Origin of the sequence: Streptomyces tatrensis (genome assembly GCF_049310065.1) — a bacterium.
Classification (GTDB): domain Bacteria; phylum Actinomycetota; class Actinomycetes; order Streptomycetales; family Streptomycetaceae; genus Streptomyces.
The window spans coordinates 5938238-6399610 of record NZ_JBMDLB010000011.1 but is presented as its reverse complement, the minus strand read 5'-3'; the positions used below and the strand labels follow the sequence as shown (position 1 = coordinate 6399610).

At 71.7% G+C, this 461373-nt stretch carries 400 protein-coding genes, 2 tRNA genes, 7 pseudogenes and 1 riboswitch (2 of these 410 only partly in view); of the genes and pseudogenes, 181 read left to right on the top strand and 228 right to left on the bottom strand.

Going from position 1 to position 461373, the window contains the following annotated elements; genetic code table 11:
• Together ACODT5_RS45170 and ACODT5_RS45165 are read right to left on the bottom strand one after the other, a co-directional pair.
• A protein-coding gene (locus ACODT5_RS45170; protein ID WP_422524685.1) for a penicillin-binding transpeptidase domain-containing protein crosses the window boundary here: on the bottom strand, window positions 1-1192 show its 5' portion. Its footprint begins 269 nt before the window's first position; the window shows 1192 of its 1461 coding nt (coding positions 1-1192); its start codon is at window positions 1190-1192; its stop codon lies off the left edge, out of view.
• Window positions 1189-2559, bottom strand: a complete 1371-nt coding sequence (locus ACODT5_RS45165; RefSeq protein WP_422524684.1) for an FtsW/RodA/SpoVE family cell cycle protein — start codon at window positions 2557-2559, stop codon at window positions 1189-1191. The genes ACODT5_RS45170 and ACODT5_RS45165 overlap by 4 nt, the downstream gene beginning before the upstream one ends.
• A gap of 125 nt (window positions 2560-2684) precedes the next feature.
• On the opposite strand from ACODT5_RS45165, the gene ACODT5_RS45160 reads away from it, so the two are divergent.
• Together ACODT5_RS45160 and ACODT5_RS45155 are read left to right on the top strand one after the other, a co-directional pair.
• Entirely contained in the window at window positions 2685-3074 is a 390-nt protein-coding gene (locus tag ACODT5_RS45160; protein ID WP_385369296.1) for a DUF6325 family protein, read from the top strand.
• A complete protein-coding gene (locus tag ACODT5_RS45155; protein WP_422524683.1) occupies window positions 3074-3490 on the top strand; it encodes an SHOCT domain-containing protein in 417 nt (138 codons plus the stop codon). Before ACODT5_RS45160 ends, ACODT5_RS45155 begins: the two co-directional genes overlap by 1 nt.
• A 14-nt stretch (window positions 3491-3504) precedes the next feature.
• Here the strand turns inward: ACODT5_RS45155 and ACODT5_RS45150 are convergent, their stop codons facing one another.
• Window positions 3505-4317: a hypothetical protein gene (locus ACODT5_RS45150; protein ID WP_422524682.1), complete on the bottom strand. Its 813-nt coding sequence runs from the start codon at window positions 4315-4317 to the stop codon at window positions 3505-3507.
• Between the two features lie 164 nt (window positions 4318-4481).
• Between ACODT5_RS45150 and ACODT5_RS45145 the strand changes: the two genes are divergently transcribed.
• Window positions 4482-5765 (top strand): C40 family peptidase, encoded by a 1284-nt coding sequence (locus ACODT5_RS45145; protein ID WP_422524681.1) that lies wholly within the window; start codon window positions 4482-4484, stop codon window positions 5763-5765.
• On the opposite strand, the gene ACODT5_RS45140 is transcribed toward ACODT5_RS45145, so the two are convergent.
• From ACODT5_RS45140 to ACODT5_RS45120, 5 genes are read right to left on the bottom strand one after another with little or no spacing between them, the layout of a single operon-like run.
• Window positions 5726-6976 carry a styrene monooxygenase/indole monooxygenase family protein gene (locus ACODT5_RS45140; protein WP_422524680.1) on the bottom strand — a complete coding sequence of 417 codons (1251 nt, stop codon included), beginning with the start codon at window positions 6974-6976 and terminating at the stop codon, window positions 5726-5728. The genes ACODT5_RS45145 and ACODT5_RS45140 overlap by 40 nt on opposite strands.
• 11 nt (window positions 6977-6987) lie before the next feature.
• Window positions 6988-7671, bottom strand: a complete 684-nt coding sequence (locus ACODT5_RS45135; protein WP_422524679.1) for a GTP-binding protein — start codon at window positions 7669-7671, stop codon at window positions 6988-6990.
• Window positions 7652-8041: a DUF742 domain-containing protein gene (locus ACODT5_RS45130; protein ID WP_327254930.1), complete on the bottom strand. Its 390-nt coding sequence runs from the start codon at window positions 8039-8041 to the stop codon at window positions 7652-7654. The genes ACODT5_RS45135 and ACODT5_RS45130 overlap by 20 nt, the downstream gene beginning before the upstream one ends.
• Window positions 8038-8529 carry a roadblock/LC7 domain-containing protein gene (locus tag ACODT5_RS45125; protein WP_422524678.1) on the bottom strand — a complete coding sequence of 164 codons (492 nt, stop codon included), beginning with the start codon at window positions 8527-8529 and terminating at the stop codon, window positions 8038-8040. Before ACODT5_RS45125 ends, ACODT5_RS45130 begins: the two co-directional genes overlap by 4 nt.
• Entirely contained in the window at window positions 8526-11432 is a 2907-nt protein-coding gene (locus tag ACODT5_RS45120) for a sensor histidine kinase (protein ID WP_422524677.1), read from the bottom strand. The genes ACODT5_RS45125 and ACODT5_RS45120 overlap by 4 nt, the downstream gene beginning before the upstream one ends.
• Window positions 11433-11848: 416 nt before the next feature.
• Between ACODT5_RS45120 and ACODT5_RS45115 the strand changes: the two genes are divergently transcribed.
• On the top strand, window positions 11849-12622 hold the full coding sequence (locus ACODT5_RS45115) for a protein phosphatase 2C domain-containing protein (protein WP_422524676.1): 774 nt from the start codon (window positions 11849-11851) through the stop codon (window positions 12620-12622).
• 55 nt (window positions 12623-12677) lie between these two features.
• On the opposite strand, the gene ACODT5_RS45110 is transcribed toward ACODT5_RS45115, so the two are convergent.
• The 5 genes from ACODT5_RS45110 to ACODT5_RS45090 form a co-directional block, all read right to left on the bottom strand.
• The gene (locus ACODT5_RS45110) at window positions 12678-13118 is read right to left on the bottom strand and encodes a MarR family winged helix-turn-helix transcriptional regulator (protein WP_243336175.1); all 441 of its coding nucleotides are present in this window, start codon (window positions 13116-13118) and stop codon (window positions 12678-12680) included.
• Between the two features lie 140 nt (window positions 13119-13258).
• The gene (gene lon, locus ACODT5_RS45105; RefSeq protein ID WP_422524675.1) at window positions 13259-15655 is read right to left on the bottom strand and encodes an endopeptidase La; all 2397 of its coding nucleotides are present in this window, start codon (window positions 15653-15655) and stop codon (window positions 13259-13261) included.
• 172 nt (window positions 15656-15827) lie between these two features.
• A complete protein-coding gene (locus ACODT5_RS45100) occupies window positions 15828-16610 on the bottom strand; it encodes a DUF4097 family beta strand repeat-containing protein (protein WP_422524674.1) in 783 nt (260 codons plus the stop codon).
• A 128-nt stretch (window positions 16611-16738) separates the two neighbouring features.
• Window positions 16739-17602 (bottom strand): sulfurtransferase, encoded by an 864-nt coding sequence (locus tag ACODT5_RS45095; protein WP_422524673.1) that lies wholly within the window; start codon window positions 17600-17602, stop codon window positions 16739-16741.
• A gap of 624 nt (window positions 17603-18226) precedes the next feature.
• A complete protein-coding gene (locus ACODT5_RS45090) occupies window positions 18227-19582 on the bottom strand; it encodes a hypothetical protein (protein ID WP_422524672.1) in 1356 nt (451 codons plus the stop codon).
• 185 nt (window positions 19583-19767) lie between these two features.
• Between ACODT5_RS45090 and ACODT5_RS45085 the strand changes: the two genes are divergently transcribed.
• On the top strand, window positions 19768-20412 hold the full coding sequence (locus tag ACODT5_RS45085) for a hypothetical protein (RefSeq protein ID WP_422524671.1): 645 nt from the start codon (window positions 19768-19770) through the stop codon (window positions 20410-20412).
• Window positions 20413-20482: 70 nt separating this feature from the next.
• Here the strand turns inward: ACODT5_RS45085 and ACODT5_RS45080 are convergent, their stop codons facing one another.
• Together ACODT5_RS45080 and ACODT5_RS45075 are read right to left on the bottom strand one after the other, a co-directional pair.
• Window positions 20483-21142: a TetR/AcrR family transcriptional regulator gene (locus ACODT5_RS45080; RefSeq protein WP_422524670.1), complete on the bottom strand. Its 660-nt coding sequence runs from the start codon at window positions 21140-21142 to the stop codon at window positions 20483-20485.
• A 307-nt stretch (window positions 21143-21449) separates the two neighbouring features.
• Entirely contained in the window at window positions 21450-22688 is a 1239-nt protein-coding gene (locus ACODT5_RS45075) for an RNA-guided endonuclease InsQ/TnpB family protein (protein ID WP_422525249.1), read from the bottom strand.
• Between the two features lie 163 nt (window positions 22689-22851).
• Between ACODT5_RS45075 and ACODT5_RS45070 the strand changes: the two genes are divergently transcribed.
• The 4 genes from ACODT5_RS45070 to ACODT5_RS45055 all read left to right on the top strand — a co-directional run bounded on the left by ACODT5_RS45070 (window position 22852) and on the right by ACODT5_RS45055 (window position 31021).
• The gene (locus ACODT5_RS45070) at window positions 22852-24639 is read left to right on the top strand and encodes a glycoside hydrolase family 3 protein (RefSeq protein WP_422524669.1); all 1788 of its coding nucleotides are present in this window, start codon (window positions 22852-22854) and stop codon (window positions 24637-24639) included.
• A 324-nt stretch (window positions 24640-24963) separates the two neighbouring features.
• Window positions 24964-25707 carry a response regulator transcription factor gene (locus ACODT5_RS45065; protein ID WP_422524668.1) on the top strand — a complete coding sequence of 248 codons (744 nt, stop codon included), beginning with the start codon at window positions 24964-24966 and terminating at the stop codon, window positions 25705-25707.
• Window positions 25704-26798 (top strand): HAMP domain-containing sensor histidine kinase, encoded by a 1095-nt coding sequence (locus tag ACODT5_RS45060; protein WP_422524667.1) that lies wholly within the window; start codon window positions 25704-25706, stop codon window positions 26796-26798. The genes ACODT5_RS45065 and ACODT5_RS45060 overlap by 4 nt, the downstream gene beginning before the upstream one ends.
• A 257-nt stretch (window positions 26799-27055) precedes the next feature.
• Entirely contained in the window at window positions 27056-31021 is a 3966-nt protein-coding gene (locus ACODT5_RS45055; RefSeq protein WP_422524666.1) for a multifunctional oxoglutarate decarboxylase/oxoglutarate dehydrogenase thiamine pyrophosphate-binding subunit/dihydrolipoyllysine-residue succinyltransferase subunit, read from the top strand.
• A 270-nt stretch (window positions 31022-31291) separates the two neighbouring features.
• On the opposite strand, the gene ACODT5_RS45050 is transcribed toward ACODT5_RS45055, so the two are convergent.
• Window positions 31292-32518, bottom strand: a complete 1227-nt coding sequence (locus ACODT5_RS45050; protein WP_422524665.1) for an aKG-HExxH-type peptide beta-hydroxylase — start codon at window positions 32516-32518, stop codon at window positions 31292-31294.
• 145 nt (window positions 32519-32663) lie between these two features.
• Between ACODT5_RS45050 and ACODT5_RS45045 the strand changes: the two genes are divergently transcribed.
• Complete coding sequence (locus ACODT5_RS45045) at window positions 32664-32849, top strand: DUF6104 family protein (RefSeq protein WP_422524664.1); 186 nt, start codon at window positions 32664-32666, stop codon at window positions 32847-32849.
• A 113-nt stretch (window positions 32850-32962) separates the two neighbouring features.
• On the opposite strand, the gene sodN is transcribed toward ACODT5_RS45045, so the two are convergent.
• The gene (sodN, locus tag ACODT5_RS45040) at window positions 32963-33358 is read right to left on the bottom strand and encodes a superoxide dismutase, Ni (RefSeq protein ID WP_030709803.1); all 396 of its coding nucleotides are present in this window, start codon (window positions 33356-33358) and stop codon (window positions 32963-32965) included.
• Between the two features lie 271 nt (window positions 33359-33629).
• On the opposite strand from sodN, the gene sodX reads away from it, so the two are divergent.
• Window positions 33630-34019 (top strand): nickel-type superoxide dismutase maturation protease, encoded by a 390-nt coding sequence (sodX, locus tag ACODT5_RS45035; RefSeq protein WP_422525248.1) that lies wholly within the window; start codon window positions 33630-33632, stop codon window positions 34017-34019.
• Here the strand turns inward: sodX and ACODT5_RS45030 are convergent.
• A complete protein-coding gene (locus ACODT5_RS45030; RefSeq protein WP_385369336.1) occupies window positions 33923-34552 on the bottom strand; it encodes a CGNR zinc finger domain-containing protein in 630 nt (209 codons plus the stop codon). The genes sodX and ACODT5_RS45030 overlap by 97 nt on opposite strands.
• 79 nt (window positions 34553-34631) lie before the next feature.
• Here ACODT5_RS45030 and ACODT5_RS45025 point away from each other — a divergent pair, with 79 nt between their 5' ends.
• Window positions 34632-35426, top strand: a complete 795-nt coding sequence (locus ACODT5_RS45025) for a class I SAM-dependent methyltransferase (RefSeq protein ID WP_422524663.1) — start codon at window positions 34632-34634, stop codon at window positions 35424-35426.
• Between the two features lie 82 nt (window positions 35427-35508).
• Here the strand turns inward: ACODT5_RS45025 and ACODT5_RS45020 are convergent, their stop codons facing one another.
• The 3 genes from ACODT5_RS45020 to ACODT5_RS45010 are packed head-to-tail and all read right to left on the bottom strand — an operon-like array spanning window position 35509 to window position 38216.
• Window positions 35509-36276, bottom strand: coding sequence for an amino acid ABC transporter ATP-binding protein (locus ACODT5_RS45020; RefSeq protein WP_422524662.1), 768 nt, complete (start codon window positions 36274-36276; stop codon window positions 35509-35511).
• Window positions 36276-37217, bottom strand: coding sequence for an amino acid ABC transporter permease (locus ACODT5_RS45015; RefSeq protein ID WP_422524661.1), 942 nt, complete (start codon window positions 37215-37217; stop codon window positions 36276-36278). Before ACODT5_RS45015 ends, ACODT5_RS45020 begins: the two co-directional genes overlap by 1 nt.
• Window positions 37218-37256: 39 nt before the next feature.
• Window positions 37257-38216, bottom strand: a complete 960-nt coding sequence (locus ACODT5_RS45010) for an ABC transporter substrate-binding protein (protein ID WP_422524660.1) — start codon at window positions 38214-38216, stop codon at window positions 37257-37259.
• 525 nt (window positions 38217-38741) lie between these two features.
• Here ACODT5_RS45010 and ACODT5_RS45005 point away from each other — a divergent pair.
• The 5 genes from ACODT5_RS45005 (at window position 38742) to ACODT5_RS44985 (ending at window position 43258) form a co-directional block, all read left to right on the top strand.
• Window positions 38742-39944 (top strand): NAD(P)-dependent malic enzyme, encoded by a 1203-nt coding sequence (locus ACODT5_RS45005; RefSeq protein ID WP_389691425.1) that lies wholly within the window; start codon window positions 38742-38744, stop codon window positions 39942-39944.
• A gap of 386 nt (window positions 39945-40330) precedes the next feature.
• Window positions 40331-41293 carry a zinc-binding dehydrogenase gene (locus ACODT5_RS45000; protein WP_422524659.1) on the top strand — a complete coding sequence of 321 codons (963 nt, stop codon included), beginning with the start codon at window positions 40331-40333 and terminating at the stop codon, window positions 41291-41293.
• Between the two features lie 80 nt (window positions 41294-41373).
• Window positions 41374-41583, top strand: a complete 210-nt coding sequence (locus ACODT5_RS44995) for a helix-turn-helix domain-containing protein (protein ID WP_243336126.1) — start codon at window positions 41374-41376, stop codon at window positions 41581-41583.
• Window positions 41583-42095, top strand: coding sequence for a Clp protease N-terminal domain-containing protein (locus ACODT5_RS44990; protein ID WP_422524658.1), 513 nt, complete (start codon window positions 41583-41585; stop codon window positions 42093-42095). Before ACODT5_RS44995 ends, ACODT5_RS44990 begins: the two co-directional genes overlap by 1 nt.
• Before the next feature lie 104 nt (window positions 42096-42199).
• The gene (locus ACODT5_RS44985) at window positions 42200-43258 is read left to right on the top strand and encodes an ALF repeat-containing protein (protein WP_422524657.1); all 1059 of its coding nucleotides are present in this window, start codon (window positions 42200-42202) and stop codon (window positions 43256-43258) included.
• A gap of 82 nt (window positions 43259-43340) precedes the next feature.
• Here ACODT5_RS44985 and ACODT5_RS44980 read toward each other — a convergent pair whose 3' ends face one another.
• Both ACODT5_RS44980 and ACODT5_RS44975 read right to left on the bottom strand, forming a co-directional pair.
• Window positions 43341-44258, bottom strand: a complete 918-nt coding sequence (locus tag ACODT5_RS44980; RefSeq protein WP_422524656.1) for a PadR family transcriptional regulator — start codon at window positions 44256-44258, stop codon at window positions 43341-43343.
• Between the two features lies 1 nt (window position 44259).
• A complete protein-coding gene (locus tag ACODT5_RS44975) occupies window positions 44260-45213 on the bottom strand; it encodes a DUF4097 family beta strand repeat-containing protein (RefSeq protein ID WP_422524655.1) in 954 nt (317 codons plus the stop codon).
• Window positions 45214-45359: 146 nt separating this feature from the next.
• Between ACODT5_RS44975 and ACODT5_RS44970 the strand changes: the two genes are divergently transcribed.
• On the top strand, window positions 45360-46178 hold the full coding sequence (locus tag ACODT5_RS44970; protein WP_422525247.1) for a hypothetical protein: 819 nt from the start codon (window positions 45360-45362) through the stop codon (window positions 46176-46178).
• A gap of 13 nt (window positions 46179-46191) precedes the next feature.
• Here the strand turns inward: ACODT5_RS44970 and ACODT5_RS44965 are convergent, their stop codons facing one another.
• Complete coding sequence (locus tag ACODT5_RS44965; RefSeq protein WP_422524654.1) at window positions 46192-47136, bottom strand: LysR family transcriptional regulator; 945 nt, start codon at window positions 47134-47136, stop codon at window positions 46192-46194.
• A gap of 206 nt (window positions 47137-47342) precedes the next feature.
• Between ACODT5_RS44965 and snpA the strand changes: the two genes are divergently transcribed.
• Entirely contained in the window at window positions 47343-48002 is a 660-nt protein-coding gene (snpA, locus tag ACODT5_RS44960; RefSeq protein WP_422524653.1) for a snapalysin, read from the top strand.
• A gap of 25 nt (window positions 48003-48027) precedes the next feature.
• Here snpA and ACODT5_RS44955 read toward each other — a convergent pair whose 3' ends face one another.
• The 5 genes from ACODT5_RS44955 to ACODT5_RS44935 all read right to left on the bottom strand — a co-directional run bounded on the left by ACODT5_RS44955 (window position 48028) and on the right by ACODT5_RS44935 (window position 52309).
• Window positions 48028-48246, bottom strand: a complete 219-nt coding sequence (locus ACODT5_RS44955) for a hypothetical protein (RefSeq protein WP_422524652.1) — start codon at window positions 48244-48246, stop codon at window positions 48028-48030.
• A gap of 36 nt (window positions 48247-48282) precedes the next feature.
• The gene (locus tag ACODT5_RS44950) at window positions 48283-48867 is read right to left on the bottom strand and encodes a dihydrofolate reductase family protein (RefSeq protein WP_422524651.1); all 585 of its coding nucleotides are present in this window, start codon (window positions 48865-48867) and stop codon (window positions 48283-48285) included.
• Between the two features lie 144 nt (window positions 48868-49011).
• Window positions 49012-49611, bottom strand: coding sequence for a GNAT family N-acetyltransferase (locus ACODT5_RS44945; protein WP_422524650.1), 600 nt, complete (start codon window positions 49609-49611; stop codon window positions 49012-49014).
• A 160-nt stretch (window positions 49612-49771) separates the two neighbouring features.
• Complete coding sequence (locus ACODT5_RS44940; RefSeq protein ID WP_422524649.1) at window positions 49772-50818, bottom strand: family 2 encapsulin nanocompartment cargo protein polyprenyl transferase; 1047 nt, start codon at window positions 50816-50818, stop codon at window positions 49772-49774.
• A gap of 84 nt (window positions 50819-50902) precedes the next feature.
• Window positions 50903-52309, bottom strand: coding sequence for a family 2B encapsulin nanocompartment shell protein (locus tag ACODT5_RS44935; RefSeq protein ID WP_422524648.1), 1407 nt, complete (start codon window positions 52307-52309; stop codon window positions 50903-50905).
• A 224-nt stretch (window positions 52310-52533) separates the two neighbouring features.
• Between ACODT5_RS44935 and ACODT5_RS44930 the strand changes: the two genes are divergently transcribed.
• The 4 genes from ACODT5_RS44930 (at window position 52534) to ACODT5_RS44915 (ending at window position 56019) form a co-directional block, all read left to right on the top strand.
• The gene (locus ACODT5_RS44930; RefSeq protein WP_422524647.1) at window positions 52534-52986 is read left to right on the top strand and encodes an RrF2 family transcriptional regulator; all 453 of its coding nucleotides are present in this window, start codon (window positions 52534-52536) and stop codon (window positions 52984-52986) included.
• Between the two features lie 175 nt (window positions 52987-53161).
• Window positions 53162-54358 (top strand): globin domain-containing protein, encoded by a 1197-nt coding sequence (locus tag ACODT5_RS44925; protein WP_422524646.1) that lies wholly within the window; start codon window positions 53162-53164, stop codon window positions 54356-54358.
• A 92-nt stretch (window positions 54359-54450) separates the two neighbouring features.
• Window positions 54451-55041, top strand: a complete 591-nt coding sequence (locus tag ACODT5_RS44920; protein ID WP_422524645.1) for an N-acetylmuramoyl-L-alanine amidase — start codon at window positions 54451-54453, stop codon at window positions 55039-55041.
• A gap of 75 nt (window positions 55042-55116) precedes the next feature.
• Window positions 55117-56019 (top strand): 1-aminocyclopropane-1-carboxylate deaminase/D-cysteine desulfhydrase, encoded by a 903-nt coding sequence (locus ACODT5_RS44915; RefSeq protein WP_422524644.1) that lies wholly within the window; start codon window positions 55117-55119, stop codon window positions 56017-56019.
• A 297-nt stretch (window positions 56020-56316) separates the two neighbouring features.
• On the opposite strand, the gene ACODT5_RS44910 is transcribed toward ACODT5_RS44915, so the two are convergent.
• Window positions 56317-57894, bottom strand: a complete 1578-nt coding sequence (locus ACODT5_RS44910; protein ID WP_422524643.1) for a Na+/H+ antiporter — start codon at window positions 57892-57894, stop codon at window positions 56317-56319.
• A 62-nt stretch (window positions 57895-57956) separates the two neighbouring features.
• Here ACODT5_RS44910 and ACODT5_RS44905 point away from each other — a divergent pair, with 62 nt between their 5' ends.
• From ACODT5_RS44905 to ACODT5_RS44895, 3 genes are all read left to right on the top strand, one after another.
• Complete coding sequence (locus ACODT5_RS44905) at window positions 57957-58217, top strand: UBP-type zinc finger domain-containing protein (protein ID WP_422524642.1); 261 nt, start codon at window positions 57957-57959, stop codon at window positions 58215-58217.
• A gap of 226 nt (window positions 58218-58443) precedes the next feature.
• Complete coding sequence (locus ACODT5_RS44900; RefSeq protein WP_214949331.1) at window positions 58444-58857, top strand: ATP-binding protein; 414 nt, start codon at window positions 58444-58446, stop codon at window positions 58855-58857.
• Window positions 58854-59927, top strand: a complete 1074-nt coding sequence (locus tag ACODT5_RS44895) for an RNA polymerase sigma factor SigF (RefSeq protein ID WP_422524641.1) — start codon at window positions 58854-58856, stop codon at window positions 59925-59927. The genes ACODT5_RS44900 and ACODT5_RS44895 overlap by 4 nt, the downstream gene beginning before the upstream one ends.
• 41 nt (window positions 59928-59968) lie before the next feature.
• Here the strand turns inward: ACODT5_RS44895 and ACODT5_RS44890 are convergent, their stop codons facing one another.
• Window positions 59969-60406 (bottom strand): hypothetical protein, encoded by a 438-nt coding sequence (locus ACODT5_RS44890; RefSeq protein WP_422524640.1) that lies wholly within the window; start codon window positions 60404-60406, stop codon window positions 59969-59971.
• An 85-nt stretch (window positions 60407-60491) separates the two neighbouring features.
• Between ACODT5_RS44890 and ACODT5_RS44885 the strand changes: the two genes are divergently transcribed.
• Together ACODT5_RS44885 and ACODT5_RS44880 are read left to right on the top strand one after the other, a co-directional pair.
• Entirely contained in the window at window positions 60492-61457 is a 966-nt protein-coding gene (locus tag ACODT5_RS44885) for a diacylglycerol/lipid kinase family protein (RefSeq protein ID WP_422524639.1), read from the top strand.
• A 332-nt stretch (window positions 61458-61789) separates the two neighbouring features.
• Window positions 61790-62047 (top strand): WhiB family transcriptional regulator, encoded by a 258-nt coding sequence (locus ACODT5_RS44880; RefSeq protein ID WP_004937597.1) that lies wholly within the window; start codon window positions 61790-61792, stop codon window positions 62045-62047.
• A gap of 160 nt (window positions 62048-62207) precedes the next feature.
• Here ACODT5_RS44880 and ACODT5_RS44875 read toward each other — a convergent pair whose 3' ends face one another.
• A complete protein-coding gene (locus ACODT5_RS44875) occupies window positions 62208-63677 on the bottom strand; it encodes a sensor histidine kinase (RefSeq protein ID WP_422525246.1) in 1470 nt (489 codons plus the stop codon).
• A gap of 394 nt (window positions 63678-64071) precedes the next feature.
• A complete protein-coding gene (locus ACODT5_RS44870) occupies window positions 64072-64662 on the bottom strand; it encodes a TetR/AcrR family transcriptional regulator (RefSeq protein WP_422524638.1) in 591 nt (196 codons plus the stop codon).
• Window positions 64663-65017: 355 nt separating this feature from the next.
• Between ACODT5_RS44870 and nagB the strand changes: the two genes are divergently transcribed.
• Window positions 65018-65803: a glucosamine-6-phosphate deaminase gene (gene nagB, locus ACODT5_RS44865; RefSeq protein ID WP_422524637.1), complete on the top strand. Its 786-nt coding sequence runs from the start codon at window positions 65018-65020 to the stop codon at window positions 65801-65803.
• A gap of 191 nt (window positions 65804-65994) precedes the next feature.
• Here the strand turns inward: nagB and ACODT5_RS44860 are convergent, their stop codons facing one another.
• The 4 genes from ACODT5_RS44860 to ACODT5_RS44845 all read right to left on the bottom strand — a co-directional run bounded on the left by ACODT5_RS44860 (window position 65995) and on the right by ACODT5_RS44845 (window position 70897).
• On the bottom strand, window positions 65995-67503 hold the full coding sequence (locus tag ACODT5_RS44860; RefSeq protein WP_422524636.1) for a glycoside hydrolase family 3 protein: 1509 nt from the start codon (window positions 67501-67503) through the stop codon (window positions 65995-65997).
• A 6-nt stretch (window positions 67504-67509) separates the two neighbouring features.
• Entirely contained in the window at window positions 67510-68346 is an 837-nt protein-coding gene (locus tag ACODT5_RS44855; RefSeq protein WP_422525245.1) for a carbohydrate ABC transporter permease, read from the bottom strand.
• Window positions 68347-68393: 47 nt separating this feature from the next.
• Window positions 68394-69425, bottom strand: coding sequence for a carbohydrate ABC transporter permease (locus ACODT5_RS44850; protein WP_422524635.1), 1032 nt, complete (start codon window positions 69423-69425; stop codon window positions 68394-68396).
• A 191-nt stretch (window positions 69426-69616) separates the two neighbouring features.
• The gene (locus tag ACODT5_RS44845) at window positions 69617-70897 is read right to left on the bottom strand and encodes an extracellular solute-binding protein (RefSeq protein ID WP_422524634.1); all 1281 of its coding nucleotides are present in this window, start codon (window positions 70895-70897) and stop codon (window positions 69617-69619) included.
• Window positions 70898-71193: 296 nt separating this feature from the next.
• On the opposite strand from ACODT5_RS44845, the gene ACODT5_RS44840 reads away from it, so the two are divergent.
• The 6 genes from ACODT5_RS44840 (at window position 71194) to ACODT5_RS44815 (ending at window position 78901) form a co-directional block, all read left to right on the top strand.
• On the top strand, window positions 71194-71958 hold the full coding sequence (locus tag ACODT5_RS44840) for a GntR family transcriptional regulator (RefSeq protein ID WP_243336098.1): 765 nt from the start codon (window positions 71194-71196) through the stop codon (window positions 71956-71958).
• A gap of 217 nt (window positions 71959-72175) precedes the next feature.
• Window positions 72176-74338, top strand: coding sequence for a carbon starvation CstA family protein (locus ACODT5_RS44835; RefSeq protein WP_422524633.1), 2163 nt, complete (start codon window positions 72176-72178; stop codon window positions 74336-74338).
• Window positions 74335-74532: a CstA-like transporter-associated (seleno)protein gene (locus ACODT5_RS44830; RefSeq protein ID WP_422524632.1), complete on the top strand. Its 198-nt coding sequence runs from the start codon at window positions 74335-74337 to the stop codon at window positions 74530-74532. Before ACODT5_RS44835 ends, ACODT5_RS44830 begins: the two co-directional genes overlap by 4 nt.
• Before the next feature lie 89 nt (window positions 74533-74621).
• Window positions 74622-75119: a GNAT family N-acetyltransferase gene (locus tag ACODT5_RS44825; protein ID WP_422524631.1), complete on the top strand. Its 498-nt coding sequence runs from the start codon at window positions 74622-74624 to the stop codon at window positions 75117-75119.
• Window positions 75120-75196: 77 nt separating this feature from the next.
• A riboswitch (cobalamin riboswitch) is annotated at window positions 75197-75325 on the top strand.
• A gap of 160 nt (window positions 75326-75485) precedes the next feature.
• Window positions 75486-77870: a ribonucleoside-diphosphate reductase subunit alpha gene (locus ACODT5_RS44820; protein WP_422524630.1), complete on the top strand. Its 2385-nt coding sequence runs from the start codon at window positions 75486-75488 to the stop codon at window positions 77868-77870.
• Window positions 77870-78901, top strand: a complete 1032-nt coding sequence (locus tag ACODT5_RS44815) for a ribonucleotide-diphosphate reductase subunit beta (RefSeq protein WP_422524629.1) — start codon at window positions 77870-77872, stop codon at window positions 78899-78901. Before ACODT5_RS44820 ends, ACODT5_RS44815 begins: the two co-directional genes overlap by 1 nt.
• 2160 nt (window positions 78902-81061) lie before the next feature.
• Here ACODT5_RS44815 and ACODT5_RS44810 read toward each other — a convergent pair.
• Window positions 81062-81352 carry a hypothetical protein gene (locus ACODT5_RS44810; protein ID WP_422524628.1) on the bottom strand — a complete coding sequence of 97 codons (291 nt, stop codon included), beginning with the start codon at window positions 81350-81352 and terminating at the stop codon, window positions 81062-81064.
• A 93-nt stretch (window positions 81353-81445) separates the two neighbouring features.
• On the opposite strand from ACODT5_RS44810, the gene ACODT5_RS44805 reads away from it, so the two are divergent.
• Window positions 81446-82426 carry a helix-turn-helix domain-containing protein gene (locus tag ACODT5_RS44805; RefSeq protein WP_422524627.1) on the top strand — a complete coding sequence of 327 codons (981 nt, stop codon included), beginning with the start codon at window positions 81446-81448 and terminating at the stop codon, window positions 82424-82426.
• A 100-nt stretch (window positions 82427-82526) separates the two neighbouring features.
• Here ACODT5_RS44805 and def read toward each other — a convergent pair whose 3' ends face one another.
• From def to ACODT5_RS44765, 8 genes and pseudogenes are all read right to left on the bottom strand, one after another.
• Entirely contained in the window at window positions 82527-83186 is a 660-nt protein-coding gene (gene def / locus ACODT5_RS44800; RefSeq protein ID WP_422524626.1) for a peptide deformylase, read from the bottom strand.
• A 65-nt stretch (window positions 83187-83251) separates the two neighbouring features.
• Complete coding sequence (locus ACODT5_RS44795; RefSeq protein WP_422524625.1) at window positions 83252-84259, bottom strand: tetratricopeptide repeat protein; 1008 nt, start codon at window positions 84257-84259, stop codon at window positions 83252-83254.
• Between the two features lie 117 nt (window positions 84260-84376).
• Complete coding sequence (locus tag ACODT5_RS44790; RefSeq protein WP_422524624.1) at window positions 84377-85636, bottom strand: HD-GYP domain-containing protein; 1260 nt, start codon at window positions 85634-85636, stop codon at window positions 84377-84379.
• 254 nt (window positions 85637-85890) lie between these two features.
• Window positions 85891-87300 (bottom strand): annotated as a pseudogene (locus ACODT5_RS44785) (HD-GYP domain-containing protein); the annotation flags it as partial.
• A 229-nt stretch (window positions 87301-87529) separates the two neighbouring features.
• On the bottom strand, window positions 87530-87868 hold the full coding sequence (rsrA, locus tag ACODT5_RS44780; protein WP_422524623.1) for a mycothiol system anti-sigma-R factor: 339 nt from the start codon (window positions 87866-87868) through the stop codon (window positions 87530-87532).
• On the bottom strand, window positions 87865-88509 hold the full coding sequence (locus tag ACODT5_RS44775; protein WP_008741505.1) for a sigma-70 family RNA polymerase sigma factor: 645 nt from the start codon (window positions 88507-88509) through the stop codon (window positions 87865-87867). Before ACODT5_RS44775 ends, rsrA begins: the two co-directional genes overlap by 4 nt.
• Window positions 88510-88788: 279 nt before the next feature.
• On the bottom strand, window positions 88789-89463 hold the full coding sequence (locus ACODT5_RS44770) for an alpha/beta hydrolase family protein (protein WP_422524622.1): 675 nt from the start codon (window positions 89461-89463) through the stop codon (window positions 88789-88791).
• 88 nt (window positions 89464-89551) lie between these two features.
• Window positions 89552-90367, bottom strand: a complete 816-nt coding sequence (locus tag ACODT5_RS44765; RefSeq protein WP_422524621.1) for an SOS response-associated peptidase — start codon at window positions 90365-90367, stop codon at window positions 89552-89554.
• Window positions 90368-90420: 53 nt separating this feature from the next.
• On the opposite strand from ACODT5_RS44765, the gene ACODT5_RS44760 reads away from it, so the two are divergent.
• From ACODT5_RS44760 to ACODT5_RS44745, 4 genes are all read left to right on the top strand, one after another.
• Window positions 90421-91134, top strand: coding sequence for a M50 family metallopeptidase (locus ACODT5_RS44760; RefSeq protein ID WP_422524620.1), 714 nt, complete (start codon window positions 90421-90423; stop codon window positions 91132-91134).
• A 162-nt stretch (window positions 91135-91296) separates the two neighbouring features.
• Window positions 91297-92658, top strand: coding sequence for a 3-phosphoshikimate 1-carboxyvinyltransferase (aroA, locus tag ACODT5_RS44755; RefSeq protein WP_422524619.1), 1362 nt, complete (start codon window positions 91297-91299; stop codon window positions 92656-92658).
• 8 nt (window positions 92659-92666) lie between these two features.
• Complete coding sequence (gene rsgA / locus ACODT5_RS44750; protein ID WP_422524618.1) at window positions 92667-93677, top strand: ribosome small subunit-dependent GTPase A; 1011 nt, start codon at window positions 92667-92669, stop codon at window positions 93675-93677.
• Between the two features lie 132 nt (window positions 93678-93809).
• Window positions 93810-94133 (top strand): DMT family transporter, encoded by a 324-nt coding sequence (locus ACODT5_RS44745; protein ID WP_112447780.1) that lies wholly within the window; start codon window positions 93810-93812, stop codon window positions 94131-94133.
• Here ACODT5_RS44745 and ACODT5_RS44740 read toward each other — a convergent pair.
• Window positions 94099-94668, bottom strand: a complete 570-nt coding sequence (locus ACODT5_RS44740) for a TetR/AcrR family transcriptional regulator (RefSeq protein ID WP_422524617.1) — start codon at window positions 94666-94668, stop codon at window positions 94099-94101. The genes ACODT5_RS44745 and ACODT5_RS44740 overlap by 35 nt on opposite strands.
• Before the next feature lie 133 nt (window positions 94669-94801).
• On the opposite strand from ACODT5_RS44740, the gene hisN reads away from it, so the two are divergent.
• Together hisN and ACODT5_RS44730 are read left to right on the top strand one after the other, a co-directional pair.
• On the top strand, window positions 94802-95605 hold the full coding sequence (hisN, locus tag ACODT5_RS44735) for a histidinol-phosphatase (protein WP_422524616.1): 804 nt from the start codon (window positions 94802-94804) through the stop codon (window positions 95603-95605).
• Between the two features lie 208 nt (window positions 95606-95813).
• A complete protein-coding gene (locus ACODT5_RS44730; RefSeq protein WP_385376927.1) occupies window positions 95814-96221 on the top strand; it encodes a CBS domain-containing protein in 408 nt (135 codons plus the stop codon).
• Window positions 96222-96291: 70 nt separating this feature from the next.
• Here the strand turns inward: ACODT5_RS44730 and ACODT5_RS44725 are convergent, their stop codons facing one another.
• Entirely contained in the window at window positions 96292-97743 is a 1452-nt protein-coding gene (locus ACODT5_RS44725; RefSeq protein ID WP_422524615.1) for a catalase, read from the bottom strand.
• Between the two features lie 149 nt (window positions 97744-97892).
• On the opposite strand from ACODT5_RS44725, the gene ACODT5_RS44720 reads away from it, so the two are divergent.
• Window positions 97893-98309 carry a Fur family transcriptional regulator gene (locus tag ACODT5_RS44720; protein WP_243336077.1) on the top strand — a complete coding sequence of 139 codons (417 nt, stop codon included), beginning with the start codon at window positions 97893-97895 and terminating at the stop codon, window positions 98307-98309.
• A gap of 119 nt (window positions 98310-98428) precedes the next feature.
• Here the strand turns inward: ACODT5_RS44720 and ACODT5_RS44715 are convergent.
• From ACODT5_RS44715 to ACODT5_RS44700, 4 genes are all read right to left on the bottom strand, one after another.
• A tRNA-Met gene (locus tag ACODT5_RS44715) sits at window positions 98429-98502 on the bottom strand.
• 81 nt (window positions 98503-98583) lie between these two features.
• Entirely contained in the window at window positions 98584-100311 is a 1728-nt protein-coding gene (locus ACODT5_RS44710; RefSeq protein ID WP_422525244.1) for a tetratricopeptide repeat protein, read from the bottom strand.
• 385 nt (window positions 100312-100696) lie between these two features.
• A tRNA-Met gene (locus ACODT5_RS44705) sits at window positions 100697-100770 on the bottom strand.
• Between the two features lie 44 nt (window positions 100771-100814).
• Window positions 100815-103724, bottom strand: a complete 2910-nt coding sequence (locus ACODT5_RS44700) for a UPF0182 family membrane protein (protein WP_422524614.1) — start codon at window positions 103722-103724, stop codon at window positions 100815-100817.
• Between the two features lie 126 nt (window positions 103725-103850).
• On the opposite strand from ACODT5_RS44700, the gene ACODT5_RS44695 reads away from it, so the two are divergent.
• Window positions 103851-104423: a PPA1309 family protein gene (locus ACODT5_RS44695; RefSeq protein ID WP_422524613.1), complete on the top strand. Its 573-nt coding sequence runs from the start codon at window positions 103851-103853 to the stop codon at window positions 104421-104423.
• 57 nt (window positions 104424-104480) lie between these two features.
• Here ACODT5_RS44695 and ACODT5_RS44690 read toward each other — a convergent pair whose 3' ends face one another.
• The 4 genes from ACODT5_RS44690 to ACODT5_RS44675 all read right to left on the bottom strand — a co-directional run bounded on the left by ACODT5_RS44690 (window position 104481) and on the right by ACODT5_RS44675 (window position 107992).
• The gene (locus ACODT5_RS44690; RefSeq protein WP_422524612.1) at window positions 104481-105572 is read right to left on the bottom strand and encodes a YlbL family protein; all 1092 of its coding nucleotides are present in this window, start codon (window positions 105570-105572) and stop codon (window positions 104481-104483) included.
• 70 nt (window positions 105573-105642) lie between these two features.
• A complete protein-coding gene (locus ACODT5_RS44685) occupies window positions 105643-105855 on the bottom strand; it encodes a hypothetical protein (RefSeq protein ID WP_422524611.1) in 213 nt (70 codons plus the stop codon).
• A gap of 220 nt (window positions 105856-106075) precedes the next feature.
• Window positions 106076-106537 (bottom strand): molybdenum cofactor biosynthesis protein MoaE, encoded by a 462-nt coding sequence (locus tag ACODT5_RS44680; protein ID WP_422524610.1) that lies wholly within the window; start codon window positions 106535-106537, stop codon window positions 106076-106078.
• Window positions 106538-106828: 291 nt separating this feature from the next.
• Window positions 106829-107992 carry an SDR family oxidoreductase gene (locus ACODT5_RS44675; RefSeq protein ID WP_422524609.1) on the bottom strand — a complete coding sequence of 388 codons (1164 nt, stop codon included), beginning with the start codon at window positions 107990-107992 and terminating at the stop codon, window positions 106829-106831.
• Between the two features lie 206 nt (window positions 107993-108198).
• On the opposite strand from ACODT5_RS44675, the gene ACODT5_RS44670 reads away from it, so the two are divergent.
• On the top strand, window positions 108199-109602 hold the full coding sequence (locus ACODT5_RS44670; protein WP_422524608.1) for a zinc-dependent metalloprotease: 1404 nt from the start codon (window positions 108199-108201) through the stop codon (window positions 109600-109602).
• On the top strand, window positions 109599-110123 hold the full coding sequence (locus tag ACODT5_RS44665; RefSeq protein WP_422524607.1) for an NUDIX hydrolase: 525 nt from the start codon (window positions 109599-109601) through the stop codon (window positions 110121-110123). Before ACODT5_RS44670 ends, ACODT5_RS44665 begins: the two co-directional genes overlap by 4 nt.
• A 118-nt stretch (window positions 110124-110241) precedes the next feature.
• On the opposite strand, the gene ACODT5_RS44660 is transcribed toward ACODT5_RS44665, so the two are convergent.
• The 4 genes from ACODT5_RS44660 to ACODT5_RS44645 all read right to left on the bottom strand — a co-directional run bounded on the left by ACODT5_RS44660 (window position 110242) and on the right by ACODT5_RS44645 (window position 114131).
• Window positions 110242-110997, bottom strand: a complete 756-nt coding sequence (locus ACODT5_RS44660; RefSeq protein WP_327254854.1) for an AIM24 family protein — start codon at window positions 110995-110997, stop codon at window positions 110242-110244.
• 17 nt (window positions 110998-111014) lie between these two features.
• The gene (locus ACODT5_RS44655) at window positions 111015-111695 is read right to left on the bottom strand and encodes an AIM24 family protein (RefSeq protein WP_422525243.1); all 681 of its coding nucleotides are present in this window, start codon (window positions 111693-111695) and stop codon (window positions 111015-111017) included.
• Between the two features lie 29 nt (window positions 111696-111724).
• Window positions 111725-113371: a TerD family protein gene (locus ACODT5_RS44650; protein ID WP_422524606.1), complete on the bottom strand. Its 1647-nt coding sequence runs from the start codon at window positions 113369-113371 to the stop codon at window positions 111725-111727.
• A 139-nt stretch (window positions 113372-113510) separates the two neighbouring features.
• Entirely contained in the window at window positions 113511-114131 is a 621-nt protein-coding gene (locus ACODT5_RS44645) for a M48 metallopeptidase family protein (protein ID WP_422524605.1), read from the bottom strand.
• A 195-nt stretch (window positions 114132-114326) separates the two neighbouring features.
• Here ACODT5_RS44645 and ACODT5_RS44640 point away from each other — a divergent pair, with 195 nt between their 5' ends.
• On the top strand, window positions 114327-115433 hold the full coding sequence (locus ACODT5_RS44640; RefSeq protein WP_422524604.1) for a TOMM precursor leader peptide-binding protein: 1107 nt from the start codon (window positions 114327-114329) through the stop codon (window positions 115431-115433).
• A 5-nt stretch (window positions 115434-115438) separates the two neighbouring features.
• Here the strand turns inward: ACODT5_RS44640 and ACODT5_RS44635 are convergent, their stop codons facing one another.
• Window positions 115439-118354 (bottom strand): tetratricopeptide repeat protein, encoded by a 2916-nt coding sequence (locus tag ACODT5_RS44635; RefSeq protein WP_422524603.1) that lies wholly within the window; start codon window positions 118352-118354, stop codon window positions 115439-115441.
• A gap of 223 nt (window positions 118355-118577) precedes the next feature.
• On the opposite strand from ACODT5_RS44635, the gene ACODT5_RS44630 reads away from it, so the two are divergent.
• Window positions 118578-119909 carry an ABC1 kinase family protein gene (locus ACODT5_RS44630; protein WP_422524602.1) on the top strand — a complete coding sequence of 444 codons (1332 nt, stop codon included), beginning with the start codon at window positions 118578-118580 and terminating at the stop codon, window positions 119907-119909.
• A 27-nt stretch (window positions 119910-119936) separates the two neighbouring features.
• On the opposite strand, the gene ACODT5_RS44625 is transcribed toward ACODT5_RS44630, so the two are convergent.
• The 5 genes from ACODT5_RS44625 to ACODT5_RS44605 form a co-directional block, all read right to left on the bottom strand.
• The gene (locus tag ACODT5_RS44625) at window positions 119937-120143 is read right to left on the bottom strand and encodes an ADP-ribosylation factor GTPase-activating family protein (RefSeq protein WP_243336061.1); all 207 of its coding nucleotides are present in this window, start codon (window positions 120141-120143) and stop codon (window positions 119937-119939) included.
• A gap of 113 nt (window positions 120144-120256) precedes the next feature.
• Window positions 120257-120589 (bottom strand): hypothetical protein, encoded by a 333-nt coding sequence (locus tag ACODT5_RS44620; protein WP_254384046.1) that lies wholly within the window; start codon window positions 120587-120589, stop codon window positions 120257-120259.
• Window positions 120586-120957, bottom strand: a complete 372-nt coding sequence (locus ACODT5_RS44615; protein ID WP_422524601.1) for a WhiB family transcriptional regulator — start codon at window positions 120955-120957, stop codon at window positions 120586-120588. Before ACODT5_RS44615 ends, ACODT5_RS44620 begins: the two co-directional genes overlap by 4 nt.
• A 168-nt stretch (window positions 120958-121125) precedes the next feature.
• Window positions 121126-121500 (bottom strand): hypothetical protein, encoded by a 375-nt coding sequence (locus tag ACODT5_RS44610; RefSeq protein ID WP_422524600.1) that lies wholly within the window; start codon window positions 121498-121500, stop codon window positions 121126-121128.
• A gap of 168 nt (window positions 121501-121668) precedes the next feature.
• Window positions 121669-123834, bottom strand: a complete 2166-nt coding sequence (locus ACODT5_RS44605) for an ATP-dependent DNA helicase UvrD2 (protein ID WP_422524599.1) — start codon at window positions 123832-123834, stop codon at window positions 121669-121671.
• Between the two features lie 234 nt (window positions 123835-124068).
• On the opposite strand from ACODT5_RS44605, the gene ACODT5_RS44600 reads away from it, so the two are divergent.
• On the top strand, window positions 124069-124329 hold the full coding sequence (locus ACODT5_RS44600; protein ID WP_266904728.1) for a mycoredoxin: 261 nt from the start codon (window positions 124069-124071) through the stop codon (window positions 124327-124329).
• Window positions 124330-124448: 119 nt separating this feature from the next.
• Complete coding sequence (locus ACODT5_RS44595; RefSeq protein WP_422524598.1) at window positions 124449-125351, top strand: aldo/keto reductase; 903 nt, start codon at window positions 124449-124451, stop codon at window positions 125349-125351.
• A 67-nt stretch (window positions 125352-125418) separates the two neighbouring features.
• On the opposite strand, the gene nudC is transcribed toward ACODT5_RS44595, so the two are convergent.
• The 5 genes from nudC to ACODT5_RS44570 all read right to left on the bottom strand — a co-directional run bounded on the left by nudC (window position 125419) and on the right by ACODT5_RS44570 (window position 137289).
• A complete protein-coding gene (nudC, locus tag ACODT5_RS44590; protein ID WP_422524597.1) occupies window positions 125419-126372 on the bottom strand; it encodes an NAD(+) diphosphatase in 954 nt (317 codons plus the stop codon).
• Between the two features lie 114 nt (window positions 126373-126486).
• Window positions 126487-127896: a dipeptidase gene (locus ACODT5_RS44585; protein ID WP_422524596.1), complete on the bottom strand. Its 1410-nt coding sequence runs from the start codon at window positions 127894-127896 to the stop codon at window positions 126487-126489.
• Between the two features lie 10 nt (window positions 127897-127906).
• The gene (locus ACODT5_RS44580; protein WP_422525242.1) at window positions 127907-131866 is read right to left on the bottom strand and encodes a UvrD-helicase domain-containing protein; all 3960 of its coding nucleotides are present in this window, start codon (window positions 131864-131866) and stop codon (window positions 127907-127909) included.
• Window positions 131867-132504: 638 nt separating this feature from the next.
• The gene (locus ACODT5_RS44575; protein ID WP_422525241.1) at window positions 132505-136521 is read right to left on the bottom strand and encodes a UvrD-helicase domain-containing protein; all 4017 of its coding nucleotides are present in this window, start codon (window positions 136519-136521) and stop codon (window positions 132505-132507) included.
• A 420-nt stretch (window positions 136522-136941) separates the two neighbouring features.
• Window positions 136942-137289, bottom strand: coding sequence for an MGMT family protein (locus ACODT5_RS44570; RefSeq protein ID WP_250741795.1), 348 nt, complete (start codon window positions 137287-137289; stop codon window positions 136942-136944).
• Between the two features lie 178 nt (window positions 137290-137467).
• Between ACODT5_RS44570 and ACODT5_RS44565 the strand changes: the two genes are divergently transcribed.
• Window positions 137468-140305 (top strand): lysylphosphatidylglycerol synthase transmembrane domain-containing protein, encoded by a 2838-nt coding sequence (locus ACODT5_RS44565; RefSeq protein ID WP_422524595.1) that lies wholly within the window; start codon window positions 137468-137470, stop codon window positions 140303-140305.
• 98 nt (window positions 140306-140403) lie between these two features.
• Entirely contained in the window at window positions 140404-141273 is an 870-nt protein-coding gene (locus tag ACODT5_RS44560) for a GNAT family N-acetyltransferase (RefSeq protein ID WP_422524594.1), read from the top strand.
• A 44-nt stretch (window positions 141274-141317) separates the two neighbouring features.
• Here the strand turns inward: ACODT5_RS44560 and ACODT5_RS44555 are convergent, their stop codons facing one another.
• The gene (locus ACODT5_RS44555; RefSeq protein WP_422524593.1) at window positions 141318-142058 is read right to left on the bottom strand and encodes a YwiC-like family protein; all 741 of its coding nucleotides are present in this window, start codon (window positions 142056-142058) and stop codon (window positions 141318-141320) included.
• Between the two features lie 232 nt (window positions 142059-142290).
• Between ACODT5_RS44555 and ACODT5_RS44550 the strand changes: the two genes are divergently transcribed.
• Together ACODT5_RS44550 and narH are read left to right on the top strand one after the other, a co-directional pair.
• Window positions 142291-145995, top strand: a complete 3705-nt coding sequence (locus ACODT5_RS44550) for a nitrate reductase subunit alpha (RefSeq protein WP_422524592.1) — start codon at window positions 142291-142293, stop codon at window positions 145993-145995.
• Between the two features lie 2 nt (window positions 145996-145997).
• On the top strand, window positions 145998-147527 hold the full coding sequence (narH, locus tag ACODT5_RS44545; RefSeq protein WP_422524591.1) for a nitrate reductase subunit beta: 1530 nt from the start codon (window positions 145998-146000) through the stop codon (window positions 147525-147527).
• Window positions 147528-147561: 34 nt separating this feature from the next.
• On the opposite strand, the gene ACODT5_RS44540 is transcribed toward narH, so the two are convergent.
• Window positions 147562-148785 carry an RNA-guided endonuclease InsQ/TnpB family protein gene (locus ACODT5_RS44540; protein WP_422525240.1) on the bottom strand — a complete coding sequence of 408 codons (1224 nt, stop codon included), beginning with the start codon at window positions 148783-148785 and terminating at the stop codon, window positions 147562-147564.
• A gap of 164 nt (window positions 148786-148949) precedes the next feature.
• On the opposite strand from ACODT5_RS44540, the gene narJ reads away from it, so the two are divergent.
• Genes narJ through ACODT5_RS44525 form a run of 3 tightly spaced genes read left to right on the top strand, consistent with a single transcriptional unit; the run spans window position 148950 to window position 151611 of the window.
• Window positions 148950-149648, top strand: coding sequence for a nitrate reductase molybdenum cofactor assembly chaperone (narJ, locus tag ACODT5_RS44535; RefSeq protein WP_422524590.1), 699 nt, complete (start codon window positions 148950-148952; stop codon window positions 149646-149648).
• Window positions 149648-150373 carry a respiratory nitrate reductase subunit gamma gene (gene narI / locus ACODT5_RS44530; protein ID WP_422524589.1) on the top strand — a complete coding sequence of 242 codons (726 nt, stop codon included), beginning with the start codon at window positions 149648-149650 and terminating at the stop codon, window positions 150371-150373. Before narJ ends, narI begins: the two co-directional genes overlap by 1 nt.
• Window positions 150370-151611 carry a TIGR04053 family radical SAM/SPASM domain-containing protein gene (locus tag ACODT5_RS44525; RefSeq protein ID WP_422524588.1) on the top strand — a complete coding sequence of 414 codons (1242 nt, stop codon included), beginning with the start codon at window positions 150370-150372 and terminating at the stop codon, window positions 151609-151611. Before narI ends, ACODT5_RS44525 begins: the two co-directional genes overlap by 4 nt.
• A gap of 94 nt (window positions 151612-151705) precedes the next feature.
• On the opposite strand, the gene ACODT5_RS44520 is transcribed toward ACODT5_RS44525, so the two are convergent.
• Window positions 151706-152914: an RNA-guided endonuclease InsQ/TnpB family protein gene (locus tag ACODT5_RS44520; RefSeq protein ID WP_422525239.1), complete on the bottom strand. Its 1209-nt coding sequence runs from the start codon at window positions 152912-152914 to the stop codon at window positions 151706-151708.
• Between the two features lie 147 nt (window positions 152915-153061).
• Between ACODT5_RS44520 and hemG the strand changes: the two genes are divergently transcribed.
• From hemG to ACODT5_RS44490, 6 genes are all read left to right on the top strand, one after another.
• Complete coding sequence (hemG, locus tag ACODT5_RS44515; RefSeq protein WP_422524587.1) at window positions 153062-154444, top strand: protoporphyrinogen oxidase; 1383 nt, start codon at window positions 153062-153064, stop codon at window positions 154442-154444.
• A 178-nt stretch (window positions 154445-154622) separates the two neighbouring features.
• Entirely contained in the window at window positions 154623-155363 is a 741-nt protein-coding gene (gene cseB / locus ACODT5_RS44510; protein WP_422524586.1) for a two-component system response regulator CseB, read from the top strand.
• A gap of 5 nt (window positions 155364-155368) precedes the next feature.
• A complete protein-coding gene (locus tag ACODT5_RS44505; RefSeq protein ID WP_422524585.1) occupies window positions 155369-156622 on the top strand; it encodes a sensor histidine kinase in 1254 nt (417 codons plus the stop codon).
• Window positions 156623-157068: 446 nt separating this feature from the next.
• Window positions 157069-157803 carry an ABC transporter ATP-binding protein gene (locus ACODT5_RS44500; protein ID WP_422525238.1) on the top strand — a complete coding sequence of 245 codons (735 nt, stop codon included), beginning with the start codon at window positions 157069-157071 and terminating at the stop codon, window positions 157801-157803.
• Between the two features lie 102 nt (window positions 157804-157905).
• Window positions 157906-160434 (top strand): ABC transporter permease, encoded by a 2529-nt coding sequence (locus ACODT5_RS44495; RefSeq protein WP_422524584.1) that lies wholly within the window; start codon window positions 157906-157908, stop codon window positions 160432-160434.
• An 86-nt stretch (window positions 160435-160520) separates the two neighbouring features.
• A complete protein-coding gene (locus tag ACODT5_RS44490; protein WP_422524583.1) occupies window positions 160521-162098 on the top strand; it encodes an alpha/beta hydrolase in 1578 nt (525 codons plus the stop codon).
• 75 nt (window positions 162099-162173) lie between these two features.
• Here ACODT5_RS44490 and moeZ read toward each other — a convergent pair whose 3' ends face one another.
• The 9 genes from moeZ to ACODT5_RS44445 form a co-directional block, all read right to left on the bottom strand.
• A complete protein-coding gene (gene moeZ, locus ACODT5_RS44485) occupies window positions 162174-163352 on the bottom strand; it encodes an adenylyltransferase/sulfurtransferase MoeZ (RefSeq protein WP_266904765.1) in 1179 nt (392 codons plus the stop codon).
• 63 nt (window positions 163353-163415) lie between these two features.
• On the bottom strand, window positions 163416-164168 hold the full coding sequence (locus tag ACODT5_RS44480) for a spherulation-specific family 4 protein (RefSeq protein ID WP_422524582.1): 753 nt from the start codon (window positions 164166-164168) through the stop codon (window positions 163416-163418).
• Window positions 164156-165181, bottom strand: coding sequence for an NAD-dependent epimerase/dehydratase (locus tag ACODT5_RS44475; RefSeq protein ID WP_243335987.1), 1026 nt, complete (start codon window positions 165179-165181; stop codon window positions 164156-164158). Before ACODT5_RS44475 ends, ACODT5_RS44480 begins: the two co-directional genes overlap by 13 nt.
• A gap of 108 nt (window positions 165182-165289) precedes the next feature.
• Window positions 165290-166198, bottom strand: coding sequence for a hypothetical protein (locus tag ACODT5_RS44470; protein WP_422524581.1), 909 nt, complete (start codon window positions 166196-166198; stop codon window positions 165290-165292).
• Window positions 166195-168036, bottom strand: coding sequence for a GT4 family glycosyltransferase PelF (gene pelF / locus ACODT5_RS44465; protein ID WP_422525237.1), 1842 nt, complete (start codon window positions 168034-168036; stop codon window positions 166195-166197). Before pelF ends, ACODT5_RS44470 begins: the two co-directional genes overlap by 4 nt.
• Before the next feature lie 186 nt (window positions 168037-168222).
• Entirely contained in the window at window positions 168223-170052 is a 1830-nt protein-coding gene (locus ACODT5_RS44460; RefSeq protein ID WP_422524580.1) for a dipeptide ABC transporter ATP-binding protein, read from the bottom strand.
• A gap of 76 nt (window positions 170053-170128) precedes the next feature.
• Window positions 170129-171109, bottom strand: a complete 981-nt coding sequence (locus tag ACODT5_RS44455) for an ABC transporter permease (protein WP_422524579.1) — start codon at window positions 171107-171109, stop codon at window positions 170129-170131.
• Between the two features lie 32 nt (window positions 171110-171141).
• Window positions 171142-172083 carry an ABC transporter permease gene (locus tag ACODT5_RS44450; protein ID WP_422525236.1) on the bottom strand — a complete coding sequence of 314 codons (942 nt, stop codon included), beginning with the start codon at window positions 172081-172083 and terminating at the stop codon, window positions 171142-171144.
• A gap of 184 nt (window positions 172084-172267) precedes the next feature.
• Complete coding sequence (locus tag ACODT5_RS44445; protein ID WP_422524578.1) at window positions 172268-173548, bottom strand: RNA-guided endonuclease InsQ/TnpB family protein; 1281 nt, start codon at window positions 173546-173548, stop codon at window positions 172268-172270.
• Between ACODT5_RS44445 and tnpA the strand changes: the two genes are divergently transcribed.
• The gene (gene tnpA / locus ACODT5_RS44440; protein ID WP_422524577.1) at window positions 173547-173996 is read left to right on the top strand and encodes an IS200/IS605 family transposase; all 450 of its coding nucleotides are present in this window, start codon (window positions 173547-173549) and stop codon (window positions 173994-173996) included. The two genes, ACODT5_RS44445 and tnpA, sit on opposite strands and share 2 nt — an antisense overlap.
• A gap of 32 nt (window positions 173997-174028) precedes the next feature.
• Here tnpA and ACODT5_RS44435 read toward each other — a convergent pair whose 3' ends face one another.
• On the bottom strand, window positions 174029-175672 hold the full coding sequence (locus tag ACODT5_RS44435) for a DUF3152 domain-containing protein (RefSeq protein WP_422524576.1): 1644 nt from the start codon (window positions 175670-175672) through the stop codon (window positions 174029-174031).
• 3 nt (window positions 175673-175675) lie between these two features.
• Complete coding sequence (locus tag ACODT5_RS44430) at window positions 175676-176698, bottom strand: alpha/beta fold hydrolase (protein WP_422524575.1); 1023 nt, start codon at window positions 176696-176698, stop codon at window positions 175676-175678.
• A gap of 120 nt (window positions 176699-176818) precedes the next feature.
• Here ACODT5_RS44430 and ACODT5_RS44425 point away from each other — a divergent pair, with 120 nt between their 5' ends.
• From ACODT5_RS44425 to ACODT5_RS44410, 4 genes are all read left to right on the top strand, one after another.
• Complete coding sequence (locus ACODT5_RS44425) at window positions 176819-177034, top strand: hypothetical protein (protein ID WP_422524574.1); 216 nt, start codon at window positions 176819-176821, stop codon at window positions 177032-177034.
• A 146-nt stretch (window positions 177035-177180) separates the two neighbouring features.
• Entirely contained in the window at window positions 177181-177819 is a 639-nt protein-coding gene (locus ACODT5_RS44420) for a TetR/AcrR family transcriptional regulator (RefSeq protein WP_266904787.1), read from the top strand.
• 217 nt (window positions 177820-178036) lie between these two features.
• The gene (locus ACODT5_RS44415; RefSeq protein ID WP_250741766.1) at window positions 178037-178264 is read left to right on the top strand and encodes a DUF3107 domain-containing protein; all 228 of its coding nucleotides are present in this window, start codon (window positions 178037-178039) and stop codon (window positions 178262-178264) included.
• A 136-nt stretch (window positions 178265-178400) separates the two neighbouring features.
• On the top strand, window positions 178401-178703 hold the full coding sequence (locus tag ACODT5_RS44410; protein WP_422524573.1) for a hypothetical protein: 303 nt from the start codon (window positions 178401-178403) through the stop codon (window positions 178701-178703).
• Window positions 178704-178855: 152 nt separating this feature from the next.
• On the opposite strand, the gene ACODT5_RS44405 is transcribed toward ACODT5_RS44410, so the two are convergent.
• On the bottom strand, window positions 178856-179614 hold the full coding sequence (locus ACODT5_RS44405) for a ferritin-like fold-containing protein (protein ID WP_422524572.1): 759 nt from the start codon (window positions 179612-179614) through the stop codon (window positions 178856-178858).
• 463 nt (window positions 179615-180077) lie between these two features.
• Between ACODT5_RS44405 and ACODT5_RS44400 the strand changes: the two genes are divergently transcribed.
• The 3 genes from ACODT5_RS44400 (at window position 180078) to ACODT5_RS44390 (ending at window position 183426) form a co-directional block, all read left to right on the top strand.
• Entirely contained in the window at window positions 180078-182186 is a 2109-nt protein-coding gene (locus ACODT5_RS44400) for a DEAD/DEAH box helicase (RefSeq protein ID WP_422524571.1), read from the top strand.
• Between the two features lie 106 nt (window positions 182187-182292).
• Window positions 182293-183180, top strand: a complete 888-nt coding sequence (locus ACODT5_RS44395) for an alpha/beta fold hydrolase (RefSeq protein ID WP_422524570.1) — start codon at window positions 182293-182295, stop codon at window positions 183178-183180.
• Between the two features lie 93 nt (window positions 183181-183273).
• Window positions 183274-183426, top strand: a complete 153-nt coding sequence (locus ACODT5_RS44390; RefSeq protein WP_243335969.1) for a hypothetical protein — start codon at window positions 183274-183276, stop codon at window positions 183424-183426.
• 88 nt (window positions 183427-183514) lie between these two features.
• Here ACODT5_RS44390 and ACODT5_RS44385 read toward each other — a convergent pair whose 3' ends face one another.
• From ACODT5_RS44385 to ACODT5_RS44370, 4 genes are all read right to left on the bottom strand, one after another.
• Window positions 183515-184120 carry a MarC family protein gene (locus tag ACODT5_RS44385; RefSeq protein WP_422524569.1) on the bottom strand — a complete coding sequence of 202 codons (606 nt, stop codon included), beginning with the start codon at window positions 184118-184120 and terminating at the stop codon, window positions 183515-183517.
• A gap of 67 nt (window positions 184121-184187) precedes the next feature.
• Window positions 184188-185054, bottom strand: a complete 867-nt coding sequence (locus ACODT5_RS44380; protein WP_422524568.1) for a PHP domain-containing protein — start codon at window positions 185052-185054, stop codon at window positions 184188-184190.
• 216 nt (window positions 185055-185270) lie between these two features.
• Window positions 185271-185918: a DUF6758 family protein gene (locus ACODT5_RS44375; protein ID WP_422524567.1), complete on the bottom strand. Its 648-nt coding sequence runs from the start codon at window positions 185916-185918 to the stop codon at window positions 185271-185273.
• A gap of 80 nt (window positions 185919-185998) precedes the next feature.
• On the bottom strand, window positions 185999-186583 hold the full coding sequence (locus ACODT5_RS44370; RefSeq protein WP_422524566.1) for a suppressor of fused domain protein: 585 nt from the start codon (window positions 186581-186583) through the stop codon (window positions 185999-186001).
• 417 nt (window positions 186584-187000) lie between these two features.
• Between ACODT5_RS44370 and ACODT5_RS44365 the strand changes: the two genes are divergently transcribed.
• On the top strand, window positions 187001-188125 hold the full coding sequence (locus ACODT5_RS44365; RefSeq protein WP_422524565.1) for a magnesium and cobalt transport protein CorA: 1125 nt from the start codon (window positions 187001-187003) through the stop codon (window positions 188123-188125).
• Between the two features lie 31 nt (window positions 188126-188156).
• Entirely contained in the window at window positions 188157-188672 is a 516-nt protein-coding gene (locus ACODT5_RS44360; RefSeq protein WP_422524564.1) for a hypothetical protein, read from the top strand.
• A gap of 181 nt (window positions 188673-188853) precedes the next feature.
• Here ACODT5_RS44360 and ACODT5_RS44355 read toward each other — a convergent pair whose 3' ends face one another.
• Window positions 188854-189633 (bottom strand): hypothetical protein, encoded by a 780-nt coding sequence (locus tag ACODT5_RS44355; RefSeq protein WP_422524563.1) that lies wholly within the window; start codon window positions 189631-189633, stop codon window positions 188854-188856.
• A gap of 244 nt (window positions 189634-189877) precedes the next feature.
• Between ACODT5_RS44355 and ACODT5_RS44350 the strand changes: the two genes are divergently transcribed.
• The 3 genes from ACODT5_RS44350 (at window position 189878) to ACODT5_RS44340 (ending at window position 193085) form a co-directional block, all read left to right on the top strand.
• On the top strand, window positions 189878-191185 hold the full coding sequence (locus tag ACODT5_RS44350; RefSeq protein ID WP_422524562.1) for a magnesium transporter MgtE N-terminal domain-containing protein: 1308 nt from the start codon (window positions 189878-189880) through the stop codon (window positions 191183-191185).
• 181 nt (window positions 191186-191366) lie between these two features.
• Complete coding sequence (locus ACODT5_RS44345; protein WP_422525235.1) at window positions 191367-191873, top strand: DUF1003 domain-containing protein; 507 nt, start codon at window positions 191367-191369, stop codon at window positions 191871-191873.
• A 96-nt stretch (window positions 191874-191969) separates the two neighbouring features.
• Window positions 191970-193085 carry an Mrp/NBP35 family ATP-binding protein gene (locus ACODT5_RS44340; protein ID WP_422525234.1) on the top strand — a complete coding sequence of 372 codons (1116 nt, stop codon included), beginning with the start codon at window positions 191970-191972 and terminating at the stop codon, window positions 193083-193085.
• Window positions 193086-193162: 77 nt separating this feature from the next.
• Here the strand turns inward: ACODT5_RS44340 and ACODT5_RS44335 are convergent, their stop codons facing one another.
• The 5 genes from ACODT5_RS44335 to sigE form a co-directional block, all read right to left on the bottom strand.
• Window positions 193163-193867, bottom strand: coding sequence for a hypothetical protein (locus tag ACODT5_RS44335; RefSeq protein ID WP_422524561.1), 705 nt, complete (start codon window positions 193865-193867; stop codon window positions 193163-193165).
• Window positions 193868-194001: 134 nt separating this feature from the next.
• Window positions 194002-194448: a sec-independent translocase gene (locus ACODT5_RS44330; protein WP_422525233.1), complete on the bottom strand. Its 447-nt coding sequence runs from the start codon at window positions 194446-194448 to the stop codon at window positions 194002-194004.
• Window positions 194449-194566: 118 nt separating this feature from the next.
• Entirely contained in the window at window positions 194567-196015 is a 1449-nt protein-coding gene (locus ACODT5_RS44325) for a S1C family serine protease (protein WP_422524560.1), read from the bottom strand.
• 212 nt (window positions 196016-196227) lie between these two features.
• Entirely contained in the window at window positions 196228-196929 is a 702-nt protein-coding gene (locus ACODT5_RS44320; RefSeq protein ID WP_422524559.1) for an anti-sigma factor family protein, read from the bottom strand.
• Window positions 196926-197705 carry an RNA polymerase sigma factor SigE gene (gene sigE, locus ACODT5_RS44315; RefSeq protein ID WP_243335949.1) on the bottom strand — a complete coding sequence of 260 codons (780 nt, stop codon included), beginning with the start codon at window positions 197703-197705 and terminating at the stop codon, window positions 196926-196928. Before sigE ends, ACODT5_RS44320 begins: the two co-directional genes overlap by 4 nt.
• Before the next feature lie 143 nt (window positions 197706-197848).
• On the opposite strand from sigE, the gene ACODT5_RS44310 reads away from it, so the two are divergent.
• Window positions 197849-198511, top strand: a complete 663-nt coding sequence (locus ACODT5_RS44310) for an O-methyltransferase (protein ID WP_243335946.1) — start codon at window positions 197849-197851, stop codon at window positions 198509-198511.
• Between the two features lie 20 nt (window positions 198512-198531).
• Here ACODT5_RS44310 and ACODT5_RS44305 read toward each other — a convergent pair whose 3' ends face one another.
• Both ACODT5_RS44305 and ACODT5_RS44300 read right to left on the bottom strand, forming a co-directional pair.
• Window positions 198532-199149: a hypothetical protein gene (locus tag ACODT5_RS44305; protein WP_422524558.1), complete on the bottom strand. Its 618-nt coding sequence runs from the start codon at window positions 199147-199149 to the stop codon at window positions 198532-198534.
• Between the two features lie 120 nt (window positions 199150-199269).
• Complete coding sequence (locus ACODT5_RS44300; protein ID WP_003966491.1) at window positions 199270-199437, bottom strand: DUF3117 domain-containing protein; 168 nt, start codon at window positions 199435-199437, stop codon at window positions 199270-199272.
• A gap of 330 nt (window positions 199438-199767) precedes the next feature.
• Between ACODT5_RS44300 and chcB the strand changes: the two genes are divergently transcribed.
• Window positions 199768-200571 (top strand): 2-cyclohexenylcarbonyl CoA isomerase, encoded by an 804-nt coding sequence (gene chcB, locus ACODT5_RS44295; RefSeq protein ID WP_422524557.1) that lies wholly within the window; start codon window positions 199768-199770, stop codon window positions 200569-200571.
• Between the two features lie 324 nt (window positions 200572-200895).
• Here chcB and ACODT5_RS44290 read toward each other — a convergent pair whose 3' ends face one another.
• Both ACODT5_RS44290 and ACODT5_RS44285 read right to left on the bottom strand, forming a co-directional pair.
• Window positions 200896-201471: a DNA-3-methyladenine glycosylase I gene (locus tag ACODT5_RS44290; protein ID WP_422524556.1), complete on the bottom strand. Its 576-nt coding sequence runs from the start codon at window positions 201469-201471 to the stop codon at window positions 200896-200898.
• On the bottom strand, window positions 201468-201827 hold the full coding sequence (locus tag ACODT5_RS44285; RefSeq protein ID WP_422524555.1) for a DivIVA domain-containing protein: 360 nt from the start codon (window positions 201825-201827) through the stop codon (window positions 201468-201470). The genes ACODT5_RS44290 and ACODT5_RS44285 overlap by 4 nt, the downstream gene beginning before the upstream one ends.
• 76 nt (window positions 201828-201903) lie before the next feature.
• Between ACODT5_RS44285 and folP the strand changes: the two genes are divergently transcribed.
• The gene (folP, locus tag ACODT5_RS44280; protein ID WP_422524554.1) at window positions 201904-202764 is read left to right on the top strand and encodes a dihydropteroate synthase; all 861 of its coding nucleotides are present in this window, start codon (window positions 201904-201906) and stop codon (window positions 202762-202764) included.
• Window positions 202765-203105: 341 nt separating this feature from the next.
• On the opposite strand, the gene ACODT5_RS44275 is transcribed toward folP, so the two are convergent.
• On the bottom strand, window positions 203106-203864 hold the full coding sequence (locus tag ACODT5_RS44275) for an LOG family protein (RefSeq protein WP_388502754.1): 759 nt from the start codon (window positions 203862-203864) through the stop codon (window positions 203106-203108).
• Between the two features lie 64 nt (window positions 203865-203928).
• On the bottom strand, window positions 203929-205008 hold the full coding sequence (gene dapE / locus ACODT5_RS44270; protein WP_422524553.1) for a succinyl-diaminopimelate desuccinylase: 1080 nt from the start codon (window positions 205006-205008) through the stop codon (window positions 203929-203931).
• An 87-nt stretch (window positions 205009-205095) separates the two neighbouring features.
• Here dapE and ACODT5_RS44265 point away from each other — a divergent pair, with 87 nt between their 5' ends.
• Window positions 205096-206076 (top strand): hypothetical protein, encoded by a 981-nt coding sequence (locus tag ACODT5_RS44265; protein ID WP_422524552.1) that lies wholly within the window; start codon window positions 205096-205098, stop codon window positions 206074-206076.
• Between the two features lie 228 nt (window positions 206077-206304).
• On the top strand, window positions 206305-206652 hold the full coding sequence (locus ACODT5_RS44260; protein WP_422524551.1) for an ATP-binding protein: 348 nt from the start codon (window positions 206305-206307) through the stop codon (window positions 206650-206652).
• 115 nt (window positions 206653-206767) lie between these two features.
• Here the strand turns inward: ACODT5_RS44260 and dapC are convergent, their stop codons facing one another.
• A complete protein-coding gene (dapC, locus tag ACODT5_RS44255; RefSeq protein WP_422524550.1) occupies window positions 206768-207868 on the bottom strand; it encodes a succinyldiaminopimelate transaminase in 1101 nt (366 codons plus the stop codon).
• Window positions 207869-207975: 107 nt separating this feature from the next.
• Window positions 207976-208305, bottom strand: coding sequence for a ferredoxin (gene fdxA, locus ACODT5_RS44250; protein WP_030011906.1), 330 nt, complete (start codon window positions 208303-208305; stop codon window positions 207976-207978).
• A gap of 117 nt (window positions 208306-208422) precedes the next feature.
• On the opposite strand from fdxA, the gene ACODT5_RS44245 reads away from it, so the two are divergent.
• Together ACODT5_RS44245 and ACODT5_RS44240 are read left to right on the top strand one after the other, a co-directional pair.
• A complete protein-coding gene (locus ACODT5_RS44245) occupies window positions 208423-209415 on the top strand; it encodes a GNAT family N-acetyltransferase (protein ID WP_422524549.1) in 993 nt (330 codons plus the stop codon).
• On the top strand, window positions 209412-210203 hold the full coding sequence (locus ACODT5_RS44240; protein WP_422524548.1) for a transglutaminase family protein: 792 nt from the start codon (window positions 209412-209414) through the stop codon (window positions 210201-210203). The genes ACODT5_RS44245 and ACODT5_RS44240 overlap by 4 nt, the downstream gene beginning before the upstream one ends.
• Before the next feature lie 220 nt (window positions 210204-210423).
• Here the strand turns inward: ACODT5_RS44240 and ACODT5_RS44235 are convergent, their stop codons facing one another.
• The 17 genes from ACODT5_RS44235 to ACODT5_RS44155 form a co-directional block, all read right to left on the bottom strand.
• Window positions 210424-212475 carry a peptidoglycan binding domain-containing protein gene (locus ACODT5_RS44235; RefSeq protein ID WP_422524547.1) on the bottom strand — a complete coding sequence of 684 codons (2052 nt, stop codon included), beginning with the start codon at window positions 212473-212475 and terminating at the stop codon, window positions 210424-210426.
• Window positions 212476-212712: 237 nt separating this feature from the next.
• The gene (locus ACODT5_RS44230) at window positions 212713-213108 is read right to left on the bottom strand and encodes a DUF6113 family protein (protein WP_422524546.1); all 396 of its coding nucleotides are present in this window, start codon (window positions 213106-213108) and stop codon (window positions 212713-212715) included.
• On the bottom strand, window positions 213105-214013 hold the full coding sequence (gene mshB / locus ACODT5_RS44225) for an N-acetyl-1-D-myo-inositol-2-amino-2-deoxy-alpha-D-glucopyranoside deacetylase (protein ID WP_422524545.1): 909 nt from the start codon (window positions 214011-214013) through the stop codon (window positions 213105-213107). Before mshB ends, ACODT5_RS44230 begins: the two co-directional genes overlap by 4 nt.
• 51 nt (window positions 214014-214064) lie before the next feature.
• Entirely contained in the window at window positions 214065-214259 is a 195-nt protein-coding gene (locus ACODT5_RS44220; protein ID WP_266904827.1) for a hypothetical protein, read from the bottom strand.
• A gap of 358 nt (window positions 214260-214617) precedes the next feature.
• A complete protein-coding gene (locus tag ACODT5_RS44215) occupies window positions 214618-215691 on the bottom strand; it encodes an ABC transporter ATP-binding protein (protein ID WP_422524544.1) in 1074 nt (357 codons plus the stop codon).
• Window positions 215684-216658 (bottom strand): ABC transporter ATP-binding protein, encoded by a 975-nt coding sequence (locus tag ACODT5_RS44210; RefSeq protein WP_422524543.1) that lies wholly within the window; start codon window positions 216656-216658, stop codon window positions 215684-215686. Before ACODT5_RS44210 ends, ACODT5_RS44215 begins: the two co-directional genes overlap by 8 nt.
• A 12-nt stretch (window positions 216659-216670) precedes the next feature.
• Window positions 216671-217687, bottom strand: a complete 1017-nt coding sequence (locus ACODT5_RS44205) for an ABC transporter permease (protein WP_422524542.1) — start codon at window positions 217685-217687, stop codon at window positions 216671-216673.
• The gene (locus tag ACODT5_RS44200) at window positions 217680-218603 is read right to left on the bottom strand and encodes an ABC transporter permease (RefSeq protein ID WP_422524541.1); all 924 of its coding nucleotides are present in this window, start codon (window positions 218601-218603) and stop codon (window positions 217680-217682) included. The genes ACODT5_RS44205 and ACODT5_RS44200 overlap by 8 nt, the downstream gene beginning before the upstream one ends.
• Before the next feature lie 30 nt (window positions 218604-218633).
• On the bottom strand, window positions 218634-220262 hold the full coding sequence (locus ACODT5_RS44195; protein ID WP_422524540.1) for a peptide ABC transporter substrate-binding protein: 1629 nt from the start codon (window positions 220260-220262) through the stop codon (window positions 218634-218636).
• 108 nt (window positions 220263-220370) lie between these two features.
• Window positions 220371-221312 carry a GNAT family N-acetyltransferase gene (locus tag ACODT5_RS44190; RefSeq protein ID WP_422524539.1) on the bottom strand — a complete coding sequence of 314 codons (942 nt, stop codon included), beginning with the start codon at window positions 221310-221312 and terminating at the stop codon, window positions 220371-220373.
• A 160-nt stretch (window positions 221313-221472) separates the two neighbouring features.
• The gene (locus tag ACODT5_RS44185) at window positions 221473-222522 is read right to left on the bottom strand and encodes an ABC transporter ATP-binding protein (RefSeq protein WP_422524538.1); all 1050 of its coding nucleotides are present in this window, start codon (window positions 222520-222522) and stop codon (window positions 221473-221475) included.
• Entirely contained in the window at window positions 222515-223561 is a 1047-nt protein-coding gene (locus ACODT5_RS44180; protein WP_422525232.1) for an ABC transporter ATP-binding protein, read from the bottom strand. Before ACODT5_RS44180 ends, ACODT5_RS44185 begins: the two co-directional genes overlap by 8 nt.
• A gap of 20 nt (window positions 223562-223581) precedes the next feature.
• Window positions 223582-224529 carry an ABC transporter permease gene (locus tag ACODT5_RS44175; RefSeq protein ID WP_422524537.1) on the bottom strand — a complete coding sequence of 316 codons (948 nt, stop codon included), beginning with the start codon at window positions 224527-224529 and terminating at the stop codon, window positions 223582-223584.
• A complete protein-coding gene (locus ACODT5_RS44170) occupies window positions 224522-225454 on the bottom strand; it encodes an ABC transporter permease (RefSeq protein ID WP_422525231.1) in 933 nt (310 codons plus the stop codon). The genes ACODT5_RS44175 and ACODT5_RS44170 overlap by 8 nt, the downstream gene beginning before the upstream one ends.
• 174 nt (window positions 225455-225628) lie before the next feature.
• On the bottom strand, window positions 225629-227266 hold the full coding sequence (locus ACODT5_RS44165; protein WP_422524536.1) for a peptide ABC transporter substrate-binding protein: 1638 nt from the start codon (window positions 227264-227266) through the stop codon (window positions 225629-225631).
• A gap of 440 nt (window positions 227267-227706) precedes the next feature.
• Window positions 227707-229611, bottom strand: coding sequence for a translational GTPase TypA (gene typA / locus ACODT5_RS44160; RefSeq protein ID WP_422524535.1), 1905 nt, complete (start codon window positions 229609-229611; stop codon window positions 227707-227709).
• 318 nt (window positions 229612-229929) lie between these two features.
• On the bottom strand, window positions 229930-232308 hold the full coding sequence (locus ACODT5_RS44155; RefSeq protein ID WP_422524534.1) for an ABC transporter family substrate-binding protein: 2379 nt from the start codon (window positions 232306-232308) through the stop codon (window positions 229930-229932).
• A gap of 361 nt (window positions 232309-232669) precedes the next feature.
• Here ACODT5_RS44155 and ACODT5_RS44150 point away from each other — a divergent pair, with 361 nt between their 5' ends.
• The 7 genes from ACODT5_RS44150 (at window position 232670) to ACODT5_RS44120 (ending at window position 243003) form a co-directional block, all read left to right on the top strand.
• The gene (locus ACODT5_RS44150; RefSeq protein ID WP_422524533.1) at window positions 232670-232891 is read left to right on the top strand and encodes a hypothetical protein; all 222 of its coding nucleotides are present in this window, start codon (window positions 232670-232672) and stop codon (window positions 232889-232891) included.
• Between the two features lie 96 nt (window positions 232892-232987).
• Entirely contained in the window at window positions 232988-233812 is an 825-nt protein-coding gene (locus tag ACODT5_RS44145; protein WP_422524532.1) for a hypothetical protein, read from the top strand.
• Complete coding sequence (locus tag ACODT5_RS44140) at window positions 233812-235749, top strand: fumarate reductase/succinate dehydrogenase flavoprotein subunit (protein WP_422524531.1); 1938 nt, start codon at window positions 233812-233814, stop codon at window positions 235747-235749. Before ACODT5_RS44145 ends, ACODT5_RS44140 begins: the two co-directional genes overlap by 1 nt.
• Window positions 235746-236519, top strand: coding sequence for a succinate dehydrogenase/fumarate reductase iron-sulfur subunit (locus ACODT5_RS44135; RefSeq protein WP_422524530.1), 774 nt, complete (start codon window positions 235746-235748; stop codon window positions 236517-236519). Before ACODT5_RS44140 ends, ACODT5_RS44135 begins: the two co-directional genes overlap by 4 nt.
• A 78-nt stretch (window positions 236520-236597) precedes the next feature.
• Window positions 236598-239864, top strand: a complete 3267-nt coding sequence (locus tag ACODT5_RS44130) for a protein kinase domain-containing protein (RefSeq protein WP_422524529.1) — start codon at window positions 236598-236600, stop codon at window positions 239862-239864.
• Window positions 239865-240041: 177 nt separating this feature from the next.
• Complete coding sequence (locus ACODT5_RS44125; protein WP_422524528.1) at window positions 240042-242195, top strand: TPM domain-containing protein; 2154 nt, start codon at window positions 240042-240044, stop codon at window positions 242193-242195.
• Between the two features lie 79 nt (window positions 242196-242274).
• Complete coding sequence (locus ACODT5_RS44120; protein ID WP_422524527.1) at window positions 242275-243003, top strand: PspA/IM30 family protein; 729 nt, start codon at window positions 242275-242277, stop codon at window positions 243001-243003.
• Between the two features lie 65 nt (window positions 243004-243068).
• Here ACODT5_RS44120 and ACODT5_RS44115 read toward each other — a convergent pair whose 3' ends face one another.
• The 9 genes from ACODT5_RS44115 to ACODT5_RS44075 all read right to left on the bottom strand — a co-directional run bounded on the left by ACODT5_RS44115 (window position 243069) and on the right by ACODT5_RS44075 (window position 254931).
• On the bottom strand, window positions 243069-245669 hold the full coding sequence (locus tag ACODT5_RS44115) for a SpoIIE family protein phosphatase (RefSeq protein ID WP_422525230.1): 2601 nt from the start codon (window positions 245667-245669) through the stop codon (window positions 243069-243071).
• Between the two features lie 185 nt (window positions 245670-245854).
• Entirely contained in the window at window positions 245855-246283 is a 429-nt protein-coding gene (locus ACODT5_RS44110) for an ATP-binding protein (RefSeq protein WP_385370281.1), read from the bottom strand.
• A 165-nt stretch (window positions 246284-246448) separates the two neighbouring features.
• Window positions 246449-246910 (bottom strand): (deoxy)nucleoside triphosphate pyrophosphohydrolase, encoded by a 462-nt coding sequence (locus tag ACODT5_RS44105; RefSeq protein ID WP_422524526.1) that lies wholly within the window; start codon window positions 246908-246910, stop codon window positions 246449-246451.
• A gap of 27 nt (window positions 246911-246937) precedes the next feature.
• Window positions 246938-248521, bottom strand: coding sequence for an RNA-guided endonuclease IscB (gene iscB, locus ACODT5_RS44100; RefSeq protein ID WP_422524525.1), 1584 nt, complete (start codon window positions 248519-248521; stop codon window positions 246938-246940).
• A 181-nt stretch (window positions 248522-248702) separates the two neighbouring features.
• On the bottom strand, window positions 248703-248915 hold the full coding sequence (locus tag ACODT5_RS44095) for an SPOR domain-containing protein (RefSeq protein WP_385370285.1): 213 nt from the start codon (window positions 248913-248915) through the stop codon (window positions 248703-248705).
• A 160-nt stretch (window positions 248916-249075) separates the two neighbouring features.
• On the bottom strand, window positions 249076-250761 hold the full coding sequence (locus tag ACODT5_RS44090; RefSeq protein WP_422524524.1) for a purine-cytosine permease family protein: 1686 nt from the start codon (window positions 250759-250761) through the stop codon (window positions 249076-249078).
• A 448-nt stretch (window positions 250762-251209) separates the two neighbouring features.
• The gene (locus ACODT5_RS44085; protein ID WP_385370288.1) at window positions 251210-251962 is read right to left on the bottom strand and encodes a GntR family transcriptional regulator; all 753 of its coding nucleotides are present in this window, start codon (window positions 251960-251962) and stop codon (window positions 251210-251212) included.
• Window positions 251963-252088: 126 nt separating this feature from the next.
• Complete coding sequence (locus ACODT5_RS44080) at window positions 252089-253237, bottom strand: DUF4190 domain-containing protein (RefSeq protein ID WP_422524523.1); 1149 nt, start codon at window positions 253235-253237, stop codon at window positions 252089-252091.
• A gap of 119 nt (window positions 253238-253356) precedes the next feature.
• On the bottom strand, window positions 253357-254931 hold the full coding sequence (locus ACODT5_RS44075) for a S8 family peptidase (RefSeq protein ID WP_422524522.1): 1575 nt from the start codon (window positions 254929-254931) through the stop codon (window positions 253357-253359).
• A 218-nt stretch (window positions 254932-255149) separates the two neighbouring features.
• Between ACODT5_RS44075 and ACODT5_RS44070 the strand changes: the two genes are divergently transcribed.
• Window positions 255150-256271 carry a pyridoxal-phosphate dependent enzyme gene (locus tag ACODT5_RS44070; RefSeq protein ID WP_422524521.1) on the top strand — a complete coding sequence of 374 codons (1122 nt, stop codon included), beginning with the start codon at window positions 255150-255152 and terminating at the stop codon, window positions 256269-256271.
• 122 nt (window positions 256272-256393) lie between these two features.
• Window positions 256394-257302 (top strand): EamA family transporter, encoded by a 909-nt coding sequence (locus tag ACODT5_RS44065; RefSeq protein ID WP_422524520.1) that lies wholly within the window; start codon window positions 256394-256396, stop codon window positions 257300-257302.
• 63 nt (window positions 257303-257365) lie between these two features.
• Here the strand turns inward: ACODT5_RS44065 and ACODT5_RS44060 are convergent, their stop codons facing one another.
• The 5 genes from ACODT5_RS44060 to ACODT5_RS44040 form a co-directional block, all read right to left on the bottom strand.
• Window positions 257366-258256, bottom strand: coding sequence for a trypsin-like serine peptidase (locus ACODT5_RS44060; RefSeq protein WP_422524519.1), 891 nt, complete (start codon window positions 258254-258256; stop codon window positions 257366-257368).
• The gene (locus tag ACODT5_RS44055) at window positions 258172-259227 is read right to left on the bottom strand and encodes an alpha/beta hydrolase (protein WP_422525229.1); all 1056 of its coding nucleotides are present in this window, start codon (window positions 259225-259227) and stop codon (window positions 258172-258174) included. The genes ACODT5_RS44060 and ACODT5_RS44055 overlap by 85 nt, the downstream gene beginning before the upstream one ends.
• Before the next feature lie 279 nt (window positions 259228-259506).
• Complete coding sequence (locus ACODT5_RS44050; protein WP_422524518.1) at window positions 259507-260742, bottom strand: alpha/beta hydrolase; 1236 nt, start codon at window positions 260740-260742, stop codon at window positions 259507-259509.
• Between the two features lie 210 nt (window positions 260743-260952).
• Window positions 260953-261633 carry a response regulator gene (locus tag ACODT5_RS44045; protein ID WP_422524517.1) on the bottom strand — a complete coding sequence of 227 codons (681 nt, stop codon included), beginning with the start codon at window positions 261631-261633 and terminating at the stop codon, window positions 260953-260955.
• Entirely contained in the window at window positions 261630-262994 is a 1365-nt protein-coding gene (locus ACODT5_RS44040) for a sensor histidine kinase (RefSeq protein ID WP_422524516.1), read from the bottom strand. Before ACODT5_RS44040 ends, ACODT5_RS44045 begins: the two co-directional genes overlap by 4 nt.
• Before the next feature lie 283 nt (window positions 262995-263277).
• On the opposite strand from ACODT5_RS44040, the gene ACODT5_RS44035 reads away from it, so the two are divergent.
• Window positions 263278-265194: an FtsX-like permease family protein gene (locus ACODT5_RS44035; RefSeq protein ID WP_422524515.1), complete on the top strand. Its 1917-nt coding sequence runs from the start codon at window positions 263278-263280 to the stop codon at window positions 265192-265194.
• A gap of 83 nt (window positions 265195-265277) precedes the next feature.
• On the opposite strand, the gene ACODT5_RS44030 is transcribed toward ACODT5_RS44035, so the two are convergent.
• Together ACODT5_RS44030 and ACODT5_RS44025 are read right to left on the bottom strand one after the other, a co-directional pair.
• On the bottom strand, window positions 265278-267419 hold the full coding sequence (locus ACODT5_RS44030) for an MMPL family transporter (RefSeq protein WP_479685671.1): 2142 nt from the start codon (window positions 267417-267419) through the stop codon (window positions 265278-265280).
• Between the two features lie 169 nt (window positions 267420-267588).
• Window positions 267589-267835: pseudogene (locus ACODT5_RS44025) on the bottom strand (hypothetical protein); the annotation flags it as partial.
• Window positions 267836-268062: 227 nt separating this feature from the next.
• Here ACODT5_RS44025 and ACODT5_RS44020 point away from each other — a divergent pair.
• Window positions 268063-269703 carry an IS200/IS605 family accessory protein TnpB-related protein gene (locus ACODT5_RS44020; protein WP_422524514.1) on the top strand — a complete coding sequence of 547 codons (1641 nt, stop codon included), beginning with the start codon at window positions 268063-268065 and terminating at the stop codon, window positions 269701-269703.
• On the opposite strand, the pseudogene ACODT5_RS44015 reads toward ACODT5_RS44020, so the two are convergent.
• Window positions 269703-271877: pseudogene (locus ACODT5_RS44015) on the bottom strand (xanthine dehydrogenase family protein molybdopterin-binding subunit); the annotation flags it as partial. The gene ACODT5_RS44020 and the pseudogene ACODT5_RS44015 sit on opposite strands and share 1 nt — an antisense overlap.
• Before the next feature lie 308 nt (window positions 271878-272185).
• Between ACODT5_RS44015 and ACODT5_RS44010 the strand changes: the two are divergent.
• Both ACODT5_RS44010 and ACODT5_RS44005 read left to right on the top strand, forming a co-directional pair.
• Window positions 272186-273889, top strand: a complete 1704-nt coding sequence (locus ACODT5_RS44010) for a PucR family transcriptional regulator (protein WP_422524513.1) — start codon at window positions 272186-272188, stop codon at window positions 273887-273889.
• A gap of 41 nt (window positions 273890-273930) precedes the next feature.
• Entirely contained in the window at window positions 273931-274512 is a 582-nt protein-coding gene (locus ACODT5_RS44005; protein WP_422524512.1) for a Uma2 family endonuclease, read from the top strand.
• 79 nt (window positions 274513-274591) lie between these two features.
• Here the strand turns inward: ACODT5_RS44005 and ACODT5_RS44000 are convergent, their stop codons facing one another.
• The 5 genes from ACODT5_RS44000 to ACODT5_RS43980 all read right to left on the bottom strand — a co-directional run bounded on the left by ACODT5_RS44000 (window position 274592) and on the right by ACODT5_RS43980 (window position 281631).
• Window positions 274592-275668, bottom strand: coding sequence for a C40 family peptidase (locus ACODT5_RS44000; protein ID WP_422524511.1), 1077 nt, complete (start codon window positions 275666-275668; stop codon window positions 274592-274594).
• A 67-nt stretch (window positions 275669-275735) separates the two neighbouring features.
• The gene (locus tag ACODT5_RS43995) at window positions 275736-276218 is read right to left on the bottom strand and encodes a poly-gamma-glutamate biosynthesis protein PgsC/CapC (RefSeq protein WP_243335815.1); all 483 of its coding nucleotides are present in this window, start codon (window positions 276216-276218) and stop codon (window positions 275736-275738) included.
• Window positions 276215-277990 (bottom strand): poly-gamma-glutamate synthase PgsB, encoded by a 1776-nt coding sequence (gene pgsB, locus ACODT5_RS43990; RefSeq protein WP_422524510.1) that lies wholly within the window; start codon window positions 277988-277990, stop codon window positions 276215-276217. The genes ACODT5_RS43995 and pgsB overlap by 4 nt, the downstream gene beginning before the upstream one ends.
• Before the next feature lie 4 nt (window positions 277991-277994).
• Window positions 277995-280310 (bottom strand): HAMP domain-containing protein, encoded by a 2316-nt coding sequence (locus ACODT5_RS43985; RefSeq protein ID WP_422524509.1) that lies wholly within the window; start codon window positions 280308-280310, stop codon window positions 277995-277997.
• A gap of 91 nt (window positions 280311-280401) precedes the next feature.
• Entirely contained in the window at window positions 280402-281631 is a 1230-nt protein-coding gene (locus tag ACODT5_RS43980) for a CapA family protein (RefSeq protein ID WP_422524508.1), read from the bottom strand.
• A 21-nt stretch (window positions 281632-281652) separates the two neighbouring features.
• On the opposite strand from ACODT5_RS43980, the gene ACODT5_RS43975 reads away from it, so the two are divergent.
• On the top strand, window positions 281653-282621 hold the full coding sequence (locus ACODT5_RS43975; RefSeq protein WP_422524507.1) for a hypothetical protein: 969 nt from the start codon (window positions 281653-281655) through the stop codon (window positions 282619-282621).
• A gap of 90 nt (window positions 282622-282711) precedes the next feature.
• Here ACODT5_RS43975 and ychF read toward each other — a convergent pair whose 3' ends face one another.
• A complete protein-coding gene (gene ychF / locus ACODT5_RS43970; RefSeq protein ID WP_422524506.1) occupies window positions 282712-283800 on the bottom strand; it encodes a redox-regulated ATPase YchF in 1089 nt (362 codons plus the stop codon).
• Window positions 283801-283933: 133 nt separating this feature from the next.
• Here ychF and ACODT5_RS43965 point away from each other — a divergent pair, with 133 nt between their 5' ends.
• Window positions 283934-284419, top strand: coding sequence for a DUF6542 domain-containing protein (locus ACODT5_RS43965; RefSeq protein WP_422524505.1), 486 nt, complete (start codon window positions 283934-283936; stop codon window positions 284417-284419).
• A 51-nt stretch (window positions 284420-284470) separates the two neighbouring features.
• Here ACODT5_RS43965 and ppgK read toward each other — a convergent pair whose 3' ends face one another.
• Both ppgK and ACODT5_RS43955 read right to left on the bottom strand, forming a co-directional pair.
• Window positions 284471-285220, bottom strand: coding sequence for a polyphosphate--glucose phosphotransferase (ppgK, locus tag ACODT5_RS43960; RefSeq protein WP_422524504.1), 750 nt, complete (start codon window positions 285218-285220; stop codon window positions 284471-284473).
• 50 nt (window positions 285221-285270) lie between these two features.
• The gene (locus ACODT5_RS43955; RefSeq protein WP_422524503.1) at window positions 285271-286311 is read right to left on the bottom strand and encodes a 4-hydroxy-3-methylbut-2-enyl diphosphate reductase; all 1041 of its coding nucleotides are present in this window, start codon (window positions 286309-286311) and stop codon (window positions 285271-285273) included.
• A gap of 87 nt (window positions 286312-286398) precedes the next feature.
• On the opposite strand from ACODT5_RS43955, the gene ACODT5_RS43950 reads away from it, so the two are divergent.
• The 4 genes from ACODT5_RS43950 (at window position 286399) to ACODT5_RS43935 (ending at window position 290078) form a co-directional block, all read left to right on the top strand.
• Window positions 286399-287841, top strand: a complete 1443-nt coding sequence (locus ACODT5_RS43950; RefSeq protein WP_422524502.1) for an APC family permease — start codon at window positions 286399-286401, stop codon at window positions 287839-287841.
• A 9-nt stretch (window positions 287842-287850) separates the two neighbouring features.
• A complete protein-coding gene (xseA, locus tag ACODT5_RS43945; protein ID WP_422524501.1) occupies window positions 287851-289071 on the top strand; it encodes an exodeoxyribonuclease VII large subunit in 1221 nt (406 codons plus the stop codon).
• Between the two features lie 88 nt (window positions 289072-289159).
• The gene (locus ACODT5_RS43940; protein WP_327254743.1) at window positions 289160-289387 is read left to right on the top strand and encodes an exodeoxyribonuclease VII small subunit; all 228 of its coding nucleotides are present in this window, start codon (window positions 289160-289162) and stop codon (window positions 289385-289387) included.
• Between the two features lie 100 nt (window positions 289388-289487).
• Complete coding sequence (locus tag ACODT5_RS43935; protein WP_422524500.1) at window positions 289488-290078, top strand: malonic semialdehyde reductase; 591 nt, start codon at window positions 289488-289490, stop codon at window positions 290076-290078.
• Between the two features lie 105 nt (window positions 290079-290183).
• On the opposite strand, the gene ACODT5_RS43930 is transcribed toward ACODT5_RS43935, so the two are convergent.
• Complete coding sequence (locus tag ACODT5_RS43930) at window positions 290184-290702, bottom strand: DUF4245 domain-containing protein (protein ID WP_422525227.1); 519 nt, start codon at window positions 290700-290702, stop codon at window positions 290184-290186.
• 211 nt (window positions 290703-290913) lie between these two features.
• On the opposite strand from ACODT5_RS43930, the gene glpX reads away from it, so the two are divergent.
• Entirely contained in the window at window positions 290914-291945 is a 1032-nt protein-coding gene (glpX, locus tag ACODT5_RS43925; protein WP_243335787.1) for a class II fructose-bisphosphatase, read from the top strand.
• Between the two features lie 103 nt (window positions 291946-292048).
• On the opposite strand, the gene ACODT5_RS43920 is transcribed toward glpX, so the two are convergent.
• The 3 genes from ACODT5_RS43920 to ACODT5_RS43910 form a co-directional block, all read right to left on the bottom strand.
• Window positions 292049-292423 carry a WhiB family transcriptional regulator gene (locus ACODT5_RS43920; protein ID WP_374213444.1) on the bottom strand — a complete coding sequence of 125 codons (375 nt, stop codon included), beginning with the start codon at window positions 292421-292423 and terminating at the stop codon, window positions 292049-292051.
• 181 nt (window positions 292424-292604) lie between these two features.
• Complete coding sequence (locus ACODT5_RS43915; RefSeq protein ID WP_422524499.1) at window positions 292605-293201, bottom strand: TIGR03086 family metal-binding protein; 597 nt, start codon at window positions 293199-293201, stop codon at window positions 292605-292607.
• Between the two features lie 68 nt (window positions 293202-293269).
• Window positions 293270-293950 (bottom strand): DUF1707 SHOCT-like domain-containing protein, encoded by a 681-nt coding sequence (locus ACODT5_RS43910; RefSeq protein WP_422524498.1) that lies wholly within the window; start codon window positions 293948-293950, stop codon window positions 293270-293272.
• A 150-nt stretch (window positions 293951-294100) separates the two neighbouring features.
• Between ACODT5_RS43910 and ACODT5_RS43905 the strand changes: the two genes are divergently transcribed.
• The gene (locus ACODT5_RS43905; RefSeq protein ID WP_422524497.1) at window positions 294101-295771 is read left to right on the top strand and encodes a fumarate hydratase; all 1671 of its coding nucleotides are present in this window, start codon (window positions 294101-294103) and stop codon (window positions 295769-295771) included.
• Between the two features lie 50 nt (window positions 295772-295821).
• On the opposite strand, the gene ACODT5_RS43900 is transcribed toward ACODT5_RS43905, so the two are convergent.
• On the bottom strand, window positions 295822-296064 hold the full coding sequence (locus ACODT5_RS43900) for a DUF7848 domain-containing protein (protein WP_422524496.1): 243 nt from the start codon (window positions 296062-296064) through the stop codon (window positions 295822-295824).
• Window positions 296054-296503 (bottom strand): ATP-binding protein, encoded by a 450-nt coding sequence (locus ACODT5_RS43895; RefSeq protein ID WP_422524495.1) that lies wholly within the window; start codon window positions 296501-296503, stop codon window positions 296054-296056. The genes ACODT5_RS43900 and ACODT5_RS43895 overlap by 11 nt, the downstream gene beginning before the upstream one ends.
• A 271-nt stretch (window positions 296504-296774) precedes the next feature.
• On the opposite strand from ACODT5_RS43895, the gene ACODT5_RS43890 reads away from it, so the two are divergent.
• Entirely contained in the window at window positions 296775-297632 is an 858-nt protein-coding gene (locus tag ACODT5_RS43890; protein WP_422524494.1) for a helix-turn-helix domain-containing protein, read from the top strand.
• Window positions 297629-297835, top strand: a complete 207-nt coding sequence (locus ACODT5_RS43885; protein WP_422524493.1) for a DUF397 domain-containing protein — start codon at window positions 297629-297631, stop codon at window positions 297833-297835. Before ACODT5_RS43890 ends, ACODT5_RS43885 begins: the two co-directional genes overlap by 4 nt.
• Before the next feature lie 45 nt (window positions 297836-297880).
• On the opposite strand, the gene ACODT5_RS43880 is transcribed toward ACODT5_RS43885, so the two are convergent.
• Window positions 297881-298237: a hypothetical protein gene (locus ACODT5_RS43880; protein ID WP_422524492.1), complete on the bottom strand. Its 357-nt coding sequence runs from the start codon at window positions 298235-298237 to the stop codon at window positions 297881-297883.
• Window positions 298238-298310: 73 nt separating this feature from the next.
• Window positions 298311-298694, bottom strand: coding sequence for a hypothetical protein (locus ACODT5_RS43875; protein ID WP_422524491.1), 384 nt, complete (start codon window positions 298692-298694; stop codon window positions 298311-298313).
• Window positions 298695-298806: 112 nt separating this feature from the next.
• On the opposite strand from ACODT5_RS43875, the gene ACODT5_RS43870 reads away from it, so the two are divergent.
• Window positions 298807-299577, top strand: coding sequence for a glycerophosphodiester phosphodiesterase (locus ACODT5_RS43870; RefSeq protein WP_422524490.1), 771 nt, complete (start codon window positions 298807-298809; stop codon window positions 299575-299577).
• 106 nt (window positions 299578-299683) lie between these two features.
• Here ACODT5_RS43870 and ACODT5_RS43865 read toward each other — a convergent pair whose 3' ends face one another.
• On the bottom strand, window positions 299684-301231 hold the full coding sequence (locus ACODT5_RS43865) for a ricin-type beta-trefoil lectin domain protein (protein WP_422524489.1): 1548 nt from the start codon (window positions 301229-301231) through the stop codon (window positions 299684-299686).
• A gap of 107 nt (window positions 301232-301338) precedes the next feature.
• On the opposite strand from ACODT5_RS43865, the gene ACODT5_RS43860 reads away from it, so the two are divergent.
• The 3 genes from ACODT5_RS43860 to ACODT5_RS43850 all read left to right on the top strand — a co-directional run bounded on the left by ACODT5_RS43860 (window position 301339) and on the right by ACODT5_RS43850 (window position 306093).
• Complete coding sequence (locus ACODT5_RS43860; RefSeq protein ID WP_422524488.1) at window positions 301339-302766, top strand: class II fumarate hydratase; 1428 nt, start codon at window positions 301339-301341, stop codon at window positions 302764-302766.
• A gap of 112 nt (window positions 302767-302878) precedes the next feature.
• Window positions 302879-303634, top strand: coding sequence for a cytidylyl-2-hydroxypropylphosphonate hydrolase (fomD, locus tag ACODT5_RS43855; RefSeq protein WP_422524487.1), 756 nt, complete (start codon window positions 302879-302881; stop codon window positions 303632-303634).
• Window positions 303635-303864: 230 nt separating this feature from the next.
• Window positions 303865-306093: a SpoIIE family protein phosphatase gene (locus ACODT5_RS43850; protein WP_422524486.1), complete on the top strand. Its 2229-nt coding sequence runs from the start codon at window positions 303865-303867 to the stop codon at window positions 306091-306093.
• 94 nt (window positions 306094-306187) lie between these two features.
• Here ACODT5_RS43850 and ACODT5_RS43845 read toward each other — a convergent pair whose 3' ends face one another.
• Entirely contained in the window at window positions 306188-308449 is a 2262-nt protein-coding gene (locus ACODT5_RS43845; RefSeq protein WP_422524485.1) for a transglycosylase domain-containing protein, read from the bottom strand.
• 242 nt (window positions 308450-308691) lie between these two features.
• Here ACODT5_RS43845 and ACODT5_RS43840 point away from each other — a divergent pair, with 242 nt between their 5' ends.
• From ACODT5_RS43840 to ACODT5_RS43830, 3 genes are read left to right on the top strand one after another with little or no spacing between them, the layout of a single operon-like run.
• Window positions 308692-309603, top strand: a complete 912-nt coding sequence (locus tag ACODT5_RS43840; RefSeq protein WP_422524484.1) for an SPFH domain-containing protein — start codon at window positions 308692-308694, stop codon at window positions 309601-309603.
• Entirely contained in the window at window positions 309600-309890 is a 291-nt protein-coding gene (locus tag ACODT5_RS43835; protein ID WP_422524483.1) for a type II toxin-antitoxin system antitoxin, read from the top strand. The genes ACODT5_RS43840 and ACODT5_RS43835 overlap by 4 nt, the downstream gene beginning before the upstream one ends.
• Before the next feature lie 60 nt (window positions 309891-309950).
• Complete coding sequence (locus ACODT5_RS43830) at window positions 309951-310856, top strand: peptidylprolyl isomerase (protein ID WP_422524482.1); 906 nt, start codon at window positions 309951-309953, stop codon at window positions 310854-310856.
• 49 nt (window positions 310857-310905) lie between these two features.
• On the opposite strand, the gene ACODT5_RS43825 is transcribed toward ACODT5_RS43830, so the two are convergent.
• Window positions 310906-312417 (bottom strand): DUF2079 domain-containing protein, encoded by a 1512-nt coding sequence (locus ACODT5_RS43825; protein WP_422524481.1) that lies wholly within the window; start codon window positions 312415-312417, stop codon window positions 310906-310908.
• Window positions 312418-312579: 162 nt separating this feature from the next.
• Between ACODT5_RS43825 and ACODT5_RS43820 the strand changes: the two genes are divergently transcribed.
• From ACODT5_RS43820 to ACODT5_RS43810, 3 genes are read left to right on the top strand one after another with little or no spacing between them, the layout of a single operon-like run.
• Window positions 312580-313104 (top strand): PadR family transcriptional regulator, encoded by a 525-nt coding sequence (locus ACODT5_RS43820; RefSeq protein ID WP_254382732.1) that lies wholly within the window; start codon window positions 312580-312582, stop codon window positions 313102-313104.
• Window positions 313101-313787, top strand: a complete 687-nt coding sequence (locus ACODT5_RS43815) for an ABC transporter ATP-binding protein (protein ID WP_422524480.1) — start codon at window positions 313101-313103, stop codon at window positions 313785-313787. Before ACODT5_RS43820 ends, ACODT5_RS43815 begins: the two co-directional genes overlap by 4 nt.
• Window positions 313784-316207 (top strand): ABC transporter permease, encoded by a 2424-nt coding sequence (locus ACODT5_RS43810; protein WP_422524479.1) that lies wholly within the window; start codon window positions 313784-313786, stop codon window positions 316205-316207. Before ACODT5_RS43815 ends, ACODT5_RS43810 begins: the two co-directional genes overlap by 4 nt.
• A 114-nt stretch (window positions 316208-316321) precedes the next feature.
• Here the strand turns inward: ACODT5_RS43810 and ACODT5_RS43805 are convergent, their stop codons facing one another.
• Window positions 316322-317278: a hydrogen peroxide-inducible genes activator gene (locus ACODT5_RS43805; protein ID WP_422524478.1), complete on the bottom strand. Its 957-nt coding sequence runs from the start codon at window positions 317276-317278 to the stop codon at window positions 316322-316324.
• 134 nt (window positions 317279-317412) lie between these two features.
• Here ACODT5_RS43805 and ACODT5_RS43800 point away from each other — a divergent pair, with 134 nt between their 5' ends.
• From ACODT5_RS43800 to ACODT5_RS43790, 3 genes are all read left to right on the top strand, one after another.
• Window positions 317413-317967 carry a peroxiredoxin gene (locus tag ACODT5_RS43800; protein ID WP_385372289.1) on the top strand — a complete coding sequence of 185 codons (555 nt, stop codon included), beginning with the start codon at window positions 317413-317415 and terminating at the stop codon, window positions 317965-317967.
• Between the two features lie 4 nt (window positions 317968-317971).
• Window positions 317972-318511: an alkyl hydroperoxide reductase gene (locus ACODT5_RS43795; protein ID WP_422524477.1), complete on the top strand. Its 540-nt coding sequence runs from the start codon at window positions 317972-317974 to the stop codon at window positions 318509-318511.
• Window positions 318512-318589: 78 nt separating this feature from the next.
• Window positions 318590-319804 (top strand): IS30 family transposase, encoded by a 1215-nt coding sequence (locus tag ACODT5_RS43790; RefSeq protein ID WP_422524476.1) that lies wholly within the window; start codon window positions 318590-318592, stop codon window positions 319802-319804.
• A gap of 101 nt (window positions 319805-319905) precedes the next feature.
• On the opposite strand, the gene ACODT5_RS43785 is transcribed toward ACODT5_RS43790, so the two are convergent.
• The 6 genes from ACODT5_RS43785 to ACODT5_RS43760 form a co-directional block, all read right to left on the bottom strand.
• Window positions 319906-320601, bottom strand: coding sequence for a hypothetical protein (locus ACODT5_RS43785; protein ID WP_422524475.1), 696 nt, complete (start codon window positions 320599-320601; stop codon window positions 319906-319908).
• A 49-nt stretch (window positions 320602-320650) separates the two neighbouring features.
• On the bottom strand, window positions 320651-321415 hold the full coding sequence (locus ACODT5_RS43780) for a hypothetical protein (RefSeq protein WP_422524474.1): 765 nt from the start codon (window positions 321413-321415) through the stop codon (window positions 320651-320653).
• Window positions 321399-322757, bottom strand: coding sequence for an AI-2E family transporter (locus ACODT5_RS43775; protein WP_422524473.1), 1359 nt, complete (start codon window positions 322755-322757; stop codon window positions 321399-321401). Before ACODT5_RS43775 ends, ACODT5_RS43780 begins: the two co-directional genes overlap by 17 nt.
• 147 nt (window positions 322758-322904) lie before the next feature.
• Entirely contained in the window at window positions 322905-323603 is a 699-nt protein-coding gene (locus ACODT5_RS43770; RefSeq protein WP_479685670.1) for an aggregation-promoting factor C-terminal-like domain-containing protein, read from the bottom strand.
• Between the two features lie 437 nt (window positions 323604-324040).
• Window positions 324041-325357 (bottom strand): RNA 5'-3' helicase PhoH2, encoded by a 1317-nt coding sequence (locus tag ACODT5_RS43765; RefSeq protein ID WP_422524472.1) that lies wholly within the window; start codon window positions 325355-325357, stop codon window positions 324041-324043.
• A 415-nt stretch (window positions 325358-325772) separates the two neighbouring features.
• Window positions 325773-326546 (bottom strand): isoprenyl transferase, encoded by a 774-nt coding sequence (locus ACODT5_RS43760; protein ID WP_327254716.1) that lies wholly within the window; start codon window positions 326544-326546, stop codon window positions 325773-325775.
• Between the two features lie 140 nt (window positions 326547-326686).
• Between ACODT5_RS43760 and mgrA the strand changes: the two genes are divergently transcribed.
• Window positions 326687-327724 (top strand): L-glyceraldehyde 3-phosphate reductase, encoded by a 1038-nt coding sequence (mgrA, locus tag ACODT5_RS43755; RefSeq protein WP_422524471.1) that lies wholly within the window; start codon window positions 326687-326689, stop codon window positions 327722-327724.
• A gap of 320 nt (window positions 327725-328044) precedes the next feature.
• Here the strand turns inward: mgrA and ACODT5_RS43750 are convergent, their stop codons facing one another.
• Window positions 328045-329742, bottom strand: a complete 1698-nt coding sequence (locus ACODT5_RS43750) for a hypothetical protein (protein WP_422524470.1) — start codon at window positions 329740-329742, stop codon at window positions 328045-328047.
• Window positions 329743-329863: 121 nt separating this feature from the next.
• Between ACODT5_RS43750 and ACODT5_RS43745 the strand changes: the two genes are divergently transcribed.
• The 5 genes from ACODT5_RS43745 to ACODT5_RS43725 all read left to right on the top strand — a co-directional run bounded on the left by ACODT5_RS43745 (window position 329864) and on the right by ACODT5_RS43725 (window position 335604).
• Window positions 329864-330325, top strand: coding sequence for a DUF192 domain-containing protein (locus tag ACODT5_RS43745; RefSeq protein ID WP_422524469.1), 462 nt, complete (start codon window positions 329864-329866; stop codon window positions 330323-330325).
• A gap of 61 nt (window positions 330326-330386) precedes the next feature.
• The gene (locus tag ACODT5_RS43740; protein WP_422524468.1) at window positions 330387-331004 is read left to right on the top strand and encodes an SMI1/KNR4 family protein; all 618 of its coding nucleotides are present in this window, start codon (window positions 330387-330389) and stop codon (window positions 331002-331004) included.
• A 296-nt stretch (window positions 331005-331300) separates the two neighbouring features.
• The gene (locus ACODT5_RS43735; protein ID WP_422524467.1) at window positions 331301-332614 is read left to right on the top strand and encodes an extracellular solute-binding protein; all 1314 of its coding nucleotides are present in this window, start codon (window positions 331301-331303) and stop codon (window positions 332612-332614) included.
• 586 nt (window positions 332615-333200) lie between these two features.
• Window positions 333201-333479 (top strand): hypothetical protein, encoded by a 279-nt coding sequence (locus tag ACODT5_RS43730; RefSeq protein WP_422524466.1) that lies wholly within the window; start codon window positions 333201-333203, stop codon window positions 333477-333479.
• A 76-nt stretch (window positions 333480-333555) separates the two neighbouring features.
• Entirely contained in the window at window positions 333556-335604 is a 2049-nt protein-coding gene (locus tag ACODT5_RS43725) for a hypothetical protein (RefSeq protein ID WP_422524465.1), read from the top strand.
• A 45-nt stretch (window positions 335605-335649) separates the two neighbouring features.
• On the opposite strand, the gene ACODT5_RS43720 is transcribed toward ACODT5_RS43725, so the two are convergent.
• Both ACODT5_RS43720 and ACODT5_RS43715 read right to left on the bottom strand, forming a co-directional pair.
• Entirely contained in the window at window positions 335650-336279 is a 630-nt protein-coding gene (locus ACODT5_RS43720) for a hypothetical protein (protein WP_422524464.1), read from the bottom strand.
• Window positions 336280-336363: 84 nt separating this feature from the next.
• Complete coding sequence (locus tag ACODT5_RS43715; protein ID WP_422525225.1) at window positions 336364-337191, bottom strand: polysaccharide deacetylase family protein; 828 nt, start codon at window positions 337189-337191, stop codon at window positions 336364-336366.
• Window positions 337192-337605: 414 nt separating this feature from the next.
• Here ACODT5_RS43715 and ACODT5_RS43710 point away from each other — a divergent pair, with 414 nt between their 5' ends.
• Together ACODT5_RS43710 and ACODT5_RS43705 are read left to right on the top strand one after the other, a co-directional pair.
• Complete coding sequence (locus tag ACODT5_RS43710) at window positions 337606-338337, top strand: L,D-transpeptidase (protein WP_422524463.1); 732 nt, start codon at window positions 337606-337608, stop codon at window positions 338335-338337.
• A gap of 240 nt (window positions 338338-338577) precedes the next feature.
• A complete protein-coding gene (locus ACODT5_RS43705) occupies window positions 338578-339192 on the top strand; it encodes a hypothetical protein (protein WP_422524462.1) in 615 nt (204 codons plus the stop codon).
• Between the two features lie 269 nt (window positions 339193-339461).
• On the opposite strand, the gene ACODT5_RS43700 is transcribed toward ACODT5_RS43705, so the two are convergent.
• Entirely contained in the window at window positions 339462-341051 is a 1590-nt protein-coding gene (locus ACODT5_RS43700) for an MDR family MFS transporter (RefSeq protein ID WP_422524461.1), read from the bottom strand.
• A 124-nt stretch (window positions 341052-341175) separates the two neighbouring features.
• Here ACODT5_RS43700 and ACODT5_RS43695 point away from each other — a divergent pair, with 124 nt between their 5' ends.
• Together ACODT5_RS43695 and ACODT5_RS43690 are read left to right on the top strand one after the other, a co-directional pair.
• Entirely contained in the window at window positions 341176-341760 is a 585-nt protein-coding gene (locus tag ACODT5_RS43695; protein WP_422524460.1) for a TetR/AcrR family transcriptional regulator, read from the top strand.
• A 124-nt stretch (window positions 341761-341884) separates the two neighbouring features.
• Window positions 341885-342895 carry an SGNH/GDSL hydrolase family protein gene (locus tag ACODT5_RS43690; protein ID WP_422524459.1) on the top strand — a complete coding sequence of 337 codons (1011 nt, stop codon included), beginning with the start codon at window positions 341885-341887 and terminating at the stop codon, window positions 342893-342895.
• Between the two features lie 18 nt (window positions 342896-342913).
• Here ACODT5_RS43690 and ACODT5_RS43685 read toward each other — a convergent pair whose 3' ends face one another.
• Together ACODT5_RS43685 and ACODT5_RS43680 are read right to left on the bottom strand one after the other, a co-directional pair.
• Entirely contained in the window at window positions 342914-343738 is an 825-nt protein-coding gene (locus ACODT5_RS43685; RefSeq protein ID WP_422524458.1) for an ABC transporter permease, read from the bottom strand.
• The gene (locus tag ACODT5_RS43680) at window positions 343735-344673 is read right to left on the bottom strand and encodes an ATP-binding cassette domain-containing protein (RefSeq protein WP_422524457.1); all 939 of its coding nucleotides are present in this window, start codon (window positions 344671-344673) and stop codon (window positions 343735-343737) included. Before ACODT5_RS43680 ends, ACODT5_RS43685 begins: the two co-directional genes overlap by 4 nt.
• A 121-nt stretch (window positions 344674-344794) precedes the next feature.
• On the opposite strand from ACODT5_RS43680, the gene ACODT5_RS43675 reads away from it, so the two are divergent.
• The gene (locus ACODT5_RS43675) at window positions 344795-345433 is read left to right on the top strand and encodes a PadR family transcriptional regulator (protein WP_422524456.1); all 639 of its coding nucleotides are present in this window, start codon (window positions 344795-344797) and stop codon (window positions 345431-345433) included.
• A 27-nt stretch (window positions 345434-345460) separates the two neighbouring features.
• On the opposite strand, the gene ACODT5_RS43670 is transcribed toward ACODT5_RS43675, so the two are convergent.
• The 4 genes from ACODT5_RS43670 to ACODT5_RS43655 form a co-directional block, all read right to left on the bottom strand.
• A complete protein-coding gene (locus ACODT5_RS43670; protein ID WP_422524455.1) occupies window positions 345461-345922 on the bottom strand; it encodes a hypothetical protein in 462 nt (153 codons plus the stop codon).
• 143 nt (window positions 345923-346065) lie between these two features.
• Complete coding sequence (locus ACODT5_RS43665; RefSeq protein WP_422524454.1) at window positions 346066-346281, bottom strand: DUF6243 family protein; 216 nt, start codon at window positions 346279-346281, stop codon at window positions 346066-346068.
• A 189-nt stretch (window positions 346282-346470) separates the two neighbouring features.
• Window positions 346471-346875, bottom strand: coding sequence for a DnaJ family domain-containing protein (locus tag ACODT5_RS43660; RefSeq protein WP_422524453.1), 405 nt, complete (start codon window positions 346873-346875; stop codon window positions 346471-346473).
• Window positions 346876-346953: 78 nt separating this feature from the next.
• The gene (locus ACODT5_RS43655) at window positions 346954-347412 is read right to left on the bottom strand and encodes a nuclear transport factor 2 family protein (RefSeq protein ID WP_422525224.1); all 459 of its coding nucleotides are present in this window, start codon (window positions 347410-347412) and stop codon (window positions 346954-346956) included.
• Window positions 347413-347522: 110 nt separating this feature from the next.
• On the opposite strand from ACODT5_RS43655, the gene ACODT5_RS43650 reads away from it, so the two are divergent.
• The 9 genes from ACODT5_RS43650 (at window position 347523) to ACODT5_RS43610 (ending at window position 359105) form a co-directional block, all read left to right on the top strand.
• The gene (locus ACODT5_RS43650; protein ID WP_422525223.1) at window positions 347523-348095 is read left to right on the top strand and encodes a TetR/AcrR family transcriptional regulator; all 573 of its coding nucleotides are present in this window, start codon (window positions 347523-347525) and stop codon (window positions 348093-348095) included.
• A gap of 131 nt (window positions 348096-348226) precedes the next feature.
• Complete coding sequence (locus ACODT5_RS43645) at window positions 348227-349789, top strand: SH3 domain-containing protein (RefSeq protein WP_422524452.1); 1563 nt, start codon at window positions 348227-348229, stop codon at window positions 349787-349789.
• 234 nt (window positions 349790-350023) lie between these two features.
• The gene (locus ACODT5_RS43640; protein WP_422524451.1) at window positions 350024-351517 is read left to right on the top strand and encodes an APC family permease; all 1494 of its coding nucleotides are present in this window, start codon (window positions 350024-350026) and stop codon (window positions 351515-351517) included.
• Between the two features lie 82 nt (window positions 351518-351599).
• Window positions 351600-352565 (top strand): hypothetical protein, encoded by a 966-nt coding sequence (locus ACODT5_RS43635; RefSeq protein ID WP_422524450.1) that lies wholly within the window; start codon window positions 351600-351602, stop codon window positions 352563-352565.
• A 165-nt stretch (window positions 352566-352730) separates the two neighbouring features.
• Window positions 352731-353123 (top strand): hypothetical protein, encoded by a 393-nt coding sequence (locus ACODT5_RS43630; protein WP_422524449.1) that lies wholly within the window; start codon window positions 352731-352733, stop codon window positions 353121-353123.
• A 174-nt stretch (window positions 353124-353297) separates the two neighbouring features.
• Window positions 353298-353711, top strand: coding sequence for a YciI family protein (locus ACODT5_RS43625; RefSeq protein WP_385372329.1), 414 nt, complete (start codon window positions 353298-353300; stop codon window positions 353709-353711).
• 7 nt (window positions 353712-353718) lie between these two features.
• On the top strand, window positions 353719-354864 hold the full coding sequence (locus ACODT5_RS43620) for an RNA polymerase sigma factor (RefSeq protein WP_422525222.1): 1146 nt from the start codon (window positions 353719-353721) through the stop codon (window positions 354862-354864).
• A gap of 146 nt (window positions 354865-355010) precedes the next feature.
• Entirely contained in the window at window positions 355011-355898 is an 888-nt protein-coding gene (locus ACODT5_RS43615) for a hypothetical protein (protein WP_422524448.1), read from the top strand.
• Between the two features lie 900 nt (window positions 355899-356798).
• Window positions 356799-359105, top strand: coding sequence for a protein kinase domain-containing protein (locus ACODT5_RS43610; RefSeq protein ID WP_422524447.1), 2307 nt, complete (start codon window positions 356799-356801; stop codon window positions 359103-359105).
• A gap of 83 nt (window positions 359106-359188) precedes the next feature.
• On the opposite strand, the gene ACODT5_RS43605 is transcribed toward ACODT5_RS43610, so the two are convergent.
• The 3 genes from ACODT5_RS43605 to ACODT5_RS43595 form a co-directional block, all read right to left on the bottom strand.
• The gene (locus ACODT5_RS43605; RefSeq protein WP_422524446.1) at window positions 359189-359812 is read right to left on the bottom strand and encodes a peptidase inhibitor family I36 protein; all 624 of its coding nucleotides are present in this window, start codon (window positions 359810-359812) and stop codon (window positions 359189-359191) included.
• 217 nt (window positions 359813-360029) lie between these two features.
• Window positions 360030-360257, bottom strand: a complete 228-nt coding sequence (locus tag ACODT5_RS43600) for a hypothetical protein (RefSeq protein WP_422524445.1) — start codon at window positions 360255-360257, stop codon at window positions 360030-360032.
• A 165-nt stretch (window positions 360258-360422) separates the two neighbouring features.
• A complete protein-coding gene (locus ACODT5_RS43595; RefSeq protein ID WP_422524444.1) occupies window positions 360423-360941 on the bottom strand; it encodes an ATP-binding protein in 519 nt (172 codons plus the stop codon).
• 242 nt (window positions 360942-361183) lie between these two features.
• On the opposite strand from ACODT5_RS43595, the gene ACODT5_RS43590 reads away from it, so the two are divergent.
• Both ACODT5_RS43590 and ACODT5_RS43585 read left to right on the top strand, forming a co-directional pair.
• On the top strand, window positions 361184-362035 hold the full coding sequence (locus tag ACODT5_RS43590; RefSeq protein WP_422524443.1) for a helix-turn-helix domain-containing protein: 852 nt from the start codon (window positions 361184-361186) through the stop codon (window positions 362033-362035).
• A gap of 11 nt (window positions 362036-362046) precedes the next feature.
• Complete coding sequence (locus ACODT5_RS43585; RefSeq protein ID WP_422524442.1) at window positions 362047-362244, top strand: hypothetical protein; 198 nt, start codon at window positions 362047-362049, stop codon at window positions 362242-362244.
• 40 nt (window positions 362245-362284) lie between these two features.
• On the opposite strand, the gene ACODT5_RS43580 is transcribed toward ACODT5_RS43585, so the two are convergent.
• From ACODT5_RS43580 to ACODT5_RS43545, 8 genes are all read right to left on the bottom strand, one after another.
• Window positions 362285-362920 (bottom strand): OmpA family protein, encoded by a 636-nt coding sequence (locus ACODT5_RS43580; protein ID WP_422524441.1) that lies wholly within the window; start codon window positions 362918-362920, stop codon window positions 362285-362287.
• Window positions 362921-362924: 4 nt separating this feature from the next.
• A complete protein-coding gene (locus tag ACODT5_RS43575) occupies window positions 362925-363509 on the bottom strand; it encodes a hypothetical protein (RefSeq protein WP_422524440.1) in 585 nt (194 codons plus the stop codon).
• A 31-nt stretch (window positions 363510-363540) separates the two neighbouring features.
• Window positions 363541-364149, bottom strand: coding sequence for a pilus assembly protein TadG-related protein (locus tag ACODT5_RS43570; RefSeq protein ID WP_422524439.1), 609 nt, complete (start codon window positions 364147-364149; stop codon window positions 363541-363543).
• Between the two features lie 5 nt (window positions 364150-364154).
• Window positions 364155-364355, bottom strand: coding sequence for a Flp family type IVb pilin (locus ACODT5_RS43565; RefSeq protein ID WP_422524438.1), 201 nt, complete (start codon window positions 364353-364355; stop codon window positions 364155-364157).
• Between the two features lie 110 nt (window positions 364356-364465).
• The gene (locus tag ACODT5_RS43560) at window positions 364466-365152 is read right to left on the bottom strand and encodes a response regulator (protein ID WP_422525221.1); all 687 of its coding nucleotides are present in this window, start codon (window positions 365150-365152) and stop codon (window positions 364466-364468) included.
• Complete coding sequence (locus tag ACODT5_RS43555; protein ID WP_422524437.1) at window positions 365152-366390, bottom strand: sensor histidine kinase; 1239 nt, start codon at window positions 366388-366390, stop codon at window positions 365152-365154. The genes ACODT5_RS43560 and ACODT5_RS43555 overlap by 1 nt, the downstream gene beginning before the upstream one ends.
• A 3-nt stretch (window positions 366391-366393) precedes the next feature.
• Window positions 366394-367284 (bottom strand): DUF5936 domain-containing protein, encoded by an 891-nt coding sequence (locus tag ACODT5_RS43550; protein WP_422525220.1) that lies wholly within the window; start codon window positions 367282-367284, stop codon window positions 366394-366396.
• Between the two features lie 20 nt (window positions 367285-367304).
• Window positions 367305-368243, bottom strand: a complete 939-nt coding sequence (locus ACODT5_RS43545; protein WP_422524436.1) for a type II secretion system F family protein — start codon at window positions 368241-368243, stop codon at window positions 367305-367307.
• 143 nt (window positions 368244-368386) lie between these two features.
• Here ACODT5_RS43545 and ACODT5_RS43540 point away from each other — a divergent pair, with 143 nt between their 5' ends.
• Window positions 368387-369610 (top strand): RNA-guided endonuclease InsQ/TnpB family protein, encoded by a 1224-nt coding sequence (locus ACODT5_RS43540; protein WP_422524435.1) that lies wholly within the window; start codon window positions 368387-368389, stop codon window positions 369608-369610.
• A gap of 11 nt (window positions 369611-369621) precedes the next feature.
• On the opposite strand, the gene ACODT5_RS43535 is transcribed toward ACODT5_RS43540, so the two are convergent.
• The 6 genes from ACODT5_RS43535 to ACODT5_RS43510 all read right to left on the bottom strand — a co-directional run bounded on the left by ACODT5_RS43535 (window position 369622) and on the right by ACODT5_RS43510 (window position 374788).
• Window positions 369622-370995: a TadA family conjugal transfer-associated ATPase gene (locus ACODT5_RS43535; protein ID WP_422524434.1), complete on the bottom strand. Its 1374-nt coding sequence runs from the start codon at window positions 370993-370995 to the stop codon at window positions 369622-369624.
• Between the two features lie 7 nt (window positions 370996-371002).
• The gene (locus tag ACODT5_RS43530) at window positions 371003-371380 is read right to left on the bottom strand and encodes a TadE/TadG family type IV pilus assembly protein (RefSeq protein WP_422524433.1); all 378 of its coding nucleotides are present in this window, start codon (window positions 371378-371380) and stop codon (window positions 371003-371005) included.
• A 1-nt stretch (window position 371381) separates the two neighbouring features.
• Complete coding sequence (locus ACODT5_RS43525) at window positions 371382-371717, bottom strand: TadE/TadG family type IV pilus assembly protein (RefSeq protein WP_422524432.1); 336 nt, start codon at window positions 371715-371717, stop codon at window positions 371382-371384.
• Window positions 371718-371786: 69 nt separating this feature from the next.
• Window positions 371787-373103: a CpaE/TadZ family protein gene (locus tag ACODT5_RS43520; RefSeq protein WP_422524431.1), complete on the bottom strand. Its 1317-nt coding sequence runs from the start codon at window positions 373101-373103 to the stop codon at window positions 371787-371789.
• Between the two features lie 7 nt (window positions 373104-373110).
• Complete coding sequence (gene cpaB, locus ACODT5_RS43515) at window positions 373111-373815, bottom strand: Flp pilus assembly protein CpaB (RefSeq protein ID WP_422524430.1); 705 nt, start codon at window positions 373813-373815, stop codon at window positions 373111-373113.
• Between the two features lie 40 nt (window positions 373816-373855).
• On the bottom strand, window positions 373856-374788 hold the full coding sequence (locus ACODT5_RS43510) for a hypothetical protein (RefSeq protein WP_422525219.1): 933 nt from the start codon (window positions 374786-374788) through the stop codon (window positions 373856-373858).
• A gap of 375 nt (window positions 374789-375163) precedes the next feature.
• Here ACODT5_RS43510 and ACODT5_RS43505 point away from each other — a divergent pair, with 375 nt between their 5' ends.
• The 4 genes from ACODT5_RS43505 (at window position 375164) to ACODT5_RS43490 (ending at window position 380037) form a co-directional block, all read left to right on the top strand.
• Window positions 375164-376861, top strand: coding sequence for a chitinase (locus ACODT5_RS43505; RefSeq protein WP_422524429.1), 1698 nt, complete (start codon window positions 375164-375166; stop codon window positions 376859-376861).
• A gap of 118 nt (window positions 376862-376979) precedes the next feature.
• Window positions 376980-378317: a M14 family metallopeptidase gene (locus tag ACODT5_RS43500; protein ID WP_422524428.1), complete on the top strand. Its 1338-nt coding sequence runs from the start codon at window positions 376980-376982 to the stop codon at window positions 378315-378317.
• Between the two features lie 149 nt (window positions 378318-378466).
• Window positions 378467-379318 carry a serine/threonine-protein kinase gene (locus ACODT5_RS43495; RefSeq protein ID WP_422524427.1) on the top strand — a complete coding sequence of 284 codons (852 nt, stop codon included), beginning with the start codon at window positions 378467-378469 and terminating at the stop codon, window positions 379316-379318.
• 170 nt (window positions 379319-379488) lie between these two features.
• The gene (locus ACODT5_RS43490) at window positions 379489-380037 is read left to right on the top strand and encodes a hypothetical protein (RefSeq protein WP_422524426.1); all 549 of its coding nucleotides are present in this window, start codon (window positions 379489-379491) and stop codon (window positions 380035-380037) included.
• 40 nt (window positions 380038-380077) lie between these two features.
• On the opposite strand, the gene ACODT5_RS43485 is transcribed toward ACODT5_RS43490, so the two are convergent.
• The 5 genes from ACODT5_RS43485 to ACODT5_RS43465 form a co-directional block, all read right to left on the bottom strand.
• Entirely contained in the window at window positions 380078-381922 is a 1845-nt protein-coding gene (locus ACODT5_RS43485; protein WP_422524425.1) for a serine/threonine-protein kinase, read from the bottom strand.
• 143 nt (window positions 381923-382065) lie between these two features.
• Window positions 382066-382560, bottom strand: coding sequence for a lamin tail domain-containing protein (locus ACODT5_RS43480; RefSeq protein WP_422524424.1), 495 nt, complete (start codon window positions 382558-382560; stop codon window positions 382066-382068).
• A gap of 151 nt (window positions 382561-382711) precedes the next feature.
• Window positions 382712-383125 carry a RidA family protein gene (locus tag ACODT5_RS43475; protein ID WP_422524423.1) on the bottom strand — a complete coding sequence of 138 codons (414 nt, stop codon included), beginning with the start codon at window positions 383123-383125 and terminating at the stop codon, window positions 382712-382714.
• 62 nt (window positions 383126-383187) lie between these two features.
• Window positions 383188-385287: a zinc ribbon domain-containing protein gene (locus ACODT5_RS43470; protein WP_422524422.1), complete on the bottom strand. Its 2100-nt coding sequence runs from the start codon at window positions 385285-385287 to the stop codon at window positions 383188-383190.
• A gap of 104 nt (window positions 385288-385391) precedes the next feature.
• On the bottom strand, window positions 385392-386144 hold the full coding sequence (locus ACODT5_RS43465) for an IclR family transcriptional regulator (RefSeq protein ID WP_422524421.1): 753 nt from the start codon (window positions 386142-386144) through the stop codon (window positions 385392-385394).
• Between the two features lie 303 nt (window positions 386145-386447).
• Between ACODT5_RS43465 and ACODT5_RS43460 the strand changes: the two genes are divergently transcribed.
• The 4 genes from ACODT5_RS43460 to ACODT5_RS43445 all read left to right on the top strand — a co-directional run bounded on the left by ACODT5_RS43460 (window position 386448) and on the right by ACODT5_RS43445 (window position 390646).
• Window positions 386448-387725 (top strand): amino acid deaminase, encoded by a 1278-nt coding sequence (locus ACODT5_RS43460; protein WP_422524420.1) that lies wholly within the window; start codon window positions 386448-386450, stop codon window positions 387723-387725.
• Between the two features lie 4 nt (window positions 387726-387729).
• Window positions 387730-389316, top strand: a complete 1587-nt coding sequence (locus ACODT5_RS43455) for an N-acyl-D-amino-acid deacylase family protein (protein WP_422524419.1) — start codon at window positions 387730-387732, stop codon at window positions 389314-389316.
• Window positions 389317-389347: 31 nt separating this feature from the next.
• Window positions 389348-390370: a YdcF family protein gene (locus ACODT5_RS43450; protein WP_422524418.1), complete on the top strand. Its 1023-nt coding sequence runs from the start codon at window positions 389348-389350 to the stop codon at window positions 390368-390370.
• Between the two features lie 90 nt (window positions 390371-390460).
• Window positions 390461-390646, top strand: a complete 186-nt coding sequence (locus ACODT5_RS43445) for a hypothetical protein (protein WP_243340661.1) — start codon at window positions 390461-390463, stop codon at window positions 390644-390646.
• Window positions 390647-390710: 64 nt separating this feature from the next.
• Here ACODT5_RS43445 and ACODT5_RS43440 read toward each other — a convergent pair whose 3' ends face one another.
• Window positions 390711-391484, bottom strand: coding sequence for a TetR/AcrR family transcriptional regulator (locus ACODT5_RS43440; protein ID WP_422524417.1), 774 nt, complete (start codon window positions 391482-391484; stop codon window positions 390711-390713).
• A 145-nt stretch (window positions 391485-391629) separates the two neighbouring features.
• Here ACODT5_RS43440 and ACODT5_RS43435 point away from each other — a divergent pair, with 145 nt between their 5' ends.
• The 4 genes from ACODT5_RS43435 to ACODT5_RS43420 all read left to right on the top strand — a co-directional run bounded on the left by ACODT5_RS43435 (window position 391630) and on the right by ACODT5_RS43420 (window position 395866).
• Entirely contained in the window at window positions 391630-392319 is a 690-nt protein-coding gene (locus ACODT5_RS43435; RefSeq protein ID WP_422524416.1) for a DUF4386 domain-containing protein, read from the top strand.
• A gap of 570 nt (window positions 392320-392889) precedes the next feature.
• On the top strand, window positions 392890-394101 hold the full coding sequence (locus ACODT5_RS43430; protein ID WP_422525218.1) for a PTS transporter subunit EIIC: 1212 nt from the start codon (window positions 392890-392892) through the stop codon (window positions 394099-394101).
• Between the two features lie 2 nt (window positions 394102-394103).
• On the top strand, window positions 394104-394364 hold the full coding sequence (locus ACODT5_RS43425; protein WP_422524415.1) for a DUF977 family protein: 261 nt from the start codon (window positions 394104-394106) through the stop codon (window positions 394362-394364).
• Window positions 394365-394654: 290 nt separating this feature from the next.
• Window positions 394655-395866, top strand: coding sequence for a pyridoxal phosphate-dependent aminotransferase (locus tag ACODT5_RS43420; RefSeq protein ID WP_422524414.1), 1212 nt, complete (start codon window positions 394655-394657; stop codon window positions 395864-395866).
• 83 nt (window positions 395867-395949) lie between these two features.
• Here ACODT5_RS43420 and ACODT5_RS43415 read toward each other — a convergent pair whose 3' ends face one another.
• Together ACODT5_RS43415 and ACODT5_RS43410 are read right to left on the bottom strand one after the other, a co-directional pair.
• A complete protein-coding gene (locus ACODT5_RS43415) occupies window positions 395950-396591 on the bottom strand; it encodes a biliverdin-producing heme oxygenase (protein ID WP_422524413.1) in 642 nt (213 codons plus the stop codon).
• A complete protein-coding gene (locus tag ACODT5_RS43410; RefSeq protein WP_422524412.1) occupies window positions 396588-397745 on the bottom strand; it encodes a polyprenyl synthetase family protein in 1158 nt (385 codons plus the stop codon). The genes ACODT5_RS43415 and ACODT5_RS43410 overlap by 4 nt, the downstream gene beginning before the upstream one ends.
• A 271-nt stretch (window positions 397746-398016) precedes the next feature.
• Here ACODT5_RS43410 and ACODT5_RS43405 point away from each other — a divergent pair, with 271 nt between their 5' ends.
• Window positions 398017-398415: an SCO4983 family protein gene (locus tag ACODT5_RS43405; protein WP_422524411.1), complete on the top strand. Its 399-nt coding sequence runs from the start codon at window positions 398017-398019 to the stop codon at window positions 398413-398415.
• A gap of 455 nt (window positions 398416-398870) precedes the next feature.
• Here ACODT5_RS43405 and ACODT5_RS43400 read toward each other — a convergent pair whose 3' ends face one another.
• Window positions 398871-399377 (bottom strand): hypothetical protein, encoded by a 507-nt coding sequence (locus ACODT5_RS43400; RefSeq protein WP_422524410.1) that lies wholly within the window; start codon window positions 399375-399377, stop codon window positions 398871-398873.
• Between the two features lie 143 nt (window positions 399378-399520).
• Here ACODT5_RS43400 and ACODT5_RS43395 point away from each other — a divergent pair, with 143 nt between their 5' ends.
• From ACODT5_RS43395 to ACODT5_RS43380, 4 genes are read left to right on the top strand one after another with little or no spacing between them, the layout of a single operon-like run.
• A complete protein-coding gene (locus tag ACODT5_RS43395; RefSeq protein ID WP_422524409.1) occupies window positions 399521-400600 on the top strand; it encodes a hypothetical protein in 1080 nt (359 codons plus the stop codon).
• Between the two features lie 15 nt (window positions 400601-400615).
• Window positions 400616-401797 carry a toxic anion resistance protein gene (locus ACODT5_RS43390; RefSeq protein ID WP_422524408.1) on the top strand — a complete coding sequence of 394 codons (1182 nt, stop codon included), beginning with the start codon at window positions 400616-400618 and terminating at the stop codon, window positions 401795-401797.
• On the top strand, window positions 401794-403422 hold the full coding sequence (locus tag ACODT5_RS43385; RefSeq protein WP_422524407.1) for a substrate-binding and vWA domain-containing protein: 1629 nt from the start codon (window positions 401794-401796) through the stop codon (window positions 403420-403422). Before ACODT5_RS43390 ends, ACODT5_RS43385 begins: the two co-directional genes overlap by 4 nt.
• A complete protein-coding gene (locus ACODT5_RS43380) occupies window positions 403409-404014 on the top strand; it encodes a hypothetical protein (protein WP_422524406.1) in 606 nt (201 codons plus the stop codon). Before ACODT5_RS43385 ends, ACODT5_RS43380 begins: the two co-directional genes overlap by 14 nt.
• A gap of 84 nt (window positions 404015-404098) precedes the next feature.
• Here the strand turns inward: ACODT5_RS43380 and ACODT5_RS43375 are convergent, their stop codons facing one another.
• Complete coding sequence (locus tag ACODT5_RS43375; RefSeq protein ID WP_422524405.1) at window positions 404099-405940, bottom strand: phosphoenolpyruvate carboxykinase (GTP); 1842 nt, start codon at window positions 405938-405940, stop codon at window positions 404099-404101.
• A 219-nt stretch (window positions 405941-406159) separates the two neighbouring features.
• Here ACODT5_RS43375 and trhA point away from each other — a divergent pair, with 219 nt between their 5' ends.
• Window positions 406160-406846: a PAQR family membrane homeostasis protein TrhA gene (gene trhA, locus ACODT5_RS43370; protein WP_422524404.1), complete on the top strand. Its 687-nt coding sequence runs from the start codon at window positions 406160-406162 to the stop codon at window positions 406844-406846.
• Window positions 406847-406900: 54 nt separating this feature from the next.
• Here trhA and ACODT5_RS43365 read toward each other — a convergent pair whose 3' ends face one another.
• The 5 genes from ACODT5_RS43365 to ACODT5_RS43345 form a co-directional block, all read right to left on the bottom strand.
• A complete protein-coding gene (locus ACODT5_RS43365) occupies window positions 406901-409321 on the bottom strand; it encodes a galactose oxidase family protein (RefSeq protein ID WP_422524403.1) in 2421 nt (806 codons plus the stop codon).
• 22 nt (window positions 409322-409343) lie between these two features.
• Window positions 409344-410519, bottom strand: a complete 1176-nt coding sequence (locus tag ACODT5_RS43360) for a glycosyltransferase (protein ID WP_422524402.1) — start codon at window positions 410517-410519, stop codon at window positions 409344-409346.
• 6 nt (window positions 410520-410525) lie between these two features.
• Entirely contained in the window at window positions 410526-412262 is a 1737-nt protein-coding gene (locus tag ACODT5_RS43355; RefSeq protein WP_422524401.1) for an ArnT family glycosyltransferase, read from the bottom strand.
• Window positions 412259-413563 carry a glycosyltransferase gene (locus tag ACODT5_RS43350; RefSeq protein WP_422524400.1) on the bottom strand — a complete coding sequence of 435 codons (1305 nt, stop codon included), beginning with the start codon at window positions 413561-413563 and terminating at the stop codon, window positions 412259-412261. Before ACODT5_RS43350 ends, ACODT5_RS43355 begins: the two co-directional genes overlap by 4 nt.
• Before the next feature lie 289 nt (window positions 413564-413852).
• A complete protein-coding gene (locus tag ACODT5_RS43345) occupies window positions 413853-415907 on the bottom strand; it encodes a thioredoxin domain-containing protein (protein ID WP_422524399.1) in 2055 nt (684 codons plus the stop codon).
• A gap of 143 nt (window positions 415908-416050) precedes the next feature.
• Here ACODT5_RS43345 and ACODT5_RS43340 point away from each other — a divergent pair, with 143 nt between their 5' ends.
• Window positions 416051-417424, top strand: coding sequence for a restriction system modified-DNA reader domain-containing protein (locus ACODT5_RS43340; RefSeq protein WP_422524398.1), 1374 nt, complete (start codon window positions 416051-416053; stop codon window positions 417422-417424).
• A gap of 31 nt (window positions 417425-417455) precedes the next feature.
• Here ACODT5_RS43340 and ACODT5_RS43335 read toward each other — a convergent pair whose 3' ends face one another.
• A complete protein-coding gene (locus tag ACODT5_RS43335) occupies window positions 417456-418232 on the bottom strand; it encodes a DUF4344 domain-containing metallopeptidase (RefSeq protein ID WP_422524397.1) in 777 nt (258 codons plus the stop codon).
• 125 nt (window positions 418233-418357) lie between these two features.
• Between ACODT5_RS43335 and ACODT5_RS43330 the strand changes: the two genes are divergently transcribed.
• Window positions 418358-421738, top strand: a complete 3381-nt coding sequence (locus ACODT5_RS43330) for a tetratricopeptide repeat protein (RefSeq protein WP_422524396.1) — start codon at window positions 418358-418360, stop codon at window positions 421736-421738.
• A gap of 68 nt (window positions 421739-421806) precedes the next feature.
• On the opposite strand, the gene ACODT5_RS43325 is transcribed toward ACODT5_RS43330, so the two are convergent.
• The gene (locus tag ACODT5_RS43325; RefSeq protein WP_382977232.1) at window positions 421807-422025 is read right to left on the bottom strand and encodes a hypothetical protein; all 219 of its coding nucleotides are present in this window, start codon (window positions 422023-422025) and stop codon (window positions 421807-421809) included.
• A gap of 146 nt (window positions 422026-422171) precedes the next feature.
• Here ACODT5_RS43325 and ACODT5_RS43320 point away from each other — a divergent pair.
• Window positions 422172-423365 (top strand): annotated as a pseudogene (locus tag ACODT5_RS43320) (RNA-guided endonuclease InsQ/TnpB family protein).
• Between the two features lie 19 nt (window positions 423366-423384).
• Here ACODT5_RS43320 and mca read toward each other — a convergent pair.
• Window positions 423385-424266, bottom strand: coding sequence for a mycothiol conjugate amidase Mca (mca, locus tag ACODT5_RS43315; protein ID WP_250751581.1), 882 nt, complete (start codon window positions 424264-424266; stop codon window positions 423385-423387).
• Window positions 424267-424388: 122 nt separating this feature from the next.
• Between mca and ACODT5_RS43310 the strand changes: the two genes are divergently transcribed.
• Both ACODT5_RS43310 and greA read left to right on the top strand, forming a co-directional pair.
• On the top strand, window positions 424389-424802 hold the full coding sequence (locus tag ACODT5_RS43310; RefSeq protein WP_422524395.1) for a DUF4307 domain-containing protein: 414 nt from the start codon (window positions 424389-424391) through the stop codon (window positions 424800-424802).
• A gap of 113 nt (window positions 424803-424915) precedes the next feature.
• The gene (greA, locus tag ACODT5_RS43305; protein ID WP_327304923.1) at window positions 424916-425413 is read left to right on the top strand and encodes a transcription elongation factor GreA; all 498 of its coding nucleotides are present in this window, start codon (window positions 424916-424918) and stop codon (window positions 425411-425413) included.
• A gap of 125 nt (window positions 425414-425538) precedes the next feature.
• Here the strand turns inward: greA and ACODT5_RS43300 are convergent, their stop codons facing one another.
• The 3 genes from ACODT5_RS43300 to ilvA form a co-directional block, all read right to left on the bottom strand.
• Complete coding sequence (locus ACODT5_RS43300; protein WP_422524394.1) at window positions 425539-426390, bottom strand: ABC transporter permease; 852 nt, start codon at window positions 426388-426390, stop codon at window positions 425539-425541.
• Window positions 426387-427418, bottom strand: coding sequence for an ATP-binding cassette domain-containing protein (locus ACODT5_RS43295; RefSeq protein ID WP_422524393.1), 1032 nt, complete (start codon window positions 427416-427418; stop codon window positions 426387-426389). Before ACODT5_RS43295 ends, ACODT5_RS43300 begins: the two co-directional genes overlap by 4 nt.
• Window positions 427419-427581: 163 nt before the next feature.
• On the bottom strand, window positions 427582-428814 hold the full coding sequence (gene ilvA / locus ACODT5_RS43290) for a threonine ammonia-lyase (RefSeq protein ID WP_422524392.1): 1233 nt from the start codon (window positions 428812-428814) through the stop codon (window positions 427582-427584).
• Window positions 428815-429045: 231 nt separating this feature from the next.
• Here ilvA and ACODT5_RS43285 point away from each other — a divergent pair, with 231 nt between their 5' ends.
• The 3 genes from ACODT5_RS43285 to ACODT5_RS43275 all read left to right on the top strand — a co-directional run bounded on the left by ACODT5_RS43285 (window position 429046) and on the right by ACODT5_RS43275 (window position 430582).
• Window positions 429046-429579 (top strand): MarR family winged helix-turn-helix transcriptional regulator, encoded by a 534-nt coding sequence (locus tag ACODT5_RS43285; RefSeq protein WP_422524391.1) that lies wholly within the window; start codon window positions 429046-429048, stop codon window positions 429577-429579.
• Window positions 429580-429800: 221 nt separating this feature from the next.
• Entirely contained in the window at window positions 429801-430343 is a 543-nt protein-coding gene (locus tag ACODT5_RS43280; protein ID WP_422524390.1) for an RNA polymerase, read from the top strand.
• On the top strand, window positions 430340-430582 hold the full coding sequence (locus ACODT5_RS43275) for a hypothetical protein (protein ID WP_385372044.1): 243 nt from the start codon (window positions 430340-430342) through the stop codon (window positions 430580-430582). Before ACODT5_RS43280 ends, ACODT5_RS43275 begins: the two co-directional genes overlap by 4 nt.
• 31 nt (window positions 430583-430613) lie before the next feature.
• Here the strand turns inward: ACODT5_RS43275 and ACODT5_RS43270 are convergent, their stop codons facing one another.
• Window positions 430614-431771, bottom strand: a complete 1158-nt coding sequence (locus ACODT5_RS43270; protein ID WP_422524389.1) for a cystathionine gamma-synthase — start codon at window positions 431769-431771, stop codon at window positions 430614-430616.
• Between the two features lie 175 nt (window positions 431772-431946).
• Here ACODT5_RS43270 and ACODT5_RS43265 point away from each other — a divergent pair, with 175 nt between their 5' ends.
• The 3 genes and pseudogenes from ACODT5_RS43265 to ACODT5_RS43255 all read left to right on the top strand — a co-directional run.
• Window positions 431947-433053 carry a hypothetical protein gene (locus ACODT5_RS43265; protein ID WP_422524388.1) on the top strand — a complete coding sequence of 369 codons (1107 nt, stop codon included), beginning with the start codon at window positions 431947-431949 and terminating at the stop codon, window positions 433051-433053.
• A gap of 67 nt (window positions 433054-433120) precedes the next feature.
• Window positions 433121-433786 carry a peptide-methionine (S)-S-oxide reductase MsrA gene (gene msrA / locus ACODT5_RS43260; RefSeq protein WP_422524387.1) on the top strand — a complete coding sequence of 222 codons (666 nt, stop codon included), beginning with the start codon at window positions 433121-433123 and terminating at the stop codon, window positions 433784-433786.
• 277 nt (window positions 433787-434063) lie between these two features.
• Window positions 434064-435525: pseudogene (locus ACODT5_RS43255) on the top strand (IS200/IS605 family accessory protein TnpB-related protein); the annotation flags it as partial.
• Between the two features lie 23 nt (window positions 435526-435548).
• On the opposite strand, the pseudogene ACODT5_RS43250 reads toward ACODT5_RS43255, so the two are convergent.
• Together ACODT5_RS43250 and ACODT5_RS43245 are read right to left on the bottom strand one after the other, a co-directional pair.
• Window positions 435549-435848 (bottom strand): annotated as a pseudogene (locus tag ACODT5_RS43250) (sulfatase-like hydrolase/transferase); the annotation flags it as partial.
• A gap of 213 nt (window positions 435849-436061) precedes the next feature.
• On the bottom strand, window positions 436062-437108 hold the full coding sequence (locus ACODT5_RS43245; protein ID WP_422524386.1) for an NAD(P)-dependent alcohol dehydrogenase: 1047 nt from the start codon (window positions 437106-437108) through the stop codon (window positions 436062-436064).
• Window positions 437109-437367: 259 nt separating this feature from the next.
• Here ACODT5_RS43245 and ACODT5_RS43240 point away from each other — a divergent pair, with 259 nt between their 5' ends.
• A complete protein-coding gene (locus tag ACODT5_RS43240; RefSeq protein WP_422524385.1) occupies window positions 437368-438282 on the top strand; it encodes a helix-turn-helix transcriptional regulator in 915 nt (304 codons plus the stop codon).
• Window positions 438283-438313: 31 nt separating this feature from the next.
• Here ACODT5_RS43240 and ACODT5_RS43235 read toward each other — a convergent pair whose 3' ends face one another.
• The 5 genes and pseudogenes from ACODT5_RS43235 to ACODT5_RS43215 form a co-directional block, all read right to left on the bottom strand.
• Window positions 438314-439342, bottom strand: coding sequence for a GNAT family N-acetyltransferase (locus ACODT5_RS43235; RefSeq protein WP_422524384.1), 1029 nt, complete (start codon window positions 439340-439342; stop codon window positions 438314-438316).
• Between the two features lie 34 nt (window positions 439343-439376).
• Window positions 439377-440003, bottom strand: a complete 627-nt coding sequence (locus ACODT5_RS43230; protein WP_422525217.1) for an ABC transporter ATP-binding protein — start codon at window positions 440001-440003, stop codon at window positions 439377-439379.
• Window positions 440004-440069: 66 nt separating this feature from the next.
• Window positions 440070-441157: pseudogene (locus ACODT5_RS43225) on the bottom strand (RNA-guided endonuclease InsQ/TnpB family protein).
• Between the two features lie 287 nt (window positions 441158-441444).
• A complete protein-coding gene (locus ACODT5_RS43220) occupies window positions 441445-442722 on the bottom strand; it encodes a L,D-transpeptidase (protein ID WP_422524383.1) in 1278 nt (425 codons plus the stop codon).
• A 116-nt stretch (window positions 442723-442838) separates the two neighbouring features.
• Window positions 442839-443141: a hypothetical protein gene (locus ACODT5_RS43215; RefSeq protein WP_422524382.1), complete on the bottom strand. Its 303-nt coding sequence runs from the start codon at window positions 443139-443141 to the stop codon at window positions 442839-442841.
• A gap of 146 nt (window positions 443142-443287) precedes the next feature.
• On the opposite strand from ACODT5_RS43215, the gene ACODT5_RS43210 reads away from it, so the two are divergent.
• A complete protein-coding gene (locus tag ACODT5_RS43210; RefSeq protein WP_422524381.1) occupies window positions 443288-443578 on the top strand; it encodes a hypothetical protein in 291 nt (96 codons plus the stop codon).
• Between the two features lie 91 nt (window positions 443579-443669).
• Here the strand turns inward: ACODT5_RS43210 and hutH are convergent, their stop codons facing one another.
• The 5 genes from hutH to ACODT5_RS43185 all read right to left on the bottom strand — a co-directional run bounded on the left by hutH (window position 443670) and on the right by ACODT5_RS43185 (window position 450327).
• Window positions 443670-445211 (bottom strand): histidine ammonia-lyase, encoded by a 1542-nt coding sequence (gene hutH / locus ACODT5_RS43205; RefSeq protein ID WP_422525216.1) that lies wholly within the window; start codon window positions 445209-445211, stop codon window positions 443670-443672.
• 889 nt (window positions 445212-446100) lie between these two features.
• Window positions 446101-447219, bottom strand: a complete 1119-nt coding sequence (locus ACODT5_RS43200) for a GGDEF domain-containing protein (protein ID WP_422524380.1) — start codon at window positions 447217-447219, stop codon at window positions 446101-446103.
• A gap of 88 nt (window positions 447220-447307) precedes the next feature.
• On the bottom strand, window positions 447308-448090 hold the full coding sequence (locus tag ACODT5_RS43195; RefSeq protein ID WP_385374693.1) for an enoyl-CoA hydratase/isomerase family protein: 783 nt from the start codon (window positions 448088-448090) through the stop codon (window positions 447308-447310).
• A 25-nt stretch (window positions 448091-448115) separates the two neighbouring features.
• Window positions 448116-449312 (bottom strand): adenylate/guanylate cyclase domain-containing protein, encoded by a 1197-nt coding sequence (locus tag ACODT5_RS43190; RefSeq protein WP_422524379.1) that lies wholly within the window; start codon window positions 449310-449312, stop codon window positions 448116-448118.
• 136 nt (window positions 449313-449448) lie between these two features.
• The gene (locus ACODT5_RS43185) at window positions 449449-450327 is read right to left on the bottom strand and encodes a biotin--[acetyl-CoA-carboxylase] ligase (protein ID WP_422524378.1); all 879 of its coding nucleotides are present in this window, start codon (window positions 450325-450327) and stop codon (window positions 449449-449451) included.
• Window positions 450328-450458: 131 nt separating this feature from the next.
• Here ACODT5_RS43185 and ACODT5_RS43180 point away from each other — a divergent pair, with 131 nt between their 5' ends.
• From ACODT5_RS43180 to ACODT5_RS43165, 4 genes are all read left to right on the top strand, one after another.
• Window positions 450459-452054: an acyl-CoA carboxylase subunit beta gene (locus ACODT5_RS43180; RefSeq protein WP_422524377.1), complete on the top strand. Its 1596-nt coding sequence runs from the start codon at window positions 450459-450461 to the stop codon at window positions 452052-452054.
• 19 nt (window positions 452055-452073) lie between these two features.
• Entirely contained in the window at window positions 452074-452283 is a 210-nt protein-coding gene (locus ACODT5_RS43175; RefSeq protein ID WP_422524376.1) for an acyl-CoA carboxylase epsilon subunit, read from the top strand.
• Between the two features lie 93 nt (window positions 452284-452376).
• Window positions 452377-452511 carry a morphogenic membrane protein MmpB gene (gene mmpB / locus ACODT5_RS43170; protein WP_422524375.1) on the top strand — a complete coding sequence of 45 codons (135 nt, stop codon included), beginning with the start codon at window positions 452377-452379 and terminating at the stop codon, window positions 452509-452511.
• Window positions 452512-452550: 39 nt separating this feature from the next.
• Window positions 452551-453159, top strand: coding sequence for a Maf family protein (locus ACODT5_RS43165; RefSeq protein WP_422524374.1), 609 nt, complete (start codon window positions 452551-452553; stop codon window positions 453157-453159).
• On the opposite strand, the gene ACODT5_RS43160 is transcribed toward ACODT5_RS43165, so the two are convergent.
• Window positions 453140-453700, bottom strand: coding sequence for a hypothetical protein (locus tag ACODT5_RS43160; protein WP_422524373.1), 561 nt, complete (start codon window positions 453698-453700; stop codon window positions 453140-453142). The genes ACODT5_RS43165 and ACODT5_RS43160 overlap by 20 nt on opposite strands.
• A gap of 441 nt (window positions 453701-454141) precedes the next feature.
• Here ACODT5_RS43160 and ACODT5_RS43155 point away from each other — a divergent pair, with 441 nt between their 5' ends.
• Window positions 454142-455896, top strand: coding sequence for an acetyl/propionyl/methylcrotonyl-CoA carboxylase subunit alpha (locus ACODT5_RS43155; RefSeq protein ID WP_422524372.1), 1755 nt, complete (start codon window positions 454142-454144; stop codon window positions 455894-455896).
• Between the two features lie 264 nt (window positions 455897-456160).
• Here ACODT5_RS43155 and ACODT5_RS43150 read toward each other — a convergent pair whose 3' ends face one another.
• Together ACODT5_RS43150 and ACODT5_RS43145 are read right to left on the bottom strand one after the other, a co-directional pair.
• Complete coding sequence (locus tag ACODT5_RS43150) at window positions 456161-457108, bottom strand: DeoR/GlpR family DNA-binding transcription regulator (RefSeq protein ID WP_422524371.1); 948 nt, start codon at window positions 457106-457108, stop codon at window positions 456161-456163.
• A gap of 175 nt (window positions 457109-457283) precedes the next feature.
• On the bottom strand, window positions 457284-458723 hold the full coding sequence (locus ACODT5_RS43145; RefSeq protein WP_422524370.1) for an NAD(P)H-quinone dehydrogenase: 1440 nt from the start codon (window positions 458721-458723) through the stop codon (window positions 457284-457286).
• A gap of 198 nt (window positions 458724-458921) precedes the next feature.
• On the opposite strand from ACODT5_RS43145, the gene ACODT5_RS43140 reads away from it, so the two are divergent.
• The 3 genes from ACODT5_RS43140 to ACODT5_RS43130 all read left to right on the top strand — a co-directional run.
• Window positions 458922-459359, top strand: coding sequence for a gamma-glutamylcyclotransferase family protein (locus ACODT5_RS43140; RefSeq protein ID WP_112449900.1), 438 nt, complete (start codon window positions 458922-458924; stop codon window positions 459357-459359).
• A gap of 236 nt (window positions 459360-459595) precedes the next feature.
• A complete protein-coding gene (locus ACODT5_RS43135; protein ID WP_266905195.1) occupies window positions 459596-460402 on the top strand; it encodes a purine-nucleoside phosphorylase in 807 nt (268 codons plus the stop codon).
• A gap of 70 nt (window positions 460403-460472) precedes the next feature.
• On the top strand, window positions 460473-461373 hold the 5' portion of the coding sequence (locus tag ACODT5_RS43130; protein WP_422525215.1) for a phospho-sugar mutase. Its footprint extends 749 nt past the window's final position; 901 of the gene's 1650 nt are visible here — the first part of the coding sequence; the start codon lies at window positions 460473-460475; its stop codon lies off the right edge, out of view.

Below are 461373 nucleotides of genomic sequence, written 5' to 3'. Positions count from 1 at the left end.
CCTTCACCATCAGCTCCTGCATCCGCATCGCGGTCAGCGGGGTCATGGCCCGGCCGAGGCTGCGCCGGTCGGCGCGGCGGACCGGGTCGCCGTCGTCCTGGGTCGTGCGGTCCACCAGGTAGGGGGCCTTGAGCTCGCCGCCGTTGGCCACGGCCGCCGCCACCATCGCCATCTGCAGCGGGGTGGCCTTGGTGTTGAACTGCCCGATCGAGGACAGGGCCAGCTGGTCGGGACTCATGTCGGTGTCGAAGTTGGACCGCGACACCCAGGCCGGCACGCGCAGCCCCGCGTCGTTGAAGCCGAACCGCCGCGCCGCCTCCGTCATCCCGCGCAGCCCGACCTGTACGCCGATCTTCGCCATCACCGTGTTGCACGACCACTGGATCGCGTCCGCCATCGAGGCGTCGGCGCAGCCCGTGCCCGCGTTCGGCAGCAGGGTGCTGGTGCCGGGCAGCGGGTACGGGTCCGGGGTCTCGGTCGGCGCGTCCACGTCGGAGACCACGCCCGCGTCGAGGGCGGCGGCGGCCGTCACGATCTTGAACGTGGAGCCGGGCGGGTACGTCTCGCGCAGCGCGCGGTTGAGCATCGGCTTGGCGGGGTCCGCATTCAGCTTCTCCCAGGCCTCCTTGACCTTCGGCCCCGTGCCGGAGAGCACGGCGGGGTCGTAGGAGGGGCTGCTGACCAGCGCGAGGATCTTGCCCGTGGCCGGCTCCACGGCGGCGACCGCGCCGCGCTTGCCCGCGAGCCCGGCGTACGCGGCCAGCTGCATGTTCGCCCGGATGGTGGTGACGGCGTCGCCGCCGCCGGGGCGGCCGCGCGAGAGCTCGTACCAGAGCGGGAAGGCCGAGAGCCCGGGGTCGGTGCCGGAGAGGACCGGGTCCTCGGCGCGCTCCAGGAAGCTGGTCCCGTAGGTCTGGGAGGCGAAGCCGGTGACGGGCGCGTAGAGCGGACCGTTCTTGTACGTGCGCTCGTAGCGCAGCAGTTGGCGGCTGTCCCGGGAGCCGGTGACGGGACGGCCGTCGACGGTGATGTCCCCGCGCGGTTCGGCGTACCGCTCGATGGCGGGGCGTTTGTTGGCCGGGTTCGCGCCGTAGCCCGCGGACTCCCAGACCTGTACGCGGCCGACGTTGACCAGCAGGGCGACGAGCAGCAGGGCGCAGAAGTACGCGCACCAGCGGATGTAGCGGATCACGCTTCGGCCTCCTCGGCCGGTCCGGGCCTGCGGGCGCTGTCGCTGAGCCGGACCAGGAGGGCGACGATGATCCAGTTGGTGACCACGGAGGAGCCGCCCTGGGCGAGGAAGGGCATGGCCATGCCGGTCAGCGGGATCAGGCCGGTGACTCCGCCGGCGATGACGAACACCTGGAGCGCGACGATCGAGGCGAGTCCGGTGGCGAGGAGCCGGCCGAAGGGGTCGCGCAGCGCCAGCCCGGCGCGGAATCCGCGGGCGACGAGGAGCCCGTAGAGGAGCAGGATCGCGGTGAGGCCGACGAGGCCGAGCTCCTCCCCGGCGGTGGCGAGGATGAAGTCCGATTTGGCGGCGAAGCCGATGAGGAAGGACTGGCCGTGGCCGAGCCCGGCGCCGAGCAGTCCACCGGCTCCGAAGGCGAAGAGGGACTGGGCGAGCTGGCCGGGGCCGTCGCCGCGCTCGATGGAGGCGAAAGGATTCAGCCAGTCGTCCACGCGGCTGTTCACGTGCGGCTCGAGCGTCCCGACGGCGTACGCGCCCGCGGCCGCGAGCAGCAGCCCGATGGCGATCCAGCCGATCCGGCCGGTGGCCGTGAACAGCATGATCACGAAGAGGCCGAAGAAGAGCAGCGAGGTCCCGAGGTCGCGCTCCAGGACGAGCACGCCGACGGAGAGCAGCCAGATGGCGAGGATCGGGCCGAGCACCCGGCCCGGCAGCAGCTTCAGCTTCCAGAAGAGGGTGCGGCCGGTGAGGGCCAGGGCGGTGCGGTTCGCCGCGAGGTAGGAGGCGAAGAACACGGCGAGCAGGATCTTGGCGAACTCCCCCGGCTGGAAGGAGAGCCCGGCGAACCGGATCCAGATGTGCGCCCCGTTCACGGCCGGGAAGAAGACGGGCACCAGCATCAGCACGAGCGCCGCGGCGACGGACAGGTACGCGTACTTCTGCAGCACCCGGTGGTCGCGCAGCAGCCCGACCACGAGCACGAAGAGCACCAGCCCGAGGGCGGACCAGCGCAGTTGCTCACCGGCGGTGGCGTTCGCGGGGGTGGTGGCGTCGAGGCGCTGGATGAGGACCAGGCCGAGGCCGTTGAGCAGGAAGGCGATCGGGAGCAGCAGCGGGTCGGCGTACGGGGCGCACAGGCGGACGGCGAGGTGGGCGACGAGCGCGGCCACGGCGAGGCCGGCGGCGTAGTGCGCGGCGGGCGCGGGGATGTGGCCGGTGGTGGCGATCCCCACGTAGAGGTGGCCGAGGACGGAGATCAGCACGGCGCCGAAGAGCAGCGACAGCTCGACTCCGCGACGCATGGGCGCACGGGCGTCGGGTGGCGGTGGCGGGGCGGGTTCCGTCACCTTCGCCGTCAGAGCGGTCATACGGGGAAACGTAGCAAGGAGCCGGGCCGTATGTCCGCTTATGTCATAGTGTGCCGAAGAGTCGTCAGAACTGGTCGGAATTGAAGTAGCGGATCAGCTCGTCAGCGGATCAGGAGCCTCCTCCCATGGGACCTGCGGAGTTCATCGTCCTGGCCTTTCCGGAAGAACAGCTGCGCGTCGCGGCGGTCGAGGCGGTGATGGGGCTGCGTAAGGCCGGGGTCGTGCGGCTGATCGACGGGCTGGTGGCCACCAAGACGGCGTCCGGCGCCGTGCTGTCGGCGGAGTTCGACGAGTTCGTCGAACTCCGGGGGCTGCTCGCCCACCGGGAGGCGGCCCCGCTGATCGGTCCGGAGGACGTCAGGGAATCGGCCGAACTGATGGACCGCGGCAGCTGCGCGCTCCTCCTGGTCGTCGAACACGTCTGGGCCGAGGACGCCGCCATCGCCGTCCGCGCCGCGGGCGGCCGGATCGCGGGAGCGGTCCGGCTCCCGGCGGACCGGCTGGGGGTGGCCTGATGTTCATCCGCCCCATCGGCTCCGTGGTGAACCCCTCCCAGCGTCCCTCGGGCCACCCCCTGCTGCGCGGGATCCTGGCGCGCGGGGCCTACGTCTGGGACACGGACCAGCACCCGGCGGCGCCGGTCGCGCACCCCGGCGCGGCCCCGACGCCGGACCGGACCGGGGCCCCCGGCGCGGCCCCGACCCCGAGCCCGCAGCCCGGCCCGACCCCCTCGCCACCGGCGGCACCCGCCGACCGCCGGGAGCCCGCGGCCTCCCACCCGGCCCCGCACCCCGGACCGGAGGCTCCGGGACCGGCCTCCCCCGGGGCCGACCTGACCGACCGCCTGACCCGGCTGGCCGCCCTGGCCCGCGAGGGCCTGCTCACCCCGGAGGAGTTCTCGGCGGCCAAGGCCCGGCTGCTGCGCGACTGACGGCGGGACCCGGGTCAGCTACCGGTGGGCGCTTCGAAGGTCTCGACCGGGCCGAACTCGCCGACGGTGACCTCGTTGCCGGCCGCCATGCCCTGCACGTCCATCCGCTGCTCGAAGCGGAGCGTGCGGCCCTGGGCGTCGATCCACTGGTCGCAGTCGAAGCCCGTGACGCCCTTCGCCTTCATCGACCGGTGTACGCGCGGATCGACCGAGGCGATCTGATCGAGGTCGAGGCGCCCGGCGAGGTGGTGGGCGGGGATCCCGCCCTGGTCCTCCACGCCCTTCTTCGCCGAAGGACCGGTGGCGAGCAGGAGCTTCGCGTATCCCGTGTAGCTCGCCTGGTTGTCCGCGGATGCCGGCATCTTGACCCAGGCGTCGCCCGCCTTGAGACGGTCGCGGATGTAGGTGCCGTCCGCCGTCATGACGCTCTCCATCCAGAAGGCCTGCGCGGCCGGGACCCCGGCCGTGGAGCGGGTCTCCACCCGGCCGGTGAACAGGGTTTCGAAGTTGGCCCGGCCCGTGGTCGTGACGACGTCCTTCCCGGCGAGCTGAGTGGACGCCTTCATCGTCGCCGCATAGGGCGTCCGCCCGGCCTCCGCGAGGGCCTTCTCCAGGTCGAACGCCCCGGCCGCAGTGGGCGCGGCGGAAGCCGGGGTGGATGCGGACCCGGATGCGGATGCGGATGCGGATGCGGACACCGTGGCCGGTGCGGACACCGTGGCGGACGCGGCACCCTTGGAGCCCCCGCAGCCGGACAGAGCGGTGAGGGCGACCGCGGCGGCGGCGAGGGTGAGCAGCGGGTTACGACGCGCATTAAAGGTGATCATCGCCAGGCAGCATCCCATGCGGACGCCTCTCGCTCGAACTGGTTTCCGTCTCGCCGGCCGACTCCCCCCGACCCGCCAACCGGGTGACCCCGGCCCGGCCGGCCGCACCGTTGGGCGATTTGTCATACCGCGCGTGGCAGCATCGGCCGCCAGGAGGTGACCCCATGTCACGACGACGCCGACGTCGGCTGCTTCGCGCCGCCTGCCTCGCCGCAGCCCTCGTCACGGTGGGCCCGCTCCCCGCCGCCCACGCCGAGCCGCCCGCCGCACCCGCGGCCCCGGAGGTTCCCGCCGCCCCGGAGGCACCGGAGACACCGGACGCACCCGGGGCACCGGCGGCCCCGGACGCCCCCGCAACACCCGATGCCCTCGCGGCCCCCGCCGCACCCGCCGAACCCGTCGGCGCCCTCCTCACCCGTCTGCAGGGCCTCTACCAGCGCGCCGAGCAGGCCACCGAGGCCTACAACGCCGCCGAGACCGCCCTCACCGCACGGCAGCGCGAGGAGAGCCGGCTCAGCACCGAGCTCGGCAGGGCCCGTACCGCTGTCACCGACGCCCAGGCCACCACGGGCCGGCTGGCGCGCGAGCAGTACAAGGGGGCCCGCGGATTCTCCCCGTACGCCCGGATGCTGTTCGCCGGGGACCCCCAAGGGGCGCTGGAGCAGCGCCGGGTCGCCGCGCGCGAGGGGGCCCGGCGGGCCGCCGCGCTGGAGCGGCTCACCCGGGGCGAGAAGCAGGCGGACACCCTCGCCACCGCCGCCCGCAAGGCCCTGGACTCCGAGCTGAAGCTGGCCGCCGAGACCAAGCAGCGCAAGGAGGAGGCCGCCAAGCAGCTGGGGGACGTCGAGCGGATGCTGGCCTCGCTCAGCCCCGCCCAGCTCACCGAGCTGGAGACGCGCGAGGCCGAGGACACCGCCACCGCGCAGCGGGAGCTGATCGGTTCGGGGAAGCTGGGCAGCGGGGGCGCGCCCCCGCTCCGCACCCCCACGGCGGCCGGCGGCACGGCCCTCACGTACGCGGCCGCCCAGATCGGGAAGCCGTACGTCTGGGGCGCCGAGGGGCCGGCCTCCTTCGACTGTTCCGGACTGACCTCGCAGGCCTGGGCGCACGCGGGCCGCGAGATCCCCCGGACCAGTCAGGAGCAGTGGGCCCGGCTGCCCCGGGTGCCGCTCGACGAACTGCGCCCCGGCGACCTGGTGGTGTACTTCCCGACCGCCACCCACGTGGCCCTGTACGTCGGCGACGGCAAGGTCATCCAGGCGCCCCGGCCGGGCGCGAAGGTGAAGGTCTCGCCGATCGCCGCGAACCCGCTGCTCGGCGCGGTGCGGCCGGACCCCGACGGGGCGCCGCTGACCGCCTTCAGCCCGCCGCCGCTGTCCGGGGACGCGACGGCGGGGGACGACACGGGTTACTCGGAGACCGAGGCGCCCGCGACCTCCGCCAGGTAGTCCGCCGCGTCCTCGGGGTCGTAGAAGTACGCGTCGAAGTCGGCCGGGTTGTCGAAGCCGTTGGCGAAACGGTCCGCCACCGGCTGGAGCTGCCCGGCCGCGCCGATCAGGTTCAGCACGTGCTCCGGCGGGACGCCGAGCATGGCGTTCGTCCACTGGGTGGTGGGCTTGCCGCTGGTGAACCAGTACTTGTCGAAGGTCGCCTTCATCCACGCCTCGTCGAACGGGTTGTCCCCGTGCATGAGGATCGAGGAGAGGTACGAGGCCGCGCACTTGGCGGCGGAGTTCGAACCCTGCCCGGTGATCGGGTCGTTGGCGACGACCACGTCCGCCACGCCCAGCACCAGCCCGCCGCCGGGCAGCCGGCCGACAGGGTTGCGTACGACGGGGGCGTACCGCCCGGCGAGCGTGGCCCCCGCGTCCGTCAGCTCCACCTTCGTCGCCCGCGCGTACTCCCAGGGAACGAACTTCTCCATCAGGTCCAGCGTCAGCGCGAGGTGGTCCGCCGGGTCCTTCACGCCGCCGAAGGCGTCCACCGGTCCGCCCGGGACGCCCTCCCAGAACAGGATGTCGGCCCGCCCGGAGGTGGTCAGCGTCGGGATCACGAAGAGCTCGCCGACGCCCGGGACCAGGTTGCAGCGCACCGCGTCCGTCTCCGGGTGCTCGGGGCGCGGAGCCAGCCCGTGCACGTACGACACGGCGAGCGCGCGCTGCGGGGCGTCGTACGGGGAGCGGGCCGCGTCCCGGCCGAACAGCGAGACCAGCTCGCCCTTGCCGGCCGCGACCAGCACCAGGTCGTACGTGCGGGCGAAGAAGTCCAGGTCGGAGACGGACGCCCCGTGGACGACCAGCTGGCCGCCGCGCTGCGCGAAGGTGTCGAGCCAGCCGGCCATCTTCACGCGCTGGTCGACGGACTGGGCGAAGCCCTTCAGCTTGCCGAGCCAGTCGATGGCGCGGCTGCTGTCGGGGGCGGAGACCGAGACGCCCAGGCCCCCGATCTTCGGCGCCTGCTGCTCCCAGAAGTTGAGCTGGAGGTCCCGCTCGTGCTGGAGCGCCGTGTCGAACATGCACTGGGTGGACATGACCCGCCCGGTGCGGATCTCGTCCGCCGTCCGGTTGGACATGAGGGTGACCTCGTACCCCTTCGCCTGAAGTCCGAGGGCGAGCTGGAGACCGGACTGGCCGGCGCCGACGACGAGTATCTTGCGCATCTGCACGTTCTCTATTCGGGGGTCGAGTCGAGGGCGTGGCCCACGAGGGTCATCAGGGATTCCAGTACCGTGACCCGGCGCCGCGCGTCCATGATCACGACGGGTACGCGTGCCGGTATGGTCAGCGCCTCCCGCACGTCCTCCGGTGCGTACGAAGGCGTGCCCTCGAAGTGGTTCACGGCCACGGCGTACGGCAGCCCGCAGCTCTCGAAGTAGTCGAGCGCCGGGAAGCAGTCGCGCAGCCGCCGCGTGTCCGCGAGGACGATCCCGCCGACGGCGCCGCGCACCAGGTCGTCCCACATGAACCAGAAGCGTTCCTGGCCGGGGGTCCCGTACACGTACAGGACGAGGTCGTCGTCGAGCGTGACGCGGCCGAAGTCCATGGCGACGGTGGTGGTGTGCTTGTCCGGGGTCGAGGACAGGTCGTCGGTCGGAGCGGCGGCCTCGGTCATCACGGCCTCGGTGCGCAGCGGCCGGATCTCGGAGACGGAACCGACGAACGTGGTCTTGCCCACCCCGAAACCGCCCGCCACCAGCACCTTCACGGCGACGGGCGCGCGCGAGCGGTCGTACTGCCAGGGCTGTACGGGGTCGTCCGGATTCAGCTCCGGGTCCGTGCCCGCGGCCCGGTCCGGGTCCGGGTTCGATTTCGTGTTCGGGGAGAAGAGGTCGGTTTCAGAGACGGCGGAGCCCACTGAGCACCCTTTCGAGCAGAGCGCGGTCGGGACGGCCGCTGCCGTGCCCGGTCCCGTAGACACGGATCCTGCCCTGGTCGGCGAGGTCGCTGACCAGGACGCGGACCACGCCGAGCGGCAGCTTCAGCAGTGCGGCGATCTCGGCGATCGTCCGCATGCGGCGGCAGACCTCGACGATCGCCGGCATCTCCGGCATCCGGTCGGCCTTGCGCGGCTCGGACACCTTGGTGTCGAGGGCCGCGACGAAGGTCTCGACGTGCAGGATCTGCGTGAAGCGGGTGCGGCCGCCCGTAAGGGAGTACGGACGTACGCGGGCGGGACGGCGATCGGCGCCGCGTATCGGCAGCCGGTCGGAGGCCGGACTCCTCACGGGGTGTTCTCCATCGACTTGCGCAGCTCACTGCGGACTTCGGGGGTCAGGACGTGGCCGGCGCGGCCCACGAACAAGGCCATGTGGTACGCGACGACGCTCATGTCGCAGTCGGGCGTGGCGTGCACGCCGAGGAGCGAGCCGTCGCTGATGGCCATGACGAACACGGAACCGTGCTCCATGGCCACCATCGTCTGCTTGACCGAGCCGCCGTCCATCAGGGCGGCGGCGCCCGTGGTGAGCGAGCCGAGGCCGGAGACGATGGTCGCGAGATCGGCGGACGCGCCGCGGGGCCCGCTGGGGCGGGTGGGTGCGGAGGGCGCGGCCGGTGTGTCGGGTGCGACCGGATCGGAGGACAGCAGCAGGAGCCCGTCCGAGGACACGACGGCCACCGAGTTGACCCCGGGAACCTCCTCGACGAGGTCGGTCAGCAGCCACTGAAGGTTGCGTGCCTGGGTGCTCAGTCCGTACGTACTGGACGCGTTCATGTGCGTGCCTCCTGTGCGGTGTCCCCCCGGTCGGTCTGCCCCTGGTCCTGCGGCGGGTCCTGCGGCTCGTCCTGACCGGGAGCGTGCGCGAGCTCGGCCTCCACGACGCGGCGCCCGTCCTGGGCACCCCGGTAGAACCCGCCGAGACGGCGGCGCAGCTCCTCGGCGTCCACCCGGCCCGGCGCGGGGCGCACCTCGTCCCCGCGCCCGGCGGCGACCACGCGGGGGCTCCGCTTGGGGAGCCCCTTGTCGGTGAGGAGTTCCTCCGGCCCGGTCCCCTTCGGGGCCGGGTCACCGGCGGGCGCCCCGGCCTGCGGCGGTACGCGGAACACCTGCTCGGCGGGCACCTCGACCGGTGCCGGGACCCGGAACACCTGCTCCGTGGGCGGCAGCTGCCCGGCCGGAGGCGCGAACGCCGCCGGAGCGGGCTCCGGAGCCACCCGGGCGGGCTGCTCGGCGGCGGAGGCCTGCGCGGTCTCGTGCGCGGGCTCCGGCTCGGGGAAGGACTCGGGGGCAGCGGCCGGGCCGGCGGCCGCGGCCGGCTCCGCGAAGAACTTCGGCTCCAGGTAGGGCTCCGGGGCCGGCTCCGCCCCGGACTCCGGGGCCGCGTAGGGCTCCGGGGACGCTTCGAGGGCGGGCTCCGGCAGGGCCGGGGCCGTCCGGGTGTCGGGCTTGGGGGCCTCGGGCGTCGAGCTCCCGGGCGTGGGGGCGGCAGGGCCCCGTACGCGCGAGGGGAGGGTGTTCTCGTTGGCCTCCGCGATCACACCGGGCAGGTGCAGCGCGGGTGCGCCCGGTGCGCCCAGGGTGTGGACCGGGGACGCCGGCGGGGTGGCGGGCAGCAGCGCCGCCGGTACGACGACCAGCGCCTCCGTACCGCCGTGCCGCAGGGTGCGCAGCTCGGCGCCGACCCCGTGCCGGGTGGCGAGCCGCCCGGCCACGTACAGGCCGAGGCCCAGGCCGTGCTCCGACTCGGGCTCCTCGTCGTACGCGTCCGGCGCGGACAGCCGCTCGTTCAGCGTGGCCAGCCGGTCCCCGGTGATCCCGATGCCCTCGTCGACGACGGACAGCACCACGTCGCCGGAGTCCTGCAGCCATCCGGACACCTTCACCTTGGCGTCGGGCGGCGAGAAGGTCGTGGCGTTCTCCAGCAGCTCGGCCAGTACGTGCGAGATGTCGTCGGCGGCGTGCCCGGCGACCTGCGTGTACGAGGGCAGCACCCCGAGGTCGACGCGCTCGTAGCGCTCGATCTCGCTGACCGCCGCCCGCATCACGTCGACCAGCGGCACCGGCAGACCCTGCCCGTGGCCGTGTTCCTGGCCGGCGAGGACGAGCAGGTTCTCGTTGTGGCGGCGCATCACGGTCGCCAGGTGGTCGAGCTTGAAGAGGGTGGAGAGGCGGTCCGGATCCGGCTCCTCGGACTCCAGCTCCTCGATGACGGCGAGTTGGCGCTCGACGAGCCCCAGGGTCCGCAGGGACAGCGATACGGACGTGGTCGACATGATGCGGCGGTGCTCTTCCAGCCCCGCCCGCAGCTGCGCGAGCTCCGTCTCCAGCGCCTCCCGGCCGGCCGAGAGCGCCTCGTTGCGGCCGATGAGGCGGGTCCGGTCGGCGTCGAGGCCGGCGATCCGGGTGTGCAGGGAGACCGTCTGGTCGCGCACCGCGTTGAGGTGGCGCACGACCTCGGCGAACTCGTCGTTGCGGCCCGTGAACCGGACCGGCTGCACCGAGCCCTCCGGCGTCGCCAGCCGTGCCGCGCCGCGCCGCAGGACCGACAGCGGGCGGGTCAGGGAGCGTGCGACGGCGGTGGAGATGCCGAGGGTGAGGAGGAACAGCACGCCGAGGAAGGCGAGCTTGATCTCCAGCGCGGTCACGTCGTCGTCGCGCAGCGCGGCGAGCGCGGTGGCGCGCTGGCCGGCGAGGGTGGCCTCGACCGAGCGCATCCGGTCGACGCGGGCGGTGAGGGCCGGTCCGACGGTGCCGGGGTCGAGCCTGCGGTCGGCGGCCGAGAGGGAGGGCCGGTCGGTGAGCCGGTCGAGGTAGTCGTCGGCCGTCTTGACCTCGGGTCCGGTGACGGTGGCGGCGAGGCTCTGGCGGACGTCGGGCCGTGCGGCCCGCGCGAAGTCGTCGAGCGCGCCCTGCTCCCGTACGCGCGCCCGCTGGGCGGCGGCGGCGAGTTCGTCCACGTAGGCGCTGCCCGGCTGCCGGTCGCTGCCCGGCACGGACAGGGCGGCGAGCAGCAGTCCGCGGGTGGCGGAGGCCTGCTCCGCGGCCTGGCCGAGGGGGCCCAGCGGGCGGGTGGTGACGAGGGCGTCCGCGGCGCGCGGCGGGGTCAGCTCGGCGAGCCGGCTGCTCGGCGCGAGGAGCTCGGCGATGACTCCGGAGTAGGCCTGGTGGGCGGTGAGGGCGCTGTCCTTGCCCTCGATGGACTCGGTGCGGACGGCGCCGACCCGGCCGAGGGCCTGGGCCAGCTCCTCGTCGGCGTCGGCCTGGACCTCGGCGAGCTGGCGGTCGGTGCCCGCGGCGCGTGCCTGGACCGCGGCGGCCTGCTTGCCCCGGACGCCGCCGGGGCGGCCCTTGGCCACGTACGCGGTGACGGCGTCGCGCTCGTCTCCGAGCAGGTGGGCGAGGGTGAGGGTCTGCCGGCTCCGGTCGGCGAGGGTGACCAGCTCCTGGGAGTCCTTCAGGTCCGCGGAGGCGGACAGGACGGCGGGCGCTCCCGCCGCGAGGACGGCGAGCCCGGCCACGGCGACCCCGATGACCAGCCTGCGGCGCACGCGGACGCGGCGCCCCGCGGGAGCGGTCGCGGAGACCGGGCCGTCGGGGGCTCGTCGGACGGGTGCGGTGCCGTCGGGTGCGGTGCCGTTCGCGACGGTGCCGTTCTTCCGAGGCCGCTTCTTCTGCACCGGTGCTCGCAATCCTGTTTACGTGTGCTGCTCGTGCTCGTTGCCTGTCGGGGCCGGGGTGACGGCCGGTCACCGCAGACGGTCACCCGCCTCCGTTGTACCGCCGTGCCGTACCGCCGCACCGCTTCAGACCCTCGCAGTGAGTTGGGAAGAGGGCCGCACATCGCCCGCCCGGCCACACGAAGGAGTGAACAGCACGGAAGAGTGGGCGACCAACTCGGCGATCGGCTGTCAGAGCCCCGCCGCGGACGGGTGGTTGAAAGATCGATGCGGCTTTTGGCAGGATGCCCGCCCACATGACGCGGGTCACCCTGCCGACGCCGGGGGCCCCTTGACGCCCCACCCGCCCCGCTTTGGTACGGACCTTCCCGGACCCCGCCCGCCCTCGCGGAGCCCCGCGCGGGCAGAATGTCCGTATGCGCATCGATCTCTCCTCGGCCCCCGGCAACCCGGAACGCCCCAACGAGGACTGGCTGTCGGCCGCGATCCCCGCCTCGGGCGGCGGCGTCCTGGTCGCCCTCGACGGGGTCACCCCGCCTCCGGGCGAGGTCGGATGCGCGCACGGAGTGCCGTGGTTCGCGGCCCGGCTGGGCGGCCGATTGACCGAACTGTCCGGATCGCGCCGGGACATGCCCCTCGACCGGGTCCTGGCGGAGGCCATCCGCGCCACCGCGGACGCCCATCGCGACACGTGTGACCTTTCTCACGTCCGGACGCCGCAGGCCACGGTGGTCGTGGTCCGCTGGGACGGGTCCTGGGTCGAACACCTGGTGCTCTCGGATTCCGTACTCCTCCTCGAAGCGCCCGGTGGCGAGGTGCGCGCGGTCCTCGACGACCGGCTGGACCGGATCCCGCGCGAGCAGCTGCGTACGCACGCCTCCGCCGACCTGCTGCGCAACGCGGAGGGCGGTTTCTTCACCGCCGCCGCGGACCCGGAGGTGGCGGCCCGGGCGGTGACCGGGCGGACGCCGCGCGCGCGGGTGCGGGCGGTGGCGGCGCTCACGGACGGGGCCAGCCGGTGGACGGACACGTTCGGGGAGGGCGACTGGGCCGAATGCCTGGCCGTGCTGCGCAAGGAGGGCGCGCAGTCGCTGATCGACCGGGTGCGCACTGTGGAGTCGGACCCGCGCCGGGCGCACCGGCGCGGCAAGCGCCACGACGACGCGTCGGCGGCGTACGCGGAGCTGTAGGGGCCGGAGGAGCCGGGGGCCGGCACATCGCCCCGCCGGGCGACCCCTGGTGCTGCTACTCCCCGCCCGCGTTCAACTGGTTCAGGAGCCGGGCCAGTTCCGCCACTTCTCCGCGGTCCCAGTCCGCGAGCTTGCGCATGTACTGCTCGCGCCGGGCGCCCCGGACCCGCAGGAAGCGTTCCCGGCCCTCCTCGGTGAGCCCGACCAGGAAGGCCCGCCCGTCGGCCGGGTCCGGCTCGCGGGCCAGCAGGCCCAGTACCTCCAGGGCCCGCAGCTGCCGGCTCATCGTGGCCTTGCCGACCCCGAAGTACGCGGCGAGCTCGGTCGCCCGCTGGCGGCCGGCCGCCTCCAGCCGCACGAGGAGCCCGTACGCGGCCGGTTCCAGCTCCGGGTGCAGCTCGCGCGCCATCTCCCCCGAGGAGGCGCGGGCCCGTCGGAGGAAGACGGACAGCTCCCGCTCCAGGGCAAGGAACTCCTGGTCTTCGGTCCCGTGCAAGGCCCGCTCCTTCTCTGGTGTGTGGCCCACCAGTATTTCGCAGCGGGTACGCCGGGGACCCGGGGCCCCGCCGGAGCGGGGGACCCCGGGCCCCTGGTACGTGACCTCTGGTACGTGACCTCTGGTACGTGACCTTCCGATCAGGCCGCGGCGGTCACCGGGACCTCGTCCGCGGCCAGGGCCAGCTCCAGAACCTGCCGTACGTCCGTCACCGGATGCACCGACAGCCCTGCCAGCACCTCGGCGGGAACGTCGTCCAGATCGGCCTCGTTCCGCTTCGGGATGATGACGGTGGTCAGCCCGGCCCGGTGCGCGGCCAGCAGCTTCTGCTTGACCCCGCCGATCGGCAGCACCCGCCCGGTCAGCGAGACCTCGCCGGTCATGGCCACGTCCGTGCGGACCTGCCGGCCCGACAGCAGCGAGGCCAGCGCCGTCGTCATCGTGATGCCCGCGCTCGGACCGTCCTTGGGCACCGCGCCGGCCGGGAAGTGGATGTGCACGCCCCGGTCCTTCAGGTCGGCGACGGGGAGTTCCAGCTCGGCACCGTGCGAGCGCAGGAAGCTGAGCGCGATCTGCGCCGACTCCTTCATCACGTCCCCGAGCTGGCCCGTCAGCGTGAGCCCGGCCCCGCCCGTCTCCGGATCGGCCAGCGAGGCCTCGACGAACAGGACGTCGCCGCCCGCCCCGGTCACGGCGAGGCCGGTGGCCACGCCCGGTACCGCGGTGCGCCGCTCGGCCGGGTCCTGCGCGGACTCCGGTACGTGGTGCGGCCGCCCGATGAGCGCCCGCAGGTCGTCGGCGCCGATCCGCAGCGGCAGCTCCCGCTCCCCCAGTTCGTGCTGGGAGGCCACCTTGCGCAGCAGCCGGGCGAGGGAGCGCTCCAGGGTGCGCACGCCCGCCTCGCGGGTGTACTCCCCGGCCAGCTTGCGCAGCGCGTCCTCCTCCAGGACCACTTCCTCCGCGGCCAGGCCGGCGCGCTCCAGCTGCCGGGGCAGCAGGTGGTCGCGGGCGATGACGACCTTCTCGTCCTCGGTGTAGCCGTCGAGGCGGACCAGCTCCATCCGGTCGGCCAGGGCCTCGGGGATGGCCTCCAGCACGTTCGCGGTGGCGAGGAACACCACGTCGCTCAGGTCCAGTTCCACCTCCAGGTAGTGGTCCCGGAAGGTGTGGTTCTGGGCGGGGTCGAGGACTTCGAGCAGTGCGGCCGCCGGGTCTCCGCGGAAGTCGGAGCCGACCTTGTCGATCTCGTCGAGCAGGACGACCGGGTTCATCGACCCGGCCTCCTTGATCGCCCGTACGATCCGGCCGGGCAGTGCGCCCACGTACGTACGCCGGTGCCCGCGGATCTCCGCCTCGTCGCGGACTCCGCCGAGGGCCACGCGGACGAACTCGCGCCCCATGGCGTGGGCCACGGACTCCCCGAGGGAGGTCTTTCCGACGCCGGGAGGGCCTACCAGGGCCAGCACGGCCCCGCCCCTGCGCCCGCCGACGACGCCCATCCCGCGCTCGGAGCGGCGCTTGCGCACCGCCAGGTACTCGGTGATCCGGTCCTTCACGTCGCTCAGTCCGGCGTGCTCCGCGTCCAGGACGGCGCGGGCTCCCCGGATGTCGTACTCGTCCTCGGTCCGCTCGTTCCAGGGCAGTTCGAGCACGGTGTCCAGCCAGGTGCGGATCCAGGACCCCTCCGGGGACTGGTCGCTGGAGCGCTCCAGCTTGTCGACCTCCTTGAGGGCGGCTTCCCGTACCTTCTCGGGCAGGTCGGCGGCCTCGACGCGGGCGCGGTAGTCGTCGGACTCCTCGCCCTCCTTTTCTCCGCTGAGCTCGCGCAGTTCCTTGCGCACGGCGTCGAGCTGCCGCTTGAGCAGGAACTCGCGCTGGACCTTGTCGACGCCGTCCTGGACGTCCTTGGCGATGGACTCGGCGACGTCCTGCTCGGCGAGGTGGTCGCTGAGGGCCTTGACCGCGAGCCGCAGCCGGGCGACGGGGTCGGCCGTCTCCAGGAGCTCCACCTTCTGCTCGACGGTCAGGAACGGGGAGTAGCCGGAGTTGTCCGCGAGGGCCCCGACCCCCTCGATCTGCTGCACCCGGTCCACGACCTGCCAGGCGCCGCGCTTCTTGAGCCAGCTCGTGGCGAGCGCCTTGTACTCCTTGACGAGCTCGGTGACGGCCCCGGGCAGCGGATCGGGAACGCCCTCGTCGACGCTCTCGCCCTCGACCCAGAGCGCGGCCCCGGGCCCGGTCGTCCCGGCCCCGATACGGACCCGGCCGCGCCCCCTGATCAGCGCCCCGGGGTCCCCGTCGGACAGCCGCCCCACCTGCTCGACGGTCCCGAGCACGCCGGTGGCGGCGTACTTCCCGTCGATGCGCGGCACGAGCAGCACCTTCGGCTTGTCCCCCGCGGCGGCGGCCTGAGCGGCCTCGACGGCACCCCGCACTTCTGCGTCGGACAGGTCCAGCGGAACGACCATCCCAGGCAGTACGACCTCGTCGTCGAGCGGCAGTACGGGCAGGGTGAGCGTTACGGACGTCGAAGCCATGATCTTCCCTCCGGCAGTGAAGTTGAGCTATGCCGACTCAATGCATGTGCGCCCCCTGGTGTTCCCCAACACCCGTTCGCCGGGGGCGAACAGGGGCGGGAGGGCCTCGGCCAGGCGGTGACATCGCCGGAAATACCCAGGTCAGGCCCCGGACGGACAGACGGGAAGCGGCTCAGGCCGCCGAGATGACGATGTCGCCCGACGAGGTCCGTACGGCGAGGCGGGCGGTCGCGGACGGGTCCGCGGGGACGCCGATCTCCCGCTCGCCGGAGTCGGTGGAGACGTCGAGGGCGTAGGGGGCCCGCGCCACGGGGACCTTCACCTCGGCGTCGCCCGAGCTGGTTTCCACGGCGACCGAGGCCGGCGCCTTCGTGAAGGCCAGGCGGACGTCGCCGGAGGCGGAGCGGGCGTCCGCGTCCGTCCCGGACAGTTCCCCGGCGGTGATCGAGCCCGAGGACGTACGGACCTTCAGCGGGCCGGCGATCCGGTCCGCCCGGACCGGGCCGGCGGAGGTCGTGAGGTCCGCGGCGGCCACCCCCGCCACCGTGACGCGGCCGCTGCTGCTCTCGGCCCGGACCGTCGCGGAGGCCGGTACCTCCAGGCGGTAGTCGACGGAGCAGCGGCCGGAGCAGTCGCCGTTGGTGAGGGTCAGGACGCCGCCGGCGATCCGCTGGGCGGGCGCGGGCACGGTGTCGCCGTAGTACCGGACGGTGCGGCGGACCGTCACGCCCGGACCGGATCCGGCGACCACCTCGATGGATCCGCTGCCGGTGTCCGACACCTCGACCGCCGTGACGGTCTCGGCCACCGTGGCATCGGCGCTCGCCGTCTTCTCCGGTCCGCGCCGGGAGGCGAGCGAGTCGAAGGAGCAGCCGGTGAGCAGCAGCCCCGCGGCGAGGGCTGCGGCGGTGTACGCGGCGGTGACGGTGGCCTTGGCGCTGCGCTTCGTTGTCATGTTTCGATCGTGCCCGTGCGTCGCCGCGGGGGGCATGGGGCCGGTGCCCGGATCCGGGGTGGGGCTAACCCCCGCCGGGGCGGCGGGATTCGGGCGGCCCGGGCAGGATCCGGAAGGGAAGGGGCGGCCTAACTCCCCTGCACGACCGGCCGGTCCGGGTTGGACATGCCCCACTCGCTCCAGGAGCCGTCGTACACGGCGAGTTCCCCGTACCCGGCGAGGTCAGCGCCGAGGGCGAGCACGCAGGCCGTGACCCCGGAACCGCAACTGAAGTACAGCCGCTCCCGCTCGCCCGCGGCCGCCCCGAAGGCGGTACGGAGTTCGACTGCGGGGCGCATCAGGCCGTCGGGGCGCTGCAGTTCGCCGAAGGGGAGGCTGACCGCGCCCGCCATGTGGCCGCCGCGCAGGCCCGGCCGGGGTTCGGGGGCGGTGCCGGCGAAGCGTTCGCGGGTCCGGGCGTCGAGCACCGCGGCGGCCGGATCGGCCAGGGCCGCCGAGACGGTGGCCGCGTCCACCAGCAGCCCGGCGCGGGTCCGTGCCGTGAAGGAGCCGCGCGGGCCCCCGTACCCCGGCCGGCGCTCCTCCACCGGCAGCCCGGCGGCGAGCCACGCGGGCAGCCCGCCGTCGAGGACGGCGACCCGGTCGAAGCCCATGGCGCGCAGCATCCACCAGGCGCGGGCGCTGGAGTAGATCCCGGCGCCGTCGTACGCGACGACCGTGCTGGTGTCGTCGACGCCGAGGGCGCGCATCGCCTCGGCGAAGGCGGCGGGGCCGGGCATGGTGTGCGGGGCGGCGGCGGTGTGGTCGGACAGCGCGCCGTCGAGGTCGAAGGGACGGGCCCCCGGAATCCGCCGGCCCGTGTCGCGGTACGCCCCGACGGAGGCGTCGAAGACGACGAGCCCGGGCATGCCGATGCGCTCCGCGAGCCAGTCGCCACCGACGAGGGAGCCGGGCGGAGTGAGGGAACGGGGATGGGAGTGAACTGCGTCCAAGGGGCACCTCCGGCAGAAGTAGGCGACCCCCGACGAGGTCGGCGGCCCGCCGCCCATCCTCGGGTACGCCGTGCACGTGGCAGACGAGTGGGCCCGACCCGGCCCTGCCGAGCCCGAACCCAACCCAGCCCGGCCGGATCCAGAACCCAGCCCCGCCGGCGTTCAAGGCACGGGGCCGGGGGGCGAAGCCCCAAGGCTTCCGGGCCTGGGGGCGCAGCCCCGAACCTCCCGGGTCCAGGGGCCCAGCCCCGAACCTCCCGGGCCCGGGGGCGCAGCCCCAAGGCTCCCGGATCCGGGGCGCAGCCCCGGGTCTTCCGGATCCAGGGGCGCAGTCCCGGTCTTTCAGGTCCGGGCCGGCCCGGGGAACGGTGGAAGGGCGGGTAGGGGACACCGAACAGCGGGCCGGGAAGGGGCCCCGGTCCGGGAACGGGTCCGGTCCGTGTCCAGGTCCCGGTCCCCGTCCGCGTCCGCGTCCGCGTCCGCGTCAGGGTCCGGGGGCAACTCCCGGTCCGGGAACGGGTCCGCGCCGGGCAGCCGGGCGGCGGACAGGAGGCGCACGCGAGGGGCCGGGGAGCGGACGGCGGCCGGGCCGGGAGCGGAGCCGCAGCCGCAGCCGCGCCGGGGCTACGGGCAGTTGCCCGGTCGGGCGAAGAGGGCCACGCGGGCGCCGCGGACGTCCGTCACGGAGCACAGGTCGAAGGAGGAGACCAGCGTCTGGCGTTTCACCGCCTCGGCCGGGTAGCCGTCCACCGGCTGCCCCACCGGGTCGAGCAGGGCGACCACCCGGTCGACGGCCGGGTCCAGCAGGGCCGCCTGGATCTCCTCCGGAGTCCGCTCCACGCCCTGGAGGCTCCGCGAAGCCGCCGGGGTGCGGGACAGGGCGAGGTCGCGGAGGGATCCGTAGGTGTCCGGCGAGGACAGCAGCCATTCGCGCCGCCGCGAGGGGAGGAACAGCACCGCGTCGCCCGGGCGCGCGAGCGCGCCGACGGCCGCCGCGACGGCCCGCGCGTCGTCCTTGCGGCTCTCGGGGGTACGCAGCCACGCGGACCAGAATCCGACCGGGACGAGCAGGGCTCCGACCAGCGGCCACACCCACCAGCCCCGCGCCGTGGCGAGCCGGGCGCCCACGAGGAGGGCGAGGCCGGCGAGGGCGTAGAGGACGTACCGGTCCACGTACCAGGGGTGCACCAGCGAGATCGCGAGCAACAGCCCGGGGGGCACCAGCGCCAGCGGCAGGGCGACCCGTACGAGTTCCCGCGCGGCTCCCCGGGCCAGGAGCAGCGAGGCGGCCGCGAGGACCCCGTACGCCGCCCAGTCCTGCCAGCTCGGCCGCCCGAGCCAGCCCAGCTGCTGCTGCGCCTGCCGCGCGCTGACCAGGGCGAGCGGCAGCAGCGCGACCACCACGGCCCCGGCGGCGAGCCGCCAGCCGCGGGAGCGCCGGGCGGCGAACGCGTGCGCGGGCAGCGCCAGTACGGCGAACTCGTGCAGCCAGCACCCCAGCACGAGCACGACGGCGTAGGCGACCCAGCGCTCGCGCAGCATCAGGTACGTGGCCCAGACGACGGCCGCGGCGACGAGCGCGTACGAGCGCCCCTCCTGGGCGTACATCTGCACGGGCGGCAACAACGCGTACCCGACCCCGGCCAACAACGCGACCCGCCCGGGCCGATCGGACCGGCCGGGGCCGCCTGCACCGGGATCCTGCCCCCTGGCCCCGCCGCGCAGTGCCGTGGTCGTCAGGTGGTGGGCCACCGCGGCCACGCCCGACGCGGCGAGGGCGGTGGCGGCCACCGAGGGGAGGCGCAGGGTCCAGAGGCCCCAGAGGCCGGAGTCGGGGGCGGTGGTGCCCGTTGCCGCGAAGACCGCGTGCATCAGCAGGTAGTAGAGGCCGTGTACGGCGTCGACCTGGCCGAGCAGTTCCCAGAGCTGTCCGAGCGGCCGGTGCGCGACCTGCCACGTGACGGACTCGTCGCGCCACATGGAGCCGCCCCGCGCCAGGCCCCAGAGGCCGAGCGCGAGGGCGGTGAGCGGCGGCAGCCAGCGCCAAGGGGCGAAGCGGCGGATGTCGGCCTCCGGGTGCTATCCGTGCGGGTGGTGCTGACTCCATACTCGGGGTTCGAGCCGGATACCTGCGGGGGTGGGGCGTGCGAGCACGTGGTGGGCGAGTGGGCTTGGCGACGGCGGCCGTGGCGCTGGCCGTGGTGGCGGGCTTGGGCGGTTGCTCCTCCGGCGGATCGAACGAGGGTGCCGCCTCACCGCCACCGAACGCGAGCACGGGGACCGGTACCGGCCCCGCCGCGAGCGGCGCCCCGTCCGGCACGGCGACGGGCGACGCCCCGGGGACGCCGTCCCCCGGTCAGAGCGCCGGCCAGAGCCCGGCCCCGGGCACCGGCACGACCGGTCCCGCCCCGCGGCCCGCGCCCAGCACCTCCGCTCCCGCGCCCGCGCCCAGCGCCTCGGCGCCCACCTCCGGTGACACCCTCGTCGCGGTGACCCGCAGCGGCGGCATCACCGGAAGGATCCACACCTTGATCATCAAGGGTGACGGATCGTTCCTCCGGCTCAACGCGAAGGCCGAGACGGTGGACCGCGGCAAGCTCTCGGCTGCCGCCCTCACGAAACTGCGCACCGCGCTCCGGGAGGCGGACTTCCCGCGCCTGCCGCGGGTCTCGTTCCCCGACCAGCCGGCCGCCGACGCGTTCACGTACGCCTTCCGGCACGGCGGCTACGAGGTCGCCGCCGCCCAGACCACGCTGCCGCGCCCCCTGACAGGGGTGCTGAGCGCCCTGCCGCCCTTCGAGCCGCGCTGAAACGCGCAGCCCGCACAGGACCAGCGGACCAGGCACCACCCCCAGCCGCCCCACCGCCCCTACCGCCCCGTCACAGCCCCGTCCCCGCCACCGTGATCTCCCGTAGCCGCCGGTCCAGGTACCCGCGCAGCAGGACCGCCATGTCCACGCCCTGCGGGTCCAGCACCCACTGGATCTGGAACCCGTCCATCACCGCGATGGTCTCGCGGCCGACGGCCTCGCAGTCCGTGTCCGGCCGGACCTCGCCGCGCGCCACGCCCGCCCGGAGCAGGTCGACGCTGTAGCCGAGGACCCGGTCGTAGCGCTGCCGGAAGTAGGCGTGCGCGGGGTGGCCCGGGTTCCCGGACTCGCCGACCAGCGTGTTGTACATCCGTACGAGACCCGGCCGGCGGGCGTTGTCCTCGGCGAGGGCGACCACGGCGGCGAAGTGCACGGCGACCGAGGCGACCTCCTCGGCGGACCCGGCGAAGAGCCGCTCGACGTCGTGCTGCTCGCTCTGCGCCAGGACGGACAGCAGCAGGTCCTCCTTGCCGCGGAAGTGGTGCAGCAGCCCGCCCTGGGTGATCCCGCAGTCGTTGGCGATCCGGGCGAGCGAGGAGGCGTGGAAGCCCCACTGCGCGAAGTGCTCGACGGCGGTGTCGAGGATCTTCTGGCGACGGGCGTCGCCCACCGCGTAGCCGCCCCGGGCGGCCGCCGCCTTGGGGGCCGTTCGGCCCTTGTCCTGTGCCATGCGGACCACCCTAAACCCGACCGTTTCCGGCCATCCCGAGGGAGTGATCCAGGTCACTCCACGAAAACCTAGTGGGTGCATGGTTTTCACGCCTACGGTGAAACCGCCCGGTCGGCGACGAGGCCGACGCGGAGACGTTGGAGCCCCCATGCCGCTCACGCAGGACCCCGGAAGCGCACTTCCTCGTCGGCGGCATCGCGGCGGCCGTCGGCGCCGCGCTCGTCCAGCTGATCCGCTCGGTCAGTTGAATGCTCCCCGGCCTGAGGGGGAGGGGTCTCTCCTTCAGGTATCCGTGGGGATTTTCGGCTCAAGCTGCCTGACGAACCGGCGGTTCGTCGGGTCTTCCACTCTCGGCGCCGACCGGGTTCAGACCTGCCCGGATGAGCATCACGCGTGCGGAGTTCTTGTCCCGTGGGGACTGGGTTCCGCATGCGGTGCAGGTGTAGGTGCGTACCCCCAGCGGCAGTGCGTGCTTGGCTCTCGCTTCGCAGTGCGCGCAGTCCATCGTGGTGTACGCGGGGTGTACCAGGTGCACGGTCCGGCCGTGCTTGCGGCCCATCTCAATCAAGGCTGTCTTGGTGGCGCCGATGGCGGCGTCAGCGGACTTCCTCGCCATGCTGGATTTGGCGAGGAACCTGGGGCGGAAGTCCTCGACGGCCAGGGCGTCGTAGTCGCGGACCACGCGCTTGGCCCATTTTCGGCCGGTGTCCTGCCGCTGCCGGGCGACCTTCTTGTGCAGCTTCGCGGCTTGTCGCCGGGCCTGTTGATAGCCCGTGGACTGCTTCTTGCCCTTCGGGGCACGGCGGCGGGCCATCATTCGCTGGTATCGGGCCAGCCTCACAGCAGCCTTCTGGCCGTGCTCCAGGTGCGGGAGGTCATGGGCGTCGCTGGTGGTGGTCGCGGTCTCGGCCACGCCCCAGTCGATGCCGATCACCGCACCAGTAGCGGGCAGAGGTTCGGCCTGCATGGGAACGACGAACGAGCAGTACCAATGGCCGAGACCGTCCCGGTAGACCCGAACCGACGACGGATCGGCGGGGAGATCTCGCGACCACACCACCGTGAGGACGATCCCGCCCGCCAGATGCAGGCGTCCGTCCTTCAACCGGAAGCCGCGCTTCGTGTAGTTGAGGCTCGGATCCGTATCGCGTTTCTTCTTCCAGCGGGGCATTCCGGCCCGCTGCCGCATCGGCAGCCGGTCCTTGATGTCCTTCTGCGCCTTCGCCCGGGACTTCCCGAAATCCCGAATCAACTGCTGCTGCGGAACACTCGCCCCTTCCCGCAGCCACAGCGTCTGGGTACGGGCCTCGGTCAGCATCCGGTCGAGCTGCGCCGGACCACAGGTCCGCTTTTCCGCGCCCTCCGGGCGTGCCCGGTTCACGGCGTGGACCTGCTTCGACTTGTTCACGCACTCGTTCCAGACCCACCTGCACCGGTCCCACTCCGCCACCAGCAAGGCAAGAACCGTCGACGACGCACGGAGCCGAAAGGTGAACCGGGCACACCCGGTCCCCTCCGCTGTCGCTGCTCCAGATGTCGTCACCACGCCAACGTAGAGCCACAGCCCGCATCGTTCCCCGAAACCCCAACGCCTCCCTCGAATGAGTGATCGCCGAGCCTCGGCTCCTGCCGACGGCCCGGCAATCCAGGGATTCCACACCCGCTTCCATGCGACCTCCCGCGCAACCACCCCTCCCAGGAGCCCTGCCATGAACGCCACCCCGAGCACCCCCACCGGCCCCGCCACCCCCCTCCCCTACCGGGACGCCGCCCTCCCCGTCGACGACCGCGTCGAGGACCTGCTCTCCCGCATGACGCTGGAGGAGAAGGCCGGCCAGCTCTTCCACTCCATGCTGATGATGAACCCGGACGGCACCCCGGTCACCGAGACCGACGGCTCGATCCTCCCCTTCACCACCCCCGAGCTGATCGAGGGCCGCTCCCTCACCCACTTCAACCTCCTCGGCAGCTACGGCGCCCGCGAGATGGCGACCTGGCAGAACGCCGTCCAGGAGATGGCCGCCGGCACCCGCCTCGGCATCCCGGTGACCCTGTCCACCGACCCCCGGCACTCCTTCACCGACAACGTCGGCGCCTCCTTCAACGCCGGCGCCTTCTCCGCCTGGCCCGAGGCGATCGGCCTCGCCGCGATCGGCGACCCGGAGCTGGTCTTCGAGTTCGCCGACATCATGCGGCGCGAGTACCTCTCCGTCGGCTTCCGCGTCGCCCTGCACCCGCAGATCGACCTGGCCACGGAGCCGCGCTGGGCCCGCCAGTCGGGCACCTTCGGCTCGGACGCGAAGCTGACCGGCGAGCTCGTCCAGGCCTACGTACGGGGCCTGCAGGGCGAGACCCTCGGCGCGGCCTCGGTCTCCGCGATGGTCAAGCACTTCCCCGGCGGCGGCCCGCAGAAGGACGGCGAGGACCCGCACTTCGCGCACGGCAAGGAGCAGATCTACCCGGGCGGGATGCGCGAGCACCACCTGGAGCCGTTCAAGGCGGCCATCGCGGCCGGCTGCTCGCAGATGATGCCGTACTACGGCCAGCCCATCGGCACCGACTGGGAAGAGGTCGGCTTCGGCTTCAACAAGGGCGTCGTCACGGGCCTGCTCCGCGAGGAGCTCGGCTTCCAGGGCATCGTGTGCACCGACTGGGGCCTGATCACGGACTCGGTGATCTTCGGCGAGCCGCACCCGGCCCGCGCCTGGGGCCTGGAGCACCTGAGCACCGCCGAGCGCGCGGCCCGCTCGCTGGAGGCTGGTTCCGACCAGTTCGGCGGCGAGCAGTGCCCCGAGGTCATCGTGGAGCTGGTCCGCTCGGGCCGGGTCCCCGAGGCCCGGATCGATGACTCCGTACGCCGGCTGCTGCGCGAGAAGTTCGTCCTCGGCCTGTTCGAGAACCCGTACGTGGACCCGGACGCGGCGGCCGAGACCGTCGGCCGCGCCGACTTCGCGGCGGCCGGCGCCGCGGCCCAGCGGCGCTCCCTGACGGTGCTCACCAACACCGGGCGGACCCTGCCGGTCTCCGGCCGGCCGAAGCTGTACGTCAAGGACGTGGACGCGGACGTCGCGGCGGCGTACGGGGACGTCGTGTCCGACCCGGCCGAGGCGGACCTGGCGGTGCTGCGGCTGCGCACCCCGCACGAGCCGCGCACGAACGTCTTCGAGTCCTTCTTCCACTCGGGTTCGCTGGCCTTCCCCGAGCCGGAGCTCACCGAGATCCTGTCCCTGCTGGACGCCGTCCCGACCCTGGTCTGCATCAACCTGGAGCGGGCGGCGGTGATCCCCGAGATCGCGGAGCGGGCGGCCGCGCTGATCGCGGACTACGGGGCGTCCGACGCGGCCCTCCTGGACGTGGCCTTCGGCCGGGCCGCGTCCGGGGGGCGCCTGCCCTTCGAGCTCCCGCGCTCGATGGCGGCCGTCGCGGCCTCCCGGCCCGACGTCCCGAACGACACCGTCGACCCGGTCTTCCCGCACGGCCACGGTCTGGCCCTGTAGCCCTGTAGCCCTGCGGGGCCAGTCCCCTCCCCACCCTTCCCCGTTCCCGGGGCTCCGCCCTGACCCGTCGCTCCCGGGCTGCGCCCGAACCCCCGGGGCTCCGCCCCGGACCCCGCGCCCCGAACGCCGGCGAGCTGGACATTCCAGCCCGCCGGCGTTCTCGTGCGGGCCGGCGCCGGCCAAATCCAGCCCGTCGGCGTTTGAACCGCAGGTCCGGGGGCAGAGGCACCGGCGACGAGCCCGCCCAGCGAACCCGTCATAGCCGGAGCCCAGCCGCTCCTCTACGCTGCACCCCTACCACGCGGGATCCTTCAGGGGCGGGACATGGAACAGACGCACACCACCACCCACAACGGCGCCGCGGCCACCCCCGGCGCACAGCGCCGGGTACTCGTCGTCGAGGACGACCACACCATCGCGGAGGCCATCGCGGCCCGGCTGCGCGCCGAGGGCTTCCAGGTCCAGACGGCCGCGGACGGGCCGGCGGCCGTGGCCGCGGCCGAGGGCTGGCTGCCGGAGCTGCTGGTCCTGGACGTCATGCTGCCGGGCTTCGACGGCCTGGAGGTCTGCCGCCGGGTCCAGGCGCAGCGGCCCGTTCCGGTGCTGATGCTCACCGCCCGGGACGACGAGACCGACATGCTCGTCGGCCTCGGGGTCGGCGCCGACGACTACATGACGAAGCCCTTCTCGATGCGCGAGCTCGCCGCGCGGGTCCACGTACTGCTGCGGCGGGTGGAGCGGGCCAACGTGGCCGCGCACGCCCCGCGCGGGGCCACCCTGCGCCTGGGCGATCTGGAGATCGACCACGCGCAGCGCCGGGTCCGGGTGCACACCGAGGACGTGCACCTGACGCCGACGGAGTTCGACCTGCTGGTGTGCCTGGCCGGGACCCCGCGGGCGGTGCTCTCGCGGGAGCAGCTCCTCGCCGAGGTGTGGGACTGGGCCGACGCGTCCGGGACCCGTACGGTCGACAGCCACATCAAGGCGCTGCGCCGGAAGATCGGCGCCGAGCGGATCCGTACGGTCCACGGCGTCGGGTACGCCCTGGAGACCCCGGCGCAGCCGTGAGCGGCCACCGGCCGCCGGGGCAGCGGCCGCCCGGGGGGCTGCGGCCCTTCTCCCCGTTCTCGATCAAGACCAAGCTGGGCACGCTCGTGGTGGTGTCGGTCTTCATCACCACGGGTCTGCTGATGGTGGCCCTGCGCACGGCCACCGAGGTGCGCTTCATCACGGTGTTCTCGGTGATCGCCTCGATGCTGATCACCCAGTTCGTGGCGCACAGCCTGACGGCTCCGCTGGACGACATGACCACCGTGGCCCGTGCGATATCCCACGGGGACTACACGCGCCGGGTGCGCGGGGCGGGCCGCCGCGACGAGCTGGGCGACCTGGCCTCCACCATCAATCTGATGGCGGACGACCTGGAGGCGGTGGACCGGCACCGCAAGGAGCTCGTCGCCAACGTCTCGCACGAGCTGCGCACCCCGATCGCGGCCCTGCGGGCGGTACTGGAGAACGTGGTCGACGGGGTCTCCGCCGCCGATCCGGAGACCATGCGCACGGCCCTGAAGCAGACCGAGCGGCTGGGCCGGCTCGTCGAGACCCTGCTGGACCTCTCCCGCGTCGACAACGGGGTGGTGCCGCTGCGGGCCCGCCGCTTCGAGGTGTGGCCGTACCTGTCGGGGGTGCTGAAGGAGTCGGGCCTGGCGGCGGCCGGCCGGCCGGGGCTGTCCTCCGGCTCGGGCGGGCACACCCGCAACGACGTCCACCTCCACCTGGACGTGTCCCCGCCGGACCTGACCGCGTACGCGGACGCCGAGCGGCTGCACCAGGTGGTGGCGAACCTGATCGACAACGCGGTCAAGCACAGCCCCCCGCACGGCCGGGTCACGGTGCACGCCCGGGCGGGCGACGCGCCCGGGGGCCTGGTGCTCGAAGTGCGGGACGAAGGTCCCGGCATTCCGGAGGCGGAGCGCCACCGGGTCTTCGAGCGGTTCAACCGGGGCAGCGCGAGGGGCGGCGACGGCGGCACGGGACTGGGCCTGGCCATCGCCCGCTGGGCGGTCGGCCTGCACGGAGGGCACATCGGAGTGGCCGAATCCTCACGGGGCTGCCGGATCCTCGTCACGCTTCCGGGCAGCTCGCAGGCGCCGGGTTGACGTAGGGTTCGAGTGGGAAGGACATGATCTCGGCCACATGCGCCGGGGTCCGTCAGGGGTGCGAAGCCAGGGGGCCGCAACCGCGGTGCCTCCTGCCCGAACCGCGTTTGTTTCCCGCCATTCCAGGTGGTGAAACCCGCCGTTCGATGTGACCTACGCGACGTAAGTCCCGCCCGGTCTGCATCTCACGGCCCGGGAGGCGTAGCCTTTATTCCCGCTGTCCATACCTTGTGAAGCGGAAGAGGGCGGTTGCCGCCGTGTCGCCACAGTCCCCCAGTAACTCGAGCACCACGACCGAAGCAGGAGGGAGCGGGAAGAACCCCGCCCCAGGCTTCGGCGCGAATGAGTGGCTCGTCGACGAGATCTATCAGCAGTACCTCCAGGACCCGAACTCGGTCGACCGGGCCTGGTGGGACTTCTTCGCCGACTACAAGCCGGGTGGCGCTGTCGCTCCGGTGAAGGCGGACAAGCCCACGGACCGGCCCGTTCCCCCCGCCGCGACGACGACGGACGGCGCCTCCGCACAGGCCGCCGCCCCCGTCACCGCCACGGCTCCGCAGGCTTCCGACGCCGCCGCCACAGGGACGGCGAGCCTCACGCCCGCCACCCCCGCCGCAGCGCCGACGACGCCCGCGTCAGCACCTGCCCCTGTACCTGCCACCCCCTCTGGTGCCCCTGCTGTGACTGTCACCTCCCAGGCCCCGGCCGCCGCCGCACCGGCTGCCGCAGCCCCTCAGGCCCCGGCTCCCGCCGCCGCCCCCGCCTCCGTAGCCCCCCAGAAGCCCGGTGCAAGCACCGGCTCCACTGGAGCGGCTGGCGCCGCGCCCACCATCTCCACCGAGGCCCCTGCCGGCCCCGAACTGGTGACGCTCCGCGGCCCGGCGGCTGCCGTGGTCAAGAACATGAACGCTTCCCTGGAAGTGCCGACGGCCACGTCCGTCCGCGCCGTCCCGGTGAAGCTGCTGTTCGACAACCGCATCGTCATCAACAACCACCTGAAGCGCGCCCGGGGCGGGAAGATCTCCTTCACCCACCTCATCGGGTACGCGATGGTGCAGGCCATCAAGGCCATGCCGTCGATGAACTACTCCTTCGCGGAGAAGGACGGCAAGCCGACCCTGGTCAAGCCGGAGCACATCAACTTCGGCCTCGCGATCGACCTGGTGAAGCCCAACGGCGACCGCCAGCTCGTCGTCGCCGGCATCAAGAAGGCCGAGACCCTCAACTTCTTCGAGTTCTGGCAGGCCTACGAGGACATCGTCCGCCGGGCCCGCATCGGCAAGCTGACGATGGACGACTTCACCGGGGTGACGGTCTCCCTCACCAACCCCGGCGGCCTGGGCACCGTCCACTCCGTGCCCCGCCTGATGCCCGGACAGTCGGTCATCATGGGCGTCGGCTCCATGGACTACCCCGCGGAGTTCCAGGGCACCTCGCAGGACACCCTGAACAAGCTGGGCATCTCCAAGGTCATGACCCTGACCTCGACCTACGACCACCGGGTCATCCAGGGCGCGGCCTCCGGCGAGTTCCTGCGCATCGTCGCGAACATGCTGCTCGGCGAGAGCGGCTTCTACGACGACGTCTTCGAGGCGCTGCGCATCCCGTACGAGCCGGTCCGCTGGCTCCGGGACATCGACGCCTCGCACGACGACGACGTCACGAAGGCCGCCCGCGTCTTCGAGCTGATCCACTCCTACCGGGTCCGCGGCCACGTCATGGCCGACACCGACCCGCTGGAGTACAAGCAGCGCAAGCACCCCGACCTCGACATCACCGAGCACGGCCTCACCCTGTGGGACCTGGAGCGCGAGTTCGCGGTCGGCGGCTTCTCCGGCAAGTCGATGATGAAGCTCCGCGACATCCTCGGCGTGCTGCGCGACTCGTACTGCCGCACCACCGGCGTCGAGTTCATGCACATCCAGGACCCGAAGCAGCGCCGCTGGATCCAGGACCGCATCGAGCGTCCGCACACCAAGCCGGAGCGCGAGGAGCAGCTGCGCATCCTGCGCCGGCTGAACGCCGCGGAGGCCTTCGAGACCTTCCTGCAGACGAAGTACGTCGGCCAGAAGCGCTTCTCCCTGGAGGGCGGCGAGTCCGTCATCCCGCTGCTCGACGCCGTCATCGACTCGGCCGCCGAGGCCCGCCTCGAAGAGGTCGCGATCGGCATGGCCCACCGCGGCCGCCTGAACGTCCTCGCGAACATCGTCGGCAAGTCGTACGCGCAGATCTTCCGCGAGTTCGAGGGCAACCTCGACCCGAAGTCCATGCACGGCTCCGGCGACGTCAAGTACCACCTGGGCGCCAACGGCACCTTCACGGGCCTGGACGGGGAGCAGATCAAGGTCTCGCTCGTCGCCAACCCCTCGCACCTGGAGGCGGTGGACCCGGTCCTGGAGGGCGTGGTCCGCGCCAAGCAGGACATCATCAACAAGGGCGGCACGGACTTCACGGTCCTGCCCGTCGCCCTGCACGGCGACGCGGCCTTCGCGGGCCAGGGCGTCGTCGCCGAGACGCTGAACATGTCGCAGCTGCGCGGCTACCGCACCGGCGGCACCGTGCACGTGGTCATCAACAACCAGGTCGGCTTCACCGCCGCCCCGGAGTCCTCGCGTTCCTCGATGTACGCGACCGACGTGGCCCGCATGATCGAGGCGCCGATCTTCCACGTGAACGGCGACGACCCGGAGGCCGTGGTCCGCATCGCGCGCCTGGCCTTCGAGTTCCGCCAGGCGTTCAACAAGGACGTGGTCATCGACCTCATCTGCTACCGCCGCCGCGGTCACAACGAGTCGGACAACCCGGCCTTCACCCAGCCGCTGATGTACGACCTGATCGACAAGAAGCGCTCGGTGCGCAAGCTGTACACCGAGTCCCTCATCGGTCGCGGCGACATCACCCTGGAAGAGGCCGAGCAGGCGCTCCAGGACTTCCAGGGCCAGCTGGAGAAGGTCTTCGCGGAGGTCCGCGAGGCCGCCACGCAGCCCGCGCTCGCCCCGGTGGCGCCCGCGCAGGTCGCCCAGGAGTTCCCGGTCTTCGTGAACACCGCGATCTCCCAGGAGGTCGTCAAGCGGATCGCCGAGGCCCAGGTCAACATCCCGGACACGGTCACCGTCCACCCGCGTCTGCTGCCGCAGCTGCAGCGCCGCGCGGCGATGATCGACGACGGCACCATCGACTGGGGCATGGGCGAGACCCTGGCCTTCGGCTCGCTGCTGATGGAGGGCACCCCGGTCCGGCTGTCCGGCCAGGACTCCCGCCGCGGCACCTTCGGCCAGCGCCACGCGGTCCTGATCGACCGGGAGACGGGCGAGGACTACACCCCGCTGCTCTACCTGTCGGACGAGCAGGCCCGCTACAACGTCTACGACTCGCTGCTCTCCGAGTACGCGGCCATGGGCTTCGAGTACGGCTACTCGCTGGCCCGCCCGGACGCGCTGGTCCTCTGGGAGGCCCAGTTCGGCGACTTCGTCAACGGCGCGCAGACCGTCGTCGACGAGTTCATCTCCTCGGCCGAGCAGAAGTGGGGCCAGACGTCCGGCGTCACGCTCCTCCTCCCGCACGGGTACGAGGGCCAGGGCCCGGACCACTCCTCCGCCCGCCCGGAGCGCTTCCTGCAGATGTGCGCGCAGGACAACATGACGGTCGCGATGCCCACGCTCCCGTCGAACTACTTCCACCTCCTGCGGTGGCAGGTCCACAACCCGCACCACAAGCCGCTCATCGTCTTCACCCCGAAGTCGATGCTGCGTCTGAAGGCGGCGGCCTCGAAGGCGGAGGAGTTCACGACCGGTGCGTTCCGTCCGGTCATCGGCGACTCCACCGTGGACCCCAACGCCGTCCGCAAGGTCGTCTTCTGCGCGGGCAAGGTCTACTACGACCTGGAGGCCGAGCGCGAGAAGCGCGGGATCACCGACACGGCGATCATCCGCATCGAGCGTCTCTACCCCCTCCCGGGCGCGGAACTCCAGGCGGAGATCGCCAAGTTCCCGAACGCGGCGAAGTACATCTGGGCCCAGGAGGAGCCGGCGAACCAGGGCGCGTGGCCCTTCATCGCGCTCAACCTGATCGACCACCTCGACCTGGCGGTCGGCGCGGACGTCCCGGCCGGCGAGCGCCTGCGCCGCATCTCCCGCCCGCACGGCTCGTCCCCGGCGGTCGGCTCGGCCAAGCGCCACCAGGCGGAGCAGCAGCTCCTCCTGAACGAGGTCTTCGAGGCCTAAGCACTGCGCTTGCTCGAACGGTGGAAGGCCCGGCTCCCTCGAATACCCGAGGGAGCCGGGCCTTCCGGCTGTCCACCGGCCCGCTCCTGGGGCTCCGCCCCAGACCCCGCGCCTCAAACGCCGGCGGGGCTGGATATATCCAGCCCCGCCGGCGTTTGAGGCGATCTTTTCAGCCCCGCCGGCGTTTGAGGCGCGGGTCCGGGCAGCGCCCGGGGAACGGTGGAAGGGCGGGTAGGGGACCTCGCCCCGCGCAGCGGCAGCCCCGAGGCGTCAGCCGGACGCGTACGGGGCCAGGTTCGGGTGCGCCGCGCACCACGCGGCCCGGTCGTGCTCCACCGCCGCGCGGGCCACCGCGTACCGGGACCCCGGCGCCGGCACCCCGTCCATCCCCCGCTCCGCGACAGCCATCGCCCCGACGAACACCCGCCCCGCGGCGGTGAGTTCCGGGCAGGCGTCCAGGACGGGCAGCACCGCCGCCACCTGAGCCCGCACCCGCGCGTGCTGCGCCCAGGCCCCCCTGGCCCCGTAGAGCGCCGCGCGCTGCCAGTAGCCCGCCAGCCCGAGATGCGCGTACGCGCCCCGCAGGAGCCCCTCCAGCGGCCGTGGATCGGCCCGCCAGGGCGCCCAGTACCGTGCCGAGCCGTCGGCGGTGTGCAGCGGGAGCGCCTCCGCGAGGGCCGCCAGCTTCCCCTGCTGCACCTCGAACACCAGGGTCGCGGCCAGCGCGGGCGGCGGCTGCGCCCGCGCCAGGACGGAACCCGCCGCCGCGGGCATGGTCCCGCCGTAGGACCGGGAGCTGCCGGACAGCGGGACCACGCAGCGCAGCAGCAGCCCGGCCTCCTCCGCGCGGGCGGTGTCGTAGCGCCGCAGCAGCGTGAGGGCTCCGGACCACTGGGTGTCCCAGCGCTTGTGCCCCTTGGGGGTGAGCCGGCGGGCGGCGGGCACCGTGCCCGGGGCGCGGTACGGGTCCAGGTCGTCCAGGGCGGTCCGCCCGTCGGGCAGCGCGTGCAGGGCCAGCGCCTCCGGGTTGGCCGGGTCCCAGGAGCCCTCGGTCAGGGCGAGCGGCCCCGGCCGGTCCGGGCGCAGCAGTCCGAGGGTGGGCAGGGCGAGGCGTCCGTGCGCGGGCCGCAGCGTGATCTTGAAGCCGATCCCGGCGCGCAGCGCGGCGGCGGCGGCGAGCGCCCCGAGGTGTCCGAGGTCGGCGGGCGGCCCGTGCCGCGTGCGCAGCCGGCGCAGCGTCTCCTCGGCCCACACCCCGGTGGCCGGATAGTGCACCACGTCGGCCACCGCACCGGGGTTCCGGCGCCCGGCCTCCTCCAGCAGGGCCCAGCGCTCGGCCGCCTCCCCGGTACGGGCGCCGGGCAGTCGCGCGAGCTCCCGCAGCAGCCGCAGCCGCCGGGCCCGCCGTACGCCGCAGACCAGCGCGGTCCCTTCGGCGGACGGCTCGGTGGAACCGAGCGCCCGCAGCACGTCGTCGCTCGGCTCGGGGTGATCCATGCATACCTCCCGCCGCGGACCCTCCATCCCTGCCCTGGAGAGGGGCTCCGTGAACGGCGGAAAGCGGTCAGGTCCGGCCGCGGCGGGCCGACGGATTATCCTGACGGGACACACCCGAACACCCGACCACCGCACGGAGCCCGACTTGTACTTCACCGATCGCGGCATCGAGGAGCTGGAGAAGCGGCGCGGCGAGGAGGAGGTCACCTTCGAGTGGCTCGCCGAGCAGCTGCGCGCCTTCGTCGACCTGAACCCGGACTTCGAGGTCCCGGTGGAACGCCTCGCGACCTGGCTGGCCCGCTTGGACGACGAGGACGACGAGGACGAGTAGGACGCTCCGCCCGCGCAGGACGCGCGGCACGACGAAGGGGCCCGACCGCACGTGCGGTCGGGCCCCTTCGTCATCGTCCCGCGGGACAAGGCCGATCAGGCTGGTGAGCCGGATCAGGCGGCCTTGGTCTCCCAGAAGATGCGGTCGATCTCGGCGATGAGCTCCAGCGCCTTGGCGCCGGTCGCCGGGTCGTTCGACGCCTTGGCGGCCGAGAGGGCCTTCAGGGTGTCGTTGACCAGGGTGTGCAGCTGCGGGTACTTCTCAAAGTGCGGCGGCTTGAAGTAGTCGCTCCACAGCACGGAAACGTGGTGCTTCGCGAGCTCGGCGCGCTGCTCCTTGATGGTGATGGCGCGCGCGCGGAAGTCGGCGTCGTCGTTGGCCTGGTACTTCTCCTGCACGGCCTTGACGGACTCGGCCTCGATGCGGGCCTGGGCAGGGTCGTACACGCCGCACGGAAGATCGCAGTGGGCGGAGACCTTCGCCTTGGGGGCGAAGAGGCGGGAAAGCATGGAGTTTGTCCTCCTCGTGATCGTCTTCTCAAAGGGGAGATTACTCCGTGAGAAAGACGATTTCGCGGGCGCCCCCGTGGGGTTGGGACAAAAGTCCAGGGGTGTGCCCGGGCCGGTGACCGAATGTACGGAAGAGTGCGGCAGCATGCGGGGTGGCACGAACAGTGGACGAGGACGGTCAAGGAGATCACGGATGGCGGGGAGCACGCGCTCGCGCGGCCGGACGCGGGAGTGGGAATCGCCCTTGAAGCAGATCGGCACCGTGGAGGTGATGGGCCCCTCGATGGCGCCGACCCTGGAGAACGGGGACCAGGTGCTGGTCCGCTACGGGGCCCCCGTGCGGCCGGGTCACGTGGTGGTGCTGCGCCACCCGTTCCAGCAGGACCTGCTGGTCGTCAAGCGGGCGGTGGAGCGGCGCCCGGGCGGCTGGTGGGTGCTGGGCGACAACCCGTACAACGAGACGGGCGACAGCACGGACTACGGGGCGGTCCCCGACGAGCTCGTGCTGGCGACCGCGGTGGTCCGCTTCCGGCCGCGCCCCCGGCCGGAGCACGCGCGGGAGGGTCAGCGCTCGCTGAGGGCGTGGCTCTCCTGGGCTTCCTCGGCGCTGCGCCCGCTGCGGGCGGACTCCTCGGCCTCCAGGCGCTTGCGGGCGCGGTAGGCGGCGACGTTGGCGCGCGTGGCGCACCGGTCGGAGCAGTACCGCCGGGAGCGGTTGGTGGAGGTGTCGAGGTAGGCGTTGCGGCAGGGCGGGGCCTGGCAGAGGCCGAGCCGGTCCGGGCCGTGCTCGGTGAGGTGGAAGGCCAGCCCGAAGCACGCGATCGCGGCGTAGCCGGCGGAGGCGTTGGAGGGGTGGTCGGCCAGGTGGATGTGCCAGTTCGGGCCGCCGTGCTCACCGATCGTCTCGTGCCCGGAGACCTGGGGGCTGACCGGGAACTCCATGAGCAGGGAGTTCAGCAGGTCGACGGCGAGGACGTGGTCTCCGCCGTCGGCGGCCTCGAAGACAGTGCGCAGCCGGCCGCGGACGTTGCGGAAGCGGGTGACGTCACCGTCCGTGACCCGGCGGGCCATCTGCACGCTGGCCCCGAAGAGGGCGCGGACGGCGTCCACGGAGGTCAGCGAGTCCTTGTTGCGGGCCGGCTCCTCGGTGTTGACCAGGCGCACGGCGTAGTCCGAGTAATGGGCCAGTTCCACTTGTAGTCCTTACGGCTGCGGATTAGTGTCTCCGGTAACGGCTGAGACATGTTCGAGGGTATTACGCATGGAGGCATTCGTGGCGGATACAGCACGCTCCGATACGGCAGCACGTTCCGGTACGGCAGCACCGTCCGACTGGCAGGCCTGGCAGGACAGCTGGGACCGGCAGCAGGAGTGGTACATGCCGGACCGCGAGGAGCGGTTCCGGGTGATGCTGGACATGGTGGAGGCGCTGGTCGGCACCGCCCCCCGGGTGCTCGATCTCGCGTGCGGTACGGGAAGTATCACGGACCGCGTCCTCAAGCGGTTCCCGCAATCCACCAGTACGGGAGTCGATCTCGACCCCGCCCTGTTGACGATCGCCCGGGGCCACTTCGCGGGCGACCCCCGCGTCACCTTCGTGACCGCCGACCTCAAGGACCCCGAGTGGCGCTCGGCCCTCCCCCACGGCTCCTTCGACGCGATCCTGACGGCCACCGCCCTGCACTGGCTGCCCAGTGAGGACCTCGCCGTCCTCTACGGGCAGCTCCCGTCCCTGCTGCGCACCGGCGGGGTGTTCATGAACGCCGACCACATGCCCGACCCCGCCACCCCGCGGATCAACGCCGCCGAGCGCGCCCACCGGCACGGCGGCATGGACCGGGCGAAGGAGGCCGGGGCGCTGGACTGGCGCGAGTGGTGGGAGCTCGCGGCCGCCGACCCGGCGCTCGCCGAGCCGACGAAGGCCCGCTACGAGATCTACGGCGAGCACGCCGACGGGGACACCCCGCCGGAGTCCTGGCACGCGGCCACGCTGCGCGGCGCCGGCTTCGCGGAGGCCCGTACGGTCTGGCGCTCGCCCTCCGACGGGCTGGTGCTGGCCCTGAAGTAGGCCGGGGCCGGCGCGGGCCGGTCATGCGTGAGGGGCGGTACGGATTCCCGTACCGCCCCTCACGCGTGGAACGCCGCCGCCCTTACAGGACCTTCGAGAGGAAGGCCTTCGTGCGGTCGTGCTGCGGGTTGCCCAGGACCTCGCGCGGGTGGCCGGATTCGACCACGACGCCGCCGTCCATGAAGACGAGGTTGTCCCCGACCTCGCGGGCGAAGCCCATCTCGTGCGTGACCACGATCATGGTCATGCCCGACTCGGCCAGGTCCCGCATGACGTCGAGGACGTCACCGACGAGCTCCGGGTCGAGAGCCGAGGTGGGCTCGTCGAAGAGCATCAGCTTCGGCTCCATCGCCAGCGCCCGGGCGATCGCCACGCGCTGCTGCTGGCCACCCGAAAGCTGGGTCGGGTAGTTGCCGCCCTTGTCGCCCAGGCCCACCCGGTCCAGGAGCTTGACGGCGCGCGCCCGCGCGACCGACTTGCTCTCGCCCTTGACCATGACGGGGGCTTCCATGACGTTCTCTATGGCCGTCATGTGCGGGAAGAGGTTGAAGCGCTGGAAGACCATGCCGATGTCCCGGCGCTGCGCCGCGACCTCGCTGTCCTTCAGCTCGTAGAGCTTGTCGCCCTTCTGCCGGTAGCCCACCAGGCGGCCGTCGACGTACAGCTTTCCGGCGTTGATCTGCTCCAGGTGGTTGATGCACCGCAGGAACGTCGACTTGCCGGAGCCGGACGGGCCGACCAGGCAGAACACCTCACGAGGGGCGACCTCCAGGTCGATGCCCTTGAGGATGTGCGCGGGTCCGTAGGACTTGTGGACGCCTTCGGCCTTCACCATGGCAGTCGAAGTCATCAGGCCACCGCCTTGCGGTTCGAGAAGCGGGAGAGGTTCGCCTTGATCTTCTGCAGCGGGGTGTCCGGCAGGGATCGCAGCGAGCCGCGCGCGTAGCGGCGCTCCAGGTAGTACTGGCCGACGCTGAACACACTGGTCAGGACGAGGTACCAGATCGACGCGACGAAGAACATCTCCATCACCGCGAACGAGGTCGACGCGATGTCCTGGGCCGCGCGCAGCAGCTCGGGATACTGCACGGCGACCACCAGCGAGGAGGTCTTCAGCATGTTGATGAACTCGTTGCCCGACGGCGGCACGATCACCCGCATCGCCTGCGGCAGCACGATCCGGCGCATGGTCTGCGTCCGGGTCATGCCCAGCGCGTGCGAGGCCTCGCTCTGGCCCTCGTCGACCGACTGGATGCCGGCACGGACGATCTCCGCCATGTACGCGCCCTCGTTCAGGCCGAGCCCGAGGAGGGCGGCCAGGAACGGGGTCATGACCTGGGTCATCTCGTCCTTGTAGAACCCCAGGTTCAGCACCGGGAAGATCAGCGCGAGGTTGAACCAGATCAGGAGCTGCACGTACACCGGGGTGCCGCGGAAGAACCAGATGTAGAACCAGGCGATGGTGCTGGTCACCGGGTTCTTCGAGAGCCGCATCACCGCGAACAGGACACCGAGCACCAGGCCCAGCGCCATCGAGGCGACGCTGATCCAGATGGTGTTGAACATGCCCCGGATGATGGTCGGGTCGAACAGCTTCTCCGGCACGGTCGCCCAGCGGACGTTGCCCTGCGAGAACGCGATGGCGAGCATCGCGACCAGGCCGATGACGACCAGGGCGCTGACCCAGCGGCCGTAGTGACGGACCGGAATGGCCTTGATCGCCTCGGGGGGGATGGCCCCGGCCGGCGGGGTGTCCGCCGGGCCCGGGACCTTGTCGAGCTTGTCAGTCACAGTGACTGCCCTTCAGTGTGCTGCGGTGGTGCGCGGAGATCAGGAGCCTGCGTTGATCTTGGCCTCGGTCACGGCACCGGAGCCCGCGTTCCACTTGTCCAGGGCTGCCTTGTACGAGCCGTCCTTGATGATCGCGTCGAGGGCGGCCTTGAGCGCGTCGCGCAGCTCGGCGTTCTTCTTGTCCACGGCGATGCCGAAGAGACCGGCGTCGGTCGGGTTGGCGATGGCCTCGAAGTCGTTGCCGCCACCGGCGGTCTGCGCGATGTACGCGGCGACCGGGGAGTCGTTGAGGTCGGCCACGGCGCCGCCGGCCTTCACGCGGGTCTGGGCCTCGGCGTCGGTCGGGAAGGCCTCGATGGAGATCTCGCCCTTGCCGGCCGTCTTGCACTTCTCGGACTGGTCCTTGGCGGACTGCTCGTACGTGGTGCCGCGCTGGACGGCGACCTTCTTGCCGCAGAGGTCGTCGAGGGTCTTGATCCCGTCCGGGTTGCCCTTCTTGACCAGGATGCCGGTCGAGGCGCTGAAGTAGTCGACGAAGTCGACGCCCGCACCGGTCTTGGCGCCCTTGTCGTCCAGGCCCTCCTGACGGGCCTTGGTGTCGGTGAGCGAGGACATGACCACGTCGCTGCGGCCCGTCTGCATGCTGCCGATCAGGGTGTCGAAGGTGCCCGACTCGAACTTGAAGGTGACGCCCAGCTGCTTGCCGAGCGCCTCCGCGATGCCCGGGTCGACGCCGACGATCTTGCCGCCCTCGGTGAACTCCATCGGCGCGTACGTGGCGTCCGTGCCGACCTTGATGACGCCCGCGTCCTGGATCTTCTTCGGCAGCTTGGCGAACAGCGGGGCGGCGTTCGCCTTGCCCGACGGCGTCGCGGTGGAAGCCTTGTCCGTCTGGTCTCCACAGCCGGTGAGGATCAGGGCGCCGGCGACCGCGATCGCGCCGACCGCGGCGATCCGGGACCGGGCGGCGGTCGTACGGCGGGTGGTGCTTGCGGTCATGAGCTGGTTCCTCCGGCAGGTGGAAAGCATCGAAAAGCGGTCGGGCACGCCCCATCGAGTGTCGCGACCTTGTGTGATTAGGGGCATCTTGCCATTCGGACTGAGTCATTCAGGCAGCCCGTCAGGTCAAAATCGGATAACGGCAGCCGCTTCGTACCCAACAGGACTGCGGACAAGGCCCCTCAGAGCCGCACGAACGGCCGTGACCTGGGCCTTTTGCCGCACTTTTTGCGGCGCGTCTCGCCCATCGGACACAGAGGTTTGGACTTTTCGCCAAAACCGTGACAAGAGGCTTATGGTCGAGCGGGAATCGACTCGTCTGGGTGAGTGTTCTTCGGGTAGAACAGATCCTTACACCCCTCATCCGGGGCTCAGGGCGCGCGTGCGGCGCGCCCGCGCGTACGAACCTCCCCTTCGCGGAGACGGGCCTATCAACCGTCGCCGTGAAGACGGACGCGGTGCCCGCCCACCCCTTAACCAGGAGTGGCCACCCTCAACGATTCAAAGACATAAGGGGTTAAGACAGTGGCAGCGGAGATCGTCAATCCTCGCAGCGACAGCGTGACGGACAACAACCCGGATGCGGTGTTCGCGCTGCACCGGGGCGGCAAGATGGCCATCGTGGCCACCGTGCCGGTCCACAACAAGGACGACCTGTCCCTGGCGTACACGCCCGGCGTTGCGAAGGTCTGCAGCGCCATTGCCGAGCAGCCCGAGCTCGTGAACGAGTACACCTGGAAGTCCAACGTGGTCGCCGTCGTCACCGACGGTACGGCCGTGCTCGGACTCGGTGACATCGGGCCCGAGGCCTCCCTCCCCGTGATGGAGGGCAAGGCCATTCTCTTCAAGCAGTTCGGTGGCGTCGACGCGGTTCCGATCGCGCTCGCCACCAAGGACACGGACGAGATCATCGAGACCGTGATCCGCCTCGCGCCGTCCTTCGGAGGGGTGAACCTCGAGGACATCTCGGCGCCCCGCTGCTTCGAGATCGAGCGCCGCCTCCAGGAGGCGCTGGACATCCCGATCTTCCACGACGACCAGCACGGCACGGCCATCGTGACGCTGGCCGCCATGCGCAACGCCGCGAAGCTGACGGGTCGCACCCTCGCCGACCTGCGCGCCGTGATCTCGGGCGCCGGCGCCGCGGGCATCGCGATCGCCAAGATCCTCGTGGACGCGGGCATCGGCGACGTCTGCGTCACCGACCGCAAGGGCGTCGTCTCCGCCGACCGCTCCGACCTGACGGACGTCAAGGCGGAGATCGCGGGCCTGACGAACAAGACCGGCCAGACCGGTTCCCTGGAGAGCGCCCTCGCGGGCGCGGACGTCTTCATCGGCGTCTCCGGCGGTACGGTCCCCGAGGCCGCGGTGGCGACGATGGCGAAGGACTGCTTCGTCTTCGCCATGGCCAACCCGAACCCGGAGGTCCACCCCGACGTCGCGCACAAGTACGCGGCGGTCGTGGCCACGGGCCGCTCGGACTTCCCGAACCAGATCAACAACGTGCTGGCGTTCCCCGGCATCTTCGCGGGCGCGCTGAAGGTCCGCGCGACCCGGATCACCGAGGGCATGAAGATCGCCGCCGCCGACGCCATCGCCGGCGTCGTGGGTGACGAGCTCGCCGCCGACTACGTGATCCCCTCGCCGTTCGACACCCGCGTCGCCGAGGCCGTCACGGCCGCGGTCGCCGCGGCGGCGAAGGCCGACGGCGTGGCCCGCCTGGCGTAAACGCTGCACCGGCTGTACGAAGTGGGGCCCGACCGAACCATTCGGCCGGGCCCCCCTTCGCGTTTCCACCCCGACGTCCACGCGTGGGCCGACACCGGCCACATCCAGCCCCGCCCCGGGGACACACCCAGCCCCGCCGGCGTTTGAGGCGACCCTTCCAGCCCCGCCGGCGTTTGAGGCGCGGGTCTGGGCGGAGCCCAGGGAACGGTGGAAGGGTGGGTAGGGGACAGCCCCGCAGGGCCCGGCTCCCCCACGGGGTCAGCGGCGGGCCGCTCCGTAGGGCCACCCGGCCAGGGGCGCAGGCCGGATCACCGGAAGCCGGGCCGACCGGGCCGGGCCGGGGGCGGCCCTGGATCCCCGGGCTACCGCCCGGTAGCCTCGCGGCCATGTTCGCTGCCTACGCTGCCCGAATCGACCGTGACCAGCCCCTGAACGGCCTCGTGCTGGGCGACCGCCCCGCCCCCGAGGCCCGCCCCGGCTGGGTGACCGTGAACGTCAAGGCCGCCTCCCTCAACCACCACGACCTGTGGTCGCTACGCGGGGTCGGCCTCGCCGAAGACAAGCTCCCCATGATCCTCGGCTGTGACGCCGCCGGGATCGACCAGGACGGCAACGAGGTCGTCCTGCACTCCGTGATCGGCCAGACCGGCCACGGGGTCGGCCCCGACGAGCCCCGCTCGATCCTGACCGAGCGCTACCAGGGCACCTTCGCCGAGCAGGTCACCGTCCCCGCGTGGAACGTCCTGCGCAAGCCCGCCGAGCTCTCCTTCGAACAGGCCGCCTGCCTGCCCACCGCCTGGCTCACCGCGTACCGGATGCTCTTCACCAACGCAGGCGTCCGCCCCGGCGACTCCGTCCTGGTCCAGGGCGCGGGCGGCGGGGTCGCCACCGCCGCCATCGTCCTCGGCAAGGCCGCCGGCCTGCGGGTCTTCGCGACCAGCCGGGACGAGGCCAAGCGCAAGCGCGCCGTCGAACTGGGCGCCGTGGAGGCCTACGAGCCCGGCGCGCGGCTCCCCCAGCGGGTCGACGCCGTCATCGAGACCGTCGGCGCCGCCACCTGGTCGCACTCGGTCAAGTCCCTGCGTCCCGGCGGCACCCTGGTGATCTCCGGCGCCACCAGCGGGGACCGCCCGGCGCACGCCGAGCTGACCCGGATCTTCTTCCTGGAGCTCAAGGTGGTCGGGTCGACGATGGGCTCGAAGGACGAGCTGGAGGACCTGCTGTCCTTCTGCGCGGCGACCGGGGTGCGCCCCGTGATCGACGAGACGCTGCCGCTGGACCGGGCCCGCGAGGGCTTCGCGAAGCTGGAGTCGGGCGACCTCTTCGGCAAGATCGTCCTCACCGTCTAGCCGCGGGAGCCTCCGACGCCACCGCTGCCGATGTCAATGTGGGTTGACACCCTCCCGTGCGTCAACCTACATTGACATCCATGACGGAAGCTACCGATCTGGCCGAGCGCGCCGGCGACCGCGATCCCCGCGTGGGCCTGCGCGCCGTGGCCGCCCTCCGACGACTGCTGGAGCAGCTGGAGGCCGTACAAGTACGCGGGGCCCGCGCGCAGGGCTGGTCCTGGCAGGAGATCGCGGCCGAGCTGGGCGTCAGCCGGCAGGCCGTACACAAGAAGCACGGGAGGCTCTGATGTTCGAACGCTTCACCCGGGACGCCCGCTCCGCCGTGACGGGCGCGGTCGCCGAGGCCGAGCGGACCGGGGCCCAGCGCGTCGGCGAGGAGCACCTGCTCCTCTCGCTGCTGGCCCTGGGCGCGCTCGACCCCCTGGGCCTCGACCGGACCGCGATCTGCGACGACCTGGCGGCGGCCCGCCGCCGGGGCGGGATGTCCAAGGCCGACGAGGAAGCCCTCGCGGGCCTCGGCATCGACCTCACGGAGATCGTCTCCCGCATCGAGGAGACCCACGGCGAGGGCGCCCTGTCGGCCCCGGCCCCCCGGAGCCGCTCCGGCCGCACCCGCTTCACCCCGGGCGCCAAGAAGGTCCTGGAGCAGTCCCTGCGCATCGCCCTGGGCCGCAAGGACCGGCACATCTCCACGCTCCACCTGCTCCTCTCCCTGCTCTCCCGCCCCGGCACGCCCGCCGAGGTCCTCGCGGACCACGGGGTCACCTATGCGGGAGCCGAGACGGCCCTGGCGGGCTGAGAAGCGGGTCACACTCCCCCACGTTCTTCGATGCGGCGTACAACCATCTGTGCGGTCCACCAGTCATGCACTGCGAAAGAACGTTCTCCACTGGGGGTTTTGCCGTGAAATTGTCCCGGATCGCCGCGGCGGTCACCGTTGCCGCGCTGGCCCCGGCCGTGCTCCTGTCGTCCCCGGCCTTCGCCACCGGCGGAGAATCCACCGTGCCCGCCGGTCCTACGGCTCCCACCGCGCCCGACCAGCCTGCGGAGGTGCAGCCGCCGGTGGTCCAGCCCCCGGCCGAGCAGCCGGACGAGAGCCAGGCCGAGAAGGACCGCAAGACGATCCTCGCGATCATCGCCGACCCGATGGCCAGCGGGCACATGAAGGAAGCGGGCCTCAAGGCCATCGCCGACGGCCCTGCGGCCATGCGCAAGTTCATCGAGACCGACCAGCACTCGATCCGCCTCGACGACTACCGGATCCTGATCCTCCGTCTCCTGGACGGCGCCGGCCCCGGCCTGAAGGAAGGCATCAACGCGGTCCTCAGCGACCACGGCTCGAACCTGGCGAAGCTGCGCCACTTCTACGAGGTCACCCAGCACGAGCTGCGCGACGACGACAACAAGGTCGCCATCTCCAGGCTGATCAACGGCGCCGGCCCCGGCCTGAAGGAAGGCGCCAAGAAGGCGCTCAAGGGCACTCCCGCCGACCGCGTCGAGTTCCTGAAGACGGGCCAGCACCAGCTGCGCGACCAGGACAACCGGGTCGCGATCGCACAGATCATCGACGGCGGCGGCCCCGAACTGGTCAAGGCGGGCCGTGCGGCGCTCGACGGCACGCCCGCCGACCGCGTCGAGTTCCTGAAGACGGGCCAGCACGAGGCACGCGCCAAGGACAAGAAGGCCCAGGAGGACAAGGACAAGGAGGAGGGGAAGCAGCCGGACCAGGTCACCCCGACCCCGACCCCCACTCCCACTCCCGCCCCCGGGTCTTCCGGCGCCGGGACCGGGACCGGTTCCGGGAACTCCGCCGTCACCCCCCAGGGCGGCGGCAGCGGCCCCCTCGCCGCGACCGGCGCCGGTGACACCGGCTGGATCGTGGGCGGTGCGGGCACCGCGCTCGTCGCCGGCGCGGGCCTCCTGCTCGCCACGCGGATGCGGCGCGCCGCCTCCGAGCGCTGACCCGGATCCTCGCCCCGACCGTACGGGGGTCGGTCGCGGCGAGGATCCGAAGGCGACGGCAGAGGCGGCCCAGGCCGACGGCCTAGCCCTGCGAGCCGAGGGCCGAGGCGATGCGGGTGGCCGCCTCCGCCAGGTGGGTACGGGCCTGCGCCAGCTGGTCGTCGCCCATGCCCCGGTCGCGGGCCGCGTCGCGGATGTCGTCGCGGAAGCGGTCCAGCAGCCGGTCCAGGTCACGGGCCGGGTCCCCCGTCGTCGGTACGTCCCGCGCCCAGTCCGGGTCGGGAGCCGACGCCGGGGCGGCCGACGGAGCCGCCGACGGTGCGCCGGGCGCGGTGGACGGCGCCGTCGGGCCGGAGCCGCCGAGCCAGGCTCCCGCCAGGCTGCCCAGGACCCCGCCCGACTTCGCGAACTGCTCCTGCAGCTGGCCGGCGATCCGCTGGACCTCCTCACGGGCCCGCTCCTGCGCCTCCTTGGCCTGCCGGCGTGCCTGCTGGGCCTCTTCGCGGGCCCGGCGGCTCTCGTCCTTCGCCCGGCGCGCCTGTTCCTTCCACTCGGCCTTGGCCTTGCGGAACTCCTCCTTGGCCGCCGTCCAGGACTCGTCCTCCACCTGCGTGGCCGACGCGCTGGCCGCGGCCCGCAGTTCGCGCCGCAGGTCGCCCGCCGCGCCGCTCACGTCGGCGCGGATCTCGGCGGCCAGCTCGGAGACCGAGTCGCGGATCTCCAGCTCCAGGTCGGCCAGTTCGCCGCCGCGGTCGGCCAGTTCGGCGCGGCCCGCGTCGGTGATCGAGTACACCTTGCGCCCGCCTTCGGTCGCGTGCGTGACCAGGCCCTCGGTCTCCAGCTTGGCCAGGCGCGGGTACACCGTGCCCGCGGAGGGCGCGTACAGCCCCTGGAAACGCTCCTCCAGCAGCCGGATCACCTCGTACCCGTGGCGCGGGGCCTCGTCGAGCAGCTTGAGGAGGTAGAGCCGGAGTCGGCCGTGGGCGAAGACGGGCGGCATGTCAGAGCACCTTCTTGTCGAGCGCGAGCGGGGCGGCCGGAGCACCGGCCGGGTCGGCGGCCGGGCGGCGCAGCAGGGCGATGGAGCCGGAAACGGTGGTGGCGCGCAGGGTGCCGGTGCCGGCGCCCAGGGTGCCCGTGATCCGCTTGGCTCCCATCTGGCCCGAGACCCGCAGGTCCTCAAAGGCGTTGGAGACGCCGCCGGTGGCGGTGTTGGCCTCGACCCGGGCGTCCGCCGGGTGCGGGAGGCGGATGGCGACCTGCCCGGAAACGGAGTTGAGGGAGATGTCGACCGGCCGGGGCTCGGGGCGGTCGTCGAGGGCGAGGTCGATCAGCATGTCGCCGCTGACCGAGTCGGCCCGTACGTTGCCCGCGGCGCCGTCGACGACCGTCAGGCCGCCGGACACGGAGTGGAATCCGAGCTCGCCGGTCACGGACTGGGCCTCGACCCCGCCGGAGACGGTGTGCGTCTTGACCCGGCCGGACAGGCCGACGAGCGTGGTGTCGCCGGAGACCCCGTGGACGTCGGTGCCGCCGTCGATGCCGGAGACGAAGACGGTGGCGCTGACGGTGGCCAGCTGCACCCGGGTGGCGGCCGGGACCGTGAGGGTCACGGTCGCGCTGCGCTCCCAGGCCTTGCGGCCGGAGTCGGAGGCGGACCAGGCCTTCCAGGGCTTGCTCTCGAACCACTGCTTGAGCCCCTGGGAACCGTTCCACGGGAGGTCCTCGTAGGAGACGGTGAGGGTCCCGCCCTCCTGCACCACGTGCAGGGGCGGCCCGTCCACCTCGGAGACCTCCAGGCGGGCCGGGCCCTCGTCGGCGGCGACCACGTTGACCGTGCCGCCGGACATCCGGACGCGGACCTCGGTCACCGGCTCCTCGAAGGCGAGCTTCTGCGGCTCGGCGACCGACCATACCTTCGGCGGATTCTGCGGATTCCGCGCTGCCTCTGCCATGGTGCTGATCCTCCTCGGCGTACACGCACGCAACATATCGCGTCTTCTGACTAACACGATATATCGCGGTTGCGGGAAGTCAAGCGCGTCAGGATGATCCAAAATCATCACTTTGGGCCGATTTGGCTTAGCGTGTGGGCATGTCGATCTCCCAGACCACGGCGGGCGGACTCCTGCTCTGCCGCGCCGAGCCCCTCGCCGCCCGACCCGCCGCGCACATCCTGCGCGAACGCCTGCTGCTGGCCCCCGCCGGCGAATGGAGCGTGCTGGTACCCGAGGCCAAGCCCTGGCTCGGCGGCGCGGAGTCCGTGGCCGAAGTCCTGGCGGGCTGGGGCGCGGCGGTCGCGCTGAGCTCCAACTGGCCGGTGCTGAGCCTGTGGTGGGAGGAGGGCCGGACCGGCTTCGTCCTCTCCTCCGGATTCCGCCGGTCCGCGAGCTACGAGTGGGACGCCGACGGCCGTCCGCACAGCGATCCGGACGCCCCGAACGCGGACGCCATGCGGACGCTGGCGGCCCGGCTCGGACTGGACCCGGTCCTGGACCTGGAGGAACTGGAGCGCCTCACCCGCCCCGACGAGGCGGCGGACGGCGAGTCCCGGCTGCTCGGCGTCATCGCCCTGCTGGCCCGGGCGGGGCTGGCGCTGCCGGCGGGCCTGAACCCCGGCGAACCGGCCGACCGGCTGCGGGAGGCGGCCCGGGTCGCGCCGGCGGCGGAGCGGGTGGAGTGGGCGGGCTGGCGCGACACGGTGCGGGCGGAGCTCGCGGTGGTCGAGGACAGCCCCCTGGGCCCGTGGCTCCGCGGCCCCAAGGCGCGCCTGGCGGGCGCCGCCCAACTGGCCGCCGGAGCCCCCCTGATGGTGTGGGCGGCCCGCCGCCGCAGCCCGGGCTGGCTGGCCGCGGGGACCGTCCTGGTGACCCACGGCGCGGCCGCCCTGGCCTACGACCGGGCCCGCCGCCGCGTGTAGAGCACCTTCCCCCCTACGCCGCCAGCAGCGGGCTCGCGTTGCGGCGCAGCCAGGCGCGGTAGGGCGGAGTCCCCAGCGCCGCTTCGCGGTAGGCCGCGCGGAGGTCCTCGTACACCCCCTCGGACACCTGCGCGTGCACCCCGGGGCGGGTCGCGAGGAGGAGGCGTACGGCGAGCGGGTCGCCCGAGAGCGGCCGGATCGCCATGTCCTCGCGCGGTCCGGAGGTGGGCTGGCAGGGGGCGACGGCCTCGCCGGAGACGATCAGCGAGGCGGCCGTGTGGTAATCGGCGTGCAGCAGGGGCGGGTCGAGGCCGGCGCCCGCGAGGACCCGGCGCAGGCCGTCCCACTCCCCGTCCACCGACGGGTCCACGGTCCACCGGTCGGCGGCGAGGTCGCGCAGCTCCACCACGGAGCGGGCCGCCGCCGGATGGTCCCGGGACATGGACACGAACTGCGGCTCCCGCTCCATCAGGACCCGTAACTCCAGCCCGGGGGGCACCCGCAGCGGGCTGCCCTCGACCTCGTGCACGAAGGCCACGTCGAGCCGGCCCGCGGCCGTCATCCGCAGCAGCGCGTTGGCGGACACGTCGACCATCAGGTCGGTCTCCGTGTCGGGCAGCCGCCGGTGCAGCCGCCGCAGCCAGCCGGGCAGGGCGCGGCTGGCCGTGGAGCCGATCCGCAGCCGGGGCCCCTGGGACAGCGCCCGGGCCTCCGCGACGAGGGCGGCCATCTCGGCCAGGAGCGGCCGCGCCCGCCCGAGTATGGTGCGCCCGAAGGGAGTCGGCCGGCATCCGGTGCGCTCGCGCAGGAACAGCTCCCCGTCCAGGGCGCGTTCGATGCGCCGAAGCTGGGTCGTCAGGGAGGGCTGGCTCACGCCGAGCTGCCGGGCGGCCTTGTGCAGGCTGCCGGCGTCGGCGATGGCGCACAGGGCGCGCAGGTGCCTGACCTCAAGCTCCATGCCCCGAGAGTAGGCCGGGGCGAGCCGACCGCACCAGTAACCGGTATCCCCTCGAATCCCGCCATTCTCTTGGGAGTCGGGCTTCCGAAATCCCCCCGATAGCCCGGCGCTATCGGGGTCTGACATCATCCGCCGGCCACTCCCGCTCCCGCAGACTCCGGTACCGAACGACCCCCCACCGCACCGGATGAGCAGGAGTCCCCCACATGCGCCACTCCCGCAAGACCACCCTGTCCGCAGTCGGCCTCGGCATCGCCGCCGTCCTCGGCGCCGTCGTTCCGGGCACGACCGCCACGGCCTCGGCCGGCGCCGGCAGCCCGAGCACGTACGCCGCGTACGAGCAGTCGAAGGAGAACCAGGCCGCCAACCGCGCCTTCTTCGAGGCCGTGCAGCGCTCGGTGGCCCAGCAGCGCGCCGCGACCCCGGGCCTGGCGGCCGTGACCGTCACCTACAACACCCGCAACGCGCCGAGCTTCCGCACCCAGATAGCGCGCTCCACGCAGATCTGGAACAGCTCGGTGACCAACGTCAAGCTGCAGGAGGTGTCCTCGGGCGGGAACTTCGCGTACTACGAGGGCAACGACTCGCGCGGTTCGTACGCGAGCACGAACGGCCACGGCCAGGGCTACATCTTCCTGGACTACCGGCAGAACCAGCAGTACAACTCCACCCGCGTGACCTCGCACGAGACCGGTCACGTGCTCGGCCTGCCGGACCACTACTCGGGCCCGTGCAGCGAGCTGATGTCCGGCGGCGGCCCCGGCACCTCCTGCCAGAACGCCACCCCGAACTCCACCGAGCGCTCGCGCGTCAACCAGCTGTGGGCGAACGGCCTCGTCGCGTCCGGTCTGGACGCGAAGGGCTAGGACCCCTCGGGCCTGCCCCCTCGGGCTAGGCCTCCTCGGGCCGGCCCCCCTCGGGCTCGTACGCCGTGCACTCCGGGTTCCTGCAGGGACCCGGAGTCCATGTCGGGACGAAGATCCCCAGGGACTTGCGCCGTCCGACCATCGTGTCGACGGAGCTCCCGCAGGCCGGGCACGACTGCTGGTCGTGTCCGGCCCGCGGGGCGACCGTCCCGTGCCTCTGCTGTTCCCGCTGTTCACCGGCCATACCTCCACGGTAGGCCGGTTTCGCCGCTTCGGCGGGTCAGCGCCGGGCCGCGTACGAGGTGACGACCTGGCCGCCGCCGAGGGACCGGACCCCGGTCAGCTCCAGCGGCCGCGCCCCGAACCCGGCGCGCGACATCGGCATGCCGGTGCCGACGAAGACCGGGTACGTCTTGACGACGAACTCGTCGATCTCCTCGATCAGCTGCCCCGCGAGGTCCGCCCCGCCGCACAGCCAGATGCCGAGCCCGTCCTCGGTCTTCAGCCCGCGCACCTTCTCCACCAGATCCCCGTCGATCAGCCGCACCGCCGGGTCCGGCGTGGTGGTGAGCGAGCGCGAGACCACGTACTGCTCGCGCATGTGCCCGTACGGGCTGGTCAGGCCCACCTTGAGGCCGGGCTCGTACGTACCGCGCCCCATGAGCACGGTGTCGAAGTGCTTGGGTTCGGCGCCCTCGATCCCCAGCTGGGCGCGCCCCGGGGTGGAGATGGTCTCCGGGTACTCGGCCTTGAGGAAGTCGATGAACTCACCGTCGAGGTGGCTGTAGATGAAATCGGCATCGCCGTCCGGGGCTCCGATGAAGCCGTCGACCGAGGCGGCGATGAAGTACGTGAGCTTGCGCAAGCGATTCTCTTCCGTCCGACAGTGCACCCCCATCGAGGCACGTCGATCAAAGTACTTCAGGTGAAGTGGTCTCGCAAGGGGGAATCCACCGGCGACGGACGGCGCCGGCGACTCGGGGACCGGGATCGGGGATCGGGGATCGGATCACTGCGGCTTGCGCCACATCGGCCACATCAGCGGCCCGTCCGGCAGCCGCACCGCCTCGCCCGTGAACTCCCAGCCCAGCCGCTCGTACAGCCCCTTGCTGCGCTCGCTGCTCGCCTCCAGGTACGCCGGCACCCCCTCGCGGTCGCAGCGCTCCAGCACCGGCCGGATCAGCTCCGTGCCCAGCCCCTCGCCCTGCCGCCCCGGGGCGACCGCGATCATCAGCAGGTACTCGTGCTCCTCCGCCATCGGGTGCACCGCGCCCGTGAGCCGGCCCACCAGCTCGCACCGCTCGTTGTCCGGGTCGGCCACGGCCCGCATCTTCGCCGGGACCTCGTCCTCGACGTGCTCGGCGTCCGGATCGCCCGCCGGGATCCGCAGCCACAGCGCCGCCGCCGAACCGTCCACCGCGTAGTCGATCCGCCCCTCGGCCAGGGCCACGTCCACGAAGACGCCCAGGAACTTCCCGTGCACCGCGGCCCGGTGCTCCGGGTCCGGGAACACCCAGCTGCTCACCGGATCGCTGCGGAAGGCCTCGTCGAGCAGCCGCGCCACGGCGTCCCGGTCCGATCGACCGGCTTGACGTATCTCCAGCCCCATGGGTCACACCCTTCACTTCACTCACGCGTCAACAACCGTGAGTGATCCTAGAGTTGACCCACCGACGCAGAAAGGCCCGTTCCGGCACCGTGCGGTGCCGGAACAGGCCTCCCGGGGTCCCCCCTCGCGCCCCCCCCTCGCGCCCCCTCGCCCTACGTGGTCACTTCGTGCGCCGCGTCACGAACTCCGCCAGCGCCAGCAGTCCGCCCGCCGCCCCCAGGTCCGGAACGGCCCGCGACAGTTGCTGCACCGCCCGCCCCATCCGGTCGGCGGCGTGGGCCTGCGCCCAGTCCCGCCCGCCGGCCCGCTCCACCGCCGCGGCGGCCCTGCCCACGTCGTCCCCGGTCATGGGACCCGCGTACAGCGCTGCCAGCTCCTCCCCCGCCGTGGTGCCCGAGGTGAGGGCGGCCACGACCGGGAGGGACTTCTTGCGGGCCAGCAGATCGGCCCCGGCGGGCTTTCCGGTGTGGCTGGGGTCCCCCCAGATGCCGATCAGGTCGTCGATGAGCTGGAACGCCAGCCCGGCCTCCCGGCCGAAGGCGTCCATGGCGTCGACCTCGTCCGGACCGGCCCCCGCGTACAGCGCGCCGAGCGCGCACGCGCAGCCCAGCAGGGCCCCGGTCTTGGCCGTCGCCATGGTCAGGCACTCGTCGAGCGAGACGCTGCGGCGCTGTTCGAAGGCGCAGTCCGCCTGCTGGCCCGCGCACAGCTCGACGATGCAGGCGGCGAGCCTCGCCGAGGCGGCCGCCGAGGCCGGATGCGGGTCCTCGGCGAGCAGCCGCAGCGCGAGCGCCATCATGGCGTCGCCCGTGATGATCGCGTCCGAGGTGCCGAAGACCGTCCAGGCCGTCGGCCGGCCGCGCCTGCGCACGTCCTTGTCGATGACGTCGTCGTGCAGCAGCGTGAAGTTGTGCGCCAGCTCCACGGCCACGGCCGGCCGTACGGCCTCCCCGGCCGCCCCGTCCCCGCGCAGGGCCTGCGCGGCGGCGAGCACCAGGGCGGGCCGGATGGCCTTGCCGGTGCTGCCCGCCGCCGGGGTGCCGTCCTCGTGCTCCCAGCCGAAGTGGTACATCGCCACGTTCCGCATCGAGCCGGGCAGGCTCTCGACGGTGCGGCGCAGTTCCGGGTTGACCGTTTCTCTCGTCCGCTCCAGCAGGACGGCGGCTTCCTGCCCCTCGCTGGTGGTGATCGCCTCAGTGGTCGACATGGCGTGTGCGCTCCGTCCCGTCCTGTCCCGTCCTGCCTCGTGCCCTTCGCTGCGGAGCCGGCACCGGAGCCGGCTCCGGCCGGGTCAGCGCCAGCGGGCGATCTCGACGTTCTCCAGGACGCCGAGCGCGTCCGGCACCAGCACCGCGGCGGAGAAGTAGGTGGTGACCAGGTACGAGATGATCGCCTGCTCGCTGATCCCCATGAACCGCACCGAGGTGCTCGGCTCGATCTCGTCCGGGATGCCGGGCTGGTGCAGGCCGATCACGCCCGACTCGTCCTCGCCGGTGCGCATGCAGAGGATGGAGGTCGTACGGGCGTCGCTGATCGGGATCTTGTTGGACGGGAACATCGGGACCCCGCGCCAGGCCGGCACCCGGTGCCCGCCGATCTCGACCGACTCCGGGTAGAGCCCGCGCTTGTTGCACTCGCGCCCGAAGGCGGCGATGGCCTTGGGGTGGGCCAGGAAGAACTTGGAGCCGCGCCGCATGCTGAGCAGCTGGTCCATGTCGTCGGGGCTGGGCGCGCCGTCGTGGGACTGGATGCGCTGGTCGTAGTCGGCGTTGTGCAGGAGGCCGAAGTCGCGGTTGTTGAGCATCTCGTGCTCCTGGCGCTCGCGCAGCGCCTCGACCGTGAGCCGCAGCTGCTGCTCGGTCTGGTTCATCGGCTGGTTGTACAGGTCGGCGACGCGGGTGTGGACGCGCAGGACCGTTTGTGCAATGGAGAGTTCGTACTCGCGCGGGCGGGCCTCGTAGTCCACGAAGGTGCCCGGCAGTACGGCCTCGCCCTGGTGGCCGGCGGAGAGGTCGATCGCGGCCTCGCCGTACTTGTTGGTGCGCTGCTCCGGCAGGGCCCGTACGGAGTCCACGTGCGCCCGCAGCGAGTCGACCCGGTCGGCGAGGATCTGGAAGTCCTGGCGGGAGAGGACCAGCACGGTGCCGGAGGTGGCGGCGCGGGCGGTGTACTCCCAGATGGCCTCCTCGTCGACGAGGGAGTCCTCGCCGAAGAAGGCCCCGTCGGCGACGGTCTGCAGGACGGCGTCGTCACCGTAGGGACCGGGGCCGATCTGGTCGATGCGCCCGTGGGCGAGCAGGAACACCTTGTCGGCGGGGCTGCCGAAGGAGGTGAGCTCCTGGCCCGGCTCGAAGTCGATCTGGTGGCAGCGCGCGGCCAGTTCGGCCAGCGCGTCGGGGTCGTCGTAGTCGCGCAGCACGGGGAGCTCCCCCAGCTCCGCCGGAATCACCTGCACCTGCGTGCCGGTCTTGATGAACTCCACGATGCCGTTGCCGACCGAGTAGCTCAGCCGCCGGTTGACCCGGTACGTACCGCCCTGGACGGACACCCAGGGGAGCATCTTCAGGAGCCACCGCGAGGTGATCTCCTGCATCTGCGGCGCGGACTTGGTCGTGGTTGCCAAGTTCCGCGCGGCCGATGTTCCCAGACTGCGCTGCGGTGCCTGGGTCTCGGATTCGGAACCTGCCTGGACCGACATGTTTTCCCCTTCGATCACTCCATGAATCTGCGGGAGGAGCCTGTCAGCACGGACCGTGGTGGGACCATTACACAAAAGGGTGGGACTACTCCGTTCGTGGCTGGGCACTCTCTTCACTTCAACTCCCGCCCCATGGGGCACTTGGACCCCACCCGTTTCAGCCACCCGCGCGGGGGCCCGCCGCTAAATTTGCACGGAGGATGCAAGTTTTCTACGCTGGACCCATGCGGCTGACCCGATTCACCGACCTCGCCCTGCGCGTCCTGATGCGCCTGGCCGTCGCGGAGGCGGACCTCCCGACCACCCGCGACGTGGCGGCGACCATGGAGGTCCCGTACACCCACACCGCGAAAGTGGTCGCCAAGCTGCAGCATCTCGGTCTGGTCGAGGCCCGTCGCGGACGCGGCGGCGGCCTCACCCTGACCCCCGCCGGGCGCGCCGCCTCGGTGGGCGGGGTGGTCCGCGAACTGGAGGGCGCCGGCGACGTCGTCGACTGCGACGGCACCGTCCCGTGCCCGCTGCGCAGCGCCTGCGTACTGCGCGGGGCGCTGCGCCGGGCCCAGGAGGCCTTCTTCGCCTCCCTGGACCCGCTGACGGTGAACGACCTGGTGGCAGCCCCGACCGGTCCGCTCCTGCTGGGCATTTCGGGCGGATCGCCGGGGGCCGGAAGACCCTGACGACAAAGGCCGGATGGCCGGTTCACACCGCCACTGGGCCCGCATAGCCTGATCGACACAGCCCCTTCGAACACAAGTCCGCACCGCAGCGGACGCTTACGACCCGCAAATCATCTCCACAAATACGCATCTCATATTCCACTTCTGCGCTCCACCCCGACCCGAGGAGTCACCGATGCTTTCCGAGAAGTCGACCGCGACCGTACGAGCCACCCTGCCCGCCGTCGGCGCGGCCATCGGCGAGATCACGGAGCTCTTCTACGGGAAGCTCTTCGCGGCCCACCCCGAACTGATCCGCGACCTCTTCAACCGCGGCAACCAGAACGCCGGCCTCCAGAAGCAGGCCCTCGCCGGCTCCATAGCCGCCTTCGCCACCCACCTCGTCGCCCACCCCGAGGCCCGCCCCGACGTGATGCTGAACCGCATCGCCCACAAGCACGCCTCACTCGGCGTCACCCGCGAGCAGTACCCCGTCGTCCACAAGCACCTCTTCGAGGCGATCGTGGAGATCCTCGGCGAGGCCGTCACCCCCGAGGTCGCCGAGGCCTGGGATGAGGTCTACTGGCTCATGGCGAACGCCCTCATCACCATCGAGGAGCGCCTCTACGCCGAGCAGCAGGTCCTCGCCGGAGACGTCTGGCGCGACTGGACGGTCGCCGCCCGCGCCGAGGAGACCGCGGACTGCACCACCTTCCACCTCACCCCGGCCGACGGCGCCCCCGCGCCCGGCTTCAAGCCCGGCCAGTACGTCTCCGTCCAGGTCGAACTCCCCGACGGCGCCCGCCAGATCCGCCAGTACAGCCTCTCCAGCGCCCCCGGCTCCCCGGTCCGCTCGATCACCGTCAAGCGGGTCCACGGCCCGGCCGCCGCCGGCCCCGACGGCGAGGTCTCCAACCACCTGCACGCCCACGTCCGCACCGGCGACACCCTGCGCGTCTCGACCCCGTACGGCGACCTGGTCCTCCAGGACTCCGCCTCGCCCGTGGTCCTCGCCTCGGCCGGCATCGGCTGCACCCCGATGCTCTCGATGCTGGAACACCTCACCGACACCGCGCACACGGCCCCCGTCACCGTCCTGCACGCCGACCGCTCCCCCGCCGACCACGCCCTGCGCGCCGGCCACCGGGACCTGACCGGCAAGCTCGCCGACGCCTCGGCGCACTTCTGGTACGAGTCCGGCGCCGAACCCGGCGACCACGAGGGCCTCCTCGACCTCGCCGCCGTCCCGGTCGCCCCCGGCACCAAGGCCTACCTCTGCGGCCCCCTCCCCTTCATGCGGGCGACGCGCGAGCAGCTCATCGCCAAGGGCGTGGCGCCCGCCGACATCCACTACGAAGTCTTCGGCCCCGACCTGTGGCTCGCCTCTGCGTGAACCGTGCGCCGGGTGCGCGCCCTTGCGACGGAACGACCGCCTCCACTAAACGTTGAGTAATCGCTCGACTACTCACAGCCAAGGAGGCGGTCATGTCCGCACCCCTGTCCGCGGACCGGTTCCTGAGGGCCCTGCGGGCCGAAGGCCTCACCGTCGTCGAAGTGGGCAACTGGCGCACCCACAACCGCAACCACAAGGGCCCCTGGGGCCCGGTGCACGGGGTGATGCTCCACCACACCGTCACGCACGGGACCCCGTACACCGTCCAGCTCTGCCGCGACGGCCACGCGGACCTCCCCGGCCCGCTCTGCCACGGCGTGATCACCAAGGACGGCGGGGTCCACCTGGTCGGCCACGGCCGCGCCAACCACGCCGGAGCGGGCGACTCCGGCGTCCTGGCGGCGGTGATCGCCGAGAAGCGCCTCCCGCCCGACCAGCACGCGAACACCGACGGCAACCGCCACTTCTACGGCTTCGAGTGCGAAAACCTCGGCGACGGCGAGGACCCCTGGCCGGCCGCCCAACTCGACGCCATGGCCCGCGCTTCGGCCGCCCTGTGCCGCGCCCACGGCTGGACCGCCCGCTCGGTCGTCGGCCACCTCGAATGGCGCCCGGGCAAGATCGACCCGAAGGGCTTCACGATGGCCTCCATGCGCACGCGCGTCGAGGAGCGCCTGAAGTAGCCGCCGGTGCGGCCGTCCGGAGCAGACCCGCTCTGACGTGCGACGCAGCGGGTGGATGCGGCACACAATGGGCGGGTGGAACATCCAGTCGACCCCGCCCCCGACCCCGAGCCGGTCCTGCGCCCCCGGCCGGCCTCGCCGTTGCGGGAGGTCCGCGACGAGCGGTTCGCCGCGCACGGCGTGCGGCTGCTGCTCAAGCGGGACGATCTGGTGCACCCGGAGCTGCCCGGCAACAAGTGGCGCAAGCTCGCGCCGAATCTCCGGGCGGCCGTCGCGGGCGGGTACCCGGAGCTCGTGACCTTCGGCGGGGCCTACTCCAACCACCTGCGGGCCACCGCCGCGGCCGGCCGGCTGCTGGGGCTGGCGACCGTCGGGATCGTACGGGGGGACGAGCTCGCGGGGCGGCCGCTGAACGACTCGCTGGCCCGGTGCGCGGCGGACGGCATGCGGCTGCACTTCGTGACCCGGTCGGCCTACCGCGACAAGGCCGGGCTCCCCGCACTGGCGGGCGCCGAGGGGGCCTACGTGATCCCCGAGGGCGGCAGCAACGCGCTCGCCCTGCACGGCTGCGCCGAGCTGGGCCGCGAGCTGAGCGGCGCCTGCGACGTGGCCGCCGTGGCCTGCGGGACCGGCGGCACGCTGGCCGGGCTGGCGGCGGGACTCGGCGCGGGACAGCGGGCGCTGGGGGTCCCGGTGGTCGGGGGCGGCTTCCTGGAGGCGGAGATACGTTCCCTCCAGACGGCCGCGTTCGGCGGTCCGGCGGGCGACTGGTCGCTGGCCGAGGGCTACGCCCACGGCGGCTACGCCCGCGTCCCCGCCGAGCTGGCGCGGTTCGCGGCGGACTTCGAGTCCCGCCACGGCCTGCCGGTGGAGCGGATCTACGTGGCGAAGCTCCTGTGGGCCCTGCTCGCCCTGACCCGCGCGGGCGCCTTCCCCGACGGCACCACCCTGGCCGCGGTGGTCACGGGCCGGCCGTAGCCCGTGGCCCGTAGCCATGGCCCGCAAGCCGCAGCCCGCGCGGGCGGCAGCCGGGCCTAGGGCCTGTCGTCACACTCCCGTCGTCGCCCGAAGGGCGGCCGCGCGGCGTCTGGTGCGTGCTCTCGGCGTGCCGGGCGGAAGCCCGCGTACTGGACCGTACTTGGCTTTCGCCCGGTGCCGCGAGAGCGCGTGCCAGGCGTCGCGCGGCAGACGGGAGTTTGACGACAGGCCCTAGGACCCTCACGGCCCGGCCGGCGGCACCCCGCGTGCCCGTCGGCCAGGGGCCCGGCCCCGCCCTCAGCCCGCTTCCTCCCGGTACGCCGCGGCCTCCTCCAGGTCCAGGCGGCGCAGCAGGGCCCGGAGCATTTCGTCGTCGATGCGGCGGGCGTCGCGCAGGGAGACGAAGACCTCGCGTTCCGCCGCGATCATCTCCCCCGCCAGGCGGCGGTAGACGTCGTCCGCGGACTCGCCCGTCACCGCGTTGACCTCCCCCAGCCGCTCCCACACCGCGTTGCGCCGCCGCTCCAGCACCGTGCGCAGCCGCTCCGCGAGCGGGGGCGGGAGGGCGTTCGAGGGGGAGGCCAGGAGTTCCGTCAGGCGGTCCTCCGCCGCCTGCGAGGCCTCGCTCTGGGCCTGGGCCTCCGCCAGGGTCTCGGCGTGGGCGTCCTTGGCCGGCAGCCGCAGCAGCCGGATCAGCGGCGGCAGGGTCAGGCCCTGGACCACCAGCGTGCCGATCACGGTGGTGAAGGTCAGGAAGAGGATCAGGTTCCGGTGCGGCACGTCCTGCGGTACGGAGAAGGCGATCGCCAGCGAGACCACGCCCCGCATGCCGGCCCATCCCACGACGACCGGCGCCTTCCAGGTCGTCTCCGGCTCGCGCGCCCGGATCCGCGCCGAGAGCCTCGGCAGGAACGTCGCCGGGAAGACCCAGGCGAAGCGGGCCGCCACCACGACGAGGAACACGACCACCGCGTAGCCCGCCGCGGCCGCGCCCTCGTACTCCCCCAGCCCCTTCAGCACCACCGGCAGCTGGAGCCCGATCAGCGCGAAGACCACGGATTCGAGGATGAAGGCGACCATCTTCCAGACCGCCTCCTCCTGGAGCCGGGTCGCGAAGTCGACCTGCCAGTTGCGGTGCCCGAGGTACAGCGCGACCACCACGACCGCCAGCACTCCCGAGGCGTGCACCCGCTCGGCGGCCGCGTAGGCCACGAAGGGGATCAGCAGCGACAGGGTGTTCTGCAGGAGCGGCTCGCGCAGCTTCGTGCGCAGGATGTGGATCGGGACCATCAGCAGCAGGCCGACCGCGACTCCGCCGACCGAGGCCAGCAAGAACTCCTGGATCCCGTCCGTCCACCCGGCGCTCGCCCCGACCGCCGCCGCCAGCGCGACCTTGAACGCGGTGATCGCTGTCGCGTCGTTGACCAGGGACTCACCCTGGAGGATGGTCGTGATCCGGTTCGGCAGCCCGAGCTTGCGGGCGATGGCCGTCGCCGCGACCGCGTCGGGCGGGGCGATCACCGCCCCCAGCACCAGCGCCACCGGCAGCGAGAGCCCCGGCACCAGCAGGTACGCCGCGTACCCGACGACGAGGGTCGCGAAGAGCACGTACCCCACCGAGAGCAGCGCCACGGGCCGGATGTTCGCCCGCAGGTCCAGGTACGAGCTGTCCACCGCGGCCGTGTAGAGCAGCGGCGGGAGCAGCAGGGGCAGCACGATGTGCGGGTCCAGCCCGTACTCGGGCACGCCCGGCACGTAGGCCGCGGCCAGTCCGGCGGCGACCAGCAGCAGGGGCGCGGGCACCGGGGTGCGCCGGGCCAGCCCCGCGACGACCGCGCAGCCGGCGACCAGCGCCACCAGCGGCAATACCTCCATCGAAGATCACCCTCGCTCGAGTCATGCCGTCCCGGCGCCCGCACCTCAGTACGCTGGCCATCATGAGCGAGTGCACCCACGTTCCCGAACTGCCGCGCCCCGAACCGGCCCCGCTTGCCCAGACCTGCCCCGAATGTCTGGTGCTCGGCAGCCATCCGGTCCAGCTCCGTTTGTGCCTGGGGTGCGGGCACGTCGGCTGCTGCGACTCCTCCCCCCACCGGCACGCCACGGCGCACCACCGGGAGACCGGACATCCGGTGATGCGCAGCTTCGAACCGGGTGAGACCTGGCGCTGGTGTTTTGTCGACGGTTCGATCGTCTGAGGCGGGGTAGGTCAACCCTCCGCCGGTTCCCCTGATTTGGACCCGCAGACCCCTAGCCACTGTGCGTCCCCATGGGCTTACCATCAGTCACTGGTCGCAGGCACGGCCCTCGGGCCAGCTATGTTCGACGGGGATCTGCACCCTCCGACAGGGGTGCCGCGACACGATCGCCCGGATCGCGATAGCGTCACCGGCGAACAGAGCTCGTACCACCTTGGAGGTGAGGGTGTCCCAGATCGCAGGCGAGCCCGGGACCCAGGACTTCGTGGAAGTCCGGCTGCCCGCTGCGGGTGCCTACCTGTCTGTGCTGCGGACGGCCACGGCCGGCCTCGCAGCACGTTTGGACTTCACCCTCGACGAGATCGAGGACCTCCGCATCGCGGTGGACGAGGCCTGCGCGATCCTGCTCCAGCAGGCCGTGCCCGGCTCCGTCCTCAGCTGCGTCTTCCGGTTGGTCGACGACTCGCTGGAGGTGACCGTCTCCGCCCCGACCACCGACGGCCGGGCACCGGAGCGCGACACGTTCGCGTGGACGGTCCTCTCGGCGCTCGCCGGGAAGGTCGAGGCCACGGTCGAGGAGAACAAGACGGTGAGCATCAGCCTCTACAAACAGCGCGGCGCGGGACCAGGCCCGGCGTGAGCGGCGGGGAGGTCCCGGTGCGGGGCGGGGATCGGCCCCGGGTAGGACACGAGGTCGACGGTGGCATTCCGGAGCAGCAGCACGCCCGGCCGCACCCGGCTGACACGGATGCGGAAAACGGCTTTTTGGACTCGGCGGAGCGACGGGCGGGCCCTGTGAGCGAGAACCAGCACGACCAAACACTGCCGGTCCAGCCACCGGGGGCCGCTGCCACGGCCCCGCCGGTGGCCCCGGCCGCGGACACACCACTGGCCGCGGAGGCCGCCGAAGTCCTGCGGGCTCCGGTGTTCACGGCGCCGGCGCCGCTGCCGGATCCGCGCGACCGCAGCGGCGCGCGGGCCCTGTTCATCGAGCTCCGGGCGCTGCCCGACGGCTCGCCGGAGAAGGCGGAGCTGCGCAACCGGCTCGTACGGATGCACCTGCCGCTGGTCGAGCACCTGGCCCGGCGCTTCCGCAACCGCGGCGAGCCGCTGGACGACCTGACCCAGGTCGCCACCATCGGTCTGATCAAGTCGGTGGACCGCTTCGACCCGGACCGCGGGGTCGAGTTCTCCACGTACGCCACGCCCACGGTGGTCGGCGAGATCAAGCGCCACTTCCGCGACAAGGGCTGGGCGGTACGGGTTCCCAGGCGCCTGCAGGAGCTGCGGCTCTCGCTGACCACGGCGACGGCGGAACTGTCCCAGCAGCACGGCCGCTCCCCCACGGTGCACGAACTGGCCGAACGGCTGGGGATCTCCGAGGAGGAGGTGCTGGAGGGGCTGGAATCGGCCAACGCCTACAGCACGCTCTCGCTGGACGTCCCGGACACCGACGACGAGTCGCCGGCGGTCGCGGACACCCTGGGCTCGGAGGACGAGGCGCTGGAGGGCGTCGAGTACCGCGAGTCCCTCAAGCCGCTGCTCGAAGGACTGCCGCCGCGGGAGAAGCGGATCCTGCTGCTGCGGTTCTTCGGCAACATGACCCAGTCGCAGATCGCCCAGGAGGTCGGCATCTCCCAGATGCACGTCTCCCGGCTGCTGGCCCGCACCCTGGCCCAGCTCCGCGAGAAGCTCCTGGTCGAGGAGTAGAAGAGGAGCACAGGAGCCGGGAGAAGAGCCGGCCGTACGGGCTATCGGGCCTGTTCCGCGGGCCCGATGCCCAGTGCTTCGGTGGCCTTCTGGTTCACCAGGAGGGCGGGGACGGCCACGGCGGCCAGGGCCAGTGCCACGGCGGCGAGCTTCATCCCCCCTCCCGCGGTCCACAGCATCCAGGCGACCGGCAGCGACATCAGCTGGGTGATCAGTGCCGGGCCGCGGCTCCAGCGGCGGCCCAGGAAGAGCCCGCGCGCCGCGACCAGCGGCAGCGCGGCCAGGACGAGCAGGGTGACCCCGCCGGTCAGGGCCTGCACGGGGTCGGCGCCCCCGGCCACGCCCATGTACAGATCGGCGACGCCGGGCCCGGCCAGGGCCAGCCCTTCCAGCGCGGTGAGCGCGGCGGCCGCTTTCAGCCTGCGGGGCAGCGGTACGGGGGCGGCGGCGGACACGGTGGGGCTGGGCTTCTTACTCACCCCAGCAGGGTAGCCGCGCCCCTCCCGCACCCGGAGGGGACGGCCAGTATGGGCGGCGCCGGAAGGGGTCGGTAGGCTGACGCCCATGCGTGCACTCCTCGTGGCCAACCCAGCAGCGACGACGACCAGTGCGCGCACGCGCGACGTCCTGACCCACGCGCTCGCCAGCGAGATGAAGCTGGAGGCGGTCACCACCGAATACCGCGGCCACGCCCGGGACCTGGCCCGCAGGGCGGCCGAGACCGGCATGGACCTGGTGGTGGCCCTGGGCGGTGACGGCACCGTCAACGAAGTGGTCAACGGGCTGCTGCACGAGGGCCCCGATCCGGACAGGCTGCCCGGGCTCGCGGTGGTCCCCGGCGGCTCCACCAATGTCTTCGCCCGCGCGCTCGGCCTGCCCAACGACGCGGTCGAGGCGACCGGCGCCCTGCTGGACGCGCTGCGGGAGCGGCGCGAGCGGACGGTCGGCCTGGGGCTCGCGGCCGGCACCCCGGGTACGGAGGACGAGTCCGTTCCGGCGCGCTGGTTCACCTTCTGCGCGGGCTTCGGCTTCGACGCGGGTGTGGTGGGCCGCGTCGAGCAGCAGCGGGAACGGGGCAAGCGTTCGACCCATGCCCTGTACGTGCGACAGCTGATGCGCCAGTTCTGGGAAGAGCCCAACCGCCGGCACGGCACGGTGACACTGGAGCGCCCCGGCGCGGATCCGGTGACGGACCTGGTGCTGTCGATAGTGTGCAACACGTCACCCTGGACATATCTGGGCAACCGACCGCTTTACGCCTCCCCGGAGGCGTCGTTCGATACTGCGCTTGACGTATTGGCACTGGATCGTTTGTCAACTCCGGCTGTCGCTCGCTACGCGACACAGCTCCTGACCTCGACTCCTGAGCGTGGTCCGCACGGCAAGCACGCGGTGTCTCTGCACGATCTGACGGACTTCACCTTGCATTCCAAGGCGCCGCTTCCGTTCCAGATGGACGGAGACCACCTCGGCCTGCGCACCAGCGTTCGGTTCACAGGCGTACGCCGTGCACTGCGTGTGATTGTGTGAGCGGAAGGGCCTAAAGGCCTTTCACTCGAACGTTTACACGCCGGTCCACCCCTAGGAAGTAGGGCTGTGACCTAGTAGACACCGACGAATCAAAAAAAACTTTCCGGAAGGGGTTGTATCCCCGTCCGAGGTTTGCGAATCTCTACATGGCGATCGGGACAGCCCGCAGAACCCGGCACCCACACAGACCGCCAGAACCCCTCCACGAATCTCCGGCAGCCCAGGGCGAGTTTTTCCCCAAACTGGGCGGTCTCCCTTCCCTCACGAAGGGATTCGTGAAAGCGTTCACATTCACAAGCAACCTGCCCGCAATACAAGGAGATGGAGCAGCCATGGACTGGCGTCACAACGCCGTTTGCCGCGAGGAAGACCCGGAACTCTTCTTCCCCATCGGCAACACCGGTCCTGCGCTGCTGCAGATCGAGGAAGCCAAGGCCGTCTGCCGCCGTTGCCCCGTCATGGAGCAGTGCCTGCAGTGGGCGCTCGAGTCCGGTCAGGACTCCGGTGTCTGGGGCGGTCTCAGCGAGGACGAGCGCCGCGCAATGAAGCGCCGCGCCGCTCGCAATCGGGCGCGCAACGCAACCGCCTGACATCGACTTTCGAGCCTCGAGCCGCAGCGCGTAGTACCCATATAAGCGCTTCGTAACGTGCTCTTGAACCCCGTACCGAAAACCATTCGGTACGGGGTTCAGTGCTGTCCGGACCCCTTTCGAGGCCCTTGGCGTCACCCTGAGTGACCGGGGCGGCGCGTTACTTCTGCGGGCTCGCCGGTATGTCGAGGACGACCTTGGTGCCGCGCGGCTCGGACGCCACCATGTCGAAGGTGCCGCCGAGTTCGCCCTCCACCAGGGTCCGTACGATCTGCAGCCCGAGGTTGCCGGCCCGCTGCGGGTCGAAGCCCTCGGGCAGACCGCAGCCGTCGTCGACCACGGAGATCAGCAGCCGGGCGTCGTCGCGGCCGCTGCCCGAGCGGGCGGCCGACACCTCCACGGTGCCGCCCTCGCCCTGGGTGAAGGCGTGCTCCAGGGCGTTCTGGAGGATCTCCGTCAGCACCATCGACAGCGGGGTGGCGACCTCCGCGTCCAGGATTCCGAAGCGGCCGGTGCGCCGGCAGTCGACCTTGCCCGGGGAGATCTCGGAGACCATCGCGATCACGCGGTCGGCGATCTCGTCGAACTCGACCCGCTCGTCCAGGTTCTGAGAAAGCGTCTCGTGCACGATCGCGATCGAACCGACGCGGCGGACGGCTTCGTTCAGCGCCTCGCGCCCCTGCGGCGAATCCATCCGGCGGGCCTGCAGCCGCAAGAGCGCGGCCACGGTCTGGAGGTTGTTCTTGACCCGGTGGTGGATCTCCCGAATGGTCGCGTCCTTGGTGATCAATTCACGTTCGCGACGGCGCAGTTCCGTGACGTCGCGGCACAGGACCAACGACCCGATCCGGGTGCCCTTGGGCTTGAGCGGGATGGCCCGCAGCTGGATGACCCCGCCGCTGCCCTCGGCCTCGGTCTCGCGCGGGGCCCAGCCGCTGGCGAGTTTGACCAGGGCCTCGTCCACCGGGCCGCGGGAGGGCGCGAGTTCGGAGGTGATGGTGCCCAGGTGCTGGCCGACCAGGTCGGAGGCGAGGCCGAGCCGGTGGTAGGCGGAGAGCGCGTTCGGGGACGCGTACGTCACCACGCCCTCGGCGTCGAGCCGGATCAGGCCGTCGCCGACGCGCGGGGAGGCGTCCATGTCGACCTGCTGGCCGGGGAACGGGAAGGAGCCCGCCGCGATCATCTGGGCCAGGTCGGAGGCGGACTGGAGGTAGGTGAGCTCCAGCCGGCTGGGTGTACGCACAGTGAGCAGGTTGGTATTGCGTGCGATCACTCCGAGGACCCGGCCCTCACGGCGGACGGGGATCGACTCGACGCGGACCGGCACCTCCTCGCGCCACTCCGGGTCCCCCTCGCGCACGATGCGGCCCTCGTCGAGCGCGGCGTCGAGCAGCGGGCGCCGGCCGCGCGGGACCAGGTGGCCGACCATGTCGTCCTGGTACGAGGTGGGGCCGGTGTTCGGGCGCATCTGCGCGACCGAGACGTACCGGCTGCCGTCGAGGGTGGGAACCCACAGGACGAGGTCGGCGAAGGAGAGGTCGGAGAGCAGCTGCCACTCCGAGACCAGCAGGTGGAGCCACTCCAGGTCGGTTTCACTGAGAGCGGTGTGCTGGCGTACGAGGTCGTTCATGGAGGGCACGTGGCGAGCGTACCCCGGGTACGGGCCATGACTTTCCTCAGCGCGATACTCCGGAGTATCCAGGAGACCCCGCTTCCGCGTAGGGTTGGAGGAAGTGACGGGAACAAGGGTCGCGTCATTGGATGGACAGAACAGATTGGTCTAGTCCACAATTGCATCAAAGCTTCCGCCCTCCCCGCACAGGAGGACGGATCGAGGTAAGCCGCGCGCTCTGCCCTGACCGCGCGTCACCTCCCACCGGCTGTCGGGCACCGCACACCCGTCGGCCGTAAGTACTCCGGGCTACGGTGCCGGGCGGGCTGAGGGTCCCGTTCGGCACCGTGGCCCAGAGGAACGTGTGCCCAGGGGTGACGCACCCCCCTCCACCGCGGCCTACTACGGCCTACTACGGCCAGGCCCGCATGGCGAGCTCCGCCACCGCCTCCAGCTCCTCCCGCCCCGCGCCGTCGCGCGACTGCTGGGACATCCCCTGCAGCACCGCTCCGGCGTAGCGCGCCAGCGCCCGGGTGTCCGTACCGGCCGGCAGCTCTCCCGCGGCGACATCGGCCCGGATCCGGCTCTCGAACGCCGCCAGGTTGGCCTCGCGCCTCGCCCGCAGCGCCTCGGCCACCTCACCCGAGGTCGTGTTGATCGCCGCGCTGATCACCATGCAGCCCCGCGGATGGGCGGGGTCGGTGTAGACCTCCGCCGCCTCGCGCAGGATGCGGCCCAGCGCCGCGCCGGCGGTGGGCTCCTCGGCGAGGGCCGCGGCCGCGAAGTCCCCGTAGCGGCCTCCGTAGACCACCACGACCTCGTCGAAGAGCTTGCGCTTGTCGCCGAACGCCGCGTAGAGGCTCGGGGCGCTGATTCCGAGCGAGGCGGTCAGGTCGGAGATCGACGTCGCCTCGTAGCCGCGCTCCCAGAAGGCGAACATCGCCTTGTCGAGGGCCGCGTCGCGGTCGAAGGAGCGGGGCCTGCCGCGCTGTCCGGTCACCATGAGGTCATTCTATAGCGGGCGTTATGGAATCTGACGGCCCGCGTACCCGGCGCAGCGGGGGCCCGGGAGGCCGTAGGCGCCACCGGGGCGGCCGGAGGCCGCACCTCCGCCCCAGGGGGCGGAGGTGCGCGTCGAGGGCGGCACAGGGGCCCCGGGCGGCGTACGCGACCTGTCCGCAGGCCATCGAGGGTGTCGGTACGGCCGCAGCCTCCCGCTCACGCGGCGGGCCCGGCCCGGGAGGCCGGAGCGGTGGATCCGGCCCACCATGGAGTGTGCGAAGACCCGGGCAACGGGGCCTCGCCTCTGCTAGATTGGTCTATACCACAACGTCACACTCCAGATCGGCAGGCCCCGCGTGGAAGTTGTCATCGTCCCGGACGCCAAGGCAGGCGGCGAGCTCATCGCGGAGGCCATGGCCGCCCTGGTCCGCCGCAAGCCCGACGCCCTGCTCGGCGTGGCGACCGGCTCTACCCCGCTGCCCATCTACGAGGCGCTCGCCGCCAAGGTGAAGGCCGGACTGGTCGACGCCTCCAAGGCCCGCGTCTGCCAGCTCGACGAGTACGTCGGCCTGCCGGCCGGACACCCGGAGTCCTACCGCGCCGTCGTCCTGCGCGAGGTCGTGGAGCCGCTGGGCCTGTCCGAGGCCTCCTTCATGGGCCCGGACGGCTCGGCCGAGGACATCGTCGGCGCCTGCGACGCCTACGACCGCGCCCTCGCCGAGGCCGGCGGCGTGGACCTGCAGATCCTCGGCATCGGCACGGACGGGCACATCGGCTTCAACGAGCCCTGCTCCTCCCTCGCCTCCCGCACCCGCATCAAGACGCTGACGGAGCAGACCCGCGTGGACAACGCGCGCTTCTTCGACAACGACATAGAGCAGGTGCCCCACCACGTCATCACCCAGGGCATCGGCACCATCCTCGACGCCCACCACCTTGTCCTGCTGGCCACCGGCGAGGGCAAGGCCGAAGCCGTCGCGCAGACCGTCGAGGGCCCGCTGTCCGCCCTCGTACCGGCCTCCGCGCTCCAGTTGCACCGCCACGCCACGGTGATCGTGGACGAGGCCGCCGCGTCCAAGCTGAAGCTCGCGGACTACTTCCGCCACACCTACGCCAACAAGCCCGCTTGGCAGGGTCTGTAGGCGGTACCGGCAAGCGAGGAAGGGCCGGGCTCCCCGCAGGGGGTGCCCGGCCCTTCTCTTGCTCGCGGCGCGAAAATGCCGGCGGGGCTGGAGAAATCCAGCCCCGCCCGGGGGCCCCTCCCAGCGGTAGCTGGGGGAGCTTGAGGCGCGGGGTCCGGGGCGGAGCCCCGGCAGCCGGGCCGCAGGAGCAGCTACACCCCGGCGATGATCTCGGCGGCAGCCCTGCCGCAGACCCGGGCCGCCCCGTGCGTCGCGATGTGCAGCGCACCCCGCGGCTCGGCCCGCGGCAGGCCCATCTCGACCACGATCGTCTCCGGCCGCGCCGCGACGAGCGCGTCCAGGGCCTCGGTCATCCAGGCGTGCCGGTGCGCGTCGCGGACCACCGCGACGACGGTGCGGTTCCCCGCGGCGGCCAGGACGTCGTCGGCCGTCGACCCCTCCGGGTACACGCCCGCCTCGGTGCCCGGGATCAGCGCGGACACTTCCCCGGCCACCCCCCACGGGGTCTCGTCGCCGACCGCGAAGTTCGCCACCGGGGTGAGCGTGGCGATGTACGGGGCGTTCACCGGGGAGGCCGCCTTGGGCGAACCCGTGACGGCCACCGCGCGGCGGGCCGCCGCCAGTCCGATGCCGGGCGCGCTGCTCCCCTCCGGCCGCGCGCCCTGACGGACCTGACGGGTCCACTCGGCCAGCGACCGGACCCGGGCGGCGGCCTCGGCGAGCCGCTCCTCCGGGAGCGCGCCCTCGCGGACGGCCGCGACGAGCGCGTCGCGCAGGCGGAGCACGGTGCCCTCGTCGGCGAGCCCGCCGCCGACGCAGATGGCGTCGGCGCCGGCCGCGATGGCCAGCACCGATCCGCGCTCGATGCCGTACGTCCCGGCGATGGCCTTCATCTCCATGCCGTCGGTGACGATGAGGCCCTCGTAGCCGAGCTCCTTGCGCAGCAGACCGGTCAGGATCTGCGGGCTGAGGGTGGCCGGGCGGGTCGGGTCCAGGGCGGGCACCAGGATGTGGGCGCTCATGACGGCCTTGGTGCCGGCCTCGATGGCGGCCCGGAACGGTACGAGTTCCCGCGCGGCCAGGGTCTCGAGGTCCACGTCGATGCGCGGCAGCGCGTGGTGCGAGTCGACGTTGGTGTCGCCGTGGCCCGGGAAGTGCTTGGTGCAGGCGGCGACGCCGGCGGCCTGGAGGCCCTCGACGTACGCGGCGGTGTGCCGGGCGGCGAGGTGGGTGTCGGCGCCGAAGGACCGTACGCCGATGACCGGGTTGTCCGGGTTGGAGTTCACGTCCGCGGACGGGGCCCAGTTGAGGTTGACCCCGCACTCGGCGAGCCTGCGGCCCAGCTCGCGGGCGACGTCGCGGGTCAGGTCCACGTCGTCCACGGCGCCGAGGGCCAGGTTGCCGGGGAAGGAGGAGCCGCCCCGGACCTCCAGGCGGGTGACGTCACCGCCCTCCTCGTCGATGGCGACGAGGACGTCGTCCCGCTCCCTGCGCAGCTGCGCGGTCAGCGCGGCGAGCTGCTCGGGCGAGGTGATGTTGCGGCCGAAGAGGCCGACGGCGGTGAGGCCTTCGGCGACCTGGCGGAGCAGCCAGGCGGGGGCCGTGGTGCCCTCGAAGCCGGGCTGGAGGACCGCCAGGGCATCCCGGGTCAGGCCGTCATTTGAATCAGGCGCAGTTGTGCGGTGCGCAAGGACAGTCATGGGCCGTTATCCCTTCACGGCGCCGGCGGTCATGCCGCCGACGGCCTTGCGCTGGAGGAAGACGAAGATGAGCAGCACCGGGACCGCGAAGAGCGAGGAAGCGGCCATGGTGGCGCCCCAGTCGTTGCCGAAGGCCGTCTGGAACTGGGTCAGCCACAGCGGCAGGGTCTGCGCGGTCTTCTCCTTGTGCAGGATCAGGACCATCGCGAACTCGTTCCAGGCCGTGATGAAGCCGAAGAGCGAGGTGGACATCAGGCCGGGGGCCAGCAGCGGGAAGATCACCTTGCGGAAGGCCTGGCCGCGGGTGCAGCCGTCGATCTGGGCGGCTTCCTCCAGGGTCACCGGGACCGCGGCGATGAAGCCGCGCAGGGTCCAGATGGTGAAGGGGAGGACCATCACGAAGTAGATCGCGGTCAGCACGCCGAGGTTGTTCAGCATCTCGGCGTCGCGGACGATCATGTACATCGCGATGACCATGACCTCCCAGGGCGCCATCTGGGCCAGCATCACGGCGAGCACGAGGCCCTTGCGGCCCTTGAACTTCATCCGGGCGATGGCGAAGCTCGCGGCGAGGGCGACGAGCAGGGCCAGCGCGACGGCTCCGACGGTGACGATCAGGCTGTTCGTGACGTAGGTCCAGAACAGGTCGACGCCGGTGGCCTTGGTGAAGTTGTCCAGGGTCGGGGTGAAGATGAAGACGGGGTCCTTGGAGAGGATCTCGCTGGACGGCTTGAGCGCCGAGGAGAACATCCAGTAGACGGGGAAGATGAAGAGGAGGGCCAGGAGCAGGGCGCCGATGTTCTTGGCGATCGCACCGGGACGGACCGGCCTGCGGTTGCGCACCTGTGCGGGCCTCGCGGACGGTGCGGGCTTCGGGGCGGTGGTGGTGGTCACTGCTCCTCCTCCTGCTTCAGGATCAGACGGAAGTAGAAGGACATGACGATCACGAGCATCAGGATCGTCAGGACGGAGATCGCCGCGGCCAGGCCGTAGTGGAACTGGCTCTGGCCTTCCACGTAGGCGAAGACGGGCAGGATCTCGGAGCCGCGGTCGGGGCCGCCGGCCTTCATCGCGTACACCTGGGTGAAGGCCTTGAAGACCCAGATCACCTCGAGGAACGTGGTGACGAGGAAGAACGACTTCAGGTTCGGGAAGACGACCTTCCAGAAGGTCTGCCAGCCGTTGGCGCCGTCCATCCGGGCCGCCTCGTACAGCTCGCCGCTGACGGTGGTCAGACCGGCGTACATGTTGAGGGCGACGAAGGGGATCGAGCCCCAGACCACCAGGACCGTCACGATCATGAGGGTGGCGAAGCCGGTCTCGAACCAGTTGTGCTGGTCGTAGCCGGAGAAGCCGAGCGTGCGCATCAGCCAGTTCATGACGCCGAACTGCTCGTCGAACAGCCACTGGAAGACGGTCACGGAGGCGACGATCGGCATGGCCCAGGCCATCACCAGCGCCATCGACAGGACCAGGCGCATCCATGTGCCGAGCTTGTTCAGCAGGATGCCGATGAGGCTGCCGATGATCATGATCAGCGCGACGTTGGCCGCGGTGAACGCGAAGCTTCGGGCCACCACGGTCCAGAACTGCGAGTCGCCCAGCAGCTGGGTGTAGTTGTCCAGGCCGGTGAACGGCGACTTCCGCTGGATGAACTCGATCTTGTCGACCTTCTGGAACGACAGGATGATGTTCTTGATCAGCGGATACAGCAGCAGGCCCGCCATGCTGAGCACGGCCGGCCCGACCAGGAGGTAGGGCCACCACCCTGCAGGGAGCGACTTTCTGCTCTTTCCGCTCCCGCGAGGAGACGTGGACGTTTCCTTGGCACCGGCGGGCGGCGGCGTCTCGGCCACCCCTGCGGACTTCTGTGGTGCGTCCTGTGGAGCGGAGGTCGCCGCTCCCTGGGAGTGCACGGTCATGTCTGGCTTCCTCGCGGTTGACTGTGGCGGCCCGCACCCGCTTCCCCGCTCGGAGCAGGCGGCGCTTACTTCTGTCAATGCGCGACCGGGGGTGCGGCGGACGCTCAGGGCGCCCGCCGCACCCCCCGGTGCGATCACTACTGGTACTGCGGGTACTGCGGGTACTGCGGTACTTCAGGTGGTGCCGGGTGCTACTTGTTGATGCGGTTCGCGATCTCCGCGTCGGCGTCCGCGCCGGCCTTGGCCGGGTCGGTGCCGTTCAGGACCTTGGTCATGAAGTCCTTGACCGGGTTCGGCTCGGTCTCGACGTTCGCCCAGCCCGCGGTCACCGGGGTGATCTTGCCGTTGGCGCCGGCCTTGGCCATGGCCTCGGCGAAGGAGCCCGCCGGCGGGGCGAAGTTCGCGCCCACCTGGTTCGGGAGCAGCGCGCCCTTGGTCTCGGCGGCGTACTTGGTCATCTGGTCCTTGCCTGCGGCGAGGGCCAGCCACTCCTTGGCGAGCTCCTTGTTCTTGGAGCGCTCGGCGATCGCCAGGTTCGAGCCGCCGAGGAACACGGTGCCCGTCTTGTCGGCGGTCTTGCCGGGGATCGGGAAGTAACCGAAGTCGGCTTCCTTGCCCGCGTCCTTCAGCGCCTTCTCCGCGCCGCCGGCCTCCCAGCCGAGACCGATCCAGGACGAGACGCCGCCCTTGGGAACGATGTCGGTGGACTGCTGCGGGGTCGCCTCGTCCTTGTCCTTCGGGGCGGTGGAGAAGGACTGGAGCTTCTTGTAGAACTCCATCGCGGAAGCGGCCTGGGGGGTGGCGAGGCCACCCTTCCACTTGGCGCCGTCCTTGGTGGCGAGGTCGCCGCCCTCGTCCCAGATGAAGCCCGCGAGGACGTACCAGCTCTGACCGGGCAGGTAGATCGGCTGCGACTTCGGGTCGGCCGCCTTCAGCTTCTCCAGACCGGCGACCCACTCGTCGCGGGTGGTCGGCGGGGTGACGCCGGCCTTCGCGTAGGCCTTCTTGTCGTAGATGACGACACGGTTGGCCGCGTACCACGGAGCCGAGTAGAGCTTGCCGTCCATCTCGGCCGAAGCCAGCATGCCCGCCGCCCAGGCGTCCGCGCCGAGCTTCGCCTTGTCCTTCGTCAGCTCGGCGAGGCCACCGGTGACCGCGTAACCCGCGGTCTGGGTGTTGCCGAGCTCCAGGACGTCCGGCGGGGTGTCCTCGGAGAGGGCCGTCGTGACCTTCTCCTGGATGCCCTTCCACTGCTGCGTCTCGACCTTGACCGTGACGCCGGGGTGCTTGGCCGAGAACTCGGCGTTGACCGCGTCGATCCAGGTCTTCGGCGCGGAGCCGTCCATCACCCAGACGGTGATCTCCTTGGGGCCCGCGTCGGCCTTGGCCTTGTCGTCGCCGCCGTTACCGCACGCCGCGAGTCCGGCCATCATGCCCACGACACTGACCGCCACGATGAGCTTGCGCTTCACGCCACCCTCCTCAGGGATGCTGCCTGCAACTTCCCTTGCCCGCCGCGGTGACTCAAAAAGCACCAAGTACTGCCCGTGGGGCCGGGATCCGATCCATATTGGTGTAGACCAGTAGCTGGAGCTTGGCCTAGACCTTTAGGGGTGTCAAGGGTCTAATGAGCGGGTGATCGGTCCGTTATCGGACCGACACCTGGGGGAGGGAGGAGGCCTGCCCTCCCTCCCGTGTCACGATGTGACCGCACATATCGGAGGAGCCGGTGACGGCAACGAAACTGGAGTCGGGAAGGCGGGCGGCGATGGCCACCGAAGGGGCGATCACGGAGCCGGACAGCGGGGCGGCCACCCGCACGGCACGCGTGCCCAAGTACTACCGGCTCAAGCGCCACTTGCTCGATATGACCGAAACCCTTCCACCGGGTACACCAGTGCCGCCCGAGCGCACGCTGGCGGCCGAGTTCGACACCTCCCGCACCACGGTGCGGCAGGCCCTCCAGGAGCTCGTCGTCGAGGGCCGGCTGGAACGGATCCAGGGCAAGGGGACCTTCGTCGCCAAGCCGAAGGTCTCCCAGCCGCTCCAACTCTCCTCGTACACAGAGGACATGAGGGCCCAGGGACTGGAACCCACCTCCCAGCTCCTGGACATCGGCTACGTGACGGCCGACGACACCCTCGCCGGTCTCCTCAAGATCGCCACCGGTGGCCGGGTCCTGCGCATCGAACGCCTCCGCCTGGCCAGCGGAGAGCCGATGGCCATCGAGACCACGCACCTGTCGGCCAAGCGCTTCCCCGCGCTGCGCCGTTCGCTGGTCAAGTACACCTCCCTCTACACCGCCCTCGCCGAGGTGTACGACGTGCGCCTCGCCGAAGCGGAGGAGACCATCGAGACCTCGCTGGCCACCCCGCGGGAGGCCGGACTGCTCGGCACCGACGTCGGACTGCCGATGCTGCTGCTTTCCCGCCATTCGCTGGACACCGACGGAGAGCCCGTCGAGTGGGTGCGTTCCGTATACCGCGGCGATCGTTACAAGTTCGTCGCCCGACTCCAGCGCCCCGCCGTCTGATTTCGTAGTTGACTCTCGTTCCGCTATGCGGACGGGGGGTTACGTCCAGCGGGCGGCCCCCCGTAGATTCCCTGCGCCACAACGCAGATGATCAACGAGGGGACGACGGATCATGACGGAACCAGGACCGGAAGCAACACAGCCAGAAGAAGCACGGTCTGTACGGGACGCGGCGAGTCCGGGCACCACGCCGGGCTCGCCTTCTCCATCGGGGGCCATGTCCCCCAAGTCCGTGGCCGTGTGGGTGCTCGTCGGGCTCGTGGGGGCCATCGGCTGGGGCGTGCTGGCGCTCTCGCGCGGCGAGGAGATCTCGGCCGCCTGGCTGCTCGCCGCGGCCCTGGGTTCGTACGCGATCGGCTACCGCTTCTACGCGCGCTTCATCGCGAACCGCGTCCTGAAGGTGGACAAGACCCGCGCCACCCCCGCCGAACGCCTTGACAACGGTGTCGACTTCCACCCGACCGACCGGCGGGTGCTTTTCGGCCACCACTTCGCCGCCATCGCCGGCGCCGGACCGCTCGTCGGTCCCGTACTCGCCTCACAGATGGGCTACCTGCCCGGCACTATCTGGATCGTCGTCGGCGTGATCTTCGCGGGCGCCGTCCAGGACATGGTCACGCTCTTCTTCTCCACCCGTCGCAACGGCCGTTCGCTCGGCCAGATGGCCCGGGACGAGATCGGCCCGGTCGGCGGCGCCGCCGCACTGGTCGGCGTCTTCGCCATCATGATCATCCTGCTGGCCGTGCTGGCCCTGGTCATCGTCAACGCGCTGGCGCACTCCCCGTGGGGCGTCTTCTCCATCGGCATGACCATCCCGATCGCCCTCTTCATGGGCTTCTACCTGCGCGTCCTGCGCCCGGGCAAGGTCACCGAGGTCTCCGCCGTCGGTGTCGCGCTCCTGCTGCTCGCCATCGTCGCGGGCGGCTGGGTCGCCGAGTCCTCGCTGGCGGACACCTTCACCCTGGAGAAGGAGACGCTGGTCATCTGGATGGTCGCCTACGGCTTCGTGGCGTCCGTCCTGCCGGTGTGGATGCTGCTCGCCCCGCGCGACTACCTCTCCACCTTCATGAAGGTGGGCACCATCGGGCTGCTGGCCGTGGGCGTGGTCATCGCCATGCCGACGCTGAAGATGCCGGCGGTCACCGAGTTCGCCTCGCGCGGCGACGGCCCGGTCTTCGCCGGCTCGATGTTCCCCTTCGTCTTCATCACCATCGCCTGCGGAGCCCTCTCCGGCTTCCACTCCCTGGTCTCCTCGGGCACCACCCCGAAGATGATCCAGAAGGAGACCCAGGTCCGGGTCATCGGCTACGGCGCCATGCTGACCGAGTCCTTCGTCGCGATCATGGCGATCATCGCGGCCTGCATCATCGACCCCGGCCTCTACTTCGCCATCAACTCCCCCGGCGGCGTGGTCGGCGCCACCGTCGAGACGGCCTCGCAGGCCGTGACGAACTTCGGCTTCGCCATCTCCCCCGAGGCCCTCGCGCAGGCCGCGAAGGACGTGGAGGAGACCAGCCTGCTGTCCCGTACGGGCGGCGCGCCGACCTTCGCACTCGGAATGTCGGAGATCTTCTCGGCCGTCATCGGCGGCACCGCGATGAAGGCGTTCTGGTACCACTTCGCGATCATGTTCGAGGCCCTGTTCATCCTGACCACGGTCGACGCGGGCACCCGCGTGGGCCGGTTCATGCTCCAGGACACCCTCGGCAACGTGCACAAGTCCTTCAAGGACGTCAGCTGGAAGCCGGGCGTCTGGTTCGCCAGCGCGGTGGTCGTCGGCGGCTGGGGCTACTTCCTCTGGGTCGGCGTCAAGGACCCGCTGGGCGGCATCAACCAGCTCTTCCCGCTGTTCGGCATCGCGAACCAGCTCCTCGCAGCGGTCGCCCTGTCCGTCTGCACCACCCTGCTGATCAAGTCCGGCCGGCTCAAGTGGGCCTGGGTGACGGGCGTTCCGCTGGCCTGGGACCTGGCCGTCACGCTCACCGCCAGCTACCAGAAGATCTTCTCCGACAACCCGAAGATCGGCTTCTTCGCGCAGCGGGACGTCTACCAGGACGGCATCGACGCGGGCAAGGTCCTCAAGCCCGCCAAGAACATGGACGAGATGCACACCGTGGTCACCAACGCCACGGTGGACGGCGTCCTGTCGGTCTTCTTCGCCCTGCTGATCATCGTCGTGCTCGTGGACGCGGCCCGGACCTGCTTCAAGGCCATCCGCAAGCCCGAGTCGGTCACCCTGGTCGAGTTCCCGTGGACCGAGTCCAAGATCGTCGCCCCGGCCGGGCTCATCCCGACCGCCGAGGAGCGCGCGGAGCTCGCCGCGGCCGGCCTCGACTCGGGCGGGGGCCGCGTACAGGACCCGGTGCGGGAACCGGCGTGACCCGCCTGCGCCACCTGCTGGGCCGGGCCCGGTACTTCGTGAGGGAGTTCTCGGGCGAGGCGGCCTACGACCGCTACGTCGCCCACGCCCGTACGCACGACCCCGACGCCGAGGTCCAGTCGCGCCGGGCCTTCGAGCGGGCCCGTACGGACGCCCGCGAGGGAGATCCGCGCGAAGGGTTCCGCTGCTGCTGAACCCGTAGGACCCCAGGGGCCGCCGCGTCCGCCGTCCACCCGACGGAACGCGGCGGCCCCCCGCCTTGCCCTGGCGCACACTCGGAGCCATGGACATCATCATCAGGACGGCGACGGCCGCCGAATACGAAGAGCTCGGCGAGATCACCGCACGGGCCTACCTCGACGACGGACTCCTGGACTTCTCCGAGGACGACCCCTACCTGAGCCGGCTGCGCGATGTCGCCGGCCGCGCCCCCGACGCCGAAGTGATCGTCGCCGCGTACGAGCACACGCTGCTCGGCGGTGTGACCTTCGCCCCTCCCGGCAGCCCGCTGTGCGACATCGCGGGCCCCGGCGAGGCGGAGTTCCGGATGCTGGCCGTCTCCCCGGCGGCGCGCGGACGCGGCGCGGGCGAGGCCCTCGTACGGGCCTGCGTGAGCCGCGCCCGGGAGCTGGAGGGCGTGAGCCACCTGGTGCTGTCGACCACGGAGAAGATGCTCGGGGCACACCGGATCTACGACCGGCTGGGCTTCGTACGGACGCCGGATCGGGACTGGTACCCGGTTCCCGGCCTCCCCCTGCTCACCTACCGCCTGGAGCTGTAGTCGCGGACCGTCGCCCGGACCGTCTCGCGGAGCGACACAACATGTGGGGGCCAACGCAAGGACCGGCCCCCACATGTATGCTCGTGCTCGCTGTCGCCGCAGGGGAATCCGGTGAGAATCCGGAACTGTCCCGCAACGGTATGAAATGCACCGACCTGTTCGGTGCATCCGCAAGTCCGAGGACCTGTCGACAGTGCGCCCGGCTCGACCGAACCGGGTGCAGACACGTCCGGGCCTCGCGGTTGGGCCGGTGGACGCCACGTGGCGCACGCGCACTGCCCTGCCAGGCACGCGCTCCCCCACGTGCGCCCCCTCGCGCCCCGCACCAACGGTGTTCCCGGAGCCGAGCGAGGGAGAGCTCCCCCCGTGACCATCGCGCCTTCCGCACCGCGCGCCGAGTCCGACCCGTCCGCCTATGAGGGTCCGGGGGCCGCGCTCCTGCGCACGCTCACCGAGCTGACCGCCGACCTGCCCGACACCGACCCCGGCAAGGTCGCCGCCGCCGCGCTGCGCGGCCGCAGCGCCGCCGCCGACGAGGCGGAGCTCCGTACGCTCGCCACCGAGGGGGCCGCCGGGCTGATCTCCGAGGACCCGGCGTACTCCCGCCTCGCCGCCCGCCTGCTGACGCTGGCCGTGCGCGACGAGGCCGCCGGCCAGGGCGCCACCACCTTCTCCGGCTCCGTGGAGGTGGGCCACCGCGAGGGGCTCATCGCCGACCGCACCGCCGACTTCGTACGCCTGCACGCGAAGCGGCTCGACGCGCTGGTCGAGCACGCGCTCGCCGAGGGCGCCGACGACCGCTTCGGCTTCTTCGGCCTGCGCACCCTGCACAGCCGCTACCTGCTGCGGCACCCGATCACCCGCCAGGTCATCGAGACCCCGCAGTTCTTCATGCTGCGCGTGGCCTGCGGCCTCGCCGAAAACGAGAGCGTCCAGGCCGTCGAGGAAGTGGCCTCGCTCTACCGGCTGATGAGCCGCCTCGACTACCTGCCCTCCTCCCCCACCCTCTTCAACTCCGGCACCCGGCACCCGCAGATGTCCTCCTGCTACCTGCTGGACTCCCCGCTGGACGAGCTCGACTCGATCTACGACCGCTACCACCAGATCGCGCGCCTCTCCAAGCACGCCGGCGGCATCGGCCTCTCGTACTCCCGCATCCGCGCCCGCGGTTCGCTGATCCGCGGCACGAACGGCCACTCCAACGGCATCGTGCCGTTCCTGAAGACCCTCGACGCCTCCGTCGCCGCCGTGAACCAGGGCGGCCGCCGCAAGGGCGCCGCCGCCGTCTACCTGGAGACCTGGCACGCGGACATCGAGGAGTTCCTGGAGCTCCGCGACAACACCGGCGAGGACCAGCGCCGCACGCACAACCTGAACCTGGCCCACTGGGTGCCGGACGAGTTCATGCGCCGCGTGAACGCCGACGCCGACTGGTCGCTGTTCTCCCCGGCCGACGTCCCCGAGCTGGTCGACCTGTGGGGCGACGCGTTCGACGCCGCCTACCGCAAGGCCGAGGAGTCGGGCCTGGCCCGCAAGTCCATGCCCGCCCGCGACCTGTACGGCCGGATGATGCGCACCCTCGCGCAGACCGGCCAGGGCTGGATGACCTTCAAGGACGCCTCCAACCGCACGGCGAACCAGACCGCCGAGCCGGGCACCGTCGTCCACTCCTCGAACCTCTGCACCGAGATCATCGAGGTCACCAACGACGGCGAGACGGCCGTCTGCAACCTGGGCTCGGTCAACCTCGGCGCGTTCGTCGTGGACGGGGAGATCGACTGGGAGCGCCTGGACGAGACCGTCCGCACCGCGGTCACCTTCCTCGACCGCGTCGTCGACATCAACTTCTACCCGACCGAGCAGGCCGGCCGCTCCAACGCCCGCTGGCGCCCGGTGGGCCTGGGCGCCATGGGCCTCCAGGACGTCTTCTTCCAGCTGAAGCTGCCCTTCGACTCCCCCGAGGCGAAGGCCCTGTCCACGAAGCTCTCCGAGCGCATCATGCTCGCGGCGTACGAGGCCTCGTGCGACCTGGCCGAGCGCAGCGGCCCGCTCCCCGCGTGGGAGCAGACCCGCACGGCCCGCGGCGTCCTGCACCCCGACCACTACGAGGTCGAGCTGAACTGGCCCGAGCGCTGGGACGCGCTGCGCGCCCGGGTCGCGAAGACCGGCATGCGCAACTCCCTGCTCCTCGCGATCGCCCCGACGGCGACCATCGCCTCCATCGCGGGCGTGTACGAGTGCATCGAGCCGCAGGTCTCCAACCTCTTCAAGCGCGAGACCCTGAGCGGGGAGTTCCTCCAGGTCAACGGCTACCTGGTGCAGGAGCTCAAGCGGCTCGGCGTCTGGGACGCCCAGACCCGCGAGGCGCTGCGCGAGTCCTCCGGCTCGGTCCAGGGCTTCGGCTGGATCCCGGCGGAGGTGCGCGACCTGTACCGCACGGCGTGGGAGATCCCGCAGCGCGGCCTCATCGACATGGCCGCCGCGCGCACCCCCTTCCTGGACCAGTCGCAGTCGCTGAACCTGTTCCTGGAGACGCCCACCATCGGCAAGCTCAGCTCGATGTACGCGTACGCCTGGAAGCAGGGCCTGAAGACCACGTACTACCTGCGGTCCCGCCCCGCGACGAAGATCGCCCGCGCCGCCTCCGGCAGCACGGTCCCGGCGGCCGCCACCCCGCTCCCGCAGGCCGTCGACGCCGACGCGCTGGCCTGCTCCCTTGAAAACCCCGAGTCCTGCGAGGCCTGCCAGTAATGAGCTCCAACCCCACCAAAAACCTCCTGGACCCGGGCTTCGAGCTCACGCTCCGCCCCATGCGCTACCCGGACTTCTACGAGCGCTACCGGGACGCGATCAAGAACACCTGGACCGTCGAGGAGGTCGACCTCCACTCGGACGTCGCGGACCTCGCGAAGCTGACGCCTTCCGAGCAGCACATGATCGGCCGCCTGGTCGCGTTCTTCGCGACGGGCGACTCGATCGTCTCGAACAACCTGGTCCTCACCCTGTACAAGCACATCAACTCCCCGGAGGCGCGCCTGTACCTGTCGCGCCAGCTCTTCGAGGAGGCCGTGCACGTCCAGTTCTATCTGACGCTGCTCGACACCTACCTGCCCGATCCGGACGACCGCGCGGCCGCCTTCGACGCGGTCGAGGAGATCCCGTCGATCCGCGAGAAGGCGCAGTTCTGCTTCCGCTGGATGGCTGCACTCGATGGAGAGGGGGTCGAGAAGATCGACCGCCTGGAAACGGCCGCCGACCGCCGCCGCTTCCTGCTGAACCTGATCTGCTTCGCCGCGTGCATCGAGGGCCTGTTCTTCTACGGGGCGTTCGCGTACGTGTACTGGTTCCGCTCGCGCGGCCTGCTGCACGGCCTGGCTACGGGCACCAACTGGGTGTTCCGGGACGAGAGCGCCCACATGAGCTTCGCCTTCGAGGTGATCGACACCGTCCGCAAGGAGGAGCCGGAGCTCTTCGACGACGCGCTCCAGCAGCAGGTCACCGACATGCTCAGGGAGGCCGTCGAGGCCGAGCTGCAGTTCGGCCACGACCTGTGCGGCGACGGCCTGCCGGGCATGAACACCGAGTCGATGCGCGAGTACCTGGAGTGCGTCGCGGACCAGCGCCTGGTCCGCCTCGGCTTCCCGCCGGTCTACGGCTCGCAGAACCCGTTCTCCTTCATGGAGCTCCAGGGCGTCCAGGAGCTGACGAACTTCTTCGAGCGCCGCCCGTCGGCCTACCAGGTCGCGGTCGAGGGCACGGTCGACCTGGACGAGGACTTCTAAGACTTGATCCGTAAGGCACCAGAGGGTGAGCTGCGAGTTGCAGCCGGGGCGGTGTCCGGGCTTTCCGGCGTGGTCACGCACGGGGCGTGGCTCATCCGGGGTTGCTCGGGACCGCCGTCCGGCGGTTCGGGGAGCAGAGGTTCCACGTTGACGTGGAACTGCCACGCGACCAGCACCCCGAGGGGTGTTCTGGCACGGTGTGGTTGACTCCCGCAGGGCTTCTTCCAGCCCTTCGGAGAAGATGATCTGCGCGTGTCGGGACGCGGTGATGTCCAGGTACGCGGTCTTGGGGTCGTCCACATCGGCGAAGCGGACGAAGGAGGCCAGGGCAGCGGACACCATGTCGCGCTTGCCGACCAGGCCGCACGCGATGCACTTGTGTTCCCGGTCCCGCAGCGACTTGTTGACCCGCTCCCCGCACAGACAGTGCTGAGACAGCGCGGTGGACCATGTGGAGGCCCGTACGAGACGGCCGCCCGCCGCCTGGCATTCGCGCTCAAGGGCTGCTACGAGCAGGCCGGGTGTGGTCTGGGACAGACGTTTGCCCCACAGCCGGTACCAGGTGCGGATGTCGCAGTCCTCCACCACTAGTGTGGGGCCGTGGACGGCGATGATCTCGCGAGCAACGGCGCGGGCGCGGTGGCTGCGGTGTTCGGCGGCGGAGGCAGCGGCTTCGGCCTGGTGGGCGCGCAGCTTCCGGTAACCGCCTGAGATCCGGTCTTGGCGGAACGCCTGCTTGGGCACACCATCCGAGCGTGCGGCGCGGCCACCGCCGGGCACGGTGACAGCCTTGGGCTCCAGGCCCTTGGCCTCGCGCTGCTCCGCACGTCGGGCCTGCTTCTTCGACAGGCCGTACTGCCCGGTGTTCGCCGCCCGGCGGGAACGCTCCAGCGCCCGCGCACGACCGCGCCGCTTCTCCGCTTCCCGCTCCAGAAGCGCCCGCTCCTCCGGACTGAGAGTGATCTCGGTGGAGGCCGGGGCGTCCTTGCCGGGATCGAAGCTTGCGGGCAGGGAGACGACGGAGAGGTTGGAGACGTTGCCGTCCACCCCGCCGGTCCGATCCAGCGCGGCGGCCTGCTCGCGCATGACTCGTACTGCAGGTGCTGTGCAGCCGGAGCCGAGGAGCATCAGGTGCGCCTCGTACACCCAGCCGCCCGGTGCGGACGCCTTCCGGCGGCGCACAAGATCGACCTTGTGCCAGCGGCCGGGGCTGGCGAGGAAGTGTTCGACCCGTGCCCACTGGCCGGGCTGCTGCGGGATTCGCACGGGCAGTACGAGGTCACCCCGGCCGGAGTCGGGGCCGCCCGCGAACACCACGGCGAGCGGGCCCGTGTGATCCCACCAGGTCGCCTTCCGCATACCCGGCTTCCCCGAGGGCGTGGTCTTGCCGGTGGGCATGACGCCGGGCGTCGTGGCCGGTACTGGCATCCGTCGCGGCTGCTGAAGCGTGTGCCGGCCCCCGCCGGCGTGGGCCATGGTGTGGCCGTGGAGCGAGCCGACCAGGCGGAAGGTCTCCCACTTGCGTTCGGAGGTGTGGGAGCGGGCCCGGCCGGGGATACGGGTGAAGTCGTACCACCGGCCCGTCTTCGGACGGCCGTGCCGCTTGCCGGTGGCGTCCGGGAAGAGGTGCCGCTGCACGCCGTTCCACACCTCATCAGCCATGTGCATGGCCAGGGCCTTCGAGGCATGGTGCTTGAGGTGGCCGGACGCTTCGAGGTGCTTGTATGCGCAGCGCTCCAGTGCCTCACGGGACAGGCCGAGGCGCTGCCGGACCACCTTCGCCCCGCGCTCGTCGCGCTCGTGCTTGGCGGCCCAGTAGGCATCGACCTTGGCGCGGGCATCCCGCTGGACGGCCCGCTTGACCGACCACATCGCCCCGAACAGCTTCTCCAGCCGATCCAGGTCGGCGGGGTCGGTGACCGCCAGCGGCAGCACCATCACCGACACGATCCCGCCGTCAGGCTTCCTCCACTTCGGAGCCTTGTTCCTTCCCCGGAACCTGCACGTCTGAGCGGCTCGCACCAATGTCACCCCCGTCGCAGACCATCTGGAAACCAGCACGGTAAGTGAGCGAACGGTGACTCCGAGCGGGCCCAGGCCCTCGGGGCGACGGTGCTGCCGTGCACCGCCGCCTGAGTGTGGGCGGGATCCCGGCCGTCATCACCGCGCTGCTGACCTGGGTCCTATGCACGCCTGCGTCAGCCGTGCCAGCCCCATCGACGCGGACGCTGATCCGCACAAAGACGAGGCCGACGGCCCGGCACCCCGGCTGGAGCGTGACCCTGACGCGGGGTCCGGAGCTCGGATGACCGCGGCCCGGCCAGCCCTGCGCTCGGCGGCCGCGCGGATCTGTTGGTCGATGCGGCGGTCGCGCGTGGCTCCGTAGAGGGCGGGGGCCAGGAGGAGGGCGGCGACGGCGAGGACGGCGAGGTAGTCGAGGAATGTGTTCATGACTCCACTCTCGCCAGGGCGGCCGAAACCCGACAGTGGCAGGACTGTCATGGAAGAGCGAATTACTGCCACACTTGCTGGCACACTGGAGGCATGCTGAAGCCTTCCCCCCTCCGCAACGTGGCCGTGGCCGTGGTGAACGGGGTCACCCCCTTCGAGATGGGCATCTTCTGCGAGGTCTTCGGGGTCGACCGCAGCGCCATGGGCCTGCCGACCTACGATTTCGCCGTCTGCGCGATGGAGGAGAACCCCATCACCGTGGGCGACGGCCACTACCGCCTCACGCTCCCCCACGGACCCGAGCGGCTGGAGGAGGCGGACCTGATCTGCCTGCCCGCCGACCGCGAGGCCCCCACCCGCGTGTACCCGGAGCCCCTCCTGGAGTCCCTGCGGCGGGCCGTGGACCGCGGCGCACGGGTGCTGAGCGTGTGCAGCGGGGCCTTCATGCTGGGCGCGGCCGGGCTGCTGGACGACCGGCGCTGCACCACGCACTGGATGCACGCCCCGGCCCTGGCGCGCCGCTTCCCGCGGGCCCGGGTCGACCCGGACGTGCTCTACGTGGACGAGGGCTCGGTGATCACCTCGGCGGGCACCGCCTCCGGGATCGACGCCTGCCTGCACCTCGTGCGACAGGAGCAGGGCTCCGAGGTGGCCAACACGATCGCCCGGCGGATGGTCGTACCGCCGCACCGCGACGGCGGGCAGGCCCAGTACATCCAGCGTCCGCTGCCGCGCACCTCCTGCGACACGGTCGGCGAGGTGATCGGCTGGATGGCCCGCCACCTGGAGGAGGAGATCACGGTCGAGCAGCTCGCGGAGCGGGCCCACATGTCCGCGCGGACCTTCGCCCGCCGCTTCCTCCAGGAGACGGGGACCACCCCGTACCAGTGGGTGCTGCGCCAGCGGGTCCTGCTGGCGCAGGAGCTGCTGGAGGCCACCGACGAGACGGTGGACGCGATCGCGGGACGCTGCGGGTTCGGCACCGCGGCGGCCCTGCGCCACCACTTCCTGCGGACGCTGAACACCACCCCGAACGCCTTCCGGCGCACCTTCCGGGGCCCGGCCGCGGCCTGACGGGCGACCGGCGGCCCACGCGGACTAGTGCCCCGCCACCCAAGCGAAAGGCGCCCCGCTCCGGTCCGGAGCGGGGCGCCTTTCGCGTACGGGAGCCGGGTTACGCGTTCGGAACGGTCTCGTAGCGCGCGGTGCCCTCTTCCATCTGCCGCAGCGCGTCCTTGCGGTCCCGCTTCGAGAGCCGGTCGATGTACAGGTAGCCGTACAGGTGGTCGGTCTCGTGCTGGAGGCAGCGCGCGAAGTAGCCGGTGCCCCGCACCTTGATCGGGTTGCCCTGCGCGTCCTGGCCGGTCACCTCGGCGTAGTCCGGGCGGGCCAGCGAGGCGTAGGCGGTCGGGACCGACAGGCAGCCCTCGTTCGAGTCGTCCAGGATCCGGGCGCCGGCCGGCAGCTCGACGAGCTTCGGGTTGATCACCACGCCGGTGTGGCGGTTGCCGTCGTCGTCCGGGCAGTCGTAGACGAAGACCTTGGCGTCGACGCCGATCTGGTTCGCGGCGAGGCCCACGCCCTCGGCGGCCTTCTGGCTGGCGAACATGTCGTCGATCAGCTGCGCCAGCTCGTCGCCGAACTCGGTGACGTCCTTGCACTCCCGGTGCAGGACCGGGTTGCCGACCACCGTGATGGGGCGGGCGGTGCCGCGCTCGCGGTGGGCGAGCTCGCGCGCCTCACAGTCCTCGGTGTCCACGACGTACCCGTCGTTCGCCCCGCCGACCGGGCCGACCACACCGACCTCGACAACGTCGTTCTCCTGCTGCGCCATGTCCGCCGTACGCCTTCCGTAATTCCGCCAGTCACCGTTGTGCCGGTACAGACTACGGCCCCGGCTCAGCAGACTTCTTCGAGATCCCGCCACTCCCGGGAGTCCGGACTGTCCGCGACCCAGCCGTCGAGCAGCCCGCGCACCAGGCCGGCGGGCGCCGCGATCCCGCACTCCCGCTCGGGCACCCACAGTGATCCGGAGCCGGTCGTACGGTGCCCCAGCGGGCCGGGGTGGCCCGGTTCGCTGTGGTCGTGCGGGTCCAGCTGCTCGCCGTCGCCCTCGCCGCTCGGCATCGCGCTCTCCGAGCAGGTCCGGCACAGCAGCCGCACCGAGGAGGACCAGTCCTCGGCGGCGAAGCCGGCGTCGGAGGCCAGCTGCTCCAGGGCGTTGCGGTCGGCTTCGGTGGCCGCTTCCAGGAGCACCACCCAGGTCGGCACCGGGGAGGGCGCCCACAGCTCGATCTCGTCGAACACGGGGTACGAGGGCCCGGCCGCGGTGACGCGCTCGCCGTGCGGGACCCCGTCGTGCAGGACGACCTCGCCCCAGCGCCGCCCCGAGGAGGGCAGCGGGATCGACAGGACCTCCATGCGGGCCGGGTCCAGCCGGCGGCCCCAGACCACCTCGGCCTCGCCCTCCGGCGACAGCCGTACGGCCGCGCTCCCGAGCTCCATGCCGACCGGTTCGCCGGTGGCGTGCGGGCCGCCGCCCGCGCCGTGCGGGTCTCCGGGCACCTTCAGCCCGTACGCCTGCCATGCGCGGCGGGCCAGCGGCCAGTCCTGCAGCGCCGTCGCGGCGATGCCCACGTTCCACCAGTCCGGGGCGCCGGTCTCCCGGTCGAGCAGGGCCACGGCGCGCAGCCCGGCGGCCCGCGCCTGCTCCCAGTCGTGGCGGAACTTGTGGAGCAGCGCCAGGTTGAACCAGGACTCGGACAGCCAGGGTTCCAGGTCCGCCGCTCTGGTCAGGAGCGCACCCGCGTCCTCGTACCGACCGTCGCCGATCAGGGTGAACGCGCGGTCGGTGGCCTGCCGCCAAGAAGCGGAGGGCCGATGCCGTACCTTCCCGAAGATCCTCACGATTCCCGCCTGCCGGACACTCTTGCTCGGGACACTCCTGCTGCGAACGTTCCTGCTGGAAACACTCTCACTGGCATCCAACCATGCCCACTCGGACGGCCGCTCATTACCCATGGGTTACCCAGGCGGGACGGGTACGACTCTGGCACGTCCGCCCCGGGCGAGCACCCTGGCGAGACACTCCACGACTTCCGGCTGGTAATCGTGCCCGGTCCCCAGGCGCAGCCGCTCCAGGGCCTCCAATGAGCCGCCCGGGTGACGGGCACCGCCGACGAGGTCGTCGTACGCGTTGACCGCGCGCACGATCCGGGCGGCGACGGGCTGGTCGCGGTACGGGGCCGCCTGCAGCTCCACCACCACCGCGACCTCGGCGGGGACGCCCGTCTGGCGGGCCACCTCCCCGCCGAGCCCGGCGATCCGGCGGGCCTCGGCCTCGGGCAGCTCGGCGGTGGCCCCGGCCGGCACCGGGTCGACGAGGGAGAGCTGCCCGATGTCGTGCATGAGGGCGGCGTACTCCAGCACCCTGAGCTCCCGCTCCGAGAGGCCCAGCTCCCGCCCCACGGCGCAGCTGAGGGCGGCGACCCGGCGGGAGTGGCCGGGCCGGGTGTAGCCGGCGATCTCGGTGGCGCGGGCGAGGGAGGTGATGGTCTGGCGGTAGGTGGTGCGGATGGCGGTGATCCGGTGGAAGGACATCTGGGTCAGGAGCAGCGGCACGCTGAAGACGGGCACCGCCCACAGCCCGGCGACGGCGACGCCGAGGGCCATGACCACGCCCGTGGCGCAGATCGCGGAGCCGATGCCCAGCTGGGCGCGCAGCTCGTCGCGCAGCAGCGGGGCGAACGGCCAGCCGGTGCGGGCCCCGGAGAGGGCGGCGCCGAGGACGGCGTCGCACAGGGCCGTGAGCCCGAGGATGCAGACGAGGAAGAGCACGAGGTACGGGCCCTGGCCGACCCATTGCTCCAGCCGCCCGGAGTTGTAGAGCGGCTGGAAGCAGACGGCGGCGAAGGTGACGGTGAGGACGCGGCGGGCCAGGTGGTCGAGGGCGGGTCCGCGGCCCCGGGCGATGTGCGGGACGATCCCGAGGAGCGCGGCCGCGACGACCACGGCGACGATCTGCAGGACCCCGTGGTGGGTGGAGACTCCGGCGTTCTGCCCGAGCAGGGCGTACGCGAGCGCCCCGGCGGATCCGAGCGGCGCGGGCTGCTGGCGGGCGGCGTCGCCGCTGTCCCGGCGGGCGAGCTCGCCGATGGTGATCAGGGTGCCGAAGGCGAGGGCGATGCCCGGCTCGGTCAGGCCGTTCCACACGGTGTGCCCGAGCGCGGCCACGGTCAGCGCGCCGGCGGCCCCGCGCACGACGGCGACGGCCCAGCCCCTCACGCCGTTGCTCCCGCTGCAGGGGCGGACGGGGACCGGGGCGTTCCCGCCGGGTCCGCTGCCGCCGCCGCGGAGGCGGACGGGGAGCCCGGCGTCCCCGGCCCGTCGTGCCGCCCCGTTCCGGGCCGGCCCGCGGGCACGCTCTCCACCGGGGGTTCCGGCACGCAGTGGCAGGCCTGGGGCGAAGCCCCGGCGGGGGCGGCCTGGGCGGGCAGCCCGGCCAGCACGGAACCGGTGCCGTCCGGCACCCCGCCCGGGGCGCCGCTGGGCACGGCCCGGTCCCCGTCCACCCCTGCAGCGGGAGCAAGGGCCGGGATCACCTGGAGGTCGTCGTCCGAGGTCACCTTCGGATGCCAGCCCTGGCGGCCGATCGCGTCGACCAGCGCCGTCACCATCTCCGGGTCGAACTGGGCCCCCGCGCACCGTTCCAGCTCGGCCAGGGCCACCGGCACCGGCCGGGCCCGGCTGTAGGACCGGGTCGAGGTCATCGCGTCGAAGGCGTCGGCGACCGCCACGACCCGGGCCAGCACCGGGATCTGTTCCCCGGTCAGCCCGTAGGGGTAGCCGGAGCCGTCCACCCGCTCGTGGTGGTGCAGGATCGCCGCCCGTGCCTCGCCCAGGAAGCCGATGCCGCGCACCATCTCGTGTCCGTACTCGGGGTGGAGTTCGATGATCCTGCGCTCTTCGGGGGTCAGCGGTCCGTCCTTGCGCAGCAGTCGGGTCGGGACGCCGAGCTTGCCCACGTCGTGCAGGATCCCGGCGATGCGGACGACTTCGAGGCGTTCCTCGCCCATGCCGAGCTCGCGGGCGATCATCGCCGAGGCCTGTCCGACCCGCTCGCTGTGGCCGCGGGTGTAGCGGTCCTTGATGTCGACGGCCTGGACCAGCGCCCGGATGGTGGCCTGGTGGGCGGCGCGCTCGCGGTGGTACTGGGCGAAGACCCAGCAGGAGATGTACATCGGCAGCATGACGAGCAGCGCGGCCGGCAGTCCGTACGGGCTGCGCCACATGACGGCCATCATCAGTCCGGCGAGGCCGTGCACGCAGTGCGGGGCGAGGGACCGGGTCGCGAGGCCCCGCCAGGCGGTGGCGGCGGGCCGGCGTTCGGCGGCGGCCAGGATGCTGCCGTCGAGGGCGGTCAGCACCAGGCAGAAGGCGACGGCCGCGGCGGCGGCGGGGAACATCACGTACGGGAAGTCGGCGACCCAGGCGGCCGGGTCCGCGGATCCGTCCGGGCCCGGCGGCCCGGTCCCGCCGAAGGAGCCGGTGCCCAGCGCCTCGGGCCCGCCCAGCAGTCCGTAGAGCTGCCCGGCGGTCCAGGCGGCTATGGACTGCTGCGCCCCGTGCCAGACGCGCCGCACCCAGGCGGGCCGTGCCGTGACGGTCCCGGCGAGTCCGCCGGGCAGCGCGACGAGGGCGGCGGCGGCCGGCGGCAGGAGGAACACGGCGGCCAGCACCACCGGGAAGAAGGAGCCGAGGCCCTCGGGCACCCGGCGGCCCATGAGCGGGCAGACCTTGACGAGTTCGCAGCCGAGGTAGAGCACGCAGAGCAGGCCGACGGAGGGCCACGGGGTGGCGGAACCGATGACGGCGGGAGCGGCGCACGCGCAGGCGGCGATGACGGCGCACAGGACGTAGGCACGCGCCATCGGCGGAAGTACCCGCATGGCGCTCTCCTCCCCCTGGGCCGTGCAAGTCAGGTACGAATCAAACCAGTACCCGAATGGGGAGAATAAGTGGGGCCGGGAGCGAGGTGGGCCACATTTTCGCATTGCGCCATGCGGACGCCCCCGGATTACCACCTTCGGGTGAAGGAAGTACCCATCCGGGGGCGGCTGTTCAAGATTGTTCAATCGGGGACTACTTCATCGGCGAGCCCGGCCGGCTTTCGGCTCTTCAGCCCGACGCGGATCCCGGCATCGGCTCGGCGACGGCCGGCTCGGGCGGAGCGGCCGTAATGTCATGGTCCGGCACCGCCTGCCCCGAACGGATGAGCTCGATCCGTCCCATCACCTTCGAGCGCAGGTCGGTCGGCACGTCATCCGATCCGCAACAGCGCTTGACCAGCTTCTTCACGGCCTGTTCCAGGCCGTACTTCTCCAGACAGGGATTGCACTCGCCGAAGTGCGCCTCGAACTTCGTGCAGTCACTGTCGGGCATCTCCTGGTCCAGGAACTCATAAAGATGGTCCAGGACCTCGGAGCACTCCGTCTCGTGCGCATCTCCGCAGCTCATGAGCCCGAGCCTTTCAGGTCGTTCGACTCTCCCGCGCCGGCCGGGACGAGCCCGCGCTCACGGGCGTAGTCCTCAAGCATTCCACGGAGTTGACGGCGGCCACGGTGCAGTCGCGACATGACCGTACCGATGGGTGTACCCATGATGTCCGCGATCTCCTTGTACGCAAAGCCCTCTACGTCGGCAAGATAGACCGCGATGCGGAACTCCTCCGGAATGGCCTGGAGCGCTTCCTTCACGTCGGAATCGGGCAGGTGATCGAGAGCCTGCGACTCGGCGGAACGCAGGCCCGTCGACATGTGCGACTCGGCGCGCGCGAGCTGCCAGTCCTCGATCTCCTCGGCCGCACTGCGCTGGGGTTCGCGCTGCTTCTTGCGGTACGAGTTGATGAAGGTGTTGGTCAGAATGCGGTACAGCCACGCCTTCAGGTTGGTGCCCTCGCGGAACTGGTGGAAGGACGCGTACGCCTTCGCGTACGTCTCCTGGACCAGGTCCTCGGCGTCGGCCGGATTGCGCGTCATGCGCAGGGCGGCCGAGTACATCTGGTCGAGGTAGCCGAGGGCGTCCCTCTCGAAGCGCGCATTGCGCTCCGGGGTCGTCTCCTCCGCGTGGCCTTCGTCGGTCCCGGCGACAGGACCCACCTCCTCCGACTGCGTGGCGACCCCGAAAGCGGACCCGCTCGAATCGGAGAATAGTCGACCATCCCGGTCGCCCGCCGCTCGAACCGTGCCGCGCTTGGGCGCGGGCAGCACTGTCCAGTCCAGGTCAGCGGCCTGCGGACGGTTCTGGCTGATGACCTGGGTCATGCGTTGCCTCTCCTCCGACGTCTTCCCTTACGTACCGACATCCGGGACAACAGAGGGCCGCTGCGTCACATTCCCCGGCGGGGCGCGGGTTTCGGGACCAAAGTCACACCGGCGTCACGCCGGCAGCCTGGCGAGCCACCCGGCCACCGCCCCGGTGATCACCGCGAGGGCCTCCTCCTGGGTGGGACCGGTCCGCTTCGGCACGGCGAAGCCGTGGTCCCCGCCCTCCACTTCCACCAGCTCGTACGAGGCTCCGCGCGCTCCCCGCGCCGGGAACTCCTCCGGCCTCCCGAAGGCGTCGCGGCCGCCCTGCACCACCAGCGCCGGCCGCCCGGCGCCCAGCAGCTCCTCGGCCCGGGACTTCTCCGGCCGGCCCGGCGGGTGCAGCGGGAAGGCCAGCGCGAGCACCCCGGCCGCGCCCAGTTCCGCGGCGGTCCGGCAGGCCACCCGGGCCCCGGCGCTGCGGCCGCCCGCGACGACGGGCAGGCCCGGCTCCGCGAAGGCGGGCCACAGGGCGGTCCAGCCCGCGTCCAGCACCTTGGGCGCGGCGGCCACCTTCTTCCCGGCGACCCGCCAGGGCTGCTCGGCCAGCGCCACGGTGATCCCCAGGGCGGGCAGGGCGGCTGCCAGGGCCTGGAGGTCCCGGGCCTCGATGCCGCCGCCGGCTCCGTGGCCCAGGGCGAGCACCAGGCGGGCCCTGCCCGCCGGGGCCGGGTGCCAGGTGATGCGGGCCTCGCCCGCCGGGGTGTCGACGCTCTCGGTGCGCTCGGCGCGCGTGGTGCTGCTCATGCCCCGATGATGCCGGTCGGAGGCTGCCGTGGAGGGCTGCGCCGGGCCGTCGGAGCGCCGGGGAGCCACGAGGCGGGCGCCGGGTCCGTCAGAAGAGCGTGCCCTCCTCGGGCCCCTCCAGCTCCTCGAGCAGCTCGGGCCCGTTGTTGCGTACGTTGCTCGCGGCCGTGGACACCGGATAGGCGCGCATCAGCCCGCCGGGCGGCGGGGCCAGCAGGGCCTGGAGCTCGTCGGGGTCGGTCCGCGCCGGGTCCAGCCAGGCGTCCCACCGGTCCGGGGTGAGCATCAGCGGCATCCGGGGGTGGATGTCGGCGAGCGAGCGCGGACCCTCGGCGGGGGCGACGCCGAGCGGGCCGGTCTCGGCCTCTGCGGTGATCACCGAGCAGGTCGCCCACCAGGCGCGCGGATGGTCGTCGGGCAGGGTCCGGTCGCGCCAGAACTCGTATATCCCGGCCATGGCGAAGACGGAGCCGTCGCTGGGGAGGACGAAGTAGGGCTGCTTGCGGGTCCGCTTCTTCTTGCCCTCGACCTCGAGCTGCCGCTCGTCGTGGGCGGTGACCCACTCGTAGTAGCCGTCCGCCGGGATGATGCAGCGGCGCTGCGCGAAGGGGCGGCGGAAGGACGGCTTCTCGGCGATGGTCTCGGACCGGGCGTTGATCATCCGGGCGGCGCCGTCGGGGTTCTGCGCCCAGGACGGGACGAGCCCCCATTTCAGGACCCTCAGCTGGCGAACCGGACGCGGGCTCGGAGCGTCTTTCAGTGGACGGTCGAGGACGACGTGGACCTCTTTCGTCGGAGCCACGTTCCAGTCGGGTGCGAGCACCTCCTCGGGCTCCCACCGCTCCACCCCGAAGACCTCGGCCAGCTCCTCCGGCCCACGGCTCGCTGCATACCTTCCGCACATGGCTGCCACACTGCCATGTCACCCGATCGCCACCACAAGGAGTCCGCCACCTCATGAACACCAGCACCGCGGCCGGCCTGTGGGACCGGCTCACCGGCATACAGGCGGCGCCCGACCAGTGGCTGGTGATCGCGACGGGGCTGGTGGCGCTCGCCGCCGTGGGTCCCCGGCCGGTGTGGCGGCTGTCGCGCAACGCGATCACCATCGCGCACGAGGGCGGGCACGGGCTGCTGGCCCTGCTGACGGGCCGCAGCCTGGACGGGATCCGCCTGCACTCGGACACCAGCGGGGTCACCGTCAGCCGCGGCAAGCCCACCGGCCTCGGCATGGTGCTCACCGCCGCCGCCGGGTACACGGCGCCCTCCCTGCTCGGCCTCGGCGGGGCGGCCCTGCTCTCGGCGCACCGGATCACCCTGGTGCTGTGGGCGGCGACCGCCCTGCTGCTGGCGGTGCTGGTGATGATCCGCAACGCGTACGGGCTGCTGACGGTGCTGGCCACCGGCACCACCTTCGTCCTGGTCTCCTGGCTGGCCCCGGCGGACGTGCAGGCGGTCTTCGCGTACGCCGTGGTGTGGTTCCTGCTCCTCGGCGGCGTCCGGCCGGTCTTCGAGCTGGGGGCCAAGCGCCGGGGCGGCGGGGCGCCCGACTCCGACGCGGACCAGCTCGGACGGCTCACCCATGTGCACCCTGTGGTGTGGCTGCTGCTCTTCCACGTGGTGGCGCTGTCCTCGCTCATCGGCGGCGGCCGCTGGCTGCTCGCCCTCTGACCTGCCCCGAGCTGCCCCCGGCCCGCCGCCGCTCACCGCGTGAGTACCCCCTGGGCGCCCCCCGGCCGACCGCGGACCGGCCCGGCCCCGCGGGTGTCCGCCCGCCGAGACTCCCCCGGTGATCAAGATCTGCGGCCATGGGAAGCCACTAAAGTGGTGGCCATGACCGAGACCCCCGCGCTCCACGCCCTCTGGCCCGCTCCGCTCGCCGACACCGCCGTCCAGGCCACCGTCACCGTGCCCGGGTCCAAATCGGTCACCAACCGCGCCCTCGTGCTCGCCGCGCTCGCCTCCGAGCCGGGCTGGGTGCGCCGCCCGCTGCGTTCGCGCGACTCCCAGCTGATGGCCGACGCGCTGCGCGCCATGGGCGTCGGCATCGAGGAGACGGTCTCGTCCAGCTCCGCCGGCGAGGGCCAGGCCGGCGAGGCCTGGCGGGTCATCCCGGCCGCGCTGCACGGCCCGGCCACGGTCGACGTCGGCAACGCGGGCACGGTCATGCGCTTCCTGCCGCCCGTCGCCACCCTCGCCTCCGGCGACATCCGCTTCGACGGCGACCCGCGCTCCTACGAGCGCCCCCTCGGCCAGGTCATCACGGCGCTGCGCACGCTCGGCGCCCGCATCGACGACGACGGCCGCGGGGCGCTCCCGCTGACCGTCCAGGGCGGCGGGGCCCTGGAGGGCGGGGCCGTCGAGATCGACGCCACCAACTCCTCGCAGTTCGTCTCCGCGCTGCTGCTCGCCGCCCCGCGCTTCAACCAGGGCGTCGAGGTCCGGCACGTGGGCACCAACCTGCCGTCCATGCCGCACATCCGGATGACGGTGGAGATGCTGCGCGCGGCGGGCGCGCAGGTCGACACCCCCGAGTCCGGCGGCGAGAAGAACGTCTGGCGGGTCGCTCCCGGCGCCCTGCTCGGCCGCGACCTGGTCGTGGAGCCGGACCTGTCCAACGCACAGCCCTTCATGGCGGCGGCCCTGATCACCGGCGGCACGGTCACCATCCCGGACTGGCCGCGCCGCACCACGCAGCCCGGTGACGCGCTGCGCCGGATCTTCACGGAGATGGGCGGCTCCTGCGAGCTGACCGACGCGGGCCTGGTCTTCACCGGCACCGGCAAGATCCACGGCATCGACGTGGACCTGGGCGAGGTCGGCGAGCTCACCCCGGGCATCGCCGCGGTCGCGGCGCTGGCCGACTCGGAGTCCGTGCTGCGCGGGGTGCAGCACCTGCGGATGCACGAGACGGACCGGCTGGCGGCGCTCACCAAGGAGATCAACGGGCTGGGCGGCGATGTCACGGAGACCGCGGACGGTCTGCGGATCCGGCCGCGCAAGCTGCACGGCGGCACGTTCCACACGTACGACGACCACCGGATGGCCACGGCCGGCGCGGTGATCGGCCTGGCGGTGGAGGGCGTGCTCATCGAGAACGTGGCGACGACCGCGAAGACCCTGCCGGACTTCCCGAAGATGTGGGCGGACATGCTCGCGCGGGCCGAAGCGGCGCCGGCAGGCGTGGGAGCGTAGGGCCCGTCATGCGCAGGTACGGGAAGCACACCGACGAGGACGACATCCGCCAGCGGCCCAACCCCAAGGGCAACCGGCCGCGGACGACCATCCGCCCCAAGCACGAGGACGCGGCCGAGGGCTTCGTCCTGACCGTGGACCGCGGCCGGCTCACCTGTCTGGTCGATGACCGTCCGGTGCACGCGATGAAGGCCCGCGAGCTGGGCCGCAAGGCGGCGGTGGTCGGGGACCGGGTCTGGATCGTCGGTGACCTGTCCGGCAAGAAGGACACCCTCGCCCGCATCGTGCGGATCGAGGCGCGCAAGTCCGTCCTGCGGCGCACGGCCGACGACGACGATCCGTACGAGCGCGTGGTCGTCGCCAATGCCGACCAGCTGGCCATCGTGACGGCGCTGGCCGATCCGGAGCCGCGCCCCCGCATGATCGACCGCTGCCTGGTGGCCGCGTACGACGCCGGGCTCCAGCCGCTGCTGGTGCTCACGAAGTCCGACCTGACCTCCGCGGACAAGATCCTGGAGATCTACTCGACCTTCGGCCTGAACTACGTGGTCACCAACCGCGAGGAGCTGGCGACGGGCGACGCGGCCGACCGGGTGCGCGAGCACCTGAACGGCCGGATCACCGCCTTCGTCGGCCACTCGGGCGTCGGCAAGACCACCCTGGTGAACTCCCTGGTCGCCGAGGGCCGCCAGCGCGCGACCGGCGTGGTCAACTCGGTGACCGGCCGGGGCCGGCACACCACCACCTCGGCGCTCGCGCTGCCGCTGCCGGGCGGGGACGGCTGGGTCGTCGACACCCCGGGCGTACGGTCCTTCGGCCTGCACCACGTGGACCCGTCCCGGGTCGTCCTGGCCTTCCCGGAGCTGGTGCCGGGGACCGAGGGGTGCCCACGCGCGTGCAGCCACGACGAGCCGGACTGCGCGCTCGACAAGTGGGTGGAGGACGGCCACGCGGACCCGGCGCGGCTGTACTCGCTGCGCCGGCTGCTCCAGACGCGGGAGCGCCGCGAGGGCGACTGATCCCCCGGGAGATCGACGGCCGGTCGACCGGCGGGGTTTGCCGTACCCGATGTCTGGTAAATGCATAATCGCACCAAGTGACGCTCGGGCCCGCCCCGTGAGCGCGTCACATGACGCGGGGAGGCGTACGCCATGGCGTGGCTGCTGGTCGTGGTCGCCGGGATCCTGGAAACGGGGTTCGCGGTCTGCCTCAAGCTGTCGCACGGCTTCACCCGGCTGTGGCCGACCATCGCCTTCGCGTGCTTCGCGCTCGGCAGCTTCGGTCTGCTGACGCTGGCCCTGAAGAAGCTGGACGTGGGCCCGGCCTACGCGGTGTGGACCGGCATCGGGGCGGCCGGTACCGCGATCTACGGGATGGTCTTCCTCGGGGACCTGGTCTCCACCCTCAAGCTCGTCTCGATCTCGCTGGTGATCCTCGGCGTCATCGGGCTCCAGCTCTCGGGCTCGTCCCACTGAGCAGCCGGATCAGCCCGGCGCGGCCCGGCCCCGGCGGCTCGGCCGGGGCGATCAGGTAGGACAGCGCGAGCCGCACGGCGAGCTCGCACCGCTGCGCCCCCTCCTGCGCCCCGAACACGGCGTCGGCCCGCTCGCGGACCCCGCGGATCAGCTCGGCGGGCCCCAGCGCGGGCAGCCCCGGCCGGACCCCGCGGCCGGCCGGGACGGGTAAGTTGCCGTTCCAGCACCCGGTCAGCAGGGCCCGCGCGAGGGGGCGCTCCCGGCCCGCGCGCACGGTCCACTCCGCCACCGCCGCCAGCCGCTCGGCCGGGGCTCCCACGGAGGTCAGGGCCCGGTCCACCCCGTCGAGGTACCAGGCCGCGTCGCGCCGGACCAGGGCGTGGCCCAGACCCGTCTTGCCCGCGAACTCGTTGTAGAGGGTCTGCCGCGAGACTCCGGCCGCGGCGGCCACGTCGATCATCCGCACGGCCGGCCACGGGCGCTCCGCGAGCGCCGCTCCCGCCGCTTCGAGCAAGGACTCCCGCGCCGTCGGCACCGTCGCCTCCCCTTCGACGCCTCCGGTCGACGTCTCCGCCAGAGTTGACGGACCGACAGATCCTGTCAAGGGTGCCCGTGCCGCACCGTGGACGCCTTCCGCTTCGCCGCGGCCGCCTCGGTAGGGTTCGGGCATGCCCGAGTATGACGATGACCTGCGCCTTGCCCTCGAACTCGCCGACGCGGCGGACGCCGCCACGATGGAGCGGTTCCGCGCCCTCGACCTGAAGGTCGAGACCAAGCCCGACATGACCCCGGTGAGCGAGGCCGACACCGCCACCGAGGAGATCATCCGGGCCGGGATCTCCGCCGCGCGGCCCGCCGACGCCATCCTGGGCGAGGAGTACGGCCTCAAGGGCGACGGCCCGCGCCGCTGGGTCGTGGACCCGATCGACGGTACGAAGAACTACGTGCGCGGCGTTCCGGTCTGGGCGACGCTGATCTCCCTCACGGAGGAGCAGGCCGACGGCGCCTTCCGCCCGGTCGTCGGCGTGGTGTCCGCGCCCGCGCTGGGCCGCCGCTGGTGGGCGGCGCGCGGCGCGGGCGCCTTCGCGGGCGGCGCGCTCGGCGAGACCACCGCGCTCGGCGTGTCCAAGGTCGCCACCCTCGGCGACGCCTCCTTCGCCTACTCCTCGCTGAGCGGCTGGGAGGAGCAGGGGCGGCTGCCCGGCTTCCTGGACCTGACCCGCGCGTGCTGGCGTACGCGGGGCTACGGCGATTTCTGGCCGTACATGATGGTCGCCGAGGGCTCGCTCGACCTGTGCGCCGAGCCCGAGCTGAACCTGTGGGACATGGCGGCCCTGGCCGTAGTGGTGGAGGAGGCCGGCGGCCGCTTCACCGCTCTGGACGGGGCGGACGGCGTGCACGGCGGCAACGCGGCGGCCTCCAACGGGCTGCTGCACGCGCAGATGCTGGAGCTGCTGCGCCCGCGCGGCTGACGCACGCGGACGGGGCGCGGGCCGCGGTAAACGGTGGCCTGCGCCCGTACGTGCCGAAAGCGCCCCTTACGCGCCTCCTTGCTGGCTTTCCGCGGGCGTGGGAATCTGAGACTCCTCCGCTTGTGCGCTTGTGAAGGACTTCTCTAAGTGCGGTCCTTCGCGCGCACCCCACCCAAGCGGGGGGACTCACCAGGAGGTGGCTCTCTTCATGCTCGTCCGCGACGCCATGAGCACCGTGATCCTCACCCTCGGACCCACTCACACCCTGCGACAGGCAGCCTGCCTGATGTCCGGCCGGCGCGTCGGCGCCGCCGTCGTCCTCGATCCCGACAACAGCGGCATCGGCATCCTGACCGAGCGCGACATCCTCAACTCGATCGGCGCGGGCCACGATCCGGACCGGGAGTCCGTGGGCGCGCACACCACCAACAACGTGGTCTTCTGCACCCCGGACGCCACCGTGCAGGAAGCCGCCGAGGCGATGGCCCACGGCGGATTCCGTCATCTGATCGTCCTGGAGCACGGCGGCCCGGTGGGCATCGTGTCCGTACGCGATGTCATCCGCTGCTGGGCACCGGCGCGGCGCACCTCCGTGCCCGCCTCCGTTCCCGCGTAGGAACGGCCGACGGGCCGGCGCCCCCTCTCGGGGAGCACCGGCCCGTCGGCCTGCTACGGCTAGGCGTCCATCAGGCGCGGAGGGCCTGGACCGCGGCCTCCAGACGCTTGCCGAAGTCACCGTCCGCCTGGCGGAAGTTGTTGATCGCACGCTCGACGATGTCGTCGCGGGAGACCTTGGCGATGAAGCCGGAGAGGTTCTCGACCAGACGGGTCTTCTCGTCCTCCGAGTACAGGCGGTAGAGGTTGCCCGCCTGGACGAAGTCGTTGTCCTCGGAGTGCGAGGGCGCGGCGTGGTTGCCCGTGCCACCGGTGACGGCGGAGGAGACCCACAGCGGACGGTCCGTCTGGTGCGGGCCGCCGAAGCTGTTCGGCTCGTAGTTCTTGGCGCCCGCGTGGCGGCCGTCGTACAGGTAGCCGTCGCGGGAGTTGGTGCGCGCCTCGGTGGCGTGCGGACGGTTCACCGGCAGGTGGTCGGCGTTGATGCCGACGCGGTAGCGGTGGGCGTCGCCGTAGCCGAAGAGACGGCCCTGGAGCATCTTGTCCGGGGACGGACCGATGCCGGGGACGAAGTGCGCCGGGGAGAAGATCGACTGCTCGACCTCGGCGAAGACGTTCTCCGGGTTGCGGTTGAGCTCCAGCTTGCCGATCTCGATCGGCGGGTAGTCCTCGTGCGGCCACACCTTGGTGAGGTCGAACGGGTTGAAGCGGTACTCGGCCGCCTCGGCCGCCGGCATGATCTGGACCTGCACGGTCCAGGACGGGAACTCGCCGCGCTCGATGGACTCGCGCAGGTCGCGCTGGTGCGAGTCGGGGTCCTCGCCGGCGAGCTGGTTGGCCTCGGCCTGGGTGAGGTTCTTGATGCCCTGGTCGGTCTTGAAGTGGTACTTGACCCAGAAGACCTCGCCGGCCTCGTTGTTCCACTGGAACGTGTGCGAGCCGTAGCCGTTCATGTGGCGGTAGGTCGCCGGGATGCCGCGGTCACCAAACAGCCAGGTCACCTGGTGGGTGGACTCGGGCGACAGACCCCAGAAGTCCCAGACGTTGTCCGCCTCCTGCGAGCCCGTGTACGGGTCGCGCTTCTGGGTGTGGATGAAGTCGGGGAACTTGATGGCGTCCTTGATGAAGAACACCGGGGTGTTGTTGCCGACGAGGTCGTAGTTGCCCTCTTCGGTGTAGAACTTCAGGGCCCAGCCGCGGGGGTCGCGGACCGCGTCGGCGCTGCCGAGGTTGCCCGCGACGGTGGAGAACCGCAGGAAGGTCTCGGTCTCCTTGCCGACCTCGGACAGGAACTTCGCCCGGGTCCACTGCGAGACGTCACGGGTCAGCGTGAACGTGCCGTACGCACCGGCGCCACGGGCGTGCACCACGCGCTCCGGGATGCGCTCGCGGTTGAAGTGCGCGAGCTTCTCCAGCAGCAGCTGGTCCTGGACCAGAACGGGTCCGCCGATGCCGGCGGTCTCGCTGTTCTGGTTGTCAGCGACCGGAGCTCCGGCCTCCGTGGTGAGCGGTCCCTGCGTCACGTTGCGCCTCCTGCGTAAATTTGCTGCAAACCTGTCCTGCGCCCTAACGTAACCGATCCTACGATGGACTTTGTCTAAGTCAAGCCGACATCCAAGTCGAAACAGATTCGGGAGTTACACCGAATCCCCTCACTGTTAGGCTGGCGTGCATGAGTGACCTGCTGGAACGACTTCGCGGACGCGGATGGCGCATGACCGCACAGCGGCGCGTCGTGGCCGAGGTGCTCGACGGTGACCACGTTCACCTGACGGCCGACGAGGTGCACGCGCGCGCCGTGGACAGGCTGCCGGAGATCTCCCGGGCGACCGTCTACAACACGCTGGGCGAACTCGTCACCCTGGGCGAGGTCCTGGAAGTCTCCACGGACCGGCGCGCCAAGCGGTACGACCCGAACGCCCACCGCCCCCACCAGCACCTGGTGTGCGCGCAGTGCGGGGCGATCCGCGACGTGCACCCGGCGGGCAACCCGCTGGCCGACCTGCCGGACACCGAGCGCTTCGGCTTCGTGGTGTCGGCGGTCGAGGTCACGTACCGCGGGGTGTGCCCGAACTGCGCGGGAGCCTGACGGGGGCGTAGCGACTGAAGGGGGCCGGGGCTCGATGAGCCCCGGCCCCCTTTGCTGTCTTTGTACGCGAAAACGACTGAAGGCCCGGATCCAGGGGATCCGGGCCTTCGAGCCTTCAGTAGCGGGGACAGGATTTGAACCTGCGACCTCTGGGTTATGAGCCCAGCGAGCTACCGAGCTGCTCCACCCCGCGTCGGTAAACCTGACTCTACGTGAACGGGGACGGCAGATGCAAATCAGTTGGCGGGCCCTACCCGGACGCCTGCCCGGACACCTACGCCGACAGCTCCTCGGCCAGGGCCTCGCGCAGTCGGCCGGCCCGCTCCGAGACCTCGGCCGGGCCCAGCTCCATGGCCCGGACGCACCACTTCTGCCCCTCCGTGAGGTCTCCCTGCCGGGCCGCGAGCAGGCCCAGGCGCAGCGCCGCCCGCCCGTGGCCGGCCACCGCCGCCCGGGTCCACCACAGGGCCGCCTCGGGCTCGTTGCCCTCGCGCGCCAGCAGCAGCCCCAGGTTGAAGGCGCCGTTGCGGGAGCCGGCCTCCGCCGCCTCCCGGTACCACCGCGCGGCGGCCGCCAGCTCGCCCCGCGCGGCGGCCAGCATGCCGACCCGGACCTGGGCACGCCGGTGCCCCAGCTCGGCGGCACGCTCGTACCACTCCTCGCTCTCGGTGCGCGCGGCCCCGCCCAGCGGCTCGCCCAGCGCCACCGGCTCCGGCGGCGGGGCCAGCGACTCCAGCAGCGCGGCCAGCCGGAAGGCTGCCTCCGCGCTGCCTCCGCCGGCCGCGCACCGCAGGTGGCGTTCCGCCGCCCGCTCCTCGCCGTCGCGGACCAGCGCGATGCCGACCTGGAGCGCCGCGTCGGTGTGTCCCGCCGAGGCGGCCCGCTCGTACCACTTCAGGGCCGTCCGGTCCTCGTCGCGGCTGGCGAAGAGGATGCCGAGGTTGAAGGCGGCGTCCACGCTCCCCGCCTCCGCCGCCTTCGAGAACCACGGCTCCGCGCCCTCCGCGTCGCCGCCCTGCAGCAGCAGGATGGCCAGCGCGTTGGCCGCCTCGCGGTGTCCCGCGTACGCGGCGCGCCGGTACCACTGCTCGGCCGGGCCGGTCCGCTCCTGGGCGGCGCAGAGCAGCGCGAGGTTGTACGCCCCGTTCTGGTCGCCCGCGTCCATCGCGGCCCGGTACCACTTCTCGGCCGTCTGGGTCTCGCCGCGCGCGGCGTGCAGTGCGCCCAGCGCGTTCGCGGCGTTGCCGTCCCCGTCCTGCGCGGCCCGCAGCCACCAGGTGGCCGCGTTCTCCTCGTCGCCGGCGTCGCGCAGCAGGAAGCCGAGCGCGCACGCAGCCCGCGGCTCGCCCTGCTTGGCGGAGGTCAGGTACCAGCGGCCGGCCTCCTTCAGCTCCCCGCGCGCCTCCAGGAGCGCGCCCAGGTGCAGCCCGGCGCGGCGGTGCCCGCGCGCGGCGGCCTGCCGGTACCACTGCTCGGCCTCGGCCGGGTCACCCTTCCTCAGGTGCCGGGCCAGCCGGTACGCGGCCTCGCGGTGCCCCTGCTCGGCGGCGGCCCGGAACCAGCGCTCCACGCCCTTGTCCCCGCGGTGCTCCAACAGGTCGGCGAGGCCGTAGGCCCCCAGGGCATGGCCGGATTCCGCCGCCTGGCGCATCCAGTACTCGGCGGCGGGCTCGTCGCCCCGCTCGCGGTAGTAGCGGCCCAGGGCGTGCGCGGCGGGAGCGGATCCGGCCACGGCGGCCACGCGCCACCAGCCGGCGGCCTCCTCGGGGTAGCCGCGCTGGTGCAGCAGTACGCCCAGGTTGTTGGCGGCCGCGCGGTCGCCCTCCCCGGTCGCCCCGCGCAGGTACGGCTCGGCTCCCGCGAGGTCGCCGCGGCGCAGCAGGAGCGCCCCGAGTACGCTCATCGCGCCCGGGTCCCCCTTGTCGGCGGCGACCCGGTGCCGGGCCTCCAGCGCGGCGTCGCCGGCCGCGTCGGTCAGCCCGAAGACCGCGTCGTCGAACATCGCGTCGACCGACACGTCCGGCGTGGTCGGCGCCGTGGCCGTGGTCCGTACTGCCCGCGTGGTCATCGCGGTCCGCACGTCAACGGCCTGAGCCGCCCCATCGGCCTCCGCATCCGATTCGGAGTCCGCCCTCACAAACCGCCCTGTCTCCAGCAGAGTTGACCTGTCCCCCATAAATCCCATCGTCGCATCACCTGCTACCCGCGTACACCTGGTATGTCGCAGTCAGTGAGGTCACTACAGCGTTTTGTCGACATGCCCACAGAGAGACAAGTCAAACACGCTCACACCCCAACTCACCCACCCCAGTGACCCCGAGTCGGCGAAAAACCCGATTGGGCATGACGAAGGCCCGGATCCATCGGATCCGGGCCTTCGTCTTCAGTAGCGGGGACAGGATTTGAACCTGCGACCTCTGGGTTATGAGCCCAGCGAGCTACCGAGCTGCTCCACCCCGCGTCGGTAAACCAACAGTAGCACGACGCGGGGTGGAACCATTACCGCTATCCGCTGGGCGTCGGGGTGGGCGCGGGCGCCGCCACCTTCGCCTCGGCCTCGATGGCCCGCTTCAGCGCGGCCTGCAGATCGCTCTGGGCCTTTCCGTACCCCGCCCAGTCGCCGGCCTTGAGCGCCTTGTCGGCGTCCTCGACCGCCTTCTGCGCATCCGCGAGGGCCGCCTTGACCGTCGGGTCCTGGTTGGTCGGCGGCGGGGTGGTGGTCCCGTCGCCCGGCTGGGTCGGCGGCGGCGTGGTCGCCGACTCGGCACCGAACACCACGTTCAGCGCCTTCTCCAGCGTGTCCTCGAAGGCCGTCTGGTCCCCGTAGGTCACCAGGACCTTCTTCAGCAGCGGGTACTTGAGGCCGCCACCGCGCACGTACACCGGCTCGACGTAGAGCATTCCCTTGTCGAGCGGGACCGTGAGCAGGTTGCCGTACTCCACCTGGGAATCGCCCCGGCTCAGGATGTTGATCTCCTGGGCGATCTCCGGCTTGGAGTTGAATCTCGCCTGGACGAGCTTCGGGCCGTCCACCGGGTTCTGGGTGGGCAGCTTCAGCAACTGGATCTTGCCGTAGTCCGCGGTGGTGGGATCGGCGTTGACCGCCATGAAGGCGCTCAGGTTGTCCCTGCCGTTCGGCGTGAGCGTCGTGGTGAGGGAGAAGGCCTGGTTGGGGTCCTTCTGGCCCGGCATCTTCATGGAGAGGTAGTACGGCGGAACGGCCGTCCCCGCCTTGGTGGTCGGGTCGTCCGGCACCGCCCAGACCTCGCTGCCGCTGAGGAAGGTCTGCGGGTCCGTGACGTGGTAGCGGGTCAGCAGCTCACGCTGGACCTTGAAGAGGTCCTGCGGGTAGCGCAGGTGCTCCATCAGGGTCGGCGAGATCGCCTTCTTCTCCTTCACCGTGCCGGGGAAGGCCTTCATCCACGTCTTGAGGACCGGGTCCTTGGTGTCCCACTGGTACAGCTTCACCGTGCCGTCGTAGGCGTCGACGGTGGCCTTCACGGAGTTCCGGATGTAGTTGACCTGGTTCTCCTGCGCGACCACGGCGCGCTGGGAGTTGGTCAGCGAGTCCGCCGTCGTGTCCCCGAGCTGGGTGCGGGACGCGTAGGGGTAGCCGTTGGTGGTGGTGTAGGCGTCCACGATCCACTGGACCCGGCCGTCGATCACCGCGGGGTACACGGCTCCGTCGATCGTCAGCCACGGGGCGACCGCCTCGACCCGGGCCTTGGGCGTGCGGTTGTAGAGGATCTTCGACTTGTCGTCGATGGCGCCGGAGTAGAGGATCTGCGGCTCGCTGAAGGCCAGGGCGTACGCGGCGCGGTTGACCGGGTTGCCCAGGCTCACCCCGCTGTCCCCCTGGTAGGTGGTCTCCTTCTCGCCCGCGTCGTTGGCGTAGTCGAGCTCCTTCTGCGGTCCGCCGACGATCGAGTACTGCTTCGTCTGCTCGCCGTAGTAGATCCGCTGCTCGTACTCGCCGAGGTTGCCCTGTGCGGGCAGGCCCGACTCGGTGAACAGCGGCTCGCCGTTCGCCGTCACCTCGGTGCCCTTGGCCGCGACCACGCCGTATCCGTGGGTGTAACGGAAGTGGTCGTTGATCCAGTTGTTCTTCGGGATGCCCGCGAGGTTGATCTCACGGAGCCCGATGACCGTGTCCTGGCCCTTGTACCGGTCGACCGCCAGCGTGGCCGGGAAACCGTAGTAGCCCTTGTTCTGCTGGAGCTGCTGGAAGGCCGGGGACACGATGTTCGGGTCGAGCAGGCGGATGCTCGCCGTGGTGTTCGCGTCCTGGCGGAGCTTCTTCTTGTCCGCCGTGGGGTCCGGCAGGCCCGGGTAGTCCGTGACCGAGGCGTCGGCGACCCCGTAGGCGTCGCGCGTCGCCTTGATGTTCTTCTGGACGTACGGGGATTCCTTGGCCTGCTCGTTCGGCTGGACCTGGAACTTCTGCACGATCGCCGGGTACAGCCCGCCGATCAGGATCGCCGAGAGGACCATCAGGCCGAAGCCGATGACCGGGAGCTGCCAGGTGCGGCGCCACAGCGTCGCGAAGAACAGCAGCGCGCAGATCGCGGCGATGGCGACGAGGATCGTCTTGGCCGGCAGGTAGGCGTTGGCGTCGACGTAGCGCAGGCCGGTCCAGTTGTCCGCGGCCTTGAAGTCGCTGGACTTCACGGCGAGGCCGTACCGGTCGAGCCAGTACGCGACCGCCTTGAGCGTGACGAAGAGGCCGAGCAGCACCGACAGATGGCCGGTCGCCGCGGCGGTGGCCCGCGCACCCGGGCTGGTGACGCGCAGTCCCCCGTAGAGGTAGTGCACGACGGCGGCGGCGATGACCGAGAGCACGACGGCGGCGAAGCCGAAGCCGAGCAGGAAGCGGTACCAGGGCAGGTCGAAGGTGTAGAACGACACGTCCAGGTTGAACTGGGGGTCCTTCGTGCCGAAGGGCACCCCGTTCACATACATCAGCCAGGTCTTCCACTGGCCCGCCGCCGAGGCACCCGCGATCAGGCCGACCAGCGCGGAGATGCCGAGCAGCAGCCACCTGCGGTACGGCGCGACGGTCATCCGGTAGCGGTCGAGGCTCTGCTGCTCCAGCGACATCGCGCTGAGCGGCGGCCGCAGCCGGTGGGCCAGCCAGATGTTCAGCCCGACGGCGCCGGACATGAGGAGGCCGAAGACGGCGAAGAGGCCGACCTTGGTCCACAGGGTGGTGGTGAAGACGGTGGAGTAGTCGACGGAGCGGAACCAGAGCCAGTCGGTCCAGAAGCCGGCGAACATGATGAACGCCATGGCCAGGACGGCCAGTACGCCCAAGGTCATCAGAAGAGTCCGGGCGCGCCGGGACGGGCGGCCGACTCTCATCCGTGGCCCGGAGGGGCCTCCGCCGCGGTCCGGCATCTGGAAAGCCAAGGTGCGCACCTCGAAAGTCGCTGTGTGTAAGTGATGCTGAGAGTTTTCAAAGCATGGGCCCCCGATCGTAGAGCCCACTCATGCAACTTACTGAGGCTTTAGTCAGTTCCCGGTATCTGGTGGAAAGGAGGCAGGATGTTGCCCATGTCCAACCTTTCGCCGTCCCCCGGCACCCCTATGGCGGCAAGCCCGCTGACCCGTGCCGTCCTCGAAATCGACGAGTACGCCTCCACCCTCGGCTGGGACAAGCCCGCCCGGCTCTTCGCCCTGGTCGACACGGCCAGGCTGCGCAAGGAGGCGCCGGGCGTCGCCCGCCAGCTCGGCCTCGACCAGGACGACACGGGCAAGAACCAGCTCACCCCGATCGAGCAGGACGAGGTGCCGGCCGGGACCCCGCTGGACAAGTTCCTGGGAACCCTCGCGTGGCCCCCGTCGATCCTCGGCTGCGCGCTGACGGTCGAGCGGCTGATGCTGCCGCCGTCGGCGGAGTCCTCCGTACCGGAGGGGCTCACCGACAAGCAGCTCGCCAAGTGGGTCGCCGGTCACCCGGAGCGCCAGGAGGTGCGGCTGACCGTGGGCGTCCTGCGCGACGGATCGCGGGAGTCGGCCGTACGGCTGCGGGACAAGGACTCGGCGAACGAGGTGCTGACCGGCGCGACGCTGGTGCCGGGGCTCGCCGAGGCGCTGGCCGCGACCTTCCTCGACTAGGTCGTCTCCCGGGTAAGTCGTCTCCCGGGTAAGCCGTTTCTCGGGCGGGGGGAACGGTCAGGGCTTGGCGCTGCACTGCGTCAGCCCGGCCGTGTCCCCCTTGCTGATCTTCTCCAGCGCCTTCACGGCGTCGTCGATGGTGGAGACCTTCACCAGCGTCAGCCCGTCGGGCACGTCGCCCGCGGCGGAGGCGCAGTTCTCGGCGGGCGTCAGGAAGTACTGGGCGCCGGCCTGGCGGGCACCGATGGTCTTCATCTGGATGCCGCCGATCGGGCCGACCTTGCCCGCGTCGTCGATGGTGCCGGTGCCGGCGACGAACTTGCCGCCGGTGAGGTTCTCCGGGGTGAGCTTGTCGACGATGCCGAGCGCGAACATCAGGCCGGCGCTGGGGCCACCGACGTCGGCGAGCTTGATGTCGATGGTGAACGGGAAGGTGTGGTCGGTGCCGGCCCGGATGCCGACGACCGCGTGACCGTCGCCCTCCGCCTTGCCCGCGACGATCGTGACCTTCTTCGTGCCGGTGGGCTCGCGGTGCGCCTTCTCGGCCTCCGCGGCCTCGGGGGCGGGCACGATGGTGAACTCGACGGGCTCGCCGGGCTTGTGCTTGGTGACCAGCTTGGCCACGTCCTCGGGAGCCTTGACAGGTGTCCCGTCCACGGCCTTGATGACGTCTCCGGCGTGCAGCTTGCCCTCGGAGGGGCTTCCCTTGACCACGGAGGCGACGATCACGCGGGCGGCGACCGGGATGCCGAGCTGCTTGAGGGCGGCCACCTTGGCGCTCTCCTGCGACTGGCTGAACTCCTCGGCGTTCTCCTGCGTGGACTCCTGCTCCGTCTTGCCGTCCGGGTACAGGTTCTCGTGCGGCACGACGATGTTGTCGCCCGCCGCCCAGCCGTACACGGCCTCCAGCAGGTTCATGTCGTAGTCCGCGCCGGTGACGCGGACCGTCGTCATGTTCAGGTGCCCGGTGGTCGGGTACGTCTTGTGCCCCGAGATGTTCAGGACGGGCTCGCCGTGCGAGTCCCCGAGCGTGTTCACGGTCGGGCCCGGGCTCATCTCGGAGTACGGGGCCTTCATGAACACTCCCGCGCAGAGCAGCGCGAACAGCATGAGGGTGGAGGCGAGCATCGTCGCAGTGCGGCGTGGCATGGATCGACAGTACGTGACGGCCCTGAAGAGCGGCCCCCGGGGCCGGTCCGTACGGGGGCCCGCCGCGGCGTCAGACGGAGTCGACCGTGTCCTTCTTGCGCTGCGCGTCCGCGCCCGCCTTCACCGCGCCCGGTTCGTTCTGGCCCATGGCCTCACGGAACCGCGCATAGCCCGCGAGCTCGGATATGTCACCGGATGTGCGGTCGCGTGCCGCCCAGCTGCCCCATATCGCCGCTCCGATCGCGGCGAACAGCGGAATCAGCAACCACGCCAAAGACGCCATGGGCGTGTCTCCCTACCCCGAAGTACGTGTTGTTGGTGGCTTCAACGCTGCTGCCCGGGAGGGGGTTACGCAAATCGAGGGCGTGTTGCGCGTCCGAACGGGGCAAACCCCATCTTCCACGACCCCCTCGCACGGCTCGGCGCCGGGGCACCTCAGCAGGCTTCGGCCGGCCGCGCCGGACTCCGTCCGTCGGCTGCCTTCGGACCTGCCGGCCCGCGCCTCAGCAGGCGCCGACCCACTCCTCCGTACCGTCCGCGAAGGTCTGGTGCTTCCAGATCGGGACCTCGTGCTTGAGGTCGTCGATCAGCATCCGGGCGGCCTCGAAGGCCTCGCCGCGGTGCGGGCAGGACACGGCGACGATCACCGCGAGGTCGCCGACGGCCAGGTCGCCGACGCGGTGGACGGCGGCGAGGGCGCGGACCGGGTACTTCTCCACGACGCGCTCGGCGACGCGGCGCATCTCGGCCTCGGCAGAGGGGTGGCAGGAGTAGCCGAGCTGGTCGACGTCCGCCCCGCTGTCGTGGTCGCGCACCGTGCCGACGAAGAGCGTCGTACCGCCCGTCGCATCGTCGCCGACGGCCTGGAAGACCTCGTCGATCGAGAGCGGGGTCTCACGGATTTCGAGCAGCCGGATCGGGTCCGGAGCGGCGTACTCGCCGGGGTGGTCGAAGTGCGGTGCCATACCTTCCATCGTGCCCTAGCCGCCGACCCGGCGGAATAGCAGTTTCACCAGGTCCCCACCGGCCCCCTTGGGAGCCTCCTACAGAAACCGCCTGGTCGCGGCGGCCCGCACGGGCAGCCACCCACAGCCAGCCCGCCGGCGTTCGAGGCGATCTTTCACGCCCGCCGCCTCGCACGGGCAGGCCGACCCCCGCCGAAATCCAGCCCCGCCGGCGTTTGAGGCGCGGGGGTCCGGGGGCGGCGCCCCCGGGAACGGCGCCGCACCGCAGGGCGCGCCCCGACCCCGCCGGGGTCAGATGCCCCGGCGCCGGCGCGCAGCGCGGATCGCGGCGGCGGCACCGAGCAGCGCGACCGTCGCGCCCGCGGCACCGGCGGCCGTGGCGTCCTTGCGCCCCAGTCGGCGCCCGGCCACGGTGTGCCGGCCCGCGACCTCCTGGAGGAGCTCCGCGAGCACCTCCTCGTTGGTCCAGCGCGGCCGCCACCCCGCGGCGTGCAGCCCGCTGACACTGACCACCCACGGGTGCATCGTGTACGCGAGGTCCCCCGCCGGGGACGGGGTGAGGCCGATCCGGTGCAGCCTGGCCGCCGCGCCCAGGGCCACGGCCGACGGGAGCTCCATGCGGCGGATCCCGCTGAGCTCCTCGACCTCCTCCTGCTCCAGCCAGCCCTCGCAGCCGACCGCCAGCTCTCCCTCGACCTTCTCCAGGGCCGCGTACTCCAGCGCGCTGACCAGGTCCTCGACGTGGCAGAACTGCCACGTCGGGCGGGAGCCCGCCACCACCAGCAGGCGCGGGGACTCGAAGTAGCGGGTCAGTGCGGTGTCCGTGCCGCCGACCAGGACCGCCGGGCGGACCACCGTGACGTTCAGGCCGGGGTGCGCGCGCGGCGCCCGGCGGCCCAGCCGCTCGATCTCCAGCAGGTCGCCCACGCCGGTCGCCTCGGCGGTGGCGCGCAGCTCGGCGTCCTCCGAGAGCGGGATGTCGTTGTCCGGCAGGGCCCCGTAGACCATCGCGGACGTGCAGAGCACGACCCGGTGCACCCCGGCCGCCGCGGCGGCGGTGAGCACGGTCTGGGTCCCCCGCACGTTGTACGCCGTACGGGCTGCCGGGTCCGTCTCCAGGTCGAGGTCGAGGGCGAGGTGCACCACGACGTCCGCGCCGCGCAGTTTCTCCGCGATCGCGGGGTCCCGTACGTCCAGGAGGTGCCACTGCGCGTCGGTGCAGTCCCCGCGCCGCTCGTCGATCGCGACGACCTGCTTGACCTCGTCGGACGCGGCCAGCCTGGTCACCAGGGCCGCCCCCACCCCCGAGGCGGCGCCGGTCACGGCGATCACGGGGCCTCGGCGCGCGGAACCGCCCGGGTTTCGCGTCCGGCGAACGCCGTGGGCGTCCTCGCCGTGCTCAGGGCGGTCTTCCGGGCCCTGTTCGTCCAAAGCGTGCGGATCTGGGGAACTCACCAGGCGTCTCCAGCGGTTGTCTTCAGTAGGGACGCGCCGTGACGCGGACCCACCAGTTGATGTCCATCCTGCCGCAGCCCAGGAGCCAGCGGAGCACCGAGCCCGGAAGCGGGTCTGGTGTCTACGCTGGGTGGTGTTGTCGAAGCACTGTTGTCGAACCATTGCCCGCCGGTTCCCGCCGGCGGCCCTACGAGCCGAGGAAACCCGTGAGCGACACCCCATTCGGATTCGGCCTTCCGCCCGAGGAGCCGGACAACGGCGACGAGGGCAAGAAGAAGGGCAACCAGGGCGGTCAGAGCGGCCCGAATCCGTTCGGGTTCGGCACGGGCCTGCCCGGCGGCTCCGGCGGCCCGGGGGACGCGGACAACCCCTTCGCCGCGATGTTCGGCTCCATGAACCCGAACGACCTCGGCGCCGCCTTCCAGCAGCTCGGCCAGATGCTGAGCTACGAGGGCGGCCCGGTCAACTGGGACATGGCCAAGGACATCGCCCGCCAGACCGTGGCCCAGGGCACCGCGGACGGGGTCAAGGACGCCAGCGTGGGCCTCGCCGAGAAGTCGGCGGTCGAGGAGGCCGTGCGCCTCGCCGACCACTGGCTCGACGACGTCACCTCGCTGCCCTCGGGCGCCGCCACCGCCGTGGCGTGGAGCCGCGCCGAATGGGTCGAGGCGACCCTGCCGGTGTGGAAGGAGCTCGTGGACCCGGTCGCCGAGCGCGTCGGCGCGGCCATGGGAGGCGTCCTGCCCGAGGAGATGCAGGCCATGGCGGGCCCGCTGCTCGGGATGATGCGTTCCATGGGCGGGGCCATGTTCGGCCAGCAGATCGGCCAGGCCGTGGGCACCCTCGCGGGCGAGGTCGTGGGCTCGACCGACGTCGGGCTCCCGCTGGGCCCGGCCGGCAAGGCCGCCCTGCTGCCGCTGAACATCGAGAGCTTCGGCAAGGACCTGGGCGTCTCCTCCGACGAGGTACGGCTGTACCTGGCGCTGCGCGAGGCCGCGCACGCGCGGCTCTTCGCGCACGTGCCGTGGCTGCGCTCGCACCTCTTCGGCGCGGTCGAGGGGTACGCGCGGGGCATCAAGGTCGACACCTCGAAGCTGGAGGACGTGGTCGGCCAGCTCGACCCGTCGAACCCGGAGCAGCTTCAGGAAGCACTCCAGGGCGGCATGTTCCAGCCGCAGGACACCCCCGAGCAGAAGGCGGCGCTGGCCCGTCTGGAGACGGCGCTCGCACTGGTCGAGGGCTGGGTGGACGCGGTCGTGCACGAGGCCGCCAAGCCCCGGCTGACCTCGGCCGACGCCATGCGCGAGACCATGCGCCGGCGGCGCGCCTCGGGCGGCCCGGCGGAGCAGACCTTCGCCACGCTGATCGGGCTGGAGCTGCGGCCGCGCCGGCTGCGCGACGCCTCGCGGCTGTGGGCCTCGCTCACCGACGCGCGCGGCGTGGACGGGCGCGACGGGCTGTGGGAGCACCCGGACATGCTGCCGACCGCTTCCGACCTGGACGACCCGGACGGGTTCGTGCACCGCGAACAGCTGGACTTCTCCGAGATCGACAAGATGCTGGGCGAGGCCGCCCAGAAGCGCGAGCAGGACGGCGACGACAAGAAGTGAGCCTGCACGAAGACGCGGTCCTCGTCCTCAAGAGCTACGAGGGCCAGCCCGAACTGCGCGACGTCTACCTGGAGCACTTGGCCGCCCATCCCGACGGGGTCTACAAGCCCTGCCAGGCGGGGCACGTCACCGGCAGCGCGCTGGTGATCGACCCGGAGCACGAGCGCGTCCTGCTGACCCTGCACAAGAAGCTGGGCATGTGGCTCCAGATGGGCGGGCACTGCGAGCAGGGTGACGCCACCCTCGCCGAGGCGGCCATGCGCGAGGCCCGCGAGGAGTCCGGCATCGCCGAGGGGCTGACCCTGGTGCCCGGCGGCCCGGTGCGCCTGGACCGGCACCCGATCCCGGCTCCGTGCAACTGGCACCTGGACGTGCAGTACGCGGTGCTGGCGCCCGCCGGTGCCCTCGAAGCGATCAGCGACGAGTCGCTGGACCTGCGCTGGTTCCCGTACGCCCAGGTGGCGGAGGTGGCCGACACCTCGGTGGTGCGGCTGCTGGAGGCGACGCTCGCGCGGCTCTGAGCCGGCCGGACACGAGGAAGGGGCGGCCCCGCCGATGCGGGGCCGCCCCTTCCGTCCGTCCGTACCCGGATCGGTCCGTGCCCGGATCGGTCCGTACCCGGATCCGTCCGTGCCCGGATCAGTTCCAGGCGTTGTTCTGGTTCTGCGCGTGGGCGCCCTGCTGGCCCATGCCGAACTGGGCGGCCGCGCCCTGGCCGATCTGGGCGTTCTGCGGCGGGAGCGCCTCGCTCGGCTGGACCAGGGCGAAACCGGTGCCGAGGAAGCTCAGCTCCCAGCCCTCGCCGGTGTTGCCGCGGCGCCGCCAGACGCCGGTGGAGTGCGTCTGGGCCTGCATCTGCACGCGCAGCGAGGTGGACCAGGCGACGATGGCGTCCGCGTCGGCGTTGACGTACTTGTCGGGCGTGACCTGCAGCATCAGGGGCTGCCCGGAGGTCATCAGCGCGACCTTGCCGCGGCCGGTGATGTTGAGCTGGTACTTGCCGGAGCCGGAGATCCCGTACTGGCTGTCCACCGCGATGGCCTCGGTGTGCAGGGTGGAGTCCAGGGCCAGCACGTAGCTGCTGTCGACCGTGAGGCCTTCCTGGTCCACGTCCACGACGTGGACGTACTGCGCCAGGTTGGCGAGGTAGACCGTGCCCTGTCCGGAGCAGCGCATCAGGTCGAGGCCCTCGCCGGTGCGGGCGCGGGCATTGCGCTGGGTGGTGCTCTGGTACTCGCCGTCGAAGTCGATGATCCCCTGGTAGGCGACCATCGCGCCCTTGCGGGCGAGGACGTCGTCGGAACCGCTCAGCGAGACCCGCAGCAGCTGCGGGTTCTGGACGGCGTACCGCTCCTGGGACTGCGCTTCTGCGTGGGCGAAAAGTGAGCTCTGCATGGTGTGTCTTCTCCCCCTCAGCCCCGGGCCCGGAGCCGGTCGGTGCTGTCCTCGCTGGGCTGTACGACGACGATGCCCTGGCCGGAGAAGGCCATCTGGTAGGCCTCCCCGCTGCCCCGGCCGAGCATGGACGAGGCCTTGAAGCTGCGCTTGCCCTTGACCTTGAGGTTCGGGGACCAGGCGACGAGCGCGTCGGGGTCGACGTACGTCTCGTCGTCGCCGCGGCCGCAGTCGACCACGATCGGCGTGCCGCGCGAGGTGATCGCGACCCAGCCGGTGCCGGCGACCGACACGTTGAACAGGCCCTGGCCGGCGAACTTGGCCATGCCCTTGACCCGCTCCACGCCCCACTGGAGGTGGGCGTCGAAGGCGAGCAGGTTGGTGCCGTTGACGGAGAGCGAGTCGTTGTTGAGGTTGATCACGACGACGTCCGCGCCGTAGTCGGCGAGGTAGAGCAGGCCGTCGCCGGAGGCCTTCATCAGCGGGGCGCCTTCGCCGGTGAGCCATGCCGAGGCCATCTGGCGGACGGCCGGCGGGTTGGGCTCGTACTGCACGAAGCCCTCGTAGGCGACCATCGATCCGGTGCGCGCGAAGAGGTCCTGGCCGCTCTGCATGGCGACCTTGAGCATCGCGCGGCCGTGGTTCTCCATGCGGGCCGTGACGGGGGTCGGGGCGTAGCCCGCGAGCTGCTGGTTCATTGCGTTCATGGCATTCATGTGGGGCTCCCTCAGACCTCGTACGGCTGGACGACGATGAAGTTGCCGGGAGCGCCGCGGAACTGGAGGTTCACGGTCTCCCCGCTGTGGCCGGGGTAGGCGTTGCGGCGCAGCCGGACCTGACTGGAGATGATCACCTGGGCGGCGGAGGACCACGCGACTATGGCGTTGCTGTCCGCGAAGGTGGTCGGCGTGACGGGCAGGACGACGGGCACGCCGTGCGTCTTGACGATCACCGTGCCGGTGCCCTGGAACTGCATGGTGAACAGGGCGCCGCCCGGGATGCCGTGGCCCTCGATGCGGCGGACCTCGTGCTGGAGCGACTCGTCGAAGGCGAGGACGTTCTCGGCGGAGACGCAGATGCCGTCGCCCTGCAGCTCGATGGCGTGCAGGTGGGCGCCGTCCTCCGCGAGGAAGACCTGGCCGCGGCCGGCGCAGCGCATCAGCTGCATCTCCTGGCCGGTGGCGTTGCCGACGACGCGGCCGGCGAAGCCCGCGCCCTTGTAGCTGAAGTCGACCTTGCCCTGGTAGAGGACCATGCTGCCCTGGCGGGCGAGGACGGCCTGGCCGCCCATGGCCAGGTCGACGCGCATGAGCTGCTGGTTCTGCGGGGTCCAGCGGGCGCCCGTGGGGGCTTCCTTGTACGGCTGGAGGGCGGCGGCGAGTCCGGCACCGGCGGCGGGCACCGCCTGCGCGGGCTGGCCGTAGCCCTGGGGCTGCTGGCCGAAGCCGGGCTGCTGGCCGTACGGGGGCTGCTGCTGGCCCGGGACCTGGCCGTACGAGGGCTGCGGCTGCTGCCCGTACGGCGCGGGGGCCGGGGCGGGCGGCGGGACCTGCCCGTAGGGCGCGGGGGCGGGCGGGGCCAGGGGGGCGCCCATCGGCGCAGCCATGGTGGGGGCCGCGTGGACGGGCTGCTGGTACGGCGCGGGGGCCGGGACCTGTGCCGGGGCAGGGGCCTGCGGCGGGGTTTGGGCAGGCGCTTGGGCCGGCGCGCCGAAGGAGGGCGCCGGGGCCGGGGGCTGCGCCTGGGCGGGAGCGCCGAAGGAGGGCGCCGGGGCGGCGGCCTGCGGGGGCGGGGCGAAGCCGGGCGCCGCGGCCGGGGCCTGCGCCTGCGGTGCGGGCTGCTCCTCCTCGGCGACCTCGCCGCCGAAGTTCTGGAGCAGCGCGGCGAGCCCGCCGTCGAAGCCCTGGCCGACGGCGGCGAAGCGCCACACGTCCTTGAGGTAGAAGTCGCCGATCATCAGCGCGCGCTCGGTGCTGAACTCCGAGCCCGAGAAGGAGTACCGGACGACTTCCTCGCCGCCCGCCACGATGCGGATGTAGCCGGGGCCGATCTGCGACATCTGCCCGGCGCCGTCGATCGAGGCGGCGAAGGAGAGCTTGTGGATGTTGGCCGGAATGCGGTCCAGGGTCACCCGGAAGGATTCCGTGTCGCCGGCCTGCGTGCCGAGCTGCTGGATCGACTCCTCCGGCGACTTCGGCTGGTTGAAGAAGACGAAGTAGCGGTCGTCCGAGAGCTGTTCGTTGACGTCGAGGCCGAAGCAGCTGATGTCGATGGCGAGTCCTGGCCCGGCGATCTGGACACCCACATAAAGGTCTGTGCCCGGTGTCAGATCACTGATTTTGGCCTTGTGACCGCGTTGGAATTCCCTGGCCATACGTAAGACCGTCCCCCATCCCGACTGTGAATGCGTGCCGCTCAGGCTAACGGCAACCTCGGACATCCGGCCAAGTCGGTACCGACCCGGTACATATCACGAGGCGTGACATGACGGGTATATAGCGGACAAACAAGGATCATTCCTCGCGGGCGGCGGGGACTTTCGGAAGGCGTTCGGCGGCGACGACTCCTTCGAGGTACCCGCGCGCCCGCTCGGTGCGCGGGTACGCCTCCAGGAGTTCCCAGAAGCTGGGGCCGTGGCCGGGCACGAGGAGGTGCGCCAGCTCGTGCAGCAGCACGTAGTCGACGACGTACTCCGGCATCCCCTGGATGCGGTGCGAGAGCCGGATGCTGCCTTCGGCCGGGGTGCAGGAGCCCCAGCGGGTGTTCTGATTGGTGACCCAGCGGACCGTGCGGGGGCGGGCGCGGCCACTGAAGTACTGCTCGGACAAACGCTCGGCGCGCTCGGCGAGTTCCGCGTCCCCGAGGGTCCGCTTGCTCTCCTGCGCCGCCAGCTTGTCGAGCATGACGCCCACCCAGCGCTGCTCCTCGGCCTCGGACATCCGGGCAGGGATGAGGACGACCGTACGGTCACCCTCGCGGTAGGCGGATACGGTCCTTCGGCGGCGTGCGCTCCGGCGGACTTCGACGGCGCGCTGCGGTGGATCGGCGGACACGCCATGACGGTACCCGCTCGCCACGGCGGAAGTCCCGCCCCGCCCGGGGTCTGACACGAACCGATGCGCAGTCGGCGGCATGGGCGCACCAAAGAACGCCCACCATTCATTTCATATACCTAATACCCCTCGCCTGTGGACAAACTCATGCAGGTCTTTCGCGGGCCGGGCAATCTTGCGGAAAGCGACGCGGATCCTGCGGACCCGGCAGACCAAAGGGACCGGCCCAGGGGAATGCGGCGCGCGAAACGAACCGTGAATCGAGGGAGGACCGCGATGTATCCGAAGGTGAAGCCGGCGCTGGCACGGGCCTGGCGGGATCTGCAGACGGTGCAATTCGGTGTGACGCCCGCACATGCGGTGGTGCTCGGACCGGTGGACACGGCGACGGGCGCGCTCCTGGAACTGATCGACGGGACGCGGGGCATGGACTTGCTGCGGTCGGAGGGCAAGGGGATGGGTCTCCCGGACGGCCGGGTCGACGAGGTGGTGCGCAGGCTGGCGGTGGCCGGGCTGCTCGACGACGCCACCGCGGGCGGACCCCGCGCCCAGGCGGTGCGGGACCGCCCGGAGACCCTGGAGCGGCTCGGCCCGGACCTGGGGTCGCTGTCCTTGGTCCGCCCCCGGCCGGGCGGGGACTTACAGGGGGTCGCCGCCCGCCGGGTGATACGGGTTCAAGTGCGCGGGAGCGGCCGGGTCGGCGCGGTGATCGCCTCGGTCCTGGCGGGAGCGGGCATCGGCCGGGTCGAGGTGCTCGACGGGGGCCGCGCGCAGCCGGCGGACGTGGCGCCGGGCGGTCTGGGCCCCGGCAGCGTGGGACGGCTGCGCGCCGAGGCCGCGCGGACGGCGGTCCGCGACGCCGCCCCCGGGCGCGGGCCGCGGACCGGGGAGAGCGAGGGACCGGAGCCGGGGCTGGCCCTGGTGGTGGTCGCGCCCCGCGACGGGCTGCAGTCCTGGGCTCCCGATCCACAGACGGCGGCCGACTGGGTCACCACCGGCACCCCTCACCTGTACGCGGGGGTACTGGAGGGGACCGGGCTGGTGGGGCCGCTGGTCCTCCCCGGAGCCACGGCGTGCGCCGGCTGCATGGAGCGCGACCGGATCGACCGGGACCCGGCCTGGCCGCGCATGCTGGTCCAGTGGCGCTCGGCCCACCGCCGCCGGACCGCCGCCGCCTGCGACCTGGGCCTCTCCACCGCCGTGGCCGGCCTGGCCGCGGCCCACGCCCTGTCCTTCCTCGACGGCGAACTCCCCGCCTCCACCGCCACCCGCTGGGAGGCCTCCCTCCCCACCCTCACCTGGCAGTCCACCCCGGTCCACCCGCACCCCGACTGCCCGTGCGCGGCGGCGAGCGTCCCGGCGGGACAGGGGGTGGGGACATGAGGGCCCTACTGGGGAAGCGCGGCGATCCTCTCCTCGACGACCTGGCAGTACCGCGCGATGCGGGGCTCGGCCGAGGGGACCACGGGGACGAGGCTGCGGAGATTGACGATCAGCGCGCGCAGCTGCCCGGGGAGCGGAGCGGCTTCGAGGAACTCCGCGAGGCGCTGATCGGCCCGCTCCCAGTCGCGCAGCAGGCAGTGGGCGAGCAGGAGGCTGTCCGCTTCGAGGGCGTCCTGCGCCCCGGCGTCAGGGGAGCTCCGAAGTTCCACCACGCGCGTCAGGTGGTGGTCACGGTCCGGGTGCCGGAGCGCGGCCCTGACCACCGCCATCTCGTAGTGCGTCCACGCGTCCTCGGGGTCGAGTTCGAGGGAGCGGGCGAGGTCGGCGAGCGCCTCGTCGTAGCAACCGAGCAGCCTGAGGGTCAGACCGCGGGCGGTGCGGGTGGAGGCGCTGGCGGGAAGGAGCTCGACCGCGCGGCCGTAGTCGGCCAGGGCCTCCTCGTAGGAGCCCAACACGCGGCGGTGATCGCCCCTCCTCCTGACGGCCCAGCTGTCCTGCGGGCTGATCGCGTGGACGTGGTCCCAGTCGGCGAGAGCCCGCTCGAAGTCGCCGAGCTGCGACCAGGTCGTCGCGCGCAAGAACAAGGCGAGCGCGTCGTCCGGTTCGTGAGCCAGAGCCCGATCGATGTCGGCCAAGGCCTCCTCGTATCGACCCAGGTCGCGGTGGATGGAAGCACGACTGGTCAGGGCCCATGCGTAGTTGGGAGAGAGTTCGATGGCACGACCGAGGTCGGCGAGCGACTCCTCTCGGCGCCCCATCGACTGAAGGGTCTTCGCCCGGTGTACCAACGTCCACGCGGAGTTGCCGGGTTGGATCGCCGCCGCATGCGAGAGGTCGGCCAGCGCCTCCTCGTGGCGAGCCATCGCGCCATAGGTGATGCCTCGTCCGGTGAGCGCCTGCCGGTGCTCGGGGACGATTCCCACGACGCTGTTGAAATCCTCCACGGCCTCCTCGTACCTGCCGGACAAGTAGTGCAGCATCCCTCGGTTGACCAGGCTCAGAACGTGACCGGGCTTGAGTCCGATGACCCGGGTGTACTCGGCGGCCGCCTCGTCGCGGCTCCCCGCGAGCTCGTAGGTCCGGCCCCTGCCGTAGCGGGGGCGCGTGGCCCGGGGATTCAGGTCGAGCGCTTCGGTGTAGTCGGTCAGGGCCTGTGCGAAGTCCTGGCCGTTGCGGTGGTCCCGGCCGCGCAGGGTCAGGGCCAGGGCCCTGCCTTCGGGAGCGAGGTCGGCTCGGGTCAGGAGGAGGGTCAGGGCGGCGGTGCCCGGGGCCGGCTGGTCCAGGGTCGCGCCGAGGTCCTCGGACCAGCGGGTCAGGGCCGGGGCATCCGTGTCGCGGGCCGCGGCGGCCAGGGCTGCGGTCCAGCGGTGGAGGGTGGTGATGCCGTGGTCGTAGGCGTCGACGAGGTCCCGGAGCAGGGCCGGGAGGGCTGTGCGGGGGTCGGCGCAGAGCCGGTGGTAGGCCTCCTCCAGGCGGAGGCCGCGCCAGGTCTCGTCCGACCACCACCCCTCGGTCGGGGCGGTCGCCTCCTCCAGGTGCGCGCGGCGCCGCCGGAACGCATCGGCCGGCCGGGTGTGGAGCTCCTCCCACCGGACCGGGGACTGCCTGCGCTGCAGGCGCAGCATCGCGCTGCGGACCACCTCGTGGTACCGGCAGTGGCCGGAGCGGTCGGTGACGAAGGGCATCGACCGGAGCCAGCCGAAGAGTTCGGCAGCTTCCTCCTCGACCGCGGCCCGGTACACGTCCTCGTCCAGCTCCTGCGGGAACGCGCAGGCCAGGGCAGCGGCCCGGCGGGCGGGGTCGGGCACCCACTTCAGGAACCGCTCGACGGCGGTGCCGCTCAGGTCCCCGATCTCCTCCACCTCTTCCACCGTGCCCGGCTGTGTCTCGGCCAGGGTGGAGACCAGGACCGGAAGCCGGCCCGACAGGCGCAGGATCACCTCGACGACCCGCTCGTCGGTGACTCCCTTTCCGGTGAGGAGGAGGCGTGCCTCGGGCTCGGTGAAGACCTCCAGCGGCCAGTCGGTGACCAGGTCGTGCCAGTCCTCCCAGGTGCGGGCGGCGAGCTTCGACTGTCCGGCCAGGGTGACCAGGACGTTCGCGGGGAACTCCCCGTAGCGTTCGCTGCCCAGCACGTCGCGCAGCCAGGTGTCCAGCATCGGGCCGGTGCGCTCATAGGTGTCGAAGAAGAGCACGATCCAGGGGTGTTTGCGTGCCACCTCGGCGAGCTCTTCGAGGAACACCGGGGTCAGCATGTCCAGCGGGGAGAGGACCAGTTCGACGTCGCCGTGGTTGCGCAGCCGGGTGCTGAGGAGGGCCTTGACCCGGTCCGCGCCGGCGGCGACCTGGTGGGGGTCGACCACACCGGTGAACGCGCCGGCGCCCGGGATCAGGCCGAGCCCGGCAAGGCCGAGCTGCGAGGCGATCACGCTGGAAGGAGAGGGAGGCGCGGCGCCCGCGGTCACCGGGTCGGGCCCGGTGGCGGCCGCGAGGAGTCCGGCGTCGGCTTCGTGGCGGCGCTGGCGGTAGGTGGCCAGAAGCTTCTCGAAGCCCTTCATGGGCAGGCCGCGCTGGGCGAACTGGGCGCTGACGAGCTCCATCGCCTCGATGGCGTCCGCGACCGACTCGTCCACGTACGCGGTGACCGCCCCGCCTTCGCGGGCGATGGTCTCCAGGTGCCGTACCAGGGTCGACTTGCCGACGCCGCCGGGGCCGCGGATGTGGAAGAGGAACTGCTCCGCTTCCTCCGGGGGCTGTCTGAGGGCGTCCCGGAAGGCGCTGACCTCGCCCTGCCTGCCGATGAAGCCGACGGACCGGCGCCGCCGGATCAGTTCCTGCCTCGAAGGTCCCCGCCCCGCCATCCCCAGCTCCTCCACCGGCATTACGCGGCCCGCTCCACCGCCATGCTGTCCCATGGGTGCGGCCGTCGTCTGCCGACCGGCGGATTGCCCCAGGGTTCCGGGCAGGAGACTCGGGCGGGGTGGGCGCGGAGGGTCATGACAGGATGCCTTTGGCCGGGAAGGCCTTCGGGGGACTCCCCCGAACGCCGCTCGCGGCTCAGCTGTCTGGGAATTGGAGGGGCTCATGTCTGATCTTCCCCGGAAGGCGGTCACCCGTACCGTCAAGCTGGCCGCGCTGCCGCTCGGCATAGCGGGCCGGGCCACTTGGGGGCTCGGCAAGCGGATCGGCGGCAAGTCGGCGGAGATCGTGGCGCGCGAGCTCCAGCAGCGCACCGCCGAGCAGCTGTTCCGTGTACTGGGAGAGCTGAAGGGGGGCGCCATGAAGTTCGGCCAGGCGCTCTCGGTCTTCGAGTCGGCGCTGCCCGAAGAGGTCGCCGGACCGTACCGGGCCGCACTGACGAAGCTGCAGGAGGCGGCCCCGCCGCTGCCCGCGGCCACCGTGCACCAGGTGCTGGCGGAGCGGCTCGGCGCGGACTGGCGTGATCTGTTCGAGGAGTTCGAGGACAAGCCCGCCGCGGCGGCCTCGATCGGGCAGGTGCACCGGGCGGTGTGGCACGACGGTCGTCAGGTGGCGGTCAAGGTCCAGTACCCGGGGGCCGGCGAGGCCCTGCTGTCGGACCTGAAGCAGCTGAGCCGGTTCGCCGGACTGCTGGGGCCGCTGGTCCCGGGCATGGACATCAAGCCCTTGATCAAGGAGCTGCGCGACCGGGTCTCGGAGGAGCTGGACTACGAGCTCGAGGCCGAGGCCCAGCGGACGCACGCGGACGCCTTCGACGGCGACGAGGACGTGGTCGTGCCGGACGTGGTGCACCAGGCCGACCAGGTGCTGGTGACCGAGTGGATCGAGGGGACCCCGCTGTCGGAGGTGATAGCCGACGGCACCCCGGAGGAGCGCGACCGCGCCGGACAGCTGCTGGCCCGCTTCCTCTTCTCCGGCCCCGCGCGCACCGGGCTGCTGCACGCCGATCCGCACCCGGGCAACTTCCGGCTGGTCTCCGCGGCGGACGGCCGGATGCGGCTGGGCGTACTGGACTTCGGGACGGTCGACCGGCTGCCGGGCGGCTGGCCCAAGCCCATAGGCCGGTCGCTGCGGATGGCGCTGGACGCCGATGCCGAGGGGGTCTACGGACACCTGCGCGCGGAGGGGTTCGTGCGCGAGTCCATCGAGCTGGAAGCCGACGCGGTGCTCGACTATCTCAGGCCGATGCTCGAACCGGCCGAGGCCGATGAGTTCACCTTCACGCGGACCTGGCTGCGCGGTCAGGCCGCCCGGATCGCCGACCCCCGCTCCCCCGCGCACCAGTTGGGCCGGCAGATCAACCTGCCGCCCTCCTACCTGCTGATCCACCGGGTGACGCTGAGCACCATCGGGGTGCTGTGCCAGCTCGGCGCCACGGTCCGGCTCCGCGAGGAACTGGACTCCTGGCTGCCGGGGTTCCTGCCCGAAGAGGGCTGAGCCGGGCGCGCGGCCGCGGGTCGGCGCTCACCACCAGGCGGAGTCGAGGCGGCCTTCGATGGCGCGGAGGTTCGCACGCGCGCAGTCGACGCAGAAGTACTGTCTGGTCCCGTTCTCGACGGAGCAGGTCCAGGTGGGCGGGGCGCCGGCCGGGGACTGGGCGCCGCAGCGCGCGCAGACGACGGGCGGGGCCTCGGTTCCCGGCGGTGCCGGGTGGGGAGTCGGCTGGTCCACCTCCAGACGATATCCCCGCGGGGGCCGGCGGGCGGTCCGCAACGCACCGGGGGGACCGGCCCGTTCGGGCCGGTCCCCCCGGTGGTTTCCTCCGAGCCGTCTCCGGCTCCCTCTTAGTGCATGACGGCCATGGCCAGCGCGCGCCGGGCGCGCAGCGAGACGCGCTCGGCTCGACGCTGCATGCGCCGCGCGGCGACCAGGCGCACGGCGCGACGCTCGGCGTCGACCTCGCGCATGCGGTCGTCCATATGGGCACGAGCCATGGCTTCTGGGATGAGTTGCATTTCGCGGGTCCTGTTCTGACGCGAGGTGATCGCGCCGGCGGTGATGAAGTCTGCGGTGGCGGAGCCGTGCGGCTGCTCGCTCGTGGTGGCGTGGGGGGACATGAGGGCCTGCTTCAGGGGGTCGTGCGTGAGGGGGCGGTCGATGGTTCCGTTGGCGGTCATGCCGCGACAACCGGGTTCTTGCGCGGACGGCCACGGGGACGCTTCCGGGCGACGACGACACCCTGGACGAAGAGCTCGCCTCCCCAGACACCCCAGGGCTCGCGGCGCTCCAGCGCACCGGCGAGGCAGGCCTCGACCAGCGGGCAGGTGGCGCAGAGGGACTTCGCGTACTCGACGTCGGCCGGGGACTCGGCGAAGAAGACCTCGGGGTCGTAGGTGCGACAGGCGACGGGGACGCCGAGGTTCTCGATGGCGTCGTCGAGCGCGGTCAGCGCGGTGAGGGGAGTCAAGGTGGAGTCCTCCGGGACTGCGGGCGGGGAGAGGGTCTGGGTCTTCGGTACGGACGGGGCGTGCGCTTCGAGTTGCACGGTGGTTTCTTCCTCGTCTTGTTCGTCTAGTCGTTCCGGCCGGTCGGCCGGGGGCGGCTGGGGTACCTCGCCCCTTCGGTCCGTCGTCCCCTGTTCGGGGACAAACAGAAGGGCCGCGGATCCCTGGTGGGGTTCCGCGGCCCTGAAGGCGCCGGCCTGATCGTCAGATCAGACTGGATCACTCCAGGGTTCGAGCCCGCGGTAGGCCCACATCAGGTGGTGCTGCTTCTTCGTCTGCGTCTTCTGCGCCTTGAATCCGACACTGGCGGCGCCGGCACCGGCTGCGGCCGCAAAGGCATAGGCGCCATGCGCCTGGGCTTCTGCTGCCAGTACTGCCACCGGTGCCTGGGTCGGTCGCTCATTGCGCTCGAGGACCAGCGCGCTCGGCGCGGCGGGCCGGACGGAGCTGTCGGCGCAAATGGCGGACAGACCGGTGACCGGCAGACCGGTACCCGTGAGGGCAAGGAGCGTGGAGGAGCCGAGGGTGCAGGAAGCGGCGACCGAGCGATCGGTCAATTTGGTGGTGGTGATGAAGCTGGTCACTGGTCTCGCCTCCTCTCGGCGTCTCGGGGATCCGGCCCGGAGGCCTCGTCCCATGCGTATTCGGATAAGTACAGCACGGATCAGGGGCTTCGGAGAAGCCACCGTTTCCGTTGCTAAGAACCTATGGGGCTTCGCTGGGCATGTGCAAACTATTTTTCCGACGAGTTTCTACGCGTCGTCAGAATCTTCCGTCCCGGGCTCCCCACCTGCACAGATGGCCAGCACGTCGGCTCCGTACCGCTCCAGCTTCCGGGCGCCCACTCCGGAGATCATCGAGAGCTCTCCCTCCTGCGAGGGCGCGGCCTCCGCGATGGCCATCAGCGTCTTGTCCGTGAAGACGCAGTAGCCGGGCATGCCCTGCTCCTTCGCCTGGACGGCGCGCCAGTCGCGCAGGCGCTCGTAGAGCCCTTCGTCCATGTCCGAAGGGCAGTCCTCGCAGCGCATCAGTTTCAGCTCGCCGGCGTCGGTCAGGGTCTTGCGGCAGACCCGGCACACGGCCGGACCGCGGCGGCCCCGCTTGCGGGCGCCGGGCTCGACCGGGCCGCCCGGCCTGCTTCCCGGCGCCAGGGAGCCCGGCCTCAGGCCGTTCAGGAAGCGGCTGGGCCGCCTTGACCCGCGGCCGCCGGGAGTCCGGGAGAGGGCCCAGGAGAGCGTCAGGTGGTGCCGGGCGCGGGTCACGCCGACGTAGAGCAGCCGGCGCTCCTCCTCGACCTGCTCGTCGGTCTTCGCATAGGTGATCGGGATCATGCCGTCGGTCAGGCCGACGAGGAACACGGCGTCCCACTCCAGGCCCTTCGCCGCGTGCAGCGAGGCGAGGGTGACGCCCTGGACGGTCGGGGCGTGCTGGGCGGCCTTGCGCTCGTCCAGCTCGACCGTCAGGTCGGCCAGGGTCGCGGACGGCCGGCTGCGGGCGAAGTCCTCGGCGAGCCGGACCAGCGCGGCCAGCGATTCCCACTGGTCGCGGACGGCGCCGGAACCGGCGGGCGGTGCGCTGGTCCAGCCGGTGGAGCTGAGCACGGCCCGGACCTGGGAGCCGAGCTCCACCACGTCGTCGAGCAGCCGGTCGTTGCCGCCGGAGCGGGCGGCTCCGCGCAGGGCGAGGATCGCCTTCTGGACCTCGGCGCGCTCGAAGAAGCGCTCGGCTCCGCGCAGCTGGTAGGGGACTCCGGCGTCGGCGAGGGCCTGCTCGTAGACCTCGGACTGGGCGTTGATGCGGTAGAGCACGGCGATCTCGCCCGCCGGGACGCCGGCCGCGACGAGGTCCCGGATCCGGTGGGCGATGCCCTCGGCCTCGGCGGGCTCGTCCGCGTACTCGGCGTAGACCGGGTCGGGGCCGGTCTCGCGCTGGGAGACCAGCTCCAGGCGGTGCTCGGCGGCGCGGCCCTTGGCCTGGGCGAGGAGCCCGTTGGCGAGGTGGACCACCTGGGGGGTGGAGCGGTAGTCGCGGACCAGCTTGACCACGGTGGCCTGCGGGTACTTGGTGCGGAAGTTCAGCAGGTGGTCGGGGGTGGCGCCGGTGAAGGAGTAGATCGTCTGGCTGGCGTCGCCGACCACGCAGAGGGTGTCGCGCTCGCCGAGCCAGAGGTCCAGCAGCCGCTGCTGGAGCGGGCTGACGTCCTGGTACTCGTCGACGACGAAGTGCTGGTACTGGGTGCGGATCTGCTCGGCGATGTCGTGGCGGTCCTGCAGGATGCCGACGGTGAGGAGCAGCACGTCCTCGAAGTCGATCATGCCGCGGTCGCGCTTGAGCTGCTCGTACGTCCCGTAGATCTGGGCGATCTCGGCCAGGTCCCGGGGGGCTTCGCGGCCGGACTTGCGGGCGGCCGCCGGGTAGTCGGCGGGCACCGTCTGGGTGACCTTCGCCCACTCGATCTCGCCGGTGACATCGCGCAGCTCGCCCCGGTCGAGTCGGATGCGGCAGCGCGCGCCCGCCTCGGCGACGAACTGGATCTTGCGCTCCAGCAGCCGGGGCACGTCGCCGCCGACCGCTTTCGGCCAGAAGTACTGGAGCTGGCGCAGGGCTGCGGAGTGGAAGGTCCGTGCCTGCACCCCGCCCGCGCCCAGCTCGCGCAGGCGGCCGCGCATCTCGCCGGCGGCCCGGTTGGTGAACGTGACGGCCAGCACGCTCGCCGGCATCAGCTGGCCGGAGCGGACCCCGTAGGCGATGCGGTGGGTGATCGCCCGGGTCTTGCCCGTACCGGCGCCCGCGAGCACACACACCGGCCCGCGCAGGGTCGTCGCGACCTCGCGCTGCTCCGGGTCCAGGCCCAGGAGCACCGCGTCGGCCGAGTCTGCGCCGGGCGTGAAGGATGAGGAGTGCGTTGCTGATGTCACCCCGCCATGCTGCCAGGTCTCGTGGGGAGGCCGGGAAATCCGTCCACAGGCCGCCCGTGCTCGTCCGACAGGAACATGGTCGTACCGGAGCCCGGTAGGACCGGAGCGGGCTCGTACCGGAGCCCGGTCGTGCCGGAGCGGGGTACGGGCACGCCGGGAATGGTCGCGCGGTCCCGTACGTTCAAGCACCTGGGCCAATCGGACCAACGAGCATCCACGAATGGAGAGCGCAGCATGCAGGACGCGGGAACGGTCACGATGTACAGCACGACCTGGTGCGGCTACTGCCGTCGGCTGAAGAGCCAGATGGACCGGGAAGGCATCGCCTACACCGAGATCAACATCGAGCTCGACCCCGAGTCCGCGGCGTTCGTGGAGAAGGCGAACGGCGGCAACCAGACGGTTCCCACCGTCCTCGTCACCTCCGCCGCCGGCAGCGAGTCGGTCATGACGAACCCGAGCCTGGCCCAGGTCAAGCAGGCCCTCGCCGTCTGACGTGCTGAGCACCACGCACGGAAAGCCCCCGCCGAGGCGGGGGCTTCTGCGTTTCCGGGGCCGGTCCGGTCAGCTGCCCTGTTAGCGTCCCTCCTTGATCAAGGGGGAGGAGACGACACGTGACTACGAACACGTTCCGCATCGGTGGGGATCTGGAAGTGCGCAGGCTCGGATTCGGGGCCATGCGCCTGCCCACGGACCCGGGTCCGGGCCGTGAGGGTGCGCTCGCGGTGGCCCGGCGGGCCGTCGAGCTGGGCGTCACGCTGATCGACACCGCCCACATGTACGGCTGGGGCGCCAACGAGGAGCTGCTGGCCGAGGCGCTGCACCCCTACCCGGACGGGGTCCTCGTCACCACCAAGGTCGGCATCGCCCGGTCCGTCCCGTCGGGCGACTGGACGCAGGACGCGCGGCCGGCCGCGCTGCGCGAGCAGGTCGAGCAGGCGCTGCGCCGGCTGCGCGTGGAGCGGATCGGGCTGCTCCAGCTGCACCGCATCGATCCGCGGACGCCCCTCGCCGACCAGATCGGCACGCTGCGGGACCTGCGGGCCGAGGGCAAGATCGGCCACATCGGGCTGTCAGAGGTCACCGTCGGCGAACTCGAAGCGGCCCGGGAGATCGTCGGCATCGCGAGCGTGCAGAACCGCTACAACCTGCTCGACCGGGAGCACGAGCCCGTGCTCGCGGCGTGTGAGGCGGCGGGCATCGCGTTCCTGCCGTGGGCCACCGTCGCCTGGGGCCGGTCGGGGGCGACCGCCGAGATCGCCGCCGTGGCGGCCGAGGCCGGAGCCACGCCCACGCAGGTCGCGCTCGCCTGGCTCCTCGGGCACTCGCCGGTGGTCCTCCCGATCCCGGGCACGTCCCGGATCGCCCACCTGGAGGAGAACCTCGCCGCGGAGGGCCTCCGGCTGACCGGGACCCAGCGCGCCCGCCTGGACCGCCTGGCCGACCCGCTGTCCGCCCCGCCGGCCGACCCGCCCTCCGACCGGCCGGCCGACCGCGACGGTGGCAGTACAGCCTGACCAGGGACGGGCGAAGGCCCCCGCCGGAGCGGGGGCCTTCGCCGGTGTCCGGGTGGGGCGGGGGGGGTCAGGCGGTCGTGACCGGCTTCGGGAGCGGCTTGCCGTACCAGAGCTCGACCAGGCGGGCCGCGATGGAGATCCCCGCCGGCGGGAGGACCTCGCCGGTCTCGATCGCCGAGCGCAGGTCGTCGCGGGAGAACCAGCGGGCCTCCTGGATCTCGTCGCCGTCGACCTCGATGTCGAAGGTGACGGCGCGCGCCGTGAAGCCCAGCATCAGGCTGTACGGGAACGGCCAGGGCTGGCTGGCGACGTAGTCGACCTCGCCGACCTTGACGCCCGCCTCCTCCCAGACCTCGCGGATGACCGACTGCTCGATCGACTCGCCCGGCTCGACGAACCCCGCGAGGGTGGAGAAGCGGCCCTCGGGCCAGTGCACCTGCCGGCCCAGCAGCGCGCGGTCCTGGTCGTCCGTGACCAGCATGATCACGGCCGGGTCGGTCCGCGGGTAGTGCTCGGCACCGCAGCCCGGGCAGCGGCGGATGTGCCCGGCCGCGGCGACCACCGTGCGCTCGCCGCAGCGGGAGCAGAAGCGGTGCATGCGCTGCCAGTTCTCCAGCGCCACCGCGTGCACCATCAGCCCGGCGTCCCGCGCGGAGAGCAGCATTCCGGCCTCGCGCAGGCCGGCCGGGCGGGCCGACTGGTCCATGCGGCCGGGCAGCGAGTCCTTCTGCAGCGCGAAGTACCGTACGCCGTCCTCGTCGGTCCCCAGGAAGTACCGGTGGGTCTCGGTGACCGGGGCCTCGAAGGCCGGGGTCATCACGATCGCGGTGCCGCCGTCGGGGGTGTCGTCGATCAGGACCTGACCGCCCGAGACGACGAAGACGCGGGTGCTGGGGTGGCTCCACGCCGCGGCGAGCCACGCCTCGTCGAGGCGGTGGTGCGCGGCGCGGTCGATGCCGCTGGGCGCGGCCAGCGAGATCGGGCGCTCGGACTCGGTATGGGTGCTCACAGGTACTTCCAACTCCCCCGGTGGCGGGACACAGGCAGGCTCAGCAGGACGGACGGGTGTGCGGTGGCGTGTGTGACGTTTCGGCCGCGTGCGGCGTGTGGGGCGCGTGTGGCGCGTGCGGCGTCCTCAAGCGGACGCCGGCTTCCAGTGGGCGGCCAGGTCGGCCCAGAGGTAGGCGGCCGTCTCGACGCCCTTGGTGAGCAGGTCGAGCTCGACCTTCTCGTTCGGCGAGTGCCAGCCGTCGGAGGGCACGGAGATCCCGAGGAAGAGGACGGGGGCGTTCAGCACGTCCTGGAGGTCGGCCGCCGGCCCCGAGCCGCCTTCGCGGGTGAAGCGGACCTTCTGGCCGAAGGCCCTGCCCATGGCGCGTACGACCGACTGCAGCGCCGGGTGGTCCAGCGGGGTCAGGCACGGCCGGGTCGGGGCGCCGAAGGTGATGGAATGCTGGATTCCGGCCGGGACGCACTCCGCGAGCCAGGCCGTGAAGGCCGTCTCGACCTCGTACGGGTCCTGCCCCGAGACCAGGCGGAACGACAGCTTCAGGTGCGCCGAGGCGGGCACGATGGTCTTGCCGCCGGGTCCCTGGTAGCCGCCGCCGATGCCGTTGACCTCGGCCGTCGGGCGGGCCCAGACGCGCTCCAGCGTGGAGTAGCCGGCCTCGCCCGAGGCCGCGTACGACTTGGCCGTACGGAGCCACTCGCTCTCGTCGAAGGGGAGCTCGGCGATCAGCGCCCGCTCCGCGTCCGTGAGCTCGGCGATGTTGTCGTAGAAGCCGGGGATCGTGACCCGCTCGTCCGCGTCGTGCAGGGCCGCGACCAGGCGGGCGGCGACGGTGGCCGGATTCGGCACGGCGCCGCCGAAGGCACCCGAGTGGATGTCCTGGTCGGGGCCGAACAGGTCGATCTCGCAGTCGGCGACGCCGCGCATGCCGGTGCAGACGGTGGGCGTGGTCTCGGACCACATGCCGGTGTCGGAGACGATCACGACGTCGGCGGCGAGGCGGGCCGCCTCGCGTTCCACGAGGGCGCGGAAGTGCGGGGAACCGGACTCCTCCTCGCCCTCGATGATCAGCTTGAGGTGCACGGCGGGAGCGGACGCGCCGGTCGCGGCGAGGTGGGCCCGGACGCCGAGGGTGTGGAAGAAGACCTGCCCCTTGTCGTCGGCGGCGCCGCGCCCGTACATCCGGCCGTCCTTGATCACCGGCTCGAACGGGTCGGTGTGCCAGCCGTCGGCGAGGGCGGCGGGCTGCACGTCGTGGTGCCCGTAGACCAGGACGGTGGGGGCCGCGGGGTCCTCGCTCGGCCATTCGGCGAAGACGGCGGGAGCGCCGGCCGTCTCCCAGACCTCGGTGACCAGGAAACCCGTCTCCCCCAGCTTCGCGGCCAGCCAGTCGGCGCTGCGCCGTACGTCGTCCGCGTGCTCGGGCTGGGCCGAGACGGAGGGGATGCGGAGCCAGTCGGCGAGGTCTTCGAGGAAGGCGGCGCGGTGGGTGTCGATGTACGTGCGGACGACGCTGTCCGCCGGGGTGTCGCTCATGGCCACGAGCCTAGCCGCCCGTCCGATGGTCGCTTTCCGTGTCCGTTTTGCCTTGGAGGATCTGCTCAAGACGAGCGCGGTCGGGGAGGTTGCGGGGGCGGATCACGCGGCCGCTGCGGACGTGCAGGAACACGGCCGTGACCTCGGCGAGGGGGGTGTTCGTGGCCTCCGCCCAGGCCAGGCGGTAGACGGCGAGCTGGAGGGGGTCGGCCTCGGTGGTGCGGCCGGTCTTCCAGTCGACGATCTCGTAGCCGCCGTCCTCCTCGTTGCGGTACACGGCGTCGATCCGGCCCCGGATCACCCGGCCGGCAAGCGTCAGCTGGACCGGGACCTCCATGCGGTACGGGGTCCGGTCGGCGTACGCGCTCCGCTCGAAGGCCGCCTTGAGGGAGTCGAGGTCGGCCTCGTCCACGATGTCCTGGTCGGAGCCGTCCCCTCCGGGGGCCGGGGCTCCGGGGAGGTCCGTGAGGGGGTCGAGGACGTCGAGGTGGGGCAGCGGGAGCTCCTCGAAGCGGGACTCCACCCACGCGTGGAACCGGGTGCCCTGGCGGGCGGCGGGCTGCGGGGGCTTGGGCATGGGGCGGGCGAGGTCGCGTACGAAGCCCTGCTCGTCGGAGGCGAGGCGGAGCAGCTGGCTGGCGGAGAGCGCGGAGGGGAGCTCCACGTCGCGGACGGCCTCGCGGGCTCGGCGGAGTTCGCCCTCCAGGGCGTCGAGGTCGCGGTCCCAGGAGGCGATGGCTCTTGCGTCTTCGGGGGTGAGGGGGCCGGTACCGGGTACGGCCACGGGGCCGGGCCACGGGACGGCTGCGCCGGGTGCCGCGGGGCGCGGGCGGGACCTGGGCCCGGCCCGGTCGGCTTCCTCCGGCCACAGGTCGTCGGCGCTGCCGGGCCCGGCGGGGCGGGACCGGGGGTCGGCCCCGAACCCGGTCTCCGGCCACAGGTCGGCGTCGGGCGCCGCCGGGCGCCGCCGGGGCTTGGCAGCGGCCCAGTCGGCGTCCCCGGCCCCGCCCTCGCCCTCGCCCTCGGGCCACAGGTCGTCGTCTACGGCGCCGGGCGCGGTGGGACGCGGGCGGGACGCGGACCACGACGGGTCCGCGTCCTGCGGCCACAGGTCCTCGGCGCCGCCGGGCGCGGCGGGGTACGGGTCGGGGGTCGGGGAGGCTTCTTCCCCCGCCCCGCCCCTTCCCGAAACCGGGGCTTCGCCCCGGACCCCCTGCGGGGTGGCGCCTGCGGCGGCGTGCACGGTTGTGCCGGGGTGGCCTGCGGGCGCGCCGCGGCCCGGGGCCGTGGCGGTCGGTCCGTCCGCCGGGTCCGGCCACGGGGCCGGGGGCTCCTCGTCGTAGGCGGGGTCTTCGCAGTGCGGGGGCCAGAGGTAGGCGTCCTCCGGGGCGGCCTGGGGGGTCTCGCGGGGTGGGTGGAGGTAGGACTCGACCAGGGTGGCGGCTGCTCGGCGGAGGGTGAGGGAGGCGGGGTCCAGGGGGAGGGGCCAGGAGTGGTCCGGGGTGGAGTCCGTGGACAGGGACGGGTTTTCCGCGTCCGGGGCGGGGGCGTCGGCCCAGGCGTCGATCTCGCCGTGGCCCGCGGCGCAGTGGTCGTACAGGGCGGAGAGGAAGGAGGACGGGCCGCGCGGCTTCTTCTGCGACGGGCCCCACCAGTGGCCCGAGGCCAGGATGAGCGAGCGCGGGCGGGTGAAGGTGACGTAGCCGAGGCGGAGTTCCTCGACGGCCTTGTGGGACTTGAGGGCCGCCTTGAAGGCGCGCAGGCCCGGCGAGGTCCATTCCGGGGCGGGCGGGAGGGTCGGGGCGTCCCCGCGCAGGGCGTACGGGAGGACCTTCGCGTACGAGGTCCAGGCCTCCGGGGCCTTCTCCTTCGGGAACGAGCCCGCGGAGAGGTCGGGAACCACCACCACGTCCCACTCCAGGCCCTTGGACTTGTGGGCCGTCAGGACCTTGACCGTGTTCTCGCCGCCCGGGAGGGCGTGGTCCAGGCCCTTCTCGTACTGGGCCGCCGTGCGCAGGAAGGCCAGGAAGGCGAGGAGGGAGGCTTCGCCGTCGAGCGAGGCGAAGCCGGCCGCCACGTCCATGAAGCTCGACAGGGTCTCCCGGCGGCGGGCCGCCAGCGCGTGCGGGGACGAGGCCAGCTCCACGTCGAGGCCGGTCGTCGCCAGGACGCGGTGCAGGACGTCCATCAGCGGGTCCGAGAGGGAACGGCGCAGGTCGCGCAGTTCCTGGGCCAGGTGCGCGAAGCGGACCCTGGCGGCGGCCGAGAAGGGCAGCTGGTCGGGGGCGGACTGGCCCGCGCCGTCCAGGAAGGTTTCCAGGGCGTCTGCCAGCGACACGATCTCCGCCGGGTCCACGCCCTCCACCGCCGCCGCGAGGCGGTCGTCATCGGAGGAAGAGGAGTTGGAGTTGGAGCGGGAGATCAGGGTGCGGGCGCGGCGGCCCAGCAGGGCCAGGTCGCGGGCGCCGATGCGCCAGCGCGGCCCGATGAGGAGCCGGACGAGCGCGGCGTTGGCTCCCGGGTCCTGGAGGACCTCGCAGACGGCGACGAGGTCCGCGACCTCCGGGAGGTGGAGCAGGCCGGACAGGCCGACCACCTCGACCGGAACGTCCCGGTCGACGAGAACCGCCTGGATCCGCGCGAAGTCCCCGCCCGAGCGGCACAGTACGGCGATCTCCCGCGGCTCCGTGCCGGTGCGGACCAGGTGGGCGATGGAGTCGCCGATCCAGTCGAGCTCCTGGGCGTGGGTCTCCAGCAGCGCGCACCGGACCGAGCCGTCGCGCTCCGCGCCGGGGGCGGGGCGCAGGGCCTCGACTCCCTCGTGCATGGCGCGCAGCGGGGCGGCGAGGTCGTTGGCCAGGTCCAGGAGGCGGCCGCCGCTGCGCCGGTTCTCGCTGAGGGAGAAGCGGGTGGCGGGGCTGCCGTCGGCGTACGGGAAGTGCTCGGGGAAGTCGTCGAGGTTGGCCACGGAGGCGCCGCGCCAGCCGTAGATGGCCTGGCAGGGGTCGCCGACGGCGGTCACCGCGTGCCCGGTGCCGCCTCCGAACAGCCCGGACAGCAGCAGTCGCTGGGCGACCGAGGTGTCCTGGTACTCGTCGAGCAGGACGACGCGGAACTCCTCGCGCAGCAGGGCGCCGACCTCGGGCCGGGTGGTGGCGAGCTGCGCGGAGAGGGCTATCTGGTCGCCGAAGTCGAGGAGGTCGCGGGAGTGTTTGGCCGCGCGGTAGCGGGAGACCAGCTCCAGCAGCTCCAGGCGGCCGCGGACCGCCTCGGGCACCTTGCGCAGGTCCTCGTTGCTCAGCTTGACGTCCGCGAGGGCGGAGAGGAGCTCGGTGTCGTACGCGCGCAGGCGCTCCGGCGGTACGAGGTGCTCGGAGAGCTCCCCGTCGAGCGCGAGCAGGTCGCTGACCAGGTCGGGGACGGATTTGGTGAGGGACGGGTAGGGCCCGGGGGCCTCGCGGAGCACGCGGGCGGCGAGCTGGAAGCGGGTGGCGTCGGCGAGCAGCCTGGCGCTGGGCTCCAGGCCGATGCGCAGGCCGTGGTCCTTGAGGAGCTGTCCTGCGAAGGCGTGGTACGTGGAGATGCGCGGCTCCCCGCCCGCGGAGTCGGCCTCGTCCGGGGAGGGGTCCGGATCGCTGATCCCGGCGCGCGCGAGGGCGGTCCGTACGCGCTCGGCGAGCTCGCCGGCGGCCTTGTTGGTGAAGGTCAGGCCGAGGACCTGCTCGGGTGCGACGGCGCCGGTGCCGACCAGCCAGACCACGCGGGCGGCCATGACGGTGGTCTTGCCGGAGCCGGCGCCGGCCACGATGACCTGCGGGGCGGGCGGGGCGGTGACGCAGGCCATCTGTTCGGGCGTGAAGGGGATCCCCAGGAGCTCCTTGAGCTGCTCGGGATCGGTGAGGACCGCGGCTGCCTGCGGCGCTTGTGCGGGCGGAGGGAGCGGCAGGGCCGGAGGGACGGGCGGACGCACGGACACATGAAAAGGCTAGCCGCCCGCTCTGACAGTCCCGCCCGCCCGGACCTGTCGGGCCGCAGGGGCCGGGGCGGGCTGCGTTGCCCCGCCCGGGGTGCCCGCTGCCTCGGGCCAGCGCTGGGCCGAGCTGCGGTGCCGGGCCGGGATGCTCCACCCGGGCTGCCCGCTGGCCCAGGCCTGACCGGGGCCGGGCTGCCGTGCACCACCGGAATGCCCGGCTGTAGTCCCCGGCCGCTATGCCGGGCCGGGGTGCCGGGCCGGGGTGCCGGGCCGGGGTGCCGGGCCGGGGTGCCGGGCCGGGGTGCCCGCTGCCTCGGGCCGGCCCCGGGCCGGGCTGCGGTGCGCCGCCCGAATGCCCGGCCGGGGACCCCGCCCGGGGTGCCCGCTGCCTGGCCCGGGCCCCGCTGCGGGAGCAGGGGCGCCGGAGAGCCTGGCTGCGGTGCCGGGCCGGGGGCAGGGCTGCGGCGCCCCGCCAGGAGGCACAGCCGTGGTGCCCGGCCTCGAATACCGGTTGCCCGCTGCCTCGGGCCGGCCCGGGCCCGGCTGCGGGAGCCGGGGAGCCGGACTGCGGTGCCGGGCCGGGGGCCGGACCGCGATGCCCCGTCGGGTGCCGGCTGCCCCGGCCGGCGCGCCGCCTACTCCACCGTCTGGCGGCCCTCCGGGCGGGCGCTGCATGAGGCGCGGAAGGAGCAGTGGTCGCAGTGCTTGCCCAGGACGGGGGCGAAGCGCTCGTCGAGGACCCGGCCGGCCGCGGTGGCGAGCAGGTCGCCGACCCATTCGCCGGGGGCGCCGCCCTCCAGGGCCTGCTGGGCCTGGATCTTGGGCACGGTGTCGCCGCCGTCGCGCTGGGCGGCGCCCTGGCGCAGCTGTACGAGTTCGGCGCCGCCCGGTGCGGGGCGCAGTCCGTCGAAGACCTCGTCGACGGCGCCCTCGCGCACGGCGAGCTGGTACACGGCGAGCTGCGGGTGGCGTTCGACCTCCTTGGCGGTCGGCGCGGACTTGCCGGTCTTGAAGTCGACGACGTACGCGCGGCCCTGCGCGTCCGCCTCGACCCGGTCCATGGAGCCGCGTACCCGGACGGCGTACTCCCCCGCTTCGAGGGTGACGTCGAAATCGTGCTCGGTGGCCACGGCCGCCCGGCCCCCGCGGTCGGTGGTGTGCCAGCGCAGGAAGCGCTCCAGGGCGGCGCGGGCGTTGTCCTTCTCCTGGCGGGACTTCCAGGGGGCGTCGAAGGCGAGCGAGTCCCAGACGGAGTCCAGGCGTTCCATGAGGACGGCGAGGTCGGCGGGGGTGCGGCCGGAGGCGACCTCGTCGGCGAGGACGTGGACGACGTTGCCGAATCCCTGGGCGGCGGTGGAGGGGGCGTCGGCCTTGACCTCGCGGCCCAGGAACCACTGGAGGGAGCAGGTGTTGGCGAGCTGCTCCAGGGCGGAGCCGGACAGGGCCACGGGGTGGTCCCGGTCGCGCAGCGGGACGCTGCTGCGGGTGGGCTCGTACAGCCCCCACCAGCGCTGCGGGTGCGCGGCGGGGACGAGCGGGCGGTCCTCGTCGTCGGTGAGCACGGCGAGCCGGGCGAGGCGCCGGGCGGCGGCGTCGCGCAGGGCGGGCGAGGCGTCGGGGTCGACGGTGGTGGAGCGGAGTTCCGCGACGAGCGCGGGCACGGCGAGGGGGCGGCGGGGGCGGCCGGTGACGTCCTTGACGGGGACGCCGAGCTCGGTGAGGAGGCGGGAGGGCTGGTCGCCGTCCTCGGCGGGGGCCTTCACGGCGGTGACGACGAGGCGCTCGCGGGCGCGGGTGGCGGCGACGTAGAAGAGGCGGCGCTCCTCGGCGAGGAGCGCGCCGGGGGGCAGGGGTTCGGCGAGGCCGTCGCGGCCGATGCGGTCGGCTTCGAGGAGGGAGCCGCGGCGGCGCAGGTCGGGCCAGAGGCCTTCCTGTACGCCCGCGACGACGACGAGTCCCCACTCCAGGCCCTTGGAGCGGTGCGCGGTCATGAGGCGGACGGCCTCGCGGCGGGTGGCGCGGGGGGTGAGGGTGTCTCCGGCGATGTCCTCGGCTTCGAGCTGTTCGAGGAAGTTGAGGGCGCCGCGGCCGCCGGTACGTTCCTCCGCGCGGGCGGCGGTGTCGAAGAGCGCGCAGACGGCGTCGAGGTCACGGTCGGCGTTGCGGCCGGCGGGGCCGCCGCGGCGGGCGCCGCGCTCGAGGCGCTGCGGCCAGGGGGTGCCGTCCCAGAGGGTCCACAGGACCTCCTCGGCGGTGCCGCCGCCGGCGAGGAGTTCGCGGGCCTTGCGCAGCAGCAGGCCGAGGCGTTGCGCTCCGCGGGCGTAGGCGGGGTCGTGGGCGACGAGCCGCTCGGGCTCCGCGAGGGCTCTGGCGAGGAGTACGTCGGAGGGCGCGGGCGTCTTGACCCCGGCGGCCCGCTCCTCGTCGCGCAGGGCGCGGCCGAGGCGGCGGAGGTCGGCGGCGTCCATCCCGCCGAGCGGTGAGGACAGCAGCACGAGCGCGGCCTCGACCCCGATCCACGCTTCGCCTGCGGCGTCGCTGGGGGTGGGTTCGCCGCCCGTGGCGGGCTCGGCGGCTCCGTCGGGCTGCAGCCCGTCCGGCAGGGTGCCGTCCGCTGCGGCGGGCTCGGCGGCGGAGCCCGTCACGGCCTCGGGGCCGGGCCGGCCGGTGCCGCCTTCGGCGGCGGGGGGAGTTTCCCGCCCGCCCGCCCCGAAGTCGCGAGCGAGCTCGCCCGCACCCGGAGCGTCGGCCGCGCCGGGCACCGACCCGGGGTCGGACGGCCCGGTGCCGCCTTCGGCGGCGGGGGAGGTTTCCCGCCCGCCCGCCCCAGAAGTGCGAGCAGGCTCGCTCACACCGGCGCCTGCGGCGCCGAAAACGGCCCCGACTCCGTCGGGCAGCCCGCCCTCGGCCCCGGCCAGGTCACCGGCGGAGCCGGGCACGGCCTCCGTGCCGGAGGGCTCCGTGCCGGAGGGCTCCGTGCCGGAGGGCTCCGTGCCGGAGGGCTCCGTGCCGTAGGGCTCCGTGCCGGAGGGCTCGCTGCCGGAGGGCTCCGTGCCGCCTTGAGCGGCGAGGAGGGATTCCCGCCCGCCCACCCCGAAGTCGCGGGCAAGCCCGCCTGCCCCGGCGCCTGCGGCGCCGAAAGCCGCCCCGACTCCGACGGGCAGCCCGCCCTCGGCCCCGGCCAAGGCACCGGCAGGGCCGCGCACGGTCTGCCGGCCGGAAGGCTCGGGGCCGGCTTCGGACGAGCCGGGCACGGCCTGCCGGCCGGACAGGCCGGCTTCCGCGGAGGTCGCGGGCACGGCCTGTCGGCCGGAGGGCTCGAGGTCGGCTTCGGCGGGGGCGGCCTGTTGGGCCGGGAGGGCGGGGGTGTTCGGCTCGGGTGTCGTGGGTGGGGTTGCGGATTCTGCGAGGGTGCGGAGGGCCGTGAGGAGGGGGGCTATCGCCGGCTCGTGGCGGAGGGGGGCGTCCGTGCCGTCCGTTTCCGCCGGGACCCCGGCCGCGATCAGGGCGCGGCGCATCTGCGGCAGGGTGCGGCCGCCCGCGCGGACCAGGACGGCCATGTCCTGCCACGGCACGCCGTCCTCCAGGTGGGCCCGGCGCAGGATGTCGGCGATGTTGTCCAGTTCCGCGCCGGCCGTGGGGTAGGTGAACACCTCGACCCGGCCGCCCTCGCGGGTCGAGGCGAGCGCGCGGTGGGCCCGTACCGCCGCCGAGGGCAGGCGCGGCACCTGCATGCGGGTGGTCAGGTGGCGGGTGGCGGTCAGGAGGACCGAGGACGAGCGGCGGGAGGTCGTGAGGGCGCGGACCTGCGCTCCGGGGAAGGAGCTCTCGAAGTCCAGGATGTTGTTGATGTCCGCACCGCGGAAGGCGTAGATCGACTGGTCGGGGTCGCCGAAGGCGGTCAGTCGGCCGGAGGGGCCGGCCAGTGCGCGCAGCAGGCGCAGCTGCGAGGCGTCCGTGTCCTGGTACTCGTCCACGTAGATCACGTCGTAGAGGGAGGAGAGCGAGGGCGTGCGCTCCGCCAGGAGGACCGCGCGGTGGAGGAGTTCCGCGTAGTCCAGGGTGCCCTGGAGGTCCAGTACGTCCAGGTACTCGGCGAGGAAGGCCGCCGCCGCCTTCCAGTCCGGGCGGCCGAGGCGGGACGCGAAGTCGGAGAGGGCGGTGGGGCCCAGGCCCAGCTCGCGGGCGCGGGCGAGCACCGCGCGGACCTCGTCCGCGAAGCCGCGCGTAGTCAGCGCGGCCCGCAGGTCGTCCGGCCAGCGGATCGAGCGGATCCGGCGCTGGCCTTCGAGGAGGGTGCGGACCATGACGTCCTGCTCCGGGCCGGAGAGGAGCCGCAGCGGGTCCGCGAACAGTTCCGCGTCCTGGTGGGAGCGGACCAGTCCGTAACAGAAGGAGTGGAAGGTGGTGGCCTGCGGGGCGCGCGCTCCGCCGAGCCGCAGGGCGGTCCGGTCGCGCAGTTCCACCGCGGCCTTGCGGCTGAAGGTGAGGATCAGGATGCGCGCGGGATCGGTCCCGGACTCCACGCGGGCGGCGACCGCCTCGACCAGCGTGGTCGTCTTTCCGGTGCCCGGTCCGGCCAGGACCAGCAGTGGTCCGCCGGTGTGCTCAACCACCGCCCGCTGCCCTGCGTCCAGCACAGGGGGATCCACCCGCTCCGCACCGGTACGCACCAGGCGGTACGCGTCCGGGGTCCGCGTACGCCGCCGCTCGGAGCGGTGGCCGTCGGAGGAAGAGGTGTTCACGTGGGGTGCCGGTCCTGGTGGGTCTGCCGTTGCGGCGGTCGCTGCCGCAGCGGTTGCTGCTGCTCCTGCGGTGACGTCTCGGGCCGAGGCCGGAGTCGAAGTCGAGGCCGGAGTCGGAGTCGGAGTCGGAGTCGAAGAGGCAACGCTACGGCAAGGCGCGCGGCGGGCGCAGTTTTCCCGGGGCTCCCGTCCGGACGCCGGGCCGCACGCCGGGCCCCGCGCCGGGCTTCGGGCGCGCCCTCACTGCCATCCGGTCCCACGCGTCCCCCTTACGGGGCTTCGCACGTCCCTTCGACCACCCCTCCGGACCGCACATGGCCGAAGCTGTCACATGTGACCTTCGTCCCGCGCTGTGTCCCCGCCGTCCCCGTCCCAGCGTGCCCGCCGCATGTCGAGCCGCGGTTCGCCGTCGCCGGTCAGTCGCAGCGGGGTGGCCTCGGCGCGGTAGTTCTCCAGCGCCCGCCGCTCGCTGCCGGGCAGCGGACGGCCGTCGGCCCGCACCACGCGCCACCAGGGCACGGCTCCGCCGTACAGCGCCATGACGCGGCCCACTTGGCGGGGCCCGCCCTCGCCGAGCCACTCCGCGATGTCGCCGTACGTCATCACCCGGCCGGGCGGAATCCGCTCCGCCGCCTCCAGCACCCGTTCCGCGTACGCCGGCAGCTCTTCGCTCATTCGGCCCATGGTGCCGCACCGGACCGGTACGGGAGCGGCAAGCGCGTGGAAGCCGGTGTTCCGGACCGGCTCGCACCCTGCTGCCCCCCGCGGCCGCCGGTCCATGCCACCATCTTCCGGGCGGTGACGCGTGATACGTGATCAAGAAGAGACGGAAGTGACGGGAAAGGAGCAGGGTGTGAGTCCTCCGGACGGCGCGGCGGCGAACGACGGCGCGCGCCCAGACGAGCGCCCGGACGAACGCCCGCCACAGGGTCCTGAGGGCAGTCGCGAGGACACCCGCGCGGAGCCGACGCCGGCTCCGATCCCTGCCCCGGTCCCGCCCTCGGCCTCGGTCCCGCCCCCGGCCCCGGCCCCGGCCCCCGAGGACGTGGACACCCCGCACGGCCACGCCCCGACGGCCGCCGACCAGGTCGAGGTCGACGAGCCGCTGCTCGCCGCCCGCGTGCACCGCCCCTCCGACCTCGTACGCCTCCTCGTCGGGATCCTCGGCATCGCCCTGGTCCTCGGCATCGCCGCCTTCGCCCACGGCACCACCGCGGGTCTGGAAGCCGACATCAGCAACGGCACGGGCCAGGCGCCCGACATGCTGATCAAGGTCGCCGGGCTGGTGTCCAGCATCGCCGTGCTCCTCGTCCCGGTGGCCTTCGCCATCGAGCGGCTGATCAAGCGCGACGGACTGCGCATCGCCGACGGCGTGCTCGCCGCCGTCCTCGCGCACGGGGTCACCCTCGCCACCGACCTCTGGGTCTCCCAGGCCGCGCCCACGACCATCCAGGAAGCCCTCACCCGTCCCACCATGGCCGACGGGGCCCTCACCGATCCGGTGCACGGCTACCTCGCGCCCGTGATCGCGTACATGACCGCCGTCGGGATGACCCGGCGTCCCCGCTGGCGCGTCGCCCTGTGGGTGGTCCTGCTGCTGGACGCCTTCGCGATGCTGGTCGGCGGCTACACCACCCCCTTCTCGATCATCCTGACCGTGCTGATCGGCTGGAGCGTCGCGTACGGAACCCTGTACGCGGTCGGCTCGCCGAACGTCCGCCCCACCGGGCAGAACCTCCTCGCGGGCCTGCGCCGGGTCGGCTTCCAGCCGGTCAGCGCGATGCGCGCCGAGTCCCCGGAAGGCGGCGACAGCACCGAGGTCAGCGACCGCGGGCGGCGCTACCACGTCACCCTGGAGGACGGCCCGCCGCTCGACGTCACCGTCGTGGACCGGGAGCAGCAGGCCCAGGGCTTCTACTACCGGGTCTGGCGCCGCCTCACGCTGCGCGGGATCACCACCCGGCGCAGTCTGCAGTCCCTGCGCCAGGCGCTGGAGCAGGAGGCGCTGCTCGCGTACGCGGCCATCGCCGCCGGAGCCAACGCGCCCAAGCTCATCGCCACCTCCGAGCTGGGTCCCGACGCCGTGATGCTCGTCTACGAGCACCTGGGCGGCCGGAGCCTGGACCAGCTGGCCGACGAGGAGATCACCGACGAGCTGAGCCGCAACGCCTGGCAGCAGGTACGGGCCCTGCAGTCGCGGCGGATCGCGCACCGGCGGCTGACCGGGGACGCGCTCGTGGTGGATCGTTCCGGCAGCGGCGGCAGCGGCAGCGGTACCGACGGCGGCTCCGCGGCGGGCACCATCACCCTGACCGACCTGCGCGGCGGCGAGATCGCGGCCGGCGACCTCGTGCTGCGCATGGACATCGCGCAGCTGCTCACCACCCTCGGCCTGCGCGTCGGCGCCGAGCGCTCGGTGGCCTCGGCGGTGTCGGTGCTCGGCCCGGACGCGGTGGCGGACTGTCTGCCGCTGCTCCAGCCGATCGCGCTGAGCCGCTCCACGCGGGCGACGCTGCGCAAGCTGGCGCGGGAGCGGGCGGACCGCGAGCGGGAGGCCGTACTGGAGTCCTCGCGGGCGGCGAAGGCCTTGCGCGAGGCGGGCTCCACTTCGCCCGCCACCCGCTCCGCCGTGGAGAAGAAGGCCGAGAAGAAGGCCCTGGACGACGCGCTCGACGGGGCCCGCGAGGAGGATCTGCTGAGCCAGATCCGCCAGCAGGTGCTGCTGATCCGCCCGCAGGCGCCGGTGGAGCCGGCCCGGCTGGAGCGGATCCGGCCGCGCACGCTGGTGTCGTTCATCGCGGGCGCGTTCGGCGCGTACTTCCTGGTCACCCAGATCGCGCACGTCGACTTCGCGACCACCATCGGCGACGCGCAGTGGGGCTGGGTCGGGGTGGCGCTCGCCTTCTCGGCGCTCACCTATTTCGCGGCGGCGATGAGCCTGCTGGGCTTCGTGCCCGAGCGGGTGCCGTTCCTGCGGACCGTACTGGCCCAGGTCGCCGGATCCTTCGTGAAGCTGGTGGCTCCGGCGGCGGTGGGCGGCGTCGCGCTGAACACCCGCTTCCTGCAGCGGGCCGGCATCCGGCCGGGGCTGGCGGTGGCCAGCGTGGGCGCCTCGCAGCTCTTCGGGCTGGCGAGCCACATCCTGCTGTTGCTGTCCTTCGGCTATCTGACGGGGACCGAGAAGACCCCCGAGATGACCCCGTCGAGGACGGTCATCGCCGGTCTGCTGACGGTGGCCGTGCTGGTGCTCGTGGTCACGGCCGTGCCCTTCCTGCGGAAGTTCGTGGCGACCCGGGTACGGGCCCTGTTCGCGGGAGTGGTCCCGCGCATGCTGGACGTGCTCCAGCGGCCGCAGAAACTGCTGACCGGCATCGGCGGGATGCTGCTGCTGACGGGCTGCTTCGTGATGTGCCTGGACGCCTCGATCCGCGCCTTCGGCGGCGGCGAGGCCATCAGCTACGCGAGCATCGCGGTGGTCTTCCTGGCCGGCAACGCCCTGGGCTCGGCCGCTCCGACACCGGGCGGCATCGGAGCGGTGGAGGGCGCGCTGACGCTGGGTCTGGTCGCGGCGGGGCTGGACGGCCAGGTGGCGTTCTCGGCGGTGCTGCTGTTCCGCGTGGTGACGTTCTGGCTGCCGGTGCTGCCGGGATGGATCTCCTTCAACTTCCTGACCCGCAAGGAAGCGATCTGAGCCCCTGCTCCCTGGTCCCCGTAAGTCCAGGAGCGGGTAAGCCCCTGGGCACGGTAAATCCCTGGGGCGCGGCCGTCGCGCATGCCTAGGGTGCCCGGATGAACGCAATGCGGATCGTGGCCGATCGGATCGACCGGGCCGGGTGGCAGGCCGGGTTCGAGGAGCGGGTGCTCGCCGGGTACCGGGACGCGGGCTGCTCCGAGCCGTTGGCCCGGGCCCTGCTGGAACGTGCGGTGAAGGGGATCGACGACTGGACGCTCGCCACGGACGGCACCGGGTGGATCGCGGTCGCGGTGGAGCCGGACAACGGGGCGGCCGTGGGGAGGATCCACGACCTGACGACGGTCCCGGCCGGGCGCGAGTGGGCCGAGCGGTGGTGCGCGGAGCACGGCGCGCGGCGGGTGGAGGTCCGGCTCGCGGGCGGGGCCGGAGCGGAGGCGTTCCCCGGCTACCTCGTACGGGGACAGAACCGAATGCGTGCGGTGGCCGAGCGGCCCGGGCTGCCGTCGGAGCTCGCCGTCCGCCGGCTCACCGAGGAGGAGTTCCCGGCCTGGTACGCCGCTGAGGAGGCCGCGTACATCGCGGACATCGTCCGGGCCGGGGCGCTGACCGCGGAGCAGGCCAGGGCGAAGTCCGACGAGGACTTCGCCCGCTACCTCCCGCAGGGTTACCGCACGCCGGGGCACGCCTTCTACGCGCTGGAGGCCGACGGCCGGGTGGTCGGCACCGGCCACCTGAACCACGGCTTCCTGCCGGGCGTGACCTTCGGCTTCGCGCTGGACGTGTACGAGGAGCACCGCGGCAAGGGCTACGGCCGCGCCGCGATGGCCGTCGGCGAGTGGGCCACCCGGCAGGCCGGCGACGAGGCGCTGATGTTCAACGTCTTCGGCGGCAACGAGGTCGCGATGGGCCTGTACGACTCCACCGGCTTCGGCGTGCTGGACGAGTTCCGCTCGCTGCCGCTCTAGAAGACGGGTGTTCCGGAAGACCGGCGCTCCAGAGGACCGGCGCTCTAGAAGAGCAGCAGCAGCGAAGCCAGCAGTGCCGCCGAGCCCGCGATCTCGACGGCTCCGACCACCGCCACCTTGAGCCCGCGCCCGGGGAGGGCGATCGCGCGGGCCAGGTAAGCCCCGAAGGGGAGGGCCAGCCACGGGGAGAGGCAGGCCGCCAGGGCGGTGGCCGTCGCGTGATAGGTCACCGAACCGCGGTAGTACGTACGGGAGTTCCGCTCCCTGATCATCGTCTTCACGTACGGGACCGTGCCCGCGAAGTACAGCAGGCAGGCGGCCGCCGGCGCCCAGGGCAGGCCGCCCCCGCCGAGGCGCGCCGCCACCAGCAGCATCCCGCACGCCGGGACCACCGCGGCCAGGCCGTTGGCCAGGGCGCGCTCGCGGTTCCGCCACGCGTACCGGGTGTTCACGGCCACGAAGGGCGCCGCCGCCGCGCCCGCGAGCAGCAGCCAGGGGTGGAGCGCCGCGAGCGGGATCCCCGCCAGGCCGGTCGCCGCGCCGAGCACGAAGGCCGGGCGGACGTGCCGCCGCGCCACCTCCGGGCGCCGGGCCGCGACCCGGCGCAGGCGCAGCCACTGCTGGGCGTGGAAGACCGCCGCGTAGCCGAGGAGCCAGGCCGTCAGGAGCAGGGCGTGCTGCCAGCCGGGGCGCGGCGAGAGGAACGTGCCCGCGAGGAAGGGCACCGTGAGCATCGCCCACGCCCCGTGCTGGTCCGGGATCCAGGAGGCCTTCTTCGGCGGCACGTTCTGCGACCTTCCCCGCTAATTGGTATTCGGACTCGTAATTTTCCGGCCGCACAAAGGAGTTGGCCTTCTCCAGCGTGGCATCCACTCGACCTGTGAAAGACCGGAATTAGGTCATGCCCGTACGGGACCTTTGTCATCGGATTCGCCTCCGCGCCGGGCGTAGCGTCGTGTCTGGGTCATCTTGCCCGGACCCCACGCACCGCCTTTTATTCCGGCCTGGAGGGTCGCCTTGAACGAGCGCCACATACGCGACGACCGCGACGGACACCAGGACGCCGCCGAATCGCTGATCAAGGCGGGCAGCTTCTTCAGGAGCGCCGAGGTCTCCGGCGACCTGCGGACCATCCACCACACCGGCGGCCGCGCGGCGGAGGCCTTCTACCGCGACCGGTGGAGCCACGACAAGGTCGTGTACTCCACCCACGGCGTGAACTGCACGGGCTCCTGCCGGTGGAAGGTCTACGTCAAGGACGGGATCATCACCTGGGAGACTCAGTCCACCGACTACCCCTCCGTGGGCCCCGACAGCCCCGAGTACGAGCCCCGCGGCTGCCCGCGCGGCGCCTCGTTCTCCTGGTACTCCTACTCCCCCACCCGGGTGCGCTACCCGTACGTGCGCGGCGCCCTGCTGGAGATGTACCGCGAGGCCAAGGCGCGCCTCGGCGACCCGGTCGAGGCCTGGGCCGACGTCCAGTCCGACCCGGTGCGCAGGCGTACGTACCAGCAGGCGCGCGGCAAGGGCGGGCTGGTGCGGGCGACGTGGAAGGAGGCGACGGAGATCGTCGCCGCCGCGCACGTGCACACGATCAAGGAGCACGGTCCGGACCGGGTCGCCGGCTTCTCGCCGATCCCGGCGATGTCGATGGCCTCGCACGCGGCCGGCGCCCGCTTCCACTCGCTCATCGGCGCGCCGATGCTGTCCTTCTACGACTGGTACGCCGACCTCCCGGTCGCCTCTCCCCAGGTGTTCGGGGACCAGACGGACGTCCCGGAGTCGGGCGACTGGTGGGACGCCGCCTACCTGATGATGTGGGGCTCGAACGTCCCCGTCACGCGCACCCCGGACGCGCACTGGATGGCCGAGGCCCGCTACCGCGGCCAGAAGGTCGTCACCGTTTCCCCGGATTACGCGGACAACACCAAATTCGCCGACGAATGGATGCACCCGCACCCCGGTACGGACGGTGCGCTGGCCCTCGCGATGGGCCATGTCATCCTCAAGGAATTCTTCGTCGAAAAGCAGACCCCCTTCTTCACGGACTACGTCCGCCAGTACACGGACCTGCCTTTCCTTGTTTCCCTCACCGAAACGGAACAGGGTCTGGTTCCCGGCAAGTTCGTCACCGCCGCCGATCTCGGTCAAGACACCGAGAACGCGCAGTGGAAGACCGTGCTGATCGACGACACGACCGGCGAGACGGTCGTCCCGAACGGCACGCTGGGCCACCGCTGGGGCAAGAACGAGAAGCCCGAGTGGAACCTCGAACTCGGCGACACCGTCCCGCGCCTGACCCTCCACGGCACCGCCGAGGAGAGCGTGGAGATCGTCCTCCCCCGCTTCGAGGACGACGAGCAGGGCGTGGACCAGGACGGGAAGCCGCGCGGCACGATCCGCCGCGGTGTGCCCGTACGGCGCCTGGGCGGCAAGCTCGTCACCACCGTCTTCGACCTGATGCTCGCCCAGTACGGGGTCGGCCGCGAGGGCCTGCCCGGCGTGTGGCCCACCGGCTACGAGGACGCGAGCGCCCCGGGCACCCCCGGCTGGCAGGAGTCGCTGACCTCGGTCCCGGCGGCCCAGGCGGCGCGCGTGGCACGGGAGTTCGCGCAGACGGCCGAGCAGTCCAAGGGCCGCTGCATGATCCTGATGGGCGCGGGCACCAACCACTGGTTCCACTCCGAGACCATCTACCGCTCCTTCCTGGCCCTGCTCACCCTCACCGGCTGCCAGGGCCGCAACGGCGGCGGCTGGGGCCACTACGTCGGCCAGGAGAAGTGCCGCCCGGTCACCGGCTGGGCCACGCTGGCCGCCGCCTCCGACTGGTCGCGCCCGCCGCGCCAGATGATCGGCGCGGCCTGGTTCTACCTGCACACCGACCAGTGGCGCTACGACACCCTGCCGGCGGAGGCGCTCGCCTCCCCGCTGGCCAAGGGCGCCTTCGAGGGCATGACGGGCTCGGACTGCCTGGCGGCGAGCACCCGGATGGGCTGGATGCCCTCGTACCCGACCTTCGACCGCAACCCGCTGGAGCTGGGCGAGGCCGAGGACCCCGTCGCGGAGACCGTCCGGCAGCTCAAGAGCGGGGAGCTCGGCTTCGCCGGCGAGGACCCGGACGCGCCGGGCAACTGGCCGCGCGTGCTCAACGTATGGCGGGCCAACCTGCTGGGCTCCAGCTCCAAGGGCAACGAGTACTTCCTGAAGCACCTCCTGGGCACCCACTCCAACCTGCCCGAGGACGGGCCGCGCTGCACGCCGAAGGACGTGACGTACCGGGAGGAGGACGTGGAGGGCAAGCTCGACCTGCTCATGTCCATGGACTTCCGGATGACGTCCACGACGCTGCTGTCCGACGTGGTGTTCCCGGCGGCCACCTGGTACGAGAAGCACGACCTGTCCTCCACGGACATGCACCCCTTCCTGCACGCCTTCACCCCGGCCGTGGACCCGCCGTGGCAGGCGCGCTCGGACTACGACGCCTTCAAGGGGCTGGCCGAGCGCTTCGGCGAGCTGGCCAAGACCCACCTGGGCGTGCGCAAGGACCTGGTCGCCACCGCCCTGCAGCACGACACCCCGGGCGGTGAGATGGCGCAGCCCGGCGGGGTCGCGCTGGACTGGTCGAAGGGCGAGTGCGAGCCCGTACCGGGCCGGACCATGTACAACCTGGCGGTCGTGGAGCGGGACTACGGGGCGGTCGGCGAGAAGTTCGCCGCGCTCGGACCGCTCGTCGACAAGCTGGGCGTCACCACCAAGGCGGTCACCTTCGACGTGGCCGAGGAGGTCGCCTACCTCGGCGCGAAGAACGGCACGGTGCGCGGCGGCGTCGCCGACGGCCGTCCGCGCCTGGAGACCGCCCAGCAGGCCTGCGAGGCGATCCTCTCGCTGTCCGGCACCAGCAACGGCCGCCTGGCCACGCAGGGGTTCGAGACGCTGGAGAAGAAGGTCGGCACCCCGATGGCCCACCTGGCCGCCGAGGCCGAGGGCAAGCGGATCACCTTCGCCGACACCCAGGCCCGCCCGGTCCCGGTGATCACCTCGCCGGAGTGGTCGGGCTCCGAGTCCGGCGGGCGCCGGTACACGGCCTTCACGATCAACACCGAGCACCTCAAGCCCTGGCACACCCTCACCGGCCGCCAGCACTTCTTCATCGATCACGACTGGCTGCACGAGGTCGGGGAGTCCCTCCCCGTCTACAAGCCGCCGCTGAACATGCACACCCTGTACGGGGAGCCCGAGCTCGGCACGGTCGACGAGAAGGCCAAGTCGGTGGCCGTCCGCTACCTGACCCCGCACAACAAGTGGGCGATCCACAGCCAGTACCAGGACAACCTCTACATGATGACCCTGGGCCGCGGCGGCCAGACGGTGTGGATGTCCCCGCAGGACGCCGACGCGATCGGGGTCGCGGACAACGACTGGATCGAGGCGGTCAACCGCAACGGCGTGATCACCGCCCGCGCGATCGTCTCCCACAAGATGCCGCCCGGCACGGTCTACATGAACCACGCGCAGGAGCGCACGGTCGGCGTCCCCAAGACGGAGAAGACCGGCCGCCGCGGCGGCATCCACAACTCGCTGACCCGGGTGATGCTCAAGCCCACCCACCTCATCGGCGGCTATGCCCAGCTGACCTGGGCCTTCAACTACCTCGGCCCGACCGGCAACCAGCGCGACGAGGTGACGGTCATCCGCCGCCGCGACCAGAAGGTGGAGTTCTAATCGTGCGCGTTATGGCCCAAGTAGCCATGGTCATGAACCTCGACAAGTGCATCGGCTGCCACACCTGCTCGGTCACCTGCAAGCAGGCGTGGACCAACCGGCAGGGCACCGAGTACGTCTGGTTCAACAACGTCGAGACCCTCCCCGGCCAGGGTTACCCTCGCCGCTGGGAGGACCAGGAGAAGTGGAAGGGCGGCTGGGAGCGCACCCGCTCCGGCAAGCTCCGCCTCAAGGCGGGCGGCCGCCTCGCCAAGCTGGGCAAGATCTTCGCGAATCCGGACCTGCCGGAGATCGACGACTACTACCAGCCCTGGACCTACGAGTACAAGAACCTCACCGAGGCCCCGGCGGGCGACGACATGCCCACCGCCCGGCCCGTCTCCCAGCTCACCGGCGAGCCCATCGACAAGATCGAGTGGGGTCCGAACTGGGACGACAACCTCGGCGGCGCGCCCACCCACGCCCCGCAGGACCCGATCATCGAGAGGATCCGCGACGAGGTCGGCGAGAAGATCCGCTTCGAGTTCGAGCAGAGCTTCATGTTCTACCTGCCGCGGATCTGCGAGCACTGCCTCAACCCCGCGTGCGTCTCCTCCTGCCCCTCCGGCGCGATGTACAAGCGCGAGGAGGACGGCATCGTCCTGGTCGACCAGGACCAGTGCCGCGGCTGGCGGATGTGCGTGACCGGATGCCCGTACAAGAAGGTGTACTTCAACCACCAGACCGGCAAGGCCGAGAAGTGCACCTTCTGCTTCCCGCGCATCGAGGTCGGCATGCCGACCGTGTGCTCGGAGACGTGCGTGGGCCGGATGCGCTACCTCGGCGTGATGCTCTACGACGCCGACAAGGTGGCCGATGCCGCCGCGGTGGAGGACGAGCACGATCTGTATCCCTCCCAGGTGGAGTGCTTCCTGGACCCCGCGGACCCGGCCGTGATCGCCGCCGCCCGCGCGGCCGGCATCACCGACGAGTGGCTCGACGCGGCCCGCAACTCCCCGGTCTACGACCTGATCGCCACCTACCAGGTCGCCCTCCCGCTCCACCCGGAGTACCGGACGATGCCGATGGTCTGGTACGTGCCCCCGCTCTCCCCCGTCGTCGAGGCGGTCGCCGCCACCGGCAGCGACGGCGAGGACGCCGGCAACCTCTTCGGCGCCATCGAGGCGATGCGCATCCCCGTCGAGTACCTCGCCGCGGTGCTCACCGCCGGCGACACCGTGCCCGTGGAGGCGGTGCTGCGCCGGATGGCCGCGATGCGCGCCTACATGCGCCGCGTCAACCTGGGCGAGGAGCGGGACGAGTCGATCGCGCGGGCCGTCGGGCTGTCCGGCCAGGAGATGGAGGACATGTTCCGGCTCCTCGCCATCGCCAAGATCGAGGACCGCTTCGTGATCCCCAGCGCCGCCCGCGCCGAGGCCGACGCGCTCGCCGACTCACACCCGCTCAACGACACGGACCAGGGCTGCCCCGTCGGCGCCCTGCCCGAACCCCGGGTGATGCTCAATCTCGGTGATACCAGGAGGCGTTCTTGAATCCTCCCCTCCCTGAAGGGAGGGGATTTCTAGCTCACGCTGCCAGGCCAGGCAGCGCCTGGTCTGGTCTTACGCGATCAGCACCAGCCGGGTTGAGACCAGCCCGGACCAGCATCACGCGGGCGGAGTTCTTGTCCCTGGGGGACACGGCTCCGCACGCGGTGCAGGCGTAGGTTCGTTCTGAGAGAGGTAGTGCGTGCTTGGTTCTCGCTCCGCACTGCGCGCAGTCCATCGTGGTGTGCGCGGGGTGTACCAGGAACACGGCCCGGCCGTGCTTACGGCCCATCTCGATCAGGGCCGTCTTGGTCGCGCCGATCGCCGCGTCGGCCGCCTTGCGGGCCATGGTGGACTTGGCGAGAAACTTCGGCTTGAAGTCCTCCACCGCCAGGGCATCATGGTCGGTCACCACACGCTTGGCCCACTTGCGGCCGGCGTCCTGGCGTTGCCGGGCCACCTTCTTGTGCAGCCTCGCGACGTGTTTCCTCGCCGCCTGATAGCCCTTCGAGCCGGGTTTGCCCCTCGGCGGCTTGCGCCGGGCCATCATCCGCTGGTAGCGGGCGAGCCTGACGGCGGCGTTCCTCCCATGCTGGGCGTGGGGAAGGTCGTGAGCGTCGGATGTGGTGGTCGCGGTCTCGCGCACGCCCCAGTCGATACCGACCACACGGCCGGTCTCCGGCAGCGGCCGGGTCTCGGCGGGGACGACGAAGGAGGCGTACCAGGCTCCCGTGCTGTCCTGGTAGACGCGCACGCTGGACGGGTCCTCAGGAAGATTCCGCGACCACACCACCGTCAGGGCGATGCCGCCGGCCAGGTGCAGTTTCCCGTCCTTGATCCGGAAGCCGCGTTTGGTGTAGTTCAGGGACGGCCGCGCTTCCCGCTTCTTCTTGTACTTCGGCATCCCTGCGCGCTGCCGCATCGGCAGCCGTTCCTTGATGTCCTTCTGCGCCTTCGCACGGGACGTCCCGAAATCCCGGATCAACTGCTGCTGCGGCACCGAGGAGCCCTCCCGCAGCCAAGCGTTCGCCTTCCGGGCCTCGGTCAGCATCTTGTCGAGCTGCGCCGGACCACACGTCCGCTTGTCCGGGCCTTCGGACCAGTACTTGTTCGCAAGGTGTGTCTGCCTCGACTTCGCGCAGGACTCGTTCCACACCCAGCGGCACCGGTCCCACTCGCCCGCCAAGGCCGTGCGGGCCGTGGACGACACACGCAGCCGGAAGGTCCACCGGGCATGCCCGGCATCCCCCTCCATCGGCGCCATCGTCATCCCAGCAACCTATCCCCCACCACTGACAACAGGCGAAAGAGCAGGTCAGAACAGATGCGAACCGAACTCCGGCGCTCCACGCCTCCGGCCCAAGGACCCATTCCTCCCCGCCCTAAAGGACGGGGCATCCTGGGAGAAACCAGGTGACCCGGGACCCGATGAGTGGCGATGCGCTGGTACGCCTGGTCGCGGGCTGCGTGCTGCAGTACCCCGGCGACTACTTCCACGACGAACTCCCGCGGCTCCGTGCGGCCCTCGCCGGGGCGCCCGCCGAACCGGCCGCGCTGCTCGGCGCGTTCCTCGACGAGGCCGAGCGGCAGACCCCGATCGAGCTGTGCTCCCAGTACACCTCGACCTTCGACACCCGCAACCGCCGCTGCCTCTACCTCACCTGGTGGGTGGACGGGGACACCCGCCGGCGCGGTCTCTCCCTGGTCCGGCTGAAGCGGATCTACCGGGACTTCGGGCTGGAGTTCGCGGGTGAGGAACTGCCCGACTTCCTCCCGGTGGCCCTGGAGTTCGCCGCCCGCGAGGAGGAGGCCGGCACCCGGCTGCTCCTGGAACACCGGGCGGGGCTGGAGCTGCTGCGCCTGGCGCTCACCGAGTCCGGATCCCCGTACGCCCGGATCCTGGAGGCGGTCTGCGCGACGCTGCCCGGCCCCTCCCCCGAGACCAAGGCGGAGGCCAAGGCCCTCGCGAAGAACGGGCCGCCGCAGGAGCTGGTGGGCGCGGGCTCGGCACTGGAGCCCTTCGGGCCGGGCCTCGACATGCCGGCCGACTTTCCTGGCGTGGTCCCCACCGACCTCCCCTGGCCCACGACGGCCCACTCGACCGCCTCCGAAAGGATGCCCGCCTGATGGACCTCCTCCTGTGGGGCGTACTGCCGTACGTCTCGATCGCCCTGCTCATCGCGGGCACGGTCTGGCGGGCCCGCTTCGACAAGTTCGGCTGGACCACGCACTCCTCGCAGCTGCACGAGTCGCGGCTGCTGCGGATCGGCTCGCCGCTCTTCCACTTCGGCATGCTCTTCGTGGTCGTGGGCCACGTGGTCGGCCTGCTCATCCCGAAGGGCTGGACCGACGCGGTGGGCCTGAGCGACCACGCGTACCACCTGATGGCGCTCTCCACCGGCACCGTCGCGGGGGTCGCGGCCGCCGTGGGCATCGGGATCCTGGTCTACCGGCGCTTCAAGGTTCCGGCCGTGCGCAGGGCGACCCTGCGCAGCGACCACCTGATGTACTCGTTCCTGCTCGGCGCGATGATCCTCGGGCTCACCGCCACCCTGATGAACTCGGCCGGGATGACGGACGGTTACAACTACCGCGACGGCATCTCGGTGTGGTTCCGCAGCCTGTTCACCTTCACCCCGGACTACCAGCTGATGGCGGGCGCCCCGCTCGCCTTCAAGATCCACATCCTGTTCGGCTTCACGCTGTTCGCGCTGATCCCGTACTCGCGCCTGGTGCACATGTTCTCGGTGCCGCTGAAGTACCTGTTCCGGCCGTACGTGGTCTACCGCAAGCGGGACCCGAAGCAGCTCGCCAACCGCCCGAGCAAGCGCGGCTGGGAGCGGGTCTCGTGAACACCCGACCCGATTCCGCGCACGCCCGCCCCGGTCCCGCACATCCCCGCTCCGCCCACACGGTCGTCCGCAGCCCCCGCCACGCGGTCTCCGACCGGCCGTTCATCGTCATCTGGGAGGCCACCCGGGCCTGCCCGCTGGCCTGTCTGCACTGCCGGGCCGAGGCGCAGACCCTGCGCCATCCCGAGGAGCTCGACGGGGCGGACGCCCGCCGGGTGATGGACCAGATCGCCGCCTTCGGCAAGCCCGGCCCGCTCTTCGTGATCACCGGCGGGGACCCCTTCCAGCGCGCCGACCTCACCGACCTGATCGCGTACGGGACCTCGCTCGGCCTGCGCGTCGCGGTCTCCCCGTCGGGTACGCCGACGCTGACCCGGGAGAACCTCGTAGCGGTCCGGGAAGCGGGGGCCATCGCGCTCTCGCTCTCCCTCGACGGTTCCACGGCAGGGCGCCACGACGCCTTCCGGGGCGTGTCCGGGGTCTACGACTGGACGCTGGAGGGCTGGCGGGCCGCCCGGGAGCTCGGGCTCAAGGTGCAGATCAACACCACGGTCACCCGCGACAGCCTGGAGGACCTGGCCGACATCGCGGCGCTGGTCAAGCGCGAGGGCGCGATGCTGTGGTCGGGCTTCGTCCTGGTCCCGACCGGGCGCGGGGAACAACTGGACTCCCTGACCGCCGCCGAGATCGAGGACGTCCTGCACTTCCTGTACGACTGCGGGGCGGTGATGGCCACCAAGACGACGGAGGGCCACCACTTCCGGCGGGTCGTGCTGCAGCGCACGATCCTGGACGCGCTCGGCGAGCGGCCCGCCCTGGGCCCGCTGTACGAACGCCTGACGGCCCGCGCCCGCGAGCTGGGAGTCTTCGACGGGGAGCAGCGGGCCGTGCGCCGGCCGCCCATGGACGTCTCCTCGGGCCGCGGCTTCGTCTTCATCTCGCACACGGGCGAGGTGCACCCCAGCGGCTTCCTGCCGCTCTCGGCCGGCAACGTGAAGAACCACCCGCTGACCGAGATCTACCGGGGCTCGGCGCTCTTCACCAAGCTCCGCGACCCCTCGCTGCTGCGCGGCAAGTGCGGGGCGTGCGAGTTCAAGACGGTGTGCGGCGGATCGCGCTCCCGGGCGTACGGCTTCACGCGCGACGTGCTCGAAGCGGACCCGTACTGCGCGTACGAGCCCGGCAGCTTCCCCCATCAGGAGGATCTCAGGGCTTTGACCGAAAGCATGAGGCGCTGACCCACTCCGGTCCCATAAGTTCCATATGGGAACATATCGACCACGGCCTCGGGGCCACGGGAGAACACAATGCGTTCATTGAATCCTCCCCTCCCTAAGGGGAGGGGATTCCTGGCTCACTGCGCCTGCGGCCCGGCGGGCGCGCAGGTCTTACAAGATCGGCACCAGCCGGGTGGAGACCAGCCCGGACGAGCATGACGCGGGCGGAGTTCTTGTCTCTGGGGGAGACGGCTCCGCACGCGGTGCACGAGTAGGTTCGCATCGAGAGAGGTAGCGCGTGCTTGGTTCTCGCTCCGCACTGTGCGCAGTCCATGGTGGTGTGCGCGGGGTGGACAAGGTGCAGTTCACGGCCGTGCTTGCGGGCCATGTGGACCAGTGCGTGTTTGGTCGCGCCGATCGCCGCGTCCGCGGCCTTCTTCGCCATGGCCGACTTGGCGAGGAACTTCGGACGGAAGTCCTCTACGGCGAGCCGGTCGTGATCCCGGACCACCGACTTGGCCCACTTGCGGCCCATGTCCTCACGCTGGCGTGCAACTTTCTTGTGCAGCTTCGCCGTCAGCTTCTTCGCCGTCCGGTAGCCCTTCGAACCAGGCTGCCCCTTCTTCGGCTTCCTTCGGGACATCATCCGCTGGTAGCGGGCCAGGCGCTGGGCGGCATTCTTTCCGTGCTGCGCGTGGGGAAGGTCGTGGGCGTCGCTGGTGGTGGTCGCGGTCTCCGTCACGCCCCAGTCGATCCCGATCACCGCGCCTGTTTCCGGGAGCGGCCGCACTTCGGCGGGGACGACAAAAGAGGCGTACCAGTGGCCGAGACTGTCACGGTAGATCCGCACCGAGGACGGAGGCTCGGGCAGGCCCCGGGACCACACGACCGTCACGGCGATGCCGCCCGCCAGAAGCAGGCGTCCGTCCTGCAACCGGAAACCGCGCTGGGTGTAGTTCAGGCTCGGGTCGACCTGCTGCTTCTTTTTGTACTTCGGCATCCCTGCCCGCTGCCGCATCGGCAGCCGGGCCTTGACATCCTTGAGCGCCTTGGCGCGGGACTTACCGAAATCCCGGATGAGTTGCTGCTGCGGAACGCTGCTGCCTTCACGCAGCCACACATTCGCGGCACGGGCCCCGGTCAGCATCTTGTCCAGCCTTGCCGGACCGCACTTCTCGTCCTCGGCGTGGGCCTTCTTCGACCGGGCGCAGCACTCGTTCCAGATCCACCGGCACCGCGCCCACTCCGCTTCCAGAGCTGCCCTGGCGGTGAACGACACGCGAAGCCGGTAGGTGTACCGGGCATGCCCGGCATCCTCGGCCATCCGCGCTGTCGTCACGCGGTCAACCTAACCGAGGCCACTGACAATCCAAGAAAGTGCAGGTCACAACAGATGCGCAGTGCGCTCCGCCGCTTCGCGGCTCCGTGTCAAGGACCCGTTCCTCCCCGAGCCGGAAGCCCGGAGCGTCCTGTGAGAAACCAAGTGATCGTCATCGGTGGCGGGATCAGCGGTCTGGCCGCCGCGTGGCAGTTGCGCGGCCAGGCCGATGTCACCGTCCTGGAGAGCCACGCCAAGGTCGGCGGGAAGCTCCGGACCGGCACCATCGCCGGCATCACCGTCGACGAGGGCGCGGAATCCCTCATGGCCCTGCGCCCGGAGGCCGTGGAACTGGCCGCCGCCGTCGGACTCGGCGGGGCCCTCTGCGATCCCGCGAAGGCCGCCACCACCATCTGGACCAACGGCGCCCTGCGCCCGCTGCCCGCCGGACACGTGATGGGCGTCCCCACCGACCCCTCCGCCCTGATCGGCACCGGACTGCTCTCCCCCGAGGGCGTCCGGCGCGTCATCGCCGAGGAGACCCTCCCGGCCACCCCGCTCACCGAGGACTGCTCGGTCACCGAGTACCTGGGCGGCCGCTTCGGCCAGGAAGCCGTCGACCGGCTCGTCGAACCCATGCTGGGCGGCGTCTACGCCGGCCTCGCCGACCGGCTCTCGCTGCGCGCGGCCATGCCCCGGATCGCGGCCCTCGCCGAAGCGGGCACCCCGCTCCTCCCGGCCCTGCGCCGGATGCGCGCGGCGGGCGCCCCCCGCTCGGGGGCCGTCGCCGTCCAGGGCGTCGTCGGCGGCACCGGGCGCTTCCCGGCGGCCGTCGCGGAGGCCTGCGGAGCCCGCATCCTCACCGGGACGACGGCCCGCTCGCTCCAGCGGGTCGCAGGTGACCGCTGGCGCGTGCAGGCGATGACCGGCGACGGCGCGCTGACGATGGAGGCCGACGCGGTGATCCTCGCCCTCCCCGCCTTCGCCGCGGCGGAGCTGCTGCGCCCGCACTCCCCGATGGCCGAGGCCGAACTCTCCTCGATCCCGCACGCCTCGACGGCCGTCATCACCATGGCCTTCTCCCGCGCCCAGGCCCACTTCCTCCCCGAGGGCAACGGCTTCCTGGTCCCGCCGGTCGACGGCCACACCCTGAAGGCCGCCTCCTTCCTCTCCAACAAGTGGTCCTGGCTGCACGACGCGGCCCCCGAGACCTTCGTGCTCCGCGCCTCCATCGGCCGCATCGGCGAGGACGAGCTCCTCGGCCGCCCCGACCGCCACCTGGTCCGCTCGGCCATCGCCGAGCTCCACCACGCGGTGGGCCCCATGGGCGAACCCCTGGCCACCCGCGTCACCCGCTGGGACCGGGGCCTGCCCCAGTACGGCGTCGGGCACCGCGAACGCGTCGCCCGCATCCGCGAGGCCGCCGGCAAGCTCCCGGGCATCGCCCTGTGCGGAGCGGCGTACGAGGGCGTGGGCGTGGCCGCCTGCGTCGCGACGGGGCGCGCGGCGGCGAAGCAGGTCCTGGCCCAGCCGTAGGACGCGGCGACAGGGATCGCCCGTCGTTCGTATCGGGCGGGTATCAGCGGACGCTCGGCTCTTCATCTGATCGGTCCACGGGGCCGCGGCTGCGGAAAACACGGCAGCCGCGGCCCTATCGTTCATTTCAGCCACCCGTCCGCTCAACCACCCGTCCGCCGAACAGGAGTCGTCCCCCGTGTCCTCCCCCACCCCGGCTCCCGCCGCCCCGCGACCCGTTCGCGTACTGCTGGTGGAGGACGACGAGCTGATGCGCCGCTCGTTCAGCGTCTCCCTGGAGCGCTACGGGTACACGGTGCGGGCCGCCGCCGACGGACTCACCGGCCTCGAATCCTTCCGCGACGAGGACTTCGACCTGCTGATCCTCGACGTGATGCTGCCCGGCCTCGACGGGATCGGCCTGTGCCGCAAGGTCCGGGAGACCAGCCTGGTCCCCGTCCTGATGATGTCGGCCCGCGGCGACGGCCTGGACATCGTCGCCGGTCTGGAGGCCGGGGCGGACGACTACGTGGTCAAGCCCGTGGACACCAACGTGCTCGTGGCCCGCATCCGCTCGCTGCTGCGGCGCGCCACCTACGCCCCCGCCCCGGCGGCCGGGCAGACCGCGGCCGAAGGTCCGGGCCCCTCCGAGGGGGAGCTCCTGTCCTTCGGGGACCTGACCCTCCACACCGGCGGCCTGGACGTGGCCGTCGGCGGCACCCCGGTGGCGCTCACCCCGACCGAGCTGAAGCTGCTGCTGGAGTTCGCCGCGCACCCGGGCATCGTGCTGGAGCGGCACACCCTGCTGCGCAACGTCTGGGACTACGGCTGGGACGGCGACAGCCGGGTCGTGGACCTGTGCGTGCAGCGGCTGCGCGGCAAGCTCGGCCGGGACCGGATCGAGACGGTCCGCGGCTTCGGCTACAAGCTCAAGCGCTGAGACCGGTGGCCCCCTTCGAGCGGCGTCGGCCGGGCCGCGTCCCCCTGCGCTGGAAGATCGCCGCCCTGGCCGCGGGCACGGCCTGCCTGGTCGCGGTGGCGGTGGGCGTACTCGTACACCTCTGGACCGCGTCGGACATCCGCTCCCGGGCCGAGATGCAGGCCTTCAACACCGTGCACTCGGCCATGGACACCTACCGGCGCACCGGAACCCTGATCGAGGGCGCCGAGCTCGATCCGCCCGGACTGCCCGCCGCACTGCGCGACCCGGACGACGGCGATCGGCACACGGCCTACGACGGGCACGTCGACGGGAACAGCGGTCCGACCGTCTGGGCCGCGCAACGCGTCGGCGGCCCGGGCAGTCCCGTACTGGCCTACCGCGTCAACACGAACCCGCAGCTCTACGGGCTGCGCCGGCTCGACGCCACGATGGCGGTGTCCTCCCTGCTCGCCCTCGCCGCGGCCACCCCCCTCGCCGTCTACGGAGCCGGGCTGCTCGGCCGCCGCCTGAGCCGGGTCTCCGAAACCGCGAGCCGGATCTCCGCCGGGGACCTGGACGCCCGTACCGGACCCACGCAGGGCCGCGACGAGCTGGACGACATCGCCGCCACCGTCGACCTCATGGCCGACACCCTCGGCCGGAAGCTGCGCGACGAGCGCCGGTTCACCGCCGACGTGGCCCACGAACTGCGCACGCCCGTCGGCGGTCTGCTGGCCGCCGCGGACCTGCTGGCGCCCGGGGAGACGGAGGACCTGCTCCGGGCCCGGGTGCGCGATCTGCGCGGGCTCGTCGAGGACCTCCTGGAGATCTCCCGGCTGGACGCGGGCGCCGAACTGCCGGTCCACGCCCGGGTCCCGCTCGGCGAGGTCGTCGCCGAAGCCGTCACCCGTACGGGCCTCGCCGCGGAGGTCGACATCAACGTCGCCGAGGAGACCGAGAGCGTGGAGACCGACCCGCGCCGCCTGGAACGGATCGTCGGCAACCTCGTCGTCAACGCCCACCGGCACGGCCGGGCCCCGATCCGGGTCACCGTAGAGGGCCGCACGGTCGTCGTGCGCGACCACGGCCCCGGCTTCCCCGCGGACCTGCTGCTCGCAGGCCCCCGCCGCTTCCACACGGGCCGCGCGGAGCGCGGCACGGGCCACGGCCTGGGCCTGACCATCGCCGTGGGCCAAGCCCAAGTCCTCGGCGCCACCCTCGACTTCACGAACGCCCCGACCGGCGGCGCGATCGCCACGCTACGCCTGCCCACCTGACCGCCGCCCAAATCCAGCCCCGCCGGCGTTTGAGCCGCGGGGTCCGGGGCGGAGCCCCAGGGGGTCCGGGCGCAGCCCGGGGAACGGGCGAAGGGCGGGGAGGGGACCTCGCCCCGAGCAGCGGCACATCCAGCCCCGGCGGCGTTTGAGCCGCGGGGTCTGGGGCGGAGCCCCAGGGGGTCCGGGGCACAGCCCCGGGGAACGGGCGAAGGGCGGGTAGGGGATTTCGCCCCGCGCAGCGGCAGCCCGCCCGCCCGATACGGGACCGATACGCACGGGAGCGGCCACCGATACCCGGCGGCGCGGGCCCCGATACGTCCCCCGGACACCCTTCGAAGTGCAGCTTCCCGCGCCGAAGAGGAGTCCCCGTGACCGCCGCCCCCCTTGCCCCGCAGCCGCAGCCGCAGCCGCATCCGCATCCGCACCCACTCCACCCACCGACCGGCATCGCGGCCGCCACCACCGCCCTCTCGAAGGTCTACGGCACCGGCGACACCCGGGTCGTCGCCCTGGACGACGTCAGCGTCTCCTTCCGCGAGGGCGAGTTCACCGCGATCATGGGCCCCTCCGGCTGCGGCAAGTCCACGCTGATGCACTGCGCCGCCGGTCTCGACTCCCTCAGCTCCGGCTCCGTCCGCATCGGCACCACCGAGCTGGGCTCCCTGAACGACGAGCAGCTCACCCGGCTGCGCCGCGACCGGATCGGCTTCGTCTTCCAGGCGTTCAACCTGCTGCCGACGCTGACCGCGGTGGAGAACATCACCCTGCCGCTGACCATCGCCGGCCGGAAGCCCGACCGGCAGTGGCTGGACCACGTGGTGTCGCTGACCGGCCTCAGCGACCGCCTCGGCCACCGTCCCGGACAGCTCTCCGGCGGGCAGCAGCAGCGCGTGGCGGTGGCCCGGGCCCTGGTCTCCCGCCCGGCGATCGTCTTCGGCGACGAGCCCACCGGAAACCTGGACTCCCGGGCCGGCGCCGAGGTCCTCGGCTTCCTGCGCGACTCGGTGCGCGAGCTGGGACAGACCGTGGTCATGGTCACCCACGACCCCGTCGCCGCCGGGTACGCGGACCGCGTGGTCTTCCTCTCCGACGGCCGGCTGGTCGACGAGATGACCCGGCCCACCGCGGACCGGGTGCTGGACCGGATGAAGGCGTTCGACGCCCGCTCCCGTACGAGCTGACCCCTCCCCGCTCCCGGCAGCACCGCGCCCGCGCACCGCGCCCCCGCACCGACCCAGCCGCCCGCCCGCACCCCGGGCCCGCCTCCCAGGATCCGCATCCCCATGTTCCGTACCGCCCTGCGCAACGTGCTCGCGCACAAGGCCCGCCTGCTGATGACCGTGTTCGCGGTCATGCTCGGGGTCACCTTCGTCACCGGCAGCCTCGTCTACGGGGACAGCCTGAAGCAGGCAGCCGTCGACCGGGCGAGCGCCGGCTACGACCGCGTCTCCCTCAACGTCGCGCCCGACACCGTCCCCGGATCCCCGCCGGCCGCGCTCGACGCCCGCACCGCCGCCACCCTGGGCGCGGTCCCCGGCGTCTCCGCCGCCGCGGGCCGGGTCGACGGCTTCGCCGCCGTCGCCGACCACGAGGGCCGGCTGCTGGGCAACGGCACCTTCCGCAAGGGCGGCAACTTCGCCCCGGCCGAGGACGGCACGGACCCCGCCTACCGGTTCACCGCGGGCACCGGCCCGGCCGGCGAGCACGCGATCGCCCTCGACGAGGCCAGTGCCGCCAAGGGCGGCTACCGCGTCGGCGACACCGTGCGCGTCGGTACGGGCACGGGCGCGGCCTCGTACACCCTCAGCGGGACCTTCCGCACCGACGCCTCCAAGCTCTCCCCCGGCGGCAGCCTGGTCCTCTTCGCGGACGCCACCGCCCAGCGGCTGTTCCTGCGGCCCGGCCACTACACGAACATCGAGATCACCGCCGCACCCGGCACCGACCTGGCGGGGCTCCGCGCCCGGGTCGACGCGGCGATCCCCAAGGGCAGCAGCGCCATCACCGGCGCCCAGCTCGCCCGCCTCCAGGCGAACATGGCCTCCAGCGACAGCGACACCATGAGCCAGATCATGCTGGGCTTCGCCGCGGTCTCCCTGTTCGTGGCCACCTTCCTCATCTCCAACACCTTCACCATGCTGGTGTCCCGGCGCACCAGGGAACTGGCCCTGATGCGGGCCGTCGGCGCCTCCCGCAAGCAGGTGCGCCGGATCCTGCTCACCGAGTCCGTCCTCGTCGGACTGATCGCCTCGGTGGCCGGCATCCTGGCCGGCACCGGGGTCGCCGCGCTGCTCCAGGCCTTCTTCTCCCCCGCCGACAGCCCGGCCGCCCCGCTGGTCCTGCTGCCCGCCACGGTGTTCACCGCGCTGCTGGTCGGGACCGCACTGCCCGTGATCGCCGCGTGGGTTCCGGTCCGCCGGGCCATGGCCATCCCGCCCGTCGCCGCCCTCGGCGCCGCCGAGCCCGCGGCGCCCGCACGGGCCGGCTCCCTGCGCACCGGCCTCGGCGCCGCGCTCGCCGTCACCGGCACCGCGGCCGTGCTCTACGGAGCCCTCACCACGGGCCGGGACGCCCGGGCGGTCATCGGTCTCGGCGCCGCCCTCACCCTGGCCGGGGTGATCACCCTCATCCCGCTCCTGGCGCGGCCCTTCACCGCCCTGCTCCGGCCGCTGCTGATCCGCGTGAGCCCGGTGCAGGGCGAGCTCGCCGCCCGCAACACCGTGCGCGACCCGCGTCGTACGGGCGCCACGGCCGCCGCGCTCGCCATCGCCCTCACCCTCGCGTCGGGCCTCTCCGTCCTCGGGGCCTCCGCCACCCAGTACCTCGACGGCGCGACCACCCGCGACCTCACCGGCGACTACCTGGTCAAGGCCGCCCCGGGCGGCCAGCGGATGACCCCCGCCACCGCCGCGCTCCTCGACAAGCTGCCGGACGCCTCCTCCAGCCCGCTCGACCAGTCCACCGAGTACCGGCTCGGCGGCGTCTCCTCCGTCCTGACCGGCGTCGACCCCGCCACCATCGGCCGCCTCCTGCGCTACGAGGTCACCGAAGGCTCCCTCGACGGCCTCAGGGAGGGCCGGATCGCCGTGGCCGACTACAAGGCGAAGGCGAACGGCTGGAAGGTCGGCCAGAAGCTTCCGCTGGAACGCCACGGCACACAGGGCGAAGTCACCATCGGCGCCGTCTACCAGGCGGACCAGCAGAGCAACCTGCTGCCCAGCATCACGGCGCCCGACTCCCTCGTCGCCCGCTACGACGCGGCTCCGCACACCGACGCGATCGTCGTGGCCACCGGCGGCGGACCCGGCCGGGCCGCCCTCGCGGGCATCACCAAGGCCCTCGGCGACAACCCCGCCCTGTCCGTCCTCGACAAGGAAGCCATCCGCACCGAGGACACCAGCGGCATCGGCGACCAGGTGAACGTCTTCTACGCCCTGCTGAGCATGGCCCTGGTGATCGCCGCCCTGGGCATCGCCAACACCCTCGCGATGTCCGTGCTCGAACGCCGCAAGGAGATCGGCACGCTCCGCGCCCTCGGCCTGGACCGCGCCGGAGTCACCCGGATGATCCGCATGGAGGCCCTGCTCGTCGGCGCCCTCGGCGCGGCCGTCGGCACGGTCATGGGCGTGTTCACCGGCTGGGCGCTCGGCCGCACCCTCCAGGAGAGCGTCGTGGGCTACGCCCTGGTCATCCCCTGGGGACGGCTCGCCCTCGGGGTGCTGCTCGCCCTCGCCGGCGCCCTCCTCGCCTCCCTCTGGCCGGCCCGCCGGGCCGCCCGCGTGGACATCCCCGCGGCGACCGCGGCGCACTGACGGGGAGACGGCCGGCCGCCGCCCCCGCATGACCCGGATGGGTCAGCGCGGGGGCGGCGCGCGCGGGGCGCGCACAGGATGAAGGCATGCCCACACACACCCTCCGGGTGGCCGCTGCCGCCGCCGCTGCCGCCGCGCTGCTCGCCACCAGTGCCTGTTCCGACGGCGGAGGCGAGAAGAAGAGGGGCAAGGACGGCGCCGCGCAGGACATCGAGAAACCCAAGTGGGGCGAGTGCGAGGCCCCCACCCCCGCCGAGGGGGTCGGGCAGGTCCCCGGCAAGGACTGGCAGTGCGCCGTCATCGACGTGCCCCTCGACTACGCCGAGCCGGAGGGGGAGACGATCCCGCTGGCGCTGATCCGGGCGAAGGCCCGTGACAAGGACAAGCGGATCGGCTCGCTCGTCTTCAACTTCGGCGGCCCCGGCGGCTCCGGCATCAGCACCCTGCCCGGCGCGGCGAAGGACTACGGCGCCCTGCGCGAGCGGTACGACCTGGTCAGCTTCGACCCGCGCGGGGTGGGCCGCAGCGCGCCCGTGCTGTGCGAGGACGACAAGCAGCTGGACGCGTACTACTCCGCGGACTCCAGCCCCTCGACGCCGGAGGAGGAGAAGCAGTTCCTCGCCACCTCCAAGAAGTACAAGGACGCCTGCCAGGCGAAGTCCGGCAAGGTGCTGCCCCACGTCGGCACCGAGAACGCGGCCCGTGACCTGGACCGGATCCGCCAGGCCCTCGGCGACGAGAAGCTGTACTACTTCGGCATCTCCTACGGCACCGAGCTCGGCGGGGTCTACGCCCACCTGTTCCCCAAGAACGTCGGCCGGGCCGTCTTCGACGCCGTGGTCGACCCGACCAAGAACTCCGAGCAGGGCGCCCTCGGCCAGGCGAAGGGCTTCCAGCTCGCGCTCGGCAACTTCGCCCAGGACTGCGTGGACCGCGGCGACGCGTGCGTCCTGCAGGGCAGCACCGCCAAGGAGATCGAGGCGAACATCATCAAGCTCCAGAAGCAGCTGGCGGCCAAGCCCATCCCCGGCTCCGGCGACCGGCTGCTCACGGAGGACGCCGCGACGAACGGCATCGCCTTCGCCCTGTACTCCAAGGAGGCCTGGCCGCTGCTGGAACAGGGCCTGGACGAGGCCGAGGGCGGTCAGGGGCAACTGCTGCTCGCCATGTCCGACGCCCTCAACGGCCGCGACCCGAAGGGCACTTACAGCAACATCGGTTCGGCCAACACCGCCATCAGCTGCGCCGATTCCAAGGACCGCTACACCCTGGCGCAGACCAAGGCGAAGCTGCCCGAGTTCCGGGCCGCCTCACCCGTCTTCGGGGACTTCCTCGGCTGGGCCATGATGGGCTGCACCGACTGGCCCGTCGCCGGCGCCTGGAACACCCCGGACGTCTCCGCCCCCGGCTCGGCTCCCATCCTGGTGATCGGCAACACCGGTGACCCGGCGACCCCGTACGAGGGCGCCCGCAAGATGGTGGAGCGGCTCGGCCCCGGCGTCGGCGTGGAGCTCACCTTCAAGGGCGAGGGGCACGGCGCCTACAACAGCGGCGACGCGTGCGTGCAGCAGGCCGTCGACTCCTACCTGCTCGACGGCAAGGTCCCCGGCGCGGGCACCGTCTGCACGGCGTCGAAGTCCCCGGCGCCGACCTCGCCGGTCTAGGACCGGAGCACGCCGAAGGGGCCGCACCTCGCGCGAGCGAGGTACGGCCCCTCCGGGTGACTGCTGTGGACCGGCCTAGTAGACCGGCTTCTCGGGCTCGATCTGGTGGACCCAGCCGATGACGCCGCCGCCGACGTGGACCGCGTCCGCGAAGCCCGCGGACTTCAGGACCGCGAGGACTTCCGCACTGCGGACACCCGTCTTGCAGTGCAAGACGATGCGCTTGTCCTGCGGCAGGTCCGCGAGGGCGGTGCCCATCAGGAACTCGCCCTTGGGGATCAGCTTCGCGCCGGGGATCGAGACGATCTCGTACTCGTTGATCTCGCGGACGTCGATGATCTCGATCGGCTCGTCGTTGTCGATCCACTCCTTGAGCTGCTTGGGAGTGATCGTCGAGCCGAGCGCGGCCTCCTGGGCCTCCTCCGACACGACGCCGCAGAAGGCCTCGTAGTCGATGAGCTCGGTGACGGTCGCGTTCGGACCGCAGACCGCGCAGTCGGGGTCCTTGCGGACCTTGACCTGGCGGTACTGCATCTCCAGGGCGTCGTAGATCATCAGACGGCCGACCAGCGACTCGCCGACGCCCGTGAGGACCTTGATGGCCTCGGTGACCTGGATGGACCCGATGGACGCGCAGAGCACGCCCAGCACGCCGCCCTCGGCGCAGCTCGGGACCATGCCCGGCGGGGGCGGCTCCGGGTAGAGGCAGCGGTAGCACGGGCCGTGCTCGGACCAGAAGACCGAGGCCTGGCCGTCGAAGCGGTAGATCGAGCCCCACACGTACGGCTTGTTCAGCAGCACGCAGGCGTCGTTCACGAGGTAGCGCGTGGCGAAGTTGTCCGTGCCGTCGACGATGAGGTCGTACTGGCTGAAGATCTCCATCACGTTCTCGGCTTCGAGCCGCTCTTCGTGAAGGACCACGTTCACGTACGGGTTGATGCCCAGCACGCTGTCGCGGGCCGACTCGGCCTTGGAACGGCCGATGTCCGCCTGGCTGTGGATGATCTGGCGCTGGAGGTTCGACTCGTCGACCTCGTCGAACTCCACGATGCCCAGCGTGCCGACGCCGGCCGCGGCCAGGTACATGAGGGCGGGCGAGCCGAGGCCGCCCGCGCCCACGGCCAGCACCTTGGCGTTCTTCAGGCGCTTCTGGCCGTCCATCCCCACGTCGGGGATGATCAGGTGGCGGGAGTACCGACGGACCTCGTCAACGGTGAGCTCAGCAGCTGGCTCTACCAGGGGTGGCAGCGACACGGGGACTCCGTAGATGATTAAGTCTTAACGGTGGTTCTTCCCGTAACACTGCCACGCCCTCCTTCATTCCGAGACACCCGGTCCGATCCGCGAGACGATTTCGTCCCAGTACCCGGGCATCGACGCCCAGGGGTCCAGGGGAGCGGCCCCGCGCCGGTCGGTGAACCAGATGGTCCCCGCGCCCTGCCAGCGGGCGATCCGGAGCGCCTCCTCCAGGTGCGTGCGCGGTACTCCGTGCACGAGGTGGCAGAACGTCTCCGGCGGGTGGTCGGCCGTCCACTCCGCGACCTGCGACCAGCGGTAGTCGGCCCAGGTTCCGGAGAAGGTGACCAGCTGGTCCGCGGTTTCCGTGTACCCCTCATAGGGGTGGGTGCCGTGTCCGAGGACGATCCGCAAGCCGTCGCCGAGGCCCCGCAGGGTGTCCACGACCCGGCGCACGGAGGCCAGTTCCGCCTTCCCGGCCGGGGCGTCCGCGAGGTAGAAGCCGTCGGCTCCGTACCAGTCGCGGAAGCGGTGGGCGTCGGAGACGAGCTCCCCGAACGACCGCTCTCCGTCTCGCATGGCGAGATGGCCGAGGACCGCGCCGCCCGCGTTACGGAGCTTCGCGGCCGCCTCCGTGCAGTGCGGGTCGGGCCGGCCGCCCGGCCCGTCCGTGACGTTGAGGACGGCCCAGTGCAGCGGCGTGCCGGGCCGGGTCAGCTCGGCCCACTCCACCGGGGCCAGCAGCGGATGCGCGTACCCGGGCACTCCCAATCCGAGCCGGCCCGCCTCGGTGGCCGCCTGGCCGGTGGCCGGCGGGGTGGTCAGATGCGGCACGCCGCCTCCATCCAGATGTCCGCGAGGGACTCCTCCAGGTTGATCCGCGGCCGCCAGCCGAGCCGGTCGCGGGCGGTACGGACGTCCGCCTGCTGCCAGGCTCCGCAGCCGTCCGGGTAGGGGTACGGGGGCTGGGCCGTCGCGGCGGCGAGCTGCTCGGCCGTGGCCTCGGAGCGCGGGGAGCCGATCGCGGCGAGCCCGGCGGGCCGCCCGGGGTGCCCGTGCGCCTGCGGGTGCTGGGCGTGCTGTCCGTGCTGCGGTACGTCGATCTCGTGCAGCGAGCCTCCGTACCCGGCGACCCGCGCCAGCACGGCGGCCGCGTCGCGCAGCCGGACCGCCCGGCCGGTGCCGATGTTGACGACGCCCTGGGCCGCCGACAGCGAGGCGGCGTGCACCGCGCGCGCCACGTCCCGTACGTCGACGAAGTCGCGCTGGACTCCGAGCCCGCTGAGCTTGAGCTCGCCGTCCCCGGACTGCATGGCGCGCCGCATGGCCTCGGCGAGCCGGCCGAGGGGGGATCCGGCGGGGGTGCCGGGGCCGACGGGCGAGAAGACCCGCAGGACGACGGCGTCCAGCCCGGAGCCGAGCACGAGCTCGGTGGCGGCCAGCTTGCTGACTCCGTACGGCCCTCCCGGTCTGGGCACGGCGTCCTCGGCCGTGGAGGACCCGGGCTGGCTGGGCCCGTACTCGGCGGCGCAGCCGAGCTGGACGAGCCGGGCGCCGCAGCCGCTGCGGCGCAGCGATTCGCAGATGGTGGCGACGGCGACGGTGTTGTGCCGGGTGAGCTCGCGGGCACCGCCCCGGGTGGCTCCCGCGCAGTTGATGACGACGCCCGGGTGGACGGCGTCGAGGAACCGGGTGAGCGCGCCGGGGCTTCCGGTGGCGAGGTCGAAGCGGACGTCGGCGTCGTCTCCGCGGCCGAGCGCGGTGAGCTGGACCGCGGGGTCGGCGAGCAGTCGGTCCGCCACGTAGCGCCCGAGGTATCCGTTGGCTCCGATCAGCAACACCCTCATCGCGCGGCCCCTTGGTTGGTTGGCTGGCCGGTCATGTCCTTGTTCTCCTTGGTGGATGGGTGGATCGGGGTGGGGGGTACGGCGCTTCGGTGTCTGCTTCCGAAGGATTCAGGGCCGCTGCGCGTGCGCGGAGGCCCGCGACAGCACGAGGACGGCGGGTACGAGGACTCCCACCGCGGCGGCGAACGGCGCCGCCGGGAACGGGAGCAGGGCGAGTACGAGGGCCAGGGCCGCCGCGAGGGCTCCGCGCGGGGCTCCGTGGCCGAGCAGCAGCCGGGTCAGGAAGAGCAGCACCGCGAGCGGTACGGCCACCGCCAGGGGGGTCCCGGCCAGTGCGGCCGCCCCCGCGGCGGCCGCGGCGTACAGCGCGAGCGTTCCGAGGAGCAGGGGTCTCACCCCGTCGGCGAAGTCCTCCAGGGCCCGGCTCCCGGCGAGGCGGCGCCGGGCGCGGGCCGCGAAGACGGCGTCGGCCAGGTGTCCGGGGGCGACGGCCACGGCCAGGGCGGTCCCGAGCGGGGTGCCGTGGCGGTGGACGGCCCAGCCGAGCGCGGCGGCGGCCAGCAGGTACACGGCGGCGGGGAAGCGGCCCCCCGCGGCCCGGCCCGGCCGTCCGAGCCCGGCGACGGTGACGAGCACCGCGAAGGCTCCGGCCCAGGGCACCCCGGCGGCGGCCGCGCCGAGGGCGAGGGCCCCGGGCAGCAGCGCGTAGCCGAAGCCCCGTACGGCCTTGGCGTGGACCGGGATCCCGGTCGGCGGGGCGGGCGGGGTGCCGTCGCGGGGGGTCCGGGCGTAGAGCTCCTCCGCGAGGGAGAAGACGTCCCGGTGGCGGAAGCGGGCGGCGGTGCGGTCGGTGATGCCGTGCGCCTCCAGCCCGGCGGCGATCTCCAGCGGGTCCACGGCGTGCTCGCAGAGCTCCCGGTGGCGGTGGAGCAGCGCCTTGACGGGGTCCCCGGCGGAGCGGGCCCTGCGGGGCGGGGGCGGGTCGAGGGGGACGGCTTCGTCCAGGGGCACGGTCATGCGGAGGCCTCCGTACTCGAGGCGCGCCCGGCACGCGCGGCGGGCACCATGACGCGGGCCGCGCCCGGCCCGGAGCCGTCGGCGGAACCCGGCCCACCGGGCCCGGCCGGGCCGGCGTCCGGGGCGGGGGCATCGGGGCCGTCGGCCGCGGCGCCCTCCGGGGTGCCGGAGGGGGCGGCCCCGCCCGGGGCCGGGGGGCCGGCCGGGTCGGGGGCGGGGCCCCCGGAAGCGGCGGACGGCGTGGGCTCGGGGTGGGGCGCGGCCCAGGTGGGGGTGGCCCAGTGGCCGGGGACCCGGGCCTCGGGCGGCTGCTCGAAGGGCACTCCGGTGCCGTCGGGGCGGGCCGGGCCGCGGGCGAGCAGCCGCAGGTAGGACTCCTGGAAGGCGGCGACGTTCTGCTCGACGGTGAAGAGCTCGAGGGCCCGCGCCCGGGCGGCCGAGCCGAGCCGCTGGGCCCGCTCGGGGTCCCGCAGCAGCGAGACGCAGGCTTCGGCGAGGGCGCGCGGGTTGCGCGGCGGCACCACGAGCCCGGTTCCGCCGATCACCTCGACGACGGCGCCGACGTCGGTGGACACGGTGGCCCGGCCGCAGAACATGGCCTCGGCCAGGGTGATGGGGAAGCCCTCGATGACGGAGGAGAGCACCACCACCCGCCCGGAGCCGTACGCGTGGGCCGGGGACGGCGCGTCGGGTCCGCCGATCTCCTCGAAGGTGACCGGGTTCTCGCCGACCGCGTGCGCGTCGGCGGCCTCGTCGGGGAAGAGCTGCGCCGCGAGCGAGCGGCAGTCGGCCAGGTAGCCGTGCCCGACCTCGTGCTGACCCGGGCCGGCCGCCGTCGCGAAGATCCGCAGCCGGGCGCGCGGTTCGGCCCGGCGCACCTCGGCGAAGGCGTGCAGCAGGGCGATCAGGTCCTTGGCGGGGTCCACCCGGCCGACCCAGACGAGCGTGTGCGGGTCCCCGCACGCCGGGTCCTCGCCGACCGCGGCGAATCGGTCCGCCTCCATCCCGGGGTAGACCGTGCGCAGCCGCTCGCGGGAGGCTCCGCAGCGTTCCTGCCAGCGCCGGGCGTGCGCGTTTCCGGGGGTGAGCAGGTCGGCCTGGGAGTAGATCTCGCCGGCCAGCCGGGTGTGGAACGCCGCGAGCAGGGCCCGTACGGCCGGCCGCTCGTCCCGCGCGGAGTGCTCCAGGTAGTGGGCGCGGAGCTGGACCCCGTACTCGGTGACCAGGAGCGGCACTCCGAAGAAGCGTTTGGCCAGGAGCCCGGGCAGCGCCGCGACACCGCCCGCGGCGGCGTGGCAGACGTCGACCTCGCTGAGGTCCTCGTACCAGTCCAGGGACAACGGCCGCAGCATCCGCTCCAGTTCGTCCACGAACTCCAGGAGGTCCGCGACCTGCGCCCGCTGCACTTCCCTGCTCGCCTCGGGGGCGCGGCAGGCGGACTCCACGGCCCGTACGGCCGTCTCGGAGCGCAGTGCCGCGTACAGCCCGCCCTGTTCCGAGGCGAGGGCGGCCAGCTCGTACAGCCCGTCCGCGAACCGCGCGGGGTCGGCTCCGCAGATCCCGCGGACCAGTTCCGTGAAGGCGGCGGCGAAGCGGCGGCGCTCGCGGCGCCGGTAGCTGCGCCCGTCATCGGCCGGCGCCCACAGCGGGGCGGTCCGCACCCGGGTGACGTGGGGGGGCAGCGGCACCCGGCCGCGCTCCTCCTGCTCGGCGCTGCGGCTCAGGGCGTAGAGCTCGAACTCGTGCTGGGGAAGCCCGCGCACGAGCCGGTCGCACCACAGCCTCGCTTCCCCCGTCGCATACGGATAACCACCTTCCGTGAGCAGTCCGATCCGCACGAGTGGCACCCCCGATCTCCCGTTTCAGGCGGTCTCCGTCGGTCCGGCGACCCGCCGGGTACGAACTCAAGCGGATATGCCGAAGGCGCGACGGACGGTTGTCCGTCGCGCCACCGGAAGGGGTGAAGAGTCGTAACTTTCCCGTACGGTTCGCGTTCGAGCACGCTAAGAACTACGTGGGGCGGTCTACGAGGCCCCCGCGAGGACCTCCCCGCCGCGGCGCCGGCCGAGCCGCCGGGCGGCCGCCACGGCCGGGTCGAGGGACGGGACGGCGGCCAGCAGTTCCCGGGTGTAGGCGTGCGCCGGCCGGTCGTAGACCTCGTCGACGGGGCCCTCCTCCACGATCACCCCGCCCCTCATGACGGCGACCCGGTCGCTGACCTGACGCACCACCGCGAGGTCGTGCGCGATGAAGACCAGGGCGATCCCGAGCTCCTGCTGGAGCTCGGCCAGCAGGGCGGTGACCTGCGCCTGCGTGGTGACGTCGAGGGCCGAGACGGGCTCGTCGCAGACGATCGGCCGGGGCCGGGGCGCGAGGGCCCGGGCGATGCCGACGCGCTGGCGCTGGCCGCCGCTGAACTCGTGCGGGTACCGGTCGTAGTGCGCCTCCTCCAGCCCTACGCGCAGGAGCAGTTCCCCCACCCTGGCCCGGATGGCGGCCCGGCCCTTCTCCCCCGCCGCGCGCAGCGGATCCGCGATGGACTCGCCGATCGACCGGCGCGGGTTGAGCGAGGACACCGGGTCCTGGAACACCATCTGCACCCCGGGCACCAGGCCGACGCTCTCCACCCCGTCCCGCCGGACCTGCCCGGACGTGGGCTCGAGCAGCCCGACGAGCATCCGCCCGAGGGTGCTCTTGCCGCTGCCGCTCTCCCCGACGATCCCGAGCGTCTCCCCACCCCGCACGAACACGGACACCCCACCCACGGCCTCCACCCGCCGCTTCCCCCGCCCGAACTCCTTCCGCAGCGAAAACGCCTCGACGACGGGCAACTCCGCCTGCTCCTCCGCAACTTCCGCCAAATCCAGCCCCGCCGGCGTTTGAGGCGCGGGGTCCGGGGCGGAGCCCCGATCTCTGAGCCGCACCCGGCCACCCTGCCGCGGCAGCCCCACCGGGCCCGTTTCCAGCCCGGCCAATTCCAGCCCCGCCGGCGTTTGAGGCGCGGGGTCCGGGGCGGAGCCCCGATCTCTGAGCTCAGCGGACGCACCCCGCCCCGCCAAATCCAGCCCCGCCGGCGTTTGAGGCGCGGGCACGGGCAGCGCCCGTACAACCGCCCCCGGCCGGGCCACCCGCACCGCGTCGAGCCTCGGCACAGCCGCCAGCAGCGCCACGGTGTACGGATCGGCGGGAGCCGACAGCACGGACCCGACCGGGCCACGCTCGACGACACCCCCGTCCCGCATCACCAGCACCGCGTCCACGTTCTCCGCCGCCACCCCCACGTCGTGCGTGACGAGCAGCAGCCCGAGCCCCCGCTCCTCCCGCAGCCCGTGCAGCAGGTCGAGGATCTGCGCCTGGACGGTGACGTCGAGCGCCGTGGTCGGCTCGTCCGCGATCAGCAGCTTCGGCTCGCACGCCAACGCCATCGCGATCAGGGCCCGTTGCCGCATGCCCCCGCTGAACTCGTGCGGCCGCGCCCGGGAGCGGCGCACCGCGTCGGGTATGCCGACCCGGTCGAGCACCTCCACCGCCCGGGCCCGGGCCGCCCGCCGCGTCACATCGGCATGCACCCGGTACACCTCGGCGATCTGGTCGCCGATGGCGTAGTACGGGTCCAGGGAGCTCAGCGGGTCCTGGAAGACCATCGCGGCGACGGCGCCCCGCAGCTCCCTGAGCTCCGCCGGGGAAGCCGTGCCCACGTCGGTGCCGCCGACCCGGACGGTGCCGCCGATCCGCGCTCCGGTCCCGTGGTGCAGCCCCAACAGGGCTGCCGCGACAGTCGACTTGCCGCTTCCGGACTCCCCCACGATGCCCAGGGCGCGGCCGGGCTCCAGGGTGAAGGACACCCCGTCCACGGCCCGTACGCACTCCCCGGCCGGCCGACCGGGAAGTCGACGGTGAGCCCGCCGACGTCCACCAGCGATGCGTGCGTCATGCCAGAACCACCCTTCGGTCCGCGACGGCGTACAGCACGTCGGCGACGACACCCGCGAGCACCACGGCCGCGCCGATGGCGAGGACCACGCCCACCACCACGGGCAGGTCCACGACCCGTACGCCGTCGATGAGGGTCTTGCCGAGCCCGGGGATCCCGAACAGCGACTCGGTCAGCACGGCGCCGCCGATCATCGTGCCGAAGTCCACGGCGCTGAGCGCGATCACCGGGGCCACCGCGCCCCGCACGGCGTGCCGGGTGACGATGGCCCGCTCCCCGACCCCGTAGGCGCGGAAGGTGCGGATGTGGTCCTCGGCGAGCGTCTCCAGGGTGGAACTACGGCTCAGCCGGGCGTACTTGGCGCTCTCGAAGAAGCCGAGGGTCACCCAGGGCAGCAGCATGTTCCACGCCCACTGCTCGGGGTCGTCGCCGAGCGGTACGTACGTGGGGAAGGGCAGCCACTGGAGGTAGGCGCAGAAGGCCATGAGCAGCAGCAGCCCGAGGATGAAGACGGGGGTGCCGGTGGCGGCGAGCGTGAGCACGGTCAGCGCCCGCTCGGTGAAACCGCCCCGGCGCAGCGCGGACAGCAGTCCGGTGCCGACGCCGATCACGAGCCAGATCACCAGCGCGCCCAGCGCCAGCGACAGGGGGGCGGGGAGCCGCTCCAGCAGCAGCTCGGTGACCTGCTGGTCGTTCTGGTACGAGAATCCGAGGCAGGGCGCGTCGCAGTGCAGGACGAGCCCGGCGCCGCCGGAGGAGTCCCGGCCCACCAGCAGTCCCTGGAGGAAGTGCAGGTACTGCGCGACCGCCGACTCGTTCAGCCCGAGCTGTTCGCGCACCTGGGCGATCTGCGCCGGATTGCAGCGCTCCCCGCAGGCGAGGCGGGCGGGGTCGCCGGGGACGAGGTAGAAGAGGGCGTAGATCACGACGGACAGGGTGAGCAGCACGAGCAGTGCGCCGCCGGTCCGTTTGAGCACTGGGGGTCCCCCCGGCGGTAGCTGGGGGAGGGTCACCCGGTGCGCTCCTTCCTGGTGCCGACCCGCAGCCGCGAGTCCTCGCGCGGGTCGAGGGCCGTGCGGACGGCGTCGCCGAGCACGGTGAAGGCGAGCACGGTGACGAAGAGCAGCCCGGCGGGGAGCAGCACGTAGGTGGGGTCGGCGCGGAACCAGTTCTGGGCGCTGGACAGCATCTGCCCCCACGAGGGGGTGGGCGGTTTCACGCCGACCCCGAGGAAGGACAGGGAGGCCTCGACCACCATGGCGGTGGGCACCTTGATCGCGGCGAGGGTGATGACGGGCGCGGCCAGCGAGGGCAGCAGCTCCCGGCGGGCGATCCGCAGGGTGCCTCCCCCTCGGGCTCCGCCCTGGGGGGACCCCCCTCCCGAGAGCCGGGCGGCGTCCACGAAGTCCAGCTCCTTGAGGGAGAGGGTCTGGGCGCGCACCATCCGGGCGAGGCCGCCCCAGTCGAGCAGTCCGATGACGAAGATCAGCAGCAGCGGCCGCGGGAACCCGGCCGGGACGACGGCCGTCAGGGCGATGGCGATCACCAGCAGGGGCAGGGCGATCATCACGTCGGTGAACCGGCTGACGACCTGGCCCGCGAACCGGCCGCCGAGGGCGGCGGCGAGTCCGACGCCCACGCCGACGAGGATCTGGACGGCGGTGGCGCCGAGGGCGACGAGCAGCGAGATCCGGGCCCCGTAGAGCAGCCGGGTGAACAGGTCGCGGCCGGTGCCCGGTTCGACGCCGAGCCAGTGCTCGCCTGAGGTCCCGCCGAAGGACCCGATGGGGACGCCGCCGCGCGCGGAGTCGACGAGCTCGTCGTGGTAGGCGTTCGGGTCCTGGCCGGTGAGCTGCGCGAACAGCGGTGCGGCGAGGGCGAGGAGGACGAGGAGTGCGAGGACGGCGGCCGCCGCCACGGCCGAGGGCCGGGCGCGCAGCCGCCGCAGCATCTGCCGCCCGAGGCCCGGGCCCGGGGCGATGGCCCCGGGCCCGGACACCGGCCGGTCGGCGAGGAGCGTCACTTGACCGCGACCTGCGAGACGTCGAGGACGCCGGTCCAGTCGCTGATGACGACGTTCTTGCCGACGAGCCGCTTTTGAAGTGCTCTCCTGGCTGAAGCCGGGAGATTCCTGCTTACCTTGCGGTAGCGGGCTTGACGCGCTTCGCGCGCCTGACGACTGCCCTTCCGGCAGCCGGGATGAGCGCGAGGCCCATCCGGTACAGGTGCAAGACGTTGCGGGCTGCGTTGTGGTCGGCGTTGCCCGACCAGCCGCAGTCCGGGTTCTTGCACACGAACACGGCCTGGGACTCCCGGCTGCCGGGCGTGGTGCGGCCGCAGACGGAGCAGCGCCGGGAGGTGCCGGGGGCGGGCACCTTGAACAGGTCACCGCCGTGTCGGGAAGTCTTGTACGTCAGCATGACGACCGTCCGGCCCCACGCCTCCCCGCTGATGGAGCGGTTCAGCCCAGACTTCTGCGCAACGTTCCGTCCCGGCTCCTCGACGGTCCCCTTGGCAGACTTGACCATGTTCGTGATGGTGAGTGTTTCGACCACGACCGTGCCGTAGGTGCGGGCGATGGAGGTGGTCGTCTGATGTTGCCAGTCCAGGGCCCTGCGCTTGGCTTTCGCGCGGAGTCCTGCGATCTGGTCGTAAGTGTGGTGCAGCCGGCGACTGGTGCGCTCGCCGCGCTTACGGTGGCGCTTACGCTGCGCGGCGCGCTGCTCCAAGCGCAGCAGCTTGGCCTTCTCTCGATCGGTCAGCCACTCGCCGTGCCCGTACGTTTCGCCGTCAGAGAGGGCGATGGGGACAGTGACGCCGACGTCGATGCCGACGTCCGGCCCCTGGTGGGGCTCGGGCTTGACCTCCAGAGCCTGGACGCGGAAGGCGATGTGCCAGCCCTGTGCGTCCTTGACCAGCCGTGCCCCGGTGATCCGGTTCTCCCCGTCGGCGTGCTTGCCGACAGGGAGGCCCTTGGTCCACCGGAAACGGACCCGCCCAACCTTGGGGACATTAGCCATGCCCCAGCGGCGGTGCACCCGAACGATGTTCAGGTCCCGCCCCTGCGGAATGTCCACGGACATCACCGACCGGAACCGCCCTTTGAAGTTCGGCGCGTCGGCGCGGCCGTCCCAGCAGTTCTTCCACGCCTGGAAATACGTCTTCAACACCGCTTGTGCGGCCTGGGCCGGAAGAACAGCAAGAAAGTCGATGCCCTCGCGGGCCTGCCGGATCGCAGCATCCGCATTTACCAGAGTCCGCTTATCCTTCGGCATCATCTGCCACCACGCATGCAGACAGTTCCACATCGTGCGGGCCGCGTGCGCCTGTCCATCGGTCTTCAACACCCCGGCAGGCGACAGCGCGAGCCGGGCGCGATGCCCTAACTGCCGCTTGACCAGGGTGTCTTGACTCATGAACGGGAACCTAGCATCGGTTGTGTCGCCGCGTCGGAATCCTCATCCCGATGTACGCACCGGACGTCATGTTGTTCGCAACCTGCATGTTCATTTGGTTTTCGTCACCAAGTACAGGCAGAAAGCGTTCACCGACGCCATGCCGACCCGCACCGAAGAGATCATGCGGGAGGTCTGCACCGATTTCGAGGCCGAACTGAAGCAGTTCAACGGAGAACAAGACCACGTGCACCCGCTCGTGCACTACGCGCCGAAAGTCCAGCTCTCCAAACTGGTCAACTCTCTCAAGGGCGTCAACTCCCGACGGATCCGCCAGGAGTACGACAGCCATGTCCGCCGGTACCTGCGGGGCGGACACTTCTGGTCCGGCTCCTACTTCGCCGGATCGTGCGGCAGGGCACCCCTGCCCATTGTCAAGCAGTACATCGAGAACCAGCAGCCCCCCTGAAAGGCGGAGCGCCGGCCCAGATCAGAGGTAGATCAACTCCCCGGATACACCCAGGGGTTGGGTTTGCACTTGATGTTGTTGATGTCCAGGGACTTCGTCTGCTGCTGCATGATCGGGGCGAGCGCGCCCGGTGTCTGGCAGCTCACGTGGCCGTGGCCGAGCCGGTGGCCGACCTCGTGGTTGATCAGCATCTGGCGGTAGGCGAACATCTGGTCCGCGCCGTACGTCGCCGAACCCTGCGACCAGCGGTACGCGTTGATCATCACGCGGTCGGTCGACGCGGAGTCGCAGGAGACGTTGTCGATGGTGGTGTCGAGCCCGGACTTCTTGCACCAGACGCCGGTGGTCCCGGGACTGGCGAGCGTGATCACGAAATCGGCCGAACCGCCCGGCACCCGCTCGAAGGTCTTCGTGCCGCCGTGGCCCCAGCTCCGGTCGTCGTTGAGCGTGCGGTGCACGGCCTCGGCGAACAGCTGCGGATCCAGGCCGAGTCCCTGCTCCACGTCGACGCGGTAGCGGACCACCTTGCCCTTGCCGGGCGCCTGCGCCACACCGGGCACGGTGTCGAAGACGCCGGAGCCCTTCAGCTTCTCGTCGATGGGGAACTGCTGCGCCATCTTCTGGTCGTACGTGAGCTCCGGCGCGGCCTTGATCGCCGCGGAGGCGTCCGGGGTGGGCCGGCCGTCGGAGCGGGAGGCGGCGGAATCGCCCTGCGCGGCGAGCCTGTTGCCCTCGTCGGCGGCGCGCACGGTGTTCTTGGCACCGTCGTCCTCGGAGGCCGCCTGGCCCGCGACGACCACGGCGAGCACGACGGTGACGGCCGCGGCGGCCATCCCGGCGTACGTACGGCCCCTGCCGCCGCGTCCGGCCGGCTGCGGCGCCTCCTGCGCCTCCTGCGCCTCTTCGACGGGGGTGACGAGCGGCGTGCGCGGCGCGGGGATCCGGCGGTGCGAGCCGGTGGCGGTGAAGGCGTCCTCGGCGAAGAGATCCTCGGCGGCGGGGACGGCCCGGTAGGAGCCGGTCGTCGTGAAGGCGTCCTCGTGGACCGGGATCCGGCGGTGCGAACCCGTCGCGGTCATCGGCGAGTCGAGGGTGACCCGCGGGAAGCCGACCGCGGGGGTACCGAAGGCCGGGGTGTCGTGGACGGGGGTGGCGTAGCCCTGGGTGCCGTGACCCGGGGTGTCGTAGACCGGGGTGCCGCGACCGGGGGTGTCGTACACCGGGACGCCGTGACCGGGGGTCTCGTACACCGGGATGCCGTGGCCCGGGGTCTCGTACACCGGGACGCCGTGACCCGGAGTCTCGTAGACCGGAGTGCCGTGACCAGGGGTCTCGTACACCGGGATGCCGCGACCCGGAGTCTCGTACACCGGGGCAGGCGCGCCCGCGCCGGCCGCCGGTCGGGTGCGCGGGGCACCGCGCCAGTCGCCGTAGGTCGACCCGGTACCGGCGGCCGCGCCCCAGGCTCCGCCGGGCTCGTGCTGTTCGGGGTGGCCGCCGCGCGCTCCGGACACCGGCTCGTGGCGCGGCGGAGCCGCGTACCCGCGCGGGGCGGCGGCCGGTTCGGCCCACCCGGCCGGGGAAGCGGTCCGTGCACCGGCCCGTTCGGCCGGCTGCGGATGGCCTGAGCCGGGGCCGGAAGCCTTGGCGGGCTCCTTGCGACTATGTCGTCCCACGTCTCAGCCCTTGCCGTCCTCGTCGGTGTTCCTGGCGTTCCTGGTGTTCCTGGTGTGCACGGTGTCCCCGTCCCCGGTGGCGTCCAGCAGCTCCCGGAAGGCGGCCGCGACCACCTCGGGGTACTCCATCATCGCCACGTGCCCGGCCTCCGGCAGGGACAGCAGCCGCGAACCCCGGAAGGCCGCGGCGGCCTTGCGCGCCATACGGTACGAGACGAGCTGATCCCGGCCACCGTAGACCAGCAGGGTCGGTGCGAGCACCCGCTGTGCCTGGCGCCACAGTCCGTGCTGGCCGCCGAGGGTGTACGCGTCGACGATGCCGCGCGAGGAACGGGTCATCGCGTCCCAGAAGTACGGCAGTGCGAGCCGCCGTTCCATTTCCTCGACGGCCGCCTCGAACACCTCGGGCTTCACCCGGGAGGGGTCCCCGTACAGGAGGTCCGTCAGCCCCCGGGTGCGCCGCTCGGCGCTCAGACCCCGGGTGAGCCGGTCGAGGACCCCGGCCATGCCGGGTACGGCGAGCAGCGCGGTCGGCACGGCCGACTTCTGTACGCGCAGTTCGGGCAGGGCCGGGGAGACCAGCGTCAGCGTGCGCACCAGGTCGGGCCGGACGGCCGCGACCCGGGTGGAGACCGCCCCGCCGAGGGAGTTGCCGAACAGGTGCACCGGTCCGCGCCCGGCGGCGTCGAGGTGGCGGATGACGGTGCGCGCGAGCCCGGTCACCGAGTAGTCCCGGTCGGCGGGCGGCGGGGACCAGCCGAATCCGGGCAGGTCCACGGCCTCGCCGTCGACGGAATCGACCAGCCGCCCCATGAGCGCGGACCAGTTCTGCGAGGAACCGCCGAGCCCGTGGACGAAGAGTGCGGGCGGCAGGCCGGCCCGGACCGGCGGGCGTACCCGTACGTTCATTTCCAGCCCGGGCAGCCGGTCGGTGCGCAGCTGCTCCCCGTCGGCCACTCGCACGGCTCCCACCTGGGAAGACGGCGCGGCGGTGGACCGTACACCCGGCAGCTCGGTCGAAGACATGGGGCAATGTTACGAGACGATCACGCGGCTCCTCTTGTGTTCGCCGTCACAGATGCTTGCGGAACCGCCTAGCGGGGTATCCGCGATCCTCCTAGGCTCGTAGGTGGAAAGGGGTGCTCCATGACTGTCGACCCTGCGGAACCGGACACCTTCCAGTCAGAGGTGCGGGAAACCCTCGATGTGGAAGCCCCCGAGGCGGACGCGGCGGAGCAGAACGCGGAGTTGAATCCGGTCGAGGACGATCCGCTGACCCCCGTGGGCCAGCGCGAAGCCTCCGACGGGGACGCCGCCGAGCAGACCCGGGTGGTGGCCCTGGACGAGGACGATTACCGCTGAGCAAGCGCTGACCAGCATCTCCGGCGGGTAACCGGCGGTCCGTACCGCGAGAAAACTCGGCTTGAACCCACCAGATCCGGTTACCGAAAAGTACGATGGCCGCGCGACGCAAGGCGCACTGTGTTCTAGAGAAAGTGGGAGGCGGCGTGACAGCCATCGAGCAGACCGAGGCAGCGCGTCCGCGGGGCACGCGACTTCCGCGCCGGGCCCGGCGCAACCAGCTCCTGGGCGCCGCCCAGGAGGTCTTCGTCGCGCAGGGTTACCACGCGGCGGCCATGGACGACATCGCGGAGCGTGCCGGAGTCAGCAAGCCGGTGCTCTACCAGCACTTCCCCGGCAAGCTCGACCTCTACCTGGCGCTCCTGGACCAGCACTGCGAGGCCCTGCTGCTCGCCGTGCGCACCGCGCTCGCGTCGACGAGCGACAACAAGATGCGCGTCGCCGCGACCATGGACGCGTACTTCGCGTACGTCGAGGACGAGGGCGGCGCCTTCCGGCTGGTCTTCGAGTCGGACCTGACGAACGAGCCGGCGGTGCGCGAGCGCGTCGACCGCGTCTCCCTGCAGTGCGCCGAGGCCATCTCGGACGTCATCGCCGAGGACACCGGCCTGTCGAAGGACGAGTCGATGCTGCTGGCCGTGGGCCTGGGCGGGGTCTCGCAGGTCGTGGCCCGGTACTGGCTGTCGAGCGAGAGCCCGGTCGCCCGTGACACCGCGGTGGGCCTGCTGACCTCCCTCGCCTGGCGCGGAATCGCCGGCTTCCCGCTGCACCCGACGGACGTCTGAGCGAGGTCCGGCGGCCTCCGAGCGGCGCCTGACCGGCACCTGACCGGCGTCGGCCCGGCTTTCCGGGCCGGCCCCGGCGGTGCCCGCCGGTCTGACCGGCGGCTGTTCGCTGCGAGCGTTTCCGCCGCGCGGCGGACACGTCCCCTCTCCGGGCTAATGTGGACCGGGTAACGGCGCGGCGTGATCGCGCGAACCGGACCGTCGGAGGGACAAGGCCGTGGAGGTCAAGATCGGCGTGCAGCACGCACCCCGGGAGATCGTGCTCGAGAGCGACCTGAGTGCCGAGGAGCTGGAGAGCATCGTCACCGCCGCCCTGTCCGGCTCGGCGCCGCTGCTGAGCCTCACGGACATCAAGGGCCGCAAGGTCCTGGTGCCGTCCGAGCGCCTGTCGTACGTCGACCTGGGCGAGCCCAGCGTGCGCAAGGTCGGCTTCGGCGCGCTCTGAGCACCCTGAAGTACCGAGAACGGCCCGGTGGACGACTCCACCGGGCCGTTTCCGTTTCCTCCGCTTCGGGTAGGACCGCTGTAAGAAGCACGCTCCCGGTACGCCCCGGTACGTCCGCCGTTCGAGAGGATTCCCCATGCTGCTGATCGAGACGCTCGGCTCCGCTCTCCTGGGCCTCGCCCTGGCCGGGGCGGCCGTCCGTGCGTTCGGCCCGCGGCTGCCCTCTCCGCGGACGGTGCTGGTGAGCGGAGTCGCGGGTGCCCTCTTCGGCGCCTATCTGACGCACACCGCGCTGGGCCCCGGGCACAACACCCTGTTCGCGACCCTCATCGGCGGCGCGCTGGTCTCGGCGGTGGTCCTGTCCCTGCTGCTGCGGCCCGCCGGCCGGACTGCGAGGCCGTCCCACCGGACTCCGTTTTCGGTCCCGACGCGGGGTTAGACGACCCCACTGACTCCACTGGCTCCACTGGCTCCACTGGCTCCACTGGCTCCACTGACCCATGACATCGGCCCCCGTGCGGAGCTTCCGCGCGGGGGCCGACGTACGTCTCGGGACAGGGACCGGGACCCGGATGGGGTCCCGGACCGGGACTAGGCCGCGAGGCCCAGGGCCGCCATGCGCTTGGTGTGCGCCTTGGTGATCCGGGTGAACATCTCGCCGACGGCCGCCAGGTCGAAGCCGGCAGCCATCCCGTCCACCCCGCCGACCAGCATGGTGGAGAGCGCGTCACGCTCGGCGACCACGCGCTGCGCCTGCGACAGGGCCTCGCCCATCAGCCGGCGGGCCCACAGCGCGAGCCGGCCGCCGCAGCGCGGGTCGGCCTCGATGGCGGCGCGCACCTTCTCCACGGCGAAACCGCCGTGGCCGGTGTCGTCGAGCACGCTCACGACGAGCCCGCGGGTGTCCGTGTCGAGGTGGGTGGCCACCTCGCGGTAGAAGTCGCTGGCGATGGAGTCGCCGACGTAGGCCTTGACCAGGCCCTCCAGCCAGTCCGACGGGGCGGTCTGGCGGTGGAAGTCGTCGACGCCCTTCGCGAAGGGCTCCATCGCGGCGGTGGCGTCCTCGTCGATCGCGGCGAGCCGGTCGCGCAGGCGCTCGAAGTGGTGGAACTCGGCGGAGGCCATCTTCGCGAGCTCGGCCTTGTCCCCGAGGGTGGGCGCGAGCTTCGCGTCCTCCGCGAGGCGTTCGAAGGCCGCGAGTTCGCCGTACGCGAGCGCCCCGAGCAGATCCACCACGGCGGCCCGGTACTGCGGCGAGGCGGAGGCCGTGACCCAGTCCTGGGCGGCGATGCCGGCTGCCTCGGAGGGGGCGCTTTCGTCGGCGGGCGATGCGTTTTCAACGGTCGACATGCTCCGCACAATAGCTCGCCGAAAGGCACCATGAACCACCTGCTCAGTCCACGTAAACGCGCCTACCTGGTGAATTCACCCGACACAGCTGCGAGATTCCGGGGTACAGTGGTAATGCGCCTGCCGAACACTCGGCGGGCCATCCGAATGAGGATGCCCGGTCGGTGGCCCGATCGGCTCCACCCGACCGCCCTCGGCGTGATGCGTACGTTCATACGTCGCCTCCCACGAGGGGCCCCCTCAGCGGCATAAAGCGCCTGAGCGATGGCTCGTGGTCCCGCGCAGCTTCGTACGTACGTAGTAGTACTGCAAGCCCGGCACGGTACGACCCCCTTCGCCGCCTCGCGCCGCGTCTCACAGAAGAGGCAGCACCCTGACTACGTTCCGAGACCTCGGGATCTTTCCCGAGACGGCCGAAGCCCTTGAGGCCGTCGGCATTGTGTCCCCCTTCCCGATCCAGGAGATGACCCTCCCCGTCGCCATGTCCGGCACGGACGTCATCGGCCAGGCCAAGACCGGTACCGGCAAGACGCTCGGTTTCGGCCTCCCCCTGCTGGAGCGCGTCGTCGTCCCCGCGGACGTCGAGGCCGGCCGTTCCACGCCGGATCAGCTCACCGACGCCCCGCAGGCCCTCGTGGTGGTTCCGACCCGCGAGCTCTGCACCCAGGTCACCAACGACCTCCTCACCGCGGGCAAGGTCCGCAACGTCCGCGTCCTCGCCATATACGGCGGCCGCGCGTACGAGCCGCAGGTCGAGGCGCTCAAGAAGGGCGTCGACGTCATCGTCGGCACCCCGGGCCGCCTGCTCGACCTGGCCGGACAGAAGAAGCTCGACCTCTCCAAGGTCAAGGCCCTCGTCCTCGACGAGGCCGACGAGATGCTCGACCTGGGCTTCCTGCCCGACGTCGAGCGGATCATGAGCTACCTGCCGGCCAAGCGTCAGACGATGCTGTTCTCGGCGACCATGCCGGGTGCGGTCATCGGACTGGCCCGCCGTTACATGACGCAGCCGACGCACATCCGCGCCGTCTCCGAGGACGGTGAGGGCGCGACCGTCGCCAACACCACGCAGCACGTCTTCCGTGCGCACAACATGGACAAGCCGGAGCTCGTCTCCCGCATCCTGCAGGCCGAAGGCCGCGGGCTCGCCATGATCTTCTGCCGCACCAAGCGCACGGCGGCCGACATCGCCGAGCAGCTGGAGAAGCGCGGCTTCGCCTCCGGCGCCGTCCACGGCGACCTGGGCCAGGGCGCCCGCGAGCAGGCGCTGCGCGCCTTCCGCAACGGCAAGGTCGACGTGCTGGTCTGCACCGACGTCGCCGCGCGCGGTATCGATGTCGAGGGTGTCACCCACGTCATCAACTACCAGACGCCCGAGGACGAGAAGACCTTCCTGCACCGCGTGGGCCGCACCGGCCGCGCGGGCAAGAAGGGCATCGCCGTCACCCTGGTCGACTGGGACGACATCCCGCGCTGGCAGCTGATCAACAAGGCGCTGGAGCTGGACTTCCACGACCCGGTGGAGACGTACTCCACGTCCCCGCACCTGTACGAGCTGATGAACATCCCGGCCGGCACCAAGGGCGTCCTGCCGCGCGCCGAGCGCACGCGGGCCGGCCTGAAGGCCGAGAACCTGGAAGACCTGGGCGAGACCGGCGGCCGCGGTGGCCGTGGCGGTCGCGACGGTGGCCGTGACAGCGGTCGCGACGCCGGTCGTGACCGTGGCCGCGATGCCGGCCGCGACGGTGGGCGTGACGGTGGCCGCAGTGCCGCCGCCGCCCCGGTCGCCGCCGAGGAGCGTCCCGCCCGCGCCCCGCGCCAGCGCCGCCGCACCCGTGGCGGCTCGGACTCGGGCGCCGAGCTCCTGACCCCGGTGACCGCCGAGGCCGCGCCGGTCAGCCCGGTCAGCCCCGTCGCGGCGCCCGCCGCCGCGGTGCAGGCTCCGGCTCCGGCTCCGGAGGCTCCGGCCGCCGACGAGGCGCGCAAGCCGCGCCGTCGCCGGACCCGGTCGGCCGCTCCGGCCGCCACCTTCGTCGCCCCCGCGACGGCGCTGGAGCCCCTGGCCCCGTTCGTCGTGGAGCCCGAGCCCGACTTCCAGATGGCCCCGATGGTCGAGCCGGTCCGGGAGCGCCGCACCAGCGCGCCCCGCTCCAGCGCGCCCCGCACGAGCGCCCCGCGTGCCCGGGCCCCCCGCAAGGCCGCGGCCGCTCCGGTCGCCGCCCCGGTGGCCGAGGTCGTCGCGCAGGCCGCCGTGGTCGAGGCTCCGGTCGCTCCGGTCGTCGCCCCGGTCGCGGTCGCGGTCGCCGAGGAGGCCCCCGCCAAGCCGAAGCGCACGCGGACCCGCAAGGTCGCCGCTGCCGCCCCGGCCGCCGAGGTCGTCGCCGAGGCCGCCGTTCCGGTGGCGGAGGAGGCTCCGGTCAAGCCGAAGCGCACCCGCACCCGCAAGGTCGCGGCCGTCGCCCCGGAGGCTCCGGCCGCCGAGGCCGCCGCTCCGGCCGAGGAGGCCCCGGCCAAGCCGAAGCGCACGCGGACCCGCAAGGCCGTCGCCGCGGTGGAGACCCCGGAGGCGTAACGCCCTGCCGATGGCCCCGGTCCCCTTTCGAGGGGGCCGGGGCCATCGGCGTACCCGGGCCCCGGCGGAGCTCCCGTACGGGCGTACGGGCCGGTAACCTCGGGCCATGAGCAAGCCGCCGACCCTCACGCTCCCGCCCGCAGCCCGTGCGTACCGGCTGTCCACGGCCCGCGGCGAGTTCGCCGCGCACGAGGCCGTGCCCGTCGGTCCGGCCCGCGCCACCGCCCTGCTGGTGCCCGGCTACACCGGCAGCAAGGAGGACTTCATCGGCCTCCTCGGGCCGCTGGCCGACGCCGGATACCGGGTGGTCGCCGTGGACGGTCGCGGCCAGCACGAGAGCGGCGGGCCGCGCACGCAGGCCCCGTACGCCCTGACGGAGCTGGCGCAGGACGTCCTCGCCCAGACCGCCGCCCTCGCCGCGGCCGGTCCGGTGCACCTGCTCGGGCATTCGCTGGGCGGGCTGATCGTCCGGGCGGCCGTGGTCCGCGATCCGGCCCCGTACGCCAGCCTCACGCTGCTCAGCAGCGGCCCGGGCGCGGTCTGCGCGGACCAGCAGGGCCGTACGAAGCTGCTGGTCTCGGCGCTGGAGGCGATGGGCGACGACATGCCGGGCATCTGGGCGGCCATGCGCGCCATGGATCCGCGCGACGCGCCCCCCGAGGACCCGGCCCTCGCGGACTTCCTGCGCGCCCGCTGGCTGGGGACCGTCCCCGAGCAGCTGATGGTGACCGGCCGGGCGCTGATCGAGGAGCCGGACCGGATCGACGAGCTCGCCGCCGCGGCGCCGGGGCTGGCGAAGCTGGTGCTGTCCGGGGAGTCGGACCCGGTGTGGCCGGTGTCGGAGATGGACGCGATGGCGCGCCGGCTGGGCGCGGCGCGGGTGGTGGTCCCGGGGACGGAACACTCTCCGAACGCCGAGGATCCGGCGGCCACGGCGGCGGCACTGGCGGCGTTCTGGGGGGCTCTGACGTCTCCGGTACCGGTTAGTAGTTAGGCAAGGAAAAAATTTCCTTAGCGTAGGGAATGTTTGCGGCTTACACTTCGTTAACCCTGTACAAGGAGAAACACTGACGAAGGGAGAAGCCCCATGCGCTTCGAGATTCTGCGCCTGGACGACGTCGACGGATCTGCCGTGGACAGCACCGTCGTGGACGCGGCCTCCGTCAACCGGATCGTGCAGCAGGCCGCGGCCGTAGGCCAGCGCATCCTGATCCGACCGGCTGAGACCGTGTCCAACTGACCGCGTCCACCTATTCGCCGAACGCCCCCGCACCGATCCCGGTGCGGGGGCGTTCGCATGCGCGGCGGGTGGCGCGCGGATCCGTCGGCTACGCGGTCTGGATCACCTGGAGCACACCGTTGATGATCTGCTGGACGGCGATCGCGGAGAGCATCATGCCTGCCAGGCGCGTCACGAGGACCACGCCGCCGTCCTTGATCACGCGGATGATGACGAGCGAGTAGCGCATCACCACCCACAGCACGATGTGCATCGCGACGATCGCGGCCCACACCGAGACCTGGCCGGTGACCCCGTCGGCCTTCTGCACGGCCAGGATCACCGAGACGATCGCGCCGGGCCCGGCGAGCAGCGGCATGCCGAGCGGGACGAGCGCGACGTTCACGTCCTTGGTCTGCTTCGGCTCGTCGGTCTTGCCGGTGAGCAGGTCGAGCGCGATGAGCAGGAGCAGCAGACCGCCCGCGATCATCAGGGCCGGCACGGAGACGTGCAGGTAGTCGAGGATCTGCTGGCCGCAGAGGCCGAAGACGGCGATGACGCCGAAGGCGACGCAGACGGCCTGCCAGGCCATGCGGCGCTGCACCTTGGCGGGACGGCCGGAGGTCAGCGCGAGGAAGATGGGCGTGATCCCCGGGGGGTCCATAATCACAAAAAGCGTGAGAAAGAGGGATCCGAAGACGGCGAAATCGAGCACAGTGATGCCTTGCAGGAGAGGGGTGTCACGAAAAAGGGGCGGCAGAGCGGGAGGGGCGCGGCGGCGGTCAGCCGCGTACGCGTCCACCGGCGCCGGGGACCGGGAACGCCCCGGTGGCACGGCGGGTGATCTCGCCGTAGATCTCGGGGTCGGTCGTGTACTCCCCGAGGCGGCAGGTCTTGCGGCTGCCGTGGTAATCGCTGGACCCGGTGGTCAGCAGACCGAGGTCGCCGGCCAGGCCGCGCAGGCGCGCGCGGGTGGCCTCGTCGTGGTCCATGTGGTCGACCTCGATGCCGTCGAGGCCCGCCGAGGCGAGGGCGGCTATCGCGCTCTCGGGCACGCAGGTGCCGCGCTTGACGGCGGCGGGGTGGGCAAAGACGGTGACCCCGCCGGCCGCCTTGACCAGGCGGATCGCGTCGAAGGGATCGAGCTCGTGCTTCTCGGCGTACGCACGGCCGCCGTCGGCGAGCCAGTCCGCGGTGAAGGCGTCCGACACGGTGGGCACGACGCCCAGCTCGACGAGCGCGGCGGCGATGTGCGGGCGGCCCACGGAGCCGTCACCGGCGATCCGGGCCACCTGCTCCCAGGTGATGTCCACCCCGATGTCCCGCAGCTTGCCGATCATGGCCTGCGCGCGCGGGGTGCGGTCGTCGCGCACGAGCTCCCGCTCGCGGAAGAGCTCGGGCTCCTCGGGGTCGAAGAGGTACGCCAGCATGTGCATGCCGATGCCGTCGAGACGGCAGCTCAGCTCGGCGCCGGTGACCAGGGTCAGCCCCTGGGGCAGCGCGGCGATGGCCTCGCGGTACCCGGCGACGGTGTCGTGGTCGGTCAGCGCCACCACGTCGAGCCCCGCACCGGCGGCATTGCGCACCAGCTCGGCGGGGGTGTCCGTACCGTCCGAGGCCGTGGAGTGGGCGTGCAGATCAATGCGCACAGCCGAACTCCAGGGTTCACACGCGGACGGGGGACACTCCAGGATAGCGTCCGCTTTTCCCGGTACGGGCCCCACCGGACCGGCCGCGCCGAGGGCCGCCTGCCCTGCCGCACCGGGGGCCACCGGGCCAACCCCGTCCCGGACCGCCGGACGGAGTCCGGCGCAGCACCGCGAAGCCGGTGAGGCCCGCCAGGGCCGAGCCGTGCGAGGGGGGCGTCAAGAAGGCTGGGACAAAATGCGGGGGCTCAGGGCGCCGCAGGGCAGCAGCTCCACCTCGGCTCCCGCGTCGCGCAGGTCGGTCAGGACCAGTTCGTCGTACATCAGCAGGCCCGACTGCTCCGGCCAGACGATCGCCCACAGCCACAGCCCGCGCGCCTCGCCGGCGAAGACGGCCCGGTCCTCGGGGACGCCGGTGACGTGCCAGAGCGGCGTCGGGCGTCCGGCGGCGACCACCTTGGCGTGCGGCGGAGCGGAGACGTTCATGTAGCGGCCCGGGTCGGGGGCGTCGAGACCGGCGAACCGCGCACCCAGGCCGACGCCCAGTTCCTCGGCGATCAGCAGCAGCTCGCCGATGCCGCCGAGCGGGCCGGGACCCGAGCAGGCCACGGCGGTGGCCCGGCCGCCGCTGCGGTCGTCACCGGCGGAGGCGACCCCGGTGAACAGCCAGCCGACGGGCAGCGGCCAGGGCATCCAGACCGGTACCTGCGCCCGGTTCACCACCACGCCCAGACCTTCGACGCTCGGCGGGATCACGGGCTGCAGGGGATGGACGGTGCCGTGCACGGCGCACTGCCAGGAGTCGGCAAAAAGACCGGGCGCCCTGACCCGGCCACCACACTTCGGGCAACTCGGTTCGCCCCTCATAAGAAGCCACGCTCCTCCCCGCCGCGCGCCCCGTCAAGACGCGCTCACCCGTCCGGGGCGGCCGGGCGGTGGCCGGATGCTCAGTCCAGTGCGACTGCCGTACGCAGAGGGTCCCGCAGATCCGTGCCGCGCGCGAGCCAGCGTTCCTGCAGGGCGGCGGCGCCGTGGACCCTCTTCCACGCCGCCTCGTTCGCCGTCATCGGCAGGAGGGGGAAGAAGGAGACGGGGTCCATGGGGTCGTCCAGGACGACGTCCTCGACCAGTCCGCCGGGCTCCGCCACGAGCACGGAGGTGAACGGCGCCCCGTCCCACAGGGGTTCGCCCACGTCCAGGGAGGCGCCGGGCGTCACGATGAGCCCTTCCACCTGGGGCGACGCCGCCAGCACGGCCAGCGGCCGCAGCAGCTTGTCGGTGGGCGCGAGCCCGCCCCGCACGGTCAGGACGAGTTCCGCGCGCGGGCCGCGGACCGGGTCGGCGACCACCACCGTCGGGTCGGCCATGGGCTGGGCGGACATGCCGAGGGTCGCGTACCGCACGAGGTCGCCCTCGGTGAAGCGGAGGACTTCGAAACGGTCGGTGCCCAGGAAGGTGACGGCGGCGCGGGCGTCGGGTTCGCCGAGCGCGGCGCGCAGCCGGGCTTCCACAAGGGCCAGAATTTCTGCCATGGAGCGAGCATAGAACTCGTATCAGCCGGGTAAAGAGCGGCTCTTGACCATCCGTCGGCTGATATCGTTGACCGCTGGTCGGGGACGCTCTCAGAAGAGAAGTTTCAGTGCCCCGGCGACAGGACGTCCCTTACGGGGGACCGGCCGGAGGAGGTGGGGCTGCGGTGCATCGAAGTCGATCGCACAGTACGTGCGGTACCTCTCGCTCTTCCACTTCGCCGACGGGCGCGCCGCGCCCCCTTTGATCCGCGCGTCTTTGGATCCACACGCCGGATCGGTCGAAGAGCGACGGAAGAACTGTGTCCTCCCGTCCTGATCCTTCCGCCTGCCCGCCCGGACTGCCGACCGGGTGGGCGTGCCGTCCGGAAGGACCTCCCACCCGTACGGTCCGCAGCCGTGCGCGCGAAGGAGCCTGCCATGTCGATGCTGCCCTACCTCCGTGCCGCCGTCCGTCCCGCGCTGCGCAGGTCCACCCCGGCCCAGCCCGGCTACGACACCACCCGCGACCCGTCCGCGAACAGCGCGTTGGTCGACTGCGCCGTCTACCGCGACGGGCGGCGCGACGTGCGCGCGCAGGGCGCTTCCTGCCTGACGCCCCGTGAGGCGCTGCGCGAGGTCCGCGAGGACGGCGGTTTCGCGTGGATCGGCCTGCACGAGCCGACGGAGGCCGAGTTCGCGGGGATCGCCGCCGTGTTCGGGCTGCACCCGCTGGCCGTGGAGGACGCGGTGCACGCGCACCAGCGGCCGAAGCTGGAGCGCTACGACGACACCCTCTTCACCGTCTTCAAGACGATCCACTACGTCGAGCACGCCGAACTCACCGCCACCAGCGAGGTGGTGGAGACCGGCGAGGTGATGTGCTTCACCGGCCCCGACTTCGTCATCACCGTCCGGCACGGCGGCCACGGCTCCCTCAAGGGCCTGCGCCACCGCCTCCAGGACGACCCGGCGCTCCTCGCCAAGGGCCCCTCCGCCGTCCTGCACTCCCTCGCCGACCACGTGGTCGACGGGTACATCGCCGTCGCCGCGGCCGTGCAGGACGACATCGACGAGGTGGAGAGCGAGGTCTTCGCCGCCCCGGCCAAGGGCGCCGCGCGCGGCGGCGACGCGGGCCGCATCTACCAGCTCAAGCGCGAGGTGCTGGAGTTCAAGCGGGCCGTCTCCCCGCTGCTGCGTCCCATGGAGCTGCTCAGCGAGCGCCCGATGCGGCTGGTGGAGCCCGACATCCAGAAGTACTTCCGCGACGTCGCCGACCACCTGGCCCGCGTGCACGAGCAGGTCGTCGGCTTCGACGAGCTGCTGAACTCCATCCTCCAGGCCAACCTGGCGCAGGCGACCGTCGCGCAGAACGAGGACATGCGCAAGATCACCTCCTGGGCGGCGATCATCGCCGTGCCCACGATGATCTGCGGGGTGTACGGGATGAACTTCGAGCACATGCCGGAGCTCCAGTGGCGCTACGGCTACCCGATGGTGATGGCCGCCATCGCCGGAACCTGCTTCACCATCCACCGGGCCCTGCGCCGCCACGGCTGGCTGTGAGCGTGCGCGAGGCGCTGGCTACCCTGTGCGCATGACTCTCAGCGCGCTCGATCTGGCCCTCGTCGAGGAGGCCACCAAGAAGTCCGGCCTCATCTGGGTCCGCGGCTCCGGGGCCGACCGCGGGCTGTGGCACGCCTGGGTGGACGGCGCGGCGCACGTGCTCGGCGACGGGCCCGGGGAGCAGCCGTTCCCGGGGCTCGCGGACGGGGCGGCGGCCGAGGTGACCGTGCGCAGCAAGGACAAGGGCGGCCGGCTCGTCGCGTGGACGGCGACCGTACGCGAGCTCGTGCCCGGCAGCGAGCCGTGGGAGGCCGCGGTGGCCGAGCTGAAGGGCAAGCGGCTCAACGCGCCCGACTCCGCCGAGATGACCGAACGCTGGGCGCGGGAGTGCCGGCTGCTGCGCCTGGAGCCGGAGTCGGTCCGGGCCGCCCTCCCCGAGGGTTCGCTGGCGGCGGCTCCGCTGGGCTCCCCCGCGACGACCCGGCAGCCCGTCCCGGCCGGGCTGCCGAAGCTGCTGCTGAAGCGGAAGAAGAAGGCGGCCCGCTAGTGCTGCGGCCGGAAAGGTTTGCCGGGTCGCGGTGTCCGGTGCGGTGCATCGCAAGGCGGAGGACCGCGGCTAGTACTGGACGTACTTCCGTGGTCCGACAACGCGGCGAGGTGCCGTGCCGGGCGCCGTGACCCGGTGAACCTTTCCGGTCACAGCACTAGGCCGTCCCCGGCTGCGCGGCCTAGCCCTGCGGGTTGGCGCCCTGGCCGGAGCCCTTGGGGGTGCCCGGCTGCTCCTTGGTCGTGGGCAGCTCGGAACCGTAGTCCACCGTCTGGTCCGGCTCGGGCGCGGTCAGCTCGACCGGCAGGCCCCATTCCCCGAGGGTCACCCGGCCGGCGCCGCCCGCGCGTTCCATGAGGAGCGGGTAGGGGGTGCCCTCCAGGGAGACCGAGAGTTTGCCGCCCTTGCCCTTGTCCGCCGAGACCTGGACGGCCCGGGTGGGCCCGACCTTGGTGTAGTCCTCGCCCTTGGTGAGCTTCCCGTCGAGCCCGAGCAGCCCGTCGAGCATGACCTGCATGTCGGTGAACCCGCGGAACTGCTTGTACGAGGGGTCGCCCTCGGGCACCTTGACGAACTTGTCGCCGAGCTTGCCGGCCGCTTCGGACTGGCCCCAGAAAGCGGCGCCCGCCTTGAGGTAGAGCTGCTCCCCGACGCGCAGCAGCTGGAAGGTGGTGTCGTCCTGGGACTTCACCTCGCCGGAGCCGCCGTCCGCGCCGAGCCGCATGTCCAGGGTGAAGGACTTGCCGCCGCTGACGAGCGTGCCGGAGAGGTGGACCGACTGCGCCCCGGTGACGGCCGCCTTCGCCTTGCCCTCGATCTGCTCGGCGGACAGCTTGCCGACCCCGTTCGTCCCCTCGTCGGGGTCCGCCCCGCACCCCGTGCCGACGACGGCCAGGCCCGCGCAGAGGGCACTGACGAAGGCGGCCCGGCGCAGCCGCGGGGCGGGGAAATAGGCGGTCACGGGCAGGTGCCCCTCTCGTTGCGTCGGCGAGCAGCTGGCAGCGTACCCGCCCGTACGCGGGCCGCCGCGCGGCACCCGGGCGCTGCCCGTGGGGACGCGCGTACGGGGGCCCGGGGGCGCCGCACGGGCGCCGGGGTGATGCCCGGGCGGACGGCCCCACCAGGAGGTTGCGTGCGGTACGGGCTAACCTGAGGGCGGCAGTACCGGTGATCGACGGATGACGCAGCTCGTAGGAGGCGCTCGGATGGCGGCAGGCGCCCCACGGATCTTCGTCTCGCATCTGTCGGGTGTGCCCGTCTTCGACCCCAACGGCGACCAGGTGGGCCGGGTGCGCGACCTCGTCGCGATGCTCCGCGTGGCCGGCCGGCCGCCCCGGCTGCTCGGCCTGGTGGTCGAGGTCGTCAGCCGGCGGCGGATCTTCCTTCCCATGACCCGGGTGACGGGCGTCGAGTCCGGCCAGGTGATCACCACCGGCGTGGTCAACATGCGGCGCTTCGAGCAGCGCCCCACCGAGCGGCTGATCCTCGGCGAACTGCTGGACCGGCGCGTGCGCCTGGTCGCGGACGACGAGGAGGTCACCGTCCTGGACGTGGCCATCCAGCAGCTGCCGGCCCGCCGCGACTGGGAGATCGACCGGATCTTCGTACGGAAGGGCAAGGCGGGCGCGCTGCGGCGGCGCGGCGAGACCCTGACCGTGGAGTGGTCGGCGGTGACGGGCTTCTCGCTGGAGGAGCACGGGCAGGGCGCCGAGAACCTGGTCGCCACCTTCGAGCAGATGCGCCCCGCGGACGTGGCGAACGTCCTGCACCACCTGACGCCGAAGCGGCGCGCCGAGGTGGCGAGCGCCCTCGACGACGACCGGCTCGCGGACGTCATGGAGGAGCTGCCCGAGGACGAGCAGGTGGAGATCCTCGGGAAGCTGAAGGAGGAGCGCGCGGCCGACGTCCTGGAGGCGATGGACCCGGACGACGCGGCCGACCTGCTCTCCGAGCTGCCGGAGGACGACAAGGAGCGGCTGCTGACGCTGATGCGGCCGGACGACGCCGCCGACGTGCGGCGCCTGCTGTCCTACGAGGAGAACACCGCGGGCGGTCTGATGACCACGGAGCCGATCGTGCTGCGGCCCGACGCGACGGTCGCCGACGCGCTGGCCCGCGTACGGCAGTCGGACCTGTCGCCGGCGCTGGCAGCGCAGGTGTACGTGTGCCGGCCGCCGGACGAGACGCCGACGGGCAAGTACCTGGGCACGGTGCACTTCCAGCGGCTGCTGCGCGATCCGCCGTTCACCCTGGTCAGCTCGATCGTGGACACCGGGCTGGCGCCGCTGCGGCCGGACTCCTCGCTGCCGGTGGTGACCAGCTACCTGGCCGCGTACAACATGGTCGCGGTCCCGGTCGTCGACGAGAGCGGCTCGCTGCTGGGCGCGGTCACCGTCGACGACGTACTGGACCACCTGCTGCCGGACGACTGGCGGGAGACGGACTTCCATTCGGAGGGCCCCGGTGGTCCCGAGGATTCCGAGCGTGCGGAAGGGGCCCTCCGTGGGGACTGAGCGGGGGCGCGGCGAGCAGCCGCGCGAGCGGCGCAAGGAGCAGATCCGGGAACGGCGCGAGCGGGCGCGGGCGCAGGCCCGCGAGTACGGGCTGGCGGAGGCCGCCGCGGAGCGGGCGGAACGTTCCTCTTTCGAGCGCGGCGAGCGGGCGAAGGCCAGTCAGTCGAGCGGGGCGAGCGCGCTGACGCGCTCGCGTGCGCGGCTCGACCTGCCGCGCCCGGCTCGCCGGCGGCTGCTGCCCGAGTACGACCCGGAGGCCTTCGGGCGGCTCTCGGAGCGGGTCGCGCGGTTCCTCGGCACGGGCCGGTTCATCGTATGGATGACCGTCGTCATCATCATCTGGGTGCTGTGGAACATCTTCGCGCCGGCCGACCTGCGGTGGGACGAGTACCCCTTCATCTTCCTGACCCTGATGCTGTCGCTCCAGGCCTCCTACGCGGCCCCGCTGATCCTGCTGGCGCAGAACCGCCAGGACGACCGGGACCGGGTCAACCTGGAGCAGGACCGCAAGCAGAACGAGCGCTCGCTGGCCGACACGGAGTATCTGACCCGGGAGATCGCGGCGCTGCGGATGGGTCTGGGCGAGGTCGCCACGCGCGACTGGATCCGCTCCGAGTTCCAGGATCTGATCAAGGAGATGGACGAGCGGCGGCTATTCCCCGCCGAGAGTGACGAAGGCGACCGCTAGCGGGCTTTCCTGAGGCCCGCCACCGCGCCGTACCATCGGGGCATGGCTACCGACACAAGCTCCGCCTCCGCCGCTGCCTTGCCCGAACAGGACGCGATCCTGGACGCGCTGGCGACGGTGAACGACCCCGAGATCCACCGGCCGATCACCGAGCTGGGCATGGTCAAATCGGTGGAGATCGGCGACGGCGGCGAGGTCGCCGTCACCGTGTTCCTGACCGTGTCGGGCTGCCCCATGCGCGAGACCATCACCAACCTGGTCACCGAGGCCGTGCAGCGGGTCCCCGGCGTCACCTCGGTCGCCGTCACGCTGGACGTGATGAGCGACGAGCAGCGCAAGGACCTCGCGGCGACCCTGCGCGGCGGCACCGCCGAGCGCGAGGTCCCCTTCGCCCAGCCCGGCTCGCTGACCCGTGTCTACGCGGTCGCCTCCGGCAAGGGCGGCGTCGGCAAGTCCTCAGTCACCGTGAACCTGGCGGCGGCGATGGCTGCCGACGGCCTCAAGGTCGGCGTCGTCGACGCCGACATCTACGGCCACAGCGTGCCGCGCATGCTCGGCGTGGAGGGCCGCCCCACCCAGGTCGAGAACATGATCATGCCGCCGTCCTCGCACGGCGTGAAGGTCATCTCCATCGGCATGTTCACCCCGGGCAACGCGCCCGTGGTGTGGCGCGGTCCGATGCTGCACCGGGCCCTCCAGCAGTTCCTGGCCGACGTGTACTGGGGCGACCTGGACGTCCTGCTGCTGGACCTGCCGCCGGGCACGGGCGACATCGCGATCTCCGTGGCCCAGCTCGTGCCGAACGCCGAGATCCTCGTCGTGACCACCCCGCAGCAGGCGGCGGCCGAGGTCGCGGAGCGGGCCGGCTCGATCGCCGTGCAGACCCACCAGAAGATCGTCGGCGTCGTCGAGAACATGTCCGGGCTGCCCTGCCCGCACTGCGACGAGATGGTCGACGTGTTCGGCTCGGGCGGTGGCCAGAGGGTCGCCGACGGCCTGACCAAGACGGTCGGCGCGGCGGTGCCGGTGCTGGGCTCGATCCCGATCGACGTCCGCCTGCGCGAGGGCGGCGACAACGGCACCCCGGTCGTCCTGTCCGACCCCGACTCCCCCGCCGGCGCGGCCCTGCGCGCCATCGCGGGCAAGCTCGGCGGCCGCGCCCGCGGCCTGGCGGGCATGTCCCTGGGGATCACCCCGCGCAACAAGTTCTGAGACGGGATAAGGAGGGGGGCCGGCGAGGAAGATTCCTCGCCGGCCCCCCTTTTTCTGCCGCGTCTCTTTGCCGCGTCCTACTCGTACGCCGCCAGGTCCCCGATCACCGAGAAGCCGAGCCCGTACGCGCTCATCCCGCGCCCGTACGCACCCAGGTGCACCCCGCTCCCGGTCGATCCGGCGAGGACCCACCCGAATTCCGACTCGCGGTAGTGGAACGGCGTCGGCTCCCCGTCCACCGGCAGCGACAGCGTCGACCAGTCCGGCCCCGCGAGGTCGTCCGCGAGTTCCCACGCGGCCTCGGTCTGCTGGTCGAGCCAGTCGTCGCGCAGGCTGTGGTCCATCTGGCCCGGCCAGCTGTAGGCCAGCAGCCCCGAGCCGGCCAGCCAGGCCGCCGAGGAGACCGAGGTGGCCTCCAGGACTCCGGTGCCGTCGGCGGTGCGCCGCAGCGGGTTGCTGGCCACGGTGACGACCACCGCGAAGCGCTCCTTCTCCCCCGTGGCGATCTCGCCGCGGGCGGAGGGCTCGTCACCGTGACCGGTCGAGCCGTGCTCCACGCTTCCGTCGGCGCCCGCGGCGACCTGCATCAGCCAGCGGGGGCCGCTGAAGGCCCCGTCCAGCCCGTACCAGGGGAAGTCGGCCCGCAGGTACCCCTCGGCCGCCCGGCGGGCGGCAGGGACGGGCGGGGCGGCCGCGTCCGGGGACTGCGGAGGGTCCTGGGGTACGGGCGTCTGTGCCTCGGCGGGCTGCGTGCCTACCCGGCTACTGCTCGTCGTCTCCATCTGAGCGGCCTCTCGTTCCGTGGGCTCCGGAACGGCCCACCCCCCTCGGGCGTCCTGGATCCGGACTCAAAGGAGGATAGCCATCCGACCGCGGTTCGCCGGGCAAGCGGGCGCGCGCGTGGTCCCGGGTGGCGTCAGGTCGCGTCGGCGTCGAAGCGCGTGAGCTGCTCCTGCGCCGGGGTCACGGGCTTCTTGACCATGTCCGGTCCGGCGCCCGGCGCGGCGGCGGGGAGGGCGCCGGCGGCACCGGCCGCTTCGGACTCCTTGCCGTTGACCGCGTCGGTGACGTCGTTCAGTTCCTTGCGGAGATCGAAGCTGCTCCGGATCTCCTTGAGGTCATCGTTCTCGGTCAGCTGCTTGCGGATGAAGTTCTTCGGGTTCAGGTCCTCGAACTCGAAGTCCTTGAATTCCGGGCCGAGCTCGGAGCGGATGTCCTGCTTCGCGCTGTCGGAGAACGCGCGGATCTTCCGGATGACGCCCGTGACGTCCTGGATGACCTTGGGCAGCTTGTCCGGGCCGAAGATGAGAATGGCGAGCACCACGATCGTGACCAGCTCGAGTGCGCCTATGTCGTTGAACACCTTGCCCCGCTCCTCGGCTCTCTTCACGTCAGGCCTGTCACACGGTACCCGGCCGGGTCCGCAGGCCAATACACCAGGACCGGCGGATTACCGGACCGGTTCGGCTTTCACCCGCCCGTCATGATCCGTTCGCCGATCCGAGGACCACTTCCAGCGTGCGCTCCCGGCCCTCTCGCAGCACGGTGAGGGCGAGCCGGTCGCCCGGCCGGTGGGCGCGGATCTTGATGACGAGCTCGTCGCCGCCGTGCACCCGTACCCCGTCGACCTTGGTGATCACGTCGCCCGGTCTGATCCCCGCGCGGGCACCGGGCCCGCCCGCGGTGACGGCCGGCTTCCCGCCCTCGCCCTTCTCCCCCACCCGGGCCCCGTCGCCGGAGTAGTCCATGTCCAGGGTGACGCCGATGACGGGGTGGGTGGCGCGGCCGGTGCGGATCAGCTCCTCGGCCACGCGCTTGCCCTGGTTCACCGGGATGGCGAAGCCGAGGCCGATGCTGCCGCGCTGCTGTCCGGAGCTGTCCTTGCCGTCGCCTCCGCGGATGGCGCTGTTGATGCCGATGACCTGGGCCTTGGCGTCGAGGAGCGGTCCGCCGGAGTTGCCGGGGTTGATGGGGGCGTCGGTCTGGAGGGCGTCGACGTAGCTGACGTCGCTGCCGTCGCCCTTGTCGCCGCCGGCGGTGATGGGGCGGCCGGTGGCGCTGATGATGCCGGCGGTGACGGTGTTGGACAGGTCGAAGGGGGCCCCGATGGCCACGACCGGGTCGCCGACCTCGACGTTCTCGGAGTTGCCGAGTGCGAGCGGCCGCAGGCCCCGTACCCCCTCGACCTTGACCACGGCCAGGTCGTAACCGGTGTCGCCGCCGACCAGCTCGGCGGGGACGCTCTCGCCGGTGCTGAAGGTGACCGTTATGGTCCGGGCCCCGTTGACCACGTGGTGGTTGGTGAGGATGTGGCCCTGCCCGTCGAGGACGAAGCCGGTGCCGGTCGAGCTGCTCTCCGCGCCGCTGACGTGCAGGGTGACCACACCGGGCAGCGCGGTGGCGGCGATCCCGGCGACGCTGTCGGGAGCCCGGCCGCGGTCGGCGCGGGCCGCCTGCGGGAGTTCGAGGCGGGTGCCGGCCTCCCGCTCGGCGAGGACCCCGGCGTAGCCGCCGATGCCACCGGCGAGGAGGGCGATGCCGACGCCGAGGAGGATGCCCTGGCGCAGCCGGAGCCGGCGGAAGCCCATCCGGCCGTGGTCCACCGCCTGGAGCGGCCGCGCACCCCACGGGTCGTACCGCGGCTCCGCGTACGTGTCCGCCGCTGCGGCCGTGTCCGGCTGGGACCTCGGCGGCGGTACGGATCCCTCGTGCCCGGCGAGCGGCTGCGCGGGGCGGCTCCACCACTGGGGCACCGGGGCGGGGGCGGGGGCCTGCGGGGGCGCCGGATCCCCGTCCGCGGCGGACCCGGCCCGCGGGGGCGGTACGGATGCCTCGTGCGCGCCGACGGGATCCGCGGGGCGGCTCCACCACCGGGGCAGGAGGGCGGGAACCGGATCCGCCGCCGGATCGGTCTGCTGACTGTCGGACATGGGTGCTCCCCGCCTGCCTGTCGCTCTCCGCCGGCCGCCCGGGGCGGCACATCTGGCGGAGATTCAACCAGGTCGACCGCGCCGCCCGCCCCGGCGGGCAGGAAGCACGGGCACCCGAGCACGGCCGGCGCGGCCGGACGGGCCGAGCCGCGCGGAAGGGCCCGGCGCAGGCCGGAGGGGGGTACTGCCCGGGACCGGACCCGCGCCGCCGGCTACCGGTACAGGGATACCGGGCGTGCGGAGGCCGACGTGGTCGGGCGGGACTGTGACGGGGCCGCGAGGGGGCTGACCGGGCGGAAGGTCGGAAGGGTGCCCGGCTTCGGCAGCCGGTTCTCCCGGACCACCGCGTCGACCACCGGAACCACGGGTCCCGTGCGGGCGGCCGGGGCCTCGCCCCGGGCATTGGGCTCGACCGCTTCCATCGGCAGCGTGCCACCCAGCGCGATCGCGGCGAGCGACACCGCTCCGGCCGCCACGAACGCGAAGCGGCGCCGCTGGCGGCCCACCTCGTGTATCCGGAAGCCCTGCTGCTGCGGCGCGGCCGCCGCGGGCGGCGCATAGCCGAAGGACGCGAAGGGGTCGGATCCCGCCGACGGGCCGAAGGGCCCGGCAGGCCCTGACGGTCCCTCGGAGCCGCCTCCCGGCAGCCCCTGCAACCGCGCCAGCAGCCCGGCCGACAGCGCGGGCGCCGCGCTCTCCACGAACATGGTCTTCAGGCGCCGCTGCGCATCGGCCTCGGCCTTGCACTTGGGACACGTCGCCAGGTGCGCCAGTACCCGCTCGCGCGCGTCATGGCTCAACTCCCCGTCCACGAGGGCGGCGAGCCGGTCGCCCAGGTGGTGCTCGGCGGAGGCGGTCTGTTCAGCGGAGAACGCCTGCTCGGCGGGCGACGGGGACGGATTGATCCCGCTCACTCGGCTCCGCCCTCTCCCCCGGCGCCGGGGGCGCCCACGGCCACACCGGCCAGCGCGCGCTGCTCGGCACGGGCTTCGGGAGACCGGTGCTTGAGCGCCTTGCGCAGGTGCGAACGGCCCCGGTGGATACGGCTGCGCACGGTGCCGAGCTTCACGCCGAGCGTGGCGGCGATCTCCTCGTACGACAGGCCCTCGATGTCGCAGAGCACCACGGCCGCGCGGAACTCGGGCGCGAGGGTGTCCAGCGCCTGCTGCACGTCCGCGTCGAAGTGGGTGTCGTGCAGGACCTGCTGCGGGGACGGCTCACGGCTCGGCAGCCGCTCGGCGGCGTCGTCGGCGAGGGCGTCGAAGCGGATCCGCTGCTTGCGGCGGACCATGTCCAGGAAGAGGTTCGTGGTGATCCGGTGCAGCCAGCCCTCGAAGGTGCCGGGCGTGTACGTGGACAGCGAGCGGAAGACGCGGACGAAGACTTCCTGCGTCAGGTCCTCGGCGTCGTGCTGGTTGCCCGTCAGCCTGTAGGCGAGACGGTAGACCCGCGCACTGTGCGTGCTGACGATCTCCTCCCACGAGGGAGGGGTCCACGCCTGGGAGCCCGCATCGGCGGCGAACGTCGCGGTGGTTGCGGTGTCTACGGTGCGGAAACGGTCAGCAATGTTGGTCACGGATTTCGGCTCACCGGCCGACCAGAAGAGGCGTCGGAGGACACCCCCACGATCCACAGGCGCAGCCGCACCTCCCCTGTCGGCTCTGGTGGTGTCCAGCGGAATCCCTACCATAGCCACCCCTCCCGTCAGCTCTGGATAAGCTTTTTTGCAGTAACTTTGCACGGGCCCGGGGCCCCGGGGCCCTCTTGCGTCTCTACTGCTCTCAACGCCCGGTCCCATCTGCGGGTTCCCGACTCCAGCGGATACAGTCACCGTTGCGCCAACTATGGGGACAGGAGAGGGTCATTACCGGCAACCGGCAGACGAGCTGGGCGTTCGCCGACGCGTTTGTCGCCGAAGACGACGCTCTGCGATGGGCCCGCGACCGGTCCAGGGAAGCGGGACTGCGTTCCGTCTCCCCCGGCACCGGGGCCGCGCTGCGCCTGCTCGCCGCCACCGCGGACGCGAAAGCGGTCGCCGAGATCGGCACCGGCACCGGCGTGTCCGGCATCCACCTCCTGCACGGAATGCGCGCCGACGGGGTCCTGACCACGGTGGATCCCGAAGCCGACCGCCAGGCCTTCGCCCGCCAGGCCTTCCGCGCCGCCGGCTTCGCGGGCAACCGCGCCCGCTTCATCCCGGGCCGCGCCCTGGACGTACTGCCCCGGCTGGCCGACGGCGGATACGACCTCGTCTTCTGCGACGGAGACCCGTCCGAGTCCCTCGACTACCTCGCTGAATCGTTGCGCCTGCTCCGCCCCGGCGGCCTGGTCTGCTTCGAGGGAGTCTTCTCCGACGGCCGTACGGTCGACTCCGCGGCCCAGCCGGTGGAGGTGCTCCGCGTCCGCGAACTGCTGCGCAGCGTCCGCGAGAGCCCGGCCCTGGAGGCCGCCCTGCTCCCGGTGGGCGACGGCCTGCTCTGCGCGGTCCGGCGCTGATCCCGCGCGGCGGTCGCTGGTCAGCGCAGTAGCGCGAAGGTCAGCGCGGCCGTACCGCCCAGCGCGGTCCCTGCGAGGAGCTGCGCCGTGGTGTGCGCCTTCAGGACCAGCCGGGACCATCCCACGCCGGCGGCGATCAGCGCCGCGGGCAGCAGCGCCGGGCCGAACACCAGCAGCAGGATCATCACGGTGCCGGCCGCCACCGACATGTGGATGGATATCTGCCGGCCGACCGTCACCAGCAGCGAGGAGACGAGGCCGACGAGCATCGCGACGACGAGCGCGAGGACGTCGGCCGGCGCGCCGAGCAGGCGCAGGAGGCAGATCCCGGCGACGACCGAGACCAGGCTCAGCCCCATCGGGACGACCCGCTGGCGTCGCACCCGGATGTGCTGGTCGGTCAGCGCCCCGCGCCGGACCCCGAGCAGGATGATGCCGACCGGGACCACTCCGCAGAACAGGGCCCCGAGCAGACCCCAGCCGAGACCGGACCACGAGCCGGTGCTGTGCCAGCCGATCAGCAGGAGCTGGGACACCACCAGGTTCGCCGGCGCCAGGGCCTCCGTGAGGACCCGTGCCGCCTTCTGGCGGGGCGTGCAGTCGGCGAAGGCGGGTGGGGCGGGCGGCGAGAAGGTCACGGGCCTCTGTTCGCGCGTCACGGAGCACGGAGCACGGGGACACAACACTGCCCCGACCGCAGATCGCGGCCGGGGCAGTGCAGAGAATGCAGCGAAAGTACTGTCAGCGCCCCTGGGGGATCAGCCGACGACCTTCTTCAGGGCGTCACCCAGGGCGTCCGCCTCGTCCGGAGTCAGCTCGACGACGAGCCGACCGCCGCCCTCGAGCGGTACGCGCATGACGATGCCCCGCCCCTCCTTGGTGACCTCGAGCGGGCCGTCGCCCGTCCGCGGCTTCATGGCCGCCATGCTCGTTCCCCTTCCTGAAACCAGTTCATCGTCAGCCGACGGCTCCATTCAGGCGCCTAGTACCCGGCATCGAACACATTGCTTCCAGGCCATTATCCCGCATGTCAGGACCCGATGACCAACATCGGCTGGGAACGCTTGTGCAACGCGCTTGACCAAAACCACTCATTTCGGGGACACGCCTGCGATACTTCGCCGCCGCGCCACGCGAATGCCCTTCCGTTTATTTGACGCACATCACATGTCCGACCCCGGTCCGGTCCGCCATGCTGACCTTTGCACCGGCCGGTACCGGCCGGTAGCCACCCGCGACGAAGGGGGACCCCCGCCATGGCCGACAGCGTGCTCTACGAAGTGACCGACGGACTCGCGACCATCACGATCAACCGTCCCGAGGCCATGAACGCCATGAACACCGAGGCCAAGGTCGCCCTGCGCGACGCGGCCCGGGCGGCGGCCGCGGACCCGGCGGTACGGGCGGTCCTGCTCACCGCGGCCGGCAACCGGGCGTTCTGCGTGGGCCAGGACCTCAAGGAACACGTCGGGTTCCTGGCGGCCGACCGCGAACACGGCTCCTCGCTGACCATGAACACCGTCGCGGAGCACTACAACCCGATCGTCCGCGCCCTGACGGAGATGCCGAAGCCGGTGGTCGCGGGCGTGAACGGCGTCGCGGCGGGCGCGGGCTTCGGTTTCGCCCTGGCGGCGGACTTCCGCGTGGTCGCGGACACCGCCTCCTTCAACACCTCCTTCGCGGGGGTCGCCCTGACGGCCGACTCGGGCGTCTCGTGGACGCTGCCCCGCCTGATCGGCGGCTCGCGCGCCTCCGACCTGCTGCTCTTCCCGCGGTCCGTGAAGGCCCAGGAGGCACTGGAACTGGGCATCGCGAACCGCGTCGTCCCCTCGGAGGAGCTGGCCGCCGAAGCACTGGCCGTGGCCCGGCGCCTCGCGCAGGGCCCGACGGTCGCCTACGCGGCCCTGAAGGAGTCCCTGGCGTACGGGGCCTCCCGGTCGCTCGAAGACGCGCTGGACCACGAGGACGTCCTCCAGGCCCGTGCGGGGGCCTCCGAGGACCACGGGATCGCCGTCGCGGCCTTCCTCGCGAAGGAGGCTCCGCGGTACCTGGGCCGCTAGGGGCTCCGCCGGGCGTCACGCGCCCGCCCCGCCGGTCCGGGTACCGCTACGCGGGTGCGGGTACCGCTGCGCCGGTGCGGGTACCGCTACGCGGGGCGAAGTCCCCTACCCGCCCTTCGCCCGTTCCCCGGGCTGCGCCCGGACCCCTCCTGGGGCTCCGCCCCAGACCCCGCTCCTCAAACGCCGGAGGGGCTGGAATTGCCCTGCGGGCAAACCAGCCCCGCCGAGCGGAAATCCAGCCCCTCCGGCGTTTGAGGAGCGGGGGTCCGGGGCAAAGCCCCGGGGAACGGGCGAAGGGCGGGTAGGGGACTTCGCCCCGCGGGGTCAGCTCAGGTCGCGGGCCACGCAGCGGGCCAGGTGGTCGTTGACCAGGCCGCAGGCCTGCATCAGGGCGTAGGCCGTCGTGGGACCCACGAAGCGGATGCCCGCCTTCTTCAGGGCCTTGGCCAGGGCCGTGGACTCCGGTGTCACCGCCGGGATCTCGGTGGTGCTCTTCGGGGCCCGCCCCGGCTCCGGGACGTGGGACCAGATCAGGGTGTCGAGTTCGCCCGTACCCCACCCGGCTAGGGTCTTGGCGTTGGCGAGCGTCGCCTCGATCTTGGCCCGGTTGCGGATGATCCCCTCGTCGGCGAGGAGCCGTTCCACGTCAGGCGCCCCGAACTCCGCCACCTTGGCGATCTCGAAGCCCGCGAAGGCCGCCCGGAACCCCTCCCGCCGGCGCAGGATCGTCAGCCAGGACAGCCCCGACTGGAAGGCCTCCAGGCACAGCCGCTCGTACAGCGCGTCGTCCCCGTGGACCGGACGGCCCCACTCCGAGTCGTGGTACGCGACGTAGTCCTCGGTGGCCAGCCCCCAGGGGCACCGCAGACCCCCGTCGGGCCCGGCGAGCACTCCGCTCACTGCTCGGCGGCCTTCGTCAGGTCCACGGAGCCGTCGGCGGAAGCGGACATGGGCACGGACACCGGCGCGGCCGCGGCGGTGAGCTCGGCGATCCGCGCGTCACGCTCCGCCAGCTCCGCCGCCAGCCGCTCCAGTACGTCGTCCACCTCGGCCATCCGGTAGCCGCGCGGGGCCACGGGCAGACGCAGCTCGTCGATGTCCGCCCGTACGACGGGACGGTTCTCCGGCAGGACGTCGGACAGCCGGTCGGGCTCGGCCTCCGGCAGCACGGCCTCGGACCCTCCGCCGGCCACCGCAAGGGTGACCCCGGCGACGACCACGACCAGCGCGATGAGCAAGAACGCGAACACGATCAACTCCCCTGAGAGACTCCGGCCACCAGGTTAAGGTCGCTGGCGAGGCGCAAGGGTCGCCGAAGGAGGAAAGAGCAGGATGCTGCGACTGGGCAGGCGCGAGTTCGACGACCACGAGCCGGTGATCATGGCCATCGTGAACCGGACCCCTGACTCCTTCTACGACCAGGGAGCGACCTTCCGCGACGAGCCGGCCCTGGACCGGGTCGAGCAGGCGGTGGCCGAGGGCGCCGCGATCATCGACATCGGCGGGGTGAAGGCCGGTCCCGGCGAGCACGTGGACGCGGCGGAGGAAGCCCGGCGCACGGTGGGCTTCGTCGCCGAGGTCCGCCGCCGCCACCCCGACGTGGTGATCAGCGTCGACACCTGGCGGCACGAGGTCGGCGAGGCCGTCTGCGAGGCCGGGGCGGACCTCCTCAACGACGCGTGGGGCGGGGTGGACCCGAAGCTCGCGGAGGTCGCCGCGCGCCACGGCGCGGGCATCGTCTGCACCCACGCGGGCGGGGCCGAGCCGCGGACCCGGCCGCACCGGACCGAGTACGAGGACGTGATGGCCGACATCCTGCGGGTCACGGTCGGCCTGGCGGAGCGTGCGGCGGCCCTGGGCGTCCCCCGCGAGTCGATCATGATCGACCCCGGCCACGACTTCGGGAAGAACACCCGCCACTCCCTGGAGGCCACCCGGCGCCTCTCCGAGATGACGGAGACGGGCTGGCCGGTCCTGGTCTCCCTGTCCAACAAGGACTTCGTCGGCGAGACCCTCGACAAGCCGGTCAAGGAACGCCTCCTGGGCACCCTGGCCACAACGGCCGTCTCGGCCTGGCTGGGCGCCCAGGTCTACCGCGTCCACGAGGTCGCGGAAACCAAGCAGATCCTGGACATGGTCCGCTCGATCCAGGGCCACCGACCCCCGGAAGTCGCCCGCCGCGGACTCGCCTGAACCCCCACCCCGACGGCCGGAGGCCGGCGCAGCCGCTCGAAGCCGGTAAGGCGCCCCAGCGCCGAACCGCGCGCGAGAGCGGCGTGAAGAAGGAGCTCCTCGACATGGCCCGCTCGATCCAGGGCCACCGACCCCCGGAAGTCGCCCGCCGCGGACTCGCCTGAACCCCCACCCCGACGGCCGGAGGCCGGCGCAGCCGCTCGAAGCCGGTAAGGCGCCCCAGCGCCGAACCGCGCGCGAGAGCGGCGTGAAGAAGGAGCTCCTCGACATGGCCCGCTCGATCCAGGGCCACCGACCCCCGGCGGTCGCCCGCCGGGGGCTGGCGTAGCGGTCGGCGGGTCCTACCTGCCGACTTCCTTCGTCACGAGCGCGATCGCCTCGTCCACGTCATCGGTGACGTGGAAGAGGTAGAGGTCCTTCTCCGAGGCCTTGCCCTGCGCGATGACCGTGTTCTTCAGCCAGTCGATGAGCCCGCTCCAGTACGCCGTGCCGAACAGCACGATCGGGAAGCGGGTGATCTTCTGCGTCTGGACCAGGGTCAGGGCCTCGAACATCTCGTCGAGGGTGCCGAGCCCGCCCGGCAGGACCACGAAGCCCTGGCTGTACTTCACGAACATCGTCTTGCGGACGAAGAAGTAGCGGAAGTTCAGCCCGAGGTCGACGTGCTCGTTGAGCCCCTGCTCGAAGGGGAGCTCGATGCCCAGGCCGACCGAGAGGCCGTTCGCCTCCCGCGCGCCCTTGTTGGCCGCCTCCATCGCGCCCGGGCCACCGCCCGTGATCACCGCGAACCCGGCCTCCACGAGCGCGCCGCCGATCCGCACGCCCGCCTCGTACTCCGGCGAACCCGCCGGCGTCCGGGCGGAGCCGAACACGCTGATCGCCGGCGGCAGTTCCGCCAGGGTGCCGAAGCCCTCGATGAACTCCGACTGGATGCGCAGGACCCGCCACGGATCGGTGTGCACCCACTCGGAGGGCCCGGCCGAATCCAGCAGCCGCTGGTCCGTCGTACTGCCGGCCTGCACCTGGCCCCGCCTCCTCAGCACCGGCCCGAGCTGCTGCTCCTCGGGCCGACGACGAGCGGACCCTTCAGGGTTGCCCATGATGTGCTCCCTCCTGCTGATCGTTGGATCAGGTTAGGCGCACAAAGGTGACGAGAAGCGGAATTCAGGAGGTCAGCCAGGCGCGGAGTCGTTCCTCGCAGTGGAGGATCGCCTTCGTCTCCACCCGCTCGTCGGCCTTGTGGGCCAGCAGGGCGTCGCCCGGGCCATAGTTGACCGCCGGGACGCCCAGCGCGCTGAAGCGGGAGACGTCCGTCCAGCCGAACTTCGGCATGGCGTGTCCTCCGACGGCCTCCATGAAGGCCGCGGCGGCCGGGTGGGAGAGGCCGGGGAGGGCGCCGGGCGAGAGGTCGTCGATGACGAACTCGTCGATGTCGCAGTCCGCGAAGACCTCGCGGACGTGGGCGATCGCCTCGTCCGTGGTCCGGTCGGGGGCGAAGCGGAAGTTGACCGTGACCGTGCACGCGTGCGGGATGACGTTGTTGGCGACGCCGCCCTCGATGCGGACCGCGTTGAGGCCCTCGTGGTACTCCAGGCCGTCGATCACGGGCTTGCGGGGCTCGTACGCCGCCAGCTTGGCCAGGATCGGGCTCGCCGCGTGGATGGCGTTGGAGCCCATCCAGCTGCGCGCGGAGTGGGCGCGCTCGCCGGCCGTGCGGAGCAGGACGCGCAGGGTGCCCTGGCAGCCGCCCTCGACCTCGGCGTTGGAGGGTTCGAGGAGGACGGCGAAGTCGCCGGTCAGCCAGTCGGGGTGGGCTTCGGCGACCTTGCCGAGGCCGTTGAGGTCGGCGGCGACCTCTTCCTGGTCGTAGAAGACGAAGGTGAGGTCCCGGTTGGGTTCGGGGACCGTCGCCGCGATGCGCAGCTGTACGGCGACGCCCGACTTCATGTCGGTGGTGCCGCATCCCCACAGGACGTCGTTCTCGTCGAGGCGGGAGGGCACGTTGTCGGCGATCGGCACGGTGTCGAGGTGCCCGGCGAGTACGACGCGTTCGGCGCGGCCCAGGTCCGTGCGCGCCACCACGTTGTTTCCGAAGCGGTCCACGGTCAGGTGCGGCAGGCCGCGCAGGGCGTGTTCCACGAGGTCGGCGAGTACCTTCTCGTCGCCGCTCACGGACGGAATGTCGACGAGCCGGGCGGTCAGCTCGGCGGCGTCCAGGGTGAGGTCCAGCTCGGATTCGGACATGGAGCTGACCCTAACCCCCCGGGCTGCGGCGAAGCCTTGTCCGTCCGGCCGATGGACGCGTCATATGGCTCAAGTACGGTGGGCGGCGTGCCGCAGACCGATCACTCCCGCCCTCGCCGCCGACGACGCCCGCTCCGATGGGCCGCGGGCTTCCTGGTGCTGGTCGCGGTCGCCGGGTACTTCGTCGTGCAGCGCGAGTCGAACGACAACGCCGGTGTGCCCTACTGCACGGCCTCGGCCGACGGGAAGAGCGGCCCGACGGGATCCGGCCAGTTCGACGAGATGTCCCCCGACCAGGCGGCGAACGCGGCGGCGATAGCCGCGGTCGGGGTCTCCAAGGGGATGCCCGACCGGGCCGTGACCATCGCGCTGGCGACCGCCATGCAGGAGTCGGCCCTGCGCAACCTCGACCACGGCGACCGCGATTCGCTGGGCCTGTTCCAGCAGCGGCCCTCGCAGGGCTGGGGCACGCCGGACCAGATCATGGACCCCGTGTACTCGGCCGGGATCTTCTACGACCGGCTGGCCGAGATCAAGGGGTACTCGCGGCTCCCGCTGACGGTGGCGGCGCAGAAGGTGCAGCTGAGCGGTTTCCCGCAGGCCTACGCGAAGCACGAGCCGGACGCCACCGTGCTGACCGCGGCCTTCACGGGCGGCGGTCACCTGATCTGTACCGGGCCCGCGCCCGCCCGGTCGGGCGATCCGGCGAAGGTCCGGGCGGAGCTGACCCGGCTGCTCGGCAAGAACCCCCTCTACACGGTGCCCGCGGCTGCGGGCGATCCCGCGTCCGGGGCGAGCGCCGGGGCGGCCGCCGAGACCGAGGTGACCCTGGTGGCGAAGCCCGGCGGTGGCGATCGGGCGGCGCGGACCGGCCAGGTGCTCGCGCAGTGGGCGGTGGCCGGCTCCCGCGAGCTGGGGATCACCCGGGTCTCCTACGGCGGCAAGTCCTGGGTCGCGGGCAAGGACGGCGACCGGTGGCGGGAGCGGGGCGCGGCGGGCGCCGGGAACGGTGCCGGGGACGCCGGCGCCGCGGCTCCGGGCCAGGTACGGATCTTCCTGCACGGCTGAGTTCCCGCTGGACGGGCGTACGACCCGTCCCTCGTACGGGGGTGACCCGTACGGCGGACACGGGGCTCCCGGCGGGCGTACAACCGCAGGTCGGCGCACGTTCCGGGCGGTCGGCCAGGAAGCCGATTAAACGATCCGTTACTGATCCTTTACCCACCGGCTCCGCAACTCGCGCCCCCCTCCGAGCGGTTGTCACGGCGTACTCAGCCGCTACCGCTTAGGAGCAACATGTCCCTCCCCCTGACCCGTCGGATCGCCCGTGCCGCGCTGCTCCTGGCAGCCGGGGCAGCGCCCGTGGTCGGTGCGGCCGGCGCGGCCAGCGCCGCGGGCCTGGAGTCCGTGCCGCAGCTGGGCGCGCTCACCGCGCCGGACGCGACGGTCTCCGCCGCGGGCGACACCGCCACCGACGTCGCGGACGCCTCCACCCTGCCGGCGCCCGCGCCCGCCGACGAGGTGACCGGCGCCGCGGGCAGCCTGCTGGCCGGGCTGCCGCTCGCCGGCGGCGGGCTTCCGGGCGGCGGCCTGCCGGGCGGACTGCCCGGCGGTCTCCCGGGCGGGCTGCCCGGCCTCGGCTAGCAGCCACCGCCATGAACGCCGAGGGGCCCGGGAGCACGAACTCCCGGGCCCCTCGGGCTGTCCCCGCGTCCATCGGCGCGGGCGGAGCCGCAGACGGCTCCAGCTACGGCTCCGGCTACGGCGCCAGCCGCTTGGCCGCCGCCCCGACACGCTCGTCCGTGGCCGTGAAGGCCACGCGGACGAAGTGCGCGCCCGCCTCGCCGTAGAAGTCGCCGGGCGCGACCAGGATGCCGAGCTCGGCCAGGTGGGCCACCGTGTCCCAGCAGGGCTCGTCCCGGGTCACCCACAGGTACAGGCTGGCCTCGCTGTGCTCCACGCGGAAGCCGTGCGCCTCCAGGGCCGTGCGCAGCGTCTCGCGACGGGCCGCGTAGCGCACCCGCTGCTCCTCGACGTGTGCGTCGTCGCCCAGGGCCGCGACCGTGGCCGCCTGCACGGGGGCCGGGGTCATCATGCCGCCGTGCTTGCGGATCTGGAGCAGCTCGCCGAGGACTTCGGCGTCACCGGCGATGAAGGCCGCCCGGTAGCCGGCCAGGTTGGACCGCTTGGACAGCGAGTGGACGGCGACGATGCCCTCGTACGAGCCCCCGCAGACCTCGTCGTGCAGGACGGAGACGGGCTCGGCCTCCCAGCCCAGTTCGAGGTAGCACTCGTCGCTGAAGATCAGGATCCCGTGTTCGCGCGCCCAGGCCACGATCCGTGCGAGCTCCTCCCCGGGGAGGACCTTGCCGGTGGGGTTGGACGGGGAGTTGAGCCACAGCAGCTTCACGCGGGCCGGGTCGAGGTCCGTGGTGGGGTCGTCGTAGACCACCGGCTCGGCGCCGCACAGCCGCGCGCCGACCTCGTACGTCGGGTAGGCGAGGCGGGGGTAGGCCACCTGGTCCCCGGCGCCGAGGCCCAGCTGGGTCGGCAGCCAGGCCACCAGTTCCTTGGAGCCGACGACCGGCAGGACGTTGCGGTGTCCGGCGGCGCTCGCGCCGAGGCGGCCGCGCACCCAGCCGGTGATCGCGTCGCGCAGGGCGGGGGTGCCCCACACCGTGGGGTAGCCCGGGGAGTCCGCGGCCTCGATCAGGGCGCGCTGGATCAGCTCGGGCACCGGGTCGACGGGGGTGCCGACGGAGAGGTCGACGATGCCGTCCGGGTGGGCCGCCGCCGTGGCCTTGTACGGCTCCAGCTTGTCCCAGGGGAAGGCGGGAAGACGGTCGGATACTGCGGCCACGGTGGTCTCTGCTCTCTCTGAGTGCTGGTGTGCGCGGGTCGGAAAACACGTCGGTCCCGTGCGGCGGGAAGGCCGTACGGGACCGAGGGGCGCGTCTGCCTGAAAGGTCAGTGCTCGCCGTTGATGCCGGCGGGCAGCGCTGCGACGAAGGGGTGGTCGCGCTCGATCAGACCGAGCTTGGAAGCACCACCGGGCGAACCGAGCTCGTCGAAGAACTCGACGTTCGCCTTGTAGTAGTCCTTCCACTCCTCCGGAGTGTCGTCCTCGTAGAAGATGGCCTCGACCGGGCAGACCGGCTCACACGCACCACAGTCGACGCACTCGTCCGGGTGGATGTACAAGGACCGCTGGCCCTCGTAGATGCAGTCGACGGGGCACTCTTCGATGCATGCCTTGTCCTTGACGTCGACACAAGGCTCCGCGATGACGTAGGTCACGCTCTCGTTCCTCCTCATAAGGGCTTTCCATATCGCGCGGGAGCGCGGCGTCGTCGATGCCCACCTCTAGTATCTCCGTTCCCGGGCACGATCCGAACAGGAGGGGCGGACAGAGCTGTGGAAATCACTGCCGGTGGACGGCTGGAGATCCGGATTACACCCGCTGACGTGGGTAAACGTGTCTCTGTGCGACGGGTGGAGCACGGCTCGACCGGAGCCCCCTGTCTCACGGACACCGTAGGGGTTCTCACATCCTGGGATTCGGGTGTGGTGACGATCACACGAAAGACCGGCGAGTCCGTCCGCATCGCGGAATCCTCGCTGGTGGCGGGCAAGGTCGTACCGGCCGCGCCGGCCCGGCGCAGGGGGCCCGCGGCCTCCTTCGAGGAGCTCGCGGGGGTCTGCGCACGGGCCTGGGTGCCGCTGGAGAACGAGCCGCTGGGCGGGTGGACGCTGCGCGCGGCCGGCGGATTCACCCGCCGCGCCAACTCCGTGCTGCCGCTCGGCGATCCCGGGACGCCGCTGGACGATGCACTCGCGCGAGTGACCTCCTGGTACGCGCGGCGGGACCTTCCGGCCTACGTCCAGACCGCCACGGGGGCCGCGGGCACGCAGGAGCTGCTCTGCGCGGAGCTGGAGGACCGGGGCTGGGTCCGCGAGGTGTCGGCGGAGGTCCGGGTCGGCGCTCTGGCTGCGGTCGGGGACCTGGACCTGGACGAGTCCGTGGTCGCGGGCGTACGGCTGACCCGTGCTCCGGACGAGGAGTGGCTCTCCCGCTACGGGCGGGTGAAGGACCCCGAAACGGCCCGCCGGGTGCTGACGGCAGGACCCTCGGTGTGGTTCGCGGCGCTGCCCGGCCGGGCCATCGGGCGGCTCGTGGTGGACGGCCGGTGGGCCGGGTTCGCGGCCGTCGAGGTCGACCCGGAGCACCGGCGCCGCGGCCTCGCCTCGGCCGTGATGGCGGCGCTGGCGCGGCGGGCGCTGGAGGAGGGCGCCTCGGCGGCCTGGCTCCAGGTGGAGGCCGACAACACCGGGGCGCGGGCGCTGTACGAGGGAATGGGCTTCGGGACGCACCACTCCTACCACCACTACCGCCGGGCGGCGGCGTGACCTCGCTCTGGCGGGAGCGGTTCGCCGCCGAGGCGCGGGCGGAGCGGCCCGACCTGGCCGTACTGTGCCTGCTGCTGGCCGCGGAGGGGGACCCGGAGCTCGACGAACGGGCCATGGACTGGGCGCAGATCGAGCTGGACCGGCTGGCGGGGATGCTGCCGTACGGGCTGCGGGGCGCTCGCGCGTGGGCGTCCGCGGTGTCCGAACTGCTGGGCGGCCGGATGGGCTTCCACGGCACCCCGGCCGACTACGACCGGCTCTCGTCCTCGCTCCTGCACGAGGTGCTGCGGCGGCGCCGGGGGCTGCCGATCCTGCTGTCCGTGGTCTGGCTGGAGGTGGCCCGGCGGGCCGGGGCCCCGGTGTACGGACTGGCCCTGCCGGGGCACTTCGTCGTGGGCTTCGGGGATCCGGAGGAGGGTGTGGTCGTCGACCCCTTCGCGGGGGGCGCCTCGCTCGGCGCGGGTCCGGCGGAGCTGGCGGCGGGGCCGCGGACCGCGGCGCGGACCATGGACATCGTGCTGCGGATCCTGAACAACATCCGGGCGTGGGCCTCGTCGCGGCCCGAGCACTCGGGGGTGGCGCTGTGGGCGCTGGATCTGGCGCTGCTGCTGCCCTCGCATCCTGCGGCGTTGCGGTACGAGCGGGCGAAGCTGCTGGTGGAGCGGGGGGAGTTCGTGGTGGGGGCGGCGGAGATGGAGGCCTACGCGGTGGTTGTGGACGTGATCGATCCGCCGTCGGCGGTGCGGATTCGTGCCGAGGCGATGGCGGCTCGGGCCCTGCTGAATTAGCCCGTGGCCCGTCTGACGGCTTGCCGCTGCGCGGGGCGGAGTCCGCGTGGGCCCTTGCCGCTGCGCGGGGCAATGTCCCCTACCCGCCCTTCCACCGTTCCCCGGGCGCTGCCCGGACCCGTCCTGGGGCTCCGCCCCAGACCCCGGTCCTCAAACGCCGGACGGCTGAATACACCCGGAGCCCCTCCCCGTGTTCGGGGAGGGGCTCCGGTGTGTGTGGTCAGCTCGGGTTGGTGGCGATGACTGCGGTGCGCTCGGCGGTGGTCTTGCCGCGCAGGGCCTTGCCGAGGACTCCGGCGACGTCCTGCGGGGTGACGGCGGTCTTCTCGCCGGTGCCGCGCATGATGAGGACTCCGTCGAAGGTGTTCCCGTAGGCCGTCTTGAGGGCTTCCAGGTCGTACTTCTCGACGAGGTGGCCGTCCACGGCCTGCATGCTCAGGATCTTCGGCAGGGACTTGGCGCCGAGGGGGATGGACTTGCCGCCCGCCTTGACGAGGACCGGCGCCGACATCGCGGGCTGGGCGAACTCCTTCATCGCCCGGTCCAGTTCGGCCTGGTCGACGACCGGGTCCTTGGTGGCGACCGGGAGGTCGACCGGGGTGGCCTTGCCGGTGTCGACCATGTCGTGGAAGGCCTTGGTGACCATGCCGACGGCGGCGTCCACATCGAGCGTGGAACCGGGCTTGCCGGGGACGGCGACGGCCTTGCCGGTGTCGAAGGTGATGGTGCCCTCGGTGACGGAGCCGGCGGTGCCGGCGAGCTCCTGGAGGGCGACCCGCAGCTTCTCCTCGTCGGTGGGCAGGACGGCCTCGGCCTTGCGCTCGCTGCCGAACAGGGAGCCGATGACCGTGACGGGGTTGTAGTCGCTGCCCGCCGCGTTGCGGACGGTGGTCTGGCTGTCCAGGCTCAGGCCGGCCTTCTCCGGCTTCAGCTCGGCCGGCTTGCCGCCGATGGTGAACCTGAGCGGGGTGGTGGCGCGGTTGCCGAAGGACCTCTGGAGCTTGGCGACGGCCTCGTCGCGGCTGCCGCTGATGTCGGTGCCCATGACCGTGGTGCCCTTGGGCACGTCGGAGTGGTTGAGGAGCAGACCGGCTCCGTAGGCCACGCCGAACAGCGCGAAGAGGGCCCCGCCGAGCAGGACCAGCTTGTTGCGGCCCTTCTTGGCGGGCCTCGCCGGTGCCGGGGCCGGCGCGGGGGCCTTGGCCTTGTTCGCGGGCGCCGGGGCGGGCACGGGCTGCGGGTGCCGGGCCGGGTCCAGCTCGGGTCCGGGCCAGCTCGGCTCCGGTACGGAGCCCAGCGCGGGCCCGCCGGTCGGCCCGTCCGGGCCGCGGCCGGCGCCGGGTCCGGGGCCGGGCCAGGCCGGGGCGGCCGGGGCGGGGGCTCCCATGGCCTGGGTGACGGGGCCGGAGCCGGGGCCGTAGGCGGCTCCGGGGCCGGGCTGCGGCATGGGGCGCCCGGCGGGACCGGGGCCCTGCGCGGGGCCCGTGGGGGCGCCCGGACGGGGACCGCCGGGTCCGGCGGGGGGCGCGGGGTAGCCGGCGCCCTGCCCGGAGCCGACGCCGGGGCCGCCGGGGCCGGGGCCCATCGGCGCACCGGGGTGCGGCCCGGCCGGGCCCGGGGCGAAGCCCTGCTGCGCGGGCCCGTCGAAGCGCGGGCCGCCGCCCTGAGCCGGGGCGGGGCCCGGACCGCCGGGGCGGGAGCCCATCGGCGCACCGGGGCCGGGGCCCATCGGTGCGCCGGGGCGCGGCCCGGCCGGGCCCGGGGCGAAGCCCTGCTGCGCGGGCCCGTCGAAGCGCGGGCCGCCGCCCTGGGCGGGGCCCGGAGCCGGAGCGGGAGCAGGCGCCGGGGCGGGAGCGGGCGTCGGGGCAGGTGCGCTGCCCGTCTTGCGCGGTGCGAACCAGTTGCTGCCGGTCTCCTCGCCGGGACCCGGCTCGGGCGCGGCCTGCGGGGCCGCGGCGGGCTCGGGCTCGGGCTCGGTTTCGGGCATGGTCTGGCGTACGACCACGGGCGGAATCGGCCGCGAACCCGGGATGTTGATCCGGATCCGGGTCGTCAGCTGGGTCTCCGTCTTCGGCCCGTCGGAATCGGGTGTGGACGGCTTCGCGGGCGGTGCGGTCACTGAACTCTCCTCCGGGGTGGTCGCCGCGCCCGGACCGGGGGGCACTGTCGTGGACGGATACTGGCCTGATCCATACGGCGGCGTACCCGAGGGGTAGGCGGCTCCGCCGCGCCCGTTGGGCCCGGAGGACGGACTGTCAGTTTCACGGCTCAAGGCAGGTTCTCCCGATCGGCTCCGCCGCCCGTCATAGCGTGCGCGGGCAGCTCGGCGGCCGGTCCACCATACTGGCCGCCGCCCGCGCGCACCCGACCGCCGGGAACGAAGGGTTCCCCTTGATCTTCCGCGCGCCCCTGGCGCACACCCCCTGAGCAGCTGTCGCCCCGCTGCCGGGGGCTGGGGGAAGCACCGCCCGAGCCGCTCGTCAAGGCGTCGCGCGCGGCCGACGCCGCGTCACTTCGCCTTCCCGGCGGCCGAAACCGGCCGGTTCTCCGGGAAGCTCATCGTGGCGCACATCACAGCGAGTACGACTCCGCCCAAAAGGTAGGCGTACATGCTGATTCCGGACGAACCGAGCAGGAAGTCCCCCTCCGGCCGCGGCACACCGAGGATCACGTAGGCGAGGAACCAGCCCGCGGTGGCCGCCCCGACTCCGATGCCGGTGCCCAGCGCGATGCGGGCGCCGAGGAACAGGCCGAAGAGCGCGAGGAGCGCGAGGAGCAGTCCGCCCGGGAACCACAGGTCGACGACGAGCCAGCCGGCCACGCCGGTCAGCACCCCCGCCGCCAACAGGCCCAGCAGGGCTGCGATCCGCCCGCCGTTCCCCATGGTCCACGGCGGCCCGGTCATGCCCGCACCCCCGCGAAGAGGTCGCGCTCGCGCTCGCCCGCGGGGACGCCGGGGCGGCCGGCGACCAATTCGTAGTACTCGTGGGTGAACAGCGGCTGCGCCAGGTCGTTGGAGAGCGCGAAGAAGGGCCCGTCCACCGCGATCTGGGTGGCGTGGGCGCGCATCGCGGCGGTCTTGGCGGCCACGAACGCCTGCTCCGCGGCCTCGTCCCCGCCGATCTCGGCGGTGATCCGCTCGTCGGCCACCACGCCCGGCACGTCGTCCGGTGCGGCGGGCGCCGGGAAGGGCACCTCGCTCCCGGCCTCGCGCAGCCGGGCGAAGCCCTCCTCGACGACCGTGCGCGGGACGCGGTTCCAGTAGAACTTCTCGATGGTGTGCGGTGCGCCGAGGTCACGGCGGTACGTGGGCTCCGCGGCCAGTTCGGCGGCGCGGGTGGCGACGCGGTGGGCCTGGATGTGGTCGGGGTGGCCGTAGCCGCCGTTGGGGTCGTAGGTGACGAGGACCTGGGGGCGCAGTTCGCGGATCACCTCTACGAGGTACCCCGCGGCCTCGTCCACGTCGGCGGACCAGAAGGCGCCGGGCCGGTGGTTCTGTTCGGCGCCCATCATTCCGGAGTCGCGGAAGCGGCCGGGGCCGCCGAGGAAGCGGTGGTCGGACACGCCCAGTTCGCGCATGGCCTCGGCGAGCTCGCCGACGCGGTGGGCGCCGAGGGTGTCGTCGCGGTCGGCCGTCAGGTGGGCGAGCCCGGGCGGGATGACCTCACCCTCCTCGCCGAGCGTGCAGGTCACCAATGCGACATGGACGCCCTCGGCCGCGTACTTGGCCATGGTGACGCCGTTGTTGATCGACTCGTCGTCCGGGTGCGCGTGCACGAGCAGGAGCCGACGGGCGGGAAGACCGTTCATGGGGGTCACCCTACGAGAAACGGCGGCCCCGCCCCCGGAACCGGAACTCCGCTAGAACTTGAGGCCGCTGATCATGCTCGCCACGTTGGAGGTCAGCTGGGAGAGCGTCGGAGCCACGGTCGAGCTCGCCAGATAGAAGCCGAGCAGTACACAGACCACTGCGTGACCCGCCTTCAGGCCCGAACGGCGGACCAGCAGGAAGACGACGACTGCCAGCAGCACCACGGCCGAGATCGATAGTGCCACGGCTGTTTCACCTCCACGTCGAGCGGACATCGGGTTCGCGTACTCGCAACTCGGTGCTCGGCAGAGTCATACCCACCGTGCGCTACGGATCATAACTATCCGTACCACCTCATCGATCGATTCCGGCAGCACGAGGGGCGCACGCCGCGCACGTCCGGGGTCACAGGAGTGCCGGCCGGGGAAGCTGTACGCCTCCCCGGCCGGCTGTCGGCACCCGCACGGCCGCACGGATCCAGGCTGCCCGGCCCAGATCTCGGGACAGAAACGGTCAAGTTGCCTGCGTGTTAACCGAGTTGCGGCGAAACCGGGTGCCGTTCACAGCTGTGGCGAGAAATGAGCGGTACCGGGGGCCCGGAGCTCACTCCTTGGTCGACGGTCCCGACTGGGATCCCGACTGGGATCCCGGCTGCGGTCCCGGCGGAAGGGCGGCCCGCTCGGATGCGAAATGACAGGCCGAGGGGTGGGCCGTCGGGCCGCCCGGGAGGAAGGCCGGGATCTCCAGGAGCGGGACCTCCGACGCGCAGCGCTCCTCGGCCTTCCAGCAGCGGGTGCGGAAGCGGCAGCCCGAGGGCGGGTTGGCCGGGGAGGGGACGTCGCCGGAGAGGATGATCCGGTCGCGGCCCGCGCGGGCCGTCGGGTCGGGGACCGGGACGGCGGAGAGCAGCGCCTGGGTGTAGGGGTGGGTGGGGTGGTCGTAGATCTGGGTGTCGGTGCCGATCTCGACGATCCGGCCCAGGTACATGACGCCGACCCGGTCGGAGATGTGCCGGACGATCGAGAGGTCGTGCGCGATGAACACGTAGGAGAGGTTGAACTCGTCCTGGAGGCGCTCCAGGAGGTTGACCACCTGGGCCTGGACGGAGACGTCGAGGGCGGAGACCGGCTCGTCGGCGACGATGATCTCGGGCTTGAGGGCGAGGCCGCGGGCGATGCCGATGCGCTGGCGCTGGCCGCCGGAGAACTGGTGCGGGTACCGGTTGATGTACTCGGGGTTCAGGCCGACCACGTCCAGGAGCTCCTGGACCTTGCGGCGGCGGTCGCCCTTGGGCGCGACCTCGGGGTGGATCTCGTAGGGCTCGCCGATGATGTCGCCGACCGTCATGCGCGGGTTCAGCGAGGTGTACGGGTCCTGGAAGACCATCTGGATGTTGCGGCGCGCGGCCTTGAGGCCCTTGGCGGAGAGCTTGGCGAGGTCCTCGCCCTTGTACGTGATCGAGCCCGCCGTCGGGCGTTCCAGGTTGACCAGCATCTTGGCGACGGTGGACTTGCCGCAGCCGGACTCCCCGACGATGCCGAGGGTTTCGCCGGCCCGCAGGTCGAAGGAGACCCCGTCGACGGCCTTGACGGCGCCGACGTGCTTCTTGAAGAGGATGCCCTGGGTCAGCGGGTAGTGCTTGACCAGGTCCTCCACCACGAGGATGGACTCAGCCACCGAGGCACTCCTTCCAGAAGAAGCACGCGCTGGCGCGGTCCGGTCCGACCTCGGCCAGCGGGGGTACGTCGGTGCGGCAGACGGCCTGGGCCATCGGGCAGCGCGGGTTGAAGGCGCAGCCGGGCGGGATGGCGAGCAGGTTGGGCGGCAGGCCCTTGATGGCGTACAGCTCCTGGCCCTTCTGGTCCAGGCGCGGGATGGAGTCCAGCAGGCCGCGGGTGTACGGGTGGGCGGGGTTCTTGTAGATCTCGTGGACGGGGGCCGCCTCGACGATCCGGCCGGCGTACATGACGGCGATCTTGTCGGCGACGTCGGCGACCACGCCGAGGTCGTGGGTGATCAGGATCAGGCCCATGTTGAGCTCGCGCTGGAGCTCCGCGAGCAGGTCCATGACCTGGGCCTGGACGGTGACGTCCAGGGCCGTGGTCGGCTCGTCCGCGATGATGAGCGAGGGTTCCAGGGCCATCGCCATGGCGATCATGATGCGCTGGCGCATGCCGCCGGAGAACTGGTGCGGGTAGTCCCCCACCCGCTCCCGCGCCGCCGGGATCTTCACCCGGTCCATCAGCTCGACGGCCTTGTTCCGGGCGTCCTTGCGGGACATCCCGCGGTGGACCTCGTACATCTCGCCGAGCTGCGCGCCGACGCTCAGGACCGGGTTGAGTGAGGACAGGGCGTCCTGGAAGATCATGGCCATCTCGGCGCCGCGGATCTTCCTGCGCTCCTCCTCCTTCATCTTCAGCAGGTCTGTGCCCTTGAAGAGGATCTCGCCGCCCGCGATGCGGCCCGGCGGCACGTCGAGGATGCCCATGACGGCCTGGGCGGTGACCGACTTGCCGGATCCGGACTCGCCGAGCACGGCGAGGGTCTCGCCCTCGGCCACGGAGTAGTTGACCCCGTTGACGGCCTTGGCGACTCCGTCCCGCGTCTTGAATTCCACGTGCAGATCGCGCACTTCGAGCAGCATGTGCGGGGCTCCTCAGCGCAGCTTGGGGTCGAGGGCGTCGCGCACCGCGTCGCCGAGCATGATGAAGGCGAGCACGGTGATGCTGAGCGCGCCCGCCGGGTAGAGCAGCATGTGCGGGGCGTTGCGGATCTGGGAGGCGGCGTTGGAGATGTCGATGCCCCAGGAGACGGTGGGCGGGCGCAGGCCCACGCCGAGGAAGGACAGGGTGGCTTCCAGCGCGATGTAGGTGCCGAGCGCGATGGTGGCGACGACGATGACGGGCGCGATGGCGTTGGGCGCCACGTGCCGCAGCAGCATCCGGCCGTTGCCGGCGCCGAGCGCCCGCGCGGCCTGGACGTAGTCGTTCTGTTTGGCGGTGATGACCGAGCCGCGGGCGATGCGGGCCAGCTGGGGCCAGCCGAGCAGCACGATGAAGCCGACGACGGGCCAGACGGTGGTGCTGGTGACCACGGACAGGAAGACCAGGCCGCCGAGGACCACGGGGATGCCGAAGAAGATGTCGGCGACCCGGGAGAGCAGCGCGTCGCCCCAGCCGCCGAAGAACCCGGCGAGCCCGCCGAGCGCGGAGCCGAGGAGGGCCGCGCCGAGGGTGGCGCAGATGCCCACGGTGATGGAGGCGCGGGCCCCGTAGACGGTACGGGTGTACACGTCGCAGCCCTGGGTGTCGTAGCCGAAGGGGTGGCCCGGGGAGGAGCCCTGCTGCGATTTGGACAGGTCGCACTGGAGCGGGTCGCCGCTCGCGATGAGCTGGGGCCAGATGGAGATGACCACGAGGAAGAGGATCAGCAGGGTGGAGACGATGAAGACGGGGTTGCGGCGCAGTTGGTGCCAGGCGTCGGACCACAGGGAGCGGGCCTTCTCCTGCGGGCCCGCGGGGCCTGCCGGGCCTCCCCCGAGCTCCTTCTCCAGGGACTCCCCCTCCTCCAGGGCGAGATCCATGGCGCCTCCCTGGCCGGTGGGGGCGATGGACTCGTACGGGCCGGGTCCCAGCGGATCGTAGACGGCGCGCTCGGGATCGGGCTCAGGCATAACGGATCCTCGGGTCCAGGACCGCGTAGAGCAGGTCGACGAGCAGGTTCGCCAGCAGGAAGACGATCACGAGGATGGTCACGAAGCCGACCACCGTCGGGGAGTTGTTGCGCAGGATGCCCTGGTAGAGCTGGTAGCCGACGCCGTGGATGTTGAAGATCCGCTCGGTGACGATGGCGCCGCCCATCAGGGCGCCGATGTCGGTGCCGATGAAGGTGACCACGGGGATCAGCGAGTTGCGCAGCAGGTGGCGGCTGATGACCCGGCGCCGGGGCAGGCCCTTGGCCACGGCGGTGCGGACGTAGTCGGCCTTGACGTTCTCGGCGATGGAGGTCCGGGTGAGCCGGGTGACGTAGGCGAGGGAGACCAGCGCGAGCACGATGCCGGGCAGGATCAGCTCGCTGAAGGGGGCGTCCGGGGAGACGGTGGGCCTGACCCAGCCCCATTTGACGCCGAAGAGGTACTGGAGCAGGTAGCCCGTCACGAAGGTGGGCACGGAGATGACGACCAGGGTGAGCACCAGCACGCCGCTGTCGATGGACCTGCCGCGCTTCAGTCCGCTGATCACGCCGAGGGTGATGCCGACGACGATCTCGATGGCGATCGCGACGATGGTCAGGCGCAGGGTCACCGGGAAGGCCGAGGCCATGAGTTCGGTGACCTTCTGGCCGTTGAAGGCGGTGCCGAAGTCGCCCTGGAAGATCTGGCCCATGTAGTGCAGGTACTGCTTCCACAGGGGCTGGTCGAGGTAGAGGTCCTTGCGGATGCGTGCGGCGGTGGCGGGGTCGGGGGCCTTGTCGCCGAAGAGGGCGGCGACCGGGTCACCGAGCGCGTACACCATGAAGAAGATCAGGAACGTGCTGCCGATGAACACGGGGATCATCTGGAGCAGCCGCCGGATCACATAACGTCCCATGGACTGCTCCAGGTTCGATCCGAAGGCGGGTCAGCTGACCTTGATCTGGTCGTACACCGGGACGCTGAACTGGTTGAGCTTCACGTCCGTGACGCGCTCCCCGTAGCCCGCGCTGCCGTTCTGGTACCAGAGCGGGATCGACGGCATCTGCTCGGCGAGGATCTTCTCCGACTCCTGGAACTTGGCCGTCGCCTTGGCGGCGTCGCTCTCGCGGTTGGCCTCGTCGATGAGCTTGTCGAACTCCGGGTTGCTGAACTTGCCGTAGTTCGAGGAGGCGCCGGTGTAGTAGAGCGGCTCCAGGAAGTTCTGGATCAGCGGGTAGTCGGCCTGCCAGCCGGAGCGGAACGGGCCGGTCAGCTTGAAGCTGCTCTGCTGGTTCCGGAAGTCGGCGAAGGTGCCGATGGGGTTGACGGTGCAGACCGGGCCCTCGCCCAGTGTGTTGTTGATGCTGTTGCAGACGGCGTCCATCCACTCGCGGTGCGAGCCGGTGTCCACGTTGGAGGTCAGCGAGACCTTGCCGCCGGGCAGGCCGCCGGCCTCCTGGATGAGCTTCTTGGCCTCGGTGGGGTTGAAGGAGCAGGCCTCGCCGCAGGCGGTGGCGGAGAAGCCGCCCTTGTCGCCGAGGGCCGGTGAGGTCCAGTCCTTGGCCGGGGTGCGGGTCTCGTGGAAGATCTGCTTGGTGATCTCGTCGCGGTTGATCGCCATGGAGATGCCGCGGCGGACCTTGTCCATGCCCTCCTTGCTCCACTGCGGGTCGTACAGCGGGAAGGTGAGGGTCTGGATGATGAGGGCCGGCTGGTTGATGTAGCGGTCGCCGAGGTCGTTCGCGACGTTCTTGAGCTGCTGCGCGGGCACGTCGTCGACCAGGTCGAGGTTGCCGGAGATCAGGTCGGTGTAGGCGGTGTTGTTGTCGGTGTAGACCTTCAGGTCCACTCCGCCGTTGACCGCCTTGTCCTCGCCCGTGTAGGCGTCCCACTTGCGCAGCTTCATGCCGGTGCCCTTGGTGTACGAGTCCACCGTGTACGGGCCGTTGCCGACGGGCTTCTTCAGCCAGGCATCGTGGTCGGTGAAGAAGGCCTTGGGCAGGGGGGAGAACGCCTGGTAGCCGAGGGTCTCGGGCCAGGTGGAGAACTTCTCCTTGAGGGCGACCGTGAAGGTCTTGGGGTCCTTGACGACCAGGCCGGACATGGTCTTGGTCTTGGGGTCGCCCTTCTCGGGGTGGACGTCCGCGTAACCGACGATGTCGGAGAAGAAGGGTGAGTTGTTCTGCTTCTTGGTGACGTCCGCGCCGTAGTTCCAGGCGTCCACGAAGGACTGCGCGGTGACCGGCTCGTCGTTGCTGAACTTCCAGCCGTCCTTCAGCGTGATCGTGAAGTTCTGGCTGTCGGTGGTCTCGATCTTCTCGGCGAGAAAGTTCTTCGCCTCACCGGTCTCGGGGTCGTACCGCTTGAGCCCCCGGAAGATCATGTCGAGGACCTTGCCGCCCTGGACCTCGTTGGTGTTGGCGGGCTCCAGCGGGTTCTGCGGGTCGCCCCACGAGGAGCTGACGATGCCGTCCGCGCCGCCTCCGCCGCTGTCGCTTCCGCCGCCGCAGGCGGTCGCCGCGAGGGCGACGGCCGCCGCACATGCGGCCCACTTGGCGTGGGTGGCTCCGCGCATGGAGTGCCTCCTACTGGATCCCAAGACTCACTTAGGGCCCAATGTCACCCTATGTGGGGTCCCGAACACTCCCCGTTGGACCGATTGCACCCCCGCGTCGCCCGCCTGTCACCCCTGCGAGTGCACAGCGGACCGTCGCAGCGTCAGCTCCCAGGTGTCCACCGCGTGGTGCGTGGTCATGCCGTGCGCCTCGTACAGCGCGAGCGCTCCGGTGGTGTTGCCCGTGTCCACGCCGAGGCCGACGGTGGCGCGGCCGCGGGCGGCGTAGGCGGCGAAGGCGTGGCGCAGCAGGAAGGCGCCGACGCCCCGGCCGCGGGCTTCCGCGCGGACGCCCAGGTGGCTGAGCCAGCCCATGCTGGTGCGGTCGTCCCGGGTGAGCAGGACCCCTACGTCGCCCAGCGCGGGCAGGCCGGCGATCCACACCAGCGACCAGTCCAGGCCGCGGCCGTCGATGTGGTCGAGCCAGGGCTCGTACGGGCGCTCCACGTGCCCGAAGTGGTCCGCGAAGGTCTCCTCGATCAGGGCGTGGACGCGTCGGCGCTCGCTCTCGCCGCCGTCGCAGGGGCGAAGGGTCAGCCCGGCGGGCGCCGCCGGGGGCAGGTCGGCGGGGCCCACGGCGCGGGTCAGCACGCGGTAGCGGCGCACCGTGCGGTAGCCGCGGCCGGGCAGCAGTCCGGGGTCGAGGGTGCGCCCGCCGCTCGGCGCGAGCCACAGGTAGGCGTGCGGGGCTCCGGCGGCCAGCTCGCGGGCCCTGGCCTCCACCAGGTCCAGCAGCCGGGCGGCGGCCGCGCGGCGCCCCGGCAGGACGCGGAAGTGGCAGTCGACGCGGCCGGGGCCGGAGTCGGCCCACACCAGGGCGTAGCCGAGGAGCCGGCCGCTCTCGAAGGCGAGGAAGGAGTCCGCCACCAGGTCGACGTCGGGGTGGTGCAGATCGGCCTCGACGGCGGCGAGGTCGGTTTCCGGGCGGCCGATCTCGATCCGGTCGATGGTGTTGAGGAGCCCGCAGATGTCCTCGGCGTCGGAGGGCCCGGCGGGCCGTACGGTGAGCATGCGTGCCATCAGACCACGGCGCCGGTCGGGGCGGCGTCAGCCGGCGGGCGGTCCGGACGGCCGGACCGGCGGGCAGCCGACCGGCCGGGTCGCGGAACGACGGAGCGCCCGCCGCCGGAGAGTTCCGGTGACGGGCGCCCTGTGCTGTCGCTGCGGGAGGTCAGACGGCCAGGACGGCCTTCTCCTCCGCGAAGTGGCAGGCCGACTCGTGCGCGGCCAGCGACTTGGAGCCCTTGAAGCGCTCCGGGATGGCGAGCAGCGGCTCCTCCACGGAGCACTTCTCCTCGGCCTTCCAGCAGCGGGTGCGGAAGCGGCAGCCCGACGGCGGGTTGGCCGGCGAGGGGACGTCACCGGTGAGGATGATCCGCTCGCGGCCCTCGCGGGCGGCCGGGTCCGGCACCGGCACCGCGGAGAGCAGCGCCTGGGTGTACGGGTGGGTCGGGTGCTCGTAGATCTGCTCGTCGGTGCCGATCTCGGCCATCTTGCCGAGGTACATGACACCGACGCGGTCCGAGATGTGCCGGACGATCGACAGGTCGTGCGCGATGAAGATGTAGGAGAGGGTGAACTCCTCCTGCAGCTTCTCCATCAGGTTGATGACCTGGGCCTGCACCGATACGTCGAGCGCGGAGACCGGCTCGTCGCAGATGATGATCTCCGGGTTGAGCGCGAGGCCGCGGGCGATGCCGATGCGCTGGCGCTGGCCGCCGGAGAACTGGTGCGGGTACCGGTTGATGTACTCCGGGTTCAGACCGACGACGTCCAGGAGCTCCTGCACCTTGCGGCGCCGGTCGCCCTTGGGGGCCACCTCGGGGTGGATGTCGTAGGTCTCGCCGATGATGTCGCCGACCGTCATGCGCGGGTTCAGCGAGGTGTACGGGTCCTGGAACACCATCTGGATGTTGCGGCGGACGGCCTTCAGGGCGCGGCCGGACAGCTTGGTGATGTCCTGGCCCTTGTAGAAGACCTCGCCAGCGGTGGCGCGTTCCAGGTTCATCAGCAGCTTGGCGACGGTGGACTTGCCACAGCCGGATTCGCCGACGATGCCGAGGGTCTCGCCCTGGTACAGGTCGAAGGAGATCCCGTCGACCGCCTTGACCGCGCCGACCTGCTTCTTGAACAGGATTCCCTGGGTCAGCGGGAAGTGCTTGACCAGGTTGCGGACCTGGAGGATCGGCTCCCGTGCGGGGGCGTTGGTGAGCTCAGCCATGGAGCTGCTCCTTCCAGAAGTGGCAGGCGCTGTGACGGCCGGCCAGCTCGCTGCCGTCCTGCTCGCTGACGGGCTGCAGGGCGGGGATCTCGGACCGGCAGATGTCCTGCGCGGCGACGCAGCGCGGGCTGAACGAGCAGCCGGTGGGCAGGCGCAGCAGGTTCGGCGGCAGGCCCTTGATCGCGAAGAGCTCCTGGCCCTTCTGGTCCAGGCGCGGGATCGAGTCCAGCAGGCCGCGGGTGTACGGGTGCGCCGGGCGCTTGTAGATCTCGTGGACCGGAGCGGTCTCGACGATCCGGCCGGCGTACATGACCGCGATCTTGTCCGCGACGTCGGCGACCACGCCGAGGTCGTGGGTGATCAGGATCAGGCCCATGTTGAGCTCGCGCTGGAGCTCCGCGAGCAGGTCCATGACCTGGGCCTGGACGGTGACGTCCAGGGCCGTGGTCGGCTCGTCCGCGATGATCAGGTCGGGCTCCAGCGCGATCGCCATGGCGATCATGATGCGCTGGCGCATACCGCCGGAGAAGTGGTGCGGGTAGTCGTCGACCCGCTCCTTCGCCGCCGGGATCTTGACCTTCTCCATCAGCTCGATGGCCTTGAGCCGGGCGTCCTTCTTCGACATGCCCTCGTGGACGCGGAACATCTCGCCCAGCTGGTAGCCGACGGTGAGCACCGGGTTCAGGGAGGACAGGGCGTCCTGGAAGATCATGGCGATCTTCCGGCCGCGCAGCTTGCGCCGCTCCTCGAAGCTCATCTTGAGCATGTCCTGGCCGCGGAAGAGGATCTCTCCCTGCGGGATCTTGCCGGGGGGCATGTCGAGGATGCCCATGATGGCCTGGGCCGTCACGGACTTGCCGGAGCCGGACTCGCCGAGCACGGCGAGGGTCTCGCCGGCGCTCACGGAGTAGTTGACGCCGTTGACTGCCTTGGCGACACCGTCGCGGGTGTGGAACTCGACGTGCAGGTCGCGTACTTCGAGGAGCGGCGTCTGCGGGTCCCCGTCACGCGGGGAGGGAAGGCTGGAGGTGTTGTCCATGGTGATCACTTACGCCCTCCTCAGCGCAGCTTGGGGTCGAGGGCGTTGCGGACCGCTTCGCCGAGCATGATGAAGGCGAGGACGGTGACGCTGAGGATGATCGAGGGGTACAGCAGGATGTACTGCGCCACTCGGATCTGCGCGGCACCGGTGGAGATGTCCACGCCCCACGAGATGTTCGGGGCCGCGAGGCCCAGACCCAGGTAGGACAGGGTCGCCTCGGCCGCGATGTAACCGCCGAGCGCGATCGTGGAGACCACGATCACGGGGGCCATGGCGTTCGGCAGGATGTGCTTGATCAGGATCCGCGTGGTGCCGGCGCCCAGCGCCTTGGCGGCGTGCACGTAGTCGGCCTGCTTCACGGTGATGACCGCGCCGCGCATGACGCGGTTGATCTGCGTCCAGCCGAGGAAGGCCAGGGCGAAGACGACCGTCCACACCGTGCGCTCGGTGAAGGCCTGGAGGACGACCATCGCGCCGAGCAGGAACGGGATGCCGAAGAAGATGTCGGTGATGCGCGACATGATCGCGTCCGTCAGGCCGCCGAAGTAACCGGAGATCATGCCCGTGATGCCGCCGACGACGGTGACGATCGCGGTGACCGCGACGGCCACGATGATCGAGGCCCGGGTGCCGTAGATGAGGCGGGCGTAGACGCTGCGTCCCTGGCCGTCGTAGCCGAGCCACTCCGGCGAACCGACCTTGGACAGCTCGGGGTGCTGCAGGAAGTGGTGGACCAGGTCGCCCTTGGTGGGGTCGGCACTGGTGAACCAGCTCGGGAAGGCGGAGATCGTCAGCAGGATGAGGATCAGCACCGAGGAGACGAGGAAGTACGGGTTGCGCCGCAGGTCGGCCCAGGCGTCGCCCCAGAGGCTGCGTGCCTTCTCGGCCTTCACCGGGTCCACCGGGGCAACGGCCGCCGAGGTGTCCTCGGGCGTCGCGACTTCGGTCTTGGTCATGTCAGGCATACCGGATCCTCGGGTCCATGACCGCGTAGAGGAGGTCGACGAGCAGGCTGGCTATCAGGTAGACGACGACGAGGACGGTGACGACACCGACCACGGTCAGGCCTTCACGGCGCAGGACCGAGTCGTAGATCAGACCGCCGACGCCCTTGACGTTGAACAGGCCCTCGGTGACGACCGCTCCGCCCATGAGGGCGCCGATGTCGGTACCCAGGAAGGTCACCACGGGGATCATCGAGTTGCGCATCAGGTGGACACCGATGACGCGGCGCTTGGGAAGACCCTTGGCCACGGCGGTGCGCACGTAGTCGGCGCGCAGGTTCTCGGCCATCGAGGTGCGGGTCAGGCGGGCCACGTAGGCGAGCGAGAGCGATCCCAGCACGATGGCCGGCGCGACCAACTCGCCCCAGGTCTCCTCATTGCTGACCATGGGTTCGATCCAGTCGAGCTGGAAGGCGAACACCGCCTTGATGATGAAGCCGAGCACGAAGACCGGCATCGAGATGATCAGCAGGGTGAGGATCAGGACCAGGTTGTCCACGAGCTTGCCGGCCTTGAGGCCGGCGACGATCCCGAGGGTCAGGCCGAGAACGATCTCGATGGCGAAGGCCAGGAAGGCCAGCCGGAGCGTGACCGGGAACGCGGCACCGATGACTTCGGTGACCTCGCGTCCACTGCGGATCTGCGTTCCGAAGTCGAAGTGGAACAGGATCCCGGTGATGTAGTCGAAGTACTGCTTGCCGATCCACTGGTCCAAGCCGTGCTCGTGCCTCAGCGCGGCCAGTGTGGCGGGGTCAGTGCCCTTGTCTCCGAAGAGTCCGGCCACGGGATCGCCGGGCAGGCTGTAGACCATCAAAAAGATGAGCAGGGTCGTCCCGAAGAAGACCGGGATCATCTGGAGCAGTCGTCGTGCGACATAGCGCCCCATCATGCCTCCGTAGAAGATGCGGCAGGCGCAGCCGGACGGGCCCTTTCGCCACGCACGCGCGTGACGGTTCCGTCACTGCGTCGCGAAAGGGCCCCCCGGGCGCTGCATGTAGGCCCGGATGTGGGCCGGCTCCCCGCCGGCCCACATCCGTCGAAAGGAATTACGCGGTAGGACTTACTTCTTGACCTCGACCAGGTCGAGGATCGGGTCGCCGTCCTGGGCGTACTTCACGTTCTGGACCTTCTCGGAGAAGCCCGCGTTGACCTTGTAGTACCAGAGCGGGATGGAAGGCATGTAGTTGACGAGTTCCTTCTCGATGGCCTGGTAGGCCTTCACGGACTCGTCGAGGGTCGCGGCGCTGTCCGCCGCGGCGATCTTGGCGTCGAGCTCGGGGCTGGTGAAGCCACCCTGGTTGCCGCCGGCGCCCGTACGGAACAGGTCGCTGATGAAGTTGGCGTTCACCGGGTAGTCGAGGACCCAGCCGGAGCGGTAGATCGACTTGACCTGCTTGGACTTGCGGGCCTGGAGGTCGGCCTGGAAGTCCGGCTTGGCGTCGCCGGTGCACTTGACGCCGGTGGCCTGGGTGATGCTGCCGCAGACGGCCTCGACCCATTCCTTGTGACCGCCATCCGAGTTGAACTGGATGAAGATCTCGTTGTTCGGAACGCCACCGCCCGCGGCGATGAGCTCCTTGGCCTTCGCCGGGTCGAACTTGGTGACGTCACCGGAGCCGGTCGGCGTGTAGCCGAGGACGCCCTTGGCGACCCAGCCGGTCGCCGGCTCACGGGTGCCCTGGAGCACCGTCTTGGTGATGGTGTCGCGGTCGATCGCCATCGACAGGCCCTGGATGACCTTCGGGTCGACCTTCTTCGGGGTCTTCCACTGGTCGGCGTAGTACGCGATGGCCAGGGTCTGGATCGCGGAGTAGGCCTGGTCCACGGCGCGGTCGCCGAGGTCGGCGCGGTAGACCGGGAGGTCCTTCGGGCCGATCTGACGCAGGACGTCGAGGTTGCCGGCCTTCAGGTCCTCGTACGCGGCCTCGACGCCGGTGTAGTTCTTGAGAATCACACCGCCGTTCTTCGCCTTGTCCGCACCCTTGTAGTCGTCGAAGCGCGTGAGCTCGATCTGCTTCTTGTGCTCCCACGACTTGAACTTGTACGGGCCGTTGCCGACCGGCTTCTCACCGGCGGCCGCGGGGTCCGCGTAGAACGAGGCGGGCAGCGGGGAGTAGACCTCGTAGCCGAGCTTGTACGCGAAGTACGGCACCGCGCTGTTGAGCTCGATGGTGAAGGTGTTCTCGTCGACGATCTTCAGACCCTCGAGGGCGTCACCGGTGGGCTTGGCGCCCTCGGCCTCGGGGTGCAGGGCTTCGAAGCCCTTGATGTCGGCGAACCAGGACGCGTTGCCCTGCTTGTTGTTGATGTTCGCGGCCCAGTTCCACGCCTTGACGTAGGACTCGGCGGTCACCTTGGTGCCGTCGTGGAACGTCCAGCCGGGCTTCAGCTTGACGGTCCAGAGCTTGCTGTCCGTGGTCGTGACCGACTCGGCGTTGACGTTGACGATCTTGCCGTCGGCGTCGTAGTCGACGAGCTGGGAGAACAGACCCGACATCGCGATCGAGCCGTTGGACTCCATCGTGTCGGCCGGCTGGAGAAGCTTCTCCGGCTCGCCCACCTCGATCGAGTAGATGCCGTTCGGGTCAACCTCACCCTTGGCGCCGGCTTCCTTGCCACCGCCGCCGCCACAGGCAGTCGCTGCCAGGGCGACGACAATCGCGCCCGCTACCCACTTGGCGCTCTTGGCACCGCGCATGGGTTTCCTCCTCATGAGTCCACTGTCTGATGTGAAGGACACAGGTGTGCTTCGCCGACACCCCTGACGGCGATAGGACCGGTGTCCCGAGTGTGCTCGTGAGTCGACGCTCCCCACAGCGTGTGACCCATTGACCCGAGCTCAATGGAGCCATCCTCAAGGACTGCTTGACCGTAAACCACACTTAAGTGGTCTCGTTTTCACAACATCGCACTACGGCTAAAACCCGAAATCCGGACAAACGGATAGGAGACAGACATGAACGAAACGGACTGTTAGCTCTTCTTCCGGAGTGTCACGGTCGGTATGCGGACACCGGACCGAAACAATCCGCTTGACAAAAGCGAACAGCCCCTGTCGTCACGGAGACCGTGACGACAGGGGCTGTTCACAAAAGCCCGTAACGGGCAGGACCCAGGTGTGACCTAGGTCCTACGCGACTACTTGCCGGACTTGGCGCGCGAAGCGGTGCGCGAGCGGTCCTTCTGGTCCAGGACGACCTTGCGGATGCGGACGGCCTCGGGGGTCACCTCGACGCATTCGTCGTCGCGGCAGAACTCCAGGGACTGCTCCAGGGAGAGCCTGCGCGGGGGCACCACGTTCTCGGTGTTGTCCGCGGAAGCCGCACGCATGTTGGTGAGCTTCTTCTCCTTGGTGATGTTCACGTCCATGTCGTCGGCGCGGGAGTTCTCGCCGACGATCATGCCCTCGTACACCTCGGTGCCGGGCTCGGTGAACAGGACGCCGCGCTCCTGCAGGTTGATCATCGCGAACGGCGTGACCGAACCGGAGCGGTCGGCGACCAGCGAACCGTTGTTACGGGTCACCAGCGGGCCGAACCACGGCTCGAGGCCCTCGTGGATCGAGTGGGCGATGCCCGTACCGCGCGTACCGGTCAGGAACTCGGTACGGAAGCCGATGAGGCCGCGCGACGGGACGACGAACTCCATGCGGACCCAGCCGGAGCCGTGGTTCGACATGTTGTCCATGCGGCCCTTGCGGATGCCCATGAGCTGCGTGACCGCGCCCATGTGCTCCTCGGGGACGTCGACCGTCATGCGCTCGACCGGCTCGTGCACCTTGCCGTCGATCACCTGCGTGACGACCTGCGGCTTGCCGATGGTCAGCTCGAAGCCCTCGCGGCGCATCTGCTCGACCAGGATGGCGAGCGCGAGCTCACCACGGCCCTGGACCTCCCAGGCGTCGGGACGCTCGGTGTCGAGGACGCGGAGCGAGACGTTACCGACCAGCTCGCGGTCCAGACGGTCCTTGACCTGGCGGGCGGTGACCTTGCGGTCCTTGACCGCGGACTTGGCGTCCGCGCCCTTGCCGCTGCCGCCGCGGCCGACCATCGGGGAGGTGTTCGTACCGATGGTCATCGAGATCGCCGGCTCGTCGACCGAGATCAGCGGGAGCGCGATCGGGTTCTCCGGGTCGGCCAGGGTCTCGCCGATCATGATGTCGGGGAAACCGGCGACCGCGCAGATGTCACCCGGGCCCGCCACCTCGGCCGGCTTGCGGGTGAGCGCCTCGGTCATCATCAGCTCGGTGATGCGGACGTTGGAGATGGTGCCGTCACGCTTGATCCACGCGACGGTCTGGCCCTTGCGGAGCTCGCCCTGCTCGACGCGCACCAGCGCGATGCGGCCGAGGAAGTTGTCCGCGTCCAGGTTGGTGACGTGGGCCTGGAGGGGGGCCTCCTCGTCGTACACCGGGGCCGGCACGTGCGCCAGGATGGTGGAGAAGAAGGGCTCCAGGCTGTCGCTGTCCGGGGGGACGGTGCCGTCCGCGGGCTTGGTCAGCGAGGCGACGCCGTCACGGCCACAGGCGTAGACGATCGGGAACTCGATCTGCTCCTCGTCCGCGTCCAGGTCGAGGAAGAGGTCGTACGTCTCGTTGACGACCTCGTCGATCCGGGAGTCCGGACGGTCCGTCTTGTTGATGCAGAGGATGACCGGCAGCTTCTGCTGCAGAGCCTTCCGCAGGACGAAACGGGTCTGGGGCAGCGGACCCTCGGAGGCGTCCACCAGCAGGACGACGGCGTCCACCATCGACAGACCGCGCTCGACCTCACCACCGAAGTCGGCGTGGCCGGGGGTGTCGATGATGTTGATCGTGATCGGGGCCGACCCGTCCTTCGGGTGGTACTTCACCGCCGTGTTCTTGGCGAGGATCGTGATGCCCTTCTCACGCTCCAGGTCGTTCGAGTCCATCATGCGGTCGTCGAGGTGCTGGTGGGCGGCGAAGGCACCGGCCTGCTTGAGCATGGCATCGACGATGGTCGTCTTGCCATGGTCGACGTGGGCGACGATGGCGACGTTACGGATGTCGTGGCGCGTGGGCACTTCGGCGCTTCTCCCGGGATCGTGGATGGCGACGCGTACGGTCCGGCACGCGCGCCTCGACCGGGCGGAAAACCTGCCACGGCCTTACCCCATCGTACGTCGGCTGGCGGGAACCGCCTGCCGGGGGGTCTGTCAAGAGGCCGGACGACTGAGTGGAGCCGGGTCCTGGGTGGGGGGACCCGGCCATGGGTGAAGCCGGTAAACACGCGGGTCAACGGGTATCCACGACCCTGCCCGCCGGTGATCCGGCGGGCAAGGGACTTGAGTCACATCTGAGCTTGAGACCTTCGAATCAACCCCGGATGCACCCCTTCGTCATCACTTCTTCTTCTCGTTCTTCTTGGCCGCGGCCGGCTTCTTCCAGCCGATGTCCTGGTAGCGCGGGGCTCCGAGTCCGAAGGCTCCCGCGTTGATCAGGCCGGGCTTCACGGCGACCAGCTCGGGGCGCTGGTAGAGCGGGATGGAGCCGGCCGTCGCCCAGATCCGGGCGTCCGCCTTGCGCATCAGCTCGCGCGAGGCCGCCTCGTCCAGCTCGCCGAGCGCCTGGTCGAAGAGCTGGTCGATGTGATCGGTGCCGACCCGGGTGTAGTTCTGTTCGACCAGCAGCGAGCCGTCGGCAGCCGGCTCCGGCTTGGCGAAGATGGGCCGGGCGTCGGTGGCCGGGTAGGCGGTCGCGGGCCACGAGTAGAGCGCCAGGTCGTACTGGCCCGAGGCGATGTGGTCCTTGAAGAAGCTCTCGTCGGGGACCTTGGTCAGCTCGGTCTGCACGCCGACCTTCTGGAGCATCTGCGCGATCCGCTCGCCCACCGTGCGCAGCGCCTCCGAACCGGGGCCGGCCGGCAGGACGAAGCGCAGGGCGAGCGGCTTGCCGTCCTTGGCGAGCACGCTGCCGGAGGTGCGTACGGCCTGCTTGGCGGGGGCCGGGGCGGTGCTCGCCCCGTCCTGGGCCGCCGGTTCGGCGGCGGCTTCGGCGTCCAGGGCCGGGTTGCGCTTGCCGTCGTCCACGGCGTCGGCCTGTGCTTCGGCCTGGGTGCGCAGGTGCTGCTCCTGGAGGGCCGCGAAGGGGGCCGGGGCGAGCACCGGGGAAGGGGCGTCCTGCCGGTCCTGGCCACTCTCGGCGAAGGCGTCGGCGTCGACGATCTCCCCGTCGCGGCCGGGCTGCCCGTCGCCGTTGCGCCCGTCTGCGTTGCGCCCGTCGCCGTTGCGCCCGTCGTCCTGGCCGACGATGTAGAGGCCGTCGTTCCCGGTGCCCGGGCCCGGGGCCGGGACCGCCGGGGTCTTGGAGTCGTCCGTCTCCTTGGCCGCCTCCGAGCCCGCCTTGGCGCCCGCCGGGGCGGTGATCTTGCCTCCCCGGCGCCAGCCGGCGTCCGCGAGCAGGGCCTGCGAGGCCTGGGTGTCCTGGCCGCCGAGGGCCTCGCTGTTGTCGGCGTACGACTGCTGCCCGGCGAGCGCGAGGTGGCTGCCGACCGGCTTCGCGGGCAGGCCCAGCGGCTTCAGGACGATGTCGGCGAGCGCCTGGCGGTCCAGGGCGCGGGCCACGGCGCGGCGCACCCGCTCGTCGGCGAGCGGGCCGCTCGCGCCGTTCATGGCGAGCTGGGTGTAGGCGGGCTCCAGGGACTTGCGGACGGTGAAGCCGCGCAGGGCGGTCTGCTCCTCGGCGTACCGCTTCACCGCCTCCGCCTGCTTCTGGCGGGTCTCCTGCGCCTCCTTGGCCTTGTCCTCGTCCGCTCCGAAGGCGAGCGCCCACGACAGGGTGGCCTGCGCGGCCGTCACCGAGGCGGCGGGGCCGTGGGCCCCCGCACCTCCGGCTCCCTTTTCGGCCTTGGCGGCCGCGCGGCGGGCCAGGGCGATGCGGTCGGCCCCGGTGCGGTCGATCTCCGCCAGGTCGAGCTTGCCGGCGGCCAGCGCGGCCGGGCGTTCGGAGCGGGGCACCGCGGTGAGGACCAGGGTGTCGAGCTTGGCGGGGCTGCCCCACCAGCGCGGGTTGCGGGTCAGCGAGGCCGTACCGGTCTTCTTGTCGATGGCGCCCAGGCCGAAGGGGCCCGCGGTGACCTTCAGGGCTCCCCGGGACCCCTCGTTGAAGCTCTCCGGGGTGCCGGTGACCTGCTTGGGGTAAAGGGGGCTGAAGAGGGAGCGCCAGTCGGCGTACGGCCTGACGAAGGTGACCTTGACCTCCAGGTCCGTCTTGCCGCGCTCGATCTTCTCGATCCGGTCGTAGCCGGCGTTGCGCGCCGTCCAGTACGCGGAGTCCTTGCTGTTCAGGGCCCGCCACTGGGAGACGAAGTCGGCGGCGCCGATCTCCCGGCCGTCGCTCCAGACCGCCTGCTGGTTGAGCTTGTACAGGACGACCTGCTTGGGCTCCCGCTCGACGACCTCGGCCTTCTCCAGGTAGTCGGGATTGGCCACCGGCCGCCCCTTGCCGTCCAGCACGAACAGCTGGGGCAGTACCGCCCCGGCGATCCGGTTGGTGGTGGCGTCCGCATCGGCCTGGAAGGCGTTGAGGGTGCCCGGCATGGAGTCCACGGCCCACCGCAGCACCCCGCCGTCGGCGACCTTGTCGCGGGTGGTGGCCGCGATGTCCTGCCCGGCGGCGGCCGGGCCGCCCTCGTCTTCACCCGCGCCGCAGCCCGCGAGCAGCGGCAGTGCAAGAACTCCCGAGGTCAGGAGCGCCAAGGACCTGCGCCTTCTCTGGGACATGGGTGGTACCTCCGGGACGGGGCGTGGGGGAGCCGTGAAAGCGGATGTTTCGATCACGTTCGGCGGTATATGGAGCTGATCACACTGGGTGCCGAAACCCACTGAAATCGACACCCCGCCACAGCCACCGCAGCCGACCCCCGCCACGCCGCGAACCCCACCCGTGCGGACCAATCCGGCTTGCTTTCCGGACGGGCGTTCCCCCGTAAGAGGGATGAAAATGGGGGCAGGGAGGGGCGCACAGTTCGCGCCTGCGCGCCCGCAATCGCTGCACGTCCCTTCACAACCGGGGACGGGAGGCGCGACACTCGCAGGCGCACATGAGCGTTGCCACCGCACCTAGCGGAAGTGAGGGCAAGTCATGTCCCTGCAAGACGATTTGACCGCCGTACGGCGCAACCTGAACGAGCTGGTCCGCTCCGTGGAACGGCTCGAGAAGGACGTCGCCCGGCAGGCACCGGCCGCCCCCCGGCCTCCGGGCGAGGGCGGAATGGTCAACGTCCCGGACACCCCGTACGACAGCTCGCTGTGGACGGACTCCGACGACGAGGGCCTCGGCGCCCGCGACCGCCGCGCTCCCTGACCTACGCTCCGCGCACACCCCACCGGGCCCGGCCACCCTCGACGAGGGCGGCCGGGCCTCCTGGGCCACCCCTCATCACTCCACTCGGAGTCCCTCTTGGCCACAGGCACCCAACCACCAGCACAGCGGCCCGGCGGCGTCCACGACGCCTCGCGGGCCGCGATCGCAGCCCGGCACCTGCGGACCGACCGGTGGTGGCTCTCCCCCGCCGGCACCGCGGCCGGGCTGTTCGCCTTCATCGTCTACTCGAGCTGGCGGGCCTTCGCCAACGCCGACTACTACGCGGCGCCGTACGTCTCGCCCTTCTACTCCCCGTGTCTCGCGGAGAACTGCCAGGAGATGCGCGGCGGCCCGAACCTGGACCTCTTCGGCAGCTGGTGGGGCCTGTCCCCCGCGCTGCTGATCCTGGTCTTCCCGCTCGGCTTCCGGCTGACCTGCTACTACTACCGCAAGGCCTACTACCGGGGCTTCTGGGCCTCGCCGCCCGCCTGCGCGGTCGCCGAGCCGCACGCCTCGTACAGCGGGGAGACCCGCTTCCCGCTGATCTTCCAGAACATGCACCGGTACTTCTTCTACGCGGCGGTCCCGGTCGCGGGCATCCTCACCTACGACACCGTGCTGACCTTCCGAAACGAGCAGTACGAGTGGGGCCACATGGGCCTCGGAACGCTGCTGTTCGTCGTCAACATCGCGCTGATCTGGGCCTACACCCTGTCCTGCCACTCCTGCCGGCACATCATGGGCGGCCGCCTCAAGCACTTCTCCAAGCACCCGGTGCGCTACCGCCTGTGGGGCTGGATCAGCCGCCTCAACACCCGTCACATGCAGCTGGCGTGGGCCTCCCTGATCAGCGTCGCCGCGTGCGACTTCTACGTCTACCTGGTGGCCAGCGGCGCCTTCTCCGACCCGAGGATCTTCTAGTGACCCAAGTCGAACGGCAGCAGTGGGACGTGGTCGTGGTCGGCGCGGGCGGCGCCGGGCTGCGGGCCGCGATCGAGGCGCGCGAGCGGGGCGCCCGTACGGCCGTGATCTGCAAATCCCTCTTCGGCAAGGCCCACACCGTGATGGCGGAGGGCGGGATCGCCGCCTCCATGGGCAACGTCAACGAGGGCGACAACTGGCAGGTGCACTTCCGCGACACGATGCGCGGCGGCAAGTTCCTGAACCAGTGGCGGATGGCGGAGCTGCACGCCAAGGAGGCCCCGGACCGGGTCTGGGAGCTGGAGACCTGGGGCGCGCTCTTCGACCGCACGCCCGACGGGAAGATCTCGCAGCGCAACTTCGGCGGGCACGAGTACCCCCGGCTCGCGCACGTCGGCGACCGGACCGGGCTGGAGCTGATCCGCACCCTCCAGCAGAAGATCGTCCAGCTCCAGCAGGAGGACTTCAAGGAGTACGGGGACTACGAGGCCCGGCTCAAGGTCTTCCAGGAGTGCACGGTCACGAGGATCTTGAAGACCGAGTCCGATAGCGGCTCCGCCGCGGGGTCGCGGGTCTCCGGGACCTTCTGCTACGAACGCGAGACCGGGCGGTTCTTCGTCCTGGAGGCCCCGGCGGTGGTGCTGGCCACCGGCGGGATCGGGAAGTCCTTCAAGACCACCTCCAACTCGTGGGAGTACACCGGCGACGGCCACGCGCTGGCGCTGCTCGCCGGGGCCCCGCTGCTGAACATGGAGTTCGTGCAGTTCCACCCGACCGGCATGGTCTGGCCGCCCTCGGTGAAGGGGATCCTCGTCACCGAGTCGGTGCGCGGCGACGGCGGGGTGCTGCGCAACAGCGAGGGCAAGCGGTTCATGTTCGATTACATCCCGGACGTGTTCAAGGAGAAGTACGCGCAGTCCGAGGAGGAGGGCGACCGCTGGTACGAGGACCCGGACCACAACCGGCGCCCGCCCGAGCTGCTCCCCCGCGACGAGGTGGCCCGCGCGATCAACTCCGAGGTCAAGGCCGGGCGCGGATCCCCGCACGGCGGGGTGTTCCTCGACGTGTCCACCCGGATGCCGGCGGAGCGCATCAAGCGGCGGCTGCCCTCCATGTACCACCAGTTCAAGGAGCTGGCGGACGTGGACATCACCGCCGAGGCGATGGAGGTCGGCCCGACCTGCCACTACGTGATGGGCGGCATCGCCGTCGAGTCCGATACGGCCGCCACCCTCGGGGTGCCGGGCCTGTTCGCCGCCGGTGAGGTCGCGGGCGGGATGCACGGCTCGAACCGGCTCGGCGGGAACTCCCTCTCCGACCTGCTGGTCTTCGGCCGCCGGGCCGGGCTGCACGCCGCCGAGTACGCGGCGCGCGACGCCCCGGCCGTCGGCGGGCGGCCCGAGGTGTCCCAGGCGCAGATCGACGCGGCGGCCGCGGAGGCACTGGCCCCGTTCCATGCCGCCGAGGGCGCGGAGAACCCGTACACCCTCCACCAGGAGTTGCAGACGGCCATGAACGACCTCGTCGGGATCATCCGCCGCGAGGGCGAGATGGCCCAGGCGCTGGAGAAGCTCTCGACCCTGCGCGTACGGGCCTCCCGGGCCGGGGTCGAGGGGCACCGGCAGTTCAACCCGGGCTGGCACCTGGCCCTGGACCTGCGCAACATGCTGCTGGTCAGCGAGTGCGTGGCCCGCGCGGCCCTGGAGCGCACCGAGAGCCGGGGCGGGCACACCCGCGAGGACTGCCCGGCGATGGAGCGTGCCTGGCGGCCGGTGAACCTGCTGTGCCGGCCGGTGGATCCGGCCCCCGCGGACCCGGCTGCCGACCGGATCGAGCTGACCCGGGTGCGCACCGATCCCATCCGATCCGACCTGCTCGCGCTCTTCGAGAAGGAAGAGCTGGTCAAGTACCTCGCCGAAGAGGAGCTGTACGAATGAGCACCTACGATGCCGCGTTCCGGATCTGGCGGGGCGACGCGGAGGGCGGTGAGCTGCGCGACTTCACCGTGGAGGTGAACGACGGGGAGGTGGTCCTGGACATCGTCCACCGGCTCCAGGCCACGCAGGCCTCCGACCTGGCGGTGCGGTGGAACTGCAAGGCGGGCAAGTGCGGTTCGTGCAGCGCGGAGATCAACGGGCGGCCGCGGCTGCTGTGCATGACGCGCATGTCGACCTTCTCCCGCGAGGAGACGATCACCGTGACCCCGCTGCGGGCCTTCCCGGTCGTCCGCGACCTGGTGACGGACGTGTCCTTCAACTACCAGAAGGCGCGCGAGGTGCCCGCCTTCGTGCCGCCCGCCGGGGTGGCGCCGGGCGAGTACCGGATGCAGCAGATCGACGTGGAACGCTCGCAGGAGTTCCGCAAGTGCATCGAGTGCTTCCTGTGCCAGGACACCTGTCACGTGGTGCGCGACCACGAGGAGAACAAGGGGGCCTTCGCCGGTCCGCGCTTCCTGATGCGGGTGGCGGAGCTGGACATGCACCCTCTGGACGCGGCGGCCGAGGCGGGCCTGGACCGCAAGCGCGCGGCGCAGGAGGAGCACGGGCTCGGCTACTGCAACATCACCAAGTGCTGCACGGAGGTCTGCCCCGAGGGCATCAAGATCACTGACAACGCCCTGATCCCGCTGAAGGAGCGGGCCGTGGACCGCAAGTACGACCCGCTGGTCTGGCTGGGGAACAAGATCGGCCGCCGGTCCGGTCAATAGCCGCCCCCAATCGTTCACTTGGCAGGACAGAATGCCCCCTGAGCAACGTCGTTGACGTGAAGTCAGGGGGCATTCGCGGTGCGGGTGGGGGATCAGCTGGCGGGCCGTTACCGCCTCGAACAACGGCTCGGCCAGGGCGGCATGGGCGAGGTGTGGCGGGCACACGACACGGCGCTGGAGCGGGCCGTGGCGGTGAAGGTGCTGCTGGAGGCGGCCACGAACGACGAGGTGGTCGCCCGCTTCCGGCGCGAGGCCACGATCGGGGCGCGGCTCCAGCACCCCGGCATCACCGTGGTGCACGACGTGGGCCAGGAGGACGGGCGGCTCTTCATCGTCATGGAACTGCTCGCCGGTGAGGATCTGCGCACGGCGCTGACCCGGGCTCCGAGCGGGATGCCAGTGGCGGTCGCGCTGGATCTCGCCGCGCAGACCGCCGAGGCACTGGCCGCCGCGCACGAACGCGAGGTGATCCACCGGGACTTGAAGCCCGCCAACCTCTTCCTGCTGCCCGGGGGCCGGCTGAAGATCTGCGACTTCGGCATCGCGCACTCCTCGGACGCCACGGCCGGCTGGACGGTGACCGGCCGGATCTTCGGCAGCCCGCCGTACATGGCCCCCGAGCAGTGGCGGGGCGAGCGGGTGGACGCCCGGTGCGATCTGTACGCCCTGGGGGGCGTGCTGTACGCGCTGCTGAGCGGGGAGCCGCCCTTCGGGGAGGCCGAGAGCCCGTACGTCCTGATGCGCCGGCACATCGAGGATCCGCCGCTCCCGCTGCGCGTGGCCGGCGCCCCGGTCGCGCCGGAGCTGGAGCGGGTGGTGCTGCACCTGCTGGCCAAGGACGCGGCGGACCGGCCGGAGTCGGCGGACGCGGTGGCCAGGGCCCTGCGGGCGCTGCTGGGGGCGGGAGTGGGGTCCGAGGTCTCCGTGGGGCTTGCGGTCGCGGCGGGTACGGGCGGTACGGCGGCCCCGGCGGATCCGGCCGGGGCTCCCGGTGGCGGGTACGGGCCGGCCTCCGTGCCCGCACAGGACCCCGGGGGCGTGTTCGGGCCCGCGCCCGGCACCGGGGATGTGTTCGGGCCCGTCTCCGTGCCCGCGCCGCACACCGGGACCGGCGTCGCACCGGACTCCGCGGCCGTTCCCGCGGCCGTACGGGAGTTCGTACGGGAACTGCTGCTTGAGGCCAAGGAGTCGCTGCGCGCGCTGCCCGCCGGGGACGGGGCGCGGATCGAGGTGCTGGCCGTCGCCGCCGATGCCGCGGCCCGCTTCGACGGCGGGCTCGCCGGGCGGCTGCTGGCCGACGCCGAGGCCGCGGCGTGGGAGGGCGGCGGGGGCGACGGTGCCCGGGCGGCCCGGTTGCTGACCGGGCTGGCCAAGGACACCTCCGCACACGCACCGGCCAGGGCCCGGCGGCTGCTGACCGACGCGCAGCAGGCGCTGTTCACCGTGTTCGGCTCCAACCGGTCGGGCCCGCTGCGCGCGGTGGCGGAGGAGCTGGCCAGGGTCGCACCGGAGCAGGCCGCGCAGATCGCGGCGGACCACTTCGCCGACAGCCCGGCCGAGAAGCGGCTCGTCGCCCGCATCGCCACGGCCGTCGCGGCGGCCGATCCCGCCGAGGCCGAACTGGGCCTCGCGCTGATCCGCGACGCCGGGCTGCGCGGGGCCGCCACCTACGACATGGTGCTGGCCGTCGCCCCGAACGACCTGGCGGCGGCCCTGCGCCTGAGCGAGCGCATCGGCTCCGCCGGGGGCCGGCTGCTGGCGCTGTGCCAGGTGGCGCGCGACCGTGCCGGTGCCGGGGACCCTGCGGGCGGGGCCCGGGCGCTGGCGCAGGCCGAGGAGGAGCTGCCCCGGTTCCTGGAGGAGCGGGCGGCCTGGCTGCGCGAGGAGGCCGCGCACCACGCCGAGCGGGGGCAGCTCGTACAGGCGGAGCGGCTGCGCAACCAAGCCGCCGGGCTGCTGCGCCGCCACCCGCAGGAGGCCGAGGACGAGAAGGCCGACCACGCCCTGGCCTCGCTGGCCTCGGCCCGGGCCCGCGTCGAGCGGGAGGCGCGGCTGCCGCTGGACCCGGCGGCGGCTCGGGAGCGCGCCGGCCGGGCCCGCAACCTGCCGGACGCGGAACAGCGGGCGCGCGCGCTGGCCCGGATCGCCCGGGAGTGCGTGGCGGCGGTCGGGACGCCCTGGCTGGCGGAGGCCGCCGCCGATGCCGGGAGCCCGCCACCGCCGGGGACCGCGGTCCTGAGCGGCCCGGCGGCCACGAGGAGGGTCGGCGGGGGCAGGGCGCAGGCAGGGGTCCACGCATGGCACACGGACGCCCGGCCGGACGCCCTGTACGCGGCCGGCGCCCATGTGGTGTGGCGGTCGGGGACCGAGGTGGGCTGCGTACGGGCCGACGTGGGCGCGACCCGCTGGACGGCCCGCGCCGACGAGGGCGCGGCCGCGCCGCCGCTGCCGGGGGCCGGGCCGGTGCTGGTGTCCTGCGCGGCGGACGCCGGCACGGTCTACGTCGAGGTGCGGCGGGAGGGCGCGCCGGGGGTGCGGCTCCTGGCGCGCGAGCCCCGGGACGGCCGGGTGCGCTGGTGGCGGGACCTGCCCGGGCACCGGCCGATGCGCAGCGCGGGGCCGGTGCTGGTGCACGGCGCGCCGGGGGACCTGACGGCGCTGCGGGCGGCGACGGGCGAGGTCCTGTGGGAGCACCCCGTTCCCGACCCCGCGACCCGTTCCCCCGCCACCGCGGCCGACCGCCTGGTCCTCGCGGACGACCGGTGGCTCCGCGCGCTGCACGTGCAGACCGGACAGCCGGTGTGGTCCACGGAGCGGGCCCGTCCCGGGGCGCTCTCGCTGCACGTCCCGCGGCCGGGCGACCCCGGCGGCCACGAGGGTCTCGTCCACTTCCTGGACGGGGCCTCCCTCATGGCCCTGGACCAGGACTCCGGCCGGGGCGTGTGGCGCTTCGGGCTGGGCACCCCCGCGGGCGAGCCGCTGGTGGAGGGCGGCACCGTCTACGTGGCGGCGCACCGCCCGGAGAGCTGGGACCTGGTCTTCGCTCTCGACACGGAGACGGGCGCGGTGCGCTGGCAGCGCACCGCGGCCCGGTGCGGCGGGGAGGAGTGCGGGATCGAACTGCTCGGGCTGCGGCCGGGCAGCCTGTACGTCACGGTTCCGCAGGGCGGCCGCCGCACTCTGCTGAGCCGCTCGTCGGACGCGTACGTGACGGTCCTGGACCCGGTCTCGGGCAAACAACTCCGCAACTGGGCGCACCCGCCCCTGGCGACGTCCGACGCCCTCCTGGTAGGTGACCACCTCGTCCTCTCCCGCCCGGAACTCACGGCGTACGCGCTCCCGTGAGCCCGGCCCGGGCCCGGCGGGCAGGTCGGGGCGCGGCCCCGCCGGGAGTCCCCCGGACGGAGCCCGGGGGACGGGGGAAGGGCGCGTCGGGGGCTCCGCCCCGCGTGGCGGCGAACCGGCATCCGGACCTGCGGTCTCCGGGTGCGGGGCCGCCAAAGGGCCCATACTCTCCCAAATGTGACTCCGCCGAAAAGCAGGACGCAAAGCAGCACGCAGAGACGCACCACCGCCGGGATACCCGTCCGGACCGGCCTCGCCCTCGCCGCCGCGCTGCTCGCGCTCGGCGGCTGGACGACGGCCACCGCTCCGGCGGCCCGGGCCGACGACCCGGTCACCCTGTCCCAGCAGGGGCAGATCACCGACCGGGTGGGCGCCCTGGGCGACCGTAAGCCCGAGGTCACCGCCGCGCTGGACAAGCTGTACGCCGACCGGAAGGTCCAGCTGTTCGTCACGTACGTGCGCGACTTCTCCGGCCGCTCCGCGCAGAGCTGGGCCGACGCCACCGCCCAGAAGAACGGCCTCGGCCAGAACGACGTCCTGCTGGCCATCGCCACCGGGGCCCGGCAGTACGCCTATTCGGCCGATGTCGACTCCGGTTTCACCGAGCAGCAGCTGGCGGCGGTCGCGCAGACCGCCATCGAGCCGGCCCTCAAGCAGAACGACTGGGCGGGCGCCGCGATCGGCGCCGCCGACGGCTACGACGCCGTCCTGGGCGGACTGCCCGTACCGGTGCCGGCCATCGTCCCCGGCGAGGCCGACCCCGGAGGCGCCGCGGCGAGCGGCGGCGAGAGCGGCGCCGGGGACTTCGTCCTCCCGGTGGTCGCGGTCGGCGCGGCCGGAGCCCTCGGGGCGTACGCGTACACCCGCCGCAAGCGCAAGCAGGCGGGCGGCGGCAGCGGCGGCTCGAAGACCACCGGCTGGTCGGGGCAGGGGCCCGCCCCGCTCACCCTGCCGGAGCTGGACTCCAAGGCCAAGGCCCTGCTGGTGGAGACCGACGACGCGATCCGCACCAGCACCGAGGAACTCGGCTTCGCCACCGCCCAGTTCGGCGAGGAGGCGGTGTCGGCCTTCACACAGGCGGTGGAGTTCGGGAAGAGCGAGCTGACGGCCGCGTTCCGGCTGCGCCAGCAGCTCGACGACGCGTACCCGGAGGACGACGCCACCCGCCGCCGGATGCTCGACGAGATCGTGGCCCGCTGCACGGAGGCGAGCCGGCGGCTCGACGCCGAGTCGGCGGACTTCGACCGGCTGCGGGACCTGGAGAAGAACGCCCCGCAGGCGCTCGCGACCGTGGAGGCCCACTTCCGCGCCCTGACGGGCCGTACGACCACGGCGGAGGCCACCCTCACGGCGCTCGGCCGCCAGTACGCGGACTCCGCTGCGGCGCCGGTGGCCTCCAACCCCGAACAGGCCAAGGACCGGCTGCTGTTCGCGACGACCAGCCTCGGCGAGGCACGCGCCGCGATCGGCGCCGGGGACAACGGCAAGGCCGCCGTGCACGTCCGGGCGGCCGAGGGCGCCGTGGACCAGGCGGCGACCCTGGTCGACGCGGTGGAGCGGCGCGCGCAGGAACTGGCGGAGGCCGCCGGGAAGCTGCCGGGCGCCCTCAACGAGACGGACACCGACCTCGCCGACGCGCGCGGGCTGCTGACCGGCACCACCGAGGGCTCCTCGACCGCCGATCTGCGCGGCCGGATCAGCCGGGCGGAGGCCGTACTGGCCGACGTACGCCAGGAGCAGGCCGCCGGCCGGTACGACCCGATGGACGCGCTGCGCCGCGTGGAGGAGGCCGACGCGGCCCTCGACGAGGCGCTGGCCGGGGCCCGCGAGCGGGAGTCGGGCCGGCAGCGGGCCGCGGCCCTGCTCGACCAGGCCCTGCTGACGGCCCGCAGCGCGATCGGCGCGGCCACGGACTACATCACCACCAGCCGGGGCGCGATCGGCAGCCAGGCCCGGACCCGGCTGGCGGAGGCCCAGCGCCACCTGGAGCGGTCCACGTCCCTGGCGGGCTCGGACCCGGCGGGCGCGCTCGCCGAGGCCCAGCAGGCGGACTCGCTCGCGCGCCAGGCGCAGCAGCTGGCCGAACAGGACGTACGGGGCTACCAGAACCCGTACGGCGGTGGCGGCCGGCAGCAGGGCGGCGGCATGGGCGGCGCGGTGCTCGGCGGGATCATCCTCGGCGAGATCCTGGGCGGCGGCCGCGGCGGAGGCGGCTTCGGCGGCGGGGGCGGGGGCTTCGGCGGCGGCTTCGGCGGGGGCGGCGGACGCGGCCCCGGCTCCTTCGGCGGCGGGGGCACCCGCGGCCGGATGGGCGGCGGAGGCCGCTTCTGACCCGCGCACACCCTCCCTTCTCTCCCTCTCGCTCCCCCTCGCTCCCCTCCCCCCGTTCCGTTCCCAAGGAGACAGACACATGAGCAAGCAGAGCATCCTCGGCCGCGTCACCCAGCTCGCCAAGGCCAACATCAACTCCCTGCTGGACCAGGCGGAGGACCCGCAGAAGATGCTGGACCAGCTGATCCGCGACTACACGAACAACATCTCCGAGGCGGAGCAGGCCGTCGCCACCACCATCGGCAACCTGCGGATGCTGGAGGCGGACCACAAGGAGGACGTGGACGCGGCCGCGGAGTGGGGCGGCAAGGCCCTCGCGGCGAGCAAGAAGGCCGACGAGCTGCGGACGTCCGGGTCCGCCGCCGACGCCGACAAGTTCGACAACCTCGCGAAGGTCGCCCTGGGCCGCCAGATGCAGTCGGAGAAGGAGGCGACGACGGCCGCGCCGACGATCGCCGCCCAGACCGAGGTGGTCGACAAGCTGAAGTCGGGGCTGGACTCGATGAAGACCAAGCTGACGGAGCTGCAGGCGAAGCGCGACGAGCTGGTCTCGCGGGCCAAGACCGCTCAGGCGCAGAACACGATGATGGACGCGGTCAAGAACATCGACGTGATGGACCCGACCAGCGACATCGGCCGCTTCGAGGAGAAGGTCCGCCGCGAGGAGGCCATGGCCCTGGGCAAGCAGGAGCTGGCCGCCTCCTCCCTGGACGCCCAGTTCGAGTCCCTGGACGACCTCGGCAAGACCTCGGAGATCGAGGCCCGCCTGGCCGCACTGAAAGCCGGCAGCCTGAGCAAGCCCTACTAGAGCCTTCCGCCGCACCTCCCCGGGCCTGGCCGCGGCCGGCCCGGGGGCGCACTACCCGGCCGCGCTCACCCGTACATGCCCAGCAGCTGCTCCGCCGACAGTTCCGCGACCGACTCCGCCACCGCGCCCGGGAGCGGGAGTTCGAACCAGACGGTCTTGCCCCGGTGGGTGCGGCGGGTGCCCCAGCCCGCGGAGAGCAGGCCGACCAGCTGGAGGCCGCGGCCGCCCTCGTCGGTGTCCCGTGCCCTGCGGCGGCGGGGCTGGACCAGGTTGGCGTCCCAGACCTCGCAGACCAGGGTCCGGTCCAGCAGGAGGCGCAGCCGGATCTCGCCCTCGCCGTAGCGCAGGGCGTTCGTGACGAGCTCGCTCACCAGCAGTTCGGTGGTGTCGAGCAGTCCCTCCAGGCCCCATGCGGGCAGCTTCGCCCGGGCCAGCTCGCGGGCCCGGCCCACCGAGCGGGCCTCGCGCGGCAGCTGCCAGTCGCCGACCGCGTCCACCGGGAGGCCCTGGACCCTGGCCATCAGCAGCGCGATGTCGTCCTCGCCGTGCCGGGTGTCCAGGGTGTTCAGGACGTGGTCGCAGACCTCTTCCAGGGGGCGGGAGGGGTCGGCCAGCGCGTCCCGCAGGCCCCGCAGACCCTCCTCCAGCGGGTGGGTCCGGGATTCGACGAGGCCGTCTGTGTACAAGGCGAGGAGGGCCCCCTCGGGTAGTTCGACCTCGACCTCCTCGAAGGGTTCCCCGCCGACGCCCAGCGGCATCCCGGTCGGTATCTCCAGCAGCAGGCCGGGGCGGGGCGTACCGCCCTCCTCCACCGGCTCCACCAGCACCGGCGGCATGTGGCCGGCGTTGGCGATGGTGCAGCGCCGGGTGACCGGGTCGTAGACCGCGTAGACGCACGTCGCGAGGTACACCTCGGAGCGGTCGGCGTCCCGGGAGTGCAGTGCGGCCCGGGAGGCCTGCTGGGAGCCGCCGGGGGCGCCGAGGCCCCGGGCGATCTCGTCCAGCGCGGTCAGCACCTCCGCCGGTTCCAGGTCCAGCAGCGCGAGGGTCCGTACGGCGGTGCGCAGTTCGCCCATGGCCACGGCGGCCCGCAGTCCGCGGCCCATGACGTCGCCGACGACCAGCGCCGTGCGGTGCCCGGGCAGCTCGATGACGTCGAACCAGTCGCCGCCGACCTCGGTGGCGGCGTTGCCGGGCAGGTAGCGGCAGGCGATGTCGAGTCCGGCGGCCTCCGGGTCGCCGGGGGGCAGCAGGCTGCGCTGGAGTATCAGCGCGCGTTCGTGTTCGCGCCGGTAGAGCCGTGCGTTGTCGATGCAGACGGCGGCCCGCGCGGCGAGCTCCACCGCGACCGCCCGGTCGCGTTCGCCGAAGGGCTCGCTGCCCTTGGTACGGGAGAACTGCGCGAGCCCGACCACGGTGTCGTGGGCGACCAGCGGGACCACGAGCGTGGACTGGACGAGGTCCCCGGACTCGGGTCCGCCGCCCTCCACCAGCCGCGGCCGCGCCGTGCGCAGGGCGAACGCCCCCGGCGACCCGGGCGGATAGCGGTGGACCTCCCCTACGGAGACCAGCGCGCCCGGACCGGACAGCGGGGCGTCGGACACGGCCGAGGAGAAGGCCACCCGCCGCAGCGGCGCCGAGGGCGCCCGGCCCGGGCCCTGGCCGGGCAGGCTGGGCACGCCGGGGCCCTGCGGGCGGGCGGGGCGGTCGTCGTCGCCGAGCAGCAGCCCCTGGTAGAGGTCGACGGCGGCCAGGTCGCAGAAGCCGGGGACGGTGACGTCGAGGAGTTCGCGGGCGGTGGTCTCCAGGTCGAGGGAGTTGCCGATGCGGTGTCCGGCCTCGTTCAGCAGGGCCAGGTTGCGCCGGACCCCGGCGGCCTCGCGGGCGGCGAGGTGGCGGCGGGTCACGTCGATGCCGATGCCGGCGACCCCGATGGGGCGGCCGGTGCCGCCGTGGACCCGGTAGAGGTTGATGGACCAGTGGCGGTTGTCCCGGCTGCCGGGGGCGGCGCCGGTGATCTGGAGGTCGTTGACCGAGTCGCCGGTTTCCAGGACCCTGCGCAGCGCCTCGGCCATCCGGTCGGCCTCGTGCTCGGGGAGGTAGTCGTGGACGGTGCGGCCGCGGTGCTCCTCGGCGGCGCCGCCGAAGACGGTCGCGAAGCGGCGGTTGGCCCGCTGCACGGTGAGGTCCGTACCGAAGAGCAGGAACCCGAAGGGAGATTGACCGAATATCGCCTGCGAGGCGGCCAGATCGGATTCGATCCGGCGCAGCGCGCGTACGTCGACCACGACGCAGAGCGCGGCCCGCTCGGCGGTTTCGGTCTGGGTCGGCATCACATAGATCTCGGCCACCCCGTGCGCACCGTCGCTGCCGGGGATCCGGAAGGGGATCAGGCCGGTCCATTCCTTGCCGTCGAGAATCTCGGCCACCCTGCGGTGGGCGCCGGCGCGCAGCTCCGGGGGCATGAAGGCGTCGACGGGGTCACGGCCGACGGCCTCGGCCGCGGTCAGCCCGAAGAGTTCCTCGGCACGCAGACTCCACTGGTCGATCAGCCCGTCGGGCCCGATCGAGAAGGAAGCGACCTTTATGTAGTCATATATCGAGCCAGGCGGGCTGCTGTGCCACAGGGAGTCGCGCCAGGTCTCCCCAGACGCTTCCCCGGGCACACGGGCCTGATGTGCCTGTACAGGTATCTCGCTCACGCGACCGTCCCCTCCAGCTCACCGCAACCGGACCGGCCATGACCGAAGTATTCAGCACCACGGCGCTCTACGACACGGCCTTCGCGATCACAAAAAGATCCCGTTGTTTTCCAGCCAAGCTTTGTGATCGTCGGCTGCCCCTCACCTTGTTACTCACCAGGAAGAGCCAATTCGAACCACACGGTCTTGCCCGACTTCCCGTGGCGGGTCCCCCAGCGCTGTGCGGAGACCGCCACGAGGTGGAGTCCGCGGCCCCCCTCGTCGTCGGGTGCGGCGACGCGTTCGCGGGGTGGATCCGGAAGCGGATCCGAAACCTCCACGAGAAGCGCCGGACCCGACGGAGCATCCCGGACGGCTGGATTGCGCCGTACGAGACGGACTCCGATGGGGCCGGACGCGTACCGCAGGGAGTTGGTGACCAGCTCGCTGACCAGCAGGACGGTGACGTCTCCGACGGAGTCGAGGCCCCAGTCGCGAAGAGTGCCGCGCACCGCGTGGCGGGCGGTGCGGACGGCACCCGGTTCGGCGGGAAAGGCCCATTCGGCGCATTCACCGTCTGTGTCGATCACGCCGATCACTTCCCGGGCCGGCTGGCGACCCCAGTCCGGTTCGACAGGGAGAACGGAACCTCGTGTACGTACGAGATGGGGATTAATAGCGACATACCCGATATTCACGGCGTCGTACCACTCGGCCCCCCACGGACCGGCGCACTCTGGCGCAGACGGCCTAGCGCGTGCGCGTCACGCGCCCCCGGGAGCTCCGTGGACGCCGGAAACCCCGGAAACCCCGGGAACTCCGTGGACGCCGTCGGCGGCGCTCAGCCGGCGGCCCGCCTCGGCGACGGCCGGGCGGTCCTGGTCGAGCCAGTCCACCGAGTCCAGCTCCCCGGGACCGAGCCAGCGCAGCTCGTCGTGGTCCTCCAGCGGGAGCGGATCGCCCGAGAGCAGCCGGGCCGTCCACACGTGCAGGACGAGGCCGGGCTTCAGCGGCCACTCCCCCGGGATCCGCTCCAGCGCCTCGGTCTCGACACCGAGCTCCTCGCGCAGCTCGCGCACGAGCGCCTCGGGTACGGATTCGCCCGGCTCGGCCTTGCCGCCCGGGAGCTCCCAGCGGCCGGCGAGCTCCGGGGGCGCGCTCCGGCGGGCGGCCAGCAGGCGCCCCTCATGACAAAGGGCTCCGCCCACGACCACTCGTACAGTCATCGAACTTCTTTCGTGGACACCCCGGCTCTAGGCGGGGGAGGAAACGGATCCTTGGGGCGCACGCGCCTGAGCGCCGGAGATCTCTTCGCTCCTGCCGGTGGCGGTCAGGTGGATGTCGACGGATCCTTCGGCTCGGGTGGCGTAGGCATAGCCGTCGGCGCGTTGGAGGAGGCGGAAGTGTTTATGGCGGATGCCTTGGATGAGGCCGTGTGCGGTTTTGATATTAAAACTGCCGGTCGCGCGGACGGCGACACGGCCGGTATAAGTACCGGCCTTCTTGCCGGTAGGGACGACTGCGCGAGCTAGGTCTCCGGTCTGGTAACCGAAGAACGCCTTCTGTCTGGGCAGACGCAGACGCGGGAAGCCGTACCTGTCGGTCCGGGTGCGGGTGTATGTGCCGCGCCCGGTCGCGGCGACGGCGAGGATGCGGGCCGGAGTACGAGTGACGGCGTCAAGGTGGCCGACGCACAGGGCGTCAAGGGTGTGCGTCTTCGGAGTACCGGTCCGCTGCCGGTTCCATTTGGTGCGGCCCCCCGAGGCGGTGTGAACCGTGGAAAACGCGGTATCGAGAGCGTGCCACAGGGCCCAGCGGGTGGCGTTTACGGCTGCCGCGTCGCGGAGTGGGGCCTTGGCCTGGGCGAGGATGCGGGCCAGCCGGCGCGGGGACTTCTCGAGGAAGGCATCGACGGGGTGGTTGGACTTCTTCTCGTTGCAGGGGATGCAGGCGGTGCACAGGTTGGAGATGCGGTCGCTGCCGCCGCGTGAGCGGGGGTGGATGTGGTCGATATTGAGGGGGACGCCGGTAGCACCGCAGTAGGCGCAGGCCCTGTCCCACTTGGCCAACAGGTACTCACGGACTTCTGCGCCGTGCAAGGTGCCGTACTGGTACTCGGCTCCCTCCAGCGGCCCGCCGTGGGACATGGCATGAGTGTCGAACGCGACCCGCTCCACATGAACGGCACGGACGGGTGCCCAACGTGCGAGCCGGGTCGTCCACGACATGGTGGTGTCCACACGGTGACGCAGCGACGGCGCCAGCCAGCCCTCGGGGCGAGTGCGATTGGAGAAGCGGGGCGCGCGGTAGCGCAGGTTGCGGGTCCGCCTGCCACGCCGGTAGGTAGCACGAGCGGTCAGTTTGTCCCGGATCACGCCACCCCGGTGGGCGAGTTCGACCGAGTACAGACCACGGCGCTCACCGTCCTTCGCAGTGAAGACGGCAATACCGGTGTACTTCGAGCCGGGGTCGATCCCGAGTTCCACACCGTCCACCTGCGATTCCGAGACCATGCGGTCCTTAAGTCGGATCACGAACGGGGTATGCCGGGCCACGACGGCTCTGCCCTGCCTGAGGAGCTTGCGGGCTCTCGCGGGGCTGGCGGGTTGGAGCGGTGTGCCCTGCTTGTCGAGGACGAAGACGGCAGGGTGGCCCTCACGGGCTTTCTCCCCAACCAGGCGGTTGGGGGTGACGCCACCGATGCCAGGTGAGGCATCGGCGGTCTCCCCTCGCACATGTACCGCGCCGGATGCCTTGCGGCGTTCGAGCCCCGTTTCGTCCCCGATCCGGGGGGTGTCTGCTGACTCGCATTCCAGAGCCACCTGCTGAGGAAGCACAGGTGGGTGGGTCTTCTGTCCTACGCGATACGTAGCCAACTTCGTTCACCTCCACACATGTGTGTTGGCTGGTGCTGGTAACGGCGGCCCTCGGCCAGAACAGCCGAAAGCCCCCTCCCAAAGGAGGGGGATCCCGTTACGGGCGGAGCCTATGGCAGCGGCGACGGGTGCGCCGCACTGCTCAGTTCCTCGTGCCGGTCCTGCCGGCGGTGCTGTCCTGACCGACCTGACCGAGCCGCTCGATCCAGTAGAGCTGCTTGTGCCCTCTGCTTTCGAGGCTGTCGGCGACCTTCTGGGCCTCGGCCCGGGTGGAGTACCGGCCCACCCGGTAGCGGTTGCCGTTGTCGTCCTCACGTATGACCAGCCACGGGAGCAGGGCACCGCTGTCGTTCATCGCGTTTCACCCTCCGCCGACGTACCTGCCCGGGAAACCGCATTGCGCATATGCCCGAGCCTACGCCCGACCTTTACTCAGCGGATACGGTTTTTCACGAAGAGGTACCTCGCAGGCGTACGCATCCGGCCATGCGTACGGGTGGGCCGTGCGCGCCGGTTCAGACCCGGCGCACGGTCGGCAGCGGCAGGATCACGGCGGCGCCGGCGTTCTCCTTCCTGCAGACGTCCCCGCAGGTCGCGTCGAGGGAACAACAGAGCGAGCAGATCGGGCCGGACTGGACCGGGCAGTCGGCGATGTCCGGGAGCTCGTACGCGGACTCGCAGACGGCGCAGAGGTGCGTGGCCGTGATGTCCCGGGCGGCCACGTCCGGGCCGTTGACCGTGTTCGGCCTGGCCAGGTAGTACTTCCCCTTCGTCGCCCAGGCGATCAACGGGCAGAGGACGAGCGCGAGTCCGGCGGCGATGAAGGTGGAGAAGGCCTCCGCGTATGTCCCGAAAAGGCCGAAGAAGGCGAGGATCGAGACGGTGGAAGCGATCACCATCGCGCCGAAGCCGGCCGGGTTGACCGCGTAGAGGTAGGCCCGCTTGAACTCGATGTACGGCGGGCTGAGCCCGAGCCGCTTGTTGATCACGAGGTCGGCGGCGACGGCGACGATCCAGGCGATGCCGACGTTGGAGTAGAAGCCCAGCAGCTTGCCGAGCATCGCGAACATGTTCATCTCCATCAGCGTCAGCGCGATGCCGAGGTTGAGGAAGATGTACCAGACGCGGCCGGGGTGGCGGTGGGTGACCCGGGAGAAGAAGTTCGACCAGGACAGCGAGCCGCTGTAGGCGTTCGTGACGTTGATCTTGATCTGGGACACGATGACGAACAGGGCGGCGACGGGCAGCGCGAGACCGCCGAGCCAGGGGCGCAGCGCCTCCAGCTGCGGGGCGATCGGCTCCAGCGCGTGGGTCTTGCCGACGGCCTCCAGGGCGACGAAGGCCAGGAAGGCCCCGCCGAGCTGCTTGGCGGCGCCGATGATCACCCAGCCGGGGCCGGCGGCGAGCACGGCGAAGTTCCAGCGGCGGCTGTTGGCCGGGGTCTTGGCGGGCATGAACCGCAGGTAGTCGGCCTGCTCCCCGATCTGCGCGATGAGCGAGAGCGCGATGCCGGTGCCGAAGCCGAAGCCGATCCAGGAGAAGCCGGAGCCGGCCCCCTCCGTACCGCCGAAGTGCGTGAAGGCGCCCCAGGCGCCGGGGGCCTCGAAGGCGAGCACGAGGAACGGCAGGACCAGCCCGATCAGCCAGATCGGCTGGGTCCAGGCCTGCACCTTGGCGAGGGCGCCCATCCCCTTGAAGACGATCGGGATGACGATGAGCGTGGTGAGCAGGTACCCGATCTCCAGGGGCAGTCCGACGGCCTGGTGCATGGCCTGCGCCATGATCGAGCCCTCGAGCGCGAAGAAGATGAAGGTGAAGGAGGCGTAGATGAGGGAGGTGAGGGTGGAGCCGAAGTACCCGAAGCCCGCGCCCCGGGTGACCAGGTCCATGTCCAGGCCGTACGTGGCGCAGGCGCGGGCGATGGGGATGCCGGTCAGGAAGATGACGGCGGCGGCGGCCAGGATCGCGGCGGCCCCGCTGGTGAAGCCGCAGGCGAAGACGATGGAGGCGCCGATGGCGAAGTCGGCGAGGTAGGCGATGCCGCCGAGGGCGGTGCCGGCGACGGTGCCGGGGCCCCAGCGGCGGAAGGAGTGGGGCGCGTACCTGAGCGAGTAGTCCTCGCGGCTCTCGTCGGCGGCGAGCTTGGCGTAGCTCCTGCGGGGTGGCGCGGGGGCCGTGGCCGGGGTGGCGGTATCGGTCATACCGCCGGAAGGTAGGCCGCTTCCGTGACGGCCCGTCACGCTTGGGCATTGCCCGGGGGTTACACCCCCGGCGCCTGCGTCACGAGGGGGTTACACCCCCCGACACCCCCTGTCCGGGTTCCGGAACACGGCCCCGGAGGCTCCGGCCCACCGGCCCCGCCGATGCGTTCCGGCTCGCCGCCGTTTCGGGGGCCGGCCCCGCGCCCCCGCTCCTCAAACGCCGGAGGGGCTGGATTGGCCGGCGTCAGCCTGCACGTGCACGCAGTTCACCGCCCGGCGGGGCCTGGATTTTGGCAGGCGCCAGCCTGCACGTACGGGCCGGGGGCCGCCCGAATCCAGCCCCTCCGGCGTTTGAGGAGCGGGGGTCCGGGGGCCGGCCCCCGGGAACGGCGCCGCACGGTGCCCCTGGACCCGGCGCGCAGCCGGCCGGCACCGCACAGCCCCGGGTTCACCTCACCGGCAGGTGGTACGCCAGGCGGTAGCGGTCGGCCGGGACGATGACGTCGGCGGTTTCCACGGCGCGGCCGGACGCGAAGTACGTGCGCCCGATCACCAGGACCACGTGCCCCGGCACCCCGCCGAGCTGCATGCTCTCCTCCGCCAGGCCCGGCCGTGCCCCGACCTCCTCCACCACGTTGTCGACGACCACGTCGATCGCCGCCATCCGGTCGACGACTCCCGAGCCGCCGAGCGGGCCCTCCTCGGGCAGCATCACCGGCGTCCGCCCGGTCACCGTCAGCGGCTCCCAGGAGGTGGACAGCATCATCGCCTCGCCCGCGTCGCGGTAGACGTACCGCGTCCGCATCACCCGCTCGCCCGGTTCGATGCCGAGCCGTTTCGCGATGTCCGCCGGGGCGGCGGCCTGTTCGCTGCTGGAGTCCCAGGTGCCGCGCGCGCCCGCTTCCGCCTGCTCCTGCCGGAAGGGGGTCGAGACCCCGCCGGTGCGGTAGCCGGAGCGGGCCACGCGCCGCGGGACGGGTTGCTCGCGCACGTACGTGCCGGATCCGGACCGGCCCTCGACCAGGCCCTCCGCCATGAGGACCTTGCGCGCCTCCAGGGCCACCGTGTCGGAGACCCCGTACTCCTCACGGATCCGGGCCTGTGAAGGGAGCCGGGCGTGCGGAGGCAGGGACCCATCGACGATCTTCCGTCGCAGATCCCCGGCGACGCGTAGATAGGCCGGCTGCTCGCCGAAAGTCACAGGCCACTCCCATCAGGTTGACAGACAGCTACACCCTGGCAACCGACGGTTGTCCATCGCAAGCAAGGGCCAGAGTTTCACCCGAAGTGATGAAGCCAGGTCACCCAAACCCACGCGTCCCACGCGTTACGCGGCCTCCCTGGAAGGGCTCCGCACGGGACCGGGCGAGGCGCCCTCGTTCCCCTCGGATCCCGCCAGCCACTCGGGCACCGTCGTCGACAGTCCGTACGCCCCGCGCAGCGCCTTCTCCAGCTCGACCGGCAGCGCGGCGGCCGCCCGGTCCCACGCGTCCAGGAACGCCCCCTCGGTCTTCGCCCGCGCCGCCTGCTGCCACGCGCGCCGTGCGACCTCGAGCCGGTCGCGCTGCACCCCGGCCGGACCGGCCAGCTCGGGCCGCTCCTCCGCCTTGTCCAGGAACCGCGCCTCGGCGTCCAGCGCCTCGTCCATCTCCCGCGCCCAGGCCCGGTGGGAGGGCAGGTCGTCACCCACTTCCTCGTCCGGCTGCTCGGCCAGCGCCTCGTCCACCCCCCGCATGACCCGCAGGAAGCCCACCTGCTCGGGCGTGAGCGTGCCGGCGTCGTTGCGCAGGCTGCCGCGCTGCTCCCCGCCCTCCGTGCCGATCACGCACACGATCCGCCGGTCCCCGTCGCGCCAGCTCCCGGGCGAGGGAGCGAAGTAGTACATCCCCGCGGACGACGGCAGGGCCCACGTGTCCATCGCGTACGCGTCCTGCGCGCTCCAGCAGTCCCGCACCGCGGTGTCCCGCACCTCCTCGGCGCCCGGGAACCGCTCCTCGGTCATCGAGGTCGCGGAGGTGACCTCAGCGTCGTGGACCTCGGCGCAGTCGATCCGGTAGATGGGGGCCTCCTCGGCCAGCAGACCCCCGTCCGGGACGTTGAAGCAGTGCCCGACGCGCAGTTCGGAGGCGTCCACGAGGTCGCCCTCCACGGCCCCGTAGGCCGCCGACCCGCCCCGGGAGCGGCTCCGCTCGTCCAGCGCGTCCACGGCCCGTACGGCCACGGGGACCACGAGGACGACGGCAAGGCTCGTCACCAGCGAGACCACCAGCCCCCAGACGGCGAGCGCCCTGCCCCGTTCGCCCGTCTTCCTCGTCTGTACGAGGGCCACGATCGCGAAGACGATGCCCAGCGGCGGGAAGCAGAGCAGCCCGACGAGCAGGGAGGCGAGCGCGAAGCCGTTGAGCGGGGGCGGCCCGTACGCGTACCCCTGCGGGGGCGGGACGGGCCAGTGGGGCGGCGGGGGCTGGGTGCTCACGGGGCTCCAGGTAGCGGGGCGAACGAATGCGCGAATGGTACGCAGCGGGGGCGGCCGTCGAAACGGCCGCCCCCGCCTGTTCATCGCGTCCCTACTGCCCGGACATCAGAACCCGGGCGTCAGAACTGCAGCGCCCAGGAGTCGATCTTGCCGGTGTCGATGTTCGCGTTGTCGTTGACCCGGAGCTTCCACACGCCGTTGGCCACCTCGGAGGAGGCGTTGACCGCGACGGTCTTGATGATGTTGTCCGCGCTGCCGCCGGTGCGGTTGTGCAGGTTGTACAGGGTGCCGTCGGGGGCGACGAGGTCGACCTTCAGGTCACCGATGTACGTGTGCTTGATGTCGACCGAGACGCTCAGCGTGGCCGGGGCGTTGCCGGAGATCCCGCTGACGGTGAGCGGCGAGTCGACGGTGGCGTTGTCGGCGATCGCGTAGTCGTTCAGGTTCTCGAAGCGGGTGCCCGGGTTGGGCGGGGTGGTACCGGTGCCGACGCGGAGCAGGCGGTTCGGGGAGCCGGTGCCGGGGCTGGTCACCACGTTCGGGGTCGAGGCGGCGACGAGGCCCGCGGAGATCTGGGCCGGGGTGCTGCCCGGGTTGTCCGCGAGGTAGAGGGCGGCCGCGCCCGCGACGTGCGGGGAGGCCATCGACGTGCCCGAGATGGTGTTGGTGGCCGTGTCGCCCGTGCCCCACGAGGAGGTGATGGAGGAGCCCGGCGCGAAGAGGTCCAGGACGGTGCCGAAGTTGGAGTAGCTGGCCTTGGCGTCCGTGTTGGTGGTGGCGCCCACCGTGATCGCCTCGGCGACGCGCGCCGGGGACTTGGTGGAGGCGTTGGCCGTCTCGTTGCCCGCCGCGACGGCGTAGGTGATGCCGCTGGCTATGGAGTTGCGCACGGCGGTGTCCAGCGCGGTGTCCGCGCCGCCGCCCAGCGACATGTTCGCCACGGCCGGCTTGACGGCGTTCGCGGTCACCCAGTCGATGCCCGCGACGACCTGGGCCGTCGTGCCCGAGCCCTGGTTGTTGAGCACGCGGACGCCGACGATCTTCGCCTTCTTGGCCACGCCGTACGCGGTGCCCGCGACGGTGCCCGCGACGTGCGTGCCGTGGCCGTGGCCGTCCTGGGCGGTGTTGTCGTTGTCGATGGCGTCGTAGCCGTCGGCGGCGCGGCCGCCGAAGTCCTGGTGGGTCTTACGCACGCCCGTGTCGATGATGTACGCCGTCACACCCTCGCCGGCCTTGTCCGGGTAGGTGTAGCTCTGGTTCAGCGGGAGGGCCGCCTGGTCGATCCGGTCCAGGCCCCAGGAGGGTGGGTTGGGCTGGGTGGCGTCGACGGTGAACACCCGGTTCTGCACGACGGACTTGACCGCGGGGTCGGCGGCGAGCTTCCTGGCCTGCGCCTCGGAGACCTCGACGGAGTAGCCGTTGAGGGCCGCGCTGTAGGTCCGGTCGATCCTCGCGCCGTACCGCTTGGCCACGGCCTTCCCGCTGTCCGCGGTGGAGCGGGCGGCGGAGTCCTTCAGGGTCACGATGTAGCTGCCGGAGATGGTGCCCTCCGCGCCGGCGTTCTCGATGACGCCCTGCGGGGCGAGCGGGGCCGCCGAGGCGGGTAAGGCGAGGGCGGCTCCGAGAGCGAGGGCCAGTGTGGCGGTCGCTCCGATGCCGGTGATCTTCCGGCGGGTGTGACGCGTCGCAGACATCTGAGGGGTCCTCCTCATAGGTGGTGCGTTGCGGGGGGTGCGCGGCCGTCGGGCGTCTCCAGGGCATGGCTTTTAACCATGCACATGTCAATCAATTCGGCCCAACGATGCGCCGCTGACGAAAGGTTGACCCACGGAGTCGCTCCACCACAAGAGGACAACGAACGCGTAACATCCGTGCCACACCTCAGCCATGAACGAGCAAAGGCTCACCGCACATGACGCACGCACTACCCGGCTACGTCTGCGCCGGAGACGGCACCCGCGCCGACGCGCGGACGGCCCCCTGGTGCTGCCCGGTCTGCGGCGGCCCGTGGGACCTCGACTTCGCCCCCGACCCGGCCGCCGTGCTGGATCCCGCGGCCGGCCCGAACTCGCTCTGGCGCTACGGCTCCGCACTGCCGCTCACCGGCGCCTTCGCCGTCACGCTGGCGGAGGGGAACACCCCGCTGGTGCCGCTGGCGGAGCGGGTGCACGCCAAGCTCGACTTCCTGATGCCCACGCTGTCGTTCAAGGACCGCGGCGCGGTGATGCTCGCGGAACTGGCGCGCCGGCTGGGGCCGGAGCGGGTGGTGGCGGACAGCAGCGGGAACGCCGGGACCGCCTTCGCGGCCTACTGCGCGCGGGCCGCACTGGCATGCGAGGTCTTCGTGCCGGAGGGCACCTCGGCGAAGAAGACGGAGCAGATGCGCGCGCACGGCGCGACGGTGACGGTGGTGCCGGGCGGCCGCGAGGCGGCGGCGGTGGCGGCCCGCGAGGCGGCCGACCTGCCGGGGGTGTTCTACGCCAGCCACGTCTTCAACCCGTACTTCCTGCACGGCACCAAGACGTACGTCTACGAGATCTGGGAGGCGCTGGGCGGCCACCTGCCCGAGGTGATCGTCGTCCCGGTCGGCAACGGCACCCTGCTGCTCGGGGCCGCGCTGGCGGTGGAGGAGCTGGCGCTGCGCGGGGTCCGCCCGCCGACGCTGATCGCCGTCCAGTCGGCGGCCGTCGCCCCGCTGGCCTCCGCCTTCCACGCGGGCGCCGAGGACGCCGACGCCGTACCCCAACTCCCCACCCTGGCCGAGGGGATCGCGATCCCGGCTCCGCCGCGCGCCCGCCAGATCCTGGCGGCCGTCCGCAAGTCCGGCGGAACCTTCCTGACCGTCACCGACGACCGCGTCCGCGCGGCCCAGCTCGACCTGGCCCGGCGCGGCCTCTTCGTGGAACCCACGGCCGCCGCCTGCTGGGCCGCCGTCGGCCCCACCGCCCCCGAGGACCCCCTCCAGGGCCGCACCGCGGTCGTCCCGCTCTGCGGCGCGGGAGCCAAGACGGGACTGGCGGCGCCGCCGGCCTGACGGCGGCCCGAGGGCGGCCCGAGGGCTTCCTGGCGGTGACCGGGCAGGGCCGCCCGACCGGAGGGCCCCCGTCCGGGGCACCGCCCGATGGATGCAGAGGCCAACAACATAGGCTCCGCGTCATGCGCACCCCAACGACCCGTGTCTGGATCGCCCTCGCCCTCGTGTACGTCGTCTGGGGTTCGACCTACCTCGGCATCCGGATCGTCGTCGAGACCATGCCCCCGTTCCTCTCCGCCGGGGCCCGCTTCATCACCGCCGGCCTCCTCCTGGCCGGCATCGTCGCCTGGCAGGGCGGTCCGGCCGCCCTCAGGGCCACCCGCGGCGAGGTGCGCTCCGCCGTCGTGGTCGGGCTGCTGCTGGTCCTCGGCGGCAACGGCCTCGTCGTCCTCGCCGAGACCTCGATCCCCTCCGGGCTGGCCGCCCTCCTGGTGGCCGCCGTACCGATGTGGCTGGTCCTGCTGCGCGCCGGCTCCGGCGACCGCCCCTCCCCCCGCACCCTGGCCGGGGTGCTGCTGGGCCTCGGCGGGCTCGCCGTCCTGACCAGCCCGGGGCTCGGCGGGGAGATCGCGCTCGGCGGGGTGCTCCTGGTGCTGGCCGGCTCGGTGTGCTGGTCGCTCGGCTCCTTCTCGGCGGCGAAGCTGACCCTGCCGGCGAACCCCTTCACCGGGAGCGCGTACCAGATGCTCGCGGGCGGGGTCGGCGGGATCATCGTCGGCCTGTGCCGCGGCGAACAGCACGGGCTGGACCTCACCTCGTACTCCACCGCGTCCTGGCTGGCCCTCGGCTACCTCGTGCTGTTCGGCTCGCTCGTCGGTTTCACCGCGTACGTGTGGCTGCTGCGCGCGGCCCCGCTCTCGCTGGTGGCCACGTACGCCTACGTCAATCCGGTCGTGGCCGTCGCCCTGGGCTGGCTCATCCTCGACGAGGCCCTGACCTGGCCGATCCTGCTCGGCGGCGCGATCGTCGTGGCGGCGGTGTGCGTGATCGTGAGCACGGAGCGGCGCGGCGCGACCGAGCGGCGCGACTGAGCGGCCCTCAGGCCCTCAGGCCCTCAGGCCCTCAGAGACGCAGAGACGCGGAGACGCAAGGCCTCAGTCCGCGGCCTTCGCCGCCCGCTCGTAGAGGGCCTTCGCCCGGTCGTCGAACAGCGCCGCCGTGGAGTCCACGTCGGTGTCGCCGCCGCTCAGCACCCCGATGAGCTGCCCCGGCCGCCCCGGCCCGCCGCGGTCGGCGATCCACGGGCTGCCGCTCGTCCCCGTCCAGAACCCCGAGCAGCTGATGTAGAGCATGGCGGGGTCGTCCTCGTCGTGCCGGCTCTGCGTCGTACAGGCGACGGGCTTGTTCTCGGGGTTGTGCTCGGATTCCGGATAGCCGACGACGGTCACCTCCCGCTCGTAGCCGGAGGTCCAGACGGGCTTCGGGGCCTCCCCGCGGCCGACGACCTCCTGCAGGCTGCGCCCCTCCGCGTCCGGTTCGACGCTGAGGAAGGCGAAGTCGGCGGTGTCCTCGCCCCATTTGGTCCAGCGTTCGTCGACCTGGACGGAGCGCACCTTCCACAGCCCGAGGGGCTGCTGCCCGGAGCCCTCGCCGGAGAAGGCGGGGGCGAAGGAGAGCTCGCCGATGGCCAGCCCGTCGTGCGCGGCCTCGCCCGGCCGGCCGTCCTCGCCGGCGGGCGCCACGCAGTGCGCGGCGGTGGCGACGACATTGCCCTGCGGGCTGTCGACGACGCTGGCCGTGCACCAGTGCTCGCCGCCCGCCATGAGGACGCCGACGGTGGGGAAGGGGAGGACCGCGCGGTCCTCGTAGCCGCCGGCGTCCTCGACGAACACCAGGGCGAGCAGCGCGGCGACCCCCGCGAGGGCGGCCGAGCAGATCCCGATCCCCTTGATGCCGGGGCTCACCGCGAGGCGGCGCCGCTCGCGCCGCCGCTCGGGGCCGGCCGGGGCTTCGGGGTGGGTGCGGACATCACCTTGCTGATCCACTCCAGCGCGCCCTCCCTCATCCCGCGTACGTACGACTTCCCGTTGTGCTCACCATCCTGGATCACCTGCAGCGCGGTGTGCACGGGGCCCTTGCCGTATTCCTTCATGAACCGCTCGGCCTTTTCCCGGCCGGTTTCCTTGGTGCCGATCTGGAAGTTCACGTAGACGTCGGGGCCGCCCGCCGCGATCAGCTTCGCGGCGAGCTTCTCGGGGTTGTTCTCGTCCATGGCCTGCGTGTTCCCCTTCCACAGCGGGGAGTCGGGGACGATGTCCACGCCGCTCGCGATGGCCGCCTTGAAGCGGTCGGGGTGCTTCAGGACGTGTTTGAGGGCTCCGAAGCCGCCCGACGAGGAGCCCATGAAGGCCCATCCGTCGCGGGAGGTGAAGGTGCGGAAATTGGCCTTCGTGAAATCCGGGACGTCCTCGGCCATCCAGGTGCCCATCTTGGGCTGCCCGGGGATGTCGGAGCCGTCGAAGTGGTGCTTCGTGTCGGCGTTGATCACCGGCATGATCAGGATGAAGGGCAGGCTCTTGCCGGACTTCGCCCCGTCGCTCACGGCCTGCTGGAGGCCGAGGCCGGGGCCGGTCCCCCAGTAGTTCGTGGGGTAGCCGCGGCCGCCGGGCAGGGAGATCAGCACCGGGAAGGCGCTGTCGGCGTACGCCGGATCGTCGTACTCCTTCGGCACCCACACCCATACGTCGCCCGTGAACCCGGACTTCTTGCCCGTCAGGGTGGTCTTGCCGATCTGGGTGCCGTCCGGCAGCCGGGAGGTCCGGACGAACGCGGCCTTCGGCCCGGTCGGCATGAGCACGCCGGGCCCGGCGTCGGAGCCGGTGGAGGCCGCGGCCCGGGGCTGCCCGAAGGCGACGGGATCGCCTATGTCCGAGAAGAGGCCGTAGTGGTACGCGGCCGCCCCGCCGCCGGCCAGGAGGGTGAGCCCGAGACCCCCGCCGATCAGGATCAGGCGCAGCCGGCGCCTGGGGCGGCGGTGCCCGGTCGTGGCGGCGCCGTCCCCGGTCGCGGCGGCTCCGCCCGCTGCCGTCGCGCCGGGTTCTTCGGTCGTGGCGGTGGCGTCACCCTGCAGGTCTTGGTGCACGGATCGTTCCCGTTCCTTCTCCGGCGCCCTCCGGGAGCGCGGGTTGGACCGTTTGGTCCCCCTTACATCCATAACAGAGGTGTGAACGACCGGATGGGTTGCCTGGGACCGGTGGACGTGGCGAGGGACACGCGGGGGTGCCTCCGAGCGCGGTCAGCCCGTTTCGGGCTTCGGGCCCTTGAGCACCTTGCTGACCCACTCCAGTGAGCCTTCCTTCATGCCGCGCACGTAGTGCCAGCCGTTGTGCTCGCCGTTCTGGATGTCCCGGATGGTCATCTTGACCGGGCCCTTGGCGTACTTCTGGCGGAACTGCGTCATGCGTTCCTTGCCGCTCTCCTTGGTCCCGATCTGGAAGTTGATGTAGACCTCGGGACCGCCCGTGTCGATCAGCTTCTGGGCGAGCTTCTCGGGGTTGTTCGCGTCCATCTCCGCCTGGTGGCCCTTCCAGAACGGGGAGTCGGGGACGATCTCGCCGCCGCTGGCGATCACGGCCTTGAACTTGTCCGGGTGCTGGAGGACCTGCTTCATGCCGACGAAGGCGCCGGAGGAGGAGCCCATGAAGGCCCAGCCGTCGCGGGACTTGTACGTACGGAAGTTGGCGCGGGTGAAGTCCGGGACGTCCTCGGCGATCCAGGTGCCCATCTTGGGCTTCCCGGGGATGTCGGAGCCGTCGTAGTAGTACTTCGCGTCCGGGTTGAGCACCGGCATGATCACGATGAACGGGAGGCTGGTGCCGGCCTTGACGCCCTCGCCGATGGCCTTCTGGAGTCCGAGGCTGCGGTCGGCCCAGTAGTTGTCCGGGAAGCCGTTGCCGCCGGGGAGCGCGATGAGCACCGGGAAGCCGCTCTTGGCGTACTTCGGGTCGCTGTACTCCTTCGGCGTCCACACCCAGACGTCGCCCTCGAAGCCGGACTTGGCGCCCTTGAGGCGGGTCTTGGCGATGATCGTGCCGTCGTCGAGCTTGGCGGTCTGCTTGAACGCGGAGGCCGGGCCGGTCGCGAGCCGTACGTCCGGGTCGCCGCTCGGTGCGGGCGGGCTCGCGGAGGCCTTGCCCGGGCTGCCCTGCGCCGCCCCGGTGTCGGCGGAGGGCGGGTTCGTGCCGAAGCTCACCGCGGAGCCGTTGCCGGAGAACCAGTCCAGCTTCCAGGCGGCGAAGCCGGCGCCGCCGAGGACGAGCACGAAGGCCATGGCCGCACTGGTCCACAGGACGCGGCGGGAGCGGCGCGCGGGCTTGTGGGAAACGGGGCCGCCGGGGGGCCCGGGTATGTGCGGGGGGACGTAGGCCTCGTCGCGGTACGCCGGGTCGTCATCCGGGTGGTAGGGCCGGTAGGGCGGGTGGGACTGGTACGGCTGGTCGTCGGGCCGCGGGCGCTGCGGGTCCTGGTGCACGAACTTCGCTCCGAACGGTCATGACTGCCCCCCGGTGGGACAGAAGGGACTGGGATCCCCCTAGTCCTGATGTGTGAATCCCCCGGAAAGTTCCAAATCAACGCAAAAAACATGATCCGATTTCCGGGCATCTCATCTCGGCGCGTCGACGGGCACGGTCGCCTTGGTCCGCGGGTTCTGACCGCCGTACGGGCCGGGCGGCGGGCCCCGTCAGCCCCGCAGGTAGGCCAGGACGGCCAGGACCCGGCGGTGGGACTCCTGCGCCGGGGGCAGGTCGAGCTTCATCAGGATGTTCCCGATGTGCTTGCCCACCGCCGCCTCCGAGACGGTGAGCCGGCGGGACACCTCGGCGTTGGAATGCCCCTCGGCCACCAGGGCGAGGACCTCCCGCTCGCGGGCCGTCAGCCGCTCCAGGGGGTCGCGCCGGCGGCTGATGAGCCGGCGCACCACCTCGGGGTCGACCACGGTCCCGCCGGCCGCCACCCGCGCGACCGCGTCGAGGAACTCCTCCACCTGCCCGACGCGGTCCTTGAGCAGGTACCCGACGGCCGTCCCGTCTCCGGAGTCGAGCAACTCGGCGGCGTACGAGCGCTGCACGTACTGGGAGAGGACCAGGACGGGCAGGTCCGGGCGGGTCTCGCGCAGCCGCACGGCCGCCCGCAACCCCTCGTCGGTGTGGTCCGGGGGCATCCGCACGTCGGTGACGACGATGTCCGGCCGGTGCTCGGCGACGGCCGCCTCGAGCGCGGCGGCGTCGCCGACGGCCGCCACCGTGCGGTGGCCGAAGCGGGCGAGCAGCCCGACGAGGCCCTCGCGCAGCAGCACGGAGTCCTCGGCGAGGACCACGCGCAGGGGCTGCCGGGCGGCGCCCGCGGGGGCGGCCGGGTTCACCGGGCCTCCGGCGCCTTCGATGCCTCGGGAGCCTTCGGTGCCTTCGGTGCCTTCGGTGCCTCGGGGGCCTTCGGTGCCTCGGGGGCCTTCGGTGCCTTCGGAATGCAAGGGATCTCCACGCGCAGCAGGGTCGGACCTCCGGGAGGACTGGTCAGGGTCAGTCTGCCGTCCACGACGGACACCCGGTCGGCCAGTCCGGTCAGCCCGCTCCCCTTCGCCGCGTCCGCGCCGCCGCGGCCGTCGTCCGCCACCTCCACGGTCAGGCGGGCTCCGTCGTGCCGGCCGGTGACGGTGATCCGCTTCGCCCCGCTGTGCCGGGCCGCGTTGGCGAGGGCCTCGCTGACGAAGAAGTACCCGGCGGACTCGGCCTGTTCGGGCAGCCGGCCGGGAAGCTCGAAGTCGGTGTCGACGGGGATCGGCGAACGGTCGGCGACGTCGGCGACGGCGTCGGGCAGCCCCCGGTCGGTGAGGACCTGCGGGTGGATGCCGTGGATGAGCTCGCGCAGCGAGGTGAGGACCTGCCCGGCCTCGGCGTGCGCGGCGGCGAGCTGCCCGGCGAGCGGGCTGCCGGCCGGAGCGTCGAGCCGGGCCAGCCCCAGCGTCATGGACAGCGCGACGAGGCGCTGCTGGGCGCCGTCGTGCAGGTCCCGCTCGATGCGCCGGCGCTCGGCGTCGAAGGCGGCCGCGAGCCGGGCCCGGGAGCTGGTCAACTCGGTGACCTTGTCGGCCAGATCGGCCGGTCCGGGGCTGAGCATCAGCCGGGCCAGGGCCGCGCGGGCGCCCGCGAGCACGCCGAGCCCGTAGAGGAGGAGCGGGAGCAGCAGCAGTCCGGCGGCGGTGCACAGCAGGGCCTCCGGGTAGCCGGTGATGCCGTGGATCTTGAGGGGGTTGGCCTGTTCCCCGTCGAGGGCCAGCAGGACGGGGGTGGCGATGAGGTCGGCGGGGAGGAGGAGGGCGGCGCCGACGGCGAGCAGTTCCAGCGGCCACAGGACGGTGGCGGCGAGGAGCACGTAGGCCAGTTCCCGCCAGGTCGCCTGCTCGCGGAAGCGGGTGCGCGCCCATGCCGCGAGCCCCGTACGGTCCGGATCGCGGTGCGGGTCGGGCACGGGCACGGGGTCGACCAGCCGCAGCCGGCGGCGCTCCAGGGCCGCGTAGGGCACTCCGGCCAGGGCGAGCGCGGCGAGCAGCGGGAGGCCGACGAGGACGACGGCGAGGACCGTCCCGGAGACGGCGAGGAGGAGCATGACGAGGAAGGCGAAGGCGCCGCCGAGGCCGCCGCCGAGCAGGTAGGCGGCGGCGCGCCAGGGCCGGGCGGAGCGCAGGTACCGGCCCGGTTCCGGGCCGAGGAGGGAAGGCGGCATGGGCCCACGGTAGGCGGCGGGCGCGGGCGGCGCGTAGGGGTTGTCGTCACATTCCCGTCGTCGCCCGAAGGGCGGCCCCGCGGCGTCTGGTGCGTGCTCTCGCCGCGCCGGGTGAAAGTCCGCGTACTGGACGTACTCGGGCTTTCGCCCGGTGCGGCGAGAGCGCGTGCCAGGCGTCGCGGGGCAGACGGGAATGTGACGACAACCCCTAGGGCTGGCCATACCCCCGGGACTCGCCCCTGCCCCGCTGACCGGGGGCCGCGCGGCCGGTTGGCTGGGAACCATGCTGAAGATCGCGTTGAAGTCGCTGCGGCGGCGCTGGACGACACAGGTGGGAACCTTCGTGGCGGTGGCCCTGGGGGTCGCGCTGATGACGGTCATGGGGCTGGGGCTCGCCGCGTCGGCGGCGCTGCCGGCCGGGTCCGAGGTGGTGGGCCTCAACTCGATGCTGGGCACCGCGGGCGGGGTCAGCTCGTTCGTGGCGGCCTTCGTGGTGGCGTCGACCTTCTCCTACGCGGTGGCCGCGCGGCGGCGCGAGCTGGGGCTGCTGCGCCTGGCCGGGTCGACGCCGGGGCAGCTGCGGCGCCTCGTGCTGACGGAGGCGGTGGCCGTCGGGCTGGCCGGGTCCGCGGCCGGGATCGCCCTGGGCCTGGAGGGTGCCCCGCTGATGGCCCGCTGGACCGTGGCGCAGGGGCTGGCGCCGGCCGGGTACGCGATCGGGGACCAGAGCTGGCCGCTGCACACGGCGTTCTGGACGGGACTGCTGGTCGCGGTGGCGGGTGCGTACGCCGCTTCCCGGCGGGCGGGCCGGGTCGGGCCGCTGGAGGCGCTGCGCGAGAGCGTGACTGACGAGCGGCCCATGACCCCGGGGCGCTGGGTGGCCGGGGGCGGGCTGCTGCTGTGCGCGGTGGCCTTCGTGGGGTGGCGGCTCGGGACGGATCCGGGCTCGCTGCTCAAGCGCAAGACGTACACCTGGCAGCCGATGCTGCTGATCTCCGCGTGCGGGCTGCTGGCTCCGGTGCTCGTACGGCCCGTCGTACGGCTGCTGATGTGGCTCCCGGCCCGGCTGACCTCCTACGCGGGCCGGCTGGTGCGGGCGAACGCCGCCGCCGGGATCCGCCGGACGGCCGCGGTGGCGGCGCCGGTGCTGGTGATGGTCGCGCTGACCGGATCGCTGCTGGGCTCGGCCTGGACCCTGAAGGAGGCCAAGGCGGTGGAGGCCCGTGCCCGGACCGGCGCGGACTACGTACTGACCGGCGGGCGGCTGCCGGACACCGCGGCCGGCCATGGATTTGCCGGCGTCCCCGGGGCGCGCGCCCTCGCGGTGGCCGACACCCGGCTGACGGTGCTGGAGGAGGGGTTCGTGAAGGTGCCGACGGAGGCCTTCGCGGTCGACCCGGCGGCGCTGGCGGAGGTCTCCCGGCTGCCGGTGGTGGCGGGCTCGGTCGCCGACCTCGACGACGGCGGCATCATCGTCACGCAGGAGTGGTGGCAGCACCGGGTCGGGGACTCCGTACCGCTGTGGCTGGCGGACGGCACCGCGGCCCGGCTGCGGATCGTGGCCGTGATGAGGACGGGCACCGGCGACAACGGGGCCTACGTGACCCCGCGCAACGCGCCCGGCGCGAAGGTCTCGCGCATCGAGGTCAAGGCCCCCGCGTCCGCGGCCGCGGCGGTCGGCGAGGCGGCGGCCCGGTACGGGGCCACGGCCCACACCAAGGAGGAGTGGCTGAGGGCGACGCACCCGCGCACGAACCGCTTCACGGTGCTCGGCTACGTCCTGGTGCTGGGCCTCGCGCTGCTCTACACGGCGATCGCGCTGGCCAACACCCTGCTGATGGCCACCTCGGACCGGGGCGGCGACCTGCGCCTGCTCCGGCTGGCCGGGGCCACCCGCGGCCAGGTGCTCGCCGTGACGACGGCCGAATCCCTGCTGGCGGCCGTGGTCGGCGCCGTCCTGGGGACGGCGGTCACCGCGGTCAACCTGGCGGGCATGCGCGCCGCCCTCGCGGTCCTCGGGGTCGACTCGCCGGTGGTCGTCCCGTGGCTGCCGATGGCCGCGGTCGCCGGTGCCTGCGCCGCGCTCTCGGTGCTGTGCACCCTGCTGCCGGCGGCTCACGTCCTGCGCCGCCGGACGGGGCGTCGCGGGACGCGGCCGGGTGGAGTGCCCGGTGTCACCGCCGGGTTGGCCTCGGGCTGAAGCGCCCACCACGAAGGGCCTCCCACCGCGAAGGGCCTCCCGGCCGAAGCCGGGAGGCCCTTCGCGCATCTGCGTACGAGGTCTCACTTACCGCCGACGGACTGCAGGTCGGGGGTCTCCACCCGGGGCTCGGGCTCCTCCTCGCGCAGGAACAGCTTGCTCGGCCACCACATCCACCGGCCGACGTCCAGGGTCAGCGCCGTGACGAGGACCGAGCGGACGATCATGGTGTCCAGCAGGACGCCGAACGCCACCGCGAAGCCCAGCTCGGCCGCGAACACCAGCGGCAGCGAGGCCATCGCCGCGAAGGTGCCGGCCAGCACCAGACCGGCCGAGGTGATCACACCGCCGGTGGTGGACAGGCCCAGCAGCGCGCCGCGCCGGGTGCCCTGCTCCATCGACACCTCGCGCACCCGGGTGACCAGGAAGATGTTGTAGTCGATGCCCAGCGCGACCAGGAAGACGAACGTCAGGAGCGGGAAGGAGGCTTCCGCGCCCGCGAAGCCGAAGACGTGGTTGAACACCAGGCTGCTCACGCCGAGGGCGGCGCCGAAGGACAGCACCACCGTGCCCATGAGCAGCAGCGGCGCGACGACCGAGCGCAGCAGCAGCATGAGGATCAGCAGCACCACGACCAGGACGATCGGGATGATCACCTTGGAGTCGCGGGCGGCGGCCGTCTGCGTGTCGAGCATGATCGCCGGGCTGCCGCCGACCTGGGCATCGGCGCGCTCGATCGCGTGGACCGCGGTCCTGGCCTTCTCGACGGTGGTCATCGCGGCCGTGCTGCTGGGGTCGTCCTTCAGCTCCCCGAGCAGGATGGCGTCGCCGTCCATGACCGTCGGGGGCGAGACGGACGCGATGCCGGGGACGGCCAGCAGTGCGGTCCGCAGCTCTTCCCCCGAGACGGCGTTGCCGACGACGAAGATGGGGTCGCCGGAGCCGGCCGGGAAGTGCTCCGACCGGATCCGCTCGCCGACGGCCATCTGCGGGGTGTTGGTGAACTGGTCCTTGTTGGCGATCCCGTCGGCCTTGAGGCCGAGGACGCCCAGCGCCATGACGGCGAGCGCGAGCGCGGTACCGATCCACACGAGCCGCGGCCGGCCGGAGACGGCGGTGCCGACCCGGGACCAGATTCCGCTCTCGGCGGTGGCGGGCGCCCCGTAGGCGGGCTTGACCGGCCAGAAGATCCAGCGGCCGCAGGCCACGAGCAGGGCCGGCATCAGGGTGACCATGGCGAGCAGGCCGACGAGGACGCCGACCGCGCAGGCCGGGCCGAGGCCCTGGGTGGAGTTGAGGGTGGCCAGCATCAGCAGCATCAGGCTGACCGCGACGGTCGCGGCGCTGGCGATGATCGCGGGGCCGGAGCGGTACAGGGCCTCCGCCATCGCCTCGTGCCGGTCCTCGTGCCGCAACAGCTCTTCGCGGTAGCGGGAGATGAGCAGGAGTGCGTAGTCGGTGGCGGCGCCGAAGACCAGGACGGTCAGGATGAAGCTGGTCTGCTTGTTCACGACCAGGCCGGCGTTCTTCGCCAGTACGTAGATCACCGCCTCCGAGGTGACCAGGGCGGCGCCCACGGTCAGCAGCGGCAGGAGCGGCAGCAGCGGGCTCCGGTACGTCAGCAGCAGGATCGCGACCACCACGAGCGCGGTGATCGTCGTCAGGGCCCCGCCGCCGCTGAACGCCTTGATCGAGTCGGCCGCGTAACCGGACGGGCCCGCGACGTGGAAGCCGAGACCGTCGGCGTTCTTCTTGCCGACCTCGGTCATCGCGTCGACGACCGTGCCGATCCCCTCCCAGCCCGACTGGTCCGTCTTGACCTGGACCACCGTCTGGATGGCCTTGCCGTCATCGGACTTCACCGGGCCCTGCGCCTGCCCGACGACGTTCTCGATGCCCTTGAAGGCCTCGACGTCGGCCTTGGCCTTGGCCATGTCGGCATCGGTGACCCCGGCGGACCGGTCGTAGACCACGACGGCGGGCAGGGTGCCCGCGGGCATGAACTTCTCGGCCCGCTCCACGACGGAGGTCGACTCAGCGTTGCCGGGCAGCCAGGCCGCGCTGTCGTTCTCTTCCACGTCGCCGAGCTTCCCGGCCAGCAGGAGGGCCGGCACCAGCAGGGCCACCCACACCGCGATGACGACCCATTTGCCCAGTCTCCCGCTGGGCAGGGCCGCTATCTTCCGCATCATGTTCTTCCCCCGGTCCTCGTTGCGGAACGACACGAGGACAAAGAGTGCAGACTTGTCCCCAAGCCGTTAACTGTCAAGAGACTAGGGCACGTTGGTGAGGAAAGAAGGGGGAGGGGGCCCTGGGACCCCATCCCTCACGCGTGCTTCCGGCGGCCGGTGACACCCCGGCGTCGTCGGGGTGACATCCGGGCGCGGCGACCGGTCAGGACCCGGTGAGGTGCTCCGGGCGGACCGGCGTCCTGTTCAGCTCCAGCCCGGTCGCCGCGCGGATCGCCGCGAGGACGGCCGGGGTGGACGACAGGGTCGGGGCCTCGCCGATGCCCCGTACCCCGTACGGGGAGTGCGGGTCGCCCAGTTCGAGGTAGTCGACCGGGAGCGTCGGAGTGTCGGAGTGTCGGAGTGTCGAGGACGGTCGGGAGCAGGTAGTCCGTGAAGGAGGGGTAGGGAACTGTTGGTTCTTTGGTCCACTCTTGTGAGTGATGGTCTATTTGGGTGAGTGTCGTTACGGTCGTCTGTATGGATCTCAAGGAGTCGGCGAGGGCACGGGGTGTACGTCCCCAAGGTCCGTATCGCTGGTTCCGTGAGGGCAGTTGGCTGACAGTGTTCTGTGCCGGCTTGCACGGACAGCGCCCCGCGAAGATGCGGGCGCGCAGGGCTCTGTCCGCGGCGGTCGGCGATGGCTGATCCGGTCAAGGAGTTGCGTGCCATCGCTCCTTCGTTCGTGGCGCTCGGTCCGTCCGGTATGGCGATACGCGGCCGCCTGAAGCATCTGATTGCCGAGGACGAAGAAGTCCTGCGGCTGGTCGGCGCGCATCAGGGCTCCCTGGCCTCCCGTGACCTCAAGCAGCGGTGCGTGGACGGCCCCGACCACTCCACCGACACGTGGGCGGCCCGCAAGAGGGGGCTGACAGGGGAGTCGTCGTCGCGGATCGCCGGGGCGATCACCAAGGCCAGCCACGACCAGTGGGCGCTCGCCCGGCGTTGCCAGGCCGCGCACATCCAGAGCCTGGACGCAGGCATCCGCACACTGCGACACCGCCTCGCCCTCCCGATCGGGGAGAAGGGCACCAAGCGCGCTGCGGGCGGCTACCGCTCCACGAGCGAGTGGTTTCGCAAATCCCGCCGCCTCGCGACGTTGGAAGAGCGGCATGCGGCTGTTGTGGCCGACCAGCAGGCGGGTCGGGTCCGTGTGGTCCGAGGTGGGAAGCGGCTGGCGAACACCCGGCACAATCTGGCCGCAGCCCAGCTCACCGAGGAGCGGTGGCGTGCCCGCTGGGAAGCCGAACGCTGGTTTCTCGCCGCTGACGGCGAGTCCGGGAAACGGTTCGGGAACGAGACGATCCGCGTCACCCCCGACGGTGAAGTAAGCATCAAGCTCCCGGCCCCGCTCGCCCACCTGGCCAACGCCAAGCACGGCCGGTACGTCATGGCCTGCCGGATCGCGTTCGCCCACCGGGGCGCGGAATGGGCTGAGCGCATCGAAGCGAATCGGGCCGTGGCCTACCGCATCCACCTCGACGCCGCGCGCGGCCGCTGGTACCTGACCGCAGCCTGGCAACGCCCCGTCATCCAGACGCTCCCCCTCGCCACCGCCCGCGCGAACGGCATGATCGGTGTCGATACCAACGCCGACCACTTCGCCGCCTACCGGCTCGACCCGCACGGCAACCCGATCGGCGACCCACACCGCTTCCCCTACGACCTGTCCGGCACCGCTGATCACCGCGATGCGCAGATCCGCCATGCCATCACCAGGCTGCTGCACTGGGCGAAAAGTGTCAGCGTCAAGGCCATCGCGATCGAAGACCTCGACTTCACCGCCGAGAAGACACGGGAGAAGCACGGCCGCAGGAAACGGTTCCGGCAGCTCATCTCCGGCATCCCGACCGGCAAGCTCAAAGCCCGACTCGTGTCGATGGCTGCCGAACACGGGCTGGCCGTCGTCGCGGTCGACCCGGCCTACACCTCCCAGTGGGGAGGCCAGCACTGGCAAAAGCCGCTGGTCACCCCGCGCCGAAAGATGTCCCGTCACGATGCCGCCGGCATCGCGATCGGACGACGTGCCCTCGGACACCCGATCCGGCGACGGACGGCACCGCCCCCACACGACCAGAGCGATCGTGCGGGGCATCGGACCATCCAGGCCAGACCAGGCACCCGTGGACGTGAGGGAAACCGCCCACCCGCAACGGACCACGCCCCCAGAGACGTGCCGCCGAGCGGGAAGAGAAAGCGGAGACCCAGTGCATCCAAAACCGTTCGGGATGCGCCCAGTACGCACCGGTGGGTCCAAGACTCACTCATGCACACTGGCTAGGAACGGTTCTTCACCTTCGCGGTCTTCGGGTCCACGATGATCTCCTCCATGATCGCGACGCCCAGCCCCTGGACGGTGCCGCCCTGGATCTGGCCGACCACGGACAGCGGGTTGAGGGCCTTGCCCACGTCCTGGGCGGTGGCGAGCTCCACGACCTTGACGAGCCCGAGCTCGGTGTCCACCTCCACGACCGCGCGGTGCGCGGCGAAGGAGTACTGGACGTGGCCGTTGCCCTGACCGGTCCGCAGGTCGAAGGCTTCGGTGGGGCGGTGGCGCCATTCCGCCTCGATCTCCACGACCTCGTCCTCCAGGACGTCCGCGAGGGCGGCGAGCACCTCGCCCCCGCCGGTGATCACCTTCCCGTCCTCCAGAAGGAGCCCGGCGCCGGCCCACCCCGCGTGCCCCGCGCCGAACTTGCGCCGGCCCAGCTCCAGGACCCGCTCCCGGACCAGCCCGCAGGAGTTCTTGATGGACCCGCCGGTCATGTACGTCTGGCGGCCCGCCGAGGTCGAACCGGCCGAGCCCACCTGGGTGTCGGCGGGGTGGATGGTGACCTGCTGGACACCGAGCTCGGTACGGGCGATCTGCGCGTGGATGGTGATGCCGCCCTGGCCGACCTCCGCCATGGCCGTGTGGACCAGGGCGACGGCCTCGCCGTTGATGACCTCCAGGCGGACCTTGGCCGTGGAGTAGTCGTCGAAGCCCTCGGAGAAGCCGACGTTCTTGATGCCGACGGCGTAGCCGACGCCCCGGACGACGCCCTCGCCGTGCGTGGTGTTCGACAGGCCGCCCGGCAGCGCGCGCACGTCGGCGGCGCCGTCGGCGCTCTCCCACTGGCGCTCGGGCGGCAGCGGGCGCGCCTTGACCCGGCGCAGCAGCTCGGCGACCGGGGCCGGGCCCTCCACGACCTGGCCGGTGGGCATGATCGTGCCCTGCTCCATGGCGTTGAGCTGCCGGAACTCCACCGGGTCCATGCCCAGTTTCGCCGCGAGCCTGTCCATCTGGGCCTCGTACGCGAAGCAGGCCTGGACGGCGCCGAAGCCGCGCATCGCGCCGCACGGCGGGTTGTTCGTGTAGAGGCCGACCGCCTCGATGTCCACGTCGTCGATGACGTACGGGCCGACCGAGAGGGAGGCCGCGTTGCCGACGACCGAGGCCGTGGAGGAGGCGTAGGCCCCGCCGTCGAGCACGATCCTGCACTTCATGTGCGTGAGCTTGCCGTCGCGGGTGGCGCCGTGCTCGTAGAACAGCTTCGCCGGGTGGCGGTGCACGTGCCCGAAGAAGGACTCGAAGCGGTTGTAGACCATCTTCACCGGCTTGCCCGTGCGCAGCGCCAGGACGCTGGCGAGGATCTGCATCGAGATGTCCTCGCGGCCGCCGAAGGCGCCGCCGACGCCGGCCATCGTCATGCGGACCTTCTCCTCGGGCAGCCCGAGGACCGGGGCGATCTGCTTGAGGTCCGAGTGCAGCCACTGGGTGGCCACGTACAGGTCGACTCCCCCGTCCTCGCAGGGCACGGCGAGTCCCGACTCGGGGCCGAGGAAGGCCTGGTCCTGCATGCCGAAGGTGTACTCGCCGGTGACGATGACGTCGGCGCGCTCCCGGGCCGCCGCCGCGTCTCCGCGGAGGATGGGCTGGCGGTGCACGATGTTGGGGTGCGGGACGTGGCCGGAGTGGTGGTCGTCGCGGTTCTCGTGGACGAGTACGGCGCCGGGCGCCAGCGCCGAGGCCTCGTCGGTGACGATCGGCAGCTCCCGGTACTCGATCTTGATCTTCGCGGCGGCGCGGCGGGCGGTCTCCGGATGGTCGGCGGCCACCAGGGCCACCGGCTCGCCGTGGTGGCGGACCTTGCCGTGCGCCAGTACCGGAGTGTCCTGGAACTCCATCCCGTAGTACTTCACCGGGGTCGGCAGGTCCTCGTAGGTCATGACCGCGTACACGCCGGGCAGGGTCAGGGCCTCGGAGACGTCGATGGACACGATCTCGGCGTGCGCGAGCGTGGACCGCAGGGCCTGGCCCCACAGCATGTCCTCGTGCCACATGTCCGAGGAGTACGCGAACTCGCCGGTCACCTTCAGGGTGCCGTCCGGGCGCAGCGTCGACTCTCCGATGCCGCCCCGGGTACGGGCGCCCTGGGTGACCTCGGTGGGAATGCCGGTGGTGGTGCCAGCCATGATCAGATCGCCTCTTCCTGGAGTCCTTCGTGTTCCCGGTGTTCCCGGTGTTCCCGGTGTTCCCGGCAGGCAGCGGCCGGACGGACCGCGGTACCGGTGTCGCGACCCCCGTGCGCGACACGCTGCCCGGCGTGGGCCGGCCGCATGCGCAGAAGTAGATCCCGCGCCCCACGGGGCGAGGCAGTCACCGATCGCTCAGAACCGACTTCTCCGACGGCTGTGGACGAGCGTGCTTTCGCACGGCCTCACCCTCGTGAGCTGCGCCGATCCACCTCCGGCACACCGTGCGCCGTGCGAAAGTAGCGATCATGCGGCTACGCGAACTCCTGGACGCCACCGAGCTCGGACTGCTCCTGCTCGTGGGCCACGACACCGAGGACGCCCGCTCCTTCGCGCCCGGGGGCCCGCCCGGGGGCCCGCCCTGTGCTCCGCTCGACCGGGCCATCTCCGCCGTCGCGACCAACGACCTGGCCGACCCCGGCCGCTTCCTCACCGGCGGGGAGCTCGTCCTCACGGGGCTCGCCTGGTGGCAGCGGGACGGGGACGCCGAGTCGTTCGTCCGCGTCCTGCACCGGGCGGGCGTCACGGCCCTCGCGGCCGGCGAGGTCGAGCACGGACTCGTCCCGCACGACCTCGTGCGTGCCTGCCGGCGCCACGGGCTCCCGCTGATCGCCGTACGGCCGGAGACCTCGTTCGCCGCGATCACCGAACACGTCCTGCGCCGGCTGCACCGCCGGGACCCCGGCAACCTCGCCGGCCTGGCCGCCCTGGTCGAACGCCACCGGCGGCTCCTCACCGACCGGGCCGCCCCGGACTCCGTACTGGAGCTCCTGCGGCACACCCTCGGCGTCGACGTGCGCGTCCTGTCCGCGACGGGACGGCAGGTCGCCGGGCCCCGGCCGCCGCTGCGCACCAAGACGGCGGCGGCGCTGGCCGCCCGCCACCTCGCCGCCCGCCGCGCGCGCGAGCGGGCACCCCACCACGTCACGGTCGGCGCCCGCCCCTACTCCCTCGTACCGGTACCCGCGCCCGTGCGGGTGGCCGGCCACGCCGACGAACTGGGCGACTGGCTCGTCGTCATGGAGGCCGACACCTCGCTCTGGCCGGCCCCCGACAGGGAACTCCTGGACCGCACCGTCGAACTGGTCACCGACGCCCGCGCCGCCCACGAGCAGGCGAAGACGGCGCGCAACGACCTGGCCGACCGCTCCCTCGCACTGCTGCACGGCGACGTCCCGGCCGAGGAGATCCCCATCCGGCTGCGCAGCACCGCGCAGGCCGTGGTCAGCGGGGTCGGCTACTGGCCGCGCCTCCAGTTCGTGGTCGCCGGGGGCGAGTGGCACGGGGCCCGTCCCGTCCCCGCCGAGGCCCTGCGCGTCCTTCTGGAGGAGGCCCTGCTCCAGGAGGACGGCCCGGTGCCGGTCTCCACGCAGGACATCGCCGCCACCCTCGACGGCGACCGGGCCGTACTGATGGTCCTGGTCCCCGAGCCCTCGGACGCGCACCCCGACCCGGCCCTCGACCACGCCGCGCTCGAGCGCAGGCTCTCCGCGGCGCTCGCCCGCTGGCTCGGCCCGGCGGACAGCGTCTCCATCGGCGTCAGCTCCCCCGTGCCCGAGCCGGGCAACGCCCGCCGGGCCCTGGAACAGGCCCACAACGCCCTGCGGATCGCCCACGCCGCCCCCGGGCGGGTGACGGTCCGCGGCCCGGAGGACCTCACCTCCCACATCCTGTCCCTGCTCCCCCTCATCCCGGCCGAAGCCCGCCGGGCCTTCGCCACCCGCCTCCTGGGCCCCCTGCGCGATCACGACGCCCGCCACCGGACCGACCTCCTGACCACCCTGGAGACCTTCCTCGACTGCGACGCCTCCTGGACCGCCTGCGCCGCCCGCCTCCACCTCCACGTGAACTCGCTGCGCCAGCGCATCGCCCGCATCGAACACCTCACGCACCGCGACCTGTCCCGCCTGGAAACCCGCCTGGACTTCCTGGCGGCCCTGAAATCCGGCTGACCTGGCCCCCTCCGAGCAGCCGCAGTCGCTAGGGTTGACCCATGACCGCACTGCCCGACTGGATGCGCCCGCCACGCGCGGAAGGCTGGTTCGCGGAGGACCTCGACCGCCTCCCCGAGGCGCCCCGCCACACCGAGCTGATCGATGGAGCACTCGTCTTCATGATGTCGCCCCAGAGGTGGTGGCACGGCCACCTCATCACCATGCTCACGGTCGCCCTCATGGAACAAGCACCCGCCGATGCCAGAGTCGGCCGCGAGATGACCATCAAGCTCGATCCGCGCAACCGCCCCGAGCCGGACCTGCTGGTGACAACCGCCGACTTCGACGGTGAACGGACCTGGTTCGCACCGGACGAAGTGCGGCTCGTCGTCGAGGTCGTCTCCCCCGAATCCGCCCACCGCGACCGCACCGTAAAACTGCGCAAGTACGCGGAGGCCGGCATCCCGCACTACTGGCGCGTCGAGGACGAGGACGGGGCGCCCGTCGTGCACGTCTTCGAGCTGGAGGAATCCGTAGGCGCCTACGCCCCCGCAGGCATCTTCCGCGGCACCCTCCGGCGCCCCGTGCCCTTCGAGATCAGCCTGGACCTCGACAAGCTCACGCCGCCCCGCAGCAGCTGAGGAGACGGCAGGACATGCGGAAGGGGCCGGACTCGTCGGAGTCCGGCCCCTTCCCCGTGCCCGGGCTACGCGCCCCCGGTCACAGCCGCTTCGCGCTCCGCAGGGTCGTCGCGTAGTAGCCGTTGCCGTCGAGGCGGGAGGTGCCGCCCTTGTCGCCGATGGTCGGGCCGTTGGCCTCTTCGCGGCTGGATATGAAGATCTGGTGGCCGTCGGTGTCGGTGCCGAGGTAGATGCCCGTGTGGTCCAGCCGCTCCCCGGTGCGCCCGTCCAGCTTGAAGAACAGCACGTCGCCCGGCTGCAGGACGTCGATGGAGGTGGGCCGGGCCTCGCCGCCGACCCCCTTGAGCGGGATGACGTCCACGCCGGTCTTGGAGCGGGCCATGCCGTTCGCGGTGCGCGGCAGGCCGTCGCCGGCGGTGTCGTTGGCCATCAGCGGGAAGCGGGCCCGGTAGCCGAAGACGGTACGGACGAAGCCGGAGCAGTCCATCGAGCGGGCGCGCATCGCTTCGGGCTTCGCCGTGGTCCCGCTGCGGAAGGTGTACGGGATGCCCAGGTAGTCGTAGAAGTCCGACTCCTCCAGCCGGTAGTCGTTGCCGACCGAGCCGTTGGGGTTGATCGGGCCGAAGTTCGCGTCGCCGGCGTACGAGACGCCCTCCGCGTCCTTCTTGACCGGGGCCTGGTCTCCGTACTGGAAGGCCATGGCGAAGATGTCGTCCTCCTCGCTGCCCTGGTACTTCTTGAACCACTCCTGGAACCACTGTTCCTTCTCGGCTCCGCTGCGCCAGGTCTCCGGCATCAGCCGCACCCAGTTCTCGCTGACCACCCGGGTCTTGGTGGTGGCCGGCTCGGTGAAGGTGCGGCTGGGGCCGGTGAGCGTGGCGGTGCGGGCGCCGTCGGTGAAGGTCGCGAGGATCCCGCCCTTGCCGTCGCGCAGCACGGAACGCTCCGGGTTCTTCAGCCGCTCCCACTTCTGCGCGCCTTCGTCGCCGCCCCCCTTGCCGGCGACGGGGGCGTCGACGAGCGACTGGATGGCGGGCGCCTTGGCCTGCTCCTCCTTGCGCAGCTCGATGGTGAAGTAGACGCTGCCGGCCAGCAGGGCGATCACGGTGGCCGCGTGCAGGACGGGACGTGTGCGGCGCTTGGACGTGGCGGTCATCGGTTACTCCGGGCGAGGTCGGTCGAGCGGACGAAAGGGCGGGCGGAGGCGGCGGGCCGCGGCGGGGTCACGCGTGCGGCATGACGCCGAGCAGGATGCCGGCGGTCAGTACGACGTACGTCATGAGCGTCGCGGAGCCGGTGGCCAGCAGCGTGGCCCCCTTGGGCTGGCGGACCAGCTGGTAGGCGATCAGGCCGGGCACGATGAAGCCGAGGGTCTGGTTCGCGTACAGCAGCGGGAACTTCATCTGCAGCAGGATCACGACGCCGCCCTGGAGCAGCACGCCGATGAGCACGACCGTCGCGAACAGGCGCTTGCCGTAGAGGATCACGTAGCGCTGCGCGACGAGCGTGAGGGCGTACGTCAGGACGGTGACGCCGAGGACGATCGCGGCGCGCTGGAGGTCCTCGATGAGGGTGAGCGCGAGCCAGCCCGGGGTGATCATGCCGCCGGGGGACAGGTTCGTCGTCAGGTAGCAGACGAGGGAGAACAGCAGACCCAGGGCGATGCCGATCGCGGCGATCTCGGGGGTGAGGACGGCGGGGATCAACGGGGTTCTCCTGGGTTAGACCACTGCGGGGGCCGCGGGTGCTGCGGGTTCTCGGGCTGCTGGTTCTGGGGCTGCGGGTTCTGCTGCCGGGGCGGCGGCGGGAGCTGCGGCTGCTGCTGCGGGTGCTGCGGGTGCAGGGGCAGCGGCTGCGGCTGCTGGAGCTGCGGCCACGCCGCCGACGTCAGCTCCGGCCGCTGCTGCGGGCGCTGCTGCTGCGGGCGCTGCTGGTGCTGCTGCTGCGCCGCCTGGTACTGCTGCTCCGCGGACGGGAACTGCTCGTACGCGGGCTCGTAGGGCAGGGGCTGCGGAGGGAACTGCTGCTGCGGGTGCTGCTGGCTCGCGTACTGCTGGTTCGCGTACTGCTGCTGGTACTGCTGGTTCGGGTAGTGCTGGTGCGGGTACTGCTGATTCGGATAGTGCTGACCCTCCCCGCGCGGCGCCGGGATCTGCGGGTTGCGCATCCGGCGCTCCTCCTCGGCCGCGGGCAGGTTCGCGTACGGGTCGAGGTGCTTGAGGTACAGCGTCATCGTCTGGTCGTGCCGCACGTGCTGCACGGGCGCGCCCGGCGTGGGCAGGGGCTCGCCGTCCTCCTCGAAGGAGGGCAGTTCGGCGAGGTGCTCCAGCAGGATCTCGCCCTGGCCGTGGATGTTGCCGATGGCCACGAGCGAGGAGTCCGCGCTGAGGTGGTCGAAGAGCTCGTTCATGAACTCCTCGCCGTCGCGCCCGTCGCCGCCGAGGTCGACGGCGCGGTCGCGCCAGTCCGCGGGGATCGCGTCGATGGCGCTCTTCGACGGGTGGCCGATGACGAACACCTTGTCGGGCTGGAGGTCGGGCACGATCTGGCCCATCTGGCCGTTGCGCTCGACCCGGTCCGGCCGGCAGTTGATGACCACGTTCAGCGGGCGGTTGATCGCGCCGAGGTCGAGGAGCTGGTTGATGTTCATCAGCGTGGACTCGGGGTCGTTGGCCGCGAACACGTTCGCGAACCGCAGCCGCTTGTCGCCGGGGCCGACGTAGCGCTCGACGGAGAGCACGCCCGGGTCCGGCGGGGCGTCGTACATGCCCTGCAGCGCGGTCTCCCGGTCGATGCCGAGGAGCTCGGCCACGACCAGCGCGATGGCCACGTTCTCCTTGAAGGTGAACCAGCTGAAGCCGCGCAGCTCCTCGTCGCTGACGATCTCGGGGTCGGCGTAGATGAGCCGGCAGTCCCGGGCGTCCGCTTCCTCCTGGAGGACGTGGAAGCGGTCCTTCTCGGCGGTGACGCAGATGCCGCCGTGCGGCATGGAGCGCGACAGCGAGCGGCCGATGTCGTCGAGGGTCGGGCCCATCTCGGCCACGTGGTCCTCGCGCACGTTGCACAGCACGCCGATGGTGGACTGGATCAGCTTGGCCTGGTTGAGCTCCTGGAGCGGCGGCATGACCGCCATGCACTCCATGACCAGCGCGTCGGGCTTGTAGGCCGCGGCGCGGCGCACGATGCCGATCTGCTCGACGACGTTGGCGATGCCGAACTTGCGGTAGACCGGCTCCTCGGTGGCGTCGGGGTGGATGAAGCGGGCCGCGGTGCCGGTGGTCTTGGCGACCGTGACCAGATCGCCGCCGCGCAGCGCGCCCGCGACGAGCCGGGTGATGGAACTCTTGCCGCGGATGCCGTTGACCAGCACCCGGGTGGGTATTTCTTCCAGGTTGGCGAAGTGCCGCCGCTGCTCGATGATGCCGGCGATCAGCATCACGAGGCAGGTGACGAGCAACACGCTGAAGAGAAAGAGCACGGGGTCAGTTCCTTCCGGCCTGGGCAGGCTGGCCGGACCGGCCGGCCGTGCTGCTGGCTTCCCGCTTGCGCAGCTCCTGGAGCTGCTGCCTGATGACTTCCAGGCTGCGGGTGACGGCGCCGACCTCGTCGTGGTGGCGCGGGTAGAGGACGGTGCGGCGGTCGCCGTCCGCCAGGGCTTCGGCGCGCCGCGCGAGTTCGCGCAGCGCCTGGACCACCACGATCTGGAGCCAGCCGAGACAGACCAGGGCGGCCGTGAGGCCGAGCAGGCCGGCCAGCACCGTGCGGTTCTGCAGGTTGTACTCGGGGATGGCCAGGCCCTTGGCGGGCTGCCAGCTGACCACGGTCCAGGCGAGCGGCTTGGCGGCGCCGCCGCCGGCCATGGGGACCGCGGCGGCGATGGTGATGTCGTCGTTGCTGCTGCGCAGCACGACGCTGCTGGGGCGCGGGCCCTTGCCGACCTTCTGGTTGGTGCCGGCCACCAGCGCCCGCAGGCTGTCGTTGGGCAGCTGCGAGAAGGCCAGGTAGCCGTTGTTTCCGCCGATGATGCGCTGCTTCTCGTCGATCACCCGGATCTCGCCCAGGCCGGGACGCTTGAGCAGGGAGTTGAGGAAGTCGATGCGCAGCTCTCCGACCACGGACGCGCCCTTGAGGCCGGGGGCCGCGGCGAACTCGACGATGACCGGCGCGTTGCCGGCTTCGAGCAGCGCCACCGGCGCGTCGACGGCGGGTGCCTTGCCCTGCGGGCGGCGGGGCTCGGCCCCGACCTTGGCGGTGATGGTGCCGTCCGCCTGGAGGACGTACAAGGACTCGTAGCGCCCGTGCTGGGTGAGGGTGCGTTCCAGGATGCCGGTCATCTCGGCGGGGGTGGTGGCCGGGCCGATCAGCGAGCCCACGGAGGCGAGGTCCGTGTGCCCCTCGTTGAGGGCGCGGCGGACCCGGTCGGCAAGGGTGTCGGTGCGTTCGCGCTGGTCGTGGACGATCGTCTGCGGTACGCCGACGGAGTCACCGGCCCGGTTGAGCAGCAGCACCAGGGGCGCGGACCACAGCAGCAGGAGCGCGCCGCAGGTGGCGAGCAGGGCGCGGGCGCCGATCCGGCCGCGGCCGCGGCCGGGGTTGTGCGCCTTCTGGTCCTCGGCGGACTCGCCGAGGAGCTGGCGGCGCAGCCGCTCCAGCGCGGTGCCGATGCGGGCGGCCTCGCCGTACTTGGGGCGGTTGACCGGCCGGTTCAGGTCTCCGCGGCTGAGCCGGCGGCTCTCCAGGAAGAGCTGGAGCAGCGGCTTCTGCACGGTGCCGATGAGCAGGGAGACGGCGAGGAGGCCGATGACGAGCAGGACGGCCGCGGCGGCGATCCCGAAGAAGGGGTCGACGAGGGAGGCGCGGTCCTCGGTGACGCTGATCAGGGAGACGACGGTCAGACCGAGGGCGGTGGCCGCGGTGCCCTTGCCCGCCTCGGGACCGGTCAGGCTCGCGTAGCCGACGACGGTCCGCTCACCGTCGTTGGAGGGGCCGAGCATGCTGCCGCTGACGCCGCGGAAGCCGCCCCCGCCGGGCTCCTTGGTGGTCAGCGGGTTGGCCTTGGTCTTCTTCGAGGCGATCTTGGCGTACTTCTTGAGCTGCTTGCGGGCCCGCTCGGTCTCTTCCTTGACCTCGTCGGACTGGATCTGCTCGTCGTTGGCGAGACCGTCGCTGCTGAGGATCTGGCCGGTGTCGTCGCTCACCGCGATGGCGCGGAACTTGCCGAGGCTGACGCCGGGGAACCTCAGGCTGCTCGAGGCGACGAGCAGCTTCTGGGGCTGGCCGGGCCAGGACAGTACGGCGAAGGTGAGCAGGCGGGTCTCGCCGTTCTCCAGCCGCACCATGCGCGGGACGAGGCCGTTGGCCTCGGCGAGCTTGGTGTGGTCGATGGCCTTCAGCGGCACGTTCTCGCCGCGCTGGGCCTCCAGCCGTCCGGACTTGACCTCGATGACGGCCGTGCCGCGCCACTTCTGGTAGACGTTGCCGAGCTTGTCGAGCACCGTGTCGGCGGAGACCGGGGCGCCCGCGTTGAAGAGGGTGGCCGTGCGGGAGATGTCGGTGATCGACTCGTCCAGCGAGGCCCGCATCGCGATGGCGCCGTCCTCCGCGAAGTACTGCTGGGAGGTGCGGACCGCCTCGGGGACGGACTCATTGCCCACCTTGCCGAGGTGGAAGGCGGTGAGCGCGGCAAGTGCGAGCAGCAGCGCGGACAGCGCGGCGATGGGCGGCCGGATGCCGCCCAGCAGCGACATGTCAGCCCTTCGGCGGGCCTTCTGCCGCCGCTTCGTGCGCGACGCGGACAACGGGACTCCTGTGGATGTGGGTAATGGTGCGGGTGCGGGTGCGGGAGTGGTCGCTGTGCGACCCCTCCGGTGAGTGGACGTCTCCCCGGTCCTAACGGTTCGCCAGAGGCTCCAGTCCGTCCTCGCTGCCGCCCCGGTTGAGCAGGGTGCCCTGGGTGCGGTCGTACGCGAGCTGGTAGCGGGCGCGCCGCTCGGCCGACAGCCCGCCGCCGTTCTTCAGCGCGGTGGCGAGGTCGATCAGCCGGTGGTCCTTGACCGCGTCGGTCTCGGGCAGCTTGACCGCGGGGTCGGTGACCTCGAGGTCCGGCGGCAGCTCCACGAAGGTGGGGACGTAGCGGGCCTTGACGTCCCACTTGCCGTTCTTCTCGGCGAACTCGAACCAGCCGATGACGCCCTCCTCGGACAGCCCGCTGGGCACCTCGTGCCGGGCGAGCTGGTTGCCGAGCCCGTACGCGACCCAGATGTCGCCGACCTTCTCCATGGGCTGCACGACGTGGGCGTGGTGGCCGATGAGCAGGTTGATGCCGGTCTTCTCGGCGACCTTCTTGGCGAGGCTCAGCTGGAGCGAGTTCGGGGCGGGCTGGTGCTCCTTGCCCCAGTGGATGCTGAGGATGACGACCTCGGCGCCGGCGGCGCGGGCGGCCTTCTCGGCGGCCGAGATGGCATCCAGCGAGGTCTTGTTGGCCAGCCAGGGCTTGTCCGCGGGCACCTGGCGTCCGTTGAACCCGCCGGCGAAGGAGATCTGCGCGACCTTGACGCCCTTGACGTCCATGATCAGCGGCTTGGCGCCCTCCGCCTGGCTGCGGGCGGAGCCGGTGTGCTTGAGGCCGGCCTTGTCGAGGGCGTCGAGGGTCTGCTTGACGCCGCCCTCACCGTGGTCGAGCGCGTGGTTCGACGCGGTCGAGCAGGTGTCGTACCCGATGTCCTTGAGCGTCGTGGTGATCTGCGGCGGCGCGATGAAGTCCGGGAAGCTCTGGAACGGCCCCTCCGGCTTGCCCAGCACCGGCTCCATGTGGCAGATCGCCAGGTCGGCCTTGCTGATGACCGGCTTCACCCCGGCCATGATCTGGCCGAAGTCCATGCCGCCCTTGCCCTTGGCCTTGGCGTCCTGCTCGGCCTGAGTGGTCAGCTCGGGGTGGATGAGCACGTCACCGGCCGCGGCCACGGTGAAGGAGCGTCCACCGGCCCCGGTTGACAGGCGGCCCTGGGCATCGCCACCGGATCTCCCGTCTCCGAGGAGGCCACAGCCGGCGAGGGCTGTCGACAGGAGCAGGGTGAGCGCTCCGGTGCGGAGCGTGACGAGAGAGGCGGATATCTTCACTCGGTCTATCTTTATCCGATCATGACTCCGTTCCTCGCGAAACGTATAACGATTAAGGCAACTCTGTGCGCGGTCGCCGCCATGGCGGCGATTGTGGCGTATTTCACGCTCTCGACCGGGCAACCATCGGGCGAAATGCAGGTGAATTCCAGACCTTCGGCAGCACCGGGGGTCGACCTGGAAAAGCGGATTACGGCATTCACCCAGGGATTCGGGGAGCACGGGGGCTACCGGATCCCCACGTCGGACGAGCGCCGGACGGTCACCCAGGGTGTCGCCCTGCTCCTCGACGGCGAGGAGGAGGCGGCGCGCAGGCGCCTGGGCGAGGTCGATTTCACGGTGCAGGCGTTCACGGACACGGCGAGCGGCCGCGACTTCGCCGAGATCGCCGACGCGGCGAGCACTTCGGGCTCGGCGAACCGGGGTTGGGGCCGGGTCTACGTGAACCTGGGCGTGCGGCCGAGCTGGAGCGTGCAGGTCCCCCACCCCATCGCCGACCAGGAGACCGAGCGGCTCGGCGCCCGGGTGCTGCGCGGGGCGCCCGGCGGGGTGCTGGTGCTGGCCGGCGCCCACCGGACCGCCGGCGAGGGGGACGCGGCCGATGTGGCGCACCGCACGGACTCGGTGTTCCACCAGGTGATCGAGGAACTGATGGAGCGCCGCCTGCCGGGAGTGCAGCTGCACGGCTTCGCCAACGAGTCCTTCCCCGAATTCGACGCCGTGGTCTCCACGGGGGCCGGGGACCGGGCATCGTCCGAGGCCAGGACCCTGTCGGCGGCGCTGGTCGACGAAGGCCTGGAGGTCTGCCGGGCCAATGTACGGAAATGCAAACTGGCCGGAAGCTCGAACGAGCAGGGCCAGGTGGCGGCCGAGGAAAAGCTGCGTTTTCTCCACATTGAGCTCGCAAGGGCGATAAGGACGGACAACGGGCGCCTCGACGATGTGACGGAGGCGATAACGGTCCTCACCAAGCGTTGGTCGAAATCTTGACAATTTCGACCTCCTTGTCCGCATTTGACTCTTGCGGTGACCGTACGTCGAAAAGGCCGGCTCCCACCGGAGCCGGCCCCTCGTGACCACTCAGACGTTGAAGCGGAACTCGACCACGTCGCCGTCCTGCATGACGTAGTCCTTGCCCTCCATGCGGGCCTTGCCCTTGGAGCGGGCCTCGGCGACCGAGCCGCACTCGACCAGGTCCGCGAAGGAGATGATCTCCGCCTTGATGAAGCCGCGCTGGAAGTCCGTGTGGATCACACCGGCGGCCTCGGGGGCGGTGGCGCCCTTCCTGATGGTCCAGGCGCGGGTTTCCTTCGGGCCGGCCGTCAGGTAGGTCTGCAGGCCCAGGGTGGCGAAGCCGACGCGGCCGAGGGTGGCCATGCCGGGCTCTTCCTGGCCGACCGACTGGAGGAGCTCGAGGGCCTCGTCGTCCTCGAGCTCGATGAGCTCCGCCTCGAGCTTGGCGTTGAGGAAGATCGCCTCGGCCGGGGCCACCAGCGCGCTCTGCTCGGCCTTGAAGGCGTCGTCCGTCAGCTCGTCCTCGTCCACGTTGAAGACGTAGAGGAACGGCTTGAGCGTGAGGAGGTGCAGCTCGTGGAGGAGGTCGCCCTGCTCCGTGCCCTTGGAGATGCCCTTGGAGAAGAGGGTGTCGCCCGCTTCGAGGATCTTCTGGGCCTTCTCGACGGCGGCGAGGACCGCGACCTTCTCCTTCTGGAGGCGGGACTCCTTCGTCAGGCGCGGCACCGCCTTCTCGATGGACTGGAGGTCCGCGAGGATCAGCTCGGTGTTGATGGTCTCGATGTCGTCCTTCGGCGAGACCTTGCCGTCGACGTGGACGACGTTCTCGTCCTTGAAGGCGCGGATGACCTGGCAGATCGCGTCGGACTCGCGGATGTTCGCGAGGAACTTGTTGCCGAGGCCCTCGCCCTCCGACGCACCGCGCACGATGCCCGCGATGTCGACGAAGTCGACCGTCGCCGGGAGGAGCTTGGCGGAGCCGAAGATGCCGGCCAGGACGCCGAGGCGGGCGTCCGGAACGCCGACGACGCCGACGTTCGGCTCGATCGTGGCGAACGGGTAGTTGGCCGCCAGCACGTCGTTCTTGGTCAGGGCGTTGAACAGGGTCGACTTGCCGACATTCGGCAGGCCGACGATTCCGATCGTGAGCGACACGTTGGCGACTTCCCGTAGCTGGAGGGGGCGGCGGCCCGGAGTGGGCCAAGGAGCAGTTTACTTTCGATGAGGGGGCACGGATGTACGCGTGTCCGGGCACACGATCGGCAGCCTCCCCGCCTAGTTTTGGGGGGTGGAGCGATACAAGGCGCGTACGGTACGTCACCCGGCGGAGCGGTCGGCCGAGCAGTCCCCCCAGCGGGCGCCGGCGCCCGCGCCCGTACGCCGGCTGCCGCGGCCCCGGCTGACCGGGCTCGGCGGCGGGCTCTTCGCCTGTGCCGCGATGTTCCTGATCGGCGGCCTCGACTGGCTGCTCTTCGACGCCTCGCTGTTCCTCTACGGCCTGTTCTTCCTGCCCGTCGCGGCCGCCACCGCCCTGTGGGTCCGGCCCGCCGACCTGATCACCGCCCCGGTCACCGCCCCGATCGCCTTCGCCGCCGGAGTGTGGCCCGTGTCGGGCGGCTCCGGCGGCTTCGCCGGCGAGGTGATGGGGCTGGTGTCCGCGCTGTCCCTGCACGCCGGCTGGCTGTACGCCGGCACCCTGGTCGCGGCGCTGATCGCGGTGGTGCGCAAGGCCGTCCTCATCGGCCGCCGCCGGATGCCCCGCCGCGTCGCCTGAGCGCGGCGGAGCCGGGTCCGGGGCCGCCGCGGCCGGGTCAGGGACCGGCGGCTACTCCGCCGCCGCCGAGCGCGCCGCCATCGCCGCGCCCACGATGCCCGCGTTGTTCTGCAGCTCCGCCGGCACGATCCGCGCCCGGACGCCCTCGATCAGCGGCAGGAACTTCTCCGGCTTGCGGCTCACGCCGCCGCCGATGATGAAGAGGTCCGGGGAGAACAGCATCTCCACGTGCGCCAGGTACTTCCCGACCCGGCGCGCCCAGTGCTCCCAGGTCAGCTCCCCGTCCTCCTTCGCCTTCACCGAGGCCCGCGTCTCCGCGTCGTGGCCCTTCAGCTCCAGGTGGCCGAGCTCCGTGTTGGGCACCAGCCGTCCGTCCGTGAAGAGCGCGCTGCCGATCCCGGTGCCCAGCGTGAGCAGGATGACGGTGCCGTCGACCTCGCGCCCCGCCCCGTAGGCCATCTCCGCGACCCCGGCCGCGTCCGCGTCGTTCAGGACCGTCACCGGACGGCCGTCCATGCGCGAGGAGAGCAGCGCCGCCGTGTCCACCCCGACCCAGGCCTTGTCCATGTTGGCCGCCGACCGGGTCACCCCGCCCGTGACCACCCCGGGGAAGGTGACCCCCACCGGGCCGTCCCAGTCGAAGTGGCGCACCACCTCGACGACGCAGCCGGCCACCCCGTCGGGGGTGGCCGGCTGCGGTGTCAGTACCTTGTGGCGCTCCTGCGCCAGGTCGCCACGGTTCAGGTCCACGGGAGCGCCCTTGATCCCGGAACCGCCGATGTCCACGCCGAAGATCTCCATGGATCCCACCGTAGAGAAGGACCGGCCGGAGCGCCCTGCCGAGGGGATGCCTACTTCTGTACGCCCCCGGCCGCGCCCGAAGCCGCGCCCGGCGCCGCCACGAGCTCCGCCGCCTCCGCGCGCAGGTCGCGGCGCAGTTCCTTGGGCAGGGAGAAGACGATGGACTCCTCGGCCGTCTTGACGATCTCCACGTCCGCGTACCCGCGCGCGGCCAGCCACTCCAGCACCTCTTCGACCAGCACCTCCGGCACCGAGGCGCCCGAGGTCAGACCGACGGTGGTGACGCCCTCCAGCCAGGCTTCGTCGATCTCGCTGGCGAAGTCGACGAGGTACGAGGCGTGCGTGCCCGCGTCGAGGGCGACCTCGACGAGGCGGATCGAGTTCGAGGAGTTCTTGGAGCCGACGACGATGACCAGGTCGCAGTCCTTGCCCATGACCTTGACCGCCTCCTGGCGGTTCGAGGTGGCGTAGCAGATGTCGTCGCTGGGCGGCGAGACGAGCAGCGGGAACCTGGTCTTCAGGGCGTCGACCGTCTCCATCGTCTCGTCGACGGAGAGGGTGGTCTGCGACAGCCAGACGACCTTCGACTCGTCGCGGACGGTGACCTTCTCCACGTCGTGCGGGCCGTCCACGATGGTGATGTGGTCCGGGGCCTCGCCGGAGGTGCCGATGACCTCCTCGTGGCCCTCGTGGCCGATGAGGAGGATGTCGAAGTCCTCGTTCGCGTAGCGGATGGCTTCCTTGTGGACCTTGGTGACCAGCGGGCAGGTCGCGTCGATCGTCGCGAGCTTGCCGCGCGCCGCCTCCTCGTGGACCACGGGGGCCACGCCGTGCGCGGAGAACATCACGATGGAGCCCTCGGGGACCTCCTCCGTCTTCTCGACGAAGATGGCTCCCTTCCGCTCCAGGGTCTGCACGACGTACTTGTTGTGGACGATCTCGTGCCGCACGTAGACCGGCGCGCCGTACTGTTCGAGAGCCTTCTCGACGGCGATCACGGCTCGGTCCACGCCCGCGCAGTAGCCGCGCGGGGCGGCGAGGAGAACGCGGCGGGATGCGGGAGCGGGGGCGTCAGCAGTCATGGGCTCCATCGTACGGGGGTGTCCAGCAGGCCGGGGGTCGCCCGTTCGGCACAAACTGGGTCGAACATCCGCACCTGCCTTACCCCCGGAGGAAAGATGGCGTCCGCGACGGATCCCAGTACGCCGCCCGGCCCGTCCGGCCCCTCGTCCGACGGCCCGTCCGCCGCGCCCGGCACCTCGCTCCGCCGCAGTCTCGGATTCCGGGACCTGGTGGTCTACGGGCTGCTCTTCATCGCCCCCATGGCCCCGGTCGGCGTCTTCGGCACCCTCGACGCCAAATCGCACGGCGCCGTCGCCCTCGTCTACCTCGTCGCGACGGTGGCGATGGCCTTCACGGCCTTCTCCTACGCGCAGATGGTGCGCGTGGCCCCGCAGGCCGGCTCCGTCTTCACGTACGCCCGCAAGGGCCTCGGCGAGGGTCCCGGGCTGATCGCCGGCTGGATGGCGATGCTCGACTACCTGCTGATCCCGGCGGTCGCGTACCTCTTCTCCGGGATCGCCATGAACGCCCTGGTCCCGGAGGTGTCCCGGTGGGTGTGGACGGCCCTGGCGGTGGTCGTGACCACCCTGCTCAACCTGTGGGGCGTACGGGCCGCCGCGCGCGTGGGCTTCGCCGTGCTGGCCATGGAGATCGCGGTCCTGCTGGTGTTCCTGGTCTCGGCGGTGACCGTACTGGTCCAGGGCGCGGAGCACCGCGGCTGGCTCTCCCCCTTCACCGGCGACGGCTCGCTCGGCGGGTTCTCCACGGCCGCCGTGCTCGGCGCGGTGTCGGTCGCGGTCCTGTCCTACCTGGGCTTCGACGCCATCGCCTCCTTCGCCGAGGAGGTGACGGGGGGCAGCGCGAAGGTGGCGCGGGCGGTGCTGTTCTGCCTGGCGCTGACCGGGGTGCTGTTCATCGCCCAGACCTACCTGGCGGCCCTCCTCAGCCCCCTGACGGCCGCGGAGCTGGCGGCCGACCCGGGGAAGCAGGGCTCGGCCTTCTACACGACGGTCGAGGCCTCCGTGGGGATGTGGCTGCACGACCTGGTCGCCATCAGCAAGGCCATCGGGGCCGCCTTCGCCGCCCTGGCCGGGCAGGCCGCGGCGGGCCGGCTGCTCTTCGCGATGGCCCGCGAGCGGCGGCTGCCCCGCTTCCTCGCCCACACCTCGCACGGGACCCCGCGGCCGGCCCTGCTGCTGGCGGCGACGGTCACCCTGATCGCGGCCGTGTGGGCGGCCCGGCGCGACGACGGGCTGGACCACCTGGTCTCGGTGGTCGACATCGGGGCGCTGGTGGCGTTCACGCTGCTGCACGCCTCGGTGGTCGGCTGGTTCGTGGTCAAGCGCCGCGAGGGGGCCCCGAACTGGTTCAAGCACCTGGTGATCCCGGTCCTCGGCGCCGCCGTGACCGTCGCGGTGATCGTCGAGGCCTCCTGGACGGCGCAACTGGTGGGGGCGGTGTGGCTGCTGGTGGGCCTGTGCGTGCTGGTGGCCCAGCGCGGGCGGCGCGGGACGCCCGAAGGCTCCCTGCCCGACGCCGGTGTCAGTTCTGGCGGTTAGCCTGCGTGCATGGGTCTGAATTCGTCGGCTGACGCGCCGCTGCCGGTCGGTCAGGTGTCCCGGCTCATCGGGGGCTGGATCGACAAGCTCGGTCAGGTGTGGGTGGAAGGGCAGATCACGCAGCTCTCGCGGCGGCCGGGAGCGGGGGTGGTCTTCCTGACGCTGCGCGATCCCTCGCACGACATCTCCCTGAGCGTGACCTGCTTCCGGCAGGTCTTCGACGAGGTCGCGGACTCCGTGACGGAGGGCGCGCGGGTGGTCGTGCTGGCCAAGCCCGAGTGGTACGCCCCGCGCGGGCAGCTGTCCCTGCGGGCCACCGAGATACGGCCCGTCGGCATCGGCGAGCTGCTCGCCCGGCTGGAGCGGCTCAAGCGCTCGCTGGCTTCCGAGGGGCTCTTCGCGCTGGACCGCAAGAAGCCGCTGCCGTTCCTGCCGCAGCTGATCGGGCTGGTGGTGGGGCGGGCCTCGGCGGCCGAGCGCGACGTGCTGGAGAACGCCCGGCGCAGGTGGCCCGCGGTCCGCTTCGAGGTCCGCAACGTCGCCGTCCAGGGGGTGCACGCGGTGCCCCAGGTGATCCAGGCGGTCAAGGAGCTGGACTCCATGCCCGAGGTGGACGTGATCATCGTGGCCCGCGGCGGCGGCAGCGTGGAGGACCTGCTGCCCTTCTCCGACGAGGAGGTCGTACGGACCGTCGCGGCGGCCCGTACGCCCGTGGTCTCGGCGATCGGGCACGAGCCCGACTCCCCGCTGCTGGACCTGGTCGCGGACCTGCGGGCGTCCACGCCCACGGACGCCGCGAAGAAGGTGGTCCCGGACGTCGGCGAGGAGCTGGAGCGGGTACGCCAGCTGCAGGGCCGGGGGCTGCGCGCCGTGCGCGGGCTGCTCGACCGGGAGGAGCGGGGGCTCGCGCACGCGCTCGCGCGGCCGGTCTTCGTCCACCCCCAGCGGATGGTGGAGACCCGGGAGGCGGAGGTGGAGGCGCTGCTGGCGCGCGGCCGCCGGACCCTGGGGCACTTGCTGGACCGGGCCGATTCGGAGTTGGCGCACACGCTCGCCCGCGTGGTGGCGCTGTCCCCGGCCGCCACGCTGGAGCGCGGGTACGCGGTGCTCCAACGGGCCGACGGGCACGTGGTGCGCTCACCCGAGGACGTGTCGACGGGCGATGTGCTGCGGGCGCGGGTGGCGGAGGGCGGGTTCTCGGTGCGGGTCGCCGCCGAAGAGCCCTCGTAGGCCTCGTAGACAGGTCGTTCGACCGGCAGTTCGCTTCACACTGCCGCAACAAATTTCGGTGTACTACACAGTTAAGGTGGGAGCGGGAATGGCCGAGACCGATACGGCGCTGGGGTACGAGCAGGCCCGGGACGAGCTGATCGAGGTCGTCCGCAAGCTGGAGGCCGGCGGCACCTCGCTGGAGGACTCCCTCGCACTCTGGGAGCGCGGCGAGGAGCTCGCGAAGGTGTGCCGCCACTGGCTGGAAGGGGCCCGCGCCCGGCTGGACTCGGCACTGGCGGCGCGCGAAGCGGCCGAGGGGGGCGGCGGGGAGTGATCCCGCTCACCCGCAGACAGATTTAGTTGAATTTTCATCTACTTCCGTCGTAGTCTTCGGACATCGCTTCAGCAGTCCCCGTACAGAAGAAGGCTTTCCGATGTCTCTCGTTCTCGACGCCGCCGCTCAGGACCTCCTCTTCCGCGAGGCCCGCACCGCCAACACGTTCTCCGACGAGCCGGTCACCGAGGAGCAGGTCCAGGCGATCTACGACCTGGTGAAGTTCGGCCCGACCGGGTTCAACCAGTCGCCGCTGCGCATCACCCTGGTCCGCTCCCCCGAGGCCCGCGAGCGCCTCGTCAAGCACATGGCCGAGGGCAACCAGGCCAAGACCGCCACCGCCCCGCTGGTCGCGATCCTGTCCGCGGACAACGAGTTCCACGACGAGCTCCCGCAGCTGCTCCCGCACTTCCCGCAGGCCAAGGACGCCTTCTTCTCCGAGCGCCCGGTCCGCGAGCAGTCCGCCCAGCTCAACGCCACCCTGCAGGCCGCCTACTTCATCATCGGCGTCCGCGCCGCCGGCCTGGCCGCAGGTCCGATGAACGGCATGGACCACGCGGGCATCCAGAAGGAGTTCCTGGACGGCGACCACACCCCGCTGATGGTCATCAACATCGGCAAGCCGGGCGAGGACGCCTGGTTCCCGCGCTCCCCGCGCCTGGAGCTCGACCAGGTCATCACGACCGTCTGAGCCCAGCACCGCAGGCAGTGAACGGAAAAGGCCGCGCCCCCCGGATTCCGGGGGGCGCGGCCTTTTCGCGTCCTGCTGTGTCCTGCCAGGGCGGATCGCTTCGCCCTACGAGCCCTGCTTGAACTCCAGCGCCGCGGCCATCGCGCCGAGCTGCTCGAAGGAGGCCGTCCCGGTCACCACCGTGACGTAGCCCTGCTCGCGCCGCACGAGGGCGTCGTACTTCTCGCCGTCCCAGCGCTCCCAGACCTGGTCCCCGACCTGCTGGGTCTGGCCGGTGGCCTGCGCCCTGCGGGTGACCTTCCCGATGTACGTGTCCGTGACGTCCGCGGACTGCTCCACCGCCACGTACTGCTGCTGCGGGTCCAGGAAGCCCAGGTGCCAGGCGCTGGCCTCCTTGCGCGAGTACCCGACCGAGGTCGCCCGCCACTCCGGCGGCAGCCCGACGGGCACCGCCACGGGGTACGGAGCCGCGCGCCGGGCCGTGATGCTCTCGACGCGGTAGTCGACCACCCGCGTCGGATCGGCCTTCTCGTCATGTGGGATGACCAAATAGATCCCCCCGACCACGAGCCCGATCACCGCCAGCGACCGGATCATGTCCACGACCGTCTGCTTGCCCTTCATACCTGCCACGACACCATCGTCCCGCATGGCCCGGGGCGATCACCGCCGGGGTCGAAATGGCGCGCCACGGGCAGCGCAAGATGTCCGCTCAGGACAATCAGCTGACCGATATGGCGCTCATACGTGACCCGGTCTGCTCAATATGTCGACGTACCGATAGAGTCCAGGGACCCTCACTCCCGGCCGTCGCCGTACAGAAAGGTGCGCTCCGATGACCGAGCACAACCTGCCGCCCCAGCTCGAAGTCTCTCCGGAGGCACCCGACCGCAACCTCGCCCTGGAACTCGTACGGGTCACCGAGGCCGCCGCCATGGCCGCGGGCCGGTGGGTCGGGCGCGGTGACAAGCTCGGCGCCGACGGCGCTGCCGTCAACGCGATGCGCACCCTGATCTCCACCGTCTCGATGAACGGCGTCGTCGTCATCGGCGAGGGCGAGAAGGACGAAGCCCCGATGCTCTTCAACGGCGAGCGGGTCGGCGACGGCACCGGTGCCGAGGTCGACATCGCCGTGGACCCCATCGACGGCACCACCCTGAACGCCAAGGGCATGCCGAACGCCATCGCCGTCCTGGCGGCCGCCGACCGCGGCACCATGTTCGACCCGTCCGCGGTGTTCTACATGGAGAAGCTGGTCACCGGTCCCGAGGCCGCCGACTTCGTCGACATCAACGCCCCGGTCTCCGTCAACATCCGCCGCGTCGCCAAGGCCAAGAACATGGCCGTGGAGGACGTCACGGTGATCATCCTCGACCGCCCCCGCCACGAGGGCATCGTCAAGGAGATCCGCGAGACCGGCGCGCGCATCAAGTTCATCTCCGACGGAGACGTCGCCGGCTCGGTCCTGGCCGTCACGGAGGACAGCGGCATCGACCTGCTGCTCGGCATCGGCGGCACGCCCGAGGGCATCATCTCGGCCTGCGCGATCAAGTGCATGGGCGGCACCATCCAGGGCAAGCTGTGGCCCAAGGACGAGGCCGAGCGCCAGAAGGCGATCGACGCCGGCCACGACCTGGACCGCGTCCTGTTCACGGACGACCTGGTCTCCGGCGACAACGTGTTCTTCGTCGCCACCGGCATCACGGACGGCGAGCTGCTGCGCGGCGTCCACTACCGCTCGGAGACCGCGACGACCTCCTCGCTGGTCATGCGCTCGAAGTCGGGCACGATCCGGCAGATCGACTCGACCCACCGCCTCTCGAAGCTCCGCGCGTACAGCGCGATCGACTTCGACCGCGCCAAGTAGGCCACGGACGGCGGCACGGCATCACGGAAGGGGCGCTCCCGCGTGCGGCGGGGGCGCCCCTTCCGTATTGCCTGCAGCGCTGCGGGCCGACGAAGCTCCGGCCCTACGAGGCTTCGCGCAGCTCTCCCGCCCGGCGCCGCCGGCGGGCCAGCACCACCCGGCGCTCGGCGGCCGTCAGGCCGCCCCAGACCCCGTAGGGCTCGGGCTGGATCAGTGCGTGCTCCCGGCAGGCGACCATGACGGGGCAGCGGGCACAGACCCGCTTGGCGGCGTCCTCGCGGGACAGCCGGGCGGCGGTCGGCTCCTTGGACGGGGCGAAGAACAGGCCCGCCTCGTCGCGCCGGCACACCGCGTCCGCGTGCCATGGGCCGTCCTCTTCCCTGGCCGGTACCCGCGGCTTCGGGACGACCGCCGCCGGGCGCCCCTGAAGACTCTGGACGGCGGCTACCTGCAGGGACTGGCGCGGCGGATGCGGCACGGTCTACTCCTGACGACGTATACGCGAGCGAGAGGCGACGCACCTGTCCCTACCCGCTGTGCGCGCCCCTATGCACCGTGTGCCGCCGATCCGGCCGGTTCGACCGAAAGGTGATCCCGCCCGGCCCGGCCCCGGGAGGCTCCGCCCGGCCCCTCCCGGCCCCTCCCCCGCCACCCGGAGGTCACGCGGCGGACGGCGTCCAGTCGGGGCGGCGCCCCAGGAAGGCGAGCAGCGCACCGACCGGATCGGCGTCCGGATCGGGGGCGGGGAGGAGCGCCGGGGCGTACGCGAACCCGCGCAGCGGCTCGGCGAGCGCCCGGGCCGCCGGGCTCAGAGCCGCGGCGAGGGCGGGGGTCAGCGGGGAGGCCTGGCCGGTGGCGACGGCGATGTCCCAGGCGTGGACGGCCGCGTCGAGGGCGGCCGCGGCGACCGCGGTCTCGGCGTCGAGGGTGAACGGGGGCAGCGGGACGGCCACCTCGGCGGTACCCGGCTCCACCCCCGCGAAGGCCTCGGCGGCGGCGAGGGCGGGCTCCAGCAGCTCCGCGGGGCTGCCGGCCAGGACGCCGGTGGGCGCGAAGGGGTCCTCGGCCGGTCCCGGCCCGCCCGTGAGGCGGCCCGCGTAGGCGAGCTGATCGCCTGCCGCGTGCTGGAGCACTTGGCCGACATTCCACTGGTCGCACGGCGTCGGCGCGCCCAGGGCGCCGGCCGGTACGGCTCCCGCGACGGAGCGCAGGGCGTCGTATGCCTGGTCGAGCAGGTCCCACTTGGATACGGTCACGGGCCGACCCTACGAGCGCCTACCGGCCAAAGAGGCTTGTTTCAGCGACAGTTGCCCCCGTGTCGGTCTTAGCGGGTGCCCTCCCAGCCCTTGCGGAGCCTGTGCGCCAGGTCCACCAGGCGGGCGCCGAACTTGGGGCGGGCCTCGATGTTGCCCAGCAGCGCGAAGCCACGGACGATCACGACCGGCGCCTGCGGGTCGGTCTCGCCGCGCCCCTCGCCGCGCACCTCGAAGTTGCCGAGGACCCCGCTGCCGTAGCCGCGCAGGGTGACGTTCTCCGGGACCAGGATCTCGACGTTGCCGAGGATGCTGGTCACGTTGATCTCGGTGACCTGCTGCTCGAAGACCGCCTGGGTCAGGTCGATGCTGATGTCGCCCAGGACGGAGACCGCGCGGGTGTGCGCGCCCGGCCGCCAGCGCCCCTTGCGGGAGGAGCTGCTGCACACGGCCACGACCGTCTCGACGGGCGCGCCCGCCGGCGCTCCCGCGTACGCGGGCTCCTGCCGGCTGCCCGCGCCGGGTGCGGGCAGGTCCCGTACGAGCACGTCCAGCTCGGCGACCGTCTTCACCGCGTACAGCGAGTCGAGCCGGTCCGAGTGCTCCTCGGGGGTCAGCCGGCCCTCGGCGACGGCGTCGGCCAGGATGTGCGCGATCCGGTCCCGGTCCGCGTCGGAGGCGCGCAGTCCGTGAGCGGGCGCGGGGGCCGGCGCGGGGGCCGGCGCGGATGAGGGCTGCTTTTCCAGGTCCACGGGCCCCAGCATAGCGAGACACGATAGATCGCGATACTGGCCAGTGAGCCTTACCTCACAACAAAAGCCACCGGAAGAGGTCCTACGCTGGATACCGCGCTGCCAAACGGTCGTCAGCGCCGTCTGCCGAGTGAGGGAATGACTGCCGTCATGCCAGAGTTTGCGTACACCGACCTGCTGCCCCTGGGCGAGGACTCCACCCCGTACCGCCTGGTGACCTCCGAAGGCGTCTCGACCTTCGAGGCCGACGGCCGTACGTTCCTCAAGGTCGAGCCGGAGGCGCTGCGCAAGCTCGCCGAAGAGGCGATCCACGACATCCAGCACTTCCTGCGCCCCGCGCACCTCGCGCAGCTGCGCCGGATCATCGACGACCCCGAGGCCTCGGCGAACGACAAGTTCGTCGCCCTCGACCTCCTGAAGAACGCGAACATCGCGGCGGCCGGCGTCCTGCCGATGTGCCAGGACACGGGCACGGCGATCGTGATGGGCAAGCGCGGCCAGAACGTCCTCACCGAGGGCGGCGACGAAGCGGCCCTGTCCCACGGCATCTTCGACGCGTACACCCGCCTGAACCTGCGCTACTCGCAGATGGCCCCGGTCACCATGTGGGAGGAGAAGAACACCGGCTCGAACCTGCCCGCGCAGATCGAGCTGTACGCGACCGACGGCGGCGCGTACAAGTTCCTCTTCATGGCCAAGGGCGGCGGCTCCGCCAACAAGTCCTTCCTCTACCAGGAGACCAAGGCGGTCCTCAACGAGGCCTCCATGATGAAGTTCCTGGAAGAGAAGATCCGCTCGCTCGGCACGGCGGCCTGCCCGCCCTACCACCTCGCGATCGTGGTCGGCGGCACCTCTGCGGAGCACGCCCTCAAGACCGCGAAGTACGCCTCGGCCCACTACCTGGACGAGCTCCCCACCGAGGGCTCCCCCCTGGGCCACGGCTTCCGCGACGAGGCCCTGGAGCAGCAGGTCTTCGAGCTGACCCAGAAGATCGGCATCGGCGCGCAGTTCGGCGGCAAGTACTTCTGCCACGACGTCCGCGTCGTCCGTCTCCCCCGCCACGGCGCGTCCCTCCCGATCGCGATCGCCGTCTCCTGCTCCGCGGACCGCCAGGCCACCGCGAAGATCACCGCCGAGGGCGTCTTCCTGGAGCAGCTGGAACGCGACCCGGCCCGCTTCCTCCCGGAAACCACGGAGGAGCACCTCTCCGACTCCACGGCCGACGTGGTCTCCATCGACCTGAACCAGCCGATGGACGACATCCTCGCCACGCTCACCCAGCACCCGGTGAAGACCCGCCTGTCCCTCACCGGACCCCTGGTCGTGGCCCGCGACATCGCGCACGCCAAGATCAAGGAACTCCTCGACTCGGGCGCGGAGATGCCGCAGTACCTGAAGGACCACCCGGTCTACTACGCGGGCCCCGCCAAGACCCCCGAGGGCTACGCGTCCGGCTCCTTCGGCCCGACCACGGCCGGCCGCATGGACTCCTACGTCGAGCAGTTCCAGGCGGCGGGCGGCTCCAAGGTCATGCTGGCCAAGGGCAACCGCTCCCAGCAGGTCACCGACGCGTGCGGCAAGCACGGCGGCTTCTACCTCGGCTCCATCGGCGGCCCGGCGGCGCGCCTCGCCCAGGACTGCATCAAGAAGGTCGAGGTCCTGGAGTACGAGGAGCTCGGCATGGAAGCCGTCTGGAAGATCGAGGTCGAGGACTTCCCGGCCTTCATCGTGGTCGACGACAAGGGCAACGACTTCTTCGTCGATCCCGCCCCGGAGCCGACCTTCACCCACATCCCGGTCCGCGGCCCGGGCCTGGCGTAGCCAGTCGCTGTGCCGGAGCGGGCGGGGGCACCCGCCCGCTCCGGCACAGCTCACCGCAAGGGCGCGGCCCGGTGGAAGTCCGTGACGATCCGCCGGAAGCCGGTGTGGCCACTGCGGCTCGCGTGCCTCAGCGACCACACGTCCGGGTCCGTACCGTCATCCGCCGGGCCGGAGCCCTCCAGGCATGACGTGCACTCCATCTCGACCACGGCGCCACTGCCGGCGCGGTCCGAGCTCAGCATCCAGTCGGACGAGCTGTGCACCGCCACTACAGCCAGGGGCTCAGCCTCCATGCCGAGCGCCGCCCTCAGCCGGTACGGAGAGTTCGGCCCAAATCCGCTTCCCCGGTCCACACCGCTCCCCCACCGCCCACCGGTCCGCGAGCGCGGCCACCAGGAACAGGCCCCGCCCGCAGTCCTGTGCCGGATCGGCGGACTGCACTTCGGGCCGCCCGGGAGCTGCGTCGTGCACCTCGATCCGTACACCGGCGGGGAGCCGCACGTACCGGGTCTCGATCTCCCGGCCGACAGCAGCCCTCGCATGCCTGCCGGCGTTCGTCAGCAGCTCGGAGACCACGAGCAGCGCGTCGTCCTCGATCTGCGCGAGCCCCCAGTCCGCGAGCGCCTTGCGCAGTTCCGTCCTCGCCCGCCCGACGCAGCGCGGATCGCGGTTCCAGCGGCGTACGACGAGCCCGCCATCCGGCCCGACCAAGGGCCCGTTAGGGTTCACCATGTTGACGCTCCTTGAGTAAGCGTTGACCATGCCCCCGGACCGTTGGCGCGGTCGCGAGGGTCTCTCTTTTCAGGCGTGCCAGGTCCACCACCGACAGCAGTCGGTGACTGTGCACGCACCCTGAGCAACTGCTTCGTTCAGAATGCTCCCCTTGCCACACAAAGTGCAACCAGAACACATGAAGTGCACGTGCACTTGCCGGAATCAATCCGAGACTCCTCAACTCAGCGGCATACTGTCCGCAGTTGCGAGCAAGAGAGGGGTGGGAGTGGTGGCCGCGATCCCCACCATGCGTCGCCGCATGCTCGGCGCCGAGCTCCGCAAGATCCGGGAGCGCCAAGCCGTCAAGGCAGAGGCCACTGCCGAGGTGATGGGCTGGCACCCGTCCAAGATCAGCCGCATCGAGAGCGGGCGCAGCGGACTGCGAACCCATGAGGTCAACGCCCTGCTCGACTTCTATGTGGTGCACGACCCGGACACCCGAGCCGCACTGGAAGCCCTTGCCCGGGAAGGGAAGCGCCGGGTGTGGTGGCAGCCGTACAACGACGTGCTGACGCCCCGCTACCTCGACTACATCAGCTTCGAGGCGGAAGCGTCCGCAGCCCGCAGCTTTCAGACCGTGCTGGTGCCCGGGCTTCTGCAGACTCCGGACTATGCGCGTGCCGTCATCAGGGCCCTCAAACCTGAACGTCCCGCAGATGAGGTCAACGCCCTGGTCGATGTCCGGCTCGCCCGCCAGAACGCGGCGCTGAGCCGGGAGGAGCCTCTGGCGCTTTGGGCAATCCTCGACGAGTCGATCCTCCACCGCGAAGTAGGGGGACGCCTGACGACCGTGAAGCAGCTGATGCGGCTGACCGAAGCGGCTGACGAACCCAATGTGACCTTGCAGGTCCTGCCGTTCGGGGCCGGGGCCCACGCGGGCATGCTGGGACCGTTCGTGATTCTCAAATTCCCCGTACAGTCCGAACTCGACGTGGTCTACGCGGAGGGCCTCGCCAGCAGCGTCTACCTCGAACGGGATGCCGACCGCGCCGCCTACAGCGCGACATTCGACAGGTTGCGGGCCGCAGCCCTGGACGTAAATCCTTCGCGTGACGCGATCCTGCGCCGAGCGAGGGGAAACTCATGACATACACGCAGCGCCGACTGATCGACCTCAGCCAGGCCACCTGGCGAAAGAGCTCGTTCAGCGGCGACCAGGGCGATTGTCTGGAAGTGGCCGATGGCTACCCTGGGTTGATCCCACTGCGCGACAGCAAGCGGCCGCACGGACCCGTACTGCGCTTCGGCATCGGAGCATGGGGATCGTTCCTCGACGCGGTCAAGGCCTGAAAGCCGGATAGGACTCATCGCTGGGGTCGTACTCCCACCTCCAGGTCACTCATTCACCGCCTGCGCGGCCTCGGCCTCAACAGCGGACAGTTCGTCCATCGCGGGACGGAAACCCGGATCGTCCTTGCTGGTGGTGCGGTGGATGGTGGCCAGAGCGTCGTTGCGCCGGGTGAAGAGGTCCGGACGCCGTTCGATCTCGACCTCACGCATCCACCAGTCCAGCCAGTGGGTGAGGTGGCCGACCTTCCCGCTGCGGATGGCGGCGGCCAGCGCCTTCTCCTTGTGCTGCTCCAGCTCCGCCAGGCGGTGCGGGGCGATGCGGGCGAGGGCGACACGCACGGCGTCGGGGGTGCGCTCGGGGCACGGGACCACCTCCGCGTTGTGGTCCGACGGTGTGGTCACGATGTCCTCCAAGGTGTGCCCTGGCCAGGGTATCCACGCCCCGGGGCCGTGGAGCTGGAGCGCCGGTTCGCTCCTACTCCGTGCCTGCCGTGAAGCCCGACTCCTCCAGGAGGGCCGTCAGGTGGCGGGCCTCCACCGGGGTGGCGCGGTAGCCGTCGCGAGTGGCGGCCACGAGTTCCTGCATCGTCAGGCCGAGCTCGTCGCGGAAGGCCTTCAGGGCCGCGCTGCCGGCGCCGCCCACCCGGAGCAGGACCGTGCCCTCGGCCGCCACCACGGCCGCGCGGACCTCCTCCGGGGGCCGACCCCGCCCTTCGTCGCGGTTGCACGTCTCCGGGGCGCCGAACCCGCAGGTGTCGCACTCCCACTCGGACATCCACAACAGCCGGCCCTGCTCGATCAGCTGCCACGCGTGGAAGACGCAGCGCGAGCAGGGCTCGCAGTACAAGATCCCCGTCATCGGCTCCGGCATGGCGCCACCCTGCCCTGCCCGGAAGGGCCACCGCATCCGGTTAACGTCGGGGACACGACCCCGCACCAGCGCGTTCACCCCGGTTTGCAAGGATTTCTGTATGTCAGCGACGACCGACCTCCCCCCGGCCCGCGCCACGCGGGTCATCGCCCATCGCGGGGCCTCCCACGAGCATCCCGAGCACACCATGGCCGCCTACCGGCAGGCCATCGCCGACGGGGCCGACGCGCTCGAGTGCGATGTGCGGCTCACCGCCGACCACCGGCTGGTCTGTGTGCACGACCGGCGGGTCGAGCGGACCTCCGACGGGCGCGGGGTCGTCTCCGAGATGACGTACGAGGAGCTGCGCGCCATGGACTTCGGGGCGTGGAAGGGGTCCGGGCACGCCGGGGCCCGGGTGCTGCTCTTCGAGGACCTGGTCAAGGAGGCGCTGGCCGCGCCGTACCCCGTCGGGCTGGCCGTGGAGACCAAGCACCCCACCCGTGCGGGCGGCCGCCTGGAGGCCGAGCTCGTGCGGCTGCTCGGGGAGTACGGGCTCGCCGACGGCTCCACCGGCCGCGTCGAGGTGATGAGCTTCTCCCGGACCGCGCTGACCCGGATGCACCGCCTCGCGCCGGGGCTGCCGGCCGTGTACCTGATCGAGCGCAGGGTCCGGCCGGTGCGGCCCCCGTACGCCGGCCACGCGGGCCCGGGCATCGAGCTCGTACGGCGGGATCCGGGGCTGGTGGCCCGGCTGAAGGCGAAGGGGCTCCGGGTGCGCGTGTGGACCGTGGACGAGCCCGAGGACGTGGAGCTGTGCGTCCGCCTGGGCGTGGACACGCTCATCACCAACCGGCCCCGGGACGTGCGCAAGCTGCTGCTCGACATGTGAGCACCCGGCCGGGGTGCGCCGGCCGGGCGTGGGGGGTCGTACGGAACGTCGGACCCACGGGGGTACGGGTCCGCAGGGGATATCCGCAGGGGTTATCCGCAGGGGGTTACACGAAGCGCTGGTTGGCCGAGCCGTTGCAGGTCTGGAGGCGCAGCGGCTCGTGCGCCGCGGCCACCGTCAGGCACATGCCCGGGGCGGCGGCGGGCCGGAAGGTGGCTCCGTCGCGGACGAACTGCTGGTTGGCGCCGCCGTGGCAGTTCCAGATGATCAGTGCGGTGCCGCCGCCGTAGTTGGCGCCGGGTGCGTCCAGGCAGCGGTCGTGGGTGAGCTCGATGTGGAGGGACTTCTTGGCGGAGTCGTACCACCAGCCCTGATTGCGGCCGCCGTGGCAGTCCCAGCCGAGGATCCTGGTGTTGTTGGCGCTGGCGCCGCCGTTGGAGTCGACGCAGTTGCCCGTCGCCTCGTTCTTCAGCGGCTTGTACAGGTCGTCCCAGGCCCCGGCCTGCAGGACGGGGGTGCCGGTGCTCGCCGGGTCGGCGCAGGAGGCCTCGCGCAGGCCGGAGGCGTAGAGCTGGGTCAGACAGGACGCGAAGGCGCCGTGGCCGCGGTAGTTGGGGTGGAAGGACTGGCGGGCGGTGTTCTCGTCCCACGGGAAGTGGTCCCCGAGGTCGAGGTAGAGGCCGCGGGCCCAGGTGTCCTCCATGCAGACCTCGTGGCCCTGGAAGAGCCGCGAGTTGTCGAGGTACGTCGCGCCCGCGGCGAGGGCGGCCGCGCGCATGCCCTTCTCGAAGGTGGGCACCGCGTAGTTGCGGCCCCACGCGGCGTCGGAGTCGTAGCCGGCGCAGCCTCCGGGGAGCTTGCCGGGGAAGTCGGGGTTGTCGTAGAAGTCGGGGCCGATCGGGCTGGGGTAGCCCATCACGACCAGTTTGTAGTCGGTGTCGGCGTAACCGGCGTCGCGCATGACAGTCTTGAGGTCGCCGATCGTCGACTGCACCTTGGGCTTCAGCCCGTCGACGCGCGCCTGCCAGCCCGGACCGTACTTCGGCTCGCAGGTGCCCTGGCTGAGCACCCAGCGGGTGACGCAGTCGGTCATGACCGGGCCGAACTGCAGGTCGTCGTTGGCCCCGGCGACCAGCAGCACCATCTTGATCCTGGTGTTGCGGGCCTTGATGGCCAGGCTGTCGCTCTGCACCAGCTCGTCGGCGTACTGCTTGCTGCCGCCGATCTTGATGTTGCCCGTGTAGCCGCCGGAGCAGGCCGCGTTGAAGGTGTAGTCGGCCGCGATGCCGGTGCGGTGGATCGCCGCGTCGGGCGAGCGGTGGCACTGGTTGGACGGGGTGTTGGTGGCGGGGTCGTAGTTGCCGACGCCCTCGCCCGAGATCTCGCTGTCGCCGAGCGAGATCAGACCGGTCTTGCGGTCGGTGAGCGGGCGGATCGCGGAGTCGCCGTAGATCTTGACGGCCTCGGCGGCCCGGACAGCCTCCAGTTCGGGCGTGAGGGGTGTGGCCGCTGCCGCCGCGGAGGACTCCGCGGCGGTCGCCGCTTGGGCCGTGGGGGTGATGGCGGTGACGCCCCCGAGGGCGGCCGCCGCCGCCGCGACCGCGGCGAAGGTAGATCTGAGCCTGATCCTTGATTGTGTACGGGCACGTGCCATGAACGCCTCCCTGATCTCGGTGTTACCCCCGGTATTTACTGGCCGGTAGGCGAGTTGGGAACAGTCCGAACAAGACAATTGCTCAACTTTTTGAGGAGGCACCACAGATGACCGACGATCAGCAGCAGACAGCCGGCGGCCGCGACGCCCCGGAGGGGTTCCGCACCGAGCACGACTCCATGGGCGACGTACTCGTCCCCGCACACGCCAAATGGCGAGCTCAGACCCAGCGCGCGGTCGAGAACTTCCCCGTCTCCGGACTGCGCCTGGAGCGCGCCCACATCGAGGCGCTGGCCCGGATCAAGGCCGCGGCGGCCGCCGTCAACGCCCGGCTCGGCGTGCTCGACGAGGACATCGCCGCCGCCATCGTCTCGGCCGCCGCCGAGGTCGCCGAGGGGCGCTGGGACGAGCACTTCCCCGTCGACGTGTTCCAGACGGGTTCCGGCACCTCGTCCAACATGAACGCCAACGAGGTGATCGCCACCCTGGCCACCGAGCGGCTCGGCCGCGCCGTGCACCCCAACGACCACGTCAACGCCTCGCAGAGCTCCAACGACGTCTTCCCGTCCTCCATCCACATCGCCGCCACCGCCGCCGTCACCGGCGAGCTCATCCCCGCCCTGGAGCACCTGGCCGGCGCGATGGAGCGCAAGTCCGCCGAGTTCTCCCAGGTGGTCAAGGCCGGCCGGACGCACCTGATGGACGCCACCCCGGTCACCCTGGGCCAGGAGTTCGGCGGGTACGCGGTCCAGCTCCGCTACGGCGTCGAGCGGCTGCGGGCGGCGCTGCCGCGGCTGGCCGAGCTGCCCCTGGGCGGGACCGCCGTGGGCACCGGGATCAACACCCCGCCCGGGTTCTCCGCGGCCGTGATCACCGAGGTGGCCGCCGCGACGGGGCTGCCGCTGACCGAGGCCCGGGACCACTTCGAGGCCCAGGGGGCCCGGGACGCTCTCGTCGAGACGTCCGGAATGCTCCGTACGGTCGCCGTCTCGCTCACCAAGATCTGCAACGACCTGCGCTGGATGGCCTCGGGCCCGCGCACCGGATTGGCCGAAATCAATCTCCCGGATCTCCAGCCGGGGTCCTCGATCATGCCCGGGAAGGTCAATCCGGTCGTCCCGGAGGCCGCGCTGATGGTCGCCGCACAGGTGATGGGGAACGACGCGGCGGTCGCCGTGGCGGGGGCGGCGGGCAACTTCGAGCTCAACGTGATGCTCCCCGTGATGGCCCGCAACCTGCTGGAGTCCATCCGGCTGCTGGGCTCCGTGAGCCGCCTGCTGGCCGACCGCACCGTGGACGGAATCACCGCCAACACGGCCCGGGCCAGGGAGTACGCCGAGTCCTCGCCCTCCGTGGTGACCCCGCTGAACCGGTACATCGGCTACGAGGAGGCCGCCAAGGTCGCCAAGAAGTCCCTCGCGGAGCGCAAGACGATCCGGGAGGTCGTCCTGGAGTCGGGCTACGTGGACCGCGGCGACCTCACCCTGGAGCAGCTCGACGAAGCACTGGACGTCCTGCGGATGACCCGCCCCTGACCCCGGCGCGGACGCCCCGTCCCGGGGTCCGGATCCGGTCGTTTCCCGCCCCCGGGCACCTCGGTGACCTGCAGCGCGGCGATCCTCCGGACCCCCGCCCTAAGATCTGCCCATGACAGGTACCGGAGGCCGCGGGGGCGGCAGTGCGCGGAGCTCGGCACCGGGCTCGCCGCGGAGCGGGGCACGGGGTGCGGAGCGCGGCGCCGCGGAGGGCGTCCGCTGGGCGCCCGGGGAGCAGATCCTCTGGCGCTACCGCGACCACGCGCCCGGTGCGAAGGGCGCCGTCCACATCTGCCGGCCCGTGACCGTGGTGACCGACACCGACGAGCTGCTCGCGGTGTGGATGGCCCCCGGGACCGAGTGCGTCAAGCCGGTGCTCGCCGACGGGACCCCGGTCCACGAGGAGCCGCTCGCCACCCGGTACACCGCGCCGCGGACCACCGTACGGTCGCGCTGGTTCGGCGGGGGCGTGCTGAAGCTGGCGCGGCCCGGGGACCCCTGGTCGGTGTGGCTGTTCTGGGGGCCGGGCTGGCGGCTCAAGAACTGGTACGTGAACCTGGAGGAGCCCCGGACGCGGTGGGCCGGCGGGGTGGACTCCGTGGACCACTTCCTCGACATCGCCGTCTACCCGGACCGGAGCTGGAAGTGGCTCGACGAGGACGAGTTCGCACAGGCCCAGCGGTCCGGTCTGATGGACCCGGAGCAGGCCGGGCGCGTGCGCGAGGCCGGCCGCGCGGCGGTGGACGTGATCCGGGCCTGGGGTCCGCCGTTCTCCGAAGGCTGGCAGGATTGGCGACCGGACCCGGCCTGGGGCGTACCGGCCCTGCCGGAGGACTGGGACCGCACCCCGGCGCATATGACCTCATGAGACCCTTGATGCGCCCCCGGGGGGCAATCGTAGGATCGTCCTCCGCCGGGGTGTCGGCAGTCAAATGTCGCCAGCAGAACAGCATTTGACCTAGGCCGACGCGATAACGAGAGGTAACGAGCGGGACGCGGAAACGCGGGGTGATGGTGTCCCCGCCGCTGAGCGGGTATACCGCGACTGACCGAGTTGAGTGCAGCGCACATCGAGCGCAAACGGACGGAATGCCACGCGTGACGGAGTACCCCACCTCTCAGGAGGGCCCCCAGCCGGTTGCCTCCGGCGGTCGGACGGACGAGCCCGGCCACGGCACGGAGGAACTGGGCCACGGCAAGGCCCCGCTCCCGGCGGCCGAGGCCGTGCGCACGCATGCGCAGCCCCAGGCGGCGGACCTGCCCCGCCCCCGCGCCACGGCGGAGGCACCGTCCGCCTCCGACGGGGCCGCGGAGCCCGGCGGCGGCTCCGCAGTGCCCGGCCAGGGCGCTGCCCGGGTCCGGGCCGGCCGTGACGAGGCCGCGGCCGCCGAGGCCGGCAGCGCCCGCACCCGCGACGGCGAAGCCGCCCGCGAGACGGCGGGGCGGCCCGACGGGTCCGGGCAGGCCGCCACCTCCGGACTGCCCAGCGGCATCGGGGTCGACGCGACCATCGCGCGGCGGGAAGGCGACCGGCTGCGGTTCGTCGGAGCCGCCACCCGGCGCATCGCGCGCGGGATCGACCTCGACGAGATCGTGCTCGGCCTGTGCCGGGCCACCGTGCCCACCTTCTCCGACGCCATCCTCGTCTACCTGCGCGACCCCCTCCCCGTCGGCGACGAGCGGCCCGTCGGACCGGTCGTTTTAAGGCTGCGCCGAACCGACCGGCTCCGGCCGATCGACGAGTTCACGGGAGCGGCGGCGGCAGCAGCGGGAGCGGGCATCGCCGGCGCGATGACCCCCGACGGCGAGCTCGACTTCAGCCAGCTCGCCCTGGTCGGCCCGCAGGGTGACCTGCCCGCGGCCGAGCTGTGCGAGATCCGCCCCGGCGGGGCGCTGGCCGAGGTGCTGCGCGGCGTACGGCCCGTCTTCGGGTCCTCCGCCGCGGCCCGCGCCGCCCTGCCGGAGCTGCTGGGCGCGGACCACCCGGTCCCGCGCGGCCAGCGGGCCATCCTCGCCCCGCTGCGGGGCCGCCGCCGCGTCATCGGCGCGGCGGTGTTCCTGCGCACCCCGGAGCGGCCCGCCTTCGAGACGAACGACCTGCTGGTCGCCGCGCAGCTGGCCACGCACACCGCGCTGGGCATCGACAAGGCCGTGCTCTACGGCCGCGAGGCCTACATCGCCGACGAGCTCCAGCGCACGATGCTGCCCGACAGCCTCCCCCAGCCCACCGGGGTCCGCCTCGCCAGCCGCTACCTGCCCGCCGCCGAGACGGCCCGGGTCGGCGGCGACTGGTACGACGCCATACCCCTGCCCGGCAGCCGGGTCGCGCTCGTCGTGGGCGACGTCATGGGGCACTCCATGACCTCCGCCGCGATCATGGGACAGCTCCGCACGACGGCCCAGACGCTGGCGCAGCTCGACCTGCCGCCCGCCGAGGTCCTGCACCACCTGGACGAGCAGGCGCAGCGCCTGGGCTCCGACCGGATGGCCACCTGCCTCTACGCCGTCTACGACCCGGTCTCGCACCGGATCACCATCGCCAACGCCGGCCACCCGCCGCCGGTCCTGCTGCACCTGGGCGGCCGCGCCGAGGTGCTGCGCGTGCCCCCGGGCGCCCCCATCGGCGTCGGCGGCGTGGACTTCGAGGCCGTGGAGCTGGACGCCCCGGCCGGGGCCACCCTTGTGCTGTACACCGACGGCCTCGTCGAGTCCCGGCTGCGCGACGTCTGGACGGGCATCGAGCAGCTCCGCGAACGCCTCGCGACCACCGCGCAGCTGACGGGCCTGGACCACCCGCCGCCGCTGGAGGCCCTGTGCGACGACATCCTGGACATGCTCGGCCCCGGTGACCGGGACGACGACATCGCCCTGCTCGCGGCCCGGTTCGACGGGATCGCGCCCAGCGACGTGGCGTACTGGTTCCTGGACCCGGAGGAGACCGCTCCGGGCCGGGCCCGCCGGTTCGCCCGCCGCGCGCTGGCGCGCTGGGGGCTGGAGGAGCTGGAGGACTCCCTGGAGCTGCTGGTCAGCGAGGTCGTGACGAATGCCGTGCGGTACGCCGAGCGGCCCGTGACCCTACGGCTGCTGCGGACGGACGTACTGCGCTGCGAGGTAGGCGACGACTCGCCGCAGCTGCCGCGCCAGCGCCGGGCGCGGGACGACGACGAGGGCGGCCGCGGCCTGTTCCTGGTCAACCGGATGGCCCGCCGCTGGGGTGCCACCCGGCTGAGCAGCGGCAAGGTCGTCTGGTTCGAGCTGGCCCTGCCGCCCGCCGCACCGGCCAAGCCTGGCGCGCCGGTCGCACCGGGCAAGCCGGACCGCCCCTGACCGGGCCGCCACCCGGATCCGTCCCGTACGCACCACTGCCCCGCCGGCACGAAGCCGCGGGGCAGTGGTGTGTACGGGACGGGTCCTGCGGTGCCTACCGCTCGGGCTCCCGGTCCGGCGGCGAGGGCTTCGACGAGTTCGACTTCGTCGGCGACGGGGTGCTGCTCGGCGTCCGGCTCGGTGACGGGGTGCTGCTCGGCGTCCGGCTGGGCGACGGGGTGCTGCTCGGCGTCCGGCTGGGCGACGGGGTGCTGCTGCTCTGCGACGGAGAGCTGCTCGCGGACTGGCTCGGCGAGCTCGACGGGGAGCTGCTGCGGCTCGGCGACTGGACCTTGCCCATGTCCGCCTCCTCCAGGTCGAAGGAGCCCGTGTCGACGCCCTTGAGCGCGTCGAGGGTGTACTGCTTCCAGATCGCGGCCGGGAAGCTGGAGCCGCCCGCGCGTCCGCCGCCGGCGGTACCGGTCAGGCTGGTCTGGGTGTGGGTGCCGGGCTCGTCTCCGAACATCGCGACGACGGTGACCAGTTCCGGGGTGAACCCGGTGAACCAGGCGGCCACGTTCTTCTCGGTGGTGCCGGTCTTGCCCGCGGCCTCGTAGGCCGAGCTCTTCACGGCCTGGCCGGAGCCGTCCTCGACGACGCCGGTGAGCACCTTGGTGACGGTGTCGGCGGTCTTGCGGCTGATGGCCCCGTCGCCGACGGCGCGGACCGGCTTGTACTCGCGGGCCGCGTGCTTGGCCGACTTGACGATGCTCGGCGTGACCTTCTTGCCGTGGTTGTCGAGGGTGGCGTAGACGCCGGCCATCTCCAGGGTGTCGGCGCTCATGGTGCCGAGCGACATGGCCGGCTTGTCCTCGGGCCAGCCGTCACGGTCCTGCATGCCGAGTTCCAGGGCGGTCTTCTTCACTTCCTTCGGCCCGACGTCCACGATCATCTGGGCGTACACGGAGTTCACCGAGGAGTTGGTGGCGGACTGCACCGTCATCATCGGGTCGCCGTAGTCCTTGTCGTCCTGGTTCTGCGGGTTGAACGGGACGTCGCTGCCGACCACGGGGCGCTTGCTGGTGCCGTCGTAGAGGGTGTTGGGCGTGATCGGCTTCCCGTCCTGCGTGCTCGCCTTGGTTTCCAGGGCGGAGGCGAGGACGATCGGCTTGAAGGTCGAGCCCGGCTGGAAGTCCTTGCGCAGGGCGTTGCTGGCCCACTGCTCGCTCTGCCCGGTGCCGCCGTACATCGCGACGATCATGCCGGTCTTCGGGTCCACGGAGGTGGCACCCGCCTGCACGGCGGCGTCTACGGCGCGGCCCTTGCGGTCGAGCTTGGATTCCAGCTCGTCCTGGACGGCCTTCTCCAGCGCCGCCTGCTTCCTCGGGTCGATGGAGAGGGTGATCACCCAGCCGCCGGCCTTGAGCTGACCGTCGGTCATGCCGGTCTGCCGCTTGAGCTCCTCGTCGGCGGCCTGGATCAGGTAGCCCTTCTGGCCCTCCGAACCGGCGGCCGCCTTGGGCTTGATCGGCTCCTGGAACTTCAGCTCCTGGCGCTTGGCCGGGTCCAGCTTGCCCATCTCGACCATGTTGTCGAGGACGCCGTTGAAGCGGATCATGACCAGCTTCTTGCCGTTCGGGCCGGCGGTCGCCCAGTCGTACTGGCTGGGCGCCTGGAGGAGGGCGGCGAGGTACGCGCCCTGCTCCAGGGTCAGCTTGTTGGCGTCGACCCCGTAGTAGGCCTGGGCCGCGGCCTGGATGCCGTACGCGTTGCGGCCGTAGAAGTTGGTGTTCAGGTAACCCGCGAGGATCTCCGGCTTCTCCATCTCCTGGTCGACCTTGAGGGAGATGATCAGTTCCTTCAGCTTGCGGGTCGCCGTCTGGTCCTGCGTCAGGTAGAAGTTCTTGACGTACTGCTGGGTGATCGTCGAACCGCCGGCCTTGCCCTTGCCGGTGACGGTGTTGAACACGCCGCGGCCGATGCCCTTGAGGTCGACGCCCTTGTCGGTGTAGAAGGACTTGTTCTCGATCGCGATGAAGGCCGTCTGCACGTCCTCCGGGACCTTGTCGATCGTGACGATCTGACGGTTCATCGCGCCGACGCGGGCCATGACCGTGCCGTCGGAGAGCTTGTAGACGTTGTTCTGCGTCAGCGCGCTGGCGTTCGGGTTCGGCAGCTCCACGTAGAAGTAGAGGCCGACCAGGGCCGCCATGCCGAGCAGCACCGTGCCGAAGAAGGTGCCGAGCATCTTCTTCCAGGTGAAGAAGCGGCGTATGCCGGTCGGCTTCCCGCCCCTGCTCTTGCCGCGCCCGCGGCCGCGCGGCGCTCGTCGCGCACCGCGCTGCTGCTGCGCCCTTCGCGCTTCTGCTCGGCCCATCGCTCCCGCTCCGCTCGATAACCCCCCGACGTCAGCTCAGAAAGCTAACACCGCAGGCTGTGACAAAAACCGGCCAACCAATGAACATATGGGGCAATTCGGACGTGACAATGAGCACCCGCTCCACCGGAACCGACGCAGCCGGAGCCCCGGAGGTTGCCGGACTCCCGCCGGGCCCAATAAAGTGATATCACTTTGCTAAGCGGCTCGACCGGCCGCAACTGAAGGAAACGGGGCGGACGATGACGAACACTACGGGCGGTACCGAGACCGGCGTACGGGAGTTCCCCGCGCGGAGCGTGGGCGGCGGGCTCGCACTGTTGCTCGGCCTGGCGGGAGTGGCGGCCGGGGCGGGCCTGATCGCGCTCGGCGCGGTGTCCGGGGCCGACGCCGCCAAGGTGGGCCTGATCGCGGCGGGCGTCGTCCTGGCCCTCGCCGCCCTCATCGCGATGGGCGGGCTGAACACGGTCGCGCCGGGCGAGGCCCGCGTGGTCCAGCTGTTCGGCCGCTACCGCGGCACCGTCCGCACCGACGGACTGCGCTGGGTCAACCCGCTGACGTCCCGCCGGCCCCTGTCCACCCGGGTCCGCAACCACGAGACGGCCGTCATGAAGGTCAACGACGCCTACGGCAACCCGATCGAACTGGCGGCCGTGGTGGTGTGGCGGGTAGAGGACACCGCGCGGGCCGTCTTCGAGGTCGAGGACTTCACCGAGTTCGTCGAGACCCAGACCGAGGCGGCCGTCCGGCACATCGCGATCGAGTACCCCTACGACGCCCACGAGGACGGCGGCCTGTCGCTGCGCGGCAACGCCGAGGAGATCACCGAGAAGCTCGCCGTCGAACTGTCCACCCGCGTCGAGGCGGCAGGCGTCCACATCATCGAGTCCCGCTTCACCCACCTCGCGTACGCCCCGGAGATCGCCTCCGCGATGCTCCAGCGGCAGCAGGCGGGGGCGATCGTCGCAGCGCGCAAGCAGATCGTCGAGGGCGCGGTCGGTATGGTCGAACTCGCCCTGAACCGCCTCGCGGATCAGGAGATCGTGGACCTCGACCCGGAACGGAAGGCGGCGATGGTGTCCAACCTGATGGTGGTCCTGTGCGGCGACCGCGCGGCCCAGCCGGTCATCAACACGGGCACCCTCTACCAGTGATCCCCGACGACGGCACGGACCGGCCCTCCCCCGGCCCCTCCCCCGGCCCGGCCGAGGGGCCGGCGGCGGCCCCCAAGGCCGGGCGGCAGGCCCGCAAGCAGGTGCTGCTGCGGCTCGACCCGCAGGTGCACGACGCGCTCGCGCGGTGGGCGGGGGAGGAACTGCGCAGCGCCAACGCGCAGATCGAGTTCCTGCTCCGGCGTGCCCTGTCCGAAGCCGGCCGCCTCCCCGGCGGGGCGGGCCCCATCCCGCCCCGGGGCCGCCCCCGCGCCTCTCCGGATTCCTGAAGCCGCCTCGGTACGCTCTGCGCGTCACCCCGGGGGGTCTCACCGAATTCGAGGACTCGGATGAACTGGACCGGCGGAGAAGCCGACGCGAAGACCGGTGCGGGAACCGGCACGGGAACCGGCACGGGAACCGGCACGGGAACCGGCACGGGAACCGGCACGGGAACCGGCGGTGAACCCCGCACGGTAACCGGCGCGGAACCGGACGCGGGAGCCGAGTCGCAAGCGGCGGCAGCGGGAACGCCGGACACGGTGGCGGACACCGCGAAGGGCGCCCGCCACCGCGGCACCGCGAGAAGAGCGGCCACCGCCGCGGCGGTGGCCGCGGTGTGCGCCGGACTGACCTGGACGGCGCTCGCCCTGACGGGCGCCCCCTCCGACTCCAAGGCGCCCGCGGCGGCCGCCGCCTGTTCCTACACGGCGACCGGCGGCGGCGCCAAGGGCCTCGGCCGGCCCGTGCACGATCCCGCGCGGGCCCGCCCGTACCGGGCCGAGCTGGTGACGGAGCAGGGCAAGGTGGTCATCGAGGCGCTCACCGAGGCCGCACCCTGCTCCACCACGTCCTTCGCCTTCCTCGCCGGGAAGAAGTACTTCGACGGCAGCACCTGCCACCGGGTCACCACGCGCGGGATCTTCGTACTGGAATGCGGCGACCCGGCCGGGCTGGGGACGGCCGACCCCGGGTACTTCTTCCCGGACGAGAACCTGGACGGCGCCTCCTATCCGGCGGGCACCGTCGCGATGTCGAAGGCGGTCCCGGGCCGCAACGGCAGCCAGTTCTTCATCAGCTACGCCGATCCGGACTTCCGCATGCAGCCCGACTGGACGCCTTTCGCGCGGGTGGTCAGCGGCCTGGACGTCCTGCGGAAGATCGCCGCGAGGGGCACCGAGGACGGAGCCCCCGACGGCCGCCCCAAGGAGCCCGTCGTCATCAAGGCGGTCACGGTGCAGCGCCCGGCCGACTGACCGGGGGCGGCCGACTGACCGGGGGCGGCCGACCCCGCGGCGCCGGCGGCTATCCCGTGCGGCTCAGCAGGACGAAGCCGCCCCTCCGGTCCACCGTGCGGTACCCACGGGCCCGGGCCTCGTCCAGGGCGATCTGCTCGTGGACGACCGACATCGGCCACCGCAGGTGCGGCCGCACCCCGGTATCGACCATGATCCATTCGGGATTGGGGCGGCTGTCCCCCCAGCCATAGAGGCTGACGCTGGTGCGGTCGGCGAGGTGGGGCACGAGATAGTGGGACGCCTGGACCGTGGCGCCGTCCGGGATCCGGTCCATCACGCTGTGGGCCGTCGCGATGCGGGGATCCTTCACCCAGGTCTCCGGCTGGGTCAGCTGCCAGAGCGGAAAGTGCGGCAGCAGCAGCAAGGCCATCGCCGCGGAGCCCGCCAGATACCGGTACAGGCTGCGGCCTCGCGCGCCCCGCCGCTGCAGGGCGTCGACGAAGGCCACGAAGACGATCGGCATGACCAGGAGCGAGTAGTGGTAGCCGGTGCCCCAGTGGGGCGGGTAGTTCGAGGCGAGGCGCCACAGAACGGACGGCACCGCAACCAGCACGAGCGGAGAGCGCAGGGCCAGGAACAGGGTCGGGGCCAGGATGAGGACGAGGGTCGTGACCTTCTCCTGCGGGGTGATCAGACCGAGCGTCAGCTGGTGGAGGAGTTCCAGCGCGCCGCCCTGCGCCTCGCCCACCAATGCACCGCCCGAACCGGTGCCCGCGCCGCCTCCGGGGTTGTGGGAGACGAGATAGCCCTTGAACCCTCCCGGATGGAAGGAGCCCAGCACCAGCAGGGCCAGCCCGGTCCCGGCCACGCCGGCCGCGGCCGTGAGGAGCCCGGTCCTGCGGCCGCCCGGCCCGCCCCGCCAGGCGATGACCAGGCCGATCGCGGCCACCGTGAGACCGAGATCCTCCTTCACCAGCAGGAGCGGCAGCGACCAGTACGCGGCGGCGCGCAGCCGGCCGCTGCCGAGGGCCGTCAGGGAGAGCGTGAGCAGCGGAAGGGCGAAGGCCCATTCGTGGAAGTCGGAGGAGACCCCGCTCGCGATGCCCCACGAGAGCCCGTAACAGGCGCCGATGACCGCGGCGGCCGCGGTGCCCAGCGTCCGGCGGGCCCAGAAGGCCAGCGGCAGCACGCTCCCGGCGACCAGCGCGGCCTGCGCGACGAGCAGCACCTTCACCGACGGCCACAGCCAGTACAGGGGTGCCAACAGGGCCAGGACGGGCGAGAAGTGGTCTCCGAGGACCGGGAAGTCCGGCCCCTTGACCTCGGAGACGGGCAGGTGCCCGGACGCGTAGGAACGCACGACCTGGACGAAGATCCCCAGATCGAAGCTGCGGGAGAGCAGGCGCTCGTGGATCCGCAGGGACAGGGCCATGTAGGCGAAGAACAGGGCCCCCGCCAGGGCCCAGATCCACCAGTCGGACGCGGGGCGGCCGTGCGCGGACGGCTTCGGCGCCGTCCGTACCTCGATGCCCGTCAGCTGTGGTGGGAGTGCGGCGGCGTTGCCGGTGGGTGCTCGCATGAACCTTCAAGATGCCAGCACCGTCGCGGGCCGGGCCCGGGGCCGCCTCCCGCGCGGTCAGGTTCCTCCGAATGGCAGACACCCCGGGCACCGGCGACCGCCCCCGCCTCTATGCATCACGCGTATACATCGAGGGTATACACCGCGTGTATAGTCCTCCCCATGTCCATCAGTCACGCACTCCTCGGCCTCCTGGAGGCCGGCCCCCGGCACGGATACGACCTCAAGCGGACCTTCGACGAGAGATTCGGCCACGACCGGCCCCTCGCCTACGGGCAGGTCTACTCGACCATGTCCCGGCTGCTGAAGAACGGCCTGGTCGAGGTCGACGGAGTGGAGAGCGGCGGCGGCCCCGAGCGCAAGCGGTACGCGATCACCGACGCCGGGATCACCGACGTCGAGGGCTGGCTCGCCCAGCCCGAGAAGCCCGAGCCGTACCTCCAGTCGACCCTCTACACCAAGGTCGTCCTCGCCCTCCTCACCGGCCGCAGCGCCCAGGAGCTGCTGGACACCCAGCGCGCCGAGCACCTGCGCCTGATGCGCATCCTCACCCAGCGCAAGCGCAAGGGGGACCTCGCCGACCAGCTGGTCTGCGACCACGCCCTGTTCCACCTCGAAGCGGACCTGCGGTGGCTCGAACTCACCGCCGCCCGCCTCGACCAGCTCGCCCAGGAGATACGCCGATGACCCCGGCCGGCACGCTGCTCAGCGCCACGGACCTCCGCAAGACCTACGGCACCACCCACGCCCTCGACGGCGCCGAGTTCTCCATCCACGCCGGCGAGGTCGTCGCGATCATGGGCCCCTCCGGGTCCGGCAAGTCGACCCTGCTGCACTGCCTCGCCGGGATCGTCACCCCGGACTCCGGCACCATCACCTACGCCGGACGCGAGCTCTCCGCCATGAACGACGCCGAGCGCAGCGCCCTGCGCCGCGGCGAGTTCGGCTTCGTCTTCCAGTTCGGCCAGCTCGTCCCCGAGCTCACCTGCGTCGAGAACGTCGCCCTGCCGCTCCGCCTCACCGGCGTGAAGCGCAAGCAGGCCGAACGCACGGCCCTGGAATGGATGGAGCGGCTCCAGGTCGACGACCTCGGCGGCAAGCGCCCCGGCGAGGTCTCCGGCGGCCAGGGCCAGCGCGTCGCCGTCGCCCGCTCGCTCGTCACCAACCCCCGGCTGATCTTCGCCGACGAGCCCACCGGCGCCCTCGACTCCCTCAACGGGGAGCTCGTCATGCAGCTGCTCACCGAGGCCGCCCGGTCCACGAACGCCGCCGTCGTCCTCGTCACGCACGAGACCCGCGTGGCCGCGTACTCCGACCGCGAGATCGTCGTACGCGACGGCAAGTCCCGCGACATGGAGCGCTCGGTATGAGCCACGGGACCCACAGCAAGCCCGGCGGCCCCGGAAGCCCCGGCGGCTCCGGCAGCCCCGGCACGCAGGGCGCGCTCGCCGTCTGGCTCCGCGACCTCGGCCTCGGCGCCCGGTTCGCCTTCGGCGGCGGCCGCCAGGGCTGGACCCGCACCCTCCTCACCGGCCTGGGCGTCGGCCTCGGCGTCGCCCTGCTGCTCGTCACCAGCGCGATCCCCAGCGCCCTGGCCGCCCGCGACGCGCGCGGCGCCGCCCGCCAGACGTTCACCTCGCCCACCGCCGAGCAGCCCGGCCCCGACACGCTGCTGATCACCGATGTGAACCAGTCGTACCGCTCCTACGGGGTCGACGGACGGCTCGTGCAGCCCGAGGGGCCGGACGCCCCGCTGCCCCCGGGCGTGAAGAAGTTCCCCGGCCCCGGCGAACTGGTCGTCTCCCCCGCCCTCGACAGGCTGATGAAGACCGGCGAGGGCAAGCTGCTGCGCGACCGCCTCGACGGGAAGATCGTCGCGACCATCGGCGAAGCGGGCCTGGTGGGCCCCGGCGACCTCTACTTCTACGCGGGCAGCGACCGCCTCACCCAGCTCCAGAAAGAGGCGCCCAACTACATCCAGCGGGTCACCGCTTTCGAGAGCACCTTGAAGGCGGAGGGTCTGGACCCCGTCCTCACGCTCCTCGTGGTGCTCACCTTCGTCGCCCTGCTGATGCCGGTCGCCGTGTTCATCGGCGCCGCCGTCCGCTTCGGCGGAGACCGCCGCGACCGCCGGCTCGCCGCCCTGCGCCTGGTCGGCGCCGACGCCCGGATGGTCCGCCGGATCGCCGCGGGCGAGGCCGCCGCCGGATCGCTGATCGGCCTGGTCCTGGGCACCGGCTTCTTCCTGGCCGCCCGCCAACTGGCCCCGGCCATGGACCTCTACCAGCGCAGCGTCTTCCCCTCCGACCTCAACCCGGCGCCCTGGCTGGCCGCGCTCATCGCGGTGGCCGTACCGGCGGCCGCCGTCGCCGTGACCCTGTTCGCCCTGCGCGGCGTGGTCATCGAGCCGCTCGGCGTGGTCCGTACGGCGACCCCGGGCAAGCGCCGGATCTGGTGGCGGCTGCTGCTCCCGCTGGCCGGACTCGGCCTGCTGGCCCCCCTGATCGGCAAGGGCAACGACAGCGGGCAGTTCAACCAGTGGCAGGTCTCGGGCGGCGTGGTCCTGCTCCTCGTCGGCATCACCGTCCTGCTCCCCTGGGTGCTGGAACGGGTCGTCGGCCGGATCGGCGGCGCGGGCCCGGTCTCCTGGCAGCTGGCCGCCCGCCGGCTCCAGCTCACCAGCGGCAGCTCCGCCCGGCTGGTCAACGGCATCGCCGTCGCGGTCGCCGGAGCCATTGCCCTGCAGATGCTCTTCGCCTCCACCGAGGACTCGTACACCCGTGAGACCGGCCACGACCCCACCCGGGCCTCGATCTCCGTCATGCAGCGCACCCGCGGCGGGGGCGAGGACGTCGCCCGGGCCCTGGCCGGGACCAAGGGCATCACGCAGGTCGTCGCCGAGTCCTCGACCATGGCCGGGCGCAGCCCGGGCATGAGCTACACGGACACGGCGATCTCGGTGACCACCGGCACCTGCACCGCCCTCAAGGAGTACGCGGTGCTGCCCTCCTGCAAGGACGGCGACGCCTTCGTCATCACCGGCGGCGGCGCTCCGGGCGGCATGACCGGCGATAGCGCCGAGCCGGGCGAGAAGCTGTTCGCCGGGAACATCTTCAAGGACAGCGAGGGCGACGGCGCGAAGCCGGTCGCCTGGACGGTGCCCGCCGGCGCCCGCACCGTGCAGGCCCGCAAGGGCCCGATGGGCGAAACGCTGACCGGACTGCTGGTCACCCCGGCCGCCGCCCCGAAGGGCATGGGCAATTACCAGTCCTCCCGGGTGTACGTGAAGCTGGACCCGAAGGTGCCCGACGCGATGGAGCTGGCCCGCAACGCCGTCTTCAAGGCCGACCCGCTGTCCGTCCCCATGACCGTCCAGGCCACCGAGGTCAGCGACCGCTACGCCTCCATCCGGACCGGCCTCTTCGTGGGCTCCGCGCTCGTGCTGATGCTGATCGGCGCCAGCCTGCTGGTCTCCCAGCTGGAGCAGCTGCGCGAGCGCAGGCAGCTGCTGTCGGCGCTGGTCGCCTTCGGCACCAAGCGCTCCACGCTCAGCCTCTCCGTGCTGTGGCAGACCGCCCTCCCGATCGGCCTGGGCCTGGCCCTGGCCACGGTGGTCGGGCTCGCGCTCGGCACGGTGCTGATGCAGATGGCGGGCGCCACGATCCGGATCAACTGGACCGCGGTCCTGTCGATGATCGGCATCGGCGGCGGCGTGGCCGTCCTGGTGACCCTGCTCAGCCTGCCGCCGCTGCTGCGCCTGATGCGCCCGGACGGGCTGCGCACGGAGTAGCTCCGCCGGATCCGCGAAGCCCTGCGCCCGCTCCTAGGGCCTGTCGTCACACTCCCGTCGTCGCCCGAAGGGCGGCCTCGCGACGCCTGGCAGACGGGAGTGTGACGACAGGCCCTAGTCCGTCAGCCAGACGGGGAGCGGGCGTACGGCTTCGCGCAGCGCGTCGGCGACGGCGCGGAACTCCTCCTCGCGGGCCGTGCCCGTCCGCATGGCCAGCGCGATCCGCCGCGAGGGCGCCGGCTCGGCGAAGTAGCCGGTGGCCAGGTGCTCGTTGCGGGCGGTCTCCAGGCGCAGCGCGGTGCGCGGCAGCAGCGTGACGCCGAGCCCCCCGGCGACCAGTTGTACGAGGGTGGACAGCCCGGCGGCGGTCGTGGTGACGTCCGCCCCGGTGGTGCGGCCGGCGTCGTGGCAGATGTCGAGGGCCTGGTCGCGCAGGCAGTGCCCCTCGTCGAGGAGGAGCAGCCGCAGTCCGCGCAGTTCCTCGCGCGGGATGTCCTTGCGGCCGGCCAGCGGGTGATCGCGCGGTGCGAGCAGGACGAAGTCCTCGTCGAAGAGCGGCAGTTCGGTGACGCCGGGCACCCCGAGCGGTACGGCGAGCAGCAGCAGGTCGAGCCGCCCGCCGGCCAGCCCCTCCAGCAGCGAGGCGGTCTGCTCCTCGTGCACCTGGAGGTCGAGGCGGGGGTAGCGCCGGTGGAAGAGTCCGAGCACGGTGGGCAGCAGGTACGGGGCCACGGTGGGGATCACCCCGAACCGCAGCGCCCCGGTGAAGGGGGCCCGTACCGCCTCGGCCTCCTCCAGCAGTCCGCCCATCGCGTCGAGCACGGTCCGCGCGCGGACCGCGATCCGCTCCCCGGCGGGCGTGAGCAGCACCTTGCGCGTGGTCCGCTCCAGCAGCCGCACCCCGAGCGCCTCCTCCAGGGCGGACACGGCCCCGGAGAGCGCGGGCTGGCTCATCCCGATCGTGGCGGCCGCTTCCCGGAAGTGCAGCTGCTCGGCCACGACGGCGAAGGCCCGCAGCTGTGCGAGCGTCGGCTGCTTCGTTCCCCTGCTGCCCACTGCCACCACGGCCATTGATAGGCACCTCCAATCACTGTTCACTAGCGTAGCTATTTCTGCAATCAATGCTGCTGTGTCAGCATGTGAGACACGTCCAACCCCCCGGAAAGCCCCCAAAAGGGTCACTTTCCTTTCCGCAAGGAGAGCGCGTGCTCACTGTCGGCGACCAGTTCCCCACCTACGACCTGACCGCTTGCGTCTCGCTCGACGCCGGAGCCGAGTTCGCGCAGATCGACCACAAGACCTACGAGGGCAAGTGGAAGATCATGTTCTCCTGGCCGCTCGACTTCACCTTCGTGTGCCCGACGGAGATCGCCGCCTTCGGCAAGCTGAACGACGAGTTCGCCGATCGCGACGCCCAGATCCTCGGCTTCTCGCTCGACTCCGAGTACGTGCACCACGCCTGGCGCAAGGACCACGCCGACCTGCGTGACCTGCCCTTCCCGATGATGTCCGACATCAAGCGCGAGCTCTGCGCCGACCTCGGGATCCTCGGCTCCGACGGTCTCCCGATGCGTGCCGTCTTCATCGTGGACCCGAACAACGAGATCCAGTTCTCCATGGTGACCGCCGGTTCCGTCGGCCGGAACCCCAAGGAGGTCCTGCGGGTCCTCGACGCCCTGCAGACCGACGAGCTGTGCCCCTGCAACTGGAACAAGGGCGAGAGCACGATCGACGCCGGCGCGCTGCTGGCCGGTGAGTGAGCCGATGTCCCTCGACTCCCTCAAGTCCGCCCTGCCGGACTTCGCCAAGGACCTGAAGCTGAACCTCGGCTCGGTCATCGGCAACCAGGACTCCCTGACGCAGCAGCAGCTGTGGGGCACCGTCCTGTCCTGCGCCATCGCCGCGCGTTCCCCGCGCGTCCTGCGTGAGCTGGAGCCGGAGGCCAAGGCGGCCCTGTCGCCCGAGGCGTACACCGCCGCCAAGGCGGCCGCCGCGGTCATGGCGATGAACAACGTCTTCTACCGCACCCGCCACCTGCTCTCCGACCCGGAGTACGGCAACCTGCGCGCGGGCCTGCGGATGAACGTCATCGGCAACCCCGGCGTGGAGAAGGTCGACTTCGAGCTGTGGTCGCTCGCCGTCTCCGCCGTCAACGGCTGCGGCCAGTGCCTGGACTCGCACGAGCAGGTCCTGCGCAAGGCCGGCGTGGACCGCGAGACGGTCCAGGAGGCCTTCAAGATCGCCTCGGTGATCCAGGCCGTCGCCGTCACCCTCGACGCCGAGGCCGCCCTCGCCGGCGAGTGACACCCCGAGCACGACGAAGGGCCCCCGCAGCCGCTTGGGTTCTAGGAGTCGTTGCAACACCCCAGTTCAAGGGGTGGCATGGACTTCGAGATCCGCGAGGACCGGCAGCCGCAGGGACGCAGGAAGCTCGATCGTGAGCGGGAGGCATACTTCCGGCTCATGCAGCAGGGCGTGAGCAACACGGAAGCGTGCCGGATCGTCGGGATCAACCGGCGGACCGGGAAGCGATGGCGCTATGGGCGCGGCCCGTCCGGCAGCAACAAGGCGGCTCCACCGATCAACGCGGTGGAGCCGCCTTCTGTGCTGTCCCGGTACCTGTGTGAGGCGGACCGGATCCATATCGCGGACCGGTTGCGGGAGAAGGCCACGATCCGTGCGATCGCGGCGGAGCTGGGCCGCAGCCCGTCGACGGTCAGCCGGGAGATCATCCGGAACCGGCATCCCGTGGGCGGCCAGTACCGGCCCCACGCGGCCCAGGCCCGCGCGGACGCCCGTCGGCCCCGGCCCAAGCCTCGCAAGATCAGCCTGAGCCCCGAGTTGCGGGCCGCGGTCCAGGCCGGGCTGGACGAGCGGTGGAGCCCGGAGCAGATCTGTCAGGCTCTGCGCAGGCAGTTCCCCGACCGGCCGGAGATGCACGTGGTCCACGAAACCGTCTACCAGGCCCTCTACGTCCAAGGACGCGGAGAACTGCGGCGAGAGCTCGCCGGCGCCCTGCGCAGTGGACGCGCCCGCCGCAAGCCCCACCGCCAGGCCAACTGCCGTCAGCCCCGTTTCACCGAGCCGATGGTCATGATCAGTGAACGGCCCGCCGAAGCAGAGGACCGGGCGGTGCCCGGCCACTGGGAAGGCGACCTGATCATCGGCAAGGACAACGGCTCCGCGATCGGCACCCTCGTCGAACGCGCCACCCGCTATGTGATGCTCCTGCACCTGCCGAACGGCCGCGGCGCCGAGCAGGTCCGTGACGCCCTCCAGGAGACCGTGCAGTTGCTGCCCGCCCACCTCAAGCGGTCGCTGACCTGGGACCAGGGCTCCGAGATGGCCGCCCACCGCTCGTTCACCATCGCCACCGACGTCCCGGTCTATTTCTGTGATCCGGGCAGTCCCTGGCAGCGCGGTTCGAACGAGAACACGAACGGCCTGCTGAGGCAGTACTTCCCGAAGGGCACAGACCTGTCCGTCCACGGACGCGAGCACCTCGACGCCGTCGCAGCCCAGCTCAACGGCCGCCCACGCAAAACGCTCGACTGGGAAACCCCAGCCGAGCGCCTACATAAACTCATCGCGGCCTGATCAAACCGACCACGTGTTGCGACGACCCCTAGAAACCGCCCCGCTCCCGGCCGCGGGGGCCCTTTCGCACTCCCGTGGCGGCCGTGCCGGGACGGCGGGACCTAGTTCCGCAGCTTCACCATCAGCGCCCGGACGTCCTCGATCATCGCCCCGTCGATCGCGTCCTCGTCGACGGCCTCCTGACCCTCGGCAGAGGTCGCGAACCACTCCACGGTCAGCGTGAAGACCGCCCCTCCGTCCAGCACCATCAGCCGGTCCCCGCCGCCCCCGTAGTACCGGTCGAGCACCGCCCGGTCACCCAGCCCCGGCACCTCGCGGCGCTGCCCGGGATCCATCCGCATGCCGGTGTTCCCCAGCGGCCCGGTGGCGAACTCCGGTCCGGGATCGGTCTTCTTGTGCAGTTCGACCAGGACCTGGGCCTGGTACGACAAGGACTCCTTCCCGTTCCTCAGGCCGACCCCGCAGTGCGCCCAGTCCTGCGCCCCGCTCTGCCCCTCGCTCGGGTCGTTCCTGTCGGCCTCCCGGGCCGTCCGGTTGATGGTCTTGGCCAGCACCTCGAGCGAGACCTCCTGGCACAGGTTCTCGGCGTGCCGGTAGTCGATGCGCGGGGTATCGGCGAAACGGTCCTGCACGGCTAGCGTGCCCGCCCAGGCCGCCGAGGCGACCACCGCGCCGCCGAGCGCCCACAGCCATGGCCTACGAGGGCCCCGTACGCGCTCGCCCGGAAGATCCGGCGCGGCCTCCCGCACCGGCTCCGCCGTCTCCCAGCCCCCGTCGATCTCGGGCTCGCCGATCATCCCCGTGTCCCCCGTCCCCCGCGTCCCCGCGCCCCCGGCGCGAACGCGCCTACCTGCGCAGCGCGTTCATCAGGCCGTTCATGTCGTCGATCATCGCAGCCTGGACCGCGTCCGAATCGGGCTTCGGCGGATCCTGCGCGGGCCCGGAGACCGGATTGCCGTCGGCGTCGACCTCGTCCGGGCCGAACGCCCACACCGTCACGTCCATGGTGAACACCGCGCCCCCGTCGAGGACGGCGAGCCGCCACACGTGCTCGTAGTCCATCTCCCAGATCAGCGCCCGCTCCCCGAGTCCCGGCACCGAGCGCGGTTCCGCGCGGCTCATGCCGGCCCAGCCCGCGGGCGCTGGTTCAGCACCGAACTCCGGCTCGGGGTCGGTCCGTTTGTGCAGGGACATCGAGGTCTGGACGTCGTACGAGAGTCGGAGCCCGGGCTCCTCCGAGGGTTCCGTCGAGGTGCCCAGCTGGCAGTACGCCTGGTCCACCCCCGGATGCTCGAACAGCTTCGGGGTGTACCGCCACCCGGTCACCTCGGCCAGCCGGGCCACCGCGGGCAGCTTCGCCTCGTCGCACAGGCTCAGGGGCAGCCCGTACCGCAGCGGCGGGCGGTCGTCCTGCGGGGTGGCGGTCCACCAGGCGCCCGCCCACAGCGCGGAGGCGAGCAGGGCCCCGCCGAGCGCCCACCGCCAGGGGCGGCGGCCGGGGGCCGGGGACCCCGTGTAGTGCTCCTGCTCCTGCGGCCCCTCGGGCTCCGCCAGGTCGTCCGGTCCCGGCGGACCGAACGAGCCACCGTCAAACTCAGGCTCCGTTATCACCCGTACGTGTCTCCTCCGCCTCGGATGCAGTCTGACCGAGGGCCGTCGCACCGTGCGGCCCGGGGCCGACCGGGGAGAGCCCGTGATGGAGCTGTTCGCGGGAGTAGGCCCGCAGGTACCCGACCACCGTATTGGTGACGGCGACCAGCGGAACGGCGACCACCGCTCCGCCGATGCCGGCGATCAGGCCGCCGGCCGCCACCGAGAGCACCACCGCGAGCGGGTGGACCCGTACCGCCCGGCCCAGGATGAAGGGCTGGAGCACGTGGCCCTCGATCTGCTGCACGGCCAGGACCACCAGCAGCACCATCGTCGCGGTGAACGGCCCCTGGGTCACCAGGGCCACGACCACGGCGAGGACGCCGGAGATCACCGCGCCGACGAGCGGGATGAAGGCGAACAGGAAGATGAAGACGGCGAGCGGCACGGCCATCGTCACGTCGAGGAAGTACAGGCCGAGACCGATGAACACGGCGTCGATGAGGGCCACCAGGACCGTGCCGCGCACGTACGCGGTCAGGGTCCGCCAGGCGCGCGGACCGGCGCCGGCGACGCCGGGGCGGGCGGCCGCGGGGAGCAGGCCCGTGGTCCAGGTCCAGATGCGCTTGCCGTCGTAGAGCAGGAAGAGCGTGGAGAACATCGCGAGCAGCATGCCCGTCAGCACTTCGACGAGGACCGTGACGCCCTGCAGGCCGGCCGAGGTGATCTGCTCGGTGTTGGTGCCGATGGTCTCGCTGAGGTTCTTCGCGATGTCGTTGATCTGCTTCTCGGTCACGTGGAACGGACTGTCCAGTGCCCAGAGTTTGAGTTCGTTGATGCCTTCGCGCAGCCGGTCGGAGAGCTGGTCCAGGTTGTCCATGACCTGCCAGACCACGAACCAGCCGACCAGCCCGATGACCACGAACCCGAGGATCGCGGTGACGGCCGTGGCCAGTCCGCGGGGCATGCCGAGGCGGCGCAGCCGGACCACGAAGGGCTGGAGCAGCGCGGTGACCAGGAGGGCGGCGGCGAAGGCCAGGACGACCAGGCGGACTTCACTGATCACCCGCATCAGGACCCAGAGCATCCCGGCGAGCAGCAGCAGCCGCCAGCTCGCCTCCGCGGCGACGCGCATGCCCCACGGGATGACGGACACGGGGTCGGGGCGCACGGGCGTGGCGTAGCCGGCGTGTTCGGCGCCGGGGGTCGCGGGGGGCGGGGAGGCCGGGGTCGGGGAGGCGGGAGCCGGGGAGGGCGCGGGGTCGGAGGTCTCGGCCTCGACCTCGGCGCGCCGCTCCGCGAGCCGGGCCTCCACGTGGCTCAGCCTCCTGCCGAGCACACCGAGCCAGCCTGTCTTCGCCATGTCGTTCCCTTCCCCCGCCCTGGACCCGCCTGCCGGGGCACACCTCGAAAGACCGTACACGCGAGGAGCCCCGCACCGTAGGACGGTGCGGGGCTCTTCGGGGTTGAGGCACGCGGGCGCGCCCACGAACCGGAGTACCGGGTGTGGCTAGTACCAGTTGTTCGCCTGGTGGAAGTTCCAGGCTCCGCACGGGCTGCCGTAGCGGTCGTTCATGTAGTTCAGACCCCACTCGATCTGGGTGGCGGGGTTGGTGCGCCAGTCGGCGCCCGCCGAGGCCATCTTCGAACCGGGCAGGGCCTGGACGAGGCCGTAGGCGCCCGAGGACTTGTTGACGGCCAGGTAGTTCCAGGTGGATTCCTGGTTGATGATCTTGGAGAAGCACTGGAACTGCCCCGCCGGGACCATCTGCTGGGCGATCGCCTTGACCTGGGCGACCGTGTAGGAGGCCTGGGGGGTGAAGGAGGAGCCGTCGCGGGGGTTGGAACGGCTGGCAGCCTGCTCCCGCTCCTCGCGCTCCTTCTTCGCCTTGTCGTCCGCGGCCTTCTGCGCCTCGGCCTTCTTCGCCTTGGCGTCCTGGGCGGCCTGGATGCGGGCCGCTTCCTCCGCCGAGCGCTTGGCGTCGGTGTCGGCCGCGTGGGCGAAGGTGTCGGCCTGCTGCGTCAGGGACGCGTTCTGAACCTGCGCCTGCTCGCCGACCGGGATGTCAGTGAGGAGAGTCATCCCGGACGCGGTCGTCTCGAGATCGTTCGAGGCGGGGTCGCCAGTGGCAACACCCACGACGGCGCCGACGGTGGTGACAGCGGTGGCCGAAGCCACAGCGAATCCCCGAACCGAGATCCGGCTCACACGGTTTCCTTCCAGCAGCGTCCGCAGTGACCGAGCGGGCGCAATAGTGCCCTCGACACTGGCCTCCGTGGTGGTTCGGTCACTGGAGGCGCGGGCCCGTGGGCAACTCCCTTGCGGGAGTGCCGCGTGATGCTCCGGGCGGCATACGGCGATCGATTGTGGAGTTAGCGGTACTGCGCGCATCTCACGGGAGATACAGGTGTGCCGTATGCGGGGCCTGACGGAAAACAGACTCTGCCGGACCTCGACGCCGCAGGGCAATTCTCCGTTGCGTGGGAAAGGTCACACCTGGCATGTCGCCCTTGGTTTGAATAAACCCCTGTGCATGGAGGCGCCGCCCGGCTAGGCTCTCTGGCCTTTGCCGGGCGGCGCCAACTCACCTTCCCGCTATGGGTGTTTTACCTGTTTTGCGGCCCGTGCGGACCGGTGGCCGGGCCCTACAGGTTCTCCAGCATCTCGGTGACCAGCGCGGCGATCGGGGAGCGCTCCGAACGGGTCAGCGTGACGTGAGCGAAGAGCGGATGACCCTTCAGCTTCTCGACCACGGCGACGACTCCGTCGTACCGGCCGACCCGCAGGTTGTCCCGCTGGGCCACGTCGTGGGTGAGAACCACCCGCGAATTGGCCCCGATTCGGGACAGAACGGTCAGCAGGACGTTGCGCTCCAGCGACTGTGCCTCGTCCACGATCACGAACGCGTCGTGCAGGGAGCGGCCGCGGATGTGCGTGAGCGGCAGGACCTCCAGCATCCCGCGGTTGAGCACCTCCTCGATGACCGCGCGCCCGGCGACCGCCGAGAGGGTGTCGAACACCGCCTGGGCCCAGGGGCTCATCTTCTCGTTGGCGTCCCCGGGGAGGTAGCCGAGGTCCTGGCCGCCGACCGCGTACAGCGGCCGGAAGACCATCACCTTCTGGTGCTGCCTCCGCTCCAGTACGGCCTCCAGCCCCGCGCACAGCGCCAGCGCCGACTTTCCGGTGCCGGCGCGGCCGCCCATCGAGATGATCCCGATCTCGGGGTCGAGCAGGAGGTCGAGCGCGATCCGCTGCTCGGCGCTGCGGCCGTGCAGCCCGAAGGCCTCGCGGTCGCCCCGTACGAGCTTCACGTTGCCGTCGGCCGTGACCCGGCCGAGGGCCTTGCCGCGCTCGGACTGGAGGACCAGCCCGGTGTGCACGGGAAGTTCCGCGGCCTCCGGTACGTAGAGCCGCTCCTCGGAGAAGAGGAGGTCCACCTGCTCGCCGGAGAGTGCCAGCTCGCTCATGCCGGTCCAGCCGGCATCGGTGATCGCGAGCTCCGCGCGGTACTCCTCGGCCATCAGCCCCACGGAGGAGGCCTTGATGCGCAGGGGGAGGTCCTTCGAGACGACCGTGACGTCGTAGCCCTCGGCCTGGAGGTTGCGAGCGACCGCGAGGATCCGCGAATCGTTGTCCCCCAGCCTGAAACCGGCGGGCAGGACGCTCTGATCGGAGTGGTTGAGCTCGACGCGCAGGGTGCCGCCCAGATCGCCCAGCGGGATGGGTGCGTCGAGGCGACCATGGAGGACCCGGAACTCGTCGAGCAGCCGCAGGGCCTGACGGGCGAAGTAGCCGAGTTCGGGATGGTGCCTCTTTGCCTCCAGCTCGGTGATCACCACGATCGGGAGCACAACCTCGTGCTCGTCGAAGCGGGAGATCGCGTTGGGGTCTGCCAGCAGGACGCTGGTGTCGAGGACGTAGGTCCGCCTGTCGGGCAGGCGGCTCTTTGTGCTGGTCACCACGGAAGGACGTACCCCCTCGGATGAGGTCGGGCCATGAAGACCGGACCGGTCATCGGCACCCCTGCGCGGGCCGACTTCCGGCCCTCCACTCCGACCGTGCGAACCGCACGTGCGTCCTGGTGCAAAGGGCCTCCCGGGCGGACGGCCCCATGCCGTCCGCTGAGACTCGACACCCGTGGATCGGGCGTCGACCTGCAAGGGATATTCCCCGAATGGGTCCAGCCATGCCATGGCATATGACGGACGCTCGGTGAATCCCTGGTGAAGGCCTCGCGCGGAGGGTTCCAGGGGGCGGAAAGGGCGTACGGGACCACGGGTACGGCGCGCCACGGAGGAGTCCGGGCGCGCCGCGAGGTGCCGAGGGGGTGTCAGAGACCCGCAGGTCAGGTGCCGTACGGGCGCCCTGCCGGGTGGGTCAGCTGCCGTAGCGCCGGTGGCGGGCGGCGTAGTCGCGCAGGGCGCGCAGGAAGTCGACCTTGCGGAAGGCCGGCCAGAAGACTTCGCAGAAGTAGTACTCGGAGTGCGCGCTCTGCCACAGCATGAATCCGGACAGCCGCTGCTCCCCGCTGGTGCGGATCACCAGGTCCGGGTCGGGCTGGCCGCGCGTGTAGAGGTGCTCCGCGATGTGCTCGATGTCGAGGATCTCGGCGAGCTCCTCGAAGGAGGTGCCCTTCGAGGCGTGCTCCAGCAGGAGCGAGCGGACCGCGTCGGCGATCTCCTGGCGGCCGCCGTAGCCGACCGCGACGTTGACGAGTATCCCGTCGACGTCGCGGGTGGCCTCCATGGCCTCCTTCAGGACGCTCTGCGTCCCGGCGGGCAGGATGTCGAGGTTGCCGACGTGGTGGACGCGCCAGCGGCCGTCGGCGGCGAGGCCCCGGACGGTGTTCTCGATGATGTTGAGCAGCGGACGGAGCTCGACCTCGGGCCGGTCCAGGTTGTCCGTGGAGAGCATCCACAGGGTGACGACCTCGACGTCCGTCTCGGTGCACCAGCCCAGCATCTCGGAGATCTTGTCGGCGCCGGCCTGGTGGCCCTGCACCGTCGTGCCCCCGGACGCCTTCGCCCAACGCCGGTTCCCGTCCAGGATCACGCCGATGTGCTTGGGCGTCTCGTCATGGTCGATGCGGCCTTCCACCCGGCGTGCGTAGAGCCTGTACACAGGACGGCGTACCAGGTCGCGCAGCTTCACGATCTTCCAGCCCCTCCGAGCGATACCCCCGTGCGGAATGCGGTGGTCCCCCCAAGTCCGCCACAGACCGCCACATTACTGCGGAGAGGGATCCGGCACCCAACTCGGTCCTGTCACAAGTCCGTGATAGGGAGGACAACGTGACTGAAAACAATCCCTATCGGGCAGAGCCCTCGCGCTACGACTCCATGGAGTACCGGCGCACCGGCCACAGCGGCCTCAAGCTCCCCGCGATCTCCCTCGGCCTCTGGCACAACTTCGGCGACGACAAGTCCCTCGGGTCCCAGCGGGCCATCCTGCGCCGGGCCTTCGACCTGGGCGTCACCCACTTCGACCTGGCGAACAACTACGGCCCGCCGCCCGGCTCGGCCGAGCTGAACTTCGGAAAGATCTTCGCGCAGGACTTCGCGTCCCACCGCGAGGAGCTGGTCCTGTCCACCAAGGCCGGCTACCTCATGCACGAGGGCCCGTACGGCGAGTGGGGCAGCCGCAAGTACCTGCTCGGCTCGCTGGACGCCTCGCTGAAGCGGATGGGCGTCGACTACGTCGACATCTACTACTCGCACCGCTTCGATCCGGACACCCCGCTGGAGGAGACCATGGGCGCGCTGGCGTCCGCGGTCCAGCAGGGCAAGGCGCTCTACGTGGGCGTCTCCTCGTACACCGCGGAGCAGACGGCGGAGGCGGCCCGGCTGCTGAAGGAGATGGGGATCCGCCCCCTCATCCACCAGCCCTCGTACTCCATGATCAACCGCTGGACGGAGGACGACGGCCTGCTGGACACCCTGGAGGAGGCCGGCATGGGCTGCATCTCCTTCGTGCCGCTCGCGCAGGGCCTGCTGACCGGGAAGTACCTCAAGGGCATCCCGGAGGGCTCGCGGGCCACCCAGGGCAAGTCCCTCAACCCGGACCTGCTGTCGGACGAGGTCCTGCGCCGGCTGAACGGGCTGAACGAGATCGCGGCGCGGCGCGGGCAGACGCTGGCCCAGCTCGCGCTCAACTGGGTGCTGCGGGACGAGCGGATGACCTCGGCGCTGATCGGCGCGTCGAGCGTGAAGCAGCTCGAGGAGAACGTGGCTTCCCTGTCCGGAGCACCGCTCTCGGAGCAGGAGCGACAAGAGATCGACTCCTTCGCGGTCTCCACCCCCGGCGCCAACATCTGGGCCCAGCGGGGCTGACCTGCGTCTTTGCCCGCCCCTGCCCCGGCACTGCACGGGGACAAAAACGGGCCGGTCCGTGGGGGGGATACGGACCGGCCCGAGGGGGGGGGTTCCACCATAACCCTTCGTAAAGCCTGCTGCGCGCATCACCGCGACACGATTACGCTCCGGAGCCGTCCAGGCGCGCTCCGCAGAGCCGAAACGGCCCCACACCCCTTGCGGCGCCCGGCCTGAGCCCGTACGGACCAACGCGCGGGCTTCCCTCCCCCGGGGGACCCCCTCGGGTGCGCCGCCTTGACGCCGAAGCCCGGGGACCGGGGGGTGGGGGCGGGTCGGGCCTAGCCCACCGTGACGTGGACGGAGTCGGTGGTGTTGTCGAAGCGGGTGGTGCCGCCGTCGGTGAAACGGACCTGCCAGTCACCGGAGCCGGTGGGGACGACCGACCTGCGGTAGTAGCCCGTCGAGCTGGTTGTCGACGAGCTGACCTCCTTCCAGGTGGTGGAACCCGTCGGCTTGAAGAAGTAGTGCACCTTCTGCCCCGCGAGCGGCTTGGCAGTGCCCTCCGGGGTCAGCGTGTACAGGGTGCCCTTCATCGTCAGCGCAGAGCCCTTGGGGAGGGTCCGGGGGAGCTTGCCCGGGGCGAACCAGGTGTGGAGCCTGGACGGCTTCAGGAGCTTGGTTCCGGTGCTCGGAGCGATCGTCTTCGACCCGCGGACGCTGAGCCGATAGGCGTTCACCCGGTACGTCGGCACGTCGGCCGTCACGGAGAAGGCCGTGCCGAACGCCCTGGACGCCGTCCGCACGGTCAACCACTCGCCGTCCCCCCGCAGGGCCTCGACGGCGATCGTCGCCTCGTCCTGGATGGTGCCGTCGACCAGGAGCGCCTTGCCGGTGAACCGCAGCTTGCCGTCGGAGGTGGTGGTCAGCTTCTCCTCGGTCATCCGCGTGGTGTTGTTGACCTTGGCGATGGAGAGGGACCCCCTGGTGGAGGTCGCCAGCCAGGAGCCGTAGGTCCAGACGTTCCAGGTGCCGGGCTGCTCCACCCTGGCCAGGACCTTGAAGGTGCCGTCGGCCTTGGTGGCACGCCCACTGAGGTAGTTCGTGCAGCTCGCGGGGGCGACGCACTGCCCGTGGGTGTTGTGCCCCGCGCCGACCGGCTTGACCGTGCCGTCGTCGGCGAGGCGGGCCATTTTGCCCGAGAACCAGTTGTAGCCGTAGTCCAGGGTCAGGTCCTTGGCCGGCCCGGTCATCGTCAGGAAGGCCTTCTGCGGCTTGATCTTGAGGGCCGCGTGCCCCTCTCTGTGGCTCAGGTCGTCGCCGAACTCCGCGGTCAGATCCAGAACGCCCTCCGTGCCCGTGGCCGAGAAGGGGATGGAGTACCGGCCGTCGGCGTCGGTCTTCCCGGAGAAGGAGTTCGTCAAGTAGGTGTAGACCTTCACCTGCGTACCGGCCACCGGTACCCGGGCGCCGGTCTTCGGGTCCTTGGCCGTGACCCGGCCGGTGGCCACCGCACCGCGGCTGTCGAGGGTGAACTCCTGCTTGCTGGAAGCGATGTCGATGACGGCGTCCGGGCCGTAGAAGAACTTCTTGCTGCCGGACCGGCTGCCTTCCTGACCGGTGATCGGGTCCTTGGCGTGCAGGTCCACCTCGTAGAAGCCCACCGCGTCCAGCACGATCGGGTCGCTGTCCCAGTAGCTGTAATCACCCTCGGAGAACATCTTGAACTGGGTGATGCTCTGCACGACCTCCGTGGTGCCGGCCCGGCGGACGTCGAGCCGCACCGGATCCATGGTGGTGTCGTCGAGCGTCGCCTGGTACCGGTCGAAGCCCAGCACCTCGACGAAGGGCAGGGGCACCCCCACCGTCTCACCCGTGGTCCTCGCGGCCGGCTTCCCGCCCGCCGGAGCAGGAGCAGGAGCCACCGCGGCAGCGGGCGCGTCCGAGGGCGCCGGCGCGGCCACGGCCCCCACCGTGCCGGACACCGCGAGGACCACTGTCGTCCCGACCACCGTCAGCAGGCTGCTGATTCTGCGCACAAATCCCCCATGTACATGCTTCGTTGTTTCGTTCAACGAATTCCGCATGCCATGACTCACCGGGCCGCACGATGGTTGTACGCGACCCCGGACGACGCGGAGACGGCCTAGGGTGGCCCGCATGGGGAAGAGGGAACGCTGGCGCGACGGCGGGGCCACGCTCTACGTGGAGCGGGGCGCGGCGCCGGGAACGCCCGCGGGGCACGCGGAGGCTGCGGGGCACCTGGAGCCGCTGGAGCGCCTGGAGCTCCCGGATCCCCTGGAGGTGCCGCTGGAGGTCCCCGTGGAGGTGGCCGCCTCCTACCGGGCCCGCACGCGCGGTCTGCTCGGGCGGGACGGCATCGAAGGGGCGATGTTCCTGACCCCGGCGTCGAGCGTGCACACCTTCCGGATGCGCTTCGCCATCGACGTGGCCCACCTCGACCGCCGGCTGACCGTCATCGCGCTGACCACCATGGCCCCCGGCCGGCTGGGCCTTCCCCGGCTGCGCGCCCGCCACGTCCTGGAGGCCGAGGCCGGCGCCATGGCCGCCTGGGGGCTGCGCGTCGGCTCCCCGCTCCGGGTCCGTCTCACCACGCGCTAGGCGGGGCACCGGACCGGCGGTAGGTTGGGGCGGTTGAGCTGGGGTGTGGCAGGGGAGCGGCATGACCGAGAACGCGCGCATCAAAGCGCTGGAGCAGATCATGCCGGCGAACCACGGAGCCGACGAGGACATCGACTGGCAGGCCGCCGAGGCCGTCTGGGGCAACCGTTTCCCCGCCGATTTCATCGCCTTCATGGGCCGCTTCGGCGCGGGCTCGATCAACGGCGAGGCCAGCGTGCTGCTTCCGCTGCCCAAGCCCGGGCTCCAGTGGGACCCCGCGCAGATGGCGGAGGAGACGGCCAACGCCCGCCAGATCTGGGAGGCGGAGGGCGGCCGGGCCGCCTTCGACGTGGACCCGGAGTCGATCCTCGCCTGGGGCGTGACCGGCGGCTCCGACATCCTGTGCTGGCTGACGACCGACCCCGACCCCGACCGCTGGCCCGTACTGGTGGTGGGCCGGCACACCGCCGACTCCTTCGCGGTGTACCCGTACGGCATGGCCGAGTTCCTCTTCCTGCTGTGCTCCGACGAGTTCGACGTGAGCCCGGTCAGCATCACCTTCTGGGACGGCGGCCACCTCAGCTTCGTGCACTGGCGCAAAGCCCAGCGCCGCTGGCAGGAGGGGCGGAACCCCGAAACGGGCGAGCCCGATCCGTACGCGGGCGACTTCGCGGACTGATACCCCGCCCGCTCCCCCACTGCTCCCTTCCCACCCCTGCGACCCGTTCCGCCGCGCTCCGTGGCCGGAAACGGGCGTTTCGCCATGTCTACGCGCGTCCGAATTGTTGATCACATATCGGAAAACACCATTCTGAAATGCCGCACTTGGAGCATTGACCACAAGTGCCGACCCAATGGAACCAACCGCCCTCCCTCAGGAGAGAATTCCGGCCAACGGGCCACTGAGGGACACCGCAGCCCGGAGTAACTCATAAGTAATAACGGGACTCAAAAGAAAATCAGGGGAATACACCCGTGCGACGAAGAATCTTCGACGCGACCGCCACCACGGTCGTGCTCGGTCTGCTGATACCGCTGGCCGGCTGCGGCAGCCCCGGCGGAAGCGCTGATGACAGCGGCACCCTCCGCCTCGTCGCCGCCGAATACGGCGACACCTCGACCAACAGCAGTTCCAAGGTTTTCTGGGACAAGGTGACGGCTGATTTCACCGCCTCGAACCCCGACATCAAGGTCCAGGTCGAGATCCTGCCGTGGGCCGACATCGACCGTGAAGTCTCCCGCATGGTCAAGGACGGCAACGCCCCGGACATGGCCCTCATGGGCGGCTACTCGGACTTCGCGGCGCAGGGCAAGCTCTATTCCGCGCCCGAGCTCCTCTCGGTCAGCGCCGAGGCGAACTTCCTGCAGCCCCTCTCCGACGCCGGCTCCGTCCACAACACCCTCTACGGCCTGCCCTTCGTGGCGAGCAGCCGCCTCCTCTTCTACAACGAGAAGCTGCTCGCCGACGCCGGGGTCATCACGAAGGGCTCCAAGGACGGCTGGAAGCCCAAGACCTGGTCGGACCTGAAGGCCGCTGCCACCGCGCTCAAGGCGGAGGGCGTGAAGACCCCGCTCGCCATGCCCCTGGGCCCGGAGGAGGCGCACGCCGAGGCGATGATCTGGGAGCTCAGCAACGGCGGCGGCTACGCCGACAACAGCGGCAACTACAGCCTGGCCTCCGAGCAGAACATCATGACCTTCAAGTGGATCAAGGAGCACCTGGTCACCCCCGGGCTGGTCGGTCCCGTTCCCCCGTCCAAGCTCAACCGCGCCGATGCCTTCGCCGCCTTCGAGCGCGGCGAGGTCGGCATGCTCAACGGCTACCCCCAGCTCGCCCACGAGGCGCGCGCCAAGGGGATCACGGTCGGTGCCGTCGCCATGCCCGCCTCGGACATGCTGAACACCGGTGAGGTCCCGCCGAACGTGGGCGTGGCCGACTGGATGATGGCCTTCAAGCAGAACGGCCACCGCGAGGAGATCGGCAAGTTCCTGGAGTTCGTCTACCGGGACAAGAACCTGTCGGACTTCGCCGGCCGCTACCACCTGCTGCCGTCCACCGTCTCGGCGTCCCGGACGATGGCCGGAACCTCGGGCATGGACAAGAACGACCAGCAGTTCCTGAACGCCCTGCGCGGTGCGCAGCTCTACCCGGTCAACGACCCGTCCTGGGTGGTCATCAGTGACACCATCAAGCGCAACATCGGCCGCGCCGTGGACCCCGGCGCCGACCCGAAGGCCGTCCTGGAGGAGATCGCCTCCAAGGCGAACGAGGCCAAGAAGGCCCGCTGACGCGCGGCCACGCCGACGCGGAAATACCCCCGAAGGCCCCTGCCGAAAGGGACCTTCGCCCCCTGCCGCGCCCCACCCCGCGCGGCATCATGGCTGGTACGGCCTTGATCCAAGGCCGAGGCCCAGTCGCCCGCAAGCGCCCACAAGGCGCGCGGGGCGGCCGGCCCACCTCCGGGAAGCGCTTGGACGCCGTCGCGTCGGAGTCGCACCGCGCAGCACAAAGCGATTCGATCACTTCTGATCACATTCAGCCATAAAGCAACATTCAGTGCAGCGGCGGCGAGCGAGCTGACAAGCTGGCCGACGGATGCTGCGCTATGTCGGCTCGCACCCCCATGATCTTCGCCGGAACCATCCGGCGGGTCACGCCCTATTGGCACTACACCACTTCCGGCTACACGAAGTGTGAGTGCCGGGCACGCACGCCCGGGGGGGCAAATCGGACAGCGGTCTCTTCATATGCTGTCGATCCAGGCAGACCTGAGGGAGTGTGGCACTGGACTGCCTCGTACGCAGGTTGCCCGGCACACCGTCTGAGGCGCCCGATCGGGTGCCGGTAGCCAGGACGGCGCCTGCCGTACCGCGCATGAAGAGGTTGTCCATGACACGCCCTCAATCGCCTGTACCCGACCGCGAGTCGGGTGTATACGTCCCCCACGGCGAGATCTACAACGAGGTCCGCGAACTGAGGAAGGACGTCACGAAGCTCCAGACGCAGACGGAGACCCTGCTGGAGGAGAACAAGGAGCTCAAGAAGTCGGCGAAGTCGGCCGAGACCGAGCGCTTGGTGATGCGGATCTTCGTGAGTCTGATCGGGCTGGTCGCGTTGTTCGCCGCGCCGGTCGCTTCGACGTTCAACGCCTGATCCGGAGCGAGGTCTTCCCATGTCCGTACCCGCCGGCCCCGGTGACGAGGCGCCCTACCCGCTCCCCTCCACGCGCGTGTGGCAGGAGCGGTGGATCGAGGCTGTCCTGGCGACCGAAGGGGTCAATGTTCCCCGAGGCGCTCTGGAGAACATCGCCCCGTTCATCGTCCACCCCAAGGCGCTCGTCACCAGGGCCGGTTCGGGGGGAGACCTCCGGCTCAAGCCTGAGCTGATCACAGAGGTCACCACGGACTCCGGGCGGATGCTCGTCCTCGCCGTTCGCATGCACGGTGCCGGTGGCGTCGTGTGGCCGGCCAACGAGCGGATCACCACGGCGTGGCACTCCGTAGCCAATCCCGCAGGTACCCAGGGGCGCACCCTTGCGAGGGTGCGCCCCTGGCGGCGGATCACCGTGGACGGGGCGGAGCGGACCTTCGCCGCGCTGGAGAGCGCGGCACCCAGCCGGGAGTGGCTGGCCGACAGCATCGAGTGGGCCGCCAACGAGTTGCGGAACCGCGACGGCGCGCGCTCCCACAGCCTGTTGGAGGACCTCGCCCTCCACGGGCAGCAGGAACCAGGAATGTACGTCCCGCAATACCACCGGCTCGATGCCCCTGCGGCGGAGTCCGAGGACGGCTACTGGGGCTGGATGGCGGTCCGCGGGAACAACCGCACCATGCGGCGCCAGGACCTCCTCGGCATCACCTCCGCACAGGTACTGACCGGTGTGCCCTTTGCCGCCCTGGGTCAGCACAACAGGCCCGGCGTCGCCGTGAATCCCCACTACTGGCTCGGGGCCTTGTCGAGGAAGCTCAACGACGAGTACCAGGATGCTGTCTGCAGTGGAGCGGCGGACCCTCTGGCCCCCGCTCTGCGCGCCCGGCACGTGGCGGAAGTACGGGCTCACCTGGTGATCGGCTGTCCGACACCGGACCGGCTGTTCAGCGTCGTCCAGGGCGGCAACCGGCGTGATCACGTCCACCCCCCGCTCGGGTTCGCCCCCAACGACCGGGCGCGCGCTTTGGGCCGTAACGTTCTGGGCGCGTACGTGGCGTCCGGAGCGTTGGACAAGGGCCTTGCGGAAGTTCTCGCAGGCACCGACCCCATCGCCGAACTGCCCAGCATCCTCGCGCGTCTGGATCAGACGTCACTGATCGTACAGATGCCCGACCTGCCCGAGTACAGCATTTCCACGCTGCGCGATGCCCGCTCGATGTTGCTGCTCGCCGAGCTGTTCCCTGTCGACAACCAGGACAACCAGCAGAAGCGGCGCTTGATCCGCCAGGCCCTCAGCGAGGCGGCGCCGAGCTCTCTGCAGCTGGCCGACATCAACCGGCGCGCCCACGCCTGGTCGGCACTGACGTCGCAGAGCTACCCGCGCCCGTGGAATCCCAGGGTCGCCGAAGTCTTCCAGCGCGAAGCTCGGAGAGGCTTCGTACTCTCCGGGCGTCCGCTCACCGACCTGCTCAAGGCCGCCGACACCGATGACGGCGCCTTCGACGAGTTGATCACTTTCAGGGCTGCGCACTGGCTGGCCAGCTTCGACCTGATCGATGCCGACCGGGGATCGATGGCCGGGCAGGTCGATTTCGATGAGGAGGACGGCGCCACGTCCCATCGCGTACGGCGCAGCGTCAAGAACATCCTGAGCGCCTTGCGCAACAACCGCACCGTGGCAGTGGGGCTGCTGAGAGAACTCGCGGCGGCGATGGACGCCGGCGACAGGGCACCTCGCCGCATCATGTCCACCGGCGAACCGGAGCCGCAGGGCGAACCGGCGAACCGTGCCTGGTTCAACCGGACCTTTCCGAAGACGATCGGCGCACCAAGCGAGCGGCGCCCGACCGAGCTACCCGATGACACGGCAGAACCCGTCCCGGAGACGGACGCCCAAGCGGTGGCCCGCCTCACACAGGAAGTCGAGCACCTTCTACGCGACCTTGCCGACAGCAGCAACGACATCCGAACCTGTCTGCGGGACCTGGCCACCCGGGCCAAGGAGGCGGGCATGGACTGCGCCCTGACCGAGCCGAAAGCGGAAGAACTCGCCCTGTTGGTCAGCAAGACGCTGGGCAGCCTTCGCTTCGTGCCGGAGACTCTGATCGGTCTGAGCCAGTCAGATTGAGCCCCGGACCTCTCCAACCAGAGCGTCGTCCGCGAGGGGAGGCGACTAGCTCGCGCCCTGGTTCTTCGGGGTGAAGGCCGTGCGGTACTGCTCGCAGCTGGAGTCCCACTGCAGGGACCCGGTGAGGGTGCCGTAGCCGGTACGCGTCACCGACCATTCCACCGTGTACTTCCCGGTGTCACACGTGATGCGCTTGCCGCCGGCGATCTTCGTACGGCCCGTCGCGGGCCGGTCCTTGAGGTCCTGGCGCACCTGCGCCACCTCCGCGCGCCGGGCGTCGCGCAGCACGGCGCGCAGGACGAACACCTGCTTGCCGTCCTTCGTGGTCAGCAGCTTCTTGACCCCCTGCGAATCCGACACCGACCACGCGAACTCGTACCCGGGCTCCCAGGCCAGGGTGGTGGGGTCGCCGACCTTGCGCTCGTACTCCTCGGCGCCCTTGGGGCCGGGGCGGGTGATGGTCTTGTACTGGATCCCGGGGTGGAAGCGGAACTGGGCCTCCACCTTGTGCATGTCGTCCTTGGTCCACAGCGACTTCATCTTCCCCTCCCCTCCGCTGGGGTCCTGGAGGTAGGACGCGCCGTCCGCGGCGGTGGCCGCGCCGCCCGAGAGGGCCGGGGCGAGGGCCGCCGCGGCGGCGGCGAGGACGAGGGCGACGGTGCGGGTGCGGTTCATGCCCGGACCAACGGGACCCTCCGGCGGGCCGGAACGACACCGGGCGCCCTTTCACCCGTACGGGATCCGGCCGGGCGGTGCGGGTCAGGCGCTGGGGCCGGTGACCACGGGGAAGCCGGTGGGCCGGCCCTGCTCCTTCAGCCAGGCCAGGACCTGGTCGAGGGCCTCGACGCTCTGGGTCCGGTCGCCGCCGCCGTCGTGGAAGAGGATGGTCGGGCCGTTTCCGATCTCGGCCTTGACGGTGCTGACGATCGCCGCGACGCCGGGCTTGCTGAAGTCCTTGGTGTCGATGTTCCAGCCGAGCGGGCGCATGCCGTGGGAGGCGGCCAGGGCCCGGCTCTCGGGGGTGAACGCGCCGCCGGGGGCCCGGTAGTACTCCACCTTGGCCCCGCCGCCCGCGGCGTCCTCGATCTGCTTCTTCGCGTCGAGGATCTGCTGCTGCTGGTAGGCGAGCGGCTTCTTGTCCATCCCGGTGTTGTGGTCCATCGTGTGGTCGCAGAGCCGGTGGCCTCCGGCGACGACCTTCTTGACCAGGTCGGGGTGGTCCTTGGCCTGCGGCCCGATCATGCAGAAGACCGCCTTCACGTCGTACTTCTTCAGCACCTCCAGCACCTTCGGGGTCCACTTGGGGTCGGGGCCGTCGTCGATGGTGATGTTGACCGCGTCGCCGCCGCTCTCCGACGCGTGGGCTATGCCCTCCGGGACCTGTCCGCCCGGCTTCCCGGGCGCCTGCGGCTCGCCGTCGCCACCCCCCTTCGCCCCGTCGTCGGACTGCCGGGAGACGGGTCGGTGGTTGATGTCCTGGCCCGGGTCGACGAGCGCCGTCACCCCCCACGCGGTCGCGGCCACCGCGACCGCCGCTCCGACGACGGCGATCCGCGCCTTCGTGCCCCGCATCTGTGTGCGCGTCAGGAACCCCATGTGCTGTCTCAACTCCCCATATCGACGTCCGCCGCGTGAGCTCGCACTGGTCAGGACGTCGGTCGGGGATGCGGGGTTCCAGCCGAATGGCCCATAAATTCCGGGTTGCAGGACTTTGGTCCTTGATCATCCCGAATTCCATCCCGACTGAAACCGAGGACGAACGGACCGGCCTCATACCGGACATCCCGGTCCCAAGACCCGGGCTCAAGCCGGAGGTTCACCTACCCATGCACAAGGCAGCCATCACTCCCGCCTTCGCCCTGCTCACACTGCTCGCCCTGTCCGTGACGGCGTGCGGGGGCGACGGGGGCGGGGACGCCGCGGAGGCCTCGCGGCCGCCCGCCGACCTGAGCCTCCTACCGGCTGACGGAGCGAAGGACGTGAAGCCGGACGACGGTCGGCGTGGGCCAGCCGCTCTCCCTCACCTTCGACCACAAGGTGGAGAACAAGGCCGAGGTCGAGCGGCGGCTGAAGGTGACCACGAGCAACAACACCGAGGGCTCGTGGGGCTGGCTGACGGAGACCCTCACCGGCAAGGACCGCGTGGACTGGCGCCCGAAGGAGTACTGGAAGCCGGGCACCCGCATAACCCTGGAAGCCCCCCTGTCGGGGGTGGACACCGGTTCCGGCCGCTACCTGACGAAGTCGTACGCGACCTCCGCCACCATAGGCAGGAGCCGGATCGCCAAGGTAGACATCACCGCCCACCAGCTGACCCTGGAGCGCGACGGCCAGGCGGTGAAGACCATCCCGATCACGGCGGGCGACCCGTCGAGGACACCGACGTGGAGCGGAAAGATGCCCCTCATGGCCAAGGAGGGCCGGATCAAGATGACGGCCGATTCGGTCGGCCTGACCGGCTACGACCAGTGGGTCGACAAGTCGATGCGCATGACGGTCTCGGGCACGTTCACGCACCAGGCGGAGTGGGCGGAGAGCTACATCGGCTCGGCGAACAGGAGCCACGGCTGTATCGGCATGAAGACGGCGGACGCGTCGTGGTTCTACGCCCAGGCCCAGGTGGGCGACGTCTTCGACGTCACGGGCGGCAAGGAAGTGGTGGCCGCCGGCAACGGCTTCGGCGAGTGGAACATGCCGTGGGAGGAATGGCAGAAGCGATCGGCCCTGAAGTAGGGCGTTTCCTGCTGACGCGCAGTGGGCGCGGATCGAGCCGTCGCCGCCATCCACATCTGGTCAGCCAGGTGATCCGAAAGAAGCGGCATAGCCCGTTCGGCGGGGGCCGGACGGGGGCTTGTGTACGGCAGACGAGGTAACTACGGGTAGATAATATAAAACTGACGGTTGCTCTGGGTAGCGCTCAGGACCGACGGGCCCTCGACCCGGTCCGCGTTCGGCAACCGAAGGACAGCACCCATGAACATCCTCCGCACGGCACGCATCGCCGCCCCCGCCCTGGCCGCCCTCACGCTGACGCTGGCCTTCGCCGGCCCCGCGTCCGCCGCCCCCGCGTTCGTGATGCGCAGCGGAGGCCAGATCAATTTCGCCGCACTGCCCGGAGAGTCGAACAACGTCACCTTCAGCGTCAGCAGCGGATTCCTCACGGTGAGCGACGCCGCGAACCCCCTGACCCCAGGCCTCGGCTGTGTCCAGTTCGGCAACCCCAACACCGTCCGCTGCGGTTCGGCGGGCGGGGTGACCCGCATCCAGGCGTCGATGGGCGACCGCGACGACGTGGCCACCAACAACACCACGATCCCGAGCGACCTCGCCGGCGGGGAGGGGGACGACATCCTCGTCGGCGGCAGCGGTGCCGACCGGCTGACCGACTCGGACGGCTGGAACGCCTCGCCCGGCAGCACCCTCACCTTCGACGGACGCGGCGGCAACGACACCGTCCTCAGCCGCAACGGCGGATTCGACCGCATCAACTGCGGTGAGAACACCGGTGACTTCGACATGCTGCTGGCCGACTCCGCCACCCTCGACGCCGTGGTCCCGGGCACGTGCGAGTTCGTCCAGCGCTTCTAGACCGTCCCACCGGGCAGCCCCTCCTGCACTCATCCAGCCCCTCCTGCACTCATCCAGCCCCTCCTGCGCTCACCCAGCCCCTCCGGCGTTTGAGGAGCGGGGGTCCGGGGGCGGAGCCCCCGGTTTCGGGAAGGGGCGGGGTGGGGGAAGGCCCCGCGCAGCGGCCCCACCACCGGCCCGCGGCCGACCCGGGGTACGACGGTGGGCCCGGCCCGGAGGATCCGTAGATCCGCCGGGCCGGGCCCACCACACACACCCGCGCGAGCAACTCAGTGCACGACGGCCGCCTCCGGCACCACCTCGGACTTGTCCGAGCCGCCACCGGCCGCCCCCGCCGGCCCACCGCCCCGGAGCGGGACCTCCTTGACGAACCAGGCGGCCGCGAAGCCGAGTACCGCGATCCCCGCACCCAGCAGGAACGCCGAGTGCGTACCGGCGGCCACCGCGTGCTGGTAGGCCTCCCGCACGACCTCCGGCAGCTTCGCCAGACTCGCCGCGTCCAGCTGCGCGGAGCCCGCCGCGGTCGCCGCTTCGGGGCCGAGCCGGTCGGTCATCGTGCTGGTGACCTGGCTGGTGAACAGCGAGCCCATCAGCGCCACGCCGAAGGAGCCGCCGAGCGTACGGAACAGGGTCGCCGAGGAGGACGCGACGCCCATGTCCTTCATGTCGACGCTGTTCTGCGCGACCAGCATCGTGATCTGCATCAGGAAGCCGAGGCCCGCGCCGAGCACCGCCATGTAGACGCCGGACATCAGGCGGGTCGTCCCGGTGTCCATGGTGGCGAGCAGGAAGAGCCCGACGACCATGAGCCCGCCGCCGATGATCGGGAAGATCTTGTACTTGCCACTGCTGGTGGTGATCCGGCCCGCGACCAGCGAGACGAGCATCATCGAGAGCAGCATCGGCAGGAGCAGCAAGCCGGAGTTGGTGGCCGAGGCGCCCTGGACCGACTGCTGGAAGAGCGGCAGGTACAGCACGCCGCCGAACATCGCGAAGCCGACGAGGAAGCCGATCACGGACATGAGGGTGAAGTTGCGGCTGCGGAAGATGTGCAGCGGCATGACCGGGTCGGCGGCCTTGGTCTCGGCGTAGAGGAAGCCCGCGATGGACAGGACGCCGACGACGATCAGGCCGATGATCTCGGCGGAGCCCCACGCGTACTCGGTGCCGCCCCAGGTGGTGACGAGGACCGTGGAGGTGATGCCGATGGTGAGCAGCGCCGCGCCGAGGTAGTCGATCTTCGGGCGTTCCCCGTGGGTCTTCTTCGGGAGGTGGAGCACCGCGGTGACCATGGCCAGGGCCACGGCGCCGAGCGGGAGGTTGATGTAGAAGGACCAGCGCCAGCCCATGTGGTCGGTGATGGTGCCGCCGACCAGCGGTCCGCCGATCATGGCGAGGGCCATCACGCCGGCCATCATGCCCTGGTACTTGCCGCGCTCGCGGGGCGGGATCAGGTCGCCGATGATCGCCATGACGCCGACCATCAGACCGCCGGCGCCGAGGCCCTGGATCGCGCGGAAGCCGATGAGCTGGCCCATGTCCTGGGCCATGCCGCTGAGCGCGGAGCCGATCAGGAAGATGACGATCGAGGTGAGGAAGGAGCCCTTCCGCCCGTACATGTCGCCGATCTTGCCCCAGATGGGAGTGGAGGCGGCGGTGGCCAGCGTGTAGGCGGTGACGACCCAGGAGAGGTGCTCCAGGCCGCCGAGCTCGCCGACGATCGTGGGCATGGCCGTGCCGATGATCATGTTGTCGAGCATGGCCAGCAGCATCGCGATCATGAGCGCCATCAGGACGACCCGCACGCTGCGCGGCTTCACCTCCTCCGAGGCGTCCGCGTTCTTCTTGATTTCCACCATGATCCACTCCCCTGGCGCATACGCACCGGCCCTGGGACTTACTTGCCGACCGGCTAGTTCACTACAATGGGGAAGGTAGACCCGTAACTAGCCGGGCGTCAAGTAAGTAAGTCAGGGGAGAGTCATGTCCAGCAGCAGTCCGCAGCAGCGCCGCGGCGACACGCGGCAGCGCATCCAGGACGTCGCACTGGAACTCTTCGCCGAGCAGGGGTACGAGAAGACCTCACTCCGGGAGATCGCGGAGCGGCTGGGGGTCACGAAGGCGGCGCTGTACTACCACTTCAAGACCAAGGAAGACATCATCATCAGCCTGTTCGACGACCTGACCCGGCCGATCGACGAGCTGATCCAGTGGGCGGAGGAGCAGCCGCGCACGCTGGAGATGAAGCGGGAGGTCCTGCGCCGCTACAGCGAGGCGATGGCGGGCGGCGCCTCCCTGTACCGCTTCATGCAGGAGAACCAGGCTTCACTGCGGGAGCTGAGCATCGGCGAGACGGTGAAGAAGCGTCTCTTCGCCCTGGTGGACCTGCTCCGGACCGGCCAGGAGGATGCCCCGCTGGTCGACCAAGTGCGGTGCGTGAGCGCCCTGTTCACCCTGCACGCGGGAATGATGTTCCTCCAGCACGTGGAGGGCAACCCGGAGGAGACCCGCCAGGCCGCCCTGGAGGTCGCGACGGACCTGATCACGCAGGCCCACGGGCAGGCATAGCCCGCCCGTTCACTCGATCGAACGAACAAGACGCCAGATGATTACTCTCCGTAGTCATTGCGGCTACTTTTGGTGATGTGCGCTGCGGAAGAGCCGCGGCGCCCGAGCCAAAGGCACCGCCGTCATGTTGCGTCTCGCCCTCACCACCACCGCCGCCACCGCGGCAGCCGTCTTCGCCACCGTTCTCGCGCCGCAGGCACCCGCACCCGCCGCCGCGCCTCTCTCCTATGTCGCCCTCGGTGACTCGTACAGCGCCGCCTCTTTCGTGCGCCCGTGGAACACCGACGGATGCGGCCGTTCCGAGCAGGATTACCCGCACCAGGCCGCGCGGCGGCTGAAGTTGAAGCTCACGGATGTCACCTGCTCCGCCGCGGAGGTCAGAGCGGGGCTGCTGGGTCCGCAGACCGAGCTGAAGGGCCCACCATCCGTACCCCCACCGGGCGGGTGGACCGCGAAGCCCGCGCAGATCGGGGCCGTTACGGCAGCCGCCGATCTCGTCACGGTCGGCGCCGGCGGCAACTCCGTGGGCTTCTCGGAGATCGTCGAGACCTGCGTGAAGCGGGGCCTGGCCTCTTTCGGTACGGGCACCCCGTGCACCGATCACTACGCGCGGGGCGGGGGCGCCGCGGGACTCGACGCCCGGTTCACCGCGCTGGAGGCCGATCTCGCGGCTCTCCTGAAGGAGGTCCGCACGCGCGCTCCGCGCGCCGGTGTGGCGGTCGTCGGGTATCCGGCCGTCGTGGACGAGTCCGCGGGCTGCGGCTGGGGCTCCTGGCACCAGCTCGGAACCGTGACCAAGGGCGACATGCCCTGGCTCGACAGCCTGGAGCGCCGGGTCAATGCCCTCCTGCGGGAGCAGGCCCGGCGGAGCGGCGCGGTGTATGTGGACACGTACGCCTCCAGCACCGGGCACGGGGTGTGCGCGAGTGGGGAGCAGCGCTGGATGTACGGGATCAAGGACAGCCTGACCGGGCCGGGCGAGCAGAGCGACCCGCCCTCAGAGCTCTGCCGCTCCATCCCGGCCCGGGGCGAGGCCTGCACCGTCCTCCACCCCAACCTCCGCGGGGCCACCCACCAAGCGGACCGCGTCACCGAAGCCCTCACCGCACTGAGCGTCCGGGCGGGCAGGGACTAGGAGGCCGGGGCGGATCCGTCAGCGGCTCAGGTCCCGGAAGCGCTTCACGGCGAGCGGGAAGAACACCGCGACCAGGGCTACCGGCCAGGCCACCGCGAGGAGTTCCGCGTGGGTCGCGGCCCAGGAGTCGCCGGCCGCGCCCGGGTTGCCGAACAGGCCGCGTACCGCGGTGGCCGTCGCGGACATCGGGTTCCACTCCACGATCGTGCCCAGCCAGGAGGGCATGGACTCGGGCGAGGCGATGACGTTGGAAAGGAAGCTGACCGGCCAGACGAGGATCTGCACGGCCTGGACCAACTCCGGCCTGCCCGCGACCATCGCCAGGTGGATGCCGATCCACAGCATCGCGAACCGCAGCAGCAACAGCAGCCCCACAGCGCCGAGGAAGGAGGCGAGACCCTCGTGCCAGCGCCAGCCGATCGCATATCCGACCGCGATCATCACGGCGAGGCCCAGCACCGATTGCAGCATGTCGGCGACGCTCCGGCCGACCAGGACCGCGCCGGAGTTCATCGGCATCGAGCGGAACCGGTCGATGACCCCCTTGTTGAGGTCCTGGGTGACCGAGAGCATCGTGCCTTCCAGACCGAAGGCCATGGTCATGGTGAGCATGCCGGGGACCAGGTAGGCCGTGAAGTCGCCCTCGACGCCCCGTCCGCCGCCGATCAGGTAGCTGAACATCAGCAGCATCATCACCGGGAAGACCAGCCCGACGACCACCTGCACGGGCTGTCGCGCCCAGTGGGCCAGCTCGCGGCGGGTCATCGTCCAGGAGTCCACGGCGGCCCAGCTCAGCTTCGAGCCCGTGCCGTGCTGCGTGCTCACACCGTGCGTCGCACTCATGCGGCCTCCTCCCTCGTCAGGTGCATGAAGACCTCGTCGAGCGTCGGCCGGCGTACGGCGATGTCCTCCGCCTCGATGCCCGCCGCCTCCAGCGCCCGCACGGTCTCGGTCAGGGCCGCCATGCGGTCGGTGACCGAAGCGCTGACCATGCGCCGGTCCTCGTCCACCGCCACGTCGCCGGGCAGGAGCGAGGCGGCGCGGGCCAGTTGGGCCGTGTCGTGCAGGACCACGTCGATGCGGTCGCCGCCCGTCTTGGTCTTCAGCTCGTCGGCCGTGCCCTCGGCCATGACCTTCCCGTGGTTGATCACCGCGATCTTGTCGGCCAGCTGGTCGGCCTCCTCCAGGTACTGCGTGGTCAGCAGGACGGTCGCGCCGCCGCCGACCAGGGAACGCACCGCGTTCCACACCTCCGCGCGGCCGCGGGGGTCGAGGCCGGTCGTGGGCTCGTCCAGGAAGAGCACTTGGGGCCGCAGAATGAGGGAGGCCGCGAGGTCGAGCCGCCGCCGCATGCCGCCGCTGTACTGCTTGACCGCCTTCTTGCCGGTGTCCGCGAGCCCGAACCGATCCAGGAGCTCATCAGCCCGGGCGCCCGCACGGCGGGAGCCGAGATGGTAGAGGCGGCCGAACATCTCCAGGTTCTGGCGGCCACTGAGCTCCTCGTCGACAGCGGCGTGCTGGCCGAGCAGCCCGATCCGCGAGCGCACCTCGTCGGGCCGGGTCCTCACGTCGAAGCCCGCCACCTCGACGCGCCCCTCCTCGGGGCGCAGCAGCGTGGACATGATGCGTACGGCCGTGGTCTTGCCGGCGCCGTTCGGGCCGAGAATCCCCTGGATCGTCCCGGCTCGGACCGTGAGATCGAGGCCGTCGAGGGCCTGCTTGTCCCCGTACTTCTTCCGCAGACCTTCGACGACGATCGACAGATCGTGGTCAGACAAAGCACACCCCTCCACCAAGTAGTCAAATTTGACCAGAGAGGGAAAGGTAAGCCACTCGGGGCGGTTAGTCAAACTTGAATAGAGATAGGCTAGTCAAAATTGCCCAAGAGTGGAGAAGCGCATGTCAGCGATCCGGCTGCTGGTCCTCGGCGCGGTCCGCCAGCACGGACGGGCGCACGGCTACCAGGTGCGCAACGACCTGGAGTTCTGGGGCGCCCACGAGTGGTCCAACGCCAAGCCGGGCTCGATCTACCACGCGCTCAAGCAGATGGCGAAGCAAGGACTCCTCATCGCGCACGAGGTCGCTCCGAGCGCCGTCGGCGGCCCGCCCCGCGTCGAGTACGAGATCACCGACAAGGGAACCGAGGAGTACCTCACCCTGCTGCGCGAGGCCCTGAGCTCGCACGAGCAGAAGTCCGACGTCGTCTCGGCCGGCCTCGGCTTCATCGTCGACCTGCCCCGCAGCGAGGCCGTCGCCCTCCTCGAGCAGCGGATCGCGGGGCTCGAGCAGTGGCGGTCCACCGTCACCGAGTACTACACGCCGGAGGACGGGCCGGGGCAGCTCGGCCACATCGGCGAAATCATGAACCTGTGGGTGCACTCGGCCGACAGCGGCGCGGAATGGACCCGCGGACTCGTCGAGCGGATCGAAGGCGGCGCGTACACCTTCGCGGGGGAGGGCGAACCCTTCGTGGGCGTGCTCGCGGACGACGAGCCGAACCCGTACGCGACAGGGCCGCACCCGGAGGACGACCGCTAGGCCGCGCATCCCGGCAGCCTGCGGGGTTCAGTTGTAGTAGGTGTCGAACGAGGCGATCCAGAGCGCCGACAGCGGCAGGACGGACAGCTGGACGGCCGCCGTGGTCCAGCAGCGACCGAGGATCGCGGCGGAGGCGCTCCACAGAGCCGTCGTGCGCAGCAGAGCCACCGCCCCCGCCTGGTAGCCCTGCCCGGCGGGATCCATCATGCCGGGGTACCCCAGCCAGTCCTCGGTGAAGATCCCTTCCGTGCCGAACACGACGACCGCCGACACCAGCCACAGATCGGCCGACAGGACCGCCACGGCGAGCCTCCTGTCGAAGCGGAGGTACGCGGGGGCAGGGAGCAGCAGCCGGGCGAACGGCTGCCCGTGACCCCGCACCCACTGCTCCCCCCGGATCCGCCACAGCACCGAGGCGGCGTACCCGAGCCAGGCGAGCGCCACGGCCCAGCCGGCCATGAAGAACAGCCCGAAGATCAACGCACCCATGCCTCAGGAGATGCCCCCGCCCACCCGAGCGGTTCCCTCCGGGGGCGGTGGAGGGAGTCCTGGGCCGATACGGCAGCAGGACCCGGCCGCGTGGTGCGGTCCGGGTCCTGATCTGTGCGGGGTCGCCCTGGGGCGGGGGTGCGTCAGCTCTCGGCGGGAGCGTCGGCCGCCGGCTCGGCGCCCTCGGCCTCGGCTGCCTTCTCGCGCATCTTGCGCAGCAGCTCCGCCTTCTGGTCGGCGGCACCCTGGCGGTCGAGGTTGCGGTGCGGGCCGTTGTTCGCCCGCTCGGCGCGGGACTGCCGCTTGCGCTGGCCGCCGCCCTGGCCCACGGGGTTGTTGATGTTCTTGCTAACGGTCACGGGTTCTCCCGGTCATGAGTACGGAGTGATCTACGGATGCGTCGGTGGGGAACGGTCGGCGGCGTCGTCTTCGAAGGACGTCAGCCGGGGCCCATCACGCGCTCACTCGTAAATCGGCCTCTGGAAGAACATGACAAAGACGTTACCCGCTTCCGTCGACCCCTGACACCAACCGTTGCGGGGCGGCCTTCAGCGGGCTTCCCGGGACTCCCGCCACTGGGCGAGTTCGGCTTCGACGTCGAATTCCCCGAGGTTCAGCGGGGGGCCGGGCGGGGGCCTGCGCAGGGCCGTGCGGATCTTGTCGTTGATCTCCGTGAGGAGGGCGCGGACCTGGCGTTCGGTGCGGGCGGCCTTGATCGCCTCGCGGGCGTCTTCCGCCTCCTTGCGCAGTGCGAGCGCCGGCGGGAGGACCGCGAAGCCCTCGCGGTGCAGTTTGCCCTTGATCCACCACAGCTCGTCGTACGGGGCGTCGAGCGAGGCCAGCGGCTTTCCGAAGCCGGGCAGGTTCTCGATCTCGCCGCTCGCCTCGGCCTGTCTGATCTGGCGGTCCACGAAGGATTCGAAGCTGACACCAGGCGGTTTGCGCTCGGTCACATTGCCTCCCAAGGGTCCCTGCCAGCATAACTCCGAGGACTGGGGAGGGGGTTGCGGAGCGTAACCGCCCCCTCGGTCTCAGAGGCGGCGGTCCGACTCCTCGATGGGGATGTCGTTGATGCTGGCCTCGCGGCGGCGCATCAGACCCGCGGCGTCGAACTCCCACTGCTCGTTGCCGTGGCTGCGCCACCACTGGCCGCTCGCGTCGTGCCACTCGTACTCGAAGCGCACCGAGATCCGGTTGTCGGTGTACGCCCACAGCTCCTTGCGCAGCCGGTACTCCAGCTCGCGCTCCCACTTGTCGGCGAGGAAGGCGCGGATCTCGGCGCGGCCGGTCAGGAAGCGGTCGCGGTTCCGCCAGGCGGAGTCCTCGGTGTAGGCGAGGGAGACGCGTTCGGGGTCGCGGCTGTTCCAGGCGTCCTCGGCGGCCTGCACCTTGGCGCGGGCCGACTCCTCGGTGAAGGGCGGCAGTGGCGGTCGCACGGAGGGAGAGGAAGGAGAGGAGGGAGTGACAGTCACGGTGGGACCTCTCGGCATCGACTGGGCGGGGGCGAGAACGACCGTTCTCACTCTGCCTCGAGCCTAGAGAACGCGCGTTCTCCGCGCAAGCGGTTCTGGTCTACGCTGCTTTCATGCCCGCCGCCCCGATGAACGACGAAGACGCCCGCACCCGCCTGCTGGACGCCGCGGAGGCCCTGTTCTACGCCGAAGGCATCCAGGCCGTGGGCATGGACCGGATCCGCGCCGAGTCGGGCATCCCGCTCAAGCGGCTCTACCGCCTCTACCCGGCCAAGGAATCCCTGGTCACCGCCTATCTGGAGCGCCGCGACCGCCGCTGGATGGCGAGCCTGCGCGCAGCGGTCGCGGGGCAGGCCGACCCGGTCGGGGCGGTCTTCGAGTGGCTCGCGCGGTGGTTCTCGGAGCCGGGCTTCCGCGGCTGCGCGTTCCTGAACGCGTACGGGGAGCTGGGCACGGGCCCCGCCGGGGTGCTGGACGTCGTACGCCGCCACAAGGCGGAGCTGCGGACGCTGCTGGCCGGCGTTGCCGGGCCGGTGCCGGGGCCGGGCCGGGAGGGGCTGGCGGAGCAGCTGATGCTGCTGGTCGAGGGGGCGACGGTGGTCGCGGCCCTGGAACCGGGCCCCGAGGCGGCGGTTCGGGCGCGCGAGGCCGCGTACGTCCTGGTTCGGGCAGACGGGGGGATTCACGCGGCTGCCGAGTGATCGGTTGCGCGTCGTACACAACTGTGTCGCATTGTCAGCTTTTAACTGGTGTTGGGACTTTTGTCCACCGGAAGACCGCATTCGGCGGTCGCCCTCCGGTTCCGTCGCTTTTCCTCGCGGAGGAAACACCCTTGTCTGCTTCCCGCTGCACGTCGGCCGCCCTGGTCGTCGCGGCCGTCACCGCGACCTGCCTGCTGCCGGCCGCGCCGGCTTTCGCCGCCGGCTCGCCGCACATCCGGTTCTCCCAGCCGTACGTCCCCTCGATCGCCGCCGGCAAGACCGGCCGCGTGGTGATCGTGGCGGAGACCGGCGGCGATCCGGCACTCAGCAGCAGCTTCCGGATCACCGCGCCGGAGCGGACGACCTTCCCCGAGGCCCGCTTCTACTGGAACGGCGACCGCGCGGGCGCGCCCTGCACCCTGTCCGGCAACGCCCGCCAGCTGACCTGTGACGCCGGGACCCGTGCGGGCTTCGCCTTCCCGGCACAGAGCGACACCCGGCTGGGCGTACTCGTACGGGTGGACGCGGACGCTCCCGAGGGCACGACGCTCGACGGCGGCGAGTGGGCGGCCGGCACCGGCTCCCCCGGCCTGTACGCGGTGTCCACCCCGGTGACGGGCCCCAAGGGCGACGACGGGCAGGACGGGCACGACGGGAAGCAGGGCCACGACGGAAAGCCCGGAAACCACGGCAAGCCGGGCCGCCCCGGCCCCAAGGGCGACAAGGGCGACCAGGGCGAGAAGGGCGAGAAGGGCGAGCGCGGGGACCGCGGGGACCGCGGCGAGAAGGGTGACCGCGGCGAGAAGGGCGAGCACGGGCCGAAGGGACCGCAGGGACCCAAGGGCCACAAGGGACCGAAGGGCGACGCCGGACCGCAGGGTCCGAAGGGCGACCAGGGACCGGCCGGAGGCCCCCAGGGCCCGAAGGGCGACACCGGGGCACCCGGGCCGAAGGGCGACACGGGTCCGGCGGGCGGCCCGAAGGGCGACACCGGCCCGGCCGGACCGAAGGGCGACAACGGCACCGAGGGCCCGACGGGACCGGCGGGCGTGCCCGGACCGGGCGGACCGCAGGGCCCCAAGGGCGACACCGGCCCGGCCGGCGGACCCAAGGGCGACAAGGGCGAGAAGGGTGACAAGGGCGACCGCGGCAACACCGGCCCGGCCGGACCGACCGGCTCGCGCGGACCGGGCGGACCGGGCGGACCGAAGGGCGACCAGGGCCCGAAGGGCGACCGCGGCCCCGGCGGACCGAAGGGCGACAAGGGCAAGCAGGGCGAGAAGGGCAACCGCGGACCGGGCGGACCCAAGGGAGACCAGGGTCCGAGGGGTCCGCAGGGCCCGAAGGGCGACAAGGGCGACAAGGGCAAGCCCGGCGCGTGCAAGTGCGGCAAGGACCACGGCGGCAAGGACCACGGCGGCAAGGACCATGGCGGTAAGGACCACGGGGGCAAGGACACCAAGCCCGGCAAGCCGATGGCCCGCATCGTCAGCGACAAGCTGCACGTCCGCACCGGCCCCGGCACCCACTACGGGAAGACCGGCGTGATCAAGCGCGGCGGCGAGGTCCAGGTGATGTGCAAGACCAACGGCACCTCCGTCGACGGCAACACCATTTGGTACAAGCTCGCCGACGGCCGCGGCTGGATCTCCGCCCGCTACGCCGCGAACCTGAACCGCATCCCCACCTGCTGACCCAGCCCCACCCATCCTTCGGTGCGCATCGAGGCCCCCGGGCCCCGGTGCGCACCGAAGTCGTTTCCGCCCCTCACCGACAACGAAATCCGAAGCAGTCATCCACCGGGACCGCCAATCCCAGCCATCAACAGGTAGTTGAACAAAAGAAACCGAAGAGTAGCCCTTGTGTCCCCGTCACCACCGCGGGCAAGATCTAGCCCTTGTACAAGGCTCAGAAGGGCGCAACCAGTGGTGAGCAAAAGGGCCGGCAACGACGGGGGCGGCCTCCGGGCCGGCGCCCTGGGGACGTTCGACTCCATCGTCATGGCGGTCGCGGGCTGCGGGCCGGCGTACACGGTCGCCGCGACGATCCCCGTGCTCATCGCCGCCGTCGGGGTCGCGGCCCCCGCCGTGCTCCTGTACTGCGCGATACCGATGATCGGCATCGCGCTGGCCTTCCGTCATCTGGGGCGCCTCGACGTCAACGCGGGGGCGAGCTACGCATGGGTGGCGCGCACGCTGCACCCCTTCCTCGGCTTCCTCAGCGGCTGGGCCCTGGTCGTCGCCGCGACGGCCTTCCTCGTCTCGGCCACCCTCCCGGCCGGCAGTGCCACCCTCGCCCTCATCAGTCCGGAACTGGCCGCGAACACCGGCCTGGCCACGGCCGTCGGCGCGGGCTGGTTCCTGCTCATGGCGGGCGTGGTGGCGCAGGGCGCCCGGATCAGCCCGTACGCCCGCCGGATCCTCACCGGCGTCCAGCTCCTGCTGCTCCTGGCCTTCGCCGTCGCCGCCCTGGCCAAGGACGGGAACGCGGCGGACTTCTCGCTCTCCTGGTTCGGCTTCGGCCACTTCGACGCGTCGCACGGCTTCGTCTCCGGCGCGCTGATCGCGGGCGTCAGCTACTGGGGCTGGGACGTTTCCAGCAATCTCAACGAGGAGACCCGCACCAGCCGCCGTTCCTTCGGCCTCGGCGGCCTGATCGGAGTCGCGCTGTCGTTCGCGATCTTCGTCGTCTTCACCGTCGCCACCAACATCCTCATCGGGGCGGACGCGGTACGGGACAACCCCGACGGCTTCCTCTCCGTGCTCGGCGACGCCGTCTGGCCGGGCTGGGGCGGCCGGCTGCTCGTGCTCGCCGTCGTGCTGTCCATGGTCGCCACCCTGGAGACGAGCCTGCTCCAGGCGACCCGCACGCTCTTCGCCATGGGCCGCGACCGCACCGTGCCCGCCGCGTTCGGCCGCATCCACCGCGACTGGCAGACGCCCTCCGTCGCCACGGCCACCGTGGCGGCCGTGGCGCTCCTCCTCGTCGCGGTGTCCGCCACGGCCGGCTCCGGCACGCAGTTCGTCCGGGACGCCGTCAGCGGCATCGGCCTGCACATCGCCTTCTACTACGCCCTCGCCGGCCTGGCGGCCGTGGTCGCCTACCGCAAGGTGCTGTTCAGGTCCGTGGGCACCTTCCTCTTCGTCGGGCTGTGGCCGCTCGGCGGAGCCCTGTTCATGATCTGGATCTTCGCCATGTCGGTTCCGGAACTGACCGGCAGCGCCCTCGCGATCGGCCTCGGGGCGCTCGCGCTGGGTCTGATCCCGATGACCTTCTCCCGGCTGCAGGGAGTCTCGTACTTCAGGCCGAGGCCGCTGGATCCCGAACAGGACGCCTTCCGTGAGGAACAGGGCTCCGGACCGGGCCCCGGACCCGGCCTGGCGGCGGCCGAACGGCGGGACGACGTACTCACCGACTTCTGACGCCGACGCCACGAAGAGCGCCGGCACCCCGTGCCCGCACCGGCGCCGGCCTCGTCCATCCCCACCGATCCGAGGAGTGTCCATGGCACCCTGGCCGCGCCGCCGCCGGTCCGGAGCACCGGTCTACGACCAGGCGTTCGGCGACCGAAGCCTGGAACAGTGCCGCCAGGACATGGTGATGGGCCGCTGGGAAGGGGCCCGCGACCTCCTGGCCGAGCACCCCCCGGGCGACTGGGACCGGCGCGCGCACCGCATCCGCCTGCTCGCGGACGCCGCGGCGAGCCGGCGCACCGTGGACGTCTGGTACGCCGCCGACCCGACCGACCCGAACGCGGCCGTACTGCGCGCGGAGACCGAGGTGATGCGGACGTTCGCGGTGGCGCGCAGCGGGACGATGCCCGCGAACGACAGCCTGGACCAGGTGGCCGGGCTCTGTCTGCGGGCCGCCGATCTGGCACCCGAGGACCCGTACCCGTACGTCTCCCTCGTGACGCTCGCCAGGCTCTACGACCGCGGCGACCCGAACATGGGCCACTGGTGGAAGGAGCTCCGCGCCCGCGACCCCTACCACCGGGAGGCCCACCACCAGGCGCTGCGCTACCTCTCCCCGCGCTGGCACGGTTCGAACGGCGAGGCCAACAACTTCGCCTGGGACGTGGCCGTCTACGCCCCGCCCGGTTCACCGCTGGTGGTGCTGCCGCAGGTGGCCCGGGCGGAGCAGTACCGGCACCAGGTGGAGGCGGAGGGGCGCACGGCGATCGGCCTGGCCTACCACTGGAGCGGGGACCGGGCGCGCTGGGACCTGCGCAACGCGCTCGACAACTGGATCGCCCACCGCACGGTGTCGTACGCCCAGGACGTCGCCGACCTGAACTACCTGGCCCACGGCCTGGTCCACGCGGGCATGGAGGCGCAGGCGCCGCCCGTCTTCGCCCTGCTGGACAACCGGGCCACGAGGGTCCCGTGGTCGTACAGCGGCGACGCGGAGAGCCTCTTCGTCCGCTGGCGGGACAAGTCACTGGACGCGCCGGACCAGCGGCGGGTCTGAGACGGCGGGCCCGGTTGGTTTGTCAAGCCCCGAAAGTCAGGGGCATGACGCGGTGCGCCGGTCCGGGCTCAATGGAGGGAGGCGATCACGTAGAGCAGGTGACCACCCGCATCATCGGCGTTTCTCTCCGCCCTGTCCCCGTCTGCTCGCCGGAGGTGAACTCTCATGACCCACAGACCCCGCACACGACGACGGTTCGCCGTTCTCACCGTCTCGGCCGCCCTGGCCGCCGCAGGCGCACTCCTGCCCTCCAACGCGTTCGCCGTGTCGGCGGCGGCGGCGCCGCAGGCCGGCCCCGCCACCGTCACCGCGACGGCATCCGGTCACGACGGTCGCCGCGATCGCGGTGACGACCGCTACCGCATCCGCTACTGCCACTGGCACCAGGGCGCCCACCATCAGAGCTGGGGCCGTTGGGACTGCCACACGTACTGGTACGGAAACGGTCACTGGAAGGGCGACTGGAAAGGCGACTGGAAGGGTGACTGGAAGGGCTCCTGGAACGGCCAGTGGAACGGCCAGTGGAACGGCCACGACGGCCGCGTCCACCACACCTGATCCGCCCGGCCGGAAGGCTGAAACCACACTCCGGACCGGGTGCCACAGCCGCCCGGTCCGGCTCCCCGACATCCCGTGGAAAAAAGTTCGGCGGCGATGTCGAGAACCCGTGCCCCGCTCCGTCTCCTCAGTGAACGCGGCCAGAATGGGCCGTACAGCACCGAGGAGACCACCATGGCCAAGTACCTGCTTCTGAAGCACTACCGCGGCGCCCCGGCTGCCGCCAACGACGTCCCCATGAGCGAGTGGACGCCGGAGGAGATCACGGCCCACATCCAGTACATGCGCGACTTCGCGGACCGGCTGGAGGGCACCGGCGAGTTCGTCGACGGTCAGGCGCTCGCCCCCGAGGGGACCTGGGTCCGCTACGACGGCGAGGGCCGCCCGCCGGTCACCGACGGCCCCTTCGCCGAGACGAAGGACCTGATCGCCGGCTGGATGGTGATCGACGTGGACAGCTACGAGCGTGCCGTCGAGCTCGCCGGTGAGCTGTCGGCGGCCCCCGGCGCGGGCGGCAAGCCGATCCACGAGTGGCTGGAGCTGCGCCCGTTCCTGGCCGCGCCGCCGACCGTCCCCGAGTGCCACTGACATGTCCATCGACGAGGCCCTCCTCCGGAGCCTCACACCGAGCGTCCTCGGGATCCTCGTCCGCCGCGGAGCAGATTTCGCGGCGGCCGAGGACGCCGTACAGGAGGCCCTGCTCGAAGCGGTCCGGGTCTGGCCCGAGGCCCCTCCCCGGGATCCGAAGGCCTGGCTGGTCACGGTCGCCTGGCGCCGGTTCCTCGACGCGACGCGCGCGGACACCGCCCGCCGCCGCCGCGAGGACCGGGTGGAGGTGGAGCCGGCGCCCGGCCCCGCGCCCGCGGTGGACGACACGCTCCAGCTGTACTTCCTGTGCGCCCACCCCTCCCTCACCCCGTCCTCCGCCGTCGCGCTCACCCTGCGCGCGGTCGGCGGACTGACCACACGGCAGATCGCCGCGGCCTACCTCGTCCCCGAGGCGACCATGGCGCAGCGCATCAGCCGCGCCAAGCGGACGGTCTCCGAGGTCCGCTTCGACAGTCCCGGCGACGTCGGCACCGTCCTGCGCGTCCTCTACCTGGTCTTCAACGAGGGCTACTCCGGGGACGTGGACCTGGCCGCCGAGGCCATCCGCCTCACCCGGCGCCTCGCGGCCTCCATCGACCATCCCGAGGTGTCCGGGCTCCTCGCCCTGATGCTGCTCCACCACGCCCGGCGCGCCACCCGCACCGCCCCCGACGGCAGCCTGATCCCGCTCGCCGAGCAGGACCGCGGGCGCTGGGACACGACGCTGATCGCCGAGGGGATCGGCATCCTCCACCCGGCACTCGCCCGCGACCGGCTGGGCGAGTTCCAGGCGCAGGCCGCCATCGCCGCCCTCCACGCCGACGCGCAGACCACCGGGGAGACCGACTGGGTGCAGATCGTGGAGTGGTACAACGAGCTGGTACGCCTGACCGACAGCCCGATCGCCCGCCTCAACCGTGCGGTGGCGGTCGGCGAGGCCGACGGCCCGCGCGCCGGCCTGGCGGCGCTGGCCGAGCTGGACGCCGCGCTCCCCCGCCACACCGCGGTCGCCGCCTACCTCCACGAGCGCGACGGCGACCTGTCGACGGCGGCCCGTCTGTACGCCGAGGCGGCGCACCGGGCCCCCAACCTCGCGGAACGCGACCACCTGACCCGCCAGGCGGCCCGCCTGAACCTCGCCCGCCGCGACTGACGCGACTGACACGCACGACCGCGCCGCCGTTTCACTGACCGGGACGGCGGGGGACGTCGGCCCCTGGCCGCGGGGATTCCCCCGTGATCAACTCGATCCACATGACCCCGATGTCCCCCGATGCCCCCCGTGCACCCCGTGCTCCCTTGACCCCACGAGAGCACGCGCCCGCTCCGCCCGGCGGCCTCTCCCCCCGCCCGCGCCGCACGGCGTGGGCCGCCGTCCTGGGCCTCCTCGCGGTTCTGGGTCTGGCCGCGTCGGTGCTCGTGGGGGCCGTCGCATGGCGGGACGTCCGGCAGCTCGACGCCTACGACACGGCCCCGGCCTGCACGCCGGGAGCCACACGGCACTGCCGGACGACGGTGGCCGGCAGCGCCTCGCAGCTCCCGCACCAGGGGACGTCGCCGACGCCGGGCAAGGGCCGCTCGCTCGTCTTCACCCCGGACGACGGAGGTCGGCCGTGGTTCGTGACGGCCGGAGCGGGAACGGCCGAGCGTCTGCGCGCCGATCCGCGGGTCAGGGTCGAGGTCTTCGACAACCGCGCGGCCCTCCTCACCACCGCCGACGGATCCTCCGAGGCCGTCGTGGGCGGCCCCCTGGACGTAGGACGCGAACGGGTGGGCTACACCGTGATGCTGCTGCTCTTCGTCTCCGCGACCGCGAGCACGGCCGTACGGTCCTGGCGCCTGGGCTTGCTGGTGGGGCCGGGGTTCGGAAGGTTCGCCCGGATCCTCCTCGGCGCCGCCGTCACGTTCCTCGCCGTGCCGCTGGTCGTCGCCTTCACCCTCGGTACCGCGTCCACGCTCACCGGCCTGGCCTGGACCCTCGGCATCGCAGCCGCCGGAACGGCCCTCCTGGTCCGGCTCGGCCGGGAGGGCGGCCCGCGCGTCCCGTCCGGTCCGGTCAGGACGCGGGCGTGCCCTGCTTCGGCTTCGAACTCGGCTTCGGCTTCCGCTTCACCTCGGCCAGGTTCACGCCTTCCTCACCGGAGGCCCCGAACGCTTCGACGTGCACGCCGTCGCCGGTGCCCGTAACCTCCAGGGCCAACTGGCTTCCCCACATGCGCAGGTCGACCCTGACCCGGGGCGCGCCGGCGTGATCCGGCATCCGGTGGATGAGCGCCGCCGGGTAGCCGAGGTCCGTCAGCTTCTTCCGCATCGCCTGGTAGTCGGCCGGCTTCGTGTTCTGCGTGTTCTTGAACGCCTCGGTGATGCGCTGTGCGTACTCGCCGCCGATGCACTCCTCCGCGGGGTTCAGAGTCATCTCCTCCTTCGGGTCGGGCGCAGTGAAGTCGGGGTCCGGCTCCGGCGGCGCGGGCGCATCGGGCAGGGGGACCGGTACGCCGTCGGCGGCGCTCGGAGGCTCCGACGGCGTCCCGCCCGGCACGTACTCCGGCCCGGGACCCGCCTCCCAACCCGGCAGGTCCTCGGGCTCGGGCGGGACTCCCCCGGGCGCGACTTTCGCGTCCCGCAAGTCTTCGAGGGATACGCCCTTGTGGTCCGCGATCGCCTGATCGCAGCTCGACGGCATGTCGGTCATCATCTGCATGAACCGCAGCATCTCGTCCTCGCTCAAGGCTTCGCCCTCGCCCGACGGATCCTCCTGCGCGGATACCGCCGAGACCGCGCTGCCCGCGAGGGCCTGATCGGTGGTGGCGTTCCGGGTACCGCAGCCGGAGAGAACGACGCAGCCGAGTACGGCCAGCAGTACGGACTTCGGGAGGGAGTTTGATCTCATGCCCGCATCATGCGGACACCGCCGCACCGGCCACATGAGTACTCCTACTCACCTCGCCCTGAGCTGGATCCCGTCAACACGACCACGCATCAGGCCTGCTGGGGCCCTGCGGACGGTCCCCTCTGGGGTTCTGGGGTTCAATGGGGCACGTTCGCCGGGTGGGGCGGTGTGCCCCAAGGGGACGGGGGAGAGTGGCTGTGCGCGTTCTTGCGGGCCGGTACGAGCTGGCGGCGTTCGTGGGCCGGGGCGGCATGGGCGAGGTCTGGGCCGGCCGGGACCGGGTGATCGGCCGACACGTCGCGGTCAAGCTGCTTCCGCACAACCAAGGCGACCCCGGCGGCGCGGAGTTGTTCTTCCGGGAGGCGCGCACCGCGGGCGGCCTCAACCACCGCGGCGTCGTCACCGTCCACGACATGGGCCAGGACCCGGCCGACGGGACGCTGTTCCTCGTCATGGAGTACATCGAGGGCCGGGACCTGGCGGCCGTGCTGCGCCAGGACGGTCCGCCGCCGGTGCCGGTCGCGCTCGGGTGGGCCGCCCAGGGCGCGGCCGCACTGGCCGCCGCGCACACCGCGGGCATCGTGCACCGGGACCTCAAGCCCGCCAACCTGATGCTCACCACCGGCGGCGAGATCAAGATCTTGGACTTCGGGATCGCCCGCTACATGGCGGCCAGCGACAAGTCCAGCAAGGTCATGGGCACCCTCGCCTACATGGCCCCCGAACGCTTCGACGAGCAGAGCGGGGACGCCCGCTCCGACCTGTACGCCTTCGGCTGCGTGCTGCACGAACTCCTCACCGGCAGCACGCCGTTCGCGGCCACCGGCCCGGTCGCGATGATGACCGCGCACCTCAACAGGACGCCCGTCCCGCCCGGCACCCTCCGCCCGGACGTCCCGGCCGCCCTCGACGCCCTGGTGCTACGCCTCCTGGCGAAGGCCCCCGAGGACCGCCCGGCCTCCGCCACCGAGGTCCACGACGCCCTACGCGCCCTGGCCGCGGCTCCCCAGACACCGCCCTCCCACGCCCCGGCGCCCCAGACGCCGACCTCCCTCGCCCCGGCATCCCTGGGCCCGGTCGCCCCGGTCGACTCCCCGATCGCCCCGGCCACCCAGGCCGCCCCCGACCTGCCGGCCCTGCCCGACCTGCCCGCGAAGCCCCCCGCCGGGTTCGGACCCGCACCCGACCCCCTCCACAGCCTGGCGACCCAGACGGCGGCGACCCCGCCCAGGCCCCCGCATCCGACCGTCTCCGACGCGGAGAAGGCCGACGAGGCAGAGAGGCCCGAAGGGGCCGCGACGGCCGGCGAGGGCAGGAAGCCCCAACCCCTCTCCCGCCGACGCATGGTGTGGCTGGGCCTCGGCGCGGCCGTGGTGGCCGCGACGGCCACGACGGCCGCGCTCCTCGACGGGGACGACACCCCCAAGACACCCTCCGACGGAAACAACACCGCCTCCGACGCCGCCGCCCCCTCCCCCGGCCGGCCGGATCCCGGGCCGCGCGGCTGGCGCTTCGAGGCGCACACCGTCATCCCCTCGTCCCCCGTCCTGTCGGCCGGCACGCTCCGCTTCACCGACGGCCACACGATCTACGGTCTGGACGCGCTCACCGGGGCGGAACTGGCACAGGTCGCCCTCACGGACTACGTGGGCGAGCTCACGGCGGCCGACGGCATGCTGTTCTTCGCCGACTCCAAAGGAAAGCTGCACGCGCGGAGCGGCAGCGAGAGGTGGGTGTTCGCCGCCGGGGACGTCATCCCCGGCAGGCCGGCCGTCGCCAACAGCAGGGTCTACTTCGGCAGCAGGGACAAGAACGTCTACTGCGTCGACACGAACAGCGGCCTCAAGGTCTGGAGCTTCGACGCGGGAGAAGAGGTCTTCTGCCCTCCGACCGTGGTCGACGGGATGGTCTACATCGGCGTCGGCGGCTCGGAGTCGGCGCTGTACGCCCTGGACGCGGTGTCCGGCCGCAGGATGTGGGCGTTCCGCGGGGGAGCCAGGTTCCACCTGACCCCCGCGGTGGCCGACGGCCTCGTCTTCGCCACCGGCGGCGACGACAGCCTCTACGCCGTGGACACCGCCACCGGCACCAAGAAGTGGTCCGTGTCCCTCAAGCGTGAAGCGGGCGCCGACTCCCGGTGCCGGCCTTCACCCCCGGTCGTCGCCTCGGACACGCTCTACGTGGGCGGCGGCGACAACGCCCTCCACGCGCTGGACCCGAAGACGGGCACCGAGAAGTGGACCTTCGACATCAACGGCCCCTTCACCCCCTCGAAACCGACCGTGGTGGACGGCAGGGTCTACGTCACCGACCTGTACGAACGGTTCGGAGACGTCTACGCCATCGACGCGGAATCCGGCTGGCAGAAGTGGACCGCCCGGACCGGCGCCAAGGTGGGCGACGCCCCCGAGTACGCCCCGCTCGTCGCGGGCGGCCTGGTCTACGTCACCAACGAGAGCGGCGTCCTGGCCATCAACGCCACCTCCGGAACCCTCCCCGCCTGACCCCGGACCGCCCTCCGAGGTTCTGGCCGCGCTTCCGTGCGGCTGCGAGAGGGACGACCCCTGTCCGTGTGGACCGCTTGCCGCTAAAGCACCACGGGAACGGGGACGGCGGCCGGCACGACCGCCGACATCCCGGCGGGCAGGAAGTGTCCGCGCGCATGGTTTTCGCCCCGGGCCTGCGGGCGCGGTGTCTTGTCCAGGTTGAGCGAGCCGACGTGGTCGTTCAGATTGACGGCCTGGGGCTTGTAGTTGTAGAGGTACGTGCCCTGGTCGGTGCGGTCGTAGGAGGCCAGGCGGCCGCCGTTGGCGTCGGTCACGTCGAGGCTGGGGAGCCTCTCCCCGGGGTCCAAGGCGATGATGTCGGTGGACTCCTCGACGGTCCACTGGTCGCGCAGGCTGGCGGTGTACAGCTTGGTGTTGTTGTAAGCGGAGCGGCCCTTGTGGGCGGGCTGCCTGCCCTTCAGGTTGTACTCGACTTTCTCGGCGGCCCCGTTGTTGCCGAAAAGCCAGACGCGGGCGGGGCCGGAGGCGTTGTACTGGTCGTTTTCGTAGAGGCACAGGTGGGCGGTGGGGCAGGCGGCCAGGCCCTGGCCGGTCTTCACCCGAATCTCGGGGGTGGGGGCAGGAGCGGCAGCGCTGCTCCCCGGGAGAACCAAGGGCAGCGCGGCCGCTGCGAGGACGCCGGTCAGTACGGTACGGATCTTCATGCCAGTCCTAACCGGACCGGGCCGATCACGGACACGGACTCGAACACGGACTCGGACTCGGACTCGGACAGATCAGCAGACGACCGTTCCGCCAACGCCGCGGGCACCTGATGTACGGGGACACCGTGCAGGCCAAGCCCCGAACGGCACTCCTGGACTTCGTGGCGCCTGGGGGCCAGGCAGCCAAGGTGCTACGACACCTTCTGGGCTCGTCCGGTCAGACGACGAGGAGGGCGACGATGCCCAGGACAGTCAGTGCGGTGACGGCCAGGGCCACGGCGGTGATCGCCGCGTGGCGGCTGTGGGCCACCTCGCGTCGGCTTGGGGCCGCCGTTTGTCGGCTGACGTTCCGCTGCCGTCTGCGGGCGATGTCGGGGAGCCTCTTGATGAGGAACAGGGCGGCTATCACCACCAGCAGCAGGGGCAGGAGTTTGAGCATGTGCATGGGGGGTCCAGTCCGTGTGGTGGGTGCCGTGCCGCCTCACGGTAGACGCAGTGCAGAAGGGATCGACGCCCGCCCCCAAGATGCTCGGGGGCGGGGGTGCGGCGGTGCGCCCAGGTACTGGGCATGGTCGTGGGCATCCCGTTGATCACCAACGCGGGTGGCATCTCACTCCCGCGAGGCCACTGCCCCGGCCAGGTACCCGGCGGCCCCCGCGACCGGGAGGCTCGCCCAGGTCCGCGTCCCACCGCCGGGCTCCCTGGACTCCCCGAAGCCCCACGCCCCGCCGCAGTCCCGCACGACGGCGGCCATCACCCGCAGGGCGGCCCGCCGCCGGGCCTCGCAGTGGGCGGCGAGGCGGGGGTGGGAATGGGCCGCGTGCCCGTCGTAGACGGTGAGCCGCAATGCTCCCTCGCGGTGGCGGAGGGCGAGGTACAGGCTCCGGCCCGGATCCAAGTACCAGGCTGCGGCGACGAGTTCGCCGACCACCTGCACGGCGGCGGGCACGACCCGGTCGAGGTGGTGGGCGTGGAGGACGGACCGTACGGTGCTGCGCGCGATCTGGGCGCTGTACGGCGCCCCGGGCACGGTCAGGCTGCACGACAGCCCGTCGGGAGACGGCGGCTCATCACTTGGCGGGCAAGCGTCGAAGCAGCCGGGACCAGCGGACATGAAGGGGCTGAGCATGACGGACTCCCTGTCGTGAGCGGTGGTTGCTCTCGCGTTTGGTGGGGGCAGTGGCTCGTCGCCGAAGCCGAGGCCTAGGCATGCTGCGGCGATGCACTTCCAACTCCCTTGCGTGAGCGGTGCATTACCTAACGTAGCGCAGCGGTGCACAATTTTGCACCCGACTAGGGAAAGATGGGCTCGCTGGGCTTTTGCCTGCCGTCCGAGGCAGACTTCGGACACACGCGAAGGAGGGATCGTGCATGGGGGCCAGGCCAAGCCCGACGGAGCGCCAGCGCCGACTCGGGGTGGAAGTTCGCCGGATGCGCATGTCGGCCGGGATTTCCGCCGAGCGGGCTGCCGCGCTCCTCGACTGCGATCGATCCCGCATCTCACAGTTCGAATCAGGCTTCCGCAGCGTCAACGAGGAGCGATTGCACAGCCTGGCCCTTAACGCCGGCTGCACAGACGAGGCCTACATCGACGCGCTCGTGGCGATGGGCCAGCCGAACCCGCGGGGCTGGTGGGATCGCTACCGGGGCTCGCTCTCGCCCGCGACGCTCGACATCGCCGAGCTGGAGGCTCACGCGACTCGCATGCGCTGCAGCCACTCGGTGCACATTCCAGGCTTGCTACAGACCAGCGATCACGCGCTCGCCCTCTTCCGATTCGTGGTGCCCACACTCCCAGAGCACGAGGTCGCCCTCCGTCTGGCGTACCGGCTGGAGCGTCAACAGGTGCTGGAGGGCGAGTCGGCCCCCGAGTACGTCGCGGTCGTACACGAGGCCGCGCTACGGATGCAGTTCGGCGGCCTCCACGTGGCGAGGGCCCAGCTGGAGCACCTCGTCCAGCGTTCCGAGCAGGGCAACATCATCCTCCGCGTCCTGCCGTTCAAGGCGGGCGGGTTCCCCGGCTCCGGGCAAACCGTCAACTACCTGGAGGGTCCAGTCCCACAGCTCGACACGGTGCAGGTCGACAGCACGCATGGCGCTGGCTTCCTGCATGCCGAGCCGCAACTATCCAAATACCGCGCCCAGTTGGACTGGATGGAACAACTCAGCCTGGCACCCGACGAGTCGCGGAGCTTCATCCACAATCTGGCACGCGAACTCTAAGGGAGACGGCCATGGCCGACATCGAATGGGAAGACGCCTTCTGCGGCGAGGCAGCGAGTTGCTACCGGATCGGGGTGGACGGGGGCGGCAACAGCTACATAGCCCTCTCCGGCCAGGAGGACACGTACCTCACGGACACCCGCGAGGCACTGCAACAGCTGATCCGGGACATCAAGGCCGGCAAGGCCGACCACCTGCTGACGAACTGACTCCGCCCCCGCGAAGCCGCGGGGGCGGAACGGTTCGGCTCTACTTGACGCTGCGCGGGAAGGTGATCTCCACGCGGCGATTCTTCTTGCGGCCTTCCTCGGTGCCGTTGTCAGCGATCGGGTAGTCCTCGCTGTAACCGCGCACGTCGAAGGTGACGCTGGGATTCGTCACGGTCTTCGCCAACTCGGCCTGGACCGCGTCGGCACGCTTCTTGGAGAGTTCCTTGCCGTGCTCGTAGCTGCCCTGGTCGTCGGTGAAGCCGAAGACCCGGACGGTGGTGGCCTTCTGGGAGTTGATCTCCTGGGCGATGGCCTGAATACGGGCGGCTGCCTGAGCGTTGAAGACGGCACTGTCCTCGGGGAACATCACCTCGGACTGGAGCGCCATCATGACGGTCTGGTTCGTCTCCTGGCGCCGTTCCTCGCCCCCGAGGTCTTCGACGACCTCCACCATGTCCAGCACCTTGGGCGCTGCGAGGACACCTCCTTGCGGGAGTTTCAGCCCTGGGGAGTCTGCCTTGACGGGCACCGGAGCCGAGGCCGAAGGCTCTGTCCCCGGGGGAACGGACGGCGTGACGTCGTCGGCATACGCGCTGGTCGCGCCAATGAAGTGGGCACCGGCGATGACGAGACCGGCGACGGCGATTGCAGCAGTGGTGCGGTGGCGTTTAGTCATGGAGTCACCCGGAGAGTTTGACGGTGGCCGCGGCGAAGCTCGGCAAGGCGAACGCGACCTCGGTCGTACTTGTCGGCGGCGCGGGGTACTGGGCGAAGAAGGGGACGCTTTCCCCGGCCCTGATAGGGGTGAGGCCGGTGGTGCACGCACACCTTCCCTCAGTGTCACGCAGCACGTAGTACCGCTTCTTGCCTGCCGTGTCGACCACCGTGGCCCCAGCGATCGACGCTGGGCTGGCGGTCTTCTCGTCGCCGCGCCAAGTAGCCATCTGCGAGAACGTTGAGGATCCCGTGTTCTTGATCAGGCCACTGACAGTTAGGTAACCGTCTTGGTTACGCACAGCGGAATTGATCTCCAAGATGACACCCGCCGGCCCTTGTGATGTTGCTATGACCTCAAGAGGAGCCGAACTCTTCGCCTCAGTGGGCGCGGGCTGCGAAGCGGCGCTCTCCTGGCTCTGAGGAGTGGAGGACTTCTGTGGTTCATTTGCCTCATCCCCTCCGCCGCACCCGGCCAACGCAAGGGCCAAGACCGCCGCAACCGCAACGGCCGCTCCCCCGCGGACCTTCACCTTCTGCCGAATGCTCATGTACTCCGCTTCCTTGTCCTTCGATTCGCTGTCAGTCGATCAGTCGCACATTGAAGAGCTGCCTCGCCAGCTTGGTCAATGACCCTGGCGTTGAAGGGTTCACCTTGATCACGCCACGACCCTTGCAATCGATGATGACCGGATCAGGTGACGCACTGGGCGACGGCGTCGGAACGGGGCTGGGCCCGGACTTCAGGGCGCACCGAGGCTCGATCACAGCAGTCGCTGCGGCTTGTCCCCTCTTGTTCTCCGTTCCATCGATGACCGTGTTCCCGATCGCGGCATCGGTCTCTGTGGTGACGGTGAACCTCAGGATTCCAGGGCTGCATTCCGCACTAGCACCGTTCAAGTCGGCGAACTGCAGCGCCTTCGCACAAGCCCCATCCGGGTCAAGCCGATCGCCGTCAAGGATGTCCCGCCAGTCGGCGGGTGTGAGGGTGACGAGATTCGTGCCCACGAGCAGGTTGTCCCTGGTCTCCTGGGCAGCCGCGAGCGCCGCCGCGTCGGCGGCGCCCTGCGCATCGCTGCGCGTGGCCCCCGCCATCCCGACGACGACAAAGGCCAACGCGGCGAAGAGCAGGCAGAACATCATCGCGGCGTAGAAGGGCAGAACCTGCCCCCGATCACGCGAACCCGCCACGGCTATCAGCTGGTGATGTCGGTCAAGACCTTTGAGATGGCGTTCGCGATGTTGGCTGCGAGGCCGCTCCCGACGATCGCCGCGATGATCGCCGCGATGATCACGATGATCCCGAGGTACTCGAAGGCCGTCTGCCCCTCGTCCCCACTCTGCCGTACGCGGTTCTTCCGCTCGACGATCGCCTTGAGCAGCTTGAGGTTCTGCATGGGAGTCCTCTCCAGAGCCGGCGCCGATATCGGTTCGCGGACGGTACGTCGACGCACCAGCAGTTGCAAAGGGTCCCGGGACCCAATTACGGACCCACTGCGCACTCCGTCTACCCATGGCCAGCCACCCCCGGACGGGCGGTTCCCAGCCAACGGGCTATCGCCTCGCTGCGCGTGGCGGTCTGGAGCTTCGCGAAGATCCGGTTGATGTGGTTCTTGACCGTCTTCTCGCTGATAAAGCAACTGGCTGCGATCTGCTGATTACTCATGCCGGAAGCGATGAGCCCCATGACCTCCTCCTCACGTGAACTAAGCCCGAACACAGCATGGTTGGGAAGACGCTCCGAAGACTGTCCCACAGTTCGTTGCGGATGCGAAGAGGTCCGGAGTTCCGCGAGCACCGCGCTCGCTGCCGTCGGGCTGAAGTGCGCCCGCCCCGCGCGGACGTCTCGGACGGCTGCGACGAGGTGATCCGGCGTGAATTCGCCGTGCACCAAGTAGCCGCCCGCACCCAGCAACAGCGTCTCCCGGACGATCTCCGACTCCTGGCTGTACGTCAGCATCAGCACTGGTGCGAGCTGCACGAGGTGGGGCAGAGCCGAGATGCCGTCCACACCGGGCATCCGGACGTCCAGCAGGATGACATCCGGGGTGTGGAGGCGTGTCAGGTGGAGGGCTTCCCGCCCGTCCGCCGCCTCCGCCGCCACCTGGATGTCCTCCGTGGTGCCCAAGAGGGCCGCCAGGCCAGCCCGTACGACCGGGTTGTCGTCGGCGATGAGCACCCGCAGCGGCGCCATCACGCACCCCTCCCCGCAGCGAGAGCCGACAGCGGAAGGGCCAGGCGGACCTGTGTCCCCGGCTGCCCGCCCGGGCGGGCTCCTACGTGGAGGCGGGCGCCGATCGCGGCCGCGCGTTCCGCCATGCCCAGCAGGCCGAAGCGGCCCGTACCGTGCAGCGTCGAGAGGTCCACAGCGCTCGGGAGGCCGCAGCCGTCGTCCTCGATCACCAGCACCAGCTCAGACGCGGCGACGGCCGCCTCGACCGTGATCCGCGCGGCTCCCGAGTGCCGCCGGGCGTTCTCCAGGGCCTCCCCCGCCACCGCCAGCAGGTGCCGGGCCACCGGGGCGGGCACGACCGGGAGAGTTCCGGTCACGCGCAGCTCGGCCGCTCCGGCGTCCATCCGGGCCTGGAGTTCCGAGGCCAGGGAGACCCCCGGCTCGTCCAGGTCCCGCCGCAGGTCGGCCAGTACGTCCCGGGACTCCGCCACCGCGCGGCGGGCCGCGCCCGACACCAGGGCGGCCTGGCGGCGGAGGGTCGCCGGGTCATTCGTACGGGTCAGGGAGTCGGCGGCCAGGGCGAGGCCGTGCAGGGTCTTCGCGACGGAGTCGTGCAACTCGCGGGACAAGTGGTCCCGTTCGGCCTGTACCGCCTCCGCCACCGCCTGGCGGGCGCGGGTTTCCAGCAGGGCCTGGCCGGCCGTCCCGAAGCGGAGGAGCAGGCTGCGCAGGGAGGCCCCGGCCGCGCCCGCCAGGACGCAGAGCACCGCCAGCGTCAGGGCCTCCGCGACCACCGCCACCACGGCCGCCTGGACCAGCGCGTAGACCGCCGCGCCGGGGCGACCGTAGACGATCCCGGCGAGCAGTGGAGTGCACACCGAGGCGAGGAGGAGCGGGGAGCCGGGGGTGGCCGTCAGGAACAGGAGTCCGCCGAAGAAGGCCCAGTCGACCGCCAGGGGCCAGCGGTGGCGCAGGAGCAGCGGTCCGAAGCGCTCCCAGTCGCGGAGCAGGACGTAGGAGAGGAGGAAGGTGAGCAGGACCGCGCCGCCGGCCAGGTGCGTCGGCGTTCCGGGCGCTGTGCGGCTCAGTACCACCGGCGTCCCGAGGGCGATCATCACGAGGCGGAAGGCGAAGACCTGGCGGCACAGCGCCTGCAAGGCGTTGGCCTGGAGGGCGATCGGCAGCTTCACCGCGGGGCGGGCGGAGGGACGATCGCGTGCGGCGGCGGCGTACGCCGTGGCGTCCAGCGAGGCGGTCATGGCTCAGCCGCCCCCGAACATGGCGCCGAAGTCGACGTCGGCTCCGTACACGAACCCGCCGATGAGGAGGATCATGGTGCCGGGGAGCATGAACATCGTGACGACGAAGGTGGCCTTCGGGACGGCCTTGGCGGCCCGGCGGCGGGCGTTCTGCGCGTCCGTGCGCCGCATGTCCTCGGCAATGGCGATGAGGGTGTCCACGATCGGGGAACCCAGTTCCTCGCCCTGCTGGAGGGCGGTGACGAACTGCGCCACCTGCTCGGAGTCGTTGCGCCGGCGCAGCTCGTCGAAGGCCTGGCGGCGGCTGACGCCCATGGTCATCTGTTGCAGCGTGATCCGGATCTCGTCGGACCACGGGCCCTCGTACTTGTCCGCGACCCGCTCCAGCGCGGGCCGGAAGCCGAGCCCGGCGCTGACGACCACGGCGAGGACGTCGAGGAAGTCCGGCAGGGTCCGGTCGATGTGGTCGCGGCGGATCCGGATCGCCGACCAGAGGCCGGCCTCGATCCAGAACAGGCCGAAAGCCACCATCAGCAGGGCCAGGATCAGTTGGCCGTTGATCAGCATGGCGAAGGCCCCGACGCCGCCGAGGAAGGCGTAGACCGCGCGGCGGGCGGCGTAGCGGTCGATGGTCAGGCCGGACGGGTTGCCCGCCGTGTCGATCTGGCGGCGTTTGCGCGCCACTCGGTCGGGGCCCATCAGGCGCAGTATCAGCGGCGCGTAGCGGATGCCGATGCGGTCGATGAGGGAGCCGACGGCCGTCGTGCGGGTGGCGCCGACCTCCAGGGCCAGCATCAGGTCGGACGGGAGCTTGGTGTCGGCGCGGTAGAGCCGGACGCCGTGGAACACGCCGAAGACCGACAGGCCCACGGCCAGGGCCAGGAGCAGCGCGATCATGCGGACCTCCTCATACGTCATACGTCGATCTTGGACAGGCGGCGGATGGCGAGGAAGCCGAGCGCGAAGAGGCCGAGGGCGACCAGCACGAGGGCCTGGCCGATGCCCGCTCCGGTCATCCGGTCCAGCGCGCCCGGCATCATCGCGTCGACGAGGAGCAGGGAGCCGATGCCCATCACCGGCACCAGGTAGGCCGTGGCCGTGACCTGGGACAGCTGGGTGCGGACCTCTCTACGGGTCTCCTTGCGCTGCTCCAGCGTCACCGTCAGGTTGCGCAGGCTGCCGACGATCGCGCCGCCCGCGCGGGCGGACAGGACGAGCGTGGAGACCAGGACGACCAACTCGCGGGAGGGCAGCCGTTCTTCGATCTCGCCCAGGGCCTCCTCGATGGAGTGGCCCACCGCGAGCCGGTCGGCGACCCGCGCCAGTTCCTCGCCGGCCGGTGCCTCCAGCTCCTCGGCCGCCATGCCGATGGCCGTACGCAGGGCCAGGCCGGCCTGCGTGGCGTTGGCGAGGATCCGGGCCAGGTCGGGGAGCTGGTTGATGAACCGCTCGGTGCGGCGCGACCGCTGCCAGTTGAGGAAGGCGTTGGCCCCCCACAGGGCGATCAGGCCGGCCACCGGCCCGAAGAAGGGGGCCAGGAAGGAGGCCGAGACCAGCCAGATCCCGGCGACCGTGGCCAGCATGTAGACGAAGTACTCGCCGACGGTGAGGTCCAGGCCGGTCACCGCGAGCTTGCGCTCGATGCCGCGCCCCAGCTGGGTCTTGCGCAGGCGCCGGTCCACGCCCGGGAAGCGGCGCTTACGGCCGAGGGGCGCGGGGAGGCCGGTCGCCGAGAGGCGCTCGATGAGCGCGGCGCGCTGGGCGCGGCCGGCGGCGTAGGCGTGGAGGCCCACGACCACCAGGACGCAGGCCAGCAGCGTGGCGCCGAGGGTGAGGAGGATCAGTGGGTTCACCCGATTTCCCCCAGGATGCCCTGGGCTTCAACCCGGGGAGGGGTGGGTCCCGCCGTCATGGACGCGGAGCGCGGGCATTCCCTTCGCATCTGTCGTGACCTGCACTTTCTGGCGTTGTCAGTGGGCTGGACCAGGTTGCCCTCATGACGGCATCTCAGGGGACGGAAGGGACCGGGCATGCCCGGTTCACCTACCGGCTTCGCCTGTCGTCGACCGCGGTCGCCAAGCTGTTGGGTGAGTGGGCGCGTTGCCGGTGGGTGTGGAACGAATGCTGCGCCCGGTCGAAGAAGGCCCGGGCCGAGGAGGAGAAGTGTGGTCCGGCCCGGCTGGACAGGATGCTGACCGATGCCCGCAACCGCAACGCCTGGTTGCGTGATGGCAGCAGCGTTCCGCAGCAGCAGTTGGTACGGGACTTCGGGAAGTCCCGGGCCAAAGCCTTGAAGGACATCAAGGCACGCCTGCCGATGCAGCAGCGGACCGGGATGCCCAAGTACAAGAAGAAGCACGCGGCCGACCCGACGCTCAACTACACACGGCGCGGCTTCCGGATCAAGGAGGGGCGTCTGCACCTCGCGGGTGGCATCAGCCTGAGGGTGGTGTGGTCCCGCAATCTCCCTGCGGACCCGTCGTCGGTGCGGGTCTACCGGGACAGCCTCGGGCACTGGTACGCCTCCTTCGTCGTCCCGGCCGAGGTGCAGCCGCTCCCGGAGACGGGTGCGGTGATCGGGATCGACTGGGGTGTGAAGGAGATCGCGACCACCACCAGCGACGCCCACGACCTTCCCCACGCCGGGCACGGCAAGAAAGCCGCCGCCGGGCTCGCCCGCTATCAGCGGATGATGGCCCGCCGGAAACCGGCGAAGGGCAAACCCGGATCGAGGGGCTACCGGGCCGTGAAGAAACTGACGGCCAAGCTCCACAAGAAGATCGCCCGACAACGCCAGGACACCGGCCGCAAGTGGGCCAAGACGGTCGTCCGCGACCACGACGCCCTCGCCGTGGAGGACTTCCGGCCGAAGTTCCTTGCCCAATCCACCATGGCGCGCAAAGCAGCCGATGCGGCGATCGGCGCGACCATGCGTGAACTGATCAGCATGGGCCGCAAGCACGGGCGCCCCGTGCACCTTGTACACCCCGCGCATACCACCATGGACTGCGCACAGTGCGGAGCGAGAACCAAGCACGCACTACCTCTTTCGGAACGTACCTACACCTGCACCGCGTGCGGAGCCGTGTCCCCCAGGGACAAGAACTCCGCGCGCGTGATGCTCGTCCGGGCTGGTCTCAACCCGGCTGGTGCTGATCGTGTAAGAGCTGACGGACCGCTGGTCCACAGCCAACGTGAGCCAGGAATCCCCGCCCTCTAGGCGGGGAGGACTCAAAGGGCGGTCCGGGTGATGCGGGCGGGGAGCGGGTCGGTGAGGGGGTCCGTGAGCGGGTCGGCCGTGACCGGCTCGACCCCGAAGGCCTGCGGGATCGGCTGGTTGTTCATGTAGAGGCGGTCGGCGAGCCAGCGGGGCAGCGGGTAGTACTCGAAGCGGCCGTGGACGCGGCCGTCGGGGCCCATGGGCATCGCCGCGAAGCGGCAGACCGTCGTGATGCGGAAGGGCTCGCGGCCGTGCGAGTCGAGGAGGGAGATCTCGGTGATGCGGCGCGTGCCGTCGCCGAAGCGGGTGAGCTGGACGATGACGTGGACGGCGCTGTTGATCTGGTCCTGGAGGGCCTCGAAGGGGATCTCCACCTCGGACATCGAGGCGAGGGTCTGCAGGCGCATCAGGGCGTCGACGGAACTGTTCGCGTGCACGGTGGCGAGCGAACCGTCGTGACCGGTGGACATCGCCTGGAGCATGTCGAGCGTCTCGCCGCCGCGGACCTCGCCGACGATGATGCGGTCGGGGCGCATGCGCAGGGAGTTGCGGACCAGGTCGCGGATGGTGATCTCGCCCTTGCCCTCCACGTTGGACGGGCGGGATTCGAGGCGGATGACGTGCGCCTGCTGGAGCTGGAGCTCGGCGGAGTCCTCGATGGTGATGATGCGCTCGCCCTCCGGGATCAGGCCGGAGAGGGCGTTGAGGAGGGTGGTCTTGCCGGTGCCGGTGGCGCCCGAGACGATCACGTTCAGCTTGGCCGCGACCAGGCCGGACAGCAGGAGGACCATCTGCTCGTCCAGGGAGCCGACGCCGATCATCTCGTGGAGGGTGAAGGCGCGGGGGAAGCGGCGGATCGTGAGGGTGGCGCCGGTCAGGGAGAGCGGCGGGATGATCACGTTGACGCGCTCGCCGCTGGGCAGGCGGGCGTCGACCATCGGATTCGCTTCGTCCACGCGGCGGTTGACCGTGGAGACGATGCGCTCGATGGTCTGCATCAGCTGCTCGTGCGAGGCGAAGCGGAGCGGGAGCTGCACCACGCGGCCCGCGCGCTCCACGAAGATCTGGTCGGGGCCGTTGACCATGATCTCGGAGATGGTCGGGTCTTCGAGGAGCGGTTCGAGCACGCCGAGGCCGAGGGCCTCGTCCACGACGCGGCGGATGAGCTGGGCGCGCTCGGCGGTGGAGAGGACCGGGCCCTCGCGGCTGATGATGTGGCCGAGTACGCGCTCCAGGCGCGCGCGGCGCTCGGCGGGCGCGAGCGCGGACATCTCGGCGAGGTCGATCTCCTCCAGCAGCTTCGCGCGGTACGAGGAGACCAGGCGGCCGTCCTCGCGCGGGTTGTGGCGGTCGTCGGGGGTGTTCACCCTGGAACGCAGGCTCATGGTCCGGTCACCTCGGATCGTCGTTGGGCATGACGGCGGTCCGGCGGACGGGGCGGGAGTCGATTCCGGGCACGACCGAGTTGATCGTGAGGGTCACCGTCATCGTGATCGAGTCCTCAGTGACGATCCGGCCGATGTCCGCTCCCGCCACGAGGCTCGGCCTGATCGCCTCCAGACCTGCCGCCACCCCCTCGCCCGGGTAGCGGGCCTCCACGCGCGCCGCCGTACGGGCGGCCGTCTCCGCCTGCTGCGTCACGTACGCGGTCCAGCCCAGCTGGATCCCGCCGAGCCCGACCAGGAGCAGGAAGGGCAGGAACCCGATGTACTCCAGGGCGACTTGGCCCCGGTCACGATCACCGTTGCGGATCTTGCGGATCCGGTTCATCTCAGTCCTCCTCCTTCTCGTGCAGGGAGCCGCCGTTGCCGGTGATGTCGACGCCGATGTCGAACCCCCTGAACAGGATGGGGAGGTTGACCTTGACCGTGGCCTTGTAGAGGTTCCCCGACGGGGTGCAGTTCACTTCGGGGTCCCTCCACCCGCCGGAGATGTGCTCCAGCCCGGCGGTCTCACACGCAGCGTCACCGTGCACCGCCCCCGCCCGGGCCGCCTCGTCCGCGGCGTTGCCCACCAGGGAGTACGCGTACCCGATGAGCACGCACTCCCACACCGCCACCACCACGAGCAGGATGAACGGGAGCATGCCGACGAACTCGATCGCCACCTGCCCCTGATCCCCGCGGCCCCGCCGCAGCCGGCCGCGCACCCGGTCCCGTCTCCGCCCGGACACCCCTCAGCCCTCCCGCCCGCGCCGCAGCCACGGTCCGAGGGCGCCCCGGTCGCCGCCGCGCAGGCGGGCCACCGGGCCGGAGCCCCGTACCGCCAGGGCCGCACCGGGATCCGCGGAGGCGGACCCGGAGGCGGCGGGCTCCGCGTCGGGGGCGGCCAGCAGGCCGAGCTCCCCCGCCACCGCCCACAGGGCCTGCTTCACCGTCGAGCGGTTGTCGAGGTCCTGCACCCGGCCCGCGTCGACGACGGCCTGGAGTTCCTTGAAGGCGGCCGGCACGGGGGTGCGTACCGCCCGGGTCTTGGTGATCTTCTCTATCAGGGCGGGCTGGATCTCGGTCTGCTTGGACCAGCGGTTGACCACCATGGTCGTCTCCTCCGCCTTCCTCACCTGGAGCCGTTCCCACATCCGGACCATCCGCTTGGCGGCCCGTACGGCGATCACGTCGGGGGTGGTGACCAGGACGGCCACGTCCGCCAGCTCCACCGCGGCCGCGTTGGCGCCGGTCACCTGGGTGCCGCAGTCGATGACCACCAGTTCGTAGCGGGCGCGCAGGGCGGCGATCACGTGCCGGGCGGCGCGGTCGTCGACCTCCTCGCCCCGTTCGCCGTCGGCCGGGGCCAGGAGCAGCGCGAGGCCGGTGCGGTCGTCGTAGACGGCGTCCGACAGGACGCGCGGGGAGATGTCCTGGATGCCGGCGAGGTCGGCGATGGAGCGGCGGAACTGCACGTCGAGGTACGAGCCGACGTCGCCGGCCTGGAGGTCCAGGTCGACCAGGGCGGTACGCCGGCCGGCCGCGACCGCGGCCAGTGCGAACTGCACGGCCGCGAAGGTGGCGCCCACCCCGCCCTTGGCCCCGGTGACCGTGACGACCTTGCCGCCGGGGCCGCTGGGCAGGTCCGGGCCGCGGCCCAGGTGGCGGCGTACGCCCACGGACCACTGGGCGGCGGCCTGGACGCGGGCGGCGAGCTCCTCGTAGGCCAGGGGCAGGCCGATCAGGCCGCGGGCGCCGGAGTCCATGGCGGCGGAGAAGAGCGCGGGGCTCGCGTCGGAGGTGAGCAGGACGACGCCGACGGCGGGGAAGCGCAGGGCCACCTCGCGGATGAGGTCCAGGGCGGGGAGCGGACCGATCCGCTCGTGTACGAGGACCACCTCGGGCAGCTCGTCGATCGACTCGCCCGCCAGCCGGGCGAGCATGTCGAGGAGGAAGGTGGAGTCGGGGACGGGGGCTCCCGGCTCGGCGCCTGGGAGCTGGCTGAGCAGGGTGGCGATGATGCGGGCGGATTCCGGGTCGCCGACCGCGGGGAGGATGCGAGTGGTCATCGGCGCCTCACTTGTCCCCTTCGAGGGTGTAGAAGCGGTCGCCCGGGTTGGGCGCCGAGTCGGTGCCGGGTGCCACCAGGGCCAGGCGTACGTGCACGGCGAAGGACTCGGCGTAGGCGACGCGCTGGCTGTCCTTGGCGGACAGGGCGAAGGTGATCGGGACCGCCTCGGCGGCGCCCTTGCGCTCGCTGTCCTTGGGGTCGAGGGGGGTGAGCTTGCCGACGTTGATGACGCGGGCGTTGGCCACCATGACCACCGACTGGTCGGGGCCGTCCGTCTTCTTGCTCTTGAAGGTGCCGATGATGTTGACCTTGGCACCGGGAGTGATCTTGCCCGCCACGCCTGTCGAGGCATCGATCATGATGGCCATCTCCTGCTCCCCGGCCTGGAGCTTCGGCTTGTCGACGAACATGTCGCTCTGGAGCAGCGAGCCCTTCTTCAGGCCGGTGAGCGCCAGCTTGTCCTTGAGCGCCGCCAGGTCGGTGACAGCGGTCTCGGACAGCCACCGCTTCGGGACCGTGACCTGCTCGAACTGGCCGGACGTCAGGGGGGTGTACGGGGCTATGTCGCCCTTCACCCGGTAGGCGGCCACCTCGTTGCCGACCTTGGAGTTGACGTCGCCCATCACCACGAGGACTCCGCCGAAGGCGGCGAGGGCGCACAGGACCGACAGGATCAGCAGGATGACGCCGCGGCGCTGGCGTGAGTTCATGGCCGTCTTACCTCGCCGTTCTTCATTTCGTTCGGGCCGGTCAGTGTCTGGATCTGGATCTGGGGCGGAGCTGGGCCGCGGAGGCCGATGCCGATCCGGCTGCCGTCGGCGGGGGCGGCTGCGGTGCGAGGAGCGGGGCGGCGCAGAAGCCGCAGCGGTCGCCGATGAGCTCGAAGCCGCACCAGCGGCATTCCTCGCGGCGGACCGAGGCGACGAGCTGGTAGAGCACCGAGGGGTCCGGGATGGCGGCCGCGAACTCCACCAGCTTCGGCGTGGCCCACCAGGCGGGCGAGTCGGTGGGCAGCCCGCTCTCCATGACGCCCTGGACCCGCCAGGCGGGGGCCAGGTCGGAGGCCACCCAGTCGGTGGTGAGCTGGCCGCGGGCGAAGGTGAGGTGCGTGGCGAACTCGGGGCCCGGGGGGAGCGTGGCGCCACCGCCGTGGGTGCCGCCGGAGCCGGAGCCCAGTTTGACCAGGTGCGGGGTCGGGTGGGCCAGTACGACGAACTGGGCGTTCGGGGACCAGGACTTCGCGTGCGCCTTGAGTCCGACCGGCACCCGGTCCAGCTTGGCGACCGAGCCGAGGACGGCGCCCGCGTAGATGTAGTGCGCGAGGAGCCGGGCGGCGGAGGCGAGGACTCCGGGGCTGAAGTCGCTGATGCTGAGCTGGCGCAACTGACGCGCCAGCAGGGCGGTTCCCAGGGGCGGGAGGTCGACGTCGACCAGCGCGATCCGGTCGGTTTCCAGGATGGCCCGGACGGTGTGCAGGCGGCGGACGGCGGAGGCGCGCAGCCAGGACGGTACGAGGACCACCAGGTGGCCGTGGCGCTCCAGCAGGCCGGCCGTCTGGGCGAGCGCGCCCTCGAGGTCGAGCTCCTCGGGCGGCGGCAGCACGGCGGCGGCCGGGGTGTGCCGGTCCGGGGCCGGCAGCACCAGATCGGCGCTGGTGACAGCAATGGCGATCGGCACGCGCATCCCCCCGTTCACCCCGTCGTCCACGGGCGTTCCCCTGACCGTGGTGCGTGCGCGCATGCTGCGCGACCGCAAACGATCAACACCCTTCCCCTTGCCCGAGCACCATATCCGCGTCCTTCCTGACAGGGCAGGGGCTTGCGAATTCCCGTGCCACCGGCACGTGTCACGGAGGACGGGAAAATCCGGACAACAAGGATCGGAAGACGACGGCCGGGTCGATCAGTTCAAGCCATATTGCAAACACTCTTGACATGGACATTGGACTAGACCAACTTGGCCCTGGGGCACCCCACTTGCCCCAGAACCGGTCCAAGAACGTGCACCAGCCATGCCTATGACGCGTCCTCACCTCCCCACTCCCCCCACGGAGCCCACGTGAACCGCATACGCTCCCTCGCCATCCCGCTCGCCGTGACCCTCGCCGCCGCCGGGCTCACCGCGCTGGCCACCGGCACCGCCCAGGCCGCCGACGTCAACGTCGTCCGCAACGGCGGCTTCGAGTCCGGCCTCGCCAACTGGACCTGTAGCTCGGGCAGCGGCGCCGTCGTCTCCTCCCCCGTCTTCGCGGGGGCCGGCGCCCTCAAGGCCACCCCGGCGGGCCAGGACAACGCCCGGTGCAGCCAGGTCGTCACCGTCAAGCCGGGTTCCACGTACACGCTGAGCCAGCAGGTCAACGGCTCGTACGTGTACCTCGGCGCGACCGGGACCGGCACCCAGGACGTCTCCACCTGGACCCCCGGCACCGGCGGCGGCTTCCAGAAGCTGTCCACCACCTTCACCACCGGCCCGAGCACCACCCAGGTCACCGTCTACACCCACGGCTGGTACGGCCAGCCGGGCTTCGTCGTCGACGAGTTCAGCGTCTTCGGCCCCGACGGCGGAGGCGGCACCGACCCCTCGCCGACCATCCCCGGCGCCCCGGCCGGGAGCGCCGTTTCCGGCCAGAGCTCCAGCGGGCTCACCCTTTCGTGGAACACCGTCACCGGAGCCACCGGGTATTACGTGTATCAGGACGGCGTCCGCGTCCAGACCGTGACCTCGGGCACCTCCGCGCAGATCACCGGGCTCGCCGCGTCGACCACGTACTCCTTCCAGGTGAGCGCGTACAACGCGGCCGGCGAGGGCACGAAGGGCGCGGCCGTGCCCGGCACCACCACCAGCGGCGGGGGCGGCAACCCGAACCCGGCGGTGCCCAAGCACGCGCTGACGGGCTACTGGCAGAACTTCAACAACGGCGCGACCGTCCAGAAGATCTCCGACGTCTCGGCGCAGTACGACATCATCGCCGTCTCCTTCGCCGATGCCACGGCCACGCCCGGCGGCATCACCTTCAACCTCGACTCGGCCGGCCTCGGCGGCTACACGGTCCCCCAGTTCAAGGCGGACATCGCCGCGAAGAAGGCGGCCGGCAAGTCCGTCATCCTCTCCATCGGCGGCGAGAAGGGCACCATCTCGGTCAACGACTCGGCGTCCGCGACCAACCTCGCGAACTCCGCGTACGCGCTGATGCAGGAGTACGGCTTCACCGGGATCGACATCGACCTCGAGAACGGCCTGAACCCGACCTACATGACGCAGGCGCTGCGCGCGCTGGCGGCGAAGGCCGGGCCCTCGCTCGTCCTCACCATGGCCCCGCAGACCATCGACATGCAGTCGACGCAGGGCGGCTACTTCAAGACGGCGCTCGCGGTGAAGGACATCCTGACCGTCGTGAACATGCAGTACTACAACAGCGGCTCAATGAACGGCTGCGACGGCAACGTGTACCACCAGGGCTCGGTGGACTTCCTCACCGCGCTGGCCTGCATCCAGTTGGAGGGCGGGCTCGACCCCTCGCAGGTGGGCATCGGGGTCCCGGCCTCCCCCAGCGGCGCGGGCAGCGGCTACGTCTCGCCGACCATCGTGAACAACGCGCTGGACTGCCTGACCCGCGGCACGAGCTGCGGGAACTTCAAGCCGTCGAAGACCTACCCGGGGCTGCGCGGCGCGATGACCTGGTCGACCAACTGGGACGCCAAAGCGGGTAGCGCTTGGTCCAACGCGGTGGGTCCGAAGGTCCACGGCCTGCCGTAACCGGTAGGTGTGTGGGGATGGCCGATTGGCCGGTTTCGGGTTCTTGACCCGGACATGCCACGAGAGCACGCTGTGCGCGTCCGCACGGCTACCCCCACACTCCCACCCAGGAGAACGCATGCGGCTCCACCACCGCCGAAGGGCCGCCATCACGGCGGCCCTTCTCGCGCTCGCGCTCGGCGCACCCGCCTACGGCATGAGTGCGACGGCAGCCCCGCCGCCCACCCCCTCGACCGCCACCCAGGACGAGTCGATCGTCCAGTACGAGATCCAGGGCCCGTCCACGGCGACGGAACGCACCGCCCTGCTCCGTACCGGCGTCTCCATCGACGAGGTGGACGCCCGCTCGGTCGTCGTCAGCGCCGACCCGATGCAGGCCAAGAAGCTGCGCGCACTCGGCTACGAGCTGACCGCGCTGCCCGGACCGCCGGACCGCTCCGACGGGCGCGACATCGCCGCCGGGATCAACGACTTCCCGTCGAAGGACGCGCTCTACCACAACTACGCCGAGGCGAGCGCGGAGATCGACCAGCGCGTCGCCCAGTACCCCTCGATCATCAGCAAGCGGGTCATCGGGAAGTCCTACCAGGGCCGGGACCTCGTCGCGATCAAGATCAGCGACAACGTCGCGACCGACGAGGCCGAGCCCGAGGTGCTCTTCACCGCGCACCAGCACGCCCGCGAGCACCTGACCGTGGAGATGGCCCTCTACCTGCTCAAGGAGTTCGGGTCCAAGTACGGGACGGACTCGCGCGTGACCAACATGGTCAACAACCGCGAGATCTGGATCATCCCCGACCTGAACCCGGACGGCGGCGAGTACGACATCGCCACCGGCTCGTACCGCTCCTGGCGCAAGAACCGGCAGCCCAACGCCGGCTCCTCGTACGTCGGCACGGACGAGAACCGCAACTGGAACTACAAGTGGGGCTGCTGCGGTGGCTCCAGCAGCAGCAAGAGCTCCGAGACCTACCGGGGCCCGGCCGCCGAGTCGACGCCCGAGGTGAAGGCGGTCTCCGACTTCGTGCGCAGCCGCGTGATCGGCGGCAAGCAGCAGATCACGGCCGCCATCGACTTCCACACGTACAGCGAGCTCGTGCTGTGGCCGTACGGGTGGACGTACAACGACACGGCGCCGGGGCTGACCGCCGACGACCTGGCCGTGTTCAAGAAGATCGGCACCAGCATGGCGGCCAGCAACGGCTACACGCCGGAGCAGTCGAGCGACCTGTACATCACCGACGGGACGATCGACGACTGGCTGTGGGGCGACCAGAAGATCTTCGGCTACACCTTCGAGATGTACCCGGCCAGCTCGAGCGGCGGCGGCTTCTACCCGCCGGACGAGGTCATCGAACGCGAAACGGCGCTCAACAAGGACGCGGTGCTGCAGCTCCTGGAGAACGCGGACTGCATGTACCGCTCGATCGGCAAGCAGGCGCAGTACTGCCCGTGACCCGGTGACCACGCGATCCCGTGACCACGTGATCCCGTGATCCCGTGACCCGAGCGGCCGGGCGCCCCACCGCCAGGGGGGCGCCCGGCCTTCCCACGCCCGCGTGCCGGAGCCGCCCCCTGGCTACAGTGCCCTCCAAGGGGGTGCCGATGGAGGGCATGGTGTTGGCGGGCCGGTACGAGCTGGCCGAGCTGATAGGCGCGGGCGGCATGGGCGAGGTGTGGCGCGGCCGCGACCTCTCGCTGGAACGGGACGTCGCGGTCAAGGTCATCGCCCGGCCCGGGGACGACCAACTCGCCCTGCGGTTACGGTCGGAGGCGCGCGCGGCCGCCAGACTGTCCGACCCGCACGTCGTGGCCGTGCACGACGTCGGGGAAGGTGACGTCGACGGGCGGACCGTCGTCTTCCTCGTGATGGAGCTCGTCGACGGACTCCCCCTGGACGCGGCGCGCGGTCCGGCGGCCGTCGAGGACGTGGTGCGGTGGGGCGTGCAGATCTGTGAGGGACTCCAGGCGGCGCACACGGCGGGGATCGTCCACCGGGACATCAAGCCGGGCAACCTCCTGCTGACCGCGAAGGGCCGCATCAAGATCTGCGACTTCGGGATCGCCCGGGAGAGCGGAACGCGCGGGCTGACGGCGACCGGAGCGGTGATCGGGACGCTCGCGTACATGGCCCCGGAACAGGCCCGGGGAGAGCACGACGCGCGCACCGACCTCTACGCGCTGGGATGCGTGCTGTACGAACTGCTCACCGGAGAGCCGCCCTTCACGGGCCTGGGGTGGGACGTGCTCGCCCAGCACGCGACCAGGACGCCGGAACCGGTACGGACGCATCGCCCCGACGTCACGGGCGAGCTCGACCGGCTGGTCCTGCGGCTCCTGAGCAAGGACCCGGCGGACCGCCCGCGGAGCGCGGCCGCGACCGGGGAACTACTGAGCAACAGGGCCACCCCGCGACCGAGTTGTGGAAGCAGCCGGGACCGCCCGCGGCACCGCTGAACCTCGCCGCACGCCCGACGGAAACCGCCGCTGTCCGCCCGGCCGCCGCCCGGCCGCCTGCCGCCCCGCGGCCCGCCGTGCGGCCACCCGCTGTGCGGCCGGCCGAGCCGTCACCCACCGGATGGGTGCCGTCGGGCGGACTCCGAGAGACGTCCGCCGCTCAGGATCCCGTGAAGCCCGGGCCGACCGTGCTGTCGACGGGCGCCGCCTGGATGTCCTTCCTGACGCCCGCGCTGGCGGTCGGGGGCCAGCTGTTCGCGTTCCAGGTCCTGTCCGCGACGTGGTCGGTCGTCGTGGGCGTCGTGGTCGGCATCGTCTTCCAGATCGACCAGCCGCTCTCGGACGAGTCGGACGAGGACGAATTCGGCCTGTCGCTGGTGGGCTTCTGGCTCGCCTTGCTCGCGGGCATGGCGGTGGCGATCCTGCTGCTCTGGGCTCCGGGAATCCCGTGGTGGGTGGGGGTCCTGGCCCTCTGTGTGATGGGACCGCTGGCCTTCTGGACCGCCACGGGCCTGACGCGCTTGTTCGAGGCGGTGACGCGGGCGGAGGAAGCCGCGTTCGTGGCCAACACATCGGGCATCGCCGCCGGGTTGACGACGGCCTCGCTGCTGCTCGCCCGTACGGACCTCGCGGTGGTGCTGGTGCCGCTCGCCGGGCTGCTGACCTGGATCGTCGCGGGCGTGGCAGTGAGTCTCCTCCTGCCACCTCGCCGCTACTGAGCCCCGGGCCCGGCGCTCGGGGCCCGGGCGCCGGGCCCGGTCAGTCCTTCTTCGCTTCCTCCGCGTTGCGCCAGATCGTGAGGTCGAGGGTGATGTAGCGGCTCGACTCCTTCGCGCCCGACTTGCCGCGGAAGGTCGCCACCGCGATGTGCCCCGCGTTGCTCAGGATGCAGACCTGCGATCCGTCCGTGAGCTGGTCGAGGCCCATCTTCTCGGTGAAGCGGGTCACGCTGCGGCAGGTCTCCAGGGAGCCCTTCTCCGCGTTGTTCAGCAGGACCAGCTTCCCGTTCGCGGTACCGAACCGCTCCTCGCCGAACAGGCTGTCGCGGTAGTAGTAGAGGTCTCCGTCCCCGTACGACACGCCCGCGCCGCTCGGCTCCTCGGCCGGGCGCGGCGGATTGTCGGCGAGCATCAGCTGGTGGTTCTCGGGCATGTCGATGCCCTTGTACTCGACCGGCTTCGGGTCGACGGGCTTCTGGCCCTTGCCCGGGGAGGCACTGGCGCCCGCCGTGCTGCCGCTGCCGGGTGAGCCGGCCGCACCGTTCTTCTTGGAGTCGTCCGGGAGCAGGGATCCGAGGACGGCGAGCCCGATGACGGCGCCCACGACGGACAGGGTGACGATCAGCCCGGTCCGCTTGGGGCGGGTCGGCGCGGGCGGGTACCCGGGCTGCCCCCACCCGGGCTGCGCGTACGTGGGCTGCTGGTACGAAGGCTGCGCGTACGAAGGCTGCGGGCGCGGAGGCTGGGGCTGGGGCTGCGGGTACGCGTACGCGGGCTGCTGCTGCGGGGGCTGCGCGTACGGCTGCGGTGTCCCGTAGCCGGTCGGCACCGTCGGCCGTCCGGGCTGCGCCGGAGCGGTCTGCGTCGGTGCGGCCTGCATCGCTGCGGCGGGGGGTGCCGGAGGCTGCGGGGAGAACTCCGTCGGCGTCGGCGCCGGAGCGGCCGGCTTCGGCGGCGGGGTGGGGGCCGGGGCGGGCAGCAGCTGCACCCGCTCGGTGATGGAACCGGCGACCGCGCGCGGCAGCCAGTCCTCGCCCTGGCGCAGCGGCTCGGTGCCCGCGGCTTCGTTGCACAGCGCGATGACCTCGCTCAGCGCGGGGCGGCCGGCCGGGTCGCGGCTGAGGCAACGGGTCACCAGCGGCCGCAGTTCCTCGGGCAGCCCGCTGAGGTCGGGGTCCTCGTGCACGATCCGGTAGAGCACCGCGTGCGAGGGCCCGTCCCCGTAGACGGAGGACCCGATCGCCGCGAAGGCCGCGATCTGGCCGAGGGCGAAGACGTCGGTGGCCGGGGTGATCGTGCCCGTCGAGGCCTGTTCGGGCGCCATGAACGCCGGGGTGCCGATGCTGACGCCCGTGCTGGTCAGGGCGGTGGAGTCGGCGGCGCGGGCGATGCCGAAGTCGATGACGCGCGGGCCGTCGGAGGCGAGGAGCACGTTGGCGGGCTTCAGGTCGCGGTGGACGATGCCCGCGCCGTGGATGACGGTCAGGGCCTCGGCGACCCCGACGGCCAGCAGCAGCACGCTGCGCGGCGGCAGTGCGCCGTGGTGGGCGACGGCGTGCGCGAGGGAGGGGCCCGGCACGTAGGCCGTGGCCAGCCAGGGCTGGGAGCCCTCGGTGTCCGAGTCGATGACCGGAGCGGTGTAGAGCCCCTGGACCCGCTCCGCGGACCGCACCTCCTGCTGGAAGCGCCGCCGGAACTCGGGGTCCTCGCTGAACTCGGACCGGATCACCTTGATGGCGATGGGCCTGCCGCCGGGCGTGTACGAGAGGTACACCTTGCCCATGCCGCCGGCGCCGAGCACCGCCGCGAGCCGGTAACCGCCCACGATCTCCGGGTCGTCCGCCTTGAGCGGTTGGAAGATGCCTGGCGAAGGTGCGCTGCTCATGAGGACCCATCCCTGCTGGCGGCGTTCCCCGGCCCCCGCCGGCGCCCCGAAGTCACCCGTGAGGGTACCCAATGCGCGATCGCTTGCCCGTCCCGGACCGCGTGGCCGGCGGCGGGAGTTGGCCCGCCGCCGGCCCGTGCCCGTCAGCCGTGGAAGGTGATGTACCCGTTGCCGTCGGCGTCGGATCCGCTCTTGGTGTACGCGTGGGAGTCCGCGAGCTTGCCGGACGGGGTGGAGACGTAGATCGTGTCGCGGTCGTTGTTCCAGATGAAGTTGCAACTACCGCGGTACGCGACGTTGTTGGCGTCCGACTCGGTGCCGTAACCACCGCGCAGCTTCACGAAGTCGCCGGGCTGGAGGTAGTGGTTGTTGGCGAAGGTGAAGCGGTTGCCGGTGGCGTCCTTGACGACGTAGCCCTTGAGGTTGACCGTCGACGTGGTGGAGTAGTTCTTGATCGTCAGGTACTCCGCGGCGGTGTTGCCCGTGGAGCAGCTGTTGGAGTCCGCGCCGGGGGCGTCGTACTGGACGCCGCGGATCTTCAGGGAGTACCCGGTCTCGGTGGCCTGGGCCGGGGTGGCGGCGAGGACGGCCAGGGTGCCCGTGGCGACGGCCGCGGCTATGACAGAGAGCTTGCGCAAGAGAGTTCCCCCACATTGTGTGTATAAAGCGCGCTCAAGATACACAGAATGTGGAAGGTTCTCGCCGTTATGTACAGATCGTGAGACGCCCGCCCCGGGCCGCCAACTCCCGTGGAACGTAAGGCCCGGCCCGGACCGACCCGGACCGGACTCAGGCGTCCAGCACCGCGAGGGCGTCGATCTCGATCAGCAGGCCGCCGGGGAGGCCCACGTACACGGTGGTGCGCGCGGAGGGGGCCGCCTTCAGGTTCTGCTCCTCGAAGTAGGCGTTGTAGATCCCGTTCATCTCTTCGAAGTGCGTGGTGTCGGTGAGGTAGACGCGCAGCATCATCACGTCGTCCCAGGAAGCGCCGCCCGCCTCCAGGACGGAGCGGACGTTCTCCAGCGTCTGGAGGGTCTGCTCGCGCAGGGTCGGGCCGGCCGGCGTGGGCTCCTGCCCGTCCACGTGCGGGAGGAAGCCGACCTGGCCGGCGACCTGGAGGATGTTGCCCTTGCGGACGCCGTGCGAGAACTTCGCGGGCGGGTCCGTGTGGGTGGCGGGGGTGATCGCGATCTTGTCGGTCATGGCTGCCTGTCTTCCTGTACGGGGCCCGAGCGTCTCGGGAACTCTGTGTGTGCCTAAGGGTTTCAGGCTTTTCGGGCGCGGCGTGACCGTTTGCTGTCACCTGTCCGGGGTCCGAACCTCGCGGGGAGATGGTGGACCTGGGTGGCGTGCAAGTGGTGGAAGCCGGTCCGCTCGGCGGCGCTGGTGCGTCGTCGACAGGTTCCGCGTGAGAGCCGCACTCGACCGGCTGGAAGGTGGCCTTCTGGCAGGTCGGGTGCGGGTACTCCATGACCTGACACTGGCCTGTTGGGGGCTGCTGTCTGGTTGTCATGCCCCGCCGGACGCTGTACCGACCCCGTGGGGGTGGTGGCGGGGACCGTACGCACATCGGGCATACGGCGGGAAGTCTTCAGGCCCGGAGCCTGTTCGGCGGCGCGCCGGGCCCCTCGGCCTAGAGGAACGGTCGGCCCGCAGGGAGTGGGACGCCCCTTGCCGAGGATGGTCTTGGTCCCGTGCGGCCGGGGCAGGGCGATGTCCGCGCGGCGCTCTCGGCGCATGCGGCGGGTGGTCTTCTCCGGGCGGCGCACACCGCGCACCTTGCCGTCGACGGTGGTGCGGATGGTCCGGATCCCGCTGGCGCGTTCGGTTGTGGTGTGGGCCTGCGCGAGCAGGCCGCGGGAGACGATCCGGCGGGCGGCGGCGTGGTCACGATCCATGGACAGGCCGCAGCCGGCGCAGTGCGCCCACTTCCAGCCGCGCTCGCGCAGGCGGTCAGGGGCCGGGTGGTGGGCGAGTGCGCACAGGCAGCCGGGGCACTGGGCGGAGGTGCCGCGAGCGGGGACGGTGACGACCGCGATCCGGGCCTTCGCGCCCAGATGCCTGATCGCTTCGGCGATGGTGCCGCGCACCTGCCCTGACAGGCGGGCGTTGCCTTTGCGGTGGCCGCGCGCCTCCAAAGTGGTGAGGTCTTCGAGGTAGATGACGGTGGCGCCGAGCGCGAGCGCTTGGTCGACGGCCCAGCAGGCCGCCGACCACGCCAGGGCGTCGTTGAGGTGACGGATACGGGCACACACCCGCTGGTGTTCGCTCTCCAGCACCGCTGCCCGTTTCAGGAGTTCGCCCCAGGCCGGGCGCGGGGAGCCGAGGCCGTCCGCAAGCTGCTGGTAGCGGTCGCGTCGGGTGGCGAGGTGCTCTCGGTGGGTGCGCAGCCGGTGGAGTTTCGCGCTGATCGTGGTGGCGTCGAAAATCAGGGGGCGGCCGTCGGTGATCACCCGTTGTACCTCGCCCCGCCCGGACAGACGGCCGGCCACACCGGTGAGGAGGGTGTTGACGCCCCAGTCGAAACCCAGCGCTACCCGGTGCCCACTCGCCTTCGTGGCCGGGACGGGCCGCGAGTGTGGCAGGTCCACGGCTATCCGGCCACTGCGGGTGGGACGCAACGTGGGGGTGTGCAAGACCGCGTCGGCCTCGACGGTGCCCGGAAGCCGGATGTCGATCACATGCCAGGCCCACTGACGCCCCGAGGCCGGGGTGGCGCACAGTGGGAGCTTGACTCGCAACCGGGCCGTCGTACCGTCCACCCGTACCAGGGTGACCTGCTGGCAGTCCATCGCCGCCAGCAACACCAGCGCCGCGACCTCGGGCGGGTCCTCCAGCTCGCACAGTCCGGCCGGCAGCAGCCCGTGTTCGCGGAGATACTCCCGTACCTGGCGGGTGCGGTTACGGATCTCCGCACCACTCACCCCCGCAGGCAACGCGGAGCGCAACGCCTTCCACTCCGCCTCGGTGCGCCTATGAGGATCACCAGGCCAGGTCGCCAGGACCGCCGCCACGACGCTACGCCGGTGCAAGGCCAGGCGCAGCGTGCGCGCAGCGTATTCCTCGGCCGATCGCCGCACCCGGTCCGAGACATATACCCCCGCCGCCGGGGCCACGGTCTTTGGCCAGCCCAGGCGACGCAACGCCATCCAGCCCTTGGACGGCAACTCCGTACCCCGCGCATCCACTCCGGCGGCCAGCACATCCAGCGAGGCCTCGTCCCACCGGGAGGCAACCAACTGCCCGGTCAGGCCCTGGCACAGCCCGGCCAGGAAGGACACCCGCTCGTGCAGCAGCCGCTGTCCGACCCGCTCACCACTGCGCTCGACCACACCACCAAAGGCGGTACACGTCGCCGTCGCCATCAACCGCGCCATACTCACCACCCCTCCACGGCCCCGAACCAGACACATCCCCACATCCGATCGACCTAACGACCGACCATCACACAAAGGCACGCAAAAGGAAGTCACCCAACAGTTGAAGAGCCTGAGTACTCGCGGCCGATGGCGTCGGCGGTCTGCCGTACGAGCGGGAGGAGTTCGAGCAGCCCCGCGACGGGGAGGACCACGCCGGGGGCGGAGACGGACATCGCGGCGACCACACGGCCGTCGGGTCCGCGGACGGGGGCGGCGAGGCAGTTCAGGGACTCCTCGTGGCCGCCGATGTCGGTGGCCCACCCCTGGACGCGTACGAGGTCCAGCTCGCGCAGGTACGCGGCGGCGTCGGGGGTGGAGCGGGAGGTGTAGGCCGGGTACTCGATGCGCGCGGCCAGGGCGCGGCGCTCCGCCTCCGGCAGGTCGGCGATCAGCAGTTTGGCCACGGCGGCGACGGTGAGGGGGACGGGCCGGCCGATGCGCGAGTACATCCGGACCGCGTAGCGGCTGTCGACCTTGTCGACGTAGACGACCTCGTCGTCCTGGTGGAGGGCGAGGTGCACGGTGTGGCCGGTGGTCCGGTTCAGTTCGAGCAGGTGCGGGTGCGCGATCTCGCGCACGTCGAGGTTCTCGATGGACTCGGCGGCCAGCGCGAAGAGGGAGGCGCCGAGCCGGTAGCGCCCGTCGGCCTGCCGGTACGCGAAGCCGTGCTCCTGGAGGGTCCGCAGCAGCCGCAGGGCCGTGCTCTTGTGCACGTCGAGCACCTCGGCGACCTCGCCGAGCCCGGCCGGGCCCTTGGCCAGGGCGGGCAGGATCCGCAGCGCCCGCTCCACCGACTGGCTCATGCCGTGTCCCTTCGTACGGTCCGTTGCCCGCTGCGCGGGGCCGTGTCCCCTACCCATCCCCCAGACTCCGTCCGGGGGGACCCCCAGTTCCACCGTTCCCAGGGCTCTGCCCTGACCCGTGGACCCGGGCTGCGCCCGAGGCCCCTGGGGCTCCGCCCCAGACCCCGCGCCTCAAACGCCGGCGAGGCTGGAATGTGGGCCCGTTGACCCGGCGTCACCCGGAATGTTAGACAGCATGCAGCGGCACGCGCAACGATCGTTGCAGTGCACGCAACCACCGCAACCGCCCGGGAGGCACACACCATGCCCAGCGACCCCGTCCAGGCCCTCGACCAGGAGCCGGTGGACCACCGGTTCAAGGGACTCCCCCCGGATGCCGGGCAGGCGGGCCTCACCGTCGGGGAGCTGACCGCCCAGCGGCGGAGCCTCTACACCGGCGGGTTCACCACGCCCGTGCTCACCCTCGACGCGGAGGCGCTGAGCCACAACCTGGCCGCCCTCGGCGGCTACGCCGAGCGCCACGGCCTGGCCTTCGCCCCGCACGGCAAGACCTGCATGGCCCCGCAGCTGTTCCGGCGTCAGCTCGACCACGGCGCCTGGGGCATCACCGCCGCCGTCCCCCACCAGGCCCGCGTCTACCGGGCGTTCGGGATCCAGCGGATCTTCCTCGCCAACGAGCTCGTCGACGCCGCGGCCCTGCGCTGGGTGGCCGCCGAGCTCGCCGCGGACCCCGCCTTCCGCTTCGTCTGCTACGTGGACTCCGTGCGCGGGGTCCAGCTCATGGACCGGGCCCTGGCGGGGCAGCCGCAGCGCATCGACGTGGTCGTCGAGCTCGGCGCCGGCGAAGGCGCCCGCACGGGGGCCCGTACGGACGAGGACTGCCGGGCCGTCGCCGACGCGGTGGCGGGCACGGACACCCTGCGTCTGGTCGGCATCGCCGGGTACGAGGCGGAGGTGCCCGGGGCCGAGCCTGACTCCGTGCACGCCTACCTGCGCCGACTCACCGGGCTGGCCGTCGAGTTCGACAAGGCGGGGCGGTTCGAGGGGCTCGACGAGATCGTCGTCAGCGCGGGCGGTTCCGCCTGGTTCGACGCCGTCGCCGACGTGTTCGCCGAGCTGCCGGAGCTCTCGCGGCCGGTCCTGAAACTGCTGCGCTCCGGTGCGTACGTCTCCCACGACCACGGCTGGTACACCCGCCTGACTCCCTTCAACCGGGTCCCCGAGGAGGGCGGTCTGCGCCCCGCCTTCCGGCTCTGGGCGCAGGTGGTCTCGCGGCCCTCCCCCACCCAGGCGTATCTCAACGCCGGCAAGCGGGACATCGCCTACGACCTGGGGCTGCCCGAGGTGGAGCTGGTCCGCGACCCCCTCACCGGCGCCGAGCGCCCGGCGACCGGGGTCCGCGTCCTCAAGCTCTCCGACCAGCACGCCTGGCTGGAAACCGACTCCGCCGAGGACGTGCAGGTCGGCGACTGGGTGGCGCTGGGGATGTCCCACCCGTGCACGATCTTCGAGAAGTGGCCGCTGATCCCGGTGGTGGAGGCCGACGGCACGGTCACCGAATACGTCCGGACGTTCTTCTAAGCCCATGGACCTGGTCATCCGCGGGGCCCGCGTCGTCGACGGCACGGGCGGGCCCTCCTACACCGCCGACGTCGGGATCCACGAGGGCCGCATCGCCGAAGTGGGCGGCCGGATCGCGGGCGGCGGGCGCCGCACGCTCGACGCCCGCGGCCTCGCCCTGGCCCCCGGTTTCATCGACATGCACGCCCACAGCGACCTGGCCCTGCTGCGCGATGCGGACCACTCCGCGAAGGCCGCCCAGGGCGTGACCCTCGAAGTCCTCGGCCAGGACGGCCTGTCCTACGCCCCCGTCGACGACCGCACGCTGGCCGAGGTGCGGACCGCGATCGCCGGCTGGAACGGCACGGGCGAGGACATCGACTTCGACTGGCGCACGGTCGGCGGGTACCTGGACCGGCTGGACCGGGCCCACGGCGGTCAGGGCATCGCCGTCAACGCCGCCTACCTGGTCCCCCAGGGCACCGTCCGCGCCCACGCCGTCGGCTGGGACGACCGCCCCGCCACCCCCGCCGAGCTCGACCGGATGCGGGCCGTGGTCGCCGAGGGGCTCGCGCAGGGTGCCGTAGGGATGTCCTCCGGGCTCACCTACACCCCGGGCATGTACGCGTCCGGCGCCGAACTGACCGAGCTGTGCCGGGTGGTGGCCCGGTACGGCGGCTACTACTGCCCGCACCACCGCTCGTACGGCCGCGGCGCCCTGGCCGCCTACGCCGAGATGGTCGAGCTGACCCGCGAGGCCGGCTGCGCCCTGCACCTGGCGCACGCCACCATGAACTTCGGGGAGAACGAGGGCCGGGCGGGCGAGCTGCTCGCCCTGCTCGACGGGGCGCTGGCCGGCGGAGCCGACATCACCCTCGACAGCTATCCGTACACCCCCGGCTGCACCACCCTGGTCGCCCTGCTGCCCAGTTGGGCGAACGAGGGCGGACCCGATGCGGTCCTGGCACGCCTCGCCGACGACGCCGAGGCCGAGCGGATCCGGTACGCGCTGGAGGTGGAGGGCGCCGACGGCTGCCACGGGGTCCCGGTCGACTGGTCGACGATCGAGATCGCGGGGACCACGGATCCGGCCTACGGGGCGTACGTCGCCGCGCGGGTCCCCGACTGGGAGACGGCCCGGGCGCTCCTCCTGGGCGACCGGCTCGGCCCGAGCATCCTGCAGCACGTCGGGCACGAGGAGAACGTACGGGCGATCATGCGCCACCCGGTGCACACGGGCGGCTCGGACGGCATCCTGCAGGGCGCGAAACCGCATCCGCGGGCCTACGGCACCTTCCCGCACTATCTCGGGCACTACGTGCGCGAGCTGGGCGTCCTCTCCCTGGAGGAGTGCGTCGCCCACCTCTCCGGCCGCCCCGCCGCGCGGCTGCGGCTGGCGGACCGGGGGCTGGTGCGCGTCGGGCACCGGGCCGACCTCGTCCTCTTCGATCCGATGACGGTCGCGGCCGGCTCGACGTACGAGCACCCGCGCGCGCTGCCGGCCGGGATCCCGTACGTCCTGATCGACGGGCGTTTCACCGTCCGGGACGGGCGCAGGACGGACGTCCTCGCCGGACGGGCCGTCCGTCGCACGCCGCACGGCGGCCTCTGATGGGCCGTGGTCCACACATACGATGAGCGACATGTACGGCTTTGGCGTCTCCTTCGTACCCGCCGCCCTCTTCCTCTTCCTCTTCGGCGTGAGCGTGCGGGAGGACCGCAGGCGCTTCCGCAACGCGGTCTACCTGGGCCTCACCTTCATCTTCGCCTCGATCGGGCTGCTGTCGCAGGTCACGCGCCTGCCGGCCGGACTGGCCCAGGCCGTGGTCCTGCTGGTGTTCCTGGTGCCCGCCGTCGGCACGGTCGCACTGGGCGTCTTCCTGATCGGCAACGGGCTGACGATGGTGCGCAAGGAGGGCCGGCGGCCGGGCAACCTGCTGTCCTTCGCGGCGGGCGTGGCGATCTTCCTCCTCATCGCCTTCGTCTTCGTGACGGCCAACACCGGACCGCCCGCCCTGGACGCCGTCATGGTCGGGGTGGTCCTCCTCGTCGCGTACGTCTCCTTCCTCTTCCTGTGCTTCCTCGCCTACGCCTACCTCTACGGGCGGATCAAGGTGCGCGGGGACGTGGACTACGTGGTGATGCTCGGCTCCGGCCTGATCGGCGGCGACCGGGTCCCGCCCCTGCTGGCCTCGCGGCTGCGCAAGGGACAGGCGATCCACGACGCCCAGATCGCGCGGGGCGGACGGGCGCCGCTGCTGCTGACCTCGGGCGGCAAGGGGGCGGACGAGAAGGTCGCCGAGGCGCGGGCGATGGCGGACTGGCTGGTGGCGGAGGGCGGCGTGCCGCGCGAGCACCTGCGGCTGGAGGACCGCTCCCGTACGACGGAGGAGAACCTCCAGTTCAGCCGGACCGTCATGGAGGCGGAGGTCCCCTCCTACCGCTGCGTGGTGGTCACCAACAACTTCCACGCCTTCCGCGCCGCGATGATGGCCCGCAAGGCCGGGGTCAACGGGCAGGTGCTCGGCTCTCCGACGGCGAAGTACTTCTGGCCGAGCGCGACGATCCGCGAGTTCGTGGCCGTGTTCTGGGAGCACAGGACCGCCAACCTGAGCATCTGCGGCGCCGTCGTCGCCCTGACGGCGGTGCTCGCGCTGGCGGTCTGACCGCCGGGGAGGGCGGGGGGCGGCGCCGAGGTGCGTTCTTGGGGGCGCGGCCGGAGGATGGGGGCCAGGGGGACACAGCAGGAGGTAGCGATGGACAGTGAATCGGACCAGCAGCCCCAGCGCCCCGCCCACCTCTACACCGGGTCGGAGCACCCGTTCGACCCCGAGGACCTCGTCATGGCGCGCGGCCAGGACGTGACTCCGGAGCGGGTCGAGAAGGCCCGCAAGCTGATCGAGAAGGAGGGCGCGAGGGCGCTCGAGCGCTACCTCCCGTAGGCGGGCCCCGACCGGGGCGGGGCGGACCGGGCTCCCCGGCCCGCCCCGAGGCACGCGCCCGTCGTCATCGCGCGCGCGTGCTGGTCCAGCCCTGGCGGCGGAGGGTTTCGAAGCCGTCCAGGAGGAGGTCCAGGGCGAATTCGAACTCGAACTGGTCGTCGCAGCCGCCACCGCCACCGCCGCTGACCGTGGTGCCGTCGTCGTGCGCGGCCGTCGCGGCCAGCTCCGCGATGTGCGGGTAGTGCGCCGCCAGTGCGGGGTCGGGCGGGCCCTGGGGGGCCGAGGGGCCTGAGGGGCCCGAGGTGTCGAACAGTTCCTGGCTGAAGCCGAGCAGGCGGCTGCCCATCGCGTGCATGACGTGGTGCGTGAGGTCGGCGGAGAGGCCGCCGCCGCGGAAGCACCCGGCCATCGAGTCCAGGTACGCCAGCACGGCCGGGGTGGGGCCGGGCCGCGACTCGATGACCCGGGCCGCCCAGGGGTGGCGGAGCAATGCCTGCCGGGCCGAGAGGATCCGCGCGCGGACCACGGGCCGCCAGTCGGGGCCGGCGGCCGGCGGGTCGATCTCGCCGACGACGGCGTCGGTCATGCCGTCGAGCAGCTCCTCCTTGTTGGCCACGTGCTTGTAGAGGGCCATCGGTACGACGCCCAGCTCCTGGGCGAGCCTGCGCATGCTGAGCGCGTCGATGCCGGTGGCGTCGGCGAGCGCGACGGCGGCGCGCAGGACGCGGTCCCGGTTCAGCGGGATCCGCTGTGTGTGCGTGCTCTTGCCCGCGCTCTTGCCCGCGCTCTTGTCAGCGCTCTTGTCCGCGCTCTTGTCCGTGGCTTCCTGCCGGGTCATTCCGGTGCGGCCCCTTCCCTCTGCTCTGCGGCACCCCTCCTTGACGAGTGTACGCCGTACACCTATGGTCACCTCAAGGTGTACGGCGTACACCTCCGATCGAGCGAGGGGTGCCGAGAAGATGAGTCCGGACCGGAGAACCGCAGTGGCCGCCGGGTTGCTGTTCCTGCTGACCGAGGTCTCCGCGATAGCCGGGGCGGTGCTGTACCGCCCCCTGCTGGGCGCCGCGGACGGCCGGCTCGCGCAGGGCGCCGACACGCAGGCACTGCTCGGGGCGCTCTGCGAGGTGGTGCTCGTGGTGGCGGTGGCCGGTACCGGGGCGGCGCTCTTCCCCGTCCTGCGGCGCCACGGTGAGGGGCTCGCGCTCGGGTACGCCTTCGGGCGGCTGCTGGAGGCGGCCGTCATCGCCGTCGGGATCGTCTCGGTCCTGGCGCTCGTCACACTGCGGCGGGGCGTGGAGGCGGGGGTGGCCGGCGGCGCGGATGCCGCGCTGGTGGCCGTGCACGAGTGGACGTTCCTGCTCGGGCCCAACATCGCCCTCGGGCTGAACACCGTCCTGCTCGCGTACCTGGCGTACCGCGCACGGCTCGTACCGCGGTTCGTCGCCGTGCTCGGGCTGGTCGGCGGACCGCTGATCTGCGCGTCGGCCGTCGCCGTGACGTTCGGCGCCTACGACCAGCTCTCGCCGGTGGGGGCGGTGGCGGCCCTCCCCGTGTTCGCCTGGGAGCTGGCGCTGGCGGGGTGGCTGATCGTCAAGGGGTTCGGCCCGGGTGCGGGCGCTGGCGCATCCCGTGCGGACGGGGCCGCGGTCGCCCCGGTAGCCGCCCTGCGGTGACGCTGCCGCGGGTGGGTGGGTGGGTAGGCGGGTGCCCTGCGGGGCGGATTCCCCTACCCGCCCTTCCGCCGTTCCCAGGGCGCTGCCCTGACCCGGTCCTCAAACGCCGGACGGGCTGGAGGGGGGTACCGGGCTGCGCCCGGACCCCCTGGGGCTCCGCCCCAGACCCCGGTCCTCAAACGCCGGACGGCTGAAAAGACAAACCCCGGCCGGGAGGGAAGCCCCCGGTCGGCTGGGGCCTGTGGACGGAGGCGCCCAGTTCCGCGGCGTGGGCCGCCACGCGCGCCAAAGGTACGCGGACCCGCTGACATCGCCGGAAGGCACGGGTCTCGGGGGTCTTGGGGCCTCAGCCTTCGGGTCGTAGGTCCACAGTCTGTCCGACCGTGGGTTTATGCGGATTTAACCGTGTTACAACTGGAACATCGCGCTGCAAATGGCGCATTTTCCTTAGCTGTTGCCCAGCCCACACAAGCGCTGCCTGCCTTGGCAACACACCCCGTTTCCGCTGGAGGAAGCACCGTGAGTACAGCCGAGCAGACGGCCCCGTCTGCCAAGAAGAACTCCGCCGTCATGGCGGTCATGCAGCGCCTCGGCCGCAGCCTCATGCTGCCGATCGCCGTGCTGCCGGCCGCCGCGCTGCTGATGCGCTTCGGCAACGCCGACATGCTGGGCAGCGAGTCGCTGCCGGGCTGGGTCAACGAGATAGCCAAGTACATGGCCGCCGGCGGCAACGCCGTCTTCGGCAACCTGGCGCTGCTGTTCGCCGTCGGTATCGCGGTGGGCTTCGCGAAGAAGTCCGACGGTTCCACCGGCCTCGCGGCCGTCGCCGGTTACGTGGTCTTCGCCAGCGTGCTCGGCAAGTTCAGCGACGGCAACGTGCCGCAGATCGAGGCGGTCGTCGACCACAAGTTCGCCATGATCGACGCCCCCGTCAATGCCGGCGTCCTCGGCGGCGTCGTGATGGGCATCGTCACCGCGCTGCTCTACCAGAAGTTCTACCGGACCAAGCTGCCGGACTGGGCGGGCTTCTTCGGCGGCCGCCGCCTCGTCCCGATCCTGTCCTCCTTCGCGGGCCTGGTCATCGGCATCGTCTTCGGTCTCATCTGGCCGGTGCTCGGCAAGGGCATCCACGGTCTCGGCGAGTGGCTGGTCAACTCCGGTTCCGTCGGCGCGGGCATCTTCGGTGTCGTCAACCGTGCGCTGATCCCCGTCGGCATGCACCACCTGGTCAACTCCTTCCCGTGGTACCAGGCCGGCGAGTACAACGGCGCCCACGGCGACATCGCCCGCTTCCTCGCCGGCGACCCGACCGCCGGACAGTTCATGACCGGCTTCTTCCCGATCATGATGTTCGCCCTCCCGGCCGCCTGCCTCGCGATCGTCCACTGCGCCCGCCCCGAGCGCCGCAAGGTCGTCGGCGGCATGATGTTCTCCCTCGCGCTCACCGCCTTCGTCACGGGCATCACCGAGCCGATCGAGTTCACCTTCATGTTCATCGCCCCGGTGCTGTACGCGATCCACGCGCTCCTGACCGGTGTCTCCCTGGCCCTGACCTGGGCACTCGGAATGAAGGACGGCTTCGGCTTCTCGGCCGGCGCGATCGACTTCTTCCTCAACCTCGGCATCGCGACCAACCCGTGGGGCCTGGCCGGCATCGGCCTCTGCTTCGCGGCGCTCTACTACTTCGTCTTCCGCTTCGCCATCACCAAGTGGAACCTCCCGACCCCCGGCCGCGAGTCCGACGAGGAGCTCGCCGAAATCCTCAAGGCCGAGGCGAAGTAACCGTGCCCTCGGCGCAGCGCACCCCCGGACGGGGAATGCCTTGCGAGGAGCGGCGCGAGCTGATCGCCGGCACGGTACGGACCAAGGGCCGCGTACGGGTCTCGGACCTCGTACGGGAACTGGGCGTCAGCCGGATGACCATCCACCGGGACCTCCAACACCTGGACGCCCGGGGCCTGGTCCGCCGGATCCGCTCCGGAGCGGATCCCGTGGATCCGACGAATACGACGAATACGACGGACCCGAAGGCCCCGGCCGTCTGAGATCCGCCCCGAAAGCGGGGGCGGGGCACCACCGACCGACCGGTGGCGCCCCGCCCCTTTCACGTTCGGGCTGGAATGCGCCAGGGTGACGAGCGCAACACCGCGGCGGGTCCCACCCCTGACCCCACTCATTCCGTAGGTCGGAGCGGGGCGTCGGCCCCGGTTTCCAAGGGTGCGTGGCGCTCACACCCAGCCTTCGCACGAAAGGGGACATATCGGTCGACTGCCCAGCCCTCGGCGCCGGGTCAAATAGCGGAGCGCACCCGCATCCGGCCCCGTAAGCTCCCGTCATGCAGGTGATCCAGTCAACGAAACTCGCCAATGTCTGCTACGAGATCCGCGGCCCCGTCCTCGAAGAGGCGATGCGGCTCGAAGCAGCAGGTCATCGCATCCTCAAGCTCAACACCGGCAACCCCGCGGCCTTCGGCTTCGAGTGCCCGCCGGAGATCCTTGAGGACATGCTCCGCAACCTGGGCAACGCCCACGGGTACGGGGATGCGAAGGGGCTGCTCTCCGCGCGCCGCGCGGTCATGCAGCACTACCAGACCAAGGGCATCGCGCTGGACGTCGAGGACATCTACATCGGCAACGGGGTCTCCGAGCTGATCCAGATGTCCATGCAGGCGCTGCTCGACGACGGCGACGAGGTGCTCGTCCCGGCGCCGGACTACCCGCTGTGGACCGCCTCCGTCAGCCTGGCCGGCGGCACCGCCGTGCACTACCGCTGCGACGAGCAGTCCGACTGGATGCCGGACCTCGCCGACATCGAGCGCAAGGTCACCGACCGCACCCGCGCGATCGTGATCATCAACCCGAACAACCCGACCGGCGCCGTCTACGACGACGAGATGCTGCGCGGGCTCACGGACATCGCGCGCCGCCACAACCTGATCGTCTGCTCGGACGAGATCTACGACCGCATCCTCTACGACGGCGTCACGCACACGAACACCGCCGCCATCGCGCCCGACCTGCTGACGCTCACCTTCAACGGGCTCTCCAAGAACTACCGCGTCGCCGGCTACCGGTCCGGCTGGATGGCGGTGTGCGGTCCCAAGAAGCACGCCTCGTCGTACATCGAGGGCCTGACGATCCTGGCGAACATGCGGCTCTGCGCCAACATGCCCTCCCAGCACGCGATCGCCACCGCGCTCGGCGGCCGGCAGTCGATCGAGGACCTGGTGCTGCCCGGCGGGCGGATCCTGGAGCAGCGCGACACGGCGTACGACCTGCTGACGCAGATCCCCGGCATCACCTGCGTGAAGCCCAAGGGCGCGCTGTACCTGTTCCCGAAGCTGGACCCGTCCGTCTACAAGATCAAGGACGACCGGCAGATGGTCCTCGACCTGCTGCGCGAGGAAAAGATCATGGTCGTGCACGGTACGGGCTTCAACTGGCCCGAGCCCGATCACTTCCGGATCGTGACCCTGCCGAACGCGAAGGACCTCGCCGACGCCGTCACCCGGATCGGCAACTTCCTCGACGGGTACGGCCAGCCGTAGCTCCCCGTCCGGCGTCCCGCACGTGTGGACGGCCCCCGTGTACGGACCCGTGGACACGGGCCGCGCACGGGGGCCGCGCCGTTCTACGGGACTGCGACGAGCCCGGCGGACAGCGCCCCGGTGATCGCGGCGATGTGGTGGTAGGCGCGCCCGACGGCGGCGATCACCTCGTCCTGCCCGCCCGGCCCGGGGAGCGCCTCGTTCATGCGCGCCGTGAAGCGGGCCCAGCGCTCGCGGTCGCCGCTGGCGTAGTAGGCCACGCCGTCCGTGTCGCGCAGCCGGTAGGCCTCGGTGACGTAGCGGCGCAGGATCATGCCGCCCATCGTGGAGCCCTCCAGTACGTAGAGGAACCCGAGCAGCGCCCGGGGCTCCGAGGCCGCGGCGGCACGGATCTCGTGCGCGAAGGCGGCCGCCGGCGCCGCCGCGACGGACGCCGGGAACACCCCGTCCTCGGCGAAGTACATCAGGTCGCGGTCTATGAGGGGGAGCTTGACCAGGTCCGCCGACCACACCGAGGCCACGCACGGGCCCGTGGCGCGGGAGAGTTCCTCCTCCAGCGCCTTCAGGACCACGCGGTAGGCGGCGAGCTGGTCGACGTACCGGTCGAGCGGAAGCGTCCCCGCAAGCATCGCTGTCGAGAAGGCCGTGCCCTCCAGGTCCGCGTGCCAGGTACGGGTGCCCGCCCGGATGCGCTCGACCAGCGTGTGGCAGTCCGCGGAACTCATGCGCCTTCACCTTCGCCCTTCAGGAGCGTCGTGTGCAGCCGGTCGATGAGGTGTCCCTTGCGCTCGATCGTCACGTCGAAGTACCGGGCGCTCTGCTCGGAACGGCACACCCCGCGCACCGCCTCCATCGCCGCGCGCTTCAGCTCCACGGCCTCGGCCGCGAGGCGCAGCAGCGTGGCCCGAAGGTCCGGGTGGCCGAGCACGAACTCCTTCAGCCGCGCTCCGACGAGCTCGCCCGGGGCGTGCTGCCCGGCGGGCGCGGAGTCGAGCAGTTCGAGGAAGACCCGGTTGCTCAACTGGCCGAAGTCCTCGTGGGCGCCCCGGCCCGCGAACTCGGGCACGAAGTCGGTCAGATCGTTGAACAGCTGGCTGGCCAGTCCGAGGTCGCGCATCGCCCCGTCCAGGACCCGCCGCTCGTCCTCCACCACGCCCAGGGCCGCCACCGCCGCGTCCAGCGGCATCCAGAACAGCGTGCCCGTCTTGAGCGCGGCCATCGACTCCCAGAAGGCCACCCGCTCGGCACGGGGCGCGGCCACCAGTTCGGCGCGCGTGAGCGCGGTGCGCGTGGAGACGTCCACGGCCTGGCCTGTGAGGCCCCGGCCGACCGACTGCAGCAGGCTCCGTACGACGGCCGGCTCGGCCGCGTGCTCCAGGGCCGCGGTGATCAGCAGGGAGCCCGTGTTGAGGGCGAGCGGGATCCCGTGGGTGACGTGAAGGGCGGGCTCGCCGTAGCGGATGCCGCTGCCGTCCTGGATGTCGTCGAGGGCCACCGCGGCCTTCAGCAGCACGCGCACCGCCACCGCCGCCCGGCGGACCGCGGCCAAGTCCGCCGCGGAGGCCTCCTCACCGGCGCTGCCGGGGAAGCCCCGGTAGTTGCGGTAGGCCCAGAACACCATCGAGGGGCGCAGCGGGGCCCGGCCCGCGGGCGCTGCCGCGGTGGGCGCCAAGGCCTGCTGGCCCACCTTCGAGCCGACGGCGTCGGCGACCGGCGCGTACAGGGAACGCCCCAGCACCGCCTCGTACACGGAGGTGGGTGCGGACTCCCCCGACTCCGCACCCACCTCCGTCCGCGTCCCCGTCGGCGTCCCCGCCCCCGTCAGGGAGGCCAGGAAGACCGCCAGGTCGTCCTCCAGGAGCGCCGCATCGCTCCGCACCACTGCCTCTACCGCGGATCTGCCAGATATGTCCGGCACGTCTCTGACCCCAGCCATTGCTGCCCACCCCGAACTTCACGAACGTCGGTCCGCAAGGGTTTCCCGTGCGGGTACCGAAAGGAGAAGAGTGATGGCCGGTCCTCGGCCCTCACAAGACGCATTTAAGCCGACGCACGGAATCAGGATGCCGACACACGCCGCGGCGAGATTCAGCTCAACTTTAGAACCGATCCAATGTAGGATGGCCCTCTGACCACGCAGGAGGCACCCCATGTACGAGCCGATTCGCACCAAGGCGGTCGACCCCCGCATAGGCGCCCACCGCAGCGACTACCCCCGCAGCAGCCGCGCCGAAGCCCTCGACATCCAGCTCGCCGGGCACCTCGCGGCACTGCTCACCGTGACCGATGAGCTCGGCCTCGACGAGGCCGCCGCCGTCCTCGCCACCCAGGTGACCCGCCTGCGCGGGTCCCAGCCCGCCCGCGCGCCCCAGCGGCCCGGCCGGGAGCCCGGCGCCGAGGCCGTCGCCCCGCTGCACCAGCGCGCCCACGACCTCGCCGCCCGCGCCCTGCTCGTCGCCGCGTCCCGCGCCGACACCACGGTCGCGATCCTCGCCGCCGAGCGCATGGACGCGCACGCCGCCGCGCTCGACCTCGTCGGCGCCCACTGACGGCCCCGGTCCGGGGCCGCGGAGGCTCCGGACCGGGCGCCATGCCCTGCGGGGCTTGAACGTGCACCCCTCTCCGGCCGTGGCCGGCAGACCACCCCGCCCGTACGGGCCTGCGGCCGCGCCGCCCTTGGGAGCCGGACTGGCTCTGCAGGCCCGGCGGCCGTGCCGCCCCTGCGCAGCGGGATCGGCCCTGCGGGGCGAGGTCCCCTACCCGCCCTTCCACCGTTCCCCGGGCGCTGCCCGGACCCGCGCCTCAAACGCCGGCGAGGCTGGGTGTGCCCCCGGGCTGCGCCCGGGCCCGCGCCTCACACGCCGGCGGGCTGGAGAGGGCACCGGGCGCCGCCGGGGAAGGGGTACCGGGCTGCGCCCGGACCCCCTGGGGCTCCGCCCCAGACGCCGCGCCTCACACGCCGGCGGGGCTGGGTGTGGCCCCGGGCGCTGCCCGGACCCGGGCCTCACACGCCGGACGGGCTGAAGGATCCAGCCTCGCCGGCGTTTGAGGCGTGGGGTCTGGGGCGGAGTCCCAGGGAACGGGCGGAGGGCGGGTCCGGGGCGAAGGCGGCTGCGGCGATGCCGCACCAGGGGATCGTGGCCGGGGGCCAGACCGGGCCGACCGCCTCGGCGTGCTCCGTCGCCGCCGGGCGGACACCCGGGATCCTCACCAGCACCTGGGGGCCCCGGGCCGTGGCCGCGGCCGGGCCCGGCGGCTCACGGAACTCCACGGTGACGACGTACGCCCCCGCCTCCGGGAAGCCGTTGACCGCCTCGACGGAGGCGACCACGCGACGGCTCGCCGGGTCGATCCGGCAGTCGGTGATCCGTACATCACCCCGCGCGGCCCCCGAAGACCGCGCAGCGGGAGCCCCGCCCGCCCACACGTACAGCCCCAGCGGGGCGAAGACCAGCAGTCCCGCCACGAACACCAGGGCGACCAGCCAGCCCTGCCACTTCAACGCGCTCACGCCCATGACACGATCCTCCCGGCAGCCCGCCCCGGTCACCAGCACCCACGGGCCCACACAGCATTTCGAAGTGGGACCGCCTCGTCACCTCTCGTTCACTCAACTCCGCGCGGAATGTGGGTTTCCGCGAGCACTCTGCACCCGTGAGACGCATCCTAGGAATCGCCCTGGCGGTCCTCCTGGTCGGCGGCGTGATAGCCGTCATCGCCATCGGAGGAAAGAAGCCGGAGGGCACGGCAACGAAGACCGTGCGTGGCGTCATCGGTTCGGAGAAGTCCGAGTTCTTCCGCGACCCCGACGTCGTCAAGGCCCTTGCGGACAAGGGCTACACCGTGAAGACCGAAACCTCGGGCTCCTGGGCGATGGATCAACTCGCCCTCAAGGACTTCGACTTCGCCTTCCCCAGCAGCAGTGAGCCGGCCACGGAGATCGAGGCGGCGGCCGGAGTGAAGGGCGCGCAGAACGCCAAGCCCTTCTTCTCCCCGCTCGTCGTCATCGCCCGCGCCAACGCGGCCAAGGTCCTCGGCGACCACGGCCTCGCGAAGATGAACGGCAAGAACTCCGGCACCCTCCTCCTCGGCCCCTTCCTGAAGGCCGCCGCCGAGGACAAGAACTGGCAGGAACTCCAGGGCGGGACCAGCGCCTACCCCGAGCTGGCCGGCACGGTGTTCGTCAAGACCACCGACCCCACCACCTCCAACTCGGGCGCGCTCTTCCTCGCCACCGCCTCGAACGTCGCCAACGGCCTGACCGTCGTCTCCGACGACGCCGGCATCGACCGGACCGCGCCCCTGATGAAGAAGCTGATCTCGGTCCAGGGCGCCCTGGAGCAGAGCACCGACGGCCCCTTCCGCGCCTTCATCAGCGGCAGCGGCGAACCGCTCATCCTCGCCTACGAGGCCCAAGTGGCCAGCCTGCTCCAGCAGAAGCAGGATCCGGGCGACATGGTGGTCCTGTACCCCGACACCACCGTCAACTCCCCCCACACCTTCGTGCCGATCAGCGACAAGGCCAAGGAGCTCGGCACCCTGCTGGCCACCGACCCGAAGCTGCGCTCGCTCGTGGTCCGCCACGGGTTCCGGCCCACGGAGGGCGTGGCCGAGTTCACCACCGCCACCGCGCCGCACACCGCGTACCTCAAATCGGAACTGACCGGAATCCGCCAGGTCAGCGCACCGACCGTCAAGGTCCTGATGGCGCTGGCCGCGCGCGCCAAGGGATAGGGGGACCAGAAGACCATGACACTGACACCGCCCGAGGACGCTCCGCTCGTCCTCACCGCCCCCGAACCCGTGGCCCCCGTCAAGCGGGAGCAGGCCTCCGGCCTGGTGCCGCTCCAGGACGGGGTGCGCGAGGAGATGGCCCGCCGGGCCGGGGAGTACGTCGGCTCGCTGGCCGGCATCGACAGCCGCTCCCCCGAGTTCGCGAACCGCATCGGGGAGATCGCCGGCCTCGGCTCCGCCGACATCCGCGGCGCCGCCCAGCAGTCCAACCGCATGCTGGAGCGGGCCGTACGCTCCCTCTCCGCCGACGGCGGCGATGCCCAGGCCCGCGTCGCGGGTTCGCTCGTCGAGCTGCGCCGCACCGTGGAGGACCTGGACCCGAGCGAGAGCTCGGCGAAGGGCGTGCGCAAGCTCATCTCCAAGCTGCCCGGCGGCAACAAGTTCCGCGACCACGTGGCCAAGTACGCCTCCTCGCAGACCACGCTCAACCGGATCGTCGGCGCGCTGCGCGGCGGCCAGGACGAGCTGCGGCGCGACAACGCCGCCCTGCACACCGAGCGCGCCCGCCTCTGGGAGACCATGGGCAAGCTCCAGGAGTACGCGGTGCTCACCGAGGCCCTGGACGCGGCCGTCGAACAGCGGATCGCCGGCCAGAGCGACCCGCAGCAGGCCGACGCGCTGCGCGTGGACGTGCTGTTCCCCGTACGGCAGAAGCACCAGGACCTGCTGACCCAGCTGGCCGTCTGCGCGCAGGGCTACCTGGCGATGGACGTGGTCCGGCGCAACAACGAAGAGCTGATCAAGGGCGTCGACCGGGCCGCGACCACGACGGTGTCCGCGCTGCGGATCGCCGTGATGCTGGCGCAGGCACTGAACACCCAGGGCGAGGTGCTCCAGCAGATCAACACCCTGCGCGACACCACCGAGGGCCTGATCCGCGGCAACGCGGAGATGCTGTCCTCGCAGAGCGGGGAGATCCAGCGGATCGCCGCCGACCCGGCCGTCGGCGCGGAGACGCTGCGCACGGCCTTCGCCCAGATCTACAAGACGCTCGACACCATCGACACCTTCAAGGTGCAGGCCACCGAGAACATGGCCGCCACCGTGGAGTCCCTCACCGGCGAACTCCAGCACGCCTCCGCGTACCTGGCGCGCACCCGCACCGCGAGCGCCCTGGAAGGCGGCGACGCCCGATGAACGGCATGAGCATCCGTGGCGCTGTGATGCGCAGACGGCTCGCCGCGGCGGTGGCGCTCGCCGCCACCCTGCTCGGGGCGAGCGCGTGCACCGAGGATCCCGACCACGCGAAGCCGGAGCAGACCTCCTACCAGGAGGGCAAGCTGCGCGTGCTGGCCTCCAGCGAGCTGTCCGACATGGACGAGGTGCTGAAGGCGGCGAAGGCCGCCACCGGGATCAGCGTCGAGCTGAGCATGTCGGGCACCCTCGACGCGGTCGAGCAGATCGCCTCCGGCAAGGCGGACGGCAAGTACGACGCCGTCTGGCTCTCCTCCAACGACTACCTGCGGCTGCGCCCCGAGGCCGCCGGCAAGCTGTCCAGCGAGACCCCGGTGATGTCCTCGCCCGTCGCCCTCGGCGTGAAGCCCGAGGCGCTGGCCCGGCTGGGCTGGAAGCCCGAGTCGGTGACCTGGTCGGCGGTCCACGAGGCGGTGGCCGGCGGGAAGCTGACGTACGGAATGACCGACCCGGTGCGCTCCAACTCCGGCTTCTCCGCCCTGATTTCGGTGGCCTCCGGGCTCTCGGGCGCACAGGCGGCGCTGACCGACGCGGACGTGGCGAAGGCGCAGCCGAAGCTGAAGGAGTTCTTCACCGGGCAGAAGCTGACCTCGGGCTCCTCGGGCTGGCTGGCGACCGCGTACGGCCAGCGCGGGAACGTGGACGCACTGGTGAACTACGAGTCGGTGCTGCTGTCCATGAACCGGGACGCGAAGACGGACCTGACGGTGATCCGGCCGCTCGACGGCGTGGTCACGGCCCACTACCCGCTGACCCTGCTGACCTCGGCCCCGGCCGGGGCCCGCGAGTCGGGGCGCGTGCTGACCGAGTACCTGCGCGGCGCCGAGGCGCAGAAGGCGATCACCGAGAAGACCTTCCGGCGGCCCGTCGCGGCCGGGGTGACCCCGGCGGCCGGACTGAACCCGGACAAGCGGCGGGAGCTGCCCTTCCCGGGCACCCGCTCGGTGGCGGACGGGCTGCTGGCCAGCTACGAGAACGAGCTGCGCCGGCCCTCGCGCACGGTGTACGTGCTGGACACCTCGGGGTCGATGGCCGAGGAGGACCGGATCGGTCGGCTGAAGGCGGCGCTCACCGACCTGACGGGGACGGGGAGTTCGGGCACCGGAGAGCGGTTCCGGGACCGTGAGGAAGTGACGCTGCTGCCCTTCGGCGACAAGGTGAAGAAGGTCCGGACGCACGCGGTCGAGCCGGGCAACCCCGGTCCCGCCCTGGACGCGATCCGGGCCGACGTGAAGGCGCTGCAGCCGGACGGGGGAACGGCCATCTACAGCAGCCTGGAGGCGGCGTACCAGCAGCTCGGCAAGGGCAACGCGGACGCCTTCACCTCGATCGTGCTGATGACGGACGGCGAGAACACCGCGGGCGTCGGGGCCAAGCACTTCGACACCTTCTACGCGGGGCTGCCCGACGCGCAGAAGCACACGCCGGTCTTCGCGGTGCTGTTCGGCGACTCCGACCGCAAGGAACTCGCCCACATCACCGAACTGACCGGCGGGCGGCTCTTCGACGCCACCGACGGCAACGGTTCGCTGGACGGAGCCTTCGAGGAGATCCGTGGCTACCAGTAAAGCTCTCAGGTACCTCGAATCGAAGAAGAACCTGGCCGGCAGTGCCTGCGGGGTCGTCGGGGTGGGTCTGACCCTCACCGGGGTGGCCGGCACGTACTGGCCGGTGGTCATCGCCGGGCTGTACGGGGCGGGCGCGCTCGTCGCCCCGCCGGAGGTGCCGGCCCCGCCGGTGCCGCCGGAGCCCGCCGAGCAACTGGGCTTCGTACGGGAGGACTTCGCGCGGCTGCAGGACTACGTCGGCGAGGTGGACCTGCCGTCGGAGCCCGCCGAGGTGCTCACCGGACTGCTGGGGCTGTACGCGGCGATGCTGGAGCCGGGCTGGGTGGCCTGGGTCCTGGCCGCCGACCCGGAGGCGGTGCACGCGCTGACCCGGGCGATCCGCACGGACGTGCCGGAGTGCGTGGACACCTACAACCGGACCCGCTGGTGGACCCGGCTCACGGCGGGCGGCGAGTCGCCCGAGCGCCACCTGGAGCGGCAGCTGACGCTGCTGCGGGAGGAAGCGGAACGCATGACGGCGGACCTCCGTGAAACGGAGGCCCGCCGTCAGCAGACGCACACGACCTATTTGGAAGGTCGCAGGGAATCCTAGGTCGGGGAATCCCGCGTCAGCCCGTGGCCGGGGACAGCCGGCCGCAGGGGTTCGGTGGGGGCTCGATCAGCCCGGTGGGCCGGATCAGCCCAGGCGCTCGACGAGCGCTTCGTACTGGTCCCACAGCTCCTTCGGCGTGTGGTCGCCGTAGGTGTTCAGGTGGGCGGGGACCAGGGAGGCCTCGTCGCGCCAGACCTCCTTGTCGACCGTGAGCAGGAACTCAAGGTCGGCGGCGGGCAGGTCCAGGCCGTCGGTGTCCAGGGAGGCGACGGTCGGCAGGATGCCGATCGGGGTCTCCACACCCTCCGCGGCGCCGTCGAGGCGCTCGACGATCCACTTCAGGACGCGGCTGTTCTCGCCGAAGCCGGGCCACACGAACTTGCCCGCGTCGTTCTTGCGGAACCAGTTCACGTAGTAGATCTTCGGGAGCTTGGCCTGGTCCTTGTCCTTGGCCACGTCGACCCAGTGACCCATGTAGTCGCCCATGTTGTAGCCGCAGAACGGCAGCATGGCGAAGGGGTCGCGGCGCAGCTCGCCGACCTTGCCCTCGGCGGCGGCGGTCTTCTCGGAGGCGATGTTCGAGCCGATGAAGACGCCGTGGTTCCAGTCGAAGGACTCGGTGACCAGCGGCACGGCGGAGGCGCGGCGGCCACCGAAGAGGATCGCGGAGATCGGGACGCCCTTGGGGTCCTCCCACTCGGGGGCGATCGTCGGGCACTGCGAGGCGGGGACGGCGAAGCGGGCGTTCGGGTGGGCCGCCGGGGTCTCTGACTCCGGGGTCCAGGCGTTGCCCTTCCAGTCGATCAGCTGCGCGGGCGCCTCTTCGGTCATGCCCTCCCACCAGACGTCGGAGCCGTCGGGGGTGAGCGCCACGTTGGTGAAGACGGTGTTCGCGTACATGGTCTTCATGGCGTTGGCGTTGGTGTGCTCGCCGGTGCCGGGGGCGACGCCGAAGAAGCCGGCCTCGGGGTTGATCGCGTAGAGGCGACCGTCCTCGCCGAAGCGCATCCAGGCGATGTCGTCACCGACGGTCTCGACGGTCCAGCCGGGGATGGTCGGCTCCAGCATGGCCAGGTTCGTCTTGCCGCAGGCGCTCGGGAACGCGGCCGCGATGTACTTCGACTCGCCCTGCGGCGGGGTGAGCTTGAGGATCAGCATGTGCTCGGCGAGCCAGCCCTCGTCGCGGGCCATGACGGACGCGATGCGCAGGGCGTAGCACTTCTTGCCGAGCAGGGCGTTGCCGCCGTAGCCCGAACCGTAGGACCAGATCTCGCGGGTCTCGGGGAAGTGCGAGATGTACTTGGTGGTGTTGCACGGCCACGGCACGTCGTCCTGGCCCTCGGCGAGCGGAGCGCCGAGGGTGTGGACGGCCTTGACGAAGAACCCGTCGGTGCCGAGCTCGTCGAGGACGGCCTGGCCCATGCGGGTCATGGTGCGCATGGCGACCGCGACGTAGGCGGAGTCGGTGATCTCGACGCCGATCGCGGAGAGCTCGGAGCCGAGGGGGCCCATGCAGAAGGGGACCACGTACATCGTGCGGCCCTTCATGGAGCCGCGGAAGATGCCGCCCTCTTCGCCCTTGCCCGCGAACAGCTCCTTCATCTCGGAAGGGGCCTTCCAGTGGTTGGTCGGGCCCGCGTCCTCCTCCTTCTCGGAGCAGATGAAGGTCCGGTCCTCGACGCGCGCGACGTCGGAGGGGTCGGAGGCGGCGTAGTACGAGTTCGGGCGCTTGGCCGGGTCCAGCTTCTTGAAGGTGCCCTTGGAGACGAGCTCCTCGCAGAGGGCCTCGTACTCGGCCTCGGAGCCGTCGCACCAGACGATGCGGTCCGGCTGGGTCAGGGCAGCGATGTCCCCGACCCAGGACACGAGCTCCTGGTGCTCGGTGGGGACTTCGGAAGTGGTGCCAGCCGCGATGTCGCGCGCCACGATCGCTCCTTGTTGAGGGGTTTGATTTGTGTTGCCCCGTGGGGGCCGCGACCCGGACGCTTCGCGCTCCGCTCATCCGGTGTCGACCGCACTCATCTGATCATCCGGTGCGTGTGCGCATATGTCCAGAGGGCCTCTCACGTGAGCATCGCCACTCCGGTCAATCTTCCGTAAAGCGCACTAACGGAAACCTACGCAACCGTAGGTAGCATGGCCGTCATGACTTCTGACGCCGCTGCCGTGGCCGCTCCGGTGGTCGAACCCGCCGCTCAGGAGGCCAAGCCGCTCATGCGCGGCTGGCTCCACACCGGCATGTTCCCCGCCGTGGTGATCGCCGGCCTCGTCCTGATGGCCTTCACCGACTCGACCTCGGCCCGGGTGGCGTGCGGGGTGTACATCCTCACCGCGTGCCTGCTCTTCGGCGTCAGCGCCGTCTACCACCGCGGTACGTGGGGCCCGCGCGGCGAGGCCGTCCTGCGGCGGCTCGACCACGCCAACATCTTCCTGATCATCGCGGGCACGTACACCCCGCTGACCGTGCTGCTCCTGCCGGACTCCACCGGCCGGACCCTGCTGTGGGCGGTGTGGATCGCGGCCGCCGCCGGCATCGCCTTCCGCGTCTTCTGGGTCGGCGCCCCGCGCTGGCTCTACACCCCCTGCTACATCGCCATGGGCTGGGCGGCGGTCTTCTTCCTCCCCGACTTCATGCGCTCCGGCGGCATCGCCGTCCTGGTCCTGATCATCGTCGGCGGCCTGCTCTACAGCGTCGGCGGCGTCATCTACGGCATGAAGCGCCCGGACCCCTCACCGCGCTTCTTCGGCTTCCACGAGGTCTTCCACTCCCTGACCCTGGCCGCCTTCGTCGCCCACTACGTGGGCATCTCGATCGCCGCGTACACCCACTGACCGGAGCGGGGCCCCGCCGCGCGAGCGGTCGGGGCCCCGCCTCGTACCGGGCGCCTACGTGCAGGCGTAGCCGTCGCCGTCCGGGTCGAGGCGCAGCGGGTCGCTGCCGTTGACCTTCAGGCGGGCGGGGTACTTGTGGGCGGCCAGCCAGTCGCAGCGGGCCTTCGTCGTCGCCTTCACCTCCGCCGGGAACCGCGTGGGCACGCACACGTTGGCCGTGCCGTAGTGCCGGTCGCAGCCGGCCACGCTCGGGGCCACCGGGGCCGAGTCCCGCTTCGCAGGGTTCTTCTTCGGGGCGGCCAGCTCGTTCGCGAAGGTGTGCTCGTGCGCGGTCGGGGGCTCGGCCGCGGCCGCCAGGGCGGAGGGTCCGCCCAGGTGCACCCACTGCGCGATCGACGGGATGCCGTTCGCGTCGACCGCGAAGAGCATGTACCAGCCGGGCGGCGCCAGGTTCGGGTTGCTGGTGACGTTCAGGTCGATGGTGGTGCCGTTGACCACCGTCAGCGGCAGGTCCACGAACCGCTGGTTCGGGTCCGAGGAGTGGGTGACCGCCGCCGGACGGATCAGCTCCGCCTTGGCGACCGCCCGGTTGACGGTGATCCGCTGCGTGTCCCCGTACACCCACTGGTTGTCGATCACCGAGGTGATCTGCGGGCGCGCCCCCTTGAAGAGGTACGGCGGGGTGTAGATCGACACGTTGTGGTTGTACGTGCCGTTGCCCGGGTTGTCCCCGACCGACATGACGCGGCCGTCCGGCATCAGGAACGACGCCGAGTGGTACGTCCGCGGGATCGGGTCGGTGGCCAGGCCCGGCTGGTAGGTGTTGGTCACCGGGTCGAAGAACGAGGCCTCGTACACCGGGTCGGCCCGGTCGTGCAGGGCGCCGCCGGTCTCCAGCACCTTGCCGTCCGGCAGCAGCACGGCGGACGCGTACATCTTGCCCTCGGCGCCGGTCTGCGGGCGCTTGCCCGCGCCCTGGTCGACCAGGCCGAGCGGGATGTCCGGGCCGGCCGTGTAGGCGGGGCTCGGCTGCTTCAGGTCGATGATGTCGGTGATCCGGTTCGCCGCCGGGTTGGTCTCGTTGTTGCCGCCGCCGATGGTCAGGACCCGCTGGTCCTGCGCCGGGGGCAGCAGCACGCTCGCCGACTCGTCGCGCTGGTCCTTGTTGCGCAGGCCCGGCACGTCCGTGATGGTGTTGGCCGCGTAGTCGTAGACGGAGGCGCCGGTGCCCTGGGTGCCGTTGCCGAAGGTGTGGCTGCCCGAGTAGAAGAGCCGCCCGTCCTGCATCAGGATCATCGACGGGTACAGGCCCCAGTACGACCAGGTCTGGTTGACCTCGTTCATCGGCAGCCACTTGTTCTGCGCCGCCGAGAACTTCTCCGCCGTCACGTTGCCCGTGGAGTCCTCCTTCAGCCCGCCGAAGGAGATCACGTCGCCGTTGCCGAGGATCGTCGCGGACGGGTACCAGTGCCCGCCGTTCATGTCGTTGGTCTTCGTGTACTTCTCGGTCGCCGGGTCGAAGGTGTACGAATCCTTCAGCCCCTGGTAGCCGATCGTGCCGTCGGCCGACGGATAGCCCTTGTTGCCGCTCATCACCAGCACCCGGCCGTCGGACAATTGCACGTGGCCGGAGCAGAACATGTCCACGGGCGTCGGGATCGTCTTGAACGAGCCGTTCGCCGGGTCGTACACGGCGGAGGTGAAGGTGCCCGCGTTGAACTGGGCGATGTCGTTGCCCGAGCCCGCGATCAGCAGCACCTTGCCGTTCTTCAGCACGACGGCGTGCATGGAGCGCACCGGGTTCTTGGCGGCGATCACCTCCCACTTGCCCTTCGCGCACTCGGTCGCCGTGCCCGTGCAGGTGGGCAGCGGCGGGGGCACGCCCACCTCCTCCAGCGCGTAGTCGTCGGTGGTGAGCGTGCCCACCCCGTAGACGGACAGGCCCCACACGATCTTGTCGGTGCCCGGCGGGACCGCCGGCGTACGGACCTCCGTACGCGCCCACGCGGCACTGACGGGGGGATTCTGCAGGTCGGTCCAGTACTGCCAGCCGGCCGTCGTGTCGTGGCGGAACACGGTCACCGACACGTCCGGGGTGTTCGACTTGTACCAGGCCGACAGGTCGTACTGGCGGCCCGGTACGACCGTCGGGGCGCAGGTGCCGTTCTCGGTGACCAGCGCCTTGCGGTCGCCGTCCACCCGGCGGGTGAGCGAGACCTTCATCGCCTTGGTGCCGGAGTGCGCGTCGGCGACGGTCGTGAAGGTGAAGTCGTTGTCGCCCCAGCCGGACCTGGACCAGCAGGAGGGCATGTCGGAGCCGGCCGGGCCGGCCGTCTCGAAACCGGGGTTGGTGAGCAGGTTGGGCGGACCGGCCGTGGCCTGCTGCGGCGCCGTCAGCAGCAGGCCCGCGGTCATCGCGCCGACGGCCAGCAGGGCGGCCCGCCACCCTGCCCTGCGCCGGATCTTCCTCGCCATGGGGAGCATCCCTTCGTGCGGCTCAACTCGTGTGCGTACGGCCTGCTTTGCGGGGGAGGTAGACGAGTGCCTCCGTCGCCGCGAAGCGCAGGACGAAGGTGACGACCAGCGCGAGCGCCGTCGCGGACATGACGCCGAAACCCCACGTGCCGACGAACACCGCGATCAGCGGGATCCGCAGCAGCAGATCGGCATTGGCCAGCAGCGTGAAGCGCCCGAACCGGTCGGCCCAGCGGCGGTGGCGGCGCCGGTCGCGGAACAGCAGGGTCTCGATGAGGAGGAAGTTCCACACCACCCCGGCCTGGTTCGCCACCACCTCGGCGAGCAGGTAGTTCATCCCGGTGTGCGTGAGCATCCACAGCGCGGCCAGGTTCGGGACGAAGCCGGAGAGCCCGACCAGCCCGAAGCCGATCATGCGGGCCAGCGGGGTCGCGGACCGCAGCGAGGCGAGGTGGGTCAGGAAGCGCAGGCCCTCGCGGGCGGTGGACTTGGACTCCCCCGAAAAGCGCTCCTGGAAGACGAAGGGCACCTCCGCCACCCGCGCCGGCCGGCAGCGCACGGCCAGCTCCAGCAGGATCTTGTAACCCAGCGGCTTCAGCGCCTCCTGCGTGACGGCCGAGCGGCGCATCGCGAAGAACCCGCTCATCGGATCGCTGATCCCGTGCAGGGCCCGCGGGAAGAGCCCCTTGGTCAGCCAGGTCGCTCCGCGCGAGACCGCGATCCGGTAGCTCCCGGCGAGCCCGGCCCGGCTGCCCCCGGCGATGTACCGGGAGGCCACGACCAGGTCGGCGCCGGTGCGCTCGCCCTCCCCGACGAGCTCGGGGACCAGGTGGGGCGGGTGCTGGAGGTCGGCGTCCATGACGACGATCCAGTCCGTGTCCGCCCGCGCGATCCCCTCCACGACCGCCCCGCCGAGCCCTCCGGCGGGGGTCTCGCGGTGCAGGACCGCCACCGGGAAGGCGCACTCCAGGGCCGCCTTCTCGATGGCGGCCGGGGTGTCGTCCGTGGAGTCGTCGACGAACAGCACCGAGCAGGGCAGGTGCGCGGGCAGTGCGGCGGCCAGCCTGCGCAGCAACTCCGCTACGTTTCCCGCCTCGTTGAAGGTCGGGATGATGAGGGTGACACTGCCCGGGGCGGGCGCCTCGACGGCGGCCTCCGGTATGTGCGGGGCATGCGGGACCCACAGGTCTTCACTCATGGCGGATCAACTCCCGTTGACGGTGCGGGCCGTGGTGTCGGTGCGCCGGATCTCGATGCGGTCCTCGCCCTCGCCGAAGACGGCGACCGGCGTCGAATGCTCCAACGCCGCCTTCACGTTGGGCAGTTGTGCCGCGTCGCGCCGGACGGTGGGCGAGGAGACCACGTAGTCGATGTCCCGCCAGCCGCCCGGCAGGGTCTTGGTGACCGCCGGGTCCAGGTCGGCCTTGTAGAACCAGATGGCCCCGAGCCCCGGGTCGAACCCGTGGTGGACGGCGTCCAGCCACAGCGCGTCGTCGACCAGCACCCGGGTCGTGGCGGGGTCGCTCACCTCGCGCCCGAGCCAGGCCGCGGCCTGCCGGTACGGGGCGTTCGCGTCGACCGTGAGCGCCGTCCGGTTGCCGTCGTACCAGCGCGGGACGAGGTACACGAGGGCCGAGGCGGCCAGGACACCGATCAGCGCCCACCGCCCGTAGGCCAGGGCCCGCCGCTCCCCCGGCGCGCGGCGGCGGCGCAGCACGGCGTGGGTGACGCTGGCCGCGCCCCCGGCGAGGACCAGCGCCAGGAACGGCAGCGCCTGGATCACGTACATCGCCGGGAGGTAGCCGGAGGGCCGCAGGGCGACCAGGGCGAGGATGACCACGGCCAGCGCCGGGCCCGCGAGCGCCCGGGCCGTCACCGACCAGCGGATGGTGACCAGGAGCAGCACCGCGCCGGCCAGACCGCCGAGCGGCAGCACGGTGTCGTAGTAGAGCCAGGACTCGAAGACCCCGTGGGAGCCGGAGCCCGGGTCGAGGATGAAGCCGGAACCGGCCCGGCCCATCTGGTAGACGATCCCGCCGATGAGGGAGACGTGACCGGAGCCGGGCAGCAGCTCGGCGTTGAGCAGCGCGTACAGGGGATACGTCACCCCGATGAGCACACAGGCGGTGATGGCTCCGGTGACGGCGAACTTGCGGGTGTCGCGGTGGCTGTGGCGCCACATCGTCACCAGCAGCGCCGGGAGCACCACCAGCATCGTCTCCTTGGTCAGCACGGCGGTGGCGGCCGCCAGCCCGGAGGCGAAGTGGTGCCACAGGTGGCGGCTGGGGGACGCGGCGAGGCAGAAGGCCAGCAGCATCCACATGACGGCGATGTTGTCGAGGAAGATCTCCCGCTGGAGCACGACGGAGAGCGGGGAGAGTCCGAACAGGCCCATGGCGAGACCCGCCGCCCAGCGCGGCAGCCAGAGCCGGCGCGCGAGCACGTACAGCAGGACCGCACTGGCGGCGGAGACCGCGAGCATCGAGAACCGCATCGGCGCGACGGTCATCGAGTCGGGCACGAACAGGGACGGCAGGTACGTCAGGCCCGCTATCTGGATCCAGCCGAGCGGGGGGTGGTCGTACCAGTAGGTGTAGTGGGCCAGCCCCTTGCCCTGCTGGACGGCCCAGGCCTGCGCGAGGTAGGTGCCCTCGTCGTCGCTGAGCGTCGGGAAGTTGGTGATGTTCCAGCCCTGCACGAGCAGGATCGCGAGCAGCAGGACCCCGCACAGCAGCAGGTCGGGGCGCGAGGAGCGGAACCGGACGAGCGGCCGGGCGGGCGCGGGCGGGCGGACCCCGAGTCCGCCGGAGCGCTGGCGCGGGACGAGAGCGGTCCCGGCGGAGGCGTCGGCCGTGGCCTCGGTGGTGGCGTCGGCGGTGGCGTCGGTGGTGGTGGCAGCACCGGGCTGGGGATCAGTGGCCGTGGGCAGAGTGGTGGTCACTGGGGGCTGTCCTCTCGGGTCAGGGTGCTCGGGGTGCCGGTGGGCGACGCAGGTGCGGACGCGGTCGCGAGGTGGGCTCCGGTGTGGCTGGTGAGCTCCCACTCGTTGCGGCCGCGCTGCTCGCGCCAGACCGCGCGGATCGCTGCGCCGGCCAGCATCACCTGGTAGAACGGGCCGCCGACCACGAGCTTGACGTAGTGGATGAACCGCACCCGCAGCCCGTACTGGCGGCCGAAGTCGTGCAGGCCGACCACTTCGAAGACGAAGGTCACCATCGCGGTGATCATCGGCAGGAAGGTGACGATCGCGACGCCGACGGGCACGTCGAGGAAGACGGCGACGGCGAAGTTCACCGGGATCACGACCCCGGACGTGGCCTGCATGAACGGGGTCATCAGCGTGTAGCGGGCCAGCCAGCGCTGACCGCGGCCGGGCAGCTGCTGCCAGTCCTTCTTGCGGTAGACCTGGAGGAAGCCCTGGTTCCAGCGGGTGCGCTGCTTGAGCAGGCTGACCAGCGACCCCGGGGTCTCCTCGCGGGTCACCATGTCGGAGTCGTAGGCGACGACCACCTTCTTGCCGACGGAGGACAGCCGTACGCCCAGGTCACAGTCCTCGGCGAGGCAGTTCGGGTCCCAGCCGCCGGCCTCGCGCAGCACCTCGGTGCGCACGAAGACGGTGTTGCCGCCGAGCGGGATGAAGCCCTTCTCCGCGTGCAGGTGCAGCCGGGAGCGGAACCAGAAGAAGTACTCCAGGCAGTTGCGCAGGCTGTACCAGCTGGAGTGGAAGTTGATGAGCTGGACCCCGCCCTGGACCACGTCGGCCTCGGTGGCGCGGAAGGCGTGGTCCACGTGGGACAGCAGCTCGGGATGGACCTGGTCCTCGGCGTCGAAGACCCCGACGATGTCGCCCCGGCAGTGCGGGAGGGCGGTATTGAGGGCCTTCGGCTTGTTCTTGACCTCGTGGTGGTCGGTGATGACGCGTACGAGACCGGGCGCGCGGGCGGCCGCGCGTTCGGCCACCTCCGCCGTCCCCGGGTCGTCGTGGCCGACGATCACGATGATCTCGTAGTCGCGGTGGCTCGATTCCAGGAGCCGCTCGATGGTGTGCTCCAGGACCGCCTGCTCGTGGCGGGCGGGCAGGAGCAGGGAGAAGGCCAGCCGGCCACCGCCGTCGGGGCGGTCGAACCGGGTCGAGGCGAGCGTCTCGGGCGTCCGCCAGGCGTGCATCTGCCACCAGAGCGTGAACGCCGCCATCCAGAAGAGCGCGAGCGAAACGACACAAATGAACACGGATATGAACAAAGCGTCCCCCACAGACATGCCGCAACCCCGGGCGGCGATTCACCAACCCCCCGGGGACGGACGTGCGGCAGGCTCCCCAGCCCGCCACCCTCGCCCCGTCCCCGATTCCCCCCGCGTGCGCAACCCCCGGTGCGCGCTCCCCTGCGCCCGAGGGCGCTGTCAGTCACCGATCGGTGACTCCGAAGTCACGAGACTAGGCACCGAACATGACGTGTAGGCGCTTTCCAGATAAAAACCACGTTGCCGAAGTGACCTTCAAACAAACGGAATTGACGCTACTCCAGCACTTTCAGGGACGAACCGTCCCCAACTGCTCGGCCAGCTCGACCGGATCGGTCGTAGGCCGCGCGCAGACGAAGTGTCGGCACACGTACGCCGTGGGGAGGTCGTGCATGAGCGTGCGCTCGGCCAGAAGGGGGAACTCCCCGCCACTGCCGTCCGCCGCCCCCGCCAGACCCGTCGCCACGACCGCCCCGGGAGCCGTCCCCAGCAACGCGACCCGGTGCAGCTCGGCCCGCGCCGGATCCTCCGGGTGCCCGACCACGGCGACCTCCCGCGGCCCGTCGACCAGCGCCTCGGCGACCGCCAGCCCGTGCCCGATGAAGCGCGGAGCGCGCGGCCCGAGCGCGTGCACCACGGCGAGCGCCCGCTCGGCCGCCGTACGGTGCGCCTGCGAACCGGTGTGCGCGGCGTACGAGAGCAACGCGCCGGCGGCGGCGGTCCAGCCCGAGGGGGCCGCGGTGTCGGTCGGGTCCTGCGGCCGCCTGATCAGCCGCTCCGCGTCGTGCGCGGTGTCGTAGAGCGAGCCGTCCTCGGCGGTGAACCGGTCCAGCACCAGGTCCACGAGGAACCCGGCGAACTCCAGCCAGACCCCTTCGCCCGTCACGGCGGCCAGGGCCAGGAACCCTTCCGCCACGTCCCCGTAGTCCTCCAGCACCCCGGCATTGACCCCGACGCGCCCGTCCTTGCTGGTCCGCGCGAGCCGCGCCCTCCCGTCCATGTGCACCCTGACCAGGAGATCGGCGGCCTCCGTGGCCCGCTCGACCAGATCGGGCCGGTCGAAGAAGGCCCCGCACTCGGCGAGGGCCGCGATGGCCAGCCCGTTCCACGCGGCGACGATCTTGTCGTCCCGGCCGGGCGCGGGACGCGCCTGCCGCGCGGCGAGCAGCCGCTCCTTGAAGCCGGCGAGCCGCTCGTCACCGATGTCCGGCCCCTGCACGGGCAGTTGGAGCACGGACATCCCGTGCTCGAAGGTGCCCTCCTCGGTCACCCCGAAACAGGCGGCGGCCAGCTCCCCGTCCTCCTCCCCCAGCACCTCGCGCAACTGGGCGGGAGTCCAGGCGTAGTAGACGCCCTCCACGTGCTTCCCCGTCTCCGGGTCCTCACTGTCGGCATCCAGCGCGGAGGCGAAGCCGCCCTCCTGGGTGCGCAGTTCGCGGACCATGAAGTCGGCGGTCTCCAGCGCGACCCGGCGCGCGAGATCGTCCCCGGTGGTGCGCCACAGGTGGGCATATACGCGACAAAGAAGCGCATTATCGTAGAGCATCTTTTCAAAATGCGGTGTTCGCCAGTCCCGGTCCACGGAGTACCGCGCGAACCCGCCCCCGAGCTGGTCGTAGATCCCGCCCCGCGCCATGGCCCCACACGTATCGGCCGCCATCTCCAGCGCGCCCTCGGACCCGGTCCGGGCGTGGTGGCGCAGCAGGAACTCCAGCACCATGGACGGCGGGAACTTCGGCGCCCCGCCGAACCCCCCGCGCGTGGAGTCGTACTCCCGCACCAGCCCGAGCAGCGCCTGCGCGAGCTCCTCGGGCCCGGGGGTACCGGCCTTCCCGTAGTCGAGCTGCCGCCCCGAGAGGTCCCGCACGATCCGCTGCGCAACCTCCGCCACCTCCTCGGGCCGCCCGACCCACGCGGTGCGCACGCCTTCGAGCACCTGCATGAAGGAGGGCATCCCGTGCCGGGGCTCGGGCGGGAAGTAGGTCCCGAAGTAGAAGGGTTCGGCATCGGGCGTGAGGAACACGGTCATGGGCCACCCGCCCTGCCCGGTGGCGGCCTGCACGGCTTCCATGTAGACGGCGTCGATGTCGGGCCGCTCTTCGCGGTCGACCTTGACGTTGACGAAGTGCTCGTTGAGATAGACAGCCGTCAGCTCGTCCTCGAAGGATTCGTTGGCCATGACATGACACCAGTGGCAGCTTGAGTAACCGACGCTGAGCATGACCGGCACCCCACGCTCCCGCGCCTCCGCGAAGGCCTCCGGGGACCAGGGCCACCAGTCGACGGGGTTGTCGGCATGCTGGAGCAGGTACGGAGAGGTCTCGTTCGCGAGGCGGTTCGACATGGGGCCATCCTGCCGCACGAGCAGGAGTCCGCCCCAAAACCTCACGGCCGAACGCCGCATTTCCCGGAAGCCCACGACAGCGCTGCCCGATCAGTGGAGGATGCGACAGCACCTGTTTCATACCCTGGGGAGGGACCACAAAAATGAGCGACGCCGGTCAGCAGCGGGCCTCCTATCTTCTGGACGGCCGCCGCGTCACCCTTTCCCATCTGATCGAGGCCGGGCTCCTCAAAGAGGGCGAGACACTGACCTTCGACCGCCCTCGGGTCGGGGAGACGCATACGGCCCGCATCGCGTCGGACCACCGGATCGAGCTGCTGGACGGCCGGCGCTTCAAATCGCCGTCGGCCGCGGCCAGCGCGGCCGTCGGCACGGGATCCTTCGACGGCTGGGAAGCATGGACCGTGACCGGCGGCTCCCTGCTGTCGACACTCCGACAGCAACTGCTGGACGACGCGGCTGAAGCGGCGGAGGTCACCGAGGAGACCGCCCTCTCCGTGGAACGCCACGAAAGGCTGAAGCAGGCGCGGCACGCGGCGCAGCTCGGCAAACCCACGACCCTCTCGGTACGGCAGCTGATCGACTGGTGGGGCGCGAAAGGACGCGGCGGTCTGATCATCCGGCAGATTCACGCCGATCTCGCCAACCACGGCCTTTCCACCTCGCCGGACTTCGACGCCGTCTCCCTCGACGACGAAGTACAGGTCGTCAGCACCACCCCGGTCCTCGATGAGGTGCCTCCCGCCGAGGATGCCTTCGTCACCATCGCTCCCCTCCCCGACGAAGAAGAGGACGAGCCCGTGGTGGGACTGACCGTGGGCAACCTTCCCTCCGCACTGGCCGGCGTGGAATCAATCTCCCCCTCAGCGACATTCGAGGAGGCGATCACCAAGATGGCGATCAACGGGTACTCCCAGCTGCCCGTTCTCGCGGGGACCCGCAACCTGCAGGGAGCCATCACATGGGAGTCCATCACCCGAGCCCGCCATGCCGATCCGTCCGCACCATTCTCGAAGGCGTTCGTCCTGCCTCGTGAGGTCAGATACGACCGCCACCTGGTCGACATCATTCCGATGCTCGCGGAGTCCGATTTCGTTCTGGTTCGGGACGAGAAGAACAACGTCGCCGGGATCGTCACGGCCACCGACGTGGCGGCCACCTATGGCGAAATGGCCACGCCCTTCTTCCTCATCGGTGAATTCGACCAGCTGCTGCGCCGGATACTGGTCGCCAATTTCGACATCACGTACGCGGCCTCGCTGTGCGACCCGGAGGGCAAGCGGAAGATCGAGGCCTTCGACGACCTCTCCATCGGGGACTACCAGCAGGTCCTGGGGAACAAGGACGCGTGGGAGGCGCTGGGCTGGCCCCTCGACAGAAAGGTGTTCCTGAGCCGGGTCAACGATCTCCGCGAGATCAGGAACGACCTCATGCACTTCAACCCCGACCCGCTGCCACAGGACGCAGTTCGGAAGATCCGGAACATGATCACCTTGCTCCGCGAGTACGGAAGCTGAGGGACCGCCACTCGCCACCCCGGCCCCTCGGTCATTCCCTGAGCAAGGGGGCCAGGTCGTGGGTCCAGGTGTCGCGGGTGTGGGTCCAGGTGGCCGGGCAGGTGGCGCGGGCCGGGGTGGCGAGGTTCTTGTGGCGGGCCGGGGAGGCGCCGTAGACCGCGCAGCGGTGGGATTCCGCGCGGGCGGCGGGCGGGGCATGCGCTTCGGAAGGGGCGGGGTCTTCGGAGGGGGTGGGGGCGAAGGCTGCCGACAGGTCGTGGGCCCGGGCCGCGAGCAGGAGCGACTCGGCACCCTCCTTGCTGCCGTTCAGCATCAGCTGGGCGAAGCGGTCGGCGGCGTCGCCCTCCGCGCGGTCCCCGTCGGCCGGGAGGTTCAGTGCGTCGATGAGGGCGTGGCCGACCTCGTGGTAGAGCATCTCGTAGACGAGTTCGGCGAGGTCTTCGTCGTGGAGGAAGCTCTCGGCGCGGGAGAACAGTTCGCGCTGCTTGCCCAGGTCGTCGTAGCAGAAATCGATGCGCCGGGCCTGCGGGTCATAGCCGCTGCCCTCGCCGTGGCAGGAGCGGGCGACGACGGTGACCAGGTGGGGAAGGTCGACGTAGTCGTTGAGGCCGTCGACGATCATGTCGGCGAGGATCCACTGCTTCAGGAATCGGGCCTCGTCGCGGTCGGCGGCCGCCGGCTTCTCGTAGCGGAGCCAGAACCCCCGTGTGGGTACTGGTTCTTTCGGCAGCAGCGCGCAGCCGGTCATCGCCAACAGCAGGGCCGCCAGCGCCGCGCACAGTCCCGGAGTTCTCCAGCGTCTGCTCACCGAGCCACCATAAGCGACCGCTTGCGCGCCAACTCCCTCTGAACTAGCTCAGATTCCCTCGCGCTTGCGACCGTCCCGAAGGACACTTGTGGCACGGTGCCGGAGCTCTCTGAGGGGGATTGCCGATGCGGGACAGTCATCGCGGTGAGGCCGAGCGGCTGCTGGGGCGGGCCGTGGAGGAGGAGTCCCGGCGGGGGGCGGGCGGGGCGGCGGGTACTCCCGAGGCCAAGGCGGCGCTGCTGGCGCGCGGCAAGCAGGCCCTGGACGCGCTCGCGGCGAGTGCGGCCACCGAGTACGAGGCGTTCACGCGTGCCCTGGACGAGGCGGCGGCCGGGGACGAGTCGCTCGGTGAGGCCTTCCGGCGGGCGAACACCTCGACGGCGTTGCTGGTCACGGGGGTCGCGGCCGCTGCCGCGGTCGTGGCCGACCTGGCCTTCAGTGTGGCGGTCGGCACGGCGCTGACCACCGGCGCCGTGGTGGGCGTGGCCGGGGCGACGGCGACCGTGGTCAAGGTGACCGCCCTGCACCTGCCCGCGGCGAACCGGCGGGCCGGGGAGGCGGGCCGGCCCGGCGGCGCGGAGCAGCTCAAGTTGCAGTGGCTGTCGGCGCTGGAGGTGCGCGGGATCCGTCCCTTCCTCGAGCAGCAGCGCAAGGTGGCCGCGGCGCTGCACACCCCGCACAAGGTGAACGGGACCGGCGGGAACGGCGGCTCCGCCCTCCAGCTCCGCGGCGCCAATCGCAGCGCCGAGGCCCGCCGGCGGGCCATGCTGGAGCAGTCTTTCGGCCAACTCCCGGCTCTGGAAGGTGCGTTCGTCGGGCGCCGGGCCGAGTTGGCCCGGATCGCCCAGTGGGTGCACAGCGCCCGGGCGAGCACCGAGACCCGGCCGGTGGTCGTGGTGCTGCACGGGGAGCCCGGGGTGGGCCGCACCACGCTCGCGCTGCACGCGGCGCAGGCGCTGCGGGACCAGTTCCGGGGTGCCTGCGTGGTGAACCTGCGCGGTGGCGGCGCCTCCGAGAGTCCGCTGCCGACCCGTGAGGCGCTGCTGCACCTGATGAACCGGCTCGGCGCGCCCCGTGAGCAGCTACTGTTCCGCGAGGGCTCGTCGGCGGAGCAACAGGTGCGCAGGCTAGGTGAGTTGTACCACCAGCATGTACAGGGGACCCCGGTGGCGGTGGTCCTGGACGACGCCGTGGACGCCGCGCAGGTACGGATGCTCGTGCCCGAGCGCTCCGAGAGCCTGGTCCTGGTCACGGCCCGGGAGCCGCTGGAGCTGCCCGCGGAGCTGGCGGCCTGGGTGTACCAGCTGCCGGTGACCCGGCTGACGGAGGAGGCCGGTGCGGAGCTGGTCCGGGCGGCGGGCGCGGGCACGGACCCGGCGGGCGGCGCGAACCTGTCGGGCGCGGGTGTCGGGGCGTCGAGTGCCGGGGCGACGGGTGCCGCAGGGCCGGGAGACGCGAAGGTGAGCGTGGGAGGGGCGGAGCCGCCCGCAGGAGCCGGCGCAGGCGCGGGCGTGGCCGCGCCCGCGGCCCCGTACCCGGAGGAGACCGTACGCGCGCTGCTCGCGCTCGGCGCCGGCCTGCCGCTGGCGCTGCGCGTGCTGGCCCCGCTGGGGAGTGTCGGGGAGTCCCCGGAGCCCGGCGGCTCCCTGGAGGCCGCCCTGGATCTGGCCTACGCGGCCCTGCCCGAGGAGCGGCGCCGGCTGCTGCGCCGCCTGACGCTGGCGGGCCGGGCCTCGCTGGGGGCGGCGGCCGCGGCTGCGCTGATCGACGCGGACCAGGTGGAGGCCGGGCGGCTGCTGCGCGAGCTGGCGCGGGCGGGGCTGCTGGACCACGTACGCGGGGACCGGTTCCGGATGCACGATGCGGTGCGGGCGTACGCGGCGGCGCGCCTGGCGCAGGACGAGGACCGGGCAGGCGCGGCGGCGGCGCACGAGCGGCTGATCCGTACGTACGCGCAGCTCGCGGACTCGGTGATCCGGATGGTCGACGGGAAGATGTCCACGCGGGCGAACGCCCTGTCCAAGGCGAGCACGGTCGGCGGGCACGGGTTCGTCTCCCTGGACGCGGCCCTGCGCTGGCTGGACGACGAGTCGAGCTTCATCACGGCGGCGCTGCGGCACTCGGAGGGCGTGGACCAGCAGGCCGTACTGGACCTGCTGGGCGCGCTCTGCGACTTCTGCCTGCTGCGCGGCGACCTGTACCGGCTCGGTGAGATCAACGAGCTGACGCAGGCCGTCGACCAAGGGCTGCTGGTCCGCTCGGTGCAGTGGCGTACGGGCATCGCGGCCCGCCAGCTCGGCGAGCTGGACAAGTCCCGCACCACCCTGACCTCGCTGGTCGACCAGTACAAGGAGGCCCGGCAGGAGGCCGGCGCGGGCATGGCCCTGGTCTCTCTGGGCATCACCCTGCACCACCAGGGCAACCTCCCCGAGGCCTCGGCCCGCATCCGCGAGGCGCTGGTGCTCCAGGCCACGGACGAGCTGGCGGGCGACCGGGCGTGGGGCCTGCACGCGCTCGGCGCGGTGGAGCGCGACCGCGCGCACCTCGCGGAGGCGCTGCGGCTGCTGCGCGAGTCGCTGGGACTGCACCGGGAGAGCGAGAGCGTGCACGGCGAGGCCTGGGCGCACCTGCAGCTCGGCCAGGTGTACCTGCGCCTGGGCGAGGTCCCGCGCGCGGAGGCGGAGCTGCGCCTGGCGCTGGAGCTGTACGGGCGCACGCGCGACGACCGCGGCCAGGCGTGGGCGCTGACCCAGCTGGGCCGGGCCCGGGTGGTCGACGGGGATCCGGGGCCTGCCCTGGACCGGCTGCGGGACGCGCTGGCCCGGCACCGGGAGGCGGAGGACGCGCGCGGCGAGGCGTGGACGCTGTACTACCTGGGTCAGGCGCTGGAGGAGGCCGGGGAGCGGGACCGGGCGGTGCGGGAGCTGGAGCGGGCCCGCACGATGTTCTCCCGGATGCGGGACGTGTACGGGCTGGCGCACGCCCGCCACCACTCGGGCCGGGTCACGCGGGACCAGCGGGCGGCGCAGACGGGGAACCTGAGGAACTCCGGCTTCGCCCGGCAGCTGCTGGTGGACGCGCGGGCGGACTTCCGGCGGATCGGGCTGGCCCACGGGGAGGCCTGGACCTGCCTGGAGCTGGCGGTGGTGGACGCGGGCAACGGGCGGACCGGGCAGGCGCTGGACCTGTGCGAGGAGGCGGTGCGGCTGTTCATCTCGTACGGGGACCGGCGCGGGGAGGACTGGGCGCGCTTCCTGCGCTGCACGCTCCTGCCGTACGCGATCCCGGCGGCCCCGGACGAGGCGCGGACGGAGCTGGCACGGCTGTCGGCGGCCCCGCACCCGATGCGGGACGGGCGGCTGGAGGACTGCCTGGAGTCCTACACGGTGATCCTGGGGCGCGGGGTGGACCCGGCGGAGGGCTGGCAGGCGTGGCGGCTCTCGCTCGTACCGAACCTGCACTCGCGGGAGATCATGGGCGTCCCGGTGACGCTGCCCCCGGTGTAGGGCGCGCGGAGACCCGCCGCCGGGCCGCGAAGGAGGGCCGGGCGGCGGTCACCACACCTGGACGGCCCCTACGGGGCGCGCGTGCCCTCCGTCGGGGCGGGCTCCGGGGCTTCCTTGAAGTCGACGCGGCCCATGTGGCGGCTCATCGACTTCATCAGGCCCCACACCCCGAGGGCGAGGGCCGCGAACACGACGAATCCGAGGAGGCCCGGGGTCACCTTGTTCTTGTCGAAGGTGTCGCCGGCCAGCGGGAGGAGCTGGACGATTGCTTCGTGCGTAGCGCTCATCGTGTCGTCTTTCGTTCGGAAATGCGGCCACCGCTTGAGAAGGAAACAAGGCTCAGACTCAGAGGAGAACGCTGCGTCACGCCCTGACCTGACCTTGTCCACCCACGAATAGTCTCGCTAGCGTGCGAGCTGTGTCGAATTCCCACATGAAGCGGGCATTCAGGTACCGCTTCTACCCGAGTGACGTGCAGGCAGCGGAGCTGTCGCGCACGTTCGGGTGTGTGCGGAAGGTCTACAACATGGCCCTGGACGCCCGTAGGGTGGCGTGGCAGCGACAGGAGCGCGTGAACTAGGGGCAGACGTCGGCAATGCTGACCGAGTGGAAGAAGACGCCGGAGCTCGCCTTCCTGTCCGAGGTGTCCTCGGTCCCGCTCCAGCAGACGCTCCGGCACTTGCAGGGTGCGTTCATCTCCTTCTGGGAAAAGCGGTCGAAGTACCGCCGATTCAAGTCCCGGAAGAAGTCGCACGCTTCGGCGGAGTACACGCGCAGCGCCTTCAAGTTCCGTGACGGGCGGCTGACGCTGGCGAAGATGATCGAGCCGTTGGACATCGTCTGGTCGCGTCCTCTGCCGACAGGCAGCGAGCCATCCACCGTGACTGTCTCCCGAGACGCAGCGGGCCGCTGGTTCGTGTCGCTGCTGTGCGAGGACATGCCGGCCCCGATGCCCGCCACCACACGGGCGGTCGGTATCGACGTCGGCCTGAGCTCGCTGGCGACTTTGTCCACCGGGGAGAAGATCAACAACCCGAGGCATGAACGCAACGACCGCGCCCGCCTCGCGAAGGCGCAGCGAAATCTGTCCCGGAAGGAGAGGGGTTCGAGGAACCGGGAGAAGGCCCGCCGCAAGGTCGCGAGGATCCACACCCGGATCGCCGACCGGCGTCGTGATTTCCTCCACAAGCTGTCGACTCGGCTCGTGCGTGAAAACCAAACGCTCGTGATCGAGGACCTGACGGTCCGCGCCATGATCAAGAATCCTAAGCTCGCACGCGCCATCAGCGACGCGAGCTGGGCCGAATTCCGCTCCGTGCTGGAGTACAAGTGCGCCTGGTACGGACGCCGACTGATCACCGTCGACCGATGGTTTCCCAGCACGAAACTCTGTTCCCGCTGCGGCCACCTTGCCGCGGACATACCGCGGCACGTCCGCACCTGGACATGCAACGGTTGCGGCGCTGCCCACGACCGGGACGAGAACGCCGCAGTCAACCTTCTGGCCGCCGGGCTGGCGGCGACAGTCTGTGGAGACGGTGTAAGACCTCAACGGAAAACTCCGGACAGGCAGCGGCCAGCGAAGCAGAAAGCCCAACTCGCAAGGGGAGGGATCCCCTCCCATTAAGGAGGGGATCAAGTCAAAGCTACGCATTCTCCCGGATGCCCGCGAAGAGGTCGGACTCGGGGAGGGAAGTGTCCACGAGGGACTTCGCGAGCTCGTACTCCTCCGTCGGCCAGACCTCCTTCTGGATCTCCATCGGGACGCGGAACCAGCCGCCGTCGGGGTCGATCTGCGTGGCGTGGGCGATGAGCGCCTTGTCACGGATCTCGAAGAAGTCGGCGCAGGGGACGTGGGTGGTCAGCGTCCGCTCCTTGCGCTCGAACTCCTTCCACCGCTCCAGCCACTCGCCGTACGGGGATTCCAGGCCGCGGGCGAGCAGCGCCTCGTGCAGGGCGATGGTGCGCGGCTTGTTGAAGCCCTGGTTGTAGTAGAGCTTCTGCGGCTGGTACGCCGGGCCGAACTCGGCCTCGGGGTACTTCTCGGTGTCGGCCGCGTGATCGAAGGCCACCATCGTGATCTTGTGGGTCATGATGTGGTCGGGGTGCGGGTAGCCCCCGTTCTCGTCGTACGTGGTGACGGCCTGCGGCCGGAAGGCGCGGATCTTCTTCACCAGGCGGCCGGCCGCCTCGTCGACGTCGGCCAGGGCGAAGCAGCCCTCGGGCAGCGGCGGCAGCGGGTCGCCCTCGGGGAGCCCGGAGTCCACGTATCCCAGCCACTCCTGGTCGACGCCGAGGATCTCGCGCGCCTCGTCCATCTCCTTGGCGCGCACCTCGTGGATGTGCTCCTCGATGTACTTGTCGCCCTGGAGCTTGGGATTCAGGACGGAGCCGCGCTCGCCGCCGGTGCACGTCACGACCAGCACGGACACCCCCTCGGACACGTACTTGGCCATGGTGGCCGCGCCCTTGCTCGACTCGTCGTCGGGGTGGGCGTGGACGGCCATCAGTCGAAGCTGCTCGGTCAAGACAGGATCCTCTTTGAGTCGTCAGGGCGGGCGCTTCTATAGTGACCGAATCGGGAGGTGGAAAAATTCCGGGGGGTCACCCCGGGATCCCGATGTTTCGCCCACCTCGAAGGGAACGATCGATGAGCGCGGTGCGCGAAGGGCTGCCCGAGGGCCGCTACGGCCGGTCGGCGGACGAGCGTGCCGACCGCAAGCTCAAGATCATCGGTTCGGTCCTGGGGGTCGGGCTGCTGGGTGTGGTCGGCTGGATCGGCTGGGACTACGTGGCCGGGCAGAGCGTGAGCGCCGAGGTCATCAAGTTCAAGGTCGTCTCCGACACCGCCGTCGAGGTGCACCTCGAGGTGCGCAAGGAGGCCGCGGACACCGGTGTGTGCACGCTGAGCTCGCAGGACGAGAGTCACGGCGAGGTGGGCCGCGCCGATTTCACCTTCGCGCAGAAGAGCGGACGCGTGGACGAGATGGTCACGCTGAAGACCACCGGGCGGGCCACGATGATCGAGCTGATCGGCTGTCGCGTGGCGGGTTCCGCGGGCTGACCTGACGCAGTTCACACACTTGGCGTCCTCCCCCTTTTCTTCCCGAATTGTTAGGCTCGTGGTTTCGTCCGCCGCTGGCGGCTTTGTTGTCCCTGTACCGACGAGGAGCACCCGTGACCCAGACGAGCGAGAGCGTCACCTGGCTGACCCAGGCGGCGTACGACCAGCTGAAGGCCGAGCTGGAGTACCTCTCTGGTCCCGCACGGTCGGAGATCACGATCAAGATCGCGGCCGCCCGCGAGGAGGGTGACCTCCGTGAGAACGGCGGTTACCACGCGGCCAAGGAGGAGCAGGGCAAGCAGGAGCTCCGCATCCGCCAGCTCACGCAGCTGCTGGAGAAGGCCAAGGTCGGCACGGCCCCCGCCTCCGACGGCGAGGTGGCCCCCGGCACCCTGGTCAAGATCGCCTTCGACGGCGACGAGAGCGACACGATGGAGTTCCTGCTGGCCTCGCGCGAGTACGCGTCCTCGGACTTCGAGACCTACTCCCCGCAGTCCCCGCTGGGCCTCGGCGTGCTGGGCAAGAAGATCGGCGAGGACGCCCAGTACGAGCTGCCGAACGGCAAGCAGGCCTCGGTCAAGATCCTCGACGTCAAGCCCTTCACCGGCTGATCACCCCCTCTCTTTGAACACTTCGCCCCGCCGGGCTGCTGCTCGGCGGGGCGAAGTGTTTCCGGGGGGTGTTTTCCGGGGCGAGGCGCTTCCGGGGCGGGCCGGCCCCCGCGTGCCCGCGGTGGCTACGCCGTCGCCGAGCGGTACTTGCGCACGGCCAGGGTGCGGAACACCACGATGATCACGACGGACCAGAGCAGCGAGGCCCACACCGGGTGCTGCATCGGCCAGGCGTCCGACGGCGACACACCCGGGTTGCCGAAGAGTTCGCGGCAGGCCTGCACGGTCGCGCTGAACGGGTTCCACTCCGCGATGGGCTGGAGCCAGCCCGCCATGTTCTCGGTGGGAACGAAGGCGTTGGAGATGAAGGTGACCGGGAACAGCCAGATCAGCCCGCCCGAGGTGGCCGCCTCCGGGGTCCGCACGGACAGGCCGATCAGGGCGCCGATCCAGGAGAAGGCGTAGCCCAGGAGCAGGAGCAGGAGGAAGCCCGCGAGCGCCTTCGGTACGCCCTCGTGGATGCGCCAGCCCACGAGGAGCGCCACGATCGCCAGGACGACCATGGTCAGGGCGGTCTGCACGAGGTCGGCCAGGGTGCGGCCGGTGAGGACCGCGCCGCGGGCCATCGGCAGCGACCGGAAGCGGTCGATGAGGCCCTTGTGCATGTCGTCGGCGATGCCCGCGCCGGCTCCGGCGGTGGCGAAGGTGACGGTCTGCGCGAAGATGCCGGCCATCAGGAAGTTGCGGTAGTCGCTCGCGCTGGTCGAGCCGCCGATCATCATCGAGCCGCCGAAGACGTAGCTGAACAGCACGACGAACATGATCGGCTGGATCAGCCCGAAGATGACCATCTCGGGGATGCGGGACATGCGGATCAGGTTCCGCTTCGCCATCACCAGGGAGTCGTTGATCCCCTGGACGATGCCGCCGCGCGGGCGGGGGGCCGCCGGCTCCGGGGTCGTGGAGGTGAGGGTCACTTCGCCGCCTCCTTGCGGTCCTTGCGGCTGCCCGTCGACTTCGCGGACTTCGCGTCGTCGGGGGCCTCTCCGTTCTCCTCGGCTTCTCGCTCCGCCGCGTGGCCGGTCAGGGAGATGAACACGTCGTCCAGGGTGGGACGGCGCAGGCCGATGTCGTCGATCTCGATGCCGCGTCCGTCGAGTTCGCGGATGACCTCGGCGAGCAGCTTGGCTCCGCCGGAGACCGGCACGGTCAGCTTGCGGGTGTGCTCCTCGACGGTGGTCTCACCCTTGCCGAAGCCGGCGAGCACCTCGCGGGCCGCGGCTATGCGGTCGCGCTCGTGCACGACGACCTCGACGCGCTCGCCGCCCGTCCGGGCCTTGAGCTCGTCGGAGGTGCCGCGTGCGATGACCCGGCCGTGGTCGACCACGCAGATGTCGTGCGCGAGGTGGTCGGCCTCCTCCAGGTACTGCGTGGTGAGCAGCAGGGTGGTGCCGCCGGCGACCAGTTCCTGGATGATCCCCCACAGCTGCTGGCGGTTGCGCGGGTCGAGACCGGTGGTGGGCTCGTCCATGAACATCACGGGCGGGCTGACGACGAGGGCCGCGGCGAGGTCGAGTCGCCTGCGCATGCCGCCCGAGTACGTCTTGGCGGTGCGGTCGGCGGCGTCGCCGAGGTTGAAGCGCTCGAGCAGTTCGGCGGCCCGGGCCTTGGCCGCCTTGGCGCCCATCTGGTAGAGCTGGCCGACCATTTGGAGGTTTTCCCGGCCGGTGAGGTATTCGTCCACGGCGGCGAACTGGCCGGAGAGGCCGATCGAGCGCCGGACTTCGTTGGGGTGCTTGAGGACGTCGATCCCGGCCACCACCGCCTTGCCGCTGTCGGGCTGGAGGAGGGTGGTCAGGACACGTACGGTCGTGGTCTTTCCCGCGCCGTTGGGGCCGAGCAGACCGAGGACCGTGCCTTCGGGTACATCGAGGTCAACGCCGTCCAGAGCCCTTACGTCGCCGAAGGTCTTGACCAGACCTTCGGCGTAGATGGCGCCTGGCATATGGGTACTCCCAGTGCGAATCGAACCGGTTGAATCGTGACATTTCTACGCGAATCCTACGAACGCCGAATCGACCTCGCTCGGCCGAACGGGCGACAACCTATCGCGTCATATCGCGTCTCGCCACCGGATCGGGGAGTGTCGCCCCGAGGGGTCGGGCCTGCTAGCCCATGACCTTGTACCCCGCGCCGTGCAGCGCCCGCGCGACTTCCGCGCAGTGCTTCGGCCCCTTCGTCTCCAGGTGCAGCTCCACCTCCACCTCCGTGAGCCCCAGGCGCGGATCCGTCCGCACGTGGCTCACGTCCAACACGTTCGCATCCACCACTGACAACTCCGCCAGCAGACCGGCCAGTGCCCCCGGCCGGTCGGTCACCCGCAGCCGCAGCGACAGGTAGCGGCCGGCCGCCGCCATGCCGTGGCGCAGGATCCGCTGCAGGAGCAGCGGGTCGACGTTGCCGCCGGACAGCACGGCCACCACCGGGCCGTCGCCGTACAGTTCGGGCTCGCTCAGCAGCGCGGCCACCGGGCTGCACCCGGCCGGCTCGACCACCATCTTCGCCCGCTCCAGGCAGAGCAACAGCGCGCTGGAGAGCGCGTCTTCGGACACCGTACGGACGTCGTCGAGCAGCTCGCCAATGATTTTGAAGGGGATGTCGCCGGGCCGGCCCACCTTGATGCCGTCCGCCATCGTGTTCGGGTTCTCGATGGACACCGGGTGCCCGACCTTCAGCGAGGGCGGGTACGCGGCCGCGCCCGCCGCCTGGACCCCGATCACCCGGACGTCGGGGCGCAGCGCCTTGACCGCGACCGCCACCCCGGCGGCGAGCCCGCCGCCGCCGATGCCGACGAGGATCGTGCGCACCTCGGGGCACTGCTCCAGGATCTCCAGGCCGACCGTGCCCTGGCCCGCGATGATGTCGCGGTGGTCGAAGGGGTGGATGAACACCGCGCCCGTACGGTCGGCGTACTCCTGGGCCGCGGCCAGCGTCTCGTCCACGACCTGCCCGTGCATCCGCACCTCGGCGCCGTACTCCTGGGTCGCGGCCACCTTCGGCAGGGGCGCCCCGACCGGCATGAACACGGTCGAGCGGACCCCGAGGAGGGAGGAGGCCAGCGCCACGCCCTGGGCGTGGTTGCCCGCGCTGGCGGCGACGACCCCGGCGGCCCGCTGCTCGGGGCGCAGGCCCGCGATGCGCACGTACGCCCCGCGCAGCTTGAAGGAGCCGGTGCGCTGGAGGTTCTCGCACTTGAAGTGGACCGGGGAGCCGGTGAGCGAGGAGAGGTACCGGCTGCCCTCCATCGCGGTCACCCGGGAGACGCCGGAGAGCATCTTCTGGGCCCCCCGGACGTCGTCGAGGATGACCTGCGGGACGGGCTGCGGCACTCGGTAGTTCATGCGGCCAGTCTCGCAGCCGGTCCGCGGCGCGCTGCGCTGCGCTGGGCGGGACGGGTGAGCGGCGGTGCGCGCGGCAGTGTTCCCGGCGGCGAAATCTCGCCATGCGGGACGGCTCGTAGTCGCCGTTTCACCGCTGCCGTACCAGTTCTTGTACGGGGAGTACGAGCCGTCGCACGGCCGCGTACTCTGTCCCCCATCCTTGTCGGCCCCATGCGAAGAGAGCCCACGGCCATGCCCTCCACCCCGGCCAGTTCCGACCTGCCCGCGCCGGCCGGCGCGCCCGCCGAAGCCGGTCTCCTCGACGCGCTCCAGCACCAGGTGGCGGTCTTCGCCCGGCGCGCCGAGCAGACCCGCCTGGGCGGGGTCGGCCAGGCCCGCAACTCCATGGACCGGGCCGCGTACCTGCTGCTGAACCGGCTCGACCTGGAAGGCCCGATGGGCGTCAAGGCGCTGGCCGGCGGGATGGGCATCGACTCCTCCACCGTCACCCGCCAGGTCGCCCCGCTCGTCGACAGCGGCCTGGTCAAGCGGACCTCGCACCCCGAGGACGGGCGGGCCGTCGTGCTCGCGCTGTCCCCGCGCGGGCTGGCGCGGCTGGAGGAGGTCCGCTCCTCGCGGCGCGAGCTGATGGCCCGGGTGACGGACGGCTGGCACGAGGAGGAGCGCGAGGCGTTCACCGGTCTGCTGACCCGTTTCAACGTCTCGCTGTCCGAGCTGATGTCGGCCGGCTCCGAGCCCGGGTCCGAGGCCGGCCCCGCCTCCTAGGGCCTGTCGTCAAACTCCCGTCTGCCTCGCGGCGCCTGGCACGCACTCTCGCCGCACCGGGCGAAGCCCACGTACGTCCAGTACGCGGGCTTCCGCCCGGCACGCCGAGAGCACGCACCAGACGCCGTGAGGCCGCCCTTCGGGCGACGACGGGAGTGTGACGACAGGCCCTAGCGCCCGACCCCTTCCGAGGCGGTCCCTCCGGCCGCAGTATGTGGTGTGTGGACCACGGACCGGGCCCCTACGCGGAGTTCGAAGCCTTCGTCGCGGGTGCGGCGGGGCGGCTCCTGCGCGTCGCGATCCTGCTGACGGCGGAACCGGCGACGCCCGCGGCCGACGACACGGCCGGCGCCCCGGCCCCGTCCGGCGCCCCCGCCCCGTCCGACGCCGTCGCCGCGGCCGCGGCCCCCGCCGCGCGCGCACTGCTCGGCGGCGCGCTGGCCCGTACGTACGCGAACTGGCGCAGGCTGCGCGGGGACGATCCGTACGACCACACCCGCCAGGAGCTGTGCGCCGCCTTCGCCCGCACCGGCCGCCGCCACCACGGGGGCAGCGGGGTGCTCGGGCGGCTGGGCCCGCTGGAGCGGCTCGTCGTGGTGCTGCGGCTCTACGAAGGGGTCGCGGAGGAGGTCACGGCCGCGCAGCTGGGGCTGGCGCCCGATCGGGTGAGAGCCCTGTGCGACCGGGCCGTCGCCGAGCTGCGCACCCGCCCCGGAGCCGCCCCCGGCCCCCGGCCGGACGCCCGCCGCCAGGAGGCGGCATGAGTCGCCCCGACCCCAGGGAAGCCCAGGTCAAGCGGCTGCTGGAGGGTCCGTACCCGGCGGTGCCCCCCGATCTCGCGGCGGGCGCGGCCGCGCGCGGCGACCGGCTGCTGCGACGCCGCAGGGCCGTGCAGCGGACCGGCTGGGCCCTGCTGTGGGCGGCCGTGGTGGCCTTCGTGGTGTGGGCCTCGCTGACCGGCGCCTGGTCGGCGCCTTCGAGCGAGGTCTCCCCGCCCTGGTAGGACGGGGAGACCTGTTCGGGCCGGAGGGTGACTAGCCCAGCGCCTGCGCGAGGTCGGCCAGCAGGTCGTCGGCGTTCTCGATGCCCACCGACAGGCGGACCAGGTCGCCCGGGACCTCCAGGGCCGAGCCGGCCACCGAGGCGTGGGTCATGCGGCCCGGGTGCTCGATGAGGGACTCGACGCCGCCGAGGGACTCGCCGAGCGTGAAGATCTTGGTCCGGTCGCAGAGCGCGACGGCCTCCTCCTCGCCCCCGGTGACCCGGAAGGAGATCATGCCGCCGAAGTTGCGCATCTGCTTGGCGGCGATCTCGTGGCCCGGGTGCCCGGGCAGGCCCGGGTAGAGGACCGTGTGGACCTTGGGGTGGCGGACCAGCATCTCGGCGATCTTGCCCGCGTTCTCCGCGTGCCGGTCCATGCGGACGGCCAGCGTCTTGATGCCGCGCAGCACCAGCCAGGAGTCGAAGGGGCCGGCCACCGCGCCCATGGCGTTCTGGTGGTAGGCCAGCTCCTCGCCCAGCGCCGCGTCCGCGGCGACGAGCGCGCCGCCGACGACGTCGGAGTGGCCGCCCATGTACTTGGTCAGCGAGTGCACGACCACGTCCGCGCCGAGCGCGAGGGGCTGCTGCAGGTAGGGGGACGCGAAGGTGTTGTCCACGACCAGCTTGGCGCCGGCCGTCCGCGCGATGTCGGCGACGACGGCGATGTCCGTGATGCCGAGCAGCGGGTTGGAGGGGGTCTCGACCCAGATGACCTTGGTCTTCGGGGTGATCGCCGCGCGCACCGACGCCGGGTCGGAGGTGTCGGCGACCGACCACTCGACGCCCCAGCGGGAGACGACCTTGGCGAAGAGGCGGAAGGTGCCGCCGTACGCGTCGTTCGGGATGACCACGTGGTCGCCCGGGGAGAGCAGCGTACGCAGCAGGCAGTCCTCGGCGGCGAGCCCGGACGCGAAGGCGAGGCCGCGCCGGCCGCCCTCCAGCGCCGCGAGGTTCTCCTCCAGGGCGGTACGGGTCGGGTTGCCGCTGCGGCTGTACTCGTAGCCGCCGCGCAGTCCGCCGACGCCGTCCTGCTTGTACGTGGACACCTGGTAGATCGGGGGTACGACCGCGCCGGTCAGCGGGTCCGCCGTATTGCCCGCGTGGATGGCGCGGGTCTCGAAGCTCTGGTGCTCGTGGCTGTCGTCGCTCATGAACCCGATGCTATGCCCCGTCCGGGCGCTGCGCGGCCCCGCCTCCGGGGTGCGCGGAGGGGGTCGGGGACGACGGCGTGGAGGGGGTCGCGGCGGGCGTCTGCCGGAAGACCGTTTCGGGTCGCTCTTTGCCTCCTATTGGCCATTCCCGGGGTCGGTCTGGTTCGCTGGGGGGATGGAGATTCTGTGGTTCCTGCTCGCGATGGCCCTGCTCTTGGCCGCCGTCGGACCGTACCTGCGGCGCAGGCGCGGCGGCCTGCGCCTGGTCACGCCCGGGAGCCCCGACGCCGCCGACCCGGCGGACTACGGATTCGCCCTCCAGGAAGAGCTCGACATCCGGATCCCCGGCCCCGACCAGGACCTGATGGACGCCCTCGACCACGTGCGGCGGACCGGGCAGTGGCAGGCCGCCTCCCAGCTGCTCGCCGGCACCTCCCGGGAGGGTGAGGTGCGCTGGCAGCGCGTCCAGGCCTTCGCCGGTTCGGCGGCGCTGGAGCTCTCCGAGGAGCCCGGGGCCGGGGCGCGCTGGCTGAAGGCCTGGCGGCTGGAGGCCCCGAAGGACGCGGGCGGTGCGCAGGTGCACGCCGAGCTGCTGGCGCAGCAGATGTGGCGGCGCCCGGAGGGCATGAGCGAGGCGGACGTACGGATCATCGCGGAGGAGGCCCGGGAGTCCTGCCACAAGGCCGCGCTGCTGGCCCCCGGCGACCCGGTCCCGTACATCGTCGAGCTGTCCGTGGCCCGCATGCTGCACTACTCGGAGCCCGAGTACGACGCCCTGTGGGCGAAGATCATCGACCGGGCGCCGCAGCACATGGGCGCGCACCTGGCGGCGCTGAACTACTGGTGCGAGAAGTGGCACGGCTCCCGGGAGAAGGCCGACGCCTTCACCCACCACGCCGCGGCCCGCGCCCCGCAGGGCTCCCTGCTGGCGGCGCTCCCCCTCTTCGCCCTGTACGAGCACGTCCCGGACGTGGTCCTGATCCGCAGCTTCCACCGGAGCGCGTCCGTGACCCGGGCGGTGGAGGGCGCGCTGTACGCGGTCCACAGCGCGCGTCCCGACGACCCGATGCTGGCGCACGTACGCCACCTGCTCATCCTCTTCCTGGTCGGCGGCGAGCGCTGGGCCGAGGCGATGGACCAGATCCGCCACGTCGACGGCTACGTGGGCGCCCTCCCCTGGTCCGCCGACCCGGACCCGGCCGCCTCGTACGCGATCTACCGCGCCCTGGCGGTGGCCGGCTACGAAGCCAACGGCGGCTCCCCGGCGACGCTGCCGCACTGACTCCGTCCTGACGCGGGAATCCCGGCCCGCCGTCCGCCGTTACCGGTAGACCACTAGGAGGGAATCCATGTTCTCGTACCGCCGCACGCCCGAGCTCCCCACCCGCGAGGAAGCCCTGACCGGCCGCGCGGAGCCGCTCTTCGGGCTGCCCGCCGTGCACACCGTGCTCGGCAACCCCCTCGCGGGCCCGTACCCCGCCCACCTCGAGGTCGCGGACTTCGGCCTCGGCTGTTTCTGGGGCGCCGAGCGCAAGTTCTGGCAGACCCCGGGGGTGTGGACCACCCTGGCCGGCTACCAGGGCGGCTTCACCGAGAACCCGACCTACGAAGAGGTCTGCTCGGGCGGCACCGGCCACACCGAGGTGGTCCGGGTCGTCTTCGACCCCTCCCTGGTCTCCTACGAAGCCCTGCTGAAGCTGTTCTGGGAGTCCCACGACCCCACCCAGGGCTTCCGCCAGGGCAACGACGTCGGCACCCAGTACCGCTCGGCGGTCTACACCCACTCCCCCGCCGCCCAGGCCACCGCCGAAGCCTCCCGGGAGGCCTACCAGCGCGTCCTGACCTCCTCCGGCTACGGCACGATCACCACGGCCGTCCTCCCGGCCTCGGAGCGCCCCTTCTGGCCCGCGGAAGCTCACCACCAGCAGTACCTGGACAAGAACCCCGGCGGCTACTGCGGCATCGGCGGCACGGGCGTCTCCTGCCCGATCGGCGTGGCCCGCGCCGACGGCTGAGTCCGGGTACCGGTCCGCTGGCCGATTCGAGTACGAAAGAGCCCCGGATCCCGCCGCGTGAGGGGGCCGGGGCTCCTTTCGTTCTGCGTGCCCGGCGCTGGAGGGTTAGGGAACTGCTGGGCTTTTGGTCCACTCTTGTGAGTGATGGTCCATTTGAGTGAGTGCCGTTACGGTCGGTGTATGGGTCTCAAGGAGTCGGCGGAGGCGCGGGGTGTACGTCCCCAGCGCGCGTATCGCTGGTTCCGTGACGGCAGTTCACTGGTGCCGTCCTGTGCCCGCTTGCGGCCTAGGCCATTCCACCGATACGTGGGCAGCTCGTAAGCGGGGGCTGACAAGGTTGTCGTCTTCGCGGATCGCCGGGGCGATCACCAGGGCCAGCCACGATCAGTGGGCACTCGCCCGGCGTTGCCAGGCCGCACACATCCAGAACCTGGACGCAGGCATCAAGACGCTGCGCCACCGTCTCGCCCTCCCGATCGGGGAGAAGGGTAGCAAGCGGGCTGCGGGCGGCTACCGCTCCAGGAGCGAGTGGTTTCGCAAGTCCCGCCGCCTCGTGGCGCTGGAAGAGCGGCGCGCGGCTGCGGTGGCCGACCGGCAGGCGGGTCGGGTCCGAGTAGTCCGGGGTGGGAAGCGGCTGGCGAACACCCGGCACCACCTGGATGGAGCCCAACTCACCGAGGAGCAGTGGCGCGCCCGCTGGGAAGCCGAACGCTGGTTCCTGGCCGCTGACGGCGAGTCCGGGAAACGGTTCGGGAACGAGACGATCCGTGTCACCCCCGACGGCGAGGTGTCGGTCAAACTGCCCGCCCCGCTCGCGAACCTGGCCAATAGCAAGCACGGTCGGTACGTCCTGACTTCCAGGATCGCGTTCGCGCACCGGGGCATGGAATGGGCCGACCGGATCGAAGCGAACCGGGCCGTTGCCTACCGCATCCACCTGGACGTCACACGCGGCCGCTGGTACCTGACCGCATCCTGGCAACGCCCCGCCGTCCAGACCATCCCACTCACCGCAGCCCGGGCGAACGGCATGATCGGTGTCGATACCAACGCCGACCACTTCGCAGCCTACCGACTCGACCCGCACGGCAACCCCATCGGTGATCCGCACCGCTTCCCCTACAACCTGTCCGGCGCCGCGGATCACCGCGACGCGCAGATCCGTCACGCACTCACCCGGCTGCTGCACTGGGCGAAGAACCGGTGTCAACGCCATCGCGATCGAAGACCTCGACTTCACCGCTGAGAAGACCCGCGAGAAGCATGGCCGCAGGAAACGGTTCCGGCAGCTCATCTCCGGCATCCCGACCGGCAAGCTCAAAGCCCGACTCGCCTCGATGGCCGCCGAACACGGCCTCTCCGTCGTCGCGGTCGATCCCGCCTACACCTCCCAGTGGGGAGGCCAGCACTGGCAAAAGCCGCTGGTCACCCCGCGCCGAAAGATGTCCCGTCACGATGCCGCCGGCATCGCGATCGGACGACGCGCCCTCGGACACCCGATCCGGCGACGGACGGCACCGCCCCCACACGACCAGAGTGATCGTGTGGGGCATCGGACCGCCCAGGCCGCACCGGGTACACGAGGGCGTGAGGGAAGCCGCCCACCCGCGACGGACCGTGCCCCTGGAGGGCCGTCGCTGAGCGGGACAAGAACGCGGGGACCCAGTGCATCCAAAACCGTTCGGGATGCGCCCAGCACGCACCAGTGGGTCCAAGACTCACTCCTGCACACTGGCTAGGAACGGTTGGCCCGGACGGCGGTGTGCAGGCCGGTGAGCAGCGCGGCGCGGGAGGGCGCGCAGACGGCCGCCGCGGAGTAGGCGTCGGTGAAGCGGAGCCCCTCGGCGGCGAGCCGGTCGATGCGCGGGGTGCTGATCAGCTTCTGGCCGTACGCGCCGAGGTCGCCGTAGCCCAGGTCGTCGGCCAGGATCACCACGAGGTTCGGCGGGCCCTCCGCCCCGGCGGCGGTCGCCGCCCGCGCGGGCTGGGCGGCCTGCGGGAGGGCCGCGAGGCCGACGGCGGCGGCCGCGGAACCCGCGAGGAAGTGGCGGCGGCTGGACATCTCGAACTCCCCTGGGGACGAAGGCTGATGGGAAGATCGTCCGCGCGGGCGGCCGCCGAGACCATGCACGGGGCATGAAAAGCGTGTGACGGCGGCCCCCGGGGCGCCGTGCGCTCCGGGGGCCGCCGTCAGGCGCCGGTCAGCTGGCCGGGGTTCAGATGGCCGGGCTCAGATGGTCGGGGTTCAGATGGTCGGGGTTCAGATCGTCGGGGTTCAGATCGTCGAGGTGTCGATGACGAAGCGGTAGCGGACGTCGCCCGACTGGACGCGCTCGTAGGCCTCGTTGACCTCGTCGGCGCGGATCAGCTCGATGTCCGCGCCGAGCCCGTGCTCCGCGCAGAAGTCGAGCATCTCCTGCGTCTCGGCGATCCCGCCGATCATCGAGCCGGCCAGGGTCTTGCGGCCGCCGATGACGGAGAACAGGTTCAGCGAGACCGGCTCCTCCGGGGCGCCGACGTTGACCAGGGCGCCGTCCACCTTGAGCAGGCCCAGGTAGGAGTCGAGGGCGAGCGGCGCGGAGACGGTCGACACGATCAGGTCGAAGCGGCCGGCCAGCTCCTTGAAGGTGGCCTCGTCGTTCGTCGCGTAGAAGTGGTCGGCGCCCAGCTTGAGGCCGTCCTCCTGCTTGCGCAGGGTCTGGGAGAGGACGGTGACCTCGGCGCCCAGCGCGTGGGCGATCTTGACGCCCATGTGGCCGAGGCCGCCGAGGCCCACGACCGCGACCTGCTTGCCGGGGCCGGCCTTCCAGTGCTTCAGCGGGGAGTACAGGGTGATGCCGGCGCACAGCAGCGGGGCGGCGACGTCGAGGGGAAGGCCGTCGGGGATGCGGACGGTGTAGTTCTCGTCGACGACCACGTGCGTGGAGTAACCGCCGTACGTGGGCTCGCCGTTCTTGTCGAGGGCGTTGTACGTGCCGGTCATGCCCTTGGCGCAGAACTGCTCCTGCCCGGCGAGGCACTGCTCGCACTCGCGGCAGGAGTCGACGAAGCAGCCGACGCCCACGCGGTCACCGACCGCGAACTTGGTGACGCCGGGGCCGACTTCGGTGACGACGCCGGCGATCTCGTGGCCCGGGACCATGGGGTAGATGCCCTCGCCCCAGCCGTCGGTGACCTGGTGGATGTCGGAGTGGCAGATGCCGGCGAACTTGATGTCGATGAGGACGTCGTGCGCGCCGACCGGACGGCGCGGGACGGTGATGCGCTCCAGCGGGGCCTTGGGCGCGGGAGCGGCGTAGGCGGCGACCTGGGTGACGGACACGATGGGGCTCCTCGGAGGACTGCGATACGGGACTGCCGTGCAGGACTGCTGTGCGGAACTGTTGCGCGAAACTGCTGCGCGGAACTGTTGCGCGGAACTGCTGCGCGGAACTGCTGCGCAGGACTGCTGTGTGTCCACAGCCTGCACTCCCCCGCCCCGGACACCCATCCCCCTGCCCTGCCTAGGTCTGGCGAACCTACCCTTGGCGGGGTCAGGCTCACGCCCGCGGCCAACGCCCCCGCGCGGTGATACTGGGGTAATGGACCAGCTTGATCAGCGAGCCGAGCTCGGCGAGTTCCTGCGATCCCGGCGCGCCCGACTGCGCCCCGAGGACGTGGGGCTGCCCGACTACGGGCGCCACCGCCGGGTCCCCGGCCTGCGCCGCGAGGAGCTGGCGCAGCTGGCCGGGGTCTCGGTCGCGTACTACACCCGCCTGGAGCAGGGCCACGGCCAGAACGTGTCGGCGGAGATCCTCGACGCCATCGCGCGGGCCCTGCGCCTGGACGGCACGGAGCGCGCGCACCTGAGCCACCTGGCCGGCCCCAAGCCGCGCAAGCGCCGCCAGGCCCCGCGCCCCCAGCAGGTCCGGCCGGAGCTGCGGAGCCTGCTGGACGCGATGGACGGCGTACCGGCGTACCTGGTCGGGCGGCGCCAGGACGTCATAGGCTGGAACCGGCTCGCGGCGGCGGTCTTCGGTGACTTCGGCAAGCTCCCGGCGCCCGAGCGCAACCTGGTCCGGCTGGTGTTCCTGGACCCGGCGACGGCAGAGCTGTACGCGGACTGGGAGTGCCGGGCGTGCGAGGTCGTGAGCAATCTGCGCGTGTACGCCGGCCAGTTCCCGGACGACGAGCGGCTGTCCGCGCTGGTCGGTGAACTGTCCGTGAAGAACGAGGAGTTCCGCAGGCTGTGGGCGGCCCACACGGTGGCGGACAACAAGATCCACGGCGTCAAGCGGCTGCGCCACCCGCTGGTCGGCGAGCTCCAGCTCTCCTTCGAGACCCTGGCCCTCCCGGACGACCCGGCGCAGTTCCTGGTCACCTACCACGCGCCCCCGGGCTCCCCCTCGGCCGACGCCCTCAGCCTCCTCGCCTCCTGGTCCGCGTCACCCACCGCCCCCGGGGCCGACCCCGACCGGGACCTCGCCGCGGACCCCGTCGAGGAATCCGCTTCGTAGGACGCGCGGCCCGCCCCCGCCCAGGCCCCGCCTAGAACTTCAGCTGGAAGTACCCGACCCCGCGTTCGCGCCGGTAGCCCAGGGCCGCGTTGACCGCGAGCATCGGGGTGTTGTCGTCCGCCACCGAGGTGGCGATGGTGCGCAGGTCCGGGTGGCGGGCCGCCTCCTCCGCGAGCATGCGGAGCTTGACCGCGCGGCCGAGGCCGTGGCCCCGGTGGGCGGGGACCACCACGGTGTCGTACTGGAGCGCGCGCGGGCCGGCCGGATCGGGGAGGACCAGTTCCGTGTAGGCCGCCACCTCGCCGTCCGGGGTGACGGCGGCGACCGTGGTCAGCGCGCCTCCCCGGTCCAGGATCTTGCGGTGGGCCGCGTGCAGGCGCTCCGCCGTCCAGGTCTGGATCTGCTGGTCCAGCTCCCCCGTCGGCGCGTCCTCCATCGCCCCGTGGGCCGCGGCCACGGCGTGCGCCCAGTCGTCGGGCACCAGTCCGGGCCAGCAGTGCAGCTCGTAGCCGGGCGGGGCGGACGCGGCGGACCCGGACCCGCCCTGGCCCGCCTGGCCCGCCTGGCCCGCCTGGCCCGCCTGCGCCGCCTGCGCCGCGCCCTGCACCCACCGCGCCTCGCGCACGTCCTGCACGTACCAGGCCATCGACAGGACGCCCTCGAAGCCCACCGACTCGGCGAACGCCTGCCCCGGGCCGCCCAGGTCCACCTCCACCGCCACCGAGGTCCGGCCGTCCGCGCGCAGCTCCTCGCGGCAGGCCGCCCACAGGGCCGTTCCCACACCGCGGCGCCGCGCGTCGGGCCGTACGGTCAGCTCGTCCAGGAACGCCGTGTGGTCGTTGGCGCCGTCCGTGAAGAGGACCAGCGAGGCGACCGCGTCGTCCGTCGCCCAGTACAGCGAGCGCCCCCGCACCGAGGGCACCCGCAGCGCTCCCGCCACCTCCGTCCGGGAGGGCGGGGGACTCCCCGGCAGGTCTGCCGTCCGGGCCGCGGCCAGGACGGCCCACCAGTGGTCGATCTCGGTGTCGGTCGGGGGTACGGAGAGCGGGGTGATCGTCATGATCCGGACCCTAAACCGGAGCACCGCGGCGCGCTCAGGCGTTCTCGGTGACGGTCGCCTTCCCCCGGCGGATCGTCGCCACCCGCGGGGCCCGCTTCGCGAGCGCGCTGTCGTGGGTGACCATGACGAAGGTCAGGCCGTGCTCCTTCCACAGCCCTTCGAGCAGTTCCATGACCTCGTCGCGCATGGACTCGTCGAGGTTGCCGGTCGGCTCGTCGGCGAGCAGCACCTTCGGCCGCTTCACCAGCGCCCGTGCGATGGCCACGCGCTGCTGCTGGCCGCCGGACATCCCCCCGGGCAGGTGGCCCATCCGCTCGCCGAGGCCCACGGAGTCCAGTGCCTCGGCGGCCCGGTCGCGCCGCTCGCGGGCCTTCAGGCCGAGCGGGACGAGGGCCGTCTCGACGTTCTCCTGGGCGGTGAGCGTCGGGATCAGGTTGAAGGACTGGAACACGAAGCCGATGCTCTCCGCGCGGACCCGGGTGAGGCGGGATTCGGAGACGGTGGCGAGGTCGAGTCCGTCCAGGGCGATCTGTCCCGCCGTCGGGCGGTCCAGGGCGCCGAGCATCTGGAGCAGGGTGGACTTGCCGCCGCCGGTGGGTCCCTGGATGACGAGGCGGCCGCCGTCCTCGATGGTCAGGTCGACGCCGGCGAGCGCGTCGATGGATTGCCTGCCGCGCTGGTAGCGCTTGTTGAATCCTCCCCTCCCTGAAGGGAGGGGATTCCTGCCTCACGCTGCCTGATAGCCCGGCGGGCTGTCAGGTCTTCTGCGATCTGCGGCAGCCGGGTTGAGACCAGCCCGGACCAGCATCACGCGGGCGGAGTTCTTGTCCCTGGGGGACACGGTTCCGCACCCGGTGCAGGTATGGGTACGTTCAGAGAGAGGTGGTGCGTGCTTGGTTCTCGCTCCGCACTGCGCGCACTCCATGGTGGTGTGTGCGCGGGGTGGACAAGGTGCACGATGCGCCGGTGCTTGCATGCCATGCCGATCAGCGCTGTTTTGGTCGCGGAGATCGCGGCGTCAGCTGCCTTACGCGCCATGGTCGACTTGGCGAGGAACTTCGGGCGGAAGTCCTCCACGGCGAGGGCGTCATGGTCGCGGACCACGCGCTTGGCCCACTTGCGGCCGGTGTCCTGTCGTTGCCGGGCCACCTTCTTGTGGAGCTTCGCCGTCAGCCTCTTCGCCGCGCGGTAGCCCCGCGAACCGGGCCTGCCCTTGGTCGGTTTCCGGCGGGCTATCATCCGCTGGTAGCGGGCGAGCCCGGCAGCGGCCTTCTTGCCGTGTTCGGCGTGCGGGAGGTCGTGGGCGTCGCTGGTGGTTGTCGCGGCCGACGACGGATCCGCCAGGAGATCCCGGGACCACACCACCCCCAGGTTGATGCCGCCCGCAAGGTACAGGCGGCCGCCCTTGATCCGGAAGCCGCGACAGGTGTAGTTGAGACTCGGATCGGCCTTGGCCTTCTTCTTGTACCTGGGCATTCCGGCCCGTTGCCGCATCGGCAACCGGGCCTTGATGTCCTTCAACGCTTTGGCGCGGGCCTTCCCGAAGTCCCGAATCAGCTGCTGCTGTGGAACGCTACGGCCCTCTCCCAACCAGGTATTGCGGCTACGGGCCTCGGTCAGCATCGTGTCCAGCCTCGCCGGACCGCACTTCTCACTCTCGGCATGGGCCTTCTTCGACCGGGCACAGCATTCGTTCCAGATCCACCGGCACCGGTCCCACTCACCCAACAGCTTGGCGAGAGCGGTCGACGACACGCGAAGCCGGTAGGTGAACCGGGCATACCCGGGACCATCCGCAGTGGCCGTTGTCGTCATGAACCGACCGTAGCTCCGCACCCTTTGCGTCCATGCTCAAGTTCTCCGACGATCCCACGAACGAGTGACCGATCGCGCACGTACCGACCCGTAGCCCTCAACTCCGAGATCCCACGCTCGCTGGAGTCCGCCCCTTGATCGCCAGATAGCCAGATAGCCAGATAGCCAGAGGAGTAGGAGTCGGATGAGAACGCGAACTCACAGGTGACGCACAGACGGACGGCGGGGAGCCCCCTGGTCGGGGCTCCCCGCCGTCCGTCGCGGGGTTCAGCTGCGGTGCCGGCGGATCAGACGGCCGAGCCGGCCTTCCACTCCGCCCAGTTCATGTTCCAGCCGTTGAGGCCGTTGTCCGGCTTGATGGTCTTGTCCGGGGAGTTGACGACCGTGACGACGTCTCCGATGAGGGAGTTGTCGTAGAACCAGGCTGCGGGCTGGTTCGGGTCGTTCGCGCCCTTGGCGTCGTTCAGGCCGACACAGCCGTGGCTGGTGTTGGCGCTGCCGAAGACCGAGTCCGGTCCCCAGTAGTTGCCGTGGACGAAGGTGCCGGAGGTCGACAGGCGCATCGCGTGCGGTACGTCCTTGATGTCGTACTCGCCCTTGCCGTCGTCGTCGGTGAAGCCGACGGTGGCGCCGTTCATCCGGGTCTCCTTGAACTTCTCGGAGATCACCATCTGACCGTTGTAGGTCGGGTTCTCCGGGGAGCCCGCCGAGATCGGGATGGTCTTGAGGACCGCGCCGTCACGGGTGACCGTCATCTTCTTCGACTTCGCGTCGACCGTGGAGACCTGGCTCCGGCCGATCTTGAAGGTGACCGTCTTGCTCTGCACGCCCTGGATGCCCGGGCCGCCCTGGACCCCGTCCAGCGCCAGCTTCAGCGTGACGGTGGAACCGGCCTGCCAGTACTTCTCCGGGCGGAAGTCCAGCCGCTGCGTGCTGAACCAGTGGCCCACGACCTCCTGGCCGCTGCTGGAGGTGACGGTGATGCCCGCCTGGACGGCCTTCTTGTCCTTGATCGACTTGTCGAAGGTGATCGAGACCGGCATGCCCACGCCGACGGTCTGACCCGCGTCCGGGATGAAGGAGCCCACGAAGCTGTTCTGCGGGGAGACGGTGGTGAAGGAGGCGTTCTCGTGCGCCTCGCGGCCCGCCTCGTCCTTCGCGGTCGCCGACAGGGCGTACTTGGTCGAGCGCTTCAGCGCGGCGTCCGGCTTCCAGCTCTTGCCGTCGGCGGCTATCTTGCCGGCCACCTTCGTGCCCTCGGAGCTCTTCAGCTCGACGGCGGTGAGCGTGCCTTCACTGACGGCCACGTTGGCCGAGTCGTTCAGGCCGACATTGGTGGCGCCGTCCTTGGGCGTGATGGCTATCTTGGCCTTGGAGGCGTCCTTGGCCGCAGCCGCGTCCACGTCCGCCTGGGACTTGGCCGACGCCTCACCGCTGCCCTTCGGCGTCTTGCCGCCGTCGTCGCCGCCGCATCCCGCGAGCACCAGTACGCCGCCGAGTACGGCGGATATGGCCACCAGGGACCTTCTCCGCCGCTTACTGTCCGTCCTCACACGCCACTCCATCGTTGCCGGAACCCCGAACTCCCCGGGCAGGGGGCATGACCCCCCTGCCTCGTCCTGACAACGCATTACACCCCGAGGTGCTGCCACATTCCGTTCGAATGTGGTCAACCCCACCGTCAGGCGTTGTCAGTCTCTTCTTCGAGCTCCCCATCTTCCTCGTCGAGGTCCCACTCCATGGACTCGGGGTCGTATTCCACCGGCTCGCTGCTCCAGGAGGCCTGCGCGAGCTCCACCCCGGGGATCCCCGCGACCAGGTCAGTGGGGTCCACGAGGTAGGCCAGGGCCTCCGACTCGTCCTCCCGGACGGCCGCCTCGGCGTGGCCGCGCTCCTCGTCCGGCATGAACTCGTCGGCCTTGATGTGCGCGAGGGCGGCTCCGGTGAGCGCGTCGACGTCCGGCACTTCAAGTACCAAATCCACCCGAAGGCGTACGTATCGTGAGGTCTCAGAAGGTTCCATACGACGGAGAGTAATCCCGCGGCAGCCCCGGCTTTCCCACGACCCGCCCCTTTCCGTAGCATCACCGCACGGGGCCAATTCGCTGCTGCCACAAGGGGGATCGCACCGTGTCCGCACGCCGATCAACACTCACCGCTCTCGGAGCGACCACCCTCCTCGCCGCGCTGTGGTTCGTCCCCTCGGCGGGCGCCACCGCGCCCGGGCACGCGAAGGCCGGCGCCGGCGCGCCCGCCGCCGCGAACACCCGGGTCCAGGCCGCCTCCGCGCCCGCGCCCGCCCTCCAGCTCGCCGACACGGGCGGCGTGGACACCACGCCCTACCTGCTCGGCGGCACTCTCTTCCTGGGCGCCGGAGCCGGCTTCGTAGCCTTCTCCGTACGGCGCTCGCGCACGGCGTAACGGCCGCCGGACACGAGGAAGGGTGCGGCCCCGGGGAGATCCCCGGGGCCGCACCCTTCCTCGTCCGTGCTCGGACTCGAACGATTGCCCGTCAGGCGAGGGGGCCGGTGACGGCCTCGACGGCGTCCACGAGCGCACCCGAACGAACGAAGGCGTCCGCGGCGGCCAGGTCGGGCGCGAGGAAGCGGTCCGGCCCGGGACCCTCCACACCCGCCGCACGCGCCGCCGCGATGGCGGCCCGGCTGGCCGGCGCCGGGGTGAGCCCGTGGCGCAGCTCGATGGCGCGGGTGGCCGCGTACATCTCGATCGCGACGATCCGGGTGAGGTTGTCGACGGCGGTACGGAGCTTGCGCGCGGCCGACCAGCCCATCGAGACGTGGTCCTCCTGCATGGCGGAGGACGGGATCGAGTCGGCGGACGCCGGAACCGCGAGCCGCTTCATCTCGCTCACGAGTGCGGCCTGCGTGTACTGGGCGATCATGAGCCCGGAGTCCACGCCGGCGTCGTCCGCGAGGAACGGCGGCAGGCCGTGGCTGCGGTTCTTGTCGAGCAGCCGGTCGGTGCGGCGCTCGGCGATCGAACCGAGGTCAGCGGCCGCGATCGCCAGGAAGTCGAGCACGTACGCGACCGGGGCGCCGTGGAAGTTTCCGTTGGACTCCACGCGCCCGTCGGGCAGCACCACCGGGTTGTCGACGGCGGAGGCCAGCTCGCGGGAGGCGACGAGGGCGGCGTGCGCCATGGTGTCGCGGCCCGCGCCGGCGACCTGCGGGGCGCAGCGCACGGAGTAGGCGTCCTGGACGCGCGGGGCGGACTCCTCCTGGAAGTGCCCGGTCAGCCCGGAACCCTTCAGGACGGCGGCCATGTTCGCGGCGGAGGCACCCTGGCCGGGGTGCGGGCGGATGGCGTGCAGCTCGGGCTGGAGCACCTTCTCGGTGCCGAGCAGCGCCTCCAGCGTCAGCGCGGCGGTGATGTCGGCGGAGGTGTACAGCTTGCCGAGGTCGGCGAGGGCCATGACCAGCATGCCGAGCATGCCGTCGGTGCCGTTGAGGAGGGCGAGCCCCTCCTTCTCGCGGAGCTCGACCGGCTCGATCCCGGCCTCGGCAAGCAGCTCACCAGCCGGGCGGACGGTCCCGTCGGGACCCTCGGCGTCGCCCTCGCCCATCAGCGCGAGCGCGCAGTGCGAGAGCGGGGCGAGGTCGCCGGAGCAGCCCAGCGAGCCGTACTCGTGCACGACGGGGGTGATCCCGGCGTTGAGCACGTCGGCCATCGTCTGCGCGACGGAGGGCCGGACGCCGGTGTGCCCGGAGGCGACGGTCTTCAGCCGCAGGAACATCAGCGCACGCACGACCTCGCGCTCGACGCGCGGGCCCATGCCGGCGGCGTGCGAGCGGACGATGTTGCGCTGGAGCTGCGCGCGCAGCTCGGGGCTGATGTGCCGGGAGGCGAGCGCCCCGAACCCGGTGGACACCCCGTAGACGGGCTCGGGCTTCGCGGCGAGCGCCTCCACGATCTCCCGGGCCCGCGCGAGCGCGGCGACGGCCTCGCCGGAAAGCTCGACGCGGGCGTTGCCGCGGGCGACCGCGATCACGTCTTCGGCGGTGGTCCCGGACGTTCCCACCACGACAGTGTGCATATCCATATTCAGCACCCTACGGACTGAATCCCTTCATGTCACCCCTCCAATGCGCGGCTCGCACGGCGCGGCCCCTTGGGGGCCTTACCGGCTTCGCCGCGCTGCGCCGGACTCCGTCCGGCGGTGGCTGGTCGGTGCCGCCGCCACTGCCGCCCCTTGGCGGGGGCCGGTGGGCGGGTGCGGGTGGTCGTGCCCTGCGGGGCGAGGTCCCCTACCCGCCCTTCCACCGTTCCCCGGGCTACGCCCGGACCCGTTGCCGCGTGCGGCGCCGTTGCCGCGTGCGGCCCCCGGACCCCCGCGCCTCAAACGCCGGCGAGGCTGGATACGGCTGCCTCCGGGCAGCCCAGCGCACGGTGCGCTCTGCGCTCCGTCCCGAGTGCCGCGCAAGCCGTGCTGCGCAGGACGCGCTGCGCCAACGTGCCGCGCACAGGTCCTGCGCACACGCGCTGCGCAAGCTGTGCTGCGCACACGTCGAATCCGGCGCCGGCCAAAATCCAGCCCCTCCGGCGTTTGAGGAGCGGGGTCTGGGGCGGAGCCCCAGGGGGTCCGGGCGCAGCCCGGCACCCCTTCCCAGCCGTCCGGCGCTTGAGGACCGGGGTCCGGGCAGAGCCCGGTAGCCCACCCAGCCCCGCCGGCGTTTGAGGCGCGGGTCCGGGCAGCGCCCGGGGAACGGTGGAAGGGCGGGTAGGGGAACTCCGCCCCGCGCAACGGCACACCCGCGGCCCCGACGGGCGGGACAACCGCCGCGAGGCCGGCGCACCGGGCCGCCGACCGGGGGCCGCGCATCCCCCAGGCGGGGTGGGCACCGCCCCACGCGGGCCGCGCATCCCCCAGGCGGGGCAGGCACCGCCCCAGGCGACGGGGTCGCAGGCGGCCGCCCGGGCCGCGGCTACGCGCGCCCCCGGAAGCGGCGCCGCTCCCCCGGTCCCCCGGGCTCCGCGTCGGCGAGTCGGACCACCGCCGTGTCCCGCCCCGCCACCACCGGCTTCGCCGACCGCGCCGCCTTCGCCTTGTACTGCGCCGCATCCGCCAGCCGGAACAACCGCCGGGAGGATTTCACCGGCCCGATCGGGTCCCCCGTGGAGGCGACCCCGCAGGCGACCCCCTCCCCCAGCTCCAGCTCAGCGGCCCGCAGGCACACCTCCTCGGTGACCCGCACCACCTCGTCCGCCGAAGGCCCGACGCTGACCAGGCAGAACTCGTCCCCGCCCAGCCGCGCGACCAGCGCACCCGGCAGCATCGCCCCGCACAGGCTGAGCACGGAGCCGAACCGTTCCAGCAGCCGGTCGCCCATCGCGTGCCCGAGGGTGTCGTTGACCTTCTTGAGGCCGTTGAGGTCGCAGACGACCAGGCTCACCACCACCGCGGCCCCGCCCCGCCGGTGCTCCTCCAGCGCCTCGTCGAGCCGCATGTCCACGGCACGCCGGTTGGCCAGCCCGGTCAGCGGGTCGGTGAAGGCGAGCCGCCGGGCCTCCTCCAGCCGGTCGCTCTGCGCCAGCCCCGCCGCGATCACCGCGGCGAGCACGGTCGCAAACTCCGCGTCGTCCTCGTCGAAGTCCGCCATGCCCTCGTCCCGGGCCACGTACAGCTCGCCCCAGGCCCGACCGCTCAGCACGATCGGGGCGACCACGCACGTGCCGCGCCCGCGCCGCCGCAGCGCGTCGCCCCGGCGTCCGGGCCGGTCCCCGACCGCGCTGTCCACCCAGGCGTGGGGGCCGCCCCCGCCGACCCAGCGCTCGTGCAGGAACTCCGTGATCTCGGGGAAATCGTGCACGGGGTACGACTCGTCCTCGGGGAACTCCTCCTCCCCGTCCCGGCGCTCCCCCTCGTTCACGAGCACCCGCAGGCGCCCCCGCTCCCGCTCCCACGCGGAGATCGCGGCGAACGACCCGTCCATCGCCAGCCTCGCCCCGCGCGCGGCGGCCCGCACACTGTCCCGCGGCGCGCACGCGGCCGCCATGGCCTGCGCGAGGCCCACAACGGCTCGAAGCCGCCCGTCAACACCCATCACCCCAGGTTAGGGAGTTTTGTCCGATTTGGTGACAATTGGCGCGACATTCGGTGGCACCAAGATCACCCCGGGTCACCATCGGGCCTCACACCCCGGGCCACTCCGGCTTCCGCTTCTCGTTGAACGCCGCCACGCCCTCGGCCCGGTCCCCCGAGAAGGCCACCGTCCGCCACGCCGCGTCCTCGATCTCCAGCCCGGCCGTCAGATCCATGCCGTGCCCGAGCCGCAGCGCCCGCTTCGCCGCCCGCAGCCCGACCGGGGAGTTCGCCGCCATCGCCGCCGCCATCGCCAGGGCCGCCTCGCGGTCCGAGCCCGCCGGCACCACCGAGTCCACCAGGCCCAGGGCCAGCGCCTCCGCGGCCTCCACCCGCCGGGCGGTGAAGATCAGCTCCGCGGCCCGCGCCGCTCCCACCCGCCTCGGCAGCAGCTGCGTACCGCCGCCGCCCGGGATCACCCCCACCGACACCTCGGGCAGCCCGACGACGGCCGTCTCGTCGGCCACGATGACGTCGCAGGCGAGGGCCAGCTCGAAGCCGCCCCCCAGCGCGAACCCGTGCACCGCCGCGATCACCGGCATCGGAAGCTCCAGCACGCCCCCGTACGCACCCCGCGTGGTCGGCCGCTGCCGCAGCAGCTCGGCGTCCGAGAAGGAGTTGCGCTCCTTGAGGTCCGCGCCCACGCAGAAGGCCCTCTCGGCGGTCGAGGAGAGCACGACGACCCGTACCGACGGATCCGCGGCCAGCTCCGCACACGCGGCGCCGATCCCGCGCGCCATCTCGGTCGACACGGCGTTCATCGCCTTGGGCCGATCGAGCACCAGCTCGGCGACGCCGCCCTCATGCCGGCGCACAACCACGAATTCGGACACAGGACGCCCCTCCGGTTAACGAACGTTATCCGGGGATCTTAGGGCTCCGCCGCGTCAGCGACCAGGGCTCCACGACGCCCAGGCCGCGCACCGGGCGCTGGAACATCGGCTGGAGCGCGAAGCGGTAGGCGCCGCCGCCCTCCTCGTTCTCCGCTTCCTTCTCCGAGACCGGCGCCGCGCCCGTGCGGCCCAGTTCCTGGGCCATCGCGCCGTCCACCAGGACCGCGTCCTTCGGCGCTATCGACGTCAGCCTCGAGGCCAGGTTCACCGTGGTCCCGAAGACATCGCCCATCCGGGTGGTCACCGTCCCGAAGGCGATGCCCACGCGCAGCTCCGGCATCTGCGGATCGGCTTCCATCGTCTCGATCAGGCGCAGCGCGATCTCCGCCGCCGTCGCCGCGTCGTCGGCGCAGTACAGCACCTCGTCGCCCAGCGTCTTGATCAGCCGGCCGCCGTGCGCCGCCACCAGGTCCGCCGAGGTCGTCTCGAAGGACTCGACCAGCTCGCCGAGCTCCTCCTCCTCCAGCCGCCGCGTCAGGCGCGTGAAGCCCACCAGGTCGGCGAAGCCCACCGCGAGGCGCCGGTCGACCATTTCCTCGTCGTCCGCCACCTGCACGACCCGCCCGGTCGCGGCCGCGAGCTGGCGCCGCCACACGTAGACGAGGAACTCCTCCAGCTCCGGCAGCAACAGCTCGACCAGCGGGTACGTGACCTCCGTACGGGTCATCCCCGGCTCCGGCGGCTCCGTCAGGCCCTCCAGGAAGGAGTCGATCTGCCACTCCGCGAGCCGGGCCGTGGTCTGTCCGGTGGACCGCGCCACCTGGACCGCCATCGGCTCGCTCAGCAGCCCGGCCTCGACGAGGCCGGCGAGCCGGCGCAGCGCCAGTACGTCGGCCTCCGTCAGGGCCCTGGCCTGGCCGATGTCCGCGAAGCCCATGGCCCGCCAGAAGCGGGAGGCGAGCTCCATCGAGACCCCGGCGCTACGGGCCGCCTGGAAGGGGGTGTACCGGCGCTCGGCGCCCAGGATCAGCTGCTCCAGGCGGATGGCGAGCGGGTCGGCCGTCGGCTGGGCCGTGTGGTCGACCTCGTGGTGGGGAGTGTGCTGCTCGCGCCCGATCGGGGTGGCATGGACCCCGGAACCGCCCGGGCTGCCGGAGCCGCCCGCACCGCCCGTCGTCGTTCCGGGGGCGGGCGCGCTGGACCGAGGGTCGTCGACGGTCAAGGGCCGCCTCCTGTCCATTGCCGTGCGCACTGCCGAACCGGGTGATCACCGGGAGGACCGGGATCGCCTAAACCATACGGCAGGTGTGCCGTAGCTCACTCCCCTACTCCATCACCCGGGGCGGTCCCCGCGCGGGCTACCGCACGGACCGCAGATGGACGACGTCCCCTGCCCCCACGGCCTCGTGCTTGTCCTCCGCCGTCCGCACGACGAGCCGTCCGTCGGTGTCGACCGCTTCGGCCGTCCCGGTGAGGGTGCGCCCGCCCGGCAGGTCGGCGCGCACGTGCTTGCCGAGGGTCGCGCACCCGGCGGCGTACGTCTCCTGCAGACCGCTGGCCGCAGGATCGCCGCCGGCCGCGCGCCAGTTCCCGTACCACTGCTCCAGGGAGCGCAGTACGGCCCTGAGCAGCGGGTCCCGGTCGGTGACGGTGGCCTTGGCCAGGAGCAGCGACCCGGCGGTGTCCACCGGCAGCTCGGCGTCGGTCAGCGTCACGTTGAGCCCGATCCCGAGGACGACCCCGTCGCCCACGCGCTCGGCGAGGATGCCGCCGGTCTTGCGCTCCTCCCCGTCCACGGTGACCAGCAGGTCGTTGGGCCACTTGAGGGCGGTGTCCACGCCGGCGGCGCGCGAGAGCCCGGTGGCGGTGGCCACCCCGGCCAGCAGCGTCAGCCAGCCCCACCGCTCCTGCGGCACCGAGGGCCCGGGCTTCAGGAGTACGGAGAAGAACAGTCCTGACCGCGCGGGCGCGACCCAGCTCCGGTCGAGCCTGCCCCGGCCGGCGGTCTGCTCCTCGGCGACGAGCACGGCCCCCTCGGGCAGCTTCGCGGCCCGCGCGGCGAGATCACTGTTGGTGGACCCGGTGGAACCCACCACCTCCAGCGAGCTCCACAGCCCCTCACCGGTCACGAGGGCCCGCTGCAGCGCGGCAACGTTCAGGGGCGGCCGGTCCAGACTCGACCAACGGCCCGCGGGAGCTCCGGTCGAAGCCCCGCCTGATGCATCTGATGGCGTCATGCAACCCAGATTAGGTGTGTCAAACGCCGCACCGCCGAGCGCCATGCCCGCCGATACGCTACGCACCAGTAGCCAGTAAGAACCAAGTAAGTCACCAGGCAGTTGACACCACGCAGGGAGCCGCGACCCCGATGTCACAACCGTCAGAGCCGATCGACATGCACACCACCGCGGGGAAGATCGCGGATCTGCAGCGCCGCGTCGAGGAAGCCACGCACGCCGGGTCCGGGCGGGCGGTGGAGAAGCAGCACGCCAAGGGCAAGCTGACGGCGCGTGAGCGGGTGGCCCTGCTGCTGGACGAGGGGTCCTTCGTCGAGCTGGACGAGTTCGCCCGGCACCGGTCGACGAACTTCGGGCTGGAGAAGACCCGCCCGTACGGCGACGGCGTCGTCACCGGCTACGGCACCGTCGACGGGCGGCCCGTCGCCCTGTTCTCGCAGGACTTCACCGTCTTCGGCGGGGCGCTGGGCGAGGTCTACGGCCAGAAGATCATGAAGGTGATGGACTTCGCGCTGAAGACCGGCTGTCCGCTGATCGGCATCAACGACTCCGGCGGCGCCCGCATCCAGGAGGGCGTCAGCGCGCTCGGCATGTACGGCGAGATCTTCCGCCGCAACGTCCACGCCTCCGGGGTGATCCCGCAGATCAGCCTGGTCGTCGGCCCGTGCGCCGGCGGGGCCGTGTACTCCCCGGCCATCACCGACTTCACGGTCATGGTCGACCAGACCTCGCACATGTTCATCACCGGCCCGGACGTCATCAAGACCGTCACCGGCGAGGACGTCGGCTTCGAGGAGCTGGGCGGGGCGCGCACGCACAACAGCACGTCCGGCGTCGCGCACCACATGGCGGGTGACGAGAAGGACGCCATCGAGTACGTCAAGTCGCTCCTCTCCTACCTCCCGTCGAACAACCTCTCCGAGCCCCCGGCCTTCCCCGAGGAGGCCGACACCGAGGTCTCCGACAGCGACCGCGAGCTCGACGTGCTGATCCCGGACAGCGCGAACCAGCCGTACGACATGCACAAGGTGATCGAGCACGTGCTCGACGACGCGGAGTTCCTGGAGACCCAGTCGCTCTTCGCGCCGAACATCCTCACCGGCTTCGGCCGCGTCGAGGGGCACCCGGTCGGGGTCGTCGCCAACCAGCCGATGCAGTTCGCCGGCTGCCTGGACATCGACGCCTCCGAGAAGGCGGCCCGGTTCGTGCGGACCTGCGACGCCTTCAACATCCCGGTGCTGACCTTCGTCGACGTGCCGGGCTTCCTGCCGGGCACCGACCAGGAGTACAACGGAATCATCCGGCGCGGCGCCAAGCTGATCTACGCGTACGCCGAGGCGACCGTCCCCCTGATCACCGTCATCACCCGCAAGGCCTTCGGCGGCGCCTACGACGTGATGGGCTCCAAGCACCTGGGCGCCGACCTCAACCTCGCCTGGCCGACGGCGCAGATCGCCGTCATGGGCGCGCAGGGCGCGGTCAACATCCTGCACCGCCGCGCCATCGCCGAAGCGGAGGAGGCCGGCACCGCCGAGGAGACCCGGGCGCGGCTCATCACCGAGTACGAGGACGCGCTGCTGAACCCGTACACGGCCGCCGAGCGCGGCTACATCGACGCGGTGACCATGCCGTCCGAGACCCGGGCGCACGTGGTGAAGGGGCTGCGGCAGCTGCGCACCAAGCGGGAGTCCCTGCCCCCGAAGAAGCACGGCAACATCCCGCTCTAGCAGGCACGAGGAGCTCACAGTGGTGATCAAGGTCGTCAAGGGGAACCCGACCCCGGAGGAGCTGGCCGCCGCACTGGCGGTGGTCCGAGCGCGCGCGGCGGCCCTCGCGTCGGAGCCGTCGGGCGCGGAGCGGGTGGGCGACGCGTGGGCGGCGCCGGGCCGGGTGGCCCGCCGTACGCTGCCGCGCCCCGGGCCGGGCGCCTGGGGCCGGACGTACTGGCCCGCGTAGACGCGGTCGCAGATGAAGATGGCGTGAACTGCCCGTGGCGCCTGAGTACCCGTACTCAGGCGCCACAGGAGTCCTCGGGGCCAGGATCAGGACATGCTCTGGTCAGACCCGAAGAACGAGCCGCCGAAGGACATGCGCGACGCCGCGGCGATGGTCCGGCGGATGACGGTGATCGTCGTCATCGCGATGATCGTCGTGGTGTACGTGCTGGGCGTGGGCGGTTTCTGACGCCCCGGCCACCCTCGAGGCGCCCCTACGATGGCAGGCATGACTGCTGCCCCCCGCCACCCCCTCGTCCTCGCCTCCGCTTCGCCCGCCCGGCTGAACCTGCTGCGGCAGGCCGGGCTCGCCCCGCACGTGATCGTGAGCGGCTTCGACGAGGACGCCCTCACCGCCGACTCCCCCGCCGAGCTGGCGCTCGCGCTGGCCGAGGCCAAGGCGGCCGTCGTGGCGGCCCTGGACGAGGCCGCCGGCTCCCTGGTGATCGGCTGCGACTCCGTGCTGGAGCTGGACGGCGAGGCGCTGGGCAAGCCGGCGGACGCCGAGGAGGCCACGGCCCGCTGGAAGTCGATGCGCGGGCGCGCCGGGGTGCTGCGCACCGGGCACTGCGTGATCGACACGGCGAGCGGCCGCCGGGTTTCGGCCACGGCGTCGACGACGGTCCGATTCGGCGAGCCGACGGACGCGGAGGTGGCGGCGTACGTGGCGAGCGGGGAACCGCTGCACGTGGCGGGGGCGTTCACCCTGGACGGACTGTCGGCCCCGTTCATCGAGGGGATCGACGGGGATCACGGCAATGTGATCGGGATCTCCATGCCGCTGCTGCGCTCACTGCTCGCCGAACTGGACGTGTCCATCACGGACTTGTGGGCTTGACGTCCCCGAGCTTGCCGAAGTCCCCGAAGTCCGCGAGCGGGTGTCCCGGCGCCGCGTCCCGGATCTCGGGCCGGTCGTCCCGGGCGCCCGGGCCGCCGAAGCCGTCCAGGGGGCCGCTGGGGCCCTCCGCGGGGCCGCCCGCACCGTCGGCGGTCCCGCCCGCGCCCCTGGCCGCGTAGAGCGTCAGGCTCAGCACGAGCAGGCAGAGGATCAGCATCATCACCGCGAAGGCGGCCCAGCCCACCAGGCCGACGACGAGGGCGCCGAGCACTCCGTGGGTGACGGCGGCGCTGACGAGGAGCACGCGCGCGAAGGCGCCCGGGGCCCGGTCGCGGGCCGCGGCGACGAGGAGGAACGCCGCGCAGGTGAGCAGGAACACGGCCATGCCGGCGCCCAGCCCGTAGGTTGCCTTGGACATGACATCCGGATCCGCGCCCGCGATGGACATGGACTGGTTCTCGGTGGTCCGCGCCAGGACGAGGTGGACGAAGCCGAGCACACCCGCCTCCACGACGAGTACGACCGCGGTCGCTCCGGCCACGGATCTCCGCAGCACCATGCCACCCACGCCACCCACACCAGCCACGACGCCCCCACCCCGCATGCACAAGCCCGATCGACGCCTGGAGGCTACTAACGGGTAAACCTTCGGACAAGGGGCCTGGGCCGCTTCGTTACGGTCTTGCTGCCGCAGGGCGGCGCCCCGGCGACGACACCCCGCCCGTGCAAGGAATGCGTGGGCCGTTCGTAGGGATTCGACAAAGAATCACCCCGGGCCGCTGACCCGGCGAACAGAGACCCCGGACACACGGCAGGGTTACTGTGCAGTCGGGGATCCCCCTGACATGGGGCGCCACAAGGATTTTATCGACTCGGGGTCGACTCGGATAACAGTCCGTGTGGGCAAGGTCACCACCGGGGAAGGGTCGAAAGGCCGTGTGGGCTGTCCCTAAACTCAGCTTGTTTCAAGGAGGGAGCCATCGTGCGCAAGGTGCTCATCGCCAACCGTGGCGAAATCGCAGTCCGCGTTGCTCGGGCCTGCCGGGATGCCGGGATCGCGAGCGTAGCCGTCTACGCCGACCCGGACCGGGACGCTCTGCACGTCCGCGCGGCCGACGAAGCTTTCGCGTTGGGCGGTGACACCCCGGCCGCCAGCTACTTGGACATCTCCAAGATCCTGCAGGCCGCAGCCGACTCCGGTGCGGACGCCATCCATCCCGGATACGGCTTCCTCTCCGAGAACGCCGAATTCGCGCAGGCCGTCATCGACGCGGGCCTGATCTGGATCGGCCCGCCGCCGCAGGCCATCCGTGACCTCGGTGACAAGGTCGCCGCCCGTCACATCGCGCTGCGCGCCGGCGCGCCGCTCGTGGCCGGCACGCCCGACCCGGTCTCCGGTTCGGACGAGGTCGTCGCCTTCGCCAAGGAGCACGGCCTGCCGATCGCGATCAAGGCCGCCTTCGGTGGCGGCGGTCGCGGCCTGAAGGTCGCCCGGAACATCGAAGAGATCCCGGAGCTCTACGACTCCGCCGTGCGCGAGGCCGTCGCCGCCTTCGGCCGCGGCGAGTGCTTCGTCGAGCAGTACCTCGACAAGCCGCGGCACGTGGAGACCCAGTGCCTGGCCGACTCCCACGGCAACGTGGTCGTCGTCTCCACCCGTGACTGCTCGCTGCAGCGCCGCCACCAGAAGCTGGTGGAGGAGGCCCCCGCGCCGTTCCTGACGGAGGCCCAGAACGCCGAGCTGTACGCGGCGTCGAAGGCGATCCTGAAGGAGGCCGGCTACGTCGGCGCCGGCACGGTCGAGTTCCTGGTCTCCGCCGACGGCCTGATCTCCTTCCTGGAAGTCAACACCCGCCTGCAGGTCGAGCACCCGGTCACCGAAGAGGTCACCGGCATCGACCTGGTCCGCGAGATGTTCCGCATCGCGGACGGCGAGGAGCTCGGCTACGGGGACCCGGTCCTGCGCGGCCACTCCTTCGAGTTCCGCATCAACGGCGAGGACCCGGGCCGCGGCTTCCTGCCGGCTCCGGGCACCGTCACCAAGTTCGCCGCCCCGTCCGGCCCGGGCGTCCGCCTCGACGCGGGCGTCGAGTCCGGCTCGGTCATCGGCCCGGCCTGGGACTCCCTGCTCGCCAAGCTCATCGTTACGGGTGCCTCGCGCGAGCAGGCCCTGCAGCGGGCGGCGCGCGCGCTGGCCGAGTTCGAGGTGGAGGGCATGGCCACGGCCATCCCGTTCCACCGCGCGGTCGTCGTGGACCCGGCCTTCACCGCCGACCCGTTCACGATCCACACCCGCTGGATCGAGACCGAGTTCGTCAACGAGATCCCGGCGTTCGTGGTCCCGGCCGCGGACGACTCCGAGGACGAGCCCGGCCGCGAGACCGTGGTCGTCGAGGTCGGCGGCAAGCGCCTGGAGGTCTCCCTCCCGTCCTCGCTGGGCATGACCCTGGCCCGTACGGCGGCCGCGGGCGGCGCGAAGCCCAAGCGCCGCGCGGCCAAGAAGTCCGGCCCGGCCGCCTCCGGCGACACCCTCGCCTCGCCCATGCAGGGCACGATCGTGAAGGTCGCGGTCGAGGAGGGCCAGCAGGTCAACGAGGGCGACCTGATCGTCGTCCTCGAAGCCATGAAGATGGAACAGCCGCTGAACGCGCACCGCTCGGGCACGATCGTGGGCCTCGCGGCGGAGGTCGGCGCGTCGCTCACCTCGGGCGCGGCGATCTGCGAAATCAAGGACTGACGTCCTGGCCGGGGTTCCGGGGCTTCCGCCCTGGAACCCCGCGCACGGGTGCGGGCATTCGCGCCGCTGCGCGGGGCCGAGTCCCCTCCCCGCCCTTCGCCCGTTCCCTGGGCTCCGCCCAGACCCGCTCCTCAAACGCCGGAGGGGCTGGATATGTCCTGCGTCGGCCTGCATGTGCAGGCCGACGCCGGCCAGAATCCAGCCCCTCCGGCGTTTGAGGAGCGGGGGTCCGGGGGCTGGCCCCCGGCAACGGCGCCGCGCCGCCTAGCGGCGCCGCATGTCCGCGACCCGCGCCCGCTCCGCCTGCTGCTCGTGTGCGGGCAGCCCCGCACTGCGCAGCTGTGCCGTCGGGCCACCCCTCCTCTGCACGGGCAGCGGGGATTCCCGGCGCGGCCTCCGCCCGGCCATCCCCTCACCACCGCCGGAGGCACTGGCCCCGGCCACAGTGATCTGCACGCCCTGATCCGCCAGCGCCTGCAGCTCCGTACCGGCCCGGTCGTCGTGCGGCGGCGGCTCGTCCGTCACCAGACGGGTGATCACATCGGTCGGCACGGTCTGGAACATGGTGTCCGTCCCGAGCTTCGTGTGGTCGGCCAGGACCACCACCTCCGCCGCGGCCTGCACCAGCGCCCGGTCCACGCTCGCGGAGAGCATGTTGGACGTGGACAGCCCGCGCTCGGCCGTGAGGCCGCTGCCGGACAGGAAGGCCCGCGAGACCCGCAGCCCCTGGAGGGACTGCTCGGCACCGCTGCCGACCAGCGCGTAGTTGGATCCGCGCAGGGTTCCGCCCGTCATCACCACCTCCACCCGGTTCGCATGGGCCAGCGCCTGTGCGACGAGCAGCGAGTTGGTGACGACCGTGAGTCCGGGCACCCTGGCGAGCCGGCGGGCCAGCTCCTGGGTGGTGGTGCCCGCGCCGACGACCACGGCCTCGCCTTCTTCGACGAGTCCGGCCGCGACATCGGCGATGGCGGTCTTCTCCGCCGTCGCGAGATGGGATTTTTGCGGAAAGCCGGATTCACGTGTGAAACCGCCCGGCAGTACCGCACCGCCGTGCCGGCGGTCGAGGAGTCCTTCTGCCTCCAGTGCCCGCACGTCCCGCCGTACGGTCACTTCGGAGGTCTGGACGACGCGGGCGAGCTCCCGGAGCGATACCGCTCCGTTGGCCCGCACCATTTCGAGGATCAATTGGCGACGTTCTGCAGCGAACACGAAACTGACAGTAACCCGGGTGACCGACTGCTTTCAGCTCCTTGCGCCGGAATTCCGAAGTTGTCCATACCGTGGGGCAGTTAGTGGTATACGGCGTCGGCCCGCCGCGCACTTGCTCCGCGACGGGCCGATGGGCCACTCCAAAGCCCTTGCTCACAAGGGCCGTTATCGGTGCTTACGCCTCTTCGGAGGACTTTCGCGTGTGCAGCTGGCGGGCCACCTCGGCGATCGAACCGGACAGCGAGGGGTACACGGTGAACGCGTTTGCGATCTGCTCGACCGTCAGGTTGTTGTCGACGGCGATCGAGATCGGGTGGATGAGCTCGCTCGCGCGCGGGGAGACGACCACGCCGCCCACGACGATCCCGGTGCCGGGCCGGCAGAGCAGCTTCACGAAGCCGTCCCGGATGCCCTGCATCTTGGCGCGCGGGTTGCGCAGCAGCGGGAGCTTCACGACCCGGGCGTCGATCTTGCCGGAGTCCACGTCGGCCTGGGTGTAGCCGACGGTGGCGATCTCGGGGTCGGTGAAGACGTTCGAGGACACCGTCTTCAGGTTCAGCGGGGCCACCGCGTCACCGAGGAAGTGGTACATCGCGATGCGGCCCTGCATGGCGGCCACCGAGGCCAGCGCGAAGATCCCGGTCACGTCTCCGGCCGCGTACACGCCGGGCGAGGAGGTGCGGGAGACCTTGTCGGTCCAGATGTGCCCGGACTCCTTGAGCTTGACCCCGGACTCCTCCAGGTTCATGTTGCTCGTGTTCGGGATGGCGCCGACGGCCATCAGACAGTGCGTGCCGGTGATGACGCGGCCGTCGGAGAGGGTCACCTCGACCCGGTCGCCCACCCGCTTGGCGGACTCGGCGCGGGAGCGGCCGATGACGTTCATGCCGCGGCGCCGGAAGACGTCCTCCAGTACGGCGGCGGCGTCCGGGTCCTCGCCGGGCAGCACCCGGTCGCGGGAGGACACGAGGGTCACCCGGGAGCCGAGGGCCTGGTACGCGCCGGCGAACTCGGCGCCGGTCACGCCGGAGCCGACCACGATGAGCTCCTCGGGGAGCTCTTCGAGGTCGTAGACCTGGGTCCAGTTCAGGATCCGCTCGCCGTCGGGCATGGCGTCGGGGATCTCGCGGGGGTGTCCGCCGGTCGCGATGAGCACGGCATCGGCGGTGAGGATCGTCTCCGAACCGTCCGCGGCGGTGACGATGACGTCCCGCGTGCCGTCGATGCCCTGCGGGCCGCCGAGCTTGGCGCGGCCCCGTACGACCCGGGCGCCGGCCCGGGTGACGGACGCGGTGATGTCGTGGGACTGGGCGAGCGCCAGGCGCTTGACGCGCCGGTTCACCTTGCCGAGGTCCACGCCGACGACGCGCGCGGCCTGCTCGATGTGCGGGGTGTCGTCCGCGACGACGATGCCGAGTTCCTCGTACGACGAGTCGAAGGTCGTCATGACCTCGGCGGTCGCGATGAGAGTCTTGGAGGGCACGCAGTCGGTGAGCACCGAAGCGCCGCCCAGACCGTCGCAGTCCACGACGGTCACCTCCGCGCCGAGCTGGGCCCCTACGAGGGCCGCCTCATACCCGCCGGGTCCGCCGCCGATGATCACGATCCGGGTCACGAAAACTCCGCCTCACGTCTACCCGGCCGGCTGCCGCCCCGGCCGGGGCTTCCGGGGGGTCTCCCCGGGGGATGCATTCCGTACGTCATTGTCCCGCACGCATCAAGGTGCTTCACGCCCGGTCCCACCATCCGGGACGCGGGGCCCGTACGCGGCCGGGAGCACGGTCGGGGCCGCCCCTCCCGTACCCTCGACCTCATGTCGCTCTACGCCGCGTACGCCGGCAACCTCGACCCGCGGCTGATGACGCGCCGCGCTCCGCATTCGCCGCTGCGCGGCACGGGCTGGATCAACGACTGGCGGCTGACTTTCGGCGGCGAGCAGATGGGCTGGGAGGGCGCACTGGCGACGATCGTCGAGGCGCCGCGCCACCAGGTCTTCGTCGCGCTGTACGACGTGGCCCCGCTCGACGAGGACTCCATGGACCGGTGGGAGGGCGTCGGGCTCGACATCTACCGCCGCATGCGGGTACGCGTACACACGCTGGACGGCGAGGAAGCGGCCTGGGTGTACGTCCTCAACGGCTACGAGGGCGGCCTGCCCTCGGCCCGCTACCTGGGCGAACTGGCCGACGCGGCCGAATCCGCGGGCGCCCCGCACGACTACGTGATGGAACTGCGCAAGCGCCCCTGCTGAGCTTCTCGGCCCCGCCGGCCGAATCCAGCCCCGCTGACCAAACCCAGCCCCGCCGGCCAAATCCAGCCCCGCCGGCGTTTGAGGCGCGGGGTCCGGGGCAGAGCCCCGGGAACGGCGCCGCACGGCCCCCACGCACCCCGCCCGGGACAATTGGTCGGAAACGACAAGGCAACGATCCGAATACCGTGAGCTGCGCCATCTACGCGCGTAGGAGAAGAGCGGCTACGCTCTTCCGCGTGAACGCATCTGTTACCGACCCCTTCGCCGCCGCCGACGCCGCCGCCGCCCGCCTGCGCGAGCTGACCGGCGCCGAGACCCACGATGTCGCCCTCGTGATGGGCTCCGGCTGGGCCCCCGCCGCAGAGGCGCTCGGCGCGCCCGAGGCCGAGTTCCCGGTCACCGAGCTGCCCGGCTTCCCGCCCCCCGCCGTCGAGGGCCACGGCGGCAAGATCCGCTCGTACAAGATCGGCGAGAAGCGCGCCCTGCTCTTCCTCGGCCGGACCCACTACTACGAGGGCCGCGGCGTCGCCGCCGTCGCCCACGGCGTGCGCACGGCCGTCGCCGCCGGCTGCAAGACCATCGTCCTGACCAACGGCTGCGGTGGCCTGCGCGAGGGCATGAAGCCCGGCCAGCCGGTCCTGATCAGCGACCACCTCAACCTCACGGCCACCTCGCCGATCGTCGGCGCGAACTTCGTGGACCTGACCGACCTGTACTCGCCGCGCCTGCGCGCGATGTGCAAGGAGATCGACGAGACCCTCGAAGAGGGCGTCTACGTGCAGTTCCCCGGCCCGCACTACGAGACCCCGGCCGAGATCAACATGATCCGCGTCATGGGCGCCGACCTGGTCGGCATGTCCACCGTGCTGGAGGCCATCGCCGCCCGCGAGGCCGGCGCCGAGGTGCTCGGCATCTCCCTGGTCACCAACCTGGCCGCGGGCCTCTCCGGCGAGCCGCTGAACCACGAAGAGGTGCTCCAGGCCGGCCGCGACTCGGCCGCGCGCATGGGCAAGCTGCTGACCCAGGTCCTCGCCCGGATCTGATCGGCGCACCGAACGACCGGACCACAGGACGACCGACCGTACGAGAGGTAAGGCGGAAGCAGTGCAGGACGTGCAGGACGATCTGATCGCGCGGGCCCGGGCCTGGCTGGCCGAGGACCCGGACCCGGAGACGGCCGACGAGCTCGCGAAGCTCATCGAGGCCGGTGACACGGCCGAGCTCTCCGACCGCTTCTCCGGCATGCTGCAGTTCGGCACCGCCGGACTCCGCGGCGAGCTGGGCGCGGGCCCGATGCGGATGAACCGGGGCGTGGTGATCCGGGCCGCGGCGGGCCTCGCGGCCTACCTCAAGGCCCAGGGTCACGACGGCGGCCTGGTCGTCGTCGGCTACGACGCCCGCTACAAGTCGGCCGACTTCGCCCGCGACACCGCCGCGGTGATGATCGGCGCCGGACTGCGCGCCGCCGTCCTGCCGCGCCCGCTGCCGACGCCCGTCCTCGCGTACGCCATAAGGCACCTGGGTGCCGTCGCCGGCGTCGAGGTGACCGCGAGCCACAACCCGCCCCGGGACAACGGCTACAAGGTCTACCTCGGCGACGGTTCGCAGATCGTCTCCCCGGCCGACGCCGAGATCGCCGCGCAGATCGACGCGATCGCCGCGCTGGCCGACGTACCGCGGGCCGAGGACGGCTGGCAGGACCTCGGCGACGAGGTCCTGGACGCCTACCTGGCGCGCACGGACGCCGTCCTGACCCCCGGGTCCCCGCGCGGCGTGCGGACCGTCTACACGGCCATGCACGGCGTCGGCAAGGACGTGGTCCTGGCCGCCTTCGCCCGTGCCGGCTTCCCGGCCCCGGTCCTCGTGGCCGAGCAGGCCGAGCCGGACCCGGCCTTCCCGACGGTGGCCTTCCCCAACCCGGAGGAGCCGGGCGCGATGGACCTGTCCTTCGCCACGGCCGCCCGGGTGAACCCGGACATCGTCATCGCCAACGACCCGGACGCCGACCGCTGCG

Excerpts from the sequence above, each read along its gene's own strand:
- ilvA (WP_422524392.1), bottom strand. The coding sequence starts at position 428,814 with ATGAACTACCGAGTGCCGCAGCCCGTCCCGCAGGTCATCCTCGACGAC.
- ACODT5_RS44680 (WP_422524610.1), bottom strand. The coding sequence starts at position 106,537 with ATGGCACCGCACTTCGACCACCCCGGCGAGTACGCCGCTCCGGACCCG.
- ACODT5_RS44560 (WP_422524594.1), top strand. The coding sequence starts at position 140,404 with ATGAACGCAATGCGGATCGTGGCCGATCGGATCGACCGGGCCGGGTGG.
- ACODT5_RS44990 (WP_422524658.1), top strand. The coding sequence starts at position 41,583 with ATGTTCGAACGCTTCACCCGGGACGCCCGCTCCGCCGTGACGGGCGCG.
- ACODT5_RS43685 (WP_422524458.1), bottom strand. The coding sequence starts at position 343,738 with ATGAGTGCGACGCACGGTGTGAGCACGCAGCACGGCACGGGCTCGAAG.
- ACODT5_RS44040 (WP_422524516.1), bottom strand. The coding sequence starts at position 262,994 with ATGCCGCCTTCCCTCCTCGGCCCGGAACCGGGCCGGTACCTGCGCTCC.
- ACODT5_RS45125 (WP_422524678.1), bottom strand. The coding sequence starts at position 8,529 with ATGAACGCGTCCAGTACGTACGGACTGAGCACCCAGGCACGCAACCTT.
- ACODT5_RS43860 (WP_422524488.1), top strand. The coding sequence starts at position 301,339 with ATGACCGACGATCAGCAGCAGACAGCCGGCGGCCGCGACGCCCCGGAG.
- ACODT5_RS43745 (WP_422524469.1), top strand. The coding sequence starts at position 329,864 with ATGGGGAAGAGGGAACGCTGGCGCGACGGCGGGGCCACGCTCTACGTG.
- ACODT5_RS43785 (WP_422524475.1), bottom strand. The coding sequence starts at position 320,601 with ATGATCGGCGAGCCCGAGATCGACGGGGGCTGGGAGACGGCGGAGCCG.
- mmpB (WP_422524375.1), top strand. The coding sequence starts at position 452,377 with ATGCTCTGGTCAGACCCGAAGAACGAGCCGCCGAAGGACATGCGCGAC.
- ACODT5_RS44470 (WP_422524581.1), bottom strand. The coding sequence starts at position 166,198 with ATGACCGTGCCCCTGGACGAAGCCGTCCCCCTCGACCCGCCCCCGCCC.
- ACODT5_RS43440 (WP_422524417.1), bottom strand. The coding sequence starts at position 391,484 with ATGACCCGGCAGGAAGCCACGGACAAGAGCGCGGACAAGAGCGCTGAC.
- ACODT5_RS45100 (WP_422524674.1), bottom strand. The coding sequence starts at position 16,610 with ATGACAACGAAGCGCAGCGCCAAGGCCACCGTCACCGCCGCGTACACC.
- ACODT5_RS43415 (WP_422524413.1), bottom strand. The coding sequence starts at position 396,591 with ATGAGTTCCGCGGACTGCCACACGCTGGTCGAGCGCATCCGGGCGGGC.
- rsgA (WP_422524618.1), top strand. The coding sequence starts at position 92,667 with ATGCGCAGGTACGGGAAGCACACCGACGAGGACGACATCCGCCAGCGG.
- ACODT5_RS44170 (WP_422525231.1), bottom strand. The coding sequence starts at position 225,454 with ATGGGGCGCTATGTCGCACGACGACTGCTCCAGATGATCCCGGTCTTC.
- ACODT5_RS43975 (WP_422524507.1), top strand. The coding sequence starts at position 281,653 with ATGACTCCGTTCCTCGCGAAACGTATAACGATTAAGGCAACTCTGTGC.
- narJ (WP_422524590.1), top strand. The coding sequence starts at position 148,950 with ATGAGTGGCGATGCGCTGGTACGCCTGGTCGCGGGCTGCGTGCTGCAG.
- ACODT5_RS44150 (WP_422524533.1), top strand. The coding sequence starts at position 232,670 with ATGTCCCTGCAAGACGATTTGACCGCCGTACGGCGCAACCTGAACGAG.
- ACODT5_RS44870 (WP_422524638.1), bottom strand. The coding sequence starts at position 64,662 with ATGGTGACCGGACAGCGCGGCAGGCCCCGCTCCTTCGACCGCGACGCG.
- ACODT5_RS44660 (WP_327254854.1), bottom strand. The coding sequence starts at position 110,997 with ATGCAGAGCTCACTTTTCGCCCACGCAGAAGCGCAGTCCCAGGAGCGG.
- ACODT5_RS43690 (WP_422524459.1), top strand. The coding sequence starts at position 341,885 with ATGTTGCGTCTCGCCCTCACCACCACCGCCGCCACCGCGGCAGCCGTC.
- ACODT5_RS45160 (WP_385369296.1), top strand. The coding sequence starts at position 2,685 with ATGGGACCTGCGGAGTTCATCGTCCTGGCCTTTCCGGAAGAACAGCTG.
- ACODT5_RS43165 (WP_422524374.1), top strand. The coding sequence starts at position 452,551 with ATGACTGCTGCCCCCCGCCACCCCCTCGTCCTCGCCTCCGCTTCGCCC.
- ACODT5_RS44205 (WP_422524542.1), bottom strand. The coding sequence starts at position 217,687 with ATGCCTGAGCCCGATCCCGAGCGCGCCGTCTACGATCCGCTGGGACCC.
- ACODT5_RS43790 (WP_422524476.1), top strand. The coding sequence starts at position 318,590 with ATGGACTTCGAGATCCGCGAGGACCGGCAGCCGCAGGGACGCAGGAAG.
- ACODT5_RS43775 (WP_422524473.1), bottom strand. The coding sequence starts at position 322,757 with ATGGCGAAGACAGGCTGGCTCGGTGTGCTCGGCAGGAGGCTGAGCCAC.
- ACODT5_RS43295 (WP_422524393.1), bottom strand. The coding sequence starts at position 427,418 with ATGCCAGGCGCCATCTACGCCGAAGGTCTGGTCAAGACCTTCGGCGAC.
- ACODT5_RS44490 (WP_422524583.1), top strand. The coding sequence starts at position 160,521 with ATGCCCACACACACCCTCCGGGTGGCCGCTGCCGCCGCCGCTGCCGCC.
- ACODT5_RS44630 (WP_422524602.1), top strand. The coding sequence starts at position 118,578 with ATGTCTGATCTTCCCCGGAAGGCGGTCACCCGTACCGTCAAGCTGGCC.
- ACODT5_RS43560 (WP_422525221.1), bottom strand. The coding sequence starts at position 365,152 with ATGGCGCCGCTGCGGGTGCTCATCGCCGACGACAACCCGGTCGTACGG.
- ACODT5_RS43805 (WP_422524478.1), bottom strand. The coding sequence starts at position 317,278 with ATGGCCGTGGTGGCAGTGGGCAGCAGGGGAACGAAGCAGCCGACGCTC.
- ACODT5_RS44810 (WP_422524628.1), bottom strand. The coding sequence starts at position 81,352 with ATGAACACATTCCTCGACTACCTCGCCGTCCTCGCCGTCGCCGCCCTC.
- ACODT5_RS43950 (WP_422524502.1), top strand. The coding sequence starts at position 286,399 with ATGGCGTCCGCGACGGATCCCAGTACGCCGCCCGGCCCGTCCGGCCCC.
- ACODT5_RS44965 (WP_422524654.1), bottom strand. The coding sequence starts at position 47,136 with ATGGAGCTTGAGGTCAGGCACCTGCGCGCCCTGTGCGCCATCGCCGAC.
- ACODT5_RS44885 (WP_422524639.1), top strand. The coding sequence starts at position 60,492 with ATGCGTGCACTCCTCGTGGCCAACCCAGCAGCGACGACGACCAGTGCG.
- ACODT5_RS44620 (WP_254384046.1), bottom strand. The coding sequence starts at position 120,589 with ATGACCGCCAACGGAACCATCGACCGCCCCCTCACGCACGACCCCCTG.
- ACODT5_RS44275 (WP_388502754.1), bottom strand. The coding sequence starts at position 203,864 with ATGGGCAACCCTGAAGGGTCCGCTCGTCGTCGGCCCGAGGAGCAGCAG.
- hisN (WP_422524616.1), top strand. The coding sequence starts at position 94,802 with ATGCCCGAGTATGACGATGACCTGCGCCTTGCCCTCGAACTCGCCGAC.
- ACODT5_RS43795 (WP_422524477.1), top strand. The coding sequence starts at position 317,972 with ATGTCCCTCGACTCCCTCAAGTCCGCCCTGCCGGACTTCGCCAAGGAC.
- ACODT5_RS44910 (WP_422524643.1), bottom strand. The coding sequence starts at position 57,894 with ATGGAGGTATTGCCGCTGGTGGCGCTGGTCGCCGGCTGCGCGGTCGTC.
- glpX (WP_243335787.1), top strand. The coding sequence starts at position 290,914 with ATGACCGAGCACAACCTGCCGCCCCAGCTCGAAGTCTCTCCGGAGGCA.
- ACODT5_RS44585 (WP_422524596.1), bottom strand. The coding sequence starts at position 127,896 with ATGAGCGACACCCCGGCGGACAGCGTCGTCCGCACGTACATCGACACC.
- ACODT5_RS45050 (WP_422524665.1), bottom strand. The coding sequence starts at position 32,518 with ATGGATCACCCCGAGCCGAGCGACGACGTGCTGCGGGCGCTCGGTTCC.
- ACODT5_RS43930 (WP_422525227.1), bottom strand. The coding sequence starts at position 290,702 with ATGAAGGGCAAGCAGACGGTCGTGGACATGATCCGGTCGCTGGCGGTG.
- ACODT5_RS43720 (WP_422524464.1), bottom strand. The coding sequence starts at position 336,279 with ATGAACCGCACCCGCACCGTCGCCCTCGTCCTCGCCGCCGCCGCGGCG.
- ACODT5_RS43905 (WP_422524497.1), top strand. The coding sequence starts at position 294,101 with ATGCCAGAGTTTGCGTACACCGACCTGCTGCCCCTGGGCGAGGACTCC.
- ACODT5_RS44540 (WP_422525240.1), bottom strand. The coding sequence starts at position 148,785 with ATGGCGCCGATGGAGGGGGATGCCGGGCATGCCCGGTGGACCTTCCGG.
- ACODT5_RS45080 (WP_422524670.1), bottom strand. The coding sequence starts at position 21,142 with ATGGCACAGGACAAGGGCCGAACGGCCCCCAAGGCGGCGGCCGCCCGG.
- ACODT5_RS44210 (WP_422524543.1), bottom strand. The coding sequence starts at position 216,658 with ATGCTGCTCGAAGTGCGCGATCTGCACGTGGAATTCAAGACGCGGGAC.
- narI (WP_422524589.1), top strand. The coding sequence starts at position 149,648 with ATGGACCTCCTCCTGTGGGGCGTACTGCCGTACGTCTCGATCGCCCTG.
- ACODT5_RS43285 (WP_422524391.1), top strand. The coding sequence starts at position 429,046 with ATGCCCTCCACCCCGGCCAGTTCCGACCTGCCCGCGCCGGCCGGCGCG.
- ACODT5_RS43655 (WP_422525224.1), bottom strand. The coding sequence starts at position 347,412 with ATGCCGAGAGGTCCCACCGTGACTGTCACTCCCTCCTCTCCTTCCTCT.
- ACODT5_RS43265 (WP_422524388.1), top strand. The coding sequence starts at position 431,947 with ATGGAGATTCTGTGGTTCCTGCTCGCGATGGCCCTGCTCTTGGCCGCC.
- snpA (WP_422524653.1), top strand. The coding sequence starts at position 47,343 with ATGCGCCACTCCCGCAAGACCACCCTGTCCGCAGTCGGCCTCGGCATC.
- ACODT5_RS43445 (WP_243340661.1), top strand. The coding sequence starts at position 390,461 with ATGGACAGTGAATCGGACCAGCAGCCCCAGCGCCCCGCCCACCTCTAC.
- ACODT5_RS43845 (WP_422524485.1), bottom strand. The coding sequence starts at position 308,449 with ATGGGCCGAGCAGAAGCGCGAAGGGCGCAGCAGCAGCGCGGTGCGCGA.
- ACODT5_RS43455 (WP_422524419.1), top strand. The coding sequence starts at position 387,730 with ATGGACCTGGTCATCCGCGGGGCCCGCGTCGTCGACGGCACGGGCGGG.
- ACODT5_RS44600 (WP_266904728.1), top strand. The coding sequence starts at position 124,069 with ATGCAGGACGCGGGAACGGTCACGATGTACAGCACGACCTGGTGCGGC.
- ACODT5_RS44995 (WP_243336126.1), top strand. The coding sequence starts at position 41,374 with ATGACGGAAGCTACCGATCTGGCCGAGCGCGCCGGCGACCGCGATCCC.
- ACODT5_RS43360 (WP_422524402.1), bottom strand. The coding sequence starts at position 410,519 with ATGAGTGAAGACCTGTGGGTCCCGCATGCCCCGCACATACCGGAGGCC.
- ACODT5_RS44370 (WP_422524566.1), bottom strand. The coding sequence starts at position 186,583 with ATGGCAGAAATTCTGGCCCTTGTGGAAGCCCGGCTGCGCGCCGCGCTC.
- ACODT5_RS44655 (WP_422525243.1), bottom strand. The coding sequence starts at position 111,695 with ATGAACCAGCAGCTCGCGGGCTACGCCCCGACCCCCGTCACGGCCCGC.
- ACODT5_RS44070 (WP_422524521.1), top strand. The coding sequence starts at position 255,150 with ATGACGCACGCACTACCCGGCTACGTCTGCGCCGGAGACGGCACCCGC.
- ACODT5_RS44165 (WP_422524536.1), bottom strand. The coding sequence starts at position 227,266 with ATGCGCGGTGCCAAGAGCGCCAAGTGGGTAGCGGGCGCGATTGTCGTC.
- ACODT5_RS43935 (WP_422524500.1), top strand. The coding sequence starts at position 289,488 with ATGTCTCTCGTTCTCGACGCCGCCGCTCAGGACCTCCTCTTCCGCGAG.
- ACODT5_RS43595 (WP_422524444.1), bottom strand. The coding sequence starts at position 360,941 with ATGCTCAGCCCCTTCATGTCCGCTGGTCCCGGCTGCTTCGACGCTTGC.
- ACODT5_RS43200 (WP_422524380.1), bottom strand. The coding sequence starts at position 447,219 with ATGGGTGTTGACGGGCGGCTTCGAGCCGTTGTGGGCCTCGCGCAGGCC.
- ACODT5_RS43325 (WP_382977232.1), bottom strand. The coding sequence starts at position 422,025 with ATGAGCGCTACGCACGAAGCAATCGTCCAGCTCCTCCCGCTGGCCGGC.
- ACODT5_RS43940 (WP_327254743.1), top strand. The coding sequence starts at position 289,160 with ATGGCCGAGACCGATACGGCGCTGGGGTACGAGCAGGCCCGGGACGAG.
- ACODT5_RS43220 (WP_422524383.1), bottom strand. The coding sequence starts at position 442,722 with ATGGAGTGGCGTGTGAGGACGGACAGTAAGCGGCGGAGAAGGTCCCTG.
- ACODT5_RS44815 (WP_422524629.1), top strand. The coding sequence starts at position 77,870 with ATGAGCTCCAACCCCACCAAAAACCTCCTGGACCCGGGCTTCGAGCTC.
- ACODT5_RS44860 (WP_422524636.1), bottom strand. The coding sequence starts at position 67,503 with ATGACTGTCCTTGCGCACCGCACAACTGCGCCTGATTCAAATGACGGC.
- ACODT5_RS44450 (WP_422525236.1), bottom strand. The coding sequence starts at position 172,083 with ATGCTGCGGCGGCTGCGCGCCCGGCCCTCGGCCGTGGCGGCGGCCGCC.
- ACODT5_RS44135 (WP_422524530.1), top strand. The coding sequence starts at position 235,746 with ATGAGCACCTACGATGCCGCGTTCCGGATCTGGCGGGGCGACGCGGAG.
- ppgK (WP_422524504.1), bottom strand. The coding sequence starts at position 285,220 with ATGGAGATCTTCGGCGTGGACATCGGCGGTTCCGGGATCAAGGGCGCT.
- ACODT5_RS44635 (WP_422524603.1), bottom strand. The coding sequence starts at position 118,354 with ATGGCGGGGCGGGGACCTTCGAGGCAGGAACTGATCCGGCGGCGCCGG.
- ACODT5_RS44905 (WP_422524642.1), top strand. The coding sequence starts at position 57,957 with ATGAGCGAGTGCACCCACGTTCCCGAACTGCCGCGCCCCGAACCGGCC.
- ACODT5_RS43900 (WP_422524496.1), bottom strand. The coding sequence starts at position 296,064 with ATGGAGGCTGAGCCCCTGGCTGTAGTGGCGGTGCACAGCTCGTCCGAC.
- ACODT5_RS44325 (WP_422524560.1), bottom strand. The coding sequence starts at position 196,015 with ATGTCCGACAGTCAGCAGACCGATCCGGCGGCGGATCCGGTTCCCGCC.
- ACODT5_RS44840 (WP_243336098.1), top strand. The coding sequence starts at position 71,194 with ATGGCCACCGAAGGGGCGATCACGGAGCCGGACAGCGGGGCGGCCACC.
- ACODT5_RS43815 (WP_422524480.1), top strand. The coding sequence starts at position 313,101 with ATGACCCCGGCCGGCACGCTGCTCAGCGCCACGGACCTCCGCAAGACC.
- msrA (WP_422524387.1), top strand. The coding sequence starts at position 433,121 with ATGTTCTCGTACCGCCGCACGCCCGAGCTCCCCACCCGCGAGGAAGCC.
- mshB (WP_422524545.1), bottom strand. The coding sequence starts at position 214,013 with ATGAACGGTCTTCCCGCCCGTCGGCTCCTGCTCGTGCACGCGCACCCG.
- ACODT5_RS44155 (WP_422524534.1), bottom strand. The coding sequence starts at position 232,308 with ATGTCCCAGAGAAGGCGCAGGTCCTTGGCGCTCCTGACCTCGGGAGTT.
- fomD (WP_422524487.1), top strand. The coding sequence starts at position 302,879 with ATGACAGGTACCGGAGGCCGCGGGGGCGGCAGTGCGCGGAGCTCGGCA.
- ACODT5_RS45090 (WP_422524672.1), bottom strand. The coding sequence starts at position 19,582 with ATGTGGCGCGACGAGTCCGTCACGTGGCAGGTCGCGCACCGGCCGCTC.
- ACODT5_RS45010 (WP_422524660.1), bottom strand. The coding sequence starts at position 38,216 with ATGACCGCAAGCACCACCCGCCGTACGACCGCCGCCCGGTCCCGGATC.
- ACODT5_RS44945 (WP_422524650.1), bottom strand. The coding sequence starts at position 49,611 with ATGGGGCTGGAGATACGTCAAGCCGGTCGATCGGACCGGGACGCCGTG.
- ACODT5_RS44400 (WP_422524571.1), top strand. The coding sequence starts at position 180,078 with ATGACCCTCCCCGTCGCCATGTCCGGCACGGACGTCATCGGCCAGGCC.
- ACODT5_RS44920 (WP_422524645.1), top strand. The coding sequence starts at position 54,451 with ATGTCCGCACCCCTGTCCGCGGACCGGTTCCTGAGGGCCCTGCGGGCC.
- ACODT5_RS44875 (WP_422525246.1), bottom strand. The coding sequence starts at position 63,677 with ATGAACGACCTCGTACGCCAGCACACCGCTCTCAGTGAAACCGACCTG.
- ACODT5_RS43705 (WP_422524462.1), top strand. The coding sequence starts at position 338,578 with ATGAACATCCTCCGCACGGCACGCATCGCCGCCCCCGCCCTGGCCGCC.
- hutH (WP_422525216.1), bottom strand. The coding sequence starts at position 445,211 with ATGCACACTGTCGTGGTGGGAACGTCCGGGACCACCGCCGAAGACGTG.
- ACODT5_RS43840 (WP_422524484.1), top strand. The coding sequence starts at position 308,692 with ATGACGAACACTACGGGCGGTACCGAGACCGGCGTACGGGAGTTCCCC.
- ACODT5_RS43470 (WP_422524422.1), bottom strand. The coding sequence starts at position 385,287 with ATGGCGACGGCGACGTGTACCGCCTTTGGTGGTGTGGTCGAGCGCAGT.
- ACODT5_RS44685 (WP_422524611.1), bottom strand. The coding sequence starts at position 105,855 with ATGGCGTCTTTGGCGTGGTTGCTGATTCCGCTGTTCGCCGCGATCGGA.
- ACODT5_RS43185 (WP_422524378.1), bottom strand. The coding sequence starts at position 450,327 with ATGACGCCATCAGATGCATCAGGCGGGGCTTCGACCGGAGCTCCCGCG.
- ACODT5_RS43495 (WP_422524427.1), top strand. The coding sequence starts at position 378,467 with ATGGAGGGCATGGTGTTGGCGGGCCGGTACGAGCTGGCCGAGCTGATA.
- ACODT5_RS44405 (WP_422524572.1), bottom strand. The coding sequence starts at position 179,614 with ATGTCGACCGTTGAAAACGCATCGCCCGCCGACGAAAGCGCCCCCTCC.
- ACODT5_RS44710 (WP_422525244.1), bottom strand. The coding sequence starts at position 100,311 with ATGTTCGACGACGCGGTCTTCGGGCTGACCGACGCGGCCGGCGACGCC.
- ACODT5_RS44000 (WP_422524511.1), bottom strand. The coding sequence starts at position 275,668 with ATGACCGCCACGTCCAAGCGCCGCACACGTCCCGTCCTGCACGCGGCC.
- ACODT5_RS43535 (WP_422524434.1), bottom strand. The coding sequence starts at position 370,995 with ATGAGCCTGCGTTCCAGGGTGAACACCCCCGACGACCGCCACAACCCG.
- sigE (WP_243335949.1), bottom strand. The coding sequence starts at position 197,705 with ATGGTAGGGATTCCGCTGGACACCACCAGAGCCGACAGGGGAGGTGCG.
- ACODT5_RS44390 (WP_243335969.1), top strand. The coding sequence starts at position 183,274 with ATGCGCTTCGAGATTCTGCGCCTGGACGACGTCGACGGATCTGCCGTG.
- ACODT5_RS44260 (WP_422524551.1), top strand. The coding sequence starts at position 206,305 with ATGTCCCTCCCCCTGACCCGTCGGATCGCCCGTGCCGCGCTGCTCCTG.
- ACODT5_RS43420 (WP_422524414.1), top strand. The coding sequence starts at position 394,655 with ATGCAGGTGATCCAGTCAACGAAACTCGCCAATGTCTGCTACGAGATC.
- ACODT5_RS43580 (WP_422524441.1), bottom strand. The coding sequence starts at position 362,920 with ATGACTAAACGCCACCGCACCACTGCTGCAATCGCCGTCGCCGGTCTC.
- ACODT5_RS44925 (WP_422524646.1), top strand. The coding sequence starts at position 53,162 with ATGCTTTCCGAGAAGTCGACCGCGACCGTACGAGCCACCCTGCCCGCC.
- ACODT5_RS43460 (WP_422524420.1), top strand. The coding sequence starts at position 386,448 with ATGCCCAGCGACCCCGTCCAGGCCCTCGACCAGGAGCCGGTGGACCAC.
- ACODT5_RS44190 (WP_422524539.1), bottom strand. The coding sequence starts at position 221,312 with ATGCTCACCGTACGGCCCGCCGGGCCCTCCGACGCCGAGGACATCTGC.
- ACODT5_RS43140 (WP_112449900.1), top strand. The coding sequence starts at position 458,922 with ATGTCGCTCTACGCCGCGTACGCCGGCAACCTCGACCCGCGGCTGATG.
- ACODT5_RS45070 (WP_422524669.1), top strand. The coding sequence starts at position 22,852 with ATGAACGCCACCCCGAGCACCCCCACCGGCCCCGCCACCCCCCTCCCC.
- ACODT5_RS43345 (WP_422524399.1), bottom strand. The coding sequence starts at position 415,907 with ATGTCGAACCGCCTCGCGAACGAGACCTCTCCGTACCTGCTCCAGCAT.
- sodN (WP_030709803.1), bottom strand. The coding sequence starts at position 33,358 with ATGCTTTCCCGCCTCTTCGCCCCCAAGGCGAAGGTCTCCGCCCACTGC.
- ACODT5_RS44005 (WP_422524512.1), top strand. The coding sequence starts at position 273,931 with ATGACCGCACTGCCCGACTGGATGCGCCCGCCACGCGCGGAAGGCTGG.
- def (WP_422524626.1), bottom strand. The coding sequence starts at position 83,186 with ATGGCGCAGCAGGAGAACGACGTTGTCGAGGTCGGTGTGGTCGGCCCG.
- ACODT5_RS44445 (WP_422524578.1), bottom strand. The coding sequence starts at position 173,548 with ATGAGTCAAGACACCCTGGTCAAGCGGCAGTTAGGGCATCGCGCCCGG.
- ACODT5_RS43510 (WP_422525219.1), bottom strand. The coding sequence starts at position 374,788 with ATGCGCGTGCCGATCGCCATTGCTGTCACCAGCGCCGATCTGGTGCTG.
- ACODT5_RS43585 (WP_422524442.1), top strand. The coding sequence starts at position 362,047 with ATGGCCGACATCGAATGGGAAGACGCCTTCTGCGGCGAGGCAGCGAGT.
- ACODT5_RS43520 (WP_422524431.1), bottom strand. The coding sequence starts at position 373,103 with ATGACCACTCGCATCCTCCCCGCGGTCGGCGACCCGGAATCCGCCCGC.
- ACODT5_RS44955 (WP_422524652.1), bottom strand. The coding sequence starts at position 48,246 with ATGGCCGGTGAACAGCGGGAACAGCAGAGGCACGGGACGGTCGCCCCG.
- ACODT5_RS44690 (WP_422524612.1), bottom strand. The coding sequence starts at position 105,572 with ATGCCACGCCGCACTGCGACGATGCTCGCCTCCACCCTCATGCTGTTC.
- ACODT5_RS44570 (WP_250741795.1), bottom strand. The coding sequence starts at position 137,289 with ATGAGCGAAGAGCTGCCGGCGTACGCGGAACGGGTGCTGGAGGCGGCG.
- ACODT5_RS43330 (WP_422524396.1), top strand. The coding sequence starts at position 418,358 with ATGCGGGACAGTCATCGCGGTGAGGCCGAGCGGCTGCTGGGGCGGGCC.
- ACODT5_RS43875 (WP_422524491.1), bottom strand. The coding sequence starts at position 298,694 with ATGACGGGGATCTTGTACTGCGAGCCCTGCTCGCGCTGCGTCTTCCAC.
- ACODT5_RS43530 (WP_422524433.1), bottom strand. The coding sequence starts at position 371,380 with ATGAACCGGATCCGCAAGATCCGCAACGGTGATCGTGACCGGGGCCAA.
- ACODT5_RS43600 (WP_422524445.1), bottom strand. The coding sequence starts at position 360,257 with ATGCACATGCTCAAACTCCTGCCCCTGCTGCTGGTGGTGATAGCCGCC.
- ACODT5_RS43810 (WP_422524479.1), top strand. The coding sequence starts at position 313,784 with ATGAGCCACGGGACCCACAGCAAGCCCGGCGGCCCCGGAAGCCCCGGC.
- ACODT5_RS43465 (WP_422524421.1), bottom strand. The coding sequence starts at position 386,144 with ATGAGCCAGTCGGTGGAGCGGGCGCTGCGGATCCTGCCCGCCCTGGCC.
- xseA (WP_422524501.1), top strand. The coding sequence starts at position 287,851 with ATGGGTCTGAATTCGTCGGCTGACGCGCCGCTGCCGGTCGGTCAGGTG.
- ACODT5_RS44010 (WP_422524513.1), top strand. The coding sequence starts at position 272,186 with ATGCGGCTACGCGAACTCCTGGACGCCACCGAGCTCGGACTGCTCCTG.
- trhA (WP_422524404.1), top strand. The coding sequence starts at position 406,160 with ATGACTTCTGACGCCGCTGCCGTGGCCGCTCCGGTGGTCGAACCCGCC.
- ACODT5_RS44730 (WP_385376927.1), top strand. The coding sequence starts at position 95,814 with ATGCTCGTCCGCGACGCCATGAGCACCGTGATCCTCACCCTCGGACCC.
- chcB (WP_422524557.1), top strand. The coding sequence starts at position 199,768 with ATGGCCGACAGCGTGCTCTACGAAGTGACCGACGGACTCGCGACCATC.
- ACODT5_RS43635 (WP_422524450.1), top strand. The coding sequence starts at position 351,600 with ATGGCACCCTGGCCGCGCCGCCGCCGGTCCGGAGCACCGGTCTACGAC.
- ACODT5_RS44980 (WP_422524656.1), bottom strand. The coding sequence starts at position 44,258 with ATGCCGCCCGTCTTCGCCCACGGCCGACTCCGGCTCTACCTCCTCAAG.
- ACODT5_RS44195 (WP_422524540.1), bottom strand. The coding sequence starts at position 220,262 with ATGCGCGGAGCCACCCACGCCAAGTGGGCCGCATGTGCGGCGGCCGTC.
- ACODT5_RS43630 (WP_422524449.1), top strand. The coding sequence starts at position 352,731 with ATGACCCACAGACCCCGCACACGACGACGGTTCGCCGTTCTCACCGTC.
- ACODT5_RS44640 (WP_422524604.1), top strand. The coding sequence starts at position 114,327 with ATGTATCCGAAGGTGAAGCCGGCGCTGGCACGGGCCTGGCGGGATCTG.
- ACODT5_RS43310 (WP_422524395.1), top strand. The coding sequence starts at position 424,389 with ATGAGCGCGGTGCGCGAAGGGCTGCCCGAGGGCCGCTACGGCCGGTCG.
- ACODT5_RS43555 (WP_422524437.1), bottom strand. The coding sequence starts at position 366,390 with ATGACCGCCTCGCTGGACGCCACGGCGTACGCCGCCGCCGCACGCGAT.
- ACODT5_RS44105 (WP_422524526.1), bottom strand. The coding sequence starts at position 246,910 with ATGACTGTACGAGTGGTCGTGGGCGGAGCCCTTTGTCATGAGGGGCGC.
- ACODT5_RS44200 (WP_422524541.1), bottom strand. The coding sequence starts at position 218,603 with ATGGGACGTTATGTGATCCGGCGGCTGCTCCAGATGATCCCCGTGTTC.
- ACODT5_RS43885 (WP_422524493.1), top strand. The coding sequence starts at position 297,629 with ATGACATACACGCAGCGCCGACTGATCGACCTCAGCCAGGCCACCTGG.
- ACODT5_RS43870 (WP_422524490.1), top strand. The coding sequence starts at position 298,807 with ATGTCAGCGACGACCGACCTCCCCCCGGCCCGCGCCACGCGGGTCATC.
- ACODT5_RS45165 (WP_422524684.1), bottom strand. The coding sequence starts at position 2,559 with ATGACCGCTCTGACGGCGAAGGTGACGGAACCCGCCCCGCCACCGCCA.
- ACODT5_RS43565 (WP_422524438.1), bottom strand. The coding sequence starts at position 364,355 with ATGCAGAACCTCAAGCTGCTCAAGGCGATCGTCGAGCGGAAGAACCGC.
- ACODT5_RS43700 (WP_422524461.1), bottom strand. The coding sequence starts at position 341,051 with ATGGTGGAAATCAAGAAGAACGCGGACGCCTCGGAGGAGGTGAAGCCG.
- ACODT5_RS44035 (WP_422524515.1), top strand. The coding sequence starts at position 263,278 with ATGCTGAAGATCGCGTTGAAGTCGCTGCGGCGGCGCTGGACGACACAG.
- ACODT5_RS44175 (WP_422524537.1), bottom strand. The coding sequence starts at position 224,529 with ATGCCTGACATGACCAAGACCGAAGTCGCGACGCCCGAGGACACCTCG.
- lon (WP_422524675.1), bottom strand. The coding sequence starts at position 15,655 with ATGGCTTCGACGTCCGTAACGCTCACCCTGCCCGTACTGCCGCTCGAC.
- ACODT5_RS44430 (WP_422524575.1), bottom strand. The coding sequence starts at position 176,698 with ATGTCTTCGACCGAGCTGCCGGGTGTACGGTCCACCGCCGCGCCGTCT.
- ACODT5_RS44975 (WP_422524655.1), bottom strand. The coding sequence starts at position 45,213 with ATGGCAGAGGCAGCGCGGAATCCGCAGAATCCGCCGAAGGTATGGTCG.
- ACODT5_RS44375 (WP_422524567.1), bottom strand. The coding sequence starts at position 185,918 with ATGAGGGGCGAACCGAGTTGCCCGAAGTGTGGTGGCCGGGTCAGGGCG.
- ACODT5_RS44350 (WP_422524562.1), top strand. The coding sequence starts at position 189,878 with ATGGCGGCAGGCGCCCCACGGATCTTCGTCTCGCATCTGTCGGGTGTG.
- ACODT5_RS44930 (WP_422524647.1), top strand. The coding sequence starts at position 52,534 with ATGCGGCTGACCCGATTCACCGACCTCGCCCTGCGCGTCCTGATGCGC.
- ACODT5_RS44360 (WP_422524564.1), top strand. The coding sequence starts at position 188,157 with ATGACTCTCAGCGCGCTCGATCTGGCCCTCGTCGAGGAGGCCACCAAG.
- ACODT5_RS43820 (WP_254382732.1), top strand. The coding sequence starts at position 312,580 with ATGTCCATCAGTCACGCACTCCTCGGCCTCCTGGAGGCCGGCCCCCGG.
- ACODT5_RS44745 (WP_112447780.1), top strand. The coding sequence starts at position 93,810 with ATGGCGTGGCTGCTGGTCGTGGTCGCCGGGATCCTGGAAACGGGGTTC.
- ACODT5_RS44230 (WP_422524546.1), bottom strand. The coding sequence starts at position 213,108 with ATGACCGGGCCGCCGTGGACCATGGGGAACGGCGGGCGGATCGCAGCC.
- ACODT5_RS44180 (WP_422525232.1), bottom strand. The coding sequence starts at position 223,561 with ATGGACAACACCTCCAGCCTTCCCTCCCCGCGTGACGGGGACCCGCAG.
- ACODT5_RS43385 (WP_422524407.1), top strand. The coding sequence starts at position 401,794 with ATGAACGGCATGAGCATCCGTGGCGCTGTGATGCGCAGACGGCTCGCC.
- ACODT5_RS44065 (WP_422524520.1), top strand. The coding sequence starts at position 256,394 with ATGCGCACCCCAACGACCCGTGTCTGGATCGCCCTCGCCCTCGTGTAC.
- ACODT5_RS43955 (WP_422524503.1), bottom strand. The coding sequence starts at position 286,311 with ATGGAGCCCATGACTGCTGACGCCCCCGCTCCCGCATCCCGCCGCGTT.
- ACODT5_RS44395 (WP_422524570.1), top strand. The coding sequence starts at position 182,293 with ATGAGCAAGCCGCCGACCCTCACGCTCCCGCCCGCAGCCCGTGCGTAC.
- ACODT5_RS43590 (WP_422524443.1), top strand. The coding sequence starts at position 361,184 with ATGGGGGCCAGGCCAAGCCCGACGGAGCGCCAGCGCCGACTCGGGGTG.
- ACODT5_RS43670 (WP_422524455.1), bottom strand. The coding sequence starts at position 345,922 with ATGGGTGCGTTGATCTTCGGGCTGTTCTTCATGGCCGGCTGGGCCGTG.
- ACODT5_RS43340 (WP_422524398.1), top strand. The coding sequence starts at position 416,051 with ATGAGCGACGCCGGTCAGCAGCGGGCCTCCTATCTTCTGGACGGCCGC.
- ACODT5_RS44765 (WP_422524621.1), bottom strand. The coding sequence starts at position 90,367 with ATGTGCGGAAGGTATGCAGCGAGCCGTGGGCCGGAGGAGCTGGCCGAG.
- ACODT5_RS43450 (WP_422524418.1), top strand. The coding sequence starts at position 389,348 with ATGTACGGCTTTGGCGTCTCCTTCGTACCCGCCGCCCTCTTCCTCTTC.
- ACODT5_RS44935 (WP_422524648.1), bottom strand. The coding sequence starts at position 52,309 with ATGTCGGTCCAGGCAGGTTCCGAATCCGAGACCCAGGCACCGCAGCGC.
- ACODT5_RS44475 (WP_243335987.1), bottom strand. The coding sequence starts at position 165,181 with ATGAGGGTGTTGCTGATCGGAGCCAACGGATACCTCGGGCGCTACGTG.
- ACODT5_RS43675 (WP_422524456.1), top strand. The coding sequence starts at position 344,795 with ATGTCAGCGATCCGGCTGCTGGTCCTCGGCGCGGTCCGCCAGCACGGA.
- ACODT5_RS44020 (WP_422524514.1), top strand. The coding sequence starts at position 268,063 with ATGGCTGATCCGGTCAAGGAGTTGCGTGCCATCGCTCCTTCGTTCGTG.
- ACODT5_RS44650 (WP_422524606.1), bottom strand. The coding sequence starts at position 113,371 with ATGGCCAGGGAATTCCAACGCGGTCACAAGGCCAAAATCAGTGATCTG.
- ACODT5_RS45000 (WP_422524659.1), top strand. The coding sequence starts at position 40,331 with ATGTTCGCTGCCTACGCTGCCCGAATCGACCGTGACCAGCCCCTGAAC.
- ACODT5_RS44120 (WP_422524527.1), top strand. The coding sequence starts at position 242,275 with ATGAGCAAGCAGAGCATCCTCGGCCGCGTCACCCAGCTCGCCAAGGCC.
- ACODT5_RS43825 (WP_422524481.1), bottom strand. The coding sequence starts at position 312,417 with ATGCGAGCACCCACCGGCAACGCCGCCGCACTCCCACCACAGCTGACG.
- ACODT5_RS44075 (WP_422524522.1), bottom strand. The coding sequence starts at position 254,931 with ATGTCTGCGACGCGTCACACCCGCCGGAAGATCACCGGCATCGGAGCG.
- ACODT5_RS43240 (WP_422524385.1), top strand. The coding sequence starts at position 437,368 with ATGGACCAGCTTGATCAGCGAGCCGAGCTCGGCGAGTTCCTGCGATCC.
- dapE (WP_422524553.1), bottom strand. The coding sequence starts at position 205,008 with ATGTCCGAATCCGAGCTGGACCTCACCCTGGACGCCGCCGAGCTGACC.
- ACODT5_RS44835 (WP_422524633.1), top strand. The coding sequence starts at position 72,176 with ATGTCCCCCAAGTCCGTGGCCGTGTGGGTGCTCGTCGGGCTCGTGGGG.
- ACODT5_RS45140 (WP_422524680.1), bottom strand. The coding sequence starts at position 6,976 with ATGCGCAAGATACTCGTCGTCGGCGCCGGCCAGTCCGGTCTCCAGCTC.
- ACODT5_RS45155 (WP_422524683.1), top strand. The coding sequence starts at position 3,074 with ATGTTCATCCGCCCCATCGGCTCCGTGGTGAACCCCTCCCAGCGTCCC.
- ACODT5_RS43270 (WP_422524389.1), bottom strand. The coding sequence starts at position 431,771 with ATGAGCGACGACAGCCACGAGCACCAGAGCTTCGAGACCCGCGCCATC.
- ACODT5_RS44425 (WP_422524574.1), top strand. The coding sequence starts at position 176,819 with ATGACTGTCGACCCTGCGGAACCGGACACCTTCCAGTCAGAGGTGCGG.
- ACODT5_RS44185 (WP_422524538.1), bottom strand. The coding sequence starts at position 222,522 with ATGGCTGAGCTCACCAACGCCCCCGCACGGGAGCCGATCCTCCAGGTC.
- ACODT5_RS44760 (WP_422524620.1), top strand. The coding sequence starts at position 90,421 with ATGAACACCAGCACCGCGGCCGGCCTGTGGGACCGGCTCACCGGCATA.
- ACODT5_RS43730 (WP_422524466.1), top strand. The coding sequence starts at position 333,201 with ATGAAGAGGTTGTCCATGACACGCCCTCAATCGCCTGTACCCGACCGC.
- ACODT5_RS45065 (WP_422524668.1), top strand. The coding sequence starts at position 24,964 with ATGGAACAGACGCACACCACCACCCACAACGGCGCCGCGGCCACCCCC.
- ACODT5_RS43475 (WP_422524423.1), bottom strand. The coding sequence starts at position 383,125 with ATGACCGACAAGATCGCGATCACCCCCGCCACCCACACGGACCCGCCC.
- ACODT5_RS44940 (WP_422524649.1), bottom strand. The coding sequence starts at position 50,818 with ATGTCGACCACTGAGGCGATCACCACCAGCGAGGGGCAGGAAGCCGCC.
- ACODT5_RS44880 (WP_004937597.1), top strand. The coding sequence starts at position 61,790 with ATGGACTGGCGTCACAACGCCGTTTGCCGCGAGGAAGACCCGGAACTC.
- ACODT5_RS44335 (WP_422524561.1), bottom strand. The coding sequence starts at position 193,867 with ATGGAGACGACGAGCAGTAGCCGGGTAGGCACGCAGCCCGCCGAGGCA.
- ACODT5_RS43895 (WP_422524495.1), bottom strand. The coding sequence starts at position 296,503 with ATGGTGAACCCTAACGGGCCCTTGGTCGGGCCGGATGGCGGGCTCGTC.
- ACODT5_RS43575 (WP_422524440.1), bottom strand. The coding sequence starts at position 363,509 with ATGAGCATTCGGCAGAAGGTGAAGGTCCGCGGGGGAGCGGCCGTTGCG.
- ACODT5_RS44805 (WP_422524627.1), top strand. The coding sequence starts at position 81,446 with ATGCTGAAGCCTTCCCCCCTCCGCAACGTGGCCGTGGCCGTGGTGAAC.
- ACODT5_RS44850 (WP_422524635.1), bottom strand. The coding sequence starts at position 69,425 with ATGACCGTGCACTCCCAGGGAGCGGCGACCTCCGCTCCACAGGACGCA.
- ACODT5_RS44090 (WP_422524524.1), bottom strand. The coding sequence starts at position 250,761 with ATGACCGATACCGCCACCCCGGCCACGGCCCCCGCGCCACCCCGCAGG.
- ACODT5_RS43695 (WP_422524460.1), top strand. The coding sequence starts at position 341,176 with ATGTCCAGCAGCAGTCCGCAGCAGCGCCGCGGCGACACGCGGCAGCGC.
- ACODT5_RS43180 (WP_422524377.1), top strand. The coding sequence starts at position 450,459 with ATGTCACAACCGTCAGAGCCGATCGACATGCACACCACCGCGGGGAAG.
- ACODT5_RS43405 (WP_422524411.1), top strand. The coding sequence starts at position 398,017 with ATGTACGAGCCGATTCGCACCAAGGCGGTCGACCCCCGCATAGGCGCC.
- sodX (WP_422525248.1), top strand. The coding sequence starts at position 33,630 with ATGGGCCCCTCGATGGCGCCGACCCTGGAGAACGGGGACCAGGTGCTG.
- ACODT5_RS44495 (WP_422524584.1), top strand. The coding sequence starts at position 157,906 with ATGTTCCGTACCGCCCTGCGCAACGTGCTCGCGCACAAGGCCCGCCTG.
- aroA (WP_422524619.1), top strand. The coding sequence starts at position 91,297 with ATGACCGAGACCCCCGCGCTCCACGCCCTCTGGCCCGCTCCGCTCGCC.
- ACODT5_RS43625 (WP_385372329.1), top strand. The coding sequence starts at position 353,298 with ATGGCCAAGTACCTGCTTCTGAAGCACTACCGCGGCGCCCCGGCTGCC.
- ACODT5_RS45115 (WP_422524676.1), top strand. The coding sequence starts at position 11,849 with ATGCGCATCGATCTCTCCTCGGCCCCCGGCAACCCGGAACGCCCCAAC.
- ACODT5_RS44520 (WP_422525239.1), bottom strand. The coding sequence starts at position 152,914 with ATGGCCGAGGATGCCGGGCATGCCCGGTACACCTACCGGCTTCGCGTG.
- ACODT5_RS44410 (WP_422524573.1), top strand. The coding sequence starts at position 178,401 with ATGCTGCTGATCGAGACGCTCGGCTCCGCTCTCCTGGGCCTCGCCCTG.
- tnpA (WP_422524577.1), top strand. The coding sequence starts at position 173,547 with ATGAACGGGAACCTAGCATCGGTTGTGTCGCCGCGTCGGAATCCTCAT.
- ACODT5_RS43500 (WP_422524428.1), top strand. The coding sequence starts at position 376,980 with ATGCGGCTCCACCACCGCCGAAGGGCCGCCATCACGGCGGCCCTTCTC.
- ACODT5_RS44770 (WP_422524622.1), bottom strand. The coding sequence starts at position 89,463 with ATGAGCAGCACCACGCGCGCCGAGCGCACCGAGAGCGTCGACACCCCG.
- ACODT5_RS43390 (WP_422524408.1), top strand. The coding sequence starts at position 400,616 with ATGACACTGACACCGCCCGAGGACGCTCCGCTCGTCCTCACCGCCCCC.
- ACODT5_RS44645 (WP_422524605.1), bottom strand. The coding sequence starts at position 114,131 with ATGCCGCCGACTGCGCATCGGTTCGTGTCAGACCCCGGGCGGGGCGGG.
- ACODT5_RS44365 (WP_422524565.1), top strand. The coding sequence starts at position 187,001 with ATGTCGATGCTGCCCTACCTCCGTGCCGCCGTCCGTCCCGCGCTGCGC.
- ACODT5_RS43740 (WP_422524468.1), top strand. The coding sequence starts at position 330,387 with ATGACCGAGAACGCGCGCATCAAAGCGCTGGAGCAGATCATGCCGGCG.
- ACODT5_RS43830 (WP_422524482.1), top strand. The coding sequence starts at position 309,951 with ATGAACTGGACCGGCGGAGAAGCCGACGCGAAGACCGGTGCGGGAACC.
- ACODT5_RS44300 (WP_003966491.1), bottom strand. The coding sequence starts at position 199,437 with ATGGCGGCCATGAAGCCGCGGACGGGCGACGGCCCGCTCGAGGTCACC.
- ACODT5_RS45020 (WP_422524662.1), bottom strand. The coding sequence starts at position 36,276 with ATGACTTCGACTGCCATGGTGAAGGCCGAAGGCGTCCACAAGTCCTAC.
- ACODT5_RS43275 (WP_385372044.1), top strand. The coding sequence starts at position 430,340 with ATGAGTCGCCCCGACCCCAGGGAAGCCCAGGTCAAGCGGCTGCTGGAG.
- ACODT5_RS44695 (WP_422524613.1), top strand. The coding sequence starts at position 103,851 with ATGTTGCCCATGTCCAACCTTTCGCCGTCCCCCGGCACCCCTATGGCG.
- folP (WP_422524554.1), top strand. The coding sequence starts at position 201,904 with ATGCTGCGACTGGGCAGGCGCGAGTTCGACGACCACGAGCCGGTGATC.
- rsrA (WP_422524623.1), bottom strand. The coding sequence starts at position 87,868 with ATGAGCTGCGGAGATGCGCACGAGACGGAGTGCTCCGAGGTCCTGGAC.
- ACODT5_RS44825 (WP_422524631.1), top strand. The coding sequence starts at position 74,622 with ATGGACATCATCATCAGGACGGCGACGGCCGCCGAATACGAAGAGCTC.
- ACODT5_RS43365 (WP_422524403.1), bottom strand. The coding sequence starts at position 409,321 with ATGGCGAGGAAGATCCGGCGCAGGGCAGGGTGGCGGGCCGCCCTGCTG.
- ACODT5_RS44095 (WP_385370285.1), bottom strand. The coding sequence starts at position 248,915 with ATGAACGACAGCGGTGCCCTGCTCCCGTGGCTGGTCATACGTGAGGAC.
- ACODT5_RS43430 (WP_422525218.1), top strand. The coding sequence starts at position 392,890 with ATGGCGGTCATGCAGCGCCTCGGCCGCAGCCTCATGCTGCCGATCGCC.
- ACODT5_RS43605 (WP_422524446.1), bottom strand. The coding sequence starts at position 359,812 with ATGAAGATCCGTACCGTACTGACCGGCGTCCTCGCAGCGGCCGCGCTG.
- ACODT5_RS44720 (WP_243336077.1), top strand. The coding sequence starts at position 97,893 with ATGAGTGACCTGCTGGAACGACTTCGCGGACGCGGATGGCGCATGACC.
- ACODT5_RS43865 (WP_422524489.1), bottom strand. The coding sequence starts at position 301,231 with ATGGCACGTGCCCGTACACAATCAAGGATCAGGCTCAGATCTACCTTC.
- cpaB (WP_422524430.1), bottom strand. The coding sequence starts at position 373,815 with ATGAACTCACGCCAGCGCCGCGGCGTCATCCTGCTGATCCTGTCGGTC.
- ACODT5_RS43540 (WP_422524435.1), top strand. The coding sequence starts at position 368,387 with ATGACGGCATCTCAGGGGACGGAAGGGACCGGGCATGCCCGGTTCACC.
- ACODT5_RS43235 (WP_422524384.1), bottom strand. The coding sequence starts at position 439,342 with ATGACGATCACCCCGCTCTCCGTACCCCCGACCGACACCGAGATCGAC.
- ACODT5_RS43650 (WP_422525223.1), top strand. The coding sequence starts at position 347,523 with ATGAACGACGAAGACGCCCGCACCCGCCTGCTGGACGCCGCGGAGGCC.
- ACODT5_RS45150 (WP_422524682.1), bottom strand. The coding sequence starts at position 4,317 with ATGATCACCTTTAATGCGCGTCGTAACCCGCTGCTCACCCTCGCCGCC.
- ACODT5_RS43485 (WP_422524425.1), bottom strand. The coding sequence starts at position 381,922 with ATGAGCAGCGCACCTTCGCCAGGCATCTTCCAACCGCTCAAGGCGGAC.
- ACODT5_RS45145 (WP_422524681.1), top strand. The coding sequence starts at position 4,482 with ATGTCACGACGACGCCGACGTCGGCTGCTTCGCGCCGCCTGCCTCGCC.